We start from the raw sequence: 427,528 nt of genomic DNA on the forward strand, positions 1-427,528 counted from the left end.
TAAGGTTACCTCCGCTTCGCGCGGAATAGCGTTACGCAACGAGCCACCATTAAATGCAGCAATGTTAAGCTGTAACACCTTGGCGTAATTGGCTAAAAAGCGTGCTAATAATTTATTAGCATTACCGCGGCCCAAATGAATATTGACGCCTGAATGGCCGCCTTTTAAACCGCTTAAACTTAAGGTAAAGGCTTGCGACCCAGCGATAACTGGCTGCCACTGCACTGGCACGCTAAACTCAGCGTCAACACCGCCGGCGCAACCCATGTAAATTTCGCCCTCTTGCTCAGAGTCGGTGTTAATTAAAATTTCAGCTTGCAACATGCCTGGCTCAACACCAAAGGCGCCGGTCATACCGGCTTCTTCGTCTACCGTTAATAGCACTTCTAGTGGGCCATGCTTAATATCATTGCTGCCTAAAATAGCCAGTGCCGATGACATACCTATGCCATTATCAGCACCTAAGGTAGTGCCACGCGCTTTAACCCATTCGCCGTCAACATAGGCATCGATGGGATCTGTGGTGAAGTTATGCACCTTGTCAGCATTTTTTTGCGGCACCATATCTAGATGCGCTTGAATAACCACTGTTTTGCAGTTTTCCATACCCGCAGTAGCCGGCTTTTTAATAATTAAATTGCCTACTCTGTCTTCAACAACGCTTAAGCCTAAGCTGCGCGCCCAAGCTTGAATATGCTGACTTAGGGCTTGCTCGTGTTTAGATGGGTGCGGAATGGCACAAATTTGTGCGAACCATTGCCATAATGGTTGCGGATATAACGATGCTAATGCTGACACTGCAGGCTCCTGTAACGTATAACGAAATAGCGATAAGGAGGCTATTTTACCACAGCACTATGCTGGGTTCACAACATTACGATTTTTAAGCTTGGCGTATCAGGTCGCCTCTGTAATGTCTTTGTTACTTGTTGCCTGCAGCTTTCCTTGCGCCAGTAGTTCCGTAATATTAACGTTTTCGTCCAATAATTCTGCAGGCGCTGGTGAGCTAATATCAAGCAGTAGATAACCATTTCGACCATGTTGTTTTACCCAGTACAGCGCTTGATCAGCTAAGCGCAGGCTATGTTGCCAATCCCAATCGCTCAGTTGTGCAACCGCACCAATTGAACAGGTTAACGATTGTTTTAGCCCCATATCTTGCTGCCAGGGATATTGTGCAACGGCCTGGTGAATACGCTGCAATACCAGTAATGCATCTTGACTATGCTCTAATACCAACAAAAACTCTTCGCCGCCCCAACGAATAAGATGATCTGTATCGCGGCTATTTTGTCGCAATAACTCTGCGACAATAATTAAAATCTCATCACCCGTATGGTGGCCAAAGGTATCGTTAATGCGTTTAAAAAAATCTAAATCAAGTAGCGCCCAAACAAGCGGCTCATTGCTTCGATCGGATCTGGATAAAATTTGTTTAATATTAGTATCTAAATAATGACGATTATTCAGACCAGTTAATGCATCTTGCATACTCATGCATTCTAATTTTTTATTCACCTGATATAACTCAGCTGTGCGTTGCGTAACGATAATTTCCAACTGTTGTTTCGCCTTAGCTAAAGCCATAAGTCGCCAGCGATACAATGCCCAAAATATTAACAATAAAAGAATTAATGTCAGTGCCCGCGCAGTTGCGGTTTCGTACCAGTGCGGTGCTAGGTAAACATTCATACCTACTGGTTCGCTCCAGCGATAATCAGAGGCAAGACGCACCTGAATAATAAAACGATATTGGCCAGGCGGTAGGTTAGTATAAAAGGCTTCACGACGGCGGCCGGCATCAACCCAGCTAATATCGTAACCTTCTAATTTATAACGAAACAACACCGATGCCGCATGCATAAAAAATGGTGCGGTAAAACGAAAATGCCAATCACGTTTGTTTGGTGATAAATTAACGCTACTAGCGCTATAGTTTTCACCGCTTACCGTAAGGCTATCTAGTACGGGTTGAGGTATCGGCCCATATTGAATCAGCTGTTGCAACGGCAGTGCTAATACACCATCTAATGTTGGATACCATAACCGGCCTTGATGCACTGCACCTTTGCTGCTACCCGCACCATTACAGCAACGATGAGAATCTGAGGCGGCTTCAGGCCGACGGTCATCAACCAACATATACACTTGCTCAACCCGGCCTTGGCGTAGTTCAGGGTAATTAATCCGATAAAACCCCTGAAAGCTACTAATCAGTAACTGATTTTCTATTTGCTCAACATGCAAGACACCGCTGCTGGGTAAGCCTTTTTGTTGCGTAAACCACTGCCAATGCTTAGGTTTGCCTAAAACAAAGCCTTGATCAAAGCTGCCAATAAAAATGTTCCCGTCGGCAAGCTCTTTTATGGCACTAATAAAACGATCGGATAATGGCATGCCCTCGAGCTTGGCAAAGCTATCGCCATCACGTAAAAACAGGCCGTTTTCTGTGCCTACCCATAAGCGCTGCTGGCTATCCACCATCACAATACGTATTTGTGCACTGCGCAAGACTTCAGGCACCTGCTGTTGATGCAGCTCGTCGTTATCAACGTAAAATAAGCCGCCGTTCGTTCCCACCCAAATACGGTCATTTTCTTGCGTTATCGAGGTAACTAGTACGTGCGATATTTCATTGTAATTACGCCGCCATTCTAAGGTTTTGCCATCAAGCCGACTTAAACCTGCTCTGGTCCCTACCCATAACCGCTGCTGGCCGTCAATTAACATACTGTAAACAAAGAGGTTGGGTAAATATTGGTTGGCACTTAGCGGCTGAAACTGACCATGCTGCAACAATGATATGCCACTATTGGTGCCTGCAAGTATATGGTGTTGCCAAGGTTGCACCGCCCAAACATAGGGATCGTTAATACCTTGCTCTTTACTAAAGCGCTGTGTTGGCGGGCGGCGCAGCCGCTTTAAACCGTGCGAATGACTGCCTAACCATAAGTTGCCAAATTTATCTTGCAGCATAGATTCAACCCAAGAAAACTCGCCGGGTTTACCTAAAACACCATCTTCTACTGTTAACTGCCCTTGCTTTAGCTGATATAACTTATCATAACTGGCCACCCACACCCGCTGCTGAGGGTCTAAATACAACAGTTCAATTCGGGTATTACCCACAGAGCCTGGCAACGGCAGCGGCTGCCATTGCTCATACTGATAACGAAACAAACCTTGGTTAGTACCTAAATACAGATCCTTACCTTGCTTTACTATCTGGGTAACCTGTAATTCGGCTGTCTGCTCTGGCGCGCCAAACCATTGATACTTATCGTTTTCTAAGAGCGCATAACCATTTAACCCACCAAGCCACAAAGCATCTTGTTGCTGATGCAATTGAAATACGGGGCCATGATGTGCCATAACCTGCTCTAGCGTCTGTTGTTGCTCTTGCCATTGATATAAATGCGCAGCACCAATAAATATACGGCCATCAGCTAGCTCAGCAATGCTTGTTACCCCACCTTTTAGTGGTTGGCGGTCTAAACGAGTAAATGTTTTATTTTCGAAACGCATTAAACCATTAACAGTGCCGATCCATAAACGCTGCTGCTTATCAATATGCAAAGCGGTGATTAAATTAGATGAGAAATCAGCAGTATTCGCGGTGTTAAATACCTGAAAATTTAAGCCATCAAAACGGGCTAAGCCGTTTTGCGTGCCCACCCAGAGAAAACCCTGCTCGTCTTGCGCTAATGCTGTAACTGATATTTGCGGCAAGCCCGACTCTACCGACCAAATACGGTATAAATAGTCATTTTGGCTTAACACCATTGCCGACACATTTAGCCAACTGTTACTGCTAAGTAACACTAATACTAGATATAAATAGCGCCGCACTACGCAAAGGCCTTCTTACTGAACGTAAACACAATGTAACATTACTATAGCCTGATTAATGCCAGTTAACGAACTTAGACGAATGGTATTTTTTGCTGTCTGAGCGGTCAGGTTGCAGCAATGGTCTTACCAGTGTAAGCTTTGAGCCAACATTTAATTAGGAGCCAGACAAATGGCAATCTCTTTGCGTAAAGCCAACTGGGGCTTAAAACTATTTGCTTGGCGTTATATTCCACTCATTGGTTTTTGCTCACCGCGTATTGTGCATATGGACAGTAAAACTTTAGAGGTGACCATGCCGCACGGTTGGCGCACTAAAAACCATTTAGGTAGTATTTATTTTGGCGCTTTGGCGATAGGTGCCGATTTAGCTGGTGCTTTTTTAGTGTTTAGCAAAGCTAAAACCCGCGGTGTAAATGCCAATTTTGCTTTTAAAGATGTACAAGGCCATTTTTTAAAGCGGCCAGAAGCACTAGTGCATTTTACTAGCCATGATGGTGATATTATTGATGCCATGATTGACGAGTCGTTAGTCAGCGGTGAACGCATTAATAAACCGGTATCAGTCGTAGTAACTTGCCCAACGCTACATGGTGATGAACCCATGGCAACCTTTACGCTAACCTTATCGATAAAAGCCAAAGCTAAACATAAAGGCTAGTTTGCGCCAAATCGCAACAACGATTAGACTTTCGCTCTGTTTTAATTTCAAGCTTGGATCCTATGCAACAACTTGCCGGCAACCTGTTTATTATTTCGGCGCCCAGTGGCGCTGGTAAATCTAGTTTAATTCAAGCTTTGCTTAAGCGTCATAGCGATATGCACGTTAGTGTGTCACACACCACTCGCGCACCTCGCCCTGGCGAGCAAGACGGCGTGCATTACCATTTCATTAGTGTTGAGCAATTTAAAGCACTAATTGCACAAAACGAATTTTTAGAGTGGGCTGAAGTATTTGGCAACTACTATGGCACATCAAAAAGCACCATTCGCGATAGTTTAGCCAAGGGTATCGATGTGTTTTTAGATATCGACTGGCAAGGTGCGCAGCAAATTCGCCAGCAAGCGTCTACCACCAAAGGCATTTTTATTTTGCCGCCAAGCCTAGATGAATTAGAACAGCGTTTAAACCAGCGCGGCCAAGATTCTAACGAGGTTATTGCTAAACGTATGGCACAAGCTCACAGCGAAATGAGCCATGCCAATGAATACGAATACTTAATTATTAACGATAACTTTGACACGGCTTTAACCGAGTTTGAGTGCATCGTTTTAGCGCAACGCAACGGCTATCATAGCCAAGTTTGTAAGCATACTAGCCTAATAAAGCAACTATTGGCGAAATCAGCAAATTAGCGTACACTATGCGGTCTTGTGAAAGCCCGAACACTGGAGTGGTAAATGGCACGCGTAACTGTTCAAGATGCAGTAGATAAAATTGGTAACCGTTTTGACTTAATTCTGGTGGCTGCACGCCGTGCCCGTCAGTTGGCTGTTGAAGGTAAAGAAGCACTGGTCGACATTGAAAACGACAAACCTACCGTAGTGGCGCTGCGTGAAATTGAAAAAGGCCTGATCACCAGTACCGTATTGGATGAGCAAGAACGCCGTGATCAAATTCAGCAAGAAGCGTCAGAAATGGCCGCTGTGGCAGCCATTATTGGTTCAGACCACTAAAAACCTCTCCATATGCATGCCAGCGGCACATTAGCCGTTGGCAACTGTAAAAAATAGACGTATATTCATAATAAATCCCGCGCTTAATGGCGTATTTTGTTTGCTGTCGCAGTTTGGGAGCACAGGTGTATTTATTTGAAGGTCTAAAAAACCAAATTAGTGCTTATTTGCCACCCGAGCAGGTTGCCTTAGTGCAACAAGCTTATATTGTGGCAAGAGACGCGCACGCGCCACAAACCCGTTCTAGTGGTGAGCCCTACATAACCCACCCTGTTGCTGTAAGTAGCATTTTAGCCGATATGTGCATGGACCATGAAACTTTAATGGCTGCGCTATTGCATGATGTTATTGAGGATACGCCGGTTAATAAAGAAGAGTTAACCCGGTTATTTGGCAAAACCGTGGCCGAGTTAGTGCAAGGCGTTAGTAAGCTAGATAAAGTAAAATTTAAAGATTATCATGAGTTTGAAGTAACCAACCTGCAAAAAATGTTTATGGCCATGACGCAGGATATTCGAGTTATTTTAATTAAATTAGCCGACCGCACACATAATATGCGCACGCTAGGTGCGTTACGTCCAGAAAAACGCCGCCGCATTGCTAAAGAAACCTTAGAGTTATATGCGCCGATAGCGAATCGTTTAGGTATTCATAATATTAAAAATGAGCTTGAAGACTGGGGTTTTCAAGCGCTTTATCCAATGCGTTACCGCGCTTTATCAACTGCCGTAAAACAAGCACGTGGCAATCGACGCGAATTACTCGAAAAAATACAGCTTGAAATTACCACTCGGCTAGCACAAGCAGGCATCAAAGCTGATGTACTAGGCCGAGAAAAGCATCTTTACAGCATTTATCGTAAGATGAAAAACAAAGAGCTGATGTTCAATGATGTTATGGATATCTATGCATTTCGTGTAGTAGTAGATAGCATAGACAACTGTTACCGCACGCTTGGCGTGGTACACAATTTATATAAACCGATTGAAATTCGCTTTAAAGACTACATCGCTATTCCAAAACAAAACGGCTACCAGTCTCTGCATACCTCATTAATTGGCCCCCACGGCATACCGGTAGAAATTCAGATGCGCACCCTTGAAATGGACGAAATGGCCGACAAAGGTATTGCCGCTCACTGGATGTATAAAGCCGACGATGAGCATCAAGATACCACGGCGCAAATTCGCGCTCGGCACTGGATGCAAAGCCTGTTAGAACTGCAACAAAACGCCGGTAACAGTGCTGAATTTGTTGAAAACGTAAAATCTGAGCTGTACCCAGAAGAGTTATACGTGTTTTCGCCCAAGGGTAAGATTGTTGAGCTACCCATCAGCGCAACTGCCGTCGATTTTGCCTACGCCGTGCATACCGACATTGGTAATCGCTGTGTTGGTGCTAAAGTTGACCGCAAACCTTACCCACTAAGTAAACCTTTGGAAACCGGGCAAACTGTCGAAATTATTACCAGCCCTGGCGGTAAACCCAATGCTAACTGGCTAAATTATGTTGTTACCAGCCGAGCCATATTAGGCATTCGTAACTATCTGAAAAAACAGCAGCAAAATGAATCTACTGGTTTAGGCCGACGCTTATTAAGCTCCGCCTTGGGCGACGTAAAACTAGAAGATATCGCACCAGAGCGGATTGAACAGGTATTACAAAATACCAAACAAAAATCATTAGACGAATTGTGCAGTGAAATTGGTTTAGGTAATCAATTACCTATCGCTGTTGCAAGGCGCTTGCTGGGCGAATTTGAGTCTGGCGAAGGCAATAAAAATAATGCGGGGCCAATGCCGAAAAGTAAGGCTTTTATTATTGGCTCTGAAGGTATGTTACTTACATTTGCTCGTTGCTGCCGCCCAATACCAGGTGATGAGATTGTTGCTAATGCCGCGCCAGGTAAAGGGTTAAACGTACACCGTGCAGAATGTCGCAATATCAAAGGCTGGGATAAAGAACCTGGCAAGTATTTTCCTGTACGTTGGGATAAAACTGGCGATAGACAATTTTTATGCGATATACGCGTGTTTATTACCAATAAACAAGGTTTACTCGCCAAACTAACCACGCTTATTGCATTACAAGACTCAAACATTCAAGATCTCGCCACCGATGACAGAGACAACGGTGAATACGTAATAAAAATCACCTTGTCGGTTCGCGACCGAATACATTTGGCTAACGTAATGCGAAAAATTCGCGTTATGCCAGATGTACAAAAAGTTTACAGAAGGAAATAACTAAGATGTCTAAAGTAATTATACGTACCAGCGATGCTCCGGCCGCCATTGGCACATACAGCCAGGCTGTTAAAATTGGTACTACCGTGTATTTGTCAGGCCAAATTCCTTTAGTGCCTGCCACAATGCAAATGGTGTCTGACGATTTTTCTCAGCAAACCCACCAAGTATTCAAAAACTTATCGGCCGTATGTGAAGCCGCTGGTGGCAGCTTAAACGATATGGTTAAGCTAAATATTTTTCTTATTGATTTAGGTCAGTTTGCTGTAGTTAATGAAATTATGAGCCAGTATTTTGCTGAGCCTTATCCAGCCCGCGCTGCAGTACAAGTATCCGCTTTACCTCGCGCCAGCCAAATAGAAATTGATGGTGTAATGGAAGTACCGTCAACACACTAATTTATCATGCCTTTGCTAAAGCAATTCTTCATCAGCCTGCTGTTGCTAACCAGTTTGTTAACTGGCGCGTCAGCTTGGGCTGAAGAATTGCTACCACGAGAAGATACCGCACAGCCGCAACTAATATGGTGCTTAGATCACTTTTCGCGTTTTCATAATTATGAAGACACTGCAGAACCATACGGGCTTTCCGTTGATTTAATGCGCGAACTAGCAAGCCGTGCTGGCTTTAAACTCACGTTTACACCACGCACTGCCAGTGCCCGCTGTTTGCGTTTAATGGCAGAGGGTAAGGTAGATTTAATGTCTAACCTAAGATACAGCCCTGAACGTAACCGCATCATACATATGTTGCCTTACCGACAAACGGTGCCTGAAAGCTTGTTTTTGCGTCACAACGATAAACGCATTATTGAATCCACTGAGCAACTGCGCCACATGAGCCTAGTGCGTATTCGTAGCTACTTATATAGCCCCGATACCATGGCCTATTTACAACAACATCCAAGACACGTTACCGACGTAGACTCTATTGAAGCAGCGTTAGAACTATTATTACGCGGTCGGGTTGATGCCATAATTTCACCCACAATTAGCACCACCGACGCCATTAATAACATTTCCGGTTACACTTACCGCTTTCAAAAAGCACCGTTAGATTTCAGCCGTGGCAATAGTGGTTATATTCATATTGGCTTGTCGAGAAATAGCCAGCATGTTGCTATGTTAGATGAATTACGCCAGCATCTAAACGCGATGATTAAAGACGGCACAGTAACTCGGTTATACGACACCAAACTCATACAACCTTTACTAACCTCAACGGAAAGCCCAGCTCCCTAATGAGCGCGCATAACTCGTTAGCTAATCAGTCTATTTCCAGCATTAAAGGTGTCGGCGCCAAGGCGGCAGAACGGCTTGAAAAGCTTGGGATCTTTAGTATTCAAGATATTCTGTTTCACCTACCATTGCGTTACGAAGATCGCACCCGTATATACGCTATTGCCGATTTAATGCCACTGATGCACGGCACGGTGTTGGGAGAAGTAGTAAGTAGCGAAATACAATTTGGTAAACGTCGTAGTTGGCTAGTAAAAATTAAAGACGGCAGTGGTTATCTCACATTACGTTTTTTTCATTTTAGCGCCGCGCAAAAAAACGCCGTTACGCCGGGCGTGCTACTACGCTGTTTTGGTGAAGCCAAACGGGGTATGCGTGGCTTAGAAATGTTACATCCAGAATATCGGCTGCACAATGATGAACTTATCGCTGAAGTTAGCGAAACTCTGACGCCTATTTACCCCACTACCGAAGGTTTACGCCAAGCCACATGGCGCAATTTAACCGACGCAGCACTACAGCGTTTACACCAAAGCCCACCCGATGAATATTTACCAGCGCAGCTATTGCAACAACCTTGGTCACTAAGTGAAGCGCTTAATTATATTCACCGACCGCCGCCAGATGCCAGCTTACAGCTGCTAGAACTGGGCAAGCACCCAGCGCAGCAACGTTTAATTATTGAAGAACTGGTTGCCCAGCAATTGAGTATGTATAAATTACGCAGCCAAAGCCAGCAACAACGCGGTATCGCACTACCGACTGATAGTGCGTTAGAGCAGCAATTTTTAGCGGCACTGCCTTTTGCTCCTACTCATGCCCAGCGCAGAGTAACAGCGGAAATACGCCACGATTTAAGCCAAAACTTACCTATGCTGCGCTTGGTGCAAGGCGATGTTGGCTCAGGTAAAACCTTAGTGGCCGCGCTTGCCGCATTAACTGCCATTGGTAATGGTTATCAGGTGGCACTAATGGCACCAACTGAATTATTAGCAGAACAACATGCGGCAAACTTTACGCGCTGGTTTGTGCCACTAAATATAAGTGTTGCTTGGTTAGGCGGTAAAACTAAGGGTAAAGCGCGGCAAACCACACTAACGGCTATTGCCGATGGTAGCGCGCAAATGGTAGTTGGCACTCATGCTTTGTTTCAGCAACAGGTTGAATTTAAAGCATTAACATTGATTATTATTGATGAGCAACACCGCTTTGGCGTGCATCAACGTTTAGCATTGCGCGAAAAAGGCGGCATACCCGGTGTGTATCCGCATCAGCTCGTTATGACCGCAACGCCTATTCCTCGCACACTCGCCATGACCGCCTACGCCGATTTAGATACGTCAATTATTGATGAATTACCCCCTGGTAGAACACCAGTAACCACGGTGGCGATACCAGACACCCGCCGTGACGATATTATTGCGCGTGTACGCCAAGCTGTTATTAGTGAGCAGCGTCAAGCCTATTGGGTATGTACGCTCATAGAAGAGTCGGAAACGCTGCAATGTCAGGCCGCTGAAGATACGCTAGAAAATTTGCAGTTAGCCTTGCCCGAGTTAAAAATTGGTTTAGTACATGGCAGGCTAAAATCAGCTGAAAAACAAAATATTATGCAGCAGTTTAGTAATGCAGAATTAGATCTATTAGTTGCAACCACAGTAATAGAAGTGGGTGTCGACGTACCCAACGCTAGTTTAATGATTATTGAAAACCCCGAACGCTTAGGGTTGGCGCAATTACATCAACTACGCGGTCGCGTAGGTCGGGGTAGCACAGCTTCGCATTGTGTGTTGCTATATCACGCGCCATTATCAAAAACGGCGCAAGCTAGGTTAGCAGTATTACGCGATTCCAATGATGGTTTTGTTATCGCGCAACGTGATTTAGAAATACGTGGCCCGGGCGAGTTACTTGGCACCCGACAGACTGGCGTTTTGCAGTTTAAAATTGCCGATCTAAGTCGTGATGCTGAACTACTGCCTACGGCGCAACAAATTGCCACGCAATTATGGCAACAAGACCAGGCTGCCAGCTTACAGCTAATTAAACGTTGGTTAGCGAACAAAGAGATATACAGCAACGCCTAATAATTACTTGAGCTATACCCGAGTATAGCTTTGCCTATTCATTGTCTGTTCGGAGCTTATTATGTCAGTGCTTACCCCTTTTCAATTGCGCCAGCAAATACGTGCCGGCAGCTTTAATCGTAATACCTCGGGCCAAGCGCCGGGCTTCGTGCAAGCCAATTTGGCCATAATGCCGAAACAATATGCGGCTGACTTTTTACAGTTTTGTCATTTTAACCCTAAGCCTTGCCCGCTGTTAGCCATGTCGGCCACACCCGGTGCGGTTGATATGCCACAATTAGCCGCCGATCTGGATATTCGCACCGACGTCCCTAAATATAAGGTGTTTAAACAAGGCAAACTGGTTGCCGAGGTTAACGATATTAAAGCGTATTGGCAGGATGATTTTGTTAGCTTTTTAATTGGCTGTTCGTTTTCATTTGAAGAAGCATTAATTGCCGATGGCTTAGAAATTCGTAATATTACCGAGCAAGTTAACGTGCCAATGTATCGCACAACTATTGCTTGTGAACCTGCCGGCGTATTTTCTGGCGGTATGGTGGTAAGTATGCGGCCGATGCGACCAGCCGACGCCATTCGTGCTATTCAAATCTGCTCACGCTTTCCGCAAGTGCACGGTGCACCGGTGCATTTTGGCGATCCTGCTGCTATTGGTATTAGCGATATTAATAAACCCGACTTTGGCGATGCAGTAACAATAAAAACCGGTGAAGTGCCGGTATTCTGGGCCTGTGGCGTAACACCACAAGTGGCGATAGCTAATGCAAAATTAGACATCTGCATTAGCCACAGCCCTGGGTATATGTTAGTTACCGACTTACCTAATAGTAAACTGTCGGTATTCTAATACGCTTAATTCTCTAAGGCTTGTTGTAAATCAGCAATTAAATCTGCTGGGTCTTCCACGCCAATGCTAAAGCGAATTAAATCGTCACTAACGCCAGCAGCAAGGCGGCTAGCTTGGTCCATCGCCGCATGGGTAGTGCTCGCAGGATGACAAGCCAAACTTTCTAAATCACCTAGACTTACCGCTTGGGTAAATAACTGCAATTTGTCTAAAAACTGCGCCGCGCGGCTAAACCCGCCGGCCAGCTCAATGCTAATCATGCCACCAAAAGCGCCAACCGTTTCAGCAAGTATTTTATGACCAACATCACTGGTTAAACCGGGAAACATTACCTTATTAACCTTAGGGTGCTGTGCTAAGTACGTGGCCACTTCGGTAGCTCCAGCTAAGTGCGCATCCATACGCAGTGCTAAAGTACGCATGCCGCGCTGCAACAAATACGCCTCTTGAGGGCCAATAGGTGCACCAATATGCTTTAACGCAATAGTACGAATAGGTTGCATTAGCTCGCGCCGCCCCGCCACTACGCCGGCAATAATATCGCCATGGCCACTTAAGTACTTAGTACCACTGTGCATTACAATATCAATGCCATGTTCAAGCGGTTTAAACAAATACGGCGTTAAAAACGTATTATCACATACCGTAATAGCACCCACTTTTGCCGCAGCGATTTTAATTTTACGATAATCACTAACGCGTAAATTAGGATTAGTTATGGGTTCAAATAACACCAATTTAGTCGCGAGGCTGATATTTGCCACTAATTCGTCATCACTTTGATAGCGCGTTACCTTAATACCTGCACGAGTTAGCGTATTAACTAAAAATGCCGCTGTGCCGCCGTACACCGGATCAATAAAGGCAACTTCATCGCCTTGGCTCACTAAAGCGTAAAATATGCTACTTACCGCGGCCATGCCACTGGCGACAACCAGTGCTTCATCAGCACCTTCTAATCTCGCTAATTGTTGCTCTAAGGCCTGCACCGTTGGATTACCCATTCGGCTATAAATAAAGCCCGGTTGCTCACCGGCAAAGCGGGCTTTTCCTTCTGCGGCAGTGCCATAAGTAAAGGTGCTGCTTTGATAAATAGGTGTGGTTAGGGCGCCAGTTTGCGCGTCTGCACCGCCATTACTATGTAATAGCTGGGTTTTAAATTTCATTGGTTGGCTCCTTTATACTACCTGGGTTAACGCTGCATAATGCTTCTGTGCCACATCAGGGTGTGAGCGTAAGCGTCCTTTTAACACATTTTCACCTACTTGATAAAATAACGGATTGTTTGGATCACTAGCAGGGCCCTTTGCTTGTGCCGCAAGCTCGGCCGGTAAATTTAATAATGGTACTGTGGCATCAAGCTGTGCCGCCATAAAAAACGCACAAGAAAAACGCTCAATGCCTTTGGGCGGGCTAACAACACGATGTAGTGTCGCCTTTAAATAACCGTTAGATGCCAACTCTAATAGTTCACCTATATTTACAACAAAAGCACCCGCTAACGGCGCCGCATCAACCCAACCATTATCGGTTAATACCTCCAGCCCTGAATGCTGATCTTGCAAGACCAAGGTTAAGTAGCCTGGGTCTTTATGCGCCCCAACACCTTGCTGCGCCACCGCACTAGTCCCCGGGTAACGGATCAGCTTCATATGCGTATAAGCGCCATCTTGAAGTGTGTTAGCAAACGCTGTTGCTGGTTGCTGTAACACTTCTGCAAAAGCACTGAGTAAAGTTACGCTAAGCTCAGAAAGCTGTTGCTGCCACTGCAATAAAGCCGTTTGCATTAAAGGTAGCGCGGCGGGCCATTGGTTTGGCCCAATTAAGCGCTGCCATGCTGGCATAGCTGAGTTTAGTGCAAGCGCGGTTTGTTCACGCATAATATCAAACTGTTCTCGTTGATCAACTCGCCCCTGCGTTAGCTCGCCGCCCACCTGAGTGTAACCACGAAAGTGCGCAGAATTAACCATGCTCACGGCCTGCTTTTCAGGCTCTGGCAAGGCAAAAAACTGGCGCGCCAATTGCAAAATTTGCTGTTGTTGCCCAGTAGAAATACCATGGCCAATCAAATAGAAAAAGCCAATATCACGCGCAGCCACTGCCAGCTGCTGTAAAAAATGTTGCCGTGACACCGCATTGCCATGCAATAGGCTGATGTCCAACACCGGAAGCTGTAACGAAGTCATTATTCACCTAACCATAAAACATATTTGCGGCTATTTTAGGCTGTTACACATATTAAAAAACGACCAAATAACCATTTGATATACCAAACGGAAATAACAAGCCATCTTAATATCTAGACATCTTTAATTTGAGTGTTATTGTTAGCTTGCTAAGCCTTGCGATAAAATACAATGACGGTGCGCCACATCTGACTAGACTTCATTTCTAGGCTATCGCACACTGTTAACACTCAGCGGTACGGTTTGGGATAAACCATGAAACTCAATTGTGATTTGGGCGAAAGCTTTGGTAGCTGGCAAATGGGGCTGGATGTTGCGGTAATGCCGCATATTGATATGGCCAATATCGCCTGCGGTTTTCATGCCGGTGATGCCGATGTAATGGCGCATACGCTTAATTTAGCGAAACAATATGGCGTTACTATTGGTGCCCATCCATCTTACCCCGATTTACAAGGCTTTGGCCGGCGCAGCATGGCGTTGTCGCACCATGAAATTGTTAACTGTATGCGCTACCAAATTGCCGCCTTAGACGGTATGGCACGCAGCAACAGTTTAAACTTAAGTTACATTAAACCCCATGGTGCGTTATATAACGACATGATGAGCAAAGCAGCAGTGTTCTCTGCGGTGCTTGACGCCGTTACTGGCTACTACCAGCCACTTAAACTGATGATATTAGCCACTACGCAGCAACAACATTACCGCGAACTGGCCGCAGCAAAAGGCGTAACTTTATTGTTTGAAGCCTTTGCCGATCGCCGCTATACCGATGCCGGCACACTAGCCCCCCGCAGCCAAGCCGGTGCGGTATTACACGAAGAAGAGATGCTGGCACAGGTTCGCCAATTGATACAACACGGCACAGTAACCACAGAGTCTGGCAACACACTTGCGCTTAGCGCTGATACCTTATGCGTGCATGGCGATAATAAGATCGCTGTCGCACAGATAGAAAAAATTCGGACGCTATTAGCATGAATCAACTGCAATACAGCCTAACGCCAGCCGGTGAAAATGCGTTAATGCTGTATTTTGCGCAGCGTATCGACCCGGTTATTTCGGCCACGGTGCAGCACGCCTGTGCACTAATACGCGCGGAGCTTGGCGAATCATTAGTCGACTTACTACCATCTTATGCGTCTGTACTTATTGTATTTAACCCGTTTAAAACTGATTTAAACCAAGTAAAAATTCAGCTAAAGCAATGCTTAACACAGCTGTCTACTCAGCAACAGCAAACCGGCAAACTGGTTGAACTACCGGTTTATTACAGCACGGAAAGCGGGCCCGACTTAGCGCTGATTGCCCGCAGTAAAAATATTAGTATTGATGAAATAATACGGCGCCATCAGGCGATTAGTTATCGCGTATATGCCATAGGTTTTGCCCCAGGTTTTGCGTATTTAGGCGAAGTAGACCCACTATTACAAATGCCACGCCTAGCCACGCCCCGCGCAAAGGTACCTCGCGGTGCAGTTGCTATTGCCGATCGGCAAACGGCGGTATACCCATCGGTATCACCCGGCGGTTGGAATCTAATTGGCCTTTGCCCAACAAAAATGTTTAATCCAGACACCACGCCCGTGATGCCGGTTGCGGTAGGTGACGAGGTGCGCTTTGTTGCTATTGATAAACATGAATTTCTGCGTCTTGGCGGTGAACTATGAGCGGTTTTCGTGTTATTAACCCGGGCATACTTAGCTTACTGCAAGATCAGGGACGTTTTGGCCAAGGCGCGCTAGGCCTTACCACCGGCGGGGCCATGGATACAACCTCTGCATTTTGGGCTAACCGACTATTGGGCAACCACGCCAACGCCACCTTAATTGAATGCAGTGTTGGTGGTTTACAACTACAAGCTAACTGCAATAGTTATATTGCCGTTACTGGTGCCGAGCTAGCACTGAGTATTAATGATAGCCCGCTACAATTATGGACTGTACACCAAGTTAAGTCAGGCGACATTATCAAGTTGGGCATGGTTACTAAAGGTTTAAGAGTCTATGTCGCCGTAGCCGGTGGTTTTAATATTAAGCTGCAGTTTAATAGTAGCTCTACTGTATTACGCGAAAGCATTGGCGGTTTAAATGGTAATAAGTTACAAGCCAACGATATATTGCCAGCAGCAATGGTAAGCAACTTGCCACGCTTAAGTTTACCGCAAGCGCTGCGCCCGCAAATTAATAGTGTGCTTACGCTACGACTAATTGAAGGCTATCAGGTAAGTAGTTTTACCAGTGCTGAACGCCAACGCTTTTATTCACATAGCTATACGGTAACGCCACAAGCTGATCGCATGGGCTACAAGCTATCCGGTGCCGCTATTGCTTGCCAACAAAGCCAATTGCTGTCAGAGGGGATCTGCTATGGCGCAGTACAAATTCCACCCGATGGCCAACCTATAGTGCTACTCAATGATCGGCAAACACTGGGCGGTTATCCCAAAATAGGCTCAGTATTATCATTAGATTGTGCGTTATTAGCACAAGCTACTGCCGGCACTAAAGTATACTTTACGCCAATTAGTGCAGAGCATGCACAGCATGCGCTGCACTTAGCTAAAATACGTTTTTCTGCGCTAACCAACCAACTAGTGAGCCATTAAATGTCAGCACAATGTACCGACTATCTGGCACTTAGCCAGAAAATAGAACGCTTACTAGTAAGACAAAATCCGCGTGGCATGGCTACGTTACAACCACTATTACGACCAGGCTACATTATGCGTGCTGCGCGTTTAATAAATCAGTGTCGTGGTAATGTGCTAATTGGTACTGGCTTTCCGGTGCTTGATACCTTTGAAACCGACGGTCCAGCTGGTGCTATAGCCTTATATCAAATGCTAGAAGCTTTAGGCGCAACACCAATTATTGTTTGTGGCAACCCACTGTACAGCGCACTAAAGCAAGAGTATCGTTGCCATCAAATTACCGTAAACCAGTATCATGCACTGCCTGCTATTGCAGAAAAAGCGCTAGCTGAATTACAGCCACAGTTGGTTATTTGTATTGAGCGGCCGGGGTTTAATGCCCAGCAGCGTTATTTTAATATGCGCGGTGAAGATATTTCTGCGCGCTGCGCCAGTTTCGACTATTTTTTAAATCTCGCCACCTGCCCCACTATTGCGATAGGCGATGGCGGTAACGAAATTGGCATGGGTAACCTGCAACAAGCCGTTAGTCAGCTAAATATTACGCCAGCGGTTACAGAGTGCGATGAATTAATTGTTGCCGATGTATCAAACTGGGCTGCTTGGGGTATTGCTGCAATGCTTAGCGCACTGCGTGGTCAAGATTTGTTGAAACATGCGAACCCCTTGGCTATTTTGCAGTACTTATCAAGCAAAGGCAGTGTTGATGGCGTAACCCGGCTAAATACCTTAACTGAAGATGGCTTGGCGCATACCGAAGGCTTAAACCTAATTAACGATTTACGTGCTCTGACTTACTGAGAACCGGTTTGCCCTAAGCCGACCGTTGTAGCCCTGGACGGGCGGAAACGAGCCTACATGGACGTATTTACGGCGTGTTGGCGTGGGCAAATCGGTTCGACGAACATAAACAGCAACTAAACGGCTTTAATACGAGAACAGCTATGACAACAGTGTATTTAAATGGTGATTTTCTACCAGCCGAACAGGCAAAAATATCGCCTATGGACCGTGGTTTTTTATTCGGTGACGGCATTTATGAAGTGATCCCCAGCTACGGCGGCCGTTTTGTTGGTTTTACCCCACATATTGATCGCATGCACAGCGGCCTTGCCCAGTTATCTATAGATATAAAACTTAACCATGACGCTTGGCAGCAAATTGCCAATAAACTTATTGCCGATAACAGCGCCGAGCTAGGTAGTAACCTAGGTGTGTATTTTCAGGTAAGCCGCGGCACTGACACCAAACGTGGCCATGCCTTTCCAGCAAATGTTACGCCTACTGTATTTGGCTTTGCTTTTGCTATTCCGCCTGAACCTATTGCTGATAAAGCTAAAGCCACCACCTACACCGTGGTAACAGGGCAAGACCTGCGCTGGCAGCGCTGTAATATTAAATCAACGTCATTACTGGGTAACGTGCTGCATTATCAGCAAAGCCAAACCCAGGGCGCACAAGAAATACTGCTGTTTGATCAACACGGCAACCTTACCGAAGGCGCAGCCGTTAACGTATTTGTCGTGAAAAACGGCATTATTGCTACCCCGCCGTTAAGCAGCAAATTGCTACCGGGCATTACCCGGCAAGTACTACTAGCCATACTAGAACAACACAGCCAGCTTAAAGTAGAACAGCGTGATATTAGCGAAGCTGAAGTATTAGCCGCCGATGAAATATGGCTAACCAGTTCTAGCAAAGAAATTGCCCCAGTATTACGGGTTAACGACCAACCGGTTGGTAATGGCCACGTTGGCGATGTTTGGCTTCAGGCACAACAGCTATTTAGCGCATACAAGTTCGATTATTAACCCTGCCTAAACCAGATATTTTAGCCAAGTTAATGCGTTACTTGGCTAAATATTGTATTATTTTTTACATTCACGCTTTAAATTAACTAGGACATTCATGTCATCTAAGCTATTTCCGCTGTTTTTTTTCTTCATATTGATACTTTTCACTACCAGTGCGCCGAGCTATAGCCAAGATAAAACTAGCGCTACTGAGAACAAAGTATTACGCATTGGCGTTAAAGAAGCACCACCCTTTGTAATGTACGATGGCGAAACCTATAGCGGCTTATCTATAGATTTATGGCAAGAAATTGCGGATGAACATGGTTGGCGGTTTGAATACCAGCCCTATGGTTTAACTGACTTATTAAACGCGGCCACTAACGGCAGTATTGATTTAGGCTTAGGCGCGATTACCGCAACCGCTGAACGCGCAGCGAAGATGGATTTTACGCATACCGTTAGCAGCTCTGGCTTATCAGTAGCTGTACGTAGCGAATGGTCATCAGGCTGGATGGCTGTTTTATCTGCATTAGCCTCAGAGGCATTTTTAAAAATTATCACGTTATTAATCATCGTATTATTAATCGTTGGCTTTATTGTTTGGCTGTTAGAGCACAAACGCAACCAAGAGCAGTTTGGCGGCAGTACCGCGCAAGGCCTATTTTCTGGCTTTTGGTGGGCAATGGTAACCATGACTACCGTTGGTTATGGCGATATTGCACCTAAAACCGTAGGTGGCCGCTTGCTAGGGCTAGTCTGGATGCTAACCGCGTTAATTATTGTGTCATTTTTTACCGCATCAATCACCAGTGCCTTAACTGTAGGCCAGTTAAGTAACAGACTAAGCCATGCTGATGGTTTAAAAGGTATGCATATTGCCAGCCTTAGCGGCAGCACCAGCTCACTATGGTTAGATAGCCGTAAACTAAGTTACAACAAAGCGACTGATTTAACTCAAGCATTAGAGCAGTTAAAAGACGGTAAGGTAGACGCGGTTATTTATGATGAGCCACTATTACGCTGGACGATTAATCAGCAGTTTTCTGGCAAGTTACAAGTACTGCCATTAACCTTAGCCCGACAAGATTATGTGTTTGTGCTACCTAACAACAGCCCGTTACGGGAAAAAATTAATGCCAGCTTATTAAATAGGATTAATGCACCCAACTGGCCGCAGCGCGTAGCCAGTTATTTTGATGGCGAGCAATAAATAAACCTAAGTTGCGGTTATATTTTAACTTACACCTTAAAAATATAGCCGCGCTTATAGCAGCCATACATTAGGATATAAGATACCGCTAAGAAGCTCAGTGCAAAGCCAAGTGAACCATTAAAATCGCCCAGCATTGGTTGGTAAATAGTATTAAATAGCCAGCTTTGTAGTGAAACTGACCCTACCGAAATCATACCCAGTAACCTAGCAACAATACCGGAAAACATAAAAAACAAAATGGCATTCGCGCCAAATACAATAAAGGGCGCGGCCCATAGTCGATACTTTTTTACGTCACATAAATATAAACAGGCCGCTAATGCGATCGCGCAATAGCCGCTACTCAGCAATACAAAGCTGGGCGTCCATAACGCTTTGTTAATAGGTAAGGTAAAATGCCACAACTCAGCCAGCCATATCGAGCGCTTTGGTAATGCGCATTAGAAAATGGTGATACCGGTTAACTGTTAATATTAGGTATTTAAGTTAATCCAATTAAGAGCCGCTTTGGTGTCAAACGCTTTTGCGCCATAATCAAGTGTTAATAAATTACTGGGCAAATACTCGTCGTATTTTTCAATATTTTTTATCAATACATTCTGCGCCAGCTCAGTTTCGGTAATAATTCCATGCTCAAAGCTGCCTTTCAAAGCCATCTTCACCTCATCAATGGATGTTTGGGTTACTGAGATGACGCCAGCACTTACAGAAGCTTTAAAGTCTTTACGGTTGAGTAAGGCCAAAAGGGTATTTGTGGTTTTGTCACCAAGCCAAGGGAGAATATGTACTGTGCTCTCATCTTGTAAGAAAGCGTTATTTGTTAGTTCCGCCGCATTAAAGTATGTGACTGCCTCAGCAAATAGAGACTTAATTACTGGATCGGCAAAATCAACCTTTTTATCGCCTACTGTAATTCTATACTCAGCCTCTTTGAGAATGGTAAACATCTCTTGGCGTATTGCATCATGAATTGACATGCCGTCACCGTCGAAGTGTGGTGCTTTACCCCCTTTTGAATGCTCAACCATGATAACTTTCTTTTGGGTATCAACATCTTTAATTTTCCATCGTTTTCCGCCAAAAACAATGTGTTGACCAGGAAGTAACACGCTATCTACTGGAATGGTTCCAAGAGTTTTGTATCCGGTCACAATTCGATACTCTTCAGGCGTCTGAAATACGGCGTAGAAGGTGTAATGACCAACAATACGTTCGCCAGCAACCCCTAGCGTTAATTCTCCACTACCGAGCTGCGTAATAAGTTGGGTTTTACCCATATGGATCAGTAACGACTTAAAGTCGCTGGCGCTAACTTTATTAAATGGCCCGTCTTTACAAAGGATCGCAAACAATTGCTCTGCCCGTACACCGCCCCACTGCCCAATTATGGCTAGTACTTGATGCAATAACGTTGAAAAGTGGTACAACGACGTATCTGCAGGCTCATACCACTTACTGCTGATCAGTAGCCGTATCATCGCCAATGATTGAATTGTCTTTAAGCGTAGCTTACTTGTTATGTCTGAATGCTGTGTGATCTCCTCTTCGCTAATCATCATTCTAAGCGTAGATGGCCCTCCCCGCCTACCAGAGCGCCCCATCCGCTGGCGCAAGCTAGATACTGAGTGTGGAGGCGTTACTTGTATGACAGTGTTTACCTTGCCAATATCAATGCCTAGCTCAAGCGTCATGGTGCAAATGGCCGTTGTCGGGTATTGCTCTTGCTGTAAGCGCTTTTCAACATCTTGACGAAGCTCTTTAGACAAGGAGCCATGGTGTGCAAAAAATTCATTAGGTACACATTGCTCTTCGCACATATCAGAGAGATCGGCGGTTAATTCCTCTGTGCGTTTACGACTATTGGCAAAGACTAAATGGTTACCACCACGGCAGAATTTAAACAGGTCGTTAATTAAATTGGATGGTTCATTCAATTTATCATTAGTGTCATGCTCATCATCAGCTAATTTAGCCGGATTAATATAACCTTTAATTTGAATTTTTAACGTTGACGTAGTGCCAGCATCTTTAATAATACAACAGGGCATGGTGCCATTTGGCCTTAGAGAGGCCGGTACACTCTCAAGGTTACCAAGCGTAGCGCTTAGTGCAATACGCGGTATAGGCTTTTTAAGCCGGTTAAGTAATTGCTCTAGACGATGAAGCAGTGACATAAGCTGCTGGCCGCGTTCAGTGCCTATAAACGCGTGAAACTCATCAATGACGACATATTGTAATTCTGCAAAAGCAGAGGCAACCCAACCGGGCTCGCGAATGATTAATGACTCAAGTGATTCTGGCGTGATTAACACAACCCCTAATGGGGTAGCGCGAAGATTCTTTTTCTTACTTTGTAAGCTATCACCGTGCCAAGGGGTTACCGGCAAACCGAGTAAATCCGACATAGTCTCCAATCGCCTATTCTGATCATTAATAAGCGCTTTGAGTGGGCTAATATAAAGAATACCAATTCCACGCTCTTGATTAGCGATAGCACTGATAGCAGGCAAGAAAAAAGCCTCGGTTTTACCGGCTGCGGTTGAGGCACTGATTAGCACATCTGTATTGCCGCGTAAAATGGGCTCTATCGCCGCTGATTGTATCTCCCTTAAGCTTGGCCAACCTTGTTGATACACCCAACGCTGTACTTTAGGGTGTAATTTATCAAAGGCATTACTCATAGTGAAAAGTCTGCAAGCTCGGTGTCTTCATCTTCTATAGTAACATCAAGATCTGACGGCTTATCTTCTTCTATGGCTATTGACGTGATTAAACTATCCCATGAAATGGACGGGTTCTGATCAATAACCGATAGCATATCTAAAAAGGCCTTAATGGTGTTACGTGGTGTTCTAAAGTACGCCTCTCCAATATTCTGACTGCAATGCTGCAAAAATGACTTTAACGACGCATCTGGGACAAGGTATTTTGTTTCATCACCTTCAGCAAAGACATGCCGTAAATTTTTAAGCAGTATGTACAGCTCTTCAGGTGTCAGGCTAGCGAGATGCAATGCTGGGGATGAGTAATCAATAACACCAGCCTGTTTTGCAAAGCTATTGCTAGCAAGTCTAGATTGAAGCGCTTCATAGCTATATAAACCTTTGCGTGGATCTAAAAGGAATTCAGGCGTACCTCCCAATAGAAAACCAAGATGCTCAGCACTGCCTTGTAAGCAATCATTCAAAATTCGTAATATTTGCTCGTAATTAGAGGTTCTAGCTTGTGTATTATTTAACTTATACAGGTTAACCATTTCATCAAGATTAACCAGAAGTCCATCGTAACCGGCTTGACGCACAAACAAGCTTAGGATTTTAAGCGAATCATAAAATGACGCATCTGAAATAATATTACTGACGCCCAAGTCCCTTTTTGCTTCCGTTTTGGTTGTATATTCCGCACGCAACCATTTAATGGCATTTAATTTAAGCGTTTCGTTATCCTGCTCGTGACCGGTCCAATAAGCTTCAATAGCTTTGGCAAAGTCATACCCTCCTACCAGCTCTGACAGTGAGTCGAGTTTTTGGTGGATCACGTCTATCGTTTGCTTACCTGACGCGTCAGCATCTTTACGTGCTTCAGTAATGAATTTCTCTACGACACTAGTTAAAGCGTTTCCATCAGGCTTGTTACGCGTAGACATGTTTCGCATTAATTCAGCATACAGGTTTCTAGCTTGACCTGCTGTTGCGTGCAGGCGCCGATCAGGCGATAGGTCAGCATTAACCGTGACTAGCTTACGCTCTAAGGCGATTGCCTTTACTACACTTAAAAAGAACGTTTTACCAGAGCCATAATCACCAATAATAAGCCTAAAGATCGAGCCGCCGTTGGTAATACGCTCAACATCTTGAATAAGCGCCTTAAGTTCATTAACACGACCAACTTGGATGTGCTGTATACCAATTTTGGGCGTTACACCGGCCTTAAGGGATTGAATAATAGTATCCCGTTCTTTTGAGCGTATTTTTTTAACTGACATTATCTATCCTTTGAGTTCTTCGACTATATCCTGGTCGATACAAATATCACCATCATCATCAAGTACTGGAGCATCAACTTTGCTATAAGCCCAATCGTTAATTGTTTCTATGGCACCGTCAAGCATGAGATTAAGCGTTTTGCAAAGCGCCAGTGCTTCAGTTCTAGACCATTCCTGCTTTTGTATCAGTGCTACATACAGGCTGTTATGTGCCTCATCTAAGCCGGTGCCACCATTACTGTTTATCAACTCAGTATTTTCCACTACTGCAAGCTCAACTTCAGTGTCGTCAACAAAGATACTTTCAAGCATCGATTTTGCAGCATGCGTATCACTTTCATGTTGAGCAATAATATCTTCATTAAGAGAAAAGGCTTTTGGCGCTACACTTTTAGATTGTAATTGATTAGCGCCAACATGATCAGTGATTTGGTCTGGTGGTAGTTTGCCTGCAGCTACATTATGGATATCAGTTAGTGCCGCGTTCTTATCAAAACCAAGTATGGTGTAGCACTTTTGAAGTTGGTTAATTGCCTTTGGGTCGATATCTCTATCGCTGGCGCACATAGCAAGTAGAAAAGGCTTTACGTGTTGTAGGTGTTTACTTTCGAGCTTGGCAACTAATGGTTTAATACCATTTAAATTGATAGGTCGTTTAGTTAGCCATTCTATATACGTAGTATGAAGCTGCCTTTCAATTGGATTAACAAAATGCGTGTTTTGGATGTGTTCTTTTAATAATGCAATCTTGTGTTCTGTACGAGCGCCAGCAATAGTAGCAATAGATAAACTCAAGCGAATTCCCAAGCTAATTGCATGAAACGAGGGCTCCGGGAAGAATAATTTATCACCGTTAGTAGGTGCATGGAAAAAAATAATAGGTTCATCGAAACTAAGTGCATGGCTATAGCATCTAGTGTTAGGGACATAATCCATCTCTAACTTGTTCATCAAGCTGCTGAATAGATTAGCGATGGATAAATTAAAGGAGTTTGGAATGGAAATAGCACCCTGCGTTAAAATTTCACGCGTCGTAGAAACCCCGTTATGCTCTTGGATGGTTAACATCATCCATGCCTTAAGTGCTTCAAGCTTGGGCGATTCAGCCTCACTGGAAAGCTCTTTTGGCAATAAAAGTATCGCCTCTAAATCAGTACGCTGTTTGCCCGATTGACCTAAGTAGCGACTATAACTCTGCAATATAGATACAACTGACTTTGAAATTTCTTCAAACCGGTCACAAGGTGCGCTAAGTGCACCAATATCTGGAAGGTCTTTGTAATAGAATTTAAGCCCTCTATTGCCTGTGTTTATGGGAAAGTAAGGGATTTGCAACTTCGTTTTGTTAGCTTTTATAGCCAGCCCTTTGGGGTATAAATCATTAAACCTTATTGTAAAGAGTTTTTTAAACTCCTGCGCACACCGCTGGGCAGCAGTACTACGTAAAGAATAGCCCCAGTGAGACATCCAAGCATATGCTTGTTGTGCATCTATCCTGCCATGTTCGACAAGCTGCGTACCTAGCTTTATTTTTAATTGTAATTGATTAAGTGCTTCAGTGGTGAATTTCTGCTTATGCCGTTGCATCAAAATGTCTGGGTAAAAAATAGCCATAAGCTGCATTAGATCTGAAGCAAAATCACAAAATCTGTTTTCATAGGCAGGGACATAATACAAACGAAGAACTTCTTCATAAAGTTGGACAATTTCATCAGCTGTCACTTCATGGCCCTGAAGTATTTCAAATACTCTTCGCTCAATTCCACCTAAGTAAATTGTTAAGTAATGAATAGAGCCGGGTATGGTGCTTCTGTCTGAGGCCAGCCAATCGAGATAAATGCCTCTATTCGCAGGTGATATCGATGCGTAACTTGACCATTCGCTAAGTTGATCATCAAAATGATCAGAATGCACTGAGTTCGACTTTTGTGGTTGAGAAGCTTTTAATTTTGGATCAACAAGTGATGGCTCTATTAACTCACCACTAAGAGAGGGTAAAACGCCACCATAATAAAAGAAACCATTTGGCACTATCCGCTTGTTGATTTGCATAGGCTGCTCAGGCTTTATCCATCGACCTATTTCTTTGTTTGTGGATTTTTCTTGTTCATTAGCAATGTGTGAAAAGAAGCTACCCTCATAGCGGCCAATCTCATTAGAAAGAGCGCCAGCCGTTGCATTGCTATTAACAGGGTTAGGGTTGATGAAGTGGGTTAGCGTAACCCCGCCCTCTTGGTTTGAAGCTGACTCGCTTTGTGAGAAGTTAAAAACACCGAAATCATCTTCATCAGGTATTGCATCAGTATTTGCATCATCATTATGGGTTAGTGGTGCTGCAACATGCACTTCAGGTGTACTAATCTCTTCTATAGCCACTGCAGCTTCATTTGAAGGTGAAGTGCTAGCAGAGTCAGCCGCTCTCATTATTTGAGCTATATATGCCCTGCCATTGGTAATATCAGCCCCTTTTAAAAAACCATCTTCAATCAGAATCTCTACAACTTTAGAGGCTTGGTTTACATCCAATTTAAGGCCCTTCAAATATACGGGTTCTTTAACGACAACATCCTCTGGATCGATGACCTCTTGTGCTGTTTGGGGCTCATCGAGTGCATCGTGGCAATTGATTTCAAAAAGGTGATCGTGATTTGGCAATGCATCTTCGAAAATCATTTCATCAGGCGCCAGCTCAGCGGTAATTTCAGGCGCGGGCTCACTCTGTTTCGCTCGCTTGATTGGCTTGGGGTATTTAGCGCGTTCTTCATTTTGAACTTTAATTTCGTTTTTAAAATACTCAATAATGAAATAAAGAAGAATTGCGGATAGTAAAATTAATAATATGGCCAAAATGGAATACCTTATGGTCGTGCTCATCTGCGTAATTTTGAACACTTAAAGTGTGGCGAAAATACCAGCAAATTAGATTGTATAATAGGTACGGATTATTAGTACAGGCATGATCTCTGATTCACAGACGCAAATTGATAGCATGTTGTGCTGTGTGCTGTATCAACTAATTTGTTGAAGCTGGAATTTGATGACGGTGTACATATTAACTTGATTGATTAAAAAGCCTCCTTCCAAAAACTAATTTAAATTTAAACAAGCTCAAAGTCACTAACTGAGATAGAGCGGCCTACGCATTAGCTTTCAAGGGAGCACTACTTTCATCAATAGATACAAATACGCCACGCTTAATGCCGCAGTGCTTCAAAAAGTGCACAGCTACGTTTAAAATTCAAGCTTGCACAGCTAAAAAATAAACTCTACAGCCCTTACATTTTTATAGGTTTATTGAAACTGAACCGTTGTAACAGGGGTTAACTCGCCATGGTCAACGGCAGATAGTTAACGAGTTTCAATAAGGGACAATGATGCTTAATCTACCACTACGTCGCTAGACTATGAATTCTTTCTTGGCTGCAGCTATTATATTTATTCCTATCACCACAGTTTTAAACCTGTTTGCTGCATAGATGTTAAATTGGCTCTTTGGTGAGTGGCAGTTTCGGCTTGGTCTCAAGCATAAACAAGTGTAATAAAACCGCATCAACCGATCACCCAACCGCGGTTATATTTTAACTTACACCTTAAAAATATAGCCGCGCTTATAGCAGCCATACATTAGGATATAAGATACCGCTAAGAAGCTCAGCGCAAAGCCAAGTGAACCATTAAAATCGCCCAGCATGGGTTGGTAAATAGTATTAAATAGCCAGCTTTGTAGTGAAACTGACCCTACCGAAATCATACCAAGTAACCTAGCAACAATACCGGAAAACATATAAAACAAAATGGCATTCGCGCCAAATACAATAAAGGGCGCGGCCCATAGCCGATACTTTTTTACATCACATAAATATAAACAAGCCGCTAATGCGATCGCGCAATAGCCGCTACTCAGCAATACAAAGCTGGGCGTCCATAAAGCTTTGTTAATGGGTAAGGTAAAATGCCACAACTCAGCCAGCCATACAGCAATAATACCAAACAGCAACAGACCTCGTAGTTTTTGCACTACCGAGCGATCTGCTTGTAACCACTGGGCAATCAGCAAACCGCTAACACAGCTAGCAATAGCCGGCAGAGTTGACCATAAACCTTCTGGATCAAAAGCAAAGGGTGTGGCTTTAGCATAATAAACATGGCTAGCACCTAGTGCGGCGTTATCTAGCCAGGCAGCAAAGCTGTTGCCAAACTCGAATAGCCCAACAAACTGCTGACCTTGTGCATCCTGATATGGCAACCAATACATAGCGCCAAGATAGGCTGCACATAAACCAAAGATAGCGGTGATACGGCCACGAGTGCTGCAAGACAAAGCAATAAGCACGGTGCAAAAGTAAACCAGCGCAATGCGTTGCAATACGCCAAGCGCCCTGACTGCCATCAGCTTTTGTTCAATGTAGCTGTAATTTGCATCGCGAAAATTGTAATAAAACAGTACTAAAAACAACCCCAACAAATACAATTTTGCCGAGCGCATTAGCGCCTGCTTTATCGCGGCTGCCTTGCCAACCAGCTGCTGGCGCTGCAAGCTAAGCTGCAACGAAATACCAACAATAACAATAAAAAACGGAAAGATAAGGTCGGTCAGCGTCCAGCCATGCCACTCTGCGTGGCGCAATGGGCCATATACATAACTCCAGCTTCCGGGGTTATTAACCAAAATCATGGCGGTAATAGTTAGGCCGCGCAACACATCTAACGCCAATAAGCGGTTAGTTGGCGTCTGTGACAAAATTGCCTGACAGTGTCGCTTAATTGCAGCAAACATTAGTTTGTACTCGCTGCTACGGTTACCGGCAAGGTGCCGGTTAACTTATATTGGCCTAACAGTGCTTGAGCCAGCGCCTCATAGGTGGCATTACCCGCCCCCATCGCTGTAACATCTTCAGCGGTATTATAGGCATAAGTTGCCAAGACAATATCAGCGTATTGCCCATAACGAGTTATGTCATAAGGTGCACGTAAGCTTAAAAAAACATGCGGTTTGTGCTGTGTTTTAATTTGCGGTAATAGATGCTCATATTGCAAGGTCTGCCGCTGATAGGCCGCAGCAATATTGGCTATACCGGTTAAATCGTCCATGCCACCAATATCGGCCAAGCTTTGCATTGGCGAGATAAAACCACTTATAACCACATCAGCTGTGGCAATTTTTTTAGCCGCTAGGCTTAAATCGGTTTGCTGTAAACTTATAATATCAATAATAAAGCGTTGCTTACTATAATGTTGTAATGCCGCAGCTAATGCTTGCCCTTTTTGCGTATCCGGCATAATCAACAACAGTTTTTTCATTGTCTTCAGTGTAAAAGGCAACGTGCTCGAACTCGGCTTTACCTGGGTTAATGCAGCTTTTGCCAAAGCTAATTCAGCTTGACGATGCTCAGCACTTCCCAATAACTGCTGCGCATATTGTACTTGCTTATCAGCCGAGGCGATTGCCGGTAACAGCGGGTATTGTTGTTTTAATGCCACAATGCGCTGATAAGATGCTGCCAGCTCTTGTTTAGCAATAACGCCGTCATTTACCGCAGCTTGCAAGGCATCAAGTAAGCTTGATAGCGCCGTTAGCTCAGCTGGATGCTGTAATTTAACTGGCATTAACGCAATATCAGCACCGGCAGCAAAGGTTTGCACTACCGCTTCAGTGTGGCTAAAAAATTTGCTAATACCGGCCATATCTAGCGCGTCGGTTACTATTACGCCGTTATAGCCTAGTTCGTCGCGTAATACGCCCTGTAAAATTTTATGCGATAACGTCGCCGGCTTTAGCATGGTTTCGCCATCTTTTGACACAAAGGTGGTGTTATCTAATGCCGGATATTGAATATGCGCGGTCATAATCATTCCTGGATTATGCTGCTTAATAATTTGTGCAAACGGCAGTAAATCTACGTTGCGAATTTGCTCACTACTGTGCTCAACTCGCGGCAAACCTAAGTGACTATCTACCTCGGTATCACCATGGCCAGGGAAGTGTTTTAGTGCTGCGATCATACCTTGCTGTTGCATCGCAGCTGTCATAGCACCACCAAGCTCGGCCACCATAGTTGCATCTTCACCAAAGGCGCGCACATTAATGACTGGGTTATCTGGGTTAACGTTTACATCTATAGTCGGCGCAAAATTAAGGTTAATCCCCAGAGCCAGCAATTCATCGGCCAATACTTGCCCTACTTGGCTGGAAAAAGCGGTGCCATGCTCAGCGTAGGTTGCGCCTATTGCCATATTGCCGGCAAACGAGGTAGCCAACATGCGCGGTAAACGTGCAACCCGGCCGCCCTCTTGATCAATACTAATAAACAGCGGTAACTTAAGCGTAGATTTAGCCGCAGCTTGCTGTAAGTCGCGGTTAAGCTGCACAATTTGCTTAATATCAACTAAGTTTTCAGCAAATAAAATAACGCCGCCAATATCGTAATCGCGTATTAACGCAAATAGTTCTGGCGGAAGCTGGGTCATGGGTGTGCGACACTGGCCATTAACCGGAATTTGCGCACAGTAATATCGCAAATCTAACATCAGTTTTTGGCCTAGCATTTGTTTTATATTGGCGGCTGGCATGGCAGTTTCAACAGGCATAGCAAACACCGGTAAACTTAACGTGCCGGTACTGAGCAAAAATAGAGAAATACGGCTGAAGCATGACATAGCATTCCTAAAAAAGTGAACGTTCACGACGGTATCCTGTTATTGTGGCGAAAGCTGGTCGCAGTACAACAAAAATAAATTATTCACACAAGCTAAATTTAAATGAATACTTTACTCGTCAACTATACATTATGCTATGGTTAAGTACTTTCTTCTTTTGATGAGCTATACATGCAACTGACACTATTAGACTGGGCAGTATTTTTTGCTTACTTCACTTTATTAGTATTAGTCGGCTGGTTAGTAAACCGGAAAAAAGCGGGTAATAGTAACGATTATTTTCTTGCAGCTAATAGCATGCCAGTATGGGTCGTTGCCGTATCTGTGCTTGCCACTTCACAATCTGCCGCTACCTTTCTTGGCGGGCCCGACATGGGCTTTCGCGGCAACCTTAGTTATATCGCCACCAATATTGGCGCACTCATTGCGACCTTTATTGTGATCCGCTATTTGTTGCCACGCTATTACCAACTTAAAGTTACTACCGTGTACGAGTTACTAGAGCAGCGCTTTGGTGCCAGCGCCAAAGAACACGCGGGGCAAATGTATTTGTTTGGCCGTGTTTTTGCCAGCGGCGCGCGGTTATATATGGCAGCAATTGCCGTAGCTATGCTGTTATTTAACAATATAGACGCAAGTAGCGTGCTAGCAGCCGTGGTATTACTGGCCTTTATTGGCCTAGCTTGCACGGTAGTAGGCGGTATACGCTCAGTTATTTATACCGATGCGCTGCAATGCGCGGTATATATTTTAGCGGCATTATTAGTGTTAGGGTATTTGTATCACAGTATTGGCTTAGACATTGGCACACTGACTCACGCACTACAACACCCGATTGAAGGCGGACCATCTAAACTACTGTTATTTGATTGGCAGTTTGATTTTAGCTCTGCCGGCGTATTTAATATGTGGTCGGCACTAACGGGCTTTATTCTGCTAAATATTGCTGCGTTTGGTTTAGATCAAGATATGACGCAACGGGTGCTAACCTGTAAAGACAGCAAAGCTGGCGCGCGCGCATTACTAAGCTCTGCGTTAATGGTGATCCCTACCATGTTGGTGTTTATTCTAATTGGGTTTTTATTGTATATTTTTTACCAACGGCCCGATTTATATCTCCCGACACAAAACTTTGCCGACAATTTTGCCGGCGAAAAAGTAACAGTATTTATGTACTATGTATTAAATGAAATGCCGTCAGGGTTACGTGGTTTAGTGGTTGTGGGCGTCATTGCCGCCGCACTTTCTACCATAACATCAGGGTTAAACTCTATGTCATCCGTATTAGTGGCTGATATGTATAAACCGTGGAAACTGAAACGACAACCCGCTGCAACTGAGCAACATTTTGTTCGTGCGGGGCAATTTGGCATGTTAATTACGGCTATAACCTTGGCTGCAATGGCCATACTGTGCTTTTACTGGCAGCAATACTCTGACATGCCGTTATTAGCCTTTGCCCTTAGCGTAATGGTGTTTTCATACAGTGGATTACTGGGCGTATTTTTTACTGCCTTATTTAGTCGTCGCGGTAACCGCTATTCGGTAACTGCCGCGCTACTAAGCGGCTTTGTCGTCACACTATTACTGCAGCCCTATGTTTTACAATACCTTAGCCCTTCCTTGGCAGCGTTAGATTTAGGCTTTACCTGGCAACTCTGTATTGGCACTTTTATAGCAACTTTAGTCTGCTTAAGTGGCTCTGCTAGTACGAAGCAACTAGTAGTATAGGAATAATATCATGTGGACCATCGCGATTGATGGCGGCGGCAGTAAAACACTGGCACGCCTAACGAACAACATCACGGGTGAACGCTGGCAACAACAAGCCGGACCGGCGTCGTTGACCAACGATTTTGCCTTGGCAATAACCAATATTAACCAGCTGACCAGAGGTGTATGCCAACAAGCCGGTATCAGCAGCCAACAAGCCTTTGCCGTTATGGGCTTAGCTGGTGCAGGTAATCCGCAGCAACAACAACTAGCCAGCGAGCAACTCAGTGGGCATTATGCAAACTTTTTACTCACCACTGATGCTAAAACGTCTTTATATGGTGCCAATTTAGGCCAGCCGGTATTAGTAGTGGCCTTAGGCACTGGCTCGGTTGCTATGCGTTTATTAGCTGATGGCTCTGAACATCAAGTAGGTGGCTGGGGCTTTAATATTGGCGACGAAGGCGGTGGCGCTTGGTTAGGCAAACAAGCGGTACGCGAGTTGCTGTGGCAAATAGATAGCCTAGCAGGTATTAGCAGCCCGTTATTACAGCAAATAGCCGTGCAAATTGGCAACAATGCCGCCAGCTTACTGCCTTGGTTAAAAACCGCTAGCCCTGCTGAATTCGCAGCGTTAACACCGTTAATATTTAACCATGCTTGGCAATGTCCACTCGCTGCTAACCTGCTGCAACGCCATGTTGATGCGGTACAGCAGTTGGTGTTTAGCGCACGTGAACAATTTGACTTACCGGTAGTGCTACTTGGTGGTTTGGCCGAAGTAACCAAGCCGTTATTAACTGAGCATTGTCGAACTTTACTGCAGCCTGCATTAGGCACGGCTTTAGATGGCGCCTATATTCTTGCATCTCAATTAAGCAGCTCTTCACCCTTTTCTGGACACACTCATGACGAATAATACTCAGGACGTTTTACTGGAACAACTCAATAGCATGAGCTCAGAAGCACGCAACCCCAACAGTTGGGATATTGACTTGCTATCTAGCCTTGAGATAGTGCAGCGTATTAATGCTGAAGATCAAACTGTTGCGAAAAGCCTACAGCAATGTTTACCCAGCGTAGCTGCCGTAGTCGATCGCATTGTCGATGCATTTGCCGCTGGCGGCAGATTAGTTTATTTAGGCGCAGGCACCAGTGGCCGCTTGGGTATACTTGATGCGGTAGAATGCCCGCCCACTTTTAGCGTGCCCGCCGCTCAGGTAGTAGCGCTAATAGCTGGTGGCGAGAGTGCAATCTATAAAGCGGTTGAAGGTGCTGAAGACAACCCACAGTTGGCAGAAACTGATTTAAAGCGCATAAACCTAAGTGCAAATGATATCTTAGTTGGCATAGCCGCCAGCGGCCGCACGCCTTATGTGCTAGGTGGCTTAGCTTATGCACGCAGTATGGGTTGTTTCACGGCAGCCATTAGCTGCAATGCCAATGCACCGGTGCTCAGTGCCGCTGATATTGGCATTAGTGCCGTTGTCGGCCCAGAAGTGGTTACCGGTTCTACCCGAATGAAAGCCGGCACAGCGCAAAAATTAATTTTAAATATGCTTAGTACTAGCGCGATGATCCGCAGTGGCAAAGTGTATCAAAACCTAATGGTCGATTTACACGCCAGCAACGAAAAGCTGGTAGCACGGGCAATTCGTATTGTAGTGCAAGCGACTGAATGCGACCTTGCTACTGCGCGCGAAGCGTTAAAAGCCGCCGAAATGAACGCTAAACTGGCTATTTTGCATATTCTTAGCGGCCAGAGTGTTGCACACTGTAAAATTCAGCTACAGCAACAACAGGGCTTTATTCGTAAAGTATTACAGCAGGACAACAGCTAATGAAAACCTTAGTCTGGTTGCTGCTTAGTGGTTTATTACTCATCAACGCCGCTAACGCCAACAACCTAGGGGCTACGCCAATACAAACTGGCGCAGAGCAGTTAGAACGTTATTTACCGCTGTTACAGGGTAAACGGGTGGCCATGTTGGTTAACCAAACCTCGCAGGTAGGTGAACAACATTTAGTCGATGTACTGCTAGCCAACAACGTTAATATTGTCAGTATTTTTGCCCCTGAGCATGGTTTTCGTGGCGATTATGACGCCGGTGCCAAGGTTAATAACAGCACCGATAGCAAAACTGGCTTACCACTATTATCTTTATACGGCGCAAATAAAAAACCTAGTGCTGCGCAAATGCAGCAAGTTGATATTGTGGTATTTGATATTCAAGACGTTGGGGTGCGCTATTACACCTATATCAGTTCAATGCATTACTTAATGGAAGCGGCGGCGCAAAATAACGTGGCTATGTTAGTGTTAGACCGGCCAAACCCTAACGGCGCCTATGTTGACGGCCCTGTGTTAGATGTTAAATTTCAATCTTTCGTAGGCATGCACCCCATTCCACTATTGCACGGCATGACAGTGGGCGAACTTGCACAAATGATAAAAGGCGAAGGTTGGATAGCTAATGCCGATAAGCTAACCCTTAACGTAATTCCAGTAGCCGGTTATCAGCGCGATATGCCGTATGCGCTGCCAGTTAGGCCAAGCCCAAATTTGCCCAATGAGCAGTCAATTGCTCTTTACCCGTCACTCGGCTTTTTTGAGGCCACACCACTAAGCATTGGCCGCGGTACTGCATTTGCATTTCAAGTTATTGGCTATGACAAGTTTGCACTAGGCGATTTTGCGTTTACACCAGTATCAACACCCGGTGCAGCATTAACGCCGCCATTAATGAATAAAGCTCTGCACGGTGAAGATTTACGCCATGTTAGCGCTTCAGGCTTAAACCTAAGCTATTTACTGCGTTGGCAGCAGTTGTTTGCCAAGCATAACGACGTATTTTTTACGGCACCGGCCTTTATGGATAAGCTTGCCGGTACCGATCAGCTGCGTTTACAAATTACTCAGGGTATGTCAGAGCATGATATCCGTGCCAGTTGGCAAGCAGGGTTAGCGCAATTTAAGCAACAACGACAACCTTATTTATTGTACCGCTAGTCATAATGAACATAACGATTAATAATCCGTTTTATTTCGCCACTTTGCTGTTGCTGCTGTATATAGGCGTTTAATTCTGGTAGTAGTTTCTCCAATTTCGGGCTAACCCCTAACGTGAGCATTGACTCGTCTTGGTATACTGCAGAGCGATATATTTGCTGGTTCTGAAACTGATTTTGTAATTCCCACTTCGCCACGATCTCATTGATGTAGGCATAATCACAGCGTTGACTAAATAACATACGTAACTGTGCTGCCTGGCTCGAAGAATCAACACGCAGCGATAACTCACCGGTAAACAACGCCGACAATTTAGGATAAACATAATATTGGCGTGTGCATATCGCTTTATTATCTAACTGTTGCGGTTCGGTAATTTCTTGTTCTGGCAGGCGTGAATATAAGTAATCGTTGTACGGCACTACCCCTGCAGAAAACAACACCTGTTCAGGATTAATCGCCCAGGACGCATTTAAAATCATCATATCAATGTCGCTATTATTTAACCGCCGCTTTAACGCTGATACCTTATCAAACACATATTCAATAGTAATATTATGTTGCTTAAAAAACGGTGCCAGCACCTCAGGCACTATGCCTATAACCTGATTATTGATTGGCGCGGTATAAATGTATGGCGATAAATGCGGGTAATACAAACCAAACCGAAGTACTTGTGAACCAGCATCCTGCTTAAGTGCAGCCGACTTTAGCCTACTATTAGTTGCCAACGCATCCACGGCATTGGCACTACAGCACAGCAAGCTTAGTAATAATAGCGACCTAAAAAAGTACACCACACATCCCCAAAATAGTGATTTTGGTTAGAAGTGTGGCATATCACCGCTAAAGCGCTAGTTTCATTTGCTCTTTTTTTGCGCCGCTAGCTGCCATTTGCGTATAGCAGCCTAGCCTGAGTTAATGCTAATAATTGGCCATTAAGTAGCGCAAATTCAACACCTTCGGCGGTAGCGAGTAAAAACGTAGCCTGTTGGTAACGCATTGGATAGGCTGAATTAAGACCTTTATTGCTAAACACGACAGGCCAATCTGTTTGGTTTTCAATAAGCTTAGTGTCGCCACTAAAATGGCTGTAACCATCACGTAATAGCTGAAGATAGGTGGTTTTATCAAGCTTAAGTTTTTTCGTTAACGCATACGTTTTTCCGGTTTGATAAACCAACTGGCTCGCATCAAATTGATGGTAACTAGAATAAATAGAGAGATCGCCAATATCTTGAATACGCGCCGGCTTACTGTTGTTTATGCCAAGCTCTAATGCAAGGTCTACCCTTGCACTGTGTCCGTTAACACTAATGCCTAAGTTTTTAATCAATACGTCTTTAATGGCATCACTGCGATTAAAAGGTATGCCTTGGTACGCCGTAAGCGGCTGACGTTGATATGCCTTACTGCCGATACTTTCTATACTCATTACCAGCAGCTGGGTATTTAAACGCCGCGCTACCTGCCGGTTATCATCAGCTGGGTGACCGCCAGATTCGATAAGTATGGTGCTAATGCCCATGCCTGAAAACGTGTCACCAAACGAACGCCAAGAAAACGTATCGTCATATTTGCCTAAATATCCCGGTAACTGCTGTGCCATTAAATCAGCCATATCACCAATCAGTTGCATGGCCTTTTTTCGCGGTGCATCAATATCTTTGGCATCGTTAAATGCGGGTGCTAAAACAGAAATAGTTGTTTGCTTGTTGCTATCACCCACTGCATAGAAACGATTTTGATCATGCAAATTTAGACCAAAATCGGGTTTGAAGTCTTTTGCTACCTGCATCAGCAGCTGCCCTTCGGGCGTTTGTAACGCTTTGGCATCGCGGTTAATATCTATGCCCATACTGTTAAAGCGCGTATGCGCTGCAGCGCCATCTGGGTTTACCATTGGTACTAAGCGCAAACTGACTTCATTTAACCAAGTATCGCGCCATTTTTTCTGCTCAGCAGCACTAATAAAGTTGAGTAAGTCCATCAAGGCGGCAGTGGCGGTAGATTCGTCACCGTGCATTTGCGACCACGCTAAAAGCTTGATAGGGCCAGTACCAATATCAATTTGCCAAATGGGCGTACCCAGTGCTGACTGCCCCAATTGCGTAAATTTAAATAACGGGTTTTGCTGGTGTTGTTTTAATACAGGCGCAATATCATTATACGTAAGTTGCGGTTTATCTAGCCCGCTTTGTTTAATTTGCTGATATTGTTCTACCGACAAAGTATTTACTGTCATTGCCTGCACCGCCATCGTTAAACTGAAAACACCGACCAGAAGCCCTCTTAATGCACACCGCATAAAGTACCCTTACTGAATTACTCTAACCTGTTAGCATCGGTACTTATGCTAGAAATAGCAAGACACGTTGATACCAGCAATCGGCTGCATAGCGCTGTCCATCGCAAGACCCTCTTTATCGCAAAATTAGGCGCAGTGCTTGCGACACGCCGGCACAAACTGTATAAATTATTCTGCGCTTTGAAAAATAGAATAATAATACCAGGAGTCTATTTTGTCTGATTGGTTCACCTTAGTCCCGGCGTTGGTCGCCATTATCGTCGTATTGTGGCGTAAAGAAGTTATTCTAGCCTTACTGCTGTCATTATTTAGTGCCGAGTTACTGATTTTTATCCAGGCTGCACAAGGTCTTGGTGGTGGCTTACTCATCGACGGTAGCATTCAAACCATAGAGCGCATCGTGGCCGTAACCCGAGATGGTGATAACGCGCGCATTCTTATGTTCTCGTTACTGGTTGGCGGCTTACTAGCGTATATGCGGGATTCGGGCGGCGTGTCGGCAACGGTAAAATTATTAGTAGAAAAAGGCATCGCTAAAACGCCGCGCCAAGCTGGCTTGCTCACTTTTTTTATTAGCTCAGTTACCTTTATCGAGTCTAACCTTAGCTCGTTAACTGCAGGTATTAGCTCACGCGGTTTATTTGATAAATTTAAAATGAGCCGCGCTCGGCTGGCCTATATTATAGACAGCACCAGTGCGCCTATTTGTATCATTATTTTACTTAATGGCTGGGGCGCTTATATTTTAAGTTTATTAAGTAATTATTCGCTGGGCGACAACGCTGTTTCCGTGCTTATTGGCACTATACCGCTAAATTTCTATGCCTTATTTACCTTAGCTTTAGTGCTATACACCATCATTACCGGCAAGGTATATGGCCCAATGCGTCGCTCAGAAAAAGAACTGCATACCTTAGCGGCACATACTGAAATTGATGTTAAACCTACGCAATCTCGCTATATGCTGGTGCCTTTAATTACCTTAGTCGCGTCAATGATCGGTTTTATGTTAATGACAGGCAATGGGCGCTTAGTCGAGGGTTCGGGGTCGCAGTCGGTATTATATGCCACTACCTTAGCCTGTTTAGTTGCGTATAGCATGATGCTACTAAGTAAGCGTTTTAAGCATCAGCAGTTGGTAGATATTGGCTTTAAAGGCATGAGCGAATTATTACCACTGGTTACTATAGTGCTGCTCTCGCTGGCGTTAGGCAGTAGTTTAAAAGTACTGGGCACCGGCACCTTTATTGCTTCTATTGTTAGCGATAGCCTACCCTTGGTACTTATTCCGGCGCTGTTGTTTTTAGCCGGTGCACTTATATCTTTCACCACAGGTACCAGTTGGGGCACCTTCGCTATTTTGATCCCGATAGGTATGCCAATGGTTGAATTACTAAGCTTACCACCGTCGTTGGTGTTGGCCGCCATTTTAAGCGGCGGCGTATTTGGTGATCACTGCTCGCCCATATCTGACAGTACCGCCGTGAGCTCGGTCGCCTCCGGTTGCGATTTATTAGAGCACGTTAAAACTCAGTTACCTTATGCGCTATTTTGTGGGGTCTTAGCATTGCTGGCATTTTTAGCCGCAGGAGTATTGATGATATGAAGCTAGCCACCTTAGCCACATTATTACTGGCAACGAGTTCGACAGCCGCATTAGCGTCAGACGTACCAGCTGATTTTAACGATGTTAGCCAGCTTAGTGCTGATATCCAGGTGCATATGGCCTATTTGGGTGGCAATAACTTTGTTGGTGCCCCGGTCGACGGCTATAAAGCCAATAAATGCTACCTACAACAAAATGCCGCCAAAGCATTAGTTAAAGTGCAACAAGCCGCCATGGCCAACGGCTACAGCCTATGGATTTGGGACTGCTATCGGCCACAACGCGCGGTTGATCATTTTATGCGTTGGGCTGCCGATTTAGCAGATACCAGCACCAAAGCCGAGTTTTACCCCAATTTAGCTAAAGATACCTTGGTCGGCGGCTACATAGCAGAAAAATCTGGCCATAGCCGTGGCAGCACCGTTGACCTAACCTTAGCGCGGCAAAATGCGAGTGGCCAATGGCAACCTATTGATATGGGTTCACCATTTGATCTGTTCGACCCCATATCCAACGTTGGTGCTGCTAGTATTACAAAGCGGCAGCAAGAACATCGGCAGTTACTCGAAAGCCTAATGCTTAGCGCCGGTTTTAAAGTCTATAACATGGAGTGGTGGCATTTTACCCACCAGCCGCCGGTGTATACCGAGCAATACTTTGATTTTGTCATACAATAACGCCATTACTATGATCTGTGTTAAGCCTTGCTTAACTTAATAGCTAAGGTTCACAACACCAATTTGTGGTAGAATTGCTGCGGTAATAAGCAATTAGTTATGTTGAGAGAAGTAAAATGGCAAGACGCACCAAAGCAGAAGCTGAAGGCACTAGAACCGCAATTTTAGATGCCGCTGAAGTGTTGTTTTTTCAACAAGGTGTATCACGCACTACTTTAGAAAAAATCGCTGTCGCGGCTAATGTAACTCGCGGTGCTATTTATTGGCATTTCCAAAACAAAGCCGATTTATTTAACGCCATGCTAGATCGAGTGCGCTTGCCTTATCAGCATTTGCTTGACGAAATAGACAAAAATCCCACCGCAGATCCGTTTGAACAAGTACGGAATTTGATGATAGATAGCTTAAGTTTAATTGCTTCAAGTGAACAACATCATCGCGTACTAACCATTGTATTTCATCGCTGCGAATATATTGACGAGCTAAACCCAGCCGTAACCAAACAAGATGATTTAGACACATTAGCGGTAGCCGTATTGCAACGCGCATTTGAACGCGCAGAGCAAGCCGGCACACTACGTGATGGCCTATGCCCACGCCTAGCTGGCTTGGCATTGCATATGTATGTTGGTGGTATTATTAGTAAGTTTTTATTAAAGCCACAACAATGTGATTTGCGCCAACACGCCGGTGCCATGATAGACACCATGCTAGTAGGGCTGAAAAAGTAGGCCGAAAAGATATAAAAAAACCGACTGTATTAGCATAATACAGTCGGTTTAGGTTGGCACTTATAGCGGTCTAAGCCGCTATAAGTTATCCGGTAATGCTACACAGTAGGTTTTGGCTTACTGGCAAACAACTTCATAATCACCAGATAAAACACCGGCACTAAAAACACCGCCAGTACCGTCGCTGAAATCATTCCGCCTAGCACACCAGTACCTATAGCATTGCGGCTAGCCGAGCCAGCACCAGAGCTAATAACTAACGGTAACACACCTAACGAAAACGCCATCGACGTCATAATAATCGGACGTAAACGTAAGCGCACCGCTTCTAATATCGCCTCCGTAAGCTCTTTACCTTGCTGCTGCAGTTCTCGGGCAAACTCGACAATTAAGATCGCGTTTTTCGACGCCAAGCCCATCGTAGTTAATAATCCCACTTGGAAGTACACGTCATTACCAAGCCCGCTAACATAGGCCGCAATTAAAGCACCGATAATACCTAATGGCACTACCAAGATTACGGCGAACGGCACGCTCCAGCTTTCATACAAAGCAGCTAGACATAAAAATACCACCAAAATAGATAACGCGTATAGCGCTGGCGCTTGCGAACCTGACAGCTTCTCTTGATAAGACGTTGCAGTCCATTCAAAACCGACACCGGCTGGCAATTGGCTAATTAGCCGTTCCATTGTCATCATGGCATCGCCAGAACTTGTACCTGGTGCTGGTTCGCCTTGAATTTCCATGGCCGAGGCGCCGTTATAACGCTCTAAACGCTGTGCACCGTAAACCCAGTGACTGCGGGCAATAGAAGCAAAGCTCACCATTTCGCCCTTATTATTACGCACTTGCCAGCGATTAATATCTTCTGGTGTCATACGAAACTCAGGTTCGGCCTGCACAAATACTTTTTTCACTCGGCCACGGTCAACAAAGTCATTAACATAGGTTGAACCCCAACCGATCGACAGCGTTTGGTTAATATCACTTAACGATACACCTAAGGCTTGCGCTTTTAGCTGATCAATTTCTATTTGTAACTGCGGCGCATCTTCCATACCATTGGGCCGCACACCAATTAAATTGGGTTGTTGCGATGCCATACCCAGTAATTGGTTACGGGCATTTAAAAGTGCTTCGTGCCCTACTCCGCCTCTATCTTGCAAGAACAGCGTAAAACCAGTGGCACGGCCCAACTCCATGATCGGCGGTAAGTTAAAAGCAAATATTTGTGCTTCTTTTACTGAGCCAAAAAAGCCCCAAGCACGGCCAATAACCGCCTGTACGCTATCAGCTGGGCCACGTTGGTCCCAGTCTTTTAATCGCACAAAGGCTAAGCCCATATTTTGGCCACTACCAGAAAAGCTAAAACCCGATACGGTAAATACCGACTGCACTGCACTTTCATTACCGTAATGCGCAGCTACTTTATCCATCACCGCTTCAGTACGCTCTTGGGTAGCACTAGTAGGTAGTTGTACTAAGGTAATAAAAATACCTTGGTCTTCTTCTGGTAAAAATGACGTTGGCAAGCGCACAAATAGCACCGCCATCACTACCACTATCGCCAAATACACCAACATTGAACGTTTTGGCCGTGCCAACATGCCGGCCACACCGCGCTGGTAATTGTGGTTAGTGCTATCGAAGCCACGATTAAACCAACCAAAAAAACCGCTTTTAGTGTTATGGTTGCCTTTTACTGGTTTTAACATAGTGGCACATAGTGCTGGCGTGAAAATTAACGCGACCAATACCGACAAGGCCATCGCCGTGACTAGAGTAATAGAAAACTGCTGATAGATAGCACCGGTTGCGCCACCAAAGAACGCCATAGGTACAAATACAGCTGACAATACTAAGCCTATACCAACTAAGGCACCGGTAATTTGTCCCATAGATTTACGCGTAGCTTCAACTGGGCCTAAGCCCTCTTCGCTCATTACCCGCTCAACGTTTTCAACAACGACAATAGCATCGTCAACTAACAAGCCGATGGCTAATACCATACCGAACATGGTTAACGTATTAATAGTGAAACCCAGTGCTGACATTACACCAAACGTACCTAATAAAACTACAGGTACAGCTAGAGTTGGGATCAGTGTTGCGCGGAAGTTCTGTAAAAACAGATACATAACCAAGAACACCAAAATGATAGCTTCAATTAAGGTTTGCACTACTGAACTAATAGATAGCTCAACGAACGGCGTCGTATCGTAGGGTATAACCGTACTAACACCTTCAGGGAAATACGGTTCTAGCTCGGCTATTTTTTTCTTCACTGCCGCGGCGGTATCTAGCGCGTTGGCACCAGTGGCTAATTCAATTGCGATGCCTGTTGCAGTTTTGCCGTTGTAACGAGCAATGACGGAGTAATCTTCACCGCCCAATTCTACGCGCGCAACATCAGACAATTTAACAGTAGAACCGTCAGCGTTAACACGTAGCAAAATTTCGCCAAACTCTTCGGCAGACGTTAACCGAGTTTGCGCTAATATTGCCGCATTAAATTGCTGGCCAGGTAATGCTGGTGTACCACCTAACTGGCCCGCTGTAACCTGATTATTTTGTACTTTTATCGCTGCGGTAACATCGGCAGGCGTAAGCTGATATTGGTTAAGTTGATCAGCATTTAACCATACCCGCATTGCATACTGGCTACCAAATACCACTACGTTACCCACACCGGCGGTGCGGCTAATTGGGTCTTTTACGTTAGCTACCACAAAGTCGGCAATATCATCTCGTTCTAGGCTTTGGTTTTCAGAAATAAAACCTATAACCATTAAAAATGAGCCGTTAGACTTAGCTACCCGCACACCATTTTGCTGCACTTCTTGTGGCAACAACGGTAAGGCTTGCTGTAGCTTATTTTGCACTTGTACCTGGGCAATATCGGCATCAGTACCCGTTTCAAAGGTTAGCGTTAAACTAACGCCGCCTGACGAGTCGGTGCTAGCCGACATATACATCAGGTTATCTAAGCCGTTCATCGCCTGCTCAATAACCTGAGTTACTGCATCTTCTGCCGTTTGTGCCGATGCACCACGGTATGATGCACTAATAGTTACAGCCGGTGGTGCGATACGTGGATATTGCTCTACCGGTAACTGTTTAATTGACAATAATCCTGCCAGCATAATTACTAAGGCAATTACCCAAGCAAATATTGGCCTACTTATAAAGAAATTCGCCATCTGCTACCCCTGCTTACTGCGTAGCAGTATTGTTAGTGCCATTTGCTTTATTAGCCGTTGCGTTAACGACTTTCACTTGGCTACCTGGCCGCACTTTTTGTAGCCCCGTAACAATAACTTGATCACCGGCTTTTAAGCCTGACAGCACTTGCCAGCCTTGCTCAACCGCACGGCCAACTTCAATAATGCGCGCTTCAACCTGATTATCAGCATTAACCAGCATAACGGATGCTTGGCCTTTAGGCGTGCGGCTTACGGCAGCTTGGGGTACCAGCAGTGCGTTATTATCCACGCCATGATGCAAGCGAGCACGGACAAACATACCCGGTAATAAGTCACCCTGTTTATTTGGGAATACCGCGCGTAATGTCACCATACCCGTGCTTGGGTCAACGTTAACTTCGGAAAACTGTAAACTGCCTTGCTCAGCGTAAGTGCTGTCGTCATCTAACAGCAAATCTACGGTTACCTTATCGCTGGCGTTCTGCTTTTTCAGCTTTAACAACTCTGCACTTGATTGCGTTAAATCGACATAAATTGGATCTAGCTGGCGGATAGTAGCCAATACCTGCGCCTGATTTGCTGTTAATAACGCACCTTCGGTTACTTCAGAACGGCCAATTTGGCCAGAAATTGGTGCCGTAATTTGCGTATAGTTCATATTAATTTGCGCGGTTTGCAACGCAGCTTCTGCACTAGCAACACCAGCTTCTGCCTGCATCAATGTCGCTTGGGCATCATCATAGTCTTGCTGGCTTACCGCTTTGCTGCCTAACAAGCCTTTTAAACGTTCCATTTTTAACTTAACGTTATGCGCTACCGCTTTATTACTACCTAAATTTGCCTTAGCATTGGCCAGTGCCGCCTGATACGGTGCGGCATCAATTTTGTACAACACATCGCCCGCCGACACTAACTGCCCTTCAGTAAACATGCGTTGTTGTAAAATACCATTTACTTGTGGCCGAATTTGCGCTTGGCGAAAATCAGTAGTGCGACCTGATAATTCAGTGACTAATGCCAATGGCGCTGTATTCAAAGTTACAACCCCAACCTCTGGCGCAGACGGCGCTCCCATGCCACCACCCGATTGCGGTTCACTACAGGCTACCAACAATAGTGCTGTTAACGACACTGTTAACAACTTCATTTTTACACGCATATAAACTCCTGTGAGACACTGCCCAATTAACACAACGTAAAGCTTAGGCAGAATAAGAACGGCAATATACATACAAGTCTGTATGTAATCAATATAAGACTGCTAAAATTACAAAAAAACTGTTTAATAACCACTATCTATATGGCTTACCGCGTCCAGATCATCAATATTATAAGTCACTCTCACGCCACAACAAAACATCCAATACCTTTAGAGCGCTAGCCTAGGTTTAATGTAGGAATACCAGCTAACGCAAAAAACCGCTTAATGCGCCAGCTATTGGCAAACATAAAGCGGTTTTACTTGGTCAGCCTATTACATCACTAATTAGAACGTATAACGTGCTTCAGCAAAATAGTAACCCCCATTAAAACCAAATGGCGCGTTGGTATTTGGGTATTTAAAAATGCCGTTAAACTGATTAATCACCGGCTGCTCATCTGGGTAAGTATCAAATAAGTTATTGACGCCTAAGGTAAAATCTAACTGCGAATTAACCGCATAATTAACGGAAATATCAGCAATAGTTTTCGCACCAAACTCGTAGTTACCGGTGGCGTAGCCCAGTGTATAAGGGCCAAAGCGGTTTAAACGTAAGTTAGTAGTAAAGTCGCCATAGGTATGGCTGATACCGGCACTAAAGCTGTTTTTCGGGTTAGCGTCGGTTAAGCGCGTTTTTTCAACATCATCAAACAACGCTTGCTCTAAACCGCCCAATAAACTAGGTACTTTTATCTGTTTAATATCCGTATCGCTATATTGTGCCGATAAACTTAACTTTACGTCACCATATTCCGCTAACGACATTTGATAAGCCACTACGGCCTCCACACCTTGGGTACGGCTATCTACCGCATTAGTGAAAAACCGCACCGACTGCGCGGCATTGTTACCAAGTAACTGATCTATTACAGGGTTAGCTCGGCTTACACTGCCGGTTAAAATAATACGGTCGTCAATATCAATACGATAACCATCTAAGGTAAAAGTCACACCATTATCACCCTGATAGGTTAAGCCCAAACTGACACTTCTCGATTCTTCCGCTTTTAACTCACCTTGGCCTAAGGCTTTAACCACTGGCGAAGTGTTATTAAAGGTGCCCGATTCCACTGGGTTAAGTACGCCAGTAATGGGGTCGGCCACAAACAGGGTTGATAAGTTAGAGAAATATAATTGCTGCACACTTGGCGCTCTAAAACCGCTATTTATGGTGCTACGAATAGCCCAGTTTGGCGCAAATTCATACCGGCCAGCTAACTTCCAACTGGTATTATTACCAAAGTCAGAATAATGCTCTTGGCGCAGCGCCGCACCCCAGTTAAATTGCTCGGTTAATTGGTTTTCTACTTCAACATAAACGCCGACATTATTACGTGACTCGTCAACCGTTGACGCTGGCGTAAAGCCACCAAAACCTTGCATACCTGCACCTTTATTTTGGTAGCCATAATTCTGGTATGAAAGCTCATCACCCTGAAAAATTTTATAACTGTTTTTCCGGTAGGAAACGCCACCTGATACGACTAAATCTGAATCATTCACAAAGGCAAACAATTTACTGGCGTCTAAATTAAGGTTTTGCTCGTTGTTTCTCATGCCACCGGCATAAGCACTAGTGGGGCTAGTTGGACCAAGTGAGGCGTTCAGTGAATTATTGACATAATATTGGTAACGGCTGGCACCGGTATTCGCCGATAAATCCCATTGCCAATCAGCAAGTTCAAACTTATAGCCGAGTGTAATAGCGTGATCATTGGTTTCTGGTGCTATTTCTGGTAAAAAACCATCTGGATAAATTTCTGGAATATTACGCGCATCTGAAGGTAAGCGAAAAAATGCGCCCGACTGTGTTTTGCGCTGCGAGATATCAGCAAAAGCATAAATCTCGCCTTCACCTAGCTTATAACCCGCATTCACCATTAGCGCTAAGTTTTCAAAAGACGCATCGCCCACGCTGTGATTTAAGCGGTTGGCGGTGGCTTCACGTGGATCAGGTTGGCCGTTAATATCGGCATATTGTTTACGAGGGTCTAAGCCGGCACGGTTAGTTTTATTTTTATGGTGATATTCAGCGCTAATGGTAGCAAAACCATCTTCGGCAAAGCGTATGCCTTGGCTGCTGCTAATTTTGTATTGTTCACCATCATCATCAAAGGTTTGGCCGCCGTTAAGGCTAATTTCGCCCCCCGACATATTATCTTTTAGTACTAAATTTATTACACCCGCTATCGCGTCTGAGCCATATTGTGCGGCTGCACCGTCACGTAATATTTCAATTCGTTTAATTGCGCTCATTGGAATAGCGTTTAAATCAACGTTAGAACTACCGCGGCCCATCGTGCCGTTTAAATGCACTAATGCAGAACCATGCCTACGTTTACCATTAATCAAAACCAAGGTATGGTCAGGCGATAAACCGCGCAAACTCGCCGGGCGCACTGCATCACTGCCGTCAGTAATCGATGAGGTAGGAAAGTTAAAGCTAGGCACTAAAAACTGTAACGCGCGGGCGGTTTCAGTCATACCGGTAGCTTGCAGTTCGGCAACACCAATAATATCTACCGGTGCGGTACTTTCTGTCGCCGAACGCACTGATAAGCGGCTACCAATTACCGAAATTTTTTCTACGTCAGCATCGTTAACCTGCTGCGCAAAAACAGTTGGCGCACTAACGGCTATGGCCAAACCTAGGCTTGATGCCAAGTAAGAAATTTTAGGTATCATCATGCTGTCCTCTTATTAAGCAATGTATAAACAATACATCAATTTTATATAGCGTAATTATAATTAATTTTATGAAGCTAGAACTTAAACGCATATATGGAACTTTCTGTATCAAATAAAATATAGTCTAGATCATTCAGTTACGCTGCCCCTGCACAGCGTTTTGAGCAATATTTAACCTCTAACCAGTTTTTTTGCCATTTTTTCCGCCAACTAAACGGCCGCTGGCATCTGCTACATATTTTTTCTGGCAAGTGTGCTTTTTTAATTACCATTAATATTGGAGTAACTCGCAATGCTTTGAGCTATATAGTCAACTAACGGCAAATACGATCACCTCGTTATGCATTTTAATGCCCGCTAATATTGAATCTACTAGCCAAGTTATGCGCTAAGCCTTAATCTAAGCGCATTTTAACTGCCCGAGGTTGTTGAGCTATTAATGCGTAAATTTAAAGTCTTATTACTGCCTGTTGTAATTTTAGTACTGCTTGCTATCAGCTTTTGGTTTAGCGGCGGTTGGCTGCAACTTTGTGCTGGCTTAGCGTTATTTTTATTCGGCATGCAGTGTTTAGAAGAAGGCCTAAAACAATTAGCCGGCGGCAAACTTGAACAAGTTTTAGCACGCGGCACCTCTACGCGGTTTAAAAGTTTTTTAATTGGTATCGGCGGCACTATGTTGCTGCAATCGACCACCTTAGTGTCGTTACTAACTATCGCCTTTATTAGTACCGGTTTAATTCAACTGGGTAGCGGAATTGCGATTTTATTAGGGGTTAATTTAGGTGCCAGCGCCGGTATTTGGTTATTAGCGGCGGCGGGGCAAAACTTTAGTTTAAGTCCGCTGGCGTTACCTTTACTGGTGTTTGGTGTATTAGCCGGTTTTAATGGCCCGAAAAGTAAAGCGGCAGGTCGTATTGTGTTGGGTATTGCCTTTATTTTCTTAGGTATTGATCAAATTAAAGGCGGCTTTAGTGAGTTTGGCAGTAACTTAGATTTAACTCAGCAATTTGACTCCACGCTAATAGGCCAGTTAGCTTTTGTCGCAGCGGGTATTGCGCTAACCGCCGTTCTGCAATCTAGCCATGCCACGCTGATGTTAGTGTTAGCCGCGTTGTCTGGTGGCCAAATAGAATTATGGCAAGCTATGGCCATTGCTATTGGCGGCAATATTGGCAGTAGCGTTACCACCGCATTAGTCGGATGGCTAAGTGGTAACCGCAGCGGTCAGCGCTTAGTATTAGTGCATGCGTTATTTAATATCGTTACCGGTATCGTTACCCTTGCCTTACTAATGCCATTAATGTGGCTGTCGCAACAGACTATGGCACTGTTTGGTGCAGCTGATAACACGCTGCTACAATTAGCGCTGTTTCAAACCTTATTTAACCTTATTGGCGTAATAATGTTTTGGCCATTACAAAGCAAAATAGAACGCGGGTTGTGCTACATTTTACCCAATGTGGTTGAGCCAGAAATACTGATTACCGACGTAGATGTACCGCCAGAGCCGCAGGTTAAGCCGAAAAAACTACAAGTTGCCAGTAACCATGCGCGTTATCTTAACGACGCAGCGCTAGCCTCTGCCGATACAGCAGCTAGTGCGGTGGTGCAAGAGCTTCAGCATTTAGGTCGGTTAAGCTTAGAGGTAATTTGCCACGCGGTGTATTTACCCACTGAGCAACTTAACGCTCACACCGTAGATGATAAAATACTTAACACCTTGCCCGACGACAGTAAAAGCTTAGATGCAAAAGAGCTGTATCAAACCCATATTAAAGGGGTTTACTCTGATTTATTAGGCTTTATGAGCCGGTTAACTATTGAGTTAGATGAAGAACAGCAAAAGTTTTGGATGACTTGCCACATGGTGGCATTGCAATTAGTTGACGCAGTAAAAAATGCTAAGCATTTGCAGAAGAACCTCTATCGTTATTTACGTGATGATTCTATTTTTGCGCGTAATCTTTATTTGGATCTACGCCGGCATGTGTTTTGGGTATTACGCCAAGCTAGCGAATTAAGCCGCACAGATTTAACCGACGAGCAATCATTGCAAGCGTTAGCCAAAATAAATAGCGAAACCGAACATTTTGTTAAAGAGTTTCGCCATCGTATTTTTAGCGCGATACGGCTACAAAGCTTAAACAATATGCAGGCTAGCTCGTTAATGAACGATCTTAATTACAGCGACCGCATTGCTCAAAGCTTTAGTAATGTGTTGCAAATTAGCCTTACTGCCGATAATGAATTACTGCGTTCGGTGCGGCATTTAGGCTCGGAAAATATGCCGTTACTAAATTAAATTTCGCTCTTTTAGCCGCTTAATAATACCGGTTAAACTTGGGCTTAAAATACAGGTTAACTTAGCTAATTCTTTAAACTCTAAACCGCTGAACTCACTTAAAGCGCGAAGTACACGCCACTGCTGATCGGTAAAGTCCGCTTCATGCAGTATCGGGCGGAAAAAAGACATGGTTACTTCACGAGCCATTACGAGCTTAATCGGTAAATATTCGTTGAATTTATGCATTAGATTAGCAGTAACCTTCAGAAATTAAGCGAAAACTAATAACATTTGATTGAATTTTCGCCATTTAATTTTGCGTATTATGATAGCTAAATACGGTACAGTAAAGTTGATCTGAAACAGGTTATGCACATTGGCTTTAGCATTTAACCGCGCGACTGATAAATATCAGCTTTAAAATTGACGACGTAGAAAAGTTACAGGCTCTTTTATAGCTCAGATTATACCTATCCAATTAGCAATAAATTTGCCACACTCGGCACTGAATTAACGTAAAAACACTAAGCGGAGCTTTCTGTGGCGGCATTAATTCTACCTGCCAATACAGAACTAGCGTTGCCTGTGCCTTCGGCTTTTAGTTTTTCACAGAGGTAAGCATGGAGCCAACCAAGGGTAAAAACTATAGATCAACCTTAGCGTTAACCTTTGACGAGCGCGTTATTTCGGCATTTTCAAGTCTGTGGCGCTGCTTGGGATCAGCCGATTTCAGCGCGGCGGTAATGGACGTATTAGATGCAGTATGTGCTACCGACTCCTGCGGTATTCTGGTGTATTACCGCCAGCGTAAACCCTTAAGTTTGTTGCACCGCTTTAACCCCGTGCAACGTAAAGTTGCCGCCGATATTTATTCTACTGGGCCTTATGCACTAGATCCGCAATACCGGTTGTTTTTAGCGGGCTGCCCAACGGGTGCTTACTGGCTGCGTAATGTTGCGCCTGACGATTTTTACTCTAGCGAGTACTACCAAACCTTTTATTCTAAAACCGGTGTCGCTGACTCTATTGATGTGTTGTGGCGTATTGATGACGATTCAGCCTTAGTGTTTTTTATGCAGCGTAATATTCATAGCAACGAATTTACCGCAGCTGATTTAACGGCATTAAATATGGTGTTGCCGATATTATCTGAGGCATTAACTAAACACTACCAGCTAGCTACCGCGTTGCCACAGGCCAACCCCGACGATAAAACACATCAACAAGTAGAATGTACGTTAAGTCATTTTGCCAGCTCGCTGTTAACCAAACGCGAGCGCGATGTATTGCTATATATGCTGCGTGGTTATTCGTCAGCATTAACGGCGCAGAAGCTAAATACCTCAGACGGTACGGTAAAAATTCACCGCAAAAACATTTATCGTAAACTAGAAATTAGCTCACAGGCTGAGCTTTTTTCGTTATTTATCAACTGCATTCCTTTTGCACGGCCAGATGAAGACAGCGACCCACTGCAGCTGTATCAGCAAAATCATCGGCTTTAAATACTGTTATTAGTACAGCACCGATACTGATACAGCACTGTGCTGTTTAAAAAACGAACTATTTCTTTCGGGGTAGGCGCAAAACTAATTCATTGGCCAATTCTGTAAATTACTATACCTAACAGGATATATAAGCTTTTACTTTTACTCTCTATTATCAGAGTAGAAAGAATAAGAGCTGGGCGCTGACGGCTAAAATAGAGCTACGCTGTTACAAACAAGCCCAAAAAATAACAATAACAGGCGGACATGGACCTGTAGCAGCAAGCCGGAGTTAATAACATGACACAACAGAAACTGAAATACCTACGCCGTTCCGCCTTAGCAATATTTATTACCGCCGCACTTAGCCAGAATATGGCCTATGCCGATTTATCTGTCGGGTCTATTTTTGGCCAGACTGACACCGGCGTCACCATTTCGGTAAAAAATCTAGAAACCGGTTTAAAACGTGAACTCACCTCCGACAATAGCGGCCGATTTAATTTCTCACAATTACCCAGTGGCCGTTATCAAGTAGTGGCCAAAGGCGTAACCCGCGAAGTTGTGGTTGGTATAGGCACAGGTACGCCGGTCAGTTTCAGTGATGACGCCATGGAGCGTATTTCTGTTGTTGGCTCAACCATTAGCCCTATTGATACCTCATCAGTGGAGTCGAGCACGGTATTTACCGCCGCACAAATGGAGCGCTTACCCATCGGCCGTGATATTAGCGATGTCGCCTTATTGGCACCGGGCACGGTTCGCGGCGACAGTGGTTTTGGTAAGCTGGCCTCTTTTGGTGGCTCGTCGGTGGCCGAAAACGGCTACTACATCAATGGTTTTGACGTTACCAACGCGCGTACATTTTTATCATACGGCCGTGTACCCTTTGATGCCATTGGCGAGCAAGAAATAAAAACCGGTGGCTTTGGCGCTGAGTATGGCCGCGCTCTGGGTGGTGTAGTAAATATTGTGACCAAACGCGGTACTAACGACTGGAAATTTAACGGCTCTGTGGTTTGGTCACCTTCCGACTTAGCCGCCTCAGGTAAAGATGTCATCAGCCGCACAGGTGTTGCAGGCGAGCGCAGTTATTACTCAGCCTATCGTTCAGCCGATCAGCAAGATGAGTTGTCTTATAGCATATCGGGTGGCGGTGCCATACTGCAGGACAAACTGTTTTTTTACGGCATGCTTGAAGGTAAAAAAGACAGCTTTGATTCATACGGCACCGATCGCAGCACCGCAGGTGACAACAGCTCGCCTAACGGCTTAGTGAAGTTTGACTGGTATATCACCGACAACCATATTTTAGAAGTTACCGGTATTCGTAACGTTGAAAAAACCGATTATGTTGATTACCTAAATCCTGAAGATCGCTATTTTACCGGCCAACATGGTAACGAACGTGTACGTTATACCGAGCGTAACGGCGGTGAAATTTTAATTGGTAAATATACCGGCAATTTAACTGAAGACTTTACCATTGGTGTATTAGTTGGCCGTTTAACCAATGATTCTGGCTATATTACGCCAGATCCATTAGCCGGTGACGAGTGCCCATTAGTTGACGTTTATGATCAAGATACCGACGACGTAATAGACGTTGGTTGTTGGAACAATATTAACGTGCGTTCGCTGGCTTTTGGCCCAGATAACGACGAGCGAAAAGCGCTACGCTTTGATGCTGAATGGCGTATTGGTGAGCATACGTTGCGTTTTGGTTATGACGACGAAACCTTTACCTCGCGCATTGCCGGTGCTGAATATTCTGGCGGCGTATTTTACCGCCGCTATACGCCAGTAGATTTTGCCGATCGCTGGAATGGTGTTGATATACCTGCCGATGCGCATGTCGTGCGCAAACGCACCCGCACGTCGCCATCAGGCCGTTACGAAGTAAAAAACTCGGCGTTTTACATTGAAGACAGCTTTTACGTTACCGACAGCGTGATGATTTACGCTGGCCTGCGCAGTGAGTCGTTTGACAACTTAAACGCCGATGGTGTGTCGTTTGTGGATGCGAAAAACATGATAGCGCCACGTTTAGGTTTTGTTTGGGACGTAAACGGCGATGCCAGCTCTAAACTGTATGCCAACGCTGGCCGTTACTATATTCCTATTGCTGCCAACACCAATATCCGCGCCTCTAACTGGCAGTATGTCACGACAGAATATTATCTGTACGATGGCCTAGTTGACCCTGCAACTCAGGCGCCACTGCAATTAGGTGACAAGCTTGGCTCTACTTTAACCAGCGGCCGTAATACCTCGCCTGATCCGGCCACGGTGGCTTCGGCAAACTTAGAGCCTATGATGCAAGACGAGTTAATTTTAGGCTACCAGCGCCAACTGTCTGACTTATGGACCGGCGGTGTTAGCTTTATTTATCGTGAAGTGAAAAATGGTGTCGACGATTACTGTGGCCGCCAAGCGTTTATCAACTTTGCTGACGATCAAGGCTACAGCGACTTTGATGCTGATTCATTAGCTACCTGCATCATTTTAAACCCAGGTAGAGACTTAGAAATGGATATGGACGTGGCTGGCGATGGCGTATTAAAACGCGTTACCGTGCCTAACTCTTATCTGCAATTAGACAGCTATAAACGGACTTATCAAGCGTTAGAGTTTAACGTTGAGCGCGCCAGCGATAACGGCTGGTACATGCAAGGCAGTTACGTTTGGGCAAAAAGCCAAGGTAATAGCGAAGGCTTAGTGAATAGCTGGCTAGAGTCTGAGTCGCCGGGTTTAACCAACGATTTTGACCACAAAGTGTTTGTTGATGGCACCGACGGCTACCTGTCAAACGACCGTCGTCACACCGTTAAACTATTTGGTGGCTACGAGCTAACCGAGCAACTAGAAATATCGGCCAACGTGCTGGTGCAATCAGGCCGTCCGGTTAGCTGCTTTGGTTATCCTCCGTTTGCCGAAGACGATCCCGAATATGAGGTATTTGAGCGCTATGCCGCGTCTAGCCTGTATTGTCGCAATGCCACGGGCGAGCAAGAATTAACGCAACGTGGCCAGTTTGGCCGCACACCTTGGACCTACTCGGTAAATTTAGGCCTATCGTATCGTCCAGACTGGGCAAAAGGCCTATTACTGCAAGCCAACGTGTTTAACGTATTAAATATGGGCCGAGTAACCGAATACAATGAAAAAGGTGACTTATCGCTGGAAGACGCCGGACAAAACCCGAACTTCTTAAACGACCAAAACTATCAGAGCCCGCGCTCTGTGCGTTTAACCGCGCGTTACTCATTCTAAACACTCGCTTTAAAATTAAGGCAGGGCTGTGTAAACAGCCCGTCTTTTTGTTCGGTTGCGCTATATGTTATAGCCAACAATGCCAACGGGATCTGATGTCATGTTTAATCAAACCAAGAACCAACGCTTATTCCTACGCCCACAACTGTTACTGCCGTTAGCGTTGTGTTTCGCCGCTTACGTGCAAGCAATAGAGCCGACTACAAACAGTGTTACCGGCAAAGAGCTCTGGTTATTTGGTGGCGGTGAGCCTATTTGTTCCAGCGTAGAAATAACGCGCTGCGCGCCCGATAAACAACTCGCAGCCGATGCGTACTTTTCGCAACAACACGCGGTACGCGAAAAACACTTTCGGCCAGAACCACAAACGTTAAATGAATTAACAGCCCTAACCGCATGGCCCGCCAGCAACGCTCGACAGCAGCAAGTTAAACCTGAGTTACTGACGCAGTTGCAGCAGATGCTCAATAAAAGCTGGCCAGAAGATAGCTGGTATAGCCAATTTAAAGCCTTTGATTTATCAGACGATGAGCAAAACTTACTCGACGATATATTTGAACAGCGCCCAGTACTGCAAGATGGCAGCACCGCGCAGGTTAAAGTGTATTTTGATGGCACTGAGCTCTATGTACAGCAGATGTTTCAGCACTTTATTCAGTCTGCAAAAAACCGCGCCATAGCGCGGGCTAAACAGCTAAATGCTGCCGCAGCACAACAAGCGTTAACGCAAAAACCTACACTGGTATTAATTACCGCTTCATCGAATAGCTCTATGGATTGGGTCGATTATTATCTGCAATTATTTAACGCCGCAGGAGCCAATGCGGTGTGGCTACCCATTGAACCTGCGCTAGTACAAGAGGGCAATTGCGAGACGTTAGATCAAGACCGATTTCGCTGGAATGGCCAATATAAACGCGCCGCACGCTATCCAGAGCTAGCCGCTTATCAACAGAAAATGTGCCGTGAGCCGGCGCTAATGACGCAATTACTTGAGCAAGCCGACGCCATTTTTATTAACGGTGGTGATCAGTCGCACACCATGCGCAGCTTACAGAAAAAACCGGGCGAATTTACTGAACTAGCACAGCTACTGCACCAACGCATTAATGCCGGTGTACCGCTGGCCGGTTCTAGTGCCGGCACTGCGGTGCAATCGGGACATCCGGTAAAAAACTTCCCCATGATCAGTGGCGGCCAAACCAGTAAAGCCTTGCGCTATGGCGCCTATGCTGACGAACCTAATGCCCCTTTGTGCCAGTTTCACCAAAGCTGTAGCTCTAAGCTAGACAGCAGCTTGTTAACCTATCGCGTAGCAGGAGGCTTACAGTCTTTTACGTTAGGTGTTACCGACACCCATTTTCGTGAGCGCAACCGCGAAGGCCGGCTATTACGCTTACTCATCGATACCAATACCAATTTTGGCTTTGGCATGGATGAAGCTACCGCACTGCGCGCCAACTTTACTACTCCAGACAGCGCACAGCTGCAGGTTGAAGGTCGAGGCGGTGTCTGGATAGCTGACGTTAGCGCAGCAAAAGCTAAAGCAAGAAAGCTAGGCGATAAAACCCTAGGCTGGGCGGCAACGGGCATGACATTTAGCCGTTTACTGGCAGGCGACACCGCCTATTTTCAAAATGGCATACAGCAAGCAACCTTACAATGCGATGCATTAGCCTTGGTTGATAACAACCTCGTTGCTGCCGACACCTACAACAAAACCGATGGCCGAGTTTGGCAAGCTAAACCGGGAACCGTTGAAGCGTGCAAGCGTGCCGATGGTCGGTGGCGTTACCTAAACTTACCCATGAGTTTGCAGGTGAACTATGAGTAAGCTGCCAGCAGAGTCAATAAATAGCGGCTGGCGCATGCCAGACACCTTGCTTATTGTGTTTGCGGTGCTGCTTTGCTCTGCGTTACTCACCTTAATTGTGCCACAAGGCCAGTTTGATACCGCGCTAGATACCAATACCGGGCGGCAGTTATTAGTTGCCGATAGCTACCGTAGCGCATTTAATGGCGAGCCGCAGGCAGTATCATTATTTGCCGATGGCGAAAAAACCGGTGTGCTTACGGCATTTTTCGATGGCATGACCTCAGGCTCTAGAAATGGCTCAGCTATTGGCGTAATTATTTTTATTCTCCTAGTCGGCGGCAGTTTTGGCGTGTTACTGCGCACCGGCGCCGTTGACGAACTATTAAAGCTGCTAATTAGCAAAATGCAGCACAAAGCCCGTTATTTACTGCCAATTATGGCGCTGTTTTTCTCTCTCGGTGGCGCTATTTTTGGTATGGGTGAAGAAGCCATGGCCTTTGCTATCTTACTTGTGCCGCTAGTTCGCATGCTGGGCTATGACTCGATTACCGCAGTATTATTAACCTATGGTGCCACTCAAATTGGTTTTGCCACCTCGTGGATGAACCCGTTTTCTGTTGCTATCGCCCAAAGCATTGCTGGCTTACAGCCTTTATCTGGCTCTGGTTTTCGTATTGCCATGTGGTTGGTATTCACCTTAATTTATATCGCGTGGTTTATTTGGCGCGCCGAACGGCTTAGACGTAAAGCGGATATAAAAACTGACTTTGAAATTAGCCATCAATTTCGCTGGGGCCATTCACTAGTGGTGCTCACGTTAGTAGGCGGCATGGTGTGGGTGGTGTGGGGTGTCGTAATGCAGGGCTATTTTTTGCGTGAAATTGCCACACAGTTTTTTGTTATGGCCATTATTAGTATGACCTTAGGCACTGTGCTTAAGCTTAATAGCGCCAGCTTAAATGATTACGTCGACGCCTTTAAAACCGGCGCCAATCAACTGCTTCCGGCCGCATTAGTGGTGGGCATAGCACAAGGTATTATTTTACTGCTTGGCGGCACCAACCCTGAGCAACCCACTATTTTAAATACCATGCTGCATTACGCCGCCACCAGTATTAACGGCCATTCCGAGCTATTTGCTGCACAGGCCATGTTAGTGTTTCAAAGTGGCTTTAATTTCTTTGTTACTTCTGGCTCCGGCCAAGCCGCACTGACTATGCCGCTCATGGCACCGCTATCTGACTTAGTCGGTGTTAGTCGGCAAATTGCCGTTTTAGCGTTTCAACTCGGCGATGGTTTAGCTCATCTATTTTATCCCACATCAGCCGCGTTAATGGGCACCTTAGCTATTGCTGGCGTTGAATTTACGCAGTGGCTACGCGCTATGTGGCCGTTATGGTTATTACTAACAACAATGAGCATGCTGACAATGTTTGTCGCCGTTGCCATAGGTTATTAACGGCTGTTGTCAGCCAATGAAGAAGAGATTTTTATGATCACCAGAATAGTAAACGGGATCTGTTATTCGCCAGAACCTTTAGGCCAAACTGATTTATTAGTAGCCGGCCAGCAAATAGCCGCATTAGGTGAGCAAGCAACACTGCAAGGTGACATAGTGCAAACGGTAGACGCTAGCGACTGCTGGGTTGTACCTGGTTTAGTTGATTCATTAGCACATATTATTGGCGGCGGCGGTGAAGGCGGGTTTCGCAGCCGCACTTCCGAGCTAAAAGTAGCCGATGCTATTGCCGCCGGTGTTACTACCCTCGTTGGCGTGCTAGGCACAGATGCCATTACCCGCACCCTCACCAACCTGCTAGCTAAAGCGCATGCATTAGATGAAGAAGGCCTAACTTGTTATTGTCACACCGGTTCTTATCAAATCCCAGCCTACACGCTGATGGGGGATTTGCTGCAAGATATCGTGCTAATTGACAAGTTTATTGGCGTTGGCGAAGTTGCCATTGCTGATCACCGCTCGTCGCAGCCTACGGTACAAGAGTTAGCACGTTTGGCATCACAAGCTCGGGTTGGCGGCATGCTGGCCGGCAAAGCCGGTATTGTTAGCGTGCACGTTGGCCCCTCGCCTGAAGGCATTGCGCAACTACTGCAAGTGGCAACCACTACCGATATTCCTATCACTCAGTTTTATCCCACCCATATGAACCGTAATCAACAGCTACTGCAAATGGGTTTTGCATATATTGCCCAAGGCGGTTATATCGATTTAACCACCAGCACCACCGCACAAGATATTGCTATGGGCGAAGTAAAGTGTGCCGACGCACTACTGCAAGCGGTTAACGCCGGCGTTAATCTGCAACATCTGACCTTTTCATCTGACGCCAATGCTTCGCTGCCGGTATTTGATGCGCAAAATAATTTTATCGGCTTAGGTGAAGGCCGCATTGCCAGCTTATATGAAGAAATGATCGACGCGATTCGCCTAGGTGTACCGGTAGAGCACGCACTGCGCGTGGTAACGGCCAACCCTGCGCGCATTTTAAAGTTACCACACAAAGGTAACCTGAAAGTTGGTGCGGATGCTGACTTATTACTCATAGACAAAACCAGCCTAGAACTCAAAGCCGTCATGGCTAAAGGCCGCTGGCTATTCTCGGATGGCCGCGTATCGGTACAACGCAATAGCTTATTTTTTTAATACCGCTACGGGCAACGCGCCGCATTTTCAATGCCAAATTACAGGTTAATTTTGTCTATATTAGAATAACTTTAACTAAACCAACCGAAGCGACATAACGTATAATCAGCCCATAATTTATGCCGTTGTTGGCTTATGTCGTAAGGAAGTAGTAGATGTCGAGTTTAATTAACAATTTAGAATGGCGTTATGCCACCAAAAAGTATGACCCAAGCAAAGTTGTTGCCCAAGATAAGGTTGATTTAATACTTGAAGCTATTCGCTTAAGCGCGTCTTCAAGCGGTTTACAGCCCTATGAAGTCTTGGTGGTTACGAATAACGCCGTGCGTGAACAAATTAAACCGCATGCGTGGAACCAAAGCCAGATCACAGACTGCTCTCACTTACTGGTATTTGCCGCGTGGGATAACTACACCGCAGAGCGTATTAACCAGATGTTTGATTTAACCAATGATATACGTGGTTTTAAAAACGAAGGTTGGGAAAACTACCGCAACCAGCTACTTAACACCTACCCGCCGCGCGATGCTGAAACCAACTACCAACATGCTGCGCGTCAAGCATACATTGGTTTAGGTTCAGCGCTTATTGCTGCAGCAGAGCTAAAAGTAGACAGTACGCCAATAGAAGGTTTTGAGCCGGCTAAAGTAGATGAAATACTAAATTTACAGCAAAAAGGCTTACGCTCAGTACTGTTAATGCCACTTGGCTACCGTGCTGATGACGGCGACTGGTTGGTTAACCTAACCAAAGTACGCCGCAGTCGCGAGCAGTTTATTACGGAAGTAAACTAAAGCCAATTTAAAGCTCAGCTGCGGTTTTATACGGCTATTTAGGCTTATTCAGCAGCGCTTTTAAATCGGCAAACGGGTTATGCGTGGCCGCGGCTACTTTTTGCTCGGTGGTGCCGCCGTACATAACATATTCGTGATACTTATTGTGCTCATTATCGTGGCAATAAATACACAGTAATTCCCAGTTGCTACCATCGGCTGGGTTATTGCTGTGGTTATGATCGATATGATGCACCGTTAACTCACGCAACGTCGAATGCACAAATTCCCGAGCACAGCGCCCGCACACCCACGGATACATTTTTAACGCCCTGTCACGGTAACCTTGCTCTTGCTGCTGATACGCCTGCGCGCCATTGCTTGTTTTGCTCATAATTGTCCTGATTAACATACTCTAATAACCCAGTTCAACCTTTACTAGCTAACTGGTTTTCGACCAATTTTAACAGTGTTTAGTACTGAAGCAATGATTGTTCATTTCACAATTTACATTTATATTTATATTGTTACGATTGAGTAATCGAAGCAAGGAGATAACCTATGAGTGTACAGACGTATTCAATCGTTATCACTGTAGTAATGTTAGCAGCCATTGCAGGTGTGTTATACGCTGCACACCACATCGGCAAGAAAAAACTCTAGAGCAATTAATCAAAAAACATTGGCAAATGTACCCATAAAATGTCGTATAACTGGGTTATGCCTGCAACCGAAAACTTATTTAAAAAGTGGATGAATAGTCGGATCAACCGTATTGTTATTAAACTTTTAGAGTGACATGGATATACTCAGAGATACGCTAAATACTGAGCATTGGCTAACCAGCGAACAAGCACAAAAGCACAAAAGCACTCCGGGTATCAGCTTGTCAGCTTATGCACTTAAGATTAGCTGGTGCACTACGTTTTCGAAAAGATGGTAATCGCTATTTTTACCTACTACCAAAATAGGGATAGTTTTATATCATGGTGCAAACAAGTGCAGATTTGTATCAACAATTAATAAACTGGCATAAAATAAAACACACTGGCGAATGCGAAAACATTCCTTCTGCATTATCGGCGCAATATCTTAATCAGCTTGCGACTTTAGTTTTACTACCTATATCGAAACAGTTTGGCAAACTTACAATTACCTATGGTTTTACTAGCCCAGAACTAAGTCGCTATATACAGCGTTATTCACCATCGGGGACTGCACCAAATTTAGATCAACATGCTTGTGTCGAGGTAAACACTAAAGACATGCTAATTTGTGATCGCAACGGTGCAGCCTGTGATTTCCTAGTTAAAGGCTACGAAAACAGAATGCATGAGGTAGCACAGTATATTTGCCAGTATCTACCGTTTGATAAGCTGTATTTTTACGGTCGTAACCGACCGATTCATATTAGTGTATCGAATAAACCCTTAGGGCACTTACAGCTGATGAAAAACAGTAAAAATGGTCGACGTTATCCGGGGAAAAAAGCTTTTGATAATGACGCAATCGTTTTAGCTAACGAGCTTTGAAATGAATATAACGCAATTTAATGAACTGGTTAAACAAACAACTCTAGGTAAAAAATTACCTGATTCGATTTACCTGCACAAAGACGCCTTTAGTGCTATGCCACCGTCACTGGCAAAATTTGTTAGTGTTGTAGCTACAGCACTTAAAATAGCTGATGATGATTGGAATATAGTCAAACTTCACAAAACAGATTTTCGTTTATCTTTATTGCATTATCCTGATTTTTATACTGAAGCATATCCTGCATTACGTCAGAGTGTCACCGTAGATCTAGCTAAGCTACAACACCGCATAACACGCTATGATGAACAAGAAAACCCGCCAATTCTGCATCGTAAAGAACTCTTTATTTTGCCTACTCACCCAGAGTACGAAAATTTTTGTATGATCACGCAAGAAGGCGAAGCAGCCGGATTGTATGAAAACGCTAGAATGATTGGCTTCAAATCAAGCTGGCTGCGCTTGATTGCAAAACATGGCTATGAGTTAATTGATGGTCGCTTGTTCCGTAGCTCTGCAGTTTTAAAAGATTCAGAAGAGAATAATATAGACCGGCATAAAACAGCTTTAGTCAGGCACGAGCTATCTGCCCCAATGAAAACCTTAGCTAAACATGGCTTTTTAGAAGGCGATTACTCTATTTTTGACTACGGCTGTGGCCGAGGTGATGATCTCAGAGAATTAGAAGCGCATGGACTAGATGCTTTAGGTTGGGACCCAAATTTCCGACCTGATACCGATAAAGTAACATCAGATGTGGTTAATCTTGGTTTTGTTATCAATGTTATCGAAGACAGGGACGAACGTATAGATGCAATATTAAACGCATGGGAACTAAGTAACAAGGTACTAGTCGTTTCAGCTATGCTAGCAAACGATAGCTACATTGCTCAGTTTCAGCCCTATAAAGATGGCGTTATTACATCTAGAAACACCTTCCAAAAATACTATACTCAGAGTGAGCTTAAAGCGTTTATAGAAACGACGCTAGATGAAAGCGCTATCGCCATTAGCCCAGGCATTTTTTATATTTTCAAAGATAAAAAGCTAGAGCAAGAATTTCAACAAAACCGGCAAAAGCGCCATTATGAATGGCGCCATTTATCAGCCCCTGAACCCGTTACAGAGACTCAGGCACGCCTACTATTTTCACAACATGAAGTATTATTAGAATCTTTCTGGAGGCGCTGCTTAGATCTAGGGCGTATGCCAGCAGAAGATGAGCTTCAAAATTTAAAACAAGTTGCTCAAGCAGTAGGTTCAGCCAAAAAAGCACTTAAACTAGTTTGTAATTGGTATAACAAAGAAGAGCTCGAGCAAGCCGCAGCGATGCGTAAAGAAGACTTACTCGTTTACTTTGCACTAGCCATGTTTGAAAAAAGAAAGCCTTACGCACAACAACCGGAAAGTTTAAAACGCGATATAAAAACGTTCTTTGACACCTATAAAATAGCGCAACATCAAGCAGCAGAACTGCTATTTCAAATAGCCGACAGCGAGTTAATAGAAGCTCTTTGTTTAGAAGCTATTAAATTTCTACCTGCGGGTAAAATAGGCTATGAAAATAATCTACCTCACTCACTAACGCTACATAAAGATTTTATAACTCTTTTACCACTCACTCTAAGAGTGTATGTAGGTGCCGCTTTACAAATGTATGGCGAATTAGATGACATTCAGCTTATTAAAATCCACATTCATTCTGGGAAAGTAACACTGCTAGGATATGAGGGCTTTGATGACTCACCATTACCTGCACTAAAAGAACGTGTAAAAATAAAAATGGCTGATCAAGATGTAGATTTTTTTGATTATATCATTTCAGAAAAGCGGCCTCTGCTATTAGACAAAATTAACTATATTGACGATACTTTTAAGGATTACCATAAACAAAAGGCTTTCAATAAACGTCTAAGTAAAGAATTATACGAAATGGAGCTTTGGAATATCTCTTATAGCCAGCTACTTATTTTGCTACTTCAGAAAAACTTAGATATTAAAGGTTATCGTTTTTTAAATGTGAAAAAATGACCAATCAACGGTAACCCCCTAATTTTAATGGAGGTAGGTTGTAATTACTTTATTAGTTAGATTACCAAAGAACTGTGCCGTTCTTATTACCGAGCAAATTTGTTATAACAATATATAATTAGATGCTAAACTAGCTATATATTGTTTATTAGTTCTGACAAGATCTGGTACATCAATGTCATAGTTCAAACTAAATTCTAATAATTCAATTATGAGATAATTATTTTATTTAACTCTTAATACTTCACTTCTCCCGCCAGGCACATAAACTTCAACGTCATCACTCGCATATAGTTTGATATAAAGATATAAGTTAGCCTGTATGCTTTTAATTTCTTGACGGTATGGTGCAGGATCATCAGCAAGCTTATCATGTAATAAACTAGATATTTGACCAAAGCCTAAATTTCGACCTGTTTGGTTTTCAGTAATTTGCTTTTTTAACCAACGGTATATTTTACTTGATTTAAACAAGTATGCAGCATTTAAAAAATCATCTCTGTTAGCTTCTATTTGTGCAAAAGGAAGTGAAGGGTTTAATTTATATTCATTGACATCGTTACCTGGCTTTCCTAGTGGAAAGTCAGAAACAAATAAATCAGTTGATGGTATTAAAATTGCTTCAGGCCAAACAGCAGGTAAATTATCTTTGTCTTCGCTTTTAAGCTGCTCAAGATACTCTTCCATTTTGTCTAGTATGCTCAGGGTTAACAATGTAGATGAATCAACTATTTTTTTAATAAAGCTTTTTGATTCACAAGTCGGAGCCACCCTACTGCATGATTCTAAATTTCCTTTGCTAACGAGAGCAAGCCCTTTTCCCGTTAGATTAGCACTACCATTAAATATCGTTTCAAAATCAATTTGGTAAATTTTTGCATGTAAGTTCGCTAGTGCTTTAACTTGAAATCCGCTATTTATGCAGTCTCTAAGCGCTGCGAAGTCACTAGCCCCCTCAGCAAAATCTTTGGGGGTAAAGCGACCAACTAACTCGACATTTGGCTTATTTTTTTCAGTTAACTGACGTAACCAGCGAGTAGCTGGCTGCGTCATAAAAGCTGAAATAATGGTTATGTGTTTACAGTTTGGAATTATCAATCCTAACTGGCGTGTTAGCTCATTATTTGAGATTAGCCCTGTCATTAAATATCATCTGGATCTAAAGACCCTGGCTCTTGAAGAAATTCGCTAATTACTATGCCCCAATCGCGGCGAATTGCATTTAAGTACTTTTTACGAGATTCATTAGTAGTTTCATTCATTACTCGGGCAAAACCAGCAATTGCTGTTTGCATTACCTCTAGGTGCTCCTTGCCAAGCTGGCTTAAAAGTTTTTGATGAAAAATATGATTAGTATTAAATAAAACAAGTGTTAAACCTTTACTTGTTGATACATCAAAAAACGCCTCTGAGTCTCTAGCTACATCCTCAATCAAAAACCGATTACCATTAAGTATTAGTCGTTCAGCTTTATATTGAGCTTCATCCTGAGACATTCCTCCGGCTTGGATTAAATGATCTATTATGTCATTTCTCGTCAATTTATTATCATCATCTGCAGATTGATGACCTGATTTCTGACGATGCTCAGAACCATGCGTTGCTCTTGACGCGGCATTATCTGAAGCAGATAACAGTTCAACACTCTCGTTCTCAACATTTCCTTTGCCTACAACATTAATTTCTTTTAATCTTCTCTCTAACTCTTTTACATGTTTAGAAATAGCATCAGTAACTTTAAACACCTGAAGTAAAGAATCTGAATTCTCTTGTAAATCTCTTTTATACTCCGCTTCTGTATCAAAACCTGCTTGATCTGAAATTACACCCATAGAGTATGGTATTAGCTTCACAGCATCTTGTTTATTATTAGTGACACCAAATATTGAATCTAAGGTTGGAGGGAAAGAAACCTCAATACCACAAAACCTACCTTTAAAGTTTCGTAAGTCACTTGGAATAAAACTATCACGTAGCACTAGCTCTCTATTCGCTCTCACAATAGAAACGCCAATATTTTTAGCGCAATGCTTACCCCAAAAGGTTGCACCTAAAGATCCTGAGGTTGTTTTAAGTATAAAGTTTGCTATGCTCGCTTTTACTATAGAAGTAGTGATAGTTACGTTGTCTTCTTTTTTGTTACCTTGCTCATCAAAATATTCTACTGGAATTATCTCCTCATCCACTTTTTCAAAAAAAGCTTCATTTTGATAATCCCCAGGAAGATGAGGTAAAGATGTATTTTTTAACAAATACATTGGATCATTTGCTTTAAATGTGTTTCTTTCATAAGCACTAATATTATCATTACCAGACTTTCGATATGTAATGCTATCGATCCTGATTTTTTCATTACTTATAAAATTTCGATACATACGACCAACTAAAAGCTCGCAATGACGATATATTGATCTACCTGTTTTCCAGGTAAGTCTGTCAAGTTTAGACCAAATAATTAAAGTGCCTGAATCTGGAATTTTTGAAAAAAATGCTTTTTGATATTTATTTGGAATTAGAGAAGGTTGAGGCTCAGGAATTGTTTCTAAAGCACCAGTTTTCATTTCATCAACATCTAAATACGTATGATTAGGTATATTTCCATCTTGCCAACTCCAGACATCCACCCTTTTACACTGTGAAATTGAGGAGTTAGGTAAACCCATACCAAACTTACCCATTCCTCCATTGTCATTTCGGTTAGTGCCGCCACCAAACTGCATAGCAACTCTAAGAGTATTTACATCCATACCAATACCATTATCCCAAAGAGATATTTCTGATACAGTATAATTTTTACGCTCTTTTTGCTGCTCCTCTATAAAACCAACTTCTACGCGGCTTGCTGTTGCTTGCAGGCTATTGTCAATTAACTCAGCTAATGCGTAAGCTGTGTTATTATAACCATTATCACGTAGTGACTCGATTACAGTTTCAGCACTTAAAAACCTATTACTCATTAATTATTATCCTTTTCTGACCACATATCATTCCAATATCCGAACGCTATACTAATACTTTGAAATTCTGGTATATCGTCCATCACTGTATAGATATTGCATTCCCTATTGCCACCACTTTTATATCCCCGCATAGCTCTACCTGCCATTTGTAAATATTGAACTAAAGAATTCATAGGCTTGGCGATAACAGTAACATTCGTTTTTGGTGCATCGAAGCCTGCTGTTAACACATTGAAATTAACAAGTACTTGTAAATCACCTTTTTTGTATTGTGAAATCTTAGCTCTTCGGCTTTCTGGAGAGTCATTTTTACTATCAATAGATGCAACTTTAACTCCCTGATAAGCTAATGCTGTCGCAAGATTGACGCCATGTTCTACGGTACAGGCAAAAACTATTATTTGAGATTTTTTTTTGCATTCGTCAATAATTGTATTAAGGATCATTCGATTTCGAGCTAAATTACTAGCTAAAGCAGTCATTGTTTTAACTCCTCCAGCATCTCTTAATTCATAAGCTGAAATACTAGAGTGGTCATAATTTAAAGATTTAAAATTAGCTTTTGCTAAGTAACCTTTTTCAACCAAGTAATCAATCGGAGATAAATACCCTGATATTCTCATTGATATTTTATTGTTAAAGAAAAAATTTGCTAACCTAGTATCCTCTTCTGTGAGTCCTTCTTCAGAATAGCTACGCCCAGGTGTAGCTGTTAATCCTACTAAGTCGGCATGAAACCTTTCATTCTCTATGAAGTCCTGTACAACCTTCTGAAATTCTGGCGCTACACTCTTATGGGCTTCGTCAAAAATAACTAATGTTACCTTTTCAGCTAATTGCTTATAAAGCAATTGCAATTGCCTAGAGTTACTTTTTCTTAGACCCAAAAACTTATGTAAGCCTGCAACCACAAAGCCTGAGTCAATGCCACTAAGGCTCTCATTGGAATTGGAGTAGAAACCATAAAGTGACGTAGGTCGATTACCTAAGGATTTCCATGCTTTACAAAACTCGGTGTAAGCTTGAGAGCAAAGCTCTTCACGATCTGCAAGCCATAATACGACATTGTTATCTGATTCCCTGAGATGTTCTGAAGCGATATTCATCGCAGTACGTGTTTTTCCAGACCCTGTGGGTAAGTGGATAAGAACTCTCTTCTTTCCTTGCTTAAGATAACTAAACACTTGTTTACAGATATCTTGTTGGTAGGAGTAAAGGCCATAATCTGGATTGATCCGAGCCAAACTCTCAAGTTTACTTTCTTGCTCTACTTTGTTTGAATAGAATTCTAACAACCCTAAAACTGAAGCAAACCCTTTGGGGTTTGTTTCAGACCAACTTATAATTGCATTGTAATGCTCTGGTGTAACTTGGGTCGCATTGAGGACTAGTGTAGGAAAAAGCTCAGCGAGTAGCTGTGGAGATAGTCGTTCAATCAATTTATTTCGGAGTGATTTGTCAAAAACAAAATCAACCTGCTTAACACACGCAACAACAGCTGCTAACTTATTTTTACTATAATAGTTATGTTCTGCCACTTGGTTTTCATGACCATCAAGACTAAGAGCAAAAGCAATAGAGCTTTTTGGCAGAAAATTAAGTAATTCATCTTCTGAGAAATTTGTGAGTAATTTTGTAAGCATTTTAGTCCCTTAAAAAAACATAACTTTATCCCCTTAAATCTGAGATTCTGAAGAAATTCAAATTATTGATTAAAGAGTTAATTTTATTAAACTATTTCCCCATAATTGCTAAACATTACAATACTCTTTTCATTCCTTCAAGGGAATTAAAGCTCTTTTACCTATCGCAATACTTTATTCCTAGTTTATAAACAGTTTTCGCTGAACTAAGTGTGTTAATTTAACTACAAAACTAGGATATATTAAAGTTCAAACCATTAATTTTAATCAACTTATTTAGTTAGCGTAAGCTTTACTGTATAAAACCGTTATAATTTATGTTCGATGTAATGAATGACCCTCGCCTCTATCATAATCTAGGAATTCACGCTAACATTGGACAATTTCTCCAGGAGCAGTTCAGGTATGAAAGCTAGATTTACAGGGCATGACACCTTTCCCTTACGCTATGGATGGTTGTTTAAAGCAATTAATCATTTGAATTCTAACGGTAAATTCTCAAGTACAGATGAAGAAAGTATTCGTCATTCAATAGTTGAGTTAGGCGTTGGTAAAAATATGGTGAAAGCAATTCAGTATTGGGCTGAATCAAGCAACATCATTGAAGCTGATCGTGTTGAAGGTACTTTTGTGCATACAGCTTCTGAGAATGGCAGTTATTTATTTGGTGACGGCTCTGGCGACTGCGGGCAAGATCCTTATCTAGAGTTACCGGGCTCTATCTGGCTACTTCACTTTTGGTTAAATTTTAATAGCGATCAACTCACGGCTTACCGATACTTTTTTAACTATTCAAATGTTCAGCACTTTGAAAAGTCAAAACTTGTAGATGATTGTTTTGAAGATGCAAAGCGATTAGTTAGGACTGAATTAGGAAATATATCAACTATAAAAAAAGACATTGACTGTTTTCTAAACTCTTACAGTAAAAAAGTGAAAGCAAGTACGGTAAAAAAAGCGACAAAAGTTGATGAGGATCATTTTACTTCTCCGCTAGCTGAGCTTAATTTAATTCAAGATAACGGTGGTGGCTTTTATATTAGTAATTTGAATGAACGTTCTGAACTTCCTGTTGAGATTTTTATTTTTGCCTTACTTGAGTTCTTCAAGGTCGAAACTAAAGAGTCTAATGTAAGTACTATCGACTTTGATTCCTTACTTACTAAGCCGTGTTCGCCTGGACGTATTTTTAGATTGTCAGAGTCAGGACTTGGTCAAAAGCTTGATGAGGTACAAGAGCTTACTAATAAAGAAATTTCATGGGTTGATTCTTTAGGTCTTAGACAAGTTAACATTTCTACTGAAGCAAAAGATAATGCAATCACATACTTAAATATTTATTACGGTAAATACAATGTCTAAATCTCTTATCGCTATTAATCAACGTTACAAAAGCTCTACACGTATTGATGCAGATAACAGTAACTTATTGCCATTTATTGATGACTTTATTCTGCACGGTACAGCTATAAACGTACTTGATACGATAAGCCGTGAATTTAATAGCAGCACTCAACGCGCTTACACTATTACTGGTCCTTATGGTTCAGGGAAATCAACTGTTGCTCTATTTTTATCTTGTTTACTGTCTACTGAAACAAAACAGCGTAAATATGCATTAAATAAACTACATGGTTCACAAGAAATCATCACGGCTTTTGACTCACAGTTTGGATTAAAAAATGGTTGGCAAACAATAAAGCACGTTTGCGGACTTGAAGCTCCAGCTAATAGCATTTTAATCAGTTTACTTACTGCATTTAATCATAGCTTTTCCGTTGACAAAATTGCTGGCTTTGATGATGCTGAATGTTTATCTCAAATTAAAACCCTACTTAATAAACAAAGTGATAAAGAAGACGGGGTTTTAATACTGCTCGATGAAATGGGTAAGGCGCTTGATTACCAGTCGCGGGCTAATAAAGACTTACATTTATTTCAATCACTTGCTGATATTGTACAACAAGCAAAACGCCCTGTTTTACTAATAGGTTTTTTGCATCAGGCCTTTTCTGATTATGCCAAAAATAAAGATCTCAAAACACAACAAGAATGGAGCAAAGTTCAAGGTCGTTACCGTGATTTAAGCTTTAATCCATCTATCGATGAGTCACTTATTTTAGTAGGTGATTCAATTTATCGTGCGCCAGAAATAACATCTGTAATAGAGTCTCAGCATAAAGATTTAATTGATGTTGTTAGCTCAGCGTTTGCTAATCAAAATAAAAATGTTGAGGCATTAAGTAAAACGCTACCTCTTGATCCTATTGTTAGTTTGTTACTAGGCCCAGTCTCTCGTCGTCGCTTTTCTCAGAATGAGCGTAGTTTATTCGGTTTTTTAGCTTCGCATGAAAAATACGGGTTTAGAGAGTTTTTAGATTCAAATTACGATGAATTAAATACAGCGTTAAACTTATACCGCCCGGAAATGTACTGGGACTATCTGCATCATAATTTACACCATTTAATTGTAACATCTCACGATAGTAAGGCTTGGCTAGAAGGTTCAGATGCTATTTACAGAGCTGAGCAAAGAGGCGGCGAGCTGCATATAGCTATTACAAAGCTGATCGCTCTACTAACTATTTTTGGTTTTCATCATCAACTCCATGCTAAGCGTGATTTTATTCATCAATATTTTATCTGCCGTGGTTTTAACCATGCAGAGATCAAAAGTGCTATTGCAGAATTAGAAGCTAACACTGTGATTATTTACCGTCAAAAACACGATGCCCTCTTTGTATTTCAGGGTAGTGACATTGATATAAATAATCTAATAAGTGAACAAATTGAAGTTATTAGTCATGGTGTTGATTGGACCGATGCTTGTGATGTAAGCCAAAATATTTTAGCAACTGCTCACTACCATCGAACTGGCACTATGCGCTGGGCAAACACTAAGCTACTCAGCAAACTTGATTCGCATGCTGTGGAAAGCTTGACTGAAATACCGAAGACTGGCGAAGCTTTTGCGTCCTTTATTTTAGCGACTAGTGCCTTTGTTGCTCAAAATATCAAACAGCAAGCACAACAATCGCCTTTTGTAATAATAGGTTTTATTGATGATTTTACTAATTTAAAGAACGCCGCTATTGAATTAATTGCGCTTAAGCAAATTCTCAGAGAAGAAAAAAAAATTACGCATGATTTAATTGCTAAAAATGAGCTAGACAGTCGCATTAAATTTACTCAATCACGAGTCGATGCTGAATTACAAGCTGCTTATAAAAACGCCTCTTGGACGTATCGTGGTAAAGAATTAGACTCCGCACCTTTAACAAAAGTAGCTTCGCTAATTGCTGATGAAGTTTTTAGTGAGTCACCTGCAGTAATAAATGAGTTAGTTAACCGCTCGAAACCTTCCGGTAGTGCTAACAGTGCGATTAGAAAACTAATGAACGCAATGTTTGAACATGGCGATAAAAAAGATCTTGGTTTCGATGACAATTCGTTTCCACCAGAAAAAGGTCTTTACCTGTCTTGCCTAAAGAGTAAAGGCTGGCATTGTGAAACACCCCAAGGTTATTTATTTCCAAGTAAATGGGGCATTGAAGCACAAAATGCTAACCCTAAAATGCACGCTTTATTTAAAAGTGGTTTTGAATTTATAAAAAACAATTCAGCTAAAAAGCACGTAACAATGGCTGAGCTATACGAAATGTGGATGTTACCTCCTTATGGGCTAACTTCAGGTCTTTGTCGTATTTATGGTTTGGCCCTTTTAAAGTCGCTTGAAGGACAAGTTGCATTTTATGATTGGGATTCAACTAATCAGTTTATTTTTATTCCAGAACTGGACGAAGAGCTCGTTAATAAAATATACAAACATCCAAATGAAGCTGGAGTAAGACATTTTGAGATTTCTGAAATACAGAGTCATTTACTCGATAACTTAGCGCGAGCTACTTTAGGTGAAGTAAAAAATGATCAAGCGATCTTGAATATTGCTAAGCATATTGTCGGCATAGTTCATAAACTGCCCACTTGGGTAAAGAAAACAAGCGGTGAAAGCTTTGTAGGCGATTATACGAATGGCTTAACTAAACAAGCTAGAGACTTTAGAAATAAAGTTATCGCAGCCAATGATCCTTATAAACTGATACTTGAAGACTTACCTGCTATTTTTGGATTTCAACAAGATGATCCTACACTTGAAGAAAAGCTTGGTCATCACTTAAAAACTGCGATTGAAGACTTAAGTGCTCAGCACGATATTTTATTGACTGGCTTCAAACAAATTATCACTAATATGTTGGGCGAAAACTTTAACAGCAATTTAAAAGAACGCTGTGACTTCGTTGAACAAGTAGCTAAACGTCCTAAAGTTAAAGATTTAGCTAAACGGCTTTCGCAATATATTGAAGGCAACACCCCGTTTGAACTTGTTATTAATATACTTACTGGTGTGCCAGAGCGAAATTGGACCGATAAACATTTACGTAATGGCCTTGATGAGCTGCAAAGCCTATGTATTCAATTTAGACGAATTGAGTCGTTTGGGAACATTCAAGCAAAAGGGACATCTAAACCTTTGGCTTTTATCACTACCGACAGCAAGGGAAACTATCAAGAATTTGGCAGTTATATTAAACATAATTTAGATAATGACCTTGATGTTAAAAACGCAGTAGATAACATCCAATCGACCATTTCTGAAATGTCGAAAGAGAAGCAGCTTGCCACTCTTACCAGCTTGTTAACTAATTTAATGGATAAAACTGAGACAGAGGTACTCGATGACTGAAAAGGTTAAACATGTATTAGGCCTTTCTGGCGGTAAAGACAGTAGTGCCCTAGCCTTATTTGTAAAGGAAACTTATCCTGACTTAGATGTTGAATACTTCTTTACTGATACCGGATATGAACTACCAGAAACTAATGAATTTATTGATAAGCTAGAAGAAAAGCTTGGTTATATCCATCGACTAAATGCGCGATCTTTAAATAACATTGAAGGTCGTGGTGAAAAAGACTTTGCACACTTACTGAAAGCGCATGGTAACTACCTTCCCTCGCAAAGAGATCGCTGGTGTACCGTTCAAATGAAACTGAAGCCTTTTGAGCAATGGCTGGATAGTTTTATAAAAGATGGTTACAAAATTAAAAACTATGTTGGTATTCGTGCTGATGAGCCTGAACGTACTGGCTACATGACTATCGAGAAACCTATTGAGTCGGTATTCCCGTTCAGGGTTCATGGAATTGTAAGAAGTGATATAGAAAATATATTACAGCGCAACGGTTTAGAGTTACCTGAGTACTATAAATGGCGTTCACGCTCTGGGTGTACATTCTGTTTCTATCAGAGAAAAATAGAATGGGTTAAGCTAATGGAAAAACACCCTGACTTATTTGAAGAAGCTAAAGCTTTCGAAAAAGGCGATGACAATAATACGACTGTGGGTGAACGCTTTTATTGGATGGGGCAAGGCCAACCGCTCGAAACCTTAGAGGATCCCGAAGTACAAAAACGTATCATTGAGAACCACGAAAAAAAAGTGGAGCGCTTTAATAAAAAGAAGCGACGTAATGCATTACTAGGTGATTTTGAAGGTTATTGTGAATTTAATGAGCTTGATGATATTTATGATGAGGCTGAAGGCGGCGGTGCTTGTATAACTTGCTACAAATAAAGAATGCGGCTAATTAGCCGCTTTTTTTATTGCCGAAACCAAATAATTAATATTTTCATAAGTTATATCATTAGTGAAACTAATACGGAAAGTCTGTTCAGCTTGCTCGCGGGTTAAACCTAAAGCCGTTAAAACATGCGAGGCTTCAATATCTTTTGAAGAACAAGCAGATCCCTGTGCTAAACAGAGCCTTTGTTCATTATCCCTAATTAATAAGCTTGCATTTGTATCGGGTAAAGTTAAGGAAATAATGTGCGGCAAAACGTCCCTATTACCGTTCACTTTAAAGTTAATCTTAGAAGCTTTCAGTTGTTCCAATAAATAACTTCGTATATTGCTTTTCGACAATGTTTGGTAATGCCGAGGAAAAGCATCTATAGCAGTACCGAACCCAAGGATTAGGGGAGCTGCTATTGTACCTCCTCTAACTCCTTGCTCTTGACCTGCACCATGTATCACAGGCGTGATGTCGCGCTTACGAAGATCTCGAATATAAACTGCGCCAATTCCTTTTGGGCCGCCAATTTTATGAGCAGAGAATGACATCATATCTACATTCATTTCATCAACATCAATTGATATCTTACAAAAGCTTTGCGCTACATCACTATGAAATAGTACTCCTCTTTTAAAACATATTTCACCAATTTCTGCGATAGGATTAACTGTACCTAGCTCATTATTGACATGCATAACAGAAACTAAAATCGTATCTTCTCTTATTACTTTCTCGACACTTCTCGATTCAATGATTCCTTGGGTATTAGGCATAACAATTGAAATATCATAACCACTGCCCTTTAAGTAATCACAAATTGCAAAAATACACTTATGCTCAGTAGCACCAATAACAATATGCTTTTTATTTGATGCCATTAGACTTGATGGTAGGAGACTTTTAAATGCAATGTTATTTGACTCTGTGGCACCACTAGTAAAGACAATCTCACTAGGATAAGCACCTATCTCATCAGCCAATTTTTCACGTACCTTATCAATACTTTTTAATACTTGCTCACCTAGCAAGTGGCTAGAAGAAGAGTTAGCATAGTAAAGCTCAAAAGCTTCTATTAATGATGCTTTAACCTCTGGTAGAACAGGATATGAAGCAGCTGAATCTAGATAAATCATTAAAATACACCTCTACTTTACTTTCAGAAGAATAGCATTTATGCGCGAAAAACGTAAGGTTTTAGCACACCATCCAAATCTGATAATAAATTTCCTAAACTGCAATAAACACTTATACGTTGGTAATTTAATGGTTATAGATAATCAGTACTTTTTATTAATTCCTTCTCACAGCGCTAATTTTAATACTTGTTTCTATTGCGGCTGTATTGCGAGCGATCACGATTATGCGCCGCCTTTGCAGTATCTTGAGTTTTATCTGGCAACTAAAGAACCGTCTGAGTTTTTAAAAATACCAAGTTGTAACGAGTGTTATGAGCATTTAAAAATGTGTAAAGCGGGCTCGCTTGATGAGCGCAAAGACTTTGCTAAAAAAAGGCTGGCGAAAAAATACGATAAAGCCCTTACTATTTATGAAATGTGGTCAAAAGAAGAATTAGACGGTTTAGATTTTAGTTTGCGCCACAGTATTGCCGCAGGTTTGCAACTTGGTGAAGAGGCCACCAACCGCTTATTGTTTCCGGGTTTTAAGTTTGAAGCCGCGGGGCTAGAGCACCAAGTAAATTATGGGCCAGCACAGCATTTTGATGTGTTCGGCGAGCAATTTACCACATTTAGAGATGCACTAGACTTTGCCAGTAAAGCGTATCGAATTTCTAAAAACACCCTTAAAGAATATTTTGCTGACCACGATAATAGCTTTGAAAAAGCGATTATCGCCATCCATAAGGAAGTAGCTGATAAAGCGTTTCAAAAGCAATTAAAAACGCGTTGTAACCAATTTGCCAAACAGCATAAGCAAGCAGTTATTTTTGTGCACAAACAAGTAGACCGCTATTTAAGTGAAGACGAAGATATGACAATAGATGAAGCGTTAACGCTGCTGTATGAAACCAGGGTTAAACCAAGCTTAACCCGTTAACTTCTTTACTACCCTTTATTATGTCTAGCGTTAACCGTGCAAAGGAGTACCGGCTTTCGCCGTTAACGTTGTCTTGTCAAAGATTGCCTATGTCGTTTTCAATATCGCTCACTTTTCTTTAACTTTAAAGCGAGCAACATCATCTTTGCATTTCATGGTAATAACTCTCAGTTGTTATAATGTTATTCCTATCTATAAGAATAGTTTAACTACCACGACAATAATTAACCAATATCGATGATTAGTGCGTTTGAAGCTAATGCTAAGCATATATTAACCGCAAGTGGTGAATATTATTGTAAAATCAGAAATTTTAAATATAATCACCGTTTACGATGAATAATAGAGAATCTTTATGGCTAATAAAGTAATTGCGTCGGAAATGCCTACTTCTCCATTTATTGATAATGCTGAGGTGTTAGGCAAACTAATCAAAGCGAAAAGAACAGGGGTAGGCCTAAAACTGGCTGATTGTGCTGCATTATGTGGGATCGGTATCAATACATTATCCCGTATTGAAAATGGCAATGCTAATTGCACTTTGTCTGCTGTTTTTTCAGTACTCAATGGCTTAGGGATCAAACTCATTACCAATGAGTTATTAGATCCACAAGACTCCTCTTTAAACGATGAGTGGATTTAAAAGCTATGAATACTAAAGTTAAACTCGAATCAGCATATTCTTTAGATGTTAATTATGCTGATACATTAATAGGCACACTGTTTCTAGATAAAACCACCAACTTATTAAAGTTAAAATATAATGAGTATTGGCAAAAAAATGGCTTTGCAATATCACCTAGTCTCTCTTTAGATAACTTGCATTTGCCCGAAGTAGCATATAACTACTTTGACAACGCATTACCCGAAGGCCAAGCAAGAACCTTGCTAGCTGAAAACTTAGGCGTATCCGAAAAAAATGTTTATTCACAAGTACGAGAGCTAGGGAATGATCTTGCTGGGGCCATAACATTTAGAAAATTATCACCTCCAAATAACCAACTCAGTACAAACTCTCAAGCTATATTCAGGCATCTAGAACCCGAAGAGTTAGAAACGCGCTTAGATCATAAAGAAGAGCTTGGATTACTTATTTGGGACGACAAACCGCGACTAAGTGTTGCAGGCGTTCAAGATAAGCTAAACGTGTTTATTGACGACCAAAATAACATAGGGTTTGGGGATGGCTTATTATGCTCAACCCATATCATTAAATTTGAAAAAAAAAGTTGCCCAAACCTAGTTCTAAATGAATACTTTTGTATGAGATTATCGGCAGCCGCAAAGTTACCTACAGCAGACGTTAAATTTGTTAGGTTTGGAAAACATCCTGCTCTCCTCGTCACTCGATTTGATCGTAAATATGTAAGTAATATAAATAGAGTTATGCGCCGGCATGTTATTGATGGCTGCCAAGCATTAAATTTACCTAGGGACTATAAATATGAGCGAAACTTAGGCGACGGGCGTGACGTAAAGCATATACGAGACGGTGCAAATTTAGAGAGTCTATTCGCATTTTGTAAAACAATGAGTGCTCCAGCTCAAAGCACCCAAATACTTATCAACTGGCAGTTGTTCAACTTAATGATCAACAACTACGATAGCCATGGTAAAAACATATCAATATTTTTTGATAAAAACACCAGTAAATTTACCCCAAGCTACGATCTCGTTAATGTAGCGATGTTTAATCAATTTAAACACGTATTAGCCATGGCAATGGGCGATGAGTTTGAACCAAACGATATAAATGCTTATCAACTAGCTGATTTCGCAGAAACTTGCGGCATCAACAAAAAACTCTTAACACGTTTATTAATAAACTTAGCTGATATAGTTATTGATTTACTTACCAGTAAGCAGTTAATCAACGCCATGAAAGACGACACACTTATCACACTTAAAGATATTGAATATCTCAATAAAGTAAGTGATAACATTTTAGCTAGAACAAGGCACTTACGCTCACAAGCCACTGATATTACAAAAATAAATATTTAAGTAGTGATCTAATTTAAGCGTAATTCTACCGCTAACTTCCATTAAAAATGAGGGGGACTACCGCGGGGCTAGAGCACAGGGTAAGTTATCAGCCAACACAGCATTTTGATATGTTCGGCGTTTTTTTGCTGGCGGGCAAGTAATAGCGGCAGTATTTGTTAATATGGCTGCGTTGAGCCTAATCATATTAAGTAATGCCAAATGAATGCGCCTTTTAAACTGCGGCCTTACCAACAGGAAGCCGTTGATGCCACGGTAAAGCACTTTCGTAAATCAGATGAGTCTGCGGTAATAGTGTTGCCGACCGGTGCCGGTAAAAGTTTAGTTATTGCCGAACTGGCGCGTCTTGCACGGCGTAAAATTCTGGTACTGGCTCACGTAAAAGAGCTGGTTGAGCAGAATCATGCTAAATACCAAAGTTATGGCTTAGTGGGGGGTATTTTCTCTGCGGGGTTAAACCGTAAAGAACACCGTTATCAGGTGACGTTTGCTAGCGTGCAGTCTGTGTCGGCAAGTTTAGCGCAGTTTAAAGATGAATACTCTTTAGTTATTATTGATGAGTGTCATCGAGTCAGTGACGATGAGACCAGCCAGTATCAGCGTATTATTGCACAGCTGCGCCAGCAAAATGTCGGCCTTAAAGTGCTGGGGCTTACCGCCACACCTTATCGCTTAGGCACGGGTTGGATCTACCGTTATCATTATCGTGGCTTTGTGCGCAGCTGCCATAGCCAAAGTGACGAGCAGAACAAACCTTTTGTGCACTGTATTAATGAGCTGTCTCTGATTTATATGATTAATAAAGGCTATTTAACTAAGCCTAAGTTAATTGACGCCGCGGTGGCGCAATATGATTTCTCAGCGCTAACGCAAAACCGCTTTGGCGAGTACGCTGACAAGGACGTGAACCAGCTGTTAAGCAAGCACCCACGTGTTACCCAAGCCATTATTGAGCAAGTGACAGAGCTAGCCGTTAAACGCCAAGCAGTGATGATTTTTGCCGCAACAGTAGATCATGCTAAGGAGATCATCGGCTATTTGCCACCAGAACACACCGCATTAATTACCGGCGCCACTGAGCAGCGTGAGCGGGATAAGCTGATCCAGCGCTTTAAACAGCGCCAGTTAAAGTATTTAGTTAATGTGTCTGTACTTACAACGGGGTTTGATGCGCCCCATGTCGATTTTATTGCTATTTTGCGCCCTACTCAGTCAGTGAGTTTGTATCAGCAAATTGTAGGCCGTGGTTTACGTTTAAGCGAAGGCAAACAAAACTGCCTAGTTATTGATTATGCGGGGAATAATATTAATTTATATCATCCTGAGGTGGGTGAAAAAAAACCAAACGCCGACACTGAGCCGGTGCAGGTATTATGCCCAGGCTGTGGCTTTGCCAATATATTTTGGGGCAAAACAAACGGTAACGGCCAAGTAATTGAACACTATGGCCGCCGTTGTCAGGGGCTATTAGAAACTGATGAAGATAACGAGCTTACAGCGTCTAACCCGCGCCCTGAGCAATGCGATTACCGCTTTCGTTTTAAAGCATGCCCGCACTGCGGCAGCGAGAATGATATTGCCGCGCGTAATTGCCATCAGTGTAAAAACGCCATTATTGACCCCGATGACCAGCTACGTGATGCACTAAAACTAAAAGACGCTATGGTAATTCGCTGTGCTGGCATTAGTTTAAATACCGAAGCTACGATAGATAACACGCTTAGCAACCATAAAAGTAGGTTAAAAATTACCTATCACGGTGAAGACGGCGAAGAACTTAGCGAGTGGTTTGATTTCAGTAAACCGGCACAGCGTAATATCTTCAATAAGTTATTTGGTCGGCGCTTAGCCAATAGCCAAGTACCACAAGAATTCAGCCAACTGGAACAAGTACTAGCAATAAAAACCTTATTGCCAGTACCTGATTTCGTTATTGCCCGCAAAAAGAAGCGTTATTGGCAGGTACAAGAACGAATTTTTGATTATCAAGGTATCTATCGTAAAGCGGATAAGACGTGAAATTTCTCTATAGACGCGGGGAAGCCCACTAGCAGTTAGTGCCGCGTTAAAGGTTAGCCGCAGTAAAAAGTTCAGTGAATGTACTCTGGATGAATTATCCCACTTAGCAGCCAAAGCCATGTTGCCAGAAAAGGTGGTGTTAGATACGGCCAAGCAAACTGTTGCGGGCTGCCGTGAAGTATGACCGAAAGAAAAAGCCCATTTGGCGCTTACCAAATCTATGATTGACGCAATCGACAAACACTTGCGTGTCATACCGCTGCGCTGATTGGCAAGTTGCTGGGGGCATACGTCAGTTTCAACAAATAGGTGGTGTATCTGTTTTGGTATGGCGAGCACCCAAATGATCGGTACCAGAGACAATGGTCACTTCTCTAGGCACTGTTCTTCCATTCAAAAAATATACGCTTTAACGTATATTGACAGTTATTACTCTTTAGCGTAAATTTAAGAAATTAACGGTTTACCGTATAAGGTTTGCCATTGTTCTAGTTTAACAGGAGTGCGTTGCATGAACATCACCCGTCCAGAACAACTTAGCAATCTGATTAAAACATATCGTAAAGACCAAAACATCACACAAACTGAGATAGCAAAGCAGGTGGGGCTGCGTGTGGCCACTATTTCTGACTTTGAGAACAAGCCGGAGTCATGCAAACTCGCGACTTTTTTTAAAATTTTAGCGGCTTTGCAGCTTCAGATTGACATCACACCACGCGAAAAAACAACGTCTACTAATCCGAGCGAATGGCATGAGGGTTGGTGATTTATGAAAACGCTAGATATCTATGTGGACTTCCCAGACGTTGCATCGACCGATTGAACTAAAAGCACAGAAAAGACTTGCTAGTAAAATCTGGGAGGTCTAGATCAGCCCAGCCTCGGCTTGGACGCAAGAACAATGTGTTAGTTAACTGACTACTAAAAATCCCAGCTTTATAATTGGCGTTCTTCAGCCAAGGAAAAATCTACCACCAGTGAAATTGCTCGTTAACACTTTCAGGAAATTAGGCTTCCCATTCAATAAATTAATCTACAGCGCTTAAAAAAATGAAAATAACCAATAAAAACCATCTGAAAATTCAATTTTGTGGTGATATTTCTCTATGAATGAAATAAACTATATTTTGCGTTATTAATTTTTTTATAAAAGATGTTTTGAGGCATTAATATGTCAAAAAATAAAATAGCATCATTGCCTGAGCTCGTTCAAGAGCGCAACAGGCTTCAGCAGCTAATGGTACATTTGGACGAAAGCATACAGGCAAAGCTGCTGCAGTCAGCAATGGATGGCTATCGGCCGGTCAGCATCGAGACTGTGCAATCAAGCATAGAGGCGCACAGGGGTGATCTTTCTACCTCTGAACTAGTAGCTTTTGCCGGCGTATCGATGCAAACCTATTACAACGCGATACAGCGGGTAGATGTGGTATCTGTAGGCAAGCTCAACAGTCTGATCGGTGCTGTGGGTTTGCAGCTTTTTATCGGCAAGCGTCAGGGTAATAAATAATGAACGCTACAACACGGATCGGTTTTGTGTATTGCAATGATAACTTGGCAGGGACTATCACTGAGTATTCGGTTCAAGCAGGTTACGAATATGAATTTCGTTATGATACGACTTACTTACAAAGCGGGCTTGCCAAGATTGGTACCAACCTCCCACTGACTGACGCACCATTGCGCAAAAACCATCTTCCGACATTTTTCACCAATTTAATGAGCGAGGGGTGGATAAAACGTCACCAAGCGCAGCTGGCCAGACTCGATGTAGATGATAAGTTTGGCCTTCTGCTAGCGCACGGCGCAGAGCTTATAGGACCAGTGAAGATACTTCCGAGTCTACTTAAAGATGAAGAAGCCGACCATATACCTGAGCGACCACAGAAGAACCTAAAAGGCTTCACCATCGACTTTGCCAGAGATGAATTTAATGAAGTGGCCATCAGATCATTCGGCAGAGCGTCCATTTCAGGTGTTCAGCCTAAAATGTTTCTCACTCATAAAGCTGGTGCTAGGAAAACATTGACAGCAAGCGTCGGTATGGGTCCATACATCGTGAAACCATCTCCAAGAGATTTGCCCCATTTAGCGGTCAATGAATTTATCATTATGCGGCTATGCCAGTTGGTTGGTTTCAATGTAGCAGATCATGCCCTTGTGCCTTTCTCCTGTGGTGAACAGGCCTACGTGACTGGTCGGTTTGATTTAGACACCGCCGGCAGAAGCTTCGGATTCATCGAAGATTTGGCCTCTGTCATGGATGTTGCGCCCGGGAATAAAAGTAGCGAGGCATTATCCTACGAACACGCATTGAAAGTTGCCCATGCAAGCTGCGGTTACCACGCTCAAGTGCTTCGGGATGGTTTTTTGCAGGTGCTCATGGCGTACCTGGTTGGGAATAACGATTTACACATGAAAAACTTGAGCCTGGTCAGACCGCTCGATAGTGATACTGCGACCGGATTTTCAAAAGTCTATGACATGGTATCAGTAGCGTCATACAAAGAGTACGACGGGACAGAGTTGAGTATCTGGCTCACGGAAAGTGAAGTAAAAGACGCCAAAAGCACCAGTTCATACGACAACTACGGCTATTACACTGAACATGATTTTGTGGCGTTTGCAGCCCAACTGGGGCTGGACCAAAAGATCTCAAAGAAACTGATCCATTCTTTGGTTAAAAAGGTGTCGCAAAATTTGGACAAGGCATTTGATAGTGTACTAGGTTTTGACGAACTTAAGCTCGTCATGCTCAAACGCATTCAAGCGCGAATGGCAACCATGTCACGCCCTTGGCTGTAATGTGGCAGCTGACGTTTAAATTGATCGTATTTCCGGACAGTAAATTAGATATCTCCTCAGCTTTTGCAGGTGTATTACTGTGGTTTGGGTAATTAAACACCTCTCTTAACGTGGTAATCTTACCATTTAAATTGGTGTCCGGTTTTATTAGACCACTACAAGTTAAACGTTACCTTAGTGAAGATGAAGAGATTACAATTAACGAGGCTTTAGAAAGGCTTTATGAAGAGCGAGTTACACCCGCTTTGATGCGTTAGTATTAGATTGACACCAATTAATAACAATTTATATCTAATCATGTCTCTGACTTTGCCACGTTTAACGAGCAGGAGTCAGATTGGAGCTTTGTCTTAGCCATGTAGAAATAGCATGGTCACAACATGGTCACCGTTTGGTCACGGCGCATAAAAAAAGGCCTTACTTTTCAGCTAAGGCCTTGATTTATATGGCGCACCCGCCGCGATTCGAACGCGGGACCCCTGCCTTCGGAGGACAATCAAAACCACACAAAAATAATTAAAAATCTTATTTATCATACAGATATAGTTATCAAAATAAAATTAAACCCTTAAAATAACACCATTTTGGCACATTTGGGCACATTTTTGGGCACAAATAAATGTCAATCCAAGCGTCGAAATTGACCCTTTCCCCGACAAAAATTTATAATCAATAAAAAACATCTGAGTTTTCATGTCGAAAATTATCGACAGTTTTTAAGCTAATCTGATCTAAATTGCTAACTCTAGCGATTCAATTTTTGTCTTTAGGTAAGGCATAAATTTTAAAATCATCATGAAGTTTGCTCCAGTGCGCTTTTAACCCAGCTTTATGCTCATTATTCATTGGCAGTGATTCAAGTGCTGTAGGCCAAAGCGCTCTTGCTTTAGTCAATGTATCTTCCAGATGGGGTTTAATTGCCCGCCAAGGAATACCTGATTTATCTGACCAAGCTTGAAAATGCATAAATGATGCGTCATACCACTCCTTAGTTTTGCCAAAATTAAGTGCAAACTGAGTTTCATTTTCGATATACACGCTGGTTGTTACAATATCATAAGCTGGTGATAGTCGCGGTGTGATCTTGTCTGGATACAAAAAGCTCCAATTCTTGAGGTGTGCATCGCCATTGGCCAAAAGTATATTCACCAATAATCGCCTTGCGAACTGCTGAGCATCAGCAAGTGCATCACCAGAAAAGCCATAAATGACTTTACCGATAATTTCATAATTAGCTGATGTGTATTTTTCATGTGGATACTTCACTAAAATTTGTGCAAAATCTTCCATATGAATACGTTGGTTGTCTTTACGGTCAAATCGCCTGATGGCAAATGCCATCTCCTCATTAGGTAAATTGATTTGTGGCAGGTTATCGAGCTTATTAAGTTCAACTAACTTTATTTCTGGTATATCAATATCAACTAGCCCCGCAAGAGACATGGCTGTATATTCGTTAAGTGGTACAAATTTATGTCTGGTCGATGGCGTCTTAATAATCCAGTCTCCTAACTCATCGCCTTTGGTTAAATTGTAACGGCCATCTTTTTCTTTCATAGAAAATTTCATTTGAACGCCAGCCAACGAAAATTTATTGGCGTGGTTGACGCTATCAAATTTTATTGCTTTAGCATTGCCGTGTGTATTTAGTACATAGTTAGGGATGTCCTCAGGCTCCAGCGGCTTGGCCTCTATGGCACCGGGTAAATCCGCACCTAGATATGCAAGTATGTAAAACTCATTATCAACATGTACTTTAAGACCTTGTGCAATCAATTCACGTAAAGCACCTTCAGGAAGTAAGTTTGACAGGATAGGATGCAGACGCTGGTTCCGTGACCATGGCTCTGACATAAGTTTAATCGCATTTGGAAATTTTGGATGGGTAATTAAGCTAAATGTGGGTCGCTCTGGATTTTTTTTAAATCCATCTGCAATAGTCAATATGTTGCGTCCACTTTTATAACCCGCAAGGTAGCCTACAAGTTCACCATGCAGGGTAATCTTTAATACATTTACCCCTTTATTTGTATCAGTGCTCATTCATTTTCCCCCAGCAGTCCTTGCCATGGATCATCAGTTAAAAGCTTACTTTTCTCATTATCAGATGGAGATGCATCCATGGATGGAGTAGATCCTTCGCAAAGTAACGCTATCACGGCATTAAGCTTTTCATTTGGGATAAGTAATATTTCACTTTTAAGCCCTTTAGCTATTAGTTCAAGCGTATCAAGTCGCGGGTTGCCTTTCGATTCTAGTCTCTGATATTGCTGACGCGATATCCCTACTTGCAGCATCATATCGTGTTGTTTAAAACCTAATGTTATTCGGCGTTTTTTTATCTGTTCAAGTAATGATTGCATAATAAAAGTCTTCAATTTCAATCAGCCAATAAGAAACATATTAGTTGCTATTCGCCGTTATGGCAACATATGTGTTTCTTTCTGTTTTTTATCACTCTCCGCTAGCAATAAGCAATACATATGGCGCTATTTCTCTTTAGCTGGATAATTGACGCTATAATTAAAAACTAAACGATAATGGCGATTAAAAACTAAACAAGGCTGTAAAGTGGAGGCTGAATTGAGTTAATGCAGCTAATACGGGCTATCCTTATTCATTATTCTGACCTTGCAGCTGCTGCCTGCTCACTTTCTGTAAGAAGTGCGTCAGATTAAATCTGAGACTAATGCGTCTAAATTATTATTTTTATTAGCGTAACTTTAAGCCAACTTTAGGATTGCTGCCTAAAAACTTTTCAAACGCAAACAAACAATTACTTAACGGATAAATAGCGTCACTGTTATAAGCCATGTAGATTTCATCATCGCGTAAGCCAACAAAACACCCCTCCTTTACTGCTTGCTCGGTACTTTTAGCCGTTTGGAATTCCATCTTATCATCGAAGATAGCACTGAATTTTTTTAAATCAGAAACTATCTTCCAATCAAATATTTGTACTTTACTGCCCCCATTCTTTACCTCTGACGGAGTTCTGCGCAAGCCTGAACTTGTGCATTTTAAGTTTTCTCCTTCAATCTCTCCGTAGTTGATACAAATCCAGCCAGCATTAAGCTTATCAAAACTAAACATAGAAAAAGCGACATCACTACTTTCATAGTAACTAATTTGATAGGATGGGCTTGATAATGTATTACTGCACATGATAGCGCTAGTAAAGTTATTAGCTATATTACTTGTTATACGGTCTACGCAGCCGGCATGGGCTGGCGAGATAAATCCCCACCATACCGATACCGTTAATATTGCAAATGCAAGTTTAGAAGTCATCAGCTAACTTACTTTTTTTACGATAACCACTAGCTTCTTTTATTTTTTGTTTTTCTACTGCTTGAGCTTTGGTTTCATTATTACCTTGTGAACTGGCCTTGGCCTCTTGGGCAATTGCCGAGTACTCAGGTTTCCAACCCATACGAACCATTATAAACTTATTTTCGTCATCTACACATTCATCTAGCTTAACAATTCCTGATAACACTGCTGATGTATTACTACTTATTGTTTCTGCCGCTCTTTTAATTTCAACAGCTAAAGCTTCAGAATTACCCGCACCATCTGTTTTTTCAGTTTGTTCAGTTAATGAATCGATTAACTCGTCACTTTTGATTCCTTCTTCAAAAAACTTGGCTAGCTCTGATTTTGCACGAAGCTCAGCTTCATCTCTAGCTGTGCGAATTAAGCTACGTTTAGCGACTATAAATGTTGCTTCAGCATACATTGAGATAGATTGTAATTTACCATTTTCGTCAAACTTAGGTACAACGCCAGATATCGCTTCGCTTTCTGCGACCATAGCATCGCAAGCGTCGGCATATGCTGCACTAGATGCGGTCATAAGTGCAACTACTAGTATAATTTTACCATTCATCTTCATATTCTTTCTCCATTTTATTTTGCTTTTCGCTAATACGATTTTTCGTTTTATTTACGTCTGCTTTATTTTTATCAGCACCTTCTTTAACTGGGCTAGTTATAAGCTTTGAACTCAGTTGATGCGTAATAATATCTGCATAACTTTTTAAGCTGGGTTTTGGTACACGATGTCCTACCAAGCTAACAATGTCACTTATTACGATTTCAGATGTAGCAGGGTTAATGGCTTTAATACGAACACTGGCGCTTAGTTCACCACGAGTAATATTACGGTCACCTACTTGCCGTTCAGTGATATTCACGCTGTAATTTGTTATTTCAGTAATAATCAGTAAATCTGCCCCAACTTGGTTTCCTAGCCTAGATAACTCTTCAATAGGGCTATTACCTGACGCAATATAACCAAGCTCGTTATTAGCTAAATTAATAAACTCACGATCTAATAAATTAAATTTTTTGGAGTTTGACAAAGACCGCTCTAAATGTTGCTGAATTAAGATGGCAATATTCTTATGCGCAGAGCTTGAAAGGGTGGGCAACACTACAATATTTTGTTTTGATTTATCCAAGCCACTTTGATATCTGGCAAGCACTACTTTTAGTGTTGCTTCATAACCTTGACTTGTTTCTTCAACTTGTAAAATGCGATATTGGTGAATAACACCAGAAGTTTTACTGGTACTAGATTCATTAGTGCTTCGACTTTCTATAGCTAGAGCAGCTTCACTCCCCTTTGAATCACTTATTTCAAGCGTATCAACTTGGTTTGTTACCTCTGAACTAGATGCAAATGCTTCACCAAAAACTTGTGCAACAGCAGAGCGTAAACCGCTACGAACTGCATCATCATATTTTGTACCAGTACCTATAGTTTCCAATTCCATATATTGTATGCCACCTACATTAAGGCTGGATGATGGCTGTGTTTGCGCTTGCACTTCTTGTGCTTGATGCTGATTACTTTGTAAAGCGTGGCTAGGTTTCCAGCCCATACGCACTAAAATAAACTTTTGCTCTGTATCTACGCATTCATCTAACTTAACGACGCCACGTAAAACAGCTGAACTACTAGACGTAATATAATTAACCGTTTGGCGAATCTCTAAGGCTTGAGATTCTGTTATCCCCTCACCACTTGTTAACTCAGTATTTTTAACTAGCGCTTGATGTAATGTGCCTGTATGTATTTGCTCTTCAAAAAAAGCGCTTAAAAAAGATTTTGCTTGCATTTCAGCTTGGGTTCTTGCATTGCCGATAAGGCTAGGCTTAGCATTTATAAACGCGGCGTCTGCATAAATAGAAACGGAAACTAATTGGCCATTTTCAAACTTAGGAATAGCGCCACTAACAGCGTCCGCCTCTCTCATCATGTCATCACAAGCACTCTGCGCGTTAAGATGAAATGATACAATCGCAGCAAGAATAACCCCATAATTACACTTGTGTAGCCACCAACTAGTTACCGATTTCATTTATGATTCCTATAACATGTTCATTAATTCATCTTTGCCTTCAGGCTGTTTGATATCAGCAGCAGTAGCAATTTTGAAAAGAACAGGTGCTGTTTGTACCAAATTTGCACCACCCTTAGTTGCCGTTGGCACTGCTTTTAGTAAACCGATAAACTTGGTTTTTTTAAGCATTGGAGCATCAGCAGCAAGCTCGCCAAGACGCTTCCCATCCTTAAGCCCTGCTGCAAACATTATGCCGCCAGCCACATAATTTTTAAGTGCATCACCTGCTTTTTCTTTTTGAGCATCAGAAAGTGAATCTGCTTTCTTTTCAAGCTCCTGTACTACCTGAGCCTGTACTTTTGCATCTTTCTCGGTAACCTCAGAGAACTCTGAACATGTACTAGCACCACATTCACTAACGGTTTGTGCTGAAGCACGTAAACCCGCAGCTTCATCTTTTAATTCAAGAATATCTGCCAAGTCAGCAACAGCTTTGGACAGATTAGCTTGTCCTGTGTAGAGGTTCTTTAATGCCGCATCTGACTCGCCACTGATGCTATCCCAATTAACTGTGCTTTCCTTCTTTTTACCAAAACCAAAATTTTGGGCTGATACAGGAGCCACTAACGCTGCAACGGATAATGATAGTGCGGCAATACTAAGTAACTTTACAAATTTTTTAGACATATTTACATTCCTTTATGATGTTTTATTTAACGAACACTTTTTTGTTGAAGCGTTGAAATAACAATATCTAACGCATATTCAGCAGCTCTAATAACCGCCTCCTGCTCTGCTGCTAGTTCACTTTGATGCGTTGCTGTATGTGTTTTATTGCGCACTGATGCTACTCGACGCGCACGACCATCTTCAATATTCCATACTGAATAGGCAACATTAGCATCAACAGCTCGAAGCCCGGTTGCTGAGTCAGTTCTGTGACCACTTAATGTGACAGAACCAATACCAATATAAGACCAACTACACACTACTGCGGCATCACGAATAGACTTTTCCATCCGAGAGCTCATTGAAGCATTGCTGCGAAACTCGCCATAAACATCTTCAATAAAAGGGGCACCACAGTCGGTAAGTTCAACATATTCAAGTGGCGAGTATCCAGCACTCTCTAAGCGCTCACTTACTATGTCGGCTAAGGCAGCGTTATAATCTTCATTTACGCTATATTCTGTTTGGGCGCGTTTACTAACACTGCTACCGCCTGTTTCACGAACACTCATTTCACTGTTTGATGCACTATCAATAGATGAATTGTTGTCACTGGCATAATCTTCATCAAGGGTTGATTGTGTTTTAGTGCTCAGGACCTCAGTACGGCGCTCATCAAAACGTTTTTGTGATACAACAACTTTTGCAAGGAATAATGAGCCAAAATTTGAAGCTGCTTTATAATTTTGATTTGCTGCAGCAGAGTTACGCCGAAAAATGTCAGATACTAATGCATCATTAATTTCAGCACGAATTGCGATATTTAATACTTTCGCTTTTTTATCATTTTTTTCCGCTTCTACACGAACATTAGATATTAAATTTGGAAGTTCAGTTGTAAATTGACTCTTTAAGTTAGATTGATACATTGCCATTTGTGCTGAAGTAAAAGAAGCGGTATAACTTTTCCATGCATCAAGCTTAGCTAATTCAATCGCTTCTGGCTGTACATCTTTGTTAAACATAGAGTATTTTACAGAGCCCACACCACGAACCTCTTTTGCTTCAATAACTAGTGAAACAAACAACAAACATGTGATCAGCAAGGGGAGTATATTAAGCTTCATAGTATCTTCCTGTTATTAATTCTATTTATTAATATGCAAAAATCTGATGTAATTTTTTTATTGCTAAACTTGTGTTTTTTGGGTTGTCAGTATATTTTTTTATCCACTCAGGCTCTTGCTTTTTAAACTGCATCGCATATTTCTCTAACATACTCATTACAAGCTTCATATATTCTGAATCATTCGAAAGAATTGAATCTTGTCCTGCAACAGCACAATTTACATTTTTAAGATCTACTGCTCCTATAGTTTCCTTACCGAAAACAAGCTCTTCAAGGCGCCATTCCACACGTGCGCCCCAGCAAAATGAATCCGAACCTTTACCTTTTTTACGCTGATAAAGAAGCTTAGCAACATTCACTGTCATTGAATAACCTGGCTCTGGAAGCTCAATAGTTAAATCTCCACTGGGTAAACGTGTCGCAATTTTATTACCAACAGCGTGTCCAATCGAGTTAGGTATAAGTGCATAACCTGTTTCTCGTATAAAAACACTTTCGTAAAACGTCGCAAGAAACTGCTGAGCAAGAGCTATATTAAATTCTTTGCTAAATTGGTCTTGTGCTTCCTCACTAAAGCGAGCATCCGTTATTTTTAGATAGGCAGTGGGTGACGTTTTAAAATCAACATCTCCCAGCCGTGTGGTCATCTCGTCAAAAAAGTTGATACCTAAGCTATTATTTTGAAGCATACTCCGTAATGTCTCTTTTTGAACTGATGCCTCTGGAAGTGTGTCATATACAGTGGTGTAACGAGTAATAAGAGGAACTGAATAAATAAGCTTTTTACTTGCAAGATCAAAGAATAAAGCACTTCCTGTAATACTATAGTTAGTTAAAAAAGAAACTTTATTTCCAATCTTTAACTTTTCAAATACAATAGACTCATTCGAAATTGCAATGGCTAAACCAATTTTCTCTATCGCTTTATCATCTATAAGCCCTAAATGTAATTCAAAACCAGTCTCACGTAATGTGTCAGTTTGTATCATCCTCTCGCGCGCCCACATCTCAACAGAATTATCTTTGGTGCAGTTTTGTAAGCAAAAAAACTGACTAGTAAAAGGGTAGTTTATTTCACGATCATTCCAGTTGCCCGAAAACCCAACGCCAGACCAAGCTACAGAGGGCTTAAATTTTGCAGCGTGAGTTGGCAAGCAAGTAAAAAAAATAACTATACCAAGCAACGCGATTATTATATTTTTTGTTTGTTGCATTAAGCCTTCGTCTAGTTTTTATAATTGGAACTTAATACAGTTAACAAATTAAATAAAGAAAGGAAAGATAAAAATGAAAAACACAAAAATATTAACATATATATTACTAATAAATATGATTTTTTTAACAATAAGCTGTACAAATACAGACTCTACGCTAAATAAGGGCAGTAGTGTTTTAATTGCTAATGATTCTATAATTAGATTCAGTTTTAGCCTAAACCAAGAACATGAAACAATAATAAATAAATACGCTATTGAACATTGCAAACATATAAATAAAAAGGCAGTTAGAGGCAACCAGCAGTGCGATGGGAGTGCTTGTGAAATTGCTTACTTTTGTGAGTAGATAGATCCGTTAAAAAGTATTCCCTTCGCTTTGTCGAACAACGCGCTAACATTAGCCATGCTAAAAAAGGTGGTTTTGATGTTTTATGGCGCACCCGCCGCGATTCGAACGCGGGACCCCTGCCTTCGGAGGGCAGTACTCTATCCAGCTGAGCTACGGGTGCGTAATCTGCTGTTATACAGAAGTTGCGCATTATAGACAGCCTTAACCTGCCTGTCTATTGCTTATCAGCGCGTTTTTTCCGCAGTTAGAATTGGGCAACGTATTTACAAGTTCAACCGCTTAGCGATAGAGTGGTGCTAATTATTAATTTTGGTACTGCGCATTGGCTAATGAGTAATAAATTTCTGTTATCTTTTTGGCAATGCCTGTTGTTATTAGTGCTGCTACTTTGCGCCATATTGGCCACCGAAACCTTAGTGCAACATGAGCAGCAGCATGCTCGTAGCTTGCAGTTTCGGCACGAGGTGACCAGTGCGGGGCAGTTACGTGCGCTTATTGAATCTGAACTTAGTATTCCACTTTATCTTACGCTGGGTCTTACTGCGCACATACAGGCCAATAACGGCAATATTTCAGATAGAGAATTAAATATGCTACTGCCGGATTTAGCGCGGCAGGCTAGGCATATTCGCAATATTAGTGTCGCGCCGCAAAATACACTGCGTTTTATTTACCCTACGTTAGGTAATGAACAAGCCATTGGTTTGTACTATCCCGATTTAACCGAGCAGTGGCCAGAAATAGCCAGCATTATTGCCCAGCATGAGGCGCGGTTAGTAGGGCCTGTTGATTTAACTCAGGGCGGTATTGCCTTTATTTACCGCATACCTGTGTACTTGGGCATCGATAAATATTGGGGCCTTATTAGTACGGTTGTTGATATAAATTCAGTGTGGGCTTTATTAGAAAAACAAACCACAGAGCAAGATGTGCAGGTTGCCATTCGTAACTTGTCGGAGCTTGGCCACGGCGGTACGGTATTTTATGGCGATAACCGCTTATTTTATGATGACAGCCTGTTGCTGAGCATTAATTTACGCGGTGCTTTATGGCAAATGGCGGTACGTTCATTGGCTAAACCGCCAGATCGGGTATGGTACATTCGCATAGCGGCATATACTGGCACAGTACTGCTTATTGTTTTGTTAGCTTGGCTGCTTATTTCTTGGCAAAAGCTCCGCTTAAGTGCCGCGGCACAACAGCAAAGTAAGCTGTATTTACGCAGCATGATGGATAACGTAAACGACGCCATTATTACTACCTCGTTAGATGGCAGCATAGAGCAAGTTAACATGTCGTGTTATCCGATGTTTGGCTATGCGGCGAATACGCTGCCGGGCATGCATTGGTCAGAGCTTTTAGCGCAGCCAGAACGCTTAGATGAGTTATATAGTGCCACGTCTAGCGCTAAAACTGAGTTTGAAACTCAAGGCCGGCGACGCGATAACAGTTTATTTCCAATAATGGTGCTGCGCAGCCAGATCACGCTACAGCAACAACAAAAACAGCTATTGGTACTTAGAGATTTATCCGAGCGCCACAAAACTGAACAATTAAAACAGCAGTTTATTTCTACCATTAGCCACGAACTGCGCACCCCTCTGACATCAATAAACGGCGTACTGGGTTTGTCGGTGTCAGGTGCGTTAGGCGCGCTTAACCCATCGCAACAGCGTATGTTACAACTGGCGCAAGCCAACTGCCATCAGCTTACTGAGTTAGTAAACGATTTACTGAATGTAGAAAAGATAACCAGCGGTACACTCAATGTCGAACTTGTGCCCGTTGCATTATTACCGTTAGTGCAGCAATGTGTTGAGCAAACGCAGCTACTGCATCCTGATACGCCGCTAATGCTGGAATGCCCAGAACAACTACAACAGATTAACGTAAATGCCGATGCCGCACATTTACAGCACGTGGTGCAGCACTTATTGAGTAATGCGATAAAGTTTTCACCAGCAAAAACCAGCGTCTCTATAAGCATTAGCGTAGTTGCAGATAACATTAGGCTGCAGGTGCAAGATCAAGGTAACGGTGTAGCAGAGCACTTTGTGCCGTTATTATTTAGCCGCTTTAACCAAGCAGATAGCTCAGATAGCCGCGCCTATGCCGGCACAGGGCTAGGTTTGGCCATTAGCTACAGCTTAATTAGCCAGATGCAGGGTAATATGGGTTATAAACCAGCACCACAACATGGCAGCTGCTTCTATTTCGATTTACCCTATATTGCAGCGTTACAGCTATAAACCCTTTTGTTAATTTACTTTGTAGGAAAATACTAATGCGAAACTCTTTTATTGCCACTTCAGTTGCCGCAGCGCTGGCGTTATCAGCCTGTTCAGACGATACGGCGGTTACGAAGAACACTGCGCCGCAAAGCGAAACCGAGGTAACAACAATGGTCGAACTGGCTCAATCCAACCCGCTAATGAGTGTAAGCACATTGCAATACGAAGCGCCGAATTTCGCCGAAATTAAAGACAGCCAGTTTTTACCGGCTTTTGAAGAAGGTATTAAGCAGCAAATTACCGAAGTAATGGCGATTGCGAACAACCCTGCGCCAGCTACCTTTGAAAACACTTTCGTTGCGCTGGAGAAAAGTGGTGAGCTGCTTACCCGTGTCTCGCGCATTTTTTACAACTTGGTTGGCTCTAATTCAAACCCGCAACGCCGTGAAATACAATCTGAACTAGCACCAAAAATGGCGGCGCATTCTGACAACATTAACCTTAACCCACAATTGTTTGCCCGCATTAAAAGCGTATATAACCAGCGCAATGAGCTAAAGCTTGACGCTGAGTCGGTGCGTTTAATTGAAGTGTATTACGAGCGCTTTGTGCGCGCGGGTGCCCAGCTAACCGATGAGCAAAAAACCGCCATTCGCGCCCTAAACGAAGAGCATTCAACGCTAACCAACCAGTTTGCGCAAAACTTGCTGGCTGAAACAAAAAACATTGCCGTAGTAGTAGATAATAAAGCGGAACTCGATGGCTTGTCAGCATCACAAATTACTGCCGCCGCCTTAGCCGCAACCGAAGCAGGCCACGAAGGTAAGTATTTGCTAGGCCTTACTAACACTACGCGCCAGCCAATATTAAGCCAGTTAACTAACCGTGAGTTGCGAAAAAAAAATATGGCAAGCGTCAGCAAACCGTAACCAAACCGGCTCTACCGATAACCGCCCTATCGTAGCTCGTTTAGCGCAATTACGGGCAGAGCGCGCGCGGTTGTTAGGCTATGACAGCTGGGCTAGCTATGGCTTAGAGTCGCAAATGGCAAAAACACCCCAAGCGGTGTTTGATATGTTAGGTGCCATGGTGCCAGCGGTTGTGGCAAACACTAATACAGAAGCGGCCGCGATTAGCGCAATGATGAAACAAACTGGTGCAGACTTTGAACTTGAACCTTGGGATTGGGAGTTTTATAGCGAGCTAGTGCGCAAAGCCAGATACGACTTAGATGAAAACGAAGTTAAGCCATACTTTGAGTTTGAACGGGTGTTAAAAGACGGGGTATTTTACACTTTTAATCGCTTATATGGCGTTACCTTTAAACCACGACCCGATTTACCGACCTATCATCCAGATGTAAAAGCCTATGAATTATTTGATACTGACGGCTCAAGCTTAGCCATTTTTTATGCCGACTACTTTGCGCGTGACGGTAAACGCGGCGGTGCTTGGATGAGCAGCTTTGTTGGCCAGTCAAAACTACTTGGTCAAAAACCAGTGGTGGTTAACGTAATGAATATTCCTAAAGCCCCAAATGGCGAGCCAACCTTAGTGAGTTATGACAACGTTACCACCATGTTCCATGAGCTAGGTCACGGCTTGCATGGCATGTTTTCTAACGTAAATTACCCTACGCTAGCGGGCACATCGGTATCTCGCGACTTTGTTGAGTTTCCGTCAACCTTCCAAGAAGATTGGGCCGCACACCCCGAGGTTATTGCTAACTACGCTAAACACTATCAAACCGGTGAACCTATTCCTGCTGAACTACTGGCGAAAGTGATCAAATCACGTAGCTTTAATCAAGGTTTTGATACCTTAGAATACTTGTCAGCGGCGCTACTGGATATGGAATGGCACTCATTAAGCGCGGATGAGCCACTACAAGACGTTAATGCCTTTGAAGCTGCTGCACTTAAAAAGCACGGTATAACACTAGCTGCGGTGCCACCGCGCTATAAATCAACCTTCTTTTCGCATTCTATGGGTGGCGGTTACTCTGCCGGTTATTATGCCTATATGTGGAGCGAAATTTTAGCCGCCGACGCCTTTGCTTATGTGCAACAACAAGGTGGTTTAAAGTTAGAGAATGGCCAAAATCATCGGAAAAATATTTTAGCTGTGGGTAATTCTAGATTACCAATGGAGTCGTATAAAGCCTTTCGTGGCCAAGAACCAACGACTGACGCGCTGTTAATTCGCCGTGGTTTAAAAACTAAAGTAGATTGATTACTAATCTGTCGGCACTATAGAAATGACGCACCACCAACAAAAAACCCCGCAACTAACTGCGGGGCTTTTTTATTTCTAGCAATTAATATTAACTACCGGCCACCTGCATTTGGCTAATCAGTATCGACCCAGTTAACACGCCACCGCGGCGGTCTACATCATTACCGATCGCGGCAATTTGCATAAACATATCTTTTAAATTACCGGCAATAGTTACTTCAGCTACTGGGAACTGAATTTCGCCGTGCTCAACCCAAAAACCAGCGGCGCCGCGTGAGTAATCGCCAGTAACGGTGTTTACGCCTTGGCCCATTAACTCGGTTACTAACAAGCCTTTGCCCATTTGACGACACAATGCCGCCAAATCAGCATCGCCGTGCTGAATTAGCCAGTTATGAATACCACCGGCGTGCCCAGTGCTGGCCATACCCAACTTACGCGCCGAGTAGCTAGTAGTTAGGTAAGTGTTTAATACACCCTGCTCTATTACTATAAGATCGCGGGTTTTCACACCTTCGCCATCAAACGGGCTAGAAGCTAAGCCTTGTTTTATATGTGGCTGCTCTAAAATAGTCACCGTTGGCGCCATAACTGGCTGGCCTACTTTATCCAATAAAAAACTCGACTTACGGTAAATGCTGCCACCACTTATAGCCGACACTAAATGGCCAAACAAGCTGCTAGCAATATCGGCGCGAAATATTACTGGTACTTTTTGTGTCGGAATTTGCCGCGCATTTAATCGCGCGATAGTTTCTAATGCCGCTTCACGGCCAATCTGTTTTGGATCCAGCAATTGGCTATACTGACGCGCGACGGTAAAGCTGTAATCGCGCTGCATATCGTCGCCGTCTTCACCAATAACTACGCAACTAAAGCTGTGGCGTGAGCTAGGATGCCCTACCAACTGACCATGGCTATTGCCGTAAACCTTTAAACCAGTATGCGATGAAAACGACGCACCTTCTGAGTTGGTAATACGCTTATCGGTTGCAAATGCGGCTTCTTCAGAGCTGGCACATAACGCTATGGCTTCATCAGTGCCGATGGTGTCAGGGTAGTATAGGTCTAAATTAGGTGGCGACATTTCTAACCAGCCAGCTTCGGCTAAACCGGTGTGTGGGTCTTCCGAAGTATAACGGGCAATATCGGCCGCGGCTTCAACGGTGCGACGTAGTGCTTGCGGGCTTAAGTCGGCAGTAGATGCCGAGCCTTTGCGCTGGCCAAAATACAGGCTAATGCCTAAACCGCCGTCTTGATTAAACTCTACCGTTTCTACCTCGCCGTGGCGGGTTTCTACGCTTAGGCCTTTGGTACGGCTCATTGATGCTTCTGCGCTAGTTGCACCTAGCTGTTTAGCATGGGCCAGAACTTCAGCTACAGCTTGTTTTACTTCGTCAATTTCTTGCCAAATAGTCGGTTGTGTTACGTGCATAATGTTAGTTCAGCCAAATTATTTGCCACAAGTTTATCATAGTCTGCGAAAGCTGGCTGCTGCTGTGCGCTACTATCATGTATACTTAGCAACATTATAGCTAATGCGAACCAACACAATGACTAATTTTATAAACGGCGACACTTGGGACGAAGAAGAAGGCAAGAGTAAGTCGCAGATAAAACGCGAAATGCACGCCCTGCAAGAGTTAGGCGAAGAGCTAGTGGCATTAAGCCCAGCCGCCCGCGCCAAACTACCGCTAGATGAAGAGTTAGTGGCCGCGCTGTTACTGGCCGATAAATTAAGTAAAAAACACGAAGCGCTGCGCCGCCATATTCAGTTTATTGGCCGCCTAATGCGTGATCGTGATTTAAAAGAATTAGAGCAAGGCTTAGCGCTACTGCGTAATACTAACCAAGCGGCGACGCGGCAGTTTCATAAAATAGAGCTGTTGCGCGATAAAATGCTAGAAGATAACGACGTAGTTACCGCGTTTATTGCCGATCACCCAACGGTGGATACCCAGCAGTTGCGCCAACTAATTCGTAATGCGAAAAAAGAACAAGAAAAACAACTGCCGCCAAAAGCCTACCGCGAGCTGTTTCAGTTAATTAAACCGTTAATCGTTAAAAATTAATTTTTCGCAACATTTATGCCACATCCGCTACTCACCACAGCGGATGGCTTTTTGCAGGTTTGTCGAAAGTGTGTTTCCAGAAAAGCTTCCACTTAAAGCAAAACCTCACACAATCCATTGTCAATAATTAGTTACAAAATTTCACCTACATCAATAGCACTTGCGAGTGTAAGTCAAACACTTGAAACGGGCATCCAATCTATTTACATATTATACATATTAAAGCATACTAAAATTGCAACCACCTTAAAGGGAAGTATATATGTTGCGCTTATTAACAATAGGATTCCTATTATTTGGATCCATTCCAGCTTTTGCATACCAGTTTATTACTTATGCCTGTGATACCTGTGATTATCAACAAGCCGGAGCCGTAGCCGCATTAAAAGCCCCCGCGCAGGAATGCCTCTGGACCAACCCTCCGGGCAGCACCCCAACACCTGATGATGTTGAATGCTATGCCCCAGCCGCAACCCTAATTGTAGCCAATCCATTAACCCAACAAGCTTTTAAATTTCGTGTTCAAAGGCAATGTACCAGTAACTGGTGCGAACACATTCCTCTTATTACTGATTTAACGCTTAATGCTGACGAGCAAGAGTTAATGCAAGGCTTTTATACTTTACACAATACCATTATTAACGCGATTAATGCTGCCCAAGCTGCCTCTCCATCTGGTGCTATATCTGTCTCTGTCGCCAATCTAAGCCAGCAGCTTGGTGCCTCGTCCAGCCAAAGCGGTGACGCAGAAGATTGTAGTAAAAGCTTATTGCACTACGTGAGCAACCCGGCTGAAACCCAGCTTATTAATGAACAGATGGCCAATGCTATTAAGCAACATGTTGCTGATAGTACCTGGCGTAATTATGTTTCAACCACAATGCAAACTGGTGGAGCAAAAGAAACAATTATCAGCTTAAATGCATCCCGTTCAACAAAAATAGACTACAAACATGTCTCCCAAGAGCAGTACCACATAATACATACGGGAGACTCTTGGGAAAATCGGCTTTCATTTAAAGTTGAATATATAGGAGATATCAACACGAGAGGGATTAAAAAAATTTATTTAAAGTTTCACTTAGATAGAGAAGGCTCAGTTGTTCATGGCCGCAATTTAGGTCTACTAACAGGTCAAGGCGGTTCTTACAATTTTATCAATTCTCCTAATAATGTCTCTAGTTGTATTCTAGACTTTGTTTCTACTGGTGAGCACATTACTGATCTTGGAGTAACCGGTGCTCCGATCAACGTCGACCAAGGTGGTGGATTAATAGAGCAGTTATGTCCCAAAAAGACCGAAACCACAGTCTGCTCCACAACTAAAGAGGGCACGACTTGCACAGTTACGCGATTCCAATTTTTAGGACCCTGTGCATAATTTATATAACTAACTTATCTCGCATACAACAGTTAAAGCAACAGAAAAAGCTATAGTTTTATAGCCGTGCCAAGCATTAAAAAGTGTTAGCCTAAACCAACAGGCTAACACTTTTATTTTTAATTCTACAAAGCTAAACCTTGGTTAACCAACCATGTTTATCTTCAGCGCTACCCCATTGAATATCATTTAATGCCTGACGCAATGCGTTAGTGGTATCGCTAGTACCTGAGCCCACTGCGTAGTCTTTGCCGTTATGAATAAGCGTACCTACCGGCGTTAATACCGCAGCCGTACCAGATAGTGCCGCTTCAGTACCGGGCTTTTGCACCCGCTCTAATAATTCGTCTACCGTAAGCTCGCGCTCTGATACCTTCATACCACGGTCACGGGCTAGCGTTAGAATAGAGTCGCGGGTTATGCCGTGCAAAAATGAGCTATCTAACGCTTTGGTAATAATTTCGTTGCCATCGAACAGTAAAAAGTTTGCCGCACCGGTTTCTTGCACATCGCCATTGGGGCAAAACAATACCTGATCGGCATTTACCGTAGCCCGCGCTTTAATAATCGGTTGCAAGGCACTGGCGTAGTTACCACCACTTTTTACCATACCCATGTGTGAAGCGCAGCGGGCGTTGTCTTCTAACAATAAACGTAGTGCTTTACTGCCGCCAGCAAAGTAGTCGCCAACCGGTGATAACAGCACATATAACATAGACTCTAAGCTTGGCGCCGCAGCTTTACCAATAGAGGCTTCCGTACCGATATGTGTAGGGCGAATGTACATAGAACCCGGCGGCGTTGGTACATCGACAGCATAACGTTTTACAATATCTAAAATCATTTGGCGCAGCATGGCAGTATCAACTTTAGGCAAGGTTAATAACGCACTGCTTTGCTGCAAACGCGCTACGTTTTGCTCCATACGGAAGATATAAATTGAACCATCTGCATGTTTAAAGGCTTTTAAGCCTTCAAAACAGGTGCTGGCGTAATGCAGCACATGCGCACCAGGGTGCAAATTAATACTGTTGCTTGCCACTACCTCTGGCGTACTCCAACCATTACTATTAAAGCGAGAGATTATCATCTCCGGGGTAAATACCGTGCCAAATGCTGCCATTGTTTAAATTTCCTGCTGGGTTGTTTTTACCGGCTAGGCGGTTAAATCTAGCCAGTTATAAATTTAATGCTGAGTACCACCAACCGTTAGCATGTCTAGCTTTAAAGTTGGCTGGCCTACGCCTACCGGTACGCTTTGGCCTTGCTTGCCACACACACCAACACCAGCATCAAGTGCTAGGTCATTACCAACCATAGATACCTGCTGCATCGCTTCTGGGCCACTGCCAATTAAGGTGGCGCCTTTAATTGGCGCAGTAATTTTACCGTTTTCGATAAGGTAGGCTTCAGAGGCTGAAAACACGAACTTGCCTGAAGTGATATCTACTTGACCACCACCAAAGTTTGGCGCGTAAATACCTTTTTTTACACTAGCGATAATTTCTTGTGGATCATGCTGGCCAGCTAACATATAGGTATTTGTCATACGTGGCATCGGCAAATGCGCAAATGACTCGCGACGACCGTTACCGGTTGGTGCAACACCCATCAGCATAGCATTGTGTTTGTCTTGAATATAACCTTTAAGAATACCGTTTTCTATTAACACATTGTACTGACTTGGCACGCCTTCATCATCTACGTTTAGTGAGCCACGTCGATGTGCTAAGGTGCCATCATCAACAATAGTGCATAGTTTAGACGCCACCTGTTGACCAACACGGCCAGAGAAGGTAGATGAACCCTTGCGGTTAAAGTCGCCCTCTAAACCGTGCCCTACTGCCTCATGCAGTAATACGCCCGGCCAACCACTGCCTAATACAACTGGCATTGCGCCAGCTGGCGCATCAATAGCAGTTAGGTTAACTTGCGCTTGGCGCACCGCTTCGCGGGCATAATTTTGCCAACGCGGTTCATTATTAACTAAGTCAGTAAAATAGAGATAGGTAGTACGACCGCCACCGCCTGCACTGCCGCGCTCGCGTCTGTCGCCCTGCTGCAATAATACTGAACAGTTTAAGCGTACTAATGGCCGTATATCACTAGCATAAGTACCATCACTGGCTGCAACTAATATTTCTTCGTATACGCCAGATAAGCTCACCATTACCTGTTCGGCGCGGCTATCGAGGGTGCGAATATAGGCTTCAATTTGGTGCAGTAACGCTACCTTTTCGGTGTTAGTTACGCTTTGTAACGGCTCACACGGCAGGTAAATATTGCTATTACCGCTTTTGCTAAACGCTTTAACACTGCCCTGCTGGCCTTGTATTGCAATGCCGCGCGCGGCGGTAGCTGCTTGCTTTAAGGCTGCAGCACTAATGGTATCGGCATAAGCAAAACCGGTTTTTTCACCACTAATAGCTCGCACACCTACGCCGCGCTCAATATTAAACGAGCCGTCTTTTACTAAGCCATCTTCTAATACCCAGGATTCATGCACGCTGGATTGAAAATACAAATCAGCAAAATCGAGCTGATGGTCAAATAAATAGCCTAGCGTTTGCTGTAGATCATCAGCCGTTAGTTCTGAAGCGGTGATCAGGTTCTGCTCGGGTGCAGTCATGGTTTGAGCTCACTGTTAAATCGGTTATGGTGTGCCACGGGCATTTTTTGCTTAAGCCGTACACAATCGGTTAAATCTATTACGGTTGAAACCCAGCCGGCTTCGGTACCGGCATCAGCCAGCACCTCGCCCCACGGGCTAACAATTAGGCTATGGCCATAAGTTTCGCGGCCATTAGCATGTACACCAGTTTGATTAGGCGCCAGCACAAAGCATTGGTTTTCTATCGCCCGCGCTTTTAATAAGGTATGCCAATGCGCAGTGCCGGTTACCTTAGTAAAGGCGGCAGGTACGGTTAACACATTCATACCACGTGCGCCAAGCGCCTGCATTAAACCTGGAAAGCGCACATCATAACACACCGATAAGCCAAGCTTTAGTTCGGCAACCGTGGCTAGAGTAATTTTTTGCCCAGGGTAAGTAGTGGCCGATTCCAAGTAACTACCGGTATTATCGGCCACTTGTACATCAAACAAATGCATTTTCTGATAATCAGCTATTAGGCTGCCATCAGGAGCAAATAATAGGCTGCTCGCGCTAAAGCGCTGTGGCTCTGGGCTAGTGGTAGGCAACGACCCTGCAAGCAGATACACGCCAAACCGCTTAGCTAACGCGGCGCAGGCTTGCTGGATGACGCCCTGCCCCAGTACCTCTTGCTGCTCTAGCTGCAAACCATCGCGGCCACCAAAAATGGCAAAGCATTCCGGTAATGCTACCAGATGCGGCAAACCATCAGCATGGGTGGCACACAGCTGCTGCAAATAGTTAGCTACCTGGGCCAAATTTTGCGCAGGTTCCGGTGTACTAGTTAGTTGAATCGCTGACAAACGCCAATTAGCCATGTGCTGGGTTCCGCTTTGGTGTTAAGTTTTGCTCTGAGGGTTGTTCGATAACGGTATCCGGTTGCGCTACTCGCACTGGCACAGGCACTTCTTTGCTGTGGCGGTTAACCTCTGTAACTACCGGCTGGCTAAAAGTACCGGTAACAGTAAAATTGATTTTTGAGATAACCTCGGCACTTTGAAATACTTCATCTAGCGCCAGCGCGGCTAAACCGGTTGCCGGGTTTACCATCCAAGCAATAATTACGGGTAAACTTGAAGTAACTTTAGGCGAAAACGCCATTTGGTAATCTATTTTTTCACTGACTAAATCGGCATAACCCTGAATTTGTATACTACCGGGTACACCGTCAATAGCGGCATTACTGGTTTGCACTACGCCGTCTGACAGCGCCAAATTACCGCTCATGCTGTTATAAAAAAAGCCTTTAGAAAATACATCACGAAAGTCTAAGCGCAATTTGCGCAGTAAAGAGTCTAAGCTAAACAACGAAAACAACCGAGCCCCCTGATCGCTAACCTCGGTTAACGAACCATCCGCCAGTTTATAACTGATATTACCCGCAAGTTTACCCAGCTCGAATTGCGTAGGGGCGCCAGCCCAGCCTAAGCTGAAATCAATATTTGCCGCACTACCTGAAATAGCCGAGGTAATCTGATATTCATTTAGTAACGCACCTAAATTATTAGATTTTAATTTACCGCTAAACTCAGTTTTCCCCAGTACGCCATCGTCTTGCCAATAGCCGTTAGCACTAAGTTGGTTACGTTTATAACGAGCAGTTAGCTCAGTAAGCTGCCACTGATTATTTGTGCTCTGGGCTTTAGCTTGCACCTGACCAAACTGATAATTACCGATAGAGTAGTCAGCACAACTAAGCGTTAATGGTGGCAGCTCTAATAACCAGCGCTGTGCAGTTTGTGCCAACTGCGCAACCAGCTCGGTATCGGTAGCTTCTTGCGGTGGCATAGGTAAATGCAAATAATCTAGTTGCGCGCTAATACCTTGTTGCTGCCAGTTTTTACTAAACAACCACTGGCTCGCTATTTCGGTGCCATTTAGCTGTAACTGCCAATGCTCTGGCAACTGGTTTAGCTCAAATACGGTGTTATTTAACGCCACACCGGGAGCAACATCAAGCTGACGCACCCTACCTGCTACACGCAATAATTCTGGAAATAACGGCTGCCCAGACGGTGCACTGGCAGATAATTGCTGCTGTAACAACTCAAGCCAAGGCAGAAATTCTAATTTGGCTAAGTCCACACTAACCAAAAAACCAGCATTGTTTAAACCACTGTCATGCTCAGCAGCGATAAGATGCACACGGCTAAACTGCTGGTTGTCATGTTGCAATTCGGCATGAAAATGTAATTGCTGATTAAAGTGTGCCGCTAATAATGAGCGTGTGGCATCGCCATCAGCAGTTATTGTTAGCTCAGTAGCTTGCTCGGCGGGTTTGTTGTAAGGCGCTGGTAGCAATAACGCCGTATCTTGCAGTGTTGATTGCAGTTTAGCGCTATAGCTAAAGCCTTGCTCTGGCAAACTCAGCGCCAACTGTAACCGCCACTGCGTATTACCATCAACTAACACAGCTGCCGGTGGGTATACGGCATCTAACAACGGCTTTGCACCCTGCTTACCTTGCATTTGCAGCGCTAGCTGATAACCCGCATCGCTATCTTTACCCTGCAATGCTGCCGTTAATGGCAAGCCGCGCCAGCTTAATGTTAAGTTGTCAGCAAAAATGCGCTCATTTTCAAAGGATAATTTACCGGCAATGTTAGACAAATACATATCTGGAGCTTGCAATGTCAGGCTTATATCAGAAAAGCTGACATCGCCAGTGGCTAAAACCGAAGGCTGATGTAGGCCAATGGCTAGCTTAACGTCACCTTGCACCATACCAACTGCGCCAAGATAGTGCAGTGTTGCACCTAAATTAGGCTGCAATGGCGATTGCTGTATTAATGCAGTTACGTCTTCCGCCGGCAACTGTTGCTGAATATAAATATCGATAGTATCAGCATGAAACAGATCAGGAATGCTTGCCATTACACTTTGCTCTAGCGCTAACCCAGCTAACTCTCCGGCATTAGATTGAATCGACATAGCCGCATTTTCAAACCATAGTGTCGCACTTAGCTGGGTAAGTTCTGGCCAATCAGGGGCGAAAGCGAACTCAGCTTGCTCTACTTCAGCCAACACCTGAAATACACCTTGCTGCTCATGATACGGAAACTCATTTGGCACACCATGCCACAGCAAGGTGGCATTTGTTACTAACCCTTGTCTAATAGCTGGGGTTAAATAGTCACGCACTGATTCTGGCATATAACGCTGCGGAAAATATAAGCTGGCATTTGCGGCATTAACTTGCTGTACACGGGCAAGAATTTCTAGTCGGTGTTCAAACTTGATACTCGCATCTAGCTGTAAATCAGGGTTGCTTAAACTGAACTGCGGTATTAATACTTGCCAAGTATCGGCTATAGGCTGCAAATATACGGTAGCAGCAAGGCTGTCGTAGGCGGTGGGCTGAGTAAATAAACCGTCCCAACTTAACTCGCCATGCTCAGCCTGCACGACTAACTTAGATACAGCATTACTAAGCCAAAACTGTCCGGAAATATCATTAACACCGGGAATATCATTGCTAGGTGCTAAATGTAGCGCATCAAACTGCCCAGCAAGTTGCCATTTTTTATCACTAATGCGCCAAAGCAATTGCTTTAGATGGCCACTTGGCTGATGCAGTACTAGCTTTTGCAGTAGCTCAATATCATCTGCTAATAAATTTGCCAGCGGTGTAACGGCCTCAAGACGAAAGTTATTTAGTCCGCCTTGCCAGACACCATCGGCATGATGTAACTGCAGTTGTAGGTCTTGCCACTGTTGCTGCTCTGCAGCCATGGTTAGCGCGCCAGAGTATAATGACCAGCCGCTTGCGGTGGGCTGCCATAACAGCTGGCCTTGGCCTAAACGCAATAAATGGCTCTCGGCATTTCGCTGCCAACTTACACTGTTATCGGCTAGCTCTACTTGGATACGTTGTAATAAGCCTTTATCAATACTGCCCCAAGCCTTAAAATTAATGCTCGCTTGTTGTAATTTTTGGCTAGGCGGCAAAATAGTTGCCAGCCAAGGTAATACGTCTAACTTATCACCCTCTAAATACAGCTGGCCAGACGCTGAGTCTAGCGTGTTACCGTTCAGATCTAAAATAAACGATAACGTATTAACAGTAACACCAGCTAACGATAATTCACCATAGCCCTGATGGCGGTTACTACTATTGGCCCAATCAAGCTGTTTAATATTAACAACAACGTCGGGCTCGTTTTCACTTTGTAGTATTAACTGGCTATCTAGCACCGAAAAGTAGGCCAGCTGCTGAAAAAACAACGTTTCTAATGCAGCTAATACCGGAGCGGTATCTAAGGCGGCTGCCGATTCACCGGCAAGCAAGCTATTTGCATCAATATGATATTTCAGGCCAACCAGTTCGAAATGCTTAGCCGTGAGTTGCCGATTTAGTATGCTACGCCAAAAATCGATTTGCACGCGAGTTTCAGCAATACTAAGCTGCAACTGTTGCTGGTCGTTGTATAACTTAACGTTGTTGAGTAACAGTGCGGGGCCAAACTTTTGCCAACCGGCGCTAAGCTCGTTAATTTGCACAGCTGCGCCATAACGGCTTTGAATTAACTGTTCAATATGCTGCTTGTAATTATCGGCATACGGCAGGCTATAACGTAATAGCGAAATAAACACAGCCAAAAGCACCAGCAACACGGCCAGTGTCAGCCAGAGTTTGTGTAAACAGTAAAAACAAAACTGTTTTACCTTTTGCACTACATCATCACCACATCAAATTGTTCCTGAGTATAAAGCGGTTCTGTTTGAATATTAATTTGCTTGCCAATAAATACTTGAAGCTCAGCTAGGCTGTGAAACTCATCATTAGTTAGGGCATCTTTTACTGCTGGCGACACATAAACCATAAACTTATCGGCCGCATAGGCTCTATTTACGCGGACTATTTCTCGCAGTACTTCAAAGCACACCGTTTCTACTGTTTTTAAACTACCACGCCCTTCGCAAACAGGGCATTCAGAGCAAAGAATATGCTCTAAGCTTTCGCGGGTTCGTTTTCGCGTCATTTCCACTAAGCCTAACGCTGAAAAACCATGAATATTGGTTTTCGCCCGATCACGCGACAGCGCTAACTCTAAGCTATGAGATACCCGTCGTTTATGCTCACTGCTTTGCATATCAATAAAGTCGATAATAATAATACCACCTAAATTACGCAGCCTAAGCTGGCGGGCAATAGCCTGGGTCGCTTCGGTATTAGTATTAAATATGGTTTCTTCTAAATTACGATGGCCAACAAAGGCACCGGTATTTACGTCAATGGTGGTCATGGCTTCGGTTTGATCAATAATCAAATAACCACCGCTTTTTAACGGTACTTTACGTTCTAATGCGCGCTGTATTTCATTTTCCACATCAAACATGTCGAAGATCGGCCGCTCACCAGGATAATATTCGAGCAAGGGTGTCATATGCGGAATAAACTCTTCACAAAACGCGGTAAGTTGCTGATAGGTTATTTTAGAATCAACCCGCACTCGTTCTAATTCAGTGCCGACAAAATCACGAAGAATACGGTAAGCTAAAGTAAGATCTTCATAAACAACACTTTCTTTACGCGTTTTTTGCTTGCGCTTAATAACCTTAGCCCAGAGTTTTTTGAGAAACTTTGCATCTTGCGCTAACTCTTCTTCCTTGGCGCCCTCTGCGGCGGTACGAACAATAAAACCACCACTGTCATCTAAATACTGACTAACAATATCTTTTAGCCGTTGCCGCTCAGCTTCGGTTTCTAAACGCTGCGACACACCAACATGCGGCGAACCCGGCATAAACACTAAATAACGCGAAGGGAGGGTAATATCTGTCGTCAGCCTAGCGCCTTTGGTGCCTAGCGGATCTTTAACTACTTGCACCAACAAAAACTGGCCTTCGTGCACCAACACGCGAATGTCTTTGCTCGCTTGTGGCCGGCCGTCCAGTTCGCTTAGGCTGTCGTGCTGCACAATGTCGGAAGCATGTAAAAACGCGGCTTTATCTAAACCGATATCCACAAATGCGGCTTGCATTCCCGGTAAAACGCGACTTACTTTACCAATATAAATATTACCAACTAAACCTAGCCTTGCTTGGCGCTCGATATGCAGCTCTTGCAATACGCCATTTTCAATTAGTGCAACCCGAGTCTCGCTTGGGGTGACGTTTAGCAGTAACTCTGCACTCATTCTAGCTCCTGCCACTGTCGTAGCATTTGTTCAGTTTCACACAGAGGCAGGCCGACTACACCGGTATAACTGCCGTTAATACGCTGGATAAACTTTGCTGCCAGGCCTTGAATGCCATAACCACCTGCTTTATCTTGTGGCTCACCGCTATGCCAATAATGGCTAATTTCTGTTTCGCTAAGCACGCGAAAGTACACATCGGTACAAACCAGCTGTTGTAGCTGCCGAGTATGACTTACTAGTGCCACTGCGGTCATTACCTGATGGCTGCGCCCAGACAACAACTGCATACTCAGTTTAAACTCAGCAAAGCTTGCTGGTTTACCTAGGATATTGCCATCAACGACAACAATGGTATCAGCACCTAGCACAGGTAGCTCGACACTTAATCGCGCTAAGCCAGCGCGAGCCTTAGCTAAGGCCAGCCGCTGCACATAATGCACTGCAGATTCATTATTAAACGGGGTTTCATCGATATCGGCTTTAACCAGTTCATAGTTGACACCTAATTGTGTCAGCAGTTCACGGCGCCGCGGAGAAGAAGAAGCTAAAGCGATGGTTGGGTAAGTCATTGGATCTTCAATTGTCGCCGATAGCGGCGTAATAACCAAAATAGCCAAGGCCAAACTAGCATGCCCGTAAGCGCTGGCCACAAATATTGCGGCCTAAAGTTTACGCCGGTAAGAAAATGGCTTAACCAAAACAATTGTAGTTGGTAAAAAGCGAGTAAGATACCCAGCACTAATGACTGCTGTAGCACACCAAAATTACGCATTTTTAGGTGATGCTGTGCCAAAACAAACATAACTACAGAAAATGCCAGCGCATTAACACCAAGCACTGTACCTACCAACACGTCGACAATAACGCCGGTAAAAAATGCCGTAATAACACCGACACGCTGCGGCAATGCCATGGTCCAATACATTAAAACCAACAATGCCCAATCAGGTCGCGCCAGTTTAACTGCTTGTGGCATGGGCATTACAGTTAATAGCAACGCAACCAGTAATGACAAGTAAATAAAGCCTAGGCCCTGTGGTTTACGCATTAAGGCTGCTCCTGTGCTTCTGGTATCATAGGTGCTAGCGGAGCCACAGTGCGGCCAGACAGCAGTAGAACGTGACGAATTCGGTCTAATCTAGCGAAAGGTTCGGCATAAACCACCATAAAGGGTTGGTTTGCATCTTGGCTAATCATGGTTACACGAGCCACAGGATAACCCTCAGGAAAACGCCCATCTAAACCAGATGTCAATAAGCGATCACCTTCGCGAATATCGGTGCTGTGCGGTAGATACATCACCCGCAATACATCCCACTGTCCTAGTCCCTCAACAACGGCTCGCACACCCGTACGCTCGGTACGCACTGATAAAGCATGAGTGTTGTCTGATATTAGCAGTGCTCGGCTACTTGTTGGCCCAACACTAACAATTTGACCAACCACACCTTGCTCATCAATTATGGGTTGAAATTCTGTTACGCCATCATTACTGCCTTTATTTAACATTACCTGATGGCTAAAGGGATGGCTGTAAACCGCAAGCACATCAGCAACTAGCAGCTTATCTTCAACAACGGCAGTAGAGCTAAGCAATGCGCGTAGCTTTTCATTTTCTTGCTGCAAAAAACGCAACAATTGTAGCTGACCATTTTGCTTGAGCAGAGTCTCTTTTAAACGGGCATTTTGTTCTAACATCTCTTGCTGCGACATAAACTGCTCAGAAGCGCCAGAGAATAAGGTTTGCGGTAAGCTGGCAACGTAAAAAAATGGGGTAGCAGCAGTAGAAAGGTAGCTACGTAATTGCGTTGAACTATCGGTGTAGCGGTCTAAAAACATTAATCCAGCACTACACACCACGGCTAAAAATAACCGTAGTGGTAATGAAGAGCGCCTGCTATAAATCTGGTTCATACAGGTTCAAATACATCTATAAGTTCAGTTAGTCATAACTAAACACATCACCGCCATGCATATCAATCATCTCTAATGCTTTACCACCACCTCGGGCAACACAGGTTAGCGGATCATCGGCTACAACAACTGGGATCCCGGTTTCTTCCATTAATAAGCGGTCTAAATCTCGCAATAATGCACCGCCACCGGTTAATACCATACCGCGCTCTGAAATGTCTGATGCTAATTCTGGCGGAGACTGCTCTAACGCAACCATAACCGCACTAACAATGCCGGCTAAGGGCTCTTGCAGTGCTTCTAAAATCTCGTTGCTCGTCATAATAAAGCTACGCGGGACACCTTCAGCTAAGTTGCGGCCGCGAACTTCTATCTCTAGTACATCGTCACTAGGATAAGCAGAACCAATTTCGGTTTTAATCCGCTCTGCCGTGGCTTCACCAATTAAAATGCCATAGTTACGACGAATATAATTAACGATAGAGTCATCAAACTTATCGCCACCTATACGCACTGATGATGAGTAAACTACGCCATTTAAAGAGATAATAGCGACTTCAGTGGTACCACCACCAATATCGACTACCATAGAGCCGGTCGCTTCAGACACCGGTAAGCCAGCACCAATAGCCGCAGCCATTGGTTCATCAATTAAATACACTTCTCGTGCACCAGCGCCTTGCGCTGATTCTCTAATGGCTCGACGCTCTACTTGCGTAGAACCGCAAGGTACACACACTAAAACGCGAGGGCTTGGCCGAAAAAAACTATTGCTGTGTGCTTGGCGAATAAAATGCTGTAACATTTTTTCTGTTACGTAGAAGTCAGCTATAACACCATCCTTCATCGGGCGAATCGCTTTAATATTACCCGGCGTACGACCTAGCATCCGCTTTGCCGCATGACCTACTGCAGCAACACTTTTCGGTCCACCTGCCCGTTCTTGCCGTATAGCAACTACGGACGGCTCATCTAGTACTATACCTTGATCTTTAACATAAATAAGAGTGTTAGCTGTACCAAGGTCAATGGATAAGTCATTTGAAAATAGGCCACGCAATTTATTAAACATGAAAGAACCGGATCCTTATAAACCTGAGTAAGCAGACACTACTCAGCACCGTATTGTCAGAGCATAACAGTGAAGATAAAAAAGCTGGAGGTTATTCTAAGTAAGTCACCGCCATGTGAATAGCTTTATCTTACATTTTTATTCAATTAAACCAAGTTCTGGTTGAATTTTTCTACCAGTATTAAAAAATTGACATAGTATAATGACAAAATATGAACCTTTACTGAAAAAAACCTCTAAATAATGCCGCTTTCGTGCCAAAACCAGCTTATTGCGACGAAACAACGTTGGCAGCTATTGCAGCATCCGTTGTTACAACAAAAGCATATTCAGCTTTGGATTAGCCATCTTGATACTTCTTTGCCTGAAGTCTCGGGTAATAAATGCCTTAAGCTGAAGTATCACCTACAACAGGTTGTCGCTGAAAACAAATCCGGCATACTCACCTTTGGTGGCGCGTTTTCTAATCATCTTGCGGCGGTTGCCGCCAGCTGCAATTGGCTTGGCTTACAAAGCGTGGCCTACGTTAGAACAGACACGTTAGATACAGCAAACCCCACTTTAGCGTTTTGCTTGCGTATGGGCATGCAACTACATGCATTAGATAGAACAACCTACAGACGCCGCTCAGAACCCGCATTTATTAGTCAATTACAGAGCCAACACCCAACGCTATTAATCGTACCAGAAGGTGGTTCATCTGAGGCTGGCGTGCGAGGCGTAACAGAGCTTGACTTACTTAATACGCCAGATGGTAAAGCTAACTTAATTACTACAGCAACGGCCAGTGGCGGCACCTTAGCCGGACTTATTGAGCGGCATGCCAGCAATATATTAGGTATTGCTGTCGTAAAGGATCAGTCGTTACCAACACGCGTCAAGCAGCTATTAACAACCGACAGTACCAACAAAAATTGGCAAATTAATATGGCCTTCACCGGTAAAGGGTACGGACAGTTTGACGAGACGTTATTGCAGTTTTGTCGTGATCTAGCGCGGCATCAGCTTTATGTTGAACCGGTTTATACTGGCAAAGCACTGGCTGGGGTATTTTCACTAATTAGTTCTGGCGCTATTGCAGCAGGAAGTAGGCTGAGCTTTTTTCATACCGGTGGTTTGCAAGGCTTAAAAGGCTTGTTTTACCGTGAGAGAATTACCGCGGCTGATCTTGCGCTGCTTTCAGGCAACCAATACTCCGCAAACTCGATGCAATAATCTTAGCAAGCTAGGCGGAGAAATAGTAAAAAAGCCCGACTCATACGAGACGGGCTTTCTTGAATTGGGAGCCTGGCGGTGAACTACTCTCGCATGGCGAATGCCACACTACCATCGTCGCAGCTGCGTTTCACTTCTGAGTTCGGAATGGGTTCAGGTGGGTCCACAGCGCTATTGCCACCAGGCAAAAACTTGTAGGGAACACGTTTTAACGCACTGTAGTGCGGCCCGTTAGGGTCAAATCCATGGAAGGATTTGATAAAAACTGTGTTCCGATATTCGGCAATCTGATTAGTAGTTACACACGTATTCTTTCTAAAAACACCTTGGGCGTTGTATGGTTAAGCCACACGGGCAATTAGTATGAGTTAGCTTAACACATCACTGCGCTTCCACACCTCACCTATCAACGTTGTGGTCTTCAACGACCCTTTAGCAGGCTTAAAGCCTGAGGGATGACTCATCTTGTGGCCGGCTTCGCGCTTAGATGCTTTCAGCGCTTATCCGTTCCGAACGTAGCTACCGGGCAATGCCATTGGCATGACAACCCGAACACCAGCGGTTCGTTCACTCCGGTCCTCTCGTACTAGGAGCAACTCCACTCAATCATCCAACGCCCACGGCAGATAGGGACCGAACTGTCTCACGACGTTCTAAACCCAGCTCGCGTACCACTTTAAATGGCGAACAGCCATACCCTTGGGACCGACTTCAGCCCCAGGATGTGATGAGCCGACATCGAGGTGCCAAACACCGCCGTCGATATGAACTCTTGGGCGGTATCAGCCTGTTATCCCCGGAGTACCTTTTATCCGTTGAGCGATGGCCCTTCCATACAGAACCACCGGATCACTATGACCTACTTTCGTACCTGCTCGACGTGTCTGTCTCGCAGTTAAGCTGGCTTCTACCATTACACTAACCGTACGATGTCCGACCGTACTTAGCCAACCTTCGTGCTCCTCCGTTACGCTTTAGGAGGAGACCGCCCCAGTCAAACTACCCACCAGACACTGTCCGCGACCCCGATAAGGGGCCTACGTTAGAACATCAGACATACAAGGGTGGTATTTCAAGGACGGCTCCATCTGAACTAGCGTTCAAACTTCAAAGCCTCCCACCTATCCTACACATGTAGGGCCAATGTTCAGTGCCAAGCTATAGTAAAGGTTCACGGGGTCTTTCCGTCTAGCCGCGGGTACACGGCATCTTCACCGCGATTTCAATTTCACTGAGTCTCTGCTGGAGACAGCCTGGCCATCATTACACCATTCGTGCAGGTCGGAACTTACCCGACAAGGAATTTCGCTACCTTAGGACCGTTATAGTTACGGCCGCCGTTTACCGGGGCTTCGATCAAGAGCTTCGCTTGCGCTAACCCCATCAATTAACCTTCCGGCACCGGGCAGGTGTCACACCCTATACGTCCTCTTACGAGTTTGCAGAGTGCTGTGTTTTTAATAAACAGTTGCAGCCAGCTGGTCACTGCGACTCTTCGCTGCTTACGGAGCAAGTCCTTAACAGCAAAGAGCGTACCTTCTCCCGAAGTTACGGTACTATTTTGCCTAGTTCCTTCAGCAGAGTTCTCTCAAGCGCCTTGGTATGCTCTACCTGACCACCTGTGTCGGTTTCGGGTACGATCACCAATACCTGAAGCTTAGAGGTTTTTCCTGGAAGCATAGCGTCAACAACTTCGTGTCCTTAGACACTCGTCTCGTATCTCAGCCTTAAGAAACCGGATTTGCCTAGTCTCTCAGCCTACTTACTTTCACGCGGACTACCAACGCCGCGCTTGCCTAGCTTTCTCCGTCACCCCATCGCAGTATTGGTCGGTACGGGAATATTAACCCGTTTCCCATCGACTACGCTTTTCAGCCTCGCCTTAGGAGTCGACTCACCCTACCCTGATTAGCATGGGATAGGAACCCTTGGTCTTTCGGCGGGGAAGTTTTTCACTCCCCTTATCGTTACTCATGTCAGCATTCGCACTTCTGATACCTCCAGCAAACCTCCCGGTCTACCTTCAACGGCTTACAGAACGCTCCTCTACCACTTGTGCAAGCACAAGTCCGCAGCTTCGGTGAATGATTTAGCCCCGTTACATCTTCCGCGCAGGCCGACTCGACTAGTGAGCTATTACGCTTTCTTTAAAGAATGGCTGCTTCTAAGCCAACCTCCTAGCTGTCTATGCCTTCCCACATCGTTTTCCACTTAATCATTACTTTGGGACCTTAGCTGGCGGTCTGGGTTGTTTCCCTTTCCACGACGGACGTTAGCACCCGCCGTGTGTCTCCCGAGTAGTACTCATTGGTATTCGGAGTTTGCATGGGGTTGGTAAGTCGGGATGACCCCTAGCCCAAACAGTGCTCTACCCCCAATGGTATTCGCTCGAGGCGCTACCTAAATAGCTTTCGAGGAGAACCAGATATCTCCGAGCTTGATTAGCCTTTCACTCCGATCCACAAGTCATCCCCTAATTTTTCAACATTAGTGGGTTCGGTCCTCCAGTTAGTGTTACCCAACCTTCAACCTGCTCATGGATAGATCGCCCGGTTTCGGGTCTACACCCTGCAACTATTCGCCCAGTTAAGACTCGGTTTCCCTACGGCTCCCCTATTCGGTTAACCTTGCTACAGAATGTAAGTCGCTGACCCATTATACAAAAGGTACGCAGTCACACCACGAAGGTGCTCCCACTGCTTGTACGTACACGGTTTCAGGTTCTATTTCACTCCCCTTACAGGGGTTCTTTTCGCCTTTCCCTCACGGTACTGGTTCACTATCGGTCAGTCAGGAGTATTTAGCCTTGGAGGATGGTCCCCCCATGTTCAAACAGGATGTCTCGTGTCCCGTCCTACTCGTTTTCACTATAAAGGTGTTGTCGTGTACGGGGCTATCACCCTGTATCGCTACTCTTTCCAGAGTATTCCACTAACACCAATGTAGCTTAAGGGCTACTCCGCGTTCGCTCGCCGCTACTAACGGAATCTCGGTTGATTTCTTTTCCTCGGGGTACTTAGATGTTTCAGTTCTCCCGGTTTGCCTCGTTACACTATGTATTCATGTAACGATAGTGCATAAATGCACTGGGTTTCCCCATTCGGATATCTGCGGGTCTAACGCCTCTTACCGGCTTCCCACAGCTTTTCGCAGGTTAGTACGTCCTTCATCGCCTCTGACTGCCAAGGCATCCACCGTGTACGCTTATTCACTTAACCATACAACCCCAAGATGTCTTGAAATTATACAGTGTGCTTAAGGTTCACAACGTCTTGCTGGTCTGTTTTTCCCGCTGCGTTGTTGCACTTCCTCACTTGCTCAGTCATTAACCGAAGTTAACTCCTTCACGCGTTCGTTGTGCGCCTAGCAACAGTAAAAACATCCTGTGCAATATTTTGCACCTTGTTTTTTACTACTATCAGCTTGCCAAATTGTTAAAGAGCATTTGAGATTAAACTCAAATCAAATCATTCTGTTTAGAACGCTTTGATTTGAATTTTTTAGAGTAAATAAAGAATGGTGGAGCCAAGCGGGATCGAACCGCTGACCTCCTGCGTGCAAGGCAGGCGCTCTCCCAGCTGAGCTATGGCCCCAATAAGTATTCCAATAAATTGGATAATTGCACATCAGGCAAGGCATGTTGATACGACGCATACTTATGTATGTGAGTATCGACATAACGCCGTATGATGCGCAATTTGGTGGGTCTGAGTAGACTCGAACTACCGACCTCACCCTTATCAGGGGTGCGCTCTAACCACCTGAGCTACAGACCCGTTTAACTGGTCTGTTTTATCTATCGCTGCGTTTCACTTCTCTCTCAGTCAGTCATTTACATTAGTAAACTCCTTCCTTCGTTCGGCGTGCGCCTTGCGCTAAATAAAACATCCTGCGTTATTTATTCTCATAAACTTCGCAATAAACTTTATTTGCTCTATCTCTACAATCAATCATCTGTGTGAACACTTACAACTTCTTCACTTTAGGTAAGGAGGTGATCCAACCGCAGGTTCCCCTACGGTTACCTTGTTACGACTTCACCCCAGTCATGAATCACAAAGTGGTAAGCGCCCTCCCGAAGGTTAAGCTACCTACTTCTTTTGCAACCCACTCCCATGGTGTGACGGGCGGTGTGTACAAGGCCCGGGAACGTATTCACCGTGGCATTCTGATCCACGATTACTAGCGATTCCTACTTCACGCAGTCGAGTTGCAGACTGCGATCCGGACTACGATATGCTTTAAGAGATCCGCTCACTGTCGCCAGCTTGCCTCCCTCTGTACATACCATTGTAGCACGTGTGTAGCCCTACTCGTAAGGGCCATGATGACTTGACGTCGTCCCCACCTTCCTCCGGTTTATCACCGGCAGTCTCCCTAGAGTTCCCACCATTACGTGCTGGCAACTAAGGATAAGGGTTGCGCTCGTTGCGGGACTTAACCCAACATTTCACAACACGAGCTGACGACAGCCATGCAGCACCTGTCTTACAGTTCCCGAAGGCACTTTCGCATCTCTGCAAAATTCTGTAGATGTCAAGAGTAGGTAAGGTTCTTCGCGTTGCGTCGAATTAAACCACATGCTCCACCGCTTGTGCGGGCCCCCGTCAATTCATTTGAGTTTTAATCTTGCGACCGTACTCCCCAGGCGGTCTACTTAGTGCGTTAGCTGCGCTACTCACGGTACAAGACCACGAACAGCTAGTAGACATCGTTTACGGCGTGGACTACCAGGGTATCTAATCCTGTTTGATCCCCACGCTTTCGCACCTCAGCGTCAGTATTGTGCCAGGGGGCCGCCTTCGCCACTGGTATTCCTCCAAATCTCTACGCATTTCACCGCTACACTTGGAATTCTACCCCCCTCTCACATACTCTAGTCTGCCAGTTTTGAATGCAATTCCCAGGTTGAGCCCGGGGCTTTCACATCCAACTTAACGAACCGCCTACGTGCGCTTTACGCCCAGTAATTCCGATTAACGCTTGCACCCTCCGTATTACCGCGGCTGCTGGCACGGAGTTAGCCGGTGCTTCTTCTGCGAGTAACGTCAAAAATAGCCGCTATTAACGCCTATCCCTTCCTCCTCGCTGAAAGTGCTTTACAACCCTAAGGCCTTCTTCACACACGCGGCATGGCTGGATCAGGCTTGCGCCCATTGTCCAATATTCCCCACTGCTGCCTCCCGTAGGAGTCTGGGCCGTGTCTCAGTCCCAGTGTGGCTGATCATCCTCTCAAACCAGCTAGGGATCGTCGCCTTGGTGAGCCATTACCCCACCAACTAGCTAATCCCATATAGGTGCATCCGATAGCATGTGGCCCGAAGGTCCCACACTTTGGTCCGTAGACATTATGCGGTATTAACAGCCGTTTCCAACTGGTATCCCCCTCTATCGGGCAGCTCCCTATACATTACTCACCCGTCCGCCGCTAGGTCCGAAAACCCCGCTCGACTTGCATGTGTTAGGCCTGCCGCCAGCGTTCAATCTGAGCCATGATCAAACTCTTCTATTAAAGTTCTTTCTGCCACCAAAGTGGCGCTCAGTCTTACTGACTTAAAACATATTTCTATGTAAGTCACTCAACCGATGTATTTCATTTTTGTGAAATCCATCATAAGTGCCCACACAGATGATTGATTGCGAATTGTTAAAGAGCGTGCGTCAGAAAATATCTCGATGACGCGAAGCTTGCGCTTCAGTGACACTTACGTTTGCAGCTTTCGCTTGCTTCCGTCTGTGTGGTGCGCATTATAGAGATCGTTTTAAATCGATCAAGATCTATTTTCAATAAAGATGATCGACTGCCTGTTTTTTAAACATTTAGGTATTAAACCGGCACTTTGCGGTTATTTAATAAACATTCCTAGTCTTTATTACGATTTTATGTCGGCTAATTAATAGAACTGAGAACAGGTTTGTACTTACGATTGCGTTTTAACTCTAATTGATAGAGAAAATTACCTAATTGGTTAAGAAGGGGCAAAGCAATTTCTTCAACCTGATAATTATCATCGTTTAGCACCTCGTTGTCATTTGCATAAACCACGGCACTTAGAAAAAACTCTATCTGATTTTTTACATCAACTATATAGGCTCCATCGATAACGTGGCCGTATGCCCATCCAGTCTTATTAAAAATCTTTATATGATCAGGCACATTTTGATTAACGCCACCAAACATTAAAAATTTTGAGTAGTTAGGCGGGAACGCTATGGCGTCATATTTTGGTTCGATACTAGAAGGCGGTAACATTGACATATAACGAAGGACGAAATCACGTTGTTGCTTACTAATATTGAAACGTTGATGAACGGGATAAAGCTCTGGAAATACGATGCGTTTAATAATGCCGTCGAAATCGGTTAGGCTTAAACGATTTTTATCGCTAAAGTCCATCGGTCGGTGAACCATTTTACCCGCAGCTATATATGCCTTACCTATAACCGGCTTATCACTATTAAGATACTGCTTCGTGGATGTACGCGCAGGTAGTTGAAACAGCACTTTGTTATTATCGTCAACAAACCGAATTGGATTATATGATCTATTCTGTTCTGGCGTAAAAGGCAGACTAAGCCGATGCGTAATTAAGGTGTTAGGTAAACCTTTAGCGGCCAGTGCATTGTTTATATAGTCTTGCCCCAACAGTTCATACAGCCGATTACTTGCATCATTATCACTAACGAGCAAAATTTTCTTAATATAGTGAGCGATGTTTGGCACGCCCTTAGAATTACTAAGGTCGGAGTCCTGAATAGTTTGCTCAGCCGATGCGCTATCAGTAAGCATAGTAGTAGTTGCCGAAATTCCAGATGCTTTATGTTGCTCAAGCCACTCTAAAGCGAGCAGCGATATAGGCAGTTTTACTGTGCTTGCAGGGTAAAAGTAATTTTGCTCATTCAGCCCTAGCTGATAGGTCGTTAATGTAGGCTGGTTATCATGATCGCGATCAACCTGAGTATAGATAATTTGTAATTTATATTTTGTTTGCTGTTGAACAACGTGATTTAAAATTGGGTAAGTTAATGCGGTATCTTTGAGCAAAGGCAGTAAGGGGTAAAATGTATCGTCGGCTAGGCAGGGATTAACAAAAAATGGACTTAGTAGTAGTGCGCAAACAATTCGCCTGATCATGGTTAAGTTACTTTAAAGCTTGGCAATAACTCCATCATACGGTTTGTAATAAGTAAAAACAAACGGGCATAAAAAAACCGGACCTAAGTCCGGCTTTTAATTAAACGGCTACTTATTCTGCAGCTGTTTCTTGAGTTGGTAGAGCGTCCACTTCTGCACGGTCAACTAACTCAATGTAAGCCATAGGTGCGTTATCACCGGCACGGAAGCCACACTTTAAAATACGAGTGTAACCACCTGGACGCGCGTTGTAACGCGGGCCCAGCACGTTGAATAACAAACCAACAACTTCTTTATCACGAGTACGGGCAAAAGCTAAACGGCGATTTGCAACGCTATCATTTTTTGCCAATGTGATCAATGGCTCGATCACACGACGTAACTCTTTTGCTTTTGGCAAAGTCGTTTTGATGATTTCGTGCTTCACCAACGAACTTGCCATGTTGCGGAACATTGCCGTACGGTGGCTACTGTTCATGTTTAACTGACGACCACTCTTGCGATGGCGCATGATCTATTCCTTCTCACTAAACCAGAAACTGGTATCTGATTAGTCTTTGTTTACCAGGCTTGCTGGCGGCCAATTCTCTAAGCGCATGCCTAGTGATAAACCGCGTGATGCCAGCACGTCCTTGATTTCGGTAAGCGACTTTTTACCTAAGTTAGGAGTTTTAAGTAACTCCACTTCGGTACGCTGAACCAGATCACCAATGTACTGAATCTGCTCTGCCTTTAAGCAGTTAGCAGAACGAACTGTTAATTCCAAATCATCGACCGGACGTAACAGAATCGGATCAAACTCCGGTTTCTCTTCGCGTTTTTCCGGTTCGCTCTTGTCGCGCAACTCGACGAAGAATTCTAGCTGTTCGGCTAAAATTGTTGCTGCACGGCGAATGGCTTCCTCTGGCTCAACTGTGCCGTTGGTCTCCATATCGATGATCAGTTTGTCCAAGTCGGTACGCTGTTCAACACGCGCTGCTTCAACCGAATAGGCTATACGCTCTACCGGGCTAAAAGAGGCATCAAGTAACAGACGACCAATAGGACGCTCGTCATCATCTGAGGACAAACGCGCTGATGCAGGCACATAGCCGCGGCCACGTTCAACTTTAAGGCGCATACTGAATTCAGTTTCACCTGTAAGGTTGCAAATAACGTGCTCTGGGTTAACAATAACCACACCGTCGCCATGCTGGATGTCACCAGCTGTTACAGGGCCAGCACCTTTCTTCGTCAAAGTCAGAGTGACTTCATCTTTGTCTTCCAGGCGAACGGCAAGGCCTTTAAGGTTCAACAGAATATCGATGATATCCTCTTGGACACCTTCTTTGGCGCTGTACTCATGGAGAACGCCGTCTATTTCTACTTCAGTCACTGCACAACCTGGCATTGACGAAAGTAAAATACGACGCAACGCGTTGCCCAAGGTATGCCCGAAACCGCGCTCAAGTGGTTCCAAAGTAACTTTGGCACGAGTTGGGTTGATTTTTTCGATACCAACTAATCTCGGCTTAAGGAATTCGGTGACAGAACCCTGCATTGTATCCTCTCTTAACAATTAGCCTTACTTAGAGTAAAGCTCGACGATTAACTGTTCGTTGATGTCCGCAGACAGGTCTGAACGCTCTGGCAGACGTTTAAATACGCCTTCTAGCTTCGTTGTGTCTACTTCGATCCAAGTTGGTTTCTCACGTTGGCCAGCGATTTCTAGCGCAGCACCGATACGGGCTTGCTTCTTCGCTTTTTCACGTACAGAAATAACTTGTTCAGGTAATACAGCATGTGATGGCACGTTAACAACGCGACCATTTAACATGACCGCTTTGTGGCTTACCAGCTGACGTGCTTCAGCACGTGTGCTAGCCAGACCCATGCGGTATACAACGTTGTCTAAACGAGTTTCTAACAACGTTAATAGGTTTTCACCTGTATTACCTTTCAAACGAGCAGCTTCCTTGTAATAATTACGGAACTGCTTTTCTAATACGCCATACATACGACGTACTTTTTGTTTCTCGCGTAACTGTAAACCGTAGTCTGATAAACGACCGCGACGAGCGCCGTGCTGACCAGGTGCAGTGGTTAAGTTACACTTTGAATCAATTGCTCTTACGCCGCTCTTCAGGAACAGATCTGTACCTTCGCGACGACTTAGTTTGAGCTTAGGACCCAAATATCTTGCCATCTTCTTTCTCCAATAATCCGTGAAGCGCTGTAATTACACGCGACGTTTTTTAGGTGGACGACATCCGTTATGTGGGATAGGCGTCACGTCGGTGATATTTGTGATTTTATAACCAGCGCCATTCAGTGCACGAATCGCTGATTCGCGGCCTGGACCTGGACCATTCACAAACACTTCAAGGTTCTTTACACCATATTCTAACGCGGCAGTACCTGCGCGCTCTGCAGCAACCTGAGCAGCGAATGGGGTAGATTTACGTGAACCACGGAAACCTGAACCACCAGCTGTTGCCCAGCATAATGCATTACCTTGACGATCAGTAATCGTCACGATGGTGTTGTTAAAAGAAGCATGGATATGAGCCATACCGTCAGAAATTTGCTTTTTTACCTTTTTACGGGCACGAACTGGTGCTTTAGCCATGTTGAATCACCTTATTTCTTAATCGCTTTACGTGGGCCCTTGCGGGTACGCGCATTAGTTTTAGTGCGCTGACCACGAACCGGCAGACTACGACGGTGGCGTAGGCCACGGTAGCAACCAAGGTCCATTAAACGCTTAATGTTTAATGTGATTTCACGACGCAAGTCACCTTCAACGGTATACTTTGCAACTTCGTCACGAAGAGTATCTAACTGTGCATCAGTTAATGAGGCAATTTTAGTACTTTCTTCAATGCCCACTGCAGCTAAAATAGCTTTAGAGCGGGTCTTACCGATACCATAAACGTACGTCAAAGAGATGATCGCATGTTTATTATCGGGGATGTTAATGCCAGCGATACGGGCCACTAACGTTCTCCTTTAATAGAGTTTAAAATGTCAATTTGAAAAGCCCGTAAGGATACTCAAATTGCGCTTATATTGCAAACAATAACGGGGCTAAACTAAAAAGCTCAGCCCGCGGTATTATTTTTCTGCTATTAGCCTTGGCGCTGTTTATGCTTTGGCTCACTGCAAATCACGCGAACTACGTTGTTACGCTTGACTACTTTGCAGTTACGGCAGATCTTCTTAACGGAAGCTCGTACTTTCATAACTTAACTCCGCAAACTATCTTAACGGCTATAACCTTTAAGATTTGCCTTTTTAAGCACAGAATCATATTGATGTGACATCAAGTGAGTCTGTACCTGTGCCATAAAGTCCATAATAACAACAACGATAATCAGTAGTGATGTACCACCGAAATAGAACTGTACGTCCCACGCTACCATCATGAACTCAGGAACTAAACAGATAAAGGTAATATACAAAGCACCTGCTAAGGTTAACCGAGTCATTACTTTATCAATGTATTTTGATGTCTGTTCGCCAGGACGGATCCCAGGGATAAAAGCACCAGATTTCTTCAAGTTATCCGCTGTATCACGAGGGTTAAACACCAACGCAGTATAGAAGAAACAGAAGAAAATAATGGCGGCGGAGTATAACATCATATACAACGGTTGTCCCGGAGATAATGTTAATGCTAATTCCTGAAGGAAATTAGCCACCATGCCTTCACCTGAGCCAAACCAACTGGCTATTGTACCAGGGAACAGAATAACGCTAGAAGCAAAAATTGGTGGTATTACGCCGGCCATATTTACTTTTAACGGTAAATGGCTGCTCTGTGCAGCAAATACCTGACGGCCCTGCTGACGTTTAGCATAATTGACCACAATCCGACGCTGGCCGCGTTCAAAGAACACCACAAACCAGGTAATCGCGATTACGATCACACCTATTGCTACTAACAATAAAAAGTGCAAATCGCCTTGACGTGCCTGCTCTATCGTCTGACCGATAGCCGACGGGAAGCCGGCAACAATACCGGTAAAAATTAACAACGAAATACCATTACCGATGCCACGTTCTGTAATTTGTTCACCTAACCACATTAAAAACATGGTGCCAGTAACCAAGCTGATTACTGCGGTGAAGTAAAATGCAAAACCTGGGTTTATTACTAAACCTTGCATCATATTAGGCAGACCAGTGGCAATACCAATAGCCTGTAACGTTGCTAACCCTAACGTACCGTAGCGGGTCATCTGATTAATTTTGCGCTTTCCAGCTTCGCCTTCTTTTTTCAACTCAACCATTGCAGGATGAACTACCGTTAATAGTTGAATAATAATAGAGGCAGAGATGTAGGGCATAATACCCAGTGCAAAGACAGATGCACGCTCAAGTGCGCCACCGCTGAACATGTTAAACATTTCAACGATGGTGCCCTTTTGTTGCTCGAATAACTGAGCCAGCACGGCGGCGTCAATTCCAGGAATTGGCACAAATGAGCCTAATCGAAATACGATTATGGCCAGAAGTACAAATAGCAGACGGGCTTTCAGCTCGCTGAAACCGCCTTTTGCACTTCTTGAGTCAGAACCTGGTTTAGCCATCGCGTACTTTCCTTATTCTTCGACTTTACCGCCAGCGGCTTCGATAGCTGCACGCGCGCCTTTAGTTGCTCCTAAACCTTTTACGGTTACTGGACGAGTAATCTCGCCAGACAGAACAACTTTAGCGAACTTAACAGTACGAGAGATAATGTTAGCTTCCATTAGGCTTGCTAAGTCAACTACATCACCTTTAACCGCTGCAAGTTCATGCAGGCGTATCTCGGCAGAAACCAAAGATTTCTGAGACGTGAAACCGAACTTAGGTAGACGCTGTTTCAATGGCATTTGACCGCCTTCGAAACCAGGACGTACTTTACCACCTGAACGTGACTTCAAACCTTTGTGACCACGACCAGCAGTTTTGCCTAAGCCAGAACCGATACCACGGCCTACACGGCGTTTTTCTTTCTTGGCACCTGGTGCTGGAGCAATAGTATTTAATAGCATCTGTTACTCCTCCACTTTAACCATGTAGAACACTGCGTTTACCATACCGCGCACTGAAGGTGTATCCTCAAGTTCAACAGTATGACCAATGCGGCGTAAACCTAACCCTATTAACGTAGCACGGTGCTTCGGTAAACGACCGATACCAGACTTCAGTTGGGTTACTTTAATTGTTTTCTTAGCCATGGCAGATTACCCCAGAATGTCGTCAACGCGTAGACCGCGTTTAGCTGCTATTTGTGAAGGCGACTTAACAGCTGCCAGCGCATTAATAGTAGCGCGAACTACGTTGATTGGGTTAGTTGAGCCGTAACACTTAGAAAGAATGTGATGTACTCCAGCAACTTCAAGTACGGCGCGCATTGCACCACCGGCGATTAAGCCTGTACCTTCAGCAGCAGGTTGCATGTAAACATTCGAACCAGAGTGCACACCCTTAACTGGGTGATGCAAAGTGCTACCATTTAACTCTACTTGGGTCATGTTGCGACGTGCTTTTTCCATTGCTTTTTGAATAGCAGCTGGAACTTCACGTGCTTTACCATAACCAAAACCAACGCGACCATTACCGTCACCAACCACGGTTAAAGCGGTGAATGAAAATATCCGGCCACCTTTAACAACTTTCGACACGCGGTTTACTGCAACAAGCTTTTCTTGTAAATCAGATTGTTGTTTAGTTTCTTCGTTAGCCATGAGCTACTCCTAGAACTGAAGACCGGCTTCACGCGCCGCGTCAGCTAAAGCCTGTACGCGACCATGATACTGGAAGCCACTGCGGTCAAAAGCACAAGCAGTAACGCCTTTGGCTACTGCGCGTTCGGCGATCGCTTTACCTACAGCCTTAGCAGCGTCTACGTTACCAGAATACTTAAGTGAATCTTTAATTGAAGCTTCTAAAGTAGAAGCTGCAGCGATCACTTCAGCATTTGGTGCGATAAGCTGGGCGTAGATGTGACGTGGTGTACGATGTACAACCAAGCGATTCGCACCTTGTTCGATAATATTTCTGCGGGTGCGTTTGGCACGGCGCAGACGAGCAAGTTTCTTATCCATCGTCCTACCCTACTTTTTCTTCGCTTCTTTACGACGCACGTTTTCGTTTGCATAGCGCACACCTTTGCCTTTGTAAGGCTCTGGTTTACGGTATGCCCGGATGTTAGCGGCGACCTGACCAACTAATTGCTTGTCAGCACCTTTTACCATTATTTCTGTCTGGCTTGGTGTTTCAATTGTGATACCGTTAGGGATCTCAAAAGCGACTGGGTGAGAAAAACCCAGACTCAGATTTAACACTTTGCCTTCTGCTTTTGCACGGTAACCAACACCGACTAATTCCAGTTTCTGCGAGAAACCTTCGTTAACGCCTGTTACCAGGTTGTTGATTAAAGAACGGGCAGTACCCGCTTGTGCATTAGCGTCAGTGAAACCTTCGCGAGGTACAGTGCGTAACACATTACCTTCTACGACAATCTCAACAGCTGGGTTAACATCTAATGTTAACTCGCCATTTTTACCCTTAAACGACACTACCTGACCATTTTGCGTTAATGTAACGCCGGTTGGAATAGTGACTGGGGCTTTAGCTATACGAGACATAGATTACTACCTCCGTTACGCTACGTAGCCGATAATTTCGCCACCGATACCAACCTTGCGCGCAGCGCGGTCAGTCATTAGTCCTTTAGATGTTGACACGATGGCCACACCTAAACCGCCCATTACTTTTGGTAATTCGCCACGCTTCTTGTAGATGCGTAAACTTGGACGACTAACGCGATCGATAGTTTCAATTACAGATTTGCCCTGGAAGTACTTTAAAGTCACTTCCAGCTCTGGCTTAACATCACCAGAAACAGCGAAATCAGCGATGTAACCTTCGTCTTTTAATACTTTCGCAATAGATACCTTCATTTTTGAAGATGGCATCTTAACCGCAACTTTATTGGCTGACTGGCCGTTGCGGATGCGAGTAAACATATCCGCTACTGGATCTTGCATACTCATAGATCGTTACTCCCGTGATTCTTACCAGCTAGCCTTACGAAGGCCAGGAATTTCACCGCGCATCGCCGCTTCACGTACCTTGATCCGGCTCATGCCGAATTTACGAAGGAAACCGTGTGGACGACCAGTTACACGACAACGATTACGTTGGCGTGAGGGGCTTGAATCACGCGGCAATGTCTGTAACGCAAGAACGGCTGACCAACGGTCTTCATCAGAAGTCATTGGATTAGCAATCGCATCTCTGAGTTCATGACGCTTTGCAGCGAATTTGGCTACCAGTTGTGCACGCTTTACTTCACGTGCTTTCATTGATTGTTTTGCCATGACCCTACACCTTATTTCTTAAATGGGAAGTTAAACGCGGCAAGTAAAGCACGTCCTTCGTCATCGGTACGAGCGGTAGTTGTAATAGTGATATCTAAACCACGTACTGCATCAACTTTATCGTAATCGATTTCTGGGAAAATGATTTGCTCACGAACGCCCATACTGTAGTTACCGCGGCCATCGAATGACTTAGGATTTACACCACGGAAATCACGGATACGTGGAATAGCAATAGAGACTAAACGCTCTAAAAATTCCCACATACGTGCGCCACGCAGGGTCACTTTTGCGCCAATAGGGTAGCCTTCACGGATTTTGAAACCTGCTACTGATTTACGCGCCTTGGTCACTAATGGCTTTTGGCCAGATATAGCTGTTAAATCAGCTACAGCGTGTTCAAGGATCTTTTTATCAGCAACTGCTTCACCCACACCCATGTTGAGTGTGATTTTTACAATCCGAGGGACTTGCATGACGCTGGTGTAGCCAAACTGTTTAAACAGTTCTGGGACTACGGTGTCTTTATAAATTTCATGCAGTTTCGCCATCGTATTACTCCAATAGCAATTAAATTACTTCGTTATTCGACTTAAAGAAACGGACTTTTTTGCCGTCTTCAAGGCGGAAACCTACACGATCTGCTTTACCCGTTTTAGAGTTAAAGATCGCTACGTTTGAAACATGAATTGAGGCTTCTTTCTCAACGATACCGCCTGGTTGATTCAGAGCCGGTACAGGCTTCTGATGTTTTTTAACCAGGTTAACGCCGGAAACATAAACACGACCATCAGCTACTAATACTTTAGTAACCTTACCGCGTTTACCCTTGTCCTTACCAGTAAGAACAACAACCTCGTCATCACGACGGATTTTACTAGCCATGGTGACTCCTTACAGTACTTCTGGTGCTAGAGACACGATCTTCATAAACTTATCGCCACGAAGTTCACGTGTAACAGGCCCGAAGATACGAGTGCCGATCGGTTCCAGCTTGCTGTTTAACAACACTGCTGCATTGCGATCAAAACGGATTAATGACCCGTCTTGACGGCGTACGCCTTTGCGTGTACGCACCACCACTGCATTTAGTACATCACCTTTTTTTACTTTACCGCGAGGAATTGCTTCCTTAACAGTAACTTTGATGACGTCACCAATTGCAGCATAACGGCGATGTGAACCACCTAAGACCTTAATACACATTACGCTGCGCGCGCCGCTGTTGTCTGCGACTTCCAGCATAGATTGCATCTGGATCATCTTAGTGCTCCGCTATTCTACTATATAACCCTAACGGGTTACGCTGCTTACGAAAAAAACTACCCCTGATAAGAGGGCGCGTGATTATAACAGCACTCTTACAAAAAAGGTAGCGCAAAATAAAAACGGCTCCTGATGGAGCCGCTTTATATATCTTAATTACTTAAGATGCTTTTACGACTACTTCAACCAGTGTCCAAGACTTAGTCTTAGACAGCGGACGGCATTCACGAATAGTGACTACGTCGCCTTCTTTACACTGATTAGTTTCGTCATGTACGTGCAACTTGGTAGTACGCTTAATGAATTTCCCGTAAATTGGGTGTTTCACTGAACGTTCGATAGCAACAGTAATAGACTTGTCCATTTTGTCACTGATCACTTTACCTTGCAGCATACGAGTATTAGTTTCGCTCATTACGCACCTGCCTTCTCGGTTAAGATAGTCTTAACGCGCGCGATATCACGACGCACCTGCTTAAATAAATGCGTTTGAGCTAACTGACCGGTAGCTAATTGCATGCGCATATTAAACTGCTCACGTAATAGACCAAGTAATTCAGTGTTCAACTCTTCAACACTTTTCGCTTTTAATTCGCTGGCTTTCATCACATTACCGTCCGCGTTACGAAGGTTGTCTTAAATGGAAGCTTAGCAGCAGCTAATGAAAACGCATGACGTGCTAACTCTTCAGACACACCGTCCATTTCGTATAGTACTTTGCCAGGTTTAATCTGACATACCCAATACTCAACAGAACCTTTACCACTACCCATACGCACTTCTAACGGCTTTGACGTCATTGGTTTGTCTGGGAACACACGGATCCAGATTTTACCAACACGCTTAACAGCTCGTGTCATTGCCCGACGTGCAGCTTCGATTTGACGTGAAGTCATTTGACCACGTTCTACAGATTTCAGTGCGTAAGTACCGAAAGATACTTTGTCGCCAACCAAGGCTAAACCACGGTTACGACCTTTGTGCACTTTGCGAAATTTTGTACGTTTTGGTTGTAACATCGCTCAATACCCCTACTTAGCCTTACGTGCCGGTTTTTTCGGCGCTTTAGGCTGGTTATTAGTGTTGGCGTTGTTAGCGTTGTTGTTCAATGGCAGAGCGCCTAAGATCTCGCCTTTGAAAATCCACACTTTTACACCAATGATACCGTAAGTAGTCAATGCTTCAGAGGTATTGTAGTCGATGTCAGCACGCAGTGTGTGCAAAGGCACACGGCCTTCACGGTACCACTCTGAACGAGCGATTTCTGCGCCACCTAAACGGCCGCTAACTTCAACTTTGATACCCTTGGCACCGATACGCATGGCGTTTTGTACCGCACGCTTCATAGCGCGACGGAACATTACGCGACGCTCTAACTGGCTACTGATAGAATCAGCAACAAGTTTAGCATCCAGCTCAGGCTTACGAATTTCAGAGATGTTAATCTGAGCAGGTACGCCAGCGATGGCTGCTACTTGCTTGCGGATTTTTTCAACATCTTCACCTTTTTTACCGATAATCACGCCTGGACGAGCGGTGTGAATAGTCACACGGATGCTTTTCGCAGGGCGTTCAATATCGATCCGGCTTACTGACGCGGCTTTCAGTTCTTTTGTCAGATACTGACGAACTTTAAAGTCACCGTTTAAGAAATCCGGGAAGTCTTTCGTATTCGCGAACCAGGTTGAGCTCCATGGCTTAGTGATACCTAGGCGAATACCATTAGGATGTACTTTCTGTCCCATTTCTATCTCCTAGTTATCAGCTACAACCACAGTGATGTGGCTAGTACGCTTGACGATACGGTCAGCACGACCTTTAGCACGTGGCTTGATACGTTTCATAGACGGACCTTCATCAATGAAGATTGTCTTAACTTTTAACGTATCAATGTCCGCACCTTCATTGTGCTCCGCGTTAGCAATGGCTGATAAAAGAACCTTTTTTACTAACTCAGCAGCTTTTTTCGGGCTGTAAGTTAATACATTCAACGCCTTATCTACCGCTAATCCACGCACCTGGTCAGCAACCAGACGAGTTTTTTGAGCAGAAGAACGGGCAAATTTGTGTTTAGCTAATGCTTGCATCATTTACCCCTTTTTAGCGTTTCTTGGCCTTTTTGTCGGCTGCATGACCACGGTAAGTACGAGTAGGTGCAAATTCACCTAACTTGTGACCAACCATCTCTTCCGAGACGAACACAGGTACATGTTGACGACCATTATGGACAGCGATGGTCAAACCGATCATATCAGGTATGATCATTGAACGACGGCTCCAAGTCTTTATAGGCTTCTTGTCACCGCTTTCCAACGCTTTCTCTACCTTCTTCAGCAAGTGAAGGTCAATAAATGGACCTTTCTTGAGAGAACGTGGCATGGCAATTCCTCACAAATTATTTATCACGACGACGTACGATAAGTTTATCAGTACGCTTGTTTGAACGAGTTTTGTAACCCTTCGTTGGTACGCCCCATGGTGTAACTGGGTGACGACCACCAGAAGTTTTACCTTCACCACCACCGTGTGGGTGATCAACCGGGTTCATTACTACACCACGTACGGTTGGGCGAATGCCACGCCAGCGCATTGCACCAGCTTTACCGTATTGACGTAACATATGTTCCGCGTTGCCGATCTCACCGATAGTAGCGCGACAATCTGCTAATACTTTACGTACTTCGCCACTGCGTAAACGCAGCGTCACGTACTCACCGTCACGAGCCAGAATTTGTACGAAGCCGCCAGCAGAACGTGCTAACTGACCACCTTTACCTGGTTTCATTTCGATGTTGTGTACTACCTGACCTACTGGGATATTACGTAGTGGTAAGGTGTTACCGGTTTTGATTGGTGATTCCATACCTGAAACCACTGTATCACCCGCTTTCAAGCCTTTAGGGGCCAGAATGTAACGACGCTCACCGTCTGCGTATAACACCAGTGCGATGTTAGCGGTACGGTTTGGATCGTATTCCAAACGTTCAACTTTGGCTGGAATGCCATCTTTGTTACGTTTGAAGTCAACTAAACGGTAATGCTGCTTATGACCACCACCGATATGACGGGTAGTGATACGACCGTTGTTATTACGACCACCAGATTTTGAATTTTTCTCTAACAAAGGAGCATAAGGCTTGCCTTTGTACAGGTCTGGGTTAACCACTTTTAATACGTGGCGACGACCTGGTGACGTAGGTTTACACTTTACAAGTGCCATTTCCTAACTCCTCTTCTTACTCAGCGCCGCCAACGAAATCGATTTCGCTGCCTTCTTTAAGAGTCACGTAAGCTTTTTTCCAATCGCTACGCTTGCCCGTACGCGCACCAGTGCGCTTGGTCTTACCCTTAACGTTAACAGTACGCACACCAACTACTTCAGTTTCAAACAGTTTTTCAACTGCTGCTTTAACGTCAGCTTTAGTTGCAGTAGTGGCTATTTTGAAAACGACTGTATTGTGTTTTTCTGCAGACACGGTGCTCTTTTCAGAAACGTGTGGTGCCAGAATAACTTTCAGTAAACGTTCTTCGCGAATCATGCTAATAGCTCCTCAAGTTGCTTAACTGCAGCTGCAGTCATTACTACTTTGTCGAAGGCGATTAAGCTGACCGGGTCAATACCGTGTACGTCACGTACGTCAACCTTGTACAGGTTACGTGCAGATAAAAACAAGTTCTCATCTACTTCGTTAGTCACGATTAACACGTCTTTTAAGTCCATTGATTTTAACTTTGCAGTTAATTCTTTGGTCTTAGGCGTATCAACAGTGAAATTTTCCACTATGATTAAACGCTCTTGACGTACTAATTCAGACAGGATGCTTTGGATCGCACCACGATACATCTTACGGTTTACTTTCTGGCTGTGATCTTGTGGCTTAGCCGCAAATGTAACACCGCCTCCGCGCCAAATTGGGCTACGGATTGTACCGGCACGCGCGCGGCCAGTACCTTTTTGACGCCATGGCTTCTTGCCGCCACCGCGTACTTCAGAACGTGTTAACTGAGCACGAGTACCTTGACGGGCACCAGCTGCATAAGCAACAACGACCTGATGTACCAAAGCTTCATTAAACTCACGTCCAAAGGTAGCTTCGGAAACTTCAAGAACGCCTTGAGCGTCTCGTAATGCTAATTCCATCACTTATCTCCTCAGACGTTAGCTTTTAACAGCTGGTTTAACGATAACGTCGCCACCGATAGCGCCAGGTACTGCACCTTTAACTAACAGCAAGTTACGCTCTGCGTCTACACGAACCACTTCAAGTGACTGTACAGTTACCCGTTCAGCACCCATGTGACCAGCCATTTTTTTACCTTTGAATACTTTACCTGGTGATTGGTTTTGACCAATAGAACCTGGTACACGGTGTGACAAAGAGTTACCGTGAGTAGCATCCTGAGTACGGAAATTCCAGCGCTTTACAGTGCCTGCGAATCCCTTACCTTTTGATGTGCCAGCGACATCAACTTTTTTCGTTTCTGCGAAAATTTCAACCGTAATTTCGCTGCCAACAATTATGTCAGCACCTTCGTTGTCTTGTAGGCGGAATTCCCACAGACCACGACCAGCGTCCACACCAACTTTTGCAAACAGACCTGAGTCTGGTTTGTTCAGGCGGCTTGCCTTTACAGAACCAGCAGTCACTTGCAGTGCGCTGTAACCGTCAGTTTCTGCTGTTTTAACAGCAGTTACGCGGTTTGGTGTCGCTTCGATTACGGTTACTGGAATTGAAACGCCGTCTTCAGTGAAGATGCGAGTCATTCCCACTTTACGACCGACTAGACCGATAGCCATTTCCTAAACCTCTCTATAAACCTGTCTGATTAGCCCAGGCTGATTTGAACGTCAACGCCAGCAGGCAAATCTAAACGCATCAGCGCATCAACAGTTTTTTCTGTTGGCTCAACGATGTCGATTAGACGCTTGTGGGTACGGATTTCGTACTGATCACGTGCATCTTTATTTACGTGAGGAGAAATCAATACAGTGAAACGTTCCTGGCGGGTAGGAAGTGGAATAGGACCACGAACCTGTGCGCCCGTACGCTTAGCTGTGTCAACGATTTCCATAGTTGACTGATCGATCAAACGGTGATCGAACGCTTTCAGACGGATGCGAATCCTTTGATTACTCATGTATCAAAGCCTCAAAGAGCAAAAAGAGCAAATATAAACACAAACAACCAGACCCTATAAGGGTGATGTTTATGCACCTAAGTTACGTTTGCTCCCCAATCGGGAGCACTGTAAGCGTTAAACAACTCTAAAGTTTATCTAACGAGCCAGTCCGAATTACATTGACTGGCCGCGTATTATACTTAAATAAAAATATAACGCAAGCATTGGCTATAAAACGCACTACAAAATATCGTTTAACTCAAAGCCAATACCAAACCGTGTTACTGAGCGGTTGTAATCAATTAGGCTTTCACCGTAACCGTTAAATAGCTCAGCATAGAAGCGAATATGGTTATTCAGCGGGCGTGAATACGACAAACGTACAGCACCTTTATTATCACTTTGTAGATTGTTCCGCACCATCATGCGCCAGGTTGCTGTGTCTTGCTTGTATGCGGCAGATAGCTCGAACCAGCCCATATATTTGGTAATATCTGGGTTGTCGTCGCCCTTCGGATCATCAATGCCGTGTTTTACCGGCTCTTTAAAACGGTAATAGGGTTCAAAATTAATAAACACATTACCAATAGACGTTACCCAACTTAGTTTAAGCCGGTTCCAGCTGCGCGATAATTCACCAGAACGGCCATTTGACTGATGCGATAAGCTTAAGCTGATAATACGACTAGCCGCTTCTTCAACATTAGCGTAATGCGGAAACACCAGCATTAGCTCAGGTTCGTAGTTTGTTTCACGAAACGGTGATGACACATCGCTGTTATAAGCTTGCCAATAGGCTTGTTGCGTAAAAGCAAAGAACAAATAACCTTGCCCGTTATAAACCTGTGACCAAATAGGCGTTTTTAAACTTAGTTGAAATTTGGCTTCGACATTATCTGCGGGGGCCGCGACACCATCACGAACAATTAAGTCCGCAATGCCACCAACATAGGTAAAAGGCATAAGGTAATTATTATGATGTGGCATTAACGTAAAGGGCGAATAACTGTCCCATTGCTCGGCTTTTAATCTTTTATCTAAAGCATCTGCAGCTGAAGCACTAAATACGCATAACATTAAACAACCGAGCAGATACTTCATAGCATTCCTAATAGTTAAAATTGGTCAATCGTTAATGTATCTAAGGGCGCTGAATCATGGCTTAACAATGCAAATAGCCCTTCGGCTTTCGGCAATATCCGCGTAAAGAAGTAAGCAGCAGTTTGCTGCTTAGCACTTATAAACGCTTCAGTATGCAGCTCACTATTCAGAGCGGACAGGCTTTTATACCACATATAACCATAAAGCACATTTGACACTAGCGCTAAAAAGTCGCACGCATTTGCACTTTGTGCGCGCGTATTTTGCACCAACAAAGTCGCAGCAGTAGCTTCAAGCTTGGTTATATAATCGGCTAAAACTAAACACTGGACGATCGGTTTAGCTAAGACTTCAGCTTTAATCTCAGCTAGCAATGCTAATAACACCACGCCTTGATCGTGCGCTACTTTACGTAGCATAAAATCAGCGGCTTGGATGCCATTTGTACCCTCATAAATTTGTGCAATACGCGCATCGCGTACTAATTGTTCCATACCCCACTCTTTGATATAGCCATGGCCACCAAATATTTGTTGTGCCGTAACGCAAGCCTCGAAACCTTGATCGGTCATAAAAGCTTTGGCAATCGGGGTTAGCAAATTAGCTCGGTCTGCGGCAACAGGGCAATTATCGTATTTAGCTTTATCTAGTAACGACGCAACCCAGGTAGCAAAAGTACGGCCTGCTTCATTCATGGCCTTAATATTTAATAACATCCGCCTTACGTCAGCATGGCCAATAATAGCCTCGGCTTTATTACCGTCTTTCTCTGTAATACGCCCCTGCAAGCGCTCTTTGGCATAGCCTAATGCATTTTGATAAGCTCGCTCTGCCGCACCTAGGCCTTGACTGCCCATGGATAAACGTTCGTAGTTCATCATGGTAAACATACAAGCTAAGCCACGATGCGGTTCACCAATTAAATAGCCTTTAGCATCATCGAAATTAAGCACACAGGTTGCTGAGCCGTTAATGCCCATTTTGTGCTCCAGTGAGCCAACGGTAATATTATTACGCTCTGCAGGTTCACCAGCCGCATCAGGTAAGAATTTCGGCACTAAAAATAGTGAAATACCGCGACTACCCGCTGATGCATCCGGTAGTTTCGCTAACACCAAATGGACAATATTGCTTGTAAGCTCGTGATCACCCGCGGTAATGAAGATTTTGCTACCATTAATTAAGTAACTGCCATCGCTGTCACGTTTAGCGGTGGTGCGCATAATGCCAAGATCAGAGCCGGCGTGCGACTCGGTTAAGCACATAGTGCCAGACCATTCGCCACTGTACATTTTGGGTAAGTATAACGCTTTAGTTTGTTCGTCTGCGTGTTGCAGCAGGGCAACGCAGGCTCCAGCGGTTAGGCCCTGATAAAGTGAGAAGGCAATATCAGCACTGCACAGCATTTCATCTACCATCATAGATAACGTTTTTGGCATGCCCATACCACCATACTCTGGGTCACCACTTAGCGCTGTCCAACCACCTTCGCTTAAGCTTTGGTAAATTTTATGATAGTGCTCTGGTAATTTAACCTTACCATCAACCAGCTTTGCACCTTGTTGATCGGCAATAGCCGAGAAGGGTGCAATTTGCTGTTCGCAAATTTTTGCCGCTTCTTCAATTATTGCTTTAGTCGTATCAATGTCGACGGTATCACTTAATGCAGCTTGCTGGCTCCAATACTGGTCTAATTGCCATACGTTAAATAAGTTAAAATAGATGTCGGTAATCGGGGCTTGGTATTGGCTCATTGCGCTTGTCTCATCTGCTGGACGGATGAGTTTACTATGGCACAGCTTAGGTTTTCAAACAAGCGTTTGAATATTGACGTAGGCGTAACGTTATTAACCTGCGTTAGAGCACAGCACAAATAAAAAAGGCCCCTAAGGGCCTTTTCAAGTATCAATAATACTCTAGCTATTACGCTACGATTTTAGATACTACGCCTGCACCTACTGTGCGGCCGCCTTCACGGATGGCGAAGCGTAAACCTTCTGTCATCGCGATTGGGCAAATCAGCTCAACAACAAACTTCAAGTTGTCGCCTGGCATTACCATTTCTACGCCTTCTGGCAATTCTACTGAACCCGTTACGTCTGTAGTACGGAAGTAGAACTGTGGACGGTAGCCTTTGAAGAATGGGGTGTGACGTCCGCCTTCTTCTTTTGACAATACGTACACTTCGCCTTCAAACTTAGTGTGTGGCTTGATTGAACCTGGTTTCGCTAATACTTGACCACGTTCTACGTCTTCACGCTTAGTACCACGTAATAACGCACCAATGTTCTCGCCTGCACGACCTTCGTCTAACAGTTTACGGAACATCTCAACACCAGTACACGTTGTAGTTACCGTGTCTTTGATACCTACGATTTCTACCGTCTCGCCTACTTTAACGATACCTTGCTCTACGCGACCGGTTACTACGGTTCCACGACCAGCAATTGAGAATACGTCTTCGATTGGCATGATGAATGGCTTGTCAATCGCACGTACTGGATCAGGAATATAGGTGTCTAACGCATGACCTAATTCTACGATTTTTGCTTCCCATACTGGGTCGCCTTCCAATGCTCTTAACGCTGAACCACGGATCACCGGTAAGTCATCACCTGGGAAGTCGTAGTCTGAAAGAAGCTCGCGCACTTCCATTTCTACTAATTCTAATAATTCTTCGTCATCTACCATGTCACATTTGTTCATGAACACGATGATGTAAGGTACGCCTACTTGACGTGATAACAGGATATGCTCACGTGTTTGTGGCATTGGACCGTCTGTTGACGCTACTACTAAAATTGCACCGTCCATCTGAGCAGCACCAGTGATCATGTTTTTAACATAGTCGGCGTGGCCTGGGCAGTCTACGTGAGCGTAGTGACGTGCTGGTGTATCATATTCAACGTGTGAAGTGTTGATCGTGATACCACGTGCTTTTTCTTCTGGCGCTTTGTCGATTTGATCGAATGCGAACGCCGTACCGCCGTATGTTTTTGCTAATACGTTGGTAATTGCTGCAGTTAAAGTAGTTTTACCATGGTCAACGTGACCGATAGTGCCTACGTTTACGTGCGGTTTAATACGTTCAAATTTAGCCTTAGCCATGAATAGACCCTTCTTTTATTTAAAAGCGACCTGTCTAACAGGTCAAACTAAGTTATTAATATGCTTTGCGCGCAGCGATTATTGCTTCTGTTACGTTGCTAGGAGCTTCTGCATAATTCAATGGTTCCATTGAATATGAAGCGCGACCCTGACTTAACGAACGCATGTTGGTTGCATAACCAAACATTTCAGATAGCGGAACGTGCGCATCAACGATTTTTATACCACCAGGTGCATCTTCCATACCAATAATGATACCGCGACGACGGTTTAAGTCACCAACAATATCACCCATGAAATCTTCAGGTGTTACCACCTCGACCTTCATGATAGGTTCAAGAATAACCGGCTTGGCTTGCAGTGCACCTTTTTTGAAGCCCATAGAAGCAGCAATTTTAAACGCCATTTCGTTTGAGTCAACATCGTGGTACGAACCGTCAAACACCGTAACTTTTACATCAATTAGCGGGTAGCCAGCAAGAACACCGTTTTTCATCTGTTCTTGAACGCCTTTATCGATAGCTGGAATATATTCTTTTGGAATAACCCCACCTACCACAGCATTCACGAACTCGTAACCAGCACCTTCTTCCTGCGGCTCAATTTTCAACCAACAGTGTCCGAACTGACCACGACCACCAGACTGACGAACAAACTTACCTTCAACTTCTGTTTTCCCACGCAAGGTTTCGCGGTATGAAACCTGTGGTTTACCCACGTTAGCTTCTACTTTGAATTCACGCTTCATACGGTCAACAAGAATATCTAGGTGCAGTTCACCCATACCAGAAATAATAGTCTGGCCTGATTCTTCGTCAGTATGTACACGGAAAGAGGGATCTTCTGCAGCTAGTTTACCTAGCGCCATACCCATCTTTTCCTGATCTAGTTTCGTTTTCGGTTCCACTGCAACTGAAATTACCGGCTCTGGAAATTCCATGCGTTCAAGAGTAATAATGTGCTCAGGTGAACACAAGGTATCACCTGTAGTTACGTCTTTAAAACCAATACCGGCAGCGATGTCACCTGCACAAACTTCTTTGATTTCTTCGCGAGCATTGGCGTGCATCTGAACGATACGGCCAATACGCTCTTTCTTCATTTTTACCGGGTTATAAACAGTATCACCTGAACGGATAATGCCTGAGTAAACACGGAAAAATGTAAGCGTACCCACGAAGGGATCGGTAGCAATTTTGAAAGCCAAAGCTGAGAACGGGTCTTCGTCATTTGAGTGACGCTCACCGGGTGTCTCGTCTTCGTTAATACCAGTAATAGGCTTAACTTCAGTTGGTGATGGCAAGTAATAAATTACGTTGTCCAACATTGCCTGAACACCTTTATTTTTAAAAGATGAGCCGCATTGCACTACTACTATTTCATTACGTAGAGTTAGGGTACGCAGGGCTTGACGTATCTCTTCTTCAGAGAACGGCTTGCCGTCTAAATAGCGTTCCATTAGCTCTTCGCTAGCTTCCGCAGCAGCTTCAATCATGTTCTGGCGCCACTCGTTACACTCATCAACCATGTCGGCTGGAATGTCTTCATAAGTAAACGTCATCCCCTGATCTTCGCTATTCCAGTTAATAGCCTTCATTTTAACGAGGTCAACGACCCCTCGAAAGTCATCTTCAGCACCTATCGGCAGCTGAACTGGAACTATAGTGCTGTTTAATCTTGCTCGCGCCTGTTTAATCACGCGCAGAAAATTTGCACCAGTACGGTCCATCTTATTCACAAAGATCATCCGCGGAACTTCATACTTGTTGGCTTGACGCCATACCGTTTCCGTTTGCGGCTGCACACCTGATGAACCACAGAGCACGACCACTGCAGCGTCAAGGACGCGTAATGAGCGCTCTACTTCAACAGTAAAGTCAACGTGACCTGGGGTATCAATCAAGTTAATGCGATGCGGTTCAAACTGATGCTCCATACCTGACCAGAAAGCAGTAGTTGCAGCAGACGTGATAGTGATACCACGCTCCTGCTCCTGCTCCATCCAATCCATGGTAGCAGCACCATTATGAACTTCACCGAGTTTGTGAGAGCGGCCCGTGTAAAACAATACGCGCTCAGACGTAGTGGTTTTACCCGCATCTACGTGCGCACAAATGCCAATGTTACGGTAGCGTTCTATTGGGGTTGTACGTGCCACAATTAGTCCTCTTTAAGCAATGCTTACCAGCGGAAATGCGCGAACGCTTTGTTCGCTTCAGCCATACGGTGCACGTCTTCACGTTTCTTAACCGCAGAACCTTTATTATCAACGGCGTCTAACATTTCACCAGCTAAACGCTGAGCCATTGATTTTTCACCACGTTTACGGGCAGCTTCAACTAACCAACGCATTGCTAGAGCATTACGACGAACAGGGCGAACTTCACATGGTACTTGGTAGGTTGAACCACCAACACGACGTGATTTAACTTCCACTGTAGGGCGAATGTTATCCAGTGCAACTTCAAAAATGTCTAAATGTTCTTTCTTAGACTTTGTCGCTGCCAATTCTAATGCGCCGTATACAATTGATTCGGCTGTAGATTTTTTACCGTCGACCATAACGACGTTTACAAACTTGGCAAGTAATTCACTTCCGAATTTAGGATCTGGAAGAATTTTACGTTGACCTATGACGCGTCTTCTTGGCATTCGTAACTCCGATTGCTTCAGGTGATTCCAAAACTTTTAATACATTAAAGAAAAAAAGTTGTTTAGTTTGGCCTTACTAACGGAGTACCGTTATTTCTTAGGCCGTTTTGCGCCGTACTTAGAACGGGCTTGTTTACGATCTTTAACGCCAGCACAGTCTAATGTGCCGCGTACGGTGTGGTAACGCACACCTGGCAGGTCTTTTACCCGGCCACCGCGAATAAGCACAACACTGTGCTCTTGCAGGTTATGGCCTTCACCACCAATGTAAGAAGAAACTTCGAATCCGTTAGTTAAACGAACACGGCATACTTTACGTAATGCTGAGTTAGGCTTCTTAGGTGTAGTGGTGTATACACGGGTACAAACACCACGCTTCTGTGGGCAAGCTTCAAGAGCCGGAACGGCGCTCTTGGCTACCTTCTGGCTGCGCGGCTTACGCACTAGCTGGTTGATTGTTGCCATTAAATACTCCTGGTTAATAAATACCCAATAAACGTGAAAATTCCGCACCCCAAATTTAGGGTCGCGGAATTCTAATGGTCAAGCTTTGACCTGTCAAGTTACAAAGCCAATTGCTGCTAAATTAAGCAACAATCAGCCTCATTTCTTGCTTACTCGTCTTTACCAGATGAATTCATATTCAGAGCATCAGACAATGCTTGCTCTGCCATTTCTGAACTCATTGCTGGTTCGACGTTTTCGACACTATTGCCACGCTGACGCTGACGCATACGGTTTTGATGGAACGCAAAACCAGTACCGGCAGGGATCAAACGGCCAACAATAACGTTTTCTTTCAGACCACGCAGTTCGTCTTTCTTGCCTGCTACTGCAGCTTCAGTTAGAACACGTGTGGTCTCTTGGAACGAGGCTGCCGAAATAAATGAATCGGTCGACAGCGACGCTTTAGTAATACCTAGTAATGAACGCTCGTACTGAGCTGGCATTTTGCCTGCAGCTTCTAGCTCGCGGTTAGCAATGTTAACGCGCGCCACTTCGGCCTGTTCACCTTCCAAGAATTCACTATCGCCTGGGTGTGTAATTAAGCACTTACGCAGCATTTGACGAATAATCGTTTCAATGTGCTTATCGTTAATTTTTACGCCCTGTAAACGGTAAACATCTTGTACTTCGTTAACAATATAGCTAGCAACATGGTGGATACCGCGTAAACGTAAGATATCGTGCGCTGACTCTGGACCTTCAGAAATAATTTCACCTTTTTCAATGCGCTCACCTTCGAACACGTTTACTTGGCGCCATTTCTGGATCATTTCTTCATGCACATCACCTTGTTCAGGCGTGATTAACAAGCGACGTTTACCTTTGGTTTCTTTACCGAAGCTAATAACACCAGAAATCTCTGCCAAAATAGCAGGATCTTTCGGTTTACGGGCTTCAAATAAATCCGCTACGCGCGGTAAACCACCGGTGATGTCACGTGTTTTCGAACTTTCCTGAGGAATACGCGCTAACACTTCACCCGCTTTTACCGTTGCGCCGTCAGTAACTTCAATACTGGTGAAGCTTGGTAAACGAATTTCCTGTAAGGCGCCATCGTCCATAGTAAGAATAAGTTTTGGTTCTTTAGCGTTAGCCTTAGCCAAATCTTTTACTACAGTACGCGTTAGGCCTGTTAGGTCATCCTGCTGTACTTCGGTGTTAGTGTCATCAATATCGCTATGGTTAACTTTAGCGCCACGCTCAACAATAATTGGGTGTGAATGCGGTTCCCAGTTTGCAACAATTTGACCTGCAGTAATTTTTGCGTTGTCGTCGGTCGTTAATACTGAACCGTATGGCAGTTTATAACGCTCTTTTTCACGACCTAGCTCATCAAATACCGTTACTTCAGCTGAACGTGAAGTAATAACAATTTTGTTATCTGCATTACGTACAAACTTAGCATTTTGCAGTTTTAAGGTACCGGCTGTTTTAACCTGTACGCTGTTCTCTGCTGATGCTCGCGATGCGGCACCACCAATGTGGAACGTACGCATTGTTAGCTGTGTACCTGGCTCACCGATTGATTGAGCAGCAATAACACCCACGGCTTCACCGGCGTTGATTAAGTGGCCACGTGCTAGGTCACGACCATAACACTTAGCGCATACACCAAAGTCAGTTTGACAGGTAATTACTGAACGTACGTGTACTTCGTCGATAGAGTTTTGTTCTATCGCGTCACACAACTGCTCATCTAACATGGTGCCGTCAGCTACTAACACTTCACCTGTAGTTGGCGATACTAAATCGCCAATCACTACTCGGCCAAGTACGCGCTCACGTAAGCCTTCTACCACGTCACCACCTTCAATTAGCGGTTTCATGATAATGCCACGGTCTGAGCCACAGTCTTTTTCGGTAACGACTAAATCTTGGGCAACGTCAACTAAACGACGCGTTAAGTAACCCGAGTTAGCGGTTTTAAGTGCGGTATCGGCAAGACCTTTACGCGCACCGTGCGTAGAAATAAAGTATTGCAATACGCTTAAGCCTTCACGGAAGTTAGCCGTGATTGGCGTTTCGATGATAGAACCATCTGGTTTCGCCATCAGACCACGCATTGCTGCTAGCTGACGGATCTGCGCTGGTGAACCACGAGCGCCAGAGTCGGCCATCATGTAAACAGAGTTAAATGACTGCTGTTGCACCGTATTGCCATCACGGTCTACCACGTCTTCTTTAGACAGGTTTTCCATCATCGATTTTGATAATACTTCGTTAGCTGTAGACCAAATATCGATAACTTTGTTGTACTTCTCACCCGCTGTAACTAGACCTTGTTGGAACTGGTCTTGAATTTCAGCAACTTCAGCTTCAGCCGCATTAATAATATCGACTTTAGAATCAGGGATAACCATATCGTTAATACCAACCGATACGCCTGACAGCATCGCATAATGGAAGCCGGTATACATAATTTGGTCAGCAAGAATAACCGTTTGTTTCAAGCCGATACGGCGATATGCACCGTTTAACAACTTAGAAATCTGCTTTTTACCCATGGCCTGATTAATACTGTCAAAGGCTAAGCCTTCTGGCAGAATTGAATATAAAATTGCACGGCCAACAGTGGTATCACGTACTGCAGTGTTTTCACTGCGAGTACCATCTTCAGCTATTTCAACTTCAGTGATACGCACTTTTACTTTAGCATGCAGGCTAGCACAGTCGGCACGGAAGGCTTTTTCAGCTTCTTTCGCGCTCTTAAACATCATGCCCTCGCCTTTAGCATTAATTGCTTCACGCGTCATGTAGTACAAACCAAGTACAACGTCTTGTGAAGGAACAATGATTGGCTCACCGTTAGCTGGTGATAACACGTTGTTGGTTGACATCATCAAGGCACGAGCTTCTAGCTGTGCTTCAATAGTCAAAGGTACGTGAACCGCCATTTGGTCACCGTCGAAGTCGGCGTTATAGGCCGCACACACTAATGGGTGCAACTGAATCGCTTTACCTTCGATAAGTACCGGTTCAAACGCTTGAATACCCAAACGGTGCAGTGTTGGTGCACGGTTTAACAGTACGGGGTGTTCACGAATTACTTCGTCTAACACATCCCATACTGGGCCTTCTTCGCGCTCAACCATTTTCTTAGCGGCTTTAATTGTCGTGGCTAAACCACGCGCTTCTAACTTGCCGTAGATAAACGGTTTAAACAGTTCCAGTGCCATTTTCTTTGGCAGACCACACTGGTGTAAACGTAACGTTGGACCAACGGTAATTACCGAACGGCCTGAATAGTCAACGCGTTTACCCAATAAGTTCTGACGGAAACGACCCTGCTTACCTTTGATCATGTCAGCTAACGATTTTAACGGACGTTTGTTAGAGCCAGTAATGGCACGGCCACGACGACCGTTATCTAACAATGCATCAACCGCTTCTTGTAACATACGCTTTTCGTTACGAACGATAATGTCAGGCGCAGATAAGTCTAGTAAACGCTTTAAGCGGTTATTACGGTTAATAACACGACGGTATAAATCGTTTAAGTCAGACGTAGCAAAACGGCCGCCATCTAGCGGTACTAATGGACGTAAATCTGGTGGTAATACCGGAAGTACCGTCATAATCATCCACTCAGGCTTATTACCAGAGGTGTGGAATGCTTCCATTAGCTTTAAACGCTTGCTGATCTTTTTACGCTTGGTTTCCGAATTTATAGTCGGTAACTCTTCACGCATTTGTTTAATTTCAACCGGTAAGTCTAAGCCTTTTAAGATATCTAGTACTGCTTCAGCACCCATCTTAGCTTCAAACTCATCGCCGTGCTCTTCTAACACGTCTAGATATTCTTCTTCAGTTAGCATCTGACGACGCTCTAAAGAAGTCATACCCGGTTCGGTTACAACATAGCTTTCGAAATATAATACGCGCTCGATATCACGTAATGTCATATCAAGTAACAAACCAATACGGCTTGGTAGCGATTTTAAGAACCAAATATGCGCGGTTGGGCTAGCCAGTTCAATATGACCCATACGCTCACGGCGTACCTTGGTTAACGTAACTTCAACACCACATTTTTCGCAAATAACACCGCGGTGCTTTAAGCGCTTATATTTGCCACACAAACATTCGTAATCTTTTACCGGGCCAAAGATCCGGGCACAGAACAAACCGTCACGTTCTGGTTTGAAAGTACGATAGTTGATGGTTTCTGGCTTTTTTACTTCACCGAATGACCATGAACGGATCATATCTGGCGAAGATAAACCGATACGAATAACATCAAACTCTTCGGTTTTAGTTTGTTGTTTCAGAAACTTTAATAAGTCTTTCACCTTAGCTCTCCTGTAAGAGGTAAACCGGAATAGGGCAGTAAACTGCCCCCCAACTCAAGGTCGGTTTATTCCTCTTCCAATTCGATGTTAATGCCGAGCGAACGGATTTCTTTCATCAGTACGTTGAAAGACTCTGGCATGCCAGGTTCCATTCTGTGGTCACCGTCTACGATGTTCTTATACATCTTAGTACGGCCGTTAACGTCATCTGACTTAACGGTAAGCATTTCTTGCAACGTATATGCTGCGCCGTATGCTTCCAGTGCCCACACTTCCATCTCACCGAAGCGCTGACCACCAAACTGAGCTTTACCACCTAGCGGCTGTTGCGTTACTAAGCTGTAAGAACCGGTAGAACGCGCGTGCATCTTGTCGTCTACTAAGTGGTTCAGTTTCAGCATATACATGTAGCCTACGGTAACTTGACGCTCAAAAGCGTTACCCGTACGACCATCATATAACGTGATTTGGCCACTTGATGGTAAACCGCCAAGCTCAAGTAATTCCTTGATTTCGCTTTCTTTAGCGCCGTCAAATACAGGAGTAGCTACTGGTAAACCTTTACGTAAGTTTTCAGCCAAACGACGCACTTCGTCATCAGTAAAGCTGGCAATATCTACGTTCTGGCGTGATTCACCTAAAGCGTAAACTTTAGTTAAGAATTCACGGATCTCAGCCACTTCTTTGTACTCTTTGATCATGGCGTCAATTTTGTCACCAATACCGCGAGCCGCTAAGCCTAAATGTGTTTCTAAGATCTGACCAATGTTCATCCGCGATGGAACACCTAGCGGGTTCAGCACGATTTCAACTGGCTTGCCGTGCTCGTCATAAGGCATGTCTTCTACCGGAACGATAGTTGAAACAACACCTTTGTTACCGTGACGACCAGCCATCTTGTCACCAGGCTGAATGCGACGTTTTACCGCTAAGTAAACTTTAACAATTTTTAACACGCCAGGTGCCAAATCATCACCTTGGGTGATTTTGCGGCGCTTAGCTTCAAACTTCTTGTCGTACTCGATACGAATTTCTTCGTACTGGGTAGCAAGTTGCTCTAAATCGTTTTGTTTATTTTCATCGCTTAAGCTTTGATTAAACAGTGCGTCACCTTTCATTGTATCAAGCTTGGCACGGTCGACACCGCTTTGCTCCAGCAAGTTACGCGCGCGGTCAAAAATGCCGGCTTCTAAGATACGGAATTCTTCATTCAGGTCTTTCTTAGCCTGTTTGACTTCCATTTCTTCGATTTCACGAGCACGCTTATCTTTTTCTACGCCATCACGAGTAAATACTTGTACGTCAATAATAGTACCGGTAACTGAGTTAGGTACACGTAGCGAAGTATCTTTAACGTCTGACGCTTTTTCACCGAAGATAGCACGTAGCAGTTTTTCTTCTGGCGTTAACTGGCTTTCACCTTTAGGGGTTACTTTACCAACCAGAATGTCGCCACCTTTCACTTCTGCACCAATATAAACGATACCAGATTCATCTAGCTTGCTTAATGCAGACTCACCTACGTTTGGAATATCAGCAGTGATTTCTTCAGAGCCAAGTTTAGTATCGCGAGCGATACAGCTTAATTCTTGAATATGAATAGTGGTTAAACGATCTTCTTGTACTAAGCGCTCAGACAATAAAATCGAGTCTTCGAAGTTGTAACCGTTCCACGGCATAAAAGCGACGCGTAAGTTCTGACCTAACGCTAATTCACCTAAGTCGGTAGACGGGCCGTCAGCTAAAACATCACCGCGCTCAATCGGCTCACCGTGGTTTACACACGGACGCTGGTTGATACAGGTGTTTTGGTTAGAACGGGTGTATTTGGTTAACGTATAGATATCGATACCCGCTTCGCCGGCAACCATTTCTTCTTCGTTAACCTTAATTACAATACGGCTGGCGTCGACGTAATCGATAACACCGCCACGTTTTGCTACTACCGTTACACCAGAGTCTTTTGCTACAACGCGCTCAATACCTGTACCTACTAACGGCTTATCTGCGCGCAGTGTTGGTACAGCTTGACGTTGCATGTTCGAGCCCATTAACGCACGGTTAGCATCATCGTGTTCTAAGAACGGAATAAGCGCCGCAGCAACCGATACGATTTGCTGAGGAGCAACGTCCATGTACTGCACTTGATCGGCAGGCATTAACATAAACTCGTTCTTATGACGACAAGGTACTAGCTCTTCTGATAAACGGTTTTCAGCGTTTAATTCAGCGTTGGCCTGAGCAATAACAAAATTACCTTCTTCAATAGCTGACAGGAAATCGACTTCGTCAGTTACTATGCCGTTTTCAATCCGGCGATAAGGTGTTTCTAAGAAACCATATTCGTTAGTTTGTGCAAACATAGATAACGAGTTAATTAACCCGATGTTTGGACCTTCAGGCGTTTCAATTGGACACACACGACCATAGTGGGTTGGGTGTACGTCACGAACTTCGAAACCGGCACGCTCACGCGTTAAACCACCTGGGCCTAAAGCAGAAATACGACGCTTGTGCGTCACTTCTGACAACGGATTATTCTGGTCCATAAACTGCGACAGCTGGCTTGAGCCAAAGAACTCTTTAACTGCTGCAGAAATTGGCTTAGCGTTAATTAAGTCTTGTGGCATTACCGCATCTAAGTCACCTAGTGACAGGCGCTCTTTAACCGCACGCTCAACGCGCACTAAGCCAACACGGAATTGGTTTTCTGCCATTTCGCCAACACTACGAATACGGCGGTTACCTAAGTGGTCGATATCGTCCACTTCACCTTTACCGTTACGAATGTCAATTAACACTTTCATTACCGCCAAGATGTCTTCTTTGCTCAGTACGCCAACACCGACGTTCTCTTCAAAGTTAACACGACGGTTGAACTTCATCCGGCCAACCGTTGACAAGTCATAACGGTCTTCAGAGAAGAACAGGTTTTCAAATAAGGTATCTGCGGCATCACGCGTTGGTGGTTCACCAGGGCGCATCATGCGATAAATTTCTACCAGCGCTTCCATACGGTTGCTGCTTGGGTCAATACGTATAGTTTCAGAGACATAAGCACCCTGATCTAAGTCGTTGATATAGAGCGTTTCAAACGTCTCGTAACCGGCTTTAGCCAGTTTTGCTAACAGCTCCAATGTGAGCTCTGCGTTCGCCTCGGCAATAATCTCTCCGGTTGAACGGTCAGCATAATTTTTTGCCAGCACACGGCCGACCACGTATTCGTGTGGTACTTCCATCATGGTCATGCCGGTTTTTTCCAGCTGACGCACGTGGCGTGCAGTAATACGACGGCCTTGTTCTACGATAATTTCGCCATCGTTGTCTTTAATGTCAAAGGCTGCTGTCTCACCGCGTAAACGGTTTGCGACTACTTCCATCAACAGCTTGCCATCTTTGATCTCAAACTGAGTATTTTCAAAGAAGGTGCTTAAAATTTCTTCGGTGCTAAGCTCTAGTGCGCGTAACAAAATGGTCGCTGGTAATTTACGGCGACGGTCAATACGCACAAACAAGTTATCTTTCGCATCAAACTCAAAGTCTAACCAAGAACCACGGTAAGGAATAACGCGAGCGTTATATAACACCTTGCCAGATGAGTGAGTTTTACCACGGTCGTGGTCAAAGAACACACCTGGGCTGCGGTGTAATTGAGACACGATAACGCGCTCAGTACCGTTAATAACAAAGGTACCGTTGTCAGTCATTAATGGGATTTCGCCCATATAAACTTCTTGCTCACGAATATCTTTGATTGTACCTGGTGCTTCTTTATCAAACAAAACCATACGCAGTTTTACCCGCAATGGCGCTGAGTATGTAACCCCGCGAATTTGACATTCTTTTACGTCAAATACGGGCTCCCCGATGCGGTAGCTAACGTACTGCAATTCCGCACTGCCTGAGTAGCTTTTAATAGGGAATACAGAGCGGAATGCGGCTTCTAAACCGTAACCGCCTTCCGGATCAGGCTCGATAAATTTGCTGAACGATTCAAGTTGAATCGACAACAGGTATGGCACATCCAATACTTCTGGACGTTTGCCGAAGTCCTTACGGATACGTTTCTTTTCAGAATAAGAGTAAGTCATGGGGTTCCTCAGCTTGCTGATTCTTTTCCCAACAACCCATTACAGGTCGCATTTTGATACCAGCCATAGTATCAACAGGGGTGGGGAAATCATTGTCCCACAGCGCAAAAAGGCCGGTGATTAATTCATCACCAGCCCAGCCTGAGTTTCAGGCAAATAACCCGGTATAAGCCGGATTATTTAACTTCAACAGATGCACCAGCAGCTTCAAGTTCTGCTTTAAGAGCGTCTGCGTCTGCTTTAGAAACGCCTTCTTTGATTGGAGCCGGAGCTGATTCAACCAAGTCTTTCGCTTCTTTCAGGCCTAAACCGGTAGCGCCACGTACTGCTTTGATAACAGCAACTTTGTTAGCACCGATGCCAGCCAGTATTACGTTAAATTCAGTTTGCTCTTCAACAGCAGCAGCTGGACCTGCAGCAACAGCTACAGCAGCAGATGCAGAAACACCGAATTTTTCTTCCATTGCAGATACTAATTCAACTACGTCCATTACAGACATTGCAGCGATTGCATCTAAGATTTGATCTTTAGTCACTGACATTGCTCAGATTCCTAAATTAGGGGACGTATCCCGATTAAACTCTATTTCAAACCAGCGTATAATTACGCGGCTTGCTCTTGTTTTTGGTCGCGAACTGCGGCAATTGTACGTACAAGTTTGCCGGCTGCTGCCTCTTTCATCGTGCTCATTAAACGTGCAATAGCTTCGTCGTATGTTGGTAACGATGCTAAAATTTCAACGTTTACTGTGGCGCCATTAAAAGCTGCACCTTTCAGCTCGAAGCTTTTGTTCTCTTTAGCGAAATCTTTGAAGATACGCGCTGCAGCACCTGGGTGCTCTTTAGAGAACGCAATTAGCGTCGGGCCTACGAATACATCTTTTAGACACTCAAACTCGGTACCTTCTACTGCACGGCGTACTAATGTATTACGGACAACTTTCATCCATACACCAGCTTCACGCGCTTGCTTACGCAATGCTGTGATTTTGCCTACAGTGACACCGCGAGCGTCTGCGACTACCGCAGATAAAGCACCTTTGGCAGCTTCCTGGACTTCAGCAACAAGTGCTTTTTTGTCTTCAAGCTTAATAGCCATGGGCCTTTAACTCCTGGTTCATCCGGGCATAATTGCCCGTTTGCCTACACATCGCCCTATGTTGCCATAAAGCGCGCGATTTACGGTGAGACCAGAAGGAACATAATTCTTTCTGGGGTCTACACCGTCTGCGTAGGTTTGTTGTTTTAAGTTGTTCATTTCAAAAGAAAATCACAACACCTACGGTCTTGGACGGAAGCCATCACTTTCGAAAAAGCTTAGCTTCTACCCTAAATTTTGAGCGCGAGATTATAAAATAATCAACGCGCCCTGTAAAGCGATATAGCTTAAACCGTTGCTTCTAAAGAAGCTTGGCTCAGCGTAAGGCCTGCACCATGAGTTGAAGAAATAGTTACTTTCTTAATGAAAATACCTTTTGCAACTGATGGTTTAGCACGCTTTAATGCTACTAATAACGCTTCTAAGTTTTCTTTTAACTTATCAGTGTCGAAATCGATTTTACCGATAGTTGAATGGATAATACCATTCTTATCATTGCGGTAACGGATTTGACCAGCTTTAGCATTTTTAACCGCTTCAGCTACGTTAGCAGTAACAGTGCCGGTTTTAGGGTTAGGCATTAAGCCGCGTGGGCCTAAAATCTGACCTAACATACCAACAACGCGCATCGCATCTGGAGATGCAATAACTACGTCAAAATCCATTACGCCTTTTTTAACTTGTTCAGCTAAATCGTCCATACCAACAATGTCAGCACCGGCGGCTTTAGCAGCTTCAGCGTTTGCACCCTGAGTAAACACAGCAACACGCACAGTACGGCCGGTACCATGTGGTAACACAGTCGCGCCGCGAACGTTTTGGTCTGATTTACGTGCATCGATGCCTAAGTTTACAGCAACATCAATACTTTCTACGAATTTGCCAGCTGTTAATTCTTTTAACAGAGCAACAGCTTCGTTGATGTCATATTCGCGAGTAGAATCCACTTTAGAACGGATTAACTTAGCGCGTTTAGTTAATTTAGCCATCGATTAGCCCTCCACCACTAAGCCCATTGAACGAGCAGTACCTTCAATAGTACGTACTGCACCAGCATGATCAGATGCAGTTAAATCTGGTTGTTTCATCTTAACGATATCATCAACCTGAGCTGCAGTAACCTTGCCTACTTTCTGGGTGTTAGGACGGCCCGAACCGCTCTTCAAACCAGCCGCTTTCAATAATAAGAAAGATGCAGGTGGAGTGCGAGTTTCGAACGTGAAAGAACGATCGCTATATACAGTAATTACTACTGGGATCGGCATACCTTTTTCAAGGCTTTCTGTGCGAGCGTTGAAGCCTTTACAGAATTCCATGATGTTTACACCGTGTTGACCCAATGCTGGACCTACTGGCGGCGACGGGTTTGCCATACCGGCTTTAACCTGCAGTTTAATAAGTGCAGTGACTTTCTTTGCCATGTTTCACCTCTGTTTCTGGGTCTTTGCCTTGTAAATACGAGGATATTTACTCAAGCGGCTTCCCAATGTTAAAAAGGGCGCAGATTATATTTTAATCAGCGCCCGGTTACAATCTTTATATTAAGCTTTCTCTACCTGAGCAAACTCTAAGTCTACTGGCGTCGAGCGACCAAAAATAAGTACTGATACTTTTACGCGGCTTTTTTCGTAGTCAACTTCTTCAACTACACCGTTAAAGTCAGCAAATGGGCCTTCAGTAACACGCACAACTTCACCGGCTTCAAATAACGTTTTTGGCTTCGGCTTATCTACGTTATCTTGTAAGCGGTTTAAGATAGTCATCGCTTCTTTTTCAGAGATTGGTGCTGGACGATCTGATGTACCACCAATAAAGCCAAGTACACGTGGCACGCTTTTAACTAAGTGCCAAGCCTCTTCACACATTTCCATCTGAACTAATACGTAGCCAGGAAAAAATTTGCGTTCTGATTTGCGTTTTTGACCGGCGCGCATTTCGATAACTTCTTCAGTAGGTACCAAAACTTCACCAAACTTATCTTCCATCTGGTGAATTTTAATATGCTCACGTAAAGAAGTAGCGACCCGCTGTTCAAAGCCAGAGAACGCTTGCACCACATACCAACGCATCTTTGCTACCATGGTTTAGATCCCCAATCCTGTTAAAAATGACACAACGCGCAATAAGATGGCATCTAAACCCCAAAGAATTACACCCATAATAAGGGTAGCCACCAGAACCACAAGTGTTGTATGCATAGTTTCTTGGCGGGTTGGCCACACTACTTTGCGTATTTCTGTGCGTGATTCTTTAGCAAAATTTATGAACGTTTTGCCTTTATGTGTCTGAGCAGCTACTGCACCAGCAATAACAACTAATACTACGATGGCTATAGCACGTTCTAATGCGGACATTGGATACATATAATTGCCTACCACTGCCACTGATAAAATTACAAAGACCAGCAACCACTTAATTACATCAAATCCGCTTTTCTGAGTTTCACTTGCTGCGTTCATGCTTTGACTCACTTCACCTTGACTTGCTTATAGCAACACACTACCGACAAAGCTTATGCTATGCCGAAAATATTGGCAGGGGCAGAGGGATTCGAACCCCCAACCATCGGTTTTGGAGACCGCTGTTCTACCAATTGGAACTATGCCCCTACGAGGTTGTAAACCTGACATTTAGCCGAGTTTTCAAATAGCCGCTCATTATACTGCCTTAGCGTGCTAACACAAGCGCACCTTGCGCTAATGCGATATTTTTAGCGCGGTTTTTATGGTATTTTTCTTTTTTTAGCAATAAAAAAGGCCCCTAAGGGCCTTTTCAAGTATCAATAATACTCTAGCTATTACGCTACGATTTTAGATACTACGCCTGCACCTACTGTGCGGCCGCCTTCACGGATGGCGAAGCGTAAACCTTCTGTCATCGCGATTGGGCAAATCAGCTCAACAACAAACTTCAAGTTGTCGCCTGGCATTACCATTTCTACGCCTTCTGGCAATTCTACTGAACCCGTTACGTCTGTAGTACGGAAGTAGAACTGTGGACGGTAGCCTTTGAAGAATGGGGTGTGACGTCCGCCTTCTTCTTTTGACAATACGTACACTTCGCCTTCAAACTTAGTGTGTGGCTTGATTGAACCTGGTTTCGCTAATACTTGACCACGTTCTACGTCTTCACGCTTAGTACCACGTAATAACGCACCAATGTTCTCGCCTGCACGACCTTCGTCTAACAGTTTACGGAACATCTCAACACCAGTACACGTTGTAGTTACCGTGTCTTTGATACCTACGATTTCTACCGTCTCGCCTACTTTAACGATACCTTGCTCTACGCGGCCTGTTACTACAGTTCCACGACCAGCAATTGAGAATACGTCTTCGATTGGCATGATGAATGGCTTGTCAATCGCACGTACTGGATCAGGAATATACGTGTCTAACGCATGACCTAATTCTACGATTTTTGCTTCCCATACTGGGTCGCCTTCCAATGCTCTTAACGCTGAACCACGGATAACCGGTAAGTCATCACCTGGGAAGTCGTAGTCTGAAAGAAGCTCGCGCACTTCCATTTCTACTAATTCTAATAATTCTTCGTCATCTACCATGTCACACTTGTTCATGAACACGATGATGTAAGGTACGCCTACTTGACGTGATAACAGGATATGCTCACGTGTTTGTGGCATTGGACCGTCTGTTGACGCTACTACTAAAATTGCACCGTCCATCTGAGCAGCACCAGTGATCATGTTTTTAACATAGTCGGCGTGGCCTGGGCAGTCTACGTGAGCGTAGTGACGTGCTGGTGTATCATATTCAACGTGTGAGGTGTTGATAGTGATACCACGTGCTTTTTCTTCTGGCGCTTTGTCGATTTGATCGAATGCGAACGCCGTACCGCCGTATGTTTTTGCTAATACGTTGGTAATTGCTGCAGTTAAAGTAGTTTTACCATGGTCAACGTGACCGATAGTGCCTACGTTTACGTGCGGTTTAATACGTTCAAATTTAGCCTTAGCCATGAGTAAACCCTTTTAACAAAACGGCGGTTATTTAAAATTAATTTAGTTTGTTTAGCAACAGAGATGTCAAGATGGTGCTGATACCCAGAATCGAACTGGGGACCTCATCCTTACCAAGGATGCGCTCTACCGCCTGAGCTATATCAGCAACTTTTTGATTGGAGCGGGCAGCGGGAATCGAACCCGCGTCTTCAGCTTGGAAGGCTGAGGTAATAGCCATTATACGATGCCCGCGGCCTACTCGTAGCTATTTGCCTGACGAAAATGGTGGAGGGGGAAGGATTCGAACCTTCGAAGGCATTGCCAGCAGATTTACAGTCTGATCCCTTTGGCCACTCGGGAACCCCTCCAAACACACTAATGGTGCCGCTTATCCGAGTCGAACGGATGACCTACTGATTACAAGTCAGTTGCTCTACCAACTGAGCTAAAGCGGCACTACGTCAGTGGGTGCGAATTCTAGTGTAATGCCCCAAGTCGTGCAACATAAAAAACCAAAAAAACATGATATTCTTGGCCAAGCGCTCACAAAGTACACAAAAGCCTAGTTACATATCGATATAGCGCGCTAAACCGTGAAAAATTAGTAAAGGTTCAACGCTCACCGGATATTCTGCCAAGTAAGGTTTTATAAACTTACTATCGCCACCCGTTAGTAATAACTTACTACAAGGTGCTTCCTGCCACGCCAAACGAATTGCACCTAAAACTGCGGCTAAACAGCCATTTTGTAAGCAAGTTACCGTATCTACGCCAGCTTCAAGCCGGCCATTAAAGGTTTCACTATTAAATACTTTTGCGGTATTACTTACCACCGCTTGCTGCTGCATTTTCAAGCCGGGCAATATCCAACCGCCACTATGCTGGGCGTTAGCATCGAGCCAATCAAGAGTCACCGCGGTGCCCGCGTCAACAATAAGAATCGATTGGCCAGGAAATAGTGATTGCCCGCCTAGCATGCCGAGCCAACGGTCAACACCTAAGGTTTGCGGCTGTTGATAAACATTACGCACACCATAAGCATAAGCATCTGAATAAACTTGGCGCCAAGGCAAGTGTGCTAAGCCAAGCGTTTGTTTAAGGGTAAGTAACTTCTCTTGCGAAGTAACACTAGCAAAATATACCGCTTTTATCGGTAGCTTAGCGAGGTTTTCAGGTGCTAATTGAGGTAGAGGCGTTACCTTACCGTTTTTAACTAAGGCCGCTTTTTCTCGGGTATTGCCTATATCCAACAATAAATACATACTAGCCTCCTAACCTCAAGCTAAGCTCGCCGCCATAATAATTCTTGATGCCCATATCGGTCTTAATTAATAGCGCGCCTTGATTATCTACGCCAAGACACATTCCTTCTACTTCTTCGTTACCACTTAATTTCACCACTCGTTGCTGATACTGATTATGCGTATTAAATTCTTCAACATAATTATCAAAACCACTGTGACTAAAATCCGTTAATATCGCAACGAGCTGTTGCTGTAGTTGAGCAACTAAACTATTACGATCAATATGTTGTACTGTCACTGTATTTAAATCAATATATTGCTGGTCAATCTTCTCTGCAGCTTGCTTAGGTAACCGAATATTCAAACCAATGCCAATAATCACATTGCATCCCGCATGAGCTTGCCCAGCCAACTCGACTAAAATACCTGCGAGTTTCTTGCCATCGACATAGACGTCATTAGGCCATTTTACCTTAGCATCTAGCTGATATTCCTGCTTTAACAATCGGACTACGGCTAAGGCAATCACTAAACTTAAACCCATTGCACTTTGTATACCTTGCTCTAAGCGCCAATACATCGAAAAGTATAAGCTTGCACCAAATGGCGAATACCAATTTCGACCGCGTCGGCCGCGGCCTGCGGTCTGTGCTTCAGCAACTAACGTATAGCCAAGTGTATCAATCACACCATCCGTAACTCTTTGCATTAATTGGTTATTGGTTGAGTCGGTAATATTGTGCACTACAATTTCAGGCGCACCATTTAAACGCAACTGATTAATTTTTGCTGCATCAAGCAGCTGCAGCGATTCAGCTAAGCGATAACCACGCCCTTTTACTTTATAAATGTCGAGCCCTAATAGCTGCAACTGTTTGACATGATTAGCAATAGCAGTGCGGCTGACACCTAAGGTATCGGCAAGCGTTTGACCAGACTGAAACTCTGCACTAGATAATGCAATCAGCAATTGACGTTGGGTAGCTAAACTAGCTTTAGTCATCTGTGTGCCCATCTGCAGCTAGCATTCTTACCTCAGGCTCTAGAGCAATTTGGTATACCGCATAAACCTGCTGTTGTAATTTGCTTACCAAAGCGGTTAATTGCTCGGCGGTACCGCTGCCATGGTTCACCAACACTAAAGGCTGCAATTTGTAACAGCCGACATCACCAATATTTTTTCCTTTAAAACCTTGTTGCTCAATTAACCACGCAGCAGGCACTTTGACGAATTGGTCGTCAACGATAAAGCCTGGAATAGTAGGAAAAATGAGCCTTAAGCTAGCATAATGTTCAGTTGTTATAATTGGGTTTTTAAAAAAACTACCACAGTTGGCCAAAATTGCAGGATCTGGCAGTTTACTACTTCTAACTGCAATAACTTGTTGGTAAATAGTGTCTAAACTTGCGTCAACCGGCAAGTGATCTAAGCCTTTGTAGCTAAGCTGCCGGCTAGGTTGCTTACTTAAGCACAAACCAACGGCGACAATAATACCTTTGCCTGCCAAAGCATGCTTAAACACACTGTCCCGATAGCCAAATTGACAACGGCCAGCGGTAATACGTTTTACTTCTCGGCTTTGCCAATCGTAGAAATCAACATAAACACAACTATCCGCTAGCTCAACACCATAGGCACCGATGTTTTGAACCGGTGCCGCGCCCACTGAACCGGGAATAAGAGCAAGATTCTCGATACCCCATAGTTGCTGTTCCACCGTCCAGCTCACCAACTGATGCCAGTTATGCCCAGCCTCGACATGCAACAATACATGTTGATCATCTAGCTTGTTAATAGTCTTAGCATCAGCAATATAACGATACACTGGAGCCGTAATATCCTGCATAAAAATAGTATTGCTACCCTCACCTAGTATCACAGGAGAAAGAGCCATATTAAATGCCTGCAACTCAGCCACAGAATTAAATTCAGTAATAGAAGTCAGCTTAACATCAAAGCGAAAAGTAGAATATGGAGCAGCGGATAAGTTAGTAAGGGTACGCATAATCAGGCCGGTTAGCACGAATAGCATTATTGTAATGGCGCAACAAGATTATCGCAAAACAAAACCTAGCTTGAATAAGGGCTAGGCGCTTACCGTCGAGATATAGCTCCTGCTACTCCAGTTTCACCATCATTAATTTGAACGATTCTTTGGGCTTGTTCAGCTAGAGCACTGTCATGCGTAACATATACCAAAGTCGCACCAAAGCTCTGAAGCTTAAATAATAAATCAATAATTTCTACCGCTGTTTTACTATCAAGATTGCCGGTTGGTTCATCAGCCAAAATCAACAGTGGCTGCATCACTAGGGCACGAGCAATTGCGACTCGTTGCTGCTGCCCTCCAGAAAGCTGGCTTGGCCGATGAGTTAGTCGATGGGACATCCCAACTTGCTCTAGCAAAAAATGTACCCAATCTACCTGTTCGGCAACCGGTTTTTTACTACCATAGCGCAGCGGCAACATCACGTTATCCTGTACGCTCATACTCTCAATTAGCTGAAATGACTGAAAAACAAAGCCAATATACCGATTTCTGATCCGACAAGCCTCATCAAAGCTTAGTTGCTTCACATCAATGCCGTTGAGTAAATAGCGCCCTGAGTCAAAGGATTCTAGCAGCCCCATCACCGCCAGTAAGGTTGATTTACCACCACCAGAAGCCCCTGTAATCGCCAAAGATTCATTGCTATGAATTTCAAGATCCACTGATTTTAAAGCACTGGTCTGTATTTCACCCGCTCTATAGGTTTTACAAAGCTGGCTCATGCTGATCAGCGCCGAATCAGTCAAGATTGAGGTTCCAGCATAATTCGTGAATTCTGAAACATACCTGATGTAAGCTCCGTTAGTAATAATTTATCATTTGGCACAATACCACTAATCACCTCAATTTGATTACCACTAACAGCTCCAAATTTTACATCTCTCTTATAAATGCTCTGGCCGTCTGCTGCCTGTATAAAAACGCTTTGTAGTTCATCGGCCTGAACATAAAATGGCCGCTGAACAAACACCGAGTCGGGTTGTTCTGATAACAGAATACTCGCTCGAACCGCTAGTTCAGCTCTAGCCTCACTAGGCAGTTTCTGAGGTAAAACAACATCAACCGTAATGCGGTCATTAACCACCCTAGGGTCGATACGATTAACCACACCTTGCAACGAACCAGACTGTAAATGAAGCGTCACAACCAAGCCATGCTGTAAACTATTGGCGTACATGGCTGGTACATAAAGTTCTGTATACAAACTGTTACTACCTGCAAACTGAATAATAGGGCTACCCGCAACCAATGTTTGGCCTGGCATTAGGTTTTCTGCTAACTGCGTCACCACCCCGGCCTCAGCGGCCCGTATCTGTAAGCGCTGTTGTAACAACACCAGCTCTTCTAGCTCGTGCGCCATTTGTTTATTCTTTACCAGAATTGCAGTTAGCTTAGCCTGCTGCAACCGTTTAAGTGATTGCAGCCGCGCCTGTTCTGCTTTCAAAATTAACTCGTTCTGCAAAGTAATTTTTGTCAACTTCTCAAATTGCAATCGACTAACAATGCCACTTTCTAGCAATGGCGCGTTCGTTGCCATATCCATCTGGCTTGTTTCTGCCTGATGTTGCGCATGAAGCAAAGCAATTTCTGCGGCACTGTAATCTATTTCAGACTGCGCTTGCTGTGCTTTATACTCAGCCTCAGCCTGCGCATACGCTGCTTGCGCTTTTTTAATATTTTGCTCTAGTGTATGGCTGGTTATGCTCGCAAGTAGCTGTCCGGGTTGCAACACCGAGCCCGGCCTAACCGTCAAAGATGTCAGAACACCCTCTGCTGGTACAACCAACCAGAAAGAATCTAAAGGTTTAAATTGCCCAGAGACCTGCAGTTTCTTTTGAAAGGTGCCATGCAAAACTTCAGCAAACAGTAATTCATCTGTTTTTAAGCGGGGAGGTTGCATCCACCACCAAACTAGCAGAACCGCGGTTAAAAGCAGTAAAGCAACAACCGATTTCAATCGTAGCTTGGAGTTACTACTAATTTGAATATCCATTTTATGCTGGTGCTGGTTAAAACGAGACGGCTCAGTTGTCATAAAGCACTGACACTGATCAGTTGGAACGGTAGTTCAGGTGTTACACTCAGCCATTCTTGAATCGCTTGCCGCCAGATTTGGCAAGGCATACAATCTTTATCAACAGGCAGATAGATAACTGCAGTTAACGTCGGCTCTGTCTGCAACAACTGGCGTAGCGCTGGCAGCATCACTGAAGGATCATCAGATCTTAGCTCCGGAACTTGCTGATACCCCTCCACCTCTCCCTCTTGCTGGCGTCTGACAATTAGCAAAGGTAAAGATGGTGTCTGATCTCCCAAGCAACTTTTAGCATAGCTACTGCAAAAATCTACGGAAGTGATCTGCTGCTCTGCTGCCTCAACTGGCTGGATCAGATTAAGAAACAACAACAGAACAGCTAATCCTGATAAATTAATCCCCAACATAATAAATACTCACAGCCATATTAGTAGCCTGCTTAAGCAGTGTCTGTATTTGGCTATTCCAGTTTAAGCAAGTCGAACAAAAAGGTGCGTCGAGCGTATAAAGTGCCAGCGACGCCCCACTTTTCTGTGATAACTCTAGTGCTTTATTAAAACAACCATTTGCTTCATGTTGCTTAGCATCACACCGCAAAATAATATCTTTCTCTGTATTGAATACTATCAGCTCCGGAAATTCACCTTGTAATTGATAGTCGGCTTTAGCCTGATGATAATCTTGAGTAGATAAGTAGTCAGTTTTTGCTATCACTATTGACGGGAATAGCATAAATGTAATGAGTAACATAACAAGTTTCATCGAATTCTCTCAGTTTTTATTTGACTCTTAAAGATGCTGCCTGAGCAGCATCTTGCTAAATGAATATATACTGACATCTTAGTGCTAAGTACGATTTCACTGTTCCATTATACAGCAGCTTCCATTATGGAGCAGCTTCCATCAGCACCACACTTTACGCAAAAGCCGTTACCATTACAGTGCGTACAAACAGATCCTTTACATACAGAGACCCATGTACTAGCTATCGCAGGAAGTGACAATGCAGCTCCAAATATTAACAGAAGCGCAACCGAAGAGTTACGTAAAAAAAATTTCATACCAATATCCTTTTTGAATTAATATTTTTCCCTGTCGACAGGTGTGATAGTGTAAACATTAAAAACAAAACAGATCAATATGAACAACTTAATTAACATTTACTTTGAAATGTTACACTCTGTTAGCTTGTGGCGTAGATATTCATTTCATTTATTACTACTACCTCTTATGCTGGCAATTACACTAGTACTGCTACTGTTTGGCTTCGCACTCCAGCAGCAGGCCATGGCACCACTACCCATGGCCGTTAGCGCAGATGCTTCTAAGCTATGGTCCTTGGGGCTGCAAGACAATAATTCTCAAACAACAGCCTTTGATCCAGCCCAGATCCGTCAGCTAACTGAGGTAATACCACCTGATATTCAACTAGCGAAACTGGCTTTCAACATGGTGGATATTAATGATTCGGTACAGGGATCTCAGTCGCTATCTGCACTTTTTGTCGACACTAACCTAGCCGAGTTCTGGCCTAATGCAGGCTTTATTCAGCAACTTGAAGCAGATAAGGTGTTACTTAGTCACCGGTTAGCAAAACAATGGCTGGCCAAAAATGGCACTTTGCCTGAATTACTAGAAATTGACGGTCTGTACTTTCAGGTTGGTGGGCTGGCACCAGTCCAATGGCCAGGTATTGCGCATTGGCAGGCAGATCTTTGGTTCACAGCATCCGCACGTACCGCCCTGTTACAGCAACGATTAAAACAACAATACCAGAGCCTCCTGTCAACATCAGCAGATTTATCAATTCTCCTGCCAAGCCTGCTGGACATTACCCCCCAATTTTATTTGCTCGCAAAACAAGTGACAACATCAACGGATAGCCAGCAAAAACTAGCTAAGGCGTTACAACAAATTAACTGGTCAGATAACCGTAAAGCAGAGATTGGTCAGCTTAGTGTCAAAATAACCCAACGTCCGTTACATGCGATGTTATTACCAGGAGTACAGTTTCTTCCGGGCCAATATCAAAAAATACGAAATGTTTCTTATCTGTTGTTAGCGCAAGCCACACTACTTTTTGTGCTGTCAGCATTACAACTAACCATCTTACTGCTATCAAGGCATTTACAAAGACAGCAAGAATGGCGGATAAGATTTATGCTAGGTTTACCACCTATCCAAAACTGGTATGCACTGATCGCTGAGTTGCTACCCGTCACGGCGCTAACTATTCTGTTTTACCCAATCACTTTTGTTACCTTAAGCGGGCTGTTCAATCACCATCAACTCTTTAGTGCTGCCTTTAAACCAGATCAAATGCAGTTTGGATTACAAAGTAGCCTGCTAATGCTGCTGGGGCTGCTTGTTGCATTCGGTTGTCTGGTTATCCTACTTCGCATTTTGACGCACTATTTATCTACTTTTTCAAACGTAAATATTTTTCAAGTAACCACTCAACTACAAAAAGCCGGTTCAGTGATCATGCTGATTGGGGCCTGCTTTGCCTTATCAATTTGCCTACTGAATTGGCAAACATTACAACAGTTAATACAAAACAACAGCATCAGTTCGCAGCAACAAACAATGTCCATCCTATCGCTACAAAAAGCACCAATGCGTTACTACAGTGCGCTTGCTGCCGACTTGCGCACCCGTGGCTTGCAAGTTTCAGCAATAACTTCAGCTCCCTTGCAACCCATCAGTGAGTTTTATCAATTCACCTTATCTGGCTCTGCTCAGGATGCTATTGAGTTTGGCGTCGTAAAAGCTGATCAGGCCGCTCCATCAATACTCGATCTTGAACTGATTGCAGGCCGTTGGTTCCATGAGTTTGCTTTTAATGAGTGCGTGATCAGTCAGCAAGGCATGCGATTACTCGACAATAGCCCCGCTGAAGTGCTGCAACGGCAATTACTGAATGATTTGCCCGTTGTAGGTAATTGCGAAATTGTCGGTATTGTTAGTGATGTCCACTACGGATATTTGGGCGAGCAAATACCAGCCATCGTTTATAAGCCTTTAAGCGGTGTTAGTAGCCAGCTCTATCTAATCAGCCAAGCCGAAAAGAGTAGTATCACCGCGTTATTTAATCAATTTAATAGCCACCCTCAAGCAGGAATTGCTGAACAATGGCAACTTGATGAACTGATCCTGCTGCAATCGGAACAAGAATGGAGTTTTTTCCGGCTTACCTTAGTACTGATGCTCTGTGCTACTTTGCTCTTTCTGGCCGGTTTATATATTGAACAAGCATTATTACAGAAGCGGCTAGGGAAGGAAGCTGCAATTCGTGTGGCGCTAGGTGGGAATACATATTCTATACTGAGATTTTTACTCAAAGAGCCAGTTCAAACTATCTTTATCGGAACTCTGATATTAAGCCTGCTACTTGGCATCACACTACTGTTTATTCCCCTATTCAAAATCTCAATCAGCCTCATAATCGGTAATCTGATCCTGATTTTACTTTGTCTAGTTACCGTTATTCCATTATTACGAAGATTACGTAAAAACCAAATAAAACGTTTATTACAGGATTAAGCATAGAGCAAACAGGTTGCTTCAGATGAAAACAGAATATCCGATTCAAGCTCGAATATATCTTTATACTACAGCGGTGTCAGATAGGCTTACGTTTAATAGATAGTTACTAAAACCCGCGCTCTTCTTGACGATGACTACCGATAGGTTGCATTGCTCAGCCATAGCCAGAATGCAAATTCCAAACAGCAAACAGCAAAAAAGCCCGACTCTTGCAAGACGGGCTTTCTCTAAATGGGCGCCTGGCGGTGAACTACTCTCGCATAGCGAATGCTACACTACCATCGTCGCAGCTGCGTTTCACTTCTGAGTTCGGAATGGGATCAGGTGGGTCCACAGCGCTATTGCCACCAGGCAAAAACTTGTAGGGAACAAGTTTTAACGCACTGTAGTGCGGCCCGTTAGGGTCAAATCCATGGAAGGATTTGATAAAAACTGTGTTCCGATATTCGGCAATCTGATTAGTAGTTACACACGTATTCTTTCTAAAAACACCTTGGGCGTTGTATGGTTAAGCCACACGGGCAATTAGTATGAGTTAGCTTAACACATCACTGCGCTTCCACACCTCACCTATCAACGTTGTGGTCTTCAACGACCCTTTAGCAGGCTTAAAGCCTGAGGGATGACTCATCTTGTGGCCGGCTTCGCGCTTAGATGCTTTCAGCGCTTATCCGTTCCGAACGTAGCTACCGGGCAATGCCATTGGCATGACAACCCGAACACCAGCGGTTCGTTCACTCCGGTCCTCTCGTACTAGGAGCAACTCCACTCAATCATCCAACGCCCACGGCAGATAGGGACCGAACTGTCTCACGACGTTCTAAACCCAGCTCGCGTACCACTTTAAATGGCGAACAGCCATACCCTTGGGACCGACTTCAGCCCCAGGATGTGATGAGCCGACATCGAGGTGCCAAACACCGCCGTCGATATGAACTCTTGGGCGGTATCAGCCTGTTATCCCCGGAGTACCTTTTATCCGTTGAGCGATGGCCCTTCCATACAGAACCACCGGATCACTATGACCTACTTTCGTACCTGCTCGACGTGTCTGTCTCGCAGTTAAGCTGGCTTCTACCATTACACTAACCGTACGATGTCCGACCGTACTTAGCCAACCTTCGTGCTCCTCCGTTACGCTTTAGGAGGAGACCGCCCCAGTCAAACTACCCACCAGACACTGTCCGCGACCCCGATAAGGGCCTACGTTAGAACATCAGACATACAAGGGTGGTATTTCAAGGACGGCTCCATCTGAACTAGCGTTCAAACTTCAAAGCCTCCCACCTATCCTACACATGTAGGGCCAATGTTCAGTGCCAAGCTATAGTAAAGGTTCACGGGGTCTTTCCGTCTAGCCGCGGGTACACGGCATCTTCACCGCGATTTCAATTTCACTGAGTCTCTGCTGGAGACAGCCTGGCCATCATTACACCATTCGTGCAGGTCGGAACTTACCCGACAAGGAATTTCGCTACCTTAGGACCGTTATAGTTACGGCCGCCGTTTACCGGGGCTTCGATCAAGAGCTTCGCTTGCGCTAACCCCATCAATTAACCTTCCGGCACCGGGCAGGTGTCACACCCTATACGTCCTCTTACGAGTTTGCAGAGTGCTGTGTTTTTAATAAACAGTTGCAGCCAGCTGGTCACTGCGACTCTTCGCTGCTTACGGAGCAAGTCCTTAACAGCAAAGAGCGTACCTTCTCCCGAAGTTACGGTACTATTTTGCCTAGTTCCTTCAGCAGAGTTCTCTCAAGCGCCTTGGTATGCTCTACCTGACCACCTGTGTCGGTTTCGGGTACGATCACCAATACCTGAAGCTTAGAGGTTTTTCCTGGAAGCATAGCGTCAACAACTTCGTGTCCTTAGACACTCGTCTCGTATCTCAGCCTTAAGAAACCGGATTTGCCTAGTCTCTCAGCCTACTTACTTTCACGCGGACTACCAACGCCGCGCTTGCCTAGCTTTCTCCGTCACCCCATCGCAGTATTGGTCGGTACGGGAATATTAACCCGTTTCCCATCGACTACGCTTTTCAGCCTCGCCTTAGGAGTCGACTCACCCTACCCTGATTAGCATGGGATAGGAACCCTTGGTCTTTCGGCGGGGAAGTTTTTCACTCCCCTTATCGTTACTCATGTCAGCATTCGCACTTCTGATACCTCCAGCAAACCTCCCGGTCTACCTTCAACGGCTTACAGAACGCTCCTCTACCACTTGTGCAAGCACAAGTCCGCAGCTTCGGTGAATGATTTAGCCCCGTTACATCTTCCGCGCAGGCCGACTCGACTAGTGAGCTATTACGCTTTCTTTAAAGAATGGCTGCTTCTAAGCCAACCTCCTAGCTGTCTATGCCTTCCCACATCGTTTTCCACTTAATCATTACTTTGGGACCTTAGCTGGCGGTCTGGGTTGTTTCCCTTTCCACGACGGACGTTAGCACCCGCCGTGTGTCTCCCGAGTAGTACTCATTGGTATTCGGAGTTTGCATGGGGTTGGTAAGTCGGGATGACCCCCTAGCCCAAACAGTGCTCTACCCCCAATGGTATTCGCTCGAGGCGCTACCTAAATAGCTTTCGAGGAGAACCAGATATCTCCGAGCTTGATTAGCCTTTCACTCCGATCCACAAGTCATCCCCTAATTTTTCAACATTAGTGGGTTCGGTCCTCCAGTTAGTGTTACCCAACCTTCAACCTGCTCATGGATAGATCGCCCGGTTTCGGGTCTACACCCTGCAACTATTCGCCCAGTTAAGACTCGGTTTCCCTACGGCTCCCCTATTCGGTTAACCTTGCTACAGAATGTAAGTCGCTGACCCATTATACAAAAGGTACGCAGTCACACCACGAAGGTGCTCCCACTGCTTGTACGTACACGGTTTCAGGTTCTATTTCACTCCCCTTACAGGGGTTCTTTTCGCCTTTCCCTCACGGTACTGGTTCACTATCGGTCAGTCAGGAGTATTTAGCCTTGGAGGATGGTCCCCCCATGTTCAAACAGGATGTCTCGTGTCCCGTCCTACTCGTTTTCACTATAAAGGTGTTGTCGTGTACGGGGCTATCACCCTGTATCGCTACTCTTTCCAGAGTATTCCACTAACACCAATGTAGCTTAAGGGCTACTCCGCGTTCGCTCGCCGCTACTAACGGAATCTCGGTTGATTTCTTTTCCTCGGGGTACTTAGATGTTTCAGTTCTCCCGGTTTGCCTCGTTACACTATGTATTCATGTAACGATAGTGCATAAATGCACTGGGTTTCCCCATTCGGATATCTGCGGGTCTAACGCCTCTTACCGGCTTCCCACAGCTTTTCGCAGGTTAGTACGTCCTTCATCGCCTCTGACTGCCAAGGCATCCACCGTGTACGCTTATTCACTTAACCATACAACCCCAAGATGTCTTGAAATTATACAGTGTGCTTAAGGTTCACAACGTCTTGCTGGTCTGTTTTTCCCGCTGCGTTGTTGCACTTCCTCACTTGCTCAGTCATTAACCGAAGTTAACTCCTTCACGCGTTCGTTGTGCGCCTAGCAACAGTAAAAACATCCTGTGCAATATTTTGCACCTTGTTTTTTACTACTATCAGCTTGCCAAATTGTTAAAGAGCATTTGAGATTAAACTCAAATCAAATCATTCTGTTTAGAACGCTTTGATTTGAATTTTTTAGAGTAAATAAAGAATGGTGGAGCCAAGCGGGATCGAACCGCTGACCTCCTGCGTGCAAGGCAGGCGCTCTCCCAGCTGAGCTATGGCCCCAATAAGTATTCCAATAAATTGGATAATTGCACATCAGGCAAGGCATGTTGATACGACGCATACTTATGTATGTGAGTATCGACATAACGCCGTATGATGCGCAATTTGGTGGGTCTGAGTAGACTCGAACTACCGACCTCACCCTTATCAGGGGTGCGCTCTAACCACCTGAGCTACAGACCCGTTTAACTGGTCTGTTTTATCTATCGCTGCGTTTCACTTCTCTCTCAGTCAGTCATTTACATTAGTAAACTCCTTCCTTCGTTCGGCGTGCGCCTTGCGCTAAATAAAACATCCTGCGTTATTTATTCTCATAAACTTCGCAATAAACTTTATTTGCTCTATCTCTACAATCAATCATCTGTGTGAACACTTACAACTTCTTCACTTTAGGTAAGGAGGTGATCCAACCGCAGGTTCCCCTACGGTTACCTTGTTACGACTTCACCCCAGTCATGAATCACAAAGTGGTAAGCGCCCTCCCGAAGGTTAAGCTACCTACTTCTTTTGCAACCCACTCCCATGGTGTGACGGGCGGTGTGTACAAGGCCCGGGAACGTATTCACCGTGGCATTCTGATCCACGATTACTAGCGATTCCTACTTCACGCAGTCGAGTTGCAGACTGCGATCCGGACTACGATATGCTTTAAGAGATCCGCTCACTGTCGCCAGCTTGCCTCCCTCTGTACATACCATTGTAGCACGTGTGTAGCCCTACTCGTAAGGGCCATGATGACTTGACGTCGTCCCCACCTTCCTCCGGTTTATCACCGGCAGTCTCCCTAGAGTTCCCACCATTACGTGCTGGCAACTAAGGATAAGGGTTGCGCTCGTTGCGGGACTTAACCCAACATTTCACAACACGAGCTGACGACAGCCATGCAGCACCTGTCTTACAGTTCCCGAAGGCACTTTCGCATCTCTGCAAAATTCTGTAGATGTCAAGAGTAGGTAAGGTTCTTCGCGTTGCGTCGAATTAAACCACATGCTCCACCGCTTGTGCGGGCCCCCGTCAATTCATTTGAGTTTTAATCTTGCGACCGTACTCCCCAGGCGGTCTACTTAGTGCGTTAGCTGCGCTACTCACGGTACAAGACCACGAACAGCTAGTAGACATCGTTTACGGCGTGGACTACCAGGGTATCTAATCCTGTTTGATCCCCACGCTTTCGCACCTCAGCGTCAGTATTGTGCCAGGGGGCCGCCTTCGCCACTGGTATTCCTCCAAATCTCTACGCATTTCACCGCTACACTTGGAATTCTACCCCCCTCTCACATACTCTAGTCTGCCAGTTTTGAATGCAATTCCCAGGTTGAGCCCGGGGCTTTCACATCCAACTTAACGAACCGCCTACGTGCGCTTTACGCCCAGTAATTCCGATTAACGCTTGCACCCTCCGTATTACCGCGGCTGCTGGCACGGAGTTAGCCGGTGCTTCTTCTGCGAGTAACGTCAAAAATAGCCGCTATTAACGCCTATCCCTTCCTCCTCGCTGAAAGTGCTTTACAACCCTAAGGCCTTCTTCACACACGCGGCATGGCTGGATCAGGCTTGCGCCCATTGTCCAATATTCCCCACTGCTGCCTCCCGTAGGAGTCTGGGCCGTGTCTCAGTCCCAGTGTGGCTGATCATCCTCTCAAACCAGCTAGGGATCGTCGCCTTGGTGAGCCATTACCCCACCAACTAGCTAATCCCATATAGGTGCATCCGATAGCATGTGGCCCGAAGGTCCCACACTTTGGTCCGTAGACATTATGCGGTATTAACAGCCGTTTCCAACTGGTATCCCCCTCTATCGGGCAGCTCCCTATACATTACTCACCCGTCCGCCGCTAGGTCCGAAAACCCCGCTCGACTTGCATGTGTTAGGCCTGCCGCCAGCGTTCAATCTGAGCCATGATCAAACTCTTCTATTAAAGTTCTTTCTGCCACCAAAGTGGCGCTCAGTCTTACTGACTTAAAACATATTTCTATGTAAGTCACTCAACCGATGTATTTCATTTTTGTGAAATCCATCATAAGTGCCCACACAGATGATTGATTGCGAATTGTTAAAGAGCGTGCTTCTGCTTAAGAAGCGGGAGGCGTATGTTACACTTCCCAGTTTTTAAGTCAAGCGTGACGATGATTCTTTATCAAAAACACTCGTCAGGCTTAACTTATTTTCTCATTTCACCGCGTTAGTTACCACCGTGAAGCGAGGGCGCCATTTTAGAGATTTAAGCCCTAGTGTCAAGCGCCTTTTTAAAAGATTTTTGACTCTATTTCTAAAACCCCTCGGAGAGTGCGCTAGCGCTCTACACCGTGGCATGGCGCGCATTATAGGGCGTTTTAATTGTCGTGCAAGCGGTTATTTGACAAAAATAGACGTTTTAGTATCGTTTGCTTACTTAATCGGCTTTTTGCATATTTTACCAACAAATTTGGTATAAATGTGTTGCGGTTAATAGTTGCGGTTTATTATCCAACCGCTAATATAAGGCTGCTTTATATTGTTAAAGCATTCCGATAAATAGAATAAGTGTTTAGGATATTATATGTTGCCCACTTTACGTGTTTCTTTGCCATATACTTTGGCGTTAGCCGTGCTGGCTTATCTTGGCTTTGCGTTTGCTCTTCCATCCTTAGGGCTTGATCAGGAAATTCTTGTAGTAATTGGTGTGGTACTAGCGGGGATCCTAGTGCCAGTATTAGTAGATGTTAAAGCTAATCGCTCTGACTCAGTGCCAACCATTAAAGCACCAATAGACTATAAAGGTGAAACCACCACTTTATATGTTGGCAATTTGCCGTATCGGGCAAATGAAGATGTAGTAAAGGAACTGTTCCAACGTTTTGGCGTAGTCGTAAATGTACGTTTGATGAAAGATCGCCAGACGGGTCGCCGTAGAGGTTTTGGTTTTGTTGAAGTAGCGGAAAAAGACGGCGCTAAGATGATTCAAAAGTTAAACGACTTCAGCTTTCAAGAACGCACATTAAAAGTGCGCGAAGCTAAAGAGCGTCAAGAGAACGATGACTCTGATGAGTAGTAGTGATTTTCTATAGAAAAAAGGGAAGCTGCGGCTTCCTTTTTTATTTTTATTAATCACAGTTGGTATTCAAGGTTGGCGTAGCGAAGTCTGTGCCTTAACATAGTCGTTTTGATTTAGTAGAGTGGCACATGAGCGTAGGTCAGGTTTTTCCCGAGCAGTATTTAACTCAATTAACAGATAAGGTAACTCGTGTACAACAGTTGCTTGCCAACTTTAATGCACCTAACGCTGAAGTGTTTGCATCTGAGCCTACACATTACCGGCTAAGAGCGGAATTTAGGATTTGGCATAACGGTGATGATATTTACCACGCCATGTTTGATTCAGAAAGCCGTGAGAAAGTGCGCATTGATCATTTTCCTGTCGCCTGTCGTGCTATTGCTGATTTTATGCCGGTGTTATTAAAACATATTCAATTTAATCATGAACTACGTTACAAGCTTTACCAGGTTGACTATTTGGCAACACTGTCTGGCGAGTTGCTGGTGTCTCTAATTTATAAGCGGCCATTAACCAATAGCTGGCTTGAACAAGCAACTAAATTAACCGAAGCACTAGCTAGCGAATACAACGTTAAGTTTATTGGCCGGTCACGCAAACAAAAGCTGATGGTTAGTGATGATTATGTCACTGAACAGTTTGAATTAGATAATACACAACTGAAATATCAACAGGTGGAAGGCAGCTTCACTCAGCCAAACGGCGAGGTTAATCGCCATATGCTCGGTTGGGCAAAAAATATTGCTAATAAACTGTCCGGCGACTTACTTGAGCTGTATTGCGGCAATGGCAACTTCTCCATCGCACTAGCACCATGCTTCGACAATGTCGTCGCTACCGAAATTTCTCGCACCTCTATTAAATCAGCACAATACAACATAGCGCTAAACCAGGTTACTAATTTGCAAGTGGTGCAAATGTCTGCGGAAGATGTGTCGGCCGCATTACAGCAAGGCAGCACCTTAAAACAGCTCGATTTAACGAACATGCAGCTTAATACTGTGCTAGTTGACCCGCCACGCGCGGGACTTGATGCAGGTACCGAACAGTTAGTTAGCCGCTTTAACGATATTATTTATATTTCGTGTAATCCCGATACCTTAGCGCAAAACTTACAAGCGTTAAGCAGCACACATGACATTATACAGTTAGCGGTATTCGACCAGTTTCCTTATACCCACCATATTGAAACCGGTGTTTGGCTTAGAAAGCGTTAATCTTTTATCTTGCGCCCATAACTGGCCGCGCCATGGGCTAACCAACGTAGTTGAGTAATAGTACGGCCCGTTAAGTACGGATATTGTTCAGCTGGTGCATCTAATGCATCAGCGCCGGTATGAAAAACTAGCGTAACCATGGCTTCTGCTTGCGCCCTCGCCAGTTCATCAGGGCAGGTTGTTTCTTTGCGTAAATACTCAGCCAATTCTGCAACAAAATGTTGAATTTCACGCGCCACTGCACTTCTAAATGCGGCAGAAGTTCCTGAGCGTTCACGTAACAACAAGCGAAACACGTTACTGTGGCCGGTGACAAACTCCATAAAGGTTTCTATTGATGTACTGATAACACTGCCGTTTTTTTCAATGCGCTGGCGTGCTTGGCGCATAAGTTGGCGTAACATTAAACCAGCCTCATCAACTAAGGTAAGCCCTAATTCATCCATATCAGAAAAGTGGCGATAAAATGACGTTGGCGCAATACCTGCTTCGCGAGCGACTTCACGCAAACTTAAGCTAGCAAAGCTTTTGTCGGCACTTAACTGAGAAAAGGCGGCATTAATAATGGCACGACGAGTGCGCTCTTTTTGCTCTGCTCTTGACACTTTTATCCCTTTATTCACTCAAAGCACTACTTTATACCTTGACCGAGTTATTTCGGCCAGTAGAATGAGCGTACAGTTGTAAGCTAAACGGCACTATATGAAACAACCACCTATTATTTGGACAAATGTCCTACTGTTTTCTCTCACTACCTTAGTTGCGGCTATTGGCGTACCTTGGTATGCATTAACTATCGGCTTTGGCTGGTTTGAAATAATAGCTACTATTATAAGCTTAGGCTACTGCGGCATGTCTATAACTGCCGGCTATCATCGTTTATGGGCGCATAAAACGTATGAGGCGCAGCCTATTTTACAATATATTTATGCTATAGGCGGTGCTTTTGCGTTGCAAAATAGTGCGCTGCACTGGGCGGCGGATCATCGCGTGCATCATCGCCACGTCGATAATAATGATAAAGATCCCTACTCAGCAGGCCGAGGTTTTTGGTACAGCCACATTGGCTGGATGTTACGCGACTATGCTGGCGACAATAAGTGCGATTACAACAATGCTCGCGACTTGCAAAAAAACACTGTGGTCATGTGGCAGCACCGTAATTATTTATGGCTAGCTATAGCCACTAACTTTGGCATTCCGTTATTACTTGGCATTGTTAGCGGCAATATTCTTGGCATGCTGCTATCTGCCGGTGTACTTCGCTTGGTGTTAAGCCACCATTTTACCTTTTTTATTAATTCTCTTGCCCATATTTGGGGCAAACAACCTTATACAGAACAAAACTCAGCGCGTGACAACGGCCTATTAGCATTTTTAACTTATGGTGAGGGTTATCATAATTTCCACCATATTTTTGAATCGGATTATCGCAACGGTATTAAGTGGTACCAGTTTGATCCAACGAAGTGGTTTATTAAAGCTGCATCTTGGTTGGGTTTAACCCGTAATTTACGCATAGTACCAGAAGAGCTTATTGCACAAGCCAAGGCAAAAATGCAGCTGCAACGTGCGAAAGAGCGAGTGAAACAGCGCCCCAATGCGGAACAATTACTGCAACTGCTTGAGCAGGAATACGAGCTGCTATTAGCAAGAATGCAAGATTACTATCAGTTAAAGAAACAACTACTGTTAGAACGTAAAGAGTTATTAGTTGCCCAATACCACGCGGTAGATTTTAAAATTCGTTATCAAGAGTTTAAACACCACTTACAGCTGCAGCAACAGCATTGGCAAAGGCTTGTTACCGCCTTTAGCTAATAGAAAAAGAGACTTCGGTCTCTTTTTTTGTGCTCGATTCCTGATATGCTCAAACTAACACCATAAAAATAGTGAGATTGATCACGTGACTGAAAAAAAAGCCACCCAGAAAAAAGCCCGTTATGATTTTGATGCCATTGTTATAGGCACTGGCCCAGGTGGCGAAGGTGCCGCAATGTATCTAGCTAAAAGCGGTTTAAAAGTTGCCGCTATTGAACGTTATCAGTCTGTTGGCGGCGGCTGCACCCACTGGGGTACTATTCCGTCAAAAGCGTTGCGCCATTCTGTTAGCCGTTTAATTGAATTTAATGAGAACCCGCTATTTCAGCCAGATGAACAGCACACCAAACTTACTTTTTCACAAATTTTAAAGCACGCGGCTGGGGTTATTCGCAAGCAAGTTAGGCTAAGAGGCGGTTTTTACGACCGTAATCAAGTTAAGCTCTATCAAGGTGAAGCCAAATTTATTGACAAGAATACACTCAGCATTACCGGCGAAGATGGTAGTTTTGAGTTAAGCGCAAAAACCATCATTATTGCTACAGGCTCTCGCCCCTATCGCCCTTCAGACGTCGACTTTGACCATAGCCGAATTTACGATTCCGATACCATATTGTCACTACAACATGATCCTAAACACATCATTATTTATGGCGCTGGGGTAATTGGTTGCGAGTATGCCTCTATTTTCCGTGGTTTAGGCGTAAGAGTTGACTTAGTTAATACCCGAGATCGCTTACTTTCATTTATGGATGCAGAGATATCAGATTCTCTTAGTTATCATTTTTGGAACTCGGGTATGACAATCCGCCACGGAGAAGAGTTTGACCGTATTGAAGGCAAAGCAGACGGCGTCGTTTTATATTTAAAATCGGGCAAGAAAATGAAGGCCGATTGCTTTCTGTTTGCTAACGGCCGCACCGGCAACACCGAGATGCTAAACCTAGCATCTATTGGCTTAAACGCCGACAGTCGCGGCCTAATTAGTGTTAATAAACACTATCAAACCAGTGTCGACAACATTTTTGCTGTTGGTGATGTTATTGGTTATCCAAGCTTAGCTAGCGCAGCTTATGACCAAGGCCGGTTAGCTGGCGAAACAATAATAAAAGGTAACTTAGACGGCCACGTTATCGCTGACATTCCCGCAGGCATTTATACTATTCCGGAAATGAGTTCAGTGGGCAAAACAGAGCAGGAACTAACCGCCGCAAAAATTCCTTATGAAGTTGGTCGCGCCCAATTTAAGCATTTGGCACGGGCACAAATCGCCAACACCAATGTCGGTAGTTTAAAACTACTGTTTCATCGCGATACCTTAGAAATACTTGGCATTCACTGCTTTGGTGAACGCGCAGCAGAAATTATCCATATCGGCCAAGCTATTATGATGCAAAAAAATGGTGGCAATACCTTAGAGTATTTTGTCCGTACCACCTTTAACTATCCGACAATGGCTGAAGCTTATCGGGTAGCGGCGCTGAATGGTTTAAACCGTTTATTTTAATTTAACTTATTGAATAACATCAATATAAATGACACTCAATGCGCATAATATTTAGTTTTGTTTTGCCTGATAATTCGTTGTAAACTCAGTTACATAATAATTAAATAAAATAGTTTTGTGGGGTTTTTATGGCACAGCTTAGATATGGGCTAACACTATTATTATGCTTACTATCGTGGCAAGTTTATGCCGACTTTCCAACAGCAAAAGCCTTATTTGAAAAGCAGGAGTATGAACTCGCTAAACCACAATTAGAAAGCCTTGCTGAGCTAGGACATTTGGAAGCGCAATTTTTATTATCGCGAATGTATGCCGAGGGATTAGGTGTCGAGCCAGATATGAATCTTGCTTACGCCTGGACCTTAATTGCCCGCGATAGAAAGCATCCGGAAGCAGATAAACAATATCGTACTTTACGCACCAAGCTAACGTCTCGATTTGAAGGCAAAGAAGTATATAACAGTTTAAACAGTCAGTTTGGTAAGACGGCATTAGAAGGCAACCTATACCCAACGGAGAACCGCTTTACGTTAACCGACGCAAAAATAAAACCTATTAGCCAGCCTGAACCCGAATATCCAAGTTATATTGAACAAAGTGGTATTGCCGCTTGGGCAATAGTGCATTACGACATTACTGAAGATGGAAAAACCGACAATGTCAGCATAGCAGCGTCTTATCCAGTTGATGCAATTAGTAAATATGTATTAAATGCGGTTAATAGTTGGCGTTTTGAACCACCAAAAGATTTATACGGTGCGCCAAAACGCATCGATATGCGCACCCACACTTTTAAGATAAAGTCGTTAGGCAACGCAAAATCGCGTAAATTTGATAAAGATAACCAAGAATACCTTGATGCAATATTAGGTGCGGCTAAAGCAGAAGTTGCTAAGTACCAGTATTTATACGCACTATTAGCCGAAAATGGCGTTGTTAGCGGTGTAAAGGCTATGCCATGGTATTTGCAAGCGGCAATAAATGGCTATGTGCCTGCGCAATATAGGCTGGCTCAGTGTTTAGTTAGCGGCAACGGCTGTGACCGTGATCCAAGTAAAGCTGTCAATTGGCTAGCCACTTCAGCTGATAGCGGTGACGCCAAAGCCGCTTACTTATTAGCGCAAGAGTTACTCGATAGCAATAACGTAAATTATAATCCACGCAAGGCGGCAAGTTATTTAGAAATTGCCGCTTTACAAGATTATATGCCCGCAATAGCCGATTACGGGGCCTTGTTAGCCATGTCGGATGATCCGACATTACGTGATCCAAATAAAGCGATACGGCTGGCCGAACAAGGCCGAGCAATAGATGCCAACAACCCTAATTTACTGTCAACCTTGGGCGTTGCCTTTATCGAGCTAGGGCAGCAAAGTCGCGGTGAATCTATGCTACGCCAAGCATTAGCCGAGGCGAAAAGCCGTAACTGGACAATTCAAAATTTTGAAGATTTATTAGCCGACTATCAAACCGCTGCCGCTGATTAATCTATAAAAAACCCGGCTTTTGCCGGGTTTTTTATTAATAACTATATAGCACGCTATTCAGCAATTTCAGTGCTCATATGATAAGTGCGGCTAAACGAATGCACTGCATCAATAAATACACTAACCCGTTCTGGATCAACGTCAGGCGTTATACCATGCCCAAGATTAAATACATGTCCAGGGCCTTGGCCAAAGCTATCTAAAATTAGCTGCACCTCTTGGCGAATACGCTCTGGTGAGCCCAATAAAATTGACGGATCCATATTACCTTGCAAGGCAACTTTATGGCCGACTCGCGCTTTAGCATCGCCAATATTAATGGTCCAATCTAGGCCTACTGCGTCACTACCAATATTAGCAATAGACTCTAACCATAAACCGCCGTTTTTCGTAAAAACCGTAACCGGCACTATACGGCCATCAGCTTCACGAGTTAAGTTACTGACGATCTTTTGCATATAACCTAAAGAAAACTCTTGATAGTCACGAGGGGTTAGTACGCCACCCCAAGTATCAAAAATCATCACAGATTGTGCGCCAGCAGCAATTTGCGCATTTAAATATAAAATGACACTATCGGCTAATTTATTTAATAACAAATGTAAGCTTTCTGGCTCGCTAAACATCATCTTCTTTATGATGCCGAACGTTTTGCTGCTGCCGCCTTCAACCATATAGGTTGCCAGCGTCCACGGGCTACCAGAGAAACCAATTAACGGCACACTACCGTTAAGTTCGCGGCGAATAGTGCGCACGGCATTCATTACATAGCGTAATTCTTGTTCTGGATCGGGTATTGGCAGGTTAACAATGTCACGAAAGTCTCGCACTGGTCGCTGAAACTTTGGCCCTTCACCTTCACCAAAATATAAACCCAAACCCATGGCATCAGGAATAGTAAGAATATCGCTAAATAAAATTGCCGCATCTAATGCATAACGACGCAGTGGTTGTAACGTTACCTCACATGCCAGCTCTGCGTTTTTGCACAGCGACATAAAATCACCGGCTTGCGCTCTGGTTGCACGGTACTCAGGTAAGTAACGACCTGCCTGACGCATCATCCATACTGGGGTTCTATCCACAGGTTGTCTTAACAACGCTCTGAGGTATCGATCATTCTTTAATTGCATAATTTACCCACTATCCACAATATCATCGGCCATTTTAGCATTGTGGCGCCAGTAAGCCTACGCCTAAGCGGTAAATGCTACGTTCAGTTTTTTGTTTTAAATGCTTGTCATCGATAAATCGATCTGCTATAACATTGCTGCGCTAGTGAAGAATAACAAGCAAGAAGCCTGTTTTAACAGGACCACGTAAAAATTTAGTTAAGCCACATTATGTGGCTTTTTTATTGTCTGAAATTTGCTTTAGCTGAGCAATAATTTGTCCAGACAAGGTTTGTTCTAGTGGTGTTTCTGGTAATTGGTCAAAAGAAAACCAATAAGCCTCTTCAATTTCGTGCGGTTGACACACTATGTCACCGGCAACATAATCGGCAATAAAACCGGTCATTAATGAATGGGGAAACGGCCAAGGTTGGCTACCGACATAGCGTAGGTTTGCAATATCAATTCCTACCTCTTCTTTTACTTCGCGCACAGCGGCTTGTTCTAGTGTTTCACCAGATTCAACAAAACCCGCTAAAATTGAAAAGAAGCCAGCTCGGTGTCGGTTTGACCGAGCAAGTAAAATCTGGTTATCTTTAACGATGCCAACCAGTACACAGGGTGCAATGCGGGGGTAGCAGCGGTGACCACATTTATTGCACAGGGCAGCTAGTTCCCAGCTAACTAGGCTCATCGCACTGCCGCATTGGCCACAAAACCGATGCGTTTGTAAAAAGAGTGCAACCTGCACTGCCCTAGCAGCAAGCTGGAAAGTTTCATCACTTACCGTAAGCAACTCTCGAGGTGTTACCCATTCATCTTCATTAGCAATGTGGTCATGGTTAACCAGTAGGTAGGCATCTTGGTCACCAAGTTGACCAATGAAACAAAATTGTTCAGGCTCAGCCGATAGGATTAATTCATTATATGTACCCTGCGGTAGTTCGCGCTTAGCGTTCAACCAAATTCGGCCACGATTTACAATAAACCAAATACCTTTGCGGTTTGGTGTGACACGGATACTATGTTTGATCATAAGCTACTCTCTGAGGTACTCTGTTATCGTGCTCTATCATAATGCCGTTTACTGAGCAGACCAATAAGAAAACGGTTGATCTTTACTGCAAAACTTATTTAATTAGACACTATCGCAGCACCTTTGCTGCACTTAAGGAGAAGGCAATGTACACCCGTGTGCAGACAGCGCGAAACAAATGGGGTGGCTCACTTGGTGCCATCGATAGCTGGCTGGATGACAGACAGCAGCTTATTGTAAGTTACTGTAAACTGGCAGCACTGCCTCCTTTTGATACCAAACGTACCACTTTGCCAAGCCAAGCTAATGTACAAGAATTTTGTCAGTTAATGGTCGACTACTTATCTGCCGGGCATTTTGAAGTATACGAACGTATAGTATCCGAATCAGCTACAAACGGCACCGATAGCCGTAAACTGGCTGATAGCCTCTATCCGAAAATTGCCGTTTCTACCGATTTAGCGCTCAATTTTAATGACTTATATGCTGACCACCTAAGCACACGACATAGCGGCGCTTTTGACCGAGAGCTATCCGAACTTGGTCAAGCATTAGAGCAACGTTTTGAATACGAAGATCAATTAATTAATACGCTGTACGAAAAGCATAATGACTCAAGTGTTCAAGCGTAATTTATTCGCATAAAAAAGCGGCATAAGCCGCTTTTTTCTTTATTTCACCGCAAACTTATTCAGTTTCTGCTGAAACAATTTCCAATAGCTCAACTTCAAATACTAATACGCTATTAGGCTTGATAACGCCCATATCACGCTCGCCATAGGCAAGTTCTGACGGAATAGTAAATTTGAACTTAGAACCCACATTCATTAACTGAACGCCTTCAGTCCAACCTGGAATAACGCGGTTTAATGGAAACTGCGCCGGCTCGCCACGATCTAACGAACTATCAAACTTAGTGCCATCAACTAAAGTACCCGTGTAGTGCACTTTAACCGTATCAGTGGCGGCTGGTTTAGCACCATCAGCGGCTTGTAGAACTTCGTACTGTAAACCAGACTCTGTTACGGTAACGCCCTCTTTTTTCACATTTTCAGCTAAATAAGCTTTGCCTGAAGCTATTGCTTGCTCTGCTTCGGCTTCTACCATCGCCGTTTGCTTTTCACGGAATTTTTCTTCCAACGTCGTCATCATTGCCTGAACTTCTTCATCAGACATGGTCGCTTTGTTAGACACCGCGTCTTGAACACCGCGTAAAATTAAAGCACGGTCTACTGTCAGGCCAAGCTTAGTATAATCTTCCAATGTGCTATCTAAGTAACGGCCAACAGAAACACCTAAGCTGTAAGACTGTTTAGCTTCGTCAGTATCCAATACTGCAGGTTTCTGCTCTGCTTCTTTTTGGCATGCAGCAAGTGTCATTACTGCTACTGCGACCAGAGTCATTTTTGTAACTAAGCGCATTTAGTTCTCCAAGATTTACGCAGCAAGGCTGCAAAAGTATGTTTTAATAGTGTGTAACGAACTGACCTATACTAACGGTTTGTGCTCTGGAGGTTAACACCCGACATGAAATATCCTGCGTTTTTTCTACTATTATTGCTCGGCGGTTGCGAAAAACTAAGTTCGCCGTTACCCGCACAGCAATTTACTCATGTTGCCAAAGGTAGTTATGCTGCAGCGCTGTCAGATGATGCGCGCTTTGCTGCGGTATCATCGGTTCAAGACGGCGTCGCATTATGGGATTTGCAAACTAACGCGCTAAAATACCAATGGCGACATCAAGATGCCGCGGATAACTTAGTATTTAGCTTAGCGATTAGCCATGATAACAGCCATGTGCTCACTGCAGATCAGCACACTTATGCGCTATGGAATACTGAGAATGGTAAAAACATCGGTTACTGGCAGTTAGACGAGGCCACGGTGCGTGACATCGCCGTATCCGATAACGGTGCTCACTTACTCATTGGTAAAAGTAACGGTGGTGTGCAACACATTACTTTAGCTAGCGGCCGTCGGTTAGAGTTTTTAGGCCACACGGAGCGGATTAACAGTGTTGCTATGTCGCCGAATGGTCGCTATGCGCTTACGGGTGGTAACGATTACAAAGCCTATTTATGGGATACGCAAAGTGCGCAAATTATTTATAGCTTTAGCCATCCAAGCCGAGTAACAAAGGTAGCTTTAGACCCGCAAGGCCGCTATGCCTTTACGGCAGACAGCCAAGATTTAGCACAAATCTGGGATATTAAAACCGGCAAGCTGATAAGCAAGCTGCAATTTAGCGCGCGCCAGCAAGTGTTTAGTGCTGTAACCTTTAGCCCTGATGGCAAAACCTTGGCTACGGGTGCACCAACCCGTAAGCTCGCGCTGTGGGATGTACAAACTGGCGCGGAGCTACAACGATGGCAGGTTTCAGTACGACCTGATAGCCGTCCGCCTAGCGCAGTAGTGCATGCGGTAGCCTTTTTAGGCGATAATCAACTTATTAGCGAAAGCTCCAGTGGCATAGCCGAAGTATGGGATATAAAACATGATGACAAGTGAGCAAGAGTTACAGCTGCATATTGTAGAGCTAGAAAGTAAGCTGGCATTTCAGGAAGACACGGTAAATAGCTTAAGTAATGAATTACTTGAGCATCACAAAAAAATAGACCGCTTGCAGCAACAAGTTATGTTGCTGGCAGAAAAGCTACGCAACCTACCCGACGACCAAGGCATACTGCGGCCAGAAGAAGAGCCCCTGCCGCCGCATTACTAAGCACTACTCTGGCTTAAATACGCCAATTACCTGCTCAGCAGCGCGGCTCGCTTTAGCGACTTGCGCTTCTGGCTGCACCATTTGGTGGCCGCACTGTACACATTCAACTTTTTCTACATTGTTTTCTAAAAACAACATCATCGTGTCCATTGCCTTGCACTTTGGGCAGCTAGCACCAGCAATAAAACGCTTCTTTTTCCGTGTTGTCATTTTTCGCCTCATTTTTTGTCCAGCAATTTTACGCGCTAAGCCTTGGTTTGTTGCACTTATACGGGTAAATTAGCAGCCCAATTCAGTTACACAGGAAACAACATGATCCAGCTGCAACAGGTTGAACTGCGCCGTGGTATTCAGTGTTTATTTCAAGGCGCCGATCTTACCGTATTTCCGGGGCAAAAGGTGGGAATTGTCGGTGCCAACGGTTGTGGAAAATCCAGCCTATTTGCGCTACTGCAAAACAAACTGCACGCAGATGCCGGGAATGTTAGCATTCCTGCTAGCTGGCATATTGCAACAGTAGCCCAAGAAACCCCAGCGCTTGATTGCAGCGCAATGGACTACGTATTACAAGGTGACGAACAACTATTTCCGCTGTTACTTAAAGTGCGCACGGGCTGCAGCGAATCAGACTTAGCCGCGGTGCATTTACAAATAGAAACACTCGACGGTTATCGCGCCGAAGCTAAAGCCGGTATTTTATTAGATGGCTTAGGCTTTAGCGGCGAAGCACAACAACACGCCGTGAAATCGTTCTCTGGTGGCTGGCGTATGCGCCTTAATTTGGCTCGCGCATTGATGCAGCGTGCTGAACTATTGTTACTAGATGAACCCACCAACCACCTAGATTTAGATGCTGTGTTGTGGCTAGAAAAATACCTGAGCAATTATCAAGGCACGTTACTACTGATCAGTCATGACCGCGATTTTCTGGATGCAGTAACCGACAATATTGTGCACATTGAACGGCAAACTTTAACCTTATACAAAGGTAACTATAGTCAATTTGAGCGCCAGCGCGCCGAGCAACTTTCGCAGCAACAATCAACGTTTGATAAACAGCAACGCCACGTGGCGCATTTACAAAAGTTTATCGACCGCTTTAAAGCCCAGGCCACTAAAGCCCGCCAGGCTCAAAGCCGCATTAAAGCATTAGAACGTATGACACTAGTAGCGCCAGCACATGTCGACTCACCGTTTAGTTTTAGTTTTTTAGCGCCAAAAGCACTACCAAACCCATTATTAAAAATGGAGAATGTGCAGGCCGGTTACGCTGATAACATCATTTTAAGCCAAATTAAGTTTCAATTATTGCCTGGTAGCCGCATTGGTTTATTAGGCCGTAACGGTGCCGGTAAATCTACGCTAATTAAGCTATTATCCGGTAGCATGCCAGCCCAAAGTGGCGATATCTGGTATGCCAATGGTGTAAGTTTAGGTTACTTTGCCCAGCATCAATTAGAGACCTTACGCCCACAAGACTCGCCGCTACAACACTTAGTACGACTAGACCCACTAGTGCCAGAACAAAAGTTACGTGACTTTTTAGGTGGCTTTGGTTTTCATGGCGATAAAGCGTTAGAAGCCTGCGCGCCATTTTCTGGCGGTGAAAAAGCACGTTTAGTGCTAGCATTAATTGTGTATCAACGGCCAAATTTATTGCTACTTGACGAACCGACCAACCACCTTGATTTAGATATGCGCGAAGCTATTGTTATGGCGCTACAAGAATTTGAGGGTGCCATTGTTATTGTTTCGCACGACAGGCATTTATTAAGCAGCTGTACCGACGAATTTTACCTGGTAGCTAATGGTAAAGTAGCGCCATTCGACGGCGATTTAGCCGACTATTACCAATGGCTGCAACAAGACGCCCGCAAAACGGCAAATGCCGCAGTAGCCGAAGCGACAATTAGCGTTAACGTGCAACGTAAAGATCAAAAACGCTTAGAAGCTGACTTGCGCAATCTGTTACGCCCGCTGCGACAAAAAATAGAAAAGTTAGAGCAGCAACAACAAAAGCTCACCACTGAACTCAGTGTTATCGAGCAGCAACTAGCCGATGCGGATATTTACTCCGCTGAGCGAAAAGCTGAACTTACTATGCTACTGGCACAACAAGCAGCGGCAAGCTCTAACTTAACTAGCATTGAAGAAGATTGGTTTATCGCGCAGGACGAACTTGAACAGCAAAGCGATAAGTTTTGGCAACAAAATGGCTAAGGCACCTAGCGCTAAGCAGCTGTGGCAATTTAGCTTAGCGCTATACCCAAAAGTTAAGCACACTGCGCTGCAATGGCAGGATGAGCTAGGCGCGAACATAAACTTATTACTACTGCTTTGCTATTTAGAGCATCGGCAGTGCAGCCTTAACCCAGATGCGCTTGTGCTATTAGCTAACAAGCTGCATACCTTTAGTGTTCAATATACCCAGCCGCTGCGGGCAATAAGGCGCAATAATCATTGCCCGCTATTAAACCCAGCGCAACAAACCTCATTAAAACAGCTATTGCTACAAACCGAGCTCGTACTAGAACAGTTAGAGCAGCAGGTATTAGTCGAACAATGCCCAGTGCCGTTAGCAGCGGCTACACCAATGCTTGAGCAATATCTGGCTTATCTGGCCATTGAGCCAGCTAAACAACAGCAACAATTGCATAACCTACGCCAAGCCATTGCTCAGTTAAGCTAAAGGTCTGACCAATCTTTGATCTGTATCAGCTTAACCGCTAATCGCATCGTCTATACTGGCAGCAATTACACAGCGCGAGGGCTAGACGATGAACTTGTGGCACGAATTTACTAACGATCCAGTAATTTTTATTTCTTTTACAGGGTTAGCAATATTGATTGGTTTAGGTATTTTCTATGCTATTTACTTTATACATAAAGTAAATAATGAGCAGCCAGACGGTAAATAACCATTACACGTTATTCTAGTCTAACTCTAAATGCTGCAATTTATCAGGCACACCATTCCACGCATCGGCATCTGCCGGTGCTGGCTTAATTTCACGAATATTCGGCCATATCTCGGCCAACTCTGCATTTAGCTGCATAAACCCTTGTTGTTCAGCGGGTACTTTTTCTTCTTGCACTATGGCATTTGCTGGACACTCTGGCTCACACAAACCACAATCGATACAAATTGTCGGGCTAATAACTAAAAAATTAGGGCCTTCAAAAAAAGCATCTACTGGACACACAGTCACACAATCGGTGTATTTACATTTAATGCAGTTATCCAGTACGACAAAAGCCATAGTAATGCGGTTCCATCTAGTTGTAGGTTGCAGATCATACTGCAGCACGCTAGAAAAACAAGTTGCAGCATTTAAAACCTTACGGACAACCGTGCCAAGTTGGCGTAACATAGTACGTATCTTGTGAGCGCCTAGGCACCCGGCCTTGTCGCAATGACACCGATATGGAACTTCTATGCTGCGCCTAACCGAAATAAAATTACCGTTAAATCATGATGAAAATGCCATTTCCGCGGCTATTATCGAAAAATTAGCTATTATTCCCGAACAACTACATAACATCACGGTATTTAAACGCGGTTTCGATGCACGCAAGAAAGCAGATATTCAGCTGATTTATACCTTAGATATTGATGTAGATGACGAAGCGCAGCTGCTGCAACGTTTTGCCCACGATCAGCATGTAAAGCCAACTCCTGACACCAGCTATGCCTATGTTGGCCAAGCGCCAGACAACTTAGCAGAGCGCCCTATTGTTATTGGTCTTGGCCCTTGTGGCTTATTTGCCGGCTTAATCTTGGCGCAAATGGGTTTTAATCCCATCATTTTAGAACGCGGCAAAGACGTACGCGAACGCACTAAAGACACCTTTGGCTTTTGGCGGGGTAAAGCATTAAATAGCGAGTCCAACGTACAATTTGGCGAAGGCGGTGCCGGTACGTTTTCTGATGGAAAATTATATAGCCAAGTAAAAGATCCCAAGCACTATGGCCGTAAAGTGATGAGCGAATTTGTTGCTGCTGGCGCACCAGAAGAAATTATGTATGTGAGCAAACCGCACATAGGCACCTTTAAATTGGTCGCTATGATGGAAAAAATGCGCGCTAACATTATTGCCTTAGGTGGTGAGATCCGCTTTAACACTAGAGTTGATGAGATTCATACTGAAGATGGGCAGCTAACCGGCTTAACCTTAGCGAGTGGCGAACGGCTGCACAGCAAGCACGTAGTATTAGCCATCGGCCATAGCGCGCGCGACACCTTTCAAATGCTATATGACAAAGGTGTTTATATTGAAGCTAAGCCATTTTCTATTGGTTTTAGGATTGAGCACGAACAATCCATGATCGACGAGTGCCGCTTTGGTCGTAATGCCGGCAACCCTATTTTAGGCGCCGCTGACTATAAGCTGGTACACCATTGCAGTAATGGCCGCAGTGTATACAGTTTTTGTATGTGCCCAGGCGGCACGGTAGTTGCGTCGTCGTCCGAGCAAGGCGGTGTAGTCACCAATGGCATGAGCCAATATTCGCGCCACGAACGGAACGCCAATAGTGCTATTGTGGTAGGAATCGACCCCGAGCGTGACTACCCGGGGCACCCGTTAGCGGGTATTGAACTGCAGCGCCAGTTAGAACAAAAAGCCTTTAAACTCGGTGGCGAAAACTACCATGCGCCAGCCCAATTAATTGGCGATTTTCTGTTAGGTAAGGCATCCACCGAACTAGGTGAAGTAAAGCCATCGTACACTCCTGGCATTACGCTAACCGACTTAGCACAAGTACTGCCTGAATTTGCTATCACGGCGATTCGCGAGGCAATACCCGCCTTTGACCGGCAAATTAAAGGCTTTGCTAAAGCAGACGGTATGTTAACGGGGGTTGAAACTCGCACTTCTTCACCTATTTGCATTAAACGTGGCGACGATATGCAAAGCATTAATTTAAAAGGCTTATACCCTGCTGGAGAAGGCGCAGGCTATGCGGGCGGTATTTTATCTGCTGGTATAGACGGGATTAAAGTAGCAGAAGCTTTAGCGCTGGCGATGCTTGCGCAGGTAAAAAGCTAATAATAAGCGTTGATTTTATTACTCAAACTTAAACTTGTTCATGTTGCGGTAGCTTAGTTGGCATAACTAGATTGCCGCCAGCTTTTTTGGCCAGATACATTGCATTATCCGCACACATTATCAGTGTCTTAGCCGCCTTAGCGTGCTGCGGATATAACGCCAAGCCAATACTTGGTAATACCGTAACGTGTTGGTTTGATAAACTAAACGGCTGACTTAACACATTACGAATTTTTTCTGCTTGCTGCAAGGCTACGGCTTCGTTGTCAGAATTCGGCAGTAAAATAACAAACTCGTCACCACCAAAGCGCGCCACAGTATCAGTTTGGCGCAAGCATTGCTGAATACGCTGCGCGGTTTGTTGTAATAACTCATCACCAACATGATGGCCAAAGCTGTCATTTACTTGCTTAAACTTGTCTAAATCTAAATACAGTAACGCAAAAGATTGCTGCTCTCGCTCTGCTTGCAACATAGTAAGGTGTAAACGGTCGTAAAACAGCTCTCGGTTAGGCAACTGGGTTAGCTGATCATACAAGGCGCTACGCTGCAGTCGCGCTATCATCTGCTTACGCTCAATCGCTACCGCTATCTGCACCGAAACAAACTCCAGCAGCTCTACTTCGCTATTAATATAATCATTAGCCGAAGCCGCATTTTGTACCATTAACACGCCAATAACCGCAGTATGCGATTTAAGCGGCACACCAAGCCAATTAACAAACTTGTCTTGTACTCGCTGGTGAAACGCAGTTGATAGCTCAGTTTTATTATCACCTGAAAGTATAATCGTTTCAGAGCGCCGGATAACTTCCTGGCACAGCGTTAACACATCAACGTTATCCGTTTCATCATGCTGCAATTGCAACGTCGCATTATAGGCAAAGCTTAATTGGCCAGAGTCGGCGTTTTTAAGCACTATGGCAAAACGCCGCATGGGTATTAACCGAGCCACAATTTGCTGAATACTCTGATATAGGCTAGGGAGGTCATCGGTAGCAAACGCTGCTTCAGAAATGGCATATACTGCGGCTTGGCGGGCTTCTATCTGCTTGCTGCGGCTTATATCACGGGCTACGGCTACTCTACGTTTATCACTTTGTGACCAACGCGCCGACCAGAGTAAATGAATAACTTGGCCATCTTTACGAAGATAGCGGTTTTCAAAATCAACTTTTACCGCACCGGCATTTATTTCATCTGCTACTTGTAAGGTGCGCGCACGATCATCTGGGTGTACCAAATCAATCATTGGCTTGCCAATGAGTTCGGCTGGCGTATAACCAAACATGCGCTCAGCACCGGCACTGACAAATTCAAACCGGCCGTGACGGTCTACTACGCAAATAGCATCTAGCAACAAGTCGATATAATTGCTCAGAGACTTATAACTCTCAGTGTTCATAATACGCTAAACACTCACCACCCAGTAATGCCTTAAACCTTAGCATGATTTACTCACTATACCAGTGTTGAATTAACAAAAGCGCCGCAGAAAAATAGCCGTTTAGCGGGTCTAATTAAACACCGTTCTAAAAGCACGCAAATACTTAACATTACATCAGTTCTTTTATCAACAGTTGGCAATTTCGCCATATCAACGCAAAAATAGTCAGTTGCGGATTAGCGCCTAAACTCGTGGGTAAAATAGAGCCATCGAACACCGATAAATTCTGTAATTGATGATGACGCCCATTTTGTTTTACCACACCATTATTGGCGTTAACGCTCATATTACAGCCACCCATTACATGCGCGGATACTACGGTTTGTCGCAGTTTCACCATTGGCAATTGTTCAATGGCTGCTTTTGCTTCAGGCAAGCTACTATAAAGTTTGGCATCATGGTGGATAGGTAACACCTGCTTAGCACCGGCAGCAAACTGTAACTCGGCCATCGACAATAGTGCTTGGCGCATGCCTTGCCACATGTAGTCCGTGATTGGGTAGTCTAGAACGGGCTGTTGCTGTGCATCCAACAGCACCGTGCCACCCTGACTTTCTGGATGAAACCCATCACGCTGTAAAGCAATACATACCTGCAGTTTATTAAGCTGCGCCATTAAAGCCGCATGTGCCTCGCCGGTGCCAATCAGCTTAGTTGCCATTAATACTGGGTGAATTGGCGGCACCTCTAGCTTATAACCAGCAACATTATTATCGCGAGGCCAAACGAATTGATCTGAATAAATACTCTGCGGTGCACCACTATGGCCATTAATATCATCTGCAAACAACGCACCTGAAATAACAGTAGGATGCAAATAAGTGTGTTTACCCAAGCGACCCGATGGGTTTGGCACCGCTGAGCGCAGTAACAGCGCGGCCGAGCCAATTGCACCACCAGCAACAATATAGTGTGTAGCGGCAATAGTAACTTTAATATCGCTACGCGGCTGAAAATGCGCATCGACAGGTACTGCCTCTAACCCCGTAACTTGATGGTCTTGCCACAGTAACTTACGCACCGACAGCCGAGAAATAAGTCGCGCACCGTTACTTAGTGCGGTAGGAATGGTACTGACTAACATTGACTGCTTAGCATTAATCGGGCAGCCCATACCGCAATAGCCCAAATTAGCACAGCCATTCACATTGCGATTGATCACCGTGTATTGCCAGCCTAAGGCTTCACAGCCTTGTTGCAGTTTAGCATTATTGGCATTGGGTGGCACGGGCCATGGCTGAATACTCAAGCGCTGTTCGGCATGCTGAAAAAAGGGCGCTAAATCGTTTTCACCAGTAAAGTTAAGGCCAAACTCGCTGTGCCAGTAATCGAGTGTTGACGGAGGTGTGCGAATAGACGTAGTCCAGTTAACTGTAGTTGAACCGCCAACCGTGCGACCTTGCAATATACCAATACTTTTATCCTGGGTTTTTCTGGCAGCGCCTTCTTGATATAAGTTTGGGTACGCCCAACGTTCTTCCATGACAAAATCATTACTGCGGTAATATGCCCCCTCTTCCAGTAAAAGCACGTTAAAACCGGCATTAGTCAGTTGCTCAGCGGCAATACCACCGCCAGCGCCAGAACCAATGATCACAATATCCGCAGTAAAGTGCTGATTAGCCGTAAACTGGCTCGCATCTAAGTGATTAGCTGTCATCGTATGGTCTCGTTAGCAAAATTTAGGCGCGGTATAAGTAATAGGCAACCAGTGTTCTGGTTGACCGTAATATGCGCCATATAGCAGCTCGCGCAAGCCATGGTAGGCCTGCTGCAATACTAGAAGATAACTATCACGCCAACTGGCCAACAGCGCCAACCGCTGATTTACCGATAACTGTGGCAATGCAGTAATATGCCCGCTCAGCGCCAGCTGGCTAATGCGGTTAGCTAATAAAGCAAATAAGTCTGCTAATTCTTGTTGTTGGCTAACGGGTAAATAAGGCATAAAATCTGTAATTGCAGTTTGAGTGCGTGCCAGCTCATGCTGCGCTAAGGTCGTATCTTTTGGCAAAGCACCGTATAATAGTGCAGGCAACAACGCAGACAGCACCCAGTCTCGGTTACTATCAGATTCACTAGCATAGTATTGCCAGCCGGTAATACCCAAACTAGCACTAATGCCTAGCGCAAGGCCACGGAAAATAAATTGTCGCCGATCCATCTAGTGGTGTCTATTGTATTAACTAAGTTACTTCATTGTTTATCAGGAAAGCCTAATTTGCAAGCTCAAGTCAGACCAGTTGTTTCATCATCATTTAAACCAGCTTGGTGGCTAAAACATGCGCATCTACAGACTATATTTGCCAAATATTTAAGCCCACGTAAAAAGCAAAAAACGGTAGCCGAAATTTTCATGCTACCTGACGGTGACGAATTACAACTTAATTGGATGCAGCCTTCTCGCGTTGCGATAGATGCGCCTATAGTGGTGCTATTGCATGGTTTAGCTGGCGATATCAACAGCCATTATGTGCAAGCGATGCTGGCACAGTGTCGCCGTTTGCGTTGGCCTGCAGTGCTAATGCATTTTCGTGGTTGCAATGGCGCGCCTAACAAACTACCCCGCGCTTACCACAGTGGTGACACCGCCGATTTAGCCGAAGTATTAACTGAAATAAAACAGCGTTTTCCTGAACAAAAGCTCGTTGGCGTAGCATATTCATTAGGTGCCAACGTATTACTAAAATATTGCGGTGAGCATAACGGTAATAATCCGCTATCTGCGGCAGTAGCTGTGTGCCCACCTCTAGATTTATCAGCTTGTGCTAGCCGCATTAATCAAGGCAGTAGCAAAATTTATCAACGCTACTTACTCAGTCGACTAAAGCAGAGTACGTTATTAAAACTAAAACAGTTTCCACAGTTTCCTATTCCATTAACCTCGGCACAGGTGCGCGGCTTCAATAGTATTGAACAGTTTGACGAGCATTACACTGCGCCTATTCATGGCTTTTTAAACGCACAAGATTATTACCAAAAGGCGAGTAGCAAAGCGTTTTTACAACACATCGATATTCCTACGCTTATTATCCATGCCCAAGACGATCCGTTTTTATCACAGGCTGTTATCCCAACAGCTAACGAGCTAAACCAACATATTCTCTACGAGCTTACTAGCGGCGGAGGCCATGTTGGCTTTGTTGGCGGTAGCGTATTTAAGCCTAGGTTTTGGCTAAACCAACGTATTCCAGAATTTATTCAAGGCCACCTAACCCTATGATTATTCCTTATACCGATATCGCTACCGACACACTGCACAACTTAATTGAATATTACATACTGCGCGAAGGCACCGACTACGGCGATATAGAAGTGTCATTACCACAAAAAGTACTGCAGGTGCAGCAACAGCTAGAAAACGGCGATGTGGTCATTGTTTATTCTGAACTGCATGAAAGTATTAACTTAATGTCAAAGCAGCAGTTCTTACAGCAACCTATTGAACCGCATTCTGACTAAAACCGCGGCATTAAAAAACGGCCACTACTGCGGCCGTTTTTCTATTTTTATAAATTACCACTGACTATAATTTAAACCGGCCTACCAACTCGTTTAGCTTTACTGCCAAACGCGTTAGCTCTGTCGCACTGGCTGTAGTTTGATGCGAGCCCGCCGCCGTTTGTGCGGCTAAGTCGCTAATAGTAACAATATTGCGGTCAATTTCACGCGCCACTTTCGATTGCTCTTCTGCGGCACCGGCAATAACATGATTTTGATCACTAATTGCCATAATGTTTTCAGTAATTAACTCCAACGCATCTGCTGCTGACTTAGCCACATTTTGCGCGTTATCAGCATTACCACTAATTAACTGCATAGCACCAACCGCTTCTTTCGCTGACGCTTGTACTTGTTGAATCATCTGCTCAATTTCACCGGTTGACGTTTGCGTACGGTGTGCCAAACTGCGCACTTCATCGGCAACTACTGCAAAGCCACGACCAGCTTCACCAGCACGCGCTGCTTCAATCGCCGCGTTTAAGGCCAATAAGTTGGTTTGCTCTGCAACACTGCGAATAACTTCTAATACTTGGTTAATTGATGATACTTTTTCAGCCAACGTATTAATAACGCCGGTACTCTGACGTACATCGGCGTTCATTTTTTCAATTACTTTGCTGGTTTGCGTTACTTTTTGTGTGCCGTCTTTAGCTAAATTAGCCGATTGCGTAGACGCTTCCGAGGTTTTTAATGCCGTACCTGCTACTTCATCTACTGCCGAACTCATTTCAGTAATTGCGGTAGCGGCTTGCTGCACTTCGTCATTCTGTAGCTGCAATGCCTTAGCAGACTCATCCGTTACCACGTTTAGCTCTTCGGCAGCCGACGCTAATTGGCTAGAAGAACTAGAAATATGGCTAATAGCATCACGCAATTTTTGCTGCATTTGCTCAAGCGCGCTGGATAACTCCATTAGCTCGTCATTACCATCAACAACAATGGCTTGGGTTAAATCGCCGTCGGCAATAAAACGGGCGGAAATAACGGCACGAGATAATGGCCGGTTTACGCTTTGCGAAATAAGTATGGCGATAACCAAGGCAATAATAACGGCGACGATAATCAGCGCAATAACCGCCCATTTCGCAGAATTATAGGTTGCTATCGATTCAGCACGAGCCTCATCGGCAGCCTTCTGATTTAAATCTGATAACTGATTCATATAGGCGGTTAATTGATCCGCTACGGGGTTCATTTTATCGAGTAAATCCTGGGCGGCGCCAAGCTCTTCTTTGTGTAAAAATTCTAAGGTTTGCTGTTGCAAGGTAAAATATTGATCTAGCACCGTATTAAATTGCTGATACACGTTACGCACCTGCGGTGTGTCAATGGTCGCGGCAAAGGCTTTATTGGCTTTATGCGCCTCTTCGTTAATCGCCTTTATTTTTTCAAAAGCAGCGCCTTCTTGCGTAATATCAATCGCTAACAACAAACGCAGCGTTACCGCGCGAGAGCGCGTTGCCAGTATTTCTAATTGACCCAGATCACTTACCGCTGGTAATAGCTTTGTTTCAACAATATCAGCCTGAGCTCTCACTTTAGACAAGCTTTGCAAGCCTAAAATGCCAGTTATCGCTAGCAATAACGCTAGCAGACCAAAGGCGGTAATTAGCCGTTTTTGAATTGTAATTTTTCTTAGCATCGGTTACCTCTGTTTGCCACTGTTTTACCTGCCACCTTGCGACTGATATGTTATTACTTTAGCTATAACAATACTAAGTTGCCAGTAACATTAGGGTTTTTATCAGAATTAACTATAGCAACAATTTTGCTGATAATTGTTGTGATAAAAAAGGCCGCTGAAGCGGCCTTTTTAAACTATAGCTGCGGCCCTGCGGCCACTAATGCTTTACCTTCATCGTTATCGGTAAACTTAACAAAGTTATCAACGAAACGCTGTGCCAAATCTTGGGCTTTAACATCCCAGTCTGCGGTTTGGTTATAGGTATTACGTGGGTCTAAAATAGACACGTCATCAACACCTTTAAGCGCTGTTGGCATGGCTAAATTGAAATACGGCAACTGCACAAATTCTGCATCTTCAATACTGCCATCTAAAATCGCATCAATAATAGCACGTGTTGCTTTAATAGAAATACGCTTGCCAGTACCGTTCCAGCCGGTATTAACTAAATAAGCTTCGGCGCCTGAATCGGCCATACGCTTACCTAATACTTCAGCATATTTAGTTGGGTGTAAGCTTAAAAACGCCGCACCAAAACAGCTAGAGAATGTTGGTGTAGGCGCTGTAATACCACGCTCAGTACCCGCTAATTTAGCAGTAAAACCCGATAAAAAGTGGTATTTAGCTTGTTCTTTAGTCAGCTTAGACACGGGCGGTAATACACCAAAAGCATCAGCAGTTAAAAAGATAACCTTTTTCGCATGGCCCGCTTTAGATACTGGCGTTACGATATTATCAATGTGATAAATCGGGTAAGACACGCGGGTATTTTCTGTTTTAGAGCTGTCATTAAAATCAATTTCGCCGTCAGCTAACACGGTCACGTTTTCTAATAAAGCATCACGACGAATGGCGTTATATATATCTGGCTCGTTTTCTTTCGATAAATTAATGGTTTTAGCATAACAACCGCCTTCGAAGTTAAACACGCCATCGTCATCCCAACCGTGCTCGTCGTCACCAATTAGCTGACGCTTAGGATCGGTTGATAAGGTAGTTTTACCGGTGCCAGACAAACCAAAGAAAACTGCAACGTCGCCGTCTTTACCCACGTTGGCTGAACAGTGCATAGAGGCAATACCTTGCAATGGTAAAAAGTAGTTCATCATTGAGAACATACCTTTTTTCATTTCACCGCCGTACCAAGTGCCGCCAATTAACTGAATGCGTTCAGTTAGGTTAAAGGCGACAAAGTTTTCCGAATTTAAACCATGCTGCTGCCAGTTAGCGTTTATACATTTCGCGCCATTCATCACGATAAAATCTGGCTGATAGGTTTTAAGCTCTTCATCGGTAGGGCGAATAAACATGTTTTTTACGAAATGTGCTTGCCACGCTACTTCGGTAATAAAGCGCGCAGCAAGGCGCGTATCTTTATTGGCACCACAATACGTATCAACAACGAATAAACGTTTACCCGACAACTGTTTAGTTACCGCTGATTTTAATTCAGTCCATACTTCTTGACTAAGAGGTTTATTATCATTTTTACCTTGATCAGACCACCATACCGTATCGCGTGTCGTGTCATCGCGCACAATATACTTATCTTTTGGTGAACGACCGGTAAAGATACCAGTATCAACTGAAACTGCGCCCAATTTGGTCAGTTTGCCTTGTTCATAACCATGTAAATCAGCGCGGGTTTCTTCCGCAAATAACTGATCATACGAAGGGTTATAAATGATTTCCGTGACATCTGTGATGCCGTATTGGCGCAGATCCAGTTCGGACATGATGTAACTCCTAAGGGTACTGTAGGTAAAGGGGCAGTCTCGAGATGACTTAAATTTATAATGATTTTGTCACTCAGCTCTGTTTTGGTGAGCAAAAATCTGGCCGCATAATAGCGTTTTTCTCGGTGAAAAGATAGTTAGCAAACCGCCCGATTTGGCTAAAAGCCGTTCTATAAAGCGACCTGGTGCTAGGTTTTTAGGTTGCGTTGTGTTGGTCGAGATTTTATTAGCTGCTGCCAAGGTATGCTGGCTTGGCCCATTACCATAAAATCAGGATTGCCAAGCGTGTCACGTTGGTTATAGCTTAACGCATTAAACTCACTGTCTAGAATCTTGCCACCGGCTTCTTCTACTATAACGTGCACAGCGCCAGTGTCCCATTCGCCGGTTGGGCCTAAACGCAGGTAACAATCGGCTTTACCTTCAGCTATTAAGCAGCTTTTTAACGAGCAACTACCTAAGGCGATATATTCAACCTGATTATTGTTTTGTAGTAAATTTATAATCGGCTGTAACGGTTGGCGTCGACTAATGGCAATTTTTAGTGTGTCACCCACTTGGTATTCATTTACCCGAATACGGTTAATTAAGTTGCGTTGCTGCTTAAACGCGCCGTTACCTCGGCAGGCATAATACATGACATTTTCTTTCGGCCAGTAGATCACGCCTAAGGCAGGCCAGCCACGTTCTACCAATGCAATACTTACCGCGAAATCGCCACTTCTGGCAACAAACTCCTGTGTACCGTCCATTGGGTCAATTAGCCAGTATCTTGGCCAATCTTGTCGTTGCGCCAACGGCACTAAATAAGATTCTTCAGAAATGATAGGTATGTTAGGGGTTAACTCAGACAGACGATTAATAATAATATGATTCGCAGCAATATCAGCGCTGGTAACGGGGCTTAAATCGGCTTTTTGTTGCTGCTGAAAATTACCGCTTTGATATAACTGCCATAGCTCTGCACCGGCCTCTTGGGCTGCAGATTTTACTGGTTCAAGCAATCTGCTTAAAAACATCTGGGTTCGCTTCCAAATATTGCTGCGCTAAAAACAGGGCGGCGACACTTCTGGCTTCAGTAAAATCAGCCTGCTGCAATAAAGCGTTGCTGTGCTGACGCGGCCATGTAACTAATTCTAATGGTTCTGGCTCATCGCCTTCTAATGTTTCTTTATATAAATCAAAGGCCAGAACTATATGCATTGTAGCATTAAAATAACCTGGTGCTAAGGCTAGTGATTTTAATTGTACAAAGCGACGGGCGCCAAAACCGATCTCTTCTTTTAGTTCCCGATTGGCGGCCATCAGTGCGTCTTCACCTGGGTCAATTAAGCCTTTGGGAAAGCCAAGCTGATAGTCATGTGTACCTGCGCAGTATTCACGCACCAAATAGAAGTGTTCGTTATCAGGGCAGGCAATAATCATTACTGCGCCACGCCCGCTGCTACGCATTCGCTCATAGGTGCGCAACACGCCATTACTAAACTGTAATTCTAGCTGCTCTATTTTGAACAAGCGGCTTTGGGCAACAATATCGGCGTTTAAAATTTCAGGTTTTTGTTTGTTACTAACTTTATCATCCTGTCGCTGCGTCATACTGGCACCTCTGGTACAATCTAAGCCTGCTACTATAAAACGATTAACAGGAAAAACCTATGCTGAACTGGGCCGAAATTGATACCGTGCTGCTGGATATGGATGGTACGTTGCTAGACTTGCATTACGACAACTACTTTTGGATGCAACACCTACCTCGGCGCTGGGCAGAAATTAGCGGCATTAGTCTTAGTAGTGCCGAAGCACAGTTAAAAGCGGAATACGTTGAGCTTAACGGTAAATTAAACTGGTACTGCATTGATTATTGGGCCAAGCGTTTGCAATTGCCAATTAACCAGCTAAAGCGTGAGGTGATGCACAAAATTGCTATGCGCGCCGACGTACCAGACTTTTTAACGGCGCTAAAACACAGTGGTCGGCAAATTGTATTAGTTACCAACGCTCACCCTGACAGCCTGTCATTAAAAATAGAGCGCACCGAGCTGGCTCACTATATAGATACACGCATTTCTACGCATGAATTTGGTGTAACCAAAGAAAACCAAGCTTTATGGCAACAATTACAGCAGCGCTTAGACTTTAATCCTAAACGTACCTTATTTGTTGATGACAGCCTGCCAATTTTAAAAGCCGCGCAAGATTATGGTATTCGACACTTACTTGCTGTAGCCAACCCAGATAGCCAGCAGTTAGCTCGAGAAATTACCGAGTTTCCTGCGGTTACCGACTATGCCGTACTACTAAATGACATTCGCGCTTATCGCAAACCCCGGTTTTAGCCAGCGTAGTAGTTAAAATTGGCGTATTAAAAGCGCAGCGGATAGCGTCCTTGTGCATCAGGCTTACCCAAAAACTGCATAGCCTGATGCACTTCTTTTGGCATGCTCGCATCTGGCTGCAATGTGCCATTAACCTGCAACTGCTCAGCATTAATTACCGCTTTAACATTAAGTCCTAACAAATTTGCCCCATCGGTAGTTAATACTATAGTGCCATTGCCACAACTTAATTCGGCGAACAGGTTTTGTAAATCTAACCAAGTGCCGGTTGGCGTTTGTAGCTTGGCATCCTGCCAACTAGCACTGCCTGATAACTGCTGACACCAAGGCTGGCCCTGGTTAAATTGCGTTACATCTAACACTAGCTCGCCGGTTGCATCTACCGGCAAGGGTAACGGCAACATAGGGACAATTTGTGCTACTGGTAATTTTACTAACGCATTTTGCACACTTGCCCCGTCAAAACCGTAGCTAGCTGTAGCTTTAATATAAGGTACGCTAATATTTTGTACGCTACCACTTTGCAGCTCAAGCTGTACCTTTGCTGTAAGTAGCTGCCACGCATTTAAACGCCAACTTAGGGTATCGAATTGCAATTGCTGATAACGTAAGCCCGCTATTTGGCCTTGCCATAAGGTGCCTGAAACCGGGCCTAGTTGCAGCTGTTGCGGCAAGGGAGCTAGCTTTAACCACCATGCTGCGGGGGTAAGCAACAAGGCGAATAGCAGATAACTTACAATACCAATAATAAGAAGTTTTAATTTTGACATACTACCTGCTTACTCCACTACCATGCGTCTAACCTGCACTATGCCCGGCTTATCTGCGGTGGCAATGTCTAAATTTACTAGCTTTACCCCATGCTGATACTGCAACGCGTGCACCCAGCTAACTAGCTGGTCAAAACTGGCGTTGGCTAATACCAGCGTTAAAGTGTCATTTTGTTGCTGCATTCGGTTTACGGTAATACCCGCAACCCGCGCGCTACTGCTAATAATTTGCTGTAAGCTGCCGCCAGTGCGCGCCACGTTAGTATTTACCGCTTTAAGCTGGGGCAACAGTTGTTGTAATTGGTTTAATTGCTGCTGAGCCGCTTGTACTTTTTTCTGTTGCGTTACACTGGCTTGCTGCAACGGTTGCCATAACAGCCAATAAAACAACCCAACCACAACGACAACTACTGCGCCAGCTACTAAGCGCTGCTCGCGCAGCTGTAACGTTGCCCACCAGCTTAAAAACTGCTGTTTCATACCTTACCTCGCATAGCAACACTACCTTGCACTTTGCCACCATCGTTACTTAATGCGCCCTGCTCAACGCTAAAGCCGACTTGTTCTAATGCGGACTTCAGTTTTTCAAAACTTTGAAAACTATCACCTTTTGCCTCAAAACGCAGTTCGGCTCTTTTTCCATCGTAACGTAGGTTTTCTAAACTAATGTCTGGCACCTTAGCTATTTGTTGTTGCAAACTATCGAGTAACACCAAAAAATTTTGCTCAGAATTACCACCTACCGCAGCGAGTTTCTGTTTTAACTGCAAATTAAGATTAACAATACGTTCTTGCGGAAATGCCTGTAAATAGAGGGTTTGGCTTTGCTGCTGCAACGCCGCGCTTTGCCGTGATAACTGCCAATTACTTATACCCAGTTGCAACAAATAAATGCTTAAACAAGCACCGAATAAAATTGCGCTGCTGCGCCATAGCTGTAATTGCCGATTAACTTGACGCTTAGGTTTATATTCTCCCTGCAATAGGTTGAAATCGTTATGCTGTAGCTGGCTGGCCAATAAGGCTAACGGCAGCTCTGGTTCAGCCAGCTGATGGCTCTGCGCTAACTCATCAGGCCAAGGGCTATAGCTAGTAAGCATAGGCAGACCGGCGAGCTGCAGATAATCGCCCCACCAGCTAACGTCGATGGCGGATACCTGCCAAGAGCTTTGCTTTAACAGCCACTGATTTTGTAATTGAATACACGCGGGCAATTGCTGTTCTGGCAATAGCAAAGCATCTGGCAATATGCGACTAACGCTAAAACCTGCCGATTGCAACCAATCTAACCATTGCTGCATCCGCTCGTGCTGGCATACGGCAACTTGCTGACTATATTGGCCGTCGTGGTGTTGCACGGAGCCTAAGGCTAAAAATAGCTTTTCTATATCTTCTGCTTGCTCTTCTTCCAGCATATAAGGCAAGGCTTGCAGTAATTGCCGATTCGGTTTACTCGGCAAATTAACTTGTTTTAGTACCACGTCAGATGCTGGAACTAAGGCTATAACGGGCCTATTACCTAATCGAGTGCATAGCTCGGTTAGCTGGGCTACACCGGCAACCTCGCCGCTAGCTATCACATCCTGATTTTGGCCAGCCCATACCAGCCAGCTGATATTATGCTCTGCTCGGCTACCTAACCGAATTACCAACTGCTCACTCACCCCTGGCCTCCAAATCGCCGGGCCAATACCTTGACCTGATTATTATTATTTATTTTTAATACCGACGTTAAAACAAAGCCACTTTCTAAATAAGCGGCAGTTGCTGTAAGTTGAAAGCTGTCTGACTTAACATTTAGCATGGTTTTTACGTCGTCAGCAACGGTAATGCCGACTAACTCAGGCGCGGTAAAAACCTCTTCTACGCTAGCAAAACCGGTTTCGGGTCGGTTAGCAATAAGATCTGCCGCTGCTACTTCGGTTAATTCCGGGATCAGCGCAGCCAGCAATACCGCGCTATCTTCAGTTAACGTATTCACATTAAGCAGCAAGCGATTATCTTCTGGCACCACACACACATAGGGGGCGAAAAGTTGGTAATCTGCTGGTGTCATATCTAGCATTACACGCAGCTCTGTCACACTGGCCATTAGGCCATTGCCGGTGTAATACGGGAAGCGTAGCGCGGCGTAATCGTCATCTTCTGCGCTACCGGCCGTGCTAAGTAAACTATCTGCATCTAGCCAGTCGCCAATACGTGCCAAAAGATACTCAGCCGGCATCGACAATTCGCTAGCCTTCAATTCTAACAGACGTAAAAACGCTTTTTGTGCGGCAGTTTGCTGTATTCGGTTACTGTTAGATGCTAATACGTTTTGTAGTGCATTAAGGTTAAAGCAGCTTCGTAGGTCAATAATTTCACCGGCGATTGTGCCGTTGTCTACAGGAAAGGTTGCGCCTTGCAACGACCAATCTTGAGATAAATTAACCGTTTGTTGGCCGGCTAAGGTGCGGCTAAGCAACACTTTAGCAAACTGTTCTGCGCCCATCGCATACCAAAATGCTTGCTGTTGTTGCTGTATATTTTGCTGACGTTGTAACTGTAGTTGCAGCCGGCCATTCATATTCACGGCAATAACCACCACAATGGCGATTATCATTAACACGGCAATTAACGCGACGCCGGTTTGCTTGTGCAAAGTTCTCATTAGTGAGTTTTCTCCGCAACTACGGCGTCAGGCAATAAAAATACACGCACCAAATTACCTAAACTCTCATCGACTAATGTTATGCGCACTGCGGCGGGAAAATTAGCATCTTGCCAGCGCTCTAGCCACTCATCGCCTTGTAAGTACTGCACGGTAAAACCAGTTAGGCCGGTTTGCAATAGCTGCACCTTAGGCTCTGTGCCCGTTACCGCATCAGGATACAATGTAAATAAACGTTGCAGCGTACCTTCTTGCAACCGATAAGCTACTGCCTGAATTTCACTGCGCGGCAATATCATGCCGGGATTGCGCCAACCTTGGCGGGCAAAGCTTACGCCATGATCTTCGCTGTCTAACAGAAACTTTTCACCGTATAGCCGGTACTTTGCTGGCGCCTCGCCAGCGATACGCACATGCCGCACGCTCATTTGCATAAAGTCTCGTTCTAGCATTAGCATAGTACGCTGCAACTGCACTAACCGCTCGCTAGCCAACTTTGATAATTCATCACTTTGCGTAACACTGCTTAGCACCGCTACCGATGCTAAACCAATAAGGGCAAAAATAGCGGCCGCCAATAGCATTTCAATAAAAGTGAAACCGCGACTTAGCTTATACACCGGGTTTACCTTTATAGCTTTGTAACTGATACAAAACTTGCTCTGGCGCTTCAGCTAGGCTAACGCTAATTTGTACTAGGCGTAAATCGTTGTCGGCTAATTGGCCGATTTTTTGTTGCCATAGCCATTGCCGATTGGCCATATTAACTTCGCCTTGGCTTTTTTCCTTACCTGGCCATTGGCTATCTAGCATGGCCAACTGCATTTGATTATCCGCAACATAACTGGCAATAGTTAATTCGTCTAACTGGCTAAGATTCCGAATATGAGCTGCGCTAGACTGCATAATCGCCATACCGGCAGTGGCAAAAATAGCCATAGCAACCAGTAGCTCTAATAACGTAAAGCCTTTTGCTTTCATGGCTGCTCCGTTGATGCCGCGGTTCGGGTTAACGGAATAGCAAAGTCAGTTGATACAGAGCTGTAGAGGGCAGTTAAGTTGGTCGTTTTTTTTAGTATTAACTTGAACGGACTAATTTCGCCTGAGGATAAAATAAACACCTGAGGTAATACCGGTACCTTACTTTTCTCATCAGGTTTGGTTTCGTCATCAAGTTGCCAATCTAGCTGACTTAGCAGATTATCGTCTTCACCAGGTAGGCCTTCTAGTTCTAGCTGCAAAGTAATACCGTGCGGCAGTTTATATTGCTGCAGGCTTAGCGGTTGGTCAGCTTCAGCCCACTTGGCATCTTTATTGTTGTAATATAAAAAGCCATAACGTTCATTTTGTACGTACAAGCCCCACTCTTGCTGCTTTAACATTGCTGTTTCGGCAACAAATTGAAATATTTGCTGAAATCGTTCGGCTTCTTTTTCTAGCTTTTCTTCATTCGACTCGCCGCTAAAACTCATGACTACCGTAGTAGCTAGCAAACCAATTAGCAGCATTACCAGCATCACCTCAACTAAGGTAAAGCCGGTAGTACAACGCTGCTGAATTGGTAAATGCCGCATTAGTTGTTTTTACTCGCGTCGCCATCTAAATTCCAATTACCAATATCATCATCGGTACCGGCGATGCGATCTGGGCCTTTACTTAAAATATCTATGCGCCCAGCTTTGATTTGGCTTGGGCTAATTAAAATATAATCCTCATCCCAAGGATCTTTTGGTAATCGACGGATAAAACCGGCCTCAGGGAATGAGCGCGGCACCGGTTGCGACGTTGGCGCAGTAACGAGTGCCTGCATACCTTGTTCAGTTGTTGGATAAAAGCCATTGCGCAGCTTATACATATCCAGCGCGCCTTCTAGCTGCTGAATATCAACAATCGCTTTTTGTTTGTCGGCTTGATCTTTATTTTCCATCAAGTTAGGCACGACCATACTGGCAATAATGCCAAGAATAACAATAACTACCATGACTTCTAATAGAGTAAAACCGCGCTGCAGTTTACGTTGTTGTTGTTGCTTTAACATACTAACCACCACCTACCATATTGTTTAACGCTAAAATGGGCTGCAAAATTGCCATGACAATAAATAACACCATACCGGCCATTACGGCGACCAATACTGGCTCAAACACTTTTAATGATACTGTTGCTAAGGTTTCAAACTCTCGATCTTGGGTGTTCGCTGCACGCTCTAACATGGCATCTAACTGCCCGCTTTTTTCGCCACTGGCGATCATATGTAACATCATTGGCGGAAACAATTTAGTTTGCTCTAGGGCATTACGTAACGATGTACCCTCGCGTACCCGAGCCGTGGCATCGGTAACCGCCTGCTTCATATAGGTATTACCTAATACGTCAGCGCTAATACGCATAGCTTCAAGCAACGGTACGGCAGACGCATTAAGTATACTCAGCGTACGGGCAAAGCGAGCGGTATTTAGCCCCTTAGTTACCTTGCCAATAATACTGCTGCGCAGTAACAAGGCGTCCCAATGAAAACGAAAAGCGGGCTTACGTAGCGCGCGCTTAAATAACACCACGCCAACAATGGCAGCCAGCAGCACAAACACGCCATAGGCGCGCAAAAAGTCGCTGGCGGCAATTAAAAATAGTGTTGAACCGGGCAAGGTTTGGCCCATGTGTTCAAATTGGCCAACAATTTTTGGCACCACCGCGGCTAATAAAATAGAAATAACCAATACGGCAAAACAGGTCAAAATAATGGGGTACAGTAAGGCTTGTAGAATTTCTCTGCGCATATGTTGGCGCTGCTCGGTATAGTCGGCCAAACGGTTTAATACTTGGTCTAAATGGCCAGACTTTTCACCGGCGGCGACCATCGAACGAAACAAATGGTCAAATACATGCGGGAATTCGGCTAAGCCTTCAGCTAAGCTATAGCCTTCCACCACTTTTGAGCGTACGGTCATCATCATATTGGTTAACCGCGGTTTATCACACTGCTCGGCTACAGCTAATAGTGCGCTTTCTATCGGCAAAGCGGCTTCAACTAAGGTAGCAATTTGCCGTGTAATAAGTGCTAATTCTGACGCAGAAATGTTGCGTTTAAACCATTGCTTACCCGATGCTAATAATTTTTCTTGCTGCGAAGCCAGCGTAACACTAACCGGTGTTAGTTTTTGCTCGCGTAGTAACGACCTAGCGTGGCGAGCATTATCAGCTTCCAATACGCCCTTATTAGTTTTGCCTTTAGCATCTAACGCCTGATATTCAAATGCCGCCACTACACATCCTCACGGGTAACACGTAGCACTTCTTCTAGCGTAGTTTCGCCTTTAAGTACCTTGCTAAAACCATCGGCACGAATACTTGGGCTGTGCTTGCGCACATACTTTTCGATTGCTTGCTCGCCTTTACCATTATGAATAAGCTCACGAATATGCTCATCGACCATTAGTAATTCATGAATACCAGTACGGCCACGATAGCCGCTAAAATTACAATGTTCGCAACCTTTAGCACGATAAATTAGTACGTTTGGCTGTGCGCTAATGCCCAGCAAGTTACACTCTTCGCTATCTGGTTTATGTTCGGCTTTACAATGCTTGCATAACGTACGCACTAAACGCTGCGCCAGCACACCGAGTAAACTAGATGACAGCAAAAACGCTTCTACACCCATATCTTCTAAGCGTGTAATAGCGCCAGCTGCGGTATTGGTGTGTAAAGTAGATAACACTAAGTGGCCGGTTAAGCTGGCCTGCACGGCAATTTGTGCCGTTTCTAAATCGCGTATTTCACCTACCATTACTACGTCAGGGTCTTGGCGCAAAATGGCTCGCAAGCCGCGGGCAAAGGTCATATTTACTTTGGTGTTTACCTGAGTTTGACCAATACCTTCAAGCTCGTATTCAATAGGATCTTCTACCGTAAGAATATTACGATCTTTAGTGTTTATGTCGGTTAAACCGGCATAAAGCGTGGTGCTTTTACCCGATCCGGTTGGCCCGGTTACTAATATAATGCCGTGTGGTTTTAAAATTAGCTGCGAAAACGCCTGCTGCACTGACAAGGTCATACCTAAATCGGCTAAATTTAAGTGTGAGTTGTTTTTATCCAGTAACCGCATTACGACCCGTTCGCCATGGCTTGATGGCATGGTAGATACCCGCACGTCTACCGCACGACCAGCAATGCGCAAACTAATACGACCATCTTGCGGCACACGTTTTTCGGCAATATCGAGTTTAGCCATTACTTTAATACGTGACACTAATAAGCTAGATAAGCGACGGTTGGGCCGCAGTACTTCGCGCAATATACCGTCAACCCGGAACCGCACGACTAAGGCTTTTTCAAAGGTTTCAACGTGTATATCAGATGCACCTAGCTTAATCGCCTCACCTAGCATGGCATTAATTAACTTGATAATTGGCGCGTCATCTTCGTTTTCTAGCAAGTCTTCACTTTCTTGAATATCGTCAGCTAACGAGGCTAAATTTACTTCGTTGCCAATATCTTCCATTAGCTGCTGCGCTTCAGACGAATCACGCTGATAACTGGCTTCAAGCAAGGCTTCAAATTCAACTGCCGATAACCGCTGAATTTGAAATGGTTCAGCCAGCATACGTCGCACCTCTAGTACGGCTGCCGGTGCCGTTGCCGCATGAATATACAGCTGCCAGCCTTGGCTCTGTTGCTGCAGCAATACGCCGTGGCGTTTAGCAAAACCAAAAGGCAAGCGAATACGGCTGCTGGCGGGTTTAACCTGTTCTGCATCCAGCGCGTCCATTAGTCCTGATTTCCTTGCATTTCAGTTGTTGGCTGTTGCTCTTTATTCATATAGTCGTCAAAGGTCGGCGGCAAGGTTAACGAGTCATCCCACTTGGGCAATACCACCTGATCGGTCAATGGCATTAAACGAATACCCTCTTCTTGCCGTTTTAGCTGCTCGGCACGAATGTAGTTGTACTTAGTTTTTGAAATACCCGAAATGGCTGAACCTTCACGCACAATAGTGGCTTTAATAAATACCATTAAATTGCGTTTTTTCTTTGATACGCTAGTCGATTTAAACAGATGACCCAAAATAGGAATATCGCCCAAAATAGGCACTTTAGACTCACTTTCCTGCACATCTTCGTCAATTAAGCCACCAAGAACTACCGTGGCACCATCATCTGCCATAACGGTGGTTTTAATTTCACGCTTGTTAATTGTAATATCAACCGCTGTTGCGCCGCCAATGCTAGATACTTCTTGCTCTATAGTTAGCTGCACCGCATCACCTTCGTTAATTTGCGGTGTTACTTTTAGGCGAATACCCACTTCTTTGCGGTCAACTTGCTGAAATGGATTAGTGTTATTGGCACCGGTTGTCGAGCCAGTAATAACCGGCACTTCTTGACCAACAAGGAAGAAGGCTTCTTGGTTATCCATCGTAGTAATGTGCGGCGTGGCCAGTACGTTAGAGTTGGTACTGGTGCGCACCGCTTGTAACACGGCAGCCCAATCACCTTTATAAAACCCTAACATAGCGCCATTTAGCCCGCTTAATACATTCGATAAAATTGAATAATCGCGGTTTGAATCAGGCACTTCAGACACGGTTTTTGTGCCATCTGGCGCCACAACTTCAGTGCGGGTGCCTCGTGTGACTTGCGATGCCTGAGCGGCTCCCGCGGCCACACCAATAATGGGAATTGTGTTGCCGTTATTAAAATTAGTACCACCGCCGTTTTTATTTAACCACTGCACACCTAAATCGGTGCCGTCGCCTTCAAATACTTCCACAATAATGGCTTCAACTAACACTTGAGCACGACGAATATCTAGCTGACGTAATACATCTTCTAATGAGCGCATCATATCCGGCTGTGCTGTAATCACTAGTGAATTACTGTCGGCATGAAATTCAATGCTGGTAGAGCGACCTTGGCTAGCAACTGCACCACGCCCGCCTTGCGCGCCAGCCGCCGCTGCGGCAACGCCGCCTTGCACTTCCGCGACTATTGAATCACTTACGCCTTTCAATACGGGCACTAGCTCTTCAGCTTTAGCGTATTTTAAATAAAACACTCGGGTATTACCGCTAGTTTGTAACTCTGAGTCTAAGCGTTTAGCTAATTCTATAACACGCTGCCGTGCTTGCAGTTCGCCGCTAACGATAACGCTATTAGTGCGATCATCGGCCACAATTCTGGGCACTAAAAAGTCTGGCTGCTCACCTCGCCCCTGGCTTTTATAAATGCTTTCTAAAATACGCACAATTTCTGGTGCTGATGCATATTGCAGCTTTACAATTTCCAGCTCCTGATCACCGGCTTTATCTACCCGTTGAATAATATCAACTAACCGATTTACCACCGCCGCTGGGCCGGTCATCATAATCACGTTCGATGGGTCGTAGTTCACCACATGGCCACCACCGGCCTGATTACTAAACTGACGCAACAAGGGTGCTAGTTCGCGCACCGACACGTTACGCACCTGCACTACGCGAGTAACCATTTCATCGCCTTGGCCTGGCGCTTCATCAGTAACTACTGGAATATTACTGGTTTTGGCATCCTTGTTACGTACTACTTTTAATACGCCGTTATCCATCTCAACTACGGCAAAGCTATACACTTCAAGTACGTTAAGAAAAAACTGATAATACTGCTGTTCGTTAAGCATTTCGTAGCTGCGCACATTAATACGGCCGCGCACTTGTGGGTCAACAATAATGGTTCTTTTCAGGTTCATGCCAACAATATTAATAAATTCATTAATATCAGTACCTTTAAAGTTCGGCGAGTACATTACCTCTTCTTGAGCGGCAACAGAAACACTTGGAATAGCAGTAGTTAGCGCAGCTGCAACTAGCATACTAGCCAGTGAGCGGCGAGAGAGAAAAGAAAATTGCCCTGATTTCATTAATGTATAACCAATTAGTTTTAATAATTATTGTGACAGGCTCACCAGAATATCTCTGATCTCACCATCGCGCTCTATTTTTATTGCAGCTTCTTTAGCTTCGCGTAATTCATTAATCGCGTTCATTGCCTGCTGCATATCATTTAATGCAATACCATTTATTTCTATCGCCAGATCACCTGGTTGCAAGCCAAGCTGAGTAAATAAAGTAGGATCTTTACCCGGCGTTAAGCGATAACCTAGCAGTTGGCCATTAGGCCGATGTGGCGTTACTCGAATGTAGTCAAAAAATTTCATCGGCTCAGCAACTAGTTCATCTCGGCGCAAATCAAGTGGCTGCGCAAGCTGCAGTGGTTCCATTTCCATCGGGTCAACCGTTGGTGCCATGCCGGTTGTTGCAGTTTCGGTGTGCTGCTCATCAGAACGTCCTAACCCAGCATTAGCTTGAGCAATTTGGGTATATTCAAAGCCATCTAGCATCAGTGTTTCATAGCGACCAGCTTGTTGTAGTAGCACCCGGTCTGACAATACCTGTTTTAAAACCGCGTTAGTGCCTTCTATCTTATCATTCACTGCATAGGTTGCTTCTGTCCCGCGACTTTCAATGATAGCGCTACCCTGATTAGGGTCGGATCCTACCGCAACCAAGCCGGTTAATTTAACATTTAATTGGGTTTTCGGTGCTTCGGTTACTACAGGCGCAGTCTCTTTTATTGGCTCAACTGAGGCTTTACCAAATAACGAGAATTGCGTTAATGCGGCTAAATTAACACTGCTGGATGAGCTGACAGTTACCGCAGCAACGTTTTCCAATACAACATTAGACGCCGAGCCTGCAGGCAATAATTGCCAGCTTAGTTTTGCTAAAAACCACGCTAATACAACGACTAAAATTAGGTTAAATGCGCCTTGCAGCCAATTTAACGGTATTTTTTGTAATTGTTTAATTAACTGTTGCGTGTCTACTAACTGATTCATTACACACTTCTACTTTTAAAGAGAAAATTATCTTACCCAGTTGTCGCTCAAGCAACAAGCTCAGCACTGAAATTTACAAGGTATTAACCACATTTATTTTCAATAAAGCCGCTATTTCCCCGCTTTTGGCACTATAATGTCGCTTTTAGTTCGACAATTGCAGCTATAATTTATGCCATCAATACCAGCCTTAACCCAGCCTGAAAATATCGCCCTACGTTTAGATAAGTGGCTGTGGGCATGTCGGTTCTATAAAACCCGCGGTCTGGCAAAACAGATGATAGAAGGCGGTAAAGTACATTATAATGGCCAACGCTGCAAAGCTAGTAAAACCGTGGAGCTTGGTGCAACGGTTCGGCTAACGCAGGGTACAGATGAAAAAATTGTTCTTGTGTTAGGCTTGTCAGAGAAACGTTTAGCCGCGCCTTTAGCGCAAGCACTGTACGAAGAAACGGCCGACAGCCTAGCGCAGCGGGAAAAACGGGCAGAGTTAAGAAAAACTAACAGCCTGTTTGCCCCACACCCGGATACTAAACCAGACAAAAAGGAGCGCCGTAAGCTACTTTTGTTAAAATCGCAGCAGTAAGAGAGCAGCATGAATTCAGATAATTTATTTCGATTTATATTTCAAAACAGAAACGTACGCGGCGAGCTTGTCCAGCTATCAACTAGCCTAGACCAAATGTTACTTAGCCATGAATATCCGATGCCGGTAAAGCAGTTATTAGCAGAGCTAGTGGCCGCAACCAGCTTACTTACGGCAACGCTTAAGTTTGAAGGCGATATAGCCGTGCAGGTTCAAGGCGATGGGCCGGTGCGTTTTGCCGCCGTAAACGGCACCGAACAGCAGCAGTTTCGCGGTGTCGTTCGCATGCAGGCCGATATAACTGGTGATAGTTTTCGCCAGTTAATTGGCGAAGGCTATATGGTAGTAACTATTACGCCCAAGCAAGGTGAGCGCTATCAAGGCATTATTCCGCTTAGCGGCGATAGCCTAGCCAGCACGTTAGAGGCCTATTTTGCTCAATCAGAGCAATTGCCTACACGGTTATACCTATATACCGATATACAAGCACAGCACTGTCGTGCCGCCGGCTTTATGTTGCAAGTATTACCAGTAGACCAGCAAAAAGCTAAAACAGACTTTGATGATTTAGTGATGTTAAGTAACACTCTAACACACGATGAAATGTTCAACCTCGATGTAGAGCAGCTGTTATATCGGTTATTTCATCAAGAAGAAGTTGAGTTGTTTCCAGCCCAACCCGTTAGCTTTGTTTGTGGTTGCAGCAAAGAAAAGTGTAGCTCAGCAATAATTAGTTTAGGTGCAGAGGTAATTAACGAGCACATTTTAGAAGGTAAGCTCGACATTAGCTGTGAATATTGTAATAAAATCTATCACTTTGATACCGACGATTTATCAACGCTACTGCAGCAGCTTTAAGCCTTACTTGCACTTAATTACCTCTCGTCTAGCTATGAAACAGTTACCGGCATACCGGTAACTTTTTCTTATCTTTAGCGCACTGCTTTTTTAAAAATAACAACGCAAAGAAATAAACAAAACAAAATCATAGCCTTACTACAACTTTATCTTTGGCATACATCTGGCAGTTATTACTTTGTCATTTATACATTTGTGCTTAAACGCACCAAGGAGCAAACTATGTTGAGCTGGGCATTAACATTCTTAATTGTTGCACTTATCGCTGGGGTATTAGGTTTTGGTGGTATCGCCGGAGCGGCGGCTGGTATCGCTAAAATAATCTTCTTTATCTTTATTATTTTATTAGTGGTTTCACTACTAATGAATGCATTAAGAGGTAAAGCACCTAGGCTTTAATATCAATAGCGCAGCTTAACTTATAGGCTGTAGCTGTTATTACTAAAAACCACCGAATACTTGAAATAGTGCTCGGTGGTTTTTTGCTATTTAGGCACTTAGTTGCAAAACCACCAGCGCGTTATCAGCCACTTTTACTTATACGGAAAGTTTTACCGATCATTAAGAAAAAACTACAAGCCAAAATTAACAAAAAATGAACAAATATAAATAATTAGATATTAAACAATAACTTACATATTGGCACTAAACTGGCATTAGCTAAAACGTCATATAAAATAGGAGCAACACCATGAAACATACAACTTTAGCAATGATGGTTACCCTAGCATTAACAACTACCGCAGTAGCAGCCAATGATTGGAAAGACACAACCAAAGATGCATGGATTGATGGCAAAGCGGAAACCACTCTGTTGTTAAATGGCAACTTAAATTCGTTTAAAATTAATACTGATGTTAAAGATGGCGTAGTAACGCTTACCGGTTCAGTAGAAAGTAAAGTAGATAAAGCTTTAGCTGAAGAACTGATTGAGAATTTAGATGGCGTTAGCCGTGTAGACAATAAACTCACCGTTATGAATGCTAACGCAGCAGATAAAGATAGCAACGGTAGCGCTTTTAAAGACGCAAAAATAGCGACTGTAGTTAAAACACGCTTATTATTTGAGTCTGAAGTAAGCGGCACGTCAATTGACGTTGATGCTAAAGATGGCGTAGTAACGCTTAAGGGCGAAGTAGACTCTGACGCTGAGCGTGATTTAGCGGTCGCTATTGCTAAGAATACGCACGACGTTAGCCGCGTGGTGAATAAGTTAGACGTTATCAAATAATAGCGGTTACGTTTTAATAGCCGATCTGTGTTTAAGCCAGATCGGCTTTTTGCTGTCTGTCACACTATCCGGTATGCTTTTGCCATTATTTTTAGCGGCTAATTTTCTTTATGCGTATTTTACATACCTCTGACTGGCATCTAGGCCAGCATTTTATTGGTCGCAGCAGGGCTGACGAACATCACGCTTTTTTACATTGGTTAGTTACACAGGTAAAAGCAGAGAATATTGATGTGATTATTGTTGCCGGTGATATTTTTGATACCGCAACCCCGCCTAGTTACGCTCGCGCGCTATATAATCAATTTATTGTCGAATTACAAAGCTGTCAGTGCCAACTCATTATCTTAGGTGGCAACCACGATGCCAGTGCGGTACTAAATGAAAGTAGAACCCTGCTACAACACCTAAATACCCACGTATTTGCCAGCAGCAGCTCAGAACTTAATCAGCAATTACTGGTACTACATAATAAGCAACAGCAACCGGCAGCCTTATTGTGTGCCGTACCTTTTTTACGTGCCCGTGATTTACTGCAAAGCCAAGCAGGGCAAAGCGCAACAGAAAAACAGAGTAGCTTACAGCAGGCTATAGCACAGCATTATCAACAACTATTCGCTTTAGCCCAGCGCTATAACAGCCAACATCAGCTACAGCTGCCTATAGTTATGACCGGCCATCTAACCACCTTGGGCGTAACGCAGTCTGAATCAGTACGAGATATTTATATTGGCTCGCTTGAAGCTTTCCCCGCAGATGCATTTCCACCCGCAGACTATATTGCCCTGGGCCATATTCATCAAAGTCAGCAGATCAAAGCCAATACTGATATTCGCTATAGTGGCTCGCCAATTGCGCTTAGTTTTGACGAGGCTAATCAGCAAAAACAAGCCTGGTTAATTGAATTTAGCAGTAATAACAAAACTGTATCGAGTTTAGCCATACCTTGTTTTCAGCCTTTAATTAGTATTAAAACCACGCTTGATAGCATCAAACCCAACGTGCAGCAAGCACTTAACTCACTTGAGAAAAATAAAGTACTGTGGCTAGAGTTAGTGATCACAGAAACTGACGCCTACTTAACTGATTTGCAGCAAAGAGTAGAAGCCGAGCTAGAGGGTTTGCCCGTTGAACTATTACGTTTACGCCGCCAACGTAATGAACAACTTGGTGGCTTAATTGACGCGGCCCAAACCAGCTTAGCCGAACTAACGCCAAGCCAAGTATGGCAAGCCCGCCTAAGCAGCGAAAGCCTTACTGATCAGCAACAGCAGCAACTGACGAATTTACATACTCAGGTACTGGCAAAAGTGCAGGAAACACCATGAAAATTTTATCCGTACGGCTGCAAAACCTAAATTCATTACGCGGTGAATGGCTTATTGATTTTCGCCAGCCACCGTTTAATCAAACTAACATTTTCGCCATTACGGGCCCAACCGGCGCCGGAAAAACCACAATTTTAGACGCTATTTGCCTAGCGCTCTATCATCAAACACCTCGGCTAAAAACGTCACCAACCAGCAATGAGTTAATGACACGTAATACCAGCGAATGCCTAGCCGAGGTCGAGTTTGAAGTTGCAGGTGTGGGTTATCGGGCATTTTGGAGCCAACGCAAGGCCCGTGGGCAAAGTGATGGCAACTTGCAAGCGGCTAAAACTGAACTGGCAAAACTAGATGGCACTATACTGGCTGAAAAAACTAGCGATAAATTACGCCTAGTCGCCGACATTACCGGCTTAGACTTTGGTCGTTTTACTAAGTCAATGCTACTTGCACAAGGCGGCTTTGCTGCATTTTTAAATGCTGACGCCAACGAGCGAGCCGAGCTACTAGAAGAGCTAACGGGTACCGATATCTACGGTCGTATTTCTGAGCAAGTGTTTATTGATTGTCGTGAGCAGAAAAACCAGCTGGAACTACTTCAAGCTAGAGCTGGCGCAGTAGAGTTATTAAGCGAAGAACAACAACAGCAGTTAAACGCCGCTTTGGTAGCAAAAAAGCTCGACTTAACCGCACAGCAACAGATATTAGTTAAGCAGCGACACACACAAAACTGGCGCCAACAACTAGATAAGGCGCAACAAGAGCTAAAACAAACAGAACAAGAAGTGGCACGGGCAGTTAATGCTATTAGTGCACAACAAACTGAACTGGCGCGATTATCAGCCTGGCAGCCTGCCAGCCAACTGGCGCCGCTATACAGTGCATTACAACAGGCTATTGGCCAACAACAACAAAGCCAACAACAGCAAGTTGCGCTGAAACAACAACTGCATGTTGCAGCGCAGCAACAAGCTAGTGTGTTATGGCACGGCGCACAAAGCCTTAGCCAACAACAGCAACACTCTGCAGCGAAAATACAACAATTACACCAACAGCAACAACAGCTAACACAGCAACATCAAACGTTAACCGAGCAACGCCAGGCACTGCAGCCGCTGATGCAGCAACTTTCGGCAAACTTAGAAGACATCAATCTAAACCAGTTACGCCAACAGCAGCAGCAACAGCGGGACAAACAACATCGGCTACAACAACTTAAACAGCAGTTGCTGCAACAACAACGCTGGCTACTTAATCAAACCCATTTACAGCAGCAGCTGCAGCAAACCGAATTAGCGCTTGCGCCTTTAGCTAAGCAACTGCTGACCCTGCGCCAACGCTATAAAATGCTGCAAGAGCACATTGCCGATAAAAAGCAACTGTTACAGCAGCAGCTGCTGATCATGCAGCTGTCCGAACACCGCTCGCGTTTACAACCAGAGCAGCCATGCCCGCTGTGCGGTGCAACCGAACACCCGGCTATTGAGCACTATAATCAGGTAAATAGTTTAGCCGCAGAACAGCAGCTGCAAAGCAAAGAAGCCGAGCTGCAACTTACCCAACAAGACGGTGAAACCTTAAGTAAAAAACAAGCCGCGCTAGAAGCAGAACAACAGCAGTTACAACAACAACTAACACAGCAACAGCAACAATTAGCCGAGCTTAACGATACCATTCAACAACAGTTACAGCAGGACAAGGTATCTGACATTGATATCGCGTTAACAGCATTAGCAGACGAAAGCCTGTGCACATCGCAAACGCTGACGCAACTCGAACAATGGCAAATGCAGTTACAGCTATATAAAGAGCAGCAACAGCAACTAGAACAGCAGCAGGTACAAAATCAGCACCAACAGCAATTATTGCTACAACAGTTACCGCGCTTACAAGAACAACATAACGAGCTGGCGCAGTTGCAGCAAAGTTGGCACCAGCAGTGGCAAGCCATGCAGCAGGCCGAGCCGGCAACGCAAACCCGGGCGGAGTTTTCTCGCCTTAATACCGAATTACAACGCTTACAGCAGCAAATACAGCAGGGCCAAGGCCAACTGCAAATGTTGCAGCAACAACAGCAGCAACTAGACGCCGCAGCAATGCTTGCCACACAACATTGGCAACAAGCTTTGGCTAACAGCGTATTTAGTGATGAAACCGCATTTAAAAATGCGTTATTAAATCCCGACGAATTACAGGCACTACAACAACTGCAGCAGCGCTTGCAACAAGCTGAGATTGCGGCTAAACGCTCGTTTAGTGACTGGCAACAGCGTTATCAGCAACTCGCCGAGCAGCAATTAAGCAGCTTGTCGTTAGATGAACTTAACCATAGTGTGCAACAGCACGACACACTGATCCAGCAGCTCAGTGCAGAACAAGGTCAACTACAACAACAGTTAGAAAGCGATACCGCGCGGCGGAACAGCCAGCAGCAGTTATTGCAAAATATTGCCCAGCAACAAATACAGTACGAACAGTGGCAGCGTCTCAATAGCTTAATTGGCTCTGCTGATGGCGCACGATACCGCCGCTTTGCTCAAAGCTTAACCCTAAAACAGCTTATCGTTTTAGCCAACCGACAACTGGCTATTTTGCACAATCGTTATCAGCTGGCGCGCCATGCAACGGCCGAATTAGAGCTAGTAGTGTTAGATACTTGGCAAGCTGATAGTGCACGTGATACCAAAACCTTATCGGGCGGCGAAAGTTTTTTAGTTAGCTTAGCGTTAGCGCTGGCACTATCAGATTTAGTTAGCAGTAAAACCCGTATTGATTCGCTATTTCTCGATGAAGGCTTTGGCACCCTAGATGCGGATACCCTAGACAGTGCACTAAGTGCGTTAGATAACCTTAATGCAACCGGTAAAATGATCGGTATTATTAGCCACGTTGACGCACTAAAACAGCGCATTAGTGTGCAAATAAAGGTCGAAAAACAGCAAGGCCTAGGCTATAGCCAAATTAAAATAAGCAGCTAAGTTAGCGCTGAAGCAACGCAACAAACTCGTTAGCGGGTATGGGTTTGCTAAAGTAATAACCCTGATAGTAATCACACCCTTGCTGGGTCAAAAACGCTAACTGCTCTGCAGTTTCGACACCTTCGGCCAGCACTTTTAAATTCATATTATGCGCCAGCGCAATAATGGCACTGGTAATTTGTTTATCGTCATGGGCCTGCGGAATATGTTCTATAAAGCGTCGGTCTATTTTCAGTGCATCCAGCGGTAAACGTTTTAGATAGGACAATGACGAGTAACCCGTACCAAAATCATCTATCGCCAGCCTAATGCCCATCGCTTTAATCTGCTGCATAATGGCAATCACCCGCTCTTCATTAATCATTAGCGCGCTTTCGGTTACTTCTAGCTCTATTAAATGAGCGGGCACGGCGGTATCTATTAGCACTTGCTCTAGCAGGCCAAGTAGCTGATCTTTATTAAACTGATGCGCAGAAACGTTTATTGCCAAACTAAATGGCGCGATGCCTTGATCTAGCCAAGTTTTTAACTGCCGACAACTTTGCTGCAATACCCAGCTGCCAACATGATGAATTAGGCCACAAGACTCAGCTAAAGGTATAAACACACTAGGTGGAATATGGCCAAGCTCAGCATCGTGCCAACGCAGCAATACTTCCGCACCCATTATTTTTCCGCTAGCAATATCAATTTGTGGTTGATAATAGCACTGCAACTTGTCCTGTTTTAGCGCATTACGCAGTCGCGTTTCTAGCAATACTCGCTGCTTAGCTTGTGCGGTTAGCTCATCGCTATACAAGGCTATATGGTTTCGGCCTTCACTTTTCACTTTATACATCGCCGCGTCTGCTGCGCGAATTAAGTCTTCAGCACTATTGGCATGGCTTGGGTATAACGCAATACCGACTGACAGTGCAGTAATCACTTCGTTACCATTCGCTAAGTGGCAAGGTTGTTGTAATTGCTGCATTAACAGCTCAGCAAACTCAGTAACGTCGTTTACCGACTGAACAAATTGCACTAAAACACCAAACTCGTCGCCACCTAGACGCGCCAGCACATGTTGTGTTGTGCAACACCGCTGCAACCGCTGGCTTACTTGCATTAATAGCTGATCGCCGGCGCTGTGGCCAAAACTATCATTAATATCTTTAAAGTTATCTAAGTCCATTAGCAGCACTGCGCACTGCCCACCTTGTTGCTTTGTGCTGGCGATTGCTTCAGTAACACGCTGGCTAAAATGCTGGCGGTTAGGCAGTTGTGTGACAGCATCAAAATCAGATAAAAACGCTAGCGCTGCTGCCTGCTTTTTACTTTCAGTAAGATCGACATCGATACAAAAAACCTGAGGCTCCAACCCCGGTAATTTAACTACCGCATGGCCGGAAAAAACCGGTACTAACGACCCATCTTTACGCCGTAGTACTAATTCTTCTGATGGCACGGCAATTCCGCTAGTCGCCATTTCTAACATGGCATCAGCTACATGCTGCTGCATATAAGAGGGAATAATAAGATCGAGTAAATTACTGCCTAAGGCTTCTTCTTTACTATACCCGTAAGTAAGCTCACTGGCCTTGTTCCAATAAAAGGTTGAGCCATCGGCATGATAACCTTGCACCGCAATTTGTGGCGTATTATCTAATAAGGTTCTAAATCTAAGCTCACTTTGCTCTAGCTGCTGCAATACCTGCTTTTGTGCGCTAATGTCATGAATAACTGCAACGAAATAGCTAGTTACCGATGATTTAATCATCGCAACAGATAATCGCGCCCAGAGAATGCTTTGGTCTTTGCGCACATAACGTTTTTCTATTTCGTAATGATTAATTTCACCACTTTTTAATTTTTGGATCATCGGCAGGTTATCGGCAAGATCGGCAGGAAAAGTTATTTGCGCAAAACTTAGCTGCGTTAGCTCTGCTTCGCTATAACCCAACATCTGACACAGCATTTTGTTAACACGTAAAAACCGACCATCTAACGAAAGGTGCGCAATACCAACAGCCGCATGCGAAAATGTTTCCACAAAAATACGTTCTGATTTATCTAAAGAATGCGCAAAATATTGCTTTTGCTTTAGCAGATACCAAGCCAACCAAGCGGTTAGCCCAACATAGAAATAGCCTTTATAGCTTTGATACCTAGTTAGTAGCGCGGTGTCAGTTACTAACCAGCTTAATAGTTGATCACTAGTTGTGATCCACAGTAAACCAAACAACAAATACAGTACACCGCCTATCCAAGGGCGCTGTAACAGGCAGCGTAGTTTAATTTTCTGCTTTATCATCATTAATTTATTGTAACAATATAATTGGCAAAGTGATGCCTTAGCATAGCTTAATTTTTCACTTGGCCAACCTAAATTATTCAATAACAACATATTTAAATAAAAAGGCCTGCATTATGCAGGCCTTTTTATTGTTAGAACGAATAGACTAAGGTAAGCGATGTTTGTGTATCTGTGCTCTTTTTAGCTACCGGCACATCTGTATCATTTTGCACTAAAAATGCCGCTTTCATTTGTAGCGAACCATTAATTTTCGCTAACACTGCACTTTCTGCGATAGTACGGGTGTTATCATCACCGTACTCCACGCTTAACGTTTGCGCAAAACTGGCTGACTCACTAATGGTCCAATTGAACACCGCGGCACCACGAGCAATAAGGCCTTTTTCCGTTTCACCCGCTGAACGTTTGCCGGTGAAATAGCCCGGACCAATTTCTACGTCCAGTGACTTGTCTTCAGTATTATAAATGCGCGTACCGTAACCGACAGCGAGTGTAGTGTATTTAGTATAGGCACCAAACTTGTCATCAGTGTAAGAGCCATATACAAACAACTTATCAAACTCTTCATCTAGCTTATAAGCAGCTTTAGCTGATACTAAATACTTTTCTGCTGATTTTTCAGTAATTTTGTCGCCATTGGCATCGGTTTTTTCATCTTCTTTGAAAAAAGCGCTGAAAATATACTGATTACTCCATTGCTGCAGCTCTTGCTTGGCATCTATTTTACCGGTTACTGATGTACCAACCGTGTTACCTGATGTTGCAATAGCACCTAATTCAGCCGAGGTAGTCCATACTTTGCCAGTTGCGACAGTGTCGTTAGCTTGCACCTGCGAGCTAGCTGCGATGGCTAATGCCAGAATTGAAAAACGCTTCATACTTGCTCCTGCTTATCTTGCTTAATATGTACACCCATTTGCGGAAATGGCATACGAATACCGTTATCATCAAAGGTTAGCTTTATTTTCTCTAAAGTATCCCAGTACACGCCCCAATAATCTGCTGAATTAACCCAAGGTCGCACCAAAATATTAACGGTGGCATCGGCTAGCGCGCCAACCTTAATAACGGGTGCGGGTGTAGGTAAAACACGGCTATCACTGGTAACAATATCTTCTAAAAGTTTTTTCGCTAAACGTAAATCGGCGTCGTAACCAATACTAATGGTTAAATCTACCCGGCGCGTCGCCTCAGCAGAGTAATTAGTAATAGCACGGCTAGTAATTTGCGCGTTAGGCACAATAACTAATTTATTGTCAGGGGTTTTCATTATCGTTTGAAAAATCTCAATTTTATCAACGGTACCGGCAATACCTCCAGCGTCAATGAAATCGCCCGATTTAAACGGCCGAAATAAAATAATTAAAATACCTGAGGCAAAATTTGATAATGAGCCTTGTAACGCCAAACCAACCGCTAAACCTGCCGCGCCTAAAATAGCGATAAACGACGTAGTTTGCACGCCTACCTGCGACAAGGCCATTAGCGCGGTAGCAATTAATATGATGGCGTAAACAATACCGGTAACAAACGACACTACAGCTTTATCTACTGCCCGTGCTAATAGTGCTTTTTCCATCAGCCTACTTACACCTTTTGCTACCATCCGGCCGATATAAAAAATAACTATCGCAAGCACTAGCTGTAATAAATAGCCTAGTAATAGCTCGTTATTTTCATGAAATAACTGAGTAATTTTTTCCATAAATTTGCTCCTATAACCCATTGCGATAATAAATCGGGGTAAATAATACCATATTACACTGCGTTATAGCCGCTAAAACAGGCTAAACTCACCAGTTTTTCTTTCGCCATTAGCTTATGTTTGCTAGTCTTTATCGTTATGAAAACACTAACTACGACCTCTGCTTCTAATCTACAAATGCTGCAGCGACAGCTACAACAGACCGATCTGCCACCAGTGGAAAGCTGGAACCCGCCGTTTTGTGGTGATATACCGATACATATAAACGCTGAGGGCGATTGGTATTATCAACACAGCAAAATTCAGCGTCCGGCATTAGTCACCTTATTTGCATCAGTATTGTTACGACAGAATAATGAATATTTCTTGCAAACGCCGGTAGAGAAAATGCGCATAACGGTTGCTGATGCGCCGTTTTTAATCGTCGATTGGGCGTGGTTAGAAACAGCTGCAGGCCCAGCATTAAATTTAACGACAAATTTGCAGCAACAAGTGCTAGTAAGCCCACAATATCCGTTAGTACTAAAGGCCGACCCACAACAACAGCTGCTGCCCTACTTACAACTATGGCGAGGGTTAGATGCCAAGTTAAGCCGCAATGTTTACTACCAACTAGCAGAGCAAACCAATGCGGTTTACTGCAACCACCAGCAACACTATCAATTAAAAAGCGCCGCTTATCCATTTACTTTTGCCATAACCTAAACCCATATTGGTCATTAAAAAACAGCATTCTGTCTAAAGCGCATTGTTGATTTTTTCTACTGTGTTAACACTGATTAAATCGTTAAACATATAAGGCCATAACCAAAATGAAAAAAACGCCAATAGCGCTTCTTTTAGCTACTGTCTGTATTTGTGCCCAGCCACATGCAGCAACACTTATTCACGCCGGAAAAGTAATTACTGCCGAAAATAAAACGGTATTAACTGAGCAAACTATAGTCGTTGACCAAGACAAAATTACTGCACTGGAAGCCGGTTATCGTCAGCCAGGCGCTAACGATACGGTAATTGATTTACGCCAGCACACGGTAATGCCGGGTTTAATGGATATGCACACCCATTTCTACTCGCAGTTTAGCGCTACAGCATACAGCGAGGGCTTTTCAATGAATGAAGCCGACTATGCTTTACGCGGTGCAACTTACGCCGAAAAAACTCTGATGGCCGGTTTTACCACAGTGCGCGAGTTAGGTGATAACCACGGTATTAGTGTGGCACTAAAAAAAGCTATCGCAAAAGGCTACATTAACGGCCCGCGTATTTTTGCTGCGGGTAAATCGCTGGCAACAACCGGCGGGCATGCCGACCCTACCAACGGTTTAGCCTTGGCATTAATGGCCGATCCAGGCCCGAAAGATGGTGTAATAAATGGCGCCGACGAAGCACGAAAAGCGGTACGCCAACGCTATAAAGAGGGTTCAGATTTAATTAAAATTACCGCTACTGGCGGTGTGCTAAGTGTCGCTAAAAGCGGCAGTAACCCCCAGTTTACTGATGAAGAACTCGCGGCCATTGTTAGCACAGCGAAAGATTATGGCATGAAGATAGCTGTACATGCCCATGGTAAAGAGGGTATGGAGCGCGCTATTAAAGCCGGAGTCGACTCAATAGAGCATGGCACTTACATGGATAAAAGCACCATGGCACTAATGCGCAAACAGGGTACTTACTTTGTACCAACCATTATTGCTGGAAAATGGGCTGAAGAAAAATCACGCATTCCAGGTTTTTTCCCCGATCTGGTGCAACCTAAAGCAGCAACTATTGGTGGCAAAATTCAGCAAACCTTTGCTGAAGCTTATAAAGCTGGGGTAAAAATAGCCTTTGGTACTGATGCCGGTGTGTATGAACATGGTAATAACTGGCGTGAGTTTGTCTATATGACAGAAGCAGGCATGCCAGCGATAGAAGCTATTCAAAGTGCAACCATTGAAGGTGCGCGCTTACTGGGTGTTGCCGACGAGCTTGGCAGTATTAAAGTAGGGAAAATAGCCGATATTGTTGCGGTAGAAGGCGATCCGTTAAAAGATATTAGCCTAATGGGAAAAGTAAACTTTGTAATGAAAGCCGGTCAAATTTACCGGCAATAATAATCCTTGGCTTCCGGTTTGTTTAAGCAGGCTGGAAGCGCTTTAATAAGGTATCAGCATCAATTAAAATAAGCGGTTTTAAATCTTGTTCAGCTTTTAACCGCAATACGTCTTGCTGTTGCGTTAGTGCTTTGTCCTGCGCTTTACGCGCCTTGTGGGTTGGCATGTCTTTAACTACTTGGTACATCTGATACAAACCCGGGTAGCTAGCAATAGGATCAAGCTTATGCTCTGGCGCTAAGTGATCTAACAATACCCAAACTCGCAGCGCCCCTTCTGATAACTCGCACTGCTCGGCCAGCATCGCCTTACAAATTAATATAATACTGTCACGCAAATACTGCCGTTTTTCTGCTAACTCTAGCTGCGCAGCCTTGCTCTGCTGCTGCACGCGCCACAGCAAGCTACCGGCGTAAAACGCTAAAGCCACAATCAATACTGCCGCAACAACAAATGCTACGAATACGCTACTAGTCAAAATTAATCCTCGTCGCCGATCAAATCTTTACGCCAATCTTTACTTTCAAAAGCGGCTAACGGATCAATCTCTTCTTCATCAGCGTCATCAACTAAGCCTAACTGCTGTAACAGCTGGTCTAGTCTCGCTGTTTTAGCATTAAAATATTTAGCGTCTTTTCCGGTTAACACTTCGTCTTTCTCAACTCGCTCTAACAACTCATGTAGGAAGCTATCATTTTCAATCAAGGCGAGCTCTTGTTCAGCGGTTAACTCAACTGGTCTTACTTTGCTTAAACTGGCTTTAGGCTGCAGTATCACTTGCGGCTTTTCCGCTACCGGCGCCTCGGTCAGCACTAGCACTATTGGCTTTTTACTGCCAATACGTTTATCTTTTTTTACTGGCTCGCCATTAGCATCCGCTGCAATAGCAGCTACATTGTTGCGATTACCAGCTTTTAAACCCGCACCTTTTTTCTTGCTCTGCTCTTGAGGCTCGCGAGTTTTGCGGATCTCTATCGTTGATAAATGCCGTTGGCCATTAGGGCCGGTCAAGCGAGTTTTTTTCTGACGAGTCATGTTTTTTACCTGTAAAAAAGGGCGCACATTTTAACCAGTTTTCATTAGAAACACTAATGCTTTCGCCGCTGTAGCAAAACAACATCTTTTGCGACGACATTTAGTACTAAATTGTCTCTAGCAGCGAGGTAAGCAAATGTGTCTTCACAAAAAAAGCTAATGTGAGTCGGATCTAATTTGTAATACCAATCAGCAAATGCTGCGGCGTTAGTATAGCACTTTGTCATGATAGCTAGGGTAGCATCTGGCTTTAACAGTTTTAACCATAGCGCCCATTCAATAGCTGGGGTTACAAAATGTTCTATTGCTTCAGTGCAGCTAATAAAATCATAGCTTTGCTGTAAAACAGACGCATCATTAGCAAAATAGGGATCCCATATTGCCATCTGGTGTCCCTGCTCAGTTAGCATCTGTGCCAACAAAGGGCCGGGGCCACAACCAAAGTCTAAACCTAACAAACCTTGTTGCGGCAAATGGTTAAGCAACGGAGTTGCAATACGCTGTAAAAACTGGCGATAACCTACATCAGTTAACGCATTTTGGTGCTGCTGGTAATGCGCGAGCTCTTGTTGTGGTGATAATAGGCTGCAGCGGTCGGCAAATACTAACTTACAACACAAACACTGGTAATAAGCTCGTCGTTTGTCTTGATGAAAAAACTGAATTTGTTCGGCGCAACATAGCGGGCATTGATTATTTAACATTGCACAATAAACCAGGCTGTTTAATAGAAAAAGGCGATAAGATTGCTCTTATCGCCTTGTACATATTTGTGTTAAATCAACACGTCACTCACTTGTTGTTTTTCCTAGTGAATCTTCGACATCTTGTCTGTTCACTTCCGGATTTTATATCGCCTTCCTAGTTAGCTAGCATAATTTTATTTTTCGCGATCATCCTGATACTTTAGTATTCATCCTTGTGCGTTAACTCACGCCACACATCTTCCAGATGCGATGAAAACAAGGCTCCAAGTACTTGCGTACTGGCACTATCACTTCCCTGCGGACATTCCCTGTTTTCATTCGTTACAAAGTGTAACTGCTAGCTAATTTACCTCATTTTACCGGTATAACAAGGCTTCGTTGCTGGTAAAACCATAACTTTAACGCGAGTATTTATCTAACCATTTAAAATCAATACGTTACCAAGAGAAGTAAATATAATATAAGCATAATTAAAGTCAAACTACGCTTTTTACTTACAACAGATGTGAGATATATCGCACAAAAATACCCATTAAAATTCAAAAACCGGCGATGAACGCCGGCTTTTTTAAGATTAACGCCACTAAAAATAGCGAATTAGTGTAAGCCACCTAAGTATTGTGACAACACTTCAATATCTTCATCAGTCAGCTTTTTCGCAATGTCACCCATCATACCGTTTAAGTCGTTAGCACGGGCACCAGAGCGAAATTCGGTTAATGTCGTTTTAACATAGTTAGCATGTTGAAATGAAATTTTCGGGAAGCCACCTAAACTTAAGCCAGAACCTCTTGGGCCATGGCAGGCAATACAGGCTGCAATACCGCGACTTTCGTCGCCACCACGATAAAGTTGCTCACCACGTTCGATCACATTTTCTGGTGTAGCACCAGCAACCATTTTCTGTGAAGAAAAGTATGCGGCTAAATCTTTCATGTCCTGATCTGACAACGCGGCAACCATACCAAACATAATGCCGTTATTGCGGCCTTGTTTACCGCCAGTAGCCATACCGGTTTTATAATCTTGCAGCTGCTTATATATATAAGGTGCGTGCTGGCCAGCTAGCTTAGGATACATGTCGACTAAGCTATTACCATCGGCATTGTGGCACGCTGCACATACTGCTGATTTCGCTTTACCTGCTTCAGCATCACCGTCAAACGCCTGAGCTGTTCCGATAAGTCCGAATAACAGCGTCAGTGGAAATAGAATTTTTTTCATGTTTTATCCGTCTCTGTCCGCATTAAACTGCCAGCATACTGGCAACCAAGTGTATTAACCGTCACTTTTAAGCCTATTTTACACGAAACTGCTCAAAGTAAAATCCCATAGCGCATGCAAAAGCTTCTGCCGATCTGATTGATCCGTTACAATGTGCTCAAATTATTCGCCGGAGAAGGCTGTGTACAAGTCAAAAATCAATTATCAGCGTGCTACTTTTTTAACTAGCGCACCCGATATCAAAGCACTTCCTGCTGATGAAGGCATCGAAGTGGCATTTGCCGGCCGTTCTAACGCCGGTAAGTCTAGCGCATTAAACACATTAACGCGGCAAAATAGTTTAGCCCGCACCAGTAAAACACCGGGCCGTACTCAGCTGATTAACACATTCAGCTTAGATGCTGAGCGTCGTTTAATAGATTTACCAGGCTATGGCTTTGCCAAAGTACCCTTAGCGGTAAAAGAAAAATGGCAAAAGTCGTTGGCTGAGTATCTAATGAAACGCAGCAGTTTGAAAGGGCTGGTGGTATTAATGGATATTCGTCATCCATTAAAAGATTTAGACCAAGATCTTATTCACTGGGCGGTGCAAAGTGAGTTAGAGGTACTGATTCTTTTAACTAAATCGGATAAATTAGCCGTTGGTGCACGAAAAAAAGTGCTGTCAGAAGTACGAGAAGCCGCTATGGCCTTTATGGGTAACGTTACTGTTCACACTTTTAGCTCGCTAAATAAACAAGGCTTAGAAGAATTAGAACAGGTGCTTGATACATGGTACGGCGCAGAGGATAGCGCGTTCGACATAACCTAAGGTTAAGGCATAAAAAAACCGACACTCGAAGGTGTCGGTTATAGCAAACGGGGGAGAAGCTATAATTTCAAATCAACAGGGTGTCTTATATCTAAGACGCGTCTAGTATACAGCATTCTTTTAGCGTTTAAAGTATTTACTCTAAATTTAAATGCACTATTAGTTTTCAACTAGTGTATCAACTGACAGTGCTGAGGTTTCTAATCACGAATCGTGTGCGGTAATTTTAAGCAAAAAAAACCCCCATCAAACGACGGGGTTAAGATGGACACAGGAGAGATAAATAATCTTGCTATAACTTATGACTCGAGCAATATTATTTAGTTCAAAAAAATTAATGCGCTTGATCCCAATTATCACCATCCCCCGCTTCAGCTAACAACGGCACGTCTAAATGCGCAGCCTTAGCCATCAGCTCAACTAGCTGCGCCTTTACCTGCTCAACCTTATCAGCGTCAACTTCAAACACTAATTCATCGTGTACTTGCATAATCATCGTAGCCACTGGCGTGGTTTGTTGCTGCAACCAAGCGTCTACTACTATCATGGCTTTTTTTATTATATCTGCGGCAGTGCCCTGCATTGGCGCATTAATTGCGGCTCGCTCTGCGCCTTTCCGCCGCATCGTATTTTGCGCGTTAATTTCTGGCAAATACAAACGTCGACCAAATAAGGTTTCGACATAACCTTGCTCGTGTGCCTGTTGGCGGGTGCGTTCCATATAACTTAATACGCCAGGGAAACGTTCAAAATAACGATCTACATATTGCTGAGCTTCGTTACGGCTAACGCCCAATTGTTTTGCCAAACCAAAGGCCGACATACCATAAATAAGGCCAAAGTTTACCGCTTTGGCGCTGCGCCGCTGATCTGACGTAACCTCACTTAGGCTGACACCAAATACTTCCGCGGCTGTAGCACGGTGAATATCCTGGCCATGAGCAAACGCATATAACAAGGCTTTATCTTGTGACAAATGCGCCATAATACGCAGCTCTATTTGTGAATAATCGACAGCGACAATTTTTTTACCGGCAGGCGCGATAAAAGCTTGGCGAATACGCCGCCCTTCTTCGGTACGGATAGGAATATTCTGTAAATTAGGATCTGTTGAGCTTAACCGACCGGTTGCAGCAACCGCTTGATGATACGACGTATGCACACGGCCTGTTGCCGCATTTTGCATTTTAGGTAGCTTGTCGGTGTAGGTCGATTTAAGCTTGGTTAAGCCACGATGCTCTGTAATTAACTTAGGAAATTCATACTCAAGCGCCAGCTCAGCTAACACCTCTTCAGCGGTAGAGGGCGCACCAGTTGGCGTTTTCTTTAATACTGGCAACGTCATTTGTTCAAAAAGAATTTCCTGCAGCTGCTTGGGTGACGCTAGGTTAAACTGCTTACCCGCTTGCTCATAGGCTAACTGTTCTAGTTCAGCAATACGCACAGCTAACTGCTCACTTTGTTTAAGTAAGAGTTTGCTATCAATGAGTACGCCATAGCGCTCAATACGCGATAAAATATCCACCAAGGGTATTTCAATATTACGCAATACCGACACCAAACCATCGTGTTGCTGTAACTGCGGCCATAATGCTTGGTGCAGTTGTAAGGTAATATCGGCATCTTCTGCCGCATATTGTGCTGCTTTTTCTAGTTCTATTTGATTAAACGTTAGTTGCTTGGCACCTTTACCGGCAATATCAACAAAGCTTACCGTTTTACGGCCTAAATATTTTAGCGCTAAGCTATCCATATCATGCCGTGCAGCAACCGAGTTAAGTACGTATGATTCAAGCATGGTATCAAAACGAATACCTGCCAGCGTGACCTTATAACGCGCCAATATACTTTGATCGTACTTAAGGTTTTGCCCCACTTTCGCCTTGCTGTCATCCTCAAGCCATGGCTTTAACTGCTGTAACACCCAATCTCGATTTAACTGCTCGGGTGCACCAATATAATCGTGGGCCACTGGCACATACCAAGCGGAACCCGCGGCGATAGACATGGATAAGCCAACCAATTCGGCCTGCATATAATCTAAGCTAGTTGTTTCAGTATCAAAAGCGGTGAGTTCACTGTTAGTAATTTGCTCTAACATACTGCTAAATGCTGCTTTATCTAGCACCGTAATATAATGGTTATTGTTTAAATCTGGCTGAATTTCAACAGTATCGTCACTGTCTAGCATATCTAATTGCGCTGCTTTTGCTGCAGGCTTAATTACCGTTTCATTGTCGGCATCTAATACCTCACTGAGCCAACGTCGAAACTCACATTCTTTAAACAGTTCAGCAAGCTGAACACTATCAGGTGCTTTAATCATTAAATCAGCAAGCTGGCAAGAAAGCTCTACATCGGTTTTTATGGTGGCCAACTGATATGACAGCGTTAGCTGCTCGCGAAACTCTTCTAATTTCGCCGCCATCGTTTTAGCTCCGCGAAAACTTAAACTGGCAACCTTATCAAGCTGTTGATAAATTTGTTCTATAGAGCCCATGCCTTGCAATAACGCGGCGGCGGTTTTTTCACCCACTCCCGGCAAGCCAGGTATATTGTCAGATTTATCGCCCATTAATGCTAAGTAATCGATGATCAATTCAGGGCCAACACCAAATTTGTCGACTACTCCCTGAGGGTCTAGCAAGGTATTGGTCATCGTATTAATTAACGTAACATGTTCATCTACTAGCTGCGCCATATCTTTATCGCCAGTAGAGATCAGTGTATTACGGCCTTCGCTACTAGCCTGACGTGCCAGCGTGCCTATGACATCGTCAGCTTCTACGCCGCTGATACATATAAGTGGCAAGCCCATCGCCTCAATAATACGATGCAGCGGCGCTATTTGGCTACGCAGATCATCCGGCATCGGCGGACGATTGGCTTTATATTCGCTATACATTTCGTTACGAAAGGTTGGTCCCTTCGCATCAAATACCACCGCCATCTGGCTTGGTTGATATTGACGCAATAGGCTTTTCAGCATATTTACTACGCCATAAATAGCGCCAGTTGCTTCACCACGCGAATTCGTTAAATGTGGCGGCGAATGATAGGCACGAAACAAATAAGATGAGCCATCAACCAAAATTAGCGGTGCGCTAGAGAGAGAAGCCATGAGTAATAATGTCCTGCTTAAATAAAGCTATAGCATGCCACAGCACCCTGCCCACGGCCATAGACACAGATGCAATTATCGGTTCACAAGCTGTGGATAACTTTGTGAAAAACAAATAGAAATGATCTGCTACTTCAAATAAAGTGACAGTTAATGATTTTTTAAGTCTTTGTTTTGCATGAAAAAAGAGGGGGTGTACCGCAAAGCCCATCTTATTATTATTATATTTTTGTTTTGTGGAAAACGCTTTTAGCTGCCTACCTACGCCAGTGATAATTTATCAGCGCGATAACTAAGCGAGCACGTAGACTATCATAACGGGCAGCGATGCAAAGCAAAACCTTTAAATAATTTAGCTTTAAAAAATGCATATAACTAACCATAAAAGCATATAGCAGTATTGGCGCAGCCTTAACCGCTTATGCAGCTTAATTTGTACTATTTTAGCACTTTCCCTTGCCACCGCTTGGAGGCTATAATGCTGCGAACTTTGTGCGGATTTTACCACAGGAACTTATAACATGAACAAAATTACCCTTGTGCTTGCCTTGCTGTTAACCACCTTCGGCATTAATGCCAGTACAGATAATGACAACAAAGCATTAGCCAAACGTCTGGCTCCTGTCGGTCAAGTATATGTAGCTGGCGCAGCAGTAGCTGCAGCTGAGGGTGCATCAGGCCCACGCAGTGGTGAAAAAGTGTATCAAAACGCATGTTTTGCTTGTCATGGTACGGGCGCTTTAGATGCACCGAAAAAAGGTGATGCTGCTTGGAAACCTCGGTTAGAGCAAGGTTTTGATACCTTGCTAAAGCACGCGATAGAAGGCATTCGTAATATGCCTGCACGTGGTGCCTGTGCTGATTGTAGCGATGACGAAATTGCTGCGGCCATTAAGTTTATGACCGAAGGCGTGTAACAACGACGTTACCATTAGAAATAACAAAGGCTGCAGAAATGTGGCCTTTTTTGTTTTGCCGGCAACTAGCCCTAAACGAGCGTATGCAAAAAACAATAGGCTGGTGAATTTCTCTTCCATGTGGTCAAACATTGTGCATAATGTGCATAACTAAAAAAGTCATTTAGACAATTAATAATAACAAGAGTCAGGGTTGAACGAATCAACAAAGCTGAACAAAATTCTCAGACAAGCACAAAACAAGCTGCGCCGCCTAACGCTATTAGCGCAGCGCTATAAGCAAGCGTACATTACCCAGGGTGCGCTGTTACGTTTGTCTGAACTAGCTAGCACTATTAGCGATATGCGGGAGTTTTATCCTGCTATTCATAAAATGGTGTCTGAGCTATTACTCGCTGAAAACTTCTATGTTGTATTTTACGATCAAGAAAGTCAGCAATTTTCGCCACAGTATTTTTCTGATGAAAAAGATCAGCTAACCATCTCTCAGTTGCCATCCAGCTCATTTGCTAGCGGCTTAACCGGTTACGTCGCCCGCACGGGTAAACCTTTACTGTGTGGTACCACCGAGTTTAACCAGCTTATTGCCCAAGGACATATTCAAGCACTTGGTTCGCCATGTGCGCACTGGCTGGGTATCCCACTATGTCGCGGCAATCAGGTTATAGGAGTTATGGCAATACAGTCTTATAACGCAGAGCAACTGTATACCGACTCTGATATCGATTTATTCTTTAGCATTGGCCTACACACCGTTACGGCGCTAGACCGCGTAAAAAGCCGCGAACTATTGGAAGACACGGTGCGCCAGCGCACTAAGCAACTGCAGAATATCAACACATCGTTACAAAAAGAGATTAAAGAACGCACCAACGCAGAACAGCTGCAAGCTGCGCTATATCGTATATCTGAATTAACGGCGAGCAGCCGTGATATGAGTAGTTTTTATCAGGCTATGCACAAGGTATTATCGGGTTTAATGCCTGCTGAAAACTGCTATATTGCGCTACTCAGCGCCGACAATAGTAAACTAACCTTTCCGTTTTATTTAGATCAGTATTCCGTATCAGCACGAGAGCGCGCACTTAGCCGCGGCTTTACTGAATATGTTATACGCTGCGCCGACGCAAAGTTAATAGACAGCTCCACCGCTAATAAACTAATAGAGAGTGGTGAAATTCATCGCGATTCCAGCCCGGCAAACCAATCCGGTTATAACTCAAGTAGTTGGCTCGGCGCACCCTTGATTATTGAACAAAAAGTTATCGGTGTTATTGCACTGCAGTCGTATGATACAAGTTATAGCTATACCGAAAACGAGCTAAATATTCTTAAGTTTGTGTCGCAAAACATTGCCGTTGCCATTCAACGTAAGCTAGCCGCTGAGCAACAAAAACACCAGCAAGAAGAGCTTGAACGCAAGGTGTTCGAAAGCACTAGAGAGTTAAGACAAACCAATTTATTTCTGCGACTGCAGGTAGAAGAGCGTAAAAAAGCTGAACAAAAACTATTTTACGAAGCTAATCACGATGCGCTCACTGGCCTTGCTAACCGACAAATGTTCTTACAGCAGCTAAAGCAGCAATTTGCACTGGGTAAACGCCAACCCAACCTGCATGCTGCGTTACTATTTATCGATTTAGACCGTTTCAAATTAATTAATGACACACTTGGCCATCATGTTGGCGATGCTTTTTTAGCCGAAGTTAGCAAACGCCTACTTAGCGCCGTGCGCGAACACGACCTAGTAGCACGTTTAGGCGGTGATGAGTTTGTGGTGCTGTTAACCAGTTTACTGGTAGATGCCGATGCCGAAGATGTTGCAGAGCGTATTATCGAAAAAGTACGCGAACCCTTCTTGCTGCACGGCCAAGAAGTGCTTTCTGGTGCAAGCATCGGTATAGCCTACTTTCAGAATGACCACACCAAGGCTGAAGCGCTGCTGCGCGATGCCGATGCCGCCATGTATCAGGCGAAATCGTTAGGCCGTAACCGTTTCGTTATTTTTACCGAAAGTATGCGCGAACAAATGCTGCAGGCGTTAAAAACCATTTAAACCAATTAGCCGCTACATTAACTATGGTTTTTCAGCATCTGCCGTAAGCGTTCAATATGCGCTAAACCCGATTGTTGCTGTTGCTCCGCGGTTTTTACCGGCGCAGCTTTTTGCCACTCTAAATCATCTTGTGGGAGCTCATATAAAAACCGACTTGGCTCTGGGCGTATGGTTTCACCAAATTGACGACGCTCTTTGGCGTAGGTAAAAATAAGCTCGCGCTGCGCTCGAGTTATGCCCACGTAGGCTAAACGCCGCTCTTCTTCAACATTATCTTCATCTATGCTGGTTTGGTGCGGCAAAATGCCCTCTTCCATACCCACCATAAATACATAAGGAAACTCTAAACCTTTAGACGCATGAAGTGTTAGCAGCTGCACTTGGTCGGCGTTATCTTCTTGCTCTTGCCGCTCCATCATATCGCGCAGCGTTAAACGGGTAACGACCTCGGGTAAGGTCATGGGTTCTTCATCGTCTTTGCCTTGCAGCATTTCACTAATCCAGCGATACAGCTCATTAACGTTTTTCAACGCCATTTCTGCAGCCTTAGGGCTAGTGCTAGTTTCAAACAACCAGGCTTCGTAATGGCTTTGCCGAATAAGGTCACGCACCGCTTCTGCTGGTTCAGCGCGCTGCACGTTATCAGCAATATTGGCTATCCACTTAGCAAACTGAGTTACCGCATTATGCGAACGCGCTGAAAGATGCATCGACAATTCACTGTCGCAACACGCGGCAAACAAACTTATTTGTTTTTCATTGGCTAAATTACCAATATGCTGCAAGGTTGCTGCGCCAATTTCACGCCGAGGCACGTTAATAATGCGCAGCAGTGCATTGTCGTCATCTTGGTTAACCACCAAGCGCAAATAAGCCATCACATCTTTAATTTCACTGCGAGAGAAAAACGAAGTGCCACCTGAAATTTTATAGGGTATCCGGTTGGTCATTAAGGCTTTTTCAAATAGCCGCGACTGATGGTTGCCACGATATAACAAGGCGTAATCACGGTATTGGCTGCGATTAATAAAACGATGCGAAATAATTTCAGCGACTACTTTTTCGGCTTCATCTTCTTCGTGCTTGCACGGCAATACTTTTAACGGCACACCATAACCGTTTTCACTAAATAACTGCTTTTCAAATTCGTGCGGGTTATTGGCTATTAAAATATTCGCCGCCTTTAGAATGCGTTCTGCCGAGCGGTAGTTTTGCTCTAGTTTAATTACATTCAAGTTTGGAAAGTCTGTTTTTAACAGAGCTAAGTTTTGTGGTCGCGCACCGCGCCAAGAGTAAATAGACTGGTCATCATCACCTACCACCGTAAAGCGCTGGCGCTCACCCACCAACCATTTCACTAATTGATACTGGCTAGTGTTGGTATCCTGGTATTCGTCGACCAATAGATACTGAATTTTTTTCTGCCATTTAGTGCGCACCTCTTCATTATGCTGAAACAATAAGGTTGGCATTAAAATAAGATCATCAAAATCAAGTGCGCTATAAGCGCTAAGTTGCTGGGTATATTGCTGATAATAATTAGCAAAGCTGATGCTTTGTACATCGGTTGCTTCGGCCAGCGCCTTGGTCGGCAGGGTTAATTCATTTTTCCAATTACTTATTTTACTTTGCAGTGCGCGCAGTAAATCTTTGTCGCCTTGAATATCCTTTTCGCTTAGCTCTTTTAACAGTGCCATACTGTCTTGGTCGTCAAACAGCGTAAAATTGGCTTTATAGCCAATATGCCGATATTCCTTTTTTAAAATCTCTAAGCCTAACGTGTGAAAAGTAGAAATAGTTAGGCCGCGCGTAGCTGATTTTGGTAGCTGTTGGTTGATACGTGACCGCATTTCACGCGCCGCTTTATTAGTAAAGGTAACTGCAGCTATATATTTAGCGGGCAGCTCGCACTCTTGAATTAAATAGGCAATTTTATTAATAATAACCCGTGTTTTACCACTGCCAGCACCAGCTAGCACTAGGCATGGCCCAGAGATAAATTTAACAGCAGCATTTTGTTGCGGATTTAACTTCATTGACTCACCCTTAACTCAAGGTAGGCATTGTAACGAAAATTGCCGCTAAATATCATTCGCGATTATAGTTCTGGCCTGTAGAATAAGGCTAATAGTTGCAGAAAACATCGCAAGTAACTGATGCGACACAGGAGAGTGACATGATCGACCCGAAAAAAATTGAAGATATCGCCAAACAAATTGGTAATGCTATTCCACCACAAGTACGTCAGTTTGCTGATGATGTTGAAGCTAAGGTAAAACAGGTGCTGCAAAATAAGCTTGCCGATATGGATTTTGTTAGCCGTGAAGAGTTTGACGTGCAGCGCCAAGTGTTACTACGCACCCGCGAAAAGGTAGAAAACCTAGAACAGCAGCTAACTGCATTACTGGCGGAAAAAACGCAAAAATTTGATGCTAAAGATTTACCCACGTCAGATCAGCTATAAGCTTTTAATAATCAAGCACTGAATAAAAGGCATTACGGCGCACTGAAAAACTACGCCGTAATTTTTTAATAAGCCAAGTACGTGTTAATGCTGGCTTATTTTGCTCGTGGCTGCGCCACTCTTAATATTTCGGTTAAGCCCGCCACCGCACCGCCGATATTAGCTAATTCTGCTGGCACTATCATGGTGTTGTTGGTTTTAGCTAAGTTACCAAACTCTTTTACATATTGCTCGGCAACGCGCAAGCTAACGGCTTCCGAACCGCCTGGCTGATTAATAGCCTCAGCAATTTTGCGCAGGCCCTCAGCGGTAGCTATAGCAATTAACTCAATTTCACGGGCTCGGCCTTCCGCTTCGTTAATTTGCCGCATTTTGTCACCTTCAGACAAATTGATGACTTCTTGCTTCTGGCCTTCAGATACGTTAATCATCGCTTGTCGCTCACCTTCTGATCTAGCAATAGCGGCACGGCGTTCTCGCTCAGCACGCATTTGCTGCTCAAGCGCATCTTTAATGCTCAGTGGCAGTTCAATATCGGCAATTTCATAACGTAGTACTTTTACTCCCCAAGGCGCAGCAGCTTCATCTAATGCTTTAACTACTTCTTCGTTAATTTTTGCCCGTTCTTCGAAAGTTTTATCTAGGTCGGTTTGGCCAATAACAGAACGCATGGTGGTTTGCGCAAGTTGCGCCGACGCATAACGGTAATTATTAATACCGTAACTCGCTTTATGTGGGTCAATAACCTGTAAATATAAAATACCGTCAATGCCTACCTGAATATTGTCGCGCGTAACACAGGTTTGGCGCTGCACATCGATCACTTCTTCTTTTAGGCTGTGTATGTAGGCGACTTTGTCGATAAATGGAATAAGAATATGAAAGCCTGAATCTAGCGTGCGCGAATATTTACCTAAACGTTCAATAACAAAGTTACTTTTTTGCGGCACTACGCGCGCGGTTTTTACGATCATAATAATAACGGCTAGGGCAAAACCCGCCATTAAAATAGTATTAATATCAATTTGAGCCATCAAGTTTACTCCTTAAAATAGATGGTTAGTTTTATAACTGTGGTTATTCCGGTTTAGTGGCCGATACCACTAATTTAATGCCCTGATTAGCCACTACCCAGGCCACATCACCGGCCTTTAGTAGATCAGTTGATTGTGCATCCCATTGCACACCATTTAGTACTACTCGGCCCGCGCCTTGGCTGAAATCCGCATGCACAGTAACACGGCTACCTATATCGTTTGCTAAACGTGACGGGTGTTCACCACTATCTGCGGTATAACCGACAAACCAGCGCTTAAACCGCCCTCGGGCGCTAAATAGTAACAGTAGCGATAATATGCCAAACAATAAAAACTGCAGGCTGAAGCTTTCTATCAGGCCAAAATTAAGTAACAAACCAACGATAATAGCGGCAATGCCAAAAAATACCGCCACTATACTGGTAGCCAATAATTCAGACAAAATAAGTACTATGCCAGCAACTATCCACAGCGTAGCAATATTCACGTAATTTGCTCCTTAACAATTATTAGCCTGCACATTAACTTATCGTAGACAACGCGGTCAATCAGCTTGGCATGTTATAACGCGGTCGCAGTATAGGCTTGTAATAGCCGGTTCAGTTGCGGATGGGTTAATTCACGTTGCGTGGTAATAATATAAAAATTCTCGTATACCTGAGGTAAGGTGAGGTATTTGTGCAAACGGCCACTGCTTAGCTCATCTTTTACCACAACATCGGGAATAACCGTGAGGGCACCGCTATCACGGGCCAGTAAGCGCAGCATTGCCATATCGTCGGCTTCAGCTATAACGTCGGGTTGCAACTGATACTGAGCAGCTAAGGCATCAAACGCCATGCGGATGGAGCTTTGTACCGGCGGTAATACCCAGCGCTGTTGCCGATAGCTAGCCAGATTGTCACTAAGCGCTTTACCAGGAGCGCCAATTACGGCGACGGGCTGACGCGCTAACAAACGACATTGCCACAGTTGGTTATCGTTAGCTTGTACCGCAACATTGCTGAGCGCTAAGTCCAGTTGATGCTGTGCCAGCGCATTAAGCAGCGTAGTTTGATTCATCGATAATAAACTAAAGCGGCTGTCTGCTGTGGCCAATAGCGGTGCGATAAAGCTTTCGATAAAATTACGCGACATCGTTGCCAAGGTACCAATGCGGATTGGGCTATGTTGTGGTTGCGCGCCGTTTATCAGCAGCTGTTCTAGCTCGGCGCCACGACTAAAAATATCTTCTGCATATTTCAGCGTGTGATAACCGCTATCGGTCAGCACCAGTTTACGCCCCTGTCGCAAGAACAGCTGTACCCGCATGCTTTGTTCTAACTGTTTAATTTGCGCCGACAAAGCAGACTGCGAAATATGCAGCCGCTGCGCGGTTTCGGTTAGGTTACCGCCTTTAGCAACCTGCCAAAAATAATACAGGTGATGGTAGTTTAGTCGGCTCATAGTTCTCTTTATGTGAACGATTAGTCTTTTATTATGTATTTTACTTATGATAGTGCGCTGCACACAATAGAGCCAGTTTATTCCAGCTCAGGGTGCACTATGCAAACATTGTTTTCTGTAAACTCTTTTAAGTTGGTATTACTGGCGTTGATTGCGTTACTCGCGCTGGTGATCTGGCGTTACAGCTCAGTAGCACTGACGGGAGAGCCCGATAAGCCAAGGTTTATGCGCTCGCTAGCGTTTACACTAAGCGCAGTCGTTTTTACCCTAATTAGCAATCATTTGTTGCTATTCTGGCTAGGTTGGCTGGCCATCAGCCTGGCGCTGCATCAGCTGTTATTATTCTACCCAGAGCGGCCGCGGGCTCAGTTAGCAGCCCAAAAAAAAGCACTTAGCGCTCGGCTCAGTGAAGTGCTACTAGCGATTGCGTTTACCCTACTTTATTTACATTTCGGTACTGCCAATATCTCGACTATCAACACTATGCTAGCTAGTGCGCCAAGTAGTTTAATACTACACAGCGCTGCAATATTAATGGTGCTAGTAGCACTGCTAAAATGCGCGCAATTACCGCTGCATGGCTGGTTAATACAGGTGGTGGAAGCGCCTACACCCGTATCGGCACTATTGCATGCGGGTATTATTAATCTGGGCGGCATTTTGTTATTACTGTTTTTACCCCTGCTGCGCTGCAGTCCCATAGCCAGCTTTATACTGCTGGTTACTGCGCTGGGTAGCACGATTGTCGCGGCGCTGGTGGTAAGCACACGTATCAGTATAAAGGTGCGTCTAGCCTGGTCTACAGTGGCACAAATGGGCTTAATGCTGGTAGAGATTGCCCTTGGTCTTTATACGCTGGCGCTGCTGCACCTGTTAGCGCACTCCTGCTACAAAGCCTATGCTTTTTTACACAGTGGCAATGCCGTGAACCACTATTTGGCTGCTCAACTTGCCGAACAAGCTCATCCTCGTGCGCGGCACTGGCTCGTGTCACTGCTACTGGCGGTGGCACTGGTAAGCCTTACACAGCAAGTGTTGCCATTATCAAGCCTAAGCAGCGCAGTATTATTGATACTAGCCATAACGGTGCTGTTAGTACCGACACTGCAGCTTGCCGATAACAGACGCCCAGCGCGTGTACTATTAGCGCTGGTATACGCTATTGGCTTACTCATTTTATACTTTAGTTCGAAAACGCTATTACAACCGGTTATGCCAACGCCCCATAGCGTAACGCTGGCAGCCGATATGCTGAGCAGTGTCGCTTTTGTCGGTTTGTTTATGCTAACGCTGTTGTTACGGTATCAAAGCCATCGAAAATCGATAAATAAAGTTTTTATCTGGCTTAATGCCGGCGGCTATCTAGATGAATGGACAACGCGTATTACACTAAAAATCTGGCCGTATACGGCTCACACCAAGGCTTGCCACAAAGTGCCTGCATTACAGGAGGCAAAATGAGTGCGATAACCCACAGCGTAGCAAGATCTGACAACAAGCTTAGCAACCTAATTATTAACGCCGCCAGCCAAATTGCACCGCAATGGCCGCTTGATCAGATGATTGCCGTTAACCCTTGGTGGCAAAAGCGCCAGCGCCCCTTTGCGGTAATATGTGCAGAGCAAAAACTGCTGGCCGGCACCGACTGCTTGATGAACGCCGATTGGTATTTAGCACAGTTAAACCGACAAATAATGCCCACACATTTACGCCAAGCGTTAGATGAAGCCCAACTGACAATCAGCGTGGCTGAGGCGAGCAGCGCATTATCAAGGCCCTCGGAAACAAACCAATGGCAGCGTTTAAGTGAGTTGTTATCCAGCCAGATACAACAGCCGGATAAATTGCCGTGGCAGCCGCTTATTGTGCAACAACTCAGCCAGTTTTTGGCGTTATACCATCAATACCCTGAACGCTTTAGTGTTAAAGCCGATAGTAAAAACCATGCTTATCAAAGCTGGCTTAGCGTAGTGCGTCAGGATAAGGGGCTACAGGTACTCACTGGCACTAATCTTAATGACTTATTTGCCGCGCTACCTGATGACCCCTTGTTGTTACTTGAGCAAATACACCCTTGGCTGAGTAGCTGGGGGGCAGATGAACAAAGTCAGCAAGCCTATGTTGAAACACTACTACAGGGCATGTCAGGCTGGGCCGGCTGGCAAGCTTTTCTCGACTGGCAGCAACAACTACAAGGCAATACAGGTCATGCAGCCGTGTGTCAGCTGTTATTTATGTTACTGGGCTGGGACCGGGTGCTATGGCTACACAGTGTGCAACATAACAGCAAACACGACGAGGTGTTACCTGCACTGCAGCGACAAGGAAAACAGTATGCAAGCCTGTTACAACATACTCAAGCAGTGCAGTGTTTGCGCCAAGTGTGGCAACGCGCCTTAGAAATCAGTGTACAACAGCCGCTGTTGTTGCAGTTACAGCAACAACAGCAAAACCTTAGTACTGCCCCAGCAACGCGTCCTGTAATGCAGGCCGCGTTTTGCATCGATGTGCGTTCAGAACCGGTGCGACGAGCACTTGAGCAACAAGATCCAGCTATTCAGACACTAGGCTTTGCTGGCTTTTTTGGTTTACCCATTGCGTATAAGGCAACTGATAATCAACAACCACGGCCGCAGTTACCAGGGTTGATTGCACCAAGGCTAACTGTAATACAAATTAAGCCAGATAACGCGCCCTTATCACGCCAAGCCACACTTGGCTGGAAACAAAGCTTTGATCTCGCCTCGTCCAGTTTAGGGATGGTAGAAGCTGCCGGCCCTACTAAACTCGTTAGCCTAGTTAAACGGGCATTCTTTCGCACGCCAGCACCACATGCACTAAATCAGCTGATTGATAATAACCGGTGGCAGCTACTCAACGCGCAACACCCCGTTTCAATCGCCGAGCAAGCTCAGTTAGCGGCAAGCATACTCAACGCCATGGGCTTAACTACAGATCTCGCTCCGTCTGTCATGTTGTTTGGCCATAGCAGCAGTAGCTGTAATAACGCACATGCCGCCGCATTAGATTGTGGCGCCTGCGGCGGTCAGAGTGGCGAAGTTAATGCTAAAGTGCTGGCGCAAATGCTCAACGACAGCGCCATCAGGCAGCAGCTTGGTGCTAGTCACGGTATAGCAATTCCAGCAGATACGCAGTTTTATGCTGCTCTGCACCACACCACCACTGATGAGCTGCAAGTATACCAAGCGCCAGAACAAGCACCGTGGCGCCACTGGCTAGCGACAGCAAGCGCGCAGGCTCGACGACAGCGAGGTGCACAATTTAATCAGGCACCACAAACCGACCGCGCCCTATCGCGTTTTTTTAAACAACGCAGCAGCGATTGGTCTCAACTGCGCCCAGAATGGGGTTTGGCCAACAATGCCGCTTTTATTGTCGCACCGCGCCAACTTACCAAACAACTAGATTTAAAAGGCCGCGTATTTTTACATGACTATGATAGCGATAAAGATCATGATTTTAGCCTGTTATATACCATTATGACTGCACCCATGGTGGTAACAAACTGGATTAACCTGCAGTACTACGCCTCGGTGGTTGCGCCAGACAAATATGGTAGCGGTAATAAATTACTGCATAATGTAGTGGCAGGGCATATAGGCGTGTTCGAAGGTAACGGCGGTGATTTACGCACCGGGCTTGCGTGGCAGTCGGTACATGATGGCAGTAAGTTAATGCATCAGCCAGTAAGGCTAAGCGTGGTTATTGCCGCGCCAGCTGATGCGATAACCCGCGTAATTAATAGCTCAACCGATGTTGCCGCACTGGTAGATAATCAGTGGTTGTTCCTGTATCAACTGAGCCATGACGGCAGAGTGCAACAATGGCGGCAGCAAAGCTGGCAGCCAGTTACGCAACCACTTTAGCAAGGTGGTGCGGTGAGCAAATTAGCCAGTAAAAAAGACGCGCTGTCGGGATAGAGCAGCGCGCCAAGGTTGTGGCTGGAGAACACATTACATAAAAGTTAATTAAATAAATACGCGGTATTTTTATCACTAGTTACATCAATGACGTCATATTGCTGCATTTGTGGAATAGCGCGCTGAACTTGGGTTTCAATAGCATCTAGCTGCTGTAAGTTAGCGCAGATACTATTACCCCGTTGCTCTAACAGATTACTCCTAATATCTAGGCGAGCTTCTAAATCCTCACCAAAGCGTTCCATACGTTCGCCGAAGGCTTCCATGCGTTGCTCAAAGTTACCCTCACCGCTCACCATGGCTTTACCCACCATCATAAAAATGCTGCCCATCGAATTTGTCACTGCTTCTTCAATCGCTTGTTCAAATTCTTTGCCAAAAGCATCGTCTATATGGCTAAAACGACTGCCATAAATATTGATGGTTTCACCACTGCGTACCACGATATTTGCCGTGCTAGTTTTAACCTTCTCTAACGCAGTTTGCAGTGCAGGGTTGCTATTAATCGTATTCCCAGTTAACTCAGAAAAAACACTACTAACGGCATCGGCTGCCAGTATTAGTGCATCTTCAACCAGCTCAACGGTTTCTAGCGTTTGGCTACGAATACCAGCTTGATAATCAAACAACAATTGCTGGGTTGAAGCATCGGTATTTACCGCATGATCTTTTATCCACAACTGACCTTGCGTGTTAATACGCCACAGCTCAGTGCCGGCCTCATTTACACTAACCAGCTCATTGCTCATGGTAATGTCTTTATCAAAATTGATATTACAGCTGTTGTCTTCGCCTGCTATTACTGCATTGCTAATACTTGTTAATGCAAAACCCATCGCGATTAGTAAAGTTTTCATTTGGCTGCCCTTTAAGCTATTAATTATAGTTAACTACAACCTTAGTATTACAAGCTTAATGCCAAAACTTAACTTGCTGATATATATAAACTAAAGTAACAAGTCGTTAATAAGCACTGCTCTACCATGGGCTTTTTGACCACTTTTTAGTTGATTTATTACAAGCCACTGCCATTTTCGAAACTAGATTAAAGCACTTTTTAATTACTTTTTGGAATATAGAAGAGTTATCCATTCTTGTACATTTAAACGTATAGACGGCTAAAGTGATAAAAGAATAACAACACAGGGTGTTTTATGCTTTTATCGTCATTGGTTGCACAAGCCAGCCCGCTGTCTGAACAACAGATCAGCCAACTGCAAAATGTAGTAAGCCAGTTAAACCCGATACAACAAGCTTGGGTTAGTGGCTACCTAGCTGCGGGTGCCCAACTTGCAGGGCAACGTGTCATTTCGCCCGCGGCAGTTACCGCTAGCGCCAGCCTAACCATTTTATTTGGTTCACAAACGGGTAATGCTCGCCATCTTGCCGGGGCCCTAGCCGTAAAGGCAAAAGCCAAGGGTATTAACGCTAAAGTACTGGATATGGCAGATTACAAAACTAGCCAATTAAAACATGAACAGTATTTAATCATTGTTACCTCAACCTATGGTGAGGGCGAGCCGCCAGAAAGTGCGCAGGGCTTCTATAACTTTTTATTTAGCAAAAAAGTGCCTCAGCTGGCGGGATTAAAATATGCAGTATTAGGCTTAGGCGATACTAGCTATGAGTTTTTTTGTAAAACTGCCCAAGACTTTGATCAGCGGCTCGCTGAGCTTGGTGCTACTTCAGTGCAAAGCCGTGCCGATTTAGACGTTGATTATCAAACCCAAGCCGATAGCTGGAGCCAAGAGGTTATTACTCTATTAGAGCCAGAACTCACCGCTGACGCTACGCCGTCGGCGCAAGTTATTGCTTGGCCTGGTAAGGATGCCGCAAGCGCAGCTAGTCAATACAGTAAGCAAAACCCGTTTGCGGCTGAAGTGTATGCAGTGCAAAAAATTACCGGGCGCAACTCTACTAAAGATGTGCGTCATATAGAGCTATCTTTGGTCGGCTCAGGCTTAAGTTATCAGCCGGGTGATGCGTTAGGTTTATACTTTTTCAACGACGCTGAATTAGTGCGTGAACTCTTGTTATTAACCGCGATTTCGCCCGATACACCAGTGAATTTAGGCAGTGTCAGTTTAACTGTGCAACAAGCGTTAACTGAGCAATTAGAGCTTACGCAGTCTTATCCCGCCTTTGTCGAAAAGTATGCTAGCGCCAGCAATAATCTAGCATTAAGCGCATTGGCTAGCGATAAAGCCGCGCTACGCGCCTACATTAACGAGCGACAAATCCTTGATATTGTACGCGAGCACCCGGCACTGATCAGTGCTCAACAGCTAGTCAACTCATTACGTAAGCAACAACCCCGCCTCTATTCTATTGCTTCATCACAGGCTGAAGTAGCTGATGAAGTGCATTTAACTGTGGGTGTGGTGCGTTATAACGCTTTTGGTAACACGCATTTAGGCGGTGCTTCTGGTTTTCTAGCAGAGCGTTTAGCCGAGGGCGACAAAGTAAAAATTTTTATTGAACAGAATAATAATTTTCGCCTACCTGAGAATGACGATACCGCCATTATTATGATTGGCCCCGGTACGGGTATTGCGCCATTTCGTGCATTTTTACAAGAACGGGAAGCTCGCGCTGCCAGCGGCAAAAATTGGCTGTTCTTTGGTAACCCACATTTTACCCAAGATTTTTTATACCAACTAGAACTACAAAATTACTTAAAAAGTGGCCTATTAACCAAGCTAGACCTGGCATTTAGCCGTGATCAGGCAGAAAAAATCTATGTGCAAGATAAGCTATACCAGAACAGCCGCGAGATTTGGCAATGGCTAGAGCAAGGTGCGCATTTGTATATTTGCGGCGACGCCAACCGGATGGCAAAAGATGTGCAACAAACGCTGCTAACCATAATTCAGCAGTATGGTAGTAAAACAGCAGAACAAGCAGAGCAGTATTTAGAGCAGCTGCGTGTAGCAAAACGTTATCAAAAGGACATTTACTAATGAGCCAATATCCCATTAATCCTGATTTAGTGGCACCGGGTGCATTGTCGGGTAACGAGCAATTAAAAGCTAACAGCCAACATTTACGAGGCACCATTAGCGATGACTTAACCAACCCCGTTACCGGCGGTTTTGTTGGCGACAACTTTATGCTGATCCGCTTTCACGGTATGTATCAGCAAGACGATCGTGATATTCGTGTGGAGCGCACCGCGCAAAAGCTGGAGCCACTGCATAACGTAATGCTGCGTGCTCGTTTACCCGGCGGCATTATTACCACTAAGCAGTGGCTGGCACTGGAAAAATTTGCTACAGCCAATACGTTATATGGCAGCGTGCGCTTAACTACGCGGCAAACCTTTCAACTGCATGGCGTACTAAAACCTAACATTAAACCCACGCACCAGTTTTTACACAGTATCGGCATTGATAGCATTGCTACCGCGGGTGATGTTAACCGCAACGTGCTTTGTACGCCCAATCCTGTAGAGTCAGAATTGCACCAGCAGGCGTATGAGTGGGCAGCAAAAATTAGTGAGCATTTACTGCCCAAAACACGTGCCTACGCCGAAATTTGGCTAGATGAAGAAGAAATAGAAACTACCGACATAGAACCTGTTTTAGGTGATACCTATTTACCGCGTAAGTTTAAAACCGCGGTGGTAATACCGCCGAATAACGACATTGATCTACACGCTAATGATTTAAGCTTTGTTGCGGTGGCCGAGCATGGCCAATTAATTGGCTTTAATGTACTCGTTGGCGGAGGTTTAGCCATGACTTGGGGCGATAACGCTACCTACCCACGTCTAGCCGACGAGTTAGGTTATATACCGCTAGAGCACACCTTAAAAGTGGCAGAACATGTAGTTACTGTGCAGCGTGACTACGGTAATCGCTCAAACCGTAAAAATGCAAAAACTAAGTACACTATAGATCGCATTGGTCTTGACGTATTTCGTGCTGAAGTAGAAGCGCGCACTAACCTTAGCTTTGCGCCAATTAAGCCTTATCGCTTTACCAGCCGAGGTGATCGCATTGGTTGGGTAGACGGCATTGATGGCAAACAACATTTAACCTTGTTTATTGAAAATGGCCGAGTGTTAGACTTCCCTGACAAACCGTTAAAAACTGGCTTAGCAAAAATTGCTGCAATTCATCAAGGTGACTTTCGCATAACCGCAAACCAAAACCTGATTATTGCCGGAGTAGTACCAAGCCAAAAAGCAGAAATTGACACCATTGCCCGTGCCCACGGTTTAATTGACGATAGCCATAGTAAACTGCGTAAAAACTCAATGGCATGTGTTGCTTTGCCCACCTGCCCATTGGCAATGGCGGAAGCCGAGCGTTATTTACCGGATTTAGTAACTAAAGTTGAAGCCTTGCTCATTAAGCATAATATTGCTGATGAGCATATTATATTGCGCGTTACCGGCTGCCCCAATAGCTGTGGCCGAACTATGCTGGCCGAAGTGGCGTTAGTGGGCCGCGCGCCAGGCAAATATAATCTTTATTTAGGCGGCAACCGCGAGGGCACTCGTATTCCACGTTTATTCTTGGATAACGTGGCTGAAACCGATATTCTGAGTACGCTAGACCGCCTTATCGGCCACTGGGCCACTGAGCGCAGCAACAGTAACGAAGGCTTTGGTGACTTTGTGATAAGGGCTGGCGTAGTTACGCCGGTAGTGGTGCCCAAAGATGACTTTCACAGCTAAACAGGCCATAAATCTGGTGAATAACAGTAAATTTCGTACTATCTTGGCGCAAGACGCCGACATACAACAGCAATGGTTAGAACAAGCTAACCAGCTGCTTGCGCCACTAACGGCAGCTCAGCGGGTACGTTGGGCGTTAGATAACTTGCCGCAAAAGCCAATGCTTAGTTCAAGTTTTGGTATCCAGGCTGCGGTAATGCTGCATTTAGTTACCCAACAGCAGCCTAATATTCCAGTAGTACTAGCCGATACCGGCTATCTTTTTGCGGAAACCTATCAGTTTATTGAGCAATTAACCGCACAATTAAAGCTAAATTTAAAGGTATACCGCGCCAAGCTAACGCCGGCATGGCAAGAGGCGCATTATGGCCGGTTATGGCAAACCCCTGAAGGTCTTAAACGTTATAACCAGATTAACAAAGTAGAACCCATGCAGCGTGCGTTAGACGAATTGCAGGTTGGCTGTTGGTATACCGGCTTGCGTCGCAGCCAAAGTGGTAGCCGTAGCGATAAAATGATCATTGAAATAAGCCGTGGCGTAGTAAAAGTTCAGCCAATTATTGACTGGAGCAACAAGGATATATTTTATTACCTAAAACAGCATGGCTTAAGTTATCATCCGCTATGGGAACAAGGCTATGTTTCAGTGGGTGATACCCATTCCACGCGAAAATTAGAGTTGGGCATGAGTGAAGAAGATACACGCTTTAATGGTTTTGGTCGCGAGTGCGGCTTACATATAGACGGTGATGGCATTTGAAGTAAAGCCATATTAACTTGGCAAAAACGATCACGAAGGGTGCAATGAAAACTATTCTAGCGGCATTATCAATGTTAGTCATTGCATCACCCTTTGCTACTCTAGCAGACGAACCCCTTACTTTTTATACCGAACATTTTCCGCCCTATAATTATGCCGACAATACCGGTGTAACAGGCCTAAACACAGAACTGTTGAGCTTAGCGTGTAAAAAGGCCGAGCTAGTGTGTAACTTCGAGCTTTACCCTTGGCTACGCGCCTATGAAAATGCCAGCAAAAACTCACAGGGTGGGTTATTTTCCACCTCGCGAAATATACACCGCGAGCGTTCATTTAAATGGGTTGGGCCATTAGCTCACTCAACGGCCAATATGTATCGCTTAAAAAGCCGGCCCGAAGTTAATCCACACACTTTAGAAGAGGCAAAACAATTCGTCGTAGGCGTTGCAAGTGGTGATATATACGAACAATACTTGCTGGACCAGGGTTTTTCTTATAGCGAGAATTTATTAAGACTTGCGGCTAAAGCCAGCGCAGTAAAGCTGTTTTTGCAAAGTAAAGTAGACCTACTTATTGCCTCTGAATTAATTTTGCCCATTTGGTTTGCCGGCCACGGTGTTAACGTTAACGCGGTCGAACCCGTGCTAGATCTATCCGGAATAGATGCAAACTATTTAGCGCTAAACCCCGCCGTACCAGATGCTGTAGTAAAAAAGCTGCAACTGGCGCTTGAAGAGATAAAAGCCGGCGAGCAATATAAACGGCTAAAAGAAAAATACATGCACCCGCCGGCCATAACAGAATAAGCTGCTGCCTAACTAAATTAACGTACGCTAAACTGATACACCGTATCATCTTTGCTTAAGGTCAGTATTTTGCCATCTATGGTTACTTTAGGCCGATTTTGTAAAAACTGGCTAAACTGTTGTTCACGCTGCATTGCTGCTGGCTCACAAGCCATCATGGTGCTAGCCAGTTGAGAAACCACTAACTCGCCCTTATCAATAGTGTAATCACCCATAGCATTGTTACAGCCAGTAAAGCCAGATAACCGACTTTCTTCTAGCTGCAGAGTAAAAGGTTTTTCGTTGTTTTCGGCAGTTAATTGCTGATACTGCCCTTGTGGCACTTCGGCCTGCTGACAAGCAGTAAGTACAGTTAATAAGCAAAGCGGTACAAGATATTTTACTGACATATTAAGCTCCAAAAGGCTAAAAACGGTAGATAGTGTGGCACACGCCTACCAAATGCCAGCTGAACAATGTTAAGACTTGTTTGTTATCAATTAAAACGATTAAACCAATTTGTTTTATTCGTTTTGACAATTTAGATAGGCGCGGTAACATAGCTCCTGTCGAAACATGATGTGTGAACTAACCTAAAGGAGTAAGACTATGTCTTCTATTATTAATACTAAAATTAAGCCGTTTAAAGCTACTGCATTTCACGAAGGTAAATTCGTACCCGTTTCTGAGCAGGATTTAGCCGGTAAATGGTCTGTTGTGGTATTTTACCCAGCTGACTTTACGTTTGTATGCCCTACAGAATTAGGCGACTTAGCTGATTTCTACCCTAAGTTCCAAGAAATTGGTGTTGAAGTGTACTCAGTATCTACTGATACTCACTTTACTCACAAAGCGTGGCATGACGCGTCTGACACTATCAAAAAAATCAATTACCCAATGATTGGCGACCCAACTGGCGCTATCACACGTAACTTCGGTGTAATGATTGAAGAAGAAGGTTTAGCTCTGCGTGGTACTTTCGTAATTAACCCGCAAGGCGAAATTAAAGTTGCTGAAATTCATGACCTAGGCATTGGCCGCAGCGCAGCTGAACTGTTCCGTAAAGTTCAAGCCGCTCAGTATGTTGCTAATCACGACGGTGAAGTGTGCCCAGCTAAATGGACTCCAGGTGAAGCAACATTAGCACCATCTCTGGACCTAGTTGGTAAGATCTAAGCTACACCCTGCCCTGCAGTTTACTGTAGGGCAACTTAACTACCGTGCTTGTTAACGGCCAGTAGTTAAGTTTCGCTCTACCAACCCCTAAGGTTGGCTACACGGCAGGTATTTCGCTGCCAATATAACCCAATAGTTATTAAACAGTCTGCTATTGCTGGCTGCGGCTTTGTCACGCTTAAATTTATGTCGTCCTTAATTTTTCCGGAGTTTTTATGTTAGATACTAACCTGAAGCAAACACTTAAAACCTATCTACAAAACTTGAAAACACAGGTTGAACTGGTGGTATCTTTAGACGATAGCGCCAAAGCAACTGAAGTACACACCTTAGCAACTGAAATTGCTGAGTTATCAGATTTAGTGTCATTGCGTCGCGATGATACTGCTATGGCACGCAAGCCAGCTATGTTGGTGCGTTCGGTAGCAAACAACACCCACATCACCTTTGCCGGTGTACCACTGGGGCATGAATTTACCTCATTAGTGTTAGCACTGCTGCACTCTGGCGGCCACCCAATTAAAGTAGAAGCCGATGTTATTGAGCAAATTCGCCAGCTGCCAGGCAACTTCGCGTTTGAGACCTATGTATCACTAAGTTGCCAAACCTGCCCTGAAGTAGTGCAAGCACTAAACATCATGTCGGCCATTAACCCTAACATTACTAACGTAATGATCGACGGTGCAATGTTCCAGCAAGAAGTAGCTGATAAAAACATTATGGCCGTACCTTCGGTTTACCTAAATGGTGAGCTATTTTCGCAAGGTGCCATTACGCTAGAAAAAATTATTCAAAAACTTGATGTTAATGCAGAAAAACGTCAAGCCGAAGCGCTGAAAAACAAAGCAGACTTTGATGTATTAGTGGTTGGTGGCGGCCCAGCAGGTGCAGCAGCCTCTATTTACGCTGCACGTAAAGGCTTAAACACCGGCATTGTGGCTGAGCGTTTTGGCGGCCAAGTCGCAGATACCGTAGGTATCGAAAACTTTATTTCGGTAAAATATACCGAAGGTCCAAAGTTAGTTAATAGCTTAGAAGCGCACGTACGTGAGTACAACGTAGATATTATGAACAATCAACGCGCAGTAAAACTAAGCAAAGATGGCAAGGTACAGCTAGAGCTGCAAAATGGCGCGGTACTTAAAAGTAAAACCATTATTTTAAGCCCAGGTGCACGCTGGAGAGAAATGAACGTACCCGGCGAGCAAGAGTATCGTGGCAAGGGCGTGGCTTACTGCCCGCATTGTGACGGCCCGCTGTTTAAAGGCAAAAAAGTCGCGGTAATTGGCGGTGGTAACTCAGGTATTGAAGCCGCAATTGACCTAGCCGGCATTGTTGAACACGTTACCGTATTAGAATTTGCTGCCGAACTGCGTGCCGATGCGGTACTAGTTAAAAAAGCCAATTCAATGGGCAACATTACCATTATTACCGAAGCGCAAAGTACCGAAGTAACCGGTGATGGCAGCCGCGTAACCGGCATTAACTATACCGACCGTAAAACGGGTAATGCACACCATGTAGAATTAGCCGGTATTTTTGTACAAATTGGTTTAGTGCCAAATACCGAATGGTTACGTGGCGCAATAGAGCTGTCATCTCGTGGTGAAATTATTATTGACGAGCGCGGCCAAACCTCAATGCCAGGCGTATTTGCCGCTGGTGATGCTACTACCGCACCATTTAAGCAAATTATTATTGCTATGGGTTCAGGCGCCACCGCCGCATTAGGTGCCTTTGACTATATGATCCGTAACTAATTGCTAAACCACTAAGCAATTTGCAAAAACGCTTTCATTCCCCCACTCGTAGAGTGTTACGGCAACTTCGGTTGCCGTTTTTTTTATTGCTGGCGTAGCGCATGCTCAGACGGTACGCCTAATAAATCTAACATCTGAATATTGATCTGTTTCTTCTGTAGCGGGGGAATAACTAAGGTGGTGATCTGGTTTAGTTTAGCCTGCACCAATTGGGATAATGGCAGCGTCTCAGCACGGTGCTGCCAAATGGGTAAATCAGCGGCTTCATATAATATCACCTGATGCTCAGCCGGATACCAACGCTGCAAATGCTGTGCAAGCACAGCGATATAGTGGCTGTTAGCGTTAAGATTACATAAACTAAAATCGCCAGCTATAGCGACTTGCCACAAAATAACATAGCCTGAAACATCGAGCGTACGCTGATAAAACAAAAATTGGCTGGCTTCAAACTGCTGACAACCTTCAGCTATAGGGTCTATACCTAAATCGGCATATAAACAGGCATCCGCTGCAATACCCGCTTCCATTTTGGCAGAATAACCCAGTATTTTTAACTGACGTATTGTTTCATGTGGTGGCCAGCTTGCTACACCGGGGTGGCCATAACAAGCCCACACCACATTTTTACCGGCTTGTACTGCGTTAATTACCGCGTCGATCATGGCCTGATAACTCAGGCTTCGTGGCTGACCATCTTGGTAAAACTGTTGCAAATCGACTAAGTTAGCGTTTATTTGCTGCAAAAACTTAGCAAGGTAGTGAGTATTGCTATGAAAAAATACTATATCGGCAGCTACCAACTGATTACGCGCTAACTCGGTTAACTGACTACCCAAGGTAATACCCAAACCCAGACAAATAAGCCGGCCATATTTTATGTTATTACCATTTAATTCAGGCATTGGCCGTTGCACTATGACTGCAATTACGCCCAGCGGCTTTAGCTTGGTATAGCGCGGCATCAGCCTGTTGCAGTAAGGTATCAAAATTTGCGCTATCGCCACTAGCAATACCAAAACTGGCCGTCACGCTAATATTTTGCCCATTAACGACTATTGGACTATCAGCAATACTCTGACGGCACTGCTCAGCTAATTTAATCGCATCAGCCAAACGACAACCGGGTAAGAACATGGCAAATTCTTCGCCACCAATTCGTGCCAAAATATCCTGCTTACGTATATGCACAGAGCAGCGCGCAGCTATTTCGGTTAGCACAATATCGCCAGTACTGTGGCCATACTGATCATTAATCTGTTTAAACAAATCGATATCAAACACGATAAGGCTATATTCTTCCTGCTGTCGCCGGTTATTTAACTGTCGGCTAACGGCTTCGCTAAAATAACGCCTATTGTACAGTTTGGTGAGAAAATCCGTGGTGGCCAACCGACTTAATAAAGCACGTTTGTTGTTTAATACATAAATAACGAATAACAACAGCAATGTAACGGCAATCGTTATCAGCAGAGCGTTAAATTTTTGGTCTTTTTGCAGTTGGCTTTCTAGCTTTAATAAATTATTTTGGCTTTTTAGCAGTGCCAGTTTATTTTCGCTTTCCATAAAGTCAGCCTGCGCCATATGGTAAGCCACACTGCGCTGCTTAAAATCGCCGATAAAAGCATTTAATGCGGCTATATGCTGCTTATAAGCAATAACCGCAGCGTGCATATCACCTTTTTTCTCATATAACCGCGCTAACAATAACATCGATTTATTCGCCGTTTGGTTATCATTTAATTGTTTAGACTGTTGGTAGACCTGCTCTAAATTCACCTCAGCCGCACTAAGCTGATTGAGGTTAAGCTCAGCATATCCTAAATAATATCTCGTCAGAATTATGGTGTATAAATAACCAATTTCGTTTAACTTTGGTAAGGATGCTTGCATGTTTTTTTTAACACGCTCAGGTGCACTGTTTACATCAACATCTGCGGTGAAAATGTCTACCGTATATTTCATCAAAGGTTCTTGTGCCTGTTCGCATGCAAGAGACGCTTTGTTTGCTAATTCTTGCGGATACGCGCCGACCAACTGCGTTAATGCTTGTAATTTTTGTGTGTAACTTATACAAAATCCTCTAGGAGAATCAGCATACTCAGCAATCATATCAGCAAACTCAATGGCTTTTTCATAGGCATTGACGCTGCTATGAAGCTGCGCTGCTACAGTATAGACATTAACAAGTAGCATTCTATCGGTTACTATACGAGCATGTTTCAGTGCCTCATTTAATGATAAATAAGCCTCTTTATAGTTTTTCTTATGCTCAAACACTGTTGCAAGCAGTAAATAAGCCTTCACTCTAATGACTGCAGACTGGCTTTTAATTATTGTCTGAGCTAACGCAATGGCGTCATCTTGCTGGCCTTTGAATCCAAGCATATACGCTTTGATAAAAATAAAATGATCACGTTGCTCAGAAGGCAGCTGTTTCAATATTGGCTCAAGCTGTTCAAGTATATGAAGCGTGGTTTCTGGGGACTTTGTTCTTAATGTTTCAGCCTCAGTTAACTGAGATTGAATAGATTCTAGGTCAAAAGCAAAAGCTGGAGCATTGCAAAACAATACTCCTAGTAGATAAAAAATATAGAACAATCTAGACACTATTTAACAGGAAACATATAAGGTACAACATTTACTGCATTACCCGTTAGTTTCTCGACTTGTGCTTTATCACCCGATAACACCGCTTCAATTTCATGGCTTTGTAAGCCGTAGTTTTTTAGTGTATTGGCAGGTGAAGCAGAATACTCTTGCAGTAACTTAGGGTTAGTTGCTAATTCAGCAATAAATTTACTTAAATCTGACATGAAAATCCCTTATTAATGAGGCGGGTTTATCCATTATTTCGCCACCAGCACAGTGGCTGTAGCCGGTTAATCTAAAGCAAATACAGCATGCTGACAACCTTTCGTTTTAACCCTCGCTTTAGCGCAAATTTTCGCATATCAATAGCGCCTTTAATTCCATTTAGCTATATATGAGCATAATTCGCTATTTCATAAAAGACGTTTAGATGGCTAAAGTGACTTGGTACTATAAGTCATCTGTAGGCAGGAGCCAACGTGCAGTATTTACCTATTTTTGTTAAGTTAACCGGCCAACCAGTGCTGATTGTTGGTGGCGGTTCGGTAGCGCTGCGTAAAGCTAACACGCTGTTAAGTGCTGGCGCTAAGCTTAGCGTAGTCGCACCAGAATTTGCGGCCGAATTTATTACTTGGCAACAACAAGGCAAAGCAGAGCTAATTAATAGCTATTTTGTGCCTAGCTTATTAGATAACAAACTATTAGTTATTGCTGCAACCAATAGCGACACCGTTAATGCTGCGGTATTTAAAGCCGCAACCGCGCGTAATATGTTGGTTAATACCGTAGATGACCAAGCCAAGTGTGGTTTTATTTTTCCGGCTATTATTGACCGCAGCCCAATACTGATCGCTATTTCTAGTTTTGGTACGGCACCCGTGTTAGCACGGCGTTTGCGTGAAAAACTTGAGGCTTTACTGCCGCAGCACTTAGGGCCGTTAGCAACCTTGGTCGGCAGTTTTCGCAACAAAGTAAAAGCTAAAATTAGTAGCTTTGCGGGTCGCCGCCAATTTTGGGAAGGGGTATTTAACTCTGACGTAGTACGCAAGGTGCAAGCTAATCAACTCGATGCGGCGAAACAACATTTAGAACAATTATTAACCGCACCGCAAAAACACAGTGGTGAAGTCTATATTGTTGGCGCAGGCCCAGGCGACCCTGAGTTACTAACCCTTAAAGCGCTGCAATTGATGCAGCAAGCCGACGTGGTGGTGTATGACAACTTAGTATCTGCTGAAGTGTTGACTTTAGTGCGCCGCGATGCCGAGCAAATTTGCGTAGGTAAAAAAGCCGGAGCGCATTCAGTAACGCAACAAGATACTAATCAACTGCTAATAGATTTAGCGTTAGCGGGTAAAAAGGTATGCCGCTTAAAAGGTGGCGACCCGTTTATATTTGGCCGCGGCGGCGAAGAAATTCAAGCATTAGTGCCGCACAATATTGCCTTTCAAGTAGTGCCGGGTATTACCGCGGCAGCTGGCTGTGCCGCTTATGCCGGTATACCGTTAACCCATCGCGACCACGCGCAAAGTGTGCAGTTTGTTACCGGGCATTGCCAACATGATGGTAGCGAACCAAATTGGTTTAGTATGAGCAGTACTAACCAGACTCTGGTAATTTATATGGGTTTAATGAAGGCCGCTTATATTCAACAACAACTAATTAAAGCAGGTCGTAGTGCTGAAACACCCGTGGCTATTATTGAAAACGGCACGCGTCGTGAGCAACGCATTGTAACGGGCAAGTTGTATAATTTAGCTGAGCTAGTAATGCAGCATCAAATAAGCTCACCGGCGCTATTGGTTATTGGTGATGTGGTTAGTTTGCAACAAGATTTACATTGGTTTGGCCTGCGCCCGCAAGCTGCGGTATTTAGTCAAAACCTTACACAGATGGCCTAAGGATTAACAGATGTCGGAACTTACCAGCGCTCTAACCCACTTGCAGCAGCTTGAAGCAGAGAGTATTTATATTTTTCGTGAGGTGGCGGCCGAATTTAAAAAGCCAGTAATGTTGTATTCAATAGGTAAAGACTCATCGGTATTACTGCACTTAGCACGAAAGGCGTTTGCGCCGGGTAAAATACCCTTTCCACTGCTGCATGTTGATACCACCTGGAAATTTCGCGAAATGATCGAGTTTCGTGATCGCTTAGCAAAAGCCTATAACTTTGAACTGCTAGTACATAAAAACCCAGAAGGCTTAGCCATGAATATTAACCCGTTTATTCATGGCAGCGCTAAGCATACCGACATTATGAAAACCGAAGGCTTAAAGCAGGCGCTAAACCAATACGGTTTTGATGCTGCTTTTGGTGGTGCTAGGCGTGATGAAGAAAAATCGCGAGCAAAAGAGCGGGTGTATTCATTTCGCGATAAACACCACCGCTGGGATCCAAAAAACCAACGCCCAGAGTTATGGAACCTGTATAACGGCGCGATTAATGACCACGAAAGTATTCGCGTATTTCCGTTATCAAACTGGACCGAACTGGATATTTGGCTCTATATCCTGCAAGAAAATATCGACATAGTGCCGCTGTATTTAGCCAAACAGCGGCCGGTGGTAGAGCGTAACGGCAGCCTTATTATGGTTGACGACGAGCGCATGCCGCTAGAACCGGGTGAAACGCCGCAACTTAAATCGGTACGTTTTCGCACACTGGGTTGTTATCCCCTGACTGGGGCTATTGAATCAACTGCTAACACGCTAGAAGCGATAGTAGAAGAAATGCTGCGTGCCCGCACGTCGGAACGACAAGGCCGGGTTATTGATCAAGATCAGTCGGGTATGGAATTAAAGAAACGCGAGGGGTATTTCTAATGTCATCGGTAACCGTTACCTCATTAAATGAGCAGTTAAATACACTAGGTATTCGCGATTATTTGCAACAGCATCAAAGCAAAGGCTTACTGCGAGTACTTACCTGCGGCAGTGTCGATGATGGCAAAAGCACGCTTATCGGCCGATTATTGCATGACAGCCAACAGCTATATGACGACCAATTAGACGCCTTAAAGCGCGACCATAAAGGCCGTAACGGTGAAGGCGAGTTAGAGCTAGCCATGTTAGTCGACGGCCTTCAGGCTGAACGCGAACAAGGCATTACTATCGACGTGGCTTATCGGTATTTCTCAACCACCAAGCGTAAATTTATTTTGGCCGACACACCAGGCCACGAACAATACACGCGCAATATGGCCACCGGCGCGTCCACCTCTGATGTGGCAATATTACTGATTGATGCGCGCTATGGTGTGCAAACCCAAACTCGGCGCCATAGTTTTATTTGTGCGCTATTAGGTATTAAACACCTCGTTGTTGCCGTAAATAAAATGGATATCATTGGTTATAGCGAACCAGCTTATCAGGCTATTAAGTTGGAAATACAGGCACTAATGGCGCAGTTACAAGTGCCAACGGTAGACATAGTGCCAATTAGCGCCTTAAAGGGTGAAAATATTTTAACGCTTTCAGCCAATATGCCTTGGTATACCGGCACAGCATTATTACCACTGCTAGAAACCCTGTCTATACCGAAGTATGGTGGCAGCGCTACTCGCTTTCCGGTGCAGTATGTTAACCGCCCCGATCTTAACTTTCGTGGCTTTGCTGGCAGCTTAGTCAGTGGCCGTTTAGCCGTAGGCCAAGCCATTACCGCTTACCCATCTGGGAAAAAAACCACTATTAAGCAAATAGTAACCTTTGCCGGCGAGCAAGCTTCAGCCAGCGCGGGGCAAGCCGTTACTATAACGCTAAATGATGAAATTGACGTTAGCCGCGGTGACTGGTTAGTGCCCTCTGAAGAGACCGTAACCCTAACCAATCGTGCACTGGCTTATTTAGCCTGGTTTAATGAACAGTCACTACAAACTGGTCGCTTATATGATATAAAACTGTCAACCCGAAAAACCAGCGCCAGCATTAACAGGTTGAATTATAAAGTTAATATTAACACTTTAGCACAAGAAGCAGCCGAACAAGTAAGCATTAACGATATTGCGCTAGTGGAACTAGAGTTAACCGAAACACTGCCGCTAGATACCTTTAAAAACCAACCTAGCACGGGCAATTTTATCTTAATTGACCGCTTAACCAATGCCACAGTAGCGGCAGGCTTAATTCAGAATATTTTAGCCGAAGAAAAAGCCAGCGGGACAGATATCAGTGCCTTTGAGTTAGAGCTGAATGCACTTGTTCGCAAACATTTTCCGCATTGGGAAGCGCGAGATGTGCGTGAATTAGTTAAGGCTGATAAATAATGCTGTATCAGCAGTATGGTGTTATCACGCTATTATTGGTGTTAGTAGCTGCGCTAATCTTCAGTAAACGCTCGCCAGCGCTGTGGTTTGGTGGCGCCTTGCTATTAAGTTATTTAGCCGGCTGGCTAACATTAGATGCGGCGCTGCAAAACTTTGCTAACCCGTCGCTAATTACTTTGCTATTACTGCTATCAGTGTCAATTGCGATTGAAAAATCGCAATTGGTTAGCTGGCTAAGTCGTGGCTTTCAAGGCCAGCGTTTAACTAGCGTTATCGCCCGCTTAAGTTTATCTAGCGCACTAATGTCGGCTTTTATTAATAATACTGCGGTAGTAGCAACACTAATGTCGTCACTACGGCATCATAACCACTTTGCCGCCTCTAAGTTGCTATTACCGCTATCATACAGTGCCATCTTAGGCGGTATGCTAACACTAATCGGCACCTCTACTAACCTTATTGTTAACGGCTTTGTTGAACAAGCGGGCGAGCCTGTATTAGGCTTTTTTGACTTTACTCTGCTGGGTATTTTGGTACTAGTAGCTGGCGTTATTGTATTAATGATAGGCAGCCATTGGCTGCCGGATAACCGCGAACAAACCAACGATAGCACACCTTATTACCTTACTGCGCATGTGCGCAGTGACAGCCAACTTATTGGTAAAAGTGTCGAACAAAATCAGCTGCGTGAGCTGCAATCGTTATTTTTAGCCGAAATTCAACGTGGTGCAGAACGTATCTGCCCAGTAACACCAGAAACGGTTATCCAAGCTGCTGACGAATTACGTTTTGTTGGCGATATTGCCGCAGTATCACGCTTACAGCAGTTTCCCGGTTTAGAGCTGTTACGCCAAAATCAACAACAAGGTGAGTTATTAGAAGCCGTACTAAGTTACAGTTCACGTTTAGTGGGTAAAAGTTTAAAACAAATTCGCTTTCGTCATCAATACGATGCGGTGGTAATTGCTGTGCGCCGTGGCCATGAACGCTTACAAGGTGGCTTAGGTGATTTAGTGCTGCACGCAGGCGATGTGCTTATTTTATCTGTTGGCGATCATTTCCCAGGGCAGCATCAATTAAACCAAGAGTTTATTTACGTTAATGGCTTATCTATTAGCACGCCATTACCTAAAACGCGCAGCAACTGGGTACTGCTTAGTTTTCTAGCTGCACTCACTTTATCTATTATTGGCGTTGTACCACTGATTAAAAGTTTACCCGTGTTATTACTTGCCTACGTTGCTGGGCGAGCAATAAGCATAAAAGAGCTAAAAAACCGTTTTCCATTAGAGCTATGGATTATTGTTGGCTCGGCTATTGGCTTAGCACAGTTAATGATTAAAACCGGTGTCGCCAGCGCTACCGCAAATATACTAATCCAATGGGTTGATGGCAGCGGAGCCTATGGTGCGCTAATCGCAGTATTTGTTGTCACCTGGCTATTTACCGAATTAGTAACTAATAATGCCGCTGCAGCATTAACGTTTCCGATTGCCTATGCCATTGCCCAAAACTTAGGAGTTGATCCGGTGCCATTTTTTATGGCGGTTGCTTTTGGGGCTTCTGCCAGCTTTATTTCACCCTTTGGTTATCAAACCAATTTAATGGTGTACTCGGCAGGTAATTATCAGTTACGCGACTATATTCGTCTTGGCGTACCCATGGTACTGGCGTACAGTGCCGTAGTGCTGTTATTTCTACCGTTAATTTATCCCTTTTAACCGGCTAAAAGCATGACTAATAACAATATAAAATGGCAACAACACGACATTAATGCGCAAAGCCGCGAGGCGTTATTTGGCCATAAAAGCGCGGTGATCTGGTTTACCGGCTTATCCGGCTCGGGCAAATCGACTGTCGCCAATGCGTTAGAGCAAGCATTAGCGGCCCAGGGTAAACACACCTATTTGCTCGATGGCGACAATGTGCGCCACGGCCTGTGTGCTGACCTGGGTTTTAGCGCACAGGACAGAACCGAGAACCTGCGCCGCGTCGGCGCCGTCGCCGGCTTAATGGTCGATGCAGGTTTGCTGGTATTGAGCGCTTTTATTTCGCCGTACCGCAATCAGCGTGAACTGGTAAAAAGCTTTATCCCGGCCGGTAAATTTATTGAAGTGCATATCGCCACTCCGCTGCAAGTATGCGAGCAGCGCGACGTAAAAGGCCTGTATAGAAAAGCCCGCGCCGGTGAAATCAGCCACTTTACCGGCATTTCCGACCCATACGAAGCGCCCGAAGCAGCCGATTTGGTGCTGGACACCTCAGTGACCTCGCTGCAAGATAGCGTGCAGCAATTGCTTGCATTGCTCAGAGAAAGACAGATTATCAGCTGATGCCAAGGCGCAGCGACAAGGTGTACTTTCGTAGCAGCGGCAAGGAGGCCGCGCAGGCTGAGACAGCACAGGGACGTGCTGTTGAAGGCGGCGAAGAAAGTATTGCCTTGTCGCTGAGTTTACACCTGGCTGCAAACTACGACAGCCAACAGCACACGGGGACGTTGTAAATACATCCATGTAAACTCCTCTCCAGCATCCATGCTGGAGACGCCCCGCTTAGCTGTTAGCTGTCTTCGCTTGGGATACTGGTGTAACATCAAATAAAATAAAAGGACATCTGCATGAATTATTTGCCGGCCATTATCGATATCGCCGAACAAGCTGGTCAGGCGATCCTGGCGGTATATCAGCAAGATAACGCCGCCTTTAATATCACTGGTAAAGCCGATGACTCGCCACTGACCGCTGCCGATTTAGCTGCGCATCAGCTGATTGTTAAAGCGTTAACGGCTCTTACACCGAAGCTACCGATATTGTCAGAAGAAGCGGCGGATATCAGCTGGGATATCCGAAAGACCTGGCAGCGCTACTGGCTGGTAGACCCATTAGATGGCACTAAAGAGTTTATTAAACGCAACGGTGAGTTCACGGTAAATATTGCACTGATTGAACACGGCGAGCCGGTGCTGGGTGTTATTCATGCGCCGGTATTGAAAAAAACCTACTACGCCGCTAAAGGCCAGGGCGCCTTTTTAAAACAAGGCGCAAGCAGCAAGGCCATTGCGGTAGCCACGCCCGGCGATACCGTGCGGGTGGTCGGCAGCCGCAGTCACCCCAGCCCTGATCTGGCCGGTTATCTGCAGCAATTTGCCAAGCACGATATGGTACCAGTGGGAAGCTCATTAAAGTTTTGTCTGGTGGCCGAAGGCAGCGCCGATGTGTATCCGCGCTTTGGCCCTACTATGCAATGGGACACCGGCGCCGGCCATATTATTGCGCTGGAAGCCGGCGCCAGCGTTACCTTTGACGGCATTGCCAGCCAGGTGTATCAGCGGGAAAACCTGCGCAACCCCAACTTTATTGTCTCGGCGCTACAAGACTAATACCCAACAGTCGGTTACACTAAACGCAATTAATATAGGTGATTTATGCGTTTAGATAAGTTTATATGTGACAGCATCGGCCTAACTCGCAGCCAAGCGGGTAAAGCTATTCGCCAAGGGTTGGTGACGTTAAATGATAAAAAAGTAAAACAAGCTGCGTTACAGGTAATAGATAACGATGTGGTATGCCTAGATGGCGCACAGCTGCAACTAATTGGCTTGCGCTACTTTATGCTGCATAAGCCCGACGGCTATGTTTGCTCTACCGATGATCCTGACCATCCAACCGTATTTATGCTACTAGACGAGCCACTACTAGACCGGTTACACACCGTCGGTAGGCTAGATTTAGATACCACAGGTTTAGTATTAATTACCGACGATGGCCAGTGGTCGCATCGCATTAGCAGCCCCAAACACCATGTTGCCAAAACCTACCGTGCCTGGACAGCTGACCCGATACCCGCCAGTGCGGTACAACAATTTGCTGACGGCGTAATGCTACGTAATGAGAAAAACCTTACCTTACCGGCTGAACTAAAAATAATTGGTGAATGTGAAGCGCTGCTTACTATTCAAGAAGGCCGTTACCACCAAGTAAAACGCATGTTTGCTGCTATCGGTAATAAAGTAGTGCAATTACATCGTGAAAAAATTGGTGGCGTACAATTACCAGATGACTTAGCAGTAGGCGAGTATCGTGAGCTAAGTGCCGAGCAGTTACACTTGTTGCAGATAAAATAAATGCGTCTCTTTATCGGCATAAGTATACTGTTACTTGCCTTTAGTAGTCAGGCTGCAGATTGGCTGCATTATAAAACGAAAGACAAGGTTACGGTTGAGTACCGTAGGCTAGACACTAGCCTATTAGAAATTCGAGCTGAGGTAAGGCTGAGATCGAATATTGGCGCTTTTTTGCATTTACTTAATGATACAGCAGCCATTAACCGTTGGGTTGAAAATGCTGAACGCGTTGAAATAATTGGCTCAACCGCAAAGCATAGCAATATAGTGCACACTTATTTTAAGGCGATATGGCCGGTGTCGTCTCGCGATATGGTGACACAATCGTCGTGGTCGCAAAATGCCGACGGTATAATAACCTTACAGGTTACTGATTTGGGCCAGCAATACCCTGTAGTTAAAGGCTATGTACGAATGCAGCAGGTTAAATCGCTTTGGGTTTTAACGCCAGCAGCTAACGGAGAGTTGTTAATTCAGTACCAAGGACAAGCAGATCCTGCAGGTAATTTACCGCATTTTATTGTTAACCGCGTGGCGCTGCGTGCTCTGTTAAATACATTTATTAATTTAACCAAGATGTTGCCGCAATATCAGCGGCCATACCCCGGCGTAATCGACAATTAAAAACGCCGCTAATTTAGCGGCGTTTTTAATTTTGGGTTGGCTTAAAACTTAACCAATTCACCTTTTAACGCAACACCAGCCATAATACTACCGGCGCCACATTTATACTCAGTAGCACTGCTGAACTCATTGTTTTTATAGTTAGAACGTATATTTACTACTGCATCATAACCGCGTTTAGTTGCGGCTTCTTGCAAGGCTTTAATCGCCGACAGCAACACCCACTGGCAGGCTTCTTCATCTGATTTACCTACCGCATTAGTCTTTTTATTGGTGCTAATATCACCCCAATTGCTAGTTACTTTTGGGTGGCTTTGGCCGGCAAAATAAAACGGCACATCGGTCAAAGCTGATTTAGCTTTATCAGTACCTATTATATCTGCCAAAGGCATGGTCGAAATATCGTCACGGGCTGATGCCGTGCCACACAAAAATACAGTGCTTAATGCCGCTGCAATTACTAACTTAGTTTTCATAAATAACTCCTTGTTGATTAAAAATCCAGGCAAAGGCCACACCAAAACTGACATTGTGCCGACGCTGTACTAATGGGCTATCGCGAAAGCTCGCTTGCTGTAAATTATCGTAACGGGCAAAACTACCCAACCACCAATTTTTATAACGCCAGCTTAAACCACTAGACAAACACCAACCAGAAAAACCATCGGTGGCATGATACTGTTGCCGCTGCTCGGTTGCGTAATGCTGTTCAACACCATACAAATACTGATGATATTGTGCGGTACTCCAAATTGCGGCTAACTGACTACTCAGTTGTAGCCTATTAGCTAACGATTTATGCCAACGAATATGCGGCTCTACACGCCAACCGACACTTTGCCAATGTTGTAAATCAGTTGCAACTGCTTTTCTTAACGGAATGCGCAAAGTTAGCTGACTCGTCGCTGTTTTGCTAATACTGTAATCTAAGGTAGGCCCTATCTCACCGATCCATAATAGATCAGGCATATCCCGACGGTAAGGGTTGTCATCACTATTTACTCGCAGCGCTCCGGCCATACTTACACTTAAAGACCATGCACCGTGCTGAAATAACTCGCCTATCGCTTCTGACTGATTAACTTTAACTTTATCGCTTTGATAAACGATATAGGGAAAAGGCAGCAAATAATGTTGATTAACGCCCGAACCTACATAATCTGGCAACTGAGCGTAGGTAGCGCCAACACCAATAGCAAACTTAGGTTTAGTCGCGCTTACTTGCTTTGCGCTAGCCGGCACAGTGCTGAGCAAAATCACGCTAAATATAATGCCAATACAACTGGGCAAATAACGCCACAACATCACAGTTTAGCTATCCCAACGTTTAAAAATTAACGATGTATTAATACCACCAAAAGCAAAGTTATTGCTCATAACATAGTTGGTGTGCAAGCTACGCCCTTGTTCAGTAATGTAATCTAAATCAGCACAATCGGGATCGACTTCGGTTAGGTTTAAAGTGGGCGCAAACCAGCCATCACGCATCATCATAATACTGGCCCAGCTTTCAATGGCACCACAAGCACCTAATGTATGGCCAAGATAACTTTTTAGCGAGCTGATTGGCATACCAGTGCCAAAGACGCGAGCCGTAGCATGGCTTTCTGCTACATCACCGCGGTCGGTAGCCGTGCCATGCGCATTAACATAGCCAATGCAACTAGTAGATAGCGCCGCATCATCTAAGGCTAAACGCATCGCCTTTTCCATAGTCGTGTCGGTAGGCTGAGTAACATGTACGCCATCAGAATTAGAGCCAAAACCGACTAGTTCAGCATAAATAGTCGCGCCACGCGCTAAGGCATGTTCTAACTCTTCAAGAATTAAGGTGCCAGAACCTTCACCAATAACTAAACCATCACGTGCTTTATCAAAAGGGCGTGGTGTTAATTGGGGGCTATCATTACGGGTGCTTGCCGCATATAAGGTATCAAATACCGCGGCTTCTGTTGCACAAAGCTCTTCGGCACCGCCGGCTACCATTAATAATTGTTTGCCAAACTTAATCGCTTCGTACGCATAACCAATACCTTGCGAGCCAGAAGTACAAGCCGAACTAGTAGTATATACGCGACCTTTAATGCCAAAGAATACCCCCACGTTTACCGCGGTAGTATGTGCCATCATCTGAATATAGCTGGTGGCAGTAACACCCGACATATCGCCGGTATCCATCATTCGGCCAAAAGCTAAAATAGGATCGGTACTGCCTGTAGACGAACCAAAAGCAATGCCGCAGCGACCGTCAGTAAGTGCTGGGTGCTCTAACAAACCGGCATCGCTTAACGCCAGCTCTGTGCTGCGGGTGGCCATTAATGACACCCGTCCCATTGAGCGTACCATTTTACGGGTATAGTGTGCAGGCTGCTTAAAATGCTGTACTGGCGCCGCTAATCGGGTACTCATGCTGCTGTATTTGTTCCAGTCCGGCATACTACAAACCGCATTTTCACCTTGCATTATCTGTTGTTTAAATTCAGGCCAGCTATCACCAAAGGCCGTAATAACAGACATACCGGTTACAACAACTCGTTTCATTATACTAACCCACCATTTACCGAGATAACCTGCCGGGTAATATAAGCCGCCGGCTCTGAAAACAAAAAGCCTACCGTTGCTGCCACTTCATTGGCGGTACCCGCTCGACGTAAAGGAATCATCTTCATTACTTCGTCGGCCGCTACGTCTTGTACCATATCAGTATCAATTAAACCCGGCGCCACACAGTTTACCGTAATTTTGCGCTTAGCTAACTCTAGCGACAGCGCTTTAGTCGCGCCAATTAAACCTGCTTTGGACGCGCTATAATTTACTTGCCCACGATTGCCCGCTATACCAGACACCGAGGCCATAGTAACAATGCGGCCACCATTGCGAAGCTGGATCATTGGCATTACCGTTGGGTGTAGCACGTTATAAAAACCGTCTAAATTAGTGTGTATCACCTGATCCCAATCTTGCTCCGTCATCGCGGGAAAAGCGCCGTCGCGAGTAATACCGGCATTACAGACTACGCCATAATAAGCACCATTGTCGGCAATATCCTGCTCTAAAGCAGCCTTTGTTGCGCCGCGATCGGCCACGTCAAACTGTAACACCTGCGCTTGCCGACCTAGCTGGCGAATACTGCTAGCGACGCTTTCAGCGCTATCGCGCCCGGAACGACAGTGCACGGCAATATCAAAGCCTTGGCTAGCTAAATGCAAAGCAATGGCTTTACCAATGCCGCGGCTTGAGCCGGTAACTAATACTCTTTTCATTACTACTCCGTTAACCATGCTTCATGGTCATCAGGTTCAAATACGTTAAGCCGTGCATTAACCAACACTTGTTGCTGCTTGCTAATACTACATTCAAATACACTTAAACCGGACGATTCCCGTACCAGCTGCGTGGCGTGAATTGTTAGTTCTGTGCCAATAGTAAATTCCGTTACTAAGGGTTGATATTTACGGCAACCGAGCAAAAAACCAATTTTCACCTGCCCACCAGCTACCAACCTATTTGCACCGGCATAAGCCGCTATGGTTTGCGCCATATATTCAATGCCAACATAGGCTGGAACTGCACCGCGAGCGCTGTCATAAAACGGGCTATTTTCAGATATTATTAGGCTACAAATACCATAGTCGGCGCCAGCTTCAATAAAGCGGTCAAGCAAGATCATCGGCGCACGATGCGGTAATACTTGTTCAATGCTATAGCCTGTTATCATATTTTTTTACCAAGTATTAGTGCCATATTGTTACCGCCAAATGCAAAGGAGTTAGATAGGCAGTATTGAACACTTCCACGCTGCTGTGGTGCCACCAAGTGTAATGAGGGCAATTCAGGATCGGGCTGTTCGTCCCAGCAGTGGGGGATCAAGTTTTGCGTAGTATTATAGGTTGATAACGTTAACCAGCAAAGTGCTGCTTCAATAGCGCCGGCTGCACCTAAGGTATGGCCGGTCATGCTTTTAGTTGCACTAGCCGGTACTTCGGCTAACCCTAGCTGCGCTAAGGCTTGGCTTTCCATGCTGTCATTCAATGGTGTAGCTGTACCGTGCAAATTTATATAATCTAACTGTATTGGTAAAATACCCGCGTTGTCACAGGCTTGCTTAATGGCCAATACTGCACCACGCCCCTCTGGGTGCGGCGCTGACATATGATGCGCATCAGACGAGGCGCCAGCACCTAGCAAAGCAATACCTTGAGCTCCTTTTTGCATGACAAACAATGCCGCACCTTCACCAATATTAATGCCATCACGGTTAACACTAAACGGCTGGCAGAAGCCAGCTGAGGTTGATTCAAGTGCATGAAAACCATTAATAGTAAGCTGACAAAGTGAATCTACACCACCAACAATTACCGCATCGGCTAGGTCCGCTTGTAATAAATTACGTGCACTCATTAGCGCGCGGGCACTGGATGAGCATGCTGTTGAAATAGCATAACAAGGGCCGGTTACTTCGGCTAGTTGAGCAATAAACTCAGCTGGCGCTAGCATTTCTTGTATCTGGTACTGATAACCCGCAGGATACTGTTGCTGTTGCATATACTGCTGCATTGCGCGCTCGCCTTCGGCAATACCAGAAGTGCTAGTGCCAATAACCACCGCAATACGCTGTGCGCTATATTGCTGGCGTACAACGGCTACTTCTGCCGCAATTTGCTGAAATGCTAGTGCTGCAAGCTGGTTGTTTCGGCTTTGGTATAACGGTGGCCAATGCGATAAGTCAGGCAATGGCGCGCTAACTTCTCCTACCACTACCGCTTTGTCAGATTGCAATAAATCTGTACGCCAGCGCATACCGTCGCGGCTACCTTGTATTGCATTTTGCCATACCTGTTGTTTTGTTTGGCCAAGGGCACAGCATATACCCAGTGCGCTAAGAACCATTTGGGTCATGGCAAATAATCCTGCTGTAAAGTAATAATTTGCAACCTATAGGTTGGTGCTTTAATGATGATTTTCTCGCCGGCAGCAAGTTGACCAGCATTGCTTATTTGTAACAATAGCCTGCCGTCATTATCATACAGCGCTCTTTCATTGCCGTCTTGTTGCAACCTTAGGTGCTGTAACCTAGCCTGTAATTGCTGTTCACTAAGCAGCGCCATTTGCATTTGCGCTAACAACACTTTGGCAAATGCTGGCTGATTAAATGGCGCTATACCCGATACCGTCATTTGATGCTCAGGCTGATAGCTTAGTCGCCACAATTCTTGCCCTAGTGGCGACACGGCGACCAGCAATATTGCCTCTGGCTGTAAAAGTGCACTAATAATAAACTGTTGTTGCTGTGCATTATCGAGCCAAATAACCTGCTGCATTAATTGCTGAGCTGGCTCTGGCCAGGCATCAGTTAATTGATAGTAACCTTCACCTAACGCTATCCAGCTGTCATCTAATGTTGGTTTTAGCTGACAGCCGGTTAATAGCAAAACAAAGATTAAACAGATTCGAGACATATTTCCCTTAGTACATTCATCCTTCGCTCGGTTTCAGCCACATAAGGATTAGTCTCATCCCAAGCATATCCGGCCAAAATAGCACTTATCATTGCTGTGACACCGTCATTACGTTTTGTGCTAAAAATAACGTCTTGGAAGCGACAGTCATACCAAGCTTCAACAAAAAAGCGGAATGTTTTAATACCTTTACGCAGCGGTACACTGAACTCCTGCTCCCAATCGGGTTGCTCGCCATTAAGTTGACGTATTACTAATGGTACCGCGGTGGCAGCAGAGCGCAACGCTATAGTAACGCCTGATGAAAACACCGGGTCAAGAAACTCGCCCGCGTTACCCAATAAGGCATAGTTTTTACCGTATAGCTGTTTTACACTGGCTGAGTAACCAGTGATATTTCTCGCTTCATTTACCGGCTTAGCATTAATCAATAACTCGGCAAGCTTGGGAGTTTGCTGCAACTGCTGCCATAAGTTTTCTTCATGGGAGAGGTTACTATCAAAACGCTCTGTTTTACCCACGACACCAAAGCTAGCCGTACCGTCACTAAACGGAATTAACCAAAACCAAATATCATCGTGTTGATCATGTACCGTGATCAGTATTTTATTCGAGTCAAACTCTGGGTTAGTAATGCCATGATTAATGTGACAAAAATTAGCTTCTCGTATTGGAAAGTTTGATGGAAGTTCTAAATCTAGTAAGCGCGGCAACACTCGGCCAAAGCCACTGGCATCTAACACAAAACTTGCACTAAGTTGGCTGGTATTTTGCTGTTCGTCTTGTACGGTTAATATTGTTAAAGCGTCGGCTGAATTATCAAGACCAATTAAGCTAATACCATAGCGAATTTGCAGCCCTTGTTTTTCAGCTTCATCTGCCAGCAACTTATCAAAGCCAGCACGTTTTACCTGAAAGGTAGTGCCCGGGCCTTCACCAAATTTTTTGGTGAAATCAAAATCGGTATACATTCCTTGCTTTAAAAAAGCGGCACCATTTTTATATTGAAAACCCAGTTCAGCTGCTTGTTGCTGTAAAGCGGGTTCTAAACCGGCTTCTGCTAAAAACTCCATACAATGCGGCAATAAGCTTTCACCAATGCTAAAACGTGGAAAATGCTGTTTTTCAATACACAAAACACTTTTCCCAGCTCGAGCTAACATAGCGCCAGCGCTACTACCAGATGGACCTGCACCTATTATAATGACGTCAAAGTGCTGCATTATTTTCATTCTCCTTTATAGCTAAGATACTAAGTAGCGGCGCTAGCATGCATGCCAAAGCTACACCCAGAAATACTGTTAAACCAAAGCTAGCAATGGCTGGTGTTTTACTAAAACCTAATAAACCAAATGCTAAGCAACTGGTAGTGGCTGACAACAATACTGCCTGCACTACATCTTCATGTTTTAGACCCGCGGTAAAAAATATACCGTAATCTAACGCTAAGGCCAGCACCAATAACGCTGCTATTAAATTAAAAATATTTAACTGTTGCTGGATCTGCAAACTAAGTAGCAAAGCACTACTAATCGCTAGCACTAACACTAATACAATACCGGCTGTAATTTTGCCGCCACGGCGCCAAAGTAATACCATTACAGCAAAGGCTAACGCCACAGCAAACCATAGGCTAAGTTGGTTACGAAGATGCGCCAAGCTGGTGTTAGTGTCGGCAATCGGATCTAGCCAATACGTGCCTTGATACTGCTTAAGCAGCTGGATATCAGAAGCACTTAAGCTTACATTGCGTAGCAAAATAACACTGGCTAGTTGTTTATTTAGCGGCTGTATTTGCTGCATAAAGCTACTGGGAAAACTATCTGGCGTTAGCCTATTGCTGATTAGTGCTGGTGCGTTAAGTTGCAATGTCTGCAAGTAGTGTTGTACTGATTCACTTTGATAAGCCTGTTGCAATAGTTGTTGTAATTCAGTTTGTAGTTGTAATGGCGGCACACGCTGCACAGTTGCTTGCCAGTCGCTTAGTTTGTCTTGCTGCTGCCAGCTATGCAGTAAGTCTTGTAATGCTAACTCCTGCTGCAATAGCTGCTCGGTATTATCGCCTAACAATACAATAAAACGGCTATCCCAGTTTTGACCTCCGCTACTTCGCACTAGCTGCTCTTGCTGCAGCAATGCCGCAGGGCTTTGGTTAAACAAACGCACATCATCACTAAACTGAATTTGCCGCCATAAAGCACTGCTAACTAGTACTAATATAATTATGCCGGTTATAAGCACTAATTTACGGTTAGCTCGACAATACGCTTGGCTAACAACTGCACAAAAGCCTAATAAATAACGATTAACAACCATACTGCGCTTAGGTAACCAAGGTAAAAACACCAGCTGTACCGTTAAAAATGCGGCTATTAAGCCGGCACCCATAAATACCGCCACCTGATTTAATATCGGAAATGGCAAAAACATTAGTGCTAAATAACCCAGTAAAGTAGTAATTAAACCAAGCAGTAACGACGGCAGCATACGCTGAAAGGCACTGCGTCCCTTATTAGCGGCCAAGATGCCATGAAACGAGTAATCGATAGCGATACCAATAAGAGTGGTAGCAAATACTAACCCTAGTACATGCGGCTGCTCAAATATCAGCAATACTGCTGCCAAGCCAAAGGCAGAGGCGAAACTTAATGTAACTAAAGCCAAAACTAACGGGCGCCAGCTAGCAAAGCTAAACCAAATCAGTAATAAAATGGCACTAAGTGAAATACCACCATAAAACTGCATTTCAAAACTGGCATTTTCTGCGGCAATAACAGCATGAAACAACACGCCACTGCGCGCGATATTAAGCTCTGGCCACTGCTGCTGCAATTGTTGTAATTGTCGCTCTAACGCATCTGCCACTATTGCGCCATTGTTGCGATCAAAAGGGTCAATAGCCAAACTAGCGTATAACAATACGGCAGGCTGACCTTCATGGCTTAGCTCAAACCAATTCTGACGAAGTGCTAAGCCGTTACTATTGTTTTGCTGTTCTAAGCGTTGTTGGGTAAGCAACAATGGGTCTTGCAATAATGCATTTGCCAGTAAAGGGGCTGGGCTGTATAGCCGCTGCCAAGCGGCATCAACTAAGGCTTGATACTGCCTACTGCGCAGCAGCGCTAATTGTTCTGGGCTAGCTAACAATGCTTGATGTTGCTGATACAAGTGCTGTAATTGCTGCAATGCGACACCGGGCGAAAGCCAATGCAGTTGTACCGCAGGTTGTTGGGTTAATTGCGTTGCCGCTTGCTGTAACTCTGACAAGCCAGTGCCACTGAGTAAAATACTGATATGGCGACTACTATTATTTTGTTGCATAAGCTGCTGCTGCCACGCTATGCCCGAACTCGGTATTGCAGCAGTGATATTACTACTCCAACGCGCGCTAGGAATTGCAGCCACTAAATAGGCCAGCACAGCAATACCGGCTAGCAACCACAGATATAAGTAACCTTTTTTAAATAAACCACTCACTGCGCTGCCGCTTCAACTTGCAAGGTAATAATAGTGCTGTTGCCATTTTGTTCTTGCAGAGTAACGCTATTAAGTTCGGTTTCGCCACACAATATTATTTGTGTGAACAGTTGATCTAACGGCGCCTGTTTGGGCTGTAACAATGTGCAGCCTGCATTATCTAAGGCTAAATTAAACTGTTGTTGAATAAATTCTACATTTTGCTGTAGCACTGCCAGCATTAACTGGCCAACAAATTCACTGCCAGTAATAGCCACGTATTCCTGCTGCTGCCACTGGCTTACACCTTGGGTCGTAATAAGCAACTTGCTGTCAACCGGTGTAATGGTGTGCCATAGCATTTGTTGCGCAGCAAGATCTAAATAACCACTACTACTCAGTGGCACAGGTAAGCCCTGCAAATTCTTAATTTGAGTAAACAGCACCTTGCCTTGCAACGGCTGCCACGGTAGTAAGTCGGTGCTAGCCTGAGCCAGCACCGAAAATAAACCGCATAACAGTATTACGACAAAGCGCATTGTTCTCATGGTTTGGCATATCCTAGTTTTTCAAACAATATCGCTGGCGACTCAAAGCACATTTGCCGGGTGGCTATATCAATAGCCACTTGAATAGTACTGGCTTTGGTTAACTTTTTACCAGTAGCAAGATCGGTAATTAAATAATCGATGCGTAAACGGTTTTCCCATTCCTTTAGCGTTGCCACCACTTTAATTTTATGGGCAAATAACGCTGAGCCAACATACTTTAATGACATATCAACAATAGGCCACATATAGCCAGAGTCTGACATGTCGTTGTAATCATAATTAAAACTACGTAATAACTCACAGCGCGCCACTTCGAGATATTTTACATAATTACCATGCCAAACTACCTGCATAGCATCAACATCAAAAAATGGTACATCAATAATTATTTCAGCCTGTTTTATTGCAGAATTATGCATCTGCAGTCTCCTGATATAAGGGCCAATGCTGCTGCTGAATTTGACCAATTAACTGCCGCAAGCTGTGCTCTAACGGTCGGTCTTCTTCTAGTAGCGGATAGTCTTGCTGCAGCTGATTTAACATCTGCTGCATATCAGTGGTTAGGCTAGTATCGTTTAATTCGCCTTGATTAATTCTTAGCTGCACGCCCTGCTTTACTGCTAGTAATGAAGCGGCAACAACTTGCTCGGTTAATTGCAATACCCGCAAGCAATCACGCGCGGCAATAGTGCCCATGCTAACTTTATCTTGGTTATGACATTCGGTAGAGCGCGAAAACACACTGGCTGGCATGGTTAACTTCAGCGCTTCAGCGGTCCAGGCACTGCAGCCTATCTGTACAGCTTTAAAGCCATGGTTTATATGACGACGCTCTGCCGTTGCACCAGATAAGTTTGACGGTAAGCCATTATTAAATTTGCTATCAACCAATAACGCCATTTGTCTATCGTGTAAATCAGCTAAATTAGCCACTGCTGTTTTCATGCTATCCATAACCATAGCAATGTGGCCACCATAAAAATGCCCGCCGTGTAAAACGTGCTCACCAATACCGTCAATAATGGGGTTGTCATTGGCACTATTAAGTTCATTTTCGATAGTGTGCTTAAACCACGGTAAGGCATCGCGCAATACACCAATAATATGCGGCGCACAACGAATAGAATATCGGTCTTGTAAACGGTCTGAATTACGCGGATGCTCATGATGATTTAAATCGTTTCTGATCCAACTCGCCACTTCATTTTGACCAGCGTGAGGTTTTACACTAAATAAAATTTCATCAAAATGATTGCTGTTACCTTTTAAAGCCAAGCTGGCCAATGCAGTAATACGGCTAGATAAACGCGTTAGGTATTCTGCGCGCTGATAAGCCAAACAGGCTAATGCCGTCATCACCGCAGTGCCATTCATAATGGCTAAGCCTTCTTTTGGCCGTAGCTTAATAGGCGTTAAACCCTGCTCGGGCAACACGTCGGCTATCTGGCGCACTTCGCCTTTAAAATACACCTCGCGCTCGCCAATTAAACTGGCGGCAACATAAGACAGCGGCGTTAAGTCTCCACTTGCACCAACACTACCCTCTTGAGGGATCCGCGGTATTATATCTAAGTTTAAATAAGTGGTTAACTGGTGCAATAAAGGCCAACTAACCCCAGAATAACCTTGAGTTAGCGAGCATAAGCGCGTGGCCAGAATGGCGCGTCCTTGCTCTGGTGTAAAGTAATCACCCAAGCCACAACCATGAAAGCGGGTTAAATGAATTGGTAACTCATGCACTTGCGATAATGGCACTTTTACCGTACAGCTATCGCCGTAGCCTGTGGTTACGCCGTAAATAACACCATCTTCTTCGAGCAATTTATCTAGAAATGCGACACCAGCGTCAATTTGGCGCTGAAAAAGTGGGGCGTCACTTAGGGCAACATTGAGGTGTTGCTGCGCTATTGCACTAATTTGTTCAATACTAATTCGACCATTACCAAAGATAACAGCAGTGGAAGAAGAATGCTTAGCAGAGTCAGTTACTACTGTTGTCACCAGAATGTTCCTTGTGTTGTCCGGCGCCAGGAAGCTGCCAGAAATCATAAAAATTAAACCACTGTAAAGGATAGCGGCATGCTACTTGTTCTAGCACATTGGCATAGCGTTGTGCTTGCTCGGTAATAATTAACTGGCGCTGCTTACGCGGTATGCTAATGCACTGTGCAAAGGGTTCAAACATTAGGCTATAGCCATCTTGCTGCTTTAAACAAAACATTAGGTATACTGGGCACTGCAACACGCTAGCTAGCACCCAAGGGCCAATAGCAAACGGCGCCGGCTTACCAAGAAAATTGGCCCATACTGTGCGCTCTGGGGCTTGTGCAGAAATACGGTCGCCAACAATAACTACCAACTCGCCGCGCTCGATACAATCGCTAAGCATTACACTAACGGCTGGGGTTAACTCAGTAACTTCAATTAATCGCAGGTCAACATCGCTGCTGCTTTCTTTTAAAATTCGGTTAAATGCGGCGGTATGCTGGGTGTGCGCTAACACGTTAATTTTAATTGGGTACTTACTGCGAACCAAAGCACGACACACTTCTTGGTTACCTAAGTGGCTGCCAATAATTAGTGCGCCTTTGCCCGAATAGACAATATTCTCAAAGGGTAAACTGCCGCCATAAGTGACTTTACTTCGTGGAATACGGTCTAACCAACCGTCAATTTTATCGAGTGCAGCTTGGGCAAACTGCCAAAAATGCAGATAGCTTTGCCAATAACCGGGTTTGTGTTTAAACGGGCTATCGGCGCCTTTAAATTGATGCACCTGCTGCAAAAAATCGAGCGACGCATTACGAGCACTGCGGTCTTTAAGAAAAAAATATGCCAGCACCGGCGCTAAGCACAGCACTATTAACCACTTACCGCCAAAGCGGTACAGGGTTAGCAACATGCGAATAGCGATGTAGCTACCGTTTTCTTGCTTTTTAGCCCAATGTGTTTGCTTAGCCTTCATGTTTTACTCGTTGGCGACGCGTTAGTAAATGCGGCACACGCCATAACATGCCAAAAAACAATCGCGTATGCATTTTACTAATTAGCCAATTGTCTCGCAGCATTTTAAAGTTTGAACGCCCACCTGGCGGATAAATTACCTTAGTGGCAATAAAGTACACAGGCACATCATGCCAGAACAATCGCACCATGATGTCGGTGTCGAAATCCATCCGCTGACCAATAGCATACCGCTGCATAATGTCGACACAACTTTGCAGTGGATAAACGCGAAAGCCGAGCATAGAGTCTTTAATTTGTAACGACAGCGTTTCAATGCGCACCCAAAAATGGGTAATTTCGCGGCCTATTTTACGCCCTATTGGCATAGAGCTATCATATACCGGCGCACCACTAATTAGCGCTTGTGGGTACTGCGCCGATTTTTGCCAAAACAAGGGTATGTCGGTAATGTCATGCTGGCCATCAGCATCAATTTGTAACGCATGGCTAAAGCCACGCTGGTAGGCATGTTGCATGGCAGTACACATAGCCACACCTTTACCAGAATTTTGTTGCAGTGTTATCACCTCAACTTGCTGATGCTGCGACGCTAGTTCAGCTAGTACCTGCTTAGTTGCTGCATCCGATCCATCATCAGCAATAATAACTGAATAACCAAATGGCAGCAGTTGCTGCACCGTGTGCGCTATGGTGTCATGGTGGTTATAGATTGGAATAACAAAACAATTATGCATCGCCTTTTAAGGCCCACTTTAAGCGGCCTGAGGCGACTTTTTGTTGTTGCTTAAAATAACTAAACTGAGTGGTGCTTTCGCCATTCAGCTCAAGTAATAAGGTTAAACTATCATGTGGGCGAATCATTACCTGAAACTTTAATACCTCAACGGACACCACCTCAGCCAGTTGAGAAAAGTGCTGTTTACAATACTCTACAACCCAATGCAGCTGAGTAACCCCTGCCAGCACTGGTGCTTGTGGAAAATGGCCATCAAAATAGGCAATTTCTGGGTTAATACCTAATTGCAACTCCACTTTGTGGTCGCTATGTTGCAGTACCTGTACTGTAGGAAATAAGTTAGTCATGATAAAACAGAGCTTCCAGTTGCATCAGCGGCAGTTTACCCTGCTGATTGTAGGGCAAAGCCGACACGTAGCGAAATTTTTTCGGTAACATTACACGCTCAAAGCGCTGCAGTAAATGTTGCTTTAAATATTGGTTTACCGCTAATTTACCCTGTTGTTGTAATAAATGCTCACCGGCTTCGGTTAATACCACAGCCAATGCCAGCTGAGCTTTAGCTTGCTGCAATACTGCGGCAGCAACTTCAGCCACTAATGGGCAGGTAAGGCAGTGATGCTCAACTTCAGGTAACGACAAGCGTTTTTCTTCAATTTTGACAATTCGGTCCAACCGACCTAGCAAGTGAAAGGTATCTGCAGTGAGTAATTGCACCTGATCTGCAGTGGTAAAGGTACCAACACCATCAAGATAAGGCGAGTTAACCTGCAGCGCCAGCTGCTGATTTTGACTGATACTAATGCCTGAAAACGCCTGCCAAGGTGTATCTGCACTGCTACGTTGCCTAAAAGCGATACCACCGGTTTCTGTGCTGCCAAACACCTCTGTTGGTGCCTGCCCTAAGGCGCCAATATAGCGCGCTGGAATATCATCAGCTAAGGGGCCACCTGAACTAAAAATACGCAGACATTGCTTAGCAACAGGTGCCAGAATTGCAATATCATCAAATCGAGCTAAATGAGCAGGGCTGGCAATAAACACCAGTTGATAACTCTGCAGTAAGTCTTGCCATTGCTCTAAATAACTTAGCTGCTGTCGATATTGCAAATGGCCAAAACATAAAGGCCACAACATACGAAACAACAAACCGTAAATATGCTGATAAGACACAGTAGCGGCAAATAAGGTGCTCTGGTTAAAGCCAATCGCAAACTGCGCCTGCAGTGTTTGTACTTCTAATAACAACTGAGTTAATTGTTTAGTAACAAGCTTAGGTTGCCCAGTAGAGCCAGAGGTAAAAAAACTCACTTTGGTGTTATTGCTTAGCAGCAATATGTCCTGAAAGCCTCGGTTAACGTCGTCGTTTATAGTGCACACTTCAAAAAGCGCACTAGGTGCTTGCCAATCACAATGCTCCATCGCAAGTGCTAAGGTGTGTGGCTGGTTATCTGGCGCTAGTACTATGTGTTTGCCCAGTTGGCTAAGGGCAACAAACCATAATGAAAACCACAACGCATCAGATTGATATAGTAAAACAGTATTGCCCGAACAAGCAGAAACGTAGGCTTTAACCTGCAGTAATTGTTGTTGCCATTGCTGTGCAGTAACAACATTAATACCGTCAGTAAATAGCGGATCTGTTGCTGATGACCAACCTAAGTGCCAATGGTTATTTTGCTGTTTTAACAACGCGTCTTACCTGCCACTCTATAAACATCAGCAACCCCATTAGTACATAGGCGATAAGGCCGTTGTATAACAGCCACAGATCCCAATTACCCAGCACAGCAGTAACAAACGCTATGCTGCCATTTAATAAGAAAAACACACACCATACTTGGGTCACTTTACGTGTATAAGCTATAGCTTTTTCATCCAGCTCGCCGTCCATAAGTTTCGCAATACGCTCAACCACCGTAGGTGGGTAGCGTAAAGAGTAGCCAAACAATGACAACATGCCAGCGTTCATCCATACCGGATAATACAACATGGCGTGTTCAGATTGGCCTAACAGCATAGCTAGCACCAAGCCGAGGCAGGTTAGTAAAAAAAAACCACGGCTAGCCAAGCCTGCATCACCGGTAAACGATTTAAGCAAGGCAATACTGGCAATTGGCAACAGTGCGGTAGCCGGATGCCAGTGGTTTATTGCCCACCAAACGTAAACGGGGTAAAGCAGCAGCGATACTTTTAAAGCCGCACTAAGTAGGCCCTTTACGCGCATTAAACTTCAATCAAAGCATAAACCGCGTTAACTACGTCACCTACAGTGCGCACAGACTTAAAGGCTTCTGGTTCAATTTTTTTACCAGTAAGCTCACGCAGCTTTACAACTAAATCTACTGCATCAATACTGTCTAAATCTAAATCTTCGTATAAGTGCGCATCTAAATTAATTTGCTCAGCATCAAGCTCAAACTCTTTTACCATCAACTGCTGCAGCAGATTAAACACATCTTGTTTAGTTTTCATTATTTGCTCCAGTTACTGCTGTTGGCTAACATACAATGCCAGCTTATTCAGGCTGGCAAAATGCTGTTTATTTTGTTCAGAGTTTGCATCAGGTTTAATGTTATATTGTTTTTTTAATGCTTGGCCTAATTCCAGCGCATCAATTGAATCTAGCCCTAAGCCGTCAACAAATAACGGTGCGTCATCATCTATGTCATCTGGAGTAATATCTTCTAACTCCAATGTAGTAATAATCAGCTGCTTAAGTTCGAGTTTCAAAGAGTTCATGTTGCTTTACTGCCTGTTGATAAAAAATTTGTAAATCCCTAGTAAGCTGACGTGCAGCTAACGAAGGGGACTGAATAGTTTCTAAATTATCGTCTAGTTGAATATCTTTCAAATACTGAATGCTCAACCTAGGCTTTGTTGCCGGTACCTGGTACCACTTTTCTTGTTTGGTGAGGGTACTTGGCTGACAACAAATATACAATGCTAGATATCCACGCCTTGCTCGCAGCCCGATATTGGCTGCCCCGCGTTGAAAAAACAACTCAGCTCCTGGTGTAGTACGCGTGCCCTCTGGAAAAATAATTAAATTATTGCCTTTTTGCAAAGATGCAGCGCAATCATCTAATAATTTATCCGGATCGGAGTTACTAATATAGCCAGTGCTAGTAATCACACCTCGCATAAACGGGTTACGAAATAGCTGCGCTTTAACCACGCAGTCGGCTTGCGGAGTCATCGCAATTAATGCAACCACATCAATTAAGCTAGGATGGTTAGCAATAATAATCTGACCACGTGCCTCACGCAGTTTAGTTGCCGCAGTTAAATTAAAATTAAAAATGCCAACAAACCGCATTAAAGCAATAAAGCCTTTAAAGGTAATATGCACGGTATTGCGGGCTTGAAATTTACGTTGCTCCACATCGCGAATAAACAAACGCTGTAGCGGAAATACCGTGATAGATAGCAACACGCCGCCAACACCAAAGGATACAAAGCAAAAGCCCGTAGCTAAAATACGATACCAGTGATTTAATCTTTGCATTAGCTCACCTTACGCCACAACCATTGCCGCAGATGCCCAGCCAACTCTAATTGATTTTGTTCACCTTGTAAAAACGGCACTAATTTAAACGCTTGATCAGACTCAGCTTGGCTAGCTGCATTACTTTGCATAATAAACTGCACTAATTGCCCTTCGCTACGATGCAATAGCAGTGCTAGCGCAATTGGCATTGACGGATCTTGGCAAAATTGCTGATAAGGTTCTGGCACAGGCTCATCAGCATACACAACTAATAGCTGGGTTAAATCTGGCTCGCTACTAAAGCGCGCTGCTGCTTCTAATACGGCATAATGCAAAGTATCTGCGCCTGCTGCAATCGCATTACTGTCAGCTTGATTCTGGCTATACATACTAAATTGACCACTAATAGCGTTATGTACCGATAAAGCAAACTGTGAGGGCGATAATTCTTCTTGGCGACCAAGCTGCTGCAGTAGCTGCAACGTTTTATGCAAATCGCCATGCCGAGAAGCAAAAACAGTAGGCAACTGACCGCTGCTTTGCTCTGCACTGGCTTGTAAGGCAACATCAAACGCGAGCTTAGTTAATTTACTTAAACGTCGGCGTGTCATTGCAGGCACTTGATTTAATTGCGGTTGCATAGCAGCGCCTGAGTTAGCATTATCTTTATTGCTTGGTGACGGCATCCAAATTGCCCATGATTTTATATATAATTCCATATAGCATCACCCATTACCTAAAATAACACCGCTAAAAACCGTGTATCATATATAAAGCACAGGTAAAAACAAAATAAAAATGCTCTAATTCAATATTGATTGACCCACAGGGCCGTTAACGTGCAAAATCACTAGTTCGATACATTTAGTAGGTATAAATAATACAAGATGCGCAGAGTATTAGTGATCCATTATTCGCAAACTGGCCAGCTTAGCCGGGTGGTTTCCTCTGTGTGTTCGCCGTTGCAACAGGCTGATAGCATTAAGATTGATTTTCTTGCTGTGCAACCCGTTACCGCCTATCCATTTCCTTGGCCGTTTGTGCGTTTTTTTACCATTTTCCCTGAAACAGTACTACAGGTGCCGCAACCGTTACTGCCACCAACAACTGCACTAGCCGATAAATACGACCTAATCATTTTGGCCTATCAAGTATGGTTTTTATCACCATCGCTGCCTATCAGTAGTTTTTTGCAAAGTCCATTAGCGCAACAATTATTTCAAAACACCCCCGTTGTAACCTTAATTGGCTGCCGCAATATGTGGCTGATGGCTCAAGAAAAAGTTAAAGCGCACCTACAACGGCTGCAAGCGAACTTAGTCGATAATATTGCCCTAGTAGACAAATGTGGCAGTGCGGCTAGCTTTCTTGCCACGCCAATGTGGATGTTTACCGGTAAACAGCAAGCTAAACGCTGGTTGCCTAAAGCCGGTATCAGTGAACAAGATATTGCCGCGGCCAGCCGCTTTGGTGAGCGTATCGTCCAACGTTTACAAGCTGACGATAGCGTTATTACTTGCAGTATGCTAACTGGGCTGCAAGCCGTAACTATTGATGAAAAATTAATTGCTAGTGAGCGCGTTGGCAACCATAGCTTTAGTATCTGGGCTAGGTTGTTATATAAACTGGGGCCAGAGCATAGTGTGCGCCGCAAATTAGGTTTAATGGTTTATGTGTGTTTTTTACTGCTATTAATTGTTACCGTGGTGCCCATTACCGCGCTGGTAAAAACATTGCTGGCGCCGTTAACTAAAAAACGTATCGCCAAGCAAAAACGCTATTTTGCTGCACCGTCTGGTGAATAAAACAGTACAGATCAGTTTAAGAAGTAAGTTGAAGGTAATTTGATGTCCATACACCCCGTTTATATTAGTCGCATTGCAGCAGAATTGCCCTTTGATGCCGTATCAAATGAGCAAATGGAAACCCGGTTAGGGCTGGTGGGTAATAAACCTTCCCGAGCTAGGCGCCTAATTCTACGCAGCAACGGTATTACGCAACGCCACTATGTTATTGATCCGGCTACCGGCAAAGCGGGTTTAAATAATGCGCAGTTAGCAGCTGCAGCAATTCGCAAACTTTGCTCTACTCCTGAGCAACTAAATAGCATTGAATGTCTTGCTGCTAGCACTTCAGCCCCCGATCAGCTAATGCCGAATCACGCAGTTATGGTGCACGGCGAACTGGGTAACCCACCTTGTGAAGTTGTGGCCACGGCTGGCATTTGTTTGTGTGGTATTACCGCACTGAAGTACGCTTGGATGAGTGTTGCCAGCGGCAACAGCCGTAATGCCGTAGCTTGCGGCTCTGAAGTTGCTTCTAATATGATGCACGCGCGTAATTTTAATGCTGAGGCTGAAGCAAAATTAGAACTGTTAGGCAAGCAACCAGAATTAGCATTTGAAAAAGATTTTTTACGCTGGATGCTGTCAGATGGCGCAGGTGCAGTGTGGCTACAAAATGAGCCTGCTGCAGATGGGTTAAGCTTACGTGTACATTGGATTGATATTATCTCGTTCGCTAACCAGCTACCTACTTGCATGTATGCTGGGGCGGAACATACCGAAACGGGCTTACAAGGCTGGACTCATTTTGACGCCGCAGGCCGTGCTGAGCAATCGGTAATGTCGGTTAAGCAAGATGTTAAACTACTTAATGAAAATATCGTTACTGTTACCGTAGAGCAGGCGCTATTGCGTGTGTTAGAAAAACATCCCATGTTGCCCGAGCAAATAGATTATTTTTTACCACATTATTCATCAGAATACTTTCGCGACCGGCTGCTAACCGGCTTAGAGAATATTAATTTTGTGATCCCGCAGCATAAATGGTTTACTAATCTTACCACTAAAGGTAACACCGGCTCCGCCTCTATTTTTATTATGCTAGAAGAGTTGTTTCATAGCGGAAAGCTACTGGCTGGCGAAACTATTCTTTGCTACATCCCAGAAAGTGGCCGTTTTTCTAGTGCCTTTATGCTATTAGAAGTGGTTGGCAATGAAGCTTGATGATGTACCTCAGCATGATAGCAGTAGCTATGGCGGCCACAAAAAGCTGCTGTACGTTACCAACAGCAACGGCCGCTATACTGGCAGCCAAAGCAGTGGCTGGGACACAGAAGCCTTTGCTACCGCTTTAGCGGTTGAAGCGCTAGAACAGCAAGCAGCAGCCGCCTACAACCAATGGCAGCAGGGGCATTTGTCACCTCTGCCTTACCTAATGTATCAAGCTAGACTAGATGAAACAGGCCTAAGCCAGATTAGCGGTTTTTGGCGTTGGCGTATTCGCCGCCATTTTAAACCCACACACTACCGCCGCTTATCGTTACGTATCCTACAGCGTTACAGCGACGCGTTAGCTGTGCCTTTAGCCCAGCTGCAGGCTTATCAGTTACCAGTATCTTCGCAGGAATAACATGACCTTTATTCATCAACAAAGTGCACACTGCGAAAGCGGCGTTATGTCTAGTTTACTAACCAATGCAGGTTTTCCTATTAGTGAGCCTATGGTTTTTGGCCTATCGTCGGCGTTAGCGTTTGCTTATTTGCCCATTGTTAAGCTCAACGGCATGCCGCTGATAGCATATCGTATGCCACCAAAACATATTATTAATACGTTAAATAAACGCTTAGGGCTTAATATTCAAAGCCAGCGTTTTAGCCAAGTTAAAGCAGGCCAGCAGGCGCTTGATCAGGCTTTAGCTAAACAACAAGCTGTTGGCTTACAAACTAGTGTGTTTTGGTTACCGTATTTTCCCGCGGAAATGCGTTTTCATTTTAATGCCCATAACCTATTGGTATACGGCAAAGAACATAACAATTACCTGATCAGTGATCCGGTATTTGAAGACGTAGTGCAATGTGACGTTGTGGCATTAAATAAAGCCCGTTTTGCTAAAGGTGCGCTGGCGCCAAAAGGCTTAATGTACACTTTAGGTAATACGCCAGCAGAGCCAAATTGGCCAGTGCTAATTCGCCAAAGCATTAAAGCAACCAGCCGCATTCTAGATGGCTTGCCCTTGCCGTGGATTGGTGTGCGCGGTATTTTTCATTTAGCGAAAAAAATTGAACAGCTTGATCCAAGCGCCATAAAATATAATCGCTTATATCTCACTCATATAGTACGAATGCAAGAAGAAATAGGCACAGGTGGGGCTGGGTTTCGTTTTATGTATGCGTCTTTTTTACAAGAAGCGGCCGATAAGCTAAATGAAGCCATGTTGCACGATGCTGCGAATAAAATGACATTAATTGGTGATGGTTGGCGCGGCTTTGCGTCATTACTGGTGCAGTACTGTAAAGCCAAACAAGCTACACCTGACTTTGCTCAACTCGCTGCAGCTTTACGTCAGTTAGCGCAACAAGAGCGTGAATTAATGCAGCAATTGGCCGCATGGAGTAAAACACCAGTTAAAGCCTAACTTTGCTTAACGCGGTGCGGTAGCAAAATCGCTAAACTGCCAGTGTGTGGGTTGCCAATGCCCGCTTCGTAAATGCACGGCTTGGCCGCATAACTGGTTTTTACCTTGTAAGCAGCGAATTAACAATACTTCAGGCACTATATGGCACTGTAAGTCGGCAAAGGCTAACTCGGTTAGCGGTTGCCACGGCTCTTTGCCGGCGCCAATAAATACATTAGGGCCGTCTAACGCCAGCATTTGTGCAGCATAAAAACTGGCCGCATTACTTACACTATTAATAAACTCGAACGGTTTGGGTAGTTGCTGCTGCACTATTACTGTATCTAATAAAGAATGCATATTACCCAAAGAAGGATAATCTGCGGCCAAATAAATACCGCTATTACTGGCTAGCTGACCACGAAAAGGCACTGCCAATAACAGGGTTAATAAGGCTAAACGATCCATCCGACGCGGCATTTTTGCTAGCTGCTGGCCCAACATCTGCTTTAATGCTTTATCACTAATATTGGCGTCTAATTCCAACTCATAATGCTGTATTACGCTAAACATCAGTATTTTCTCAACAATAAGCTGGCATTATTGCCACCAAAACCAAAGAAATTAGCCATAACAATAGCTTTAGGTTCAACACTCAATTCGGTATCGCTAAAAGGAAGACTAGCGTCTTTAGCATAAGATAGCGGCGGAAGGGTATGTTGTTGTAGGGTAGCAAATAGCAGTGCTAGCTCGCTTAAACCGCAAGCTCCTAAGGTATGGCCTAAATAGGGTTTTAACACCACTAATGGCGGAATATTAGTGCCAAATAACCGTAAAACCCCGTTTTGCTCAGCCGTATCATTGGCCAAGGTTGCTGTACCATGTAGCTTTAGCAAAGCAATGTCTTCAATGCTAACTGCAGCTTGCTGCAACGCCAGCTGCATTACTTTTGCAATATGGCTACCATCTTCTGCTGTAGTAGTAATATTGTAGGTATCGCAGGCACTGTAACCGCCAATTAATTCTGCTATTGGTGCTTTATCTGCTTTCGCACTTAGTATGGCTGCGGCATAAACTTCGCCTAATAACAGGCCATCGCGCTGCGGATGAAACGGCCGATACTGGCCGCTGCGGCTGGCAAGTTCCAACGCATTAAAGCCAGATAGCGTAATTTGGCCTGGCGGCTCAAAAGCTAAAACCAACACATGACGATATAAACCCGCTTGCAGCATACGCTGGCCATAAAGCAAAGCATTAGCTGCGCTAGTGCAAGCCGTATTAAGCAGCCGAATAGCAGCAAAATTAAATCGGCCGTCAAACTGCTCGCTAAAGCTATCAAACGACGGCAATAATGCCATGTCTAGTGGTGCGCCTTGCTGCAGTTTTTGCTCGATTAAACACACATCTAACCCAGTAGAGGCAACAAGTAATAAGCACTCTGCTGCGGTTAAATTAGCCGAGTTAAGAGTGTCATCTATTAAGTTATGTAATCGTGTTCGTAGTGGCAGCTTGTCTGCTGGCGCCGCCAAATAGGGTAATTGTAATCGATCTAAGCTCGGCGCAGGTAACGGCAGTTCACCCTTAGCATAGCGGCCTACCGCTTGCGCTAAGTTTGCACCTAATGCTGAACAAAGATGAAACTGACTAAGATAAACTGGGATCATGCGTTCGCCAAAATATGATCGGCTAGGCTATCAATACTGTGCAGCACCTTACGCCCTTGGCTGGCGCCTTCAATGCGTACGCCATACTTTTTTTGCACAGCTAAACTTAACTGCAACGCATCAAGACTATCTAAATCTAGCCTACTACTACTGCCAAATAGGACTTCATTATTAAGAATATCCTGCCAATTTAAATCATCTTCCTTGTCACACTCAATCACAAGCAGTTGTTTTAATTGTTTATTTAATAAATTGCGGTCCATTTTATCCGGCTCATTTTATATTTATAAATAAAGTACGCTAAAGCAAAACTGCTTAGCGCAAACAGTACTAGTTTTAATGCTGACGGCATAATATCAACAATGTCACCATGTCCGGTCAGTAAAGTAAGGCAACCTTCTAGTGCCCAATTCATTGGCGACAATGCCGCAACTTGCTGCATGGCTTCAGGCATTACTACTGTTGGCACCATAATGCCACCTACCGCCGCCAGAATAATATTACAACCACCACTTAACATCAGGGCTTGCTCATTACTGCGCACTAAGCTGGCAATTAAAAAGCCAAAACAGCTGCTGCATAGCGCAATGCTACTCGCTAACACAAGGTATGCCACTGGGCTGCCATTAAACTGCAGCGGTGCAAGCCCTAACACGGGCAACAACAAGTAACTTACCGTAAGCAGCAAAGCAAACTGTAACAAGTTAATCATAAAATATGGCAAACATTTACCTAAGGCCAGCGTTAGCGGGGGCAAACCGGCCGACTTTAACCGCAACAAAGTGCCGCTTTGCTGCTCAGCTAGCAAGGTATTTGCCATAGGTAGCATAACAAAAAACATGCCGAATATTAGCCAAGCTGGCACGCTATGCTGGCTGGCACTGGCTTGGCCAAACACTTGGCCCTTAGTGCCTAAATCAAGCTCAGTTATGGTGCTATCGGTTTGTTGGCGAACAATAGCTAATTGTTCTGTTAAGCTTTGTTCATCAGACAGCATCTCGTTAGCGCTTAAAAATGCGTGTAAGCGAGTTTGCGCCAAGCTAAGTATTACCGCCGACCGCACTTGCTGGCGCAGCACAGGAACTGTACTAGCAGGAAAAATTAGCTGTAATTGCGGCAAAGTGCTGGTCGCTTCTTGATTTAATAACTCGCTAAAGTTTTTATCAGTAACAACCTGGGTTAAATTATTAGTCGTGTCAGTAACAGTCGTTAGCACGGTAATTTGCTCAGCCAAGGCGGCGGCAAAAAAACGACTATCAGCGTCATCTGCATGTTGTAGCAAACTAACACTGGCCGTAGCGGGTGTGCCAGAATTTAAATCAGACAACGCAAAAGCCATTAGTAGTACAAAGGTCAGCGGCATTAAAAACAATACCGCTAAAGCGTGTATATCTCGGCACAATAAACGCCACTCTTTACTTAATAGCGCCCACAATCTCATAACTGCCCCCCAGTCACATGCAAGTACAGTTGCTCTAACGAGGGCCTACCGTAACGTAGTAGTTTTGGCTGCACCATCTGAGTAGTAATAAACAGGTTTAATTGTTGCCATTGTGCAGTCGTTGTTAAGCTTATTAAAGAGCCCTGTGCTAATGGCTCGGCAGTTAAGCCCAGTTTAGCCACTAATTCTAACCAGCCTAACGGAGCTTGCTGAGACCATTGCACCATTAGCTGCCAACTATCGCTGCTCAACTGACTTATTGGCGCATCAAGCAATAACTGCCCTTGCTGTAACACCAAGATTCTATTCGCAATTTGTTCAATTTCTTGTAAATAATGGCTGGTATACAATAAGGTTTTACCCGCTGCCGCCAGTTGCTTTACGGCGTTAAGTAACTGCTGGCGAGATTGCGCATCTACCCCCACAGTGGCTTCATCAAACAGATAAACATCTGCTGGCTGCAATATGCCAATGGCAAAATTTAGTCGGCGCTGCCAGCCACCCGATAGTGTTGCTGCGCGTTGCTTAAGCCTATCGCTTAAGTTACAAGCCTCAATTACCATTTGCAGCTGTTGCTGGCGCTGTGCGCCTTTAAGTTGGTATATGTCAGCAAAAAATACCAGGTTTTCAGCAATGCTAAGCTGGCTATAAAATGCCAAATGTTGCGGCACCAAGCCCACTCGAGTATCAGTTTTTTGCCAAGTTAATTGCCCGCTGGTGGGCTTAACTAAGCCACTTAATAGCGAAAATAACGTGGTTTTACCTGCGCCATTAGGGCCCAGTAAGCCAATAATGTCGCCGGCGTTTAATGACAGAGTTAATGCTTGCAGTGCGTCAATTTCAGCTGCTGGATAACGATAGCTTACTGCAGATAATTTAAGCATGTTTAGCGGCCTCTACATGCTCTACTGCCACTAATAACGTGCCACTAAGTATAGGTTGCGTCTGACTTACCTCAAACTGATACTGCGCACCCGCTTCGTTTTTACTAAGCAGTTCGCAGCTTACTGTTACTGGCATGGCAGTAGCTGTTATTTGATATATTTTTACTTTTTGCACTTTTACCACATAGGCTCGCCGCGTGATCTTAGAGATGCTCGCGCCATGTACCGCACACAATTGTGCTGCGGCTTCATATAGCAAGTAACTTGGGCAGTTTGGGCCATATAGCCTTAAACAGTCGGCGGTAGTAGTGCCTACAATATATGTCGGCGCAATAACACTGACAGAGTCAAGCCAAAGTGCGGCGCCGCGATGGGGCAATAGCTGTTCTATAGCAATACGATTTAAGATGATAAATTGCCCGCAAAATAAAAAACCGAAGTCTACCGCAGCAATAAACCATTGTCACGATTGCCAGTATATACAAAGGTGTGACATCTAATATCATTCAACGGTATGCTAGCAGTATAAATAGCGGCTTATTAAAATACGTGGCTTTATAAACAGGGCAAAAATATGATTTTGCTAGGCTATAGGTTGCAATTATTGCCCTTACTGCAGTGCCAAGCGTACCTAACTAATATTGAATGGCAGTATGCGCAAACACTAACCAACAAAAGAGCGCTGCAATTTTGTAATGGTCGCGCATTAATTCGTCAGTTATTACTGCGTTATCATGGTATTAGCTATAACAACATAGCTATTGATTTGCCAACTGATAAAGCGCCAACGTTAAGGGTATTAAGTGAGCCATGGCAGTTATCTATCAGCCATTCAGCACAAGCGATAGCAGTAGCAATAAGCCAAACTAATCGATTAGGTTTAGATATTGAGCAAATTAAAGCTCGAAACATTACTGAATTTATCACTGAATATCCAGCCCTTGCAGGGGCTAAAAATTTAACTGAGTTTTATCAACACTGGACAGCAGCAGAGGCCTACAGCAAATATAGCGGTGAGCCATTACTCAACCTATTGCAGCAATCCGTTAAGCTAACAGAACCGCAGTATCACTTATCATTACACGGTTATATGCTGTGTTTAACATATCAATATGCTGATGCTAAGCTAGAAATAAACGAACAAAAACAGGCTATAAATTAAAACCTGGTATTTTATTGATTAGATTAAGTACTAGTTTTGAGCTAACTTATAACCAGCCATATTTATAATAAAAAAGGTGATTTATGAATTTTATTTTATTTTTAATTATAGGTGCAATAGCAGGATGGCTGGCAGGGCTTATTATGAAAGGCCGTGGTTTTGGTCTTCTTGGCAATATGGTTGTCGGCATTGTCGGCGCGTTTCTTGGTGGCTTTCTGTTCGGTATGCTAGGGCTAGCAGCTTTTGGCTTAATTGGCTCTTTAGTAACAGCAACTGTTGGCGCTGTAGTGTTATTGTTTTTAATTAGTGTAGTAAAAAAGAACTAGGGCTTGTTGATCTTTCGTGATGGATTATTAGACAGCATGATGGGCTGGTATAATTACTTTCGCCAAAAACTAACCATGACAACCCATCATGCCAAGAACAATGTTAACAGACGAGTACTGGTCAAAGCTAATCAGATTGATGCTTAAAACGGGCCGCGTATATGACAAGCCGGAACACAGAAATACTTTCGAAGGCATTTTGTATCGGATGCGGGTCGGTTGCCCTTGGCGCGATGTGCCAGAAGCTTTTGGAGATTGGAGCGCCATCTACCGGCGTTTTAACCTGTGGTCTAAGAAAGGCATTCTAATGCAGCTATTCGCAGAGTTAAGGCAATTGGCTGATTTAGAGTGGGAATTTATAGACGGCAGCATCGTCAAAGCGCATCAGCATGCGACAGGTGCTCGCTCAGAAGATAAAGAAGCGATTGGGAAAAGTCGTGGTGGTAACACGACGAAAATCCATATGGCAGTGGATAGTTGCGGCTTGCCAATAGATTTTATTGTGACAGGCGGTGAGGTTCATGACAGTAAAGCAGCCATAGAATTACTAAAACAACTGCCTGATGCCGAACACGTTATCGCTGACCGGGGCTATGATAGCGAGAAGATACGAGAGCAGATCCGAGAAAAAAAGGGCGTCCCTAACATACCGCGCAAGCGTAATTCGAAGATTGGTAATGGCGATATTGACTGGTGTCTGTACAAATATCGCCATCTGGTTGAGAACGTGTTTGCCAGGCTAAAACATTACCGCTCAGTAGCAACAAGGTATGATAAATTAGCCCGGAATTATGCAAGTACACTGGCCTTGGCTTGCTGCCTTATATGGCTGCCAATGTGGGTTGGCTAAATTATAAACAGCAAAGATCAACAGGCCCTAATAATAACTGCCCATCTAACCTCAAAACAAATCTAGCGACTCGCCGGCTTGTGGTGAGTCGCTGTCTCTTTTGCTTTTTGCATTTAATCTAGCTCGGCGCTGCGACAATAATTTTAAAATATGTGCTCGCTCAGCAACTGGCTTTTGGTGCCAGTTAAATCGCTCGTCGCGTGAACGCAAGCAGCCTAAACAGTAACCACGGCTATTGCTTTGGCACACGCCAATACAAGGGTTTGGTAGATCAAACAGTTCTAACTGATCCACACCACTAGGCTCACTAATTTACACATAGTGTAAGTGTACGCTGAGAACTCTTTACCACGCAAACCCAGAGCAGAAACTGACTATTTTTTGTCTAATTGAAAAAACTGTTTGACTTCGGATTGATAGACGGCTATTTCTAATAGTCATTCGGTCTGTGTTGCAGACTACCTAATTAAAAAATATCTAACTAAGTAAATAGGTCAGAATAATATTATGCGTTTAGCTGCCATTCTTAACATTATTGTCCTCGTCGTGGTGATTATTAGTCGCCGCGGGGGCGCGTGTTTGGAAAAAATAAAGTAGCTTAGGCGAATTCCAACCAACCCCCGCTCCGAAAGGACCGGGGGTTTTTTCGTTTTTGGGCATTAAAAAAGTTAACCAGAGCAAGAGGATAAAATAATGAAAGGCGCAGAGTTGGTAATACAGGTGCTGCAGCAACACGGAGTGGATACCATTTTTGGCTATCCCGGCGGCGCTATTATGCCGATTTACGATGCCTTGTATCAAAGCAACGTAAAGCACTATTTATGTCGGCATGAACAAGGCGGCGCGTTCTCAGCTATTGGTTACGCCAGAGCATCGGGTAAAGTGGGCGTTTGCATGGCCACCTCTGGCCCTGGCGCAACCAATATCATTACCTCGCTAGCCGACGCGTTATTAGACTCAGTGCCGGTAGTAGCAATAACCGGGCAGGTGTCGCAAGCGGTAATGGGTTCTGATGCCTTTCAAGAAGTTGACGTTTTAGGCTTAAGTTTAGCCATAACTAAACACAGTTTTATGGTGCGCAGCGTGCACGAGCTAGAGGCTACCTTGCATCAAGCCTTTGCTATTGCACAAAGTGGCCGGCCGGGACCTGTGTTAATCGACATTCCTAAAGACGTGCAATTAGCCGAGATTGACTACCGACCCAGCCCATTTACCAAGCACAGTGCCACAGCAATCAGCACCTCGTTAACTAATGCAGCTAAAGCGCGCCAGTTAATTGCGGCAGCAAAAAAACCGATGGCCTATATCGGTGGTGGCGTGCATATGGCCGGTGCCATGGCGCAATTACAGCAATTTTTAGCCGACAATCCTATGCCATCTGTTACCACATTAAAAGGCATGGGCTCGGTAGCCAAAGACAACCCACATTATTTAGGCATGCTGGGTATGCACGGCACGCAAGCGGCAAACTTCGCGGTGCAGCAGTGCGACTTGCTGATTTGTTTAGGTGCACGTTTTGACGACCGCGTAACCGGCAACCTGCAAAAATTTGCCCCTGAAGCCAAGGTTATTCATGTTGATATTGATCCGGCCGAAATTAATAAAGTACGCTTTGCTGATGCGGCTTTGTTGGGCGATATGCAACAAATTTTACCGGCAATATCATCTAGCACTAACTGCCCAAACTGGTTGGCACATTGCGCAATGTTAAAGCAGCAACACGGCTGGCGTTATGATCACCCGGGCGAGCGTATTTTCGCGCCATTAATGTTAAAGCAGTTAAGCGATCGCATGCCAGATAACAGCGTAGTGTGCTGTGATGTGGGCCAGCACCAAATGTGGGTGGCGCAACATATGCGTTTTAATAACCCGCGTAACCATTTATCTAGCGGCGGTTTAGGCACTATGGGTTTTGGTTTACCAGCAGCCATTGGCGCTAAATTAGCGCGGCCGCAAGACACCGTTATTGCCGTATCAGGCGATGGCTCTTTTATGATGAACGTACAAGAGTTAGCCACCATTAAACGTTTTCGCTTGCCAGTAAAAATAGTCATTATCGATAACCAACGCTTAGGCATGGTAAAGCAATGGCAGCAGTTATTTTTTAACGAACGCTATAGCGAAACCGATTTATCTGACAACCCCGATTTTGTTGCTTTGGCCTCAGCTTTTGCCATTCCAGGCCACAGCATTACCCGCAAAGATGAAGTAGAAAGCGCGTTAGAAGCCATGTTTACTTGGCCTGGGCCGTACTTACTGCATGTAAGTATTGATGAAAAAGACAACGTTTGGCCATTAGTACCACCAGGTGCCGCCAATGAAGATATGATCACGGAGCAAAAAGCATGAACCACGTATTAAATATCACCACCAACAACACACCGGCCATAGTTGAGCGCTTGCTGCAGGTTACGCGCTATCGCGGTTACGAGTTAGCCGGCTTAGAACTGGCAAGCCACGCTGATGCCAGCAGCTTATGTATAACGTTAACCGTTCGCAGCGATAAACCTATTCAGCTGCTAACTAACCAACTGCATAAACTGTATGACATTCAGCAGCTAGAGCTGGTGTCTGCTGACTTAGCCATGTTAAGAGCTTAAAGCTATTTACCTTTTATTTTATTGAATACACGGAGCACCCTAATGCCAAAGTTAAGATCCGCCACCGTTACTGAAGGCCGCAATATGGCGGGCGCGCGTGCACTATGGCGCGCCACTGGCGTAAAAGACACCGATTTTGGCAAACCTATTGTTGCTGTCGTTAACTCTTTTGTTGAATTTGTACCCGGCCATGTGCATTTACGTGATCTGGGTAAGCTGGTTGCGCGCAGCATTGAACAAGCCGGTGGTATTGCCAAAGAATTTAATACTATTGCCGTAGATGACGGCATTGCCATGGGTCACGGCGGCATGCTGTATAGCTTGCCATCACGCGAGCTGATCGCCGACTCGGTAGAATATATGATTAACGCGCACTGTGCCGATGCCATGGTGTGTATTTCTAACTGCGATAAAATTACCCCCGGTATGTTAATGGCGGCGCTACGGTTAAATATTCCGGTAGTATTTATTTCTGGCGGGCCAATGGAAGCCGGTAAAACCAAGCTGTCAGATCAAATTATTAAGCTAGATTTGGTAGATGCGATGGTATCAGCGGTTGACCCAAATGTTAGCGATGCCGACAGCGAAGAAATTGAGCGCAACGCTTGCCCCACTTGCGGCAGTTGTTCAGGCATGTTTACCGCCAACTCAATGAATTGCTTAGTTGAAGCCCTAGGCTTAGGCCAACCGGGCAATGGCTCGTTATTAGCTACGCATGCCGATCGTAAAAGCCTATTTGAACAAGCCGGTTTTCGTATTATGGAACTATGCAATCGCTGGTACAAACACGACGATGCCAGCGCCTTACCACGCAATATTGCCAACAAAGCCGCTTTTGAAAACGCCATGATGTTAGATATCGCCATGGGCGGCTCTACCAATACCGTGTTGCATTTACTAGCCGCGGCAATTGAAGGTGAAATTGATTTCTGCATGGCCGATATCGACCGTTTATCGCGCATTGTGCCGCATCTATGCAAGGTTGCGCCGTCAACGCCACTGTATCATATGGAAGACGTGCATCGCGCCGGCGGCGTAATGGCCATTTTAGGCGAGCTTAACCGCGCCGGTTTATTAAACCCTAACGTGCCGCACATTGCCGGTAGCAGCCTTGGTGCAGTATTAGAGCAATGGGACATCACAACCACGTCTAATGAGCAGGCCAAACAAATGTACTTAGCCGGCCCAGCCGGTATTCGTACCACGCAAGCTTTCTCACAAAGTTGCCGCTACCCAACATTAGATGATGACCGCGAACAGGGCTGTATTCGTAGCAAAACCCATGCCTATTCGCAAGACGGTGGTTTAGCCGTGCTGTTTGGTAACTTAGCGCCAAACGGCTGTATTGTTAAAACCGCAGGCGTAGAAAAAGAAAGCCTAGTGTTTAGTGGTCGTGCACGTATTTTTGAAAGCCAAGAAGAGTCCGTTTCGGCTATTTTAAAAGGCCATATTGTTGCTGGCGACGTGGTAATTATTCGCTATGAAGGCCCTAAAGGCGGCCCAGGCATGCAAGAAATGCTGTACCCAACCAGCTATTTAAAATCGATGGGGTTAGGTAAAGCCTGCGCGTTGATCACCGATGGCCGTTTTTCTGGCGGCACCTCTGGCTTGTCTATTGGCCACGTTTCACCCGAAGCCGCCAGTGGCGGTGCTATTGCCCTAGTGCAAGAAGGCGATACGATTAATATCGATATTCCACAACGCAGCATTAATATTGCCATTAGCGAGCAAGAGCTGGCAGAGCGTCGCAGCGCTATGGAGGCCAAAGGCAAGCAAGGCTGGAAACCAGAAAACCGCCAGCGTAGCGTAAGCACTGCGTTAAAGGCGTATGCCTTATTAGCTAGCAGTGCCGACAAAGGTGCCGTACGCGATCTAACCATGCTGGAGCAGTAATGAGTAACCTAGCACTAGCACAAGATGACAATACCGATAGCGAGCTAATGCAGCACTATCTGCGCGAAATATTACTCTCGCCAGTATACCAAGCCGCGGTTGAAACACCGCTTGATGCCATGCCCAAGTTAAGCCAACGCTTGGGCCATAACGTGCTATTAAAGCGTGAAGACAAACAACCAGTGCACTCGTTTAAACTGCGCGGTGCCTTTCATAAACTACATAAAGTACAGCAGCAAAACCCAGAGGCGCGCATAGTGTGTGCATCCGCAGGCAACCATGCCCAAGGCGTAGCGTTATCGGCCAGTAAGTTGGGTTTAAACGCCACCATTGTTATGCCTATTACCACGCCAGAAATAAAGGTTGCGGCGGTTAAAGCCTTAGGTGGCAATGTAGTGCTACATGGTACCGCCTTTGATGAAGCCAATAGCTATGCTATTAACCTCGCTAAAACCGAAGGCGCACAATATATTCCGCCGTTTGACGATGCCGATGTTATTGCCGGGCAAGGTACAGTTGCCAAAGAGTTATTAAGCCAGCATAACCAGCTAAACACGGTGTTTATTCCGGTTGGCGGCGGCGGTTTATTGGCTGGCATGGCGGTATATATCAAAGCCATACAACCTAATGTACGCGTAATAGGCGTTGAACCAGAAGATGCCGCCTGCTTAAAAGCTGCGTTGCATGCTGGCGAACCGGTAACGCTGGGGCGAGTAGGCTTATTTGCCGACGGCGTGGCGGTAAAGCGTATCGGTAACGAAACCTTTAACCTTGCCAAACGGTTTTGCGATGACGTTATCACGGTAACTAGCGATGAAATATGCGCGGCAATTAAAGATATTTTTGATGATTTACGTGCCGTAGCTGAACCCGCCGGCGCTTTAGCCTTAGCCGGTTTAAAAAAATACAGCCAACAACGGCCAAGTAGTGTGCTAGCTAAACCACAACAACTGGCCGCGGTGCTAAGTGGCGCTAACCTTAATTTTGATACCCTACGTTATGTGTCAGAGCGCTGTGAGCTAGGCGAGAAAAAAGAAGCAGTTTTCGCGGTAACGATACCCGAAGAAAAAGGTAGCTTTCGTCGCTTTTGCCAAACCTTGGGTGGGCGCGCGATCACAGAGTTTAACTACCGCTACGCCAGTGATAATAAAGCGCATATTTTTGTTGGTATAAAACTACGTTATGGCCAGCAAGAATTAAATACCGTAACCACACTGCTTGCTGAAGCCGGCTACGATTTTCAAGATCTATCCGACGACGAACTAGCCAAGCTGCATGTACGCTATATGGTCGGCGGTATGCCGCCACGGCAAATAACCGAGCAGGTATATCAGTTTAATTTTCCAGAATACCCTGGCGCGTTAATGAATTTTTTAAATACCTTAGGGGAACACTGGAACATCACCTTATTTCATTACCGTAACCACGGCGCCGCTACTGGCGATGTGCTAGCCGGGTTTGAAATAGCCGAGCATGCTGATATTAAACCGCACTTAGAAACACTAGGTTACCAATACCAGCTGGTTAGCAATAACCGCAGCTATCAAACATTTTTAACGGCTGTTTGAAAGCTTAATATTAAGCGCTCGGCTTTAATGGCCAGCCGTAGCTTGTTGGTAGTAAGTCTGATTTTGCTACTGAGAAAAAATAGCTAGCGGCAAATACCGCCGTTAAATACCCGTAACCAGAAAATCTATCGCGGCAATAATTTCATCTCGATAAGAGGTTATTGAGCATTCGTGTATTTTTAAAAAGCTCGCAGATACGCTGGTGATCTGGTGCGTTAACACAGCGTAATCCTTATGCTTTATTTTGATAACCGGGCAAAGATTATTAGGGAAGCTTTTATCTGATGTGCTTGCTGGGGTTAGCGGAATTACAACTCTGCTATTTAATGTATCAAGTAGGCCAGTTTGGATATTAATAAAATAAGGGTACGTTTTATTTGTACCCTTATCAGTATTCACGTATACGTCAAACTGTTTCATTAAAAGGCTCTGTGCTTATCAGCAAAAAGGCCACTATTCTCAGCAAGCTCATTGCAAGCATCGATAGCGTGCTGGTTGTCCTCTAGCCATTGTTTACGCCGCTCGGTACGTATCTTCTCGGTAAGCGCCTGCTCTAGCGTTGCAGATAAATTTATTTTCAAAGCACGAGCCTCAGCCAACAACTCTTTATTGATACTAAGGTTCGCTGGCTTTTTAGCGGTGTGTTTATCAGTTATCGGTTGCATCAGCTTTGCTCACAACATCGGTTATACGCATTGATCATGCGCACTAGCCTAGTAGCGTGCATTTAACAAGTCAAGCAAACCAAGGCATAAATATTAGGTTTTGCTATTGCTCGGCCTTCACCGAGCTAGTTACGCTTTTACGCCGCAGTTTGCTAATTAACAAGTACATTGCTGGCGTAGTGTACAGCGTTAAAAACTGACTTAATAACAAGCCTCCGACAATAGTAATACCTAGCGGCTGGCGCAGTTCTGAACCCTCGCCACTGCCTAATAATAACGGCAATGCGCCTAATAGGGCGGCAAAGTTGGTCATTAAAATTGGCCGTAACCGTTGCTGGGCGGCCAAGGCTACTGCGTCTTTGGCCGACAAGCCCTGTTGGCGCTCGGCTGCCAGTGCAAAGTCGACTAGCAGAATTGCGTTTTTCATTACAATGCCAATAAGTAAAAATAAGCCGAGCAAGGCAATTAAGCTAAAATCACTATTGGTAACATACAAGGCTAATACCGCACCCAGCGCGGCACAGGGTAAGGTAGATAAAATAGTTAACGGTTGCAGCAGGCTTTCGTACAATACACCAAGCAGCAAATACACCGCGACAATAACACCGACAACTAGCCAAGTTTGGTCGCTAGAGCTAAACATGGCATTACGCTGATTTGCGCCACTAATAGCGTGTATTGCGCCTGGCACCATTAGCTCGGCTAAAGCTTGGTCTATGGCAGCAGACGCTTCATCTACCGTAACGCCGTCAGCTAAACCATAACCAATATTTACCGAGGCAAACTGGCCGTCGTGCTGCACGCGGTCTTGCACTAAACCATATTGATAACTCGCCACCGCTGATAACGGAATTTGATTGCCGTTTGCCGTTATTATTTGCAGTTGCTGCAACACCTCTGGCTGCGCGGTATAACCCGGCATTAGCTCCATTACCACACGGTATTGGTTTTGCTGATCATATAACGTAGCCACTTGGCGCTGTGAAAATGAGTTATTCAGCAAGGTAGCAATAGTACGCATATCAACGCCTAAGCGCTGTGCGGCTTCACGGTCAATATGCAGTTCTACTTGCTGCGCATCTTCACCACCGGGTGTACTAACGTCGACAAGCTGCGGTATTTCTTGCAGTTTTTCGCCAACTTTTTTCCCCCATTGGCGCAACAAGGCTAAATCATCTGACAATAGCTGCACTTCGTAGTCGCTACGGCTAAATGGTGATGACAAGCGAATATCTTGGTCGACGTTCATAAATAAGATGCCACCGGGTTCTTTCGGGGCGGTGTTGCGCAGGCGATCGACCACGGCACGCGCTGAAATTTTTCGCTCGGCTAATGGCTTTAACCTTACCCGCATCCACGAGTTACTTACGCCGGTATTACCACCCGCAGAGCCGGTAACATCGGCAACCGCGGGGTCTTTAAGAACATGCTGGCGGAATATTTCTATTTTTGGTTGCATCATTTGATAAGAGGCACCATCGTCGCCACGAACAAAACCGTTTAGCTGCCCAGTATCTTGCTCAGGCAATAGCCCCGACGGCACCTTGCTATACAGCCAACCGCCAGCGGCAAATAGCAGCACTAGCAGCAGTAACAACCAACGATAATGGTTAAGACCAATATCGATACTACGCCGATAAGCATTACTTAACCGTGAAAACAGCCCTGGCGATTGCTCAGCTTGCATCGGTTTTAGCAATAAAGCCGACAAACTTGGCGTAAGGGTTAACGATACCAGCAGCGAAATAACCATAGCCGCCACTAAGGTAATAGAAAACTCGCGGAACAAGCGTTCAACCAAGCCACCCATAAATAAAATAGATAAGAAAATAACAATCAGTGCTAGGTTCATACCCAATAAGGTAAAGCCAACTTCAGCCACACCTTGCCTTGCCGCCTGCAATGGCGTTAAGCCACGCTCTAAATGGCGGCGTATGTTTTCAACCACTACAATAGCGTCGTCGACGACTAAACCGGTAGCTACTATTAGTGCCATAACCGATAAGTTATTTAGTGAAAAATCGCACAGATACATTACGGTAAAAGAACCAATTAGCGCGATAGGTATAGTTAGGCTTGGTATTAACGCACTGCGTAAATTACCTAAAAACACCCATACCACTAACACCACTAAACCGACCGAAATAATTAAGCTTACTTGGGCTTCTTCTAGCGTGGCACGGATCACTGGGCTGCGGTCCATCACTACGGCTAAATCGGCACCGGCCGGGGTTAATGACTGCAATAGCGGTAATTGGGCATAAATTGCATCTATGGTTTCAACAATATTAGCGCCACTACGGCGGCTGACCAGCAAAATAACCGCGTCTTTATCGTTATGAAAACCCGAGCTATAGCGGTTTTCAGTAGAGTCGGTAACTAAGGCGACGTCAGATAAACGAATGGCTGCGCCAGCAACGTATTTCACCACCAGATCTTGATAGTCTGAGGCTTGGCGTTGGGTTTCACTGGTGGCTATTTGCCAGCGATGCACGTCAGATTCTAATACGCCAAGCGCCACTGAGGCGTTAGCAGAGCTAATAGCAGAGCGCACTTCGTCTAGCGCCACGCCATAGTGCGCCAACATGCCGGGGTTTAGTTGCACCCTTACCGCAGGTAACGACGAGCCACTAACTTCAACTTCACCAACGCCAGTAATGCGTGATAATTTTTGTGCTAATACCGTAGTGGCGTTGTCATACAGCAGGCTGCCCGACAGATGACCAGAGCTTAACGCTAACGCCATAATAGGGGCTTGTGACGGGTTAAACTTGCGATACACCGGGTTACCGGGCATGCCGGACGGCAGCTGGCCGCGCGCTGCGTTAATAGCCGCCTGCACTTCACGCGCCGCATCGTCAACGTTACGGTCAAGCTCAAACTCTAGCCGTACTTGGGCAGAACCTTGGCTACTTGATGAACTAATACGGCGAATGCCCGAAATACTGCCCAAAGCCCGCTCTAATGGCGTAGCAACTGTTGCCGCCATACTTTCTGGGCTAGCACCGGGTAAGTTGGCACTAACCACAATCATGGGAAAGTCGATAGCTGGCAGTGGTGAAACTGGCAATAGCCGCCAGCTGAGCAAACCCAGCAACATAATGGCAATAGCAATTAGCGCGCTAGCGACTGGCCGCTGAATAAAAGGCTGCGCTAGGTTCATACCGCGCTTGCCTCTGTATCTGCTAGCGCAGGGCGCTTGCTTACCAAACGGTCAAACCATAAATACACTACCGGCGTGGTAAAGAGTGTTAGCACTTGGCTAACTAACAAACCACCCACCATAACTAAACCTAGCGGTTGGCGCAGTTCGGCACCAGAACCACTAGCTAGCAACAGTGGCAAGGCACCAAACAATGCCGCTAGGGTGGTCATTAAAATAGGCCTAAAGCGCATTAATGCGGCTTGATAAATAGCGGCTTCAGGCGTCATACCTTGGTTACGCTGGGCGTCTAGGGCAAAGTCGACCATCATAATGCCGTTTTTCTTAACTAAACCAATTAGTAGCACTATGCCGATAACCGCAATTAAATCGAGCGGTTGGCCAGTAATAAGTAAAGCCAATAAGGCGCCCACCGTTGCGGATGGTAGCGTAGATAAAATAGTTACTGGGTGAATTAGGCTCTCGTATAAAATACCTAACACGATATACATAGTAACAATGGCCGCTAGCACCAACCATAAGGTATTACTAAGCGAGGCACGAAAGGCTTCAGCTGCGCCTTGAAAGGTAAGCTCAACTTCTGGTGGCATTTGTAACTGGTGCTGCACCGCTTCTATTGCCTCAATTGCCTCACCTAAGGAATAACCCTGCGCCAAGTTAAATGACAAGGTTACCGCCGGAAATTGGCCTTGCTGGTTAATAAGCAACCGTGCCGGTCGTTGCGATACGGTAGCCACTGAAGATAACGGCACACTGGCACCGCTGCTGGTGGTTAAATACAGCTTGTCTAAGGCATCTAGCCCTTGCACCTGCGCTGGGTCAACCTCTAGCACCACCCGATACTGATTCGACTGCGTAAATAAGGTTGAAACTTGCCGTTGGCTATAGGCACTTTGTAACACCGAGCTAATTTGCGAAACACTTAGCCCTAAGCGTGCGGCCGCAGTGCGGTCAATATCAATGTACGCTTGCAAGCCTTGCCATTGTAAGTCGTGCGCCACCTCAGATAATTCAGGCCGCTGTTGCAAGGCATCAACTAATTCTGGCAACCACTGGCTTAGCACCGCATGCTCTGGCGTGCTTAACGTAAACTGATACTGAGTACGACTAACTCTATCTTCAATACTCAGTTCCTGCACCGGCTGAAACCAACCTTTAATGCCAGGCACTGCTAGCACCTGCTGTTCAAGCTGGCGAATAATTTCAACCACCGACTGCGATCGCTGCTCGTGTGGTTTTAAATTAATAAGAATACGCCCGCTGTTAATACTGCTATTGCTGCCGTCGACACCAATAAACGACGATAAGCTGCTTACCGCGTCATGAGTTAGCATATTTGCGGCAAGCTCTTGCTGACGCATTGCCATAGCGGCAAAAGAAATATCCTGCGGCGCTTCGGTAATAACCTGAATTACACCGCTGTCTTGCACCGGAAAGAAGCCTTTGGGCACCGCCATATATAAACCAGCGGTTAATGCCACTGTGGCTAGCATGGTTGCCATAGTTAAGCGCTGATGCTGTAACACCCATTGTAATGCTAACGCATAGCGGTTAATTACTCGTTGCATCAGGCTGTTTTCTTGTTCATGTGCCGGCAGTGTAGTAAGCAAGCGCGCACAAAGCATTGGCGTAAGCGTTAATGACACCACCAACGAAATTAAAATAGCCACGGCTAAGGTAGCCGCAAATTCAAAGAATAAACGCCCCACCACGTCGGCCATAAATAACAGCGGAATAAGTACGGCAATTAAGGAGAAGGTAAGTGAAATAAGCGTAAAGCCAATTTCCTTTGCGCCTTTAAACGCTGCTTCATGCGGCGACGCACCTTGCTCACGGTGCCGTGCAATGTTTTCTAACATCACTATGGCATCGTCAACCACAAAGCCGGTGGCAATAGTTAGTGCCATTAATGTTAGGTTATTAATAGAAAAATCGAGCAGCAACATAACGGCAAAGGTGCCCACTAACGATAAGGGCACGGCTAAGCTGGGAATAATAGTCGCCGGAATAGTACGTAAAAAAGCGAAGGTAACTAAAATAACTAAGAAAATAGCAAACAGCAGCTCTTTTTGTACGTCGCGTACTGACGCGCGAATACTGTTGGTACGGTCGGTTAATACCGTAACATTTACCGCGGCCGGCATAGTAGCCGTAAGCTGCGGTAATAAAGCCTGAACTTGATCAGCCACGTCAATAACGTTAGCGCCTGGTTGGCGTTGAATATTCAGCAACACCGCAGGTTGGCTATTGGCCCAGGCCGCTAAAAAGCGGTCTTCTGCGCCTTGCTCTACCGTAGCCACATCTTGCAATCGCACGGGTGCGCCGCCACGCCACGCAATGACCAAGTTTTCATACTCGGCCACATCGCGAATTTGATCATTAGCATCTAACATGGTTGAGCGAAACGGCCCGTCAAAGCTACCCTTTGGCTGGTTAGTATTCGCCGCAGCAATAGCCGAGCGTAAGGTGTCTAAACTTAGGTTCATATTGGCCAGTGCAGCAGGGTTAGCCTTAACCCTAATAGCGGGGCGTTGGCCCCCGGCTAGGCTAATCATGCCAACACCGGGCAACTGCGCCAGTTTTTGCGCCATACGGGTATCAACAAGGTCATATACCTGCGGCAATGGCAGCGTATCTGAGGTTATTGCTAAGGTAAGAATAGGTGCATCGGCTGGGTTAACTTTGCGATAAATTGGCGGTGTGGGTAAGTCAGACGGCAATAACGACGACGCCGTGTTAATAGCGGCTTGCACTTCTTGTTCAGCCACGCCCATTTCAACCACTAGCGCAAACTGCAAGGTAATAACCGAGGCGCCAGCTGAACTGCTAGACGACATTTGCTTTAAACCGGGTATTTGCCCTAAACGCCGCTCTAGTGGCGCTGTAACGGTGCGCGCCATAATGTCGGGGCTAGCGCCGGGGTTAAAGCTAAACACCTGAATAATGGGGTAATCAACCTGCGGCAGCGCCGCAACTGGCAACATACGCCAGCTAAGAATACCCGCAATTAAAATAGCCAGCATCAGCAAAGAGGTGGCAACGGGGCGCATAATAAACGGGCGAGACATATTCATCGTCTGTTCCTTATTGCGCTGACGCAGCGGTGTCGCTTATTACTTCTACCGCGCGACCTGGCCGTAACCGATCTAGCCCTTCTAACACCACTTGCTCACCACCGGTTAAGCCGCCGGTTACGGCAATCACGCCATTATCTGCCGCGCCCAGCTGTATTTGGCGAATTTGCGCTTTGTTTTGCTCAATAATATACACATAGGTACCGGCCGAGCCGTATTGCACCGCATCTTGTGGTACAGAAATAACACCTTGCAGCTGGGCAATATTCAGCCTGACGTTAACAAACTGGTTTGGAAACAGCTCTTCCTGCTGATTAGCAAACTCGGCTTTTAAGCGCAAGGTACCAGTGGCAATATCAATTTGGTTATCCAGTGTGGTTAGCACACCACGGCTTAATAACTGCTGCTCATCTCTGTCCCACGCCTCTACCGTTAAGCTATTGCCTACACGCACGGCATCGCGCACCGCTAGCAGTTGCCGCTCTGGAATAGAAAACACCACGTTAATTGGTGCGCTTTGGGTAATAGTAACTATACCTTCGCTGTCATTGGCTTGTACTAGGTTACCTACGTCAACCCGGCGCAGGCCCAAACGGCCACTAATTGGCGCATGAATACGGGTATAAGACAGTTGTAATTTAGCGGCATCAATTTGCGCTTGGTTACTTTTTAACGCGCCAGTAAGCTGGGCTACTAAAGCTTGCTGCTGGTTAAACTGTTGGGCAGATATAGAGTTTTGTTTACGCAAGGTGCTGTACAGCGCTAAATCTTGTTCAGCGTTTTTAAGCTGGGCTAAGTTTTGCTCTTGCTGGCCTTGGGCTTGGGCTAATTGTATTTGATAATCGGCAGCGTCTATTTGCGCCAGCAACTGGCCTTGCTCAACCTTATCGCCCTCTTTAAAAGTTAGTTGCTGCAACGGCCCAGATACTCGGCTGCGCACTACCACAGTATTAATTGGCGTAACCGTACCTATGGTTTTAACTTGTACGCGTAAATCAGCAAGCTCAGCCTTTACTACCCGCACCGGCACCGGCATGGCCCAAGGGCTCATTGGGCCTCTGGGCCGTTTTGCTGCTGTTGTCGGCTCTGCCGCCGGCCAAAACCAATACGCTGCTGCCACTACAATAACCAAGCCAGTAACCAGTAAAGGTTTTTTGAATGCTGCCATTTGTACTTCCTGTCGCATAAACTAAATTTGTTAACACTATAATGCCATGCTAACCCAGCCTCAACGCAGTAACTGTCAAGATAAGGTAAAGATTGTCGCAGTATCGGCAAAGAGGGGAAATATAGCGGTGAATGGTAAAGCTTAATACACAAATATGCGGCTACGAGATCACAACTCTATACAATTTATAACTAAGAAAATTGCTAAGATAACTCAAAATAAACTTGGCCTATACATCAGAATTTTAACGAAATGCTTTGCTGCTCGTTTTAGCTATTAGGTAAATATACCACTATCATTCATTACTATATTCAGCCAGTAAGCTTGCTCAGTAGTAGGCTAAACTAGAACTCTCCCCCCTTCAGGAGGGAAAAACATGTACAACTCAACAGACTTTACACTACATGGACAGGTTGCCGTAGTTACTGGCGCAGGTGCGGGTATTGGTCGCGCCATTGCTGAAACGTTTGCTGCAGCGGGCGCCGCGGTAATGGTTAGCGATCTTAAACAAGAAACAGCTAATGCTGTTGCAGAGCAGATTATCGCTAACGGCGGTAAAGCCGCCGCCATTGCTTGCGATATTACGAAAGAAGATGACTTATCTCGTTTAATTAATGAAACAGTTAGCCAACTAGGTAAGCTTACTATTCTGGTTAGCAATGCAGGTGGCGGCGGGCCTAAGCCATTTGATATGCCAATGGCTGACTTTAAGCGTGCATTTGATTTAAATGTGTTTTCTTTGTTTCGCTTAGCGCAACTTGCCGCACCAGAAATGGAAAAAGCAGGCGGTGGCTCAATCTTGGCCATTACCTCTATGGCGGGTGAAAATAAAAATGAACATATGGCGTCGTACGCCGCATCTAAGGCGGCAACAAATCACCTTATTCGCAATATTGCGTTTGATCTTGGCCCGAAAAATATTCGCGTTAATGGCATTGCCCCAGGCGCAACCCGCACCACCGCGTTGCAATCTGTACTTACGCCAGAAATTGAACAAAATATGCTGAAGAAAACTCCGATTCACCGACTCGGCGAACCGCAAGATATGGCCAACCCGGCATTATTTCTCTGCTCGCCTGCCGCCAGCTGGATCAGTGGTCAAATTCTTACCGTATCAGGTGGTGGTGTGCAAGAACTTGAGTAATTTATGCTTTAGGCAAACCGCTAATTTTAGCTGCTGATTAATTCTGCCGCTATCTGATAGCTGGTTTGCCGCGCTATAGGGTTGTGCATCATACTAGTTAACATCAATTCGTCCGGATTATGCTGGGCAATAAAATCGGCAATACCTTGTTTCACTAACGCTGCATCACCTACCACAGAGCATGCAAGCGCAGTATTTACATAGGCTTTTTCATGCGGCTGCCAAATGCTGTCCATGTTAGCCACAGGCGCCGGCAGTAAACCTGGAACACCGCGAGTGAGGTTAACAAACTGCTGCTGTACCGAACTAAACAAGCGTTTGGCTTCAGCCGTGGTGTCAGCGGCAAACACGTTCATTGCCAGCATAAGGTAGGGTTTATCTAACTGCGCTGATGGTTTAAATTGCTGACGATATAACGCGGCGGCTTGTGTCAGCATACCGGGTGCAAAATGCGAGGCGAAGGCATAGGGTAAACCAAGTTGAGCGGCCAATTGAGCGCCATACAAGCTGGAACCCAGTATCCACAACGGCACATTTAACCCTTGCCCCGGCACGGCCTGCACTAGCTGATTCGGCTTAACCGGCGCAAAATACTGCTGCAACTCAGCGATATCAGCAGGAAACTGCGCTTCGGTTTCAGCCCGATTGCGGCGTAGCGCTCTAGCAGTAGCCTGATCACTGCCCGGTGCGCGGCCTAAACCTAAGTCAATACGGTTAGGATATAAGGTTGCTAACGTCCCGAACTGCTCGGCAATCACCAGTGGCGAATGGTTGGGCAGCATAATGCCGCCAGCACCTAAGCGAATGCGCGAAGTGGCAGCCGCTAAATGACTGATAAGTAATGAGGTAGCCGCACTAGCAATACCCGGCATATTATGATGTTCGGCCAACCAGTAACGGTGGTAACCAAGCGACTCGGCAAGCTGAGCTAAGGCTTTGCTACTAGCAAAGCTATCAGCAACCGTGCTACCAACCGACACTGGCGCTAAATCTAAAATAGATAAAGGGATCATTAGGGCTCCGCTATGCTTTAAATACACCAATTACATATCAACTGGCATACAACTATGAAGTTGTGGGGCTTAACCACAGCGGTTTCAAGGCTTAGATAATTAGCAATAAAAAAAGCCCTTAATATAAGGGCTTAGAGAGCATTCTTTACAAAAAGAATCTCAGGTGAAAACTATACTTTTGATCAAAATCATTATCTGCAACAAAAAAATGCAAACCAGGGGCAGTACAGTTGCGAAAACCTATGCATATTAAGACTTTAATCATACTGAACCCACTTATTATTTCACCTTTTTTAAAAGCATTTGTTTATTTTATCCCGTTTTTTGCTCTTTACAGTACATATTGCACTCACTTTTCAACATTTCTGCTAATGCAGTCCGTCTGGTATCAGTCGCCCCTTTTCTATCGACAGCGTAAACGAAATCGATTTCTCTGCCAATGATATGAACCTTGCTTTCTGCTCGCGTAACAGCTGTATATAGCCAACTCCTGTCAAGTAACCAACCACGCTCCAAAAGGACAATAATGTTTTTAGCCTGAGAGCCCTGTGCCTTGTGCAGTGTTAGACAATAGGCAAGATCAAGGTACTCAAACAACTCCCAGTCAACGTTCAATGAACGTTGGTATCCGTTCTCATCAAGATCGTCAAGTTCGATCGTGCAAGCAAATTCTTCGTTGGGACAAACCGCTGTTACAACCCCGAGCATTCCATTTTGAACATCATCCGTATACCGGGTTAACGTGATGACAACCGGATCACCTTTTCTGAACGTGTAATTACCAGCATTCACAGGCATGTCGGTTAAATCCAACAATTCTCCATCTGGATTGACCGAAGCCTGTAGTTTTTCATTCATGGTTCGAACAGTTGTGTTAGTCGCCGCGATTATCATTGCGCTGTCATAATTTGTATAAGCGGCAACTGCATCTTCTATGAGATTATTCACTGGTTCCTGAAACAGTATGTCCCGTGTAGTCAGAGCGGCTGGCAGTTGTCCATTCCGGATATCTTGCGAGTATGCCGGAACCGAACTGGTTGCCGCCTGCCGTCGCACCACGTCAAGCTCTACATGATTTATCACGCCACTTTTGATGACATCATTCAGTACGAATCCCGCGTTGATTGGCGGTAACTGATGAGGGTCTCCAATTAAGATTATCCGTGTTCTATTTGAAAATAGCGTCACCAAGCGCCACATCGTGTAGGCATCCAGCATGGATGCTTCATCAACCATAAGAACGCAGTTAGTGTCATTGATATGCTTTTCCTTTAGCAGTCGCGCTATTGTGCTTGTTTTGATACCAATAGATTGCTGGAATCTGCGAGCGGCCTTGCCAGAGAGGGCAACTGGATAAATGGTAAAGCCTAACCGTCGATAGACATCAACAATAATTCGGGTCGTTGTCGTTTTGCCAGTCCCAGCTCCGCCACTTAGCGCAAAAATGTGGCTTACTAACGCCATCCTGACTGCTTTCTCTTGGGCTTTTTCCAGCACCCAACCATCCGGAATGGCTGCGTTATAAGCATCCTCCAAATCTGCCAACCAATATCGTTTTATGGCGCTGAGTGAATGAAACCGTTTGGCTATTGTCCTTTCAAATATGTAGTTGCCGCTTACAAAATAGTTATCGGCCTGTCTAGTGAACCCAATGATATCACCTGTGAGTTGACTCGCTTTCTCTGTGAGTTGATGGTCGTTATTAAGAAGCCTGCTTACCGTCGGTTTAATATCTTCCCAACTAGCAACAGTGTGGCCCTTGTCAGCCCACTGTCTCAAAGCATATTCGACAATAGCCGTTAGCCTAATATCACTGCATTCACTTATCTTAAAATGCTTTTGAGCAATCATGTCGACCTTTTGAAATCGCATACCTAATGAGAACAGGCGGTACGGATTTTCTTTCAAAAAGGTGAGCGCATCTTTATCCGCGAATCTGAATAGTTGCCGCTGAATAGGCTCTTCAATCTCCCATTCGACAAGCTGGGTGGAGTTCCTTAAGTTTCTGTAAGATTCAAACCCCTTATACAAGTCCGATACAACCTCCTCCCTTATCAGAACTTTCTTGATCGCATCGAAGTTGGTTATTGTCTTATCATGCTTGTAAGGCGTATCTGGTTTCTCGCAAAGCATTGTAAATATGTCACTGCGAAATGCATCCCACAACAACTGAGCTTTGACTTTGCCTATGCCACGAAACTTTTTCTCTGCACTCAAAAATGCTACAAAACCCGAACCATTGTCAGGCATGACACATTTCAGTTTTGGCTCCATGAATCGCCACACGTTTACGTACACACCAGGACTAACCTCCTGTTGACGGACGGCATAATTTAATTCTTTGGTGATTGCCCATTGCTGGCCGACTTTAGGCTCGCAGTTTAGTTTGTTTTGAGTCGTAAGAATGATTATCCGGTGAGCACCGGCACGATGGTTCAAAAATACTGCCCCTAACTGAACATTGTCAGGACTGTATCTGTAGATCTGCGTTAATCTAACCAAAAAGGCATCATTGCTCATTTCCAAAGACCCATTTCCTCTAGCACGTCCTTGAACTCAGACAGCTTTGCAACTTCAGCAGATAGTTTTGCATTTTCTGCCTGCAAACGCCGATTGGCACGCTTTAAATCTCTGACCTTGGCAGAGTCTTTTATATCTTCATCATTTTCAGAGGGCAGGGTTACATCCACTTCTTCTTTTTTCAGTCGAGGGATTCTGTTGTGGTAAACACCCATCTGGGCCAACTCGAATTTCAGGTTCTCCAACATTTCGTGTAATAGTGGATTGCGTTTTGCTTTAAATGCATCTGAGCCAAAACCTAACTCGTCAGCGATTTTTTTGGGGCTCAGTTTATCCGCATAAAAATAGTCTACCCAGTTTGGAGATTCTTTCGCTTTCATTTCAGCGATCCATCCTGCAAACAACTCCCGGTTCTTCTCTCCGGCCTCCTTAGACATCATCGCTCTCCTCAACAATAAGGTTGATCGTTGTTCGACTAATGTAATTACAAATTTAGTTCTTATAAAGTCCCGGTGTTTCTATCATGTATTTTTTAAAAACGGAATTTGATATTGTTACAAAACCGGATATTGGGAGAATTATGATGATTTGAGGTATGAATTATGGCAACTGCATATTAAGCTCTATGGCTAAAGAGCGAGTCAAGAGTGGGATTATCGACCACGCACAGAATTTAGATAAGAAAAGCGCATATACCGTCGTTTTCGATGGTTCTGAATAGAGTGGTGAACCATTAGTGTTAAGTAGTTCTAGGCAGCCTTATGAGCCACGTATCTTCAAAAGCTTAGACGGGGCTTTAGCTGAGTTGCTGCGTATTGGCCTAAAAGAAGCATCAATCAAAATTACTGAAAACAGAGACTCAAAAATAAAATCAACCATAGCATCAACCCCACTTTCGGACTCTCAACACAAGGAAGCACAATGAAAGCAGGCAAAGCAAGCATCATAATGGTTACATTAGTCGCTATAATTGCAGCACTATCCCTTATCGCCTACAACACCATCACCATCTTTGTCATCCAACCCATCGGAGCGTTGCCAGAAGGCAGAACTATTATTATGCGAAAATTAGAAAACTCGCAATTTATTGATAGCGCTGATGCAATGTGTGAAAGAAGAGTCGGAAATGTCAACTTAATATGCAGAGCAGTGACACTAGGCTCGGTGATAAAGAATGAAGACGACATATTGATGAAACTTCCCTATAGCGAGTTTTTGTATTTGCGCTCAACGGAAGGAGTAACCTATTCCAGCCCAAGCTCTAAAAAATAAAAGAAAGCAATATTAAAATACTTTAGTTTAGTGAACCGCTCGGCACTCAAGTGCCGAGATTGCTACGCCCAAGCTGCCATCTACATTACATTAAGATTAAGACAAAGCTTTGCTAAGCATATTATTAAAGACTTTAGTGGGGGCGTCGTGGGGGCAAGTCTGAGCTAGTAAAGTTAAATCCTTACATGTTCGGCGTCAACTATCATGGCCGGTCATCCTAATTGTCGCCGAACAGTTTTTACACAAAACAAGTTTTAGAAAATAGAAAACACCTGCTGCCTGTATTGTCCTGTCAACCGAAATGGTACCCAATTAGTAGCTGTATCCTTTTCAGTTTGTTTGGGACCATTAAAGTGCCAGTTACTATCTGAAATATTGATGTCTTGGAGCTTCGAGTCTTCCTTAGTTTCTGAATTCTTGAGATTTTGTGGCCCGGACTGCGGTGATGGTTTTTCTCTAAATCTGTCAAACTTAACAATTGCTTGTGGAACATCTTCCTTCAGCCTTATCGTGAAATCTGTTAGAGATGGCTCAGCAAAAGTAATAAGATAGGCTTTTGCATTCCTTATTTCGGACATTAGTCTTAATATTCTCCCAAGCACTTGGCGGAAGAATAGTTCTGTACGCACAGTACTCAGGTGCGCACAGACCCTAAGCCTCGGAATATCAGTTCCTTCGCTCACCATTGAGACACTAATAATCCATTGGGTACTTGATGTTCTAAAATTATCAATAATTTCTTGAGCATTAGCCTCTCTATAAGAGACTAAAACTGCTGATTGACCAAATTCATTGACTAGCAATGTTTTAATGCGTATAGCTGCATCAACAGAGCTTGCAACAACTAATCCTCCTGCATCTGGGTGTTCATCTCTGACATGTGCTAATTTTTGTACGGCGACAGACAGGCTATATCGGAGCGCCTCTAAGTCATTGAGAATTCGGTGGTATTGAAGATCTGCTTCAATCATCGCCAAGGATAGCGAGTCGTAGCTTTTATGAGCGACAGCTAAGTTATCATTATCAATCAATGTAATTTCAGGTAGTCTGCAGACATTATCGCGGATCGCCTCAGCAAGACCATAGACATAGTCAAGCTGGATAGTGAAATCAGGTTCGATGTAACGCGCTAATGATATTGGCGCCTGATCTGTACGCCATGGAGTGCCTGTCATGGCTAAAATGTAACTGACGTTATCGCTAATAGTGGTCAATATTTCTCGTCCCCAAGAATTTGATAACTCGGTCTCTTGACCACCACAATGGTGAATTTCATCGAAAACAGCAAAAACCCGGCTACTTTGCAGAAATGACCAATCTGCGCCTTTACTAGTTGTAAGAAATTGATAGGTAAATACGCCCCCAACTGCACCCAGTTTTCCATGCATTGGCCGCCCTAATATTTTAGCAAAAGTTTGTTCCATACTTTTTTGGACAGCAACGGAAGGGGCAAAGCAGACTACATAGTCGATCATATTTGCAGCAAACAGATAGTTTGCGACTATAGCAGCCATCACGGTTTTACCTGCTGCAGGCGTCGCCAGAGCCATAAAATGCTTCTTGCCTGATTTAAAGGATTTGAACGCTTGATTTGAACATTCATCTTGCCAGTAACGTAGTTTCATCGATTCAGTCTATTCATAATGTTTTCAACAGCGCGGAGTCGACCGCGTAATTGGTATGCTCGCTCTTTGGCTGATTGATAATCCCGATTGAACTGTGCGCTTTGTTCTGGAAATTCATTTAAAACCTCCTGATATTCCTGGATCTCTGAGCTGGTCGTGGCTAATTCCGAGCTGTAAGCGTTTAGCCGTTTATTTAATGACTCTAGAAAAACCATGGTTCCGGAATGCATAGAGCTTGTATGACTTTCCTCTGATATTTGAAGATATTGCTTTTGCATTAATGGAGTGATGACGTAAACATTTTGTTTTGGATCTTTTGCCTTTACCAGGTCAAGCATTCCGCTCTTCTTAAGATTCCAAATATTTTTATAAAGTCCCTTATTAATATTCACGGAAGTGTCGGTTACTCCCTGAGCAGTATAGAGTTTTCGTAGTTCATCCAAAGTGAATGAATGCAGCTCATTTGCTTTGATGGTGTCGATAATAATGCTTTTAACTGACATACCGCTTGCTCCAAGTTTTGGATATCAAGGAATAGATAAATCCAAAGGATTCCTTAGTATAACGGAAGGTGAAAACCTAAGACAATCTTTGGATTAGATATTTGATATGAATTTTCAGACTTGGCACACGAATCATGTTTTCCCGCTAGGCTTAAAGCCGCCAGAAAGAAAAAGGCTATCAGTCAAACTGAGTTAGGCCGTCGTATTGGCCTAGATTCACCTTCAGCTAGTGCGCGAATGAATAACTATGAAAAAGGTCGTCATGAGCCAGATTTTAACATGGCCAAGAACATTGCCGATCAACTAGCTGTCCCTGTTGCTTACCTTTATTGTGAATGTGATGAGATGGCAGAACTGATATTAGCTTTTCATAAACTTGCACCTGAACAGCGAAAGCAAATTTTATTTGATATTCTCGAACTCCAATCGAAATCTATTTAGCACCAAGAAACTAACGCTTAAACATAGCCTTAAACACCTATTAGTTAACTTTTGACTGCGTTAATCCAGCCTCTCCCAGCGATGATGAAGAGCTTGAATTACGCTGAGCTGATAACGATAGAGTGCTGTTGTACTCATTTAATAATCTGTTAAAAGCGTTATTTTTATAACGGTTTTGTCTGATATCAGTCTTGAGTCTTTGAATTTCAGCTGCTGGAATAGTTTAGTCAAGCTAGTAAAGCTCCTATGTCTCGATATCTTTCAAGTAGACCAGATGACGAATTTCGTGAAAGATTTTCGTTTTTAGACCAGTTAATTAAGGATTTAGTGAATTAACTCTTTCCAACTGTCACCAACAGAGTAGTTTGAGTGTAGTGGTACACTGAATTTAGCCACACGACTATAGATAATTTACTGGGTTTACGAGAAATCGAATGTCTGCAACTGCAAAAAATGCAAAGCAGAGATTTGCTTTTACGTTAAGGTCTGATTTGGACGACTGCTATTCGCTCAAAGCGAAGAGCGTCTGTGTGCCAAAAGCGGATATTCACTGAGATTCGATTACAACGTCGCTTTTCACTTAAAGCTGACGTCCAGTATGACTGGTTAAATTGCCCTCATCACCATGTGTTTGAAGACGCCAAAGGATCCGTAATAAACTAAAATCACGACATGATGTTACTACTATTTTTCTGCTCATACATTTTGGCGTCAGCGTTTTGAAGCAGAGCATCTAAATCCAACGCATCGTCAGGATAAATGGCAGTACCAAGGCTGGCAGTGATCGGTGTTTCTAGCCTTAGGCTCTGATGAATAGCGGAAATGCCCCGATTGACTTGTTCAATCACGCGCAGCAAGTCGGGATCTCCGTCTATTTGGGTCAGCAGCAGCACAAATTCATCTCCACTGAATCGGCTTGCTGTGTCATCTGCTCTGATGCTGTTTTTAAGGACGTTGGCGATAGCAACAAGACAGTCATCGCCTTTCTGATGGCCATAGGTATCGTTAATTAATTTTAAGCTGTTGATATCAATAAAGATCAGCGCACATTTGTTAGTTTGTCCGAGCCTGTCACTGTGTAGTACAAACTGCTCAAAACGGTCTTCCAGTAACGCTCTGTTTGGCAGGCCAGTTAAAAAGTCATGGTAGGCAAGCTGCTTAAACTTCTTATGCTCCTGAATGTGCTGGGTAATGTCGGAGAAAATAGAGATGTAGTGAGTAACTTTGCCACTGTCATCCTTGATGGCCGATAAGGAAAGCCAGCTAATATAGTACTCGCCGTTCGCTTTGCGGTTTTTAATTTCGCCACTCCAGTGGCCCTTCGCTTTGACATCAAACCAGGCATTTTCTAAGGTCTGTTCTTCATTCAACCCAGATCGCAGAAATGCTGGTTTTTTATAACGGATATTTGCTAACTTAAAGCCAGTTTTTAACTCAAAAGCCCTGTTCACATCGATAATGTCGTCATCCGCATCTGTGATCATAATGGCTTCACCAGACTGTTCAAAAACGGACGAGTATAAATCGGGTTTGTCATCTGTCTTGACCCAGTTCTGGAGCAAACAAAAGAACTGCTGATCTTCGTCCTGTTTAAGAATATCTACTTTGAAACGACGACCGGAAACGGAGAGTGTTGTGGTTTTGTGTCCGTTTTTTTTCAAGCTGGAGTTGCTCAACACAAGCTGAAGCTCAGCAATTACAGCGGATAGTGTGCTATCTCCTAGTGCAGACATAGCTTGGTTTGAAGTGATGTATTCGCCACTCGCAGATAACAGCAGCCAAGGATTAGAGATCCACTCAAAATGTGTAGGGATAGAATGATGCATCTTCATAAAACGTTGTCTCCGTTGCGTGGTTAGACAAACAACATAACCACATTTTCAATGGCTTACATTGAGCCTACTTCAGTTTTCAGTAAATGCGCAAATTTACAGCAGGTACTTTAATTGATTACGCTAAGCCTCTGTAAACAGGTCACTTTTAAACTTTTACTGGCCTTTAGCAGCCTAAACCGCTAGAATGCCGCCCGAATTTTGAACAAAAGCAAAGAACAACCCAAGAGGATTAGCCGGTGTAATTAGCGAACAACACAAAACAGATTTGCAAAATAAAGTTAGGTTTGAACCATGCGTGCAAACTTTAAATGCAATACCTGTGGTGTTTTGCTGGTTCATATCGGATTTCTAAAACTTAATGGATGTTTTATGCTTAAAACTATTAAGCAGCACTGGCTCTCCAATATCAAAGGAGATGTCTTAGCTGCCATCGTTGTCGCTTTAGCCCTTATTCCTGAGGCTATCGCTTTCTCTATCATTGCAGGCGTTGACCCTAAAGTGGGTTTATATGCCTCTTTCGCTATCTGTGTACTTATCTCTTTTACTGGTGCTCGCCCTGGCATGATCTCAGCCGCTACAGGCGCTATGGCCCTGTTGATGATTGTTCTGGTCAAAGAGCATGGCTTACAGTATCTGCTAGCCGCAACACTGCTGACGGGTGTCATTCAAATTGTGTTTGGCTTCCTGAAGTTGGGTGATGTCATGCGATTTGTGTCCAGATCTGTAGTCACAGGTTTTGTGAATGCACTGGCCATCCTGATCTTCCTTGCTCAGTTACCGGAACTCTCCGGTGAATACGGTTCCGTCACTGTTTATGGGTTAACCGCTTTAGGTCTAGGCATTATCTATTTATTCCCTTATCTGACAAAAGCAGTGCCATCGCCGTTGGTCTGTATTGTGGTTGTGACTCTGGTCGCGCTTTATTTCGGCTTAGATGTACGTACCGTGTCGGATATGGGTGAATTGCCGGATAGCCTGCCGATTTTCTTATGGCCTGAAGTGCCACTGAACTTTGAAACCCTGATGATTATCTTTCCTACGTCTATGGCATTGGCCGTTGTGGGTATTCTTGAGTCGCTGATGACCGCAACTATTGTTGATGATCTGACAGACACCAAAAGTAACAAAAACAAAGAATGTGTGGGCCAGGGGATCGCCAACATTGGTTCAGGTTTAATTGGTGGTATGGCCGGATGCGCCATGATTGGCCAGTCGATTATCAACGTCAAATCAGGTGGTCGCACTCGTCTCTCTGCATTGCTCGCTGGCGTTATCTTGTTAGTGATGGTGGTGTTTCTGGATGCATGGGTTGGCATGATCCCTATGGCCGCTCTGGTCGCCGTGATGATCATGGTATCCATTGGTACATTTAGTTGGAGTTCGGTGAAGGATTTGAAGAAGAATCCAATCAGCTCAAGCATCGTGATGGTCGCCACTGTGATCGTAGTTGTCGCCACTCACAACCTAGCGTGGGGCGTGTTGGTTGGCGTGATTTTAAGTGCAATATTCTTTGCTAACAAAGTCGGACAAATCCTTTTCGTGGGTTCAGAGCTGAGTAGTGATGAACAACACAGGACGTACAAAGTGGTGGGTCAGGTGTTTTTCAGTTCAGCTGAGCAATTTGTTGACTCCTTTGATTTCAAGGAAGCTATCGAATCTGTGCAAATTGATTTGAGTCGCGCTCATTTCTGGGACATTACCGCTATCAGTTCATTGGACAAAGTAGTGATTAAATTCCGTCGTGAAGGTACAGATGTTGAGTTGCTTGGCCTCAATGAAGCCAGTGCCACTCTGGTGGACAAGTTTGCAGTACACAATCAGCCTGATGCAATAGAACGGCTGATGGGACACTAACGGGGAGTACATAAAATGACTAAAAAAGTAATAGCCTGTATTGACTCATCACCTTACGCAGAAGCTGTATGTGATTATGCAACCTGGGCTGCAAAACGCCTTAATGTGACTATGTCGGTGCTGCATGTATTGAGCAAAGCACAACAACAGGATACCAGCGATTTAAGTGGCAGTATCGGGCTTGGCGCGCAGGAAGCCTTGATGGAAAAGCTGACTCAACTGGATGCGGAGCGCGGCAAACTGGCGTTAGAGCGAGGCCGAATTATGCTCGACGCCGCTCGTGCCCGAGCAGCCGCCGCAGGGTTTGAGCAGGTTGAAGAGCGCTTACGTCATGGTGACTTTGTAGAAACAGCGATTGAATTGGAAGAAGAAACCCGTTTACTGGTGATGGGAAAACGCGGAGCAAGCAGCGCCGACGCTCATGGCCGATTAGGTTTACAGGTTGAACCTTTGATCCGGAACGTTCATAAACCAGTGCTCTTGACCCAACAGAAGTACAAGGAGCCTCAGCAGGTAATGCTAGCTTATGATGGCAGCGCGACAGCTCTTAAAGGCTTAGAAATGCTCGCCGGAAGCCCTTTAGTCAAAGGTTTACCTGTGCATTTGGTGATGGCAGGCGCTGATGTAGATGCAACCAGAATACAGATGGAGCAAGCGGCCAGTATTCTGCGCAAGGCTGGCTTTAGCACAACAATTGCTATTGTCGCGGGTGAACCTGAAACTGTGCTGCATCAGTATCAGCAACAACACGATATTGATTTGATGGTGATGGGCGCATACGGCCATTCCCGCATCCGGCAATTTATCGTGGGAAGCACGACAACGGCGATGTTAAGCCATGCCAAGTGTTCATTATTGATCTTGCGTTAACACCTCAAGGGCCAGTTCACTGGCCCTTTTAACATCACTACGATAAGAAAATTTTGAATTTTCAGTGGAGACAACGATGCGTTTACTGCATTCATTGAAACACATTACGCCAACCCCTGAACATCGGCTAGGTGAGCGAGTGGCTACACGTGCCATTGTGCTAAGAGGCTCGGATATTCTGGTGTTATATACCAAAAGGTACGATGACTACAGTTTACCGGGTGGAGGCCTAGAGGCAGGTGAAGATCTGGAGTCTGCACTGGTGCGGGAGCTTATTGAAGAAACTGGCGCAAAAAATGTAAACATCGTGACGCCTTTTGGACTTTTTGAAGAGTTTCGCCCTTGGTATAAAGACAATATAGATGTTCTCAGAATGCTGTCGTACTGCTACGTTTGTGAGATTGCGTCAGAGCTTGGGCAACCCAATTTCGAGCACTACGAAATACAAAATGGCATGCAGGTGTGCTGGCTTAATATTCATGAAGCCATACGCCATAATGAACGCATACTGCAAACAAAGCCTGAACACATGGGGCTGTCTATAGTACGGGAAACATATTTACTTCGGATGATCGCTGGCCAATTTCAAATTCCGGATCTGGTCAGAGAGTACAGATAGAAAAAGAACTGATTGCAGCGAAAGACCGCTCTGCTGCTTTGGATTTGTAACAGCAAAGTATCAGCCTCTTATCAAGAATGGATGCGATGCAATCTCAGCAAATGGCAGTGGAGCTGACCAGACTCAGGCTGCGCAAATTAGTGTTAATTAACGAGGCGATCAGCCGAATAAAACGTGGCGACTAAGTTTATTACGCTAGTTGAGACGAGTTGAGTGACATCCGACGTTTACAGGTCAACCCTATGGTAGCGTGCAATATTGAAATGCTCCCACGTCAACGTATCAAGATGTTCTGTTGAATGTCTGATTTTAAGGCAAAGCAGAGATTAGTTTTTTCGAGATTGCCTGTTCTGAACGGCTGCAATTCGCTCTTAGTGAAGATCGTCACAGTGTGCCAAAAGCGGACATTTCTGTTCTATCGTCAGACTCTTAATGCCTAAATTAAACCCAGTACGCAATTAGCAGCCTCTGATAACTCGTATTTTTAGCTTGAATAAATACGGTTTGTACCTATAGGTTGTTGTGATTTTGAAAGAAGCCATGTAGTGTTTTGTATAGTAAACAGATTAATCCGTATTTAAGAGCGTGTTGGCCCGCAAAAGAAGTGTTTTGCAATTTAGGGAGTTCTGATGAGCATCAGTCAATTAAGCATAGCCAATTTTGGCAGCTTTAAAGACTTCACATGGAAAAAATCCATCAAGGATAGTGGTGGCAATGTCATCAACTTCAAGCGCCTGAATGTCATATACGGGCGCAACTACTCAGGTAAAACAACACTCTCACGGATCTTCCGAGCGCTAGAGACTGGCCGCATCCCTGCCAACTACAGTGCTCCCTTTTTTACCATCGTTGGAGATAAGGGTGAAGTCAATCAGTCTGGAATCTCCGCACACGGTTACGATGTAAGAGTCTATAACCGCGATTTCGTAAATGACAATCTAAGCTTTCTTGTAAACCAAGATGGCGGTGAAATAAAAACATTTGCGATTATTGGCGAGACGAACAAAGAAATTAAAGATGCTATAGCAGAAATCGAACTCCAACTTGGTAGTTTAGAAAAGAAAACTGGGCTTAAACATGAGTTAGAGACAAGACGCAAAGATAAAGATATATCCAAGAGCAATCACAAGGTCGCAGATGACGCTCTTTCTGACAAGTTACGAACTCATGCCAATGATAAAATCAAAAAGAATAGAGAATATGGAGTCGCTGTCTACAACATAGAGAGCATTAAGCGAGATATAATCTTAATCAAAAAGGCAGGTTTCAAACCTTTATCTGAAGATGAGAAGTCAGTAAAAAGTGCATTACTCAGACAAGAAATTCTTCCTGATATCAGCAGCAAAGTCTCTATCAATCTCAAATTTAAACATCTTGCAGCTACTGCTGAAGCTTTGTTGCAACGAACGATTACACCCACACAAGCAATTCAAGAATTGCTAAATGATAGTGTTCTTCAATTGTGGGTCAAAGAGGGTATACCTCTTCATAAAGAAAAGCGTGATACTTGTGCGTTCTGTCGTCAAACACTACCATCGAATATCTGGCAAGTTCTAGATTCGCATTTTAGCAAGGAATCAACTGAGCTTGAATCTGAAATTGATTCTACGATTACTTCCGTAGACAACGAAATTAAGAGAATTCCAACCTTTTTAACGCTGACCGATAATCAGTTCTATTCTGAAGAGAAATTAGCGTTTGATGTCAGCAAAAAAGCTCTCGATATTTCTTTTGAGGTTTATAAGAAAGATTTGGAAGCCCTAAAATCTGCACTTCAAAATCGTAAAAATAGTTTGTTTCAAACTGTTGCACCTCCAAAGCCAAGTCATGACGAAAAAGTCATTGAGCAGCATATTGAAGCCATCAATGGGCTGATTGAGCAGAGCAACAGTAGATCCAAAACTTTGGATAAAGATAAGGCTGCAGCACGTGATGCTTTGCGTTTAACGGAGGTGGCTTCGTTTATTTCCACTATTGGCTATGATGCAGAACTGTTACGTATCGCAGAGTTGAAGAGCATATCTGAGGCTGCCAATACTAGCTTCACCGATGCTGAGAAGGTAATTACTAAGCTAGAGGGTGAAGTCAGTGATTTGCAAGGAAAACAGAAGGATGAGCGAAAGGGGGCAGATCGTGTCAATGCACTTTTGAACCATTTCTTTGGTCATGATGGCATAAAACTAGAAGCTAAAGACAACCATGACAAAACTACCATTAAGTTTCAAATCATGCGTGACGGAAAATCTGCACATAACTTGAGCGAAGGTGAATGCAGCTTGATTGCTTTTTGTTACTTCATTGCAAAACTTGAGGAGTCAAAAAGCAAGGATAAGGAACTTATCATCTACATTGATGATCCTATTTCAAGCCTAGATGGAAACCATATTTTCTTTATGTTTAGCCTGATTGAGAGTTTAATTGCCAAGCCAATCAGGAACGATGATGGGTCAAACCGTTATAGGTATAAGCAGCTTTTCATTTCCACTCATAACCTTGATTTCTTAAAGTATCTCAAGAGAATTTCTCTCCCAAATCAGAAAAATCATGGTGGCCATCAGCATTTCATGATTGAAAGAAATGGGGCCGCAAGTAATATCTTATTGATGCCTGATTACCTCAAGGATTACATTACTGAATTTAACTATCTTTTTCATCAAATCTACAAGTGCCGTGATCAAGAGCTTGCAAAAATTAATCACGAACCGTTTTATTCGTTCGGCAATAATTTAAGAAAATTTCTTGAGGCATTTCTTTTTTACAAATACCCTTATCACGATGACAAGAATGATGCCTTTGAGAGGATAAGAAAGTTTTTTGGTGACGATGACACAGCAATTGCCCTTGCCAATCGTTTGAACAATGAACTGTCTCACTTGGAATCAATCTTCGATAGGAGCATAAAACCGATTGAGATTCCAGAGATTCCAAAGCTTGCCAACTATGTGTTGGACAAAATTTACACTTCAGATCCCGCTCAATACAACTCATTACTAAAAAGCATCGGGGAACCCGAACGCATTAATTAAAATCCAGTATTGGGATCTCTGTAGTGGTCAACTAATTTTGGTCACATAAGGATGGATATGAGCAAATGTAAAAAAGGTGCTTTTGTATATGCTGATGAGTCAGGACACTCAGGCAAAGAAATTTTTAGTGAACACTCACCTATTTATTATCAAGGCGCAGTAATTTCCGTTGGCGAGATCGAAACCAAAGTTGCACCAATAATTCAAAAATATTGCACTGATAATGGACTTGAAAGATTGCATGGCTGCGAACTTGGAGAAGAGAAAGTAAATAGCCTTTGCTTAGAGTTGTTGGAAGCTTTAGACGGTACTCAATGGAGGTTTCATTACACAACTCTTCAAAAAAGGTATATAGCGCCTACAAAATTTGTTGATACTGTCTTTGATTGTTGGGATAACCCCGCAGTCCATCCGTTCTGGTACACAACCGAACTATTCAGACACATGTTATGTATATTAATAGACGACATGATGGAAGACGGTTTAGACGTTGAGTTTTGGAACTTTTATTTAAAAGACGACTTAGATGGTCTAATCAATATATGTAAAGCCTTGCTGGAAAAAGCCCCGTATATTTACGATAAAAGAGCATGCGAAGTTGTCACGGCAGGTTTAAGCTATGCGATAGATAACCCTGATATTTTCACTCTAATATCAGCAAAAGGTAAAAGCGCATATAAAAAACAGACACCGAATATTATCGCTTTCTCTAGCTTATTAACTGCCACGCATAGGTTTTGCAAAGAGTATGACGTATCAGTTTCTGAGCTAATTCATGATCAGAGCGATGAGTTTAAAGGAACGATGCGAGAGTATCACCGTATATTTTTCGGTTTCGATTTTGAAGAAGATAAATTTGGCGGCATCCCTCAATTTAAAGAAGTCGAATACGACTTGGGAGAATTCAAATTAGAATCTTCAAAAAAATCCTATGGATTACAAGTAACTGATCTTTTTTTATGGTTAATTCAAAGAGATTTTACAAATAAAAGTCTTGAAGAAACCAAGGCTAAGATACTGGACAATTCTGATGATTTCGTTATTTCAAGATCAATGTCTTTAGCAATTATCAACGCTAGGCAATTTCAATTAATGCAGCAAGAGCTAACGCCTGAAATGATAAAAGCAGGTAAAGAGTTAAACAAAAAAATTGAAGCCAAACAAAAAGCAGCAATGAATAAGAGAATATAGCAAGCGCATGTTGCCGCCATTAGACGTCGGCAGCCTAGCAGCTATGTGCACAGGCTGTTTGAAAACTACTGATCTTCTCCTTTTTGGTTTGGTCGCCTTCCTGCTTAACCAATCTGGCTGGGCTGGGGAAAAGGTCAGACCGTCAAATTTTAAATGCCAAAGAAGCAAATGAGCATTTCGAAAAACTGTACGAAAAGGCTGGGAAGTAATGCAATTTAACAAGCTGCGTGATTCGTGGTCTTCGCCCCCTGTAATGCTGACACGCTCTCGCGCATGCGCGGTGTGTTATGCCGTTTAAATGATTGTACAGAGGTAGCTAAGTTGAGTTCAATAAAAGATCATTTATTTGAGATACAAGAGCAGAAAGCTGATGACTGGTGTCATTTTCAGAAGACGACTGCACCAGTTGATTGGGCGTAATGGCTGTTGTGCAGCCAGCTCCTGACAGTTCAATATCAGAAGTGATCTGCACCAATCTCGACTATGCTCAATACTCGTGTGCACCAAAGCGAGGTGAGCATGGCGACGGACACCCCACGGATTCCAGAACAAGGCGTGGCCACCCTGCCCGACGAGGCATGGGCGCAAGCCCGGCACCGGACGGAAATCATCGGGCCACTGGCAGCGCTTGAGGTGGTCGGGCATGAAGCCGCCGATGAGGCAGCCCAAGCGCTGGGCCTGTCCCGGCGACAGGTATATGTCCTGATCCGTCGCGCCCGGCAGGGTACTGGCCTGGTAACAGACCTGACGCCCGGCCGATCCGGCGGCGGCAAAGGCAAGGGGCGCTTGCCGGAACCGGTCGAGCGCATCATCCGCGAGCTGCTGCAAAAGCGCTTCCTGACCAAGCAGAAACGCAGCCTGGCGGCGTTCCACCGCGAAGTCGCGCAGGCGTGCAAAACCCAGAAGCTGCCGGTGCCGGCGCGCAACACCGTGGCCCAGCGGATTGCCGGACTACACCCGGCGAAAATAGCCCGCAGCCGGGGCGGGCAGGACGCTGCCCGTCCCTTGCAAGGCGCGGGTGGCATTCCGCCCGAAGTCACCATGCCGCTGGAACAGGTGCAGATCGACCACACCGTCATCGACCTGATCGTGGTCGACGAGCGCGACCGGCAACCGATTGGCCGCCCATATTTGACCCTCGCCATCGACGTGTTCACGCGCTGCGTACTCGGCATGGTGGTCACGCTGGAAGCGCCGTCCGCCGTCTCGGTCGGCCTATGCCTCGCGCATGCCGCCTGCGACAAGCGGCCCTGGCTGGAAGGGCTGAATGTGGAAATGGACTGGCCGATGAGCGGCAAGCCCAGGCTGCTCTATCTGGACAACGCGGCCGAGTTCAAAAGCGAAGCGCTGCGCCGTGGCTGCGAACAGCATGGCATCCGGCTGGACTATCGCCCACCAGGCCAGCCGCACTACGGCGGCATCGTGGAACGGATCATCGGCACGGCGATGCAGATGATCCACGACGAATTACCGGGGACGACCTTCTCCAATCCCGGCCAGCGCGGCGAGTACGATTCCGAGAAGATGGCCACCCTGACGCTGCGCGAGCTAGAGCGCTGGCTCACATTGGCGGTCGGCACCTACCACGGTTCGGTGCACAACGGCCTGCTCCAACCGCCGGCCGCGCGCTGGGCCGAGGCCGTGGCGCGTGTCGGCGTACCGGCCGTCGTCACACGCGCTACTTCGTTCCTGGTCGATTTTCTGCCGATCCTCCGGCGCACGCTGACCCGCACCGGCTTTGTCATCGACCACATCCACTACTACGCCGATGCGCTCAAGCCGTGGATTGCGCGGCGTGAACGCTGGCCGTCCTTTCTGATCCGGCGCGATCCGCGCGACATCAGCCGTATCTGGGTCCTGGAACCGGAGGGACAGCATTACCTGGAAATTCCCTACCGTACCTTGTCGCATCCGGCTGTCACCCTCTGGGAACAACGGCAGGCGCTGGCGAAACTGCGGCAGCAAGGGCGCGAACAGGTGGATGAGTCGGCGCTGTTCCGCATGATCGGCCAGATGCGTGAGATTGTGACCAGCGCGCAGAAGGCCACACGCAAGGCGCGGCGTGACGCGGATCGCCGCCAGCACCTCAAGACATCAGCTCGGCCGGACAAGCCCGTTCCGCCGGATACGGATATTGCCGACCCGCAGGCAGACAACTTGCCACCCGCCAAACCGTTCGACCAGATTGAGGAGTGGTAGCCGTGGACGAATATCCCATCATCGACCTGTCCCACCTGCTGCCGGCGGCCCAGGGCTTGGCCCGTCTTCCGGCGGACGAGCGCATCCAGCGCCTTCGCGCCGACCGCTGGATCGGCTATCCGCGCGCAGTCGAGGCGCTGAACCGGCTGGAAGCCCTTTATGCGTGGCCAAACAAGCAACGCATGCCCAACCTGCTGCTGGTTGGCCCGACCAACAATGGCAAGTCGATGATCGTCGAGAAGTTCCGCCGCACCCACCCGGCCAGCTCCGACGCCGACCAGGAGCACATCCCGGTGTTGGTCGTGCAGATGCCGTCCGAGCCGTCCGTGATCCGCTTCTACGTCGCGCTGCTCGCCGCGATGGGCGCGCCGCTGCGCCCACGCCCACGGTTGCCGGAAATGGAGCAACTGGCTCTGGCTGTTGAGTTGCATCTAAAATTGACCCACTTAGGGTAAAGATTTGCGTCGAAATTTGACCCACGTATGACACTGTTTCCCGTCTGGATATGGCGGGAGAAATCAAGGAGTGATAAACGTGGCGATATTGAGCGCAATTCGACGCTGGCATTTTCGCGATGGTGCGTCGATTCGGGAAATAGCCCGACGAAGCGGCCTGTCCAGGAACACCGTTCGCAAGTATTTGCAAAGCAAGGTGGTTGAACCGCAGTACCCAGCGCGAGACAGCGTTGGCAAGTTAAGTCCTTTTGAGCCCAAGTTAAGGCAGTGGCTCTCCACCGAGCAGGAGTGAACGCCGTTTCCATTTAGGTGGGTACGTTGGAGCCGCATTATTTTCGCTTTATGAATCTAAAGGGTGGTTAACTCGACATCTTGGTTACCGTGAAGTTACCATCACGGAAAAAGGTTATGCTGCTTTTAAGACCCACTTTCACATTTAAGTTGTTTTTCTAATCCGCATATGATCAATTCAAGGCCGAATAAGAAGGCTGGCTCTGCACCTTGGTGATCAAATAATTCGATAGCTTGTCGTAATAATGGCGGCATACTATCAGTAGTAGGTGTTTCCCTTTCTTCTTTAGCGACTTGATGCTCTTGATCTTCCAATACGCAACCTAAAGTAAAATGCCCCACAGCGCTGAGTGCATATAATGCATTCTCTAGTGAAAAACCTTGTTGGCATAAAAAGGCTAATTGATTTTCGAGAGTTTCATACTGTTTTTCTGTAGGCCGTGTACCTAAATGTACTTTTGCTCCATCGCGATGACTTAGTAAAGCACATCTAAAACTTTTAGCGTTATTACGTAAAAAATCTTGCCAGCTTTCCCCTTCTAAAGGGCAAAAGTGAGTATGGTGCCTATCTAACATCTCAATGGCTAAGGCGTCGAGCAAAGCCCGCTTATTTTTTACATGCCAATACAATGTAGGCTGCTCTACACCTAGCTTCTGGGCGAGTTTACGGGTTGTTAAACCTTCGATTCCGACCTCATTAAGCAGCTCTAATGCGCTGTTAATCACTTTACTTTTATCTAATCTAGACATCATTAATTCCTAATTTTTGTTGACACTCTATCATTGATAGAGTTATTTTACCACTCCCTATCAGTGATAGAGAAAAGTGAAATGAATAGTTCGACAAAGATCGCATTGGTAATTACGTTACTCGATGCCATGGGGATTGGCCTTATCATGCCAGTCTTGCCAACGTTATTACGTGAATTTATTGCTTCGGAAGATATCGCTAACCACTTTGGCGTATTGCTTGCACTTTATGCGTTAATGCAGGTTATCTTTGCTCCTTGGCTTGGAAAAATGTCTGACCGATTTGGTCGGCGCCCAGTGCTGTTGTTGTCATTAATAGGCGCATCGCTGGATTACTTATTGCTGGCTTTTTCAAGTGCGCTTTGGATGCTGTATTTAGGCCGTTTGCTTTCAGGGATCACAGGAGCTACTGGGGCTGTCGCGGCATCGGTCATTGCCGATACCACCTCAGCTTCTCAACGCGTGAAGTGGTTCGGTTGGTTAGGGGCAAGTTTTGGGCTTGGTTTAATAGCGGGGCCTATTATTGGCGGTTTTGCAGGAGAGATTTCACCGCATAGTCCCTTTTTTATCGCTGCGTTGCTAAATATTGTCACTTTCCTTGTGGTTATGTTTTGGTTCCGTGAAACCAAAAATACACGTGATAATACAGATACCGAAGTAGGGGTTGAGACGCAATCGAATTCGGTATACATCACTTTATTTAAAACGATGCCCATTTTGTTGATTATTTATTTTTCAGCGCAATTGATAGGCCAAATTCCCGCAACGGTGTGGGTGCTATTTACCGAAAATCGTTTTGGATGGAATAGCATGATGGTTGGCTTTTCATTAGCGGGTCTTGGTCTTTTACACTCAGTATTCCAAGCCTTTGTGGCAGGAAGAATAGCCACTAAATGGGGCGAAAAAACGGCAGTACTGCTCGGATTTATTGCAGATAGTAGTGCATTTGCCTTTTTAGCGTTTATATCTGAAGGTTGGTTAGTTTTCCCTGTTTTAATTTTATTGGCTGGTGGTGGGATCGCTTTACCTGCATTACAGGGAGTGATGTCTATCCAAACAAAGAGTCATCAGCAAGGTGCTTTACAGGGATTATTGGTGAGCCTTACCAATGCAACCGGTGTTATTGGCCCATTACTGTTTGCTGTTATTTATAATCATTCACTACCAATTTGGGATGGCTGGATTTGGATTATTGGTTTAGCGTTTTACTGTATTATTATCCTGCTATCGATGACCTTCATGTTAACCCCTCAAGCTCAGGGGAGTAAACAGGAGACAAGTGCTTAGTTATTTCGTCACCAAATGATGTTATTCCGCGAAATATAATGACCCTCTTGATAACCCAAGAGGGCATTTTTTACGATAAAGAAGATTTAGCTTCAAATAAAACCTATCTATTTTATTTATCTTTCAAGCTCAATAAAAAGCCGCGGTAAATAGCAATAAATTGGCCTTTTTTATCGGCAAGCTCTTTTAGGTTTTTCGCATGTATTGCGATATGCATAAACCAGCCATTGAGTAAGTTTTTAAGCACATCATCATCATAAGCTTTAAGTTGGTTCTCTTGGATCAATTTGCTGACAATGGCGTTTACCTTACCAGTAATGTATTCAAGGCTAATTTTTTCAAGTTCATTCCAACCAATGATAGGCATCACTTCTTGGATAGGGATAAGGTTTTTATTATTATCAATAATATAATCAAGATAATGTTCAAATATACTTTCTAAGGCAGACCAACCATTTGTTAAATCAGTTTTTGTTGTGGCGTATAGGAAGTTCAAACGCCCTTTTCGGGCAGTCTGCTGGGTAGGCGGCGGTCGCGCAAGCCCCGTTTTGGGCACGGATCGGACGTCTGTGAGTGGGATTTCGGCATCGCGGGGCCACGCAGCGGCGTTGTCAGCAGCCATGCTTCGCTGATTCCCGACAGCGGGCCGAGCGCCGCCCTGCGGATCGTGGCCGCATCGGCTCGGATTCCGGTTTCGCCGTCGGCTGTGCAGCCGGCAGATCGTCACGCGGCTTGCACTGGCGGTGCGCGCGCTGCGGGCCTGTAGTGCGCTTCTTCCCACGCGCCCTGCTTCACGAAGTGGCCAAGGATGGCGCGGATGGCGGCAGGTTCCTCGATGCTGGCGACGATCCGCACGGTGCCACCGCAGTGGACGCAGGCGGTGACGTCGATGGAAAAGACCCGCTTGAGGCGTTGCGCCCAGCTCATCGAACGGCGCTTCTCCTCGGGGCTGCGCGGCGCGTCGTTCGCGCTTGCGTCCGCCGGCTCCACAGCGGCGTCATGCCGCCTGCCGCGCCCCGATGGCGTCAACTGTGCGCGCAGGGCGGGCGTTCCCTTGGCGGACATCCACGCCGCAGCGTCGTGCATCAGCCGCACAACCTCGTCGATATCACCCGAGCAGGCGACCCGAACGTTCGGAGGCTCCTCGCTGTCCATTCGCTCCCCTGGCGCGGTATGAACCGCCGCCTCATAGTGCAGTTTGATCCTGACGAGCCCAGCATGTCTGCGCCCACCTTCGCGGAACCTGACCAGGGTCCGCTAGCGGGCGGCCGGAAGGTGAATGCTAGGCATGATCTAACCCTCGGTCTCTGGCGTCGCGACTGCGAAATTTCGCGAGGGTTTCCGAGAAGGTGATTGCGCTTCGCAGATCTCCAGGCGCGTGGGTGCGGACGTAGTCAGCGCCATTGCCGATCGCGTGAAGTTCCGCCGCAAGGCTCGCTGGACCCAGATCCTTTACAGGAAGGCCAACGGTGGCGCCCAAGAAGGATTTCCGCGACACCGAGACCAATAGCGGAAGCCCCAACGCCGACTTCAGCTTTTGAAGGTTCGACAGCACGTGCAGCGATGTTTCCGGTGCGGGGCTCAAGAAAAATCCCATCCCCGGATCGAGGATGAGCCGGTCGGCAGCGACCCCGCTCCGTCGCAAGGCGGAAACCCGCGCCTCGAAGAACCGCACAATCTCGTCGAGCGCGTCTTCGGGTCGAAGGTGACCGGTGCGGGTGGCGATGCCATCCCGCTGCGCTGAGTGCATAACCACCAGCCTGCAGTCCGCCTCAGCAATATCGGGATAGAGCGCAGGGTCAGGAAATCCTTGGATATCGTTCAGGTAGCCCACGCCGCGCTTGAGCGCATAGCGCTGGGTTTCCGGTTGGAAGCTGTCGATTGAAACACGGTGCATCTGATCGGACAGGGCGTCTAAGAGCGGCGCAATACGTCTGATCTCATCGGCCGGCGATACAGGCCTCGCGTCCGGATGGCTGGCGGCCGGTCCGACATCCACGACGTCTGATCCGACTCGCAGCATTTCGATCGCCGCGGTGACAGCGCCGGCGGGGTCTAGCCGCCGGCTCTCATCGAAGAAGGAGTCCTCGGTGAGATTCAGAATGCCGAACACCGTCACCATGGCGTCGGCCTCCGCAGCGACTTCCACGATGGGGATCGGGCGAGCAAAAAGGCAGCAATTATGAGCCCCATACCTACAAAGCCCCACGCATCAAGCTTTTGCCCATGAAGCAACCAGGCAATGGCTGTAATTATGACGACGCCGAGTCCCGACCAGACTGCATAAGCAACACCGACAGGGATGGATTTCAGAACCAGAGAAAGAAAATAAAATGCGATGCCATAACCGATTATGACAACGGCGGAAGGGGCAAGCTTAGTAAAGCCCTCGCTAGATTTTAATGCGGATGTTGCGATTACTTCGCCAACTATTGCGATAACAAGAAAAAGCCAGCCTTTCATGATATATCTCCCAATTTGTGTAGGGCTTATTATGCACGCTTAAAAATAATAAAAGCAGACTTGACCTGATAGTTTGGCTGTGAGCAATTATGTGCTTAGTGCATCTAACGCATTGCTCTGCGGCGCAAAGCAGTTGGCGCCTTTGTTGCTGAGCGCCAGCGAACGCAGGAAAGGTGCCAACTGTTTTGCGTCCGTAGCAGCAACTTGTTAGGCACATGTTACCAAGGCTCCAGACCTTTTGGCTTCCCAATACTCGTCTCTCAACTCTTTGGCCATATTTTTACCGATTAGTAATCCAGAGCCCAAAATCAACCCATCACAAACGATCTTGCTTTTATAAGGTAACAAGGCTGTCTTGATATAAGTAAATTCAGGTATTATTTCATCTAATGGTGTTGTAAGGCAAAGAACCTGATAAAAAACACCACTTTCAACATGCTTCAGAATATGACCTTGTTTATATCTTTTTAAATAAACAAAATCACCGAAATTGCCTGCTTTTATTGTCTGAAAAAAACTTTCGCCAATACTCTGCAACATATGCTCTTCAATACTTTCGATATTTTCATATATTGATGAACGTATATATGCGTAGTCTTCAACACATTCAGGGTATTCTCCGTCATTGAGAAATGCAATTACTGCTTTATATTTGTCCAAAAATTCGTTTGCTGATTCTTCATCAATTAACACGTAATGAATTCCATTTTTTCGTTTCACTATGCCTAACGCTCGGCACAGCGGCGCGAACGAAGTGAGTGTCCAGTGCAGCTTGCTGCACGGTGCTGCTGCCGCTTGTTAACCTTTTTGCCATATTTGATAACTATAATTTATGTTAGATACGAAGTCTTGTATAAAAACGGGTCTAAAATTGCTGGGAATTTCTGGAAAGTAAACATCACCTTCTGGCTCAATATCAATGGTTGATATATGTAATGTATCGACTTTATCGATCAGATTTTTGTATATTTCCCCACCACCTGAAACAATTACGTGGTTTGTCATATTTTCTAGTTGGCTTAAAGCGTCTTGAATAGATGCAAAGACTATTACGTTCTCATTGTCAGATGTAAAGTTTGAACGAGTTACAACAGCATATTTTCGATTGGGCAACGCTCCCATTGACTCGAAAGTCTTACGCCCAACAAGAATCCATTGATTATATGTAATAGCTTTAAAGAGAAGCTGCTCACCTTTCGCGCTCCATGGAATATCAGGTCCATTTCCGATGACTCCATTCCTCGATATTGCTGCCATTAGAGATAGTTTCATAGTTCTTCCTTGGGGGTTAACACCTGAATTAAGCCGCGCCGCGAAGCGGCGTCGGCTTGAATGAGTTGTTAGGCAACACCGCGCTTTCTCTCGAAGGCTTGTCGTGTTTGAACCATGTAAACCGCCGGCCCGTCAGGCGTGGTGATGATCTTCTCCCGCACGAATCCTGCCTTCTCATAGCAGCGTATGGCTCGATGGTTGTTCGGAGTCGGGTCGGTCTGAATCTTCGTCACGGTGGGGTCCGAGAACAGTAGTTCAACGAGAGCGCGGACAAGCCTTGTTCCTAGGCCTTTGTTCAACTGTGTCGGGTCAGCCAGAGACTGGTCTATTCCTCGCACTCCTGGATCAGTTTCATCTTCCCACCAGCCATCACCGCTTCCGAGCGCGACGTACGACTGAGCATAGCCGATCGGTTCCTCGCCCAGCATTGCGATGTACGGTGTTACGGACTCTTCAGCCATCGCTCTGGGCAGGTAGTGTTCCAGCACTTCATCAAGAGTCGGTCGCTCTTCGTCACCACCCCACCACTCAACGATGTGCGGCCGGTTGAGCCAATCATGGAGCATCGGCAGGTCGCGCTCGGTCATGAGGCGAAGAGTTATGGGGGGGGTGCTCGCGGACATGAAATGGTCGCTCTGTGCTGCCTAACTTTGTTTTAGGGCGACTGCCCTGCTGCGTAACATCGTTGCTGCTCCATAACATCAAACATCGACCCACGGCGTAACGCGCTTGCTGCTTGGATGCCCGAGGCATAGACTGTACAAAAAAACAGTCATAACAAGCCATGAAAACCGCCACTGCGCCGTTACCACCGCTGCGTTCGGTCAAGGTTCTGGACCAGTTGCGTGAGCGCATACGCTACTTGCATTACAGTTTACCAACCGAACAGGCTTATGTCCACTGGGTTCGTGCCTTCATCCGTTTCCACGGTGTGCGTCACCCGGCAACCTTGGGCAGCAGCGAAGTCGAGGCATTTCTGTCCTGGCTGGCGAACGAGCGCAAGGTTTCGGTCTCCACGCATCGTCAGGCATTGGCGGCCTTGCTGTTCTTCTACGGCAAGGTGCTGTGCACGGATCTGCCCTGGCTTCAGGAGATCGGAAGACCTCGGCCGTCGCGGCGCTTGCCGGTGGTGCTGACCCCGGATGAAGTGGTTCGCATCCTCGGTTTTCTGGAAGGCGAGCATCGTTTGTTCGCCCAGCTTCTGTATGGAACGGGCATGCGGATCAGTGAGGGTTTGCAACTGCGGGTCAAGGATCTGGATTTCGATCACGGCACGATCATCGTGCGGGAGGGCAAGGGCTCCAAGGATCGGGCCTTGATGTTACCCGAGAGCTTGGCACCCAGCCTGCGCGAGCAGCTGTCGCGTGCACGGGCATGGTGGCTGAAGGACCAGGCCGAGGGCCGCAGCGGCGTTGCGCTTCCCGACGCCCTTGAGCGGAAGTATCCGCGCGCCGGGCATTCCTGGCCGTGGTTCTGGGTTTTTGCGCAGCACACGCATTCGACCGATCCACGGAGCGGTGTCGTGCGTCGCCATCACATGTATGACCAGACCTTTCAGCGCGCCTTCAAACGTGCCGTAGAACAAGCAGGCATCACGAAGCCCGCCACACCGCACACCCTCCGCCACTCGTTCGCGACGGCCTTGCTCCGCAGCGGTTACGACATTCGAACCGTGCAGGATCTGCTCGGCCATTCCGACGTCTCTACGACGATGATTTACACGCATGTGCTGAAAGTTGGCGGTGCCGGAGTGCGCTCACCGCTTGATGCGCTGCCGCCCCTCACTAGTGAGAGGTAGGGCAGCGCAAGTCAATCCTGGCGGATTCACTACCCCTGCGCGAAGGCCATCGGTGCCGCATCGAACGGCCGGTTGCGGAAAGTCCTCCCTGCGTCCGCTGATGGCCGGCAGCAGCCCGTCGTTGCCTGATGTCTTTGCACATTAAAGACTTAAACTGATGAATCATAAAATCAATAACTTACATTAGGTATGATTCAGTAAATTTACATTATAGTTCTAAACTCAATGAACTTTGAGTTTAGATAACCAATCCATTTATGACATAATAGTTGTAAATTTACTTATGTTTGAGTTTACCTATTCCAAATATCCAATAAGTAAATAAAACGGTGATTGCAAGTGATATAAAAATGACTATTGGGGATGGTACTTGCATTGGACTCAACCAAAATCCAAATAAAATACATGCAACAAATGCACTGCTACAAAGAAACAACTTAAAAAATACCACAAGTATTGAATCTGATTTTTTCGTAATATTCATTCAAACTTCCTCTTTGAGTTTACAACTATATTGTTAAAGTTTAGAACATTAATGTCATTTTTGAGACTTTAATGGTCAGTCACAGCGGCGTGAACGCTGGCCGTCCTTTCTGATCCGGCGCGATCCGCGCGACATCAGCCGTATCTGGGTCCTGGAACCGGAGGGACAGCATTACCTGGAAATTCCCTACCGTACCTTGTCGCATCCGGCTGTCACCCTCTGGGAACAACGGCAGGCGCTGGCGAAACTGCGGCAGCAAGGGCGCGAACAGGTGGATGAGTCGGCGCTGTTCCGCATGATCGGCCAGATGCGTGAGATTGTGACCAGCGCGCAGAAGGCCACACGCAAGGCGCGGCGTGACGCGGATCGCCGCCAGCACCTCAAGACATCAGCTCGGCCGGACAAGCCCGTTCCGCCGGATACGGATATTGCCGACCCGCAGGCAGACAACTTGCCACCCGCCAAACCGTTCGACCAGATTGAGGAGTGGTAGCCGTGGACGAATATCCCATCATCGACCTGTCCCACCTGCTGCCGGCGGCCCAGGGCTTGGCCCGTCTTCCGGCGGACGAGCGCATCCAGCGCCTTCGCGCCGACCGCTGGATCGGCTATCCGCGCGCAGTCGAGGCGCTGAACCGGCTGGAAGCCCTTTATGCGTGGCCAAACAAGCAACGCATGCCCAACCTGCTGCTGGTTGGCCCGACCAACAATGGCAAGTCGATGATCGTCGAGAAGTTCCGCCGCACCCACCCGGCCAGCTCCGACGCCGACCAGGAGCACATCCCGGTGTTGGTCGTGCAGATGCCGTCCGAGCCGTCCGTGATCCGCTTCTACGTCGCGCTGCTCGCCGCGATGGGCGCGCCGCTGCGCCCACGCCCACGGTTGCCGGAAATGGAGCAACTGGCTCTGGCACTGCTGCGCAAGGTCGGCGTGCGCATGCTGGTGATCGACGAGCTGCACAACGTGCTGGCCGGCAACAGCGTCAACCGCCGGGAATTCCTCAACCTGCTGCGCTTCCTCGGCAACGAACTGCGCATCCCGTTGGTTGGGGTAGGCACGCGCGACGCCTACCTAGCCATCCGCTCCGATGACCAGTTGGAAAATCGCTTCGAGCCGATGATGCTGCCGGTATGGGAGGCCAACGACGATTGCTGCTCACTGCTGGCCAGCTTCGCCGCTTCGCTCCCGCTGCGCCGGCCTTCCCCAATTGCCACGCTGGACATGGCTCGCTACCTGCTCACACGCAGCGAGGGCACCATAGGGGAACTGGCGCACTTGCTGATGGCGGCGGCCATCGTCGCCGTGGAGAGCGGCGAGGAAGCGATCAACCATCGCACACTCAGCATGGCCTGTCGACAACCTCTCGCGCAACCAAGACATCGCGGTCGGACTGCAAGTGATCTTGAAGCCACGGGCCCGTCCCACCCCGACATGGACCTCGATGCCCGAACGGACGTTAGATTTCGAGTTCTAGGCGTTCTGCGATGAAGGTTGGATCCCAGCCGGGATTGAAAGTGTCGACGTGGGTGAATCCGAGCCGCTCGTATAGGCCACGCAGGTTCGGGTGGCAGTCGAGCCGCAGCTTGGCGCACCCCTGCGTTCGCGCGGCATGGCGGCAAGCCTCGATCAGCGCGGAGCTGACACCCCGGCCCGCATGTGTCCGTCGCACCGCGAGCTTGTGCAGATATGCGGCCTCCCCCTTGAGGGCGTCGGGCCAGAACTCGGGATCCTCGGCCGACAAGGTGCAACAGCCGACGATGCCGTCGCTGCAACTCGCGACTAGGAGCTCGGATCTCAGGACGAAGGTCTCCGCGAATGTCCGGTCGATCCGCGCGACGTCCCAGGCGGGCGTTCCCTTGGCGGACATCCACGCCGCAGCGTCGTGCATCAGCCGCACAACCTCGTCGATATCACCCGAGCAGGCGACCCGAACGTTCGGAGGCTCCTCGCTGTCCATTCGCTCCCCTGGCGCGGTATGAACCGCCGCCTCATAGTGCAGTTTGATCCTGACGAGCCCAGCATGTCTGCGCCCACCTTCGCGGAACCTGACCAGGGTCCGCTAGCGGGCGGCCGGAAGGTGAATGCTAGGCATGATCTAACCCTCGGTCTCTGGCGTCGCGACTGCGAAATTTCGCGAGGGTTTCCGAGAAGGTGATTGCGCTTCGCAGATCTCCAGGCGCGTGGGTGCGGACGTAGTCAGCGCCATTGCCGATCGCGTGAAGTTCCGCCGCAAGGCTCGCTGGACCCAGATCCTTTACAGGAAGGCCAACGGTGGCGCCCAAGAAGGATTTCCGCGACACCGAGACCAATAGCGGAAGCCCCAACGCCGACTTCAGCTTTTGAAGGTTCGACAGCACGTGCAGCGATGTTTCCGGTGCGGGGCTCAAGAAAAATCCCATCCCCGGATCGAGGATGAGCCGGTCGGCAGCGACCCCGCTCCGTCGCAAGGCGGAAACCCGCGCCTCGAAGAACCGCACAATCTCGTCGAGCGCGTCTTCGGGTCGAAGGTGACCGGTGCGGGTGGCGATGCCATCCCGCTGCGCTGAGTGCATAACCACCAGCCTGCAGTCCGCCTCAGCAATATCGGGATAGAGCGCAGGGTCAGGAAATCCTTGGATATCGTTCAGGTAGCCCACGCCGCGCTTGAGCGCATAGCGCTGGGTTTCCGGTTGGAAGCTGTCGATTGAAACACGGTGCATCTGATCGGACAGGGCGTCTAAGAGCGGCGCAATACGTCTGATCTCATCGGCCGGCGATACAGGCCTCGCGTCCGGATGGCTGGCGGCCGGTCCGACATCCACGACGTCTGATCCGACTCGCAGCATTTCGATCGCCGCGGTGACAGCGCCGGCGGGGTCTAGCCGCCGGCTCTCATCGAAGAAGGAGTCCTCGGTGAGATTCAGAATGCCGAACACCGTCACCATGGCGTCGGCCTCCGCAGCGACTTCCACGATGGGGATCGGGCGAGCAAAAAGGCAGCAATTATGAGCCCCATACCTACAAAGCCCCACGCATCAAGCTTTTGCCCATGAAGCAACCAGGCAATGGCTGTAATTATGACGACGCCGAGTCCCGACCAGACTGCATAAGCAACACCGACAGGGATGGATTTCAGAACCAGAGAACATGTCATTGTACTGGAAGGCGCATTACAACTGCGGCTGGGGGATGAGTGGCACACCGTTTCTGCCGGGGAATCCCTGCGCTTCCATGCGGATATCCCGCACGCTTACGCCAATCCCGGTAAGGCCATTGTGACACTGCATAATCTGATCCATTATCCGCGCCCGGCGGACAAATAAAAAAGCAGGGTATAATAAATATACCCCGCTTTGACTTAACGGATCGTCTTACTTTATTTGTAAAATAAAACCAAAATAAATATGTGTTCAGCTTAACTTATTATATATCATCCTTATACCAACCGGGATGATATGTTTATACTGAACAGAAAAGCATGCCATTCAGAATACTATCTTCTGTTATATATGGCGGTTTATTTATTGTTTAATTACACACACTCAGGCATATCACTATGCTATCGTGATGTTTTCACTGGTGTTGTTACTACTGCCTTTACGGCATTTTGGTGTTGTTCAAAATGACTGTCGCAGCAGTCTTTCTGGTGTCTTAAATACTATTATTATAACTGCATCTGGTGTTGTTAATATTATTGTTACTGCTTACTTTATTATTATTGCTGTCAGTCTTTGCTGTTTCTTTTTTATTAAGGGTATTACCAAACTGCGGGGGCATTATCGTACAGTGATCCTGAACCATTCTGAAACGAAATTACAGATTACGGTTAAAATATAAAAAAAAGCCACCATTCCTGCCGGATACGGTGGCTTAAATACAGAATTAATTAATTTATTTCAGTATGTTATCACACATCAGCTGAAGTGTATTAATAAACCGTGCTGCATGAAAGCCATCACAGACTGCATGATGAACCTGTACAGAAACAGGTAATAATACGCGGTCACCTTCCTGCTGAAACTTTGCCATCGTAAAAACCGGGGCAAAATAATCATCATTTCCGGTGATGTTCAGGTTAAATCCGTCAAAACTCACCCACGGTAATGATGATATATTCAGGTGATTCTCCGGTAAATTTCCCTGCGGAAACAATCTGGTATCATGCTGATATTCTGCCGTTACCGCATTATAACCTGCCATAAACTCACTGAGATCCGGAAAATAACGGCAGGACAGTGCAGAGAATGTTTCGGTTTCTTTATGAAAGACAGTAAAGACCGGGTCTGACTGGTCCCAGTAAATAAGTTCATTGTCTTTCAGTGCCATCCGGAACTCCGGAAACTGATTAACAGCCCGGGAGATCAGGTAAATCATCAGCGGATAAAACTTATAACCTGTCTCCGCCAGTGCGGTACGCAAAGCGGTAATATCGAGTTTGGTGGTCAGGCTGAATCCGCATTTATTCTGCTGACGATAAAGGGCAAAGTGTTCCCTGCGATTCCAGGTATTCAGGTCAATCCGGGTAAAATTCATGGTTATTCCTTCTGATTAATAGTGAAAAATATTAATAATCAGAAGGCAGTCTGGTTGTCTCAATGGGTAACATTCCGTCCTCCGTAAGCTGTTTGGTATTCAGTAATAATACCCTATACGGGCTTAATCTGTATTAAGCCCGGCTTTATTTATTCCGGCCAATCATCCGCAAACACATAGCGGATCAGTTCTGCGGATTCACGGGGCGGTGCTCTCAGCACATCCGCCATTAAATCAATCTCCATCTGACAGGTTTGCAGCTTGTCTTCCGCCGGTACATACGGATCATCCGTCAGGAAACTATCGCCGTATTTATCCATCGACCCCTGTATTTGTGCCGAAAATAAAGTCACGGTACTCTCCGGAGGCCTTTTTCATATCCGGCGGGCCTGACACTTCCGGATGCAGCACACGAAAACAGAAGTCACCGGAACACGCCATTCTGAGAAAACTGTCACTAATCTGTTTTATTCCGCAAACAGAAAACCACCGGATAACCGGGGTATAGGAAGTATAAAGGGTATAGGAAGTATAAACCACCTTTTTGCTCCTCATCCGAAGTATCTTACCTGAAATTCCCTCACTCGTTTACCGCTCAAGCCCCAATTTTAACTGCCGGTCCAGCCTAAACCGCTCTAATAAGGTTCGATTTGGCGGTAAAATCTCTAGCCTGATAGCTCGAGAGATACAAACTGCCCCACCGCCCCGTTTAAAAGTTGGCAGTGTTGAGCAGTGTTGGATTTGGGGTCGTCAGTCAAAGAGACGACTCTGTGATGGATCGAACAGGCTGGGAGTCAGTGGCGGCGCTCGTTCTGGTGGCAGCTCACGCTGCTTGGCGGCATTCGCCTTGGCTGTTTTCTGTTTCAGATGCTTGAGAATCTGCTCAATGACCTTCGGATCTTCGATGCTGGCAATCACTTTGACGTGACCGCCGCAGTGTTCGCAGACTTCAATATCAATATTGAAGACTCGCTTGAGGCGTTGCATCCAGGTCATGGCGCGGTGGCGCTCTGCAGGACTCTTGTCACGCCAGTTAGTATCGAGACCTTCCGATTTGTCGGGCTTCTTGCCCCGCTTGGCGGGTGTTACTTGAACTCGGTGTTTGCTGTTCGGTGCAAAGACGCCGTGGAAGCGTGTGAGGTTGACTCGCGGCTTAGGTACCAACGCAGCGAGTTTGGCGATGAAGTCCAGCGGCTCGAAGATCACATGGGTGGTGCCATTGCGGTACGGAGTTTTGAGCTCGTAACGCACCTGCCCATTGGCGGTTAATGCCAGACGTTTTTCTGAAACCGCTGGCCGACTAATGTAGCGACACAAGCGCTCAAGCTTATCCCGCTGATGCGCTTCGGCCATCACACCGGCGTGTAGCGAGAAACCAGCATGGTTGGCTACTCGACTGCTTGAGTCGGCTTTATCCTCACGCCCTGGCAAGGTTTGCAGGGTGAAGACTTTGCGCCCTTGCTGGGGGCCGACGGCAATGCGATACGTAACCGAAGCACCATGTAATTGAGTCAGCGTATCGTCTTCGCCCTCTTCCAGTGTCAACCACGTATTCTCGGCATCACGCTCCAAAATCCCACGCTTTTCCATGCAGCGAGCGATGCGATGGCTGAGGGTGTGAGCGAGCGTATTCAGCTCATCGTAAGTGGGTGCCTTGACACGATGGAAGCGTTGCTTGCCATAGTCATCTTCGGCATAGACACCATCGAGAAACAGCATGTGGTAGTGGACATTGAGATTTAGCGCGGAGCCAAAGCGTTGGATAAGAGTCACTGAGCCAGTTTGTGCAGAGGCTTTGGTGTAACCGGCTTTTTTGATCAGATGAGTTGAGAGTGTACGATAGACGATACTCAAGACCTGGCCCATCAGCTGGGGATGGCGAGCCAGCAAAAAGCGTAGCTGGAAAGGAAAGCTGAGCACCCACTGGCGAATGGGCTCCTTGGGGAAGACTTCGTCTATCAGCAGCGCCGCACTCTCGGCCATCCGGCGGGCACCGCAGCTAGGGCAAAAGCCGCGTCGTTTACAGCTGAAGGCGACCAGACGCTCGTGATGACAATCCTCGCAGCGAACCCGCATGAAACCATACTCCAGACGGCCACATTGGAGGAGGTCGTTGAATTCTTGTTGGATGTAGCGAGGCAGGTGTTGACCTTGGGCTTCGAGTGAGGCTTTGAAGGCTGGGTAGTGCTGCTCAACCAGCTGGTAGAGCAGCGTCTGGTCGGGTTGGTGGCGTTCGTAACCGTTTGTTTGAGTGGGCGATTGACTCGCCGTGGCGTTCCTTGCCAGCGACATGGGTATCCTCCGCTGATACTGTGGTTATGTACAGTATCAGCGGCTTGCGTTCAGACGTCCAGTCTGGCCCTAGACATCGCTAAATGCTTAACCCGCAATAGCCCTCACGAGTTGTTATCAGCCACTACCGGTTGAGCGAGAAGGTTTTGGGTTCAGGGTGCTATTGCTCCACCAATCACAATACTGAAGCCCCAACTGTTATCAGTTGGGGCTTTTTCTTGTCTGTTTGCGGCGGTTGCGTTTTATCGGTAGTCGTCGAGCTCTGCACCATCCCACATAAGAGCTTAACGGTGCGATCTTCAACGCCATCACACAAAACTTTCTTTTTCACGCACAGTCAACTTATTGGATGTTTTATTAACAACCCAAAAGGAGATATTTAGCGGGCGGCCGGAAGGTGAATGCTAGGCATGATCTAACCCTCGGTCTCTGGCGTCGCGACTGCGAAATTTCGCGAGGGTTTCCGAGAAGGTGATTGCGCTTCGCAGATCTCCAGGCGCGTGGGTGCGGACGTAGTCAGCGCCATTGCCGATCGCGTGAAGTTCCGCCGCAAGGCTCGCTGGACCCAGATCCTTTACAGGAAGGCCAACGGTGGCGCCCAAGAAGGATTTCCGCGACACCGAGACCAATAGCGGAAGCCCCAACGCCGACTTCAGCTTTTGAAGGTTCGACAGCACGTGCAGCGATGTTTCCGGTGCGGGGCTCAAGAAAAATCCCATCCCCGGATCGAGGATGAGCCGGTCGGCAGCGACCCCGCTCCGTCGCAAGGCGGAAACCCGCGCCTCGAAGAACCGCACAATCTCGTCGAGCGCGTCTTCGGGTCGAAGGTGACCGGTGCGGGTGGCGATGCCATCCCGCTGCGCTGAGTGCATAACCACCAGCCTGCAGTCCGCCTCAGCAATATCGGGATAGAGCGCAGGGTCAGGAAATCCTTGGATATCGTTCAGGTAGCCCACGCCGCGCTTGAGCGCATAGCGCTGGGTTTCCGGTTGGAAGCTGTCGATTGAAACACGGTGCATCTGATCGGACAGGGCGTCTAAGAGCGGCGCAATACGTCTGATCTCATCGGCCGGCGATACAGGCCTCGCGTCCGGATGGCTGGCGGCCGGTCCGACATCCACGACGTCTGATCCGACTCGCAGCATTTCGATCGCCGCGGTGACAGCGCCGGCGGGGTCTAGCCGCCGGCTCTCATCGAAGAAGGAGTCCTCGGTGAGATTCAGAATGCCGAACACCGTCACCATGGCGTCGGCCTCCGCAGCGACTTCCACGATGGGGATCGGGCGAGCAAAAAGGCAGCAATTATGAGCCCCATACCTACAAAGCCCCACGCATCAAGCTTTTGCCCATGAAGCAACCAGGCAATGGCTGTAATTATGACGACGCCGAGTCCCGACCAGACTGCATAAGCAACACCGACAGGGATGGATTTCAGAACCAGAGAAAGAAAATAAAATGCGATGCCATAACCGATTATGACAACGGCGGAAGGGGCAAGCTTAGTAAAGCCCTCGCTAGATTTTAATGCGGATGTTGCGATTACTTCGCCAACTATTGCGATAACAAGAAAAAGCCAGCCTTTCATGATATATCTCCCAATTTGTGTAGGGCTTATTATGCACGCTTAAAAATAATAAAAGCAGACTTGACCTGATAGTTTGGCTGTGAGCAATTATGTGCTTAGTGCATCTAACGCTTGAGTTAAGCCGCGCCGCGAAGCGGCGTCGGCTTGAACGAATTGTTAGACATTATTTGCCGACTACCTTGGTGATCTCGCCTTTCACGTAGTGAACAAATTCTTCCAACTGATCTGCGCGGGAGGCCAAGCGATCTTCTTCTTGTCCAAGATAAGCCTGTCTAGCTTCAAGTATGACGGGCTGATACTGGGCCGGCAGGCGCTCCATTGCCCAGTCGGCAGCGACATCCTTCGGCGCGATTTTGCCGGTTACTGCGCTGTACCAAATGCGGGACAACGTAAGCACTACATTTCGCTCATCGCCAGCCCAGTCGGGCGGCGAGTTCCATAGCGTTAAGGTTTCATTTAGCGCCTCAAATAGATCCTGTTCAGGAACCGGATCAAAGAGTTCCTCCGCCGCTGGACCTACCAAGGCAACGCTATGTTCTCTTGCTTTTGTCAGCAAGATAGCCAGATCAATGTCGATCGTGGCTGGCTCGAAGATACCTGCAAGAATGTCATTGCGCTGCCATTCTCCAAATTGCAGTTCGCGCTTAGCTGGATAACGCCACGGAATGATGTCGTCGTGCACAACAATGGTGACTTCTACAGCGCGGAGAATCTCGCTCTCTCCAGGGGAAGCCGAAGTTTCCAAAAGGTCGTTGATCAAAGCTCGCCGCGTTGTTTCATCAAGCCTTACGGTCACCGTAACCAGCAAATCAATATCACTGTGTGGCTTCAGGCCGCCATCCACTGCGGAGCCGTACAAATGTACGGCCAGCAACGTCGGTTCGAGATGGCGCTCGATGACGCCAACTACCTCTGATAGTTGAGTCGATACTTCGGCGATCACCGCTTCCCTCATGATGTTTAACTTTGTTTTAGGGCGACTGCCCTGCTGCGTAACATCGTTGCTGCTCCATAACATCAAACATCGACCCACGGCGTAACGCGCTTGCTGCTTGGATGCCCGAGGCATAGACTGTACAAAAAAACAGTCATAACAAGCCATGAAAACCGCCACTGCGCCGTTACCACCGCTGCGTTCGGTCAAGGTTCTGGACCAGTTGCGTGAGCGCATACGCTACTTGCATTACAGTTTACGAACCGAACAGGCTTATGTCAACTGGGTTCGTGCCTTCATCCGTTTCCACGGTGTGCGTCACCCGGCAACCTTGGGCAGCAGCGAAGTCGAGGCATTTCTGTCCTGGCTGGCGAACGAGCGCAAGGTTTCGGTCTCCACGCATCGTCAGGCATTGGCGGCCTTGCTGTTCTTCTACGGCAAGGTGCTGTGCACGGATCTGCCCTGGCTTCAGGAGATCGGAAGACCTCGGCCGTCGCGGCGCTTGCCGGTGGTGCTGACCCCGGATGAAGTGGTTCGCATCCTCGGTTTTCTGGAAGGCGAGCATCGTTTGTTCGCCCAGCTTCTGTATGGAACGGGCATGCGGATCAGTGAGGGTTTGCAACTGCGGGTCAAGGATCTGGATTTCGATCACGGCACGATCATCGTGCGGGAGGGCAAGGGCTCCAAGGATCGGGCCTTGATGTTACCCGAGAGCTTGGCACCCAGCCTGCGCGAGCAGCTGTCGCGTGCACGGGCATGGTGGCTGAAGGACCAGGCCGAGGGCCGCAGCGGCGTTGCGCTTCCCGACGCCCTTGAGCGGAAGTATCCGCGCGCCGGGCATTCCTGGCCGTGGTTCTGGGTTTTTGCGCAGCACACGCATTCGACCGATCCACGGAGCGGTGTCGTGCGTCGCCATCACATGTATGACCAGACCTTTCAGCGCGCCTTCAAACGTGCCGTAGAACAAGCAGGCATCACGAAGCCCGCCACACCGCACACCCTCCGCCACTCGTTCGCGACGGCCTTGCTCCGCAGCGGTTACGACATTCGAACCGTGCAGGATCTGCTCGGCCATTCCGACGTCTCTACGACGATGATTTACACGCATGTGCTGAAAGTTGGCGGTGCCGGAGTGCGCTCACCGCTTGATGCGCTGCCGCCCCTCACTAGTGAGAGGTAGGGCAGCGCAAGTCAATCCTGGCGGATTCACTACCCCTGCGCGAAGGCCATCGGTGCCGCATCGAACGGCCGGTTGCGGAAAGTCCTCCCTGCGTCCGCTGATGGCCGGCAGCAGCCCGTCGTTGCCTGATGGATCCAACCCCTCCGCTGCTATAGTGCAGTCGGCTTCTGACGTTCAGTGCAGCCGTCTTCTGAAAACGACAACTGGATTAGGAAAAGATTAAGTGATGATTCACTTAATGAAGAGTCGGAGGAATATCAGAAATTAGCAGAAGAGTACTCAGATTACCAAGCGCACCTGATGGAAGAGGCTGAGTGGCAAGCAGAGTTGCAATGGTTGAACGAAAACGGCTCTTCAAATATCCACAAGTTGTTTACTAGTGAGCTTGAGGCATTAAGTACTATGGCTGAGAGCAACTTGAATAATCGTAAAAAAATGGCTTTCATGCTACACGCAAACGTTGTCGTAAAGATGTCTTATTCGTACGCGGTGACTTTACTTGAGGCTTTCTTAGGTGACACACTGAAGAGTCTTATATCTCAAAATGATCTGTATTTAAAAAATGCAATTTGTAAATTTAAAGTTCTTAAAAATGTGAAGCTTACAGACCTAGCTGAAAATAACTTGGACGTGAAATCTTTAGTTTTGAAATACGTAAGCGACATCTTGTATCACAATATTCCGAATGTCGTGGAAATGTATGAACAGGTCTTAGGAATAAAACTCGATATCGATATTTCTAAGGTCGTTAAAGTAACTAAACTAAGACACGATATTGTGCATCGAAATGGTAAAACTATTGATGGAACTATGATCAGTGTGAGTTCTAAAGATTTTGCTCAAGCTATTGATCATATCAAAGAGTTTGCTGGCTCATTACAAGTCGCTATCAACGAGGCTCAAACGGCATAACAAGCGTCTCAAACATCTTGCCTTACTGCCGCTGGACTTGCAACAAGTTGCTCACCGCTAAGGCGTACGTTAATGTCTGCTATTCGCTCATAGCAGTCTAAATTGCGTTACTTGTGACGCTTCTTTGAAATATTTTTTAGGTGAATTTTTTTACGATCATCAAAGATCTCCATTTTGATCCTGAACGCTAAATCTCCGCCATAAACACAATTGCAGTTGTCGAGATTTAGCGGCAAAAGTACGGGCTGGTGAGGAAGGCATTAGCTATGTGATATGTCACACTTAAAAATTTATGATTGAAGGCAGATTTTTGCTGGATCGTTTAAGATCCGACGCTTTTAGCTTGATCATGTAATAATTGGTTTCCGGGGCGCCTTTTTATCTTGCTCACGGGCTAAGGGAACCTAAGTGTCACCGGTAATGTAAAACTGACCCACTAACGACAATTTAAAATTGACCCACCTGAGGCAAAATTACCGCCGACATTAATTGAATTAAGGCGGTGTAATTTTAATGCTGACTCAGGAGTTATTAGTGGAAATCCATGTGTTGCACCGACAAGGCCAAAGCATTCGTGCTATCGCCAAAACATTACATGTATCACGCAATACTGTTCGTAAGTATCTGCGGGATATTGCTAAAACGCCAGCCTATAGCGAACGTGCTGATCGGGCTTCAAAACTTGACCCATTCAAGACATATCTGATGGAGCGGATCGCTGCGGCTAAGCCGGATTGGATACCGGCAACGGTGCTGTTCCGTGAAATTCAGGCCAAAGGATTTACCGGCAAAGAAGGCATTCTGAAGAACTATATCCGGCCTTTTAAACCGCAGCAGCATGAACCGGTGAGGCGCTTTGAAACCGCCCCAGGCCAACAGCTGCAAATCGACTTTACGACCATTCGCCGCGGGCGTTATAAGCTAAAAGGCTTTGTTGCCACGCTGGGTTTTAGCCGCGCTACCTATGTCCGGTTCAGTGAATATGAGCGCCAGGAAGACTGGTTGCTGGGTATTGAAGCCGCGCTGGATTACTTCTCTGGCGTCCCTAAAGAGCTGCTGTTTGATAATGCCAAATGCATCATGATTGAGCGCGATGCTTATGGTGAGGGTGCTCATCGCTGGAATGCCAAACTGCTTGAGATGGCCAAAGACTATGGCTTTAAACTTAAAGCCTGCCGCCCTTACCGGGCAAAAACCAAGGGCAAGGTTGAGCGCTTCAATGGCTATTTAAAAGGCAGCTTTATCACGCCACTGGCTGCCAGCTTAAAACAGGCTGGCCTTGTGCTCGATGTCGACACAGCGAATGCGCATATCGGCCCCTGGCTTCATGATGTGGCCAATCAGCGCATCCATGGCACGACTGGCGAGAAGCCTGCGGTGTTACTAGCTAAAGAGCGCTTGAGCTTACAACCGCTACCCAGCGGTATAAAACCGCGCCAGTCTGACATCCGGCAAATCACGCGCTATACGATGCCAAGGGAAAGCTTACAACACCCCTTATCGGTGTATGACCAATTGTTGGAGGTGCGGCCATGAACCTGCAACTTCAACGAATACAGCATGCCTGTGAGGTATTGAAACTGCCGGCAATAGCAACAGAATGGTCGGCCATGGCTGACCACAGTGCCGCACAAGGTAAAAGCTTCGCCGACTTCCTCGAAAGCCTGCTGCAAGCAGAACTGGATGCCAGATTGCAGCGCACGCGGGAGATGTTGCTCAAGACTGCCGGGTTACCAGCGGTAAAACACTTTGATGACTATGACTTCCGCTTCGCCACCGGCGCACCGCGCAAACAGCTATTGGAGCTCACCAGCCTGGCCTTTATTGAGCGTCAGGAGAATATTGTACTGCTCGGCCCAAGTGGCGTAGGTAAAAGTCATCTGGCGATAGCACTGGCGTACAGCGCCATTATGCGTGGCATAAAAGTGCGCTTTATCACTGCGGCAGATTTAATGCTGCAACTGGCCACGGCAAAGAAACAGGGCCGCCTGGAGGCATACTTAAAACGCAGTGTATTATCGCCAAAACTGTTGGTAATAGATGAAATAGGTTACTTACCGTTTGGCCGGGATGAAGCCAACCTGTTCTTTAACGTGATAGCGAAACGTTATGAACAAGGCAGTGTTATTGTGACCAGCAACCTGCCATTCTCACAATGGTCAACGGCGTTTACTGATGATCAAACCTTAACTGCGGCACTCTTAGACAGGTTATTACACCATGCTCATATCGTGCAGATCAGCGGTAATAGCTACAGGTTAAAAGGTAAAAGAACAGCGGGTGTGATACCGGCAGCAGAGAGTACGTTAAGTTGATAAAAGCCTGGGGTGGGTCAAATTTAGATTACCGTTTTAAGCGGTAAGTGGGTCAAAATTGGATTGCCGTTGACAAAGCTCCGGCATCACTTCCCAGTTGCCTGGTTCCGGTCAGAAGCGACCTGACTACTTTAACTTGAAATTGCAGAGTAAATAAATGGGATATCTAAAAAATTAATGTAGTGATTTTGAAACACCATCGCAGTTAAATATAAATTCGTCGTTGCATTTATCCTGCCCTGCCTCTCTAGCAGCACTAAGAGTTTAAACGCCTCTCAGCTAAAAACGTCTGAGTGCTGTTGTACTCATTCAAGAGCCTATTAAAATCGTTATTTTTATAACGCTTTTGTCTGATTGCGGTTTTAAGTTTTTGTATCTCTTCTGTTGGTATAGTACTTTTAACTATACCTTCAATATCGACACATATACGGTCTATGGCATCAATAAAATCCTGATCCTTTTTTTCCATTAATGCTGTTTCTAACAGGATGGCAGATTCATAGAGCTTTATCCTGTTACGACTCTTATAGAGTGGAATATCTAACTGAAATGCACGCTTGGATTGTGAAAGTAAGATCAAATACTGAATGACGAAGTCTAAGTCAGCAACGCTAATTTTTGTCGTAATTGTTCTACTCATACACGCCTCTTTTAAGCGTTATTTTAATAACGATAAACGTAGCGTATAAAATTTAATCATGCAAGGTTAGGCCTAAAATAGGCGATAAGAAAACCCTCATTTGTTGGTCGATTCAATTAAACGTTAAAAACCACCTCAAAACACTTGCTTTAACGCCAAGAAATCCGTACAACAATCTATGAATAGATTAGGTACCATTTCTTATGATAATTGGCTATGCCAGAGTTAGTACTCAGGACCAAAATGCAGATTTACAACTCGACGCTCTAAACGCTGCGGGTTGTGAGGAAGTATTCAATGAGTCCCTCACGGGAAAGCATCGTGATCGACCTATATTGTCGCAATGCCTGCGTACACTTCGTGCAGGTGATGTATTCGTGGTTTGGAAACTCGATCGTTTAGCAAGATCCCTGAAGGATTTGGTCGAAATTATCGATGATCTGCAGAAACGCAGTATTGGATTTAAATCCTTGACGGAATCAATCGATACGACTAATTCTGCCGGGAAACTGATTTTTCATATTTTTGGTGCTTTAGCCGAGTTTGAACACTCACTTATTGTTGAAAGGACTAAAGCCGGTCTGGCTGCAGCAAGAGCGAGAGGACGAAAGGGTGGCAGAAAACTTGCGCTTTCGGATGGCGATGTGAAAAAAGCAGCGGCAATGTTGTCAGATCCCTTGATAACTAAAGCTGAAGTTGCATCTCATTTTAAAGTAAGCCGAACAACGCTAAATGCATCACTAGCCAGAAACGGTTTTAAAATTTAACTTTCATCGCTATCTCTCATACAAATGCCGCTGAAAGCCAATAAACGTTTCACGTATAGCGGCCGTAGAGCCTAACTCTTTTACAGCGTCGCCAATGGTGTGATATTTCAGTTCAATCAAGCTGCGCATTTTGCTAGGAGACAGTTCTGCTACGCCGTCTTCAACGTATTTGCTAAGAACGAAATCGATAAATTGTTGCTGCTTATCATTACCAAACGCTGCTTTAATATCTGGTTTAGCTACTGTCGCACGCTGGTCACGACTCATTGCCTCACGGGCATAAGCGATATAACGCAGCACGTCGTATACGTCGCTGTCTTTGGCGTCGATAAGTTCTTTCATACCTTCGAGCTTTTCTTCGTCGTAGCCGGCCTCTGATAGGCTATGAAGCAGTTTTTCCCTAGTGGTTGGGTCGCTCCAGATTTCGCGCAGCTGATCTTCATTTTCGAAATACTGTGGCAAGTCTGAAAATAGCCGTTCAACAAACTCTTTCGCCGTAATAGGCTTATCGCCAAACCAGTACATAACCGAAGAGATATGCTTAATTTGCCGTGTTTTTCCGTCGCTGAGTTTGATGGTGATTTTCTCGGTTTTTTGGCAAATACAAGGTGTGCTGTTGCATACCTGGCATTCTGTCGGTTCACAACTACAGGGCTCGGTACCACAAACAATGCAGGCAGGCTTTTCACACACACAGGGCTCGCTTTCGCACAAGGCACAAGGAGCTTTTGGGCAGCCACATGGACTAAAGGCGCAAACACTGCATGGTACTTTTTCGCAGCTGCAAGGCGAATTGCCACAAACTTCACAGCTTTTCTCAGGTGGTAAGGGCTCGCCGTCCCATTCAGGATCAGCAAAGTTATGATGCGCTTTTACGAAATCATAAATGGTGAAGTAGTCTTTGCCTTCATACATGCGCGTACCGCGGCCGACAATCTGCTTAAACTCGATCATGTTGTTACATGGGCGCATCAGTACAATGTTACGCACATTGCGGGCATCTACACCGGTGGAAAGCTTACGCGACGTGGTTAAAACGGTCGGAATGGTTTTTTCGTTATCCTGGAATATTTTCAGGTCGTTTTCACCGGCTGCACCGTCGTTGGCGGTAACTCGCACGCAATAGTTGGTGTTAGTTGTCCAGCCTTTCTGCTTGGCATACTGATTGATGAAATCGCGAACCATGCCGGCATGTTCCTGGGTGGCACAAAATACCAGGGTTTTTTCATGGGGTTTAAATAAATCCATCCAATACTGCACACGCTTTTGTTCACGCGCCGGGATAGTAATAATACGGTTAAAGTCACCTTCTTTGTATAACCTGCCTGGCTCTGGCTCACCTCGCACTACAACACCATCGCCCGGGGTATAGACATACTCGTCCATCGTGCCCACAGTAGGGCAAACCTTGAACGGGGTTAAGAAGCCGTCGTTTATGCCTTGCTTCAGGGTGTAGCTGTATACCGGCTCACCAAAGTAGTGGTAGGTATCAACGTTGTCTGTACGTTTTGGTGTGGCGGTTAAGCCCAGTTGAACGGCGGGCGAAAAGTGGTTAAGGATATTGCGCCAATTACCTTCGTCGTTAGCGCCACCACGGTGACACTCGTCAATAATAATCAGGTCAAAGAAATCTGGCGGGTAGTCACCAAAATAAGGCGTTTCATTACCTTCCGCATCTTTTGGGCCACTCATAAAGGTTTGGAAAATGGTAAAAAACACACTGGCATTTTTAGGCACTGAGCCTTTTTTGCGTATTTCATCCGGGTTAATACGCACTAAAGCGTCTTCACCAAAGGGGCCGAAGTCATTAAATGCCTGATTGGCTAATATGTTGCGGTCCGCTAAAAACAAAATACGTGGCCGGCGTTTGGCTAACTCCGGGTTTTTCTGCGCGGTTAAGCTCCATCGGCTTTGAAATAACTTCCAGGCGGTTTGAAAGGCAATACAGGTTTTACCAGTACCAGTAGCTAAGGTAAGCAGTATTCTTTGTTTGCCACCTGCAATGGCTTCCAGAGCATTATTAATGGCGTTTTCCTGATAATAACGCGGCTGCCAGTCGCCTTTTAATTCAAATGGTATTGCGGCAAAGCGCTCACGCCACGCCTTTTTATAATCGGGTGCGGTTATATCTTGCGCGTTGAAAGTAAGTGACCACAATTCTTCTGGAGATAAATAGCGTTCTACCAGCTGCTCTATACCAGTCACCATATCAATCTGGTAGATGTCATGGCCGTTAGTGGCATAGGCCAACCGGCACTGCAAGCGCTGTGCATAATCTTTGGCCTGACGCACGCCTTCGGTGTAGCTTAACGCTTCTTTTTTGGCTTCGATTGCCGCCAGTTTGCGGCCTTTATATATCAATACATAATCGCTATTTACCGGTTGGCTGCGTTTGCCACCAGTAAGAATACGCCCCGGACAAATCACTTCCCGTCGAATAAAGCTCGCCTCTGCCTGGCCCCAACCATCACTTTTTAACTGCGGATCAATTAAATCAGCGCGGGTATCGGCTTCGTTGCGGTTTGCTCTGTTCTTCGGGATAAATGTCATGCAGCAATTCCTTTGCTTTTGGTTAGTTCGCCGGTAAAGGCTTTTTGTAGAATGGATTTTTTAAGTTCATCAAGCGAATCTAATTTCTTAACATAATTTGCCTGCACGATTTCGATTTTTTCTGACAAGAGAGAAATATTCTTAACTAGTTGCTTTTGGATGTTGGGAGCTGGGAATGATATTTTGATTCTTCGTAAATCATCATTATATAACCTTGAGATTGTCGCTCCTTTAGAGGGATTCCAATCACAGATACCGTAAAAGTGATATAGGTAATTGTTTAATACAAGTCTCTCATCATTATCAATCCAGACGATGTTAGAATCTTGAAAGTATGCTGGCTTCCCATCATAAATCACCCTGCGGCCAATTGTTCCAGAAGCAGAAAGCAAGATATCACCCAACTTTGGATAAGAGTATTTAGCTTTAAAATCTTCGTACATACTTCTACTAATAAATGCATCAGGCTCTTTACCAAATGTCCCAATTTTAAAAAATGGAATATCACCAGAAGATGATGTTTGAGCTTTTAATACTCGTTTACACATAGAAACACGACCAATTTCACCTAACGTTAATTGTGACCACCCTTCGCCACGCTGGTTAAACACCTGCTGCAAGTAGCTATCAAACAACTCACGGGTATTTTTCAGGTTTGCCTCAGCCGTGGCGCGTGCTTGGTCGATATCGGCAAAGGCTTGATCGAGAATGGCAACGATGCGTTTTTGTTCTTCAACAGACTCAGGAACAAATACTAATTCATCATGAACATGGTTTCGATTCAGTGTCGGGACTCCAGCCCCACTTGTATATCTACTCAAGTCAAAACTATTAAGCAGATAGGCGACAAATCGTGGGTAGTTACCATAAAATTCTTTTACATACAGGGTCGTATTAAGGGGCCAAAAATCTTCTTCAATAAAGAAAACTTTGCCGATACTTCCAGAGCGTCCTGTGACAACCCCCGGGCCTTTTACTTTCGCTTCGTCATGGTAGTCACTTCGACCGCTTGAACTAATTAAGGGAACAAGCCCGGATTTTCGATCGCCTTTGGGTAAGTCAAAACCCCTCTGCAAAACGCATACTTCCCCCAGTTTTTTATGAGACCATCCTTGTGTCATAGAAGCTCCTGAATACTAGCCAGAATCGATTCACTCTCTTTGTCGAGCGCGATAATTTCTTCAATAATATCTTTGGGTTCACGCAGTGCAGTCTCTTCTTTAGCATTGGGATTTTTAACTGACAAATCCCAGGTGTTGCTATCCAGCGTACTGTTTGCTATTGACCAGGAATTATCAGAATCCGCAAAGCTGGCTTGCAATTGCACAAACTCTTTTAAGTCAGTGTCATTTAACGGGTTAGTTTTACCCATATTTCGGCCGACGTTCAATTGATAGAACCAGGTGCTTTGGGTCGGCTCGCCTTTGGTGAAAAACAACACGACGGTTTTAACGCCGGCACCTATAAATGTACCACTTGGGCAGTCGAGAATAGTATGTAAGTTACAGTTTTCCAGTAGCTCTTTGCGCAGGGCAATGGCAGCATTATCGGTATTAGATAAAAAGGTATTCTTAATCACGACAGCCGCACGGCCACCAGGCTTGAGTGACTTTATAAAGTGCTGCAAAAACAGGAATGCGGTTTCACCGGTTTTGATCGGGAAGTTTTGCTGTACCTCTGGCCGCTCTTTACCGCCGAACGGTGGGTTAGCCAAAATGATATCGTGCTGTTTGTTTGGGGTAATGTCTTGCAGGCTCTCTGCCAAGGTATTGGTATGAACCACGTTAGGCGCTTCAATGCCATGCAAAATCATATTCATAATGGCAATTACATAGGCCAGCGACTTCTTTTCTTTGGCGTAGAAGGTGCTTTCCTGCAGTATTGTTAAGTCGTTGGATTTAAGCTGGCGATTTTCTGCACCACCTTGACGCAGGTAATCAAAAGCTTCGCACAGAAAACCGGCCGAGCCTGCTGCCGGGTCATAAATGGTTTCACCAATTTTTGGCTTTATCACATCAATCATGGCGCGAATTAATGGGCGGGGTGTGTAGTATTCGCCACCGTTGCGCCCGGCGTTGCCCATGTTTTTGATTTTTACTTCGTATAGGTGCGACAGCTCATGTTTGGCTTCTTGCGAGCGAAATTGCAGCTCGTCCACTTTTTCCAGCGCATCACGAAGCGAGTAACCACTTTGGATTTTGTTTTTTATCTCACCGAATATTTCACCAATTTTGTACTCTATGGTATTTGGGCTTTGGGCCCGTTGCTTAAAGCCTTTCAGGTAAGGGAATAACTCACCGTCAACATACTCCATTAGATCATCACCGGTTAAGGCGTTGTCATGGTCAAAACTACCATCAGCTTTTTTAGGGGCAGCCCATTTACTCCAGCGGTGAGCTTCATCAATGATGTAGCGGTATTCCTGCTCCATCAATTCCGCTTCCTGCGATTTCGCAAACTCCAAGTCATCCAAATATTTTAAAAACAGCATCCAGGAGGTTTGTTCGGTGTAGTCCAGCTCGCTGGAGCAGCCAGCATCTTTATGCAGTATGTCGTCGATATTCTTAAACGTTTGTTCAAACATTGATAGTCAGTCCCTGATAGGCTTTAGCCTATAAATTCTTTTTAAAACTGTAATAGCGATTGCGCTGCTAAGTATTGCCACAACGCACGGCAGCGCATTTTGAATGACATCTTAACCCTAAAAAGGGGTTGGGTTTTCTATATAAATGAATTTACGGTGTATTCAACATTGGGGCAAGAGTATTTATAGCAGTGAATTAACATGTGAACGTTTGAAGAGCGTGGGTTTATGGAGAGTCAGAGTAATTTGCAATTCATGGAGAGAGAAAAGAATTCATCCCTGAATTTTTGCTCAGCGCTCATGTCACCACATGCGTGCGACTTGTTCCAACACGTCGAGCAACAACGGTGTTAGCGTCATTGGTTTAGCAGGAAGAGTAATTGTTATCAGTAAATACCGTGTTGTCGCCGCATCCATGCGGCTTTGTGAGATAGGCTTATGAATACATCATTTATCGGTTTTTAGCAGGCAATGGGTCATCGATTGTTGCGGCAAGCTTATTCAAATCAACGCCATCCATCTTTTGTAGATTGTGTTGCCATCGGGCGAAGCGCTCCAGCAATATCTCCCGTTGGTCGCCTAGTCGTTTGTTTTCTGAATTGAGCCGTTCATTCTCGTTTTCGAGTTTTTCAACCCGTTTTATTAGCTCGGCAATGGTTGCATCATCGTTGCTTAAATTCCCAAGGAGCTTACTCAGTTTAACGTCCCTGTCGAATAAAGATTTCGCTTCTTCAATTGCGGCAGACTTTTTGTTTCTCAGCTCTTCTTTTTTCAGGTCAAACGCATGTTTGATTTCATCATGTTTTATGTAGGTGTGGCGAGATGGAAGGCGCTTTAAACCCAACTCCGACTGTAATTTTTCAGATAGCAAATCATACGTCAGTTTACCCGTCCATCCGTCAATAATCGCAAGAATCGTTTCTTTGTTGTCTGTTACAAAAGCCATTACTCCTCCAAATCTGACAATGCTAGGGCTGTGAGATCCCAAATAGGAATAACACTCTGCTCGTCAATATTGAGTGAGCGTTTAACTGGTGAAGGGTCTAACTCGTGAGGGATTCTGATAGGTGTACCGTCCTGACTGGCTGGATCTTCCATCATGGTAATGATGGTTCTTATCTTGGATAGTCGAAAGCCAGAAGCCGTTACCCAACGGTCAGCACCAAATACCTGCTTTTCAGCTTTGAGCTTTGCATCCGCTAACTGTTCTTCATAGAGCTTTTCAAGGCGTTTAAGCTCATCTAACGTGTGAGGGAGTCCTTTCATGCACACATGGTCACTACAGACCGCACAGTCGCCATTTTTAACACAAGGGCTGTCTGCATAGTTATGCACGCAAAAGCCTAACCCCGTAAACTGGGCAACGCCTGTTCTGTCCACGCCTAGCGATTCTAAGGAAACAGGTAAGCCTAAGTCATGCAACACAATGGCCGGAGGAGGCGCATCCGATGTATAGGGTTCCAGCAGTTGATTAGTTTTAGCAACCGTCATCACTCCTTCACCCTTGGTCACTTGACCTATACGCTTGGTAAGCCGCGATTTTTGTGTTTCTGTTCTCCCATCGTATGCTTTGTTTTGCTCTATATCCGCTCTCCCTGACCACTTGGCAATTAGCCAATCTTCTTCACCCGCCAGTTTCAACTTGGTATTCAGCCAATGCCTCGGTTGGTGAGAAGTAATACTTAATGGAGAGCCATCTTCATCGGTAATCGACAACTCTTCAAAGATTGATACAGCTCCATTTCTATGACTCCCTAAAGCATAACTCAATGGGCTCTTTCTAACCATGAGCCAGGAAAACGGCTTAACAGCAAACTCGATATGAAATTCGTTTTCTCTGACTAAAGTTATACAATCCCAAACTTTGGTCTGTCCATAATTGGGAAAGTGTTTAGTTTTGTAATTTTGGTCAACCACCGTACGAAGATCTCTATAACTTGGGAATTTGATACTAATCCCTGTAGACTTAAGAGATATTTTGGTCAGTATTTCATTATCCTGAGACACAACGCGCCCTTTCAACAAATCTTGTTTCCAGTCCGATACGCTATTTAATTTACTGATGAGTTTATGGAGCCACTTCACATTTGGGGAAGCCCAACTCTCTTGAGATCCGTTACTACGTTCACCAACCATAAGCCCCATTGCCTTGGCGAATTGGTTATACGTTAACATCTGGTCTTGAGGAAAATTAGCAGGTGTTATGCACTGTTCGTGCAACATAAACAGGTCGGGATTTTCATGAGCAAATTTTGCAGCAGCTCTGGCAGGCGCAGAGATGTCAACCAGCCTTTTAAACGCCTGTTGAGCCACATCTTCCAATAATTTCGGAATCCATTTACGAACCGGATCGCCGCCTTTGGCCGGATGCCACATTAAATACCATCTGCCCTTATCACTTTTTTGCAATGAATTAACGGTAAGGCTGTTAAGTTCAACGCTGCGACTGGGCTGACACATCAGCATTACACAAAGACTGGAAAAATATTGTTGTCGAGGTGTTTTAGCTTTATGAAAGGCATCTGCCACCTGCAACATCTGGTAATCAGAGGGGCATTTGTCTTCCTCTTGTTTACGACTATCCTTATCAAGTTTAGTGGCTGAATCAGATGGTCGAGGAAAAGGGTTTGACCACTCTTGTAGGTCTAGTTTGAATCGCTTATCCTTTATAAACTTCAATACCTTTTCAAGTGAACGCCCAATAGCGTGCTTGCTGCCCGCACTTAATCCACTACTCTTGACCTGCTCCTCCACACGATTAATAACTGTGTTATTGAGGTGCATAATATCAACATCAGATCTATCATTTTGAGTCGCGTTTTCTTCTAGCGCTTTATAGAACCACACTAAAGTTGAAGCCCAAACGGTTGAATCTTTATGATTTAGTGACTGATCATAACGTACATAGGCTTTAGCAAAATCAGCAAATGGTTGCTTGAATGGAATATATTCGGAATGATTTTCACTGTTTCCAAATACGATGGTTAATTTCTTTCCTCTTGCTGTTATCCAAGACCATTTATCGCATTCCCATCCTTTCTGAGGGCCAAAAGGGCTTTCAAACTCATGAGCACCAAAAAGCGTTAATTCGTTTTTGGCAAACGCTATGAAGTCCGCATAATTCTTCTGGCAATCCTGTTGGTGCTTTGGTGTAAATACTAATGCATCAGCCATTTAATGCGCCACCTTTTTCCAGTTCTTGTTTTCTGGCCTCACACTTGTCAATAACCACCTTGATAGCGTTAATCGTTCGATTACTGGCTTGCAGTACAAACTCACTTGCGCCCATTTGTCTCTTGCGATCAACCTCGGAAACCAGAGTGTTCAGGACTTCAGTATGCGGTGCGTTCAACCAGGGTTGGAATTTATTGCATGTATAACAATGGATGGTGCCATTGGCACAAAACCCAAATTTTCCGCAGTTCCCGACAGGGTTGCCATCGTTGTTATTAATCCTACTGCGTGGGTCATTGGCTCGAATGGCGTCTTTTTCACTATCAATCAACGTGCCCGAAAATGCTTGCGCTAATGGCGTTAAATCGGATGCCAATGCCGCATCAATTCTGTCTGCCATATCTTCGTTGAACTCTGTGTAGACTTTCACTTGCTGGGTATCTGAATGACCCAACTCTTCAGCGATGGCATAGTCGCTTGCACCCAGCATTGCCATGTTGGTTGCGTGGGTATAACGGAATCGTCTGGGATTGATATGCAAGTCCCCAAACTCACCATCCAGTTTAATCCGTGTTGTTTTTAAAGGACAAAGTTTCGCTATTCTCGACACCAAAGAACCAACATCTGTTTTCCTAATACAAACGGCATCAGGCATGTTTTTCTGCAATTGTCTAAATGCATTGAAGTCTGATAAATTTGAGATTTCCCGAGCGTTGAGAAAAATCGGGATTTGGCTTTTCTGCTGTGAATTTAGTTTAATGCCAAAGTGCGTTTCAATCGTCTTGATGGATTGCTTGGCTTGCGCGGTTAGCACCAGCATTAAATCTTCACCCACATCCTTTTTGATTTGAAACGAGCCTCTAAATCCCGCATTTCGTTTTTTGGCATTGGGAAGTTGCAAGTCAAAATGGTCAACGCCTTCCTCATGCCTTGTGATTAAATCGCCACAATACAGGTGAGTAAGTTGAACAGGACGCGCACCTGTTTGCTGCAACGCCATGATGAGCGCATAGTCTGTCAATGAAATCAGTTTTTCTGTGTAGGCATCGACATACCAGTTGATAAAAGCCGCTTGCTCTTCAAATGTGTACGCACCACTGTAAGGGCATCCTAATGCAACGGCCCTGCCTTTTTCATTACCAGATAACTTTAGCGAATTAAGTAACTCAACTGCCTTCTTATCTACGCCTTTAATCTCTTTGTCGAACCAATCGAGCAAAAATGCACGGATGTAGCCCAATTTGTACTCCGCGCCTTTAGTCAACGTCGCTTTGTAGTTGATGATGTGTGATTCATTAATCGTGTCTTTAACGCCAGCAGTGAAAAGTGCCCTGGTACATAAGAAAATTCCTCTTGCATAACCAGATGAGAATTCACACGCATAGTCAGCCAAGGCCAGTTTGAAATTAATTTCAAACCTTGAATCCAGATTCAGCGGAGCGAGTAATTTAAAGTTTAAAGAGTGATTAGCATCTAATCTCCAAACATCATCATAAACATCAAACTCGTAGTTAGCTTTGCTGCGTCGCTTATCCGATTTTGTTTTTGCTTTGGCCCTTTTAGCGCCTTGCAATCTGTTTGCTTTAGCTAACATAACCGCCTCTCTCTGCTTTGTGCGTTAACGTGGCTTGCATTTTTTGCCGTATTTCATGCGCTTGCTTTTTCGCGGTTCGTGTCAGATAAATGCGTCCTGACTCAAGGGACGAATGGCCGTTAAGCGCCGCCCGAATTTCAAGCTCTCGTTGTTCGGTGATGGTATTTTCACTGGCATATTGCTTTGCCGCTTGATGCAAACCTTGCTCTTCTAATCGTTTCACTTCCTCTAAAACCGCTTGCTTTACTTCATCAATACGCACGGAGAGTTGATCGTTAAAATAGTGTCGGGGGAAGTGTGGTGAAATACCCCAGAACCGCTCCGGATTGACACTCTTTATAGTGTTAAAGAGATGATTAATAGTTCGCTGAATGAGCGGTTGCCCTGACTGATAATGACCATTTTTCTCTTTGTGAGAGACAAATATAAACGGATGGGTTTTCGCCACCGTTGTATTGTTCCGGTGAATCTTAATATAGGTATTCAGCAAGTCTCTCAGCTGCTTTGAAATAGCAACCTCCCGGCCAAGTGTCTTTGCTGTGGGCTCTTTTAATCGGGGATCTTCTTTGCTGTCATGTCGCCTTACCACCGACAAGGTAGGTTGATCGATGTCGGTGCCAATATCGCTGATACGAAGCGCAAGCAACTCAGAACAGCGAAATCCGGTTTCATAAAACGTTTGAACAATCACATAGTTTCTAAATTTAATCACTGGGTTTTTGAAGGGATTGTATTGTGAGTCCGGTCGGGCAACATTGAGAAAATCCTGAAAGGCATCATCTGAAATACCTGATTTATCTAAAGAGCCTTTTTTTAATCTCCCTTTTGGCATATCGCTTTTAAGTCTCTTTTTCATGTTATCGAGCGCATCAAAGAGCGCTGCCGCAGTGGGCTTATGCTTAACCCGCTCTTGCCCGATGAAATGCAGAAACTCGGCAATATGTGCTATCCGCGATATGTACTGAGACTTCCCGACCGTGGGCTTGTCATCGTCCCTCGATAAATAAAACTGTCCCATGTCGACAACATTACTTGCGGGTCTGTTGATAAGGGCTTTGGCTTGATATGCGCAGTGCTCTTTGATTTCTTTAATATCATCACGGCTCGGTACGCTGCCGTTGTAGATTTCATCCAGCAGATTTCGGCCGTTAATTTTCTCCCAAACCTTCAAATGCTTGATGGATTTTAGGTATTGCTCGATTGACGTTGCGGCATGATTCATTCGCAGCTTTTGCGTTACAAAATGAGTCACCCAAAAGTCAGGCAATCCGTTATCACCCAACAAAAAAACATAGCGCTCACCACTTTTAAATTTCTTGACAGCAACCCTCATTGAATACCTATAAATCAACAATTTTATTTGTTGATTTATAATATATTGATAGCGCGGCCACTTTTCAACATTTATTTTTATTGTAAAAATAGAAAAGCCAGATAAAATCTGGCTTTAGCGTGCTTCTGTAGATATTTTTCTACATTTTTATATTTATGTCACGTTAGAACGGAATATCGTCGTCAAAGTCGATTGGCGGTTCCATTGGCGCGCGTTGTGGCTGTGCTGGTTGCTGGTAACCCTGTTGTGGTTGAGCTGCTGGGCGTTGTGGCTGAAAGCCGCCTTGCTGCTGTGGTGCAGCTTGTTGGTAACCACCGCTTTGCGGTTGAAAGCCACCTTGTTGTGGTGCCTGCTGATAACCGCCTTGCTGTTGTGGTGCGGCTTTTTGGAAGCCACCTTGCTGGCCGCCGCCCATACCGCCTTGTTGCTGGTTGTCACCACGGCCGTCTAACATCTGTAGCTCATTGGCAATAATCTCTGTGGTGTAACGCTCTACACCATCTTTATCTTGCCACTTACGGGTTTTCAGCTTTCCTTCAATATAAACTTTGCTGCCTTTACGCAGGTATTCACCGGCAATTTCGGCTAAACGTTGGTAAATTACCACCCGATGCCATTCAGTTTGTTCTTTCTTTTCATTGCTAGCTTTATCAGTCCAGCTTTCTGAGGTGGCTACGGTTAAATTAGCTACTGCACCGCCTTGTGGCATATAACGCACTTCTGGATCAGTGCCCAGATTACCAATCAAAATAACTTTATTAATGCCACGCGCCATGCGAGTTCTCCAAAAAAATATTAAGCCTTAGCGGCGGCAATCATTGTTTGTGCCTGCGCCGTATCAAATTGTGCTGAGCTAACTTTTAAATAACAACGCTGCTCGGCCAGTATTAATGTTACTTCTTGTACACCGGCTAGGGTGCTAAGTTTTGCTGCCAGTTGCTCGGCAGCTAATTCCGTTTCTACCGCGACGGCTAACGATAATCGTTGCGCGCGCTGAGGAATAATCAGTGTACTGGCAACCAGTAACCAAAGTAAACCTATTACCGCTAGCACAACAAACAGCATTTGATTACCAAACTGCTGCACTACCGCGCCACCAATTACACCGCCTAAAAAGGCACCAAAAAACTGACTGCTAGAATAAATCCCCATCGCACTGCCGCGTTGCCCAGCAGGCGCAATACGTGAAACTAGAGCGGGCAAACTGGCTTCTAAAAAATTGAAACCAATAAAAAACAACAACATACCGATAACTAAGCCAGTAAAATTGCCCAGTAATAACACCGTTAGCATGGCACTAATAAGTAAGGCAATCGCGAATAAAAAGAAGCCTTTTTCTTGCGCCTTACGCATCGCAATAATCATCATTGGTATCATTAATACAAATGAGCCTACTAATATCGGTAAATAAAACTGCCAATGTTTAACTGAATCTAAGCCGGTGTTGGTTAATAATTGCGGTAACGCAACAAAGGTAGCGGTTAGCATTAAATGCAATAACATAACGCCAAGATCTAGCTGAACGAGCTGCCGATTTTTTAGCATTTTAGCTAGGCTTTGCGGCAAGGCCAGCGTTTCGGCCATCGGCGCTTTTTGCACACTTTTAGGCACGACAAACCAGACCAACGCCATAGCCACTAGCGCCAAAATAGCGGTAAACCAAAACACTCCACTTAAACCAGCTAAGCGCGCGACTAAGGGCCCAACAACCATAGCAACAGCAAAAGATAAACCAATGCTGACGCCGATAATAGCCATTACTTTTGGCCGTTGTTCTTCGCGGGTTATGTCGGCCGCTAAGGCTAATACTGCTCCGGCGATGGCGCCACCACCTTGTAAAATGCGGCCCAAGGTTACCATGTAAACCGAATCGGCTAACGCTGCGACCACCGAGCCTAATGCAAATAGTACTAAACCACCCAGCATAACTTTATGCCGGCCGATACGATCTGATAACCACCCCATGGGAATTTGTAAAATGGCTTGCGTTAAACCATAGGCCCCGATGGCAATACCAATCCATAACGGAGAAAACCCAGCGAGCTCGCTGCCATATAGTGCAAACACCGGTAACAGCATAAATAAGCCTAGCATCCGGCTAGAGAATACTAAGGCTAAGGCTACCGCGGCACGTTTTTCTAAAGAGTTTAGTTGCTGCATCAGATCAGAATTAACCGTTAAATTAAGCGCGCTAGTGTAGCACACAATAGCCAGGTTTTAACCGCGTTTAGCGTTATTTGCCACCTAACGTGAGCTAAGCTTATTATCAAGTAAAGCAAACCATTGCTCGGTTTATAGCGTATAAACAGTGGTTTTTTCTTAGCCGCTTGTAGTGTATATTTGTACAGCTTCAGCGCTTTCACCGCCCGCAACTGGAAACCGTAATGGATAAAATTGATATTCGGGGTGCCCGCACCCACAATCTGAAAAATATTTCTTTAGTTATTCCTCGTAACCAATTGGTTGTTATTACGGGCTTATCTGGTTCTGGCAAGTCGTCATTAGCCTTTGATACATTATATGCTGAAGGCCAGCGTCGGTATGTTGAATCGCTTTCAGCCTATGCGCGGCAGTTTTTAAGTTTGATGGAAAAACCCGATGTTGATCATATTGAGGGCTTATCGCCAGCCATTTCTATCGAGCAAAAATCAACCTCGCACAACCCGCGCTCGACGGTGGGTACTATTACCGAAATTTACGATTACCTGCGTTTATTGTTTGCCCGAGTAGGCGAGCCGCGCTGCCCAACCCATGATTTGCCGCTAGCCGCACAAACTATTAGCGAAATGGTTGATAAGGTAACGACCTTTGCTGAAGGTACAAAATTAATGGTGCTGGCCCCCGTAGTACAAGAGCGTAAAGGCGAGCACGTTAAAACCTTAGAAAGTCTTGCCGCACAGGGCTATATTCGTGCCCGTATTGACGGTGAAGTATGTGATTTATCTGATCCACCTAAATTAGATTTACAGAAAAAACACACCATTGAAGTGGTTATTGACCGAATTAAAGTGCGTGATGATATTAAAACCCGGTTAGCCGAATCGTTTGAAACCGCATTGAGTTTATCCGGCGGCGTGGCCAAGGTAGCCTTTATGGACGACCCTGACGCCGAAGAATTAGTGTTTTCAGCTAATTTTGCCTGCCCAAGTTGTGGCTATTCCATGCATGAACTTGAACCACGCCTATTTTCGTTTAATAACCCGGCCGGTGCTTGCCAAAGCTGTGATGGCCTTGGTGTAAAACAATATTTTGATGCCAATAAAGTGATTGTTAGTGACGAGCTAAGTTTAGCCGGTGGCGCAATTCGCGGCTGGGACAAGCGTAACTTCTATTATTTTCAGATGTTAAAATCGCTAGCGGATCATTACGACTTTAAATTAGATGTGCCATTTAACGCGTTAGAAAAACACCAACGCGAGGCCATTTTACGCGGCAGCGGCAATATGGTAATCGACTTTAAATACCTAAATGACCGTGGCGATATTGTACAACGTAGCCACCCGTTTGAAGGCATTTTGCCAAATATGGAACGGCGTTACCGTGAGACTGAATCTAATTCAGTACGCGAAGAGCTTAGTAAGTACCTTGCCCATCAATCTTGCCCTAGCTGCAACGGCACTCGGCTGCGCGAAGAAGCTCGGCACGTATTTATTGGCAAAACTAATCTACCGCAAATTGTTGAATTGTCGATTGGCGATTGCATGGCGTTTTTCCAGCAACTAAGCCTAACAGGACAACGTGCACAGATAGCCGAAAAGGTACTAAAAGAAATTCAAGACCGGCTGAGCTTTTTGGTTAACGTTGGGCTTAACTACTTAAACCTGTCACGCAGCGCCGAAACCTTATCTGGCGGTGAAGCACAGCGCATTCGGTTAGCCAGCCAGATTGGCGCTGGTTTAGTCGGCGTAATGTATGTGTTAGATGAACCCTCTATTGGTTTGCACCAACGTGATAACGACCGCTTGTTAGGCACGCTTAAGCACTTACGCGATCTGGGTAACACCGTAATTGTGGTAGAGCACGATGAAGATGCAGTACGCATTGCTGACCACATCATTGATATTGGCCCAGGCGCCGGCGTGCATGGTGGCCATATTGTTGCTCAGGGCACCTTAGCCGAGGTTATGGCAGAGCCTGCTTCGCTAACTGGTCAGTACTTATCCGGCAGTCGAAAAATTGAAATACCACAACAACGACATAAGGCGGCTGATAAATGGTTAGAAGTATTAGGTGCAACGGGTAACAATTTAAAGAATGTTGATATTGCCATTCCGTTTGGCCTAATGACCTGCATTACCGGCGTGTCGGGTTCGGGTAAATCTACATTAATTAACGATACCTTATTTCGCGTGGCACATCGGGTGCTAAATAAAGGTGAAGGCGATGACCCCGCAGCACATCGTGAGATTAAAGGTTTAGAGCATTTCGATAAAGTTATCGATATTGATCAAAGCCCCATTGGCCGAACACCACGCTCAAACGCCGCTACCTATACCGGTATTTTTACCGCAGTACGCGAGTTGTTTGCTGGCACGCAAGAAGCGCGTTCGCGCGGTTATCAGGTTGGTCGGTTTAGCTTTAACGTAAAAGGTGGCCGCTGCGAAGCCTGCCAAGGCGATGGCCTTATTAAAGTAGAAATGCACTTTTTACCCGACGTCTATGTGCCGTGCGATGTATGCAAAAGTAAGCGTTACAACCGTGAAACACTGGAAATAAAATACAAAGGTAAAAATATTCACGAAGTACTGGATATGACGGTTGAAGATGCACTGGAGTACTTTAAGGCTATTCCCGCCATTAACCGCAAACTGCAAACCTTAACCGATGTAGGCTTAAGCTATATTAAGTTGGGCCAATCGGCGACCACGTTATCAGGCGGTGAAGCACAGCGGGTTAAATTAGCGCGCGAACTAAGCAAACGCGACACCGGTAAAACACTGTATATTTTAGATGAGCCTACCACCGGCTTACACTTTTACGATATTCAGCAATTACTTAACGTATTACATCGCTTGCGTGATCACGGCAACAGCATTGTGGTTATTGAGCATAATTTAGATGTGATTAAAACCGCCGACTGGATTATCGACTTAGGCCCAGAAGGTGGTAGTGGCGGCGGTGAAATATTAATTGCCGGTACACCAGAGCAGGTTGCAGCTTGCGAAACCTCTTATACTGGCCATTATTTAAAACCGTTATTAGCCTAAATAAAAACGGGGCACAAATAGTGCCCCAAAACGCTAGTATGAAACTAATAAAACCTAGAACTGGCCAGTTACGCCAACATTGTAGCTTTTAAGCTCAGAGTTGTCGGCATTGCCACTGTACGCAACTTGTAAAGCCCAGTTTGGGTTAAAGTAATGCTTGGCGTTTAAACTATAAAAATCAGCTTTATCGTAAGAAAAACCTACTGAAGTCATGCTAGAGAAGTAATAATCTGCCATTACACCCCAAGATGTGCTGTGGATAGTGCGATTAATAGATACACCAGCAGCAATATAGCGGCCGTCTGCTAAAGCAGCAAAGTATTTACTGCTTACGCCGTATTCATCAAATTCTTCGTCAGTTTGTGCAGTAAAGCCAATATAGTCGTTACCTTCTAACTGATGATTATAACGAGCAGAAAACAAGTAACTTGCGCTAACGTCTTGTTCTTTATCCATATCAACTTTAACTAAAAAATCATCTGAAATTAAATAGCCAACGCCAATTGCCATACCATTAGAATCATCGAAGCGTGCAAAACCAGCAGAAACGACAAACTTATTATCGATGAAATACTCACCGCCAACAGATAGTGCATTTTCACCTGAAGCGCGACCAACAGAGGCATTCACGTTAGTTACTTTATTGATATATTCAAACTGATCTAACGGACCTAAAGTTTGTTTTTTATCAAAAAAATACTGACCTTCTAATCTCCAGATATTTTGACTATTGCCAGCAAAGCGCACGTGGTCAACGTTCAGACCAGTGAAAACCTGGTACTCTTCAGCAGACACCGCTGCGGCTGCAGTAATTGCAATTACTGGTAATATGTATTTTAGCGCCATTATTAAATTTCTCTAAGTTGGTGAAGACGGCGCGCATCATACAGATCACACATTCAGAATGTAAATTAAAAGCATGCAAAAAATAAATAATTGCATCCAAAGTTAAATTAATGGCACATCTGTTAACGCAAGTTAAGTTGTGAAGCTGTCGATAAAAATAAAGCAGGGTAGCAAAAACTTTGCTACCCTGCTTTATTCTGACTGCGCTTAGTACAGCAAAGTACTTAGCGCACTTTAGGTTGTACGCAGTAATTATTAACTAGCGGTGTTTTCTTTTTCTAGCAAGAAGTTAATTAATTCTAGTAATTCAGTTTCTAAATTATTGCGGTTTAATGCCGCCTGATTAATCTTGTATTTACCGCTAACAATTAGCATGGGTACACCATTTAACACCCGGCTTTCTGACAGTTCTTCTTGTTCTTTTTTCATCTGGCTAGCCGCACCGCGCACGGAGAAGCTTTTCATCGCTTTGTCATAGGTTTCAGCGTCGATATCATTCAATAATATTAAGCTTCGGATCTCGCCCTCATTACTAAATGGCGCACGATTACGATGAATTTGATTAAAGAATGCACTAGCAATAGCGTCACCCTTACCTAAGCCTTTCGCCACTATATATGCGCGTGTCATCGCATTTTGTAGTTCAGGTGAGGCTGCGCGAATAAAGTCGACATGAGATTTTTTAAACTCAACACCCTCGGGTAGTTTTTTCGCTACGCTTTGTGCTACCGGTTCAAATGCATTACAACCACCACAATAAAATGAAAAATACTCTTTTACTTCAGCCTTAGGCGAAGCTTTAGCTGCAATAACTTCATAGTGCTTACCTTCAACAAAGGTTGCCGCATTGATACTGGTTAGTGGCAATAATAATGCTAACGCGATAAATATACTTTTCATCTGTTGTTATACCCTTATGGCTATTTTTCTAATAGAAATGCAATTAAGTCTTGTAACTCTTGTTCAAGATTATGCGCGTCCAACTCACCAAGGTTAATTCTATATTTACCGTTAACCAGTAACATAGGCACCCCAGTTAGTACTCGGCGCGCAGCGAGGTCATTTTGCTCGTTTTTCATTTGCTTAACCGCCGCCGTAACCTGCGCGCTTTGCAGCGCTTGGTCGTAGACTTTAGCGTCTAAGTCGTTAATCAACATCAGCTGACGAATGTCAGCCGCATCATTAAACACCGCATGGTTTCGATGAATATGATTAAAAATAGCCATAGCTATTTTATCGCCTTGCTGCTGCGAATTAGCAACCACATAGGCTCTTGTTAATAACTCTTGGATTTCTGGCGGTGCAGAGCGCATAAAATCGACATGCATTTTTTTAAACGCCGTACCTTCTGGCAGTTTGTGCTCTACATTTTGCATAAATGGTTCAAATTGATAGCAATGCGGGCAGTAAAACGAGAAAAACTCTTTAACTTCAGGTGTTGTAGTTTGAGTATCGGCAACCACGTCGTATTGCTTGCCTTCGACAAACCTTGGCTCAGCGCAAGCGGTAAGCGAAGTTAGTAAAGCGAGTATTAAAATAAATTTATTTTTCATTATGCGCGTTGTCCTCAGCATGAGCTTGCTAGCGCAGCTTAACAAAAACTCAGTAATCTGGCACTAAAGAAAGAGGGGCTTGTTGGAGAAAAAACAATTGTTCTTTTAACACCAAGCATTGTTGTTCCCAGTATTTGTCTGTTGCAAACCACGGAAAGTTCATTGGAAAAGCGGGGTCTTGCCAACGGCGCGCTAACCATGCCATGTAATGCACCATCCGCATAGCTCTTAATGGCTCAATGAGCCTTAACTCTGCAGGATCAAATTCGTAGTATTGTTCATATTCTTCTAGCATTAGCTCTAGCGTGTCGCGTTGTTGTTGGCGGTCGCCTGATAGCATCATCCATAAATCTTGTATTGCCGGGCCACTGCGACAATCATCTAAGTCAACAAAAAACGGCCCTTGGTCGACATAAAATAAATTACCGGCGTGGCAATCGCCATGCAAACGGATCATACGTTTTGGTTGGTATTGCGCAATACAAAGCGCAATAACTTGTTCTAGCACCACATCAAAAGCTGGACGTATATAACTAGGAATATAAGGTAAGGCGTTAAGTACTTGCTGGCTTTGTAATAGCTGGCTTTCAATAGTAAAGGCTGGCCGATGTATAAATTTTTTCGCATTGCCCACCAAATGCAGCCGGCCTAAAAAGCGTCCTAACATGGCCAGCTGCTCGTCGTTATCCACTTCAAGCGTACGGCCACCACGGCTGGGGAACAAGGCAAAATAGTACCCCATATACTGCTGCAACGACTGGCCATTAATGACAAACGGTGCAACGACAGGTATATCGGCGGCAGCTAACTCAAAGGCAAAGCTATGTTCTTCTAATAACTGTTGTTCGGTCCAACGTTGTGGTCGATAAAACTTAACGACATATTTCTCGGGCCGCAGCCCATCCGCGACATAGGCACTAAACTGATAAACTCGGTTTTCGTAACTATTTAGCGCCAACAAGCCAGAGCTAACATCTAAACCACAATGAGTAAGCGCATCAAGGATCAGATCTGGCTGTAGGGTACTAAAATCAAATACGCTCATCGACTGCCTAGAAAAAACTTAGTCGATTGCTGTAGCTGCACATCAGCTTCGCCTTGCTGTTGTACGGTAAAAGTAACAGGAATAGTATTTAGCTCAGTACTGTAGGGATCTAGCGCCAAGCTAATAGTGACACTGCGCGTTTCACCACCTTGTAAGCTAACTTGTTGCATACCAATCCACTGGAAACTCATTTCGGCAGCAACGCTAACATCAAACACCGTTGCTCGCTGCGATTTGTTAGAAATACTTAAGGTGTAGGTATTTTCAACTAAACCTGTGTCGGTTAAACGGAACAATGAGCCTCGGTCACGAATAATATTCATTTCCAGCGGCACCCGGGTGTATAAAGTCCAAATAAAGGCTGACGTCACCGCAACCAGCACCAGAATATATCCCAGCAGTTTGGGCCTTAATATGCGCGTCGGCTTGCCATTTAAGCTGTGCTCAGTGGTGTAGCGAATAAGGCCTGTCGGGTAACCCATTTTATTCATGGTGTCGTCGCAAGCATCAACACAGGCACCGCAATTAATACATTCGTACTGCAAGCCGTTACGAATATCAATACCGGTGGGGCAAACATGCACACAAAGATTACAATCAATACAATCGCCTAAGCCTTTGGCTTTGTAGTCTTTATCTTTACGGCTACGCGCGCCTCGATTTTCACCGCGTTTTTCATCATAGGTTACCGTAAAAGTATCTTTATCGAACATTGCTGATTGAAAACGAGCGTAAGGGCAAATATGCGTACACATAATTTCACGCATCCAGCCGGCATTACCGTAGGTACATAGCGCAAAAAACCATACTGAAACAACCGCCCAAAACCCGGCGTCAAAGGTGAAAAACTCAATAAATAACGTATCGACTGGCGTAAAGTAGCCAACAAAGATAAGTGCAGTAAGCAGCGAAAACGCTAGCCAACAAAAGTGAGTAGCTGCTTTTTTAAAAAATTTACTTGCCGTCCAAGGATCGGCGTCTAGCTTCATTCGCTGATTACGTGTGCCCTGTATTTTTTCTTCGAACCAAATAAAAATAAAGGTCCATACCGTTTGCGGACATAAATAACCGCACCACACGCGACCATAAAATGCGGTGATAAAAAATAGCCCATAAGCGGCGATGATAAAAATCCACGCTAGAATGGTAAAGTCTTGCGGCCATAAGGTTAAGGCAAAGATATTAAATTTCTGCTCTGTTATATCCAATAAAATGGCTTGATTACCGTCATATTTAAGCCATGGCAACAGCATAAATAGCCCTAGAAACGCAAAGCCAATATAACGCCGAATAAGCTGGTGCAAACCTTTAACAGCTCGCACGTATATCCGATCTCTTGGTTTGTAATTTGACGATTTAGCTGCGTCAGGTATGTGTACTTCTACATGCACTGGGATATTTTTAATATCTATTTTTTGCTGATCCACCGATGACCCCATTACTGCCGGTTGCAAGATTTGCAGAGTATAACAGCTTACGTGCTGATTTTGTTGACCTACAACAAGGCAAAATTTATGTGTAAAATAATTCTGACACCAATTAGATGGTTTTTGCAGCAAAATTGGCAACCGCGTTAATTTCCAGAGTAAGCTGTGTAAACAACACTGAAAACGAACAGATATCTTTTTGCTACGATGCAGTCTGCGCTACTATTCGATACAATGGCCACAAAGTAGCTTGAGGTATAAAGTAATGAAAAAGTTTTTTTTGCTAGTGGTAATTGTGTTGTTACTCATTACATTTTCAGACACTGATATGCTAAGGCCATATCGAGATCAGTTGTACGAGCTGATTCAGGATAATGTGCCCTCTGTCGGTGACAACAAAGATGCGGCATTACGCAAAATACAGAAACAACTATTAACCTTGTCAGAACAATGGGGCGAGGAGCAGCGAGCTGTTCTGGAAAAAGCCAGTAGCAGCATCGAAAATATAAAAAAGTTTCATCGTAACTACTGCATAAATAACGACTTTAATCCAATTTTGTTTGGTGACCCGCTAAAACAAAGTTGCGTAGTGATTGAAAACAATTATGACAATTTACTTAAACCTTAAACAGAGAGCTTTTTATGCGCACATGCGGTATCGAAATTAAGGGCAGCGAAGCAATAATCTGTCTGATGACATTAAATAACGGTTTATTTGAACTGCCCGACTGTAGGCAAAATCGCTTTGCCTTAAGCAAAGATCAAGATCAGCAGCAAATGCGGCATTTTCAGTTTACCTTTGCCAAATTTATTCAAGATTACCAAGTTACTCAGTTGGTTATTAAAGAGCGGCCGCAAAAAGGTAAGTTTGCTGGTGGTGCGGTAGGTTTTAAAATTGAAACCGCATTGCAACTTATAGAAAACTGCAACTGCACTATTATTAGTGCCACCGAGTTAAAAGAAAAAATAAAGCGCTATCCAATACCTGTCGACTTTAAAGAAACCGGACTAAAAATATTTCAAGAAACGGCATTTTTAGCAGGCTACGCGTTTTTAGCTAAATAAGCGCGACTAAGTTCTGACATGTTACAGATTATAAAAACGGCGCTTAAAGCGCCGTTTTTTCTATTTAGTACTTGCGTCGGCGCAGCGCTAATAAGCTTAGTGGTAACAGCAACCAACCAAAGCTACCGCCACTACTTTCTGGAGCAGGCCCTATGTTCGGCGCCAGTGTTAACCCCGCGGCCGTATTTGCTCTTGGGTCTACCACTACAACTGATTCAATAGTAACAAAGTTAGCGGTCGCTAACGGCTTGTTATTATCACGATCGGTATTGCTATAATCACGTAGCGGTAAATCACTAATACCATTAAAGTTATAGCGCGGAAGTTTAGCAATAGCATCAATAACTTCCATGCCGGCACCACTAATTTGGCCAAATACGGTAAAACCGCTATTTTGCCGATCTAAATTTTCCGCATTGTTCGCTAAGTTAATAAACCATTGATTTGTAGCACTATTAGGGTTGCCCCCTACTTTTGCCATCGCAATGGTAGCGCGCACATTCGACCACTTAGGTTCATTAACAATAGCAGCATTGGTAGTAGTGGCTTTTAATGGCAACTTTTCGTCAAATACAAAACCACCGCCTTGCACAATAAAACCCGGTACTGACCGATGAATAACGGTACCGTTATATCGACCTGAGCTAACGTAGTTAAGAAAATTTTGCACTGTCGTCGGTGTGGTTTCGTCATATAAGTTAACTTCAAACTTACCTAAGTTAGTCGTTACTTCTACTATCGTCGCTTGTGCTAGGCTACTACCTGCTATGGCTAAAGTAGCCAGCAGGGTTTTAAATACTTTGGTTGACATAACATTGTTCTCCATAATTTGTCCTGCAGCATAAATCAGGCAATAAACCAAAAGCCAGTGCGATAACAATTAATTACTTTTACGAACCGCTGTGGTTTTATACTTATAACGACCTTGCTTAGCCGATTTATTCGCAGTCGCAGATTTATTAGTACGCCAACGTGGCTTTTTAGCAGCCATAACAACACTTGGACAAATAGCCGCAGCACCATTAACCAGCTGGGTTAGCTGTAACAGCAATGGTTGCATAAATGCATGGTAGCTTTGTTCGCGCTGGCATATTGCATTTAATGCCGCTTCCCAACGCGCCGTCATATCGGGTAACACCGCCTCGGCTGGTAAAGCATTAATTAGTGCAATCCCGGTTGCCGTTGCCTGAATTTGCTTGCCAACCCGAATTAAATAGCCTCGTTTAAACAATAATTCGATAATACCGGCTCGAGTGGCCTCAGTGCCTAAACCGTCGGTATCACGTAAAATTTTGCGCACAGCTTCATCAGAAACATAGCGGCTAATACCTGTCATTGCGGCCAATAAAGTCGCATCCGTAAATGCTTGTGGTGGCGTAGTCTGCTTTTCTAACAGTTGGGTGTTAATGCAGCTTAATACCTGCCCCAGCTGCAACTTAGGTAAAGCTTGTCGCGACAGTATCTGCTCTGCGCTATCTGCCGGCCTTTTTTGTTCGCTATCATTGCGAAATAACTGCTTCCAACCGGCACTTAGCTCAACTCTGGTTTTAGCAACAAAGCAGCCGCCAGCAATGGTTAGTTCAACACGGCTATCGGTGTAACAAAAAGCAGGATAAAACTGGGCCAAGTATTGCCGAGCGATAAGTTGATATAACCGCTGCTCGGTTGTACTTAGTCGGTTTAGTGGTTGTCGCTTCTCGGTAGGAATAATCGCGTGGTGCGCCGTTACTTTTGCATCATTCCACGCCTTGCTAACTAAGCGGGTGTTAGCCTGCGCTACTGCAGAAGCCAGTTCATGGTCATTGCTGGCTATTGCTTGGCATACCGCAGTCGCTTGTTTTAGCTGCTCATTAGGTAAATATCGGCTATCTGAACGCGGATAGGTAATAAGTTTATGTTTTTCATACAATTGCTGGCAACTATCAAGCACTTGCTGCGCGGTAATGCCATAACGTTTGGCTGCATCAATTTGCAGTGCGGATAAACTATAGGGCAGTGGTGCTGATTGCTGGCCATCTTTGTGCTCTAACTTGCTCACTACCGCGGGCTGATTACTAATTTTTTGCTGTACCCTTTCTGCTAACGCCCTCAGCAAAACTCGCCCATCTTCATCTTGCCAGGGTACACAAGCCGCGCTAGGCTGCCACAGCGCACTAAACTGCTGCTTATCTTCAGTTTCTAACTCGGCTAGTACCTGATAAAACGGTTTAGAGACAAAGTCAGCTATTTCTTTATCACGCCGCACCACTAAGCCTAATAGCGGTGTTTGCACGCGACCGACGGATAAAACCCCCTGATACCCAACCTTTTGCCCTTGTAGGGTATAAGCTCTGGTCATATTGAGGCCATAAAGCCAATCGGCTCGGCTGCGGGCGAGCGCCGACGTAGACAGAGGTACAAATTCTTTATTTAGCTTTAGCTGCGTTAATGCGCGCTTTACCGCGGGCGGGTTAAGATCGCTAATTAGCAAACGCTGGGTGTTGGCCAGTTTTTCACCTGTAACACCGCAATAGGCAAGCACTTCATCAACTAATAACTGCCCCTCACGATCAGGGTCTCCGGCATGTACAATGCTATCTGCTTGTTTTAACAGTTTTTTAATAACAGCCAACTGTTTCGCTGCCGACTTGCGTATCTTCAACTGCCATTTGTCTGGAATTATAGGTAGTTGTGCTGCCTGCCAGCGCTTAAAATCAGGGTTGTAGTCTTCAGGCTCTGCTTGCTCTAATAAATGGCCTATGCACCAGCTTACAACATCACCATTGGCAAGGCGTATGTAGCCGTTTTCCTTATACTGAGGAGCAGGAAAAACAGCAGCTATCGCCCTACCTAAACTAGGCTTTTCAGCAATATAAAGTTTCATCGCAACACCACACTGTTTTTATATACAGCAATCTAGCGGTTAGAAGCCAAATATGCAAAGAAAATGTAATTAAAATTTGGCTTTAACGAAAAAGCGCTTAGAATGTTTATATATTTATTTATTGGTAATTGTTGGGCTTTGTTCCCAACTTGGTTGGATGTAGAGCAATGCAATATAGTGAAATTAAGAAAATCTGCGATGACTTACATAAAACAGGCAAGCCTGTTTCACTAGATTATTTAATTTCTCAGGTTCCTGGGGCTCAAGCTAGCCTAGTCGTACACTATCAAAAGTGGCGTAATGAACAAGCTAATGTAGCATCAACGCCGACGTCTGGAGAAAGTATGTTCAGCGAAGATTTTGTTACTGCGTTTCAGCGCGAGTCTCAACAGCATGCCAAAAAATTAACCGACCAACTTAACCAACAATTGCAACAAGCTATGCAAGCGGAAATACTTGCCGCTGAGCATAATCGTGAATTACAGCTTGAAGTTGAACAGCTACAGCAACGAAAATCAGAACTGGAATCTAGTTTACAGCAGCAACAGCAGCAGCTTTCTACTCAAGCAGAAAAATATTCTAGTTTAAGTGAAGACCGTGATCAGGCGCAGGCATTAAGTAAATCTCAGCAACTGCAGTTAGATGAAGCCAAAGCACGATTGACCGAACAACAAGCAATAATTGCTCAAGCTGAGCAAGAGTTAACGTTAAGTAAAGCTACTCTAGAGCATGTACAGCAGCAATTTAGTGCAGCGCAACAAGAAGCTGAACAAGCTAAAAACGACGCAGAACAATTGCAGTTAAAATTAATCGCTGCTCAGCAAGCGCAAGACGAACTAGAAGAGCAATTACAGAATGAGCAGCAGCTTAATCAGCAAAAGCTTCAGCAATTACAAAGCGAATTGGCCAGCGCAGAGCAAGAATTAGAACCGCTACAAGCAAAAATAAAAGCTCAAGAACAGTTAGAACAGCAAGTAAAGCTATTGGAAGAGGCAAAAGCTAAGGTAGCAACAGAGCTTGATGCGGCGCAAAAAGCCAGTAAAAAGACACTATTAGACCTACAAACCCGCGAGCATGATGTTACCGAACTGCAAGCCATGCTAAACGAGTTTGAAAATAAACTACATCAAGCGACTAAAACTGAAACCCAAGCTGTAGCACTAACTAAAAGATTACAAGCGCAGTTAGAACAAGCGCAACGGGCAATAGAAGAGCAAGAGTCGGGTAATTATACCGCTGTACCTGTTGCCACTAGCGATAGTAATAATGATACTTTAATTCATGAGTTAACTGAGTCACAACAACAGCTTGCGAGTGCGCAACAGTTAGTTGAACAGCTTACGGCGGAACGCGATCAGGCGTTAAGTAAATTAGAGCAAAACCAGCAACAAGAACCTAGTATTGCGCTTGAAACCAATACAAGTAATGAGCAAGATCTCGCTACCATCACGCAGCAAGAACAAGAACTTGAAACACTAAACCAGCAGCTCACTAAGTTAAACAAAGAGCTTGACCACATAAAACGCGAAGCAGAAGTACAGCGCGACAATGCCATTAAGGCACAAGAGCAGCTGGATGCAATGCAAAACGTGCAATCTACCGAGATAGATGACTCTCAGGATATTCAGGCTACGCTAGAGCAACTGCGTAACAATAACGCCATGCTAAAAGAGCAAAGCGCGATTACGGCTAATCATCAGTCGGAACAACGCGAAGTAATTCGCCAATTACGCGAAGAATTACAGCAACACCGCGATCTAGTCGCAGACATTCAGTTAGAAAAAGACAAACTGAAAAAAGAGCGCTCACAACTCGAACAACAAGTTAGCTTTGTTAAAGATAACGCAGCAGCTACCATTGAGCGATTAACGCGCTACCGCGAGCAAGCTCAAGAAAAAATTGAGAAGTTAGAGAAAAAACTTAGCGGCGCTTAATGGGGTCACCTTTACTTAAAAACTGAATTAAAAAACAGCTGCTGAGCACAATGCCGGCAGTTATTTAGTTTAACGCTCTATTATTAGTTTATTTGTCTCAACGCTAATATCTCTACTGCCTTTCGTATTACTTTCACAGCCACGGATATAAACTATACTTCAGACAGTATTGGCGCTGTTATCGCTTTGCGATATGACCAAGTTCCTTGCTTAGGAGAATGGCTATGGCAAACGCAAAACGTATTATTATTTGTTGTGATGGCACGTGGAACGAGCCCGATGAAATTCCAACTAACGTTACCAAGCTTGTTAGAGGTATAGCGCCACTTAGCCAAGATGGCGTACATCAGGTAGTGTTTTATGACCAAGGTGTCGGCACCGGTGGTAAGTTTGACCGTTTTATCGGGGGTGCCTTTGGTAGCGGCTTAGAAAAAAACGTCCTCGATTGCTATCGCTTCTTAACCCATAACTACCAACTAGGCGATGAAATTTATACCTTTGGCTTTAGTCGTGGCGCATACACCGCCCGCGCCTTTATCGGTTTAGTAAATGCCGTGGGCTTATTAGAAAAAAGCACCCTAGATAAATTAAAGCAAGCTTATAAATATTATCGTACTGAACCAGATAAACGACCTGAAGCCTTATATGCTGATAATTATCGGCCAGATATTCGCATGATAGGCGTGTTCGATACTGTGGGAGCGCTGGGCGCACCGACACGTTTTCTGGGTAAGTTTACCCGTAACTGGGTTGGCTTTTTTAATACCCGTATTTGTGCCCAAGTGAAATATGCTTACCATGCATTAGCACTTGACGAGCGTCGCGGACCGTTTCAGCCTGATTTATGGACAGGGACACTGCAAGACGACCAATATATGGAGCAATGCTGGTTTGCCGGCGCGCACTCTGACGTGGGAGGTGGCTATACCGAATGTGGTTTATCTGACATAGCACTGCAATGGATGGTTAGTAAGGCGTTAGCCTTGGGGTTAGAGTTTAATCAGCACTATTTAGACGCGCAGTGCAAACCTGACCTTAGTATGTCACCACATAACTCTTATTCTTTTAGCTACAAACTACTAGAAAAAATGGGTGGAGGTGAGTCTGTTAGATATATCTATGGTGACCCAGCTAACCCACCAATAAATGTTAGTATTCACGATAGTGTGTACCAGCGAGTGGCCAAAAGTAGCTATCGACCAGCAAACCCCGATTTTCCGCAGGCAGATAAACTAACCGACCGTCGCCATAAAGTTCGCTTTCAAGCTAACAACATTCCAGAGGCAAAATTAACTATAAACACCGTTACCGCCAACTGCCAGCTGTTAGATTTTAGCCAAGGTAGTGGCGCACGCATTCAGTTTAACGGCGAGCTACATAAAGGTGATAGCCTCAGTATTGACTGCGAGCATTTTGGCAACAATACCGCGCAGTGCGTCTGGCAAAAAGGTAACCAGTACGGCCTGCGTTTTATTGCTTAATATCAACACAACACGGCTAATGGCCGCGTTGTGGGTTGCTGCACAAAGCTATAAAGTGAAAGCGCTAATTTAGGGCAATTGCAGCTGAGCAAATAGCCAATCTAACGCTTGCAGTATTGTGTAAGGTTGCTGCAATGGCACTAAGTGCTCACTGTCGGTTAGTGCAATATACTGACCATTCGACAAAGAGGCCTGTTCTTTACTCCAATTGCTGCCTTCTTGCTGCCACAACTTTAATGCAAGCAACTCTTCTGGCGTCGCATTATCGGTATCAGCTAACTCAAAATCACTGTCAATAATCGACACTGGCACGCCGGTAACCATAGCTAACTGGGCGTAGCTATCTAAATCGGCAATATAGGCTGCTATTTCACGGGCACGCGCCTGCTGATGTGGCACTAGCAAACGTTGCTGGCTAATTTGCTCAAAGTATTGCCAGTCCATTAACTTTTTATGTTCGGCTACCAGCTGCTCGGCAAGCTCGCGCTCTTGCTGAATTTTGGTTAAAGTTCGCTCATTCCATGCTCCGGTGGCTATATGTGGCAGCAATTCTGCCAAGTTAGCCAAATACCAGTCGGCCGGGTAGGCCTGATACAGGCTTAACGAATGCGGTAATGGAATGTCTGGGTCAACATACAGCATGGCTTTTATATCAAACTGCGACTGATATTGCTGATAAAACCAACGGGTACTAATGCTAGCGCTAGAAAAGGCTAAGAGTACAATTTGTTGTTCATCTAACTGTTGCAACACTGCGGCTAAATCGTCAGCAAAACGGCGATATGACAGAGTATCCGCGGTGCTACTAAAGGCATTACCCAGTCGGTCAACACTGTATACTCGGTATTTTTGCGCTAATAATGGCTGTAATGCAGCAAACCAGGCACTATCACTATGGTAATTTTGGTTGGGCCCAGCTAATAGCACCACGGCTGGCCCTGGATTATCGCTACCCATAGCACGCACGTGAAATTGCTGATCTTTTACCGTTAGCTGCATAGAATGTTGTGGCAGCTCAGGCTGACTTAGGTTGGCAAAAAACGCCAAAATTTTATCTGTCGTATCAAGCTGACTAAAACTCCAACTATGGCTGCCATTTTCGACACGCATTAACTGAAACTTTTGCTGGCCGTTAGTGTAACTAATTAACTCAGCATTATTATTTGGTAGCGCTTTTTTGAGTGGATACGGCAAACCGTTATGTAAATTAGCATGCAGCAAAATGGCTTGTGGCGAGCTAATTAAACCAAAGTTAGCATGATTACTGCCGTTATAAGGCAATACAGAATCTGCATCACCATGCAGCATTAATATAGAAACCGGCTTTGTTGGCGCACAACTATCCGCTAATTGACGCGACATTGACCCAGCAACAACAGCCACTGCTTTAAATGTTTCACTGCGGTTACAGGCTAAATTTTGCGTAAATAAACCTCCTTGAGAAAACCCTGCAGCATAGATCTCACCCTCTGCTAACTTATGTTTAGATTGAATATCGGCAATAACCTTATCGACAAAACCTAAATCATCAGCGCCTTTTCGATGTGCAATATTACAATCACAGCCTTCATTCCATTCAATTTCCTTTGAATTAGGATAGGCGACAATATAATCGTTACTTGCGCGCTCAAATTGCGCCATAGTTTGCATTTGACTAGCTCGGCCGCCAGAGCCATGAAACGCTAATAGTAATTTGTATTGTCGTTCAGGCTGGTAATTTGCCGGAAGCTTAAGCAAGTAGCTGCGCTGCCCCAGCATAGTGCTTTCAGTTACATGCTCATTCTCAGCGACAGGGTCTTTATTACTATCAGCTGAGAAGCAGCCACTTAACAAACATAGCGCTGTGCCAATTAGGCTTAGTTTTGTGATCATTTGTCGTTTCATTTAACTTTCCTGTTAACATGTAATCAGGCTTTAGTTTATAAAAAAGACAGCGGCTTCTCATGGCTATAACGATGATGTTTTTGTGATGGAAAGCTTACCGAGTATAGAATGACTGACACTACAACGGCATCTAGCCAAACTCATAGGCTGTTTGGCCAGCTAACTTTCGATATGGTTAACCGCCGGCTTTGCTGTAATGAAACCTGCCTTTATCTTGAGCCGAGGCAATATCAGCTGCTTATCTGTTTATTGGCCAGCAATGGGCAGCCGGTAACTAGAGATCAACTTATTGCTCAAGCTTGGCAGGGCAGAATAGTCAGTGATGGCGCAATTAACCGCGCCGTATCAATGCTGCGAAAAACCATGGCTAAACTAGACCCCAACGGCCAATATATTGAAACTTTACCTAAATTAGGCTACCGACTGCAGCCGGCAGTACAAGAAATAGCCACGCCACCAGGCGGCAACAAGCCAATATTAACAACTAAGCCGAGACCGAAACTAAGGTTTGCTACGCCAGTTGCGCTCTGTGCGGTATTAACCATATTAGTGCTTTTTTGGTTAATACCATCCCAGCCGGCCGTACCTGTTAGCGTTGTGGGTATGGCCGCGCCACACACCAGTTTTGATGGTGCAGAGGTTGATATTAGCGTGGATATTAGCGGCAGCAGCTTGTTGTATCATCGCCAAGCCAGCAATGGTAACAACCAAGTTTGGTTAAATACGCTGACTAATAAGCAGCATATTGCGCTAACACCCGCCAGCGAGAACAGTGCTTTTGCTAGCTTAAGCCCAAACGGGCAGCAAGCTGTATACGCGCGTTACAACCAACAGCAATGCGAACTTGTGTTGCTGGATATAACAACCTTAGTACTAAAGCACTTAACTGCATGTACTCTAGCAAGCACACTAAAGATACAGTGGCACCCTGACGGCAACCGTATTTATTATCGGCAACGCACCGACAACACTAAGCCTTATAAAATTTTTCAGCTTAACGTGCGCACCGGTGCGACGCGCCAGCTTACCTTGCCAGCAAACAGTTACAGCGGATTAGGCGATTTAGCGCTTGCGGTATCAGCTGAAGGCGTACTAGCGGTTGGCCGTTATTTAGCGCCAAATAGTAGCTTATTACTTTTCCTTAACGCGGAGACTGGCGAGTTAGTGCAACAGCAACAATTAGACATCGCCATACGAGAACTCGCTTGGCATAACGCTCAGCTGCTGCTAAGTGATAGCAAACGCCTGTATTACTATCACCAACAACAGCTGTTAGATGCTTATCAGTCTGCCGATCTAATTCAATCATTGGCGGTAAGCGCTAATGCGATATTTTTTAGCTCCCTTGAGCAACGTAGCGATATCTGGCGACAAGACGCGTCAGGCCAACTAACGCCTGTTATTAACAGCTCTCGTTTAGACATTATGCCGCGCATAGCTAATGACGGCAGGCAGCTCGCGTTTTTAACTACTCGTGAAGGTGAGCACCAACTTTGGTTAAAAGATGCCAGCGGTACAGAACGATTATTAGCCGAGCTACCCGGTACTCCGAGCTTTGCGAGGTTAAGCTGGTCAGCCGACGATAGCCAAATACTGCTGGCTAAAGACGATGCCTTATACGCGGTTAGCCTGCCTGAGGGTAAAGTTTCATTATTATTATCCGCAGAAAAACAGGTAGCCGTAGTAAATTGGGCGAACAATGATCAAGGTGTTATTTATAGTAGTAATCGCAGCGGTGACTGGCAGCTATGGCTATACGACCTGCTTAGCGGTACCGAGCAACAATTAACCCAACAGGGTGGCTACAGCGGCCAATTGTGGCAGGGGCAACTCTACTTTACGCGTTATCATCAAGACGGATTATGGCGCAAGTCGCTAACTGATAACGATGAGCAATTAGTGCTAGCGCAGTTTGATAAAATAAACTGGTTAAACTGGCAACTAGACGATGGCGTAGTGCATTATTATCAGCCGAATGAAGGTATTTATCGTTACCATTTAGCTAGCCATCAACAAGAACTATTACTAGCTGAAATGCCCGGTTTTGTGAGGCATTTCAGTATTTGGCAGCAAGACATCTATTTTGTAAAACAGCCGCCAATACAGGGCGACATATACCGGCTTAGCCTGCGACAAAACTAATTCAGCTTTTTCGTTTAATTAACCAATACGGCCTGCGTTTTATCGCTTAAGACAAAAAGCGGCTTAACGACCGCTCTTTTAGTTACAACTTAGTGCTGTATAAGCTAAACATTATTAAACTTTAATTTAATAAGTAACCGGCAATTTTGCCAGAAACAGTGCAATCTGACTATTTAGCCACTCGGGTGCATCGGCCATTATAAAATGCCGTGAATCTGGCGCATAAACTATTTGGTGGTAGGCTTTGGGCGCATTTTCTAACTGCTTTTCATAGCTAGCTTGTACTTGCTCTGGCGTACTATAAGGTGCGCCATTTAGTAACGCGCCTAAAGTTAAAACCGGTACGGTTATTTTGTTTAGCACTGGACGTAAATCTTGCTGCATAAGCTCGCCCATTACTCGGCCGCTAGTCATACCGTCAGAGCGCTTCATATCGGCGACAATACGTTGCTGCCAATCCGTGTTATTTGTCATACTTTTTGCCATCGCCACTGGATCGAAGGCATTGTTTGGTGCCTCAAAGGACGATGCTGCCGATTGCTTAAACAACTCACCCAATGCCGGTAAACCATCAACATTTATTGCTGCAGTTATGTGCTCTGGGTTATTTACGGCTAATGACAATGCTATAAACCCACCTAACGAATGGCCAATAACAATGGGCTTATTTAGTTTGTTTTGTTCTATATAATCAAGAATAGCCTGCTGCTGGGTTGCAATATAGCCATGCGGCCAATGCTTCTGTGCCAGCGGCGCAACACCGGCAAAACCAGCCAAAGTTAGCACATGTAATTGGTATTTGTCTTTTAATGCCTCTACCGTGCTTTGCCATACCACGCCCGATGATGCTAAGCCTGGAATAAGTATTATAGCGGGGCCTTGGCCATATACTTGTACAGAAAAACACTGACAACTGGCTTGCACCTGCTTAGCAGCCGCTGTAGTAACTTCAGTGTGTGCATTAGCCGTGCTAACCTGCAGCAAAGCAGCTGTTGTTATTAGCATTACTGCATTAAGATTTTTTAGCGTTGTTTTTAATTTGTTTTGCATAACAGTTCCTATTCATTTAATAGCTGCCGTTCAGCTACCAACAGGCTAACCTAATAGGATCAATAAAATCGCAAACAAATGTCACCGCTTTAACATGACAGTTGTCATTAAAAAAACTGACAAAGAACACTAAGAAAGCGTCTCTTTATATAAGAGACTACTAACTCAGAATACGTCACTAGGTGAAATATGCAGGCTGAAACAAATCAAGGTATTTACACAAAAACTGAACAAAAATTTGCGTGGATATATCTGATTAATTTAATTTTTTACTTTCTACCATTATTTGTAGCAAGCTTTAAATGGTGGCAATACTTAAGCATGGCAGCTGCATTAGGCATATTTTTATTCTGTTACTTTACAGCTTACCGCAGTAAATTTTCTGCTATACATAAACCCATACTGGGCATAATAATTATCGCCAGCCTTATTACCCCTATTAACCCAGGCTCAATCAGCATGTTTGCTTATGCGGGCTTCTTTATTGCTTTAGCATTTCCGCTTCGCCAATATATATTGTCTATCAGTGCATTAGCACTATTACTGGTGTTATTAGATTTAAGCTTAACTCTGCACTGGCCATATTTTTTAACTATGGGCATTCCTATACTTTTAGGTGTTAGCTTTTTTGGCCGCGTTGAGCGCCAGCGTTTATTTCATCAGCAACGTGAACAAAAAAGCGCAGATGAAATTAGTCAATTAGCAACGACTGTAGAGCGTGAACGTATTGCTCGTGACTTACATGACATTTTAGGCCACACCTTATCTAGCATTGCGCTTAAGGCTGATTTAGCAATCAAGCTATTAGATAATCAGCGGCCCGATGCCGTTCGTGTGCAACTGACAGAACTAAGCCAGATTGCCCGAGATAGCTTGTCGCAAGTGCGGCAAAGCGTGTCCGGCTATAAACATCAGGGGCTAGCAGCTGAAGTAAGTAAACTATTAGCTAGACTGCGCGACGGCGGCTTTAACGCCGAATTACAGGGCACAGTACCAACATTAGATCAGCGCAGCGAAACCGCACTTATTCTGGTGTTAACGGAGCTAGTAACCAACGTGTTGCGCCACAGCAGTGGTAGCAGTTGTCAGCTTAGTTTCAGCCAATTAAACCAACGGCTTACAATTTCAGTTGTTGATAATGGCCAAGTTGAGGCTATATCTGTCGGCAATGGTTTAATAGGTATTGAAGAACGCCTTAACGCACTAAATGCCAGCATCGCTGTTTGTGTTAATAATGGCTGTAAAATCCACATAGAATTGCCATTAACCTAGGGATATAAGGCATGAAATTATTATTAGCCGAGGACCAAGCTATGGTGCGAGGCGCACTGGCGGCGCTATTAAACCTAGAACCAGGTTATCAGGTAACTGAAGCCGCCAATGGCGAGCAGGCATTAGCCTTACTAAAGCAGCAAACTTTTGATTTATTGCTAACCGATATTGAAATGCCGAGTTTAAGTGGCATTGAGCTAGCCCAGTATGTGCAAAAAAACTTACCGACATTAAAAGTGGTGATTATTACCACCTTTGGTCGTGCCGGGTATATAAAACGCGCTTTAGATGCTGGCGTAAGTGGCTTTTTATTAAAAGACGCGCCGATAGAACAATTAAGTGCCGCGTTAAAACAAGTATTAACCGGTAAACGGGTGATTGACGGTGAATTAGTGCTACAAGCATTAGGTGAGCAAGACCCACTTAGCGACAAAGAGCGCCGCGCACTGCGCTTAGCTGCAGAAGGTAAAAGTACCGCCGAAATAGCGGCGGCTATTTATGTTGCCGAAGGCACAGCGCGTAATTATTTGTCAGAAGCCATAAGTAAACTGCACGCTGCTAACCGGATAGATGCAGCACGTATTGCACGACAAAAAGGCTGGTTGTAGCTTCCCCGGCAACTCAGCTTTTTAGTTTAATTAACCAGTCGGTTAGTCTATTCGCTAGCCAGCCATAGGGTGGCAGCAGCATGCTGACACTATTATAAGCGCCTTGCTTAAAGATTGGCCGTAACTTCGAGAAGGTTTGAAAGCCTTCATAGCCGTGATAATGCCCCATGCCGCTGTCGCCAACGCCACCAAAGGGTAAATCGTGTTGCCCAACATGCAAAATAGCATGGTTAATGGTTACTCCGCCTGACATTACCTGCTGCAAATAAAACTGCTGTAAGGCTTTATTATTGGTAAATGGGTAAAACGCCAGCGGCCTTGGTTGCGCATTAATATAGTGCACCACGTCTTTTGGATCACTATAGGTTTTTACGGGTAATAGCGGGCCAAATATCTCACGCTGCATCACTAACATACTGTCGCTAACATTAAACAATAACGTTAGCGGAAACTTGCGTAACCCTGCTTGCGATACCTGCCCTGGCATTAAATTTACCGCGGTAGCGCCTTGCGCAATGGCGTCATCCAGCATCTGTTGTAAGCGCTGGTATGAACGCTCATCAATTATTGCGGTGTAGTCATTGTGGTTAATGTCGGGGTAACGTTTGGCAACTAGCTTTCGCGCCAGCTCAGTAAATTCGGCTTCGCTACCTTTGGGTAAAAATACGTAGTCAACGTTGGTACAAATTTGCCCGGCATTAAAGGCTTTTGCCCACAAGATGCGATCAGCGGCTTTATGTAGTGGGAAATCGGGTGCAACTACGGCCGGCGATTTACCACCCAATTCTAAGGTTACTGGCGTAAGATTTTTTGCTGCACTGGCCATTACCGCACGGCCTGTTTGCGCAGAACCGGTAAAAAACAAATGATTAAATGGCTGAGCAGAAAAGGCCGGCCCGCTGCCGTTATTGTCAGCAAAAAACTGCAATTTATGCGCTGGAAAATATTGCGGCGCTAGCTTGATTAATAATTGCGCCAGCTGTTCAGAGTTTTCTGACATCTTTACCATAGCCCGATTACCGGCAGCAAAAATAGCTACCAGTGGCGCTAACGACAGCATAATAGGGAAGTTCCACGGCACTATTACACCGACCACCCCTAAAGGTTGGGCAATAACCGAGCAACTTGAGGTAGGAAATAACAACCAATCGATATGTCGCTTTTGTGGCTTCAGCCATTTTTTTAGCTGTTTTTTAGTGCGGGCAATATCTTCTAATACCATTAAAATTTCAGAAAAGCGGGTTTCAAAACGACAACGGCTGCCATAATCACTATTTACCGCGTCAACTAATGCGGTTTCGTTATCGCGGATTAATGCTTGAAGTGCATTTAAATCGGCAATACGCTGGTTATACGATGGCACCGGATCAGCATGATAAGCCAACTTCTGCTCGGCCAAACAGCCCGCAAACTGCTTAAACTCTGCACTTTGTACAAGGCCAGTTGCTGGCTCATTATTTATTACCGATCCGTTTTGCTGCATAGATAACCTCAAAATTGGCTAATATTTTTATAGACTACAGGGTTAATCATCTTTGGTCATTTTATCACGCTTGCACCTATTTAGACTTAAAGCCAATAACATTGGAGCGATGAAAACGGTATACTGTGCGCCTTAATCTTTAGGTGAAGTAACTATGTCGTTTAGTGCGTCGTCCAGATCGCAGTCTGCATTCTATATTATGCTGGGTGGCTCTTTAGTGCTAACGCTAGCGCTGGGTATTCGTCATGGTTTTGGCTTATTTTTAACGCCAATGAGTGACGAGTTTGGCTGGGGCCGTGAAACCTTTGCCTTGGCCATTGCGCTACAAAACCTTGTTTGGGGCTTAACTCAGCCGTTAACAGGCGCACTTGCCGATCGTATAGGCGCAAGAAAAGTAGTGCTAGCTGGCGGGCTTTTTTACGCTGCGGGGCTAGTTACTATGGCGATGGCTAATAGCGGCACTACCTTAGCTCTCAGCGCGGGTGTACTAATTGGCTTGGCGTTATCTGGTACGTCATTTACCATTATTCTCGGTGCTATTGGCCGTGCCGTGCCGGTAGAAAAGCGCAGTATGGCCATGGGTATTGCTAGTGCTGCTGGCTCTTTTGGCCAGTTTATTATGCTGCCAGGCACCTTACTATTAATTACCCAAATGGGTTGGGCCGGTGCACTAACGGTGCTGGGCATATTATCTCTATTAATCGTACCTCTAGCTTTAATGCTAAAAGAGCCGTCATCGCCTAGCTGTTTAGGTGAAGAACAAAGTGATCTGTACCAGAGACAATGGACACTTCACTAAGCACTGTTCTTCAATTCAAAATTCTCTGGGCTGAGATAGCCAAGAGCACTATGCCTTCTGGTCTTGTTGTAATCAACCTCAATGTATTCAAAAACATGCTGTCGCATTGTTTCTCGATCCATTATCGGCTCGTCTTGCAGCGCTTCAACCTTTAATGAATGGAAGAAACTTTCTGCTATCGCCTTTACGGCTCATGCTTTGTACCAACTGATGCTTTTTAATCAAGTCACGGTAATCATGCGAGCAATATTGGCTGCCTCGATCACTATGAACGATCACCGATTTAGGGAAGCCGCGACGGAACAAAGCCATGTTCAATGTGCTGCACACCAGATCTGCTGTCATACGGTTGCTCATCGACCAGCCAATGACTGCTCGCGAGTACAGATCAATGATTACCGCCAGATAAAGCCAGCCTTCGCTGGTCATCAGGTACGTGATATCACCGACCCATTTCTGGTTCGGGCCTGTTGCACTAAAGTTCTGCTCAAGCAAGTTAGGGGCAACCGGCAGCGAATGCTTGCTGTCGGTCGTCACTTTAAACTTGCGGGCAGCTTTAGCTACTAAGCCTTGGCGTTCCATGCTGTTCAGTATGGTTTTTATATCTGGTTTTTTACCATACTCAGCAAGGTCTACCTGAATACGCCTTGAGCCATTACGCGCTTTAGAATCGTCAAACGCTTTTTTTATCAGCACATCACGCTCGGCACGCTTCACAGCCCTGGGGCCTGGTGTCAGGCCGCTTTTACGCCAGGCATAATACCCACTACGCGACACCTGAAGCACCGTTACCATTCTGATTAACGAGAGCAGGTGCTGATGCTCCAGAATAAACTCAAACCGGGCTACTTTTGGTTTTTCGCGAAGTAGGTGGCCGCCTTTTTTAAGATGGCCAAGTCCTCTGCCTGCTCGGCTAATTGGCGCTTCAGACGGGCAACTTCAGCAGCAAGCTCCGACTCTCGTTCACTGGTGGTAGACTTTTTCTCCGCCGCAGTACGCCAGTTATATAACTGAGATTCATGCAGTTTTAATTCTCTAGCAGTGGCAGCAACGCCAATCTTATCAGCCAGTTTCAGGGCTTCAGCTTTAAATTCAGCGGTATGTGTCTTGCGGACTTTCTTTGTTGACATTATTCACCTCGTTAAGCAATTGTACTCGCTTAGCAAAGTGTCCAAAAGTGTTGGTACGGATCACTAATAATACATGGCATAAACCGACTCGATTAAAGGAGTTTTCTAGCGCAATAACGCCTTGTATTTCATGCGCCAAAATCATGGCTTCAAGCACTTCTCGCATTAGCAATGGCGGCTCGCCGTTAGCTAACCGAACTTGCGATAAATAATCAGCCACCGCCAATATGCCACCTAAATTATCTGACGGGTGCCCCCATTCCGCCGCTAACCACGTATCGTTGTAATCGAGCCAACGAATAATGCAGCCAATGTCCCACGCGGCTTTTACCGGGTCGAGCACTAACGATGTTCCCGGCACGCGAGCGCCATTTGGCACCTGTGTACCTTGTACAATAGGCCCAAGCAGCTTAGTACATTCAGGAAAGCGCAGTGCTAGTAAGCCACAACCTAGAGTATCCATTAAACAATTGCGCGCAGTACCAAGCGCTTCTTCGCTAAAATTGTTATAGGTTAATACATAATCAGTAATATCTTGAATAACTTGGTCGTAATCAGGGCGATGGTTAGTATCGGCGTTAGCACTCATTGTGTCTCCTTATTCGCGAGGCTGGTTGTTTAACGCAAGCTTGCGTAAAGCATGAGTTATATTAAACAAACATGCAAAACAACGTCGCCTAAAAGCTAAAGCAGCAATGTAATTAAGGTGGGACAAGCGCGGGTAAGTGACAGTAACAATTTGCGAAATAAAACAATAAAATTAACAGTAGTATGCACGCTACTTTTTATAAGAAACTTAAGTTGCCCTGACAAGGCGAGAGCAACTTAAGCATATAAATCAACAGCTTACTCTACTGTAACGCTTTTTGCTAAATTTCTTGGCTGATCTACGTCGGTGCCTTTAATAATGGCAACATAATAGCTTAATAACTGCAAAGGCAAAGTGTACACAATAGGTGCTAGCAGTTCAGAAACGTGCGGTACGTTAATTACCCTCATGGTGGCATCTGACTGAAACTTAGCATTAGTATCGGCGAATACATATAAAATACCGCCTCGAGCGCGTACTTCTTCTACGTTTGATTTTAGCTTTTCTAGCAAGTCATTATTTGGCGCAACCACAATAATAGGCATTTGTGCATCAATTAGCGCCAGCGGGCCATGCTTTAACTCACCAGCGGCATAAGCTTCAGCATGAATATAGGAAATTTCCTTTAGTTTTAGCGCCCCTTCCATGGCGATAGGATACTGATCGCCACGGCCTAAGAATAGCGCGTGGTGCTTGTCTGCAAATTCTTCCGCTAAGGCTTCAATTTGTGGCGCCAGCGCTAAGGTTTGCTCTAATTTTGCTGGTAAGCTTTTTAGCGCGTCAGTCAGCTCGCGCTGTTTTTGTTCGGTTAAACCGTTATATTTACCAATTGCCAGCGTTAACATAGCAAGGCCAACTAACTGTGTAGTAAAGGCTTTGGTTGAAGCGACACCAATTTCAGCGCCAGCTCGGGTCATAAAGGCGAGATCAGATTCACGCACCAGCGATGAGCCCGCTACGTTACAAATGGTTAGGCTGCCTAAATAGCCAATATCTTTGGCTAAACGCAATGCGGCTAACGTATCAGCAGTTTCACCTGATTGCGAAATGCTTACCAACAAGCTATTTGGCTGCACGAACGATTTGCGATAGCGAAATTCCGAAGCAATTTCAACGTTACATGAAATACCACCTAACGACTCCAGCCAATAACGGGCAACCATACCTGAGTGGTAACTAGTGCCACAGGCCACTATTTGCACATGCTTAACCTGCTTAAATAATTCAGCTGCGCCATTACCAAAAGTTTCGTCTAACACGCTATCGTGGCTTAAGCGGCCTTCTAAGGTGTTATTAATAGCATGTGGCTGTTCGTATATTTCTTTCAGCATAAAGTGGCGGTACTGGCCCTTGTCGCCAGCATCATAGCTAACGTTAGACTCATGTACTTCACGCTCAACTGCAACACCATCTTTATTAAAAATGCTTACGCTATGGCGAGTAATTTCAGCGACATCGCCTTCTTCTAAAAACATAAAACGACGCGTAACCGGCAGCAAAGCTAATTGATCTGAAGCGATAAAGTTTTCGCCAATACCTAAACCAATTACTAACGGACTACCGGAACGAGCAACCACTAAGCGGCTTGCATCATTCTTATCCAACAATACCGTGCCATAAGCACCGTGTAATTGCTTAACGCTGCGCTGTACTGCCACTAATAATGAACTGGCTGATTTAAGCTCTTCTTCTACTAAGTGCGCAATAACTTCAGTATCGGTATCAGAGGTAAATACATAACCTTTAGCTTTTAATACTTCGCGCAGCGTACTGTGATTCTCAATAATACCGTTGTGGACTACGCTAATGTGGCTAGAGATATGTGGATGCGCGTTACGCTCGCTTGGTTCACCATGGGTTGCCCAGCGAGTATGGGCGATACCTGTACCACCGCTAACAGGCTGCTGAGCCACAGCATCTGCTAACTCTTTTACTTTACCCAAACGACGTAACCGAATTAGCTCGCCATTATCATTAACAACCGCGACTCCGGCAGAGTCATAACCGCGGTATTCTAAACGGCGCAGGCCTTCTACCAAAATATCGACTACATCTCGCTGTGCTACCGCGCCTACTATTCCACACATAATTTGCTCCAGTAAATTCCAATTTTACTAATAAGTTTAAAATGCTCGCGTGACTTAGGCCTGAACCCGAATCACCTTTACACCTTGCTGTTCAATTTTTATTGCGTCTTCCGGGGCAAGGCCTTCGTCGGTAATTAATACCTTTACCATGCTCCAGGGCAGTTCTAAATTATGAATTTTTCGACCAAGCTTATCGGACTCAAGCATGACAATAACCTCGCGCGCTACCTCTGCCATTACTCGGCTTAAGCTATACAGTTCGTTGTACGTTGTCGTGCCGCGACTAAGATCGATGCCATCAGCACCAATAAATAACTGGTCAAAATCATAGTTACGCAACATTTGTTCGGCAAGTTGACCTTGAAACGCTTCAGACTGCGGATCCCAAGTACCGCCGGTCATTAATAACGTGGGTTCGTTCTCTAACTCACGCAGCGCATTGGCAATAGCTAACGAATTAGTCATAACCACTAAACCACGCTTGGTTGCTAGTTCAGGCAATAACGCCGCAGTAGTGCGGCCACTATCAATAATAATGCGGTAATGATCTTTAATTAAGCCTGCGGCAGCTTTTGCAATAGCTAACTTTCGCTTCGAAACCTTCTCTAAACTAGAGTCGCTAACAAAATCTTGCGGCACCGGCATGGCCCCACCATAGCGGCGCAATAACAAACCGGCTTGTTCTAGCACAGTTAAATCTTTTCGGATGGTTACTTCTGAGGTTTTAAACTGCACTGCTAGCTGTTCAACCGACAACTCACCTTGCTGTTGCAGCTGACTAACAATTAAATGGCGACGTTGCTGAGTATTACGCTTATTCATTTCTTTCGCTTAAGTTTCGAAGTGAAAGAAAAATAACAGAAATAGCGATTTTTTCAAGTGAAAGTTACTATTACAGGCTATTTATTCACCAGGAAGGTTAAGAATACCTACCGCGAACGGCTGGTAACGTAGCGAAAACGCCATAGTTGCATGGCATGGCTTTATCGCTTGTTGAGCCAACATTAGCTCTTGTTCAGTTGCCGCTCTGCCACGAAATGGCAACGCTCCTGGATGTGGCTGGCGAAAGTGTTCGGCAATTACCGCATAATTGCAAGGTAGGGCAGTAAGTAGCTGTTGGCGCTGCATTTGACTAATTAAACCGGCACCAGCACCGTCTTGTAGCCACAATTTCAGCCCCGTTTTGGCTAACGACTGTATAGCATTAAGGTAATCTGTAACTGTTAAATCGCCATTACTATAGACACTAATAGCTAGCGGATCAGCAACACTGCGCGCAAATAGCGCGAGCTCAGTTGATAGCCAATGTTGCTGTTCAATGGTTGCAAAGTCGGTGTCGTTAAGCTCGAGCGGCAAATACCAGCCGGCAAACTGCCCAGCATTAACTGGCATTAGGGCTTTAACTCGGTTTAGCTGCAGTAGGTTATGTGCTAGCTGCTGCCGAAAATACTGTTGGCGTTGTGGCTTGGCCTGCTGCATTTTATTGAAGTAGTTAGCATTAACGCTAAGCCCCAGCCAAACTTTAAAATTAAACTGTGCAGCAGCTTGCAGCACTATAGGCAATAAGCCGTCTTCTGCCAAAAAATCGGTATCATTATAACGCGACCATTGCACCACTAAGCTGGTATAACCTGCTGCTGCGCTGGCTTGAAATAATTGCTGCCACTGCTGTTGGGTAACTACACTATCTTGATTTAGCGGTTGGTAAAATATGGTTTTTTCCGCAACACTACTTGCTGATTGACAAGCTACCAAGCAACATAAAACTGCAGCAATAACGCATGCTTTCGCTGATTTAAGTCGCCTGCGAGCTGATATTGCCATTCCAGATTTACCTCAAATCGCTGCCGCTGCAGTAACACCGGGGTTTCACCCAACCAAAACCGCCACTGCAAGCCTAAGCCAGCCGTTAACTGCTGACCACTTACCGCAACCTGCACATCGTCGGCTATTTGACGTCGGTAATCAAACTGCGCCAAGCCGTAGCCTTTTATGGTTTGCGCTAATGCTGTATTTAGTTTCCATACTGGCCCTTGATCAAAACGTACCTGCGCCAGCCTGCTATCAGATTTTGGCCACCAAACAGCATCAACATACAGCTTGCGCTCCCACCAGTCTAGCTGCACCGGCCGCCACTCTGATTGCCACGGCGCATCATTCAGTAAATCAGCATTAATGCGCAGTAATCCCTGCCAATCGCCCTCAGCTAGCGGATATTGCTGCACCCCAGCGCTAAGCCAAATATTATGCTGTTGCCAAGGCTTATAACTGACACCAAATTGCTGGCCCCCGTTTTGCCACGGCGAATTATTACCATTACCCGCAACCAGTGCATATACGGATAAATCGCGCTGTAGTGGATTAGTGAAATACTCGGCCTTAACAGCCATACCATGCTTAGCAAGCTGGCTGCTATCAGCAACCAAGTTATCACCGGTAACGGCACCACTAGTTATGCTGGCACTACTGCTAATTTGCCAATGCGAATTTAATTGCTGCTGTAGTCTAACCAGACTGAACTGTGTTTCCAGCTCTGCATTACCTAGTTGTGCATGCTCTGGATAGAGCAACAACGCTTTATCAACCCAGAGCTGGGTAGGCTGAATATGATTTAAACGTTGGTTTAAATAAGCCATTTGCGCAGCTTGAGTTGCGGTTACTTTATAATCATCAGCTAGAACGTGCTGCATAATACTTAAGGCTTGCTCTGGCTCTGTGTCAGCTAACGCATATGCATAACCAAGTTGATAATCGACGAGTTTCGGCTCTAATTTTGCTGCTTTATGCCAACTGCTTAACGCCAGCTCGGTTTGCTGTAACTTAGTATACAGCGCTGCGTAAATAGCATGCTGTCGTGCCAGTTCGGTTGGCAATTGCGGTTTAGCTTGCTGCAAATAACGCTCAGCTAAGGTTTGGTTATCAGTTTGAAGCGCTAACTCTGCGATGGCTAATTTATCTGTCGCTGATAATAACGCGTCAGGCACTGCCTGAAACTGCGTTAAGGCTGCTTCAGTTTGCTGCATAGATTGATATTGATAAGCAATTTGCTTTAAATAAGTATCATCGGGCTGTAACTGATATGCCTGTTGCCAATACTGAATAGCCGCTGCAGGCTGCTGATTATTGGCGCACAATGCCAGTGTTTTCCAACCGTCCGCACTGTTAGGCGCTGGCGCAAGCAACTGCTGCGCTTTAGTGCAGTTACCCACTAAACGCCATAGCTCTGCTCGTGGCTCAACTAACTGTTGCCAGCTGTCTAGCTTATGAAGCCTAGCCGCGGTTTGTTGTTCAGGCTGTTGCTGCAATAAGTTAATTAAGCGCTTAGGTAAGGTTTGCTCAGCCAATGCCTGAGCAGAAAACGGCAGCGCTTGCTCAAGTACTATAAGTGCCTGCTCTGGTTGTCGTAACTGCATATGCAAATAACTTACTTTATCTAACAAATAGTCGGTTTGCATCGTGCGATATAATACAGAGAAGTAGTTTAGCTGCAGGTGCAAATCTGTTAGCTGGTTAATGCTAGCAACCAACTGAGTGTAATCTTGCTGGCGCAATGGCTGGGCAAATTTACGCTGCAGTAAAGTGCGGTAATCACTCGCAGCAATACGTTTTTGTAACACGATCTCGGCTTTTTTCTTCGCTAACGTCGCATTGCTTATGCTAACGGCTTCTAAGTCATCTGCAGATAACCAGCGCTCTGCATAGACTAACCATGTTGTAGTTTGTTGTACTGGACACGCTAAAAATTGCGCTTTTGCCTGTTGTTCAGCGGTATTTTGTAAGTACATTGCTACCTTTTCTAGGCAACTTACGTTTAAATTTGAAATAAGCTGCAGCGCCAACTCGGTATTGTTAGCATTTGTGGCACTTTGGTAACGTTGCATTTGCTCGGCTTCTGTTAGCTTTGCATGCTGACTCAACCAGATAAAACTTTGTTCAGCAGCTGTCCAATTTTGTTCGGATAACTGCGTTTGTAACCATTGCCGATAAAACTGTTGCGCCCAGCTACTGCCAGCGTGTTGGTTAGCAACTAAAGCTGCCGTTAGAGCTTTATTTTCGCTAAGCAAAGCTTGGCTATACCGTAGCCAATCTTGCTCAGTAAGCATAGTAGAGGCTACCGCTTCGGTATCAGCAATAACCTGCTGCGGTACTGAAAGCTGACTAGCCAGCTCAGCACGTTGTAAATATAAACCACCAGATAATTTAGCTTGCGCCATTAACCAATTAAATGCTGACTGTAACTGTTGCTGTGCAATAAGATGCTGCGTAATTAGCGTAAGCACCTGCTGCTGCTGAGCAAAAGTTAAACTACCTAGCAAGCTGGAATACTGCTTTAAATTTAGCACTTGTTGTTTATCTAACTGAGTTTGCGCTAGGCGTAATAGCCTATCTTCACGCTGGGCATTAGGTATTAATTGATAGGTATGCAACGCTGCCGCGGTATCAGGTATAGCTAATTGATAGTCAAACAATGTAAGCAAAAAGGGCAAATGCTCAGGCACGACTTGCAGTGCCTTCTCTAATTCTAGTGCGGCACTAGCAAACTGTTGTTGCTGTTGTAGCTGAAACGCTTTATCTACATAGGGGTAAGTACGAAACTGTTGCAGCTCAGTTAAGCCGTCACGCCAATCTTGTGCAATTACCGCCACACTATTAATTAACAGCATTAAAAACAATATTACACGTGCTGTCATATTAACGGCGCTCCGTTTTGCTGTTGTTTATGCTCAGCAAATAACTGCACTATGGTTTTTTGTTGTGCTTGCTGCAACGCTAAAGTTTGCGCTAATACTTCTTCAGATATCAATTGTTCTTGTACTAAATAAGCTCCCAATTTAAGGCTACTTTCATAGTCATACCCAATCATTACTTGGTTAACAACGGCAGGCTCTAACATCGACGCTTGCAACAAGGCATCACCTAGCATCAGTTGTGTAGAAAAATATTGTTCGCGTAAGGTATTGGCAGCCGCTACCGAAAGTTCGCCAGTTTGCATCCACTGCGCTAATTGCGGCTCTGGGTTGCACTTTAAATCGAACCTATACCAATAGCGCAGCCCAAGAGTAACAGCGCCGGTTTGACAAATTACATAACGCACCTTGTGCTGCAACATTCGCTCTATAGCGCCTTTGGCCACAGGCGACAGAGAACTTTCTTTTGCCAGAACCAGTATGCCGTCTTCTAAGCCTAACGACAGCACCGAGTATTTAAATGCAAGTCGTTCGGGAAATTGAATAATTGGCTTAGAGTCTAATGCAAAGGGATCAATTATCCGGCATTCGACCGAAGCTTGATACGCCAATGCTTCAGCTAACTGTCTTGCTGATATTAGCTGCAAACGCAACATAGCTTGACCTATGCGCTCACCGCGCACTCGGTTTTCTAGCACATGGATTAGCTGTTCTTCATTTATAACCTGTTGCTGCTTTAAAATAGAACCTAAAGAGCCACCTAAACTACGTTCACTTACTGTAGGGAAATGATGCTCTGTTTTGTCCCAAGCTACACGCCGAGGATCACCTTCTGCGATTACCTGACGAATAGCACGAATATTGGCAAAAAAATTAATTATGTTGCCCCATAGCTGCCGTGGTACAGACAATAATGCCTGACCAATACCGTAGTAGCGGCGCACAAAAATCATACGCTGTAGCATTCTATTAAGGAAAAACAGCAAGTTACAGGCCAGCAAGGTAACAATTATTTGGTCTTCCGAGAACACACTAATAAAATTATATGGGCCACTAGCAAAGGCTTGATACAGCCATAAAAGTAGTAATTGAATAAAGATAATGTTGGCCAAGAAACTGATAAAGTAACTAATTACACCTTTACGGTCTCGCCAAAGAAAATAATTGAGTTTCCAATCAGAAGTCCATTTATGTACTTTTATTCCCTGAAACACGATACCAATGATCCAGCGACTTTTTTGTCTTACAGCTTTGTGAAATGATTCAGGAAAGTACCCTCTAACACACACTACGTTACCAGCGACTTTACTACGACTGCGGCTTGTCTCAGCGAAAGTGGCTAGCTTATTGTTAGTTACTGAAAAACGAACGAAAATTTCTTCCATGCCCCATTGTTTTAATCGGAAGCCGATATCGTAATCTTCAGTTAATGACTGCACGTCAAATGGCAGACCATCACCTTCCTCTACTAGCTTAAGAATAGATTTACGACTAAAGCAGGTACCAACGCCCGCGCTAGGAACTTGACCAACTATAGCTTCGCGCACAACAACGTCTTTACCATGCATTTCAGAAAATTCGTCTAGATAATGGCCAGAGGTGAAATTAAAAATACCAGTAGTAAACGGGTATACTGGTAATTGAATTAAATCTTTACGCGGTAATAGGTAATTAAATAGTCGCAATTCCATTCGAGAAATTACGTCTTCTGCGTCATGTAAAACAAAACCGGCAAACTTAACGTTAGAGCGCTGCTCAAACTCAAGAATTGACAAGATAACGTTGTTCAAACAATCGGCTTTACTAGTTGGCCCGGGCCGAGCGCAAACTACTTTGTGGATATTAGGAAATCGCAGACATACCGCATCAACATCGGCCTGAGTGCCGGGGTCGTTAGGATAGGTGCCGACAAAAATCTGATAGTTTTCATAATCTAGCTCAGACGCAGCCAGCTCAGCCATTTTGCCAACTACGCCGACTTCTTGCCAAGCTGGAATCATAATAGCCAACGGCTGCTCTTTACCGAAATACAGCTGTTGCTCATCAAAGATTGAGCGTTTCCGATAAACCGTTATGCCACGTCACGCTCGACGCAACCAATAGTACACGTCGATAAAAGCATCATCTATGGCAAAAACTAACAAAATAACGAGAAGGAATAGCGCGATATACCTGAGCAGGTACAGGTATACCGAAAAGAAGTCGATTACATTCATGTTTATTATTAAACCACGCAACAACTTAGAAAAACTAAAGGGCCTGCAAAGATTAAGCTAGCGTGCTTAACAACAACCTTATTTCGTAGTACGACGTCGAGTTGCAATCCCCATTACACCTAAAGCTAACAACCACAGTGAAGCTGGCGCGGGGACAGCTATAAGGTTATCAGCACCATCGGTCTTAGGTTGGTTGGTTCTAACCAGTAGCGGAGCTATATTATGATTTGGCATATGCAAAACATTATTTGCAGTAAAGAGCGGTGAATTACTATCTGTAAAATAGCCGCTATAACAAAGTTCAGAATAACTCGCACAAGTTACGCCAGGAAGGTTAGTAGCAAAATCAGCCATCCAAGCATAATGCATTTCGTTGTCAAACAAGGTACCAAATTGCCAATAAGTATAACCTTCGAAATCGTAACCATTTTGTTCGGTTAGCACCGGACCAGTGCCATTAAGCGAAAAAAACAGTTCCGAACCGATATTTTGTGCCAATGACCAACCATCAGCTGTTGCATCAGTATCAAAAAACTGGTGTAACATGACAAATTCACTAAGCGTTGCCCAGCGCCAACCATCTGCGGAATTGGCAACAAATTGGTTAACATCTGCCTCTGATGCCTGAACGTTATTTTGACCTAAAGTGTCAGACCAAGATAACCGCATAATATCTAGGTTAAACGCCGACCAATACATCGAGTTTGCAGTATCGCTAAAATAACTATTAGCATCAATTAATGACGCATTAGCACGACCAGCTAAACCACAGGCAACAACAAGGGCTATTGATAAAATACGCTTCATTAACACAACTCCGTCTGATATTAACGTTTTAATTACTTCTTATTGATAATCATACACTTACAGAACGGTAGTATATTATATCGTTGCTCAAAAATACACCATATTGTGAAAATAAATAAAAACTCCTCGCAGTTCAAATGACAATCATTTGCATTTGAGTTTGTTTGCAATTATAGTCAGCACTGTCAACGGAGTGAGCACTGTATTACAGGTCTAGGATGGACCGTCTGGTCGTTGTTTTACTTGTCTTGCACATTAAGGGGTGGGTTTTGCCACCCCTGTTTTTTAGGGGTAATATGCTTCAGCGCTGGCAATGTCTATTAGAAAAATGGCATCTATTTGCTTTAGCGATACTGCCAATAAGCTATTTTTTTACAAGCAAAACAGATCAATGGCAGCCTATTGTCATACTATATATACTTTATGCTGTAAGTTTAGCTGTAAGTTTATTATTAAAGCCCAGCTCTACTGTGAAGCCTGAAAAGCTAACCGGGTTTGCTTGGCTAGAGCAACAATTACTACTCGCCTTATTGCTTACTTTGCTGTGGCTTTTTTATTTACCACAAGCCCCTTTTGCTTCAATAACAGGTAAAACCTTATGGCTTGCTATTCAACTTGCCATTGCTGGTGTAATGCTAAAACTTTATTGGTCAGCTCAAGCGCGTCGCGATAAAAAAGTCGACACTGCAACTGCACGCTGGCTGGTTGGCTACGCTAGTCAGTCGGGCATGGCGCTACAACTAGCACAATATAGCAGCAAGCAGTTACAAAGTGCCGGCTTTAACGTAGAGTTAGCAGAACTAAATCAGCTATCACAGCAAAAATTACATCAATATCAAAATGCGCTGTTTATCGTCAGCACTTATGGCGAAGGCGAGCCGCCTGATAATGCCTCGCAGTTTTATCAACTCGCGCAGCAATGGCAACACTCATTTAATCAATTACAGTTTTCAGTGTTAGCACTGGGCGATCGAAGCTACCAGAATTTTTGTGCCTTCGGTCATTGGCTACACCGCCGTCTGCATAGCCTTGACGCTAAAGCGCTACAACCGATAATTGAGCTTGATAGCGCCGATAGACAAAGCCAAGCCTTAGCAAAGTGGCAACTATTACTTAATGGCTTTGGTAAGCCAGTAGCCGACACGGTTATAGATAGCACTCCGTGGTTGCAAGCTAGCTTGCACAGCCGTTATGTGGTTAATCCAGCGAGTGCTGGCCTACCTTGCTATACCGTCAAACTGCAATTACCTGCAGCAAGCACTTGGCAAGCGGGAGATATTGTTGATATTCAACCGGAAAACAATAGAAGTAGCGTGGCCCTATGGTTAACCAAACATTTAGTAAACGGCTGCCAGCCGGTGAGATATCAACAGAGAACCATTCCGCTGTGTTGGGCGTTAGCTGAGCTGGAATTAGATAAAGCAGCACCGCCGACACGTAACGAAAACCTATCAACTTGGTTAACGCAACAAACTAAATTACCGCTACGCAGTTATTCTATTGCTTCGATACCGGAAGAAGGGCATTTAACGTTACTAGTGCGTCAGGTGCAAAAGGATGATGGCTCATTAGGTATTGGCTCAGGCTGGTTAACGGCATGGGCTAATGAGCAGCAAAATGTGCAGTTACGGTTGCGCCAGCATAGCCAGTTTCACTTACCTGATGATGATAAGCCGATTATATTTATTGCTAATGGTACCGGTATTGCGGCTATTCGTGCGCTGCTAGCCGAACGAGTAAAGCGCGGCCAACCGCAAAACTGGCTGCTGTTTGGTGAACGCCGACAGCAACATGACTTTTTCTTTGCTCGTGACATACAGCAGTGGCAACAACAGGGATTTATTCAGCATTGTGAGCTTGCCTTCTCGCAAGATCAGGCAACAAAGCGCTATGTACAGCACCTACTTGCCGAACAACAAGCACGTTTAGTGCAATGGTTAGAACAAGGTGCCGCAATTTACGTCTGTGGCAGCTTACAAGGTATGGGCGTAGAGGTGCATCAGCAACTGCAACAGTTGCTCGGTACAGAGCAGGTTGAGCAACTGATGCAACAGGGGCGTTATAAGCGTGATCTCTATTAGTTTTTACTGGGCATAAAGCTCAAGCGACCGTTATTTACCGCCATATTAAGCGGTACTGCCGTTAACAGCTTAACCGATGGGTTGGTGGTATCCAGCTTATAAACAGGGTTGCTGGCAAGGTAGCCGTTTACCAACTGCAATAACTCGTTACTTACCGGCGCCAAATTTCCTCGATAACCTGAGGCCTCAATACTAGAATCTAATAATTTAAGTGAACGTAAATAAATGGCCTTTTCAGTGCCGTCATAATATGGCACACCTTCGAGCTGTAATTGAAGATTAGCCGGATAACTAAGACCAAATAATGACAGCGCCGCACTGGCTTCGGTATTAACTCGTACCACATCAGAGTTATTTGGCCCAATTTGAACATGCATGCTATCTACTTTCAAATTCAGCGGAATACCAGCTACGTTGCCTTGCCGCGTAAGTTTAGGCAGTTGCTGGCGTAACATCTGCTCTAAGTCAGTTTCGCTAACGCTGTAGGTCGACATCTGCTGTAACTGGCTGCAGCTAGCAAGTAGATAAACAAAAAATAACACCAACACTTTACGTATCATCATTTTTAATCCCGATAAATAATCTAATTTCAAAGCGTGACTGCAGTATAACGCAGCATAACCTAGCTAAGCTTAACTTTATTAGCTGAGCCAATACTGAATAATACAGCAAAGCTAGTTTTTAACTGGTTAGAAATAAGATGCTCCACGTGAAACAATCGACCATTAATAAACTTTGCTTAACCAAGTATTTAAAAGGTATAAAATAATTCGCTGAGCCGCCCTTATACCGCGACTGGCTCTACCAGCAAAGCGCAGCTAGCTAGAATAAGTTGTGATATGCTCTGCCTCGTTTGGGCAAAATCCATATAACAAAACGAGAACGAATCATGTCTTTAATCCTGAAACTTATCGCCGGCATAGTGCTAGGTATACTAGCAGGGCTTTATGCCCCTGTTTGGTTAATACAATTACTGTTAACTTTTAAAGGCTTATTTGGTGAATTATTATTTTTTACCATTCCGTTATTAATTCTATTTTTTATCAGTAGTGGTATTGCTGCACTGCCGCGTAACTCGGGTAAATTACTGGGCCGCACCTTAAGTATTGCTTATTTATCTACCATTATTGCCGGCACACTAGCGTATTTCGTTGCCAGCATCGTAGTGCCTATGCTTACTACCGCTAATAAGCACACCGCAACCAATGTCGATACAATAATAGAACCCTTCTTGCGTATGGATATTCCGCCAGTGTTTGGTGTAATGACCGCCTTAGCCTTGGCGTTTATTTTTGGTTTAGGCATAGCATCAACCCAAGCTGAGCAATTAAAGAAATTGTCTGACCAAGGTCGCGATATTATTCAGTTATTACTGGAGAAAGTAATTATTCCTTTATTACCACTGTATATCGCTGGCGAATTTGCCCAAATGGCGGCTGCAGGTAGTGTTTTTGGCACCTTAAAAACCTTTGGTATCGTACTGCTGTTAGCCGTTGCTATGCATTGGGTTTGGATTATTACGCTCTATACCATTGCTGGAATTAAAGCTGGTCGCTCGCCTTTTGCTTTAATTAAAAATATGTTGCCAGCTTACTTTACCGCGCTAGGTACTATGTCGAGCGCTGCAACCATCCCAATTGCTTTAAAAGCGACAAAATCTAACGGCGTTAGAGACGACGTAGCCAACTTTACCGTGCCGCTTTGCGCCACCATTCACTTGTCTGGTTCAACCATTACCATAGTAACCTGTGCTATGGCAGTTATTACCATGCAAAATGGGTTAGAAATACCCTCGTTCGCTACCATTATGCCGTTTATCTTCATGCTGGGTTTAGTCATGTTAGCCGCTCCGGGCGTACCCGGCGGCGCGGTGATGTCGGCGGTAGGTTTACTAGGCTCAATGCTTGGTTTTGGTGATGCCGCCATTGCCTTAATGATCGCATTGTATATGGCACAAGATAGCTTTGGTACTGCCTGTAACGTAACCGGCGATGGCGCTATTGCGGTGTTGGTAGATAAAGCTGGTTAATAACTAAACCTAATTTCTGTCGATTGTAACTCCTGTTTCAGGATTCTAATCAACCATACGCATTAAAAAGATACTAATAAAAAGCCCGCTACTGCGGGCTTTTTTATACAAATTACTTTTTAATTTTTACCGGTCGTTGCCAACCAGCAATATGCTTTTGTTTAACGCGAGCAACAACTAGCTCACCATCAGCAGCGTCACGCGTTAGCACCGTGCCAGCACCAACGGTAGCATTTACACCTACCGTAACAGGGGCAACTAATGAGCTATTTGAACCAATAAAAGCGCCGTCTTTAATTGTGGTAACAAACTTATTAGCGCCATCATAATTACAGGTAATAGTACCCGCACCTACGTTTACTTTATTACCAATAACCGCATCGCCTAAGTAAGTTAAATGGTTAGCCTTAGAGCCTTCGCCCAACGTGGTTTTTTTCATTTCAACGAAATTACCAACATGACTATCGTCCAGCATAACCGAATCAGGACGTAATCGCGCATAAGGGCCAACCGAACAATTGCTACCAACCGTTGACTGTTCAATCATTGAATTGGGCTTAACCTCGGTGTTGTCACCAATAGTGCAGTCTTTTAAAATACAGTTAGCACCAACAGTAACGCCCTTACCCAGCACAACCTTGCCTTCGAAAACAACGTTAACGTCAATCATCACGTCATTACCTACGGTAACACTGCCGCGAACGTCTATGCGCGCTGGGTCACGTAAATTAGCGCCAGCAAGCATCAATTCGTTTGCCTTACGCTGTTGGTAAGCTCGCTCTAACGCGGCTAATTGCAAACGATTATTAGCGCCTTCTACTTCCATCGCGTCACTGGGATGCGCCGTAGCTATATCAACGCCTTCGCTGTGTGCCATAGCGATAATATCAGTTAAGTAATACTCGCCTTGAGCGTTACTATTAGATAATCGGCCAAGCCAGTTTTTCAGCTGCTTACCTGGCAGTGCCATAATGCCGCTATTAACTTCGTTTATTTTTAATTGCTCTGGTGTCGCATCTTTTTGTTCAATAATGCCCACCACTTTACCGTTTTCACGCACGATGCGACCATAACCGGTTGGGTTAGCTAACTTTACCGTTAAAATGGCTACGCCATTGGCAGGCTTGGCATTTAACAATTGCTTTAACGTTTCAAGCTCAGTTAAGGGTACATCGCCATATAACACTAAAACAGTATCGTTATCGGCAATATTACCTGCCGCTTGCGCTACGGCATGACCAGTACCTAATTGCTCGGCTTGTAATACCCAATGCAGTGGTTGCTCACCTAAGCTAGATTTTAATGCGTCAGCGCCATAGCCGTATACCAACTGAGGCTTTTCTGCGCCAAGTGCGCGGGCGGTATCAATAACGTGCTGCACCATTGGCCGCTCAGCCACTTTATGCAATACCTTAGGTAGGTCTGATTTCATCCGTGTGCCTTTACCAGCGGCCAGGATCACTACATTTAACGCCATAACAGAATCCCTGTAATTAATATGCGAGTATTTTAAATGATATTGACTTAGTGTACAGCGCTAGGGTGAAGTTTTGCTGAATAGGCCATTTTATAATGGTACGTAATAAGGCTATCCAAACAACCTAGACGACTAAAGCACTCTACTTGCGTAGCCTAGATTGATACTTATACAGCAGTTGACTCAATGGCTATTAAACTTTAAGTCCAGACTTGCCAATGCCGAGTATTTTTTGAAATACACTCACCAAACCAGAACTTAAAATTAAATTACAATTCAAAAAACAATGGCAATATAAATTATACAGAAATTTAACGATATATAAGCATTAAAAGTAAGGGTCCGCATGAAATTTCTATCTCTTTGTTTTTTGGTTATTTCAAATATCTGCTTAGCTTCACATCCCATAAACTTGGATAATATTAATAGTTCTTTTTCATCCGATGGTTGCATTCAAAGAGCAACAAGTGACGACATTACTGGAGTATCAAATGAATTAAAGCGAACTTTGGTATCAAATCGGTACTGCATTCAAAAGAATAATTATTCAACACAAATAGCATTAAAAAATCTGCCTGATGCTCAAACAATTTTAGGTATTTTAAAACGCTATAAAAACGAATACGCCTTACTTAAAACAGATGAGCAAAAAGTTGTATTTGCAGATGCTTTTTTAACAGCCGCTAGCTATCAATATCCTATCAGTTACGAAAATATCGAACGCGCTAAACCAATGACAATTATATTTAAGAGAACAACCAAAGGCGGGTCAATAACAGGTCACGCCCTATCCCTATTTCAACAAGATAATTTTGACAAAGATAGAGAAAAAGCTTTTATAGCCCTTACTTCTGATTCATCTATCAAAAAAATTGGACACTACGATATTTTAAAACGTATACAATACATACTTAACGGTGAACAGAATAAGTTTACTGAGCAAGTAGGGCAATATAACCGAATATTTAAACAAACCTCTCTTAAATCAGTTTAGAATTAGCCTATTACCTTCTGAAATTAGCATCTTGCAATAATATTTTAGTCATTATGTAACAGTCGTTATTACTGTCGTCAAATATGAATATTTTTTTAAAGCTGCTTGGGCGTAACAATAAGCGCCTTGCTTCATTATTGGGAATTGGCATCCTACTACGTTATATGATTGTTATCGGAATAAAAAAGCCACCTTGCGGTGGCTTTTTTAATCATAACGTAAACTTATTTTTTGCCGCGCAGTTGCCTAATAACGCGCAATTGCGCAATAGCTTCTGCTAATTGACCAGCAGCTTCAGCATAGTTGAAGTCTGCTCCGGCATTTTGCATGGCTTCTTCAGCACGTTTTTGTGCATCTAAAGCGGCTTGTTCATCTAAGTCTTCGCCGCGTACCGCGACATCAGCTAATACTGTAATGCTATCCGGCTGCACTTCTAAGATACCGCCAGCAACATACATTACATGTTCTTCGCCGAACTGTTTAACGATACGGACCATGCCAGGTTTCAGGGTGGTCAGTAACGGGGCGTGGAAAGGTAAAATACCTAACTCGCCCTCACTGCCTGTGACCTGCACGGATTCGACAAGGCCAGAAAAAATCTTTTCTTCGGCACTTACTACATCCAGTTGCACTGTCATCGCCATCTCGCTCTCCTAAAGCCTGAACTTACAGTTTCTTCGCTTTTTCGATCGCTTCGTCGATTGAACCAACCATGTAAAACGCTTGCTCTGGCATATGGTCGAACTCGCCTTCCAAAATACCTTTAAAGCCACGGATAGTTTCTTTCAGCGGAACATACTTACCCGGTGAACCGGTAAATACTTCAGCTACGAAGAACGGCTGCGATAAGAAACGCTGAATTTTACGCGCACGGTATACTGTGGTACGGTCTTCATCAGATAATTCGTCCATACCTAGGATAGCAATAATGTCTTTCAGCTCTTTATAACGCTGTAAAACAGACTGCACGCCGCGGGCAACTTCATAGTGCTCTTTGCCGATAACCTGCGGATCTAACTGGCGTGAGGTAGAGTCCAGTGGGTCAATCGCTGGGTAAATACCCAAAGATGCAATGTTACGGCTTAATACTACCGTAGCATCTAAGTGCGAGAACGTGGTTGCTGGTGATGGGTCAGTTAAGTCATCTGCAGGCACGTAAACGGCCTGAATTGACGTAATAGAACCCGTTTTAGTAGAGGTGATACGCTCTTGTAACGCACCCATCTCTTCAGCTAACGTTGGCTGATAACCTACAGCTGACGGCATACGACCTAATAATGCAGATACTTCAGTACCAGCTAGGGTATAACGATAGATGTTATCAACGAAAAACAGTACGTCACGGCCTTCATCACGGAACTTTTCTGCCATTGTTAAGCCGGTTAACGCTACGCGTAAACGGTTACCTGGTGGCTCGTTCATCTGACCATAAACTAACGATACTTTATCTAGTACGTTAGAGTCTTTCATCTCGTGATAGAAATCGTTACCTTCACGGGTACGCTCACCTACACCGGCGAATACTGAGTAACCGCTGTGCTCGATGGCGATATTACGGATAAGCTCCATCATGTTTACGGTTTTACCAACACCGGCACCACCGAATAAACCTACCTTACCACCTTTAGCGAACGGACAAACAAGGTCGATAACCTTAATACCCGTTTCTAATAACGCGTTGGAGGCAGCTTGGTCTTCGTAGCTTGGCGCTGCACGGTGAATAGGCATACGCTCTTCTTCACCAATTGGGCCCGCTTCGTCGATTGGCTCACCCAATACGTTCATAATACGACCCAGAGTGGCTTTACCTACTGGAACGTGAATTGCTTTACCGGTATTTGCCACAGCTGCGCCGCGACGTAAACCGTCTGTTGTACCTAATGCGATAGTACGAACCGTACCGCCACCTAACTGCTGCTGCACTTCCAGCACTAAACCAGTTAGATCACCGTCAGTAACGCTTAACGCATCATAGATACCAGGTACCGCGTTTTGTGGAAAATCGATATCCACAACGGCGCCAATGATTTGGACGACCTTACCTTGACTCATGATGTTTCCTCAAATTTCTCAAAACTGTTTACCTTAGCCTACAGCTGCCGCACCGGCGACAATCTCGCTAAGCTCCTGGGTAATCGCGGCCTGACGTGCTTTGTTATATACAAGCTTCAGGTCGTCCATCAGGTTACCGGCGTTATCGGTTGCAGCTTTCATTGCTACCATGCGCGCAGCGTGTTCACTGGCAGAATTCTCTACCACACCCTGATAAACTTGCGATTCGACGAAACGGTCTAGCAACATATCGATGATAGGTTGTGGATCCGGCTCGTACAGGTAATCCCAGTTATGCTCTCTTTTAGCGATGTCTGCTTTTGGCAAAGGTAAGAGTTGATCGATCACTGGCTCTTGCTTCATGGTATTAACAAACTTGTTATACACCAAGAATAAGCGATCAATTCGGCCTTCGTTAAATGCATCTAGCATTACTCTTACCGAACCAAGCACATCAGCCAAACGTGGTACGTCACCTGAACCCGCCTGTTGCGCAACTACCTTGCCACCAAAACGCTTAAAAAACGCTGTTGCTTTATTGCCAATAACAGCAAATTGCGCATCAACGCCTTTATCTTTCCAGCTTTTCAGCTCAAGGACAACTTTCTTAAACTCGTTGGTATTCAGGCCACCGCAAAGACCACGATCAGACGATATGACAATATAGCCAACCTTTTTTACATCACGGTCCGTTAAATACGGATGGCGATATTCAAGGCTGCCATTGGCAACGTTACCAATCACTTTGCGCATACCTTCAGCGTATGGGCGTGTTGCAGCTACACGGTCTTGCGCTTTGCGCATTTTGCTAACCGCAACTTTTTCCATAGCACTGGTGATCTTGCGAGTATTATTAATACTCCCGATCTTACTTTTTATCTCTTTACCACCGGCCATGTCTGTATCTCCGTTTCATTCAACGAATGGGGTGGCTAAGCCACCCGCATTGCTTACCAGCTCTGCGTAGCCTTGAATTTATCAATAGCGGCTTTAAACGTAGATTCGATTTGGTCGTTGTAGTTACCGGTTTTGTCGATATCAGCCATCAGCTCGGTGTGCTCAGCTCTCATAAAGGCAATTAAACCTGCTTCAAAATCTAAGATTTTGGCAACTTCGATGTCTTTCATAAAGCCTTTTTCGATAGCGAAAATAGACACACCCATATCGGCAACAGACATTGGGCTGTACTGTAACTGTTTCATCAGCTCAGTAACCTTTTGACCGTGCTCTAACTGAGCGCGTGTTGCTTCGTCTAAGTCAGAAGCAAACTGCGCAAACGCGGCCAGCTCTGAATATTGGGCTAATGCCAGACGAATACCGCCACCCAGCTTTTTGATAATTTTGGTTTGTGCTGCACCACCAACACGCGATACTGAAATACCGGCGTTTACCGCAGGACGAATACCGGCGTTAAATAAGTCAGTTTCTAAGAAGATCTGACCATCGGTAATCGAAATTACGTTAGTAGGTACGAATGCAGAAACGTCACCGGCTTGTGTTTCAATAATTGGTAATGCGGTTAATGAACCGGTTTTACCTTTTACTTCGCCTTTGGTGTATTTTTCTACGTAATCCGCGTTTACGCGTGATGCACGTTCTAATAGACGCGAGTGTAAATAGAATACGTCACCTGGGTAAGCTTCACGGCCTGGTGGACGACGTAATAGCAATGATATTTGACGGTAAGCAACAGCTTGCTTAGACAAATCATCATAAACAATTAACGCATCTTCACCGCGGTCACGGAAGTATTCGCCCATAGTACAACCTGAATATGGTGCTAAGAACTGCAGTGCCGCAGCTTCAGAAGCTGATGCTACAACCACAATAGTGTGCGCTAACGCACCGTGTTCTTCTAGCTTACGTACTACGTTAGCAATAGTAGAGGCTTTTTGGCCTACAGCAACGTAAACGCACTTAACGCCAGTACCTTTTTGGTTGATGATCGCATCAATAGCTAAGGCGGTTTTACCGGTTTGACGGTCACCGATTAACAATTCACGCTGACCACGACCGATTGGGATCATGGCATCAACAGACTTGTAGCCTGTTTGCATAGGTTGATCAACTGACTGACGTTCGATAACGCCCGGAGCAATTTTTTCTACCGGTTCAAAACCAGCAGCGTCAATTGGTCCTTTACCGTCAATTGGTGCACCCAAAGTATTTACCACACGGCCTAACAGCTGTGGGCCAACCGGTACTTCTAAAATACGACCGGTACTTTTAACTTTAGTGCCTTCAGTTAAATCGGCATACGGGCCCATAACTACGGCACCTACCGAGTTGCGCTCTAAGTTCAGCGCGATAGCATAGCGGTTACCAGGAAGCTCGATCATTTCACCTTGCATACAATCTGCAAGACCATTGATACGAATAATACCGTCTGTTACTTGAACGATAGTACCTTCGTTACGAGCTTCACTGACCACTTCAAACTGAGCAATACGACTTTTGATCAGTTCTGATATTTCAGTGGAATTCAGTTGCATTCTCTGTTCCCCAATTACGACTGCAGCGCAGTTGCTAAACGATCCAGCTTACCGCGGATCGAGCCATCAATAACCATGTCACCAGCTTTGATTAGTAAACCACTAACCACTGCCGGATCTTCGCTACAGTTCAATTTAACTTTGCGTGCCAAACGTTGCGATAATGCCGCGGTTAACTTATCTTTTTGTGCACTAGTCAGCGTAGTTGCAGAAACGACAGTAACGTCTATTTCCTGTTCAAATTCCGCTTTTAGTGCAGCAAAGGTAGTTAATACTGCAGGCAACGCCAACAAGCGATGATTTTCTGCCATCACTTTTATCAAGTTTTGGCCGTGCTCATTGAGTTGCTCACCACATACCTGAATAAACAAACCAGCCTGCTTATCAGCAGTACTATTGGCGTTTAAATACGCGCCAACTTGGTCGTTATTTGCTACTTCTGCAGCAAAGGCCAACATCTGTAACCAAGCCTCTAACGCGTTTTGCTCTACAGCAAAATCGAAAGCTGCTCTGGCATAAGGGCGAGCAATATTTGTCAAATCAGACATAGCTCTTCCTTAATTCAGTTCTTGAACCAATTTATCCAAAATGTCGCTGTGAGCAGCTTCATCAATAGAACGTTGCAGAATTCGTTCTGCGCCAGCGACTGCTAATGCAGCAACTTGTTTGCGCAGCTCTTCACGTAAACGATTACGTTCAGCGGCAACTTCTGCTGTGGCTTGCGCCAAAATAGTTTCACGTTCTGCATTGGCTTTATGCACCGCTTCATCAATCATTTTCGCTTCGCGTTTTTTCGCTTGCTCAATAATTTCTGCCGCTTGTGCTTTAGCATCTTTTAATTGATCTTTGGCTTTATCTTGGGCTAATGCCAAGTCTCTTTCCGCACGATCAGATGCTGCTAAACCATCAGCAATTTTTTTCTGGCGAGCTTCAATGGCATTCATCAAAGGTGGCCAGACAAACTTCATACAAAACAGTACGAACACCGCGAATGCGATTAATTCGCCTAACAGAGTGGCGTTTAAATTCACGACCGCTCCTCCTTAGTTAACAGTTGTTCGGATAAAGCCTTCAATTACATTGCGAACAACATGTACATTGCGATACCTACACCGATCATGGCAACAGCATCGATAAGGCCCGCTAAGATGAACATTTTAACTTGTAGTGAAGGGGCTAATTCTGGTTGACGCGCACAAGCTTCTAAGAACTTACCACCCATGTTACCAAAACCTAATGCAGTACCAATTGCGCCGAAACCGATCAACATTGCAACTGCGATTAATTTAAGACCTAATACTAGTTCCATTTTTTTCTCCAGAGTTTTTAAGTTAAAGTTAAAAGTTAAATAAAATTAGTGGTTATCTGAGCTAGCCATGCTTAGGTAAACGATAGTCAGCATCATAAATACGAATGCTTGCAAGGTAATAACTAAGATATGGAATACCGCCCAAGGGAAGTGCAGAGGTAACTGCGCTAAACCTACCGCCCCTATTAAGATAAAGATCATTTCACCCGCATACAGGTTACCGAACAGACGTAACGCTAGTGAAAATGGCTTAGCAAATAAGGCGATAGTTTCTAATAATAAGTTAAACGGTATCAAAGCAATTTGCAGAGGTACGTTTTTAGTATTAAATGGGTGTAGGGTTAATTCTTTAATGAAACCCAACACGCCTTTAATACGAATTGAGTAGCCTATCATCAATAAAAACACGCCTAAGGCTAAACCCGCGGCTAAATTAATATCGGTAGTAGGTACAAACTTCATATAAACGTGGCCAGGCTCAACAGCCATCGCGTTTTCGCCAACAAAAGCAGCAAATGAAGGTAGGAAGTCTACTGGCACTAAGTCCATTAAGTTCATTAAAAACACCCAGACAAAGATTGTCAGTGCCAGTGGTGCAATTAATTTGCTTTTGCCGTGATACGTATCTTTTACGTTGTCAGCAACAAAGCCCACTATCATTTCAACAAAGCACTGTAGTTTACCCGGTACACCGGTAGTGGCTTTTTTGGCTGCATTGCGGAAAACCCACAAAAACAACACACCTAAAATAATAGAATACGCTAACGTATCGATATTCCATGTCCAGAAACCAGCCTCGGCACACGCTTTATTAAATGCAACACTGCCATCGACAGTACACATTTTTGCGTTTACAAGGTGGTGCTGAATATGACTAGAGAGGGTTAACTCTTCACCTGCAGCCATGTTTCATCCCATTGTTAATGTTTAAAGAAAACCGGAGCGGTCCATTGGGCTATTAGCGTGAGCATAAAACCGGTTAAAAATGCACCATGAACCAGTTGTTGCTGTGAAAATAATACGGCTAACAGCACTGCGGATATAATTAGCTTTAGTGATTGGCCCCGCATAAACGCCATCACAACGATATTTGCGTTATCTGCGGCATTAAAACGAAACGCGAAAAACGCAAACACACAATTTGGTATTATGGCTACTAAACCCCCTTTAAAGGCCGATTTAGCCGCAGCTGCATCAGCAGCTAAAAAAAAAGTCAGTGCAATAATTCCAGCTACTACCAACTGGCACAACACTAACTTATAAGCTGATTTACGTAGTTCAGCTAAACTTTGTTCTGTCATTTCTTGTCCCCCTAAAAACGCCCGGGAAGGGGGTAATAAAAACTTGCGAAATTATACTTACATACCTTTAATTTGCAACAAAAAGCAGTGTTAGTACTGTGATAGTACCTATTTATATCTAATTTGATGTTTTATTGCTCAGTAACATTCAACTTATTAATAATGCCATCTAACTCATCTAAACTACTATACGCAATTTCTAACTTACCTTTACCTTTATTGTTGTAGCTAATTTGCACAGGTGCGGCAAACCGCTCACTTAAGCGTTGTTCTAGAGCAATAACATCGGGATCTCGTGGCTTTTCAGAAGCTACCGGTTTAGGTTCTAAAATTCGCCGTATTAAGTTTTCAGTTTCACGTACGGTTAATTGTTTAGCCGCAACTAATCTAGCGGCATCTGATTGCTCAAATTCTTTTAGTGCTAATAATGCTCTTGCATGGCCCATTTCAATGTCGCCGTGTTCAAGCAATAGTTTTACATCGTCATTTAATTGGTTTAAGCGCAACAGGTTAGTAACAGATGCTCTAGATTTGCCAACTGCATCAGCTACTTGCTGGTGAGTTAACGAAAACTCTATTAATAAGCGTTCTAATGCTACGGCTTCTTCCATTGCATTTAAATCTTCTCGTTGAATGTTTTCTATTAACGCTATGGCAACAGCGGCTTCATCTGGCACATCTTTAACAATACAAGGTACGTCAGCCAGTTTTGCTAACTGACTTGCACGCCAACGCCTTTCACCCGCAATAATTTCAAATTTTCCGTTACCTATTGGTCGCACAACTATCGGTTGAATAATACCTTGTGCTCGAATAGAACTGGCTAAGTCTTCCAACGCTTCTTGCGACATATCTTTGCGTGGTTGGTATTTACCCGGTATTAAAAACTCAACAGGTAATTGTTGCAGTTCGCTACTGCTGGGTGTGGAAGTTGTGCTGCTAGCTTTATTGGACGTAAGTAGGGCATCCAGACCTCGGCCTAAGCCGCGTTTTTTTACCGACATGCTAAATTGCTTCCCTAAAATTATTCAGATCAGGCTGATGCTGTGCTGCTAGCCGTCTTTTTATCAGCTCGGCGTAACATTTCACCTGCTAATGCTAAATAAGCCTTTGCACCAGTTGAGTTTTTATCGTAATACATTACTGGTGTACCAAAGCTAGGTGCTTCTGCTAAACGTACATTGCGTGGAATAACTGCTCGATAAACCTTATCACCAAAATGCTGTTTTAATTGATCTGATACATCATTTGCTAACCGATTACGCGGATCGTACATGGTTCTTAAAATGCCTTCGATCTTTAATTCAGGGTTAACGGCTGCTGCTAATTGATTAATGGTTTCAACTAACGAGGTTAAACCCTCTAATGCAAAGTATTCACACTGCATTGGTACTAATACTGTGTCAGCGGCAGCCATTGCATTTACTGTTAACATATTAAGTGACGGCGGGCAGTCGATAAAAATAAAGTCATAACTATTACGGTAGTCTTTTAATGCATTACGTAGCCGCAATTCACGAGCAAATACGTTCATTAAACGTACTTCTGCTGCTGTTAAGTCAGAGTTAGCGCCAACTAAATGATAACCGCCGCTGGTTTCTTTAACTAAAACGTCTAATAGTGGTTTTTCATCAACGAGTAACTCGTAAGCGGTGGCCGGTAAATCATATTTATCAACTCCGCTACCCATGGTAGCGTTACCTTGGGGATCTAAGTCGATAAGCAACACCTTGCGTTTGGTCGCAGCCAGGGAGGCAGCCAAATTTACAGCTGTAGTAGTTTTACCTACACCGCCTTTCTGGTTAGCTATTGCGATCACTTTCGCCACAAGATGTCCTCGTTGTCAGTTAGCAGGGTTGCAGTATTACCAAATGCCTTTGTGCTTGCAACTGCGGCACAACAAGTGGTTGAACGGAGACTACTTTAACAAAATCAGGCAAAGCTGCAATTTCTTCTTGTACTGCAGCGGCTTTCATCGCGTAAAAATGGCCGTTTTGTGTAGGTAAATGCCTGCACCAATTCAGCATATCATTGATCGAAGCAAAAGCTCGGCTAATAACACCATCGTAGCGTTGCTCAGGTTGATGATCTTCCACTCTGCTTTGTACTGGTTGAATATTAGTTAGTTTTAACTGCAGTTTTACTTGGTTTAAAAAGCGGATCCTTTTACCTAGACTATCAAGCAAAGTGAAGTTGTTATCTGGATAATAAATAGCTAATAGCACGCCAGGTAAACCAGGACCGGTACCTACATCTATAAAATGGTTACCAATTAAATGCGGTGCAATAACTAGGCTATCCATCACGTGCTTTATTAACATTTCTTTAGGATCACGCACTGAGGTTAGGTTGTAGGCGCTGTTCCATTTATCAAGTAGTTTTACATAGTCAATACATTGCTGTAGTTGGTATTCAGATAACGACAAACTGGTTTGCGCCACCAGCGAGCGTAATTGATCTAACATGTTGTTCCTTGTCGTCAGTTACGCAGACTTGCGCAGTAAACCCTGTTTCTTTAAATAGACTAACAGTAATGAAATAGCGGCCGGTGTAATGCCTGAAATACGTGACGCTTGGCCAACTGTTTGTGGTTGAGTTTGGTTTAATTTCGCAATTACTTCGTTTGATAGGCCTTTAACAGCTTTATAATCAAACTGTTGTGGTAATAAACTTTGTTCATTACGTTGCTGTTTAGCAATTTCATCTTGTTGACGATTTATATAGCCTTCATATTTAATTTGAATTTCTACTTGTTCTGCCGCGATAGGATCAGTAACACCAGGGCCAATATTAGAAATTTTCATTAAATCTGCGTAGTTAATTTCTGGACGACGAACCAGCTCTTCTAAACTTGCTTCTTTGGTAAGCGGAGTTTTAACTAACGCATTTATTGCAATTAGCGCGGCATGTTGCGGATGAACCCAACTTTGCTTTAAGCGTTGGCGTTCTATAGCCACTTGTTCCATTTTTTCGTTAAAAGCCGCCCAACGTATGTCGTCTACCAAGCCAAACTCACGACCTTTTTCGGTTAAACGTGCATCTGCATTATCTTCACGTAGCATTAGGCGATATTCAGCCCGGCTGGTAAACATACGATAGGGTTCTTTAGTGCCTAGTGTGGTTAAATCATCAACTAGTACACCTAAGTAAGCTTGATCACGGCTTGGTGACCACGGCTCTTTATCTTGCGTGAATAGTGCAGCATTTAAACCGGCTAATAGACCTTGTGCACCTGCTTCTTCGTAACCTGTTGTACCGTTAATTTGGCCGGCAAAAAACAAACCTTCAATAAATTTTGTCTCAAGACTGCTTTTTAGATCTCTGGGATCAAAGAAATCATATTCAATGGCATAACCAGGTCTGGTAATGTGAGCATTTTCCATACCCTTAATTGAACGTACTATGCTTAGTTGTACATCAAATGGCAGGCTGGTTGAAATGCCATTAGGGTAAACTTCATGTGTGGTTAACCCTTCAGGTTCAATAAAAATTTGATGATTATCTTTGTCAGCAAAGCGGGTAATTTTATCTTCTATCGATGGACAATATCTTGGGCCAATCCCTTCTATTACACCGGTATACATTGGTGAACGGTGTAAATTATTACGAATAACATCATGTGTTTTCGCATTGGTATAAGTTATGTAACAAGGTATCTGAGTTGGATGATCGCTTTGTTTGCCGAGAAAAGAAAACACTGGTGTTGGATTATCACCAGGTTGAGTTTGCATCATAGAAAAATCGATCGTCCGAGCATCAATACGTGGTGGTGTACCCGTTTTTAAACGATCAACTTTAAATGGCAGTTCTCTTAATCTTTTAGCTAGGGCTATTGACGGTGGATCACCGGCTCTGCCACCAGAATGGCTTTGTAAACCTATATGTATTTGTCCGCCTAAAAATGTACCAACGGTTAATACCACTGATTTAGCTTTAAACGTTAAGCCCATTTGGGTAACGACGCCAGTAACCTTATTGTTTTCAACAACTAAGTCATCACAACTTTGTTGAAATATTTTTAAGTTTGGTTGGTTTTCTAAAATATTACGAATAGCTGCACGGTACAATTGTCGATCGGCTTGTGCTCTGGTTGCCCTTACCGCAGGGCCTTTAGAACTATTTAGCGTTCTAAATTGAATGCCGCCTTTGTCGGCTGCTATTGCCATAGCTCCACCTAGGGCGTCAATTTCTTTAACCAAATGGCCTTTGCCTATACCACCAATAGCAGGGTTGCATGACATTTGACCTAAAGTTTCAATATTATGGGTTAATAACAAGGTGTTACGACCCATACGAGCTGCTGCCAGAGCGGCTTCTGTGCCAGCGTGGCCACCGCCTACAACGATTACGTCGAATATCTCTTGATACAGCATACTTGCCTCGGTTTATGTTTTTTTGGTCGAACGTTGAACGAGAGGTATTGTAGCCTGATCTGGCGATAAGTGGAATGCCAGCAGCGTTTAGGATCGTTTAAATTAAATAAGATCTTTTTAGAGATCTTTTTATTATATTTACTATTAAGCAGGCCAATTTTGGTGCATAAGCGTTTCTTTACAAGAAGGATCATTAACTTAGAACAGATCAGATCCTGTGATCAAGCTAGGATCTGTTGGCCTTGAACCGGTGGTTAACTTCGCTTGTTATCCACAGGCTAGAAAAAATATATTTTTGTAAAGAGGATAAATACAGGTTAATAACCGGTTTTTCCTATAGTTATACACAAACTTTTTATAATATTTTGAAATTTGTAGATAACTTTTCAGTACTATTTTTAAGCGATAATGCAGTTATCAACACTTTATCATTTGCATATCAAGTTAAAACTTGGAATTGACTGTAGCTTGGCAGGCGTTGGTTTTATTGCTGAGACTAACAAGAGAAGCTAGTGCTATCTCATTCTTCCTGAAGGATGTTTGTGTTTACGGGTGCGTTGCACCCGTTTTTTTATTTTATTTGTGCTATTAGTTGCGGTAACCAAACTAAGGCGATGTCTTCGGGTAATTCTGGTTGTTGGGCATCAATTTCTAAACTGTCTATTAAGCTAGTTGCGCCTTTAAATTCAAGTGATTTGGCTATTTTTCGTCCGGCTTCGCAAAAAGTATCGTAACTCGAGTCACCTAAAGTGATCACGGCGTAAGAAAGTGTGGTAAGATCACTTCGATCTTGTGCTAATTGATCCGCAAAGGGTTGAATATTATCAGGCAGATCTCCTGCGCCATAGGTGGATGTGATCACTAACCAGACATCAGTCCGGTTGAGGTGGTCCAGCTCGGGTTTCAGATGTAGTTTAACGTCATAGCCCGCTTGTACCAGTGTTTCAGCAACTTGTTCTGCCACATATTCCGCTGCGCCCATTTGGCTGCCAACGAGGATGTCTATCATGATATGCCTCTTGTCATAAGAATGTTCGGCTATACTACTGGAATAAAATCGGTCAAAGCTATGTTTTTGACATGATTTAGATGTTTTTACTGCTTTGCAGGCTAAGTAAAAGCAACAATAGCACTACTACTACGCCTGCGTGTTATTGAGGTTTAAACAACGTATGTCTGACACTTTGTCATTTGCCCAGCTAATGCTGCCTGAAGCACTTATTCGTGCTGTTACTGAACTTGGCTATGAATCGCCGTCGCCTATTCAGGCTGCTGCTATCCCTAAACTTTTAGCTGGCGAAGATGTATTAGGTCAAGCGCAAACAGGTACTGGTAAAACCGGTGCTTTTGCTTTACCACTATTAGCTAGGTTAGATCCTGCACAAAACGACCCACAAATTTTAGTGTTAGCGCCAACTCGCGAACTTGCAATTCAGGTAGCTGAAGCATTTCAAGCTTATGCGCGTTACATGCCAGCATTTCATGTTCTGCCGTTATATGGTGGCCAAAGTTATACCAACCAGTTGAAATCACTTAAACGTGGCTCTCAAGTTATTGTTGGTACACCAGGTCGTATTCTTGACCATTTAGAACGTGGCACATTAAAGCTAGATAAGCTGCGTGCTATCGTGTTGGATGAAGCCGATGAAATGTTACGCATGGGCTTTATCGATGATGTGCAAACTATTATGGACGCGACACCAGCGGGCCGTCAGGTTGCAATGTTTTCTGCAACCATGCCCGCGCCGATCCGCGCTATTGCCCAAAAGCATTTAAAAAATGCTGAAGAAATTAAAATAGCATCAAAAACGAGTACCGTTGAACGCATCAAACAAAGCTATGTAATGTTAGATGGCAATCAAAAGCTTGACGCATTAACGCGCTTGTTAGAAGGCGAAGAATACGATGCAAGTATCGTGTTTGTGCGTACTAAAAGCGCTACAGAAGAAATTGCTGAAAAGCTGGGTGCCCGTGGTTATGCCGTAGCCTGTTTAAATGGCGATATGAACCAAGCGCACCGCGAATTAACCATTCGTAAAATGAAAGCAAACCAGTTAGATATTATTGTTGCTACTGATGTTGCAGCACGCGGATTAGACGTTGAACGTATTAGCTTAGTAGTAAACTACGATATTCCTTATGACAGTGAGGCTTATGTGCACCGTATTGGTCGTACAGGCCGTGCCGGTCGTGAAGGTAAAGCAATATTATTTGTGTCGCCTCGCGAACGTCGTTTATTGCGTACTATCGAACATTCAACTAAACAGCCTATTGAGCAAATGTCACTGCCTACAGGTCAGGTTATTGAACAGCGTCGTATTGAATCTTTCCGTGAGCAATTAGCCGAAACGGTTGAAACGCAAAATTTAGCATTCTTCCAAGGTCTTATTAACGACTGGCGTGAAAAAATTGACGCTACCGATGGTGATATTGCCGCAGCATTACTGTATTTAGCGCAAAAAGAACAGCCACTTAATGTTGCTAATTTGTTCCCAGCAATTCGCGAACCCCATGCTCGCGGTGAGCGTGAAGATCGGCCACGTCGTGAACGTAGTGATCGTCCTGAGCGCACCGAACGTGGTGAGCGTAGCGACCGCCCAGATCGCGGCCCACGGGTTAAGCGCGAAATGAAAGGTGATTACCAAACTTACCGTATTGAGGTAGGTAAAGAGCACGGTGTGCGCGCGGGCGATATTGTTGGCGCTATTGCCAACGAAGCAAATATCGACAGCCAGTTTATTGGTAACATTAAATTGTTTGATCATTTCAGTACGGTAGAATTGCCAGCAACAATACCTAATGAAGTTTTTCAGCATCTGAAAAAAGTGTATGTGCGTAAGCAAAAGCTGAATATTTGTGTTGATACAGGTTCGGCTCCAGTAGGTGAACGTCGCTCATCTGCACCAGCTTCTACATCTGGTGCGGGCCCGCGTCCAGGTGCAGCACCACGCGCACCACGTAAGCCAAAAGATTAAGTTGTAATCTAATATTAAGCCCCGTTTTTACGGGGCTTTTTTATTGGCGATGAACTAACTATTGAACGTGTTAAAACCCGCTTGTTTGCCGCTGAAAAGTTACTTATTGTAGAGAGCTTGCCTAAGTTAAGCAGAATAATAATAAGAGAGCCTGCTATATGTCCATATTTCCTCCGCGTACTAACCTATTAGCGCTAATTGGTGTGTTGCTATGCAGCCAGTTAGCCAACGCCGATACCATTCGTCAAACTAAGGGCGACTATGAAGATAAATTTCGTCAGTTAGATGAAGCCCTACCCACGCCTAATGTGTATCGCAATGCCGCGGGTGAGCCAGGGCCACAGTATTGGCAGCAACAGGTTAATTACAAAATAGACGTGCAGTTAGACGAAGCTAAACGCCGCTTAACAGGTAGTCAGCGAATTAATTATCAAAATAACTCACCGCATACACTAAAATATCTATGGCTACATTTAGACCAGAATATATTTAAAAACGATTCTATGGCGGAAATGAGCACCGATTTTGGTGGTATTGGTCGTCGCGGCCCTGCAACGTCGGTTGGTAGTGGTGATATTGCCGCACGGTTAAGTTTAGACGAGCTGCGTCGTCAGCAGTTTATGGCTGACAATGAGTTAGGTTTTAAAATAACAAATGTGAAAAACAGCGCCGGTAAAGCTTTAGCTATGACCATAGTTGGCACACTAATGCGTGTTGATTTAGATAAACCACTTAAAGCTGGCCAAACTGTCGATTTAAGTATGGATTTCGCGTTTAACTTAGTAGAAGAAGATGCGGTATCAGCGCGTTCAGGTTATGAGCATTTTCCTAAAGATGAGCGTGAAGGCGGCAATGATATTTTCTTAGCAGCGCAGTGGTTTCCACGTTTAGTGGCGTACACCGATTACGAAGCTTGGACTAATAAAGAATTTCTTGGTCGTGGCGAGTTTACCTTAGAATTTGGCGATTACGACGTACAGTTAACTGTACCGGCGGACCATATAGTTTCTGCAACTGGCGAGTTGCAAAACAGTAGCAAAGTATTATCAAGCGAGCAGTTAAAGCGCTTGCAGCAGGCAAAAAATGCTAAGCGACCAGTATTCGTTGTTACCGAACAAGAAGCTTTAGAAAACGAAAAAACCGGTACCGATAAAACTAAAACGTGGCATTTTAAAGCCAGTAATGTGCGCGATTTTGCTTGGGCATCATCACGTAAATTTATATGGGATGCTAAGGGCTACGAGCAAGGTGGCAAAGATCAGCCCTTTGTTATGGCTATGTCGTTTTATCCCAAAGAGGGCGGTGAACTATGGCAGAAATACTCTACTGAGTCTGTTATTCATACTCTAGAGGTGTATTCTCGTTTTTCGTTTGATTATCCGTATCCAGTAGCGCAGTCAGTAAATGGCCCGGTTGGTGGTATGGAATACCCCATGATTTCGTTTAACGGCCCACGTACGACTTTGCAAGACGACGGCAGCCGCACTTATTCTCAAGCAGAAAAACGCTTTTTACTTGGCGTTATCTTTCATGAAGTAGGCCATAACTATTTTCCAATGGTGGTGAATTCTGACGAACGTCAGTGGACTTGGATGGATGAAGGCTTAAACAGCTTTTTAGATGGTATTGCTGGCCGCGAATGGGACGCTAATATTCCTTGGGGTGTAGAAGCCCGTGATATCGTTGACTACATGAAGTCTGAGGTACAAGTGCCAATAATGACACAATCTGACAGCGTGTTAAGGCTTGGGCCTAATGGCTATACTAAACCTGCGGTAGCGTTAAATATTTTGCGAGAAGTTATTTTAGGTCGCGAGCTATTTGATTTTGCCTTTAAAGAATATTCATTACGTTGGAAGTTTAAGCGGCCAACACCCTCAGACTTTTTCCGCACGATGGAAGAAGCTAGCGGCGTCGATTTAGATTGGTTTTGGCGTGGCTGGTTTTATAGTACTGATCATGTCGATATCTCATTAGATAAAATCTATCAGTTACGCTTAGATACGAAAAACCCTGATATTGATTTTCAGCGCGAGCGCCAGCAAGAATTAGATAAGCCTGGTTCAGTCTTTGTTGAACGCAATAAAGCAGAAGGCAAAGTGCAGTGGGTTGAGCAGAATAAAGACGTCAGCGATTTTTATGATGCCAATGACCGCTTTACTGTAACCAACAAAGAGCGCAATGCCTATAACAAGTTTATGCATGATCTAGAGCCTTGGGAGCGCGCTGCATTTGAACGTGCGGTTGCAGAAGATAAAAATTACTACGTGCTGCAATTTAGTAATCAAGGTGGCTTAGTAATGCCAATATTACTGCAATTGCATTACACCGACGGCACAAGTGAAGAACAATATATTCCAGCTGAAATTTGGCGTCGTAGCCCTAAAGCGGTTAATAAACTCGTGGTCACGGCCAAAGATAAGGTGCTAAAAGAAGCGATAGTTGATGCACAATGGCTAACCGCAGATGTTGATGTAGAAAATAACTACTATCCACGCCGCATTATTCCATCTCGGGTAGAGGCGTATAAATCTGAGAAAAGTAAAGCCAAGGTTAGTCGCGATATTATGCAAGACAGTAAAACGAAATTAAAAGAACCGGCTAAAAAACTGGAAGATAATAAGGGCGCCAATTAATGCGTTATTTGCTTAGCCTGTTATTAATAGCAGGCTTTGTTAACCCTGCTGCAGCACATGAACTTAAAACAGCTCTTACCAAAGTATTGTTTAACCAGCGTACTGGTAATATTGAGGTAATGCATCGCTTTTATCTGCATGATGCCGAGCACGCGGTAAAAATATTATTTAGTAAAGACGCCGATATATTAAACAGTGAACAAACTCAGGATACCTTTAGCCAATATGTTAGTGAGCATTTTGCTTTGCAGCAGCTAAATGGTGACAATATCAATTTAACCTTACTTGGTGGTCAGTTAGAAGGGCGGTTTTTTTGGGTATATCAAGAAACCGCTATACCTAAAACTATTAACGGATTAAAAGCTGCGCAAAGTGCATTACAAGATATTTGGCCAGCACAGCTTAATACCGTTAATTTTGAAGGTAAGGGCACAGTTAAAACCCTAAGCTTTGACAAAGAAAGCGCTTGGTTGCAGGTTAATTTTTGATACTGGCTTTAAATAGGCTCTGCTAGACGCTATATCAGTATTAGCTAAAATTTATCAGAGGTACTTATGCTTGTTGCCTGCCCCAATTGCGCGGCGTTAAATCGCGTGCCTGAACAACGTCTAGCGCAACAGCCGGTTTGCGGAAAATGTAAATCAGCTTTATTTAACGGTACGCCAATAGAGTTGACTAGCAGCAATTTTGCTGCACATGCTAATAAAGCTGAACTACCATTAGTGGTCGATTTTTGGGCCAGTTGGTGTGGACCATGTCAGAGTTTTGCGCCAGTATTTAATCAGGCGGCACAAGAGCTGGAACCGCATTTTCGTTTTGGTAAGCTAAATACCGAACAACAGCAACAGTTAGCCGCGCAGTTTAATATTCGCTCAATACCCACGTTGATGATCTTTAAACAAGGCAAAATACTGGCCCAACAAGCGGGTGCTTTTCCTAAACAAGCCTTTTACCAATGGCTATCAAACCATAAGTAAGTAGTCACTTACATTAAGAGGGCAGTATGACCAGTACAACATTTCACCTTACCAGCACAGATATTAAAGAAGGCCATTTTATGGCGGTAGCGCAGGAGTTTGACGGTTTCGGTTGCGCCGGAAAAAACATTTCACCTGCATTACATTGGCATAATGCGCCAGCAGGTACAAAAAGTTTCGCTGTTACCGTATTTGATCCAGATGCACCCACTTGCTCGGGTTTTTGGCATTGGTTAGTAACCGATATTCCAGCGTCAGCTTCCGGTTTAGCGCAAGGTGCAGGCAAGGGCAGCTTGCCAACGGGTAGCCGGTGTTTTAACAATGACTATGGCTTTAAAGGCTTTGGTGGTGCTTGCCCGCCAGAAGGCCATGGTATGCATCGTTATCAATTTACGGTGTGGGCCTTACCCGAAGAAACATTGCCGGCAGCAGATGACGCCAGTGCAGCGGTAGTGGGTTTTATGCTCAACGCTATGTCGTTAGCTAAAGCTACGTTAACCGCAACCTATGCTCGTTAATTAATGTATTGGTGTTGAGTTAGTAAATCAGCAAAAGACCTCTTTAGAGCGATATCGAGCATATAAGCGAGAACCGACTTGCTCTAAGCTAACCGTTGAAGGCATGGATGCCTGAAACGAGCCCCCAGGGATGGGTTTACGGCGTGTTAGCGTGAGTAAGCCGGTTCGTTAGCGTAACTACCCTACCAGCGTGCTAGTAAATAGACGTTTTATACTGCCGCCACCAGCGCTTGGCTTAAATCGGCAATAATATCGTCAATATGCTCAATGCCAATCGACAAGCGGACTAAATCAGCAGATACACCCGCGAGTTTTAATTCTTCATCGTTTAATTGCCGATGCGTAGTGCTTGCTGGAATAGCGGCACAACTTTTCGCATCACCAATATTTACTAAGCGCAAAATTAATTTTAACGCGTCATAAAATTTCACTCCGGCGGCTTTGCCGCCTTTTAAACCAAAGCTCAAAATACCTGAAGCCTGACCTTGCAGATATTTTTGCGCTAAAGCATGGTCTTTATGCTCTGGCAACGCCGCATAATTTACCCAACTTATTTGTGGGTGCTGCTGTAAAAAGTGGGCAACTTTTAAGGTGTTTTCACATACACGTTCAATGCGTAACGCCAAGGTTTCTAAACCTTGTAGTAAGTTCCAAGCCGCTTGTGCCGATAACGCAGCGCCCATGTTGCGTAGTGGCACAACGCGTGCTCTTGCGATATAGGCGGCTTCGCCAATATCTTGGCTGTAATTAACACCATGATAAGACACATCAGGCTGGTTAAGTAATGGAAAACGTGCAGCATGCTTGGCCCACGGAAACTTGCCTGAATCAACAATAACGCCACCAATAGTAGTGCCATGGCCGCCAATATATTTAGTGGCTGCATGCACTACAATATCAGCACCATGTTCAATTGGCCGCCATAGAAAGGGTGTAGCCACGGTGTTATCAACAATTAATGGTACGCCATGTTGGTGTGCAACCTCGGCTAACGCGGCAATATCAACAATAGCGCCTGACGGGTTACCAATGCTTTCGCAAAATATCGCTTTGGTTTTATCGTCAATTAATGCCGCTAATGCGGTTAAGTTGTCTTTATCGGCAAAACGTACCGTTATACCTTGGCGTGGTAAGGTATGAGCAAATAAATTGTAGGTACCGCCATATAGCTGATTAACAGAAACAATATTGTCGCCAACTTCAGCTAGGGTTTGAATAGCATAGGTAATGGCAGCCATGCCTGAAGCAACGGCTAAAGCGCCAATACCGCCTTCTAGAGCTGCAATACGTTGCTCTAGTACATGGCAGGTGGGATTCATAATGCGCGAGTAAATATTACCGGTTTGCTTTAAATCGAACAAATCAGCCGCGTGCTGTGCGCTGTCAAAACAAAAAGATGTAGTTTGATGAATAGGTACAGCTGCTGATTGTTGATCATCTGCCTGGTAGCCGTGGTGTAGCGCTATGGTTTCCCGTTTCATAATAAAATCCTGTCTATGCGGTATGTGGTGAGCAATGTAATTAATTCAGTATAAACATCTAGACGTCTAAATGTCAATAAGTGTGCTGTAACATTGCTCTGTGCAAACTACCGAGCAGAACGGTGGTTCTAAATAAACCTGACCTATAGTATAATTCAGTAAAATATTTAATAAAATTAAGTAGATATGATAAATAAGATTGTTCTTTGTTTAGTTGTCTCTGGCTTGTTAATTGGCTGTGGCAGCAGTGAAACAAAAGACGTTGCCGTGTTGGTAGATACGGGGGTATTTAAAGACAGTAATCAAACGGGTGTATTTTATACGCCAAATATTGATGGGTATTCATCAGACTATAACTTTGGTATTAATTCAGAACTTTGCCAGAGTACCTATCGTGATCGCTACTATGAAACCGAGAATGCACTGGTTTTTGGTGATCCAAAGCTAGCAAATGACGATTTTTTTGCCGCTGCCGGTTGGGTCGAATCGTCATTTTCTGTCGCTTTAGCGGCAATGGCGATAACAAAAGCTGAATATTATGCGGCACGTACTAACGTAAGCTTAACCGCGCGGCAAAAATTAAGACAAGGCTTAAGTACTTTAAACCAAGCGGGTCAGCGTTACGGCAGTTTTGTTTACCCAGCGACTTTTGACCAAAATACAGATTATGCAACGGTTTCTGCTTGGCTAACGGCTACAGCACAACAAGCTAGCTTAGACCAAGTGGCGCAAACATTAATAGCCGACCCCTACAGTGGCTACACCTCAGTTGAGCAAATACGTTTACAGAATAAGATTTACGTTTGTATTCATGACAGCGGTTCAGATATAGGTTGGGGCGAGGGGCATTTAGCCGGTATTAATATTGGTGCTTATTCAAAAGGTGTGCCTTATAGCGTTAATCAATTAATTGTTCATGAACTGGTTCACAGTATGCAGTATGCGCTTTCAGCAGGCATTGAAGGCCTCAGTTTGCCGCGCTGGTTTAGTGAAGGACAAGCAGTTTATTTAAGCGGGCAGAACCGCGCCGCCGCGTCACAACATACCGAGTATGATCCCACTAAAGTCATTAATTTTTTCGACGAGTATGGCGACCCTGGGATTGCTTATAAGCATTATGGTTTAGCGTATCAATATGTGCAGGAAGCAAATGGTATAGCTAACATTAAGGCTATGATGAATAAAGTAAAAACGGATAAACAAGTACCCGTATTTCCATCAGTGACACAGCTGGAAAATGCAAACTACATTAAAGCCTTTGATGCGCTGATGGTCGACATAAACAAGAAGCCACTTACAGTAGAGCAATACCGTACTAACTATCACTCTTACCTTAATGACTTCGCTTCGAAGTAACACGGCATAGTTTGGCAAGAAAATACAAAAAGGCAGTTAATTACTACATTAACTGCCTTTTATTTTTGCTTGATAAGCTTGTTAGCACAGGGTGCGACGCAGTGCTATTTACCGATACAAAAACTCGAAAATATTCTGCCTAATAAATCGTCTGAGCTAAATTCACCGGTAATTTCGTTTAAATATTGCTGAGTTAAACGCAACTCTTCAGCCAGTATTTCGCCGGCGATATAACTTTGTAGTTGTTCTTGGCCTATGGCTAAGTGTTCAGCCGCGCGGTCCAGTGCATCTAAATGACGACGGCGGGCTAAAAAGCTGCCTTCCGTGCTGGCGTCAAAACCAATGCATTGCTTTAAATGCTCGCGTAATGCGTCTATACCGGCACCGGTTTTTGCCGATAACCGGTATACCGGAACGGTGCTGTTATTCTCTGTGCTTAAGCTTGGCGTCATTGACTCGCCGGTTAAATCGGCTTTATTTCTAATTACGGTAACGCCTAAGTTGGCGGGTAATCGGTCAATAAAGTCGGGCCAAATATCATGCGGATCAGTAGCGTCGGTGGTAGTGCTATCAACCATAAATAATACCCGGTCGGCTTGGGTTATTTCTTGCCAAGCGCGTTCAATGCCAATTTGTTCTACCGCGTCTGTTGCTTCTCGTAAACCTGCAGTGTCAATGATATGCAGCGGCATACCATCGATATGAATATGTTCGCGCAGTACATCGCGGGTGGTGCCAGCAATGTCGGTGACAATGGCGGCTTCACGCCCGGCTAAAGCGTTTAATAAGCTAGATTTACCGGCGTTTGGTCGACCGGCGATAACTACTTTCATGCCTTCGCGCAAGATACTGCCTTGGGCTGCTTGTTTTTTTACGGTAGCTAAGTAATCGATAATGTCGGCAAGATCAGAGGCAACTTTGCCATCAGATAAAAAATCTATTTCTTCATCTGGGAAGTCGATAGCGGCTTCTACGTACATTCGTAGGTAAATAACCTTTTCTACTAGTTCATGAATACGCTTTGAAAACTCGCCTTGTAACGATTGCATCGCGCAGCGTGCTGCTTGTTCACTGCTGGCATCGATTAAATCGGCAATGGCTTCTGCTTGGGCTAAGTCGAGTTTATCGTTTAAAAACGCGCGTTCAGAAAATTCACCCGGCCGAGCAATGCGTACATTGGGCAGTGCTAGCACTTGTTTTAATAGCATATCAAGTAGTACCGGCCCGCCATGGCCTTGTAGCTCTAATACATCTTCACCAGTAAATGAATTTGGCCCTGGGAAGAACAAGGCGATGCCCTGGTCGAGTATCTGTTGTGTTGCATCATAAAACGGCAGATAGTCGGCGTAGCGCGGTTTGGGCAGCTTACGCAGTATGGCTTCGGCTACCGCTTTAGTGTCAGGGCCAGAAATACGAATAATACCTACACCGGCGCGGCCCGGCGCGGTGGCTAAAGCTGCGATGGTGTCGGTTGTAAACATGCGTTGCCTCTTAATAGAAAAAGCCTGTCGCGATAGGCAAACAGGCTTGTTGTTCAACGGCAAGGCAATCATCATTTTTCTGCTACATGATGACACCTAACCGCGTTAGCTGATTAAGCTTTTTTAGTGTGTAAGCCTTTCTTTTCCATACCTCGGTAGATGTATAACATCTGAGCTAAAGAAATTAAGTTACTCACAAACCAGTACAGTACTAAGCCACTTGGGAACCATAAGAAGAATACTGAGAATGCCACTGGCATAAACATCATAATCTTCTGTTGCATAGGATCTGTTACTTGCATTGGCGTTAAGCGCTGCATTAAGAACATGCTGATACCAAACAGTATCGGCAATACGTAATACGGGTCTTGTGCCGATAAGTCGTTAATCCATAGCATAAATGGTGCATGACGCAACTCTACGCTTTCAACGAATACCCAATATAACGCTAAGAAAATAGGCATTTGCACAATCATTGGCAAGCAGCCACCCATAGGGTTAACTTTTTCTTTGCGATAAAGCTCCATCATCGCTGGGCCCATCTTTTGCCGGTCGTCTTTGTAGCGCGCTTGCAGCTCTTCAATTTTTGGCTTCAAATTACGCATTTTCGCCATAGACTCGTATTGCACCTTGGTTAGAGGGTACATACCGCCTTTAACAATTAGCGTAATACAAATGATGGCCAGGCCCCAGTTCACGACAAAGCCTTGAATGGTGGTCAGTAACCAAAATAATGGTTGAGAAATAAACCACAAAAAGCCGTAATCGACAGTTAAGTCTAGGCCGTTAGCAATGGTTGCTAATTTGTCTTGATCTTTAGGGCCAGCATAAAAGGTGCTGGTTAAGGTGATTTCACTACCCGGCTGAATATTTACCGCAGGGCCTTTGGCACCGATAACCGCTTTGCCGTTAAATATTTTCGAGTATAACTGGTTTTCAGCTGCTGTTTCTGGCACCCATGCGGCAACAAAATAATGTTCCAACATGGCAACCCAACCACCTTGTGTGGCTTCTAGCAGGTTTTTATCCTTAACATCGTCAAAAGAGTATTTGGTATAACGCTCTGATGAAGTGCCATAAGCGGTACCACGATAGATCGGCATCATCATGCTGCTTTTTGCGCCGCTTTCTATCGTTTGTACTAAATGTTGATAAGGCTGTACGGTTTTTACTTCCGCACTTTGGTTTGTAATTAAATAATCTACCCGGACATCATAATGGCCTGCGGTAAAAGTGAAGCGTTTTTCAATATGCAAACCGTTATAGTCAAAGGTGAGTGGCACGATTAACTGTTCAGCGCCATCGGCTAAATGATAACTGCTTTTTACTGAATTATAAACTGGGCGAGCATTGCGGCCATCATCAGGCCCATCGCGACCAATTAAACCGCTTTGTGCGACGTATTCAAAATCGTCTTTGCGGCGCATTAGCGGGTATGCATCACCTTGGCCTTTATTTAATTCAAAAGCAGGCAACTCTAAAGCTACGATGTCACCACCACGGCTATCAATATTAAGCTGTAGTACGTCGGTGTTAACGCTAATCGTTTTTGCCGTTGCTACTACTGCCGCGGTTTCTGATTGTTCGGTATCAGCAGTGGTTAACTGTAAATCGGCAGCGCTGCTACCGGTGTTCTGGCTACTTTCTGTTACTGCTGTGACAGGCTTGGGTGCAGTGTCAATATTCCACTGCTGCCAGAGTAAAAAACTGACCAGTGCCAGACCAATAACTAATATACTACGTTGTGATTCCATGGCTTAGCTTTTCTCATTGTGCTTTTCAGGAACAGGATCATCACCGCCAGCATGTAAGGGGTGACATTTTAATATGCGTTTCGTAGCTAACCAACCGCCCTTTAGTACGCCAAAGCGTTCTATTGCTGTTATAGCATAGTGTGAGCAGGTCGGATGAAATCGGCAGCTTGGCCCAAATAGAGGGCTAATCAGTTTCTGGTAACCGCGTAGCAGCAGCAAAGCTAGGCTAATAGCGAAGCGGTGTACTGACGAGCGATTTTGCGCCATAACTTTTCCAGTTGCTTCTGTAACTCATCATTAGCAGTATTGCTAATATCACCTTTCACCATCAGTACTAAATCGACACCAGGCAATTCATGTTGATGCAAACGAAAGCTGTTACGCACGCAGCGCTTTATGCGGTTGCGTTGCACGGCTAATTTAACACGTTTCTTCGCGATAGTAAGGCCTAATCGAGCATGAGGTAAATTATTGGTTTTAGCTAAGATGGTAAACAGGGGAGAAGAAACCCGAAAAGGGAGTTGGAAGACGTTATCAAACTGACTGGGAGTTAACAGTCGTAACTCCCTGCCGAATTTCAAGCTGACCACGCAGCGCTTAACAGCTAATTAAGCTGATAAACGCTGACGGCCTTTAGCACGACGACGTGCTAATACTGCACGACCGTTTTTAGTAGCCATACGTGCACGGAAACCGTGGTTGCGCTTGCGTTTTAATACGCTTGGTTGAAAAGTTCTTTTACTCATAGTTTCACCCGTTTGGTCGAAATATTTACTAAAGGTCTCTGTGTTTTAGTAAAGGTACCAAAACGCAGCTAACAAAAATGAGCGCGAATTCTAAGTAGTTTAGGGGTCAAAGTCAATCTGATCCTACGTTTTATTCGCTACTGATCTTTACTGATCCTAGTTTAGCTAAAGTTTTCCACAGGTTGGCTATTTGCCGATGAATAAAGTGTGGGTTAATTTAGATTTTGCTTAAATTTAACGCTGAAAAAGTAGCGCTAATTAGAAAATGAATGATATTAATTTAGTGTTTAAATTCAATTGTTTATATTGTTTTTCTTTGGCAAAGTCTTAATTTTAAAAAGTCAATATTGATGTTGTGGATAAGATAGTACCATAATGTCTGCTTCGTTAACTTACGCCAGCCTTTTTAATCATAATAACTAAGGCTTCAGGAGAT

372 protein-coding genes, 10 tRNA genes, 6 rRNA genes and 10 pseudogenes (1 of these 398 cut by a window edge) are annotated in these 427,528 nt (G+C 44.7%); 143 read left to right on the plus strand and 255 right to left on the minus strand.

What is annotated here, in order from left to right; genetic code table 11:
* Window positions 1–798: the 5' portion of an aminoacyl-histidine dipeptidase gene (locus E0Z06_RS13515; protein WP_132585692.1), read on the minus strand. Its footprint begins 663 nt before the window's first position; only the first 798 of its 1,461 coding nucleotides appear in the window; its start codon is at window positions 796–798; its stop codon lies beyond the left edge, outside the window.
* A gap of 99 nt (window positions 799–897) precedes the next feature.
* Window positions 898–3,849 (minus strand): ligand-binding sensor domain-containing diguanylate cyclase, encoded by a 2,952-nt coding sequence (locus E0Z06_RS13520; RefSeq protein ID WP_243695515.1) that lies wholly within the window; start codon window positions 3,847–3,849, stop codon window positions 898–900.
* 172 nt (window positions 3,850–4,021) lie between these two features.
* Here E0Z06_RS13520 and E0Z06_RS13525 point away from each other — a divergent pair, with 172 nt between their 5' ends.
* The 8 genes from E0Z06_RS13525 (at window position 4,022) to E0Z06_RS13560 (ending at window position 11,944) form a co-directional block, all read left to right on the plus strand.
* Window positions 4,022–4,510 (plus strand): DUF4442 domain-containing protein, encoded by a 489-nt coding sequence (locus E0Z06_RS13525; RefSeq protein ID WP_132585695.1) that lies wholly within the window; start codon window positions 4,022–4,024, stop codon window positions 4,508–4,510.
* A gap of 62 nt (window positions 4,511–4,572) precedes the next feature.
* Window positions 4,573–5,205, plus strand: a complete 633-nt coding sequence (gmk, locus tag E0Z06_RS13530; protein WP_132585698.1) for a guanylate kinase — start codon at window positions 4,573–4,575, stop codon at window positions 5,203–5,205.
* 45 nt (window positions 5,206–5,250) lie between these two features.
* Window positions 5,251–5,526 (plus strand): DNA-directed RNA polymerase subunit omega, encoded by a 276-nt coding sequence (gene rpoZ, locus E0Z06_RS13535; RefSeq protein WP_132585701.1) that lies wholly within the window; start codon window positions 5,251–5,253, stop codon window positions 5,524–5,526.
* Between the two features lie 125 nt (window positions 5,527–5,651).
* Window positions 5,652–7,772: a bifunctional GTP diphosphokinase/guanosine-3',5'-bis pyrophosphate 3'-pyrophosphohydrolase gene (gene spoT / locus E0Z06_RS13540; protein WP_132585704.1), complete on the plus strand. Its 2,121-nt coding sequence runs from the start codon at window positions 5,652–5,654 to the stop codon at window positions 7,770–7,772.
* A gap of 5 nt (window positions 7,773–7,777) precedes the next feature.
* Window positions 7,778–8,170 carry a RidA family protein gene (locus E0Z06_RS13545; RefSeq protein WP_132585707.1) on the plus strand — a complete coding sequence of 131 codons (393 nt, stop codon included), beginning with the start codon at window positions 7,778–7,780 and terminating at the stop codon, window positions 8,168–8,170.
* A 6-nt stretch (window positions 8,171–8,176) separates the two neighbouring features.
* Window positions 8,177–9,013, plus strand: a complete 837-nt coding sequence (locus E0Z06_RS13550; RefSeq protein ID WP_132585710.1) for a transporter substrate-binding domain-containing protein — start codon at window positions 8,177–8,179, stop codon at window positions 9,011–9,013.
* The gene (gene recG, locus E0Z06_RS13555; RefSeq protein ID WP_132585713.1) at window positions 9,013–11,097 is read left to right on the plus strand and encodes an ATP-dependent DNA helicase RecG; all 2,085 of its coding nucleotides are present in this window, start codon (window positions 9,013–9,015) and stop codon (window positions 11,095–11,097) included. The genes E0Z06_RS13550 and recG overlap by 1 nt, the downstream gene beginning before the upstream one ends.
* A 61-nt stretch (window positions 11,098–11,158) precedes the next feature.
* The gene (locus tag E0Z06_RS13560) at window positions 11,159–11,944 is read left to right on the plus strand and encodes a putative hydro-lyase (RefSeq protein ID WP_132585716.1); all 786 of its coding nucleotides are present in this window, start codon (window positions 11,159–11,161) and stop codon (window positions 11,942–11,944) included.
* A 5-nt stretch (window positions 11,945–11,949) separates the two neighbouring features.
* Here the strand turns inward: E0Z06_RS13560 and E0Z06_RS13565 are convergent, their stop codons facing one another.
* Both E0Z06_RS13565 and E0Z06_RS13570 read right to left on the minus strand, forming a co-directional pair.
* Entirely contained in the window at window positions 11,950–13,110 is a 1,161-nt protein-coding gene (locus E0Z06_RS13565; protein WP_132585719.1) for a PLP-dependent aspartate aminotransferase family protein, read from the minus strand.
* Between the two features lie 12 nt (window positions 13,111–13,122).
* Window positions 13,123–14,130 (minus strand): 2-oxoglutarate and iron-dependent oxygenase domain-containing protein, encoded by a 1,008-nt coding sequence (locus E0Z06_RS13570; RefSeq protein ID WP_132585722.1) that lies wholly within the window; start codon window positions 14,128–14,130, stop codon window positions 13,123–13,125.
* Between the two features lie 255 nt (window positions 14,131–14,385).
* On the opposite strand from E0Z06_RS13570, the gene E0Z06_RS13575 reads away from it, so the two are divergent.
* The 6 genes from E0Z06_RS13575 to E0Z06_RS13600 all read left to right on the plus strand — a co-directional run bounded on the left by E0Z06_RS13575 (window position 14,386) and on the right by E0Z06_RS13600 (window position 19,789).
* Entirely contained in the window at window positions 14,386–15,111 is a 726-nt protein-coding gene (locus tag E0Z06_RS13575) for a 5-oxoprolinase subunit PxpA (protein WP_132585725.1), read from the plus strand.
* Window positions 15,108–15,800, plus strand: coding sequence for an allophanate hydrolase subunit 1 (locus E0Z06_RS13580; protein WP_132585728.1), 693 nt, complete (start codon window positions 15,108–15,110; stop codon window positions 15,798–15,800). The genes E0Z06_RS13575 and E0Z06_RS13580 overlap by 4 nt, the downstream gene beginning before the upstream one ends.
* Window positions 15,797–16,738 carry a biotin-dependent carboxyltransferase family protein gene (locus tag E0Z06_RS13585; protein ID WP_132585731.1) on the plus strand — a complete coding sequence of 314 codons (942 nt, stop codon included), beginning with the start codon at window positions 15,797–15,799 and terminating at the stop codon, window positions 16,736–16,738. Before E0Z06_RS13580 ends, E0Z06_RS13585 begins: the two co-directional genes overlap by 4 nt.
* Window positions 16,739–17,584 carry a glutamate cyclase domain-containing protein gene (locus tag E0Z06_RS13590; RefSeq protein ID WP_132585734.1) on the plus strand — a complete coding sequence of 282 codons (846 nt, stop codon included), beginning with the start codon at window positions 16,739–16,741 and terminating at the stop codon, window positions 17,582–17,584.
* A 143-nt stretch (window positions 17,585–17,727) separates the two neighbouring features.
* The gene (locus tag E0Z06_RS13595) at window positions 17,728–18,594 is read left to right on the plus strand and encodes a D-amino acid aminotransferase (RefSeq protein WP_132585737.1); all 867 of its coding nucleotides are present in this window, start codon (window positions 17,728–17,730) and stop codon (window positions 18,592–18,594) included.
* A gap of 97 nt (window positions 18,595–18,691) precedes the next feature.
* Entirely contained in the window at window positions 18,692–19,789 is a 1,098-nt protein-coding gene (locus tag E0Z06_RS13600; RefSeq protein WP_132585740.1) for a transporter substrate-binding domain-containing protein, read from the plus strand.
* Between the two features lie 29 nt (window positions 19,790–19,818).
* On the opposite strand, the gene E0Z06_RS13605 is transcribed toward E0Z06_RS13600, so the two are convergent.
* From E0Z06_RS13605 to E0Z06_RS13630, 6 genes are all read right to left on the minus strand, one after another.
* Complete coding sequence (locus E0Z06_RS13605) at window positions 19,819–20,196, minus strand: hypothetical protein (protein ID WP_207903098.1); 378 nt, start codon at window positions 20,194–20,196, stop codon at window positions 19,819–19,821.
* Between the two features lie 69 nt (window positions 20,197–20,265).
* Window positions 20,266–22,473, minus strand: a complete 2,208-nt coding sequence (locus E0Z06_RS13610; protein ID WP_132585743.1) for a DEAD/DEAH box helicase — start codon at window positions 22,471–22,473, stop codon at window positions 20,266–20,268.
* Window positions 22,470–23,777, minus strand: coding sequence for an ATP-binding protein (locus tag E0Z06_RS13615; RefSeq protein ID WP_132585746.1), 1,308 nt, complete (start codon window positions 23,775–23,777; stop codon window positions 22,470–22,472). The genes E0Z06_RS13610 and E0Z06_RS13615 overlap by 4 nt, the downstream gene beginning before the upstream one ends.
* A gap of 3 nt (window positions 23,778–23,780) precedes the next feature.
* Window positions 23,781–26,624 (minus strand): TerB N-terminal domain-containing protein, encoded by a 2,844-nt coding sequence (locus tag E0Z06_RS13620; RefSeq protein WP_165907407.1) that lies wholly within the window; start codon window positions 26,622–26,624, stop codon window positions 23,781–23,783.
* 736 nt (window positions 26,625–27,360) lie between these two features.
* Window positions 27,361–28,554 (minus strand): heparan-alpha-glucosaminide N-acetyltransferase domain-containing protein, encoded by a 1,194-nt coding sequence (locus E0Z06_RS13625; protein ID WP_132585752.1) that lies wholly within the window; start codon window positions 28,552–28,554, stop codon window positions 27,361–27,363.
* Window positions 28,554–30,434 (minus strand): glycoside hydrolase family 3 protein, encoded by a 1,881-nt coding sequence (locus tag E0Z06_RS13630; protein ID WP_132585755.1) that lies wholly within the window; start codon window positions 30,432–30,434, stop codon window positions 28,554–28,556. Before E0Z06_RS13630 ends, E0Z06_RS13625 begins: the two co-directional genes overlap by 1 nt.
* 171 nt (window positions 30,435–30,605) lie before the next feature.
* Here E0Z06_RS13630 and E0Z06_RS13635 point away from each other — a divergent pair, with 171 nt between their 5' ends.
* Genes E0Z06_RS13635 through E0Z06_RS13650 form a run of 4 tightly spaced genes read left to right on the plus strand, consistent with a single transcriptional unit; the run spans window position 30,606 to window position 35,157 of the window.
* Complete coding sequence (locus tag E0Z06_RS13635; protein ID WP_132585758.1) at window positions 30,606–32,165, plus strand: sodium:solute symporter; 1,560 nt, start codon at window positions 30,606–30,608, stop codon at window positions 32,163–32,165.
* A gap of 10 nt (window positions 32,166–32,175) precedes the next feature.
* Complete coding sequence (locus E0Z06_RS13640) at window positions 32,176–33,066, plus strand: BadF/BadG/BcrA/BcrD ATPase family protein (RefSeq protein ID WP_207903099.1); 891 nt, start codon at window positions 32,176–32,178, stop codon at window positions 33,064–33,066.
* Entirely contained in the window at window positions 33,056–33,988 is a 933-nt protein-coding gene (gene murQ / locus E0Z06_RS13645; protein WP_132585764.1) for an N-acetylmuramic acid 6-phosphate etherase, read from the plus strand. Before E0Z06_RS13640 ends, murQ begins: the two co-directional genes overlap by 11 nt.
* Window positions 33,988–35,157, plus strand: coding sequence for a DUF1343 domain-containing protein (locus E0Z06_RS13650; RefSeq protein WP_132585767.1), 1,170 nt, complete (start codon window positions 33,988–33,990; stop codon window positions 35,155–35,157). Before murQ ends, E0Z06_RS13650 begins: the two co-directional genes overlap by 1 nt.
* Here E0Z06_RS13650 and E0Z06_RS13655 read toward each other — a convergent pair.
* Window positions 35,154–35,954, minus strand: a complete 801-nt coding sequence (locus E0Z06_RS13655; RefSeq protein ID WP_165907408.1) for a transporter substrate-binding domain-containing protein — start codon at window positions 35,952–35,954, stop codon at window positions 35,154–35,156. The two genes, E0Z06_RS13650 and E0Z06_RS13655, sit on opposite strands and share 4 nt — an antisense overlap.
* 86 nt (window positions 35,955–36,040) lie before the next feature.
* Window positions 36,041–37,402, minus strand: coding sequence for a M14 family zinc carboxypeptidase (locus E0Z06_RS13660; protein WP_243695516.1), 1,362 nt, complete (start codon window positions 37,400–37,402; stop codon window positions 36,041–36,043).
* Window positions 37,403–37,679: 277 nt separating this feature from the next.
* On the opposite strand from E0Z06_RS13660, the gene E0Z06_RS13665 reads away from it, so the two are divergent.
* The 3 genes from E0Z06_RS13665 (at window position 37,680) to E0Z06_RS13675 (ending at window position 40,479) form a co-directional block, all read left to right on the plus strand.
* On the plus strand, window positions 37,680–39,071 hold the full coding sequence (locus E0Z06_RS13665) for a Na+/H+ antiporter NhaC family protein (RefSeq protein ID WP_132585773.1): 1,392 nt from the start codon (window positions 37,680–37,682) through the stop codon (window positions 39,069–39,071).
* Complete coding sequence (locus tag E0Z06_RS13670) at window positions 39,068–39,748, plus strand: M15 family metallopeptidase (RefSeq protein ID WP_132585776.1); 681 nt, start codon at window positions 39,068–39,070, stop codon at window positions 39,746–39,748. The genes E0Z06_RS13665 and E0Z06_RS13670 overlap by 4 nt, the downstream gene beginning before the upstream one ends.
* 116 nt (window positions 39,749–39,864) lie before the next feature.
* Entirely contained in the window at window positions 39,865–40,479 is a 615-nt protein-coding gene (locus E0Z06_RS13675) for a TetR family transcriptional regulator (protein WP_132585779.1), read from the plus strand.
* A gap of 98 nt (window positions 40,480–40,577) precedes the next feature.
* On the opposite strand, the gene E0Z06_RS13680 is transcribed toward E0Z06_RS13675, so the two are convergent.
* From E0Z06_RS13680 to E0Z06_RS15880, 4 genes are all read right to left on the minus strand, one after another.
* Window positions 40,578–43,682, minus strand: a complete 3,105-nt coding sequence (locus tag E0Z06_RS13680) for an efflux RND transporter permease subunit (RefSeq protein ID WP_132585782.1) — start codon at window positions 43,680–43,682, stop codon at window positions 40,578–40,580.
* 13 nt (window positions 43,683–43,695) lie between these two features.
* Window positions 43,696–44,844, minus strand: a complete 1,149-nt coding sequence (locus tag E0Z06_RS13685) for an efflux RND transporter periplasmic adaptor subunit (RefSeq protein ID WP_132585785.1) — start codon at window positions 44,842–44,844, stop codon at window positions 43,696–43,698.
* Window positions 44,845–45,171: 327 nt separating this feature from the next.
* The gene (locus E0Z06_RS13690) at window positions 45,172–47,574 is read right to left on the minus strand and encodes a TonB-dependent receptor (protein WP_243695517.1); all 2,403 of its coding nucleotides are present in this window, start codon (window positions 47,572–47,574) and stop codon (window positions 45,172–45,174) included.
* Between the two features lie 137 nt (window positions 47,575–47,711).
* The gene (locus E0Z06_RS15880; protein WP_207903101.1) at window positions 47,712–47,846 is read right to left on the minus strand and encodes a DUF2256 domain-containing protein; all 135 of its coding nucleotides are present in this window, start codon (window positions 47,844–47,846) and stop codon (window positions 47,712–47,714) included.
* A 167-nt stretch (window positions 47,847–48,013) separates the two neighbouring features.
* Here E0Z06_RS15880 and E0Z06_RS13700 point away from each other — a divergent pair, with 167 nt between their 5' ends.
* A complete protein-coding gene (locus E0Z06_RS13700) occupies window positions 48,014–49,876 on the plus strand; it encodes a Na/Pi symporter (RefSeq protein ID WP_132585788.1) in 1,863 nt (620 codons plus the stop codon).
* On the opposite strand, the gene E0Z06_RS13705 is transcribed toward E0Z06_RS13700, so the two are convergent.
* The gene (locus E0Z06_RS13705; protein WP_132585791.1) at window positions 49,868–50,104 is read right to left on the minus strand and encodes a MarR family transcriptional regulator; all 237 of its coding nucleotides are present in this window, start codon (window positions 50,102–50,104) and stop codon (window positions 49,868–49,870) included. The genes E0Z06_RS13700 and E0Z06_RS13705 overlap by 9 nt on opposite strands.
* 374 nt (window positions 50,105–50,478) lie before the next feature.
* On the opposite strand from E0Z06_RS13705, the gene E0Z06_RS13710 reads away from it, so the two are divergent.
* The 6 genes from E0Z06_RS13710 (at window position 50,479) to E0Z06_RS13735 (ending at window position 59,890) form a co-directional block, all read left to right on the plus strand.
* The gene (locus tag E0Z06_RS13710) at window positions 50,479–51,363 is read left to right on the plus strand and encodes a helix-turn-helix transcriptional regulator (RefSeq protein ID WP_132585794.1); all 885 of its coding nucleotides are present in this window, start codon (window positions 50,479–50,481) and stop codon (window positions 51,361–51,363) included.
* 282 nt (window positions 51,364–51,645) lie between these two features.
* Entirely contained in the window at window positions 51,646–54,618 is a 2,973-nt protein-coding gene (locus E0Z06_RS13715) for a TonB-dependent receptor plug domain-containing protein (RefSeq protein WP_132585797.1), read from the plus strand.
* Between the two features lie 100 nt (window positions 54,619–54,718).
* Window positions 54,719–56,452, plus strand: coding sequence for a cyanophycinase (locus E0Z06_RS13720; protein ID WP_165907409.1), 1,734 nt, complete (start codon window positions 54,719–54,721; stop codon window positions 56,450–56,452).
* The gene (gene yfcC, locus E0Z06_RS13725) at window positions 56,445–57,893 is read left to right on the plus strand and encodes a putative basic amino acid antiporter YfcC (protein ID WP_243695518.1); all 1,449 of its coding nucleotides are present in this window, start codon (window positions 56,445–56,447) and stop codon (window positions 57,891–57,893) included. The genes E0Z06_RS13720 and yfcC overlap by 8 nt, the downstream gene beginning before the upstream one ends.
* Before the next feature lie 33 nt (window positions 57,894–57,926).
* Complete coding sequence (gene iadA / locus E0Z06_RS13730) at window positions 57,927–59,096, plus strand: beta-aspartyl-peptidase (protein WP_132585803.1); 1,170 nt, start codon at window positions 57,927–57,929, stop codon at window positions 59,094–59,096.
* Window positions 59,097–59,251: 155 nt separating this feature from the next.
* Window positions 59,252–59,890, plus strand: a complete 639-nt coding sequence (locus E0Z06_RS13735; RefSeq protein WP_132585806.1) for an NAD(P)H-dependent oxidoreductase — start codon at window positions 59,252–59,254, stop codon at window positions 59,888–59,890.
* A 34-nt stretch (window positions 59,891–59,924) separates the two neighbouring features.
* Here E0Z06_RS13735 and E0Z06_RS13740 read toward each other — a convergent pair whose 3' ends face one another.
* A complete protein-coding gene (locus tag E0Z06_RS13740) occupies window positions 59,925–60,263 on the minus strand; it encodes a YajD family HNH nuclease (protein ID WP_132585809.1) in 339 nt (112 codons plus the stop codon).
* 592 nt (window positions 60,264–60,855) lie between these two features.
* Between E0Z06_RS13740 and E0Z06_RS13745 the strand changes: the two genes are divergently transcribed.
* A complete protein-coding gene (locus E0Z06_RS13745) occupies window positions 60,856–61,401 on the plus strand; it encodes a hypothetical protein (RefSeq protein ID WP_132585812.1) in 546 nt (181 codons plus the stop codon).
* A gap of 1 nt (window position 61,402) precedes the next feature.
* Window positions 61,403–63,433: a DNA phosphorothioation-associated putative methyltransferase gene (locus E0Z06_RS13750; protein WP_132585815.1), complete on the plus strand. Its 2,031-nt coding sequence runs from the start codon at window positions 61,403–61,405 to the stop codon at window positions 63,431–63,433.
* A gap of 225 nt (window positions 63,434–63,658) precedes the next feature.
* Here E0Z06_RS13750 and E0Z06_RS13755 read toward each other — a convergent pair whose 3' ends face one another.
* From E0Z06_RS13755 to E0Z06_RS13765, 3 genes are read right to left on the minus strand one after another with little or no spacing between them, the layout of a single operon-like run.
* Window positions 63,659–64,576, minus strand: a complete 918-nt coding sequence (locus tag E0Z06_RS13755; protein ID WP_132585818.1) for a phospholipase D-like domain-containing protein — start codon at window positions 64,574–64,576, stop codon at window positions 63,659–63,661.
* Window positions 64,576–66,390, minus strand: a complete 1,815-nt coding sequence (locus E0Z06_RS13760) for an ATP-binding protein (RefSeq protein ID WP_132585821.1) — start codon at window positions 66,388–66,390, stop codon at window positions 64,576–64,578. The genes E0Z06_RS13755 and E0Z06_RS13760 overlap by 1 nt, the downstream gene beginning before the upstream one ends.
* Window positions 66,390–68,036 carry a DEAD/DEAH box helicase gene (locus tag E0Z06_RS13765; RefSeq protein ID WP_132585824.1) on the minus strand — a complete coding sequence of 549 codons (1,647 nt, stop codon included), beginning with the start codon at window positions 68,034–68,036 and terminating at the stop codon, window positions 66,390–66,392. Before E0Z06_RS13765 ends, E0Z06_RS13760 begins: the two co-directional genes overlap by 1 nt.
* Window positions 68,037–68,441: 405 nt before the next feature.
* On the opposite strand from E0Z06_RS13765, the gene E0Z06_RS13770 reads away from it, so the two are divergent.
* The 3 genes from E0Z06_RS13770 to E0Z06_RS13780 are packed head-to-tail and all read left to right on the plus strand — an operon-like array spanning window position 68,442 to window position 73,669.
* The gene (locus E0Z06_RS13770; protein WP_132585827.1) at window positions 68,442–69,398 is read left to right on the plus strand and encodes a DUF4007 family protein; all 957 of its coding nucleotides are present in this window, start codon (window positions 68,442–68,444) and stop codon (window positions 69,396–69,398) included.
* A complete protein-coding gene (locus E0Z06_RS13775) occupies window positions 69,391–72,780 on the plus strand; it encodes a hypothetical protein (RefSeq protein ID WP_132585830.1) in 3,390 nt (1,129 codons plus the stop codon). The genes E0Z06_RS13770 and E0Z06_RS13775 overlap by 8 nt, the downstream gene beginning before the upstream one ends.
* Window positions 72,773–73,669 carry a phosphoadenosine phosphosulfate reductase family protein gene (locus tag E0Z06_RS13780; RefSeq protein WP_132585833.1) on the plus strand — a complete coding sequence of 299 codons (897 nt, stop codon included), beginning with the start codon at window positions 72,773–72,775 and terminating at the stop codon, window positions 73,667–73,669. Before E0Z06_RS13775 ends, E0Z06_RS13780 begins: the two co-directional genes overlap by 8 nt.
* Window positions 73,670–73,678: 9 nt before the next feature.
* On the opposite strand, the gene E0Z06_RS13785 is transcribed toward E0Z06_RS13780, so the two are convergent.
* Complete coding sequence (locus E0Z06_RS13785; RefSeq protein ID WP_132585836.1) at window positions 73,679–74,800, minus strand: cysteine desulfurase family protein; 1,122 nt, start codon at window positions 74,798–74,800, stop codon at window positions 73,679–73,681.
* A gap of 130 nt (window positions 74,801–74,930) precedes the next feature.
* Here E0Z06_RS13785 and E0Z06_RS13790 point away from each other — a divergent pair, with 130 nt between their 5' ends.
* The 8 genes and pseudogenes from E0Z06_RS13790 (at window position 74,931) to E0Z06_RS13825 (ending at window position 82,550) form a co-directional block, all read left to right on the plus strand.
* A complete protein-coding gene (locus tag E0Z06_RS13790; protein WP_132585839.1) occupies window positions 74,931–75,722 on the plus strand; it encodes a hypothetical protein in 792 nt (263 codons plus the stop codon).
* A gap of 355 nt (window positions 75,723–76,077) precedes the next feature.
* On the plus strand, window positions 76,078–76,365 hold the full coding sequence (locus E0Z06_RS13795) for a helix-turn-helix domain-containing protein (RefSeq protein WP_132585842.1): 288 nt from the start codon (window positions 76,078–76,080) through the stop codon (window positions 76,363–76,365).
* Between the two features lie 5 nt (window positions 76,366–76,370).
* On the plus strand, window positions 76,371–77,726 hold the full coding sequence (locus E0Z06_RS13800; protein ID WP_132585845.1) for a HipA domain-containing protein: 1,356 nt from the start codon (window positions 76,371–76,373) through the stop codon (window positions 77,724–77,726).
* Between the two features lie 201 nt (window positions 77,727–77,927).
* Window positions 77,928–79,745 (plus strand): DEAD/DEAH box helicase, encoded by a 1,818-nt coding sequence (locus E0Z06_RS13805; protein ID WP_132585848.1) that lies wholly within the window; start codon window positions 77,928–77,930, stop codon window positions 79,743–79,745.
* 37 nt (window positions 79,746–79,782) lie between these two features.
* Window positions 79,783–80,013, plus strand: a pseudogene (locus E0Z06_RS15810) (type II toxin-antitoxin system HipA family toxin); the annotation flags it as partial.
* A 243-nt stretch (window positions 80,014–80,256) separates the two neighbouring features.
* Window positions 80,257–80,511, plus strand: coding sequence for a helix-turn-helix domain-containing protein (locus E0Z06_RS13815; RefSeq protein ID WP_132585851.1), 255 nt, complete (start codon window positions 80,257–80,259; stop codon window positions 80,509–80,511).
* Between the two features lie 405 nt (window positions 80,512–80,916).
* Window positions 80,917–81,255, plus strand: a complete 339-nt coding sequence (locus E0Z06_RS13820; protein WP_132585854.1) for a hypothetical protein — start codon at window positions 80,917–80,919, stop codon at window positions 81,253–81,255.
* Window positions 81,255–82,550 carry a type II toxin-antitoxin system HipA family toxin gene (locus E0Z06_RS13825; protein WP_132585857.1) on the plus strand — a complete coding sequence of 432 codons (1,296 nt, stop codon included), beginning with the start codon at window positions 81,255–81,257 and terminating at the stop codon, window positions 82,548–82,550. Before E0Z06_RS13820 ends, E0Z06_RS13825 begins: the two co-directional genes overlap by 1 nt.
* 753 nt (window positions 82,551–83,303) lie before the next feature.
* Here the strand turns inward: E0Z06_RS13825 and E0Z06_RS13830 are convergent.
* From E0Z06_RS13830 to E0Z06_RS13865, 8 genes are all read right to left on the minus strand, one after another.
* On the minus strand, window positions 83,304–84,593 hold the full coding sequence (locus tag E0Z06_RS13830; protein ID WP_132585860.1) for a type II toxin-antitoxin system HipA family toxin: 1,290 nt from the start codon (window positions 84,591–84,593) through the stop codon (window positions 83,304–83,306).
* On the minus strand, window positions 84,590–84,913 hold the full coding sequence (locus tag E0Z06_RS13835) for a helix-turn-helix transcriptional regulator (protein ID WP_132585863.1): 324 nt from the start codon (window positions 84,911–84,913) through the stop codon (window positions 84,590–84,592). Before E0Z06_RS13835 ends, E0Z06_RS13830 begins: the two co-directional genes overlap by 4 nt.
* 349 nt (window positions 84,914–85,262) lie before the next feature.
* Window positions 85,263–85,841, minus strand: a complete 579-nt coding sequence (locus tag E0Z06_RS13840; RefSeq protein WP_132585866.1) for a hypothetical protein — start codon at window positions 85,839–85,841, stop codon at window positions 85,263–85,265.
* Complete coding sequence (locus E0Z06_RS13845) at window positions 85,831–86,445, minus strand: hypothetical protein (RefSeq protein WP_132585869.1); 615 nt, start codon at window positions 86,443–86,445, stop codon at window positions 85,831–85,833. Before E0Z06_RS13845 ends, E0Z06_RS13840 begins: the two co-directional genes overlap by 11 nt.
* Window positions 86,429–87,916 carry a CsgG/HfaB family protein gene (locus E0Z06_RS13850; protein WP_132585872.1) on the minus strand — a complete coding sequence of 496 codons (1,488 nt, stop codon included), beginning with the start codon at window positions 87,914–87,916 and terminating at the stop codon, window positions 86,429–86,431. The genes E0Z06_RS13845 and E0Z06_RS13850 overlap by 17 nt, the downstream gene beginning before the upstream one ends.
* Window positions 87,917–87,925: 9 nt before the next feature.
* Complete coding sequence (locus E0Z06_RS13855) at window positions 87,926–88,585, minus strand: hypothetical protein (protein ID WP_132585875.1); 660 nt, start codon at window positions 88,583–88,585, stop codon at window positions 87,926–87,928.
* A 26-nt stretch (window positions 88,586–88,611) separates the two neighbouring features.
* A complete protein-coding gene (locus tag E0Z06_RS13860) occupies window positions 88,612–89,694 on the minus strand; it encodes a hypothetical protein (protein WP_132585878.1) in 1,083 nt (360 codons plus the stop codon).
* A 28-nt stretch (window positions 89,695–89,722) separates the two neighbouring features.
* Window positions 89,723–90,910 carry a hypothetical protein gene (locus tag E0Z06_RS13865; RefSeq protein ID WP_132585881.1) on the minus strand — a complete coding sequence of 396 codons (1,188 nt, stop codon included), beginning with the start codon at window positions 90,908–90,910 and terminating at the stop codon, window positions 89,723–89,725.
* A 73-nt stretch (window positions 90,911–90,983) separates the two neighbouring features.
* Between E0Z06_RS13865 and E0Z06_RS13870 the strand changes: the two genes are divergently transcribed.
* Complete coding sequence (locus E0Z06_RS13870) at window positions 90,984–91,259, plus strand: hypothetical protein (protein WP_132585884.1); 276 nt, start codon at window positions 90,984–90,986, stop codon at window positions 91,257–91,259.
* An 86-nt stretch (window positions 91,260–91,345) separates the two neighbouring features.
* On the opposite strand, the gene E0Z06_RS13875 is transcribed toward E0Z06_RS13870, so the two are convergent.
* A tRNA-Arg gene (locus E0Z06_RS13875) sits at window positions 91,346–91,422 on the minus strand.
* A 169-nt stretch (window positions 91,423–91,591) separates the two neighbouring features.
* Between E0Z06_RS13875 and E0Z06_RS13880 the strand changes: the two genes are divergently transcribed.
* From E0Z06_RS13880 to E0Z06_RS15820, 3 genes are read left to right on the plus strand one after another with little or no spacing between them, the layout of a single operon-like run.
* Window positions 91,592–93,511: an ATP-binding protein gene (locus E0Z06_RS13880; protein WP_132585887.1), complete on the plus strand. Its 1,920-nt coding sequence runs from the start codon at window positions 91,592–91,594 to the stop codon at window positions 93,509–93,511.
* A gap of 35 nt (window positions 93,512–93,546) precedes the next feature.
* Entirely contained in the window at window positions 93,547–94,422 is an 876-nt protein-coding gene (locus tag E0Z06_RS15815) for a hypothetical protein (RefSeq protein ID WP_243695519.1), read from the plus strand.
* Window positions 94,379–95,725, plus strand: coding sequence for a M3 family metallopeptidase (locus tag E0Z06_RS15820; RefSeq protein WP_243695520.1), 1,347 nt, complete (start codon window positions 94,379–94,381; stop codon window positions 95,723–95,725). Before E0Z06_RS15815 ends, E0Z06_RS15820 begins: the two co-directional genes overlap by 44 nt.
* A gap of 91 nt (window positions 95,726–95,816) precedes the next feature.
* Here E0Z06_RS15820 and pmbA read toward each other — a convergent pair whose 3' ends face one another.
* Window positions 95,817–97,163: a metalloprotease PmbA gene (pmbA, locus tag E0Z06_RS13890; protein WP_132585890.1), complete on the minus strand. Its 1,347-nt coding sequence runs from the start codon at window positions 97,161–97,163 to the stop codon at window positions 95,817–95,819.
* A gap of 118 nt (window positions 97,164–97,281) precedes the next feature.
* On the opposite strand from pmbA, the gene yjgA reads away from it, so the two are divergent.
* Window positions 97,282–97,800, plus strand: coding sequence for a ribosome biogenesis factor YjgA (gene yjgA / locus E0Z06_RS13895; RefSeq protein WP_132585893.1), 519 nt, complete (start codon window positions 97,282–97,284; stop codon window positions 97,798–97,800).
* Between the two features lie 262 nt (window positions 97,801–98,062).
* Complete coding sequence (locus tag E0Z06_RS13900) at window positions 98,063–99,181, plus strand: hypothetical protein (RefSeq protein ID WP_132585896.1); 1,119 nt, start codon at window positions 98,063–98,065, stop codon at window positions 99,179–99,181.
* A 133-nt stretch (window positions 99,182–99,314) separates the two neighbouring features.
* Here the strand turns inward: E0Z06_RS13900 and E0Z06_RS13905 are convergent, their stop codons facing one another.
* The 9 genes from E0Z06_RS13905 to E0Z06_RS13945 all read right to left on the minus strand — a co-directional run bounded on the left by E0Z06_RS13905 (window position 99,315) and on the right by E0Z06_RS13945 (window position 110,963).
* Complete coding sequence (locus tag E0Z06_RS13905; RefSeq protein ID WP_132585899.1) at window positions 99,315–100,304, minus strand: branched-chain amino acid aminotransferase; 990 nt, start codon at window positions 100,302–100,304, stop codon at window positions 99,315–99,317.
* Window positions 100,305–100,367: 63 nt separating this feature from the next.
* A complete protein-coding gene (gene tldD / locus E0Z06_RS13910; protein WP_132585902.1) occupies window positions 100,368–101,810 on the minus strand; it encodes a metalloprotease TldD in 1,443 nt (480 codons plus the stop codon).
* Window positions 101,807–102,652: a carbon-nitrogen hydrolase family protein gene (locus E0Z06_RS13915; RefSeq protein WP_132585905.1), complete on the minus strand. Its 846-nt coding sequence runs from the start codon at window positions 102,650–102,652 to the stop codon at window positions 101,807–101,809. The genes tldD and E0Z06_RS13915 overlap by 4 nt, the downstream gene beginning before the upstream one ends.
* Window positions 102,645–106,508 carry a YhdP family protein gene (locus E0Z06_RS13920; protein ID WP_132585908.1) on the minus strand — a complete coding sequence of 1,288 codons (3,864 nt, stop codon included), beginning with the start codon at window positions 106,506–106,508 and terminating at the stop codon, window positions 102,645–102,647. Before E0Z06_RS13920 ends, E0Z06_RS13915 begins: the two co-directional genes overlap by 8 nt.
* A complete protein-coding gene (gene rng / locus E0Z06_RS13925) occupies window positions 106,508–107,974 on the minus strand; it encodes a ribonuclease G (protein ID WP_132585911.1) in 1,467 nt (488 codons plus the stop codon). The genes E0Z06_RS13920 and rng overlap by 1 nt, the downstream gene beginning before the upstream one ends.
* A complete protein-coding gene (locus tag E0Z06_RS13930; protein ID WP_335739201.1) occupies window positions 107,971–108,627 on the minus strand; it encodes a Maf family protein in 657 nt (218 codons plus the stop codon). The genes rng and E0Z06_RS13930 overlap by 4 nt, the downstream gene beginning before the upstream one ends.
* Complete coding sequence (gene mreD / locus E0Z06_RS13935; RefSeq protein ID WP_132585917.1) at window positions 108,543–109,025, minus strand: rod shape-determining protein MreD; 483 nt, start codon at window positions 109,023–109,025, stop codon at window positions 108,543–108,545. The genes E0Z06_RS13930 and mreD overlap by 85 nt, the downstream gene beginning before the upstream one ends.
* On the minus strand, window positions 109,025–109,891 hold the full coding sequence (mreC, locus tag E0Z06_RS13940) for a rod shape-determining protein MreC (protein ID WP_132585920.1): 867 nt from the start codon (window positions 109,889–109,891) through the stop codon (window positions 109,025–109,027). The genes mreD and mreC overlap by 1 nt, the downstream gene beginning before the upstream one ends.
* Window positions 109,892–109,919: 28 nt before the next feature.
* Window positions 109,920–110,963, minus strand: coding sequence for a rod shape-determining protein (locus E0Z06_RS13945; RefSeq protein ID WP_132585923.1), 1,044 nt, complete (start codon window positions 110,961–110,963; stop codon window positions 109,920–109,922).
* Between the two features lie 243 nt (window positions 110,964–111,206).
* Here E0Z06_RS13945 and E0Z06_RS13950 point away from each other — a divergent pair, with 243 nt between their 5' ends.
* Window positions 111,207–112,178, plus strand: a complete 972-nt coding sequence (locus tag E0Z06_RS13950) for a pyridoxal-phosphate dependent enzyme (protein WP_132585926.1) — start codon at window positions 111,207–111,209, stop codon at window positions 112,176–112,178.
* 70 nt (window positions 112,179–112,248) lie between these two features.
* Here E0Z06_RS13950 and rrf (E0Z06_RS13955) read toward each other — a convergent pair.
* From rrf (E0Z06_RS13955) to E0Z06_RS14255, 61 genes are all read right to left on the minus strand, one after another.
* Window positions 112,249–112,363, minus strand: a 5S ribosomal RNA gene (gene rrf, locus E0Z06_RS13955).
* Window positions 112,364–112,515: 152 nt separating this feature from the next.
* A 23S ribosomal RNA gene (locus tag E0Z06_RS13960) occupies window positions 112,516–115,396 on the minus strand.
* A 299-nt stretch (window positions 115,397–115,695) separates the two neighbouring features.
* Window positions 115,696–115,771: transfer RNA gene (locus E0Z06_RS13965), tRNA-Ala, on the minus strand.
* 106 nt (window positions 115,772–115,877) lie between these two features.
* Window positions 115,878–115,954, minus strand: a tRNA-Ile gene (locus E0Z06_RS13970).
* Between the two features lie 211 nt (window positions 115,955–116,165).
* A 16S ribosomal RNA gene (locus tag E0Z06_RS13975) occupies window positions 116,166–117,690 on the minus strand.
* The 16S, 23S and 5S rRNA genes sit together here with 2 tRNA genes alongside, the layout of an rRNA operon.
* Before the next feature lie 378 nt (window positions 117,691–118,068).
* Window positions 118,069–119,313 (minus strand): serine hydrolase, encoded by a 1,245-nt coding sequence (locus E0Z06_RS13980; RefSeq protein ID WP_132585929.1) that lies wholly within the window; start codon window positions 119,311–119,313, stop codon window positions 118,069–118,071.
* A 112-nt stretch (window positions 119,314–119,425) separates the two neighbouring features.
* Entirely contained in the window at window positions 119,426–119,824 is a 399-nt protein-coding gene (gene rplQ / locus E0Z06_RS13985; RefSeq protein WP_132585932.1) for a 50S ribosomal protein L17, read from the minus strand.
* 39 nt (window positions 119,825–119,863) lie between these two features.
* Window positions 119,864–120,853: a DNA-directed RNA polymerase subunit alpha gene (gene rpoA / locus E0Z06_RS13990; protein ID WP_132585935.1), complete on the minus strand. Its 990-nt coding sequence runs from the start codon at window positions 120,851–120,853 to the stop codon at window positions 119,864–119,866.
* A 24-nt stretch (window positions 120,854–120,877) separates the two neighbouring features.
* Entirely contained in the window at window positions 120,878–121,498 is a 621-nt protein-coding gene (gene rpsD / locus E0Z06_RS13995) for a 30S ribosomal protein S4 (protein WP_132585938.1), read from the minus strand.
* Window positions 121,499–121,531: 33 nt separating this feature from the next.
* Window positions 121,532–121,921, minus strand: a complete 390-nt coding sequence (gene rpsK / locus E0Z06_RS14000; protein WP_132585941.1) for a 30S ribosomal protein S11 — start codon at window positions 121,919–121,921, stop codon at window positions 121,532–121,534.
* 11 nt (window positions 121,922–121,932) lie between these two features.
* Complete coding sequence (rpsM, locus tag E0Z06_RS14005) at window positions 121,933–122,289, minus strand: 30S ribosomal protein S13 (protein ID WP_132585944.1); 357 nt, start codon at window positions 122,287–122,289, stop codon at window positions 121,933–121,935.
* A 131-nt stretch (window positions 122,290–122,420) separates the two neighbouring features.
* Window positions 122,421–122,534 (minus strand): 50S ribosomal protein L36, encoded by a 114-nt coding sequence (gene rpmJ, locus E0Z06_RS14010; protein WP_132585947.1) that lies wholly within the window; start codon window positions 122,532–122,534, stop codon window positions 122,421–122,423.
* 21 nt (window positions 122,535–122,555) lie between these two features.
* Window positions 122,556–123,884: a preprotein translocase subunit SecY gene (gene secY / locus E0Z06_RS14015; RefSeq protein ID WP_132585950.1), complete on the minus strand. Its 1,329-nt coding sequence runs from the start codon at window positions 123,882–123,884 to the stop codon at window positions 122,556–122,558.
* A gap of 12 nt (window positions 123,885–123,896) precedes the next feature.
* Window positions 123,897–124,331, minus strand: a complete 435-nt coding sequence (gene rplO, locus E0Z06_RS14020) for a 50S ribosomal protein L15 (RefSeq protein WP_132585953.1) — start codon at window positions 124,329–124,331, stop codon at window positions 123,897–123,899.
* 3 nt (window positions 124,332–124,334) lie between these two features.
* Complete coding sequence (gene rpmD, locus E0Z06_RS14025; RefSeq protein ID WP_132585956.1) at window positions 124,335–124,517, minus strand: 50S ribosomal protein L30; 183 nt, start codon at window positions 124,515–124,517, stop codon at window positions 124,335–124,337.
* A 6-nt stretch (window positions 124,518–124,523) separates the two neighbouring features.
* Window positions 124,524–125,027 carry a 30S ribosomal protein S5 gene (gene rpsE / locus E0Z06_RS14030; RefSeq protein ID WP_132585959.1) on the minus strand — a complete coding sequence of 168 codons (504 nt, stop codon included), beginning with the start codon at window positions 125,025–125,027 and terminating at the stop codon, window positions 124,524–124,526.
* 9 nt (window positions 125,028–125,036) lie between these two features.
* Window positions 125,037–125,387: a 50S ribosomal protein L18 gene (gene rplR, locus E0Z06_RS14035; RefSeq protein WP_132585962.1), complete on the minus strand. Its 351-nt coding sequence runs from the start codon at window positions 125,385–125,387 to the stop codon at window positions 125,037–125,039.
* Window positions 125,388–125,396: 9 nt separating this feature from the next.
* Window positions 125,397–125,930, minus strand: coding sequence for a 50S ribosomal protein L6 (gene rplF, locus E0Z06_RS14040; protein ID WP_132585965.1), 534 nt, complete (start codon window positions 125,928–125,930; stop codon window positions 125,397–125,399).
* 15 nt (window positions 125,931–125,945) lie between these two features.
* Window positions 125,946–126,338 (minus strand): 30S ribosomal protein S8, encoded by a 393-nt coding sequence (rpsH, locus tag E0Z06_RS14045; RefSeq protein ID WP_132585968.1) that lies wholly within the window; start codon window positions 126,336–126,338, stop codon window positions 125,946–125,948.
* A gap of 21 nt (window positions 126,339–126,359) precedes the next feature.
* A complete protein-coding gene (gene rpsN / locus E0Z06_RS14050; protein ID WP_132585971.1) occupies window positions 126,360–126,665 on the minus strand; it encodes a 30S ribosomal protein S14 in 306 nt (101 codons plus the stop codon).
* An 11-nt stretch (window positions 126,666–126,676) separates the two neighbouring features.
* On the minus strand, window positions 126,677–127,216 hold the full coding sequence (rplE, locus tag E0Z06_RS14055) for a 50S ribosomal protein L5 (RefSeq protein ID WP_132585974.1): 540 nt from the start codon (window positions 127,214–127,216) through the stop codon (window positions 126,677–126,679).
* 19 nt (window positions 127,217–127,235) lie between these two features.
* Window positions 127,236–127,550, minus strand: coding sequence for a 50S ribosomal protein L24 (gene rplX / locus E0Z06_RS14060; RefSeq protein ID WP_132585977.1), 315 nt, complete (start codon window positions 127,548–127,550; stop codon window positions 127,236–127,238).
* A gap of 9 nt (window positions 127,551–127,559) precedes the next feature.
* Window positions 127,560–127,928, minus strand: a complete 369-nt coding sequence (gene rplN / locus E0Z06_RS14065) for a 50S ribosomal protein L14 (RefSeq protein ID WP_132585980.1) — start codon at window positions 127,926–127,928, stop codon at window positions 127,560–127,562.
* Between the two features lie 163 nt (window positions 127,929–128,091).
* Window positions 128,092–128,346 carry a 30S ribosomal protein S17 gene (rpsQ, locus tag E0Z06_RS14070; protein ID WP_132585983.1) on the minus strand — a complete coding sequence of 85 codons (255 nt, stop codon included), beginning with the start codon at window positions 128,344–128,346 and terminating at the stop codon, window positions 128,092–128,094.
* Window positions 128,346–128,537: a 50S ribosomal protein L29 gene (rpmC, locus tag E0Z06_RS14075; RefSeq protein ID WP_132586849.1), complete on the minus strand. Its 192-nt coding sequence runs from the start codon at window positions 128,535–128,537 to the stop codon at window positions 128,346–128,348. Before rpmC ends, rpsQ begins: the two co-directional genes overlap by 1 nt.
* Window positions 128,537–128,950, minus strand: coding sequence for a 50S ribosomal protein L16 (gene rplP / locus E0Z06_RS14080; RefSeq protein ID WP_132585986.1), 414 nt, complete (start codon window positions 128,948–128,950; stop codon window positions 128,537–128,539). Before rplP ends, rpmC begins: the two co-directional genes overlap by 1 nt.
* A gap of 12 nt (window positions 128,951–128,962) precedes the next feature.
* Entirely contained in the window at window positions 128,963–129,676 is a 714-nt protein-coding gene (rpsC, locus tag E0Z06_RS14085; protein ID WP_132585989.1) for a 30S ribosomal protein S3, read from the minus strand.
* 9 nt (window positions 129,677–129,685) lie between these two features.
* Entirely contained in the window at window positions 129,686–130,018 is a 333-nt protein-coding gene (gene rplV / locus E0Z06_RS14090; protein ID WP_132586851.1) for a 50S ribosomal protein L22, read from the minus strand.
* 13 nt (window positions 130,019–130,031) lie between these two features.
* Complete coding sequence (gene rpsS / locus E0Z06_RS14095; RefSeq protein ID WP_019677720.1) at window positions 130,032–130,310, minus strand: 30S ribosomal protein S19; 279 nt, start codon at window positions 130,308–130,310, stop codon at window positions 130,032–130,034.
* Window positions 130,311–130,326: 16 nt separating this feature from the next.
* Window positions 130,327–131,151, minus strand: coding sequence for a 50S ribosomal protein L2 (rplB, locus tag E0Z06_RS14100; protein WP_132585992.1), 825 nt, complete (start codon window positions 131,149–131,151; stop codon window positions 130,327–130,329).
* A gap of 16 nt (window positions 131,152–131,167) precedes the next feature.
* Window positions 131,168–131,470, minus strand: a complete 303-nt coding sequence (gene rplW / locus E0Z06_RS14105; RefSeq protein ID WP_132585995.1) for a 50S ribosomal protein L23 — start codon at window positions 131,468–131,470, stop codon at window positions 131,168–131,170.
* A complete protein-coding gene (rplD, locus tag E0Z06_RS14110) occupies window positions 131,467–132,072 on the minus strand; it encodes a 50S ribosomal protein L4 (protein WP_132585997.1) in 606 nt (201 codons plus the stop codon). Before rplD ends, rplW begins: the two co-directional genes overlap by 4 nt.
* Window positions 132,073–132,090: 18 nt before the next feature.
* Entirely contained in the window at window positions 132,091–132,729 is a 639-nt protein-coding gene (gene rplC, locus E0Z06_RS14115) for a 50S ribosomal protein L3 (RefSeq protein WP_132586000.1), read from the minus strand.
* Window positions 132,730–132,758: 29 nt separating this feature from the next.
* Entirely contained in the window at window positions 132,759–133,070 is a 312-nt protein-coding gene (gene rpsJ, locus E0Z06_RS14120) for a 30S ribosomal protein S10 (RefSeq protein WP_008899121.1), read from the minus strand.
* Between the two features lie 222 nt (window positions 133,071–133,292).
* Entirely contained in the window at window positions 133,293–134,153 is an 861-nt protein-coding gene (locus E0Z06_RS14125) for a phospholipase A (RefSeq protein ID WP_132586003.1), read from the minus strand.
* A 14-nt stretch (window positions 134,154–134,167) separates the two neighbouring features.
* Window positions 134,168–135,907, minus strand: coding sequence for an acyl-CoA dehydrogenase family protein (locus E0Z06_RS14130; RefSeq protein ID WP_132586006.1), 1,740 nt, complete (start codon window positions 135,905–135,907; stop codon window positions 134,168–134,170).
* Window positions 135,908–136,076: 169 nt separating this feature from the next.
* Complete coding sequence (tuf, locus tag E0Z06_RS14135) at window positions 136,077–137,261, minus strand: elongation factor Tu (RefSeq protein ID WP_132586009.1); 1,185 nt, start codon at window positions 137,259–137,261, stop codon at window positions 136,077–136,079.
* Between the two features lie 55 nt (window positions 137,262–137,316).
* Window positions 137,317–139,419, minus strand: coding sequence for an elongation factor G (gene fusA / locus E0Z06_RS14140; protein ID WP_132586012.1), 2,103 nt, complete (start codon window positions 139,417–139,419; stop codon window positions 137,317–137,319).
* 23 nt (window positions 139,420–139,442) lie between these two features.
* Complete coding sequence (rpsG, locus tag E0Z06_RS14145) at window positions 139,443–139,913, minus strand: 30S ribosomal protein S7 (protein WP_027672433.1); 471 nt, start codon at window positions 139,911–139,913, stop codon at window positions 139,443–139,445.
* Between the two features lie 90 nt (window positions 139,914–140,003).
* Window positions 140,004–140,378, minus strand: a complete 375-nt coding sequence (rpsL, locus tag E0Z06_RS14150; RefSeq protein WP_132586015.1) for a 30S ribosomal protein S12 — start codon at window positions 140,376–140,378, stop codon at window positions 140,004–140,006.
* Window positions 140,379–140,527: 149 nt separating this feature from the next.
* Entirely contained in the window at window positions 140,528–144,709 is a 4,182-nt protein-coding gene (gene rpoC, locus E0Z06_RS14155) for a DNA-directed RNA polymerase subunit beta' (RefSeq protein WP_132586018.1), read from the minus strand.
* 65 nt (window positions 144,710–144,774) lie between these two features.
* A complete protein-coding gene (gene rpoB, locus E0Z06_RS14160) occupies window positions 144,775–148,800 on the minus strand; it encodes a DNA-directed RNA polymerase subunit beta (RefSeq protein WP_132586021.1) in 4,026 nt (1,341 codons plus the stop codon).
* Window positions 148,801–148,976: 176 nt separating this feature from the next.
* Entirely contained in the window at window positions 148,977–149,342 is a 366-nt protein-coding gene (rplL, locus tag E0Z06_RS14165; RefSeq protein WP_132586024.1) for a 50S ribosomal protein L7/L12, read from the minus strand.
* 62 nt (window positions 149,343–149,404) lie between these two features.
* Window positions 149,405–149,899 carry a 50S ribosomal protein L10 gene (gene rplJ, locus E0Z06_RS14170; protein ID WP_132586027.1) on the minus strand — a complete coding sequence of 165 codons (495 nt, stop codon included), beginning with the start codon at window positions 149,897–149,899 and terminating at the stop codon, window positions 149,405–149,407.
* Between the two features lie 287 nt (window positions 149,900–150,186).
* Window positions 150,187–150,888, minus strand: coding sequence for a 50S ribosomal protein L1 (gene rplA / locus E0Z06_RS14175; protein ID WP_132586030.1), 702 nt, complete (start codon window positions 150,886–150,888; stop codon window positions 150,187–150,189).
* Window positions 150,889–150,891: 3 nt separating this feature from the next.
* Window positions 150,892–151,320 carry a 50S ribosomal protein L11 gene (gene rplK / locus E0Z06_RS14180; protein WP_132586033.1) on the minus strand — a complete coding sequence of 143 codons (429 nt, stop codon included), beginning with the start codon at window positions 151,318–151,320 and terminating at the stop codon, window positions 150,892–150,894.
* Between the two features lie 120 nt (window positions 151,321–151,440).
* Complete coding sequence (nusG, locus tag E0Z06_RS14185) at window positions 151,441–151,980, minus strand: transcription termination/antitermination protein NusG (RefSeq protein ID WP_207903102.1); 540 nt, start codon at window positions 151,978–151,980, stop codon at window positions 151,441–151,443.
* Window positions 151,981–151,983: 3 nt separating this feature from the next.
* Entirely contained in the window at window positions 151,984–152,358 is a 375-nt protein-coding gene (secE, locus tag E0Z06_RS14190) for a preprotein translocase subunit SecE (RefSeq protein ID WP_132586036.1), read from the minus strand.
* A 73-nt stretch (window positions 152,359–152,431) separates the two neighbouring features.
* Window positions 152,432–152,508: transfer RNA gene (locus tag E0Z06_RS14195), tRNA-Trp, on the minus strand.
* 188 nt (window positions 152,509–152,696) lie between these two features.
* Window positions 152,697–153,881 carry an elongation factor Tu gene (gene tuf, locus E0Z06_RS14200; protein WP_132586009.1) on the minus strand — a complete coding sequence of 395 codons (1,185 nt, stop codon included), beginning with the start codon at window positions 153,879–153,881 and terminating at the stop codon, window positions 152,697–152,699.
* A gap of 72 nt (window positions 153,882–153,953) precedes the next feature.
* Window positions 153,954–154,029, minus strand: a tRNA-Thr gene (locus E0Z06_RS14205).
* Window positions 154,030–154,040: 11 nt separating this feature from the next.
* A tRNA-Gly gene (locus E0Z06_RS14210) sits at window positions 154,041–154,115 on the minus strand.
* 31 nt (window positions 154,116–154,146) lie between these two features.
* Window positions 154,147–154,231, minus strand: a tRNA-Tyr gene (locus E0Z06_RS14215).
* Window positions 154,232–154,242: 11 nt separating this feature from the next.
* Window positions 154,243–154,318 (minus strand) — tRNA-Thr (locus E0Z06_RS14220).
* 111 nt (window positions 154,319–154,429) lie between these two features.
* Complete coding sequence (locus E0Z06_RS14225; RefSeq protein ID WP_132586039.1) at window positions 154,430–155,125, minus strand: type III pantothenate kinase; 696 nt, start codon at window positions 155,123–155,125, stop codon at window positions 154,430–154,432.
* A gap of 1 nt (window position 155,126) precedes the next feature.
* Entirely contained in the window at window positions 155,127–156,110 is a 984-nt protein-coding gene (gene birA / locus E0Z06_RS14230; protein ID WP_132586042.1) for a bifunctional biotin--[acetyl-CoA-carboxylase] ligase/biotin operon repressor BirA, read from the minus strand.
* Complete coding sequence (gene murB / locus E0Z06_RS14235; RefSeq protein ID WP_132586045.1) at window positions 156,103–157,113, minus strand: UDP-N-acetylmuramate dehydrogenase; 1,011 nt, start codon at window positions 157,111–157,113, stop codon at window positions 156,103–156,105. Before murB ends, birA begins: the two co-directional genes overlap by 8 nt.
* Before the next feature lie 89 nt (window positions 157,114–157,202).
* Window positions 157,203–157,880 (minus strand): ABC transporter ATP-binding protein, encoded by a 678-nt coding sequence (locus E0Z06_RS14240; protein WP_132586048.1) that lies wholly within the window; start codon window positions 157,878–157,880, stop codon window positions 157,203–157,205.
* A gap of 20 nt (window positions 157,881–157,900) precedes the next feature.
* On the minus strand, window positions 157,901–159,193 hold the full coding sequence (locus E0Z06_RS14245; protein WP_132586051.1) for an HlyD family efflux transporter periplasmic adaptor subunit: 1,293 nt from the start codon (window positions 159,191–159,193) through the stop codon (window positions 157,901–157,903).
* Complete coding sequence (locus E0Z06_RS14250) at window positions 159,190–159,600, minus strand: hypothetical protein (protein ID WP_132586054.1); 411 nt, start codon at window positions 159,598–159,600, stop codon at window positions 159,190–159,192. The genes E0Z06_RS14245 and E0Z06_RS14250 overlap by 4 nt, the downstream gene beginning before the upstream one ends.
* The gene (locus E0Z06_RS14255) at window positions 159,587–159,955 is read right to left on the minus strand and encodes a hypothetical protein (RefSeq protein WP_132586057.1); all 369 of its coding nucleotides are present in this window, start codon (window positions 159,953–159,955) and stop codon (window positions 159,587–159,589) included. The genes E0Z06_RS14250 and E0Z06_RS14255 overlap by 14 nt, the downstream gene beginning before the upstream one ends.
* Window positions 159,956–160,480: 525 nt before the next feature.
* Between E0Z06_RS14255 and E0Z06_RS14260 the strand changes: the two genes are divergently transcribed.
* Window positions 160,481–162,736, plus strand: coding sequence for a hypothetical protein (locus tag E0Z06_RS14260; protein WP_132586058.1), 2,256 nt, complete (start codon window positions 160,481–160,483; stop codon window positions 162,734–162,736).
* A gap of 240 nt (window positions 162,737–162,976) precedes the next feature.
* Here E0Z06_RS14260 and rrf (E0Z06_RS14265) read toward each other — a convergent pair.
* The 5 genes from rrf (E0Z06_RS14265) to E0Z06_RS14285 all read right to left on the minus strand — a co-directional run bounded on the left by rrf (E0Z06_RS14265) (window position 162,977) and on the right by E0Z06_RS14285 (window position 168,418).
* Window positions 162,977–163,091, minus strand: a 5S ribosomal RNA gene (rrf, locus tag E0Z06_RS14265).
* Between the two features lie 152 nt (window positions 163,092–163,243).
* Window positions 163,244–166,124: ribosomal RNA gene (locus E0Z06_RS14270) — 23S ribosomal RNA — on the minus strand.
* A gap of 299 nt (window positions 166,125–166,423) precedes the next feature.
* A tRNA-Ala gene (locus E0Z06_RS14275) sits at window positions 166,424–166,499 on the minus strand.
* A 106-nt stretch (window positions 166,500–166,605) separates the two neighbouring features.
* Window positions 166,606–166,682 (minus strand) — tRNA-Ile (locus E0Z06_RS14280).
* A gap of 211 nt (window positions 166,683–166,893) precedes the next feature.
* Window positions 166,894–168,418, minus strand: a 16S ribosomal RNA gene (locus E0Z06_RS14285).
* Window positions 168,419–169,039: 621 nt separating this feature from the next.
* Between E0Z06_RS14285 and E0Z06_RS14290 the strand changes: the two genes are divergently transcribed.
* Both E0Z06_RS14290 and trmA read left to right on the plus strand, forming a co-directional pair.
* Window positions 169,040–169,531 carry an RNA-binding protein gene (locus tag E0Z06_RS14290; RefSeq protein ID WP_132586059.1) on the plus strand — a complete coding sequence of 164 codons (492 nt, stop codon included), beginning with the start codon at window positions 169,040–169,042 and terminating at the stop codon, window positions 169,529–169,531.
* A gap of 131 nt (window positions 169,532–169,662) precedes the next feature.
* Window positions 169,663–170,751 carry a tRNA (uridine(54)-C5)-methyltransferase TrmA gene (gene trmA / locus E0Z06_RS14295; RefSeq protein WP_132586060.1) on the plus strand — a complete coding sequence of 363 codons (1,089 nt, stop codon included), beginning with the start codon at window positions 169,663–169,665 and terminating at the stop codon, window positions 170,749–170,751.
* Here trmA and fabR read toward each other — a convergent pair.
* Complete coding sequence (gene fabR, locus E0Z06_RS14300; RefSeq protein ID WP_132586061.1) at window positions 170,748–171,356, minus strand: HTH-type transcriptional repressor FabR; 609 nt, start codon at window positions 171,354–171,356, stop codon at window positions 170,748–170,750. The two genes, trmA and fabR, sit on opposite strands and share 4 nt — an antisense overlap.
* Window positions 171,357–171,453: 97 nt before the next feature.
* Between fabR and E0Z06_RS14305 the strand changes: the two genes are divergently transcribed.
* From E0Z06_RS14305 to E0Z06_RS14315, 3 genes are all read left to right on the plus strand, one after another.
* Window positions 171,454–172,572 carry a fatty acid desaturase gene (locus tag E0Z06_RS14305; protein ID WP_132586062.1) on the plus strand — a complete coding sequence of 373 codons (1,119 nt, stop codon included), beginning with the start codon at window positions 171,454–171,456 and terminating at the stop codon, window positions 172,570–172,572.
* Between the two features lie 85 nt (window positions 172,573–172,657).
* Entirely contained in the window at window positions 172,658–174,079 is a 1,422-nt protein-coding gene (gene sthA / locus E0Z06_RS14310; RefSeq protein ID WP_132586064.1) for a Si-specific NAD(P)(+) transhydrogenase, read from the plus strand.
* A 128-nt stretch (window positions 174,080–174,207) separates the two neighbouring features.
* Window positions 174,208–175,566, plus strand: coding sequence for a TonB family protein (locus tag E0Z06_RS14315; RefSeq protein ID WP_132586066.1), 1,359 nt, complete (start codon window positions 174,208–174,210; stop codon window positions 175,564–175,566).
* Window positions 175,567–175,619: 53 nt separating this feature from the next.
* Here the strand turns inward: E0Z06_RS14315 and hemE are convergent, their stop codons facing one another.
* Window positions 175,620–176,702, minus strand: a complete 1,083-nt coding sequence (gene hemE, locus E0Z06_RS14320; RefSeq protein WP_279432818.1) for a uroporphyrinogen decarboxylase — start codon at window positions 176,700–176,702, stop codon at window positions 175,620–175,622.
* A 205-nt stretch (window positions 176,703–176,907) separates the two neighbouring features.
* The gene (gene nudC, locus E0Z06_RS14325) at window positions 176,908–177,714 is read right to left on the minus strand and encodes an NAD(+) diphosphatase (RefSeq protein ID WP_132586070.1); all 807 of its coding nucleotides are present in this window, start codon (window positions 177,712–177,714) and stop codon (window positions 176,908–176,910) included.
* A gap of 146 nt (window positions 177,715–177,860) precedes the next feature.
* Here nudC and rsd point away from each other — a divergent pair, with 146 nt between their 5' ends.
* A complete protein-coding gene (gene rsd / locus E0Z06_RS14330; RefSeq protein ID WP_132586072.1) occupies window positions 177,861–178,346 on the plus strand; it encodes a sigma D regulator in 486 nt (161 codons plus the stop codon).
* 55 nt (window positions 178,347–178,401) lie between these two features.
* Here the strand turns inward: rsd and fkpA are convergent, their stop codons facing one another.
* Window positions 178,402–179,136, minus strand: a complete 735-nt coding sequence (fkpA, locus tag E0Z06_RS14335; protein ID WP_132586075.1) for an FKBP-type peptidyl-prolyl cis-trans isomerase — start codon at window positions 179,134–179,136, stop codon at window positions 178,402–178,404.
* 105 nt (window positions 179,137–179,241) lie between these two features.
* Here fkpA and E0Z06_RS14340 point away from each other — a divergent pair, with 105 nt between their 5' ends.
* Window positions 179,242–180,222: a hypothetical protein gene (locus E0Z06_RS14340; protein WP_132586078.1), complete on the plus strand. Its 981-nt coding sequence runs from the start codon at window positions 179,242–179,244 to the stop codon at window positions 180,220–180,222.
* Window positions 180,209–180,436: a SlyX family protein gene (locus E0Z06_RS14345; RefSeq protein WP_132586081.1), complete on the plus strand. Its 228-nt coding sequence runs from the start codon at window positions 180,209–180,211 to the stop codon at window positions 180,434–180,436. The genes E0Z06_RS14340 and E0Z06_RS14345 overlap by 14 nt, the downstream gene beginning before the upstream one ends.
* A gap of 3 nt (window positions 180,437–180,439) precedes the next feature.
* On the opposite strand, the gene E0Z06_RS14350 is transcribed toward E0Z06_RS14345, so the two are convergent.
* Window positions 180,440–180,646, minus strand: coding sequence for a YheV family putative zinc ribbon protein (locus E0Z06_RS14350; RefSeq protein ID WP_132586084.1), 207 nt, complete (start codon window positions 180,644–180,646; stop codon window positions 180,440–180,442).
* A 102-nt stretch (window positions 180,647–180,748) separates the two neighbouring features.
* Here E0Z06_RS14350 and E0Z06_RS14355 point away from each other — a divergent pair, with 102 nt between their 5' ends.
* The 3 genes from E0Z06_RS14355 (at window position 180,749) to E0Z06_RS14365 (ending at window position 183,354) form a co-directional block, all read left to right on the plus strand.
* A complete protein-coding gene (locus E0Z06_RS14355; protein ID WP_132586087.1) occupies window positions 180,749–182,656 on the plus strand; it encodes an ATP-binding cassette domain-containing protein in 1,908 nt (635 codons plus the stop codon).
* Window positions 182,649–183,125: a TIGR02444 family protein gene (locus tag E0Z06_RS14360; RefSeq protein WP_132586090.1), complete on the plus strand. Its 477-nt coding sequence runs from the start codon at window positions 182,649–182,651 to the stop codon at window positions 183,123–183,125. The genes E0Z06_RS14355 and E0Z06_RS14360 overlap by 8 nt, the downstream gene beginning before the upstream one ends.
* An 88-nt stretch (window positions 183,126–183,213) precedes the next feature.
* A complete protein-coding gene (locus tag E0Z06_RS14365; protein WP_132586093.1) occupies window positions 183,214–183,354 on the plus strand; it encodes a DUF3149 domain-containing protein in 141 nt (46 codons plus the stop codon).
* A gap of 15 nt (window positions 183,355–183,369) precedes the next feature.
* Here E0Z06_RS14365 and fdxA read toward each other — a convergent pair whose 3' ends face one another.
* Complete coding sequence (gene fdxA, locus E0Z06_RS14370) at window positions 183,370–183,696, minus strand: ferredoxin FdxA (protein WP_132586853.1); 327 nt, start codon at window positions 183,694–183,696, stop codon at window positions 183,370–183,372.
* A gap of 175 nt (window positions 183,697–183,871) precedes the next feature.
* Here fdxA and E0Z06_RS14375 point away from each other — a divergent pair, with 175 nt between their 5' ends.
* A complete protein-coding gene (locus E0Z06_RS14375; protein ID WP_132586096.1) occupies window positions 183,872–185,485 on the plus strand; it encodes an NAD(P)/FAD-dependent oxidoreductase in 1,614 nt (537 codons plus the stop codon).
* Window positions 185,486–185,513: 28 nt separating this feature from the next.
* On the opposite strand, the gene E0Z06_RS14380 is transcribed toward E0Z06_RS14375, so the two are convergent.
* The 3 genes from E0Z06_RS14380 to E0Z06_RS14390 all read right to left on the minus strand — a co-directional run bounded on the left by E0Z06_RS14380 (window position 185,514) and on the right by E0Z06_RS14390 (window position 189,096).
* A complete protein-coding gene (locus E0Z06_RS14380; RefSeq protein WP_132586099.1) occupies window positions 185,514–186,890 on the minus strand; it encodes a diguanylate cyclase in 1,377 nt (458 codons plus the stop codon).
* A gap of 151 nt (window positions 186,891–187,041) precedes the next feature.
* Entirely contained in the window at window positions 187,042–188,592 is a 1,551-nt protein-coding gene (locus tag E0Z06_RS14385) for a GMC family oxidoreductase (protein WP_132586102.1), read from the minus strand.
* 12 nt (window positions 188,593–188,604) lie between these two features.
* The gene (locus E0Z06_RS14390) at window positions 188,605–189,096 is read right to left on the minus strand and encodes a hypothetical protein (RefSeq protein WP_132586105.1); all 492 of its coding nucleotides are present in this window, start codon (window positions 189,094–189,096) and stop codon (window positions 188,605–188,607) included.
* On the opposite strand from E0Z06_RS14390, the gene E0Z06_RS14395 reads away from it, so the two are divergent.
* Both E0Z06_RS14395 and E0Z06_RS14400 read left to right on the plus strand, forming a co-directional pair.
* On the plus strand, window positions 189,082–190,155 hold the full coding sequence (locus E0Z06_RS14395) for a hydrolase (RefSeq protein WP_243695521.1): 1,074 nt from the start codon (window positions 189,082–189,084) through the stop codon (window positions 190,153–190,155). The genes E0Z06_RS14390 and E0Z06_RS14395 overlap by 15 nt on opposite strands.
* The gene (locus E0Z06_RS14400; RefSeq protein WP_132586108.1) at window positions 190,152–190,394 is read left to right on the plus strand and encodes a YheU family protein; all 243 of its coding nucleotides are present in this window, start codon (window positions 190,152–190,154) and stop codon (window positions 190,392–190,394) included. Before E0Z06_RS14395 ends, E0Z06_RS14400 begins: the two co-directional genes overlap by 4 nt.
* Window positions 190,395–190,458: 64 nt before the next feature.
* On the opposite strand, the gene E0Z06_RS14405 is transcribed toward E0Z06_RS14400, so the two are convergent.
* From E0Z06_RS14405 to nudE, 4 genes are all read right to left on the minus strand, one after another.
* A complete protein-coding gene (locus E0Z06_RS14405; protein ID WP_132586111.1) occupies window positions 190,459–192,078 on the minus strand; it encodes a methyl-accepting chemotaxis protein in 1,620 nt (539 codons plus the stop codon).
* Window positions 192,079–192,254: 176 nt separating this feature from the next.
* Window positions 192,255–193,856 (minus strand): phosphoenolpyruvate carboxykinase (ATP), encoded by a 1,602-nt coding sequence (pckA, locus tag E0Z06_RS14410; RefSeq protein ID WP_132586114.1) that lies wholly within the window; start codon window positions 193,854–193,856, stop codon window positions 192,255–192,257.
* A gap of 188 nt (window positions 193,857–194,044) precedes the next feature.
* Window positions 194,045–194,875, minus strand: coding sequence for a 3'(2'),5'-bisphosphate nucleotidase CysQ (gene cysQ, locus E0Z06_RS14415; RefSeq protein WP_132586117.1), 831 nt, complete (start codon window positions 194,873–194,875; stop codon window positions 194,045–194,047).
* Window positions 194,853–195,452 carry an ADP compounds hydrolase NudE gene (gene nudE, locus E0Z06_RS14420; protein WP_132586120.1) on the minus strand — a complete coding sequence of 200 codons (600 nt, stop codon included), beginning with the start codon at window positions 195,450–195,452 and terminating at the stop codon, window positions 194,853–194,855. The genes cysQ (E0Z06_RS14415) and nudE overlap by 23 nt, the downstream gene beginning before the upstream one ends.
* A 59-nt stretch (window positions 195,453–195,511) precedes the next feature.
* Between nudE and yrfG the strand changes: the two genes are divergently transcribed.
* The gene (yrfG, locus tag E0Z06_RS14425; protein WP_132586123.1) at window positions 195,512–196,192 is read left to right on the plus strand and encodes a GMP/IMP nucleotidase; all 681 of its coding nucleotides are present in this window, start codon (window positions 195,512–195,514) and stop codon (window positions 196,190–196,192) included.
* A 26-nt stretch (window positions 196,193–196,218) separates the two neighbouring features.
* Here the strand turns inward: yrfG and E0Z06_RS14430 are convergent, their stop codons facing one another.
* Genes E0Z06_RS14430 through gspC form a run of 12 tightly spaced genes read right to left on the minus strand, consistent with a single transcriptional unit; the run spans window position 196,219 to window position 207,487 of the window.
* Window positions 196,219–196,962: a type II secretion system protein N gene (locus tag E0Z06_RS14430; protein WP_132586126.1), complete on the minus strand. Its 744-nt coding sequence runs from the start codon at window positions 196,960–196,962 to the stop codon at window positions 196,219–196,221.
* Window positions 196,963–196,971: 9 nt separating this feature from the next.
* Window positions 196,972–197,442, minus strand: coding sequence for a type II secretion system protein GspM (gene gspM / locus E0Z06_RS14435; RefSeq protein WP_132586129.1), 471 nt, complete (start codon window positions 197,440–197,442; stop codon window positions 196,972–196,974).
* On the minus strand, window positions 197,439–198,626 hold the full coding sequence (gene gspL, locus E0Z06_RS14440) for a type II secretion system protein GspL (protein ID WP_132586132.1): 1,188 nt from the start codon (window positions 198,624–198,626) through the stop codon (window positions 197,439–197,441). The genes gspM and gspL overlap by 4 nt, the downstream gene beginning before the upstream one ends.
* Window positions 198,623–199,612 (minus strand): type II secretion system minor pseudopilin GspK, encoded by a 990-nt coding sequence (gene gspK / locus E0Z06_RS14445; protein ID WP_132586135.1) that lies wholly within the window; start codon window positions 199,610–199,612, stop codon window positions 198,623–198,625. The genes gspL and gspK overlap by 4 nt, the downstream gene beginning before the upstream one ends.
* A complete protein-coding gene (gene gspJ / locus E0Z06_RS14450; protein WP_132586138.1) occupies window positions 199,612–200,232 on the minus strand; it encodes a type II secretion system minor pseudopilin GspJ in 621 nt (206 codons plus the stop codon). Before gspJ ends, gspK begins: the two co-directional genes overlap by 1 nt.
* Window positions 200,225–200,593 (minus strand): type II secretion system minor pseudopilin GspI, encoded by a 369-nt coding sequence (gene gspI / locus E0Z06_RS14455; protein ID WP_132586141.1) that lies wholly within the window; start codon window positions 200,591–200,593, stop codon window positions 200,225–200,227. The genes gspJ and gspI overlap by 8 nt, the downstream gene beginning before the upstream one ends.
* Window positions 200,590–201,186, minus strand: coding sequence for a type II secretion system minor pseudopilin GspH (gene gspH, locus E0Z06_RS14460; RefSeq protein ID WP_132586144.1), 597 nt, complete (start codon window positions 201,184–201,186; stop codon window positions 200,590–200,592). Before gspH ends, gspI begins: the two co-directional genes overlap by 4 nt.
* Window positions 201,186–201,650, minus strand: a complete 465-nt coding sequence (gene gspG, locus E0Z06_RS14465) for a type II secretion system major pseudopilin GspG (RefSeq protein ID WP_132586147.1) — start codon at window positions 201,648–201,650, stop codon at window positions 201,186–201,188. The genes gspH and gspG overlap by 1 nt, the downstream gene beginning before the upstream one ends.
* A 1-nt stretch (window position 201,651) precedes the next feature.
* Window positions 201,652–202,875: a type II secretion system inner membrane protein GspF gene (gene gspF / locus E0Z06_RS14470; RefSeq protein ID WP_132586150.1), complete on the minus strand. Its 1,224-nt coding sequence runs from the start codon at window positions 202,873–202,875 to the stop codon at window positions 201,652–201,654.
* Entirely contained in the window at window positions 202,875–204,383 is a 1,509-nt protein-coding gene (gene gspE, locus E0Z06_RS14475; protein WP_132586153.1) for a type II secretion system ATPase GspE, read from the minus strand. Before gspE ends, gspF begins: the two co-directional genes overlap by 1 nt.
* A complete protein-coding gene (gene gspD / locus E0Z06_RS14480; protein WP_132586156.1) occupies window positions 204,383–206,509 on the minus strand; it encodes a type II secretion system secretin GspD in 2,127 nt (708 codons plus the stop codon). The genes gspE and gspD overlap by 1 nt, the downstream gene beginning before the upstream one ends.
* Window positions 206,510–206,536: 27 nt before the next feature.
* Entirely contained in the window at window positions 206,537–207,487 is a 951-nt protein-coding gene (gspC, locus tag E0Z06_RS14485; RefSeq protein WP_132586158.1) for a type II secretion system protein GspC, read from the minus strand.
* A gap of 172 nt (window positions 207,488–207,659) precedes the next feature.
* On the opposite strand from gspC, the gene hslR reads away from it, so the two are divergent.
* The 6 genes from hslR (at window position 207,660) to E0Z06_RS14515 (ending at window position 214,468) form a co-directional block, all read left to right on the plus strand.
* Window positions 207,660–208,073: a ribosome-associated heat shock protein Hsp15 gene (gene hslR, locus E0Z06_RS14490; protein ID WP_132586161.1), complete on the plus strand. Its 414-nt coding sequence runs from the start codon at window positions 207,660–207,662 to the stop codon at window positions 208,071–208,073.
* A gap of 9 nt (window positions 208,074–208,082) precedes the next feature.
* On the plus strand, window positions 208,083–208,931 hold the full coding sequence (gene hslO, locus E0Z06_RS14495; protein WP_132586164.1) for an Hsp33 family molecular chaperone HslO: 849 nt from the start codon (window positions 208,083–208,085) through the stop codon (window positions 208,929–208,931).
* A 222-nt stretch (window positions 208,932–209,153) separates the two neighbouring features.
* Window positions 209,154–209,330 (plus strand): DUF1328 family protein, encoded by a 177-nt coding sequence (locus tag E0Z06_RS14500; RefSeq protein ID WP_132586167.1) that lies wholly within the window; start codon window positions 209,154–209,156, stop codon window positions 209,328–209,330.
* Window positions 209,331–209,622: 292 nt separating this feature from the next.
* On the plus strand, window positions 209,623–210,162 hold the full coding sequence (locus tag E0Z06_RS14505) for a BON domain-containing protein (protein WP_132586170.1): 540 nt from the start codon (window positions 209,623–209,625) through the stop codon (window positions 210,160–210,162).
* A 110-nt stretch (window positions 210,163–210,272) separates the two neighbouring features.
* Complete coding sequence (sbcD, locus tag E0Z06_RS14510) at window positions 210,273–211,490, plus strand: exonuclease subunit SbcD (protein ID WP_132586173.1); 1,218 nt, start codon at window positions 210,273–210,275, stop codon at window positions 211,488–211,490.
* Window positions 211,487–214,468, plus strand: coding sequence for an AAA family ATPase (locus E0Z06_RS14515; protein WP_132586176.1), 2,982 nt, complete (start codon window positions 211,487–211,489; stop codon window positions 214,466–214,468). The genes sbcD and E0Z06_RS14515 overlap by 4 nt, the downstream gene beginning before the upstream one ends.
* 1 nt (window position 214,469) lies before the next feature.
* On the opposite strand, the gene E0Z06_RS14520 is transcribed toward E0Z06_RS14515, so the two are convergent.
* From E0Z06_RS14520 to E0Z06_RS14530, 3 genes are read right to left on the minus strand one after another with little or no spacing between them, the layout of a single operon-like run.
* A complete protein-coding gene (locus E0Z06_RS14520; protein WP_243695522.1) occupies window positions 214,470–216,851 on the minus strand; it encodes an EAL domain-containing protein in 2,382 nt (793 codons plus the stop codon).
* 41 nt (window positions 216,852–216,892) lie between these two features.
* Window positions 216,893–217,639: a DUF481 domain-containing protein gene (locus E0Z06_RS14525; protein ID WP_132586179.1), complete on the minus strand. Its 747-nt coding sequence runs from the start codon at window positions 217,637–217,639 to the stop codon at window positions 216,893–216,895.
* Window positions 217,636–218,466 (minus strand): mechanosensitive ion channel domain-containing protein, encoded by an 831-nt coding sequence (locus E0Z06_RS14530; protein ID WP_132586182.1) that lies wholly within the window; start codon window positions 218,464–218,466, stop codon window positions 217,636–217,638. The genes E0Z06_RS14525 and E0Z06_RS14530 overlap by 4 nt, the downstream gene beginning before the upstream one ends.
* A gap of 138 nt (window positions 218,467–218,604) precedes the next feature.
* Here E0Z06_RS14530 and E0Z06_RS14535 point away from each other — a divergent pair, with 138 nt between their 5' ends.
* On the plus strand, window positions 218,605–219,171 hold the full coding sequence (locus E0Z06_RS14535; protein WP_132586185.1) for a DUF1285 domain-containing protein: 567 nt from the start codon (window positions 218,605–218,607) through the stop codon (window positions 219,169–219,171).
* Window positions 219,172–219,278: 107 nt separating this feature from the next.
* Window positions 219,279–220,562 (plus strand): amidohydrolase family protein, encoded by a 1,284-nt coding sequence (locus tag E0Z06_RS14540; RefSeq protein ID WP_132586188.1) that lies wholly within the window; start codon window positions 219,279–219,281, stop codon window positions 220,560–220,562.
* Window positions 220,563–220,584: 22 nt separating this feature from the next.
* Here the strand turns inward: E0Z06_RS14540 and E0Z06_RS14545 are convergent, their stop codons facing one another.
* The 4 genes from E0Z06_RS14545 to E0Z06_RS14560 form a co-directional block, all read right to left on the minus strand.
* Window positions 220,585–221,040, minus strand: a complete 456-nt coding sequence (locus E0Z06_RS14545) for a DUF2489 domain-containing protein (protein WP_132586191.1) — start codon at window positions 221,038–221,040, stop codon at window positions 220,585–220,587.
* Window positions 221,041–221,042: 2 nt separating this feature from the next.
* Window positions 221,043–221,597: a Der GTPase-activating protein YihI gene (gene yihI / locus E0Z06_RS14550; RefSeq protein WP_132586194.1), complete on the minus strand. Its 555-nt coding sequence runs from the start codon at window positions 221,595–221,597 to the stop codon at window positions 221,043–221,045.
* Between the two features lie 53 nt (window positions 221,598–221,650).
* Window positions 221,651–222,301: a methyltransferase domain-containing protein gene (locus E0Z06_RS14555; RefSeq protein ID WP_132586197.1), complete on the minus strand. Its 651-nt coding sequence runs from the start codon at window positions 222,299–222,301 to the stop codon at window positions 221,651–221,653.
* Between the two features lie 600 nt (window positions 222,302–222,901).
* The gene (locus E0Z06_RS14560) at window positions 222,902–223,528 is read right to left on the minus strand and encodes a c-type cytochrome (RefSeq protein WP_132586200.1); all 627 of its coding nucleotides are present in this window, start codon (window positions 223,526–223,528) and stop codon (window positions 222,902–222,904) included.
* A 181-nt stretch (window positions 223,529–223,709) separates the two neighbouring features.
* Here E0Z06_RS14560 and yihA point away from each other — a divergent pair, with 181 nt between their 5' ends.
* Window positions 223,710–224,339 (plus strand): ribosome biogenesis GTP-binding protein YihA/YsxC, encoded by a 630-nt coding sequence (yihA, locus tag E0Z06_RS14565; protein WP_132586203.1) that lies wholly within the window; start codon window positions 223,710–223,712, stop codon window positions 224,337–224,339.
* A gap of 334 nt (window positions 224,340–224,673) precedes the next feature.
* Here yihA and polA read toward each other — a convergent pair whose 3' ends face one another.
* Window positions 224,674–227,460, minus strand: a complete 2,787-nt coding sequence (polA, locus tag E0Z06_RS14570; protein ID WP_132586206.1) for a DNA polymerase I — start codon at window positions 227,458–227,460, stop codon at window positions 224,674–224,676.
* A 521-nt stretch (window positions 227,461–227,981) separates the two neighbouring features.
* Here polA and E0Z06_RS14575 point away from each other — a divergent pair.
* Together E0Z06_RS14575 and E0Z06_RS14580 are read left to right on the plus strand one after the other, a co-directional pair.
* Window positions 227,982–228,377, plus strand: a complete 396-nt coding sequence (locus tag E0Z06_RS14575; protein ID WP_132586209.1) for a c-type cytochrome — start codon at window positions 227,982–227,984, stop codon at window positions 228,375–228,377.
* Between the two features lie 193 nt (window positions 228,378–228,570).
* Window positions 228,571–230,433, plus strand: coding sequence for a diguanylate cyclase (locus E0Z06_RS14580; RefSeq protein ID WP_132586212.1), 1,863 nt, complete (start codon window positions 228,571–228,573; stop codon window positions 230,431–230,433).
* Window positions 230,434–230,450: 17 nt separating this feature from the next.
* Here E0Z06_RS14580 and rep read toward each other — a convergent pair whose 3' ends face one another.
* Complete coding sequence (gene rep, locus E0Z06_RS14585) at window positions 230,451–232,469, minus strand: DNA helicase Rep (protein WP_132586215.1); 2,019 nt, start codon at window positions 232,467–232,469, stop codon at window positions 230,451–230,453.
* A gap of 140 nt (window positions 232,470–232,609) precedes the next feature.
* On the opposite strand from rep, the gene E0Z06_RS14590 reads away from it, so the two are divergent.
* A complete protein-coding gene (locus E0Z06_RS14590; protein WP_132586218.1) occupies window positions 232,610–232,897 on the plus strand; it encodes an accessory factor UbiK family protein in 288 nt (95 codons plus the stop codon).
* Between the two features lie 95 nt (window positions 232,898–232,992).
* Here E0Z06_RS14590 and E0Z06_RS14595 read toward each other — a convergent pair whose 3' ends face one another.
* From E0Z06_RS14595 to E0Z06_RS14605, 3 genes are all read right to left on the minus strand, one after another.
* The gene (locus E0Z06_RS14595) at window positions 232,993–233,931 is read right to left on the minus strand and encodes a stomatin-like protein (RefSeq protein ID WP_132586221.1); all 939 of its coding nucleotides are present in this window, start codon (window positions 233,929–233,931) and stop codon (window positions 232,993–232,995) included.
* Between the two features lie 43 nt (window positions 233,932–233,974).
* Window positions 233,975–234,421 carry an NfeD family protein gene (locus E0Z06_RS14600; RefSeq protein ID WP_132586224.1) on the minus strand — a complete coding sequence of 149 codons (447 nt, stop codon included), beginning with the start codon at window positions 234,419–234,421 and terminating at the stop codon, window positions 233,975–233,977.
* Between the two features lie 74 nt (window positions 234,422–234,495).
* Window positions 234,496–235,380, minus strand: coding sequence for a LysR family transcriptional regulator (locus E0Z06_RS14605; protein WP_132586227.1), 885 nt, complete (start codon window positions 235,378–235,380; stop codon window positions 234,496–234,498).
* Between the two features lie 99 nt (window positions 235,381–235,479).
* On the opposite strand from E0Z06_RS14605, the gene E0Z06_RS14610 reads away from it, so the two are divergent.
* Entirely contained in the window at window positions 235,480–236,841 is a 1,362-nt protein-coding gene (locus tag E0Z06_RS14610) for an NADH-quinone oxidoreductase subunit L (protein ID WP_132586230.1), read from the plus strand.
* A complete protein-coding gene (locus tag E0Z06_RS14615) occupies window positions 236,838–239,267 on the plus strand; it encodes a DUF2309 domain-containing protein (protein WP_132586233.1) in 2,430 nt (809 codons plus the stop codon). Before E0Z06_RS14610 ends, E0Z06_RS14615 begins: the two co-directional genes overlap by 4 nt.
* A gap of 98 nt (window positions 239,268–239,365) precedes the next feature.
* On the opposite strand, the gene E0Z06_RS14620 is transcribed toward E0Z06_RS14615, so the two are convergent.
* A complete protein-coding gene (locus E0Z06_RS14620) occupies window positions 239,366–240,178 on the minus strand; it encodes a DUF2884 family protein (RefSeq protein WP_132586236.1) in 813 nt (270 codons plus the stop codon).
* Window positions 240,179–240,475: 297 nt separating this feature from the next.
* Here E0Z06_RS14620 and E0Z06_RS14625 point away from each other — a divergent pair, with 297 nt between their 5' ends.
* Genes E0Z06_RS14625 through E0Z06_RS14640 form a run of 4 tightly spaced genes read left to right on the plus strand, consistent with a single transcriptional unit; the run spans window position 240,476 to window position 245,568 of the window.
* Window positions 240,476–242,281 carry an assimilatory sulfite reductase (NADPH) flavoprotein subunit gene (locus E0Z06_RS14625; protein ID WP_132586239.1) on the plus strand — a complete coding sequence of 602 codons (1,806 nt, stop codon included), beginning with the start codon at window positions 240,476–240,478 and terminating at the stop codon, window positions 242,279–242,281.
* Window positions 242,281–244,002, plus strand: coding sequence for an assimilatory sulfite reductase (NADPH) hemoprotein subunit (cysI, locus tag E0Z06_RS14630; protein WP_132586242.1), 1,722 nt, complete (start codon window positions 242,281–242,283; stop codon window positions 244,000–244,002). Before E0Z06_RS14625 ends, cysI begins: the two co-directional genes overlap by 1 nt.
* A complete protein-coding gene (locus E0Z06_RS14635; protein WP_132586245.1) occupies window positions 243,986–244,762 on the plus strand; it encodes a phosphoadenylyl-sulfate reductase in 777 nt (258 codons plus the stop codon). The genes cysI and E0Z06_RS14635 overlap by 17 nt, the downstream gene beginning before the upstream one ends.
* A 44-nt stretch (window positions 244,763–244,806) precedes the next feature.
* Window positions 244,807–245,568 carry a transporter substrate-binding domain-containing protein gene (locus tag E0Z06_RS14640; RefSeq protein WP_132586248.1) on the plus strand — a complete coding sequence of 254 codons (762 nt, stop codon included), beginning with the start codon at window positions 244,807–244,809 and terminating at the stop codon, window positions 245,566–245,568.
* A 17-nt stretch (window positions 245,569–245,585) separates the two neighbouring features.
* On the opposite strand, the gene E0Z06_RS14645 is transcribed toward E0Z06_RS14640, so the two are convergent.
* Complete coding sequence (locus E0Z06_RS14645; protein ID WP_132586251.1) at window positions 245,586–245,957, minus strand: META domain-containing protein; 372 nt, start codon at window positions 245,955–245,957, stop codon at window positions 245,586–245,588.
* Between the two features lie 199 nt (window positions 245,958–246,156).
* On the opposite strand from E0Z06_RS14645, the gene ahpC reads away from it, so the two are divergent.
* Complete coding sequence (gene ahpC, locus E0Z06_RS14650; protein ID WP_132586254.1) at window positions 246,157–246,723, plus strand: alkyl hydroperoxide reductase subunit C; 567 nt, start codon at window positions 246,157–246,159, stop codon at window positions 246,721–246,723.
* Window positions 246,724–246,938: 215 nt separating this feature from the next.
* Window positions 246,939–248,483, plus strand: a complete 1,545-nt coding sequence (gene ahpF / locus E0Z06_RS14655) for an alkyl hydroperoxide reductase subunit F (RefSeq protein ID WP_132586257.1) — start codon at window positions 246,939–246,941, stop codon at window positions 248,481–248,483.
* A gap of 83 nt (window positions 248,484–248,566) precedes the next feature.
* On the opposite strand, the gene E0Z06_RS14660 is transcribed toward ahpF, so the two are convergent.
* From E0Z06_RS14660 to E0Z06_RS14670, 3 genes are all read right to left on the minus strand, one after another.
* Window positions 248,567–249,388, minus strand: coding sequence for an SAM-dependent methyltransferase (locus tag E0Z06_RS14660; RefSeq protein WP_165907410.1), 822 nt, complete (start codon window positions 249,386–249,388; stop codon window positions 248,567–248,569).
* Window positions 249,381–250,925 carry a diguanylate cyclase gene (locus E0Z06_RS14665; RefSeq protein ID WP_132586263.1) on the minus strand — a complete coding sequence of 515 codons (1,545 nt, stop codon included), beginning with the start codon at window positions 250,923–250,925 and terminating at the stop codon, window positions 249,381–249,383. Before E0Z06_RS14665 ends, E0Z06_RS14660 begins: the two co-directional genes overlap by 8 nt.
* Window positions 250,926–251,092: 167 nt before the next feature.
* The gene (locus E0Z06_RS14670; protein ID WP_132586266.1) at window positions 251,093–251,299 is read right to left on the minus strand and encodes a hypothetical protein; all 207 of its coding nucleotides are present in this window, start codon (window positions 251,297–251,299) and stop codon (window positions 251,093–251,095) included.
* 255 nt (window positions 251,300–251,554) lie between these two features.
* On the opposite strand from E0Z06_RS14670, the gene cysG reads away from it, so the two are divergent.
* From cysG to E0Z06_RS14710, 8 genes are all read left to right on the plus strand, one after another.
* Window positions 251,555–252,976, plus strand: a complete 1,422-nt coding sequence (cysG, locus tag E0Z06_RS14675; RefSeq protein WP_132586269.1) for a siroheme synthase CysG — start codon at window positions 251,555–251,557, stop codon at window positions 252,974–252,976.
* A 10-nt stretch (window positions 252,977–252,986) separates the two neighbouring features.
* Window positions 252,987–253,898 carry a sulfate adenylyltransferase subunit CysD gene (cysD, locus tag E0Z06_RS14680; protein WP_132586272.1) on the plus strand — a complete coding sequence of 304 codons (912 nt, stop codon included), beginning with the start codon at window positions 252,987–252,989 and terminating at the stop codon, window positions 253,896–253,898.
* On the plus strand, window positions 253,898–255,337 hold the full coding sequence (gene cysN / locus E0Z06_RS14685) for a sulfate adenylyltransferase subunit CysN (protein WP_132586275.1): 1,440 nt from the start codon (window positions 253,898–253,900) through the stop codon (window positions 255,335–255,337). Before cysD ends, cysN begins: the two co-directional genes overlap by 1 nt.
* The gene (locus E0Z06_RS14690) at window positions 255,337–257,058 is read left to right on the plus strand and encodes an SLC13 family permease (RefSeq protein WP_132586278.1); all 1,722 of its coding nucleotides are present in this window, start codon (window positions 255,337–255,339) and stop codon (window positions 257,056–257,058) included. The genes cysN and E0Z06_RS14690 overlap by 1 nt, the downstream gene beginning before the upstream one ends.
* Window positions 257,059–257,070: 12 nt before the next feature.
* On the plus strand, window positions 257,071–257,670 hold the full coding sequence (cysC, locus tag E0Z06_RS14695) for an adenylyl-sulfate kinase (protein ID WP_132586281.1): 600 nt from the start codon (window positions 257,071–257,073) through the stop codon (window positions 257,668–257,670).
* A 284-nt stretch (window positions 257,671–257,954) separates the two neighbouring features.
* Window positions 257,955–258,716 (plus strand): 3'(2'),5'-bisphosphate nucleotidase CysQ, encoded by a 762-nt coding sequence (gene cysQ / locus E0Z06_RS14700; RefSeq protein WP_132586284.1) that lies wholly within the window; start codon window positions 257,955–257,957, stop codon window positions 258,714–258,716.
* 45 nt (window positions 258,717–258,761) lie between these two features.
* Window positions 258,762–259,460, plus strand: a complete 699-nt coding sequence (rsuA, locus tag E0Z06_RS14705; RefSeq protein WP_132586287.1) for a 16S rRNA pseudouridine(516) synthase RsuA — start codon at window positions 258,762–258,764, stop codon at window positions 259,458–259,460.
* Window positions 259,461–260,084 carry an START domain-containing protein gene (locus E0Z06_RS14710; RefSeq protein ID WP_132586290.1) on the plus strand — a complete coding sequence of 208 codons (624 nt, stop codon included), beginning with the start codon at window positions 259,461–259,463 and terminating at the stop codon, window positions 260,082–260,084.
* Between the two features lie 41 nt (window positions 260,085–260,125).
* On the opposite strand, the gene E0Z06_RS14715 is transcribed toward E0Z06_RS14710, so the two are convergent.
* The 21 genes from E0Z06_RS14715 to E0Z06_RS14815 are packed head-to-tail and all read right to left on the minus strand — an operon-like array spanning window position 260,126 to window position 277,462.
* Window positions 260,126–260,560, minus strand: a complete 435-nt coding sequence (locus E0Z06_RS14715; protein ID WP_132586293.1) for an excinuclease ABC subunit A — start codon at window positions 260,558–260,560, stop codon at window positions 260,126–260,128.
* Entirely contained in the window at window positions 260,550–261,389 is an 840-nt protein-coding gene (locus E0Z06_RS14720) for a MipA/OmpV family protein (protein WP_243695610.1), read from the minus strand. The genes E0Z06_RS14715 and E0Z06_RS14720 overlap by 11 nt, the downstream gene beginning before the upstream one ends.
* Window positions 261,390–261,395: 6 nt before the next feature.
* Complete coding sequence (locus tag E0Z06_RS14725; protein ID WP_132586299.1) at window positions 261,396–262,625, minus strand: beta-ketoacyl-ACP synthase; 1,230 nt, start codon at window positions 262,623–262,625, stop codon at window positions 261,396–261,398.
* A complete protein-coding gene (locus E0Z06_RS14730) occupies window positions 262,625–263,347 on the minus strand; it encodes a 3-ketoacyl-ACP reductase FabG2 (protein ID WP_347812431.1) in 723 nt (240 codons plus the stop codon). The genes E0Z06_RS14725 and E0Z06_RS14730 overlap by 1 nt, the downstream gene beginning before the upstream one ends.
* Before the next feature lie 2 nt (window positions 263,348–263,349).
* Complete coding sequence (locus E0Z06_RS14735; RefSeq protein WP_132586305.1) at window positions 263,350–263,802, minus strand: hotdog family protein; 453 nt, start codon at window positions 263,800–263,802, stop codon at window positions 263,350–263,352.
* Window positions 263,799–264,983, minus strand: a complete 1,185-nt coding sequence (locus E0Z06_RS14740; RefSeq protein ID WP_132586308.1) for a beta-ketoacyl-[acyl-carrier-protein] synthase family protein — start codon at window positions 264,981–264,983, stop codon at window positions 263,799–263,801. The genes E0Z06_RS14735 and E0Z06_RS14740 overlap by 4 nt, the downstream gene beginning before the upstream one ends.
* Window positions 264,980–265,543, minus strand: coding sequence for a DUF3261 domain-containing protein (locus tag E0Z06_RS14745; protein WP_132586311.1), 564 nt, complete (start codon window positions 265,541–265,543; stop codon window positions 264,980–264,982). Before E0Z06_RS14745 ends, E0Z06_RS14740 begins: the two co-directional genes overlap by 4 nt.
* Complete coding sequence (locus tag E0Z06_RS14750) at window positions 265,525–266,766, minus strand: NAD(P)/FAD-dependent oxidoreductase (protein WP_132586314.1); 1,242 nt, start codon at window positions 266,764–266,766, stop codon at window positions 265,525–265,527. Before E0Z06_RS14750 ends, E0Z06_RS14745 begins: the two co-directional genes overlap by 19 nt.
* Window positions 266,753–269,020 (minus strand): hypothetical protein, encoded by a 2,268-nt coding sequence (locus tag E0Z06_RS14755; RefSeq protein WP_132586317.1) that lies wholly within the window; start codon window positions 269,018–269,020, stop codon window positions 266,753–266,755. Before E0Z06_RS14755 ends, E0Z06_RS14750 begins: the two co-directional genes overlap by 14 nt.
* Complete coding sequence (locus tag E0Z06_RS14760; protein WP_132586320.1) at window positions 269,017–269,547, minus strand: outer membrane lipoprotein carrier protein LolA; 531 nt, start codon at window positions 269,545–269,547, stop codon at window positions 269,017–269,019. The genes E0Z06_RS14755 and E0Z06_RS14760 overlap by 4 nt, the downstream gene beginning before the upstream one ends.
* Window positions 269,544–269,969 (minus strand): thioesterase family protein, encoded by a 426-nt coding sequence (locus E0Z06_RS14765; protein WP_132586323.1) that lies wholly within the window; start codon window positions 269,967–269,969, stop codon window positions 269,544–269,546. The genes E0Z06_RS14760 and E0Z06_RS14765 overlap by 4 nt, the downstream gene beginning before the upstream one ends.
* A complete protein-coding gene (locus E0Z06_RS14770) occupies window positions 269,962–271,551 on the minus strand; it encodes an aromatic amino acid ammonia-lyase (RefSeq protein ID WP_243695523.1) in 1,590 nt (529 codons plus the stop codon). The genes E0Z06_RS14765 and E0Z06_RS14770 overlap by 8 nt, the downstream gene beginning before the upstream one ends.
* Window positions 271,532–272,515 carry an acetyltransferase gene (locus E0Z06_RS14775; protein ID WP_132586329.1) on the minus strand — a complete coding sequence of 328 codons (984 nt, stop codon included), beginning with the start codon at window positions 272,513–272,515 and terminating at the stop codon, window positions 271,532–271,534. Before E0Z06_RS14775 ends, E0Z06_RS14770 begins: the two co-directional genes overlap by 20 nt.
* Window positions 272,505–273,251 (minus strand): glycosyltransferase family 2 protein, encoded by a 747-nt coding sequence (locus E0Z06_RS14780; RefSeq protein WP_132586332.1) that lies wholly within the window; start codon window positions 273,249–273,251, stop codon window positions 272,505–272,507. Before E0Z06_RS14780 ends, E0Z06_RS14775 begins: the two co-directional genes overlap by 11 nt.
* Window positions 273,244–273,600, minus strand: a complete 357-nt coding sequence (locus E0Z06_RS14785; protein WP_132586335.1) for a thioester dehydrase — start codon at window positions 273,598–273,600, stop codon at window positions 273,244–273,246. Before E0Z06_RS14785 ends, E0Z06_RS14780 begins: the two co-directional genes overlap by 8 nt.
* Entirely contained in the window at window positions 273,593–274,945 is a 1,353-nt protein-coding gene (locus tag E0Z06_RS14790; protein ID WP_132586338.1) for an AMP-binding protein, read from the minus strand. Before E0Z06_RS14790 ends, E0Z06_RS14785 begins: the two co-directional genes overlap by 8 nt.
* Window positions 274,926–275,480 (minus strand): hypothetical protein, encoded by a 555-nt coding sequence (locus E0Z06_RS14795; RefSeq protein ID WP_132586341.1) that lies wholly within the window; start codon window positions 275,478–275,480, stop codon window positions 274,926–274,928. Before E0Z06_RS14795 ends, E0Z06_RS14790 begins: the two co-directional genes overlap by 20 nt.
* Entirely contained in the window at window positions 275,480–275,728 is a 249-nt protein-coding gene (locus E0Z06_RS14800; RefSeq protein WP_132586344.1) for an acyl carrier protein, read from the minus strand. Before E0Z06_RS14800 ends, E0Z06_RS14795 begins: the two co-directional genes overlap by 1 nt.
* 12 nt (window positions 275,729–275,740) lie before the next feature.
* Window positions 275,741–275,995, minus strand: a complete 255-nt coding sequence (locus E0Z06_RS14805; protein WP_132586347.1) for a phosphopantetheine-binding protein — start codon at window positions 275,993–275,995, stop codon at window positions 275,741–275,743.
* Window positions 275,970–276,761: a lysophospholipid acyltransferase family protein gene (locus E0Z06_RS14810; protein ID WP_132586350.1), complete on the minus strand. Its 792-nt coding sequence runs from the start codon at window positions 276,759–276,761 to the stop codon at window positions 275,970–275,972. The genes E0Z06_RS14805 and E0Z06_RS14810 overlap by 26 nt, the downstream gene beginning before the upstream one ends.
* Complete coding sequence (locus E0Z06_RS14815; RefSeq protein WP_132586353.1) at window positions 276,761–277,462, minus strand: beta-ketoacyl synthase chain length factor; 702 nt, start codon at window positions 277,460–277,462, stop codon at window positions 276,761–276,763. Before E0Z06_RS14815 ends, E0Z06_RS14810 begins: the two co-directional genes overlap by 1 nt.
* A gap of 168 nt (window positions 277,463–277,630) precedes the next feature.
* Between E0Z06_RS14815 and E0Z06_RS14820 the strand changes: the two genes are divergently transcribed.
* Genes E0Z06_RS14820 through E0Z06_RS14835 form a run of 4 tightly spaced genes read left to right on the plus strand, consistent with a single transcriptional unit; the run spans window position 277,631 to window position 281,163 of the window.
* Window positions 277,631–278,548: a dialkylrecorsinol condensing enzyme gene (locus tag E0Z06_RS14820; protein WP_132586356.1), complete on the plus strand. Its 918-nt coding sequence runs from the start codon at window positions 277,631–277,633 to the stop codon at window positions 278,546–278,548.
* A gap of 42 nt (window positions 278,549–278,590) precedes the next feature.
* The gene (locus E0Z06_RS14825) at window positions 278,591–279,751 is read left to right on the plus strand and encodes a beta-ketoacyl-ACP synthase III (protein ID WP_132586359.1); all 1,161 of its coding nucleotides are present in this window, start codon (window positions 278,591–278,593) and stop codon (window positions 279,749–279,751) included.
* Window positions 279,741–280,157, plus strand: a complete 417-nt coding sequence (locus E0Z06_RS14830; protein ID WP_132586362.1) for a hypothetical protein — start codon at window positions 279,741–279,743, stop codon at window positions 280,155–280,157. The genes E0Z06_RS14825 and E0Z06_RS14830 overlap by 11 nt, the downstream gene beginning before the upstream one ends.
* Window position 280,158: 1 nt before the next feature.
* Window positions 280,159–281,163 (plus strand): BtrH N-terminal domain-containing protein, encoded by a 1,005-nt coding sequence (locus E0Z06_RS14835; protein ID WP_132586365.1) that lies wholly within the window; start codon window positions 280,159–280,161, stop codon window positions 281,161–281,163.
* A gap of 6 nt (window positions 281,164–281,169) precedes the next feature.
* Here E0Z06_RS14835 and E0Z06_RS14840 read toward each other — a convergent pair whose 3' ends face one another.
* From E0Z06_RS14840 to E0Z06_RS14865, 6 genes are read right to left on the minus strand one after another with little or no spacing between them, the layout of a single operon-like run.
* On the minus strand, window positions 281,170–281,715 hold the full coding sequence (locus tag E0Z06_RS14840) for a hypothetical protein (RefSeq protein WP_132586368.1): 546 nt from the start codon (window positions 281,713–281,715) through the stop codon (window positions 281,170–281,172).
* The gene (locus tag E0Z06_RS14845; protein ID WP_132586371.1) at window positions 281,715–282,806 is read right to left on the minus strand and encodes a beta-ketoacyl synthase N-terminal-like domain-containing protein; all 1,092 of its coding nucleotides are present in this window, start codon (window positions 282,804–282,806) and stop codon (window positions 281,715–281,717) included. The genes E0Z06_RS14840 and E0Z06_RS14845 overlap by 1 nt, the downstream gene beginning before the upstream one ends.
* Complete coding sequence (locus E0Z06_RS14850) at window positions 282,803–283,069, minus strand: acyl carrier protein (protein ID WP_132586374.1); 267 nt, start codon at window positions 283,067–283,069, stop codon at window positions 282,803–282,805. Before E0Z06_RS14850 ends, E0Z06_RS14845 begins: the two co-directional genes overlap by 4 nt.
* Window positions 283,051–284,247 carry an ABC transporter permease gene (locus tag E0Z06_RS14855; RefSeq protein ID WP_132586377.1) on the minus strand — a complete coding sequence of 399 codons (1,197 nt, stop codon included), beginning with the start codon at window positions 284,245–284,247 and terminating at the stop codon, window positions 283,051–283,053. The genes E0Z06_RS14850 and E0Z06_RS14855 overlap by 19 nt, the downstream gene beginning before the upstream one ends.
* On the minus strand, window positions 284,244–285,131 hold the full coding sequence (locus E0Z06_RS14860; RefSeq protein WP_132586380.1) for an ABC transporter ATP-binding protein: 888 nt from the start codon (window positions 285,129–285,131) through the stop codon (window positions 284,244–284,246). The genes E0Z06_RS14855 and E0Z06_RS14860 overlap by 4 nt, the downstream gene beginning before the upstream one ends.
* On the minus strand, window positions 285,124–285,510 hold the full coding sequence (locus E0Z06_RS14865; protein WP_132586383.1) for a hypothetical protein: 387 nt from the start codon (window positions 285,508–285,510) through the stop codon (window positions 285,124–285,126). The genes E0Z06_RS14860 and E0Z06_RS14865 overlap by 8 nt, the downstream gene beginning before the upstream one ends.
* 195 nt (window positions 285,511–285,705) lie before the next feature.
* Between E0Z06_RS14865 and E0Z06_RS14870 the strand changes: the two genes are divergently transcribed.
* From E0Z06_RS14870 to E0Z06_RS14880, 3 genes are all read left to right on the plus strand, one after another.
* Window positions 285,706–286,293: a hypothetical protein gene (locus E0Z06_RS14870; protein ID WP_132586386.1), complete on the plus strand. Its 588-nt coding sequence runs from the start codon at window positions 285,706–285,708 to the stop codon at window positions 286,291–286,293.
* An 83-nt stretch (window positions 286,294–286,376) separates the two neighbouring features.
* The gene (locus E0Z06_RS14875) at window positions 286,377–286,619 is read left to right on the plus strand and encodes a GlsB/YeaQ/YmgE family stress response membrane protein (RefSeq protein ID WP_132586389.1); all 243 of its coding nucleotides are present in this window, start codon (window positions 286,377–286,379) and stop codon (window positions 286,617–286,619) included.
* 88 nt (window positions 286,620–286,707) lie between these two features.
* Complete coding sequence (locus tag E0Z06_RS14880) at window positions 286,708–287,469, plus strand: IS5-like element ISSpu10 family transposase (RefSeq protein ID WP_011789342.1); 762 nt, start codon at window positions 286,708–286,710, stop codon at window positions 287,467–287,469.
* A gap of 51 nt (window positions 287,470–287,520) precedes the next feature.
* On the opposite strand, the gene E0Z06_RS14885 is transcribed toward E0Z06_RS14880, so the two are convergent.
* Entirely contained in the window at window positions 287,521–287,763 is a 243-nt protein-coding gene (locus E0Z06_RS14885) for a DUF1289 domain-containing protein (RefSeq protein WP_132586392.1), read from the minus strand.
* A gap of 399 nt (window positions 287,764–288,162) precedes the next feature.
* Here E0Z06_RS14885 and ilvG point away from each other — a divergent pair, with 399 nt between their 5' ends.
* Genes ilvG through ilvA form a run of 4 tightly spaced genes read left to right on the plus strand, consistent with a single transcriptional unit; the run spans window position 288,163 to window position 293,530 of the window.
* Window positions 288,163–289,818, plus strand: a complete 1,656-nt coding sequence (gene ilvG / locus E0Z06_RS14890) for an acetolactate synthase 2 catalytic subunit (protein ID WP_132586395.1) — start codon at window positions 288,163–288,165, stop codon at window positions 289,816–289,818.
* Window positions 289,815–290,069 carry an acetolactate synthase 2 small subunit gene (ilvM, locus tag E0Z06_RS14895; protein ID WP_132586398.1) on the plus strand — a complete coding sequence of 85 codons (255 nt, stop codon included), beginning with the start codon at window positions 289,815–289,817 and terminating at the stop codon, window positions 290,067–290,069. The genes ilvG and ilvM overlap by 4 nt, the downstream gene beginning before the upstream one ends.
* 42 nt (window positions 290,070–290,111) lie before the next feature.
* On the plus strand, window positions 290,112–291,962 hold the full coding sequence (gene ilvD, locus E0Z06_RS14900; protein WP_132586401.1) for a dihydroxy-acid dehydratase: 1,851 nt from the start codon (window positions 290,112–290,114) through the stop codon (window positions 291,960–291,962).
* Window positions 291,962–293,530 (plus strand): threonine ammonia-lyase, biosynthetic, encoded by a 1,569-nt coding sequence (gene ilvA, locus E0Z06_RS14905; protein WP_132586405.1) that lies wholly within the window; start codon window positions 291,962–291,964, stop codon window positions 293,528–293,530. The genes ilvD and ilvA overlap by 1 nt, the downstream gene beginning before the upstream one ends.
* A gap of 102 nt (window positions 293,531–293,632) precedes the next feature.
* Here ilvA and E0Z06_RS14910 read toward each other — a convergent pair whose 3' ends face one another.
* The 5 genes from E0Z06_RS14910 to E0Z06_RS14930 all read right to left on the minus strand — a co-directional run bounded on the left by E0Z06_RS14910 (window position 293,633) and on the right by E0Z06_RS14930 (window position 301,600).
* Window positions 293,633–293,950 (minus strand): CcdB family protein, encoded by a 318-nt coding sequence (locus E0Z06_RS14910; protein WP_132586408.1) that lies wholly within the window; start codon window positions 293,948–293,950, stop codon window positions 293,633–293,635.
* Window positions 293,950–294,195: a type II toxin-antitoxin system CcdA family antitoxin gene (locus tag E0Z06_RS14915; RefSeq protein ID WP_132586411.1), complete on the minus strand. Its 246-nt coding sequence runs from the start codon at window positions 294,193–294,195 to the stop codon at window positions 293,950–293,952. The genes E0Z06_RS14910 and E0Z06_RS14915 overlap by 1 nt, the downstream gene beginning before the upstream one ends.
* A 103-nt stretch (window positions 294,196–294,298) precedes the next feature.
* A complete protein-coding gene (locus tag E0Z06_RS14920; protein WP_132586414.1) occupies window positions 294,299–297,358 on the minus strand; it encodes an efflux RND transporter permease subunit in 3,060 nt (1,019 codons plus the stop codon).
* A complete protein-coding gene (locus tag E0Z06_RS14925) occupies window positions 297,355–300,432 on the minus strand; it encodes a multidrug efflux RND transporter permease subunit (protein WP_132586417.1) in 3,078 nt (1,025 codons plus the stop codon). The genes E0Z06_RS14920 and E0Z06_RS14925 overlap by 4 nt, the downstream gene beginning before the upstream one ends.
* Window positions 300,433–300,442: 10 nt before the next feature.
* Window positions 300,443–301,600, minus strand: a complete 1,158-nt coding sequence (locus E0Z06_RS14930) for an efflux RND transporter periplasmic adaptor subunit (RefSeq protein ID WP_132586420.1) — start codon at window positions 301,598–301,600, stop codon at window positions 300,443–300,445.
* A 376-nt stretch (window positions 301,601–301,976) separates the two neighbouring features.
* Here E0Z06_RS14930 and hdhA point away from each other — a divergent pair, with 376 nt between their 5' ends.
* Window positions 301,977–302,744, plus strand: coding sequence for a 7-alpha-hydroxysteroid dehydrogenase (hdhA, locus tag E0Z06_RS14935; RefSeq protein ID WP_132586423.1), 768 nt, complete (start codon window positions 301,977–301,979; stop codon window positions 302,742–302,744).
* Window positions 302,745–302,770: 26 nt separating this feature from the next.
* Here hdhA and E0Z06_RS14940 read toward each other — a convergent pair whose 3' ends face one another.
* The 3 genes from E0Z06_RS14940 to E0Z06_RS14950 form a co-directional block, all read right to left on the minus strand.
* Window positions 302,771–303,757 carry an LLM class flavin-dependent oxidoreductase gene (locus E0Z06_RS14940; protein ID WP_132586426.1) on the minus strand — a complete coding sequence of 329 codons (987 nt, stop codon included), beginning with the start codon at window positions 303,755–303,757 and terminating at the stop codon, window positions 302,771–302,773.
* A gap of 312 nt (window positions 303,758–304,069) precedes the next feature.
* Window positions 304,070–306,277 carry an ATP-dependent RecD-like DNA helicase gene (locus E0Z06_RS14945; RefSeq protein WP_243695611.1) on the minus strand — a complete coding sequence of 736 codons (2,208 nt, stop codon included), beginning with the start codon at window positions 306,275–306,277 and terminating at the stop codon, window positions 304,070–304,072.
* Window positions 306,274–306,717, minus strand: coding sequence for a hypothetical protein (locus tag E0Z06_RS14950; RefSeq protein ID WP_207903104.1), 444 nt, complete (start codon window positions 306,715–306,717; stop codon window positions 306,274–306,276). Before E0Z06_RS14950 ends, E0Z06_RS14945 begins: the two co-directional genes overlap by 4 nt.
* Before the next feature lie 481 nt (window positions 306,718–307,198).
* Here E0Z06_RS14950 and E0Z06_RS14960 point away from each other — a divergent pair, with 481 nt between their 5' ends.
* A complete protein-coding gene (locus E0Z06_RS14960; protein WP_207903105.1) occupies window positions 307,199–307,549 on the plus strand; it encodes a hypothetical protein in 351 nt (116 codons plus the stop codon).
* A gap of 254 nt (window positions 307,550–307,803) precedes the next feature.
* Here E0Z06_RS14960 and E0Z06_RS14965 read toward each other — a convergent pair whose 3' ends face one another.
* The gene (locus E0Z06_RS14965) at window positions 307,804–309,174 is read right to left on the minus strand and encodes a DEAD/DEAH box helicase family protein (protein WP_132586432.1); all 1,371 of its coding nucleotides are present in this window, start codon (window positions 309,172–309,174) and stop codon (window positions 307,804–307,806) included.
* Complete coding sequence (locus tag E0Z06_RS14970; RefSeq protein WP_132586435.1) at window positions 309,171–309,677, minus strand: hypothetical protein; 507 nt, start codon at window positions 309,675–309,677, stop codon at window positions 309,171–309,173. The genes E0Z06_RS14965 and E0Z06_RS14970 overlap by 4 nt, the downstream gene beginning before the upstream one ends.
* 120 nt (window positions 309,678–309,797) lie before the next feature.
* Between E0Z06_RS14970 and E0Z06_RS14975 the strand changes: the two genes are divergently transcribed.
* Window positions 309,798–310,118 (plus strand): helix-turn-helix transcriptional regulator, encoded by a 321-nt coding sequence (locus E0Z06_RS14975; RefSeq protein ID WP_132586438.1) that lies wholly within the window; start codon window positions 309,798–309,800, stop codon window positions 310,116–310,118.
* 665 nt (window positions 310,119–310,783) lie between these two features.
* Here E0Z06_RS14975 and E0Z06_RS14980 read toward each other — a convergent pair.
* Entirely contained in the window at window positions 310,784–311,950 is a 1,167-nt protein-coding gene (locus tag E0Z06_RS14980; RefSeq protein WP_057786570.1) for a GGDEF domain-containing protein, read from the minus strand.
* A 372-nt stretch (window positions 311,951–312,322) separates the two neighbouring features.
* On the opposite strand from E0Z06_RS14980, the gene E0Z06_RS14985 reads away from it, so the two are divergent.
* The 9 genes and pseudogenes from E0Z06_RS14985 to E0Z06_RS15030 form a co-directional block, all read left to right on the plus strand.
* Window positions 312,323–313,807 carry a SulP family inorganic anion transporter gene (locus E0Z06_RS14985; RefSeq protein ID WP_057786568.1) on the plus strand — a complete coding sequence of 495 codons (1,485 nt, stop codon included), beginning with the start codon at window positions 312,323–312,325 and terminating at the stop codon, window positions 313,805–313,807.
* 15 nt (window positions 313,808–313,822) lie between these two features.
* Window positions 313,823–314,677, plus strand: a complete 855-nt coding sequence (locus tag E0Z06_RS14990; protein ID WP_057786566.1) for a universal stress protein — start codon at window positions 313,823–313,825, stop codon at window positions 314,675–314,677.
* 76 nt (window positions 314,678–314,753) lie between these two features.
* Window positions 314,754–315,296: an NUDIX domain-containing protein gene (locus E0Z06_RS14995; protein WP_057786564.1), complete on the plus strand. Its 543-nt coding sequence runs from the start codon at window positions 314,754–314,756 to the stop codon at window positions 315,294–315,296.
* Window positions 315,297–315,925: 629 nt separating this feature from the next.
* Window positions 315,926–318,322, plus strand: a complete 2,397-nt coding sequence (locus tag E0Z06_RS15000) for an AAA family ATPase (RefSeq protein ID WP_132586441.1) — start codon at window positions 315,926–315,928, stop codon at window positions 318,320–318,322.
* 57 nt (window positions 318,323–318,379) lie between these two features.
* Complete coding sequence (locus E0Z06_RS15005; protein ID WP_132586444.1) at window positions 318,380–319,513, plus strand: DUF3800 domain-containing protein; 1,134 nt, start codon at window positions 318,380–318,382, stop codon at window positions 319,511–319,513.
* Window positions 319,514–320,032: 519 nt separating this feature from the next.
* On the plus strand, window positions 320,033–321,712 hold the full coding sequence (locus tag E0Z06_RS15015; protein WP_207903106.1) for a DDE-type integrase/transposase/recombinase: 1,680 nt from the start codon (window positions 320,033–320,035) through the stop codon (window positions 321,710–321,712).
* A 2-nt stretch (window positions 321,713–321,714) separates the two neighbouring features.
* Window positions 321,715–322,134 (plus strand): annotated as a pseudogene (locus E0Z06_RS15020) (TniB family NTP-binding protein); the annotation flags it as partial.
* Window positions 322,135–322,246: 112 nt separating this feature from the next.
* Window positions 322,247–322,381 (plus strand): annotated as a pseudogene (locus tag E0Z06_RS15605) (winged helix-turn-helix transcriptional regulator); the annotation flags it as partial.
* 73 nt (window positions 322,382–322,454) lie between these two features.
* Window positions 322,455–322,607, plus strand: a pseudogene (locus tag E0Z06_RS15030) (transcriptional regulator); the annotation flags it as partial.
* Here the strand turns inward: E0Z06_RS15030 and tetR(B) are convergent.
* The gene (gene tetR(B) / locus E0Z06_RS15035) at window positions 322,585–323,208 is read right to left on the minus strand and encodes a tetracycline resistance transcriptional repressor TetR(B) (protein ID WP_000088605.1); all 624 of its coding nucleotides are present in this window, start codon (window positions 323,206–323,208) and stop codon (window positions 322,585–322,587) included. The pseudogene E0Z06_RS15030 and the gene tetR(B) overlap by 23 nt on opposite strands.
* A gap of 81 nt (window positions 323,209–323,289) precedes the next feature.
* Here tetR(B) and tet(B) point away from each other — a divergent pair, with 81 nt between their 5' ends.
* The gene (tet(B), locus tag E0Z06_RS15040) at window positions 323,290–324,495 is read left to right on the plus strand and encodes a tetracycline efflux MFS transporter Tet(B) (protein ID WP_001089072.1); all 1,206 of its coding nucleotides are present in this window, start codon (window positions 323,290–323,292) and stop codon (window positions 324,493–324,495) included.
* A gap of 112 nt (window positions 324,496–324,607) precedes the next feature.
* Here the strand turns inward: tet(B) and E0Z06_RS15045 are convergent.
* The 7 genes and pseudogenes from E0Z06_RS15045 to E0Z06_RS15080 form a co-directional block, all read right to left on the minus strand.
* Window positions 324,608–324,973: pseudogene (locus E0Z06_RS15045) on the minus strand (tetracyline resistance-associated transcriptional repressor TetC); the annotation flags it as partial.
* A gap of 245 nt (window positions 324,974–325,218) precedes the next feature.
* On the minus strand, window positions 325,219–325,650 hold the full coding sequence (locus tag E0Z06_RS15050; protein WP_132586456.1) for a hypothetical protein: 432 nt from the start codon (window positions 325,648–325,650) through the stop codon (window positions 325,219–325,221).
* 127 nt (window positions 325,651–325,777) lie between these two features.
* Entirely contained in the window at window positions 325,778–326,617 is an 840-nt protein-coding gene (sul1, locus tag E0Z06_RS15060; RefSeq protein ID WP_000259031.1) for a sulfonamide-resistant dihydropteroate synthase Sul1, read from the minus strand.
* Window positions 326,611–326,958 carry a quaternary ammonium compound efflux SMR transporter QacE delta 1 gene (locus tag E0Z06_RS15065; RefSeq protein ID WP_000679427.1) on the minus strand — a complete coding sequence of 116 codons (348 nt, stop codon included), beginning with the start codon at window positions 326,956–326,958 and terminating at the stop codon, window positions 326,611–326,613. The genes sul1 (E0Z06_RS15060) and E0Z06_RS15065 overlap by 7 nt, the downstream gene beginning before the upstream one ends.
* Before the next feature lie 207 nt (window positions 326,959–327,165).
* The gene (locus E0Z06_RS15070; RefSeq protein WP_132586459.1) at window positions 327,166–327,651 is read right to left on the minus strand and encodes a hypothetical protein; all 486 of its coding nucleotides are present in this window, start codon (window positions 327,649–327,651) and stop codon (window positions 327,166–327,168) included.
* Between the two features lie 105 nt (window positions 327,652–327,756).
* Window positions 327,757–328,230, minus strand: coding sequence for a trimethoprim-resistant dihydrofolate reductase DfrA37 (gene dfrA37 / locus E0Z06_RS15075; RefSeq protein WP_132586462.1), 474 nt, complete (start codon window positions 328,228–328,230; stop codon window positions 327,757–327,759).
* A gap of 68 nt (window positions 328,231–328,298) precedes the next feature.
* Window positions 328,299–328,853 (minus strand): aminoglycoside N-acetyltransferase AAC(6')-IIa, encoded by a 555-nt coding sequence (locus E0Z06_RS15080; protein ID WP_023622803.1) that lies wholly within the window; start codon window positions 328,851–328,853, stop codon window positions 328,299–328,301.
* 161 nt (window positions 328,854–329,014) lie between these two features.
* On the opposite strand from E0Z06_RS15080, the gene intI1 (E0Z06_RS15085) reads away from it, so the two are divergent.
* From intI1 (E0Z06_RS15085) to E0Z06_RS15105, 3 genes and pseudogenes are all read left to right on the plus strand, one after another.
* A complete protein-coding gene (intI1, locus tag E0Z06_RS15085) occupies window positions 329,015–330,028 on the plus strand; it encodes a class 1 integron integrase IntI1 (RefSeq protein ID WP_000845039.1) in 1,014 nt (337 codons plus the stop codon).
* A gap of 569 nt (window positions 330,029–330,597) precedes the next feature.
* Window positions 330,598–331,005: pseudogene (locus tag E0Z06_RS15100) on the plus strand (Mu transposase C-terminal domain-containing protein); the annotation flags it as partial.
* Between the two features lie 2 nt (window positions 331,006–331,007).
* Window positions 331,008–332,000, plus strand: a complete 993-nt coding sequence (locus E0Z06_RS15105) for a TniB family NTP-binding protein (RefSeq protein ID WP_001381192.1) — start codon at window positions 331,008–331,010, stop codon at window positions 331,998–332,000.
* On the opposite strand, the gene E0Z06_RS15110 is transcribed toward E0Z06_RS15105, so the two are convergent.
* From E0Z06_RS15110 to E0Z06_RS15125, 3 genes and pseudogenes are all read right to left on the minus strand, one after another.
* On the minus strand, window positions 331,969–332,469 hold the full coding sequence (locus E0Z06_RS15110) for a GNAT family N-acetyltransferase (protein ID WP_000376623.1): 501 nt from the start codon (window positions 332,467–332,469) through the stop codon (window positions 331,969–331,971). The genes E0Z06_RS15105 and E0Z06_RS15110 overlap by 32 nt on opposite strands.
* A gap of 127 nt (window positions 332,470–332,596) precedes the next feature.
* Complete coding sequence (gene sul1 / locus E0Z06_RS15120; RefSeq protein WP_000259031.1) at window positions 332,597–333,436, minus strand: sulfonamide-resistant dihydropteroate synthase Sul1; 840 nt, start codon at window positions 333,434–333,436, stop codon at window positions 332,597–332,599.
* A pseudogene (locus E0Z06_RS15125) lies at window positions 333,430–333,636 on the minus strand (SMR family transporter); the annotation flags it as partial. The pseudogene E0Z06_RS15125 and the gene sul1 (E0Z06_RS15120), both read right to left, overlap by 7 nt.
* Here E0Z06_RS15125 and E0Z06_RS15130 point away from each other — a divergent pair.
* Window positions 333,617–333,814 carry a cupin domain-containing protein gene (locus E0Z06_RS15130; protein ID WP_000347577.1) on the plus strand — a complete coding sequence of 66 codons (198 nt, stop codon included), beginning with the start codon at window positions 333,617–333,619 and terminating at the stop codon, window positions 333,812–333,814. The pseudogene E0Z06_RS15125 and the gene E0Z06_RS15130 overlap by 20 nt on opposite strands.
* 568 nt (window positions 333,815–334,382) lie before the next feature.
* Here the strand turns inward: E0Z06_RS15130 and catA are convergent.
* From catA to aadA1, 6 genes and pseudogenes are all read right to left on the minus strand, one after another.
* Window positions 334,383–335,024: a type A chloramphenicol O-acetyltransferase gene (catA, locus tag E0Z06_RS15135; protein WP_001011941.1), complete on the minus strand. Its 642-nt coding sequence runs from the start codon at window positions 335,022–335,024 to the stop codon at window positions 334,383–334,385.
* A gap of 149 nt (window positions 335,025–335,173) precedes the next feature.
* Complete coding sequence (locus E0Z06_RS15140; RefSeq protein ID WP_197465993.1) at window positions 335,174–335,377, minus strand: hypothetical protein; 204 nt, start codon at window positions 335,375–335,377, stop codon at window positions 335,174–335,176.
* 397 nt (window positions 335,378–335,774) lie between these two features.
* Window positions 335,775–337,316, minus strand: a complete 1,542-nt coding sequence (locus E0Z06_RS15145) for an IS91-like element ISCR1 family transposase (RefSeq protein WP_000050481.1) — start codon at window positions 337,314–337,316, stop codon at window positions 335,775–335,777.
* Window positions 337,317–337,720: 404 nt separating this feature from the next.
* Window positions 337,721–338,560, minus strand: coding sequence for a sulfonamide-resistant dihydropteroate synthase Sul1 (sul1, locus tag E0Z06_RS15150; protein WP_000259031.1), 840 nt, complete (start codon window positions 338,558–338,560; stop codon window positions 337,721–337,723).
* Entirely contained in the window at window positions 338,554–338,901 is a 348-nt protein-coding gene (locus tag E0Z06_RS15155) for a quaternary ammonium compound efflux SMR transporter QacE delta 1 (protein ID WP_000679427.1), read from the minus strand. Before E0Z06_RS15155 ends, sul1 (E0Z06_RS15150) begins: the two co-directional genes overlap by 7 nt.
* A gap of 116 nt (window positions 338,902–339,017) precedes the next feature.
* Window positions 339,018–339,856 (minus strand): annotated as a pseudogene (gene aadA1 / locus E0Z06_RS15160) (ANT(3'')-Ia family aminoglycoside nucleotidyltransferase AadA1).
* Between the two features lie 145 nt (window positions 339,857–340,001).
* On the opposite strand from aadA1, the gene intI1 (E0Z06_RS15165) reads away from it, so the two are divergent.
* The 4 genes from intI1 (E0Z06_RS15165) (at window position 340,002) to istB (ending at window position 344,242) form a co-directional block, all read left to right on the plus strand.
* A complete protein-coding gene (gene intI1 / locus E0Z06_RS15165; protein WP_000845054.1) occupies window positions 340,002–341,015 on the plus strand; it encodes a class 1 integron integrase IntI1 in 1,014 nt (337 codons plus the stop codon).
* A gap of 177 nt (window positions 341,016–341,192) precedes the next feature.
* A complete protein-coding gene (locus E0Z06_RS15175) occupies window positions 341,193–341,927 on the plus strand; it encodes a hypothetical protein (RefSeq protein ID WP_132586465.1) in 735 nt (244 codons plus the stop codon).
* A gap of 513 nt (window positions 341,928–342,440) precedes the next feature.
* Window positions 342,441–343,463, plus strand: coding sequence for an IS21 family transposase (gene istA, locus E0Z06_RS15180; protein ID WP_132581482.1), 1,023 nt, complete (start codon window positions 342,441–342,443; stop codon window positions 343,461–343,463).
* Window positions 343,460–344,242 carry an IS21-like element helper ATPase IstB gene (istB, locus tag E0Z06_RS15185; RefSeq protein ID WP_132581484.1) on the plus strand — a complete coding sequence of 261 codons (783 nt, stop codon included), beginning with the start codon at window positions 343,460–343,462 and terminating at the stop codon, window positions 344,240–344,242. Before istA ends, istB begins: the two co-directional genes overlap by 4 nt.
* Window positions 344,243–344,498: 256 nt before the next feature.
* Here istB and E0Z06_RS15190 read toward each other — a convergent pair whose 3' ends face one another.
* Window positions 344,499–344,882 (minus strand): hypothetical protein, encoded by a 384-nt coding sequence (locus E0Z06_RS15190; RefSeq protein ID WP_132586468.1) that lies wholly within the window; start codon window positions 344,880–344,882, stop codon window positions 344,499–344,501.
* Between the two features lie 203 nt (window positions 344,883–345,085).
* Between E0Z06_RS15190 and E0Z06_RS15195 the strand changes: the two genes are divergently transcribed.
* Window positions 345,086–345,649, plus strand: a complete 564-nt coding sequence (locus E0Z06_RS15195) for a recombinase family protein (protein WP_132586471.1) — start codon at window positions 345,086–345,088, stop codon at window positions 345,647–345,649.
* A 9-nt stretch (window positions 345,650–345,658) separates the two neighbouring features.
* Here E0Z06_RS15195 and E0Z06_RS15200 read toward each other — a convergent pair whose 3' ends face one another.
* The 9 genes from E0Z06_RS15200 to E0Z06_RS15245 all read right to left on the minus strand — a co-directional run bounded on the left by E0Z06_RS15200 (window position 345,659) and on the right by E0Z06_RS15245 (window position 359,044).
* Complete coding sequence (locus E0Z06_RS15200; protein WP_132586474.1) at window positions 345,659–348,199, minus strand: DEAD/DEAH box helicase family protein; 2,541 nt, start codon at window positions 348,197–348,199, stop codon at window positions 345,659–345,661.
* Window positions 348,196–349,320, minus strand: coding sequence for a restriction endonuclease subunit S (locus E0Z06_RS15670; protein ID WP_207903107.1), 1,125 nt, complete (start codon window positions 349,318–349,320; stop codon window positions 348,196–348,198). The genes E0Z06_RS15200 and E0Z06_RS15670 overlap by 4 nt, the downstream gene beginning before the upstream one ends.
* Window positions 349,317–350,783, minus strand: a complete 1,467-nt coding sequence (locus E0Z06_RS15215) for an N-6 DNA methylase (RefSeq protein WP_132586477.1) — start codon at window positions 350,781–350,783, stop codon at window positions 349,317–349,319. Before E0Z06_RS15215 ends, E0Z06_RS15670 begins: the two co-directional genes overlap by 4 nt.
* A gap of 451 nt (window positions 350,784–351,234) precedes the next feature.
* Window positions 351,235–351,729 (minus strand): hypothetical protein, encoded by a 495-nt coding sequence (locus E0Z06_RS15220; RefSeq protein ID WP_132586480.1) that lies wholly within the window; start codon window positions 351,727–351,729, stop codon window positions 351,235–351,237.
* Entirely contained in the window at window positions 351,729–353,957 is a 2,229-nt protein-coding gene (locus tag E0Z06_RS15225) for a hypothetical protein (RefSeq protein ID WP_132586483.1), read from the minus strand. Before E0Z06_RS15225 ends, E0Z06_RS15220 begins: the two co-directional genes overlap by 1 nt.
* Window positions 353,950–355,551 carry a site-specific integrase gene (locus E0Z06_RS15230; RefSeq protein ID WP_132586486.1) on the minus strand — a complete coding sequence of 534 codons (1,602 nt, stop codon included), beginning with the start codon at window positions 355,549–355,551 and terminating at the stop codon, window positions 353,950–353,952. The genes E0Z06_RS15225 and E0Z06_RS15230 overlap by 8 nt, the downstream gene beginning before the upstream one ends.
* Entirely contained in the window at window positions 355,541–356,884 is a 1,344-nt protein-coding gene (locus tag E0Z06_RS15235) for a site-specific integrase (RefSeq protein WP_132586489.1), read from the minus strand. The genes E0Z06_RS15230 and E0Z06_RS15235 overlap by 11 nt, the downstream gene beginning before the upstream one ends.
* A 163-nt stretch (window positions 356,885–357,047) precedes the next feature.
* Entirely contained in the window at window positions 357,048–357,659 is a 612-nt protein-coding gene (ssb, locus tag E0Z06_RS15240) for a single-stranded DNA-binding protein (protein ID WP_132586492.1), read from the minus strand.
* A 20-nt stretch (window positions 357,660–357,679) separates the two neighbouring features.
* Entirely contained in the window at window positions 357,680–359,044 is a 1,365-nt protein-coding gene (locus E0Z06_RS15245; RefSeq protein ID WP_132586495.1) for an MFS transporter, read from the minus strand.
* Between the two features lie 224 nt (window positions 359,045–359,268).
* Between E0Z06_RS15245 and uvrA the strand changes: the two genes are divergently transcribed.
* Entirely contained in the window at window positions 359,269–362,091 is a 2,823-nt protein-coding gene (uvrA, locus tag E0Z06_RS15250) for an excinuclease ABC subunit UvrA (protein WP_132586498.1), read from the plus strand.
* A 54-nt stretch (window positions 362,092–362,145) separates the two neighbouring features.
* Here the strand turns inward: uvrA and E0Z06_RS15255 are convergent, their stop codons facing one another.
* The 5 genes from E0Z06_RS15255 to ccoG all read right to left on the minus strand — a co-directional run bounded on the left by E0Z06_RS15255 (window position 362,146) and on the right by ccoG (window position 366,962).
* Window positions 362,146–362,937 (minus strand): putative porin, encoded by a 792-nt coding sequence (locus E0Z06_RS15255; RefSeq protein ID WP_132586501.1) that lies wholly within the window; start codon window positions 362,935–362,937, stop codon window positions 362,146–362,148.
* 255 nt (window positions 362,938–363,192) lie between these two features.
* Window positions 363,193–363,837: a thiol:disulfide interchange protein DsbA/DsbL gene (locus tag E0Z06_RS15260; protein ID WP_132586504.1), complete on the minus strand. Its 645-nt coding sequence runs from the start codon at window positions 363,835–363,837 to the stop codon at window positions 363,193–363,195.
* A 20-nt stretch (window positions 363,838–363,857) separates the two neighbouring features.
* Entirely contained in the window at window positions 363,858–364,490 is a 633-nt protein-coding gene (locus E0Z06_RS15265) for a thiol:disulfide interchange protein DsbA/DsbL (protein ID WP_132586507.1), read from the minus strand.
* A 49-nt stretch (window positions 364,491–364,539) separates the two neighbouring features.
* Window positions 364,540–365,535, minus strand: a complete 996-nt coding sequence (locus tag E0Z06_RS15270) for a serine/threonine protein kinase (protein ID WP_132586510.1) — start codon at window positions 365,533–365,535, stop codon at window positions 364,540–364,542.
* A complete protein-coding gene (gene ccoG, locus E0Z06_RS15275; protein ID WP_207903108.1) occupies window positions 365,532–366,962 on the minus strand; it encodes a cytochrome c oxidase accessory protein CcoG in 1,431 nt (476 codons plus the stop codon). The genes E0Z06_RS15270 and ccoG overlap by 4 nt, the downstream gene beginning before the upstream one ends.
* A 265-nt stretch (window positions 366,963–367,227) precedes the next feature.
* Here ccoG and E0Z06_RS15280 point away from each other — a divergent pair, with 265 nt between their 5' ends.
* Window positions 367,228–367,590, plus strand: coding sequence for a hypothetical protein (locus tag E0Z06_RS15280; RefSeq protein WP_132586513.1), 363 nt, complete (start codon window positions 367,228–367,230; stop codon window positions 367,588–367,590).
* Window positions 367,591–367,604: 14 nt separating this feature from the next.
* Entirely contained in the window at window positions 367,605–368,027 is a 423-nt protein-coding gene (locus E0Z06_RS15285; RefSeq protein WP_132586516.1) for a DUF3010 family protein, read from the plus strand.
* 64 nt (window positions 368,028–368,091) lie between these two features.
* Here E0Z06_RS15285 and E0Z06_RS15290 read toward each other — a convergent pair whose 3' ends face one another.
* Window positions 368,092–368,838: a peptidylprolyl isomerase gene (locus tag E0Z06_RS15290; protein ID WP_132586518.1), complete on the minus strand. Its 747-nt coding sequence runs from the start codon at window positions 368,836–368,838 to the stop codon at window positions 368,092–368,094.
* A gap of 69 nt (window positions 368,839–368,907) precedes the next feature.
* Window positions 368,908–370,890, minus strand: a complete 1,983-nt coding sequence (locus tag E0Z06_RS15295; protein ID WP_132586520.1) for a DNA topoisomerase III — start codon at window positions 370,888–370,890, stop codon at window positions 368,908–368,910.
* Between the two features lie 167 nt (window positions 370,891–371,057).
* On the opposite strand from E0Z06_RS15295, the gene E0Z06_RS15300 reads away from it, so the two are divergent.
* Both E0Z06_RS15300 and E0Z06_RS15305 read left to right on the plus strand, forming a co-directional pair.
* The gene (locus tag E0Z06_RS15300; RefSeq protein ID WP_132586522.1) at window positions 371,058–372,824 is read left to right on the plus strand and encodes a DNA-binding protein; all 1,767 of its coding nucleotides are present in this window, start codon (window positions 371,058–371,060) and stop codon (window positions 372,822–372,824) included.
* 224 nt (window positions 372,825–373,048) lie between these two features.
* Window positions 373,049–374,305 (plus strand): DUF2235 domain-containing protein, encoded by a 1,257-nt coding sequence (locus tag E0Z06_RS15305; RefSeq protein WP_132586524.1) that lies wholly within the window; start codon window positions 373,049–373,051, stop codon window positions 374,303–374,305.
* A gap of 69 nt (window positions 374,306–374,374) precedes the next feature.
* Here the strand turns inward: E0Z06_RS15305 and E0Z06_RS15310 are convergent, their stop codons facing one another.
* Window positions 374,375–376,189 (minus strand): alpha/beta fold hydrolase, encoded by a 1,815-nt coding sequence (locus tag E0Z06_RS15310; protein ID WP_132586526.1) that lies wholly within the window; start codon window positions 376,187–376,189, stop codon window positions 374,375–374,377.
* A gap of 108 nt (window positions 376,190–376,297) precedes the next feature.
* Here E0Z06_RS15310 and E0Z06_RS15315 point away from each other — a divergent pair, with 108 nt between their 5' ends.
* The gene (locus tag E0Z06_RS15315; protein WP_132586528.1) at window positions 376,298–378,331 is read left to right on the plus strand and encodes a winged helix-turn-helix domain-containing protein; all 2,034 of its coding nucleotides are present in this window, start codon (window positions 376,298–376,300) and stop codon (window positions 378,329–378,331) included.
* 126 nt (window positions 378,332–378,457) lie between these two features.
* Here E0Z06_RS15315 and E0Z06_RS15320 read toward each other — a convergent pair whose 3' ends face one another.
* Entirely contained in the window at window positions 378,458–379,381 is a 924-nt protein-coding gene (locus E0Z06_RS15320) for an alpha/beta hydrolase (protein ID WP_243695525.1), read from the minus strand.
* A 189-nt stretch (window positions 379,382–379,570) separates the two neighbouring features.
* On the opposite strand from E0Z06_RS15320, the gene E0Z06_RS15325 reads away from it, so the two are divergent.
* Together E0Z06_RS15325 and E0Z06_RS15330 are read left to right on the plus strand one after the other, a co-directional pair.
* The gene (locus E0Z06_RS15325) at window positions 379,571–380,653 is read left to right on the plus strand and encodes a sensor histidine kinase (RefSeq protein ID WP_132586530.1); all 1,083 of its coding nucleotides are present in this window, start codon (window positions 379,571–379,573) and stop codon (window positions 380,651–380,653) included.
* 11 nt (window positions 380,654–380,664) lie between these two features.
* The gene (locus E0Z06_RS15330) at window positions 380,665–381,261 is read left to right on the plus strand and encodes a response regulator transcription factor (RefSeq protein WP_132586532.1); all 597 of its coding nucleotides are present in this window, start codon (window positions 380,665–380,667) and stop codon (window positions 381,259–381,261) included.
* Between the two features lie 13 nt (window positions 381,262–381,274).
* Here the strand turns inward: E0Z06_RS15330 and E0Z06_RS15335 are convergent, their stop codons facing one another.
* On the minus strand, window positions 381,275–382,744 hold the full coding sequence (locus E0Z06_RS15335; protein WP_132586534.1) for a coniferyl aldehyde dehydrogenase: 1,470 nt from the start codon (window positions 382,742–382,744) through the stop codon (window positions 381,275–381,277).
* Between the two features lie 154 nt (window positions 382,745–382,898).
* Between E0Z06_RS15335 and E0Z06_RS15340 the strand changes: the two genes are divergently transcribed.
* A complete protein-coding gene (locus E0Z06_RS15340; RefSeq protein ID WP_243695526.1) occupies window positions 382,899–383,543 on the plus strand; it encodes an MFS transporter in 645 nt (214 codons plus the stop codon).
* On the opposite strand, the pseudogene E0Z06_RS15345 reads toward E0Z06_RS15340, so the two are convergent.
* From E0Z06_RS15345 to E0Z06_RS15380, 8 genes and pseudogenes are all read right to left on the minus strand, one after another.
* Window positions 383,540–384,673, minus strand: a pseudogene (locus tag E0Z06_RS15345) (IS3 family transposase). The gene E0Z06_RS15340 and the pseudogene E0Z06_RS15345 sit on opposite strands and share 4 nt — an antisense overlap.
* A 61-nt stretch (window positions 384,674–384,734) precedes the next feature.
* Window positions 384,735–385,262 (minus strand): annotated as a pseudogene (locus tag E0Z06_RS15350) (MmgE/PrpD family protein); the annotation flags it as partial.
* 257 nt (window positions 385,263–385,519) lie between these two features.
* Window positions 385,520–387,349 carry a glutamine--fructose-6-phosphate transaminase (isomerizing) gene (gene glmS, locus E0Z06_RS15355; protein ID WP_132586536.1) on the minus strand — a complete coding sequence of 610 codons (1,830 nt, stop codon included), beginning with the start codon at window positions 387,347–387,349 and terminating at the stop codon, window positions 385,520–385,522.
* 54 nt (window positions 387,350–387,403) lie between these two features.
* Complete coding sequence (locus E0Z06_RS15360; protein ID WP_132586538.1) at window positions 387,404–388,171, minus strand: DeoR family transcriptional regulator; 768 nt, start codon at window positions 388,169–388,171, stop codon at window positions 387,404–387,406.
* Between the two features lie 81 nt (window positions 388,172–388,252).
* Window positions 388,253–389,104 carry a DUF4434 domain-containing protein gene (locus E0Z06_RS15365; protein WP_165907411.1) on the minus strand — a complete coding sequence of 284 codons (852 nt, stop codon included), beginning with the start codon at window positions 389,102–389,104 and terminating at the stop codon, window positions 388,253–388,255.
* Entirely contained in the window at window positions 389,098–392,040 is a 2,943-nt protein-coding gene (locus E0Z06_RS15370) for a hypothetical protein (RefSeq protein ID WP_132586542.1), read from the minus strand. The genes E0Z06_RS15365 and E0Z06_RS15370 overlap by 7 nt, the downstream gene beginning before the upstream one ends.
* Window positions 392,037–394,112, minus strand: coding sequence for a glycosyl transferase family protein (locus tag E0Z06_RS15375; protein WP_207903214.1), 2,076 nt, complete (start codon window positions 394,110–394,112; stop codon window positions 392,037–392,039). The genes E0Z06_RS15370 and E0Z06_RS15375 overlap by 4 nt, the downstream gene beginning before the upstream one ends.
* Window positions 394,113–394,331: 219 nt before the next feature.
* Window positions 394,332–395,060 (minus strand): PEP-CTERM sorting domain-containing protein, encoded by a 729-nt coding sequence (locus E0Z06_RS15380; RefSeq protein WP_132586544.1) that lies wholly within the window; start codon window positions 395,058–395,060, stop codon window positions 394,332–394,334.
* A gap of 470 nt (window positions 395,061–395,530) precedes the next feature.
* On the opposite strand from E0Z06_RS15380, the gene E0Z06_RS15385 reads away from it, so the two are divergent.
* Entirely contained in the window at window positions 395,531–397,141 is a 1,611-nt protein-coding gene (locus E0Z06_RS15385) for a sulfite reductase flavoprotein subunit alpha (protein WP_165907412.1), read from the plus strand.
* Here E0Z06_RS15385 and E0Z06_RS15390 read toward each other — a convergent pair.
* Window positions 397,138–397,704 carry a DUF1439 domain-containing protein gene (locus tag E0Z06_RS15390; protein WP_243695527.1) on the minus strand — a complete coding sequence of 189 codons (567 nt, stop codon included), beginning with the start codon at window positions 397,702–397,704 and terminating at the stop codon, window positions 397,138–397,140. The genes E0Z06_RS15385 and E0Z06_RS15390 overlap by 4 nt on opposite strands.
* A gap of 326 nt (window positions 397,705–398,030) precedes the next feature.
* On the opposite strand from E0Z06_RS15390, the gene E0Z06_RS15395 reads away from it, so the two are divergent.
* On the plus strand, window positions 398,031–399,170 hold the full coding sequence (locus E0Z06_RS15395) for a dicarboxylate/amino acid:cation symporter (RefSeq protein ID WP_132586548.1): 1,140 nt from the start codon (window positions 398,031–398,033) through the stop codon (window positions 399,168–399,170).
* A 112-nt stretch (window positions 399,171–399,282) separates the two neighbouring features.
* On the opposite strand, the gene glmU is transcribed toward E0Z06_RS15395, so the two are convergent.
* Entirely contained in the window at window positions 399,283–400,647 is a 1,365-nt protein-coding gene (glmU, locus tag E0Z06_RS15400; RefSeq protein WP_132586550.1) for a bifunctional UDP-N-acetylglucosamine diphosphorylase/glucosamine-1-phosphate N-acetyltransferase GlmU, read from the minus strand.
* A gap of 346 nt (window positions 400,648–400,993) precedes the next feature.
* Here glmU and E0Z06_RS15405 point away from each other — a divergent pair, with 346 nt between their 5' ends.
* On the plus strand, window positions 400,994–401,641 hold the full coding sequence (locus E0Z06_RS15405) for a hypothetical protein (protein WP_132586552.1): 648 nt from the start codon (window positions 400,994–400,996) through the stop codon (window positions 401,639–401,641).
* 224 nt (window positions 401,642–401,865) lie between these two features.
* On the opposite strand, the gene E0Z06_RS15410 is transcribed toward E0Z06_RS15405, so the two are convergent.
* From E0Z06_RS15410 to mioC, 14 genes are all read right to left on the minus strand, one after another.
* A complete protein-coding gene (locus tag E0Z06_RS15410) occupies window positions 401,866–402,285 on the minus strand; it encodes a F0F1 ATP synthase subunit epsilon (RefSeq protein WP_132586554.1) in 420 nt (139 codons plus the stop codon).
* Between the two features lie 22 nt (window positions 402,286–402,307).
* Window positions 402,308–403,693: a F0F1 ATP synthase subunit beta gene (gene atpD, locus E0Z06_RS15415; RefSeq protein ID WP_132586556.1), complete on the minus strand. Its 1,386-nt coding sequence runs from the start codon at window positions 403,691–403,693 to the stop codon at window positions 402,308–402,310.
* Between the two features lie 33 nt (window positions 403,694–403,726).
* Window positions 403,727–404,590: a F0F1 ATP synthase subunit gamma gene (gene atpG, locus E0Z06_RS15420; protein ID WP_132586558.1), complete on the minus strand. Its 864-nt coding sequence runs from the start codon at window positions 404,588–404,590 to the stop codon at window positions 403,727–403,729.
* A 53-nt stretch (window positions 404,591–404,643) separates the two neighbouring features.
* On the minus strand, window positions 404,644–406,185 hold the full coding sequence (gene atpA / locus E0Z06_RS15425) for a F0F1 ATP synthase subunit alpha (protein WP_132586560.1): 1,542 nt from the start codon (window positions 406,183–406,185) through the stop codon (window positions 404,644–404,646).
* Between the two features lie 14 nt (window positions 406,186–406,199).
* A complete protein-coding gene (gene atpH, locus E0Z06_RS15430) occupies window positions 406,200–406,733 on the minus strand; it encodes a F0F1 ATP synthase subunit delta (protein WP_132586562.1) in 534 nt (177 codons plus the stop codon).
* A gap of 9 nt (window positions 406,734–406,742) precedes the next feature.
* The gene (gene atpF, locus E0Z06_RS15435; protein ID WP_132586564.1) at window positions 406,743–407,216 is read right to left on the minus strand and encodes a F0F1 ATP synthase subunit B; all 474 of its coding nucleotides are present in this window, start codon (window positions 407,214–407,216) and stop codon (window positions 406,743–406,745) included.
* Between the two features lie 44 nt (window positions 407,217–407,260).
* Window positions 407,261–407,494, minus strand: a complete 234-nt coding sequence (gene atpE / locus E0Z06_RS15440) for a F0F1 ATP synthase subunit C (protein ID WP_132586566.1) — start codon at window positions 407,492–407,494, stop codon at window positions 407,261–407,263.
* Between the two features lie 45 nt (window positions 407,495–407,539).
* On the minus strand, window positions 407,540–408,400 hold the full coding sequence (gene atpB / locus E0Z06_RS15445) for a F0F1 ATP synthase subunit A (RefSeq protein WP_132586568.1): 861 nt from the start codon (window positions 408,398–408,400) through the stop codon (window positions 407,540–407,542).
* 14 nt (window positions 408,401–408,414) lie between these two features.
* Window positions 408,415–408,795 carry an ATP synthase subunit I gene (locus E0Z06_RS15450; RefSeq protein WP_132586570.1) on the minus strand — a complete coding sequence of 127 codons (381 nt, stop codon included), beginning with the start codon at window positions 408,793–408,795 and terminating at the stop codon, window positions 408,415–408,417.
* 131 nt (window positions 408,796–408,926) lie between these two features.
* Window positions 408,927–409,799: a ParB/RepB/Spo0J family partition protein gene (locus E0Z06_RS15455; protein ID WP_132586572.1), complete on the minus strand. Its 873-nt coding sequence runs from the start codon at window positions 409,797–409,799 to the stop codon at window positions 408,927–408,929.
* A 29-nt stretch (window positions 409,800–409,828) separates the two neighbouring features.
* A complete protein-coding gene (locus tag E0Z06_RS15460; RefSeq protein ID WP_132586574.1) occupies window positions 409,829–410,623 on the minus strand; it encodes a ParA family protein in 795 nt (264 codons plus the stop codon).
* A 19-nt stretch (window positions 410,624–410,642) separates the two neighbouring features.
* The gene (gene rsmG / locus E0Z06_RS15465) at window positions 410,643–411,260 is read right to left on the minus strand and encodes a 16S rRNA (guanine(527)-N(7))-methyltransferase RsmG (RefSeq protein ID WP_132586576.1); all 618 of its coding nucleotides are present in this window, start codon (window positions 411,258–411,260) and stop codon (window positions 410,643–410,645) included.
* Window positions 411,261–411,278: 18 nt separating this feature from the next.
* Window positions 411,279–413,168, minus strand: a complete 1,890-nt coding sequence (gene mnmG, locus E0Z06_RS15470) for a tRNA uridine-5-carboxymethylaminomethyl(34) synthesis enzyme MnmG (RefSeq protein ID WP_132586578.1) — start codon at window positions 413,166–413,168, stop codon at window positions 411,279–411,281.
* A gap of 571 nt (window positions 413,169–413,739) precedes the next feature.
* Window positions 413,740–414,177, minus strand: a complete 438-nt coding sequence (gene mioC / locus E0Z06_RS15475) for an FMN-binding protein MioC (protein ID WP_132586580.1) — start codon at window positions 414,175–414,177, stop codon at window positions 413,740–413,742.
* 163 nt (window positions 414,178–414,340) lie between these two features.
* Here mioC and E0Z06_RS15480 point away from each other — a divergent pair, with 163 nt between their 5' ends.
* The 5 genes from E0Z06_RS15480 to E0Z06_RS15500 all read left to right on the plus strand — a co-directional run bounded on the left by E0Z06_RS15480 (window position 414,341) and on the right by E0Z06_RS15500 (window position 420,274).
* Entirely contained in the window at window positions 414,341–416,143 is a 1,803-nt protein-coding gene (locus E0Z06_RS15480; RefSeq protein ID WP_207903110.1) for a DEAD/DEAH box helicase, read from the plus strand.
* A gap of 158 nt (window positions 416,144–416,301) precedes the next feature.
* Window positions 416,302–418,779 (plus strand): M1 family aminopeptidase, encoded by a 2,478-nt coding sequence (locus tag E0Z06_RS15830; RefSeq protein WP_165907413.1) that lies wholly within the window; start codon window positions 416,302–416,304, stop codon window positions 418,777–418,779.
* Complete coding sequence (locus E0Z06_RS15490; RefSeq protein ID WP_132586582.1) at window positions 418,779–419,267, plus strand: DUF6702 family protein; 489 nt, start codon at window positions 418,779–418,781, stop codon at window positions 419,265–419,267. The genes E0Z06_RS15830 and E0Z06_RS15490 overlap by 1 nt, the downstream gene beginning before the upstream one ends.
* 66 nt (window positions 419,268–419,333) lie before the next feature.
* A complete protein-coding gene (gene trxC, locus E0Z06_RS15495; protein ID WP_132586584.1) occupies window positions 419,334–419,756 on the plus strand; it encodes a thioredoxin TrxC in 423 nt (140 codons plus the stop codon).
* 26 nt (window positions 419,757–419,782) lie between these two features.
* Window positions 419,783–420,274, plus strand: a complete 492-nt coding sequence (locus E0Z06_RS15500) for a YbhB/YbcL family Raf kinase inhibitor-like protein (protein ID WP_132586586.1) — start codon at window positions 419,783–419,785, stop codon at window positions 420,272–420,274.
* Between the two features lie 209 nt (window positions 420,275–420,483).
* Here E0Z06_RS15500 and E0Z06_RS15505 read toward each other — a convergent pair whose 3' ends face one another.
* Window positions 420,484–421,755, minus strand: coding sequence for an aminotransferase class I/II-fold pyridoxal phosphate-dependent enzyme (locus E0Z06_RS15505; protein ID WP_132586588.1), 1,272 nt, complete (start codon window positions 421,753–421,755; stop codon window positions 420,484–420,486).
* 186 nt (window positions 421,756–421,941) lie between these two features.
* On the opposite strand from E0Z06_RS15505, the gene E0Z06_RS15510 reads away from it, so the two are divergent.
* Window positions 421,942–423,111, plus strand: coding sequence for a hypothetical protein (locus tag E0Z06_RS15510; protein WP_132586590.1), 1,170 nt, complete (start codon window positions 421,942–421,944; stop codon window positions 423,109–423,111).
* Window positions 423,112–423,215: 104 nt separating this feature from the next.
* Here the strand turns inward: E0Z06_RS15510 and mnmE are convergent, their stop codons facing one another.
* From mnmE to rpmH, 5 genes are all read right to left on the minus strand, one after another.
* Complete coding sequence (gene mnmE / locus E0Z06_RS15515; RefSeq protein ID WP_132586592.1) at window positions 423,216–424,592, minus strand: tRNA uridine-5-carboxymethylaminomethyl(34) synthesis GTPase MnmE; 1,377 nt, start codon at window positions 424,590–424,592, stop codon at window positions 423,216–423,218.
* 113 nt (window positions 424,593–424,705) lie between these two features.
* Window positions 424,706–426,346, minus strand: coding sequence for a membrane protein insertase YidC (yidC, locus tag E0Z06_RS15520; RefSeq protein ID WP_132586594.1), 1,641 nt, complete (start codon window positions 426,344–426,346; stop codon window positions 424,706–424,708).
* Between the two features lie 3 nt (window positions 426,347–426,349).
* On the minus strand, window positions 426,350–426,613 hold the full coding sequence (gene yidD / locus E0Z06_RS15525; protein ID WP_132586596.1) for a membrane protein insertion efficiency factor YidD: 264 nt from the start codon (window positions 426,611–426,613) through the stop codon (window positions 426,350–426,352).
* Window positions 426,568–426,936, minus strand: a complete 369-nt coding sequence (gene rnpA, locus E0Z06_RS15530; protein WP_132586598.1) for a ribonuclease P protein component — start codon at window positions 426,934–426,936, stop codon at window positions 426,568–426,570. The genes yidD and rnpA overlap by 46 nt, the downstream gene beginning before the upstream one ends.
* An 18-nt stretch (window positions 426,937–426,954) precedes the next feature.
* On the minus strand, window positions 426,955–427,092 hold the full coding sequence (gene rpmH, locus E0Z06_RS15535) for a 50S ribosomal protein L34 (protein WP_027670565.1): 138 nt from the start codon (window positions 427,090–427,092) through the stop codon (window positions 426,955–426,957).
* Window positions 427,093–427,528: the final 436 nt, after the last annotated feature.

Source organism: Rheinheimera sp. D18 (assembly GCF_004345025.1).
Taxonomy (GTDB): Bacteria; Pseudomonadota; Gammaproteobacteria; order Enterobacterales; family Alteromonadaceae; genus Alishewanella; species Alishewanella metallidurans.

What these genes read in the sequence shown, in the direction of transcription:
- rplD (WP_132585997.1), bottom strand. Translation starts at nt 132,072, where the DNA reads ATGGAATTAGCATTACGAGACGCTCAAGGCGTTCTTGAAGTTTCCGAA.
- rpsK (WP_132585941.1), bottom strand. Translation starts at nt 121,921, where the DNA reads ATGGCTAAAGCACCAGTTCGTGCCCGTAAAAAGGTAAAAAAGCAAATT.
- E0Z06_RS14980 (WP_057786570.1), bottom strand. Translation starts at nt 311,950, where the DNA reads ATGAAGATGCATCATTCTATCCCTACACATTTTGAGTGGATCTCTAAT.
- E0Z06_RS15360 (WP_132586538.1), bottom strand. Translation starts at nt 388,171, where the DNA reads ATGAATAAGCGTAATACTCAGCAACGTCGCCATTTAATTGTTAGTCAG.
- E0Z06_RS14915 (WP_132586411.1), bottom strand. Translation starts at nt 294,195, where the DNA reads ATGCAACCGATAACTGATAAACACACCGCTAAAAAGCCAGCGAACCTT.
- rplX (WP_132585977.1), bottom strand. Translation starts at nt 127,550, where the DNA reads ATGGCTAGTAAAATCCGTCGTGATGACGAGGTTGTTGTTCTTACTGGT.
- E0Z06_RS14225 (WP_132586039.1), bottom strand. Translation starts at nt 155,125, where the DNA reads ATGTATTTATTGTTGGATATAGGCAATACCCGAGAAAAAGCGGCCTTA.
- E0Z06_RS13775 (WP_132585830.1), top strand. Translation starts at nt 69,391, where the DNA reads ATGTCTAAATCTCTTATCGCTATTAATCAACGTTACAAAAGCTCTACA.
- E0Z06_RS13945 (WP_132585923.1), bottom strand. Translation starts at nt 110,963, where the DNA reads ATGTTTAATAAATTGCGTGGCCTATTTTCAAATGACTTATCCATTGAC.
- E0Z06_RS13545 (WP_132585707.1), top strand. Translation starts at nt 7,778, where the DNA reads ATGTCTAAAGTAATTATACGTACCAGCGATGCTCCGGCCGCCATTGGC.
- hslR (WP_132586161.1), top strand. Translation starts at nt 207,660, where the DNA reads ATGCCATCAATACCAGCCTTAACCCAGCCTGAAAATATCGCCCTACGT.
- E0Z06_RS14345 (WP_132586081.1), top strand. Translation starts at nt 180,209, where the DNA reads ATGATGACAAGTGAGCAAGAGTTACAGCTGCATATTGTAGAGCTAGAA.
- E0Z06_RS14385 (WP_132586102.1), bottom strand. Translation starts at nt 188,592, where the DNA reads ATGACAGCTAATCACTTAGATGCGAGCCAGTTTACGGCTAATCAGCAC.
- E0Z06_RS14380 (WP_132586099.1), bottom strand. Translation starts at nt 186,890, where the DNA reads ATGAACACTGAGAGTTATAAGTCTCTGAGCAATTATATCGACTTGTTG.
- tuf (WP_132586009.1), bottom strand. Translation starts at nt 137,261, where the DNA reads ATGGCTAAGGCTAAATTTGAACGTATTAAACCGCACGTAAACGTAGGC.
- pckA (WP_132586114.1), bottom strand. Translation starts at nt 193,856, where the DNA reads ATGTCCGAACTGGATCTGCGCCAATACGGCATCACAGATGTCACGGAA.
- sul1 (WP_000259031.1), bottom strand. Translation starts at nt 326,617, where the DNA reads ATGGTGACGGTGTTCGGCATTCTGAATCTCACCGAGGACTCCTTCTTC.
- E0Z06_RS14620 (WP_132586236.1), bottom strand. Translation starts at nt 240,178, where the DNA reads ATGAAAACTTTACTAATCGCGATGGGTTTTGCATTAACAAGTATTAGC.
- mreD (WP_132585917.1), bottom strand. Translation starts at nt 109,025, where the DNA reads ATGCGTAAACCACAGGGCCTAGGCTTTATTTACTTGTCATTACTGGTT.
- E0Z06_RS15335 (WP_132586534.1), bottom strand. Translation starts at nt 382,744, where the DNA reads ATGCAGCAAAACGGATCGGTAATAAATAATGAGCCAGCAACTGGCCTT.
- nudC (WP_132586070.1), bottom strand. Translation starts at nt 177,714, where the DNA reads ATGATCAAACATAGTATCCGTGTCACACCAAACCGCAAAGGTATTTGG.
- E0Z06_RS14960 (WP_207903105.1), top strand. Translation starts at nt 307,199, where the DNA reads ATGAAAGCAGGCAAAGCAAGCATCATAATGGTTACATTAGTCGCTATA.
- E0Z06_RS15265 (WP_132586507.1), bottom strand. Translation starts at nt 364,490, where the DNA reads ATGAAAAATAAATTTATTTTAATACTCGCTTTACTAACTTCGCTTACC.
- mnmG (WP_132586578.1), bottom strand. Translation starts at nt 413,168, where the DNA reads ATGCTGTATCAAGAGATATTCGACGTAATCGTTGTAGGCGGTGGCCAC.
- E0Z06_RS15260 (WP_132586504.1), bottom strand. Translation starts at nt 363,837, where the DNA reads ATGAAAAGTATATTTATCGCGTTAGCATTATTATTGCCACTAACCAGT.
- cysC (WP_132586281.1), top strand. Translation starts at nt 257,071, where the DNA reads ATGACTAATAACAATATAAAATGGCAACAACACGACATTAATGCGCAA.
- E0Z06_RS13610 (WP_132585743.1), bottom strand. Translation starts at nt 22,473, where the DNA reads ATGAGTAATGCCTTTGATAAATTACACCCTAAAGTACAGCGTTGGGTG.
- E0Z06_RS15410 (WP_132586554.1), bottom strand. Translation starts at nt 402,285, where the DNA reads ATGGCGATGACAGTGCAACTGGATGTAGTAAGTGCCGAAGAAAAGATT.
- E0Z06_RS13900 (WP_132585896.1), top strand. Translation starts at nt 98,063, where the DNA reads ATGTTGCGCTTATTAACAATAGGATTCCTATTATTTGGATCCATTCCA.
- E0Z06_RS13905 (WP_132585899.1), bottom strand. Translation starts at nt 100,304, where the DNA reads ATGGCAGCATTTGGCACGGTATTTACCCCGGAGATGATAATCTCTCGC.
- E0Z06_RS13700 (WP_132585788.1), top strand. Translation starts at nt 48,014, where the DNA reads ATGCGTAAATTTAAAGTCTTATTACTGCCTGTTGTAATTTTAGTACTG.
- E0Z06_RS14130 (WP_132586006.1), bottom strand. Translation starts at nt 135,907, where the DNA reads ATGAGCCAATACCAAGCCCCGATTACCGACATCTATTTTAACTTATTT.
- E0Z06_RS14355 (WP_132586087.1), top strand. Translation starts at nt 180,749, where the DNA reads ATGATCCAGCTGCAACAGGTTGAACTGCGCCGTGGTATTCAGTGTTTA.
- E0Z06_RS14605 (WP_132586227.1), bottom strand. Translation starts at nt 235,380, where the DNA reads ATGAGCCGACTAAACTACCATCACCTGTATTATTTTTGGCAGGTTGCT.
- E0Z06_RS15500 (WP_132586586.1), top strand. Translation starts at nt 419,783, where the DNA reads ATGACCAGTACAACATTTCACCTTACCAGCACAGATATTAAAGAAGGC.
- E0Z06_RS14910 (WP_132586408.1), bottom strand. Translation starts at nt 293,950, where the DNA reads ATGAAACAGTTTGACGTATACGTGAATACTGATAAGGGTACAAATAAA.
- yidC (WP_132586594.1), bottom strand. Translation starts at nt 426,346, where the DNA reads ATGGAATCACAACGTAGTATATTAGTTATTGGTCTGGCACTGGTCAGT.
- E0Z06_RS14815 (WP_132586353.1), bottom strand. Translation starts at nt 277,462, where the DNA reads ATGGAATTATATATAAAATCATGGGCAATTTGGATGCCGTCACCAAGC.
- E0Z06_RS13950 (WP_132585926.1), top strand. Translation starts at nt 111,207, where the DNA reads ATGCCGCTTTCGTGCCAAAACCAGCTTATTGCGACGAAACAACGTTGG.
- E0Z06_RS14520 (WP_243695522.1), bottom strand. Translation starts at nt 216,851, where the DNA reads ATGTTGTTATTGAATAATTTAGGTTGGCCAAGTGAAAAATTAAGCTAT.
- E0Z06_RS14635 (WP_132586245.1), top strand. Translation starts at nt 243,986, where the DNA reads ATGACTTTCACAGCTAAACAGGCCATAAATCTGGTGAATAACAGTAAA.
- rpsJ (WP_008899121.1), bottom strand. Translation starts at nt 133,070, where the DNA reads ATGAGTAATCAAAGGATTCGCATCCGTCTGAAAGCGTTCGATCACCGT.
- E0Z06_RS14745 (WP_132586311.1), bottom strand. Translation starts at nt 265,543, where the DNA reads ATGTCTCGAATCTGTTTAATCTTTGTTTTGCTATTAACCGGCTGTCAG.
- E0Z06_RS14845 (WP_132586371.1), bottom strand. Translation starts at nt 282,806, where the DNA reads ATGATCCCAGTTTATCTTAGTCAGTTTCATCTTTGTTCAGCATTAGGT.
- E0Z06_RS14730 (WP_347812431.1), bottom strand. Translation starts at nt 263,347, where the DNA reads ATGAAAAGAGTATTAGTTACCGGCTCAAGCCGCGGCATTGGTAAAGCC.
- E0Z06_RS14735 (WP_132586305.1), bottom strand. Translation starts at nt 263,802, where the DNA reads ATGATAACAGGCTATAGCATTGAACAAGTATTACCGCATCGTGCGCCG.
- E0Z06_RS14990 (WP_057786566.1), top strand. Translation starts at nt 313,823, where the DNA reads ATGACTAAAAAAGTAATAGCCTGTATTGACTCATCACCTTACGCAGAA.
- rpoZ (WP_132585701.1), top strand. Translation starts at nt 5,251, where the DNA reads ATGGCACGCGTAACTGTTCAAGATGCAGTAGATAAAATTGGTAACCGT.
- E0Z06_RS14925 (WP_132586417.1), bottom strand. Translation starts at nt 300,432, where the DNA reads ATGAATATGTCTCGCCCGTTTATTATGCGCCCCGTTGCCACCTCTTTG.
- E0Z06_RS15145 (WP_000050481.1), bottom strand. Translation starts at nt 337,316, where the DNA reads ATGTCGCTGGCAAGGAACGCCACGGCGAGTCAATCGCCCACTCAAACA.
- E0Z06_RS15285 (WP_132586516.1), top strand. Translation starts at nt 367,605, where the DNA reads ATGCGCACATGCGGTATCGAAATTAAGGGCAGCGAAGCAATAATCTGT.
- E0Z06_RS15480 (WP_207903110.1), top strand. Translation starts at nt 414,341, where the DNA reads ATGTCTGACACTTTGTCATTTGCCCAGCTAATGCTGCCTGAAGCACTT.
- rplV (WP_132586851.1), bottom strand. Translation starts at nt 130,018, where the DNA reads ATGCAAGCATTAGCTAAACACAAATTTGCCCGTTCTTCTGCTCAAAAA.
- E0Z06_RS13845 (WP_132585869.1), bottom strand. Translation starts at nt 86,445, where the DNA reads ATGAAGATGAATGGTAAAATTATACTAGTAGTTGCACTTATGACCGCA.
- trxC (WP_132586584.1), top strand. Translation starts at nt 419,334, where the DNA reads ATGCTTGTTGCCTGCCCCAATTGCGCGGCGTTAAATCGCGTGCCTGAA.
- E0Z06_RS13815 (WP_132585851.1), top strand. Translation starts at nt 80,257, where the DNA reads ATGAACATCACCCGTCCAGAACAACTTAGCAATCTGATTAAAACATAT.
- E0Z06_RS13585 (WP_132585731.1), top strand. Translation starts at nt 15,797, where the DNA reads ATGAGCGGTTTTCGTGTTATTAACCCGGGCATACTTAGCTTACTGCAA.
- E0Z06_RS13865 (WP_132585881.1), bottom strand. Translation starts at nt 90,910, where the DNA reads ATGCAACAAACAAAAAATATAATAATCGCGTTGCTTGGTATAGTTATT.
- E0Z06_RS15880 (WP_207903101.1), bottom strand. Translation starts at nt 47,846, where the DNA reads ATGGTAATTAAAAAAGCACACTTGCCAGAAAAAATATGTAGCAGATGC.
- E0Z06_RS14535 (WP_132586185.1), top strand. Translation starts at nt 218,605, where the DNA reads ATGAAAACACTAACTACGACCTCTGCTTCTAATCTACAAATGCTGCAG.
- E0Z06_RS14690 (WP_132586278.1), top strand. Translation starts at nt 255,337, where the DNA reads ATGCTGTATCAGCAGTATGGTGTTATCACGCTATTATTGGTGTTAGTA.
- rpmC (WP_132586849.1), bottom strand. Translation starts at nt 128,537, where the DNA reads ATGAAAGCCAGCGAATTAAAAGCGAAAAGTGTTGAAGAGTTGAACACT.
- secE (WP_132586036.1), bottom strand. Translation starts at nt 152,358, where the DNA reads ATGAACGCAGCAAGTGAAACTCAGAAAAGCGGATTTGATGTAATTAAG.
- E0Z06_RS14995 (WP_057786564.1), top strand. Translation starts at nt 314,754, where the DNA reads ATGCGTTTACTGCATTCATTGAAACACATTACGCCAACCCCTGAACAT.
- E0Z06_RS14970 (WP_132586435.1), bottom strand. Translation starts at nt 309,677, where the DNA reads ATGTCAGTTAAAAGCATTATTATCGACACCATCAAAGCAAATGAGCTG.
- E0Z06_RS13880 (WP_132585887.1), top strand. Translation starts at nt 91,592, where the DNA reads ATGAGTAATAAATTTCTGTTATCTTTTTGGCAATGCCTGTTGTTATTA.
- yfcC (WP_243695518.1), top strand. Translation starts at nt 56,445, where the DNA reads ATGAGTAAGCTGCCAGCAGAGTCAATAAATAGCGGCTGGCGCATGCCA.
- rpmD (WP_132585956.1), bottom strand. Translation starts at nt 124,517, where the DNA reads ATGGCTAAGAAAACAATTAAAGTAACCCAACTGAAGTCTGGTATCGGT.
- E0Z06_RS15000 (WP_132586441.1), top strand. Translation starts at nt 315,926, where the DNA reads ATGAGCATCAGTCAATTAAGCATAGCCAATTTTGGCAGCTTTAAAGAC.
- E0Z06_RS13615 (WP_132585746.1), bottom strand. Translation starts at nt 23,777, where the DNA reads ATGTCAGTTAAAAAAATACGCTCAAAAGAACGGGATACTATTATTCAA.
- E0Z06_RS14500 (WP_132586167.1), top strand. Translation starts at nt 209,154, where the DNA reads ATGTTGAGCTGGGCATTAACATTCTTAATTGTTGCACTTATCGCTGGG.
- E0Z06_RS13685 (WP_132585785.1), bottom strand. Translation starts at nt 44,844, where the DNA reads ATGCGTGTAAAAATGAAGTTGTTAACAGTGTCGTTAACAGCACTATTG.
- E0Z06_RS13740 (WP_132585809.1), bottom strand. Translation starts at nt 60,263, where the DNA reads ATGAGCAAAACAAGCAATGGCGCGCAGGCGTATCAGCAGCAAGAGCAA.
- E0Z06_RS14390 (WP_132586105.1), bottom strand. Translation starts at nt 189,096, where the DNA reads ATGGATCGGCGACAATTTATTTTCCGTGGCCTTGCGCTAGGCATTAGT.
- sul1 (WP_000259031.1), bottom strand. Translation starts at nt 338,560, where the DNA reads ATGGTGACGGTGTTCGGCATTCTGAATCTCACCGAGGACTCCTTCTTC.
- E0Z06_RS13650 (WP_132585767.1), top strand. Translation starts at nt 33,988, where the DNA reads ATGAAAACCTTAGTCTGGTTGCTGCTTAGTGGTTTATTACTCATCAAC.
- rplJ (WP_132586027.1), bottom strand. Translation starts at nt 149,899, where the DNA reads ATGGCTATTAAGCTTGAAGACAAAAAAGCACTTGTTGCTGAAGTCCAG.
- E0Z06_RS14860 (WP_132586380.1), bottom strand. Translation starts at nt 285,131, where the DNA reads ATGCTTAAATTATCTGCAGTAAGCTATCGTTATCCAGCAGCTGAAATT.
- E0Z06_RS13855 (WP_132585875.1), bottom strand. Translation starts at nt 88,585, where the DNA reads ATGTCTAAAAAATTTGTAAAGTTACTTAGTATTGCCGCACTATCATTA.
- cysQ (WP_132586284.1), top strand. Translation starts at nt 257,955, where the DNA reads ATGAATTATTTGCCGGCCATTATCGATATCGCCGAACAAGCTGGTCAG.
- E0Z06_RS15195 (WP_132586471.1), top strand. Translation starts at nt 345,086, where the DNA reads ATGATAATTGGCTATGCCAGAGTTAGTACTCAGGACCAAAATGCAGAT.
- atpG (WP_132586558.1), bottom strand. Translation starts at nt 404,590, where the DNA reads ATGGCCGGTGGTAAAGAGATAAAAAGTAAGATCGGGAGTATTAATAAT.
- E0Z06_RS14525 (WP_132586179.1), bottom strand. Translation starts at nt 217,639, where the DNA reads ATGAAGCGTTTTTCAATTCTGGCATTAGCCATCGCAGCTAGCTCGCAG.
- E0Z06_RS13635 (WP_132585758.1), top strand. Translation starts at nt 30,606, where the DNA reads ATGCAACTGACACTATTAGACTGGGCAGTATTTTTTGCTTACTTCACT.
- ilvM (WP_132586398.1), top strand. Translation starts at nt 289,815, where the DNA reads ATGAACCACGTATTAAATATCACCACCAACAACACACCGGCCATAGTT.
- E0Z06_RS14375 (WP_132586096.1), top strand. Translation starts at nt 183,872, where the DNA reads ATGCTGCGCCTAACCGAAATAAAATTACCGTTAAATCATGATGAAAAT.
- gmk (WP_132585698.1), top strand. Translation starts at nt 4,573, where the DNA reads ATGCAACAACTTGCCGGCAACCTGTTTATTATTTCGGCGCCCAGTGGC.
- cysI (WP_132586242.1), top strand. Translation starts at nt 242,281, where the DNA reads ATGAGCCAATATCCCATTAATCCTGATTTAGTGGCACCGGGTGCATTG.
- E0Z06_RS14400 (WP_132586108.1), top strand. Translation starts at nt 190,152, where the DNA reads ATGATTATTCCTTATACCGATATCGCTACCGACACACTGCACAACTTA.
- E0Z06_RS13745 (WP_132585812.1), top strand. Translation starts at nt 60,856, where the DNA reads ATGGTGCAAACAAGTGCAGATTTGTATCAACAATTAATAAACTGGCAT.
- cysQ (WP_132586117.1), bottom strand. Translation starts at nt 194,875, where the DNA reads ATGTTTTTAAGCAGATTGCTTGAACCAGTAAAATCTGCAGCCCAAGAG.
- mreC (WP_132585920.1), bottom strand. Translation starts at nt 109,891, where the DNA reads ATGAACCAGATTTATAGCAGGCGCTCTTCATTACCACTACGGTTATTT.
- rplN (WP_132585980.1), bottom strand. Translation starts at nt 127,928, where the DNA reads ATGATCCAGATGCAATCTATGCTGGAAGTCGCAGACAACAGCGGCGCG.
- E0Z06_RS14530 (WP_132586182.1), bottom strand. Translation starts at nt 218,466, where the DNA reads ATGGAAAAAATTACTCAGTTATTTCATGAAAATAACGAGCTATTACTA.
- rplP (WP_132585986.1), bottom strand. Translation starts at nt 128,950, where the DNA reads ATGTTACAACCAAAACGTACAAAATTTCGCAAAGTGCACAAAGGTCGT.
- E0Z06_RS14930 (WP_132586420.1), bottom strand. Translation starts at nt 301,600, where the DNA reads ATGGCAGCATTCAAAAAACCTTTACTGGTTACTGGCTTGGTTATTGTA.
- E0Z06_RS13705 (WP_132585791.1), bottom strand. Translation starts at nt 50,104, where the DNA reads ATGCATAAATTCAACGAATATTTACCGATTAAGCTCGTAATGGCTCGT.
- E0Z06_RS14430 (WP_132586126.1), bottom strand. Translation starts at nt 196,962, where the DNA reads ATGTCAAAATTAAAACTTCTTATTATTGGTATTGTAAGTTATCTGCTA.
- E0Z06_RS14405 (WP_132586111.1), bottom strand. Translation starts at nt 192,078, where the DNA reads ATGCTAAGAAAAATTACAATTCAAAAACGGCTAATTACCGCCTTTGGT.
- E0Z06_RS13565 (WP_132585719.1), bottom strand. Translation starts at nt 13,110, where the DNA reads ATGAAATTTAAAACCCAGCTATTACATAGTAATGGCGGTGCAGACGCG.
- E0Z06_RS14720 (WP_243695610.1), bottom strand. Translation starts at nt 261,389, where the DNA reads ATGTTGTGGCGTTATTTGCCCAGTTGTATTGGCATTATATTTAGCGTG.
- rpsD (WP_132585938.1), bottom strand. Translation starts at nt 121,498, where the DNA reads ATGGCAAGATATTTGGGTCCTAAGCTCAAACTAAGTCGTCGCGAAGGT.
- E0Z06_RS13625 (WP_132585752.1), bottom strand. Translation starts at nt 28,554, where the DNA reads ATGTTTGCTGCAATTAAGCGACACTGTCAGGCAATTTTGTCACAGACG.
- E0Z06_RS15370 (WP_132586542.1), bottom strand. Translation starts at nt 392,040, where the DNA reads ATGACAGCACGTGTAATATTGTTTTTAATGCTGTTAATTAATAGTGTG.
- atpH (WP_132586562.1), bottom strand. Translation starts at nt 406,733, where the DNA reads ATGTCTGATTTGACAAATATTGCTCGCCCTTATGCCAGAGCAGCTTTC.
- rep (WP_132586215.1), bottom strand. Translation starts at nt 232,469, where the DNA reads ATGAAGTTAAATCCGCAACAAAATGCTGCTGTTAAATTTATCTCTGGG.
- gspH (WP_132586144.1), bottom strand. Translation starts at nt 201,186, where the DNA reads ATGCGGCATTTACCAATTCAGCAGCGTTGTACTACCGGCTTTACCTTA.
- E0Z06_RS14820 (WP_132586356.1), top strand. Translation starts at nt 277,631, where the DNA reads ATGCGCAGAGTATTAGTGATCCATTATTCGCAAACTGGCCAGCTTAGC.
- E0Z06_RS13710 (WP_132585794.1), top strand. Translation starts at nt 50,479, where the DNA reads ATGGAGCCAACCAAGGGTAAAAACTATAGATCAACCTTAGCGTTAACC.
- E0Z06_RS13560 (WP_132585716.1), top strand. Translation starts at nt 11,159, where the DNA reads ATGTCAGTGCTTACCCCTTTTCAATTGCGCCAGCAAATACGTGCCGGC.
- E0Z06_RS15505 (WP_132586588.1), bottom strand. Translation starts at nt 421,755, where the DNA reads ATGAAACGGGAAACCATAGCGCTACACCACGGCTACCAGGCAGATGAT.
- E0Z06_RS14615 (WP_132586233.1), top strand. Translation starts at nt 236,838, where the DNA reads ATGAGTGCGATAACCCACAGCGTAGCAAGATCTGACAACAAGCTTAGC.
- E0Z06_RS15295 (WP_132586520.1), bottom strand. Translation starts at nt 370,890, where the DNA reads ATGAAACTTTATATTGCTGAAAAGCCTAGTTTAGGTAGGGCGATAGCT.
- E0Z06_RS14830 (WP_132586362.1), top strand. Translation starts at nt 279,741, where the DNA reads ATGAAGCTTGATGATGTACCTCAGCATGATAGCAGTAGCTATGGCGGC.
- istB (WP_132581484.1), top strand. Translation starts at nt 343,460, where the DNA reads ATGAACCTGCAACTTCAACGAATACAGCATGCCTGTGAGGTATTGAAA.
- atpE (WP_132586566.1), bottom strand. Translation starts at nt 407,494, where the DNA reads ATGGAACTAGTATTAGGTCTTAAATTAATCGCAGTTGCAATGTTGATC.
- ilvG (WP_132586395.1), top strand. Translation starts at nt 288,163, where the DNA reads ATGAAAGGCGCAGAGTTGGTAATACAGGTGCTGCAGCAACACGGAGTG.
- E0Z06_RS15245 (WP_132586495.1), bottom strand. Translation starts at nt 359,044, where the DNA reads ATGCAGCAACTAAACTCTTTAGAAAAACGTGCCGCGGTAGCCTTAGCC.
- E0Z06_RS14505 (WP_132586170.1), top strand. Translation starts at nt 209,623, where the DNA reads ATGAAACATACAACTTTAGCAATGATGGTTACCCTAGCATTAACAACT.
- rplK (WP_132586033.1), bottom strand. Translation starts at nt 151,320, where the DNA reads ATGGCAAAGAAAGTCACTGCACTTATTAAACTGCAGGTTAAAGCCGGT.
- E0Z06_RS13755 (WP_132585818.1), bottom strand. Translation starts at nt 64,576, where the DNA reads ATGACAGGGCTAATCTCAAATAATGAGCTAACACGCCAGTTAGGATTG.
- murQ (WP_132585764.1), top strand. Translation starts at nt 33,056, where the DNA reads ATGACGAATAATACTCAGGACGTTTTACTGGAACAACTCAATAGCATG.
- E0Z06_RS15395 (WP_132586548.1), top strand. Translation starts at nt 398,031, where the DNA reads ATGTCTTTAATCCTGAAACTTATCGCCGGCATAGTGCTAGGTATACTA.
- E0Z06_RS14305 (WP_132586062.1), top strand. Translation starts at nt 171,454, where the DNA reads ATGAAACAACCACCTATTATTTGGACAAATGTCCTACTGTTTTCTCTC.
- E0Z06_RS13570 (WP_132585722.1), bottom strand. Translation starts at nt 14,130, where the DNA reads ATGACTTCGTTACAGCTTCCGGTGTTGGACATCAGCCTATTGCATGGC.
- E0Z06_RS13660 (WP_243695516.1), bottom strand. Translation starts at nt 37,402, where the DNA reads ATGACAGTAAATACTTTGTCGGTAGAACAATATCAGCAAATTAAACAA.
- atpB (WP_132586568.1), bottom strand. Translation starts at nt 408,400, where the DNA reads ATGGCTGCAGGTGAAGAGTTAACCCTCTCTAGTCATATTCAGCACCAC.
- E0Z06_RS14590 (WP_132586218.1), top strand. Translation starts at nt 232,610, where the DNA reads ATGATCGACCCGAAAAAAATTGAAGATATCGCCAAACAAATTGGTAAT.
- E0Z06_RS15305 (WP_132586524.1), top strand. Translation starts at nt 373,049, where the DNA reads ATGGCAAACGCAAAACGTATTATTATTTGTTGTGATGGCACGTGGAAC.
- E0Z06_RS15340 (WP_243695526.1), top strand. Translation starts at nt 382,899, where the DNA reads ATGTCGTTTAGTGCGTCGTCCAGATCGCAGTCTGCATTCTATATTATG.
- E0Z06_RS14940 (WP_132586426.1), bottom strand. Translation starts at nt 303,757, where the DNA reads ATGATCCCTTTATCTATTTTAGATTTAGCGCCAGTGTCGGTTGGTAGC.
- mioC (WP_132586580.1), bottom strand. Translation starts at nt 414,177, where the DNA reads ATGATAGACATCCTCGTTGGCAGCCAAATGGGCGCAGCGGAATATGTG.
- cysN (WP_132586275.1), top strand. Translation starts at nt 253,898, where the DNA reads ATGTCATCGGTAACCGTTACCTCATTAAATGAGCAGTTAAATACACTA.
- yidD (WP_132586596.1), bottom strand. Translation starts at nt 426,613, where the DNA reads ATGGCGCAAAATCGCTCGTCAGTACACCGCTTCGCTATTAGCCTAGCT.
- E0Z06_RS15190 (WP_132586468.1), bottom strand. Translation starts at nt 344,882, where the DNA reads ATGAGTAGAACAATTACGACAAAAATTAGCGTTGCTGACTTAGACTTC.
- E0Z06_RS15830 (WP_165907413.1), top strand. Translation starts at nt 416,302, where the DNA reads ATGTCCATATTTCCTCCGCGTACTAACCTATTAGCGCTAATTGGTGTG.
- E0Z06_RS14710 (WP_132586290.1), top strand. Translation starts at nt 259,461, where the DNA reads ATGCGTCTCTTTATCGGCATAAGTATACTGTTACTTGCCTTTAGTAGT.
- E0Z06_RS14725 (WP_132586299.1), bottom strand. Translation starts at nt 262,625, where the DNA reads ATGAAACGAGTTGTTGTAACCGGTATGTCTGTTATTACGGCCTTTGGT.
- gspC (WP_132586158.1), bottom strand. Translation starts at nt 207,487, where the DNA reads ATGAATCAGTTAGTAGACACGCAACAGTTAATTAAACAATTACAAAAA.
- rsmG (WP_132586576.1), bottom strand. Translation starts at nt 411,260, where the DNA reads ATGTTAGATCAATTACGCTCGCTGGTGGCGCAAACCAGTTTGTCGTTA.
- E0Z06_RS15225 (WP_132586483.1), bottom strand. Translation starts at nt 353,957, where the DNA reads ATGGCTGATGCATTAGTATTTACACCAAAGCACCAACAGGATTGCCAG.
- E0Z06_RS13825 (WP_132585857.1), top strand. Translation starts at nt 81,255, where the DNA reads ATGAACGCTACAACACGGATCGGTTTTGTGTATTGCAATGATAACTTG.
- E0Z06_RS14670 (WP_132586266.1), bottom strand. Translation starts at nt 251,299, where the DNA reads ATGTCAGATTTAAGTAAATTTATTGCTGAATTAGCAACTAACCCTAAG.
- E0Z06_RS13980 (WP_132585929.1), bottom strand. Translation starts at nt 119,313, where the DNA reads ATGATCAGGCGAATTGTTTGCGCACTACTACTAAGTCCATTTTTTGTT.
- secY (WP_132585950.1), bottom strand. Translation starts at nt 123,884, where the DNA reads ATGGCTAAACCAGGTTCTGACTCAAGAAGTGCAAAAGGCGGTTTCAGC.
- E0Z06_RS13835 (WP_132585863.1), bottom strand. Translation starts at nt 84,913, where the DNA reads ATGCAATCATTACTTGAACAGATAAAAAAACGCCGAATAACATTAGGT.
- E0Z06_RS15380 (WP_132586544.1), bottom strand. Translation starts at nt 395,060, where the DNA reads ATGAAGCGTATTTTATCAATAGCCCTTGTTGTTGCCTGTGGTTTAGCT.
- E0Z06_RS15330 (WP_132586532.1), top strand. Translation starts at nt 380,665, where the DNA reads ATGAAATTATTATTAGCCGAGGACCAAGCTATGGTGCGAGGCGCACTG.
- E0Z06_RS15300 (WP_132586522.1), top strand. Translation starts at nt 371,058, where the DNA reads ATGCAATATAGTGAAATTAAGAAAATCTGCGATGACTTACATAAAACA.
- E0Z06_RS15490 (WP_132586582.1), top strand. Translation starts at nt 418,779, where the DNA reads ATGCGTTATTTGCTTAGCCTGTTATTAATAGCAGGCTTTGTTAACCCT.
- mnmE (WP_132586592.1), bottom strand. Translation starts at nt 424,592, where the DNA reads ATGTTTACAACCGACACCATCGCAGCTTTAGCCACCGCGCCGGGCCGC.
- E0Z06_RS15455 (WP_132586572.1), bottom strand. Translation starts at nt 409,799, where the DNA reads ATGTCGGTAAAAAAACGCGGCTTAGGCCGAGGTCTGGATGCCCTACTT.
- E0Z06_RS14920 (WP_132586414.1), bottom strand. Translation starts at nt 297,358, where the DNA reads ATGAACCTAGCGCAGCCTTTTATTCAGCGGCCAGTCGCTAGCGCGCTA.
- E0Z06_RS13720 (WP_165907409.1), top strand. Translation starts at nt 54,719, where the DNA reads ATGTTTAATCAAACCAAGAACCAACGCTTATTCCTACGCCCACAACTG.
- E0Z06_RS13675 (WP_132585779.1), top strand. Translation starts at nt 39,865, where the DNA reads ATGGCAAGACGCACCAAAGCAGAAGCTGAAGGCACTAGAACCGCAATT.
- gspE (WP_132586153.1), bottom strand. Translation starts at nt 204,383, where the DNA reads ATGGACGCGCTGGATGCAGAACAGGTTAAACCCGCCAGCAGCCGTATT.
- E0Z06_RS13595 (WP_132585737.1), top strand. Translation starts at nt 17,728, where the DNA reads ATGACAACAGTGTATTTAAATGGTGATTTTCTACCAGCCGAACAGGCA.
- ilvA (WP_132586405.1), top strand. Translation starts at nt 291,962, where the DNA reads ATGAGTAACCTAGCACTAGCACAAGATGACAATACCGATAGCGAGCTA.
- rpoB (WP_132586021.1), bottom strand. Translation starts at nt 148,800, where the DNA reads ATGACTTACTCTTATTCTGAAAAGAAACGTATCCGTAAGGACTTCGGC.
- glmU (WP_132586550.1), bottom strand. Translation starts at nt 400,647, where the DNA reads ATGGCGTTAAATGTAGTGATCCTGGCCGCTGGTAAAGGCACACGGATG.
- E0Z06_RS14880 (WP_011789342.1), top strand. Translation starts at nt 286,708, where the DNA reads ATGCCAAGAACAATGTTAACAGACGAGTACTGGTCAAAGCTAATCAGA.
- E0Z06_RS13690 (WP_243695517.1), bottom strand. Translation starts at nt 47,574, where the DNA reads ATGATGATACCTAAAATTTCTTACTTGGCATCAAGCCTAGGTTTGGCC.
- E0Z06_RS14800 (WP_132586344.1), bottom strand. Translation starts at nt 275,728, where the DNA reads ATGAAAACTAAACAAGATGTGTTTAATCTGCTGCAGCAGTTGATGGTA.
- E0Z06_RS14560 (WP_132586200.1), bottom strand. Translation starts at nt 223,528, where the DNA reads ATGAAAAAAATTCTATTTCCACTGACGCTGTTATTCGGACTTATCGGA.
- E0Z06_RS15325 (WP_132586530.1), top strand. Translation starts at nt 379,571, where the DNA reads ATGCAGGCTGAAACAAATCAAGGTATTTACACAAAAACTGAACAAAAA.
- E0Z06_RS13550 (WP_132585710.1), top strand. Translation starts at nt 8,177, where the DNA reads ATGCCTTTGCTAAAGCAATTCTTCATCAGCCTGCTGTTGCTAACCAGT.
- E0Z06_RS15080 (WP_023622803.1), bottom strand. Translation starts at nt 328,853, where the DNA reads ATGTCCGCGAGCACCCCCCCCATAACTCTTCGCCTCATGACCGAGCGC.
- rpmJ (WP_132585947.1), bottom strand. Translation starts at nt 122,534, where the DNA reads ATGAAAGTACGAGCTTCCGTTAAGAAGATCTGCCGTAACTGCAAAGTA.
- rpoA (WP_132585935.1), bottom strand. Translation starts at nt 120,853, where the DNA reads ATGCAGGGTTCTGTCACCGAATTCCTTAAGCCGAGATTAGTTGGTATC.
- E0Z06_RS14985 (WP_057786568.1), top strand. Translation starts at nt 312,323, where the DNA reads ATGCTTAAAACTATTAAGCAGCACTGGCTCTCCAATATCAAAGGAGAT.
- catA (WP_001011941.1), bottom strand. Translation starts at nt 335,024, where the DNA reads ATGAATTTTACCCGGATTGACCTGAATACCTGGAATCGCAGGGAACAC.
- rpsH (WP_132585968.1), bottom strand. Translation starts at nt 126,338, where the DNA reads ATGAGTATGCAAGATCCAGTAGCGGATATGTTTACTCGCATCCGCAAC.
- E0Z06_RS15315 (WP_132586528.1), top strand. Translation starts at nt 376,298, where the DNA reads ATGACTGACACTACAACGGCATCTAGCCAAACTCATAGGCTGTTTGGC.
- E0Z06_RS14780 (WP_132586332.1), bottom strand. Translation starts at nt 273,251, where the DNA reads ATGCATAATTGTTTTGTTATTCCAATCTATAACCACCATGACACCATA.
- rpsS (WP_019677720.1), bottom strand. Translation starts at nt 130,310, where the DNA reads ATGCCACGTTCTCTCAAGAAAGGTCCATTTATTGACCTTCACTTGCTG.
- E0Z06_RS15670 (WP_207903107.1), bottom strand. Translation starts at nt 349,320, where the DNA reads ATGACACAAGGATGGTCTCATAAAAAACTGGGGGAAGTATGCGTTTTG.
- E0Z06_RS14775 (WP_132586329.1), bottom strand. Translation starts at nt 272,515, where the DNA reads ATGAAGGCTAAGCAAACACATTGGGCTAAAAAGCAAGAAAACGGTAGC.
- E0Z06_RS15815 (WP_243695519.1), top strand. Translation starts at nt 93,547, where the DNA reads ATGCGAAACTCTTTTATTGCCACTTCAGTTGCCGCAGCGCTGGCGTTA.
- rplQ (WP_132585932.1), bottom strand. Translation starts at nt 119,824, where the DNA reads ATGCGCCATCGCAAGAGTGGTCGTCAGTTAAACATGAACAGTAGCCAC.
- rplB (WP_132585992.1), bottom strand. Translation starts at nt 131,151, where the DNA reads ATGGCACTTGTAAAGTGTAAACCTACGTCACCAGGTCGTCGCCACGTA.
- E0Z06_RS15450 (WP_132586570.1), bottom strand. Translation starts at nt 408,795, where the DNA reads ATGACAGAACAAAGTTTAGCTGAACTACGTAAATCAGCTTATAAGTTA.
- rplO (WP_132585953.1), bottom strand. Translation starts at nt 124,331, where the DNA reads ATGCTATTAAATACTATTGCTCCAGCACCAGGTGCCAAGAAAGAAAAA.
- E0Z06_RS14515 (WP_132586176.1), top strand. Translation starts at nt 211,487, where the DNA reads ATGAAAATTTTATCCGTACGGCTGCAAAACCTAAATTCATTACGCGGT.
- E0Z06_RS14760 (WP_132586320.1), bottom strand. Translation starts at nt 269,547, where the DNA reads ATGAGAACAATGCGCTTTGTCGTAATACTGTTATGCGGTTTATTTTCG.
- sbcD (WP_132586173.1), top strand. Translation starts at nt 210,273, where the DNA reads ATGCGTATTTTACATACCTCTGACTGGCATCTAGGCCAGCATTTTATT.
- E0Z06_RS14595 (WP_132586221.1), bottom strand. Translation starts at nt 233,931, where the DNA reads ATGGCTCAAATTGATATTAATACTATTTTAATGGCGGGTTTTGCCCTA.
- ssb (WP_132586492.1), bottom strand. Translation starts at nt 357,659, where the DNA reads ATGGCGCGTGGCATTAATAAAGTTATTTTGATTGGTAATCTGGGCACT.
- E0Z06_RS15200 (WP_132586474.1), bottom strand. Translation starts at nt 348,199, where the DNA reads ATGACATTTATCCCGAAGAACAGAGCAAACCGCAACGAAGCCGATACC.
- E0Z06_RS14350 (WP_132586084.1), bottom strand. Translation starts at nt 180,646, where the DNA reads ATGACAACACGGAAAAAGAAGCGTTTTATTGCTGGTGCTAGCTGCCCA.
- rpsE (WP_132585959.1), bottom strand. Translation starts at nt 125,027, where the DNA reads ATGGCTAACGAAGAAACTAAACAACAATCTGATTTACAAGAAAAGCTT.
- E0Z06_RS15320 (WP_243695525.1), bottom strand. Translation starts at nt 379,381, where the DNA reads ATGCAAAACAAATTAAAAACAACGCTAAAAAATCTTAATGCAGTAATG.
- ilvD (WP_132586401.1), top strand. Translation starts at nt 290,112, where the DNA reads ATGCCAAAGTTAAGATCCGCCACCGTTACTGAAGGCCGCAATATGGCG.
- E0Z06_RS14805 (WP_132586347.1), bottom strand. Translation starts at nt 275,995, where the DNA reads ATGAACTCTTTGAAACTCGAACTTAAGCAGCTGATTATTACTACATTG.
- rplE (WP_132585974.1), bottom strand. Translation starts at nt 127,216, where the DNA reads ATGGCGAAACTGCATGAAATTTATAAAGACACCGTAGTCCCAGAACTG.
- rsuA (WP_132586287.1), top strand. Translation starts at nt 258,762, where the DNA reads ATGCGTTTAGATAAGTTTATATGTGACAGCATCGGCCTAACTCGCAGC.
- E0Z06_RS13770 (WP_132585827.1), top strand. Translation starts at nt 68,442, where the DNA reads ATGAAAGCTAGATTTACAGGGCATGACACCTTTCCCTTACGCTATGGA.
- E0Z06_RS13750 (WP_132585815.1), top strand. Translation starts at nt 61,403, where the DNA reads ATGAATATAACGCAATTTAATGAACTGGTTAAACAAACAACTCTAGGT.
- E0Z06_RS14870 (WP_132586386.1), top strand. Translation starts at nt 285,706, where the DNA reads ATGATTTTGCTAGGCTATAGGTTGCAATTATTGCCCTTACTGCAGTGC.
- iadA (WP_132585803.1), top strand. Translation starts at nt 57,927, where the DNA reads ATGATCACCAGAATAGTAAACGGGATCTGTTATTCGCCAGAACCTTTA.
- E0Z06_RS15280 (WP_132586513.1), top strand. Translation starts at nt 367,228, where the DNA reads ATGAAAAAGTTTTTTTTGCTAGTGGTAATTGTGTTGTTACTCATTACA.
- recG (WP_132585713.1), top strand. Translation starts at nt 9,013, where the DNA reads ATGAGCGCGCATAACTCGTTAGCTAATCAGTCTATTTCCAGCATTAAA.
- E0Z06_RS13600 (WP_132585740.1), top strand. Translation starts at nt 18,692, where the DNA reads ATGTCATCTAAGCTATTTCCGCTGTTTTTTTTCTTCATATTGATACTT.
- ahpC (WP_132586254.1), top strand. Translation starts at nt 246,157, where the DNA reads ATGTCTTCTATTATTAATACTAAAATTAAGCCGTTTAAAGCTACTGCA.
- trmA (WP_132586060.1), top strand. Translation starts at nt 169,663, where the DNA reads ATGAGCGTAGGTCAGGTTTTTCCCGAGCAGTATTTAACTCAATTAACA.
- E0Z06_RS15130 (WP_000347577.1), top strand. Translation starts at nt 333,617, where the DNA reads ATGGATTTCAGAACCAGAGAACATGTCATTGTACTGGAAGGCGCATTA.
- E0Z06_RS13840 (WP_132585866.1), bottom strand. Translation starts at nt 85,841, where the DNA reads ATGACTTCTAAACTTGCATTTGCAATATTAACGGTATCGGTATGGTGG.
- E0Z06_RS14795 (WP_132586341.1), bottom strand. Translation starts at nt 275,480, where the DNA reads ATGCGCGTAAAGGGCCTACTTAGTGCGGCTTTAAAAGTATCGCTGCTG.
- E0Z06_RS13915 (WP_132585905.1), bottom strand. Translation starts at nt 102,652, where the DNA reads ATGGCTAATTGGCGTTTGTCAGCGATTCAACTAACTAGTACACCGGAA.
- rpsN (WP_132585971.1), bottom strand. Translation starts at nt 126,665, where the DNA reads ATGGCAAAACAATCAATGAAAGCACGTGAAGTAAAGCGTGCACAACTG.
- E0Z06_RS15155 (WP_000679427.1), bottom strand. Translation starts at nt 338,901, where the DNA reads ATGAAAGGCTGGCTTTTTCTTGTTATCGCAATAGTTGGCGAAGTAATC.
- yrfG (WP_132586123.1), top strand. Translation starts at nt 195,512, where the DNA reads ATGCTGAACTGGGCCGAAATTGATACCGTGCTGCTGGATATGGATGGT.
- E0Z06_RS15235 (WP_132586489.1), bottom strand. Translation starts at nt 356,884, where the DNA reads ATGAGGGTTGCTGTCAAGAAATTTAAAAGTGGTGAGCGCTATGTTTTT.
- E0Z06_RS13670 (WP_132585776.1), top strand. Translation starts at nt 39,068, where the DNA reads ATGAAGCTAGCCACCTTAGCCACATTATTACTGGCAACGAGTTCGACA.
- tldD (WP_132585902.1), bottom strand. Translation starts at nt 101,810, where the DNA reads ATGACTGCACCCGAGCAGAACCTGATCACCGCTTCAGAACTAACGGCT.
- yjgA (WP_132585893.1), top strand. Translation starts at nt 97,282, where the DNA reads ATGACTAATTTTATAAACGGCGACACTTGGGACGAAGAAGAAGGCAAG.
- rng (WP_132585911.1), bottom strand. Translation starts at nt 107,974, where the DNA reads ATGAGTGCAGAGTTACTGCTAAACGTCACCCCAAGCGAGACTCGGGTT.
- E0Z06_RS15230 (WP_132586486.1), bottom strand. Translation starts at nt 355,551, where the DNA reads ATGTTAGCTAAAGCAAACAGATTGCAAGGCGCTAAAAGGGCCAAAGCA.
- rplL (WP_132586024.1), bottom strand. Translation starts at nt 149,342, where the DNA reads ATGTCAGTGACTAAAGATCAAATCTTAGATGCAATCGCTGCAATGTCT.
- E0Z06_RS13785 (WP_132585836.1), bottom strand. Translation starts at nt 74,800, where the DNA reads ATGATTTATCTAGATTCAGCTGCTTCATATCCTGTTCTACCAGAGGTT.
- ahpF (WP_132586257.1), top strand. Translation starts at nt 246,939, where the DNA reads ATGTTAGATACTAACCTGAAGCAAACACTTAAAACCTATCTACAAAAC.
- E0Z06_RS14965 (WP_132586432.1), bottom strand. Translation starts at nt 309,174, where the DNA reads ATGAAACTACGTTACTGGCAAGATGAATGTTCAAATCAAGCGTTCAAA.
- E0Z06_RS15255 (WP_132586501.1), bottom strand. Translation starts at nt 362,937, where the DNA reads ATGGCGCTAAAATACATATTACCAGTAATTGCAATTACTGCAGCCGCA.
- pmbA (WP_132585890.1), bottom strand. Translation starts at nt 97,163, where the DNA reads ATGCACGTAACACAACCGACTATTTGGCAAGAAATTGACGAAGTAAAA.
- E0Z06_RS13860 (WP_132585878.1), bottom strand. Translation starts at nt 89,694, where the DNA reads ATGAAGCTTAATATACTCCCCTTGCTGATCACATGTTTGTTGTTTGTT.
- gspD (WP_132586156.1), bottom strand. Translation starts at nt 206,509, where the DNA reads ATGAAATCAGGGCAATTTTCTTTTCTCTCTCGCCGCTCACTGGCTAGT.
- E0Z06_RS13590 (WP_132585734.1), top strand. Translation starts at nt 16,739, where the DNA reads ATGTCAGCACAATGTACCGACTATCTGGCACTTAGCCAGAAAATAGAA.
- E0Z06_RS14715 (WP_132586293.1), bottom strand. Translation starts at nt 260,560, where the DNA reads ATGAAAACTAAGTTAGTAATTGCAGCGGCATTAAGCACTGTATTTTTG.
- istA (WP_132581482.1), top strand. Translation starts at nt 342,441, where the DNA reads ATGCTGACTCAGGAGTTATTAGTGGAAATCCATGTGTTGCACCGACAA.
- E0Z06_RS14540 (WP_132586188.1), top strand. Translation starts at nt 219,279, where the DNA reads ATGAAAAAAACGCCAATAGCGCTTCTTTTAGCTACTGTCTGTATTTGT.
- E0Z06_RS13715 (WP_132585797.1), top strand. Translation starts at nt 51,646, where the DNA reads ATGACACAACAGAAACTGAAATACCTACGCCGTTCCGCCTTAGCAATA.
- E0Z06_RS14950 (WP_207903104.1), bottom strand. Translation starts at nt 306,717, where the DNA reads ATGATGTCTAAGGAGGCCGGAGAGAAGAACCGGGAGTTGTTTGCAGGA.
- E0Z06_RS15390 (WP_243695527.1), bottom strand. Translation starts at nt 397,704, where the DNA reads ATGATGATACGTAAAGTGTTGGTGTTATTTTTTGTTTATCTACTTGCT.
- E0Z06_RS13805 (WP_132585848.1), top strand. Translation starts at nt 77,928, where the DNA reads ATGAATGCGCCTTTTAAACTGCGGCCTTACCAACAGGAAGCCGTTGAT.
- E0Z06_RS13820 (WP_132585854.1), top strand. Translation starts at nt 80,917, where the DNA reads ATGTCAAAAAATAAAATAGCATCATTGCCTGAGCTCGTTCAAGAGCGC.
- E0Z06_RS13680 (WP_132585782.1), bottom strand. Translation starts at nt 43,682, where the DNA reads ATGGCGAATTTCTTTATAAGTAGGCCAATATTTGCTTGGGTAATTGCC.
- E0Z06_RS14125 (WP_132586003.1), bottom strand. Translation starts at nt 134,153, where the DNA reads ATGAAGTATCTGCTCGGTTGTTTAATGTTATGCGTATTTAGTGCTTCA.
- E0Z06_RS14250 (WP_132586054.1), bottom strand. Translation starts at nt 159,600, where the DNA reads ATGTTGGGGATTAATTTATCAGGATTAGCTGTTCTGTTGTTGTTTCTT.
- gspK (WP_132586135.1), bottom strand. Translation starts at nt 199,612, where the DNA reads ATGAGAACTTTGCACAAGCAAACCGGCGTCGCGTTAATTGCCGTGTTA.
- E0Z06_RS14245 (WP_132586051.1), bottom strand. Translation starts at nt 159,193, where the DNA reads ATGACAACTGAGCCGTCTCGTTTTAACCAGCACCAGCATAAAATGGAT.
- rpmH (WP_027670565.1), bottom strand. Translation starts at nt 427,092, where the DNA reads ATGAGTAAAAGAACTTTTCAACCAAGCGTATTAAAACGCAAGCGCAAC.
- E0Z06_RS14645 (WP_132586251.1), bottom strand. Translation starts at nt 245,957, where the DNA reads ATGTCAGTAAAATATCTTGTACCGCTTTGCTTATTAACTGTACTTACT.
- rplC (WP_132586000.1), bottom strand. Translation starts at nt 132,729, where the DNA reads ATGGCTATCGGTCTAGTCGGTCGTAAAGTGGGAATGACTCGCATCTTC.
- rsd (WP_132586072.1), top strand. Translation starts at nt 177,861, where the DNA reads ATGTACACCCGTGTGCAGACAGCGCGAAACAAATGGGGTGGCTCACTT.
- E0Z06_RS14945 (WP_243695611.1), bottom strand. Translation starts at nt 306,277, where the DNA reads ATGAGCAATGATGCCTTTTTGGTTAGATTAACGCAGATCTACAGATAC.
- E0Z06_RS13760 (WP_132585821.1), bottom strand. Translation starts at nt 66,390, where the DNA reads ATGAGTAATAGGTTTTTAAGTGCTGAAACTGTAATCGAGTCACTACGT.
- intI1 (WP_000845054.1), top strand. Translation starts at nt 340,002, where the DNA reads ATGAAAACCGCCACTGCGCCGTTACCACCGCTGCGTTCGGTCAAGGTT.
- E0Z06_RS14825 (WP_132586359.1), top strand. Translation starts at nt 278,591, where the DNA reads ATGTCCATACACCCCGTTTATATTAGTCGCATTGCAGCAGAATTGCCC.
- E0Z06_RS14835 (WP_132586365.1), top strand. Translation starts at nt 280,159, where the DNA reads ATGACCTTTATTCATCAACAAAGTGCACACTGCGAAAGCGGCGTTATG.
- E0Z06_RS14840 (WP_132586368.1), bottom strand. Translation starts at nt 281,715, where the DNA reads ATGTTTAGCGTAATACAGCATTATGAGTTGGAATTAGACGCCAATATT.
- rpsC (WP_132585989.1), bottom strand. Translation starts at nt 129,676, where the DNA reads ATGGGACAGAAAGTACATCCTAATGGTATTCGCCTAGGTATCACTAAG.
- E0Z06_RS14315 (WP_132586066.1), top strand. Translation starts at nt 174,208, where the DNA reads ATGGCACAGCTTAGATATGGGCTAACACTATTATTATGCTTACTATCG.
- atpA (WP_132586560.1), bottom strand. Translation starts at nt 406,185, where the DNA reads ATGCAACTGAATTCCACTGAAATATCAGAACTGATCAAAAGTCGTATT.
- E0Z06_RS13850 (WP_132585872.1), bottom strand. Translation starts at nt 87,916, where the DNA reads ATGAAATCGGTAACTAGTTGGTGGCTACACAAGTGTAATTATGGGGTT.
- fkpA (WP_132586075.1), bottom strand. Translation starts at nt 179,136, where the DNA reads ATGCGCTTAGTTACAAAAATGACTCTGGTCGCAGTAGCAGTAATGACA.
- E0Z06_RS15065 (WP_000679427.1), bottom strand. Translation starts at nt 326,958, where the DNA reads ATGAAAGGCTGGCTTTTTCTTGTTATCGCAATAGTTGGCGAAGTAATC.
- E0Z06_RS15005 (WP_132586444.1), top strand. Translation starts at nt 318,380, where the DNA reads ATGAGCAAATGTAAAAAAGGTGCTTTTGTATATGCTGATGAGTCAGGA.
- hslO (WP_132586164.1), top strand. Translation starts at nt 208,083, where the DNA reads ATGAATTCAGATAATTTATTTCGATTTATATTTCAAAACAGAAACGTA.
- rplA (WP_132586030.1), bottom strand. Translation starts at nt 150,888, where the DNA reads ATGGCTAAATTAACTAAACGCGCTAAGTTAATCCGTTCTAAAGTGGAT.
- gspM (WP_132586129.1), bottom strand. Translation starts at nt 197,442, where the DNA reads ATGAAACAGCAGTTTTTAAGCTGGTGGGCAACGTTACAGCTGCGCGAG.
- rpsG (WP_027672433.1), bottom strand. Translation starts at nt 139,913, where the DNA reads ATGCCAAGAAGACGCGTCATAGGTCAACGTAAAATTCTTCCAGATCCT.
- rpsL (WP_132586015.1), bottom strand. Translation starts at nt 140,378, where the DNA reads ATGGCAACAATCAACCAGCTAGTGCGTAAGCCGCGCAGCCAGAAGGTA.
- E0Z06_RS13580 (WP_132585728.1), top strand. Translation starts at nt 15,108, where the DNA reads ATGAATCAACTGCAATACAGCCTAACGCCAGCCGGTGAAAATGCGTTA.
- E0Z06_RS15050 (WP_132586456.1), bottom strand. Translation starts at nt 325,650, where the DNA reads ATGGACAGCGAGGAGCCTCCGAACGTTCGGGTCGCCTGCTCGGGTGAT.
- E0Z06_RS14240 (WP_132586048.1), bottom strand. Translation starts at nt 157,880, where the DNA reads ATGAGCCAGCTTTGTAAAACCTATAGAGCGGGTGAAATACAGACCAGT.
- E0Z06_RS14750 (WP_132586314.1), bottom strand. Translation starts at nt 266,766, where the DNA reads ATGCAGCACTTTGACGTCATTATAATAGGTGCAGGTCCATCTGGTAGT.
- E0Z06_RS15110 (WP_000376623.1), bottom strand. Translation starts at nt 332,469, where the DNA reads ATGGACAGCGAGGAGCCTCCGAACGTTCGGGTCGCCTGCTCGGGTGAT.
- E0Z06_RS14290 (WP_132586059.1), top strand. Translation starts at nt 169,040, where the DNA reads ATGTTGCCCACTTTACGTGTTTCTTTGCCATATACTTTGGCGTTAGCC.
- E0Z06_RS13765 (WP_132585824.1), bottom strand. Translation starts at nt 68,036, where the DNA reads ATGCTTACAAAATTACTCACAAATTTCTCAGAAGATGAATTACTTAAT.
- rpsQ (WP_132585983.1), bottom strand. Translation starts at nt 128,346, where the DNA reads ATGAGCGAAACTAATACTCGTATGCTGCAAGGTAAAGTGATCAGTGAC.
- E0Z06_RS14260 (WP_132586058.1), top strand. Translation starts at nt 160,481, where the DNA reads ATGGCACCACTACCCATGGCCGTTAGCGCAGATGCTTCTAAGCTATGG.
- E0Z06_RS13790 (WP_132585839.1), top strand. Translation starts at nt 74,931, where the DNA reads ATGGTTATAGATAATCAGTACTTTTTATTAATTCCTTCTCACAGCGCT.
- E0Z06_RS14855 (WP_132586377.1), bottom strand. Translation starts at nt 284,247, where the DNA reads ATGAGATTGTGGGCGCTATTAAGTAAAGAGTGGCGTTTATTGTGCCGA.
- E0Z06_RS14255 (WP_132586057.1), bottom strand. Translation starts at nt 159,955, where the DNA reads ATGAAACTTGTTATGTTACTCATTACATTTATGCTATTCCCGTCAATA.
- cysD (WP_132586272.1), top strand. Translation starts at nt 252,987, where the DNA reads ATGTCGGAACTTACCAGCGCTCTAACCCACTTGCAGCAGCTTGAAGCA.
- E0Z06_RS15270 (WP_132586510.1), bottom strand. Translation starts at nt 365,535, where the DNA reads ATGAGCGTATTTGATTTTAGTACCCTACAGCCAGATCTGATCCTTGAT.
- gspI (WP_132586141.1), bottom strand. Translation starts at nt 200,593, where the DNA reads ATGAAAGCAAAAGGCTTTACGTTATTAGAGCTACTGGTTGCTATGGCT.
- E0Z06_RS15310 (WP_132586526.1), bottom strand. Translation starts at nt 376,189, where the DNA reads ATGAAACGACAAATGATCACAAAACTAAGCCTAATTGGCACAGCGCTA.
- E0Z06_RS15510 (WP_132586590.1), top strand. Translation starts at nt 421,942, where the DNA reads ATGATAAATAAGATTGTTCTTTGTTTAGTTGTCTCTGGCTTGTTAATT.
- birA (WP_132586042.1), bottom strand. Translation starts at nt 156,110, where the DNA reads ATGACTAAAGCTAGTTTAGCTACCCAACGTCAATTGCTGATTGCATTA.
- E0Z06_RS13575 (WP_132585725.1), top strand. Translation starts at nt 14,386, where the DNA reads ATGAAACTCAATTGTGATTTGGGCGAAAGCTTTGGTAGCTGGCAAATG.
- hdhA (WP_132586423.1), top strand. Translation starts at nt 301,977, where the DNA reads ATGTACAACTCAACAGACTTTACACTACATGGACAGGTTGCCGTAGTT.
- E0Z06_RS14765 (WP_132586323.1), bottom strand. Translation starts at nt 269,969, where the DNA reads ATGCATAATTCTGCAATAAAACAGGCTGAAATAATTATTGATGTACCA.
- E0Z06_RS15215 (WP_132586477.1), bottom strand. Translation starts at nt 350,783, where the DNA reads ATGTTTGAACAAACGTTTAAGAATATCGACGACATACTGCATAAAGAT.
- nusG (WP_207903102.1), bottom strand. Translation starts at nt 151,980, where the DNA reads ATGGTAGCAAAGATGCGTTGGTATGTGGTGCAAGCGTTCTCTGGCTTT.
- rplR (WP_132585962.1), bottom strand. Translation starts at nt 125,387, where the DNA reads ATGGATAAGAAACTTGCTCGTCTGCGCCGTGCCAAACGCACCCGCAGA.
- fdxA (WP_132586853.1), bottom strand. Translation starts at nt 183,696, where the DNA reads ATGGCTTTTGTCGTACTGGATAACTGCATTAAATGTAAATACACCGAT.
- E0Z06_RS14785 (WP_132586335.1), bottom strand. Translation starts at nt 273,600, where the DNA reads ATGACTAACTTATTTCCTACAGTACAGGTACTGCAACATAGCGACCAC.
- sul1 (WP_000259031.1), bottom strand. Translation starts at nt 333,436, where the DNA reads ATGGTGACGGTGTTCGGCATTCTGAATCTCACCGAGGACTCCTTCTTC.
- E0Z06_RS14365 (WP_132586093.1), top strand. Translation starts at nt 183,214, where the DNA reads ATGAACTTGTGGCACGAATTTACTAACGATCCAGTAATTTTTATTTCT.
- gspG (WP_132586147.1), bottom strand. Translation starts at nt 201,650, where the DNA reads ATGTTAAAGCAACAACAACAACGTAAACTGCAGCGCGGTTTTACTCTA.
- E0Z06_RS13640 (WP_207903099.1), top strand. Translation starts at nt 32,176, where the DNA reads ATGTGGACCATCGCGATTGATGGCGGCGGCAGTAAAACACTGGCACGC.
- polA (WP_132586206.1), bottom strand. Translation starts at nt 227,460, where the DNA reads ATGGCTTCTCTCTCTAGCGCACCGCTAATTTTGGTTGATGGCTCATCT.
- yihI (WP_132586194.1), bottom strand. Translation starts at nt 221,597, where the DNA reads ATGACTCGTCAGAAAAAAACTCGCTTGACCGGCCCTAATGGCCAACGG.
- E0Z06_RS13525 (WP_132585695.1), top strand. Translation starts at nt 4,022, where the DNA reads ATGGCAATCTCTTTGCGTAAAGCCAACTGGGGCTTAAAACTATTTGCT.
- E0Z06_RS13780 (WP_132585833.1), top strand. Translation starts at nt 72,773, where the DNA reads ATGACTGAAAAGGTTAAACATGTATTAGGCCTTTCTGGCGGTAAAGAC.
- dfrA37 (WP_132586462.1), bottom strand. Translation starts at nt 328,230, where the DNA reads ATGAAACTATCTCTAATGGCAGCAATATCGAGGAATGGAGTCATCGGA.
- uvrA (WP_132586498.1), top strand. Translation starts at nt 359,269, where the DNA reads ATGGATAAAATTGATATTCGGGGTGCCCGCACCCACAATCTGAAAAAT.
- tuf (WP_132586009.1), bottom strand. Translation starts at nt 153,881, where the DNA reads ATGGCTAAGGCTAAATTTGAACGTATTAAACCGCACGTAAACGTAGGC.
- E0Z06_RS14610 (WP_132586230.1), top strand. Translation starts at nt 235,480, where the DNA reads ATGCAAACATTGTTTTCTGTAAACTCTTTTAAGTTGGTATTACTGGCG.
- E0Z06_RS15405 (WP_132586552.1), top strand. Translation starts at nt 400,994, where the DNA reads ATGAAATTTCTATCTCTTTGTTTTTTGGTTATTTCAAATATCTGCTTA.
- nudE (WP_132586120.1), bottom strand. Translation starts at nt 195,452, where the DNA reads ATGACGCAGCGACAGGATGATAAAGTTAGTAACAAACAAAAACCTGAA.
- E0Z06_RS14340 (WP_132586078.1), top strand. Translation starts at nt 179,242, where the DNA reads ATGAAATATCCTGCGTTTTTTCTACTATTATTGCTCGGCGGTTGCGAA.
- E0Z06_RS13795 (WP_132585842.1), top strand. Translation starts at nt 76,078, where the DNA reads ATGGCTAATAAAGTAATTGCGTCGGAAATGCCTACTTCTCCATTTATT.
- E0Z06_RS14740 (WP_132586308.1), bottom strand. Translation starts at nt 264,983, where the DNA reads ATGACCCAAATGGTTCTTAGCGCACTGGGTATATGCTGTGCCCTTGGC.
- E0Z06_RS13630 (WP_132585755.1), bottom strand. Translation starts at nt 30,434, where the DNA reads ATGTCATGCTTCAGCCGTATTTCTCTATTTTTGCTCAGTACCGGCACG.
- E0Z06_RS14850 (WP_132586374.1), bottom strand. Translation starts at nt 283,069, where the DNA reads ATGGACCGCAATTTATTAAATAAACAATTAAAACAACTGCTTGTGATT.
- rplW (WP_132585995.1), bottom strand. Translation starts at nt 131,470, where the DNA reads ATGATTCGCGAAGAACGTTTACTGAAAGTTATTCTGGCACCACACGTT.
- E0Z06_RS13870 (WP_132585884.1), top strand. Translation starts at nt 90,984, where the DNA reads ATGAAAAACACAAAAATATTAACATATATATTACTAATAAATATGATT.
- E0Z06_RS14640 (WP_132586248.1), top strand. Translation starts at nt 244,807, where the DNA reads ATGAAAACTATTCTAGCGGCATTATCAATGTTAGTCATTGCATCACCC.
- E0Z06_RS15290 (WP_132586518.1), bottom strand. Translation starts at nt 368,838, where the DNA reads ATGTCAACCAAAGTATTTAAAACCCTGCTGGCTACTTTAGCCATAGCA.
- glmS (WP_132586536.1), bottom strand. Translation starts at nt 387,349, where the DNA reads ATGTGTGGAATAGTAGGCGCGGTAGCACAGCGAGATGTAGTCGATATT.
- E0Z06_RS13735 (WP_132585806.1), top strand. Translation starts at nt 59,252, where the DNA reads ATGTCGAGTTTAATTAACAATTTAGAATGGCGTTATGCCACCAAAAAG.
- E0Z06_RS14555 (WP_132586197.1), bottom strand. Translation starts at nt 222,301, where the DNA reads ATGTTAAATAATCAATGCCCGCTATGTTGCGCCGAACAAATTCAGTTT.
- atpD (WP_132586556.1), bottom strand. Translation starts at nt 403,693, where the DNA reads ATGAGTCAAGGTAAGGTCGTCCAAATCATTGGCGCCGTTGTGGATATC.
- murB (WP_132586045.1), bottom strand. Translation starts at nt 157,113, where the DNA reads ATGCGTACCCTTACTAACTTATCCGCTGCTCCATATTCTACTTTTCGC.
- E0Z06_RS14660 (WP_165907410.1), bottom strand. Translation starts at nt 249,388, where the DNA reads ATGCCTGAATTAAATGGTAATAACATAAAATATGGCCGGCTTATTTGT.
- rplF (WP_132585965.1), bottom strand. Translation starts at nt 125,930, where the DNA reads ATGTCTCGTATAGCTAAAGCCCCAGTCACTATTCCAACCGGCGTTACA.
- E0Z06_RS15015 (WP_207903106.1), top strand. Translation starts at nt 320,033, where the DNA reads ATGGCGACGGACACCCCACGGATTCCAGAACAAGGCGTGGCCACCCTG.
- E0Z06_RS14360 (WP_132586090.1), top strand. Translation starts at nt 182,649, where the DNA reads ATGGCTAAGGCACCTAGCGCTAAGCAGCTGTGGCAATTTAGCTTAGCG.
- E0Z06_RS13800 (WP_132585845.1), top strand. Translation starts at nt 76,371, where the DNA reads ATGAATACTAAAGTTAAACTCGAATCAGCATATTCTTTAGATGTTAAT.
- E0Z06_RS13830 (WP_132585860.1), bottom strand. Translation starts at nt 84,593, where the DNA reads ATGAGCACTGATACAAATAAAGGGGTAAATGTATTAAAGATTACCCTG.
- E0Z06_RS14810 (WP_132586350.1), bottom strand. Translation starts at nt 276,761, where the DNA reads ATGCAAAGATTAAATCACTGGTATCGTATTTTAGCTACGGGCTTTTGC.
- intI1 (WP_000845039.1), top strand. Translation starts at nt 329,015, where the DNA reads ATGAAAACCGCCACTGCGCCGTTACCACCGCTGCGTTCGGTCAAGGTT.
- E0Z06_RS15220 (WP_132586480.1), bottom strand. Translation starts at nt 351,729, where the DNA reads ATGGCTTTTGTAACAGACAACAAAGAAACGATTCTTGCGATTATTGAC.
- E0Z06_RS14625 (WP_132586239.1), top strand. Translation starts at nt 240,476, where the DNA reads ATGCTTTTATCGTCATTGGTTGCACAAGCCAGCCCGCTGTCTGAACAA.
- E0Z06_RS14875 (WP_132586389.1), top strand. Translation starts at nt 286,377, where the DNA reads ATGAATTTTATTTTATTTTTAATTATAGGTGCAATAGCAGGATGGCTG.
- E0Z06_RS14575 (WP_132586209.1), top strand. Translation starts at nt 227,982, where the DNA reads ATGAACAAAATTACCCTTGTGCTTGCCTTGCTGTTAACCACCTTCGGC.